Origin of the sequence: Photorhabdus thracensis (assembly GCF_001010285.1) — a bacterium.
Classification (GTDB): Bacteria; Pseudomonadota; Gammaproteobacteria; order Enterobacterales; family Enterobacteriaceae; genus Photorhabdus; species Photorhabdus temperata.
On record NZ_CP011104.1, the window covers coordinates 4,148,079 to 4,609,451 of the forward strand.

Sequence of the window (461,373 nt, forward strand, 5' to 3'; positions counted from 1 at the left end):
TCCAGGAGCAGGAAACGTTCAGGAGAGACACTGATGACACTATTTTCTGGTAACCGAATAAAGGCAGAAAAAGGGGCGCAATTGCTCTTATTCAGTTTTATGAATGCTTGCCATTCATCTCCCCGGTAATCAGCGCAAAATCGCTGTGCCAGATTGACTTGATAACAATCGCCGTCTAATAGATAGTCATGAATACAGCTAATCTTTTCATTATATTGCTCTGCACTCATATTTGACTGCCATTCGCTGGTCAGTGTAAAAGCTGTTTTTGGCGAAGCCTGGTGGGATATAAGCCAGTTCAGGCGTGTATCAGCATCACTGTAGCTGAGTAGAGTCACCTCTTTTTTATGATGATCAACAATCAGCGCCCAGTCATAAATACCTATTGCCATATCTGGAAATGACAACTCATTTTTGGCTTGTGACGGTAATTTTTCGATACAACGCCCAAGATCATATCCCCATAGACCCAGTGCACCACCTTGAAATGGCAAATCAGGATCAAACTTTGCGGTGATATTTAATTTCTCCAGCTGTTTTTTTAGCAGATAGAAGGGATCTTCCTCAGTAATATAAGTATCACCACGTTCATTTATTGCAGTTAATTTCTCATGACTGAGAAGGGTTATCAATGGTTCTGCAACCAGAATATCAAACCGGTTATGGGGATGGTTTGCATAACCGGAATGGAGCAGCATTGCCCAAGGCAGGTTTGAAATCGGCGCGAAATAGTTGATGGCGGCGTCTGATTGATAAGGTAATTGTCGTTTTTGCAGTGAAGTACTCATTATGGTGTTGGTTTTAACAGTTGTAACGCAAGAATTGATATTGTTTTCCATCCCCAGAGATTAACATAGAAATCCACTCCTTACCTGAGATAAAAATCGCTATACTCTTCGGCGTCGAGCGATTTATTTAGAGGTTATTATCATGTTTTCAAGTATGCCAACCTTATCTCATCAGGAACAGCAACTGGCAGTGGAGAAAATTCAGCAATTAATGGCTGAGGGAATGAGCAGTGGGGAAGCCATTGGGTTGGTTGCTCAAGAGCTTCGTGAACAGCATCGCACAAAAGAGCAGGTGAATGTGATGTTTGATGATGAGAAATGAACATAATTAAATTATTTATTTAACAATAATCACACATTTATTTTACCTGGCATGTTAGGTTAGCTCCATATTTAATCTCTTATTTTGAGATATTAACAGGAGGTAGTATGAAAGCATGTCATATCATTAATAGCGTTGGCCTATCAGGCGCTGCACTTTTGCTCACTGTCTCATTCGCAGCATCTGCTGTGTCAGAGAGCAAACGTGTTGATAAATTTGTTTCTTGCGATAATTTAACCAAATCGCAAATTGCCGCTCAGGTAAAGCGTGATTTTCTGCAAAACCGCATCAACCGTTGGTCAGAAGATAAAAAGCAGTTGGGGACATCTACACCTGTGGCGTGGGTAAATGAGGAAAATATCACTGGTGATAAAGCTATATTAAAAATTCCCCTTACTGTTCGTGGTTCTAAGCGTGACAAAGATTACCGTGTTGTTGTTGATTGTCAGCAAAATACGATTAGCTATAGTGAATTGAAATAACATTTTCTGATAGTTATCTCCAACCGTCATGAGATGGACACCAGATTTGGTGTTAGCCAGTAGAGGAAATGTTATGTCAGAATTGAAAAAATTATATCCGGCCTGTGAAGCTTACCGTTCTGGTTATTTGGACACCGGTGATGGTCATCAAATCTATTGGGAATTATGTGGTAATCCTAACGGTAAGCCTGCGGTATTTATTCATGGCGGACCAGGCGGTGGTATTGCTTGTTATCATCGTCGGCTATTTGACCTTAAAAAATATCATGTCATGTTATTTGATCAGCGTGGCTGTGGGCGTTCAAAACCTCATGCCAGTCTGGAAAATAATACCACCTGGCATTTAGTTGAAGATATTGAGTGTTTGCGTCAATTAATGGGGGTGGAAAAATGGCTGGTATTTGGGGGTTCATGGGGCGCTACTTTATCTTTAATTTATGCCCAGACTCACCCTCAGCGAGTTTCTGAATTAATTCTTCGGGGAATTTTCTTGCTGAGGCCGCAAGAGTTGCACTGGTATTATCAGGATGGCGCTTCTAATTTTTTCCCCGACAAATGGCAACGAACAATATCTATTTTGTCGGAGGAAGAGCGAAAGGATATTATCGGAGCATATAATAAGCGGCTGACCAGTGATGATCGTCAGGTTCAATTAGAAGCCGCTCGTCTCTGGAGCTTGTGGGAGGGTGAGACGGTAACATTGCTTCCTTCAGATAGCGCGGAATCTTTCACAGAAGATGAGTTTGCTTTGGCGTTTGCCCGAATTGAGAACCACTATTTCATCAATGAGGGTTTTATGAATGACGATCAGCAACTGCTGAATAACATTGACGTTATAAGGAATATTCCGGCAGTCATCATTCATGGCCGATATGATATGGCTTGCCGGGTGCAGAATGCTTGGGATCTGGCACAGGCATGGCCGGAAGCAGAATTGCACATTATTGAAGGAGCAGGACACTCATTTGATGAGCCGGGTATTTTACATCATCTGATTAGTGCAACGGATAAGTTTGCAGAGCAATAGTTTGATATAACCACCGGTTACCCGGTGGTTGTCAATTCTTAATAGATGATTAGCGGCTTTTGGGCTCGTAAGGTAAACGGGAAAATTGTTTGGATAATTGGCGATAATGCACCAAACGTTGTTGAAAATACTCCCTAAGGTGTGTGGGTTGTTCCTGTTCAACTGTGTCAGGAAGTACCGGCATATTGTAACGTTCTTTAAAAGCCACCCCCGATGCCGCCAAATCAACATTTACTTTATCCATACTCTCTGTAGAAAGCCCGGCCAGATTATGTCCCATAAGTGTCTCGCTGAATTGAAACTCTAATTCACAAAACGATAAAGTTAATCCAGACTGGTTTTTCTGGCAAGGGCTGAATTGATTATTTTATAAATATAAATAATATTCATTATCATTAAATATAAAAACTTCTTAGTGAATGCTATTTTGTAAATAACATTCATTTCCATTTGAATATATTAAATGAGATTCATTTCTATTTGTCTTTTTGGAAAATATATCTTTATTTCAACATCATACGTATATTTAATTTATTTTTGCTTATTGGGTTTTATTATTTTAATATAATTGGCATAATACAGGTAAATTAATAACTGGAGTGCCTATTATGTTAAATCAAGAAATGGTTAATAAATTAAATGAGCAGATGAATCTGGAGTTCTATTCTGCGAATTTATATCTGCAAATGAGTGCATGGTGCAGTGATAAAGGGTTGGCAGGCGCTGCCGCGTTTTTTAAATCACACTCCCAGGAAGAAATGCAGCATATGCATCGCTTGTTTGATTATTTGAGTGATACTGGTGCGATGCCACGTTTGGGACAAATTGATGCGCCTTCGACTGATTATGAATCCATATCCCATGTACTTAAGAGAACTTATGAGCACGAGAAATTTATTACTGCTGAAATTAATAAACTTGCCCATTTGGCGATAACTGCGCAGGATTATTCTACTTTTAACTTCCTGCAATGGTATGTAGCAGAACAGCACGAAGAAGAGAAATTGTTCAAATCTATCCTTGATAAACTGGATATGGTTGGCGAGGATGGTAAGGCGCTCTTCTTCCTGGATAAGGATCTGAAAAGTCTGGCTGCTGCAAATCCTGTCTGACTGAATGGGATGAATTAACCGTAGTAGTCGACAATAGCTTTAGATATTTAAGTCTAATACTGCGGTTTTCCTTTATTTTTGCGCGATAGTTCACAAGACGAAATTCTCATTGTAAGTTATCGCGGATAAAATAATCCTTTTGATATAAGATGATACTAATTTATAGAAATTCATCTGAAAATTAAGAGGTCATTTATGGCTATCAGCAAAATTCACTCTTTTTGCCGAAAGTTATCTGCTTTAGTGGTTCTTTTTGTCGGCATATCTTGCCAACAAGCTTTGGCTCATGCGCATTTAACAGAACAAATCCCAGCAGAAGATACGACAATAGAAAATACACCACAGGTAATTACTTTGAGTTTTTCAGAAGGTATTGAGCTGAATTTCAGTAAAGTAAAAGTGACTGGTCCGGAAAATAACCTTATAAAAACGGGTAAATTGAAGCTTGATCCGGCAACCAATACAAAACTTATTCTTCCTGTTGAAGATAAGCTGGTGGCGGGTAAATATGATGTTGACTGGAGCGTAGTCTCTGTTGATGGGCATAAGACTAAAGGCGTCTATAGCTTTACAGTTAAGTAATTATGTCTCTGGCCGCGCTGTATATCCTTTGTCGCTTCACCCATTTCGTGGCAGTCATGTTGATGTTTGGCCTCAGCATATTTACTGCCATGCTGGTTCCCGATCGTTTATCTGTTCTGATTGATGCCCGCCTCCGTTTGGGGGTAATTATCAGCACGATTGTGGCACTCATAACGGCAATTGGCTGGTTGGCGATGCAAGCGGGGATAATGGGGGATGGCTGGCAAGATACTTATAATCTGGAAATCTGGCTGGCAGTACTGGGAACAACTTTTGGCAGAGTTTGGCAATGGCAAATACTGGTTTCAATAGTTGCTACAGGGTTATTGTTTATCAATAACCAAAAAACCAGAAATGTTACGATGTTAATTATCTCTGCCATTTTACTGTCTTGTCATGCTCTTATCGGCCATTCGGTAATACATGATGGGATGACCGGTGTTTTTCATCAGATTAATCAGGTAATTCACTTATTGAGCGTTGGATATTGGTTTGGTGGATTATGGCCATTTTTGGTGTGCCTGCAATTTTTGCGTATACAAAATGAATTGGCTGTAGGGCTGGATAAGCAGATCATGATTTCTATGATGCGTTTTTCCACGTATGGTCATATTGCAGTAATTCTTATTATTGTTACAGGCACCATAAGTAGCTTGATTTTGCTCCCTGATTGGCCGGAATATAGTGGCAGTGAATATCAATCAATGCTATGGATAAAGATAGCACTGGTGGCGGGTATGGTGGTACTTGCATTAATCAATCGCTATATTCTGGTGCCTAAATTGAGGCAACCCGGCCGCTATCAATTGTTAGTTATCAATAGTTGGGTTGAAATTATGCTTGGAGCGCTGGCTTTATTATGTGTTGCTGTTTTCGCGACTTACCAGCCGGTTTGATTTTCTTAATTTACCCCTGTTGCAGTCGGGGATATTGGTGCAGTCTGTTTCTGACAATAGAATATAGAGTGAATACGGACTGCGTGCAGAAATCGGAGTGTACAGGTAGTGCGTAAGAATGAATCTGCTTTTCTCGTTCTTATATCTACATTGGTAACTATTATGAAACGTTTATTTTTATTATTTCCCTTGTTTTCTCTCTCTTTTCAAAGTATTGCTGCACCTATTGAAACGGTGAGCAAGTTACAGTTTGGTGATAAATGGGCATTTACACGGGAAGAAGTGATGTTGGATTGCAGAGCAAATCAGGCTCTGTTTGTGATTAATCCAAGTACGTTGGTGCAATACCCATTGAATGATATAGCTACAGAGATGATGAGGATAGGGAAAGTGAATGCGAAGTCTTTGGATATTATTCTATTGAATGATAGCAAAAATCCGGCTCAAAAAATGAGTATAGAGCCATTCCAGCAAGCAGCTTTAGCATTGTGTGATAAAAAATAATGCCATTGAGTTAAGCGGCAGCATGATGCTTGGCTATTTATTGCCCAAAAAGTTGGTAAAATGCCATATGTCAGCTACGCTTTAAACTGTAAGTTGTTTACGTCTCAATGACACTTTTAGCGCACGGCTCTTAAGAGCCATTTTCCCTGGGCCGAGTAGAGGAGTCAACTCGGCCTTTTTTTGTCAAAAAAAATCTTTTGGACATCAGACCACCCTCATAACCCATGCATGTTTTTGTCTGTCATAATGTTTCCTGTATAGCAGAATGTGCTTATCGTTTAGTAAGGCGGGGATACTGGTATGTTCATCCCACCCATCTAGCTGCATACAAAGCTCGTGGTCAGAATTACAAGGAATGCTAATGGTAGTGTCGTCTTCTTCGGTAGGTGAAGACAGAATAGCATCATCAATTTCGTAGCTGGAAATTCTTAACGTTGTCTGATTCATGATGGTTCCTTCGCTTTTAGTTAACAGGTACGACCAGTAAGGCAATCATTTGAGAATAGATCAAATGATTGAGATTGCCAGTAATAATATTTTCCGTGTTGTATTATCGGTAGATGATATTGCTGTTATAATTATTCGTTCTAAAACTTAGTCTCGTCATATTGCTCTTTTCATCTTCGCTATTCTTTGACCTTTTCCACATTCAGTAGGAAATATTTATTTGGTGTGGTCGTAGGAGATGAAAGTGTTAACGATAAAGAGGGAGTGCAATAATTCTACGGATAAATTGTTTGAATGTTTTGTTTTTTACTCCATGAAGTGTCAACTCTAAAATGAAAGAAACTAATGATTGGTACGGTTATCAGATAATTGATCTTTATAATTGCGGAATAATTCAGTCTGATTTTTATTGCGTGAGGGCATTGAGGTGCTTACGGTGAATCATATTCATACCGGCTACACTTTTGATAATGTTTTGGTAAGAGGTGTGATATCTCACTAGCCTTTACCCATGTTCAATAAATATAATAAAGAATATCTTATTAAAGACAGTAAAAAATTTACGTCAGTGTGACAGGCTGTTAACCTTATTGTTATGGGCATTTGATATTTTTTTGATATAAAAAATAGAGATGCATTTTGTAAATTTCATCGGATAGGTCAATATGAATAAAAATGAGTTCTATCGGGAGCTTGCAGCGGACTTAAAAGCTCTGTTGTCTGGTGAGTATGACTTAATAGCAACGTTCGCTAATGCCAGTGCATTGTTGTATGAACGCTTGCATGACGTTAACTGGGTCGGTTTTTACCTGATTGATGGTGATACGTTGGTTCTGGGACCATTTCAGGGAAAAGTTGCCTGTGTGAGAATACCTGTTGGCAAGGGGGTATGTGGAACTGCTGTATCAGAAAAGCGTATTCAGCGTGTTGATGATGTTCATGCATTCCCCGGTCATATTGCTTGTGATGCTGCCAGTAACGCTGAAATTGTGTTGCCATTAATCGTAAACGATAGAATCATTGGTGTATTGGATATTGATAGCACGATTTTTAATAGATTCGACGAAAAAGACGAATTTGGCTTACAAGCCCTTATTGATGGGCTTTGTGCTCATTTAGAACAGTGCGTTGTGCCGAAATATGTTGAATTGAATGTAACTTAACATATGGATAACGTGGCATTTATCAGCAACGCTATTATAATGACGCCAGTTCATGCCTATGCTGGTTGGCAAAACCGTTGTAATCAGGAAATTTCATGGAAAATCAACCTAAGTTGAATAGTAGTAAAGAAATTATTGCTTTTTTAGCTGAGCGTTTCCCGCTCTGTTTCGTAGCCGAAGGTGAAGCTCGTCCTTTAAAGATCGGTATTTTTCAGGATATCGTTGAACGTATCCAGGACGAAGAGTGTTTAAGTAAAACACAATTGCGCTCTGCCTTGCGTCTGTATACATCAAGTTGGCGTTACCTGTATGGTGTTAAAAAGGGCGCGCAGCGTGTTGACCTTGATGGTAATTCATGCGGTGAACTGGAAGCGGAACACATTGAACATGCTCTCCAGCAACTGACTGAAGCCAAAGCACGGGTTCAGGCACAGCGTGCAGAACAAAGAGCTAAAAAACGTGAAGCTGAAAATGCGGCTGCCGGTGAAAAAAATGAACGGCCTGTAGCCAAAAAGCCAGCTCCTCGTCGTCGTGCCAATAATACTGAAGGGGAAAAACGGCAGCCACGCCAACAAAATCGCCCTCAGCAAACACGTAAACCGGCGGCTAAACCTGCTCAACCTGTACCGACTCAGAGCACCGATGTTTCATCGCTGAAAATTGGTCAGGAAATTAAAGTAAGAGTGGGTAAAAGCTCGATGGATGCTTCTGTGCTTGAAATCGCCAAAGACGGTGTACGGGTACAATTGTCTTCCGGTTTAGCGATGATTGTACGCGCAGAACATTTACAGTTCTGATACGGAGGCCAACCTAGGCATGAACACATTCGTCAGACTGGCTTTTGTCTTAGGCGTTTCAATTTTTGGTACTTGTTATGCAAATACAAACAGTCCAGCGGCTGTTCCTGTTCGTATTGAACAATTGCCTGTATTGAAGCAAGAGCCTCAGCACTCAACAGTGAGCGAGCGGGTAACATCCCGCTTCACTCGCTCTCATTATCGTCAATTTGATTTAAATGGTGATTTTTCGGCAAAAATATTTGACCGCTACCTTAATATACTGGACTACAGCCATAATATATTACTGGCGTCAGATGTAGCTCAGTATGCTGATAGGAAAAAGTTGTTAGGCAAGGAATTGGAGAGCGGGAATCTGGAAATCCCGTATGACCTGTTTAATTTGTTGCAAAAACGCCGCTTTGAGCGATATCAGTACGCTTTATCTCGTCTTGAGCAGCCAATGAATTTTGGTGGTAATGATACAATTGATGTTGATCGTTCCAAAGCCCCTTGGCCGCAGAATATCGAGGAGTTAAATAAACTCTGGGATGCTAAAGTTAAATATGATTGGCTCAATCTCAAACTCACTGGCAAAGACGATAAAGAAATTAAACAAGTGCTGACCAAACGCTATCAGTCTGCGTTAAAACGCCTGACACAAAGTCAGAGTGAAGATGTTTTCCAATTGATTATGACGGCGTTTGCCCGTGAAATAGATCCTCATACCAATTATCTTTCACCACGCAATACTGAACAGTTTAACTCAGAGATGAGTCTTTCCCTGGAAGGAATTGGTGCTGTTTTACAGATAGATGATGATTATACCGTCATAAATTCTATGGTTGCCGGTGGACCTGCCGCCAAAAGCAAAGCGTTAAAAGTGGGTGATAAGATTATCGGTGTCGCTCAGTCAGGGAAGTCCATGGTGGATATTATTGGCTGGCGTCTGGATGATGTGGTTGCACTGATTAAAGGCCCTAAAGGCAGTAAAGTACGGCTTGAAGTTATTTCTGATACCAAAGGAGCAAAACCACGTACTATCACTTTGACTCGTGAACAGATCCGTCTGGAAGATCGGGCAGTGAAGATGTCAGTCAAGACAATTGGTAAGGAAAAAGTGGGCGTTCTTGATGTCCCAGGTTTTTATGTTGGCTTGACTGATAATGTTAAAACTCAATTACAAAAACTGACTAAACAGCATGTCAGTGCCATTGTTATTGATCTGCGTAGTAATGGGGGGGGTGCACTGACAGAAGCAGTTTCTTTGTCTGGCCTGTTTCTCCCAAGTGGCCCGGTTGTGCAAGTCAGGGATAATAACGGGAAAATCCGCCAGGATTCCGATACTGATGAAATGGTGTACTATAAAGGGCCTTTGGTTGTCCTGGTAGACCGGTTTAGTGCTTCCGCTTCTGAGATTTTTGCCGCGGCAATGCAGGATTATGGGCGGGCGCTGATTGTTGGTGAGCCTACGTTTGGCAAAGGCACGGTTCAGCAATATCGTTCTTTGAGTCGTATTTACGATCAAATGATGCGTCCTGATTGGCCGTCACTGGGTTCTGTTCAATATACAATTCAGAAATTCTATCGTGTGAATGGTGGTAGCACCCAGCGTAAAGGTGTTACACCTGATATTGTGATGCCAACGGGGATTGATCCGGCAGAAACAGGAGAAAGTTTTGAAGATAATGCTTTGCCTTGGGATAGCGTTCCTCCTGCCCGTTATACGGGATCTAAAGTTATTGCAGGGTTAATTCCGCAGTTGAATATGGCTCATACTACCCGCATCGCGGATGATCCAGAGTTCAAATATATCAATGAGGACATTGCGCACTATAAGGCAATGAAAGAGCATAAGAACATCGTTTCTCTTAACTATGCACAAAGAGAGAAAGAGAACAAAGAAGATGATGCTTTAAAACTGAACCGGATTAATGATCGCTTTAAGCGCGAGGGTAAAAAACTGTTAACATCACTGGATGATTTACCTAAAGATTATCAGGGTCCGGATCCCTATCTTGATGAATCAGTGAAAATTGCACTTGATTTGGCACACCAACCTGTTGAGAAGATATTAGCTAAATCTAAGTAGAGTCATTTTTAAATAGCCCGTTAACGATGTCTAATACCCGTTCACTTGAGATGTTTTTGAGTGAACGGTGTATTGGGCTTTTAGTCTCCATATAAACGGCGTTTTTTGAAGTGTTCTCCTTTTTTTCAGGAAGGATGAACTGTTTCACATTTTCTCTGTGTTACCGGGTATCGGAGTATTTTGCTTAACCAATTGGTGTTAGGCTGCTACTGGTTTTTTATAATTTTGTAAAGTTGTGTTGATTTTATCGCTTGAAGAGTTCAAAGCCTTGAATATAGCAAGAACAGCCTTATTTATAGATTAACTCTGAAAGTGCATTGATTATTAATAAAGGAAGCCGGTTTTTATGATGCGAATTGCTTTGTTCCTCCTCACTAACCTTGCTGTTATGTTGGTGTTCGGGATAATACTTTCTCTGACAGGAATTCAGGGAAGTAGCGTACAAGGTTTAATGATTATGGCTGGTCTGTTTGGTTTCGGTGGGTCGTTTATTTCCCTGCTGATGTCCAAATGGATGGCCTTGCGTTCTGTTGGTGGTCAGGTTATTGAACAGCCAGCAAATGAAGTTGAACATTGGTTAGTTGAAACTGTTCGCCGTCAGGCGGAACAGGTCAATATTACGATGCCGCAGGTTGCGATTTATGCTGCACCTGACATTAATGCCTTCGCTACCGGCGCTCGTCGTAATGCTTCTCTGGTCGCTGTTAGTACTGGCCTGTTGGATAATATGAGCAGGGCAGAAGCGGAAGCCGTTATTGCCCATGAGATTAGCCATATCGCTAACGGTGATATGGTGACGATGACTTTGCTGCAAGGGATAGTCAATACCTTCGTTATCTTCATTTCCCGTCTGTTGGCTCAGGTTGTATCAGGTTTTCTGTCTGGCAACAATAATGAAGAAGAGGGTAACTCTTCTGGTAACCCGATCGTTTACATGGTTGTTTCAATGGTGCTGGAAATCGTATTTGGTATTCTGGCAAGTATTATCACCATGTGGTTTTCCCGTTACCGCGAATTCCATGCAGATGCGGGATCCGCTAAGTTGGTTGGCCGTGAGAAGATGATTGCTGCTTTGCAGCGTCTGAAAACCAGTTATGAGCCGCAGGAAGAAGGTAGTATGATGGCATTCTGTATTAATGGTAAATCCAAGACGTTCAGTGAGCTGTTTCTGTCTCACCCACCATTAGACAAACGTATTGAAGCTCTGCGTAGTGGGCAGTACCTGAATAAATAATATTGCGAATAAAATAAAAAAGCCGAAGAATGATGTATTCTTCGGCTTTTTTTATGATTTTTGAAATTCAAATCATAGCTGATTTAACTCAACTTCTTCTTCCTGATTGAAGGTGGTTTTATCAGTTTGCCCCATTAACTGACTGGTAATTGTACCGGCGGTCATTGAACCACTCACATTCAGCGCGGTACGGCCCATATCAATAAGAGGCTCAACAGAAATCAACAGTGCAATTAGCGTTACAGGTAATCCCATTGCGGGTAAGACAATCAGTGCGGCAAATGTGGCGCCTCCACCCACACCAGCAACGCCCGCGGAGCTGATAGTCACAATACTAACCAGTGTTGCAATCCATACAGGATCAAATGGGTTTATGCCTACTGTCGGCGCAACCATGACTGCCAGCATGGCAGGATAAATCCCGGCGCAACCATTCTGACCAATTGTTGCGCCGAAAGATGCTGAGAAACTGGCGATAGATTCCGGTACACCGATACGGCGTGTCTGGGTTTCAACATTCAATGGGATACTGGCTGCACTTGAACGGCTAGTGAATGCAAAGGTCAATACCGGCCAGATTTTTTTGAAAAATTTAAGTGGATTGATACCGGTGAGAGAGAGCAGAAACCCGTGAGCAACAAACACTAGCGCCAGTGCAATGTAGGATGCGATAACAAAGCTGCCCAGTTTCGCAATTTCGTGGATATTGGAGTTGGCGACAACTTTGGTCATCAGAGCCATAACACCGTATGGCGTCAGGCGCATAACCAGGCGAACCAGTTTCATTGCCCATGCTTGCATAATATCGATAGCGGCTAATACACGTTCACCACGTTCGCGGTCATCTTTCAGCATTTGTAGTGCAGCAATCCCAAGGAAGGTCGCAAAAATAACAACACTGATAACAGATGTTGGATTGGCACCGGCTAAATCAGCAAATGGGTTTTTAGGAATAAAAGATAAAATTAACTGCGGCACAGACAAATCAGAGATTTTGCCTATGTAGTTGTTTTCGATAGCCGACAGGCGTGCTGTTTCTTGAGTTCCTTGTACCAGACCTTCAGCAGTCAGGCCGAATAGGTTAGTAATAATGATACCGATCAGCGCTGCGATCATCGTAGTGAACAGCAGGCTGCCGATGGTCAGAAAACTGATTTTTCCTAGAGAAGATGCTTTATGCAATCTGGCAACAGCGCTTAAAATAGAGGCAAATACCAGCGGCATAATCACCATTTGCAGAAGTTGTACATAGCCGTTACCTACAATATTGAACCATGAGATTGATTCTTTCAGTGTGGCATTATCAGCTCCATAAGTTAGTTGTAGCGCCAGACCAAAAATAACGCCAATGGCGAGGCCGAAAAGAACCTTTTTTGACAGACTCCATTGGTGTGAGCTGGCTTTTGACAATAGCAAAAGCAGTGCTGCGAAAATGAGCACATTCAGAATTAATGGTAAGTTCATCCACAAACTCCAGATTTTAATTATTGAGGGAGTTAAGCTGTATTAATCGAGTTAAGTTATAAACTTATACCCTACAGCAAGTAATTGAGAATATGGTACCAGCTAAGGTTATCGGCTCTTATAATTAAATCGAATTTGATATAATAATCATGGCAATTAAGATTGATTTTTATGCGATTATAACATTAAAAATATTTTCAAAGGTTATTAAAAACACAGTTTTTTGATGTAATCTATATAAATAAGTATAGAGCAATCAATATGTTCTGGCAGAAAAACGGCTATGACAATCAGTAAGGCGGAAATAAATCTTTCTGCTTTCTTATTTCCTTGTTTGCCAAGTATAGGCAGGCAGAAACGCATCTTTATTGGCCATAATAATGGTACGCCAGCAGGAGTCAGCATATCTGCTACCAGATGACTTAGATAACCAACAATCATGGCATGGAAAAAATCGGTTGGTACAGGCCACTCTTCTGGTATTTTTAGCCAAAGTAAAGCGACACCTAATGCAAGAGCAAGCAAACTGTGAGTAAATCCTCTGTGACCACATAGTTTGGCAATTGGAATAGAAATAACTCTGAATAATCTGCCCAGGGTTGAATTTGGGTGATCTATATCTGGTAACAATGCGGTAAGCAGCACGCCTGGTAGCATATGCAACCAGTCACCATTAGCTATTTCTGGTGTTATTTCAAGTTTGTGCGCCATAATAATACTGGCAACTGAAAATAAAAGATGCCCTTCCCCGGTCATAAATTCCTCTGACTGATAACTGTCTATCTATACAGTTGGCGAAGTATAGTGGGTTTTATGCGGGTAAGATAGGGGGTGAAAAGCAAAAATATCTTATTTATTAATATATAAAGTTAATATTTTATCAGATTGTTATTTGACAGAATAAGGAATAAACGCTAAGGCGGCTATGTGAGCAATCAGAAACTGCCATTTAAACAGATAATGGCAGCTAAAGTTATGGCCAGATGATATCTGTTACACTTAATTGTTCAAGTGAGCGTAGTTTAATATCTGCTAATGTCCAACGTAGATCATCAAAATGATGGGCTGTTGGAACAACGATTGAACGCATTTTTGCTGCTTTTGTCGCTATCATTCCATTAAATGAATCTTCCAGGGTCACACAACTTATGGGGGAAACACTCAGTTGTTCAGCAGCGAGCAAATAAACTTCGGGATGGGGTTTACTGTTGGGTAATTTGGCAGCAGAAACGACAGTATCAAAATAATGACTCAAGTTGAACATCTCAAGTACTTGTTCCAACATATATTGTGGAGAAGCATGACTGCTTTTATTGGTAAGTGAAAAGACATGAGTATCTCCCACAGGTCAGACAGTTAGCGAGAGCTGATTGTAGCAATCATCGGCAGATGAAATCTTTTTCTTGTGAGGAACTGGGTAAGAAATGCTTAGTTAATTAAATATAAAGTTAAATTTAATCATTGATGGGCTATGATTAGCCAAGAATAAAATCTATTTACTGCTATGAGGGGTATCATGACTTACCAAAAAGCCGGATACATCGCTATTATTAAACGAGTTTTAGGTTGGGTGATTTTTATTCCAGCACTTTTATCGACCATCGTTTCTGTGATCAATCTTGCCTGGTTGCATGGTATTAAAGGTAGTGGCATTAATGCTGTTTTAGATGATTTTCTGAAAATGATGGCCGAAATGGTGCGCTTTAATACGTCATTTTTGGATTTTTTCTGGAAAAATTCGCCAACTCCTGTTCGTTTGGCTGGTTTCACTGGGGAAAATATGAGCTTTCTGATTATTTATTTTCTTATTTTTGTCGGTCTTGCTATGAATGCATCAGGCCAGCGTATGTATAGACAAGTAAAATTTGTACGTGAAAATATTGAAGATCAGTTGATTATTGAAAAGGTCAAAGATAATGGTGGCCTGACAAGAGAACAGATTGAATCAAGGATCAAACTTCCGCACCATACATTGTTTAGTCAGATTTATATTTTATATGTTTCACCGGTAATTATCGGTGCAATTTTTTATTTTCTGCTGGGAATTTTAGGCTGGTAAATCTTCTGGCGGTGATGGCTGCGGAATGAAGTGTTTCCGCAGCCCGTTGTTTCTTCATTGCATAATGTCATCAATAATATCTTGCGCCGCAATAAAATTATCACCACCAAACAGATTACAACGGTTAAGCAAATAATAGAGCTGATATACAGGTTGTCGATCAATAAAATTGGCAGGCAGTGGCCACACACTCTGATAACCATCAAAAATTTGCATTGGTAGATTAGGGTACAACGGTAGCATAGCAAAATCACACTCACGATCTCCCCAATAACAAGCAGGATCGAAAGCAACGGCGTGATCATCCAGAGAAGCGCAATTAGCAGGCCAAAGATCGCCATGTAAGAGAGAGGGCTGTGGTTGGTGATGTTGAAGCTTGTTACTTATGACCCGAACAATATTATCAATATCACCAAATATCATACCTTTTTCTGCTGCAATCTGTAATTGCCAACCAATTCGTTTCTCTGCATAAAACTGATGCCAACGTCGTTGCCAACCATTTGGTTGTGGTGTTGTTGCCAGCATATTGTCAAAATCAAAGCCGAATTGGGGTTGCTCACTCCACTGATGAAGTTTTGCCAGTTGTTGACCGAAGCAATAAGCATTGTGTGGGGTAAAAGATTTTAAAGGCAAGAATTCAAGTAACAGAAAACTATAGTCTCGATCACAGCCAACACCATAAACAGTTGGGACACGAATAGTTTGACTGCGTGTCAGTAATTCAAGTTGTTCAGATTCTGCTTTGAAGACCGGGAGCATTTCCTTCAGATTTGATTTGACAAAAACGTGTTGTTCGCCATGAATGACTTTCCAGGCTTGATGGATATCGCCTCCGGTTAACGCAGTTTTATCGTGAATTTCGGCAGTACCGAAATATTCATTTAGCAAACGATTTACTGCCTGCCACATGGTTCACCTCTCTAAATCGTCAATTACTTTTATGAACAATTATAGTCAGAGAAAATATATGAGTTGGTAAAAAAGATGATTAGCAGGGTTATATCTTAAAACAGATATAACCCTTTTTGTTATTAATTAGGTTCGTCAGAGACTTGGAGAGTAACTTGATGGGTTTTATGTTTGAATTTTGTTTTTGCCTGTTTTATCTGATTGTAAGTCAGTGCCAGTGTAAAGAAAATAGCCTGGACAATAACAATGCACGGCCCTGTTGCACCATCAATATGGAAACTAATCAGTGTACCAAGGACACAAGAACTGACCGACGCAATAATAGCGACAATTAACATTCGGTCAAAACTGCGGCATAGCATAAAAGCGATAATTCCCGGCGATATTAACATGGCAATAACCAGAATCATTCCCACAGCTTGTAGGGAGGCGACAATAGTCATTGCCAGCAAACAAAGCAAACCGTAATGTAAAAACTTAACAGGTAACCCTACTACGCGCGCTTGGTTCGGATCAAAGCAATAGAGCATGAAATCTTTACGTTTTAGCAGTACCACCGCCATGGTAATACCGGTAATCCATAATGTTTGATTCAATTCATCTTTAGTGATCCCCAGCATATTACCAAACAGAATGTGAGTGAGATGTTGATCGGTATCCATTCTGGCAAAAAGAACTAAACCAAAAGCAAACATGCCGGAAAAGACGATTCCCATCACGGTATCTTCTTTTATCCGGCTGTGTTCTTTCAGATACCCTGTTGCAAAAGCGCAAAAAATACCAGAAAGAAACGCACCAATAGCCAGAGGTATCCCGGCAGCGAAAGCCAGTACAATCCCCGGTAATACGGCATGAGAGATAGCATCTCCCATTAACGACCACCCTTTAAGTACCAGGTAACAAGAGAGCATCGCGCATACTGCGCCTGTCACAACGGCTGCGAACATTGCCCGCTGCATGAATGGAAACATGAACGGCTCAGTGATTAATTGAATCAACTGATTCATAGCGGTGTCTCCTTAGCCAATGCCACGGATTCTTTTCTGGCACGTATACGGGAAGCGATTAATCCGTGTTTTGGTGCAAAGAAGAACGCCAATAGGAAAATAACGGTTTGCAGTGTGACAATAACACCGCCGGTAGCGCCATTAAGGAAGAAACTTAAGTAAGCGCCAAACGCACTGGTTAGGGAACCAATAGCCACTGCAATTATCAGTAAGTGTTTAAAACGGTCAGTCAGTAAATAGGCGGTTGCTCCTGGCGTCACTACCATTGCAATGACCAGAATAGCGCCGACAGTTTGTAAGGCTGCGACAGTACATGCACTCAGTAAAGTAAAAAAAATGATTTTCATCCGTAAGGGAGATAAGCCAATAGAACGTGCATGGGTTTCGTCGAAGAATACAACCAGCAAATCTTTCCAGATAAGCATTAACACGATAAATGAAACCGCAATGATAATTTCAACTTGGAGAACATCTTCATCAGCGATACCGAGGATATTGCCGAGGATAATGGTTTGTACGTTAACGGATGTGGGATTGAGAGAAACGATCAGTAAGCCGGCAGCAAAGAAAGTAGAAAATATAAACCCGATCACCGCATCTTCACGTAAGCGAGTGATATGGCGAACGAGAGTCATTGATAGCGCTGCCAGCATGCCGGTAAAAAAAGCGCCGCCTGCGTAAGGAAGACCCAGTGCGTAAGCACCGGCGACACCAGGCACAACTGAGTGAGAGAGCGCATCTCCCATCAGTGACCAGCCTTTTAGCATTAGATAGGCAGAAAGAAAGGCACAAACGGCACCGACAATCGAGCTGACCCAGATAGCTTTCACCATGTAGTTATAGTGAAAAGGTTGCAGCAAAAGTTCTATCATGGTTGACGTTTCTCCTTTTGCTGGGTTTGCCTCGGTGGAACATGATGGTCCTGACCGTAAAACACCGCTGCACGTTCATCATCAGTAATAACCGTCAGGGAACGCGGATCATCATCATTATGCAACTCCGGCCCGGATAGATTAATGTGACGAAGTACTCCACCAAAAGTCATCTCCAAATTCTTCTGGGTGAACGTTGTTTCTGTCGGGCCACTTGCCAGAACAGTCCGGTTGATCAAGATAACGTGGTCACAGAATTCGGGAACACTGCCAAGGTTGTGGGTTGAGACTAAAACCAGATGACCCTCATCACGTAAATCACATAGCAGGTCAATGATGGCATTTTCTGTTTTTACATCAACACCGGTAAAAGGTTCATCCAGTAACAGAACTTTTCCTTCTTGAGCCAGCGCTCTTGCAAGAAAAACCCGTTTTTTTTGCCCGCCTGAGAGCTCTCCAATTTGCCGGTTGCGCAGAGCTGTTAAGCCAACACGTTCAAGTGCTTCATCAACAGCTTGGTGATCCTTCTTGCCTGGGATTCTCAAAAACCCCATTTTGCCGTAACGGCCCATCATAACGACATCAGAAACCAGTACTGGGAAGTTCCAGTCGACTTCTTCTGTTTGAGGGACATACGCGATGATATTTTTCTTTAACGCACTTTTGACAGGCATATCGCTCAGGGTAACTTTCCCGTGAGATGGGTTTACCAGCCCCATAATGGTCTTAAACAGTGTGGACTTACCACTGCCATTAATGCCAACCAATGCACAGATAGTACCGCCAGTGATAGAAAAACTGGCGTCATAAATAGCAGTGTGACCGTTGTTATAAGTCACAGTGGCGTCATCAACCACTAAATGAGGACGTTCAAACAGCATATTGCTATTCATTGATTAAATCCTTTTGCGATTGTATCTACAGTTTTGTTCAGTAAATCAATATAAGTTGGTACTGGCCCGTCACTGCTGGAGAGTGAATCTACATAAAGAACGCCACCATAACGGGCATCGGTTTCTTTACTGACTTGTTTGGCTGGTTTATCGGAAATGGTACTTTCGCTGAACACAACCGGGATCTTATTTTCTCTTACCGTATCAATTACATGACGAACTTGTTGTGGTGAACCTTGTTCTTCCGCATTGATTGGCCACAGATAAACTTCCTTGAATTGATAATCTTTAGCCAGATAGCTAAAAGCCCCTTCACTGGTGACTAACCAACGTTGATCCTGTGGAATACGGGCAAGACGCTCTCTCAGTGGAGAATCCAGTTGGGCGATTTTTTCGGCATAGGATTTGGCATTCCTATTATAAATCTCTGTATTTTCAGGATCATATTTCACAAATGCTTTGCGGATATTTTCAATATAAACCAAAGCGTTGGTTGGTGACATCCAGGCGTGAGGGTTAGGGTTTCCGTTGTAAGGCCCTTCACGAATAGGTAATGGTGTAATGCCTTCAGTAATAACAACAGCGGGAACATCTTTGAGATTTTCAAAGAAACGTTCGAACCAGCGTTCCAGATTCAATCCATTCCAAAGGATCAAATCAGCATGTTGAGATTTTATAATATCTTTGGGAGTAGGCTGATAATCATGGATTTCAGCACCTGGTTTAGTAATTGATTCAACAATTGCAGCATCGCCAGCTACATTTTGTGCTATATCCTGAATGATAGTAAAAGTGGTGACGACTTTGAATTTTTTTGCGGCGGATACCTGCTGGCTAAATAAGATTATGGATAAGAGAATCAATATGATTCCTGGTATAGGGTAAGGAAGCAGAGAGAGTTTCTTTTTCATGAATTCAAACCTTTACTTGTTATAAATATGTATATGATAACGATTATCAATATCATTTAAGTAAAGTCAAGATTATAAAATTCAGAAACAGAGATTATTATAATAGTCACTTCGTATGATATGAACATGAATAGAGTTAAAAGTTAAGTAAAATATTTTTGGGTTGTGAATGAAATTGTATATGCTGCGCTGTAGTAGATTTGATCCAGAGGATTAAAGGGTGAAATTAAGACTCAGCTTTGTGGCACTGATTGTGCTATTAGTCGGTTGTGCTGAAAAGAATAGCCAGCAAACCAATATCGAAAAACAGCCAAGCCAGCAACGTATGCTCAGTGGCAGCTCTACTAACTTGGTTGGGTTTTCTTCTTTCCCGCCGACACCTTTTGATACATTTATTCAACAGGCATCCAATCGGTACGGTGTTGATGAAACGCTTATCAGGGCGATTATTCAAGTTGAATCAGGTTTTCGCCCCGATGCCGTCAGTAAATCGAATGCAATTGGCCTTATGCAGATTAAAGCATCAACAGCAGGACGGGATGTGTATCGACAGAAGGGGCGTTCTGGTCAGCCGACAACCCGCGAGTTGAAAGATCCTAAAACCAATATTGATCTTGGCACTGCTTATATTAGTCTTCTAAAAGAGCAGCATTTGGCGGGTATTGATAATCCGGAGACGCTCTACTATGCCACTATCGTTGCTTACGTCAATGGCGCTGGCGCGCTCTTGCGTACTTTTAGTGCTGACCGCCAGTTAGCTGTTAATAAAATAAACCGGATGACACCGGATGAGTTTTATCAGCATGTCCAGGATAATCATCCGGCCCCTCAGGCTCCGCGCTATTTGTGGAAAGTGAAGAATGCTTACCGCTCATTGACCATGGCAGATTAAGGAGCTGATAATAATGGCTATTCCATTTCTAATGAGTTTTTCTGAAAATATATATTTGATTATGATTATATTCAGTTAGAACTGGGAACCGCCATTACTGTTTACTCATGTTTCCTATAAGATTTTTTCAAGACTTGCATTGATTTCAATATCAAGCCGGCGATATCTATTCCGCTTTGTAATAAGAGCAGAAATCGTGCTTTTTCGTCATTGCAATGATTGTATTATTGATGCAGTGGGTTATTAAGGCTGTATACCCTTTGGTTTTCTAACTAAACATAGCCGTGACCTGAATGTTTGTTGGTGGTATATTTTCGCGATGTTTCGGTATCAAAGGCAGTCACTTTTTACATTGTGTACCAATTTTAGTACCAAACTCTAAATGGATTGACTAGATAATAATTTAAGTCGTTATTTTAGTTGAATATCAAACTCCTTCAAGTGACCTTTCGTGCGGGTCACCACTGTCGATAAGGATTTTAAATGCCTGTTATTACTCTTCCTGACGGTAGCCAACGTCAGTTTGATCGTGCCGTTTCTGTAATGGATGTTGCCTGTGATATTGGTCCAGGTTTAGCGAAAGCATGTATTGCTGGCCGCGTAGATGGTGAGCTGGTGGATGCCTGTGAATTAATCGATTCTGATGCAAAACTGGCAATTATTACCAGTAAAGATGAGGAAGGGCTGGAAATTATCCGCCATTCATGCGCACATCTGTTGGGCCATGCGATTAAGCAATTATGGCCAGATACTAAAATGGCCATCGGACCCGTTATTGATAATGGTTTCTACTATGATGTCGATCTTGGCCGTGCCCTGACGCAGGAAGATATTGAGCTGCTTGAAAAACGTATGTTGGAGCTTGCCAAAAAAGACTATGACGTCATCAAGAAAAAAGTGAGTTGGCAAGAAGCTCGTGATACGTTCGTCGCCCGTGGTGAGGATTACAAAGTACAGATTTTGGATGACAACATTGGTCGTGATGATCGTCCTGGCCTGTATAATCATGAAGAATATGTTGACATGTGCCGTGGTCCACATGTGCCAAATATGCGTTTCTGTCATCATTTTAAATTGCAGAAAGTGGCAGGGGCATACTGGCGTGGGGACAGCAACAATAAAATGTTGCAACGGATATACGGTACTGCGTGGGCTGATAAGAAGCAGCTCAACACTTATCTGCAACGCCTGGAAGAAGCCGCTAAACGTGACCATCGTAAAATTGGTAAACAGCTGGATTTGTACCATATGCAGGAAGAAGCGCCGGGTATGGCGTTCTGGCATAACGATGGCTGGACTATTTTCCGTGAGCTGGAAACTTTCGTACGCACTAAACTGAAAGAATATCAATATCAGGAAGTTAAAGGTCCATTTATGATGGACCGTGTGATGTGGGAAAGAACCGGTCACTGGGAAAACTATGGTGAGCATATGTTTACCACCTCCTCAGAGAACCGTGAATATTGCGTTAAACCAATGAACTGTCCAGGGCACATTCAGATTTTTAACCAAGGTTTAAAATCTTATCGTGACTTGCCTTTACGCATGGCTGAGTTCGGTAGTTGCCACCGTAATGAACCGTCAGGTGCATTACATGGCTTGATGCGTGTTCGTGGTTTTACTCAGGATGATGCCCATATCTTCTGTACAGAAGAGCAAATTCACCGGGAAGTGAGCAGCTGCATTAAGATGGTGTACGACGTTTACAGCACCTTTGGTTTTGACAAAATTGTTGTTAAGCTGTCAACCCGTCCGGAAAAACGCATTGGTACTGAAGAACAGTGGAGTCAGGCCGAGGAAGCTTTGGCGGCAGCGCTGCAAGAAAACGGTGTTCAGTTTGAATATCAGCCAGGTGAAGGCGCTTTTTACGGACCAAAAATTGAATTTACTTTGCATGATTGTTTGGATCGTGCGTGGCAATGTGGTACTGTGCAGCTTGACTTTTCACTACCGGGCCGTTTGAGTGCGTCCTACGTAGGTGAAAACAACGAACGTAAGGTTCCTGTAATGATTCACCGTGCGGTTCTGGGTTCACTAGAACGGTTTATCGGCATCCTGACTGAGGAATATGCGGGTTTCTTCCCGACATGGATTGCTCCACAGCAGGTCGTTGTGATGAATATCACAGATAGCCAGGCTGATTATGTACAGGAATTAGCAAAAAAACTTCAAGATGCCGGCATTCGTGCAAAAGCAGACTTGAGAAACGAGAAGATTGGTTTTAAAATCCGTGAACACACTCTACGTCGTGTTCCTTACATGCTTGTTTGTGGTGAAAAAGAGGTCGAATCAGGAAAAGTTTCTGTTCGGACCCGCCGCGGTAAGGATTTAGGTAGCATTGATGTTAGCGAGTTCATCGAAAAACTGCTGATAGAAATACGCAGTCGTAATCTTCATCAATTGGAGGAATAAGGTATTAAAGGCGGAAAAAGAATTCAAACGGCGCGTCCTAATCGCATTAATGGAGAAATTCGCGCTTCTGAAGTTCGTTTAACAGGTTTAGATGGCGAACAGATTGGCATCGTCAGTCTGAGAGAAGCTCTTGAAAAAGCTGAGGAAGTGGGTGTTGATTTAGTTGAAATCAGCCCGAATGCCGAGCCGCCGGTTTGCCGTATCATGGATTACGGCAAGTTCCTCTATGAGAAGAGTAAGTCAATCAAAGAACAGAAGAAAAAACAAAAGGTTATTCAGGTTAAGGAAATTAAATTCCGTCCTGGTACAGATGAAGGCGACTATCAGGTCAAACTACGCAACCTGGTTCGTTTTCTGGAAGATGGCGATAAAGCCAAAATCACCCTGCGTTTTCGTGGGCGTGAAATGGCGCACCAACAGATTGGTGTTGAAATGCTTAACCGCATTCGCGACGATCTGGATGAACTGGCAGTGGTCGAATCCTTCCCATCGAAGATTGAAGGCCGTCAGATGATAATGGTGCTCGCTCCTAAGAAGAAATAGTCAGGCAATCAAGTAATAAGCTCCAGTCGGTTCGTCTGGTTGGGGCTTATTCGCCTTACTGATTCGTTGTAATTAACAATGCGAAGTGGAAATGAAAATGCCAAAGATCAAAACAGTACGCGGCGCCGCTAAACGCTTTAAAAAAACCGCAAGTGGTGGTTTTAAGCGTAAGCACGCTAACCTTCGTCACATTCTGACTAAGAAATCAACCAAGCGTAAACGTCATTTACGTCCAAAAGGCATGGTCTCCAAAGGTGATCTGGGCCTGGTTGTTGCTTGTCTGCCATACGCATAAGCAATTTTTAGATTAGAACTCAGAGACGATAGGAGAAGTATATGGCTCGCGTAAAACGTGGTGTTGTCGCCCGTGCACGTCACAAGAAAATTTTAAAGCAAGCGAAAGGTTACTATGGTGCCCGTTCGCGCGTTTACCGTGTTGCCTTCCAGGCAGTTATCAAAGCAGGGCAGTACGCTTACCGTGACCGTCGTCAGCGTAAACGTCAGTTCCGTCAACTGTGGATTGCACGTATTAACGCTGCTGCACGTCAGAATGGTTTGTCCTACAGCCGTTTCATTGATGGCCTGAAAAAGGCTTCTGTTGAAATCGACCGTAAGATCCTGGCTGACATCGCTGTGTTTGACAAAGTGGCATTTGCTGCTTTGGTTGAAAAAGCGAAGAGCGCTCTGGCATAAGTTAGAGTCGTTAAGAGGGGGAGCATGCTCCCTCTTTTACTTTGTTTGAAAATGTGGCTTACTAGAGCGTCGTTGTCAGAAAAAATATTTTTTCCGAGAGAACCCATGTTATGCCTTTAGCTTTTTTTCGCTTCTTTTTTTACTTTAGCGCCTGAATTCAGGGGGCTTTGCGCGTAAGAAAAGAAACGAAAAGTAGCGCCTGAGCCTCCGTTGTGGAGGCTTTTTTGTTTTTATCACATAAAAACAGAAGCAGGTTTATAGAGAGTCATTAACGATCATTATTAACAGGCCGTTAGGCCGAAGGAAGAGGAAAACGATGCCACATCTCGCTGAATTGGTTGCAAAAGCAAAAGCAGCCATAGAAGATGCCCAGGATGTTGCTGCGTTGGATTTGGTGCGTGTTGAATATTTAGGCAAAAAAGGCCATTTAACTCTCCAAATGTCATCGCTGCGTGATCTGCCGGTCGAAGAACGTCCAGCTGCCGGGGCTGTTATTAATCAGGCGAAGCAGGAAGTCCAGGAAGCTTTGAATGCCCGTAAAGAAAAACTGGAGACTGCTCTTCTGAACTTCCGTTTAGCCGCAGAGAAGATTGATGTATCTCTGCCTGGTCGCCGTATGGAAAATGGTGGATTACATCCGGTAAACCGTACAATAGAGCGGATTGAAACTTTCTTTGGTGAATTAGGTTTTTCTGTAGAATCAGGTCCTGAAATTGAAGATGATTATCACAATTTCGATGCATTGAATATTCCTGCCCACCATCCTGCACGCGCTGATCATGATACTTTCTGGTTTGATGCCAAACGTCTGTTGCGTACTCAGACTTCCGGTGTTCAGGTCCGGACTATGCATAGCCAACAGCCGCCTATTCGTGTCATTGCACCTGGTCGTGTATATCGTAATGACTACGACCAGACACATACGCCCATGTTCCATCAAATGGAAGGTTTGATTATTGATCGTGGCATCAGTTTTACTAACCTGAAAGGGACATTGCACGATTTCCTGACTAATTTCTTTGAAGAAGACTTGCAGGTTCGTTTCCGTCCTTCTTACTTTCCATTTACAGAACCTTCGGCGGAAGTTGACGTAATGGGTAAAAACGGTAAATGGCTGGAAGTGTTGGGTTGCGGTATGGTTCATCCTAATGTGCTGAATAATGTTGGCCTTGATCCTGAAATTTATTCTGGTTTTGCTTTTGGCATGGGGGTGGAGCGCCTGACAATGTTACGTTACGGCGTAACTGACTTGCGTGCGTTCTTCGAAAATGATTTGCGTTTTCTCAAACAGTTTAAATAAGGCGGGAATATCTCATGAAATTCAGTGAACTCTGGTTGCGCGAGTGGGTAAACCCAGCCATTGGCAGTGAAGAATTGACTGATCAAATCACTATGGTTGGTCTGGAAGTTGATGGCACTGAAGCTGTTGCTGGTCAATTCCATGGTGTGGTTATTGGTGAAGTTGTTGAATGTGGCCAGCATCCAAATGCGGATAAGTTGCGGGTTACAAAAGTGAATGTCGGTGGTGAGCGCTTATTGGATATCGTTTGTGGCGCACCGAACTGCCGCTTGGGGTTGAAAGTTGCAGTCGCCACAGTGGGTGCTGTGCTGCCGGGTGATTTCAAAATCAAAGCGGCGAAACTACGTGGTGAGCCTTCGGAAGGAATGCTGTGTTCTTTCTCTGAACTGGGTATTTCTGAAGATCACGACGGTATTATTGAATTACCTATTGATGCGCCTTTAGGTGTTGATCTGCGTGAATATCTGAAGCTGGATGATAGCGTCATCGAGATCAGCATTACACCTAACCGTGCTGATTGCCTGAGTATTATGGGGGTTGCACGTGATGTGGCAGTCGCTAATAAAATACCATTATCTGCACCGCAAATTGAGGCAATCAAGCCAACAACAGATGCTGTTTTTCCTATTCATGTTGAAGCAACAGAAGCTTGCCCTCGTTACTTGGGGCGGGTAATCGAAAAAATCAATGTGAAAGCGACAACGCCATTGTGGATGCGTGAAAAACTGCGTCGTGGTGGTGTCCGCTCTATCGACCCAATTGTCGATGTGACTAACTATGTGTTGCTTGAATTAGGCCAACCATTGCATGCATTTGATTTGGAACGCTTAAAGGGTTCAATCACGGTGCGTATGGCGAAACCGGATGAAAAATTGGTTTTGCTGGATGGTACAGAAGCCAGGCTTTCTGCTGATACTCTTGTTATTTCTGATGAAAAACAAGCCATTGCAATGGCGGGTATTTTTGGTGGTGAACATTCTGGTGTGAATGAAGAAACGCAAAATATTTTACTTGAGTGCGCATTTTTTGCACCTTTGGCGATTGCTGGTCGTGCTCGTCGTTATGGTTTACATACTGACGCATCTCACCGCTATGAGCGCGGTGTTGATCCTCAGTTACAACACCAGGCAATGGAGAGAGCGACTCAACTACTGATTGAGATTTGTGGTGGTGAAGCGGGGCCGGTCATTGATATTACTGATGAATCTCAATTACCAAAACCTGTAACAATCACACTGCGCCGTGAAAAATTGGATCGTTTGATTGGTCACTGTGTGCCTGATGAGCAAGTTGGTGATATCTTGACCCGTTTAGGTTGTAAAGTCACTGTTCAGGAAAACTGCTGGCAGGCGATTGCACCAAGCTGGCGTTTTGACATGGAGATTGAAGAAGATCTGGTGGAAGAAGTTGCCCGTATTTACGGTTACAACAACATTCCAGATGTACCGATGCGTGCAGATCTCATCATGAAAAAACACCGCGAAGTGGATCTTTCCCTGAAACGTGTTAAAACCATGCTGGTTGACCGAGGTTATCAGGAAGCGATTACTTACAGCTTTGTTGATCCTAAAATTCAGGCATTGTTGCATCCACAGCAACAGGCATTGATGTTGCCTAACCCAATTTCAGCGGATATGTCTGCAATGCGTTTATCATTGCTGACGGGTTTGCTGACAACGGTGGTGTATAACCAGAATCGTCAGCAAAACCGTGTACGCCTGTTTGAAACCGGCTTGCGTTTTGTTCCTGATGAAAATGCGGAGCAGGGTATTCGCCAGGAGCTGATGCTAGGTGGTGTCATTACCGGCAATCGTTTTGAAGAGCATTGGTCACTGGAAAAACAATCTATCGATTTCTTCGATATGAAAGGCGATTTGGAAGCTGTGCTGGAATTAACCGGGAAATTATCTAAGATTTCTTTTAGAGCAGATGTAAATCCGGCGTTGCACCCAGGTCAAAGTGCCGGGATTTATCTGGAAAATGAATACATCGGATACATTGGTGTTGTCCATCCGGAATTAGAACGTAAACTTGATTTAAATGGTCGCACAGTGGTATTCGAAATACTCTGGAACAAGCTGTCAGACCGCGTAGTTCCTGACGCGAGAGAGATTTCACGTTTCCCGTCAAACCGTCGTGATATCGCTATTGTGGTGCCTGAAAATGTTGCTGTAGAAGATGTTTTGGCAGAATGCAAGAAAGTTGGCGTAAATCATATAGTTGGCATAAACTTGTTTGACGTGTATTGTGGTAAAGGTGTAGCAGAGGGTCACAAGAGCCTTGCTATAAGTTTTATCTTGCAGGATACCGCACGTACACTGGAAGAAGAAGAGATTGCTGCAACTGTCAATAGATGTGTTGCAGTACTGAAACAGCGATTCCAAGCATCCTTGAGGGACTGAACCTATGGCGCTTACTAAAGCTGAAATGTCAGAAAATCTGTTTGAGAAACTGGGAATTAGCAAGCGTGATGCTAAAGATCTGGTTGAATTATTCTTTGAAGAAGTGCGTCGTTCTTTGGAGAATGGTGAGCAGGTAAAATTGTCTGGATTTGGCAACTTTGATTTACGGGATAAAAACCAACGTCCGGGACGTAATCCTAAGACGGGTGAAGATATTCCGATTACTGCTCGCCGAGTAGTGACATTCCGTCCTGGTCAGAAGTTAAAAAGCAGGGTTGAGAAAGCCACACCTAAGGAATAATCAAAAAGGCCGCATTAATAGCGGCCTTTTTCTTATAAAGATCCTCTCTCATGAGCTGATTTCCAATGCAACCCACCTATTCCATTGCTGAATTAGTGACTCGTCAGAAAAGGCGTGATTATCGCTTTCTGACAATTCTAACTTGTTTATTTTTATTTGTTTTTTTTCTCTCACTTTGTGCTGGGGAAAATTGGATATGGCCTGATAAATGGTTTTCTGAAACGGGTCAATTGTTTGTGTGGCAGCTGCGTTTTCCTCGTGTTTTGGCTGTCGTTGCGGTAGGCGCAAGCCTGACTGTGGCGGGTGCGGTGATGCAGGCTCTGTTTGAAAACCCGCTGGCTGAACCGGGATTATTGGGGATCAGTAATGGCGCCAGCGTGGTGGTTGTGTTTTTGGTGCTGATGTTTCACGGTATTACGCCATTCTGGTTGTTGAGCATTGGCGCTGTGCTGGGCGCGCTCACTGTCACCATGATATTACTGACCTTTTCAAGAAAGCGTCATCTGAATAATGCCCGTTTGTTATTGGTGGGTGTCGCTTTCGGTGTTGTCTCTGGTGCATTGATGACATGGATGGTTTATTTTAGCACCAGTCTGGACTTGCGCCAGCTAATGTACTGGATGATGGGCAGTTTCAGTGGAATAGACTGGCGACAGCAATGGTTGGTTGTTGCTTTGTTTCCTTTAATCATTTGGTTGAGCAGTCAAGGAAAAGTACTTAATTTTCTTTCACTGGGAGAAACAACATCTCAGCAGTTAGGTATTTCACTTTATCGTTGGCGTAATCTATTTGTCTGCGCGATTGGGTTGCTGGTGGGGCTAAGTGTTGCACTTGCCGGAACAATCAGCTTTATTGGTTTGGTGATTCCACATATTTTGCGTTTGTGTGGTTTGACAGATTATAAAACATTGCTGCCTGCCTGTGTTCTGGCAGGCGGCTATGGATTATTGCTGGCTGATTTACTTTCCCGCCTTAGCCTGACGAATGCAGAAGTACCGATTGGCGTTGTGACTGCAACATTAGGAGCACCGGTATTCATCTGGTTATTGTTAAAAGTCAGAGACTGGAGTTAAGAAAGTGAATGATGTGCAAATCACTAGCCAGTTGATGACTCTCCGGCAAATCTCAGTACAAAACCGATTAATGCCGCTGACAGCCTCAATACAACAAGGTGAACAAATCCATCTCATTGGGCCGAATGGTTCAGGGAAAAGTACGTTATTGGCCTGTATGGCAGGTATTTTGCCGTATAGTGGTGAAATTGATTTGCAACAAAAATGCCTGAGTCAATATAGTCACGGTGAATTAGCACGGCACAGAGCATGGCTCAGCCAGCAAATTTCTTCTGTACCAATAATGCCGGTTTTTCAATATCTGCAACTGCACTTGATGCACCACCGGGTTAATTGTGACGATGTGCTGTCAGAACTTTGTGCTTATTTTAAATTGGGAATGCTGCTGGAGACACCGGTAGGAAATTTATCTGGTGGTGAATGGCAAAGGGTGCGGTTAACCGGGGTTTTTTTACAAGTTTGGCCAACAGTTAATTCGAAAGGTAAATTATTACTCTTGGATGAACCTGCAAATAACCTTGATATCACTCAGGTGGCAGCACTTGATCTGTTAGTAAAGAAATTCTGTGCACTCGGTGGAACCGTTATCATGAGTGGTCACGATCTTAATCACAGTTATGATAAAGCTGATCGGATCTGGTTGCTTGCCAATGGCCTATTGGTTGTGGATGGAAAACCGGATGAGGTAATGAAAGAAAATACGCTCTCCAGCGTTTTTGCGGCTGATATCAAATGTGTGTCAGAGAAAAGGCATAAATATTGGCGAGTTTTTTTGCCTTGATCATAGTTCAGTCAGGGTAAACCTATTGTAATTTTCACTTAATTTACTAAATCATACCTGCGTTGATGATTCGTTAAAATACAGTCATCTAATATGTCATTATACTATGAATGAATTGGACTGTTTTTTATGGATCGTTTTCTGCCATTTTCCCGTCCTGCCATAGGTGATGAAGAAATTCAGGCGGTAGAGAAAGTTCTTCGTTCGGGCTGGATTACAACGGGCCCGCAAAATCATCAATTGGAACAGGACTTCTGCCGTATGTTTGGTTGTAAACATGCGGTTGCCTTAGCTTCTGCAACGGCAGGTATGCATCTGACATTAATGGCGTTGGGTATTGGCCCCGGTGACGAAGTTATTACGCCGTCTCAAACTTGGGTTTCCACAATAAATATGATCTGTCTGCTTGGTGCTGAGCCGATCATGATTGATGTCGATCGCAATACCTTAATGGTCGAAGCAGAAACCGTAAAAGAAGCAATTACTTCCAGAACCAAAGCGATTATTCCTGTTCATTATGCTGGGGCTCCCTGTGATTTGGATGCACTGCGTGTCATTGCTCAGGATGCCGGTATTCCGTTGATTGAAGATGCGGCTCATGCAATAGGGACTCGTTATAAAAATGAGTGGGTTGGTGAGCATGGTACGGCTATTTTCTCTTTTCATGCCATAAAAAATGTCACCTGTGCGGAAGGTGGCTTAATTGTTACTGATAATAATGAACTTGCTGAACGAATCCGGTGTCTAAAGTTTCATGGATTGGGTGTTGATGCTTTTGATCGTCAAATTCAGGGCAGGAGACCGCAGGCGGAAGTTGTAGAACCGGGTTACAAATATAATTTATCTGATATTCATGCTGCGATTGCTGTTGTGCAATTAAGTAAATTGGAATCAATGAATGCTCGCCGTCGGCAAATTGTAGCCCGTTATTCAGCGGCATTAAAAAATTTGCCATTGCAGATGCTAAGTGTACCCGATTATGAACATTTACATGCACATCATCTGTTTATGGTGCGGATTAATAAGGAAATCTGTGGTATTGACCGCGACACATTAATGGAGCGTCTAAAAGAAAAAAATATCGGCACAGGTTTGCATTTCAGAGCCGCACATACGCAAAAATATTATCGGGAACGTTACCCGCAATTGTCGCTGCCTGAATCAGAATGGAATTCAGCAACGCTTTGTTCATTACCACTTTTCCCTGATATGAGTGATGACGATGTGGATTGTGTAATTGATGCTTTACAAGAAATTATTTCGGAGTGCAGATAAGTGTCCTTTGAACAAATTAAGAAAGTTTCTGTTGTTATTCCAGTTTATAACGAAGAAGAGAGTTTACCTCTTCTACTGGAAAGAACCTTGGCAGCGTGTAAACAATTGACTCAGGAATATGAGCTTATTCTCATTGATGATGGCAGTAGTGATAAATCTGCGGAAATTTTGATTCAGGCAGCGGAACAACCTGAAAATAATATTATTGCAATTCTGCTTAATCGTAATTACGGCCAGCATTCAGCAATCATGGCGGGTTTTAATCAGGTCAATGGCGATCTGGTTATTACGCTTGATGCAGATTTACAGAATCCGCCAGAAGAGATCCCCCGTCTGGTTAAAACCGCAGAACAGGGTTATGACGTTGTGGGTACCCGCCGGGCTAACCGGCAGGATTCCCTGTTTCGTAAAACCGCTTCAAAAATCATCAACGCGATGATTACTAAGGCAACAGGTCGTTCTATGGGGGATTATGGCTGTATGCTTCGTGCTTATCGCCGTCACATTATTGAGGCTATGTTGCAGTGCCATGAGCGCAGCACCTTCATTCCTATTCTGGCAAACACCTTCGCCCGTAAAACGATAGAGATTGATGTTGCCCATGCAGAGCGTGAATTTGGTGATTCCAAATACAACTTCATGAAGCTGATTAACCTGATGTATGACCTGCTTACCTGCCTGACAACGGCACCACTGCGTTTGTTGAGCGTAGTCGGGAGTGTCATTGCAGTTTCAGGTTTTTTACTGGCGGTACTGCTGATGACTTTACGTCTGATTTTCGGTTCTATTTGGGCAGCAGAAGGGGTGTTTACCCTGTTTGCCATCCTTTTCATGTTTATTGGCGCACAGTTCGTCGCAATGGGCTTATTAGGTGAATACATAGGCCGTATTTATAACGATGTTCGTGCGCGTCCACGTTATTTTATTCAAAAAGTGGTCGGAAATAAAAAGACCAACGACAACTCAGAAAACCAGGAAGAATACTAAATGAAAGCAATTATCTTTGCCTATCATGATATCGGCTGTGTCGGGATCAATGCCTTAACTAAAGCTGGCTTTGATATTCAGGCGGTATTTACCCATACAGATAATCCTACTGAAAACCATTTTTTCTCTTCTGTTGCCCGTTTGAGTGCAGATTTGGCGCTTCCGGTTTTTGCACCAGAGAACGTTAACCATCCACTTTGGATTGAGCGTATCCGGGAAATGAAGCCTGACGTGATCTTCTCTTTTTATTACCGGGACATGTTGAGCGAAGATATCTTATCGCTGGCGAGTGCAGGCGCATTTAATCTGCATGGTTCTCTGTTGCCAAAATACCGTGGCCGTGCCCCTATTAACTGGGCGATTTTGCATGGTGAAACAGAAACGGGTGTTACCCTGCATAAAATGGTATTGAAACCTGATGCAGGGGATATTGTTGCTCAACATAAAGTTGCTATTGCAGAAACAGATACCTCGCTGATTTTGCACGGTAAAATGCGTGAAGCGGCGGAAAAACTGCTTGATCAAGTATTACCGCAGATCAAAGCGGGAACTTACACTGCAACACCGCAGGATGAGAAGCAGGCAACTTACTTTGGTCGCCGTACTGCCGCTGATGGCGAAATTGATTGGAACAAATCAGCCACTGAAATCAACAACCTGATAAAGGCTGTGACAGAACCTTATCCTGGAGCATTTACTTTCCTGGGTGATCGCAAGATGACTATCTGGCGGGCTTCCGTGCTGAATAAAACGCATAACAAACAGCCAGGTACTATATTATCTGTAGCTCCGCTGATTATTGCCTGTGGTCAAGGTGCACTGGAAATTATGAGTGGGCAGAATGAATCCGGTCTGTATGTTCAGGGGACGCGTCTGGCGGCGGATATGAGCATTGTGACTGATATACGTGTCGGCCCAAAGGCAACCTCTCAAATTAGCCACCGTAAGCGTGTCTTAATTCTGGGTGTGAACGGTTTTATCGGTAATCATCTGACAGAGCGCCTGTTGCGTGATGGCAACTATGATATCTACGGTATGGATATCGGTTCTGCTGCTATTGAACGTTTTATCGGTAATCCGCGTTTTCACTTCATTGAAGGTGATGTCAGCATCCATACTGAGTGGATCGAGTATCACATCAAGAAATGTGATGTGGTTCTGCCGCTGGTGGCTATTGCAACCCCAATTGAATATACCCGCAATCCACTGCGCGTATTTGAACTGGATTTCGAAGAGAATCTAAAGATTGTTCGTTATTGTGTTAAATACAATAAACGGATTATTTTCCCGTCCACATCAGAAGTTTACGGAATGTGTGATGATAAAGAGTTTGATGAAGATGATTCTCGTCTGATTGTTGGTCCGATTAACAAACAGCGCTGGATCTATTCTGTATCCAAACAATTATTGGATCGTGTTATCTGGGCATATGGTGAGAAAGAAGGACTTAAATTCACGCTGTTTCGTCCATTTAATTGGATGGGGCCACGTTTGGATAACCTGAACTCTGCGCGTATTGGCAGTTCCAGAGCAATTACACAACTGATATTGAACTTAGTTGAAGGCTCGCCGATCAAACTGGTAGATGGTGGTGAACAGAAACGCTGCTTTACTGATATTAATGATGGTATTGAAGCGTTATTCCGGATTATTGAAAACCGTGATGGGTTGTGTGACGGTCAAATTATCAATATTGGTAATCCAACTAACGAAGCCAGTATTCGCCAGTTAGCAGAAATGTTACTTGATAGCTTTGAGAATCATGAGTTGAGAGGGCATTTTCCGCCGTTTGCCGGATTCAAAAAGATTGAAAGCGGAAGTTACTACGGTAAAGGCTATCAGGATGTTGAACACCGTAAGCCCAGCATTAAAAATGCGGAACGGCTGCTGGGTTGGAAACCAACTATTGAGATGAAACAGACGATCAATGAAACATTGGATTTCTTCCTGCGTGGTGAAGTGGAAGAATTAGGGAAAAATGCATGAAACAAGTTGGCTTGAGAATTGATGTGGACACCTATCGGGGAACCCTTGAAGGGGTACCGCAGTTGCTTAAAATCTTGGCGAAGCATCAGATTCAGGCCAGTTTTTTCTTCAGTGTCGGGCCGGATAATATGGGACGCCATTTATGGCGTCTTTTACGGCCGAAATTCTTATGGAAAATGTTGAGATCAAATGCGGCATCTTTGTATGGTCTTGATATCTTACTGGCGGGCACTGCATGGCCGGGTAAGAAGATAGCCAGGGATTTAGGCTATCTGATGAAGCAAACGCTGGATGCAGGCCATGAAGTTGGCTTGCATGCATGGGATCATCAGGGTTGGCAGGCGAAAGTTGGCCGCTGGTCTGAAGCTCAGTTAACCGAGCAGGTTAAACTGGGCGTAGAGGCCTTGGTACAGGCAACGGGTCAACGGGTAACGTGTTCCGCTGTTGCTGGCTGGCGGGCGGATGAACGCGTACTTGCAGTAAAACAGCGGTTTGGTTTTGATTACAACAGTGATTGCCGGGGGACCCATCCATTCCGACCCATTTTACCGGATGGTACTATTGGCACTGTGCAAATTCCGGTGACGTTGCCAACTTATGATGAAGTGATAGGAATTCAGGTTAAAGATGAAGATTTTAACCGGTTTATCCTTGATGAAATAAAAAACAACCAGGGAGTCCCGGTATATACCATCCATACGGAAGTGGAAGGGATGTCCAAATCCACAGAATTTGAAGCTCTGCTGGAAATGGCCCACTGGGAAAACATACAATTTTGTGCATTGAGTCATCTGCTGCCTGAAAATACACAGCGAATTCCTGTGGGAAGAATCGTTCGTTCTGAATTTCCTGGCAGAGAAGGGTGGTTAGGATGCCAACAAGAGGTTTAACTTATCTATGTTAAATAACCGGGCGTGTAAAGTAGGGGCCTTTTTGATGGCTCTTTTTTTTGCCCTTACCTATTTATTACCCCTTAATGGTCGTCTGTTATGGCAACCAGATGAAACCCGTTATGCAGAAATTAGTCGTGAAATGCTGCAACGGGGAGATTGGGTTGTTCCGTATTTACTGGATATTCGTTATTTTGAAAAGCCGGTAGCGGGTTATTGGATTAATAATATCAGCCAATGGATTTTTGGTGATAATAACTTTGCTGTCCGTTTTGGATCAGTTTTCTGTATTTTCATTAGTGCAATTTTGTTATATCGGCTTGCTATGATGATGTGGCAGGACCGGCATATTGCTTTTGCTACCAGTCTGATTTATATCTCAACGTTTCTGGTCTTGGCGATTGGCACTTATAGCGTGCTTGATCCTATGTTCTCTTTGTGGGTGACTGCGGCCATGGTGTGCAGTTTCTGGGCATTAAAAGCAGATTGTACCCGGCAACGGGTTATAGCATATCTGGTGCTTGGTTTGTGTTGTGGTATGGGCTTTATGACGAAAGGGTTTCTGGCCCTGGCCGTTCCGGTGATTGCTATGTTGCCGGTTGTCATTTATCAGAAACGGGTCCGGCAAATAATATGCTTTGGTCCGCTTGCCATTATTTCCGCGATAGCAATCAGTTTGCCGTGGGTTATTGCGGTTGCCCTGCGTGAGCCTGATTATTGGCACTATTTCTTCTGGATTGAACATATTAAGCGTTTCTCAGCCGATGATGCCCAACATATAGCACCATTCTGGTATTACATCCCAATTCTGATTCTTGGTGTGATCCCGTGGCTTGGATTATTGCCTGGGGCTGTGATTAAAAGCTGGAAAGAGAGAAAATCTCATCCTGAAATGTTTTTCCTGCTTTGCTGGTTTGCGGTGCCATTACTGTTTTTCAGTATTGCAAAAGGAAAACTGCCGACTTACATTTTGCCCTGTATGGCGCCATTGGCAATGATGATGGCTAAATTTGGCGTAGATTGTGTAAAAAATGGCAAGATGAAGTTATTGAAGATCAATGGAATGGTTAACGTATTCATTGGTCTATTGGCGGTAATAGCTTTGTTTGCTATGGAAGCAGTGACAAAACATGCTTTATACCAGCCATCAGAATGGCTTAAATGGGTTTTAGCTATTGTTGCCTTTGGGATCTGGGCAATTATTGGCTATCTGTGTTTCATGCTGAATGGGAAATACTGGTTGTGGGCGGCATTTTGCTCTATTGTTGTCAGTCTGACGATTGGTAGTGCTTTGCCTGAAAATATCATTAACTCCAAATTGCCTCAGCGTTTTATTAACCTGCATCGTCAGGAGCTTGCAGACAGTCGATATATTGTATCGGAAAGTGTTGGCCTTGCGACCAGTGCTGCATGGGAGATGAAACGCAGTGATATTTATATGCTTGAGCGTTTTGGTGAACTGGAATATGGTTTGAATTATCCGGATAGCCGATACCGGCATATTAACGATAAAGATTTTCCGCAATGGCTGGAAAAAGCCCGTAAAGAAGGCCGGGTATCAGTACTTTTTCATTTGTATAAAAATGAAGAATTACCTGATTTACCAAAAGCAGACCAAGTCAGCCGTAATTACCGCTTCGTTATTATGGTCTATGAGAAACGTCCATGATAAGTTTTGCTTTGCTGTTGCTGGTCAGCCTGATGACATGTGCTGGTCAGCTATGTCAGAAACAGGCTGTGATATGCTGGCAGAGTGATGCTGATAACAAGAAAGCATTAGCGCTGAAATGGTTGGCAGGGGCAGTGATTCTGTTAGCTGTCGGGATGTTATTTTGGCTGCGTTTGTTACAGATATTGCCGTTGGGAATAGCTTATCCCATGTTGAGCATCAATTTTATTATGGTTACTTTAGCAGGGAAATTTCTTTATCAGGAAAAAGTAGACAGAAAGCATTGGAGCGGGGTTGCTTGTATTATGTTGGGAATTTTGTTGATGAGCCTGAATGAATGAAAGGTTATATTTGGGGATTAGCCAGCGTATTATTGGTGACAATAGCACAGCTATTACTGAAATGGGGCGTTGTAAATTTGCCGGCATTGAACCTTGGTTTGTTTGATATTGAGTGGCTATGGGATAATCGCCATTCTCTCGTGACGATAATGGCTGGTCTGGCTGGGTATCTGTTATCTATGCTATGTTGGTTATTTGCACTGAAATATTTACCATTAAATAAAGCTTATCCGTTAATAAGCCTGAGTTATGTATTTGTTTATTTCATGGCGGCTTTATTGCCCTGGTTTAATGAAACAGTCACCTTGTTGAAAACAGCAGGTGTAATTTTCATTTTATTTGGTATCTGGTTGATTAGCCGTCCAGAACGGATAACAAAATAAATACTTAGCTCTTCTGCTTGCAAGACAGCCTTGTTTTTTGATTGGGGTCTGGATAAAGTTAGCGTATTTTGCGGGTTCTGTGGGGTGAGGTTGATGACAATAAGAATAAAAGCGCTGTTGTTGTTATTCAGCCTATTACTCATTGGTTGTTCCAGCCATACTCCCAGAACTCAGGCTCCTGCGTTAAAAACGGCGCTTTCTGATCCCATCATGGTGATTGCTCAACTTAAAGAGCAGCTTAATCAATGGTACGGCACACCCTATCATTATGGTGGGATGGATCGTAAGGGAATCGATTGCTCTGGTTTTGTTTACCGTACATTCAGTGATCGGTTTGATATTCAATTACCTCGTACTACCCGTGGGCAAATAGGGTTAGGAACCCGCATTGATAAGGATGATTTAATGCCGGGTGATTTAGTTTTTTTCAAAACAGGCAGTGGTGAACATGGGTTACATGTTGGTATTTATGATGCCAACAATGAATTTATTCATGCATCAACCCATAAAGGTGTAACCCGCTCATCTATGAATAATGTTTACTGGAGAAAAGCTTTTTGGCAAGCCCGCAGGATTTAACGGAAAAACAGGTAAAAACTTTAATCAGCAAAGGTAAAACAGTGATTAAGGGTTTTTTGAAGTGGGTAAAAATTCGATGTTATATTGACATTAAAATATCAGGAAAAACAGGTTTTAAATTGATTAACAAGGTAACAAAGTTAACCAAATAATAAAAATATGAAATTGTGTTAAAATATTTAATAGGGTTAACCGCATAGTGAAAAAGAACAATAACGTTTAGTAGTATTAAAAACGATTAAAGAAATGCTGTGAGGTCGGTTACTGAACCGTAATGTCTGTATATGCTTTGATGTTTATTTACGCCAGCCTGTTTGCTAACATCAGTTTTCAAGTGTGATTTGATTATCCGAAACAAAATTTTAAATAAAAGGCTTTTAACTTTTTAAAAAGAGATTTATTTTACATTCGATAATGGTTTTAGGGGTAGTGACCAGCTACCTGGTCACTACCCCGATTTATTTAAATGATGTTTAAATAAATCGGTAAACTCATTTAATAATGACTTATTACATTAACAATAGTGAAAAGTCTGACGGATTAATCTGTCAGATAGATTATAATAATTAAATAGGTATTTAAGCGTTAAATAAGATTCCAAAATGGCGCTACATCTTATACTACTCATAATTCTATGTATAACAATGGGTTGAAGAAGTCCATGTGTGGCAGAATTATGAAACGTTATTTAACAGAGCGCAAAAATAGCTTGGGAAAATGACGATATGAATTGATTTTAGCGTTAAATAAGATTGAAGGTGTAAAAAGAGATATGATTTAAATAAAATCGTAGAAAAGCAATACTATTAGACGGACTAAAATAGTGTAAAACAAGTTTAAATGGGCGTATTTAATGTATCGCGATGTTGCATAATAAATGTAACATAATAATACTGAAAGTAATCCAGATCGTATTTGGTTAAATTATTTATTTGCTGGCTAAGTCTGTTGATTTGGAGATCTGATTAAGAGAGAGCAGTTAACGCTGATTAAATGGTGTGAATAAGTCAATGAATACGATGATTTATAGGATGATAAATTATGCGGTTAAAAAAATAATCAGAAATAAAGCGAAAAAATGAATGAACATGACATATCATAAATTTTTAGTGGAGCCAGAGGCGTAACCTCTGATATGGTGACCCTTTTTGATGGGCGAGTATGATGAATAAAAAGACCACATCCACACCCCATGATGCGACTTTCAAAGGGTTCATGACTCAGGTTGAAAACGCCAAAGATTTTTTTGACATTCATCTACCAGAAAAAATCAAGCAATTGTGTGACTTTAGCACATTGATGCTAACCAACTCTTCATTCATCGACCGACAGTTACGTTCGAGAATGTCAGATGTCCTCTATTCGGTAAAAACGCAACAGGGGGATGGTTATATCTATGTCCTTGTTGAACACCAGTCCACTCCAGATAAAATGATGGCGTGGCGAATGATGTATTATACGTTTATGGCGATGAATCAACATCTGCAACAGGGAAATAAGGAACTGCCTCTGGTTGTGCCCGTTTTGTTTTACCACGGTGATAGCAGCCCTTATCCTTTCCAGCAGACTTGGACGCAGTGCTTTTCGTTGCCAAAATTAGCAGAAGAGATGTATTTTAACCCGTTTCCGTTAGTCGATGTGACCGTGATTGATGATAACGAACTGGTGAATCATCGCAAAATCGCCGTAATGGAATTGGCGATGAAGCATAAAAATTTGCGGGAGGGGTTTAAAATCGTGACCACGCTATTGGCACAGGCCCTTAAGCACAACTATAATAGTGACCACGATGTGGTTACTATCCTTAATTATCTGTTTATCACAATGGATTCACCGCATTTTGAACAGGTGATCCAGCAACTGATTGAACAGGCAGATAGTCATCAGGAGGTGATTATGAGTATTGCTCAACGATTACAGGAAAAAGGCATTCAACAAGGCATTCAGCAAGGTATTCAACAAGGTAGGGAAGAAGGTCAACGTGAGGCGCGGTTAGAAATGGTGCGTAGCCTGTTAAAAAACGGCGCCAGTATCGAACTGGTTATGAAAAGTACCGGTCTGAGCCGTGACGAACTGCTTTCCCTGCAATAACCCTCACCTTTATTCCCTTTTGTGTTCTCTTACCCGCATTTTTTGATTTTTTGGGGCGGGTAAGAGCCTGAACCTGACTAATTAATGGTGTTACGCGCTGAATCTAGCAGGTGTGCGGTATCCTGCTCATGTCCTTGGGTATGTTTAAGCGCTAAGTTATTAGTCAGAATTGCCGCCTAAGGTGCTGACGGCAATCTTTGGAGGACAATCGAAAAATTATTACCAAGTGACAGTAATTTCTCCCATTTGGCCTGCCACGGGTACTGTTCCGCCATTTGCAACTCTCAAAGCATAAAAGAACGGCTGTGCCGGGCTTCTAGTATTGAATGCGGTTGTAGACATTCTCCGGGTGCGTGATATATCAAGGCAACTGTTGGTATCTCCCTGGCAAAGATAAACCGACAGCCCTTGAGGCCACCCGACAACATTCCAAGTCCAGGATACATTGCTGATACTGCCTGAGGCTGGTGGAGATCCGACGACAGGAAGATAAGCTGTTTCTGTGTAATTTCTGGAATACACGGTTGGCAGAACAACCGAAGATTGGTAGCTCGCCGATAATGCTGCTTGTGAAAACAGGGTTAACAATAATGCACTACCGATTCCCAAGATTTTTTTAAATTTCATAGCTATGACCCCAATACCTGATAATTTTCTATTGCGAGAGCTTAGATATACATTTTGATCTCGCGCCCTTTATCTCCTGAATTCTCATAAAAAACCTGTACAAAATGTCAAAACAGGCAGGATTAATTTGGATGGGGCAACCCTAAAATGCAATGGATAACTTGATTTTTTGTTAAGTTATTCTAATTAATTTTGCTATTTGGTGTTTTTGCATCTCACTTAAGTTGCAGCCTTTTACAAGAGAATCTTCCCATGATATAAAGCCTGATAAACGATCGAATGGAGCCTGTGATACATTTAATGGATGTCAAAAACGATGAATAAATCAGACATGACTATCACAACTTCCCAGTGTGGAGAAGTTTTGATTTACATGGAAAATATTTGTCGATCCTATCGTATGGGGGAAAAATACCATCCGGTGCTGGATAAAATATCGCTTACCATAACGCGTGGGCAAAGTTGTGCTATTGTCGGCGCTTCCGGCTCGGGTAAAAGTACTCTGCTTAATATTCTTGGTTTATTGGATCAACCTACTTCTGGCTGTTTTCAGTTTAGGAGCGTTAATATAACAAATGTTACTCCTAATGAGCGGGCGAGAATAAGAAATCAGGAAATTGGTTTCGTATTTCAGAGTTTCAACTTACTTCCCAGAATGCAGGCATTGGATAATGTGGCGCTGCCATTGTTATATCGTGGATATTCACGCTCGCTGGCCCGGCAGGAGGCGAAATATCAGCTTGAATTGGTTGGTCTGGCTGATCGTATTCACCATCGGCCGGCAGATCTCTCCGGGGGACAACGCCAACGTGTTGCCATCGCCAGAGCCTTGGTCGGCAAGCCCTCTCTCATTCTGGCTGATGAGCCGACAGGCAATCTCGACAGTGCTACAGCACGCGATATCATGGCGCTTCTTCTGTCACTGAACTGTGAGCAGGGCGTGACACTGGTCATGGTGACACACGATGAAACAATAGCCAGAAATATGCAGCGTTGTCTGTATGTCAATGATGGGCAGCTTTCCGAAACCGATCTGTGGCCGGATATATCCGATGCTTAACGTGAATTCTGGTCGCCACGGATTTGCCTTCCCGCAAGCCCTGCGTGAATCGCTGGATAGCTTGCGTTTACTGGGGCGGCGTTCTCTGTTTGCGTTGCTTGGTATTGCGGTCGGATGTGCTTCGGTCATTGCACTTTTGAATATTGGCTACAACGCTGCCAATGAAGCTATCAGCACTTTCAAAAGCATGGGTAGCAATATGCTGGTCGCCCATTTTGATTTTATGCCGGGCACTGATGTCAAACCTGCTCCATCCACACTGGATACTCAGATGCTTACCCGAACACTGCCCACGATCATGCATGCTGCACCCATCACGTTATACTCAACCCGGATACGTTTCCTGGGGCAAGGGATTGATACGAATATTACAGGTACATCCTCTGATCTGGCCGCGGTGCTTGATTTACAGATCGAGCAGGGGCGTTTTCTCTCGGATTATGATCGCCAGACAACTTATGCCGTGATCGGCGCAGATATTGCGAAACAGACAAAAGTACCAAACCAACCTATTCGGGTAGGCAGTCAACTGCAAATTGAGGGATATATGTTTGAAGTGATAGGCATTCTCGCTGCTCAGGGAACAAATCCTTTACTCCCGGTTTCTGTTGATGGTTCCGTGATATTGCCCATTGAAGGAATGCGACGGTTGAGGCCCGCTCCGGAGATAGGCAGTGTCATTGCCAGAGCGCGAGACGTAACAACGTTAAACAGTGATGCTGTATCATTGCGTGACTATCTTGTCTCATTATCAAACGGTCGTAATGTTGAAGTTCAAATTCCGCAGCAATTGCTTGATGGATTGACGCGACAAGCAAAGACATTCTCCTATTTGCTTGCCGGATTGGGGGGCATTTCGTTGCTGGTGGGAGGAGTGGGTGTCATGAATGTCATGTTAATGAATGTTTCAGAACGCAGGCGTGAAATTGGTGTTCGTATGGCTCTGGGAGCCCGGCCTGTTGATATCGGTGTGCTTTTTATGCTGGAAGCTGCCACTTTGTCAATTATCGGCGCAATAGCTGGATCGCTGTTGGGGGTGACCGCTGGGTACCTGTTTGTAAAATTTTCAGGCTGGGTATTCACGTTATCTCCATTCTCTTTGCCGCTGGGGATTGCCAGTTCATTAGTGATTGGCTTGTTTTTCGGCATCAACCCGGCATTGGCTGCTGCCAGGTTACAGCCTGTAGAGGCACTTCGTGATGATTAGCCAAACTTTTCAGCGTGTTGTTGGCATCATCATTGCGCTGATGATAGTTGTGCCTGTCAAACAAGCTTTGGCGGAGCCGCTGACCCCGTCACAGGCAACCATGCCCACATCGGGCATAATTTCGCTTAATCAGCAGATTATCGATCTGACACTCAGTGATGCGATCTATTTGGGGTTACGCAACAATCGCTCGATTCGCAGTGCTTATCTGGATCGTATTGCCCAGAAATTCGATTTGCGGGTTGCAGAAGATCGTTTTACGCCGAAGTTGCTGATCAATAGCCGTTATATTGCTGCCCGTAATCAAGATGATCGTTACCGTCAGAGCGAGATTACGCCCACGTCTACAATGCTTGGGGAATATGGTACCCGGTTTAGCCTGTCGTGGGCGAGCCGGGCGACATGGGCGGAAAATGCTGGCCGTAGCCGTAATGATGGCGTTTCATTCTCAGTGATCCAGCCGTTGCTGCGCGGTGCCGGCAAAGATGTGGCGACGGCGCCTGTACGTATTGCGCAACTGATGGAGCAAATAAATCGCCTGAATCTAAAAGCAACGGTATCCCAGACTATCAAGCAGATTATTATGGCTTATCGTGAATTGCTGCGTGCTCAAGAGCAATTACAAATCGCGCGTGATGCCCTTGAACGTTCGCGTCAACTGCTGGAAGTTAACAAAGTCATGATCTCCGCAGGCAGAATGGCAGCCTTCGAGATTGTTCAGACTGAGGCCGATGTTGCCATGCAGGAACTGGCTAATGAGGAAGCCGCTAATCAACTGGATACTAGTCGTTTAGAGTTGTTGCGTTTGCTCGCCCTGGATTTGCAAACTCAGGTAAAAGCGACTGACAAATTGGAAGCCAAACGCATAGACATTAATCTGCTCCAGGCGCAACATTTGGCACAAGAGCAGCAACCATCCTATCTCACCCAATTGATTACCGCAGAGCAGGCGGGTATTAACCTGACAGTTGCCCGTAATGACCGCTTATGGGATGTCTCTTTGGTCGGAGGGGCCAGCCAGGTACGCGATCGAACAGGTCCAAACAGTTCGCGAAATTGGGAAAATTACGCAGGTGTCCAGGTGGAGATACCCATTGGCGATTTGAGTCAGCGCCAGGCGGAAGTGCGGGCGCGGGTTGATGTTCAGAATCAGGATATCCGTCTTACTGAGGCGAAACAGTTACTGGAACGTGATGTCGGTAATGCGGTGCGTGATATTAGTACACGTTGGCGCCAATATGAGATCGCACAACGTGCCAGGGATCTATCCCGGCGCAAGCTGGAGATTGAACGCGAAAAACTGACAGTTGGCCGTTCCAGCAACTTTCAAGTATTGAGCTTTGAAACCGATCTGCGTAATGCCGAAAATGTTCGTCTCAATGCGTTAATCGCCTACCTGAATGCGCAAGCGGAGTTGGATGAAACATTGGGCACCACCCTGGGGAGCTGGGATATTACACTTAATGACTAAGATCGGGGCATTTGCCTGTTTCAGGTATAAGACTCGTTGGCTGGTGGCACTGGTTGTTGCATTAGTCGCTGGGGCTGCCATTGCTTATGTCTATCTGCCGTCTTCACCTGCTACATCATCACAGAAACAGTGGGTGCGTGTTGAACCTCAATTGCTGGAAAACCGTCTTGGGTTAGTTGGTCGCATTCAGGCCGCTGCTAGTTTAACGATTGCGGCGCCATTCGATGGTGTTATCGCTGACGTCGTGGTGACAGAAGGCCAGCGCGTTAAGCGAGGCCAACCCCTGTTGAGCCTTGATACTGCACAATTGGATATCCAGTTGCGTCAGGCGCTCACGGAACTATTGAAAGCTCAGCGAACCGTACAAGATTTGGTGGAATGGGAGAACAGTCAGGACGTCGCGAGGGTTCGCAGGACCTTGACCAATGCTCAGTTAAGCCTGAGTGATACCGAACGTAAGCTGATTGATACTCGAGCCTTGTTCGAACGTGGCATTGTTCCTCGTATGGAGGTTGACACACTGGAGCAACAGGCCAGAGTCCAGCGGCTCGATCTTGCCGCGGCGAAGGAAGAACTGCGCACTATACTCGACAAGGGTACGGGTGAAAATCGCCAGATTGCTGATATGGAATTGGCTAACGCTCAATCGCGTTATCAGGCGTTTCAGGCTCAGCAAGCTCAACGTGAGTTGATTTCTCCCTTTGACGGTATTGTTGTTCGTCCTCAGGTACCGGGATCGGACAAAACGTTATCTATCCAAAAAGGGACACGAGTCACCCAGGGAACCCCTCTCTTCGGGATAATCAATTTGGAGCAAATCCAGGCTGTAGCGCGTATTGAAGAGGCTGATCTTCACCAATTGTATGAAGGAATGCCGGTTGAGATTACAGGTGATGGTTTTGCCGAGCTATCCTTACAAGGGCAGATTAAGACAATTGGTATACAGGGACATTCAACAGAAACGCAGGGCGCGGGTGTCACCTATGATGTATTAGTGGCGATTGATCCTCTCACACCCGAGCAGCGGCAGCGTGTCCGCTTGAGTATGAGCGCAAAACTGGCTATTGTCACCTATCGCAATGAACGTGGATTGACAGTGCCCGCAGAGGCGTTACGTACTGGCTCTGATGGACGAGTTTTCGTCACCTATCGCCGTGAATTACACGATCCGGAACAACGGATTAGGGTGACGCCGGGGCACGCTGTTCCTCAGGGCGTAGAGGTGAGTGGGTTAGCAGCCGGTTATGTTGAAATTCCTGCGCAGCAATGACCGATTCGATTTAATAGAAAACATGATCGATAGGTTATTTATTTGATGATTTATGAAGATAAAGTAAATATGCGTTGCTTTTCCTCCTGAGTATTACCCTGTTTAAAAAACAGGGTAATTGAGATACCGAGACGGGAAACGGTCATCCCATCACCATTGGTAAAAGTAAAACCGACCAATCGTGATTTTAGCCGGGAAAAATAATCCGAAGTTTCCATATTCTCTCCGTTCATGATGAGGTAGTGGATAATCCGTTATTCCCACATATTTTTCCCTTCCCGTATCAGGTGCCAGAGCGTTGTGCCCGACTCCGCGCCCTGAACATCAAAAGCCATCGCGCCCTGCGCAAAGAAATACTGCTTGTCAGGAATGCTGTCGGTTCGCCAGAATCCGCTGACAAGAGCTGGATAGCCGCCTCTCAGGGGGGTTACGTGCAGAGGTCCACGGTCATAGCGGGCATACCAAGCTAGTGTGGAAATATCATCAAAATGACCGGTACCATAGAAGTGCAGGGAATGGCCTTCACGGGGAATAACCCGTATCGGGCGTATCAGTTGGTTAATGGCAAAATAACTCTTCGGGACGCTGCCCGGCAGCGGTGTCAGATCTGGGTATTTGCCTGCGCGGATCATCAAGCCCTCCCGGTAAGGACTAATCACTACATCCGTGTAGCGGGCCAGCATTGTGCGTATCCAGTGTTCCCCACCCAGTCGTCCTACAAAGCGTTTGGACAGCAGGGTAATCCAGTTAATACCACGGATGGAATGCTCATACTGTAATTTGGCCGTGTGAACGGCAGAGTTTATCTGTAAGGAGGGGTAACGCTGGGCCAGTTGGTACTCTAAGGGAAAGTAGTCATAGTAGTCTTTGGGTAAGACCAGACAGTAACCACAGTCCCCACTGTCCGGTTCGAGCTGGTCACACAGAAAATCCAGCCATGCCATAAATCGATCCATGCCGTCCTGTCCTTTCAGATAATCCCAGGGCAACACCAGACTCAGGTAAGAACTACTATCGTCACCATCATCTTCATCGGAATCTAGGTAGCGCATCAGATAATTAGGCGCTTCATCTTCATTCTTAGCACTACTGACGACCCAACCACAAGGTTGATTTTTTTTCTGATTAAGAATGCCTTCTTCCACTTTAGCAATATTTTCCGGCGAATATTTTTTTAACCCTTTCAGTTCATGACGATGAAAACGCAGGTGAGTGCCGAATTCTTCCCGAAAGCGGCGATAGCAGGCCAGAATGCGCTGTTTTTTCTCTTGGGTGTAGCCCTGTTTAAAAAACAGGGTTATCGAGAGACCCAGGCGAGAAACGGTCAGTTCATCGCCATTGATAAAAAGAAAAGAGGGTAATTGTGATCTCAACTGGGCGAAGTAATCTAAAGTTTCCATTATGTTCTCCGTGAATTATGAGGCGGCGGCGAATGTGACACTCGCCAATATAGCCAGGACGGCAGCTAACGCTGCGGCGCTGACTGTGGCAGCGGCAGCTAAAATTTCCACTAGTGCAATCAGCGCAGCAGCGACGGCAAGGGTGACAAGGATAACAACGGCAACTTCGGCAATAATCACAACCATTTCCAGCATCTCTTCACCCACCTTTTTCAATATTTGCATCCAGCTAATGTTTTTGAGCTCTTCCAGGGTGATATCTGAGCCCTGTTGCACGGTTTGCCACCGGGTTTTTATCTCATTCTCAGTCCAGGTCACGATTTTCCCCGTTTGTTCATTAACCCAGGAAAACGCGTAACTGATTTGATGAGTGACCGGATCAATAATCTCTTCGCACACCCACTTCCCAGCTTCACTGAACTAGGTACCAAACTGGGTAAGGAGCTCACGGGTACTGTCGCGGATGTAATCTAATCCCTGTTCTGTCAGGTCGGCCACTTCCTGCCCGAGAATAATCCAATCTTCATAATTGGGCAAAAAAGACCAGGGAGAGGTACTGACAAGGGGTATATTTTTTGTCAGAGGTTGCGGAATGGTCCCCGGCACACCCTCTTCGGGTGGGACGGGTAAAGCTTCATCACCAGGAGGGGAACCGGGTGGCAGCGGGGCCAGTGGTATGGGATTTTTATAGTGTTGTGAACTGGGCTGATAAAGTTTCCGCCATGCCTCATCGTACTGTTTTTGTTCTTCTGTGCGGTTATCATCGACGCGCATCACGCCGAAGCGTTTTTCTGTTGCAATCTGAATGTAATCAGTTTGTTGTCCTTCAGTTAGGTTGTCTCCCGGAAATTTCACCTCAATCAACATTTTCAGATTATCGGGGTGCACGGAACCATCAAAGTAGGTAGCATTTCTGCCCGGCCAGCGGAGAGCCTCATCTTTAACCAGAATAATATCGGGGCGGCGAATGCGCTTAACCCCAAATTTCTCCACATCGTCGGCAGAAGGCCGGGCAAACGGATTACTGGATTGCGGTAAATTATCACCATAACGCTGCTTAGAGACTTGACTGGTTGCTAGCATAGGCAGAGGAACATCCTTTTTCCCTCTGATAGCAAACACCACTTCCGCTTTATAGGGCCACAGGAAATCATGTTTATACTCTTCAACTTTGATTAACCCGCTCATGACAACTTGATTAAGAAAGCGAATGGCGCCCTGCCTGGTGAAAATCATTGCAGGCAGCCGCAGGGCGTATTCGGCTTTTTCCGCCAGGTAGCAGGGATCTTCATCGGCGGGAAAGATCCCTATTTCCATCGTGCAGTTAATTGAGGTAACGGCTAGACACATCTTACCGTCATTGGACATTGGCATACTTATTCCTCCATAAGAAATGGGATAATGACGAAGAGGCCATTAAACGAATAATCACGTTCTGCTTTTTAAATAGCGCAGCACAACGCTTCCTCATATTACCGAGCCGGTGTTTCAACCTGATGGCTCTGAATACAAAGACAGTTCCAGCCTGTTCCGTAGTAAAAAATGAAAGCGGAAAACACCTGTCACTTAATACGTGGCATTTGAGAGAACAATAAACAGCTTCCCGCTGAGTAGAGTGGAAATAAGTAACAGAGAATTTCGTCCTCTGAATTTTATGACCACAAGATCACGATATTTATCATATAAACATAACAAAAATGTGATGTATATCACATAAAATAGCTAATTAATCACTACCCATCGTATGGAATGAATAAAAATCGCCGTAAATTTTTGCTTAATACGGGGGAGATCTAAAACCTCAAAAGCGTTAAGATATTACAGGTGTATTTGGGCTGACGATGTATGCTTTGAGTGTTTCTATTTGAATTCGGTGACCGTCTTAACGATCACCTTTAATTGAATGGCAATGAGATAAAATGATGTCGGAGTTAATTGGCGATTAGCTTTCCCATTACTCTCTTTTTATTGAGTTGTTATCAGATGGCGTATTCTTATCTTCAAGCTTCTTCTCCAATTCATTTAAACGCTGCTCCATCGCTGTTAATTTTTCACGGGTATGCAGCAGAACTTAGGGCGAGATCTCACTATGGTGAAGAATCTTTTACTCTTTTGACTAAATTCTGGTGAAAGTGGTTTATATTGTAGGTACATAAAGTAGAAATTTTCTTTATGAGATTGAGTGTATATTGTACGAAAAATAACGTTATAGAAGAGAAAGTTGTATTAAAACGCAGTAAGCCATTCTAAACAACATAAGGAGTATCTAACATGTTAGTACGCAAGTCGTTGTTGGCCCTGTTTGCAACTGCTTCCCTCACTGCCGCAGGTGTCGTTTATGCAGGTCCACCCGTAACAGTTACATTTAAACATCTTGGTGCATCGGGAAGTGCTGATGCTGTTTATACCATCATAACTAATAATGAAGTCAGTACAAACGTAAATGCAACACCTAAGCCCAGAGTTAGAGTCAGGCAAGGGGAATCCGATAGCTATCAGGTTCAAAGCCCGATTACACCTGATGGAAACTATGCAATAGTGCGATATGAAATCGGGAATAAGACTTGTGTGTTTTCAACTACTTTTATAAACACATACGTTAATGGCGTTAAAATTCCGAAGTGGAATAAGGGAGCAACGCCGAGTGGGGGGGCTGTTTGTAATGCAACTATCACCTCTACTAATTTTCTTACCTACGCATGGTCAGTTGAGTTCACTATGAAGTAGTGGGGAGTGAGCCAGATTACGCTATTAGAGATATCTGGCTCATTACCTTGCTTGAAAGTGAACTCTTTATGATTGATTCGCTCAATTCTTTTTAATCAGTCGTCACTGGCAGGATAGAATGTTTATCGTGTTGAGTTGGTAAATATTTTGCGTGATTGCAGTCGCTTTAGTTAATTGAAAAATACTTGGTGTAAGTGACATAATATATTATATATACCCGCTTAACTTGAAGATGCAGTATTCATAACCTGGAAGTTGTCATTAATACGGCACGACAGGTTCCCGGCCAGTTCCGGTAATATTTCCGTAAAAAAGCGATGTATTGCCTGCTTGAACAAGGTCGTCGAGGCGAAATAATGGTTATTCCTGACTTGTTCATTCATCACCTTCCACAGCCTTTCTATCGGGTTCAGATTCGGGCTGTACGGTGGCAGGTAATGAAGCTCAATATTCATCACATAAGCCCAGTCTTTCACCAGCCTGCTTCGGTGGTAACCAGCTCCGTCAAGGATAATATGAACCTTCTGACTGACCGGATAGGTTTCACGCAGAGCAATGAAAAACTCTGCGATGTGATAACTGTCGATACGGTCATACTCGCGTACTACCGTTTTACTAATATCAGCCAGATTAAGGGCCCCCATCAGGTTCAGACGGGTACGGCTTCCCGTGGTTTTCACCGCGGTTTTCTGGCCTTTTCGCATCCAGCCATAAGCCAGTTTCGTCCCCTGCGTGGGATGGACGCCATCAATGAACAGGATGGGCTCATGGTCTCCGGCTTCCTGCTTGAGTTTCCCGTAGGTTTCTATAAAGGCCCGCTGCTGTTCCGCGTTGAACTTGTGTGGCACGCCGGTCGGCTTTTTATAACTGAATCCCTGGTGGTGCAGCCATTTATTCATGCCGGGAACGGTGTAACGGATATCCCACGCTTCTTTGACAAGGCGGATAACCGCCTGTGTGGTGGGCAGAAGATTTGCGGTCAGATAGGCGATAAGTTCCTGAGTCTGTGTTTCGCTGAGATGGCTCTGAGAGCCGCCATTTTCGGGCTTGATTTTACGGTGATTAAGGTAATCGCTGATATGACGATGAACGGTCGTTTCATGAAGACGCAGGGCCTGAGCGATCATGACAGAACTCCAGCCCTCAGAGGCCAGGAGGACCGCTTTGATGCGATCACACTCTCTCTTATCACGGCAGGTGTGATGGAGATGTTCAAGTTCGGCTTTTTGTTCATCGGTAATGAATATTTTCATGACAGATACCATGAACCTCATTTGGGCGAAAATCAAGCAGTTTCAATGATTACGGGTATATTATATATTTTATTGCTGAGTTAAAAATAAAATATATAGGGTGATTTTGACTTCGCTATTATCAATTAATATGTTGAGTGTTTATCTTTTTTAGTTCAGCTTTTTTTGATTTTCTATTGACAGACTATTAGTTCTACACTATTTTTAAAATTGTAAAGTATTATTATATCTTAAATTTATGGATTATAATGATCGAATATAGATGTTGATAAGTTAGTTGAGTTTTTTGGTGTAATATGAATTTCTATATTTATAACTTGATGCTGAATTTAATATTATAAGGAGTAATATATTATGACTGATCAAAATAGTTCTGCTGAAATAATTTCTTCTAATGTATTGATTTCTGATGTAACTGTATCTTCCATTGAAATTGCTCCAGAAATAGCGAGAGACAATGCTCATGTACAAATTACTGATGGAGAAGGTAAGACCAAGGATTTTCTTCTGGATAAAAGTGATGGCGGTTATCAAGGGTATGGTAGTCTAATAAGTTTGGTTCTTGCACACCTTAATTCGAAAAAGGTCAATATTAGAACTACCGGATATATATACAAAGATTATGGATATATCAACGGCGTATCATTTAAGACTGACAAGCCTAAAACAGACCCTAAAACAGATCCAAAAACAGATCCAAAAACAGATCCAAATACTTAAGAGAATGATAGGTAAGACTATAATGTAATGAGAATTCCTATGGAAAATATGATTTGTTATTATTTTTATTAAAATACTAAGAGCACATCCTATTAGGTTATTTTATTTGCCATTTTAAGCCTGGGCAGTGTTCAAACTATTTGTAAGAATAAGGTCTATTTGGATAAAAAGTAAGTTGAAATTAATTTTAAATAAAACCCTGACGTTCAATCTTCAGGGTTTATATTTATTAGTAACTACGCATACCTTGAATTTTAGGAGAAAAATACCTATAGATAATTTTTTATTAGCTTTATTTGGTCACTAGATATTATAGAAAATATATTCTAATGAATACTGTTTTATAAGTAAATCAATGCTATTCGGTAATAATGTTGCCAATACGAATGAATTTACTTATTAAATATAAAATATTATAAAGTATAGTTGTAATTTGTATGAGAATATTTTTAAATCTTACTGTTTTCTAAAGGATGTAAGTTAACAATTGATATCATCAATGGAATATATATTATACTATTTATTTTGAAGTTATATTAACTGGTTTATTCACGTGGGCTAATAAAATAGAGCGGGTTTTGTTGTCATTTCATGAAGTTGCTATCTGAAATTACGTATGCTGATATATGTGGTAACGGTTAAGTAATGCTAGAAGATTTATGGAAATATGTCCTCCATTTTGAAGAAATAAACTGGGATTAGCCAAAGTGAAATGATATTAAGTACTCTTATTTATGCAAGGAAAATAAATGTCAAATTAATCAGTTAGCTATCTGGGAAATTCTTATCTGGTTTTTGTTCCATTGGGAGAGTTAGTGAACCCAAATAGCATAAAATAGAGATGGCCAATAAAATTATTGGCCATTAAGGGAGATACTATCAATAAGACAATTAGCAAATTGGTTATTACTCACAACGTAAAAAATACTTTAATTCAGGCAGATTACCGTTCTCTCTGAATCTGGCCGGTGTGGTGTTAAAGTGTTTTTTAAAGATCCGGGTAAATGTTGCTTGAGAACTGAAGCCATACTGTAGAGCAATGTCAAGAATCGGCAGATTTTCTTCACGCAGAGATTTTGCTGCTTCATGCAAACGCCGTTTGCGGACATATTCACCCAGAGTACAGCCTTTCACCTCTTTAAATACCCTTTGCAGATGCCACTTTGAATAACCACTCCTATTAGCAATGGTATCTATTTTTATACCTTCGTTACATTGAAGCTGGGTTTCAAGCCATCTGACAATATCGTTTACTACAGTTTCTGACATTTTCTACCTCCCACTAATGGTGGGCTAGTTGCTAAAATATTAGAGTTAATTATCTATTCCTGTAATTATAATAACGTTAGTTATTATTTTGAGTATTTTAAGATAAATTGGAAATTTCTATAGGCAAAAAGTGCTATTTATAATTGATCATTACCCTTATTTGTGTAAATTTCCTTTGCTTTAACAACAAGTAGCATCAAATGATCTTCACCAATTTATTTAAAGCAGTATCATCGTGCGTCATTTAATTTAATGGAGGTTGTAATGCAATCGGACGTGGCTTTTTTAACTAAAAAACTGGCATTTTTTGTTTTTTATGCTCTGATTTTGTCCATAGTTATCGGCTTACTTTTTATCGATGTTGTCTATTTGCAGAATGCAGTGAAGGAGAGTTCATTAACGGAAATTTCTCAGGAGAGTATACTGTTTGTTATTTCTGCTGCATTTTTTCTGGAAGCAAAAAAGAATAGTCAATTGCGTCCTGCATTAGTCTTGATATCAGGTTTTTTTGCTTGTTTATTGATAAGAGAGTTGGATTCCATATTTGATGTAATATTTCATGGTGCTTGGGCGTGGGTTGCTATTCCGTTGGCGTTAATTTGTATTTTTTACGCTGTTTACCGAGGTCGGGTTACATTGGTTGGGCTTACTCATTTTGCCCGTCATCAAAGTTACGGCATGATGGTTTCAGGTATCTTGTGTGTGTTGGTTTTTTCCCGTCTATTTGGTATGGGCGTGTTATGGCAAGGTTTAATGCTGGAAAATTTTGATCGAATTGTAAAAAATATGGCTGAAGAAGGGTGCGAAGTTCTGGGTTATTGTTTGTGCCTGGTTGCAACTTTCTGGTATCTGCCTGATGCAATAAAATTTCGTAAGTAAAAAGCAAGACAGGCAAATAGCTAAAATAATTTGCCTGTCAGCTTTTGTCATTATTGCCTCAAATAAATCTGAGGTTGTTGAGTCTCAGGATGGCGGGTAATACCAAGATCTGCCTGATACCATTTTTTTAGAACTTGATCACTCAGTACCTCTTCTGGCGTACCTGCCGCAACTAGTTTCCCTTTATGTAACAGAAAAATTTTATCTGCGTAGAGAGCGGCAAGATTGAGATCATGCAGAACACAGCACATTGCCATCGGTTGTTCCCGTGTCAGCCGGTAAAGCAGACGCAGCGTATGTTGTTGGTGATAAAGATCTAAGGCTGATGTCGGTTCATCAAGAAACAAACAACACTCTGTCGGTGTTGGAGACCAGAGTTGGGCAAGGACACGGGCTAATTGTACTCTTTGTTGTTCACCACCGGATAATTGCCGGTAGTCACGGTAGCGTAACTCTTGGCAATCCGTTTGTTCAATAACGGTATCGATTGCTGTTTGTTGATGATGAATACCATGAGGAGAGCGCCCCATAGCAATGACCTCTTCCACACTGAAAGGGAAAGAGAGTGAACTGTACTGACGCATGACGGCCCGGGTTCGGGCCAGCTGTTGAGCTGGCCATTGCTCAATGGGTGTTCCCTGTAAATAACATTGCCCCTGTTCAGGTTTCACATATCCTGTCAGCAGTCGCAGTAATGTGGATTTTCCTGCGCCGTTGGGTCCGATAATGGCGACAACTTCACCTTTATTTACTGAGAGCGAAACATTATCAATAATTTTCCGGTTGCCAATTGAATAACTCAGATTTTGTGCTTGCAGAAAATTATTATTTTTTATGACTTCCATTATATCCGGCTCCCTGGCTGTTTGAGTATCAGCCATAGAAAGTATGGCCCACCGATCAAACCCGTAATTAAACCCACGGGCATTTCTGCCGGGGAAACCAATGTTCTTGCCAGTGTATCTGCGGTAAGCAGAAGAGAGGCGCCACCTAATGCGGCACCGGGAAGCAGCCAGCTATGGTCGCCACCAAACCGCATTCTGATCAGGTGGGGGACAACCAACCCGACAAATCCAATAACACCACTTAATGCAACGGCGCTACCAATGAGCAGGGCGCTGAGGAGTAATAACTGGAATTTGGTGCGCTGGACGTTAATGCCGAGATAGTGGGCTTCTTCATCTCCCAATTGCAACAGATTCAGTTTACGGGCCTGACTGAAAGTCAGGATGGAAGCCGGAATAATTAAGGAAGCGGCAATTGCCAGAGTCGGCCACTCTATTTGGCTGAGTGAACCCATCATCCATAAAGAGAATTGGCGTAGTTGCTGGTCATCACTGATATAACTCAGGGCTCCAATAGCGGATGCGCAGAGCGCATTGATGGCGATCCCGGCCAGTAATAAACGAGCCAAATTTCCTTGGTTATATTTATTCAGTGAAAAAATCAGTAATGAAATTAACAGGCTACCAATAAATGCGGCAATAATGTGCCCATATACGGCAATGGCAGATGGCAGGCTAACGGGCAAAATAATCGCCATTGCAACCATCAGTGCTGCTCCACTGCTCATACCCAGTAAGCCAGGATCTGCCAGTGGGTTACGAAATAGCCCTTGCATCACCGCACCGGAGGCGGCTAAAGCACAGCCAACCAGCATCGCCAATAATACTCTTGGTAATCTGATGTTCAACCAGATTTGCCACTGGGGATCACTGATCGGGGATTCCCACAATGTCTTAAAAGATAGTGTTAATGCGCCCAGATTGGCGGAGCCAATAGCCAACCCAGACAGTAGCAGACAAAGAAACGCTAAACCCAATCCCGGAGACTTCATACGGCTCATTGGGCCTTCTCCGCCGCCTGTCGTAGTTGCTTCATCACTGTAGGGGTTTCGAGGCCAAAACCAAGCAGGCCCATATCATCGGCAATTAAAATCTGTTGTTTCTGACCTGCCGGGGTATGTTTCAAGCCCGGTAATTGCCAGATTTTATCCAAGCCGCCCATTGATTTAATGCCATCTTCAGTCACCAGTAATAAATCTGGCGCACTGGCAATAACACCCTCCTGTGAAAGAGGGCGGTAACTGTTAAAACCTTGCATTGCATTAGTCGCGCCAATAGCACGAATCATTTTATCGGCTGCGGTTTTTTGCCCGGCAGCCATTGGCATGATACCCCCGTGGCTCATCACAAACAGAATACGGGTTGGCAATGGGGTTGTTGGGATGTCTGCCAGTTTTTTCTGATATTGCTTAATCAGTTGTTCGCCGCGTTCAGCTTGATTGACCGCCTTGGCGACGGTCTTGATTTTCTCAGGAACGGCTTCTAACGATGCTTTTCCGGTTATCTGAATAACGTTTACACCAGAATCCTGGAGTTGCTTAAATGCCAGTGAAGGTTTTGCCAGCTCACTGGTCAGAACCAGTGTCGGATGCATAGAAAGAATGCCCTCAGGATTGAGCAATCTCATATAGCCGACGTCGGGTAGGGCAAGCAATTCTGTTGGTTTCTGACTGGTGCTGTCTCTGGCGACAACTTTTTTCCCTTCACCAAGTGCAAAAACAATTTCAGATACATCGCCACCAATGGTGACGATCCGTTCAGTAGAAAAAGCACTGAACGATACCGCAAGGACAAATGTCAGAAGCCATTGTTTCATGCTATACGCTCTTCCTGTACTGGTTGCAGTTTTGGCAGAGCAGCCACTTGCTCACGCCACTGAGTTTGTTCAGAAGTGCCTTCTGTACGCTGACCAAACAGTTGAGCGATCTGATTGCCGTTAGCGTCAAATAACTCAAGGCTGGTGACGAAACCATCAGAAGTTGGTTTACGGGTTACCCAGCTTTCAGCGATAGCACTCTCTATTAAATGTAGTGTGAAATTACGATTAAAGATATTAATCCATTTCTGATCTGAGTTTTCCTCCTGATATGGCATCAGGCGTTCCAGCTTGCCGGTGAAAATTTGTACGCAACCACGGTTGCCGACAAAAATCATGATTTCATTCTGATCGCTATAAGCGGCATTAATGAGCTCATTCAGTGCAGAATTTTCCACTCTGTAAGCCAGATCATTCGGTACCGCGTCGAAAATTTGCTGGCGGCTCAGGTTATGACGTTTGAGTATGATAAAGAATTGATGAACGTCAGTCATTGCCCGCCATTCTTTATCAAGCTGCTCTTTCAGTTCATTGGTTATGGTTGAATAGCTGGCTTCTTCGATAGGTTTGATAATCAGTGCCGGGTTTTCTTCTGTCTGATATTTTTCAATCAGTGTTTCCCAGGCTGCCATATCGGTATTATCCGTTGCATAAACTTTATGCAGCGCATCACCCTGACGATCAAAAAATTGAATACTGTGGCGCATACCCTTTTTTGCTGGCTCGACCAGATAAAACACACTGCTCCAGTGATCAAAGAATATCCGCAAATCGAGTTCACGCGGATTCAGGATCAGCCCTGCATGGTTGCTGAAACGTGTGTTTTCATACCGGCCAATTTGTTCATGGACGGCAAAATCATTGCGGGTAATCGCTTTAGTTTCACCAACAACAGCCAGTTCTTCCAGTAAAGTTGGTGCGTCAATGTCAAGGCGTTTGGCATCTATCCCAACGCGGCTGTGCAGTAACTCACCTTCACTGACATTCAGATAAGCAGCCAGATCGCGGGCATATTTGGCTTTATTATCAGCTTTGGCTTGCAGGTAACGCTCATAAAGTGATGAATTCACAACTTAACTCCTTGAAAATACAGTATATTAAATTACCACTGGTAGCTCACCAACAGTTTGGCATTGCGGCCATCCTGCGGTGTTCCCTGTGGTGAGTAGTATTCTTTATCAAAGGCATTACCCAGAACAGCGGTAGTGGTCACACCTTTTAACATTCCTTCACCTTGATAGCTAATATAGAAGTCATTAATGCCATAGCCAGCCTGTTGTTTATCTTGCCCTTTAAAATCAGTATGCTTGGTAAATTGACCTATCCAGCCAACAGAGAAACCGGTTTGTGCAACAGGGATATCCAGTGTGCTGGTGATAGTATCTGGGCTGAGGTTGTCGAGAGATTCGCCGCTCTTTTCGTCCTTGCCCTCAGTGCGGTTATAAGCCAGCTCCCAGGAAAACAGATTGGATTCATAGTTCATAGAAACATCCCAACCCCAGATCTTGGCCCTGGGTATATTAATAGATGTTGTATTCGTATATATAGGTTGGCCTGTTTTTGTCCTGAGAGGATTAATGACATCTGACTTAATATAATCTTTAGATTTGGTATCAAAATAGCTGGCTTTGAATTTCAGTTCGTCATTGTCTGCCAGCAGGTTATCGAAACGTAATCCAAAACCCGATTCCCATGTTTCATTGCTCTCTGGGCGAAGGTTAGGGTTAGGGAGCCAGTAGTTAGTGATTGGTCCCATCGAGTAATGTTTGGAGTCGTTATACATTTCACCCATTGTCGGTGCACGGAACGCTTGAGCATAAGAGGTAAACAGCATTGACCAATCAGTTGGTGTAATACTGATAGCCCCTTTGGAGGACCATTTATCAGCGCTGACATCCTTATATTTGGAATTTTTCCCTTTATAGTTGTCATAACGGGTACCGGCGATAATAGATATTGGCAAGTCGCGCAGGGTTATTTCATCCTGCACCCAACCGGAAGAAAAGCGGATATCGGCATCGGGGAAGCTATCAGTGTTACCGCCTGGGGTTTGTTTCTGTTGGTAGGTTTCACCACCGTAGGTAAGTTGGTGTGCCAATGGGCTGTCTGTCCACAGGCGGGAGCGGTTTTCTAGTTTTACACCATAGGTTTTCTGCTTGCGGCCTTCGAACCCCTTTTCTTGAGTGCGGGCATCAATAGTCACATCCGAATAATAAAGGTCAGCCTTGGCATTTAACCAATCATATTCTGCCGGATTTAACTGGTAGCTGAGTTGGGCATCACGCTGAGTTGTCGTCCGATCCGTCCACGGGTCAGATTTTTCATTTTTCCCGATGAGCGTTTGCGGATTTTTAGGTTGGTCAGCTTCATTACGGTAATAACGTAACTGACTGCTTAGAGATTGATTCTCATCAATTTTCCAATTGCCTTTTGCTATCAGGTTACTGATAAATTCATCATTATCAGCCGTCAAGCCACCGCCATGGCGGATATTGCCTGCATCACGAGTACTGAAAGCAAACAAACCATCCAGAGAATCTGTTTTCCCGAAAGTTGCACCACCAAAACCCATACTATGGTCACCGGTTGCACCGCGGGCGAAAACGCGAAATCCGTGATTTTGACCTGCTTGCAGCAGATCTGCGGCATCGACAGTCTGATAAGCAACAACACCGCCTAAGGCACCACTGCCGTAGAGCAGAGCTGAAGGACCACGTACAACTTCGACTTGTTTAATTAATGCCGGATCCAGGAATGTACCATTAATATGACCGGTATCGGTGCCCTGCCGAATACCGTCAATTAATGTCAAAACACCTTTTGGCCCATAACCACGCAGACTGATGTCTTGCCCATTAGCACGGTTTATACCGGCTATATTAATGCCGGGTATTTTTCTGATGAGATCGCCGGCATTACCGGCTGTTTGACTTTGTGCTGATTTATTATTTATCACCGTCACCATCATGGGTGCTTCGAAACTATCCCTTTCATTACCTGTTGCATAAACAGTTATCACATCGCGGGATGATTTATCACTATCAGAATCGGACGATTTTGTTGCTGCATATACGGTTGAAAAGCTACTGATAATCGCCAGGCTTAATACTGATAGATTGAGTGTTGATCTTGCTGTTTGAGACATCAGACGAATCTCCATAAGAATATTTTATGATTTATGGATATAGCTGGCTGCCCCGATACGCGATCTGGGTGGCTGGCTGAGTTATTTTTTATTTAGTTAGTATCAGCTTTCCGGCTTTAGTTTGGCGCAATTGGTAGAGTTCCCCTTGGTGGCGAATTCGGGTAATTCCTGACTCACCTAACAGTTGTTTACTGTCAATGTAACCAATTTGTACGATTTCATCAGGATAAGTATTGCACCGTTCTTCAAGTGCAATGCAGGAATGTTGGTGACATACTTTAGTCATAAATCCACTTAGCGAATACTAACTATTATTATAGTGAGAATCATTATCGTTATATGGAGAGGTGACTTCAAGCAATATTTTTGATGTTCAGGATCAACATATTAACGTAGTTTATTGATCTGTTGTAAGTTAGCCTTTTGTGAATAAAAGGCTAACTCAGAAGAGGATTCAAAAGCGGAAATTGACTGCTTCGGCAAGAATTGCAAGAAGTCGCTCTGTATCTTGCCAGCTTAGACAAGGATCTGTAATAGATTGACCGTAATTCAGCGGTTGCCCTCGAATGATTGTTTGGGCACCTTCAAGTAGAAAACTTTCAGCCATTACACCGACAATCGCCGCAGAACCCTCTTTAATCTGTTGGCCTACCTCTTTCGCAATGTCCAGTTGGCGTTTATGTATTTTCTGACAATTAGCGTGACTGAAATCGATAACTAAGTGCTCTGGTAAATCAAATTCACGTAGTTGATCACAAGCTGCGGCAATATCTCCGGCACTGTAATTAGGTTGTTTGCCACCACGCATAATAATGTGGCCGTATGGGTTGCCTTCGGTTTGATAGATGGTCATTTGACCATGCTTATCCGGCGATAGAAAGGTGTGACAGACACTGGATGCGCGGATAGCGTCTATAGCGATACGGATATTGCCATCGGTGCCGTTTTTAAAGCCAATCGGGCAGGAGAGGGCTGATGCCATTTCCCGATGAATCTGGCTTTCTGTTGTTCTGGCTCCGATAGCTCCCCAACTAATGAGATCAGCAATATACTGGCCGGTCACCATATCCAGAAACTCGGTTGCTGTAGGTAAACCCAACTCATTGACATCAACCAGTAATTTCCGTGCCAAAGTAATACCATGATTAATTTGGCAGGAGCCGTCAAGATCCGGATCTGAAATTAAACCTTTCCAGCCCACGACTGTACGCGGTTTTTCAAAGTAGGTACGCATAATGATTTCCAGTCTGTGCTGGTATTTTTCACGTAATGTGTTCAGTCGTTGAGCATAATCTAAGGCAGCATCAATATCATGAATAGAGCAAGGACCGACGATAACCATAAGTCGTGGGTCATTCCCAGATAGAATATCTGCAATACGTTTTCGTGACGTTGTCACATTGTTGGCGATTTTTTCAGATACAGGATATTGAATTGCCAGAGCCTGAGGTGTTACCAAACTATCGACGCGGTGAGTCCTTAAACCATCTGTTTTGTACATATATTTTCTCAAAGTTCGTTTTACACTAGCGGATATACCTGTGGGTAACTGAAATTACAATAAACGAAAATGACTAAATTAAACAAACAATATAGTTAGCTACATCATAAATTTTTTTCAATTATTCATATTGATATATTTCTAAAACATACGGCGGTTCAGCTTCATCGTATCGATTATTTTGGTCGAGATTTCTTCAACAGAATAATTGGTGGTATTAAGATAATTAATCTTATTCTTACGGAATAAAGCTTCAACTTCGGAAATTTCTATTCTGCATTGCCTCAATGATGCATAACGGCTATTTTCTCGGCGTTCTTCCCTAATAGCGGACAGCCGGTCAGGGCTTATAGTTAAACCGAATAGCTTATGCTGAAATTGTTTTAATGTTGCTGGTAATTGTAAATTATCCATATCATCTGCGGTAAAAGGATAATTTGCAGCCTGAATACCAAATTGCATGGCTAAATAGAGACTGGTAGGCGTCTTTCCGCAGCGAGACACACCCAGTAGAATAACCTGTGCCTGGTCAAGATTACGTAAAGAGATACCGTCATCGTGTGCCAGAGCATAGTCAATTGCTGCTATGCGTGCATCATACTGACTGAGATTCTTTTCGGTCAGACCGTGAGTACGGTTAAGTTCAGGTTTGGGTTCCAGGCCGGTCTCTTTCTGTAATGGGGCTACCAGTGTTTGGACAATGTCCTGACAGAAACCTTCACTGCTGGTGATAATATTTTTCACTCCAGAAGAGATAATGGAATAGAAAACTAAAGGTCTTATACTCGTATCCTGATATATTTGATTTATTTGTTGCTTTATTTCTTTTGCACGGGCTTCACTGGCAACAAAAGGGAGGGTATATGAGGTTACTTTGATGGGAAATTGTGATAATACAGCATGGCCCAATACTTCTGCGGTAATTGCTGTTCCATCAGAAATAAAGAAAACGGTGCGCACAACACTATTCTCAACACTATTATTTTCTGATGATATTTCTAATCTGGATTTTGTCATGATATTTATAGTGGCCTTTTATCTTTCCGATCGTTTAGTTAAATGAGATTGGGCATCAATTTCCTGCAAAGTATACCTGAGAAAAAAATAATGTGTTGGGTTGATCGATTCACCTTTCTATGTGTGCCAAAACATTGTGTTAGTCTATTTATGGCTGCTGAAAATGCAGTGCCAATTTTCCGACTTGTACCTCACGAATGTTAAAAGGATTGTTTTAATGCCCAACAATAACCTCCCTCCGTGTAATGTGCTTTGGTATAACCAATTAGGTATGCATGATGTTGACCGGGTTGGTGGTAAAAACGCCTCCCTGGGAGAAATGATCACTAACCTGTCAGAATTGGGGGTTTCTGTCCCGAATGGTTTCGCGACCACTGCACAGGCATTTAATGATTTCCTGGAGCAAAGTGGTGTCAATCAGCGTATTTATAGCTTGCTGGATGAAACTGATGTTGATGATGTGAATCAACTGGCTAAAGCGGGTACACAAATTCGTCAATGGGTGATTGATACGCCATTGACGCCGCAATTGGAAAAAGATATTCAGGCCGCTTATCAACAGTTGTCTGAAGGGGAGCCAGAAGCTTCTTTTGCCGTGCGTTCTTCGGCAACAGCTGAAGATATGCCGGATGCTTCTTTTGCCGGGCAGCAGGAAACTTTTCTGAACGTACAAGGCATTGATGCTGTGATGATTGCCATCAAGCATGTGTTTGCTTCACTGTTTAATGACCGGGCTATTTCTTATCGTGTCCATCAGGGATATGACCATCGGGGGGTTGCGTTATCAGCCGGTGTACAGCGTATGGTGCGTTCTGATCTCGCCTCTTCTGGTGTGATGTTCACTATTGATACTGAATCGGGATTTGATCAGGTTGTCTTTATTACTTCTGCTTACGGATTGGGTGAGATGGTTGTTCAGGGGGCAGTGAACCCGGATGAATTCTATGTTCATAAGCCAACGCTGAATAAGGGTAAACCCGCTATTGTTCGCCGCAATTTGGGTTCTAAAAAACTGCATATGATCTACGCTGATAATAAAGAGCATGGTAAGCAGGTATGTATCGAAGATGTGCCGGAAGTACAACGCAATCGTTTCTCTTTAGTTGATGAAGAAGTTGAAGAGTTAGCCCGTCAGGCGCTGTTGATTGAAAAACATTATGGCCGGCCAATGGATATTGAATGGGCCAAAGATGGTCATAATGGCAAGTTATATATTGTTCAGGCGCGTCCTGAGACTGTCCGCTCAAACCAACAGGTTATGGAACGCTATCAACTGAATGAACAAGGTCAGGTATTGGTGGAAGGGCGCGCCATAGGTCATCGTATTGGTGCGGGTACAGTAAAAGTTATTCATAACTTAAATGAAATGGATCGTATCCGGCCGGGTGATGTTCTGGTCACTGATATGACCGATCCGGATTGGGAGCCGATTATGAAAAAGGCGGCTGCGATCGTGACTAATCGTGGTGGCCGGACTTGTCACGCAGCGATTATTGCCCGTGAATTGGGCATTCCCGCGGTTGTTGGATGTGGTGATGCAACGGAACGCCTGAAAGAAAATCAACCGGTGACGGTTTCTTGTGCGGAAGGCGATACGGGTTTTGTTTATCAAAATCAACTGGATTTCATTGTACAAAGTTCTCAGGTCGATCAATTACCAGAGCTTGATGTGAAAATTATGTTGAATGTGGGTAATCCTGACCGCGCATTTGATTTTGCCTGCTTGCCAAATGAAGGTGTTGGTCTTGCCCGTTTGGAATTTATTATTAACCGAATGATTGGCGTACATCCTCGCGCATTACTGGAGTTTGATCAGCAAACGCCGGAATTGCAGCAAGAGATAAAATCTCTGATGTTGGGTTATGATAATCCGGTTGAGTTCTATGTTGGACGCCTGACTGAAGGGATCGCAACACTGGCGGCTGCGTTCTGGCCGAAGCGGGTTATTGTTCGTCTGTCTGACTTTAAATCCAATGAATATGCCAATCTGGTTGGTGGTGACATTTACGAACCTGATGAAGAGAACCCGATGTTGGGCTTCCGTGGTGCGGGGCGTTATGTCTCTGACAGTTTCCGCGGTTGTTTTGCATTGGAGTGTGAAGCGGTTAAGCGTGTACGTAATGATATGGGGCTGACCAACGTCGAAATTATGATCCCGTTCGTGCGTACTGTCGCTCAGGCTGAAGCCGTTATTGCTGAATTGGCGTCACAAGGGTTGAAGCGTGGTGAGAACGGATTGAAAGTTATTATGATGTGTGAGATTCCGTCTAATGCAATTCTGGCGGAACAGTTCCTTGAACACTTTGATGGCTTTTCTATTGGTTCTAATGATATGACTCAACTTACTCTTGGCTTGGATCGGGATTCCGGCGTGGTATCTGAGTTATTTGATGAGCGCAATGATGCGGTCAAAGCTATGCTCTCATTAGCTATCCAGGCGGCCAAGCGGCAAAATAAATATGTGGGAATTTGCGGGCAGGGGCCTTCAGACCATCAGGATTTTGCTCATTGGTTGATGGAAGAGGGAATTGATAGCTTGTCATTGAACCCAGATACCGTGGTGAAAACTTGGTTGGGATTAGCGAAAGAGAGTTAACTGAGAATAATACGCAATTGAAACTAAAGGCCCGTCAGAATAAATGGCGGGTTTTTTAATGGATAAAGTAACTGATGACAACGCCACAGAATAAGGATAAAAATAGTGAAAAAAAAAAGCCTACCATGGGCGTGATAGGCAAGGACTACACACAGCAATATACGCGTTTCTAATAAATAGAACTATCAAAAGGAGAAATAAACGTCTCGTTTACAGCCCGCTTATATTAATTTAGTTGAATAGTTTATTCATTAAGAATTGTCCTAATTTTCGGATTATTTACGGCTATAAAAAACCAAATTTAACCTTTTTTTAACATTGTGATTACAATAATGATATCTAACAAATAAAAACAAATGAGTATTTCAAATGAATGATTAGTTTTTAAGATTATGGTTTAGCGAAAGGGTTAACCCTCTTTCGCTATGTGAGACAGAATTAATCGTCATACAAATTATTCTGAAAATTCTTTTTCCAGATATTTTTCAGTTTCTGTTAAATCATTTTCAGGTGCTGGGACTTCGTTCATCCAGGCAATTAATAAACGATAAGCAACGGCTAATACAACCGGTCCGATAAATAAGCCAATCATGCCAAATGAGAGTATTCCGCCAATAACGCCGGTTAATATCAAAGCCATCGGTAAATCAGCGCCTAAACGGATTAAAAATGGACGAAGAAATCCATCCATTGTTGTCACTATGCAGCTCCAAACCAATAGCACGGTGCCCCAGGTTGTATCACCTGTCCAGTAAAGCCAGGCAACAGCCGGCACTAAAATCAACAATGGACCAAGCTGGGCAACACAACAGACAAACATAAGTACTGTCAGCAACGTAGCATAAGGGATCCCTGAAACGGCCAGGCCAAGACCACCGATAATGGCTTGAACCAGCGCAGTAACGACGACGCCGAGCGCGACAGCGCGGATGGATTGTGCCGCCAGCAGGATGGCGGCATCTCCGCGTTTATCTGCCAGGCGAACGGCAAAATGGCGAATACTCATCGTCACCTGTTCGCCTTTCAGATATAGGAGCACGCTGAATAGCACCATCAAACCAAGATGGAAAACGAAGCGCCCGGCATTGGCTGCCTGAGTAAAGAACCAGGTTGCCGCCTCTCCGACATAGGGCTGGACTTTAGCAATCAGCACATTGCCACCATCAGTGATCAATGAGTTCCAGCCGCTGTAAAGTTTATTGCCAACCAGCGGAATGCTGTCCAGCCAGGTCATTGCCGGCATTTGAAAATTAGCCGGGGATTTAGCCCACTGAATTAATGGCGCGCTGTTTTCCAATAAGCTACTGACCAGTAATGCGATGGGGATCACAAACAACAGAATTAATAATAACGTCATGATGGAAACTGCAATCCACCGTTTACCCCATAAACTGTTTTGTATTTTTTCCAGTAAAGGCCATGTGGCGATAACCACCATTCCTGCCCAGACAAAACCAAGGATAAATGGTTTCATCACCCAGAAACTGGTAACAATTAAGAGTGAAAGAAAAATTAAAGTAAACAATAGTTTTGGTAGATCATAATACGGTTGAGATTTGTCCATAAGTTAATTTCTCTAAGGAATTGAGTGGCGCTAACGATAATGAATAAATAGGATGTTATCTACAGGTTACTCAAAATAGGTGAATATTATGATAAGGTAACCGCTTGCCTTCTCAGACACGTCAGTTAACGGTGGTTAATGGTTACGACTGACTCGGGCATCAATTCAAAGATAGTATAAATGAAGCAATGTGGACACTCATTTTAAAAGGGTCAAAACGATAATGATCCCACGCATATTACAAGCACCTCACGTTAGTGAGGTGGCACAGGAATTTTTGGATACACTCAAGGAACAAGGATTTACCGGAGATACCGCAAGCAGCTATGCAGATCGCCTGACGATGGCGACAGATAACAGTATCTATCAACTCTTACCACAGGCTGTCGTTTTCCCTCGATCCGGCGCAGATGTGGTTTTACTGGCCCGTGTCGCAGGTGAAAAAAAATATCAGAATTTGACATTCACCCCGCGCGGAGGCGGTACTGGCACAAACGGCCAGGCCCTTAATGAGGGTATCGTGGTGGATATGTCCCGTTATATGAATCGTATCCTTGAGATTAATCCGGAGCAGGGATGGGTCAGAGTTGAAGCGGGCGTAATTAAAGACCAACTGAACCAATATTTGCGCCCATATGGTTATTTCTTTTCACCTGAGCTTTCAACCAGTAACCGTGCAACATTGGGCGGAATGATTAATACCGATGCTTCCGGTCAGGGTTCACTGGTATATGGTAAAACATCCGATCATGTTCTTGGTTTACGGGCAGTTTTATTAGGCGGCGAATTACTTGATACCCGCTCAATGGACATAGCACAGGCGGAATCAATTGCCCGGGAAGATTCTGTTACAGGCCGTATCTATAACACCGTACTTAACCGCTGCCGTGAGCGGCGTGAACTTATCGTTGAAAAATTCCCCAAACTCAATCGCTTTCTGACAGGTTATGATTTGCGTCATGTTTTCAGTGACGATATGCAGAAGTTTGACTTGGGTCGTATATTGACCGGTTCAGAAGGAACGCTGGCTTTTATTACCGAAGCGATTCTGGATATTACGCCGTTGCCGAAAGTCAGGCGGTTGGTGAACGTAAAATATGATTCATTTGATTCAGCACTGCGTAACGCGCCTTTTATGGTGAATGCAAAAGCTCTATCTGTTGAAACCGTGGACTCAAAAGTTCTGAATTTAGCGCGTGAGGATATTGTCTGGCATTCAGTGAAAGAATTGATCACCGATATTCCCGGCAAGGATATGCAGGGGTTGAATATTGTTGAATTCAGTGGTGATGATCAACAATTGATCGACCAGCAGGTAGACATGCTTTGTCAGCGCCTTGACGAACTGATAGAAGGTCGTCAGGGCGTTATTGGCTACCAGATTTGCCGGGAGCTGGCTGATATTGAGCGTATTTATGCAATGCGCAAGAAATCGGTTGGATTACTGGGTAACAGTAAAGGTGCGGCGAAACCGATCCCCTTTGTGGAAGATACGTGTGTGCCTCCACAGTATCTTGCTGATTATATTGCTGAATTCCGCCAGTTACTGGATAGCCATCAGTTGAATTATGGTATGTTTGGTCATGTAGATGCTGGTGTGTTGCACGTTCGGCCAGCACTGGATATGTGCGATCCGCAGCAAGAGATACTGATGAAACAAATTTCTGATGAAATTGTCAGTCTCACCGCCCGTTATGGCGGTTTGTTGTGGGGAGAACATGGTAAAGGTTTTCGGGCTGAATATAGTCTGGAATTTTTCGGCAGCATTTTGTATGAGGAGTTGCGCCGGATAAAGGCGGCCTTTGACCCGGATAATCGCTTGAATCCGGGTAAGATCTGCCCACCGATTGGTGTGGATGCACCAATGATGAAAATTGATGCCGTCAAGCGGGGGACTTATGACCGGACAATCCCGGTCAATGTAAGAAATACATTCCGTGGTGCGATGGAATGTAATGGTAATGGGCTGTGTTTTAATTTCGATGTGAAAAGCCCGATGTGCCCGTCAATGAAAATTAGCCGGCAGCGTATCCATTCACCGAAAGGGCGGGCAACATTAGTGCGTGAATGGCTTCGGCTTTTGACCGAACAGGGTATGGATCCGCAACTGTTGAAGCAGGGATTGGAACAAAAACGGCCAAGCCTGCGTGGTCTGATTGAAAAGACGCGTAATAGTTGGCAAGCATGGCGTGGAGAGTATGACTTCTCCCATGAAGTAAAAGAGGCGATGTCTGGTTGTTTGGCATGTAAAGCCTGCTCAACACAGTGTCCGATCAAAATTGATGTGCCGTCATTTCGTGCACGTTTTCTTGAGTTATATCACGGTCGCTATCTCCGTCCTGTGCGTGATTATATTGTGGCAGCTGCGGAAAGTAGTACGCCATTAATGGCTAAAGCGCCGCGAGCATTTAATTTTTTCCTGAAACAGTCGTGGGTGCAGGAATTGAGCCGCCGGACTGTCGGGATGGTGGATCTCCCCTTGTTATCCAGTCCGACATTGCACCAACAGCTTGCTGGTCATTACGCGCTTTCGACCACACTGGAACAGCTTGAAAAAATGGATCAGTCTTATCGTAACGGGTATGTGTTGATTGTTCAGGATCCGTTCACCAGTTATTACGATGCGAAAGTAGTGGCTGATTTTGCCCGTCTGGTGGAAAAATTGGGATATAAGCCGGTATTGCTGCCATTTTCTCCTAACGGTAAAGCCCAACATATCAAAGGTTTTTTATCTCGCTTTGCTAAAACGGCCAAAAAAACGTCAGATTTTCTCAATCGGGTATTTGAGCTGGGTATCCCTATGGTCGGTGTCGATCCTGCATTGGTACTGTGCTATCGGGATGAATACAAAGAAATTCTCGGAGAGCAGCGTGGTAAGTTTGAGGTTCAGCTTGTTCACGAATGGCTGATCAACACCTTACCGGAGAAAAAGGGTAATCAGGCCGTGTCCGGTGATAAATGGTATCTGTTTGGACATTGTACGGAAGTGACTATGCTACCAGGCAGTAGTAAACAGTGGGAAAAAATTTTCCAGCGGTTGGGTAGTAAGCTGGATAATATCAGTGTAGGCTGCTGTGGCATGGCTGGAACATATGGTCATGAAAACAAAAACATAAAACACTCTATTGGTATCTATAAATTATCCTGGCAACCTGCCTTGCAGAAATTACCTCTGGAGCGTTGCCTGAGTTCCGGTTATTCCTGCCGCAGTCAGGTTAAGCGGGTAGAAGGGCAAGTACTTAAGCATCCGTTGCAAGCTTTATTGGAGATAATCCCATGATTTGGAAACGTGATATTGGACTGGATAGCCTGAATCAAGTAAATAGCCAATGTATGATGGGCCATCTGGGCATAAAAATCACGCATATCGGTGATGATTTTATTGAAGGCACAATGCCGGTTGACTATCGTACCCGTCAGCCGTTTGGTTTATTACATGGCGGGGCATCTGTTGTACTGGCAGAATCACTCGGTTCTTTGGCTGGGTATCTCTGTTCCGAAGGTGAGAAAAAAGTTGTTGGGCTGGAAATCAATGCCAACCATATCCGGTCTGTTCGCAGTGGCGAAGTTAAAGGGGTGTGTAAGCCCCTGCATATTGGCCGTAATCACCAGGTATGGCGAATCGATATTTTTGATGAACGTCAACACCTGTGTTGCACTTCCCGGTTAACTACTTCAGTGTTGCCTGGATAAAATAATAGTAGGTTATTTTTCTATGGATTAATAACCTACTCATTAAGTGAAAAAGTTATTTTTCTATGTATTAAATTTAGTTGTGATAGTCTTCGTGATTATAGCTTTTATCGATATTTTTATAATATTATTGCTTATGTGATCTCCTTATATATTTGATTAATTTAAATGTCGAATGGAATGGATATGGTGAATTGTATTAAAAAGATTAATATCGAAATAGATAAAAACTTCCTTTTATTCAAATCTATAAAATCTGGGATATATTAATGAGTGCTAAAATTTCAGCGGTTTTAATTTGTGTCATTTCCTATAGATATAGGTATTTTACTTTGGTATATTCTGGGCGGGCGCTTGAGACTATCTGTCTCTGGCGTGCTGGAGCGGATAGAAGAAAGCCCCGAGTGATTTTTCAATCAACCAGAGGCCTATCTATGCTTTGCAACATAAGATTAGCCTCTTACACGCCGAAAGGCAAGGAGACGCTAACCATGAAACAGCAAAAAGCGATATTTATCGCCATCGTTATTTGTATTGCCGCTTTAGCGGCTGTACTGGTCACGAGGAAAGACCTCTGTGAGGTTCGCATCCGAAGCGGCCAAACGGAGGTTGCTGTTTTCATGGATTACGAACCCAGGTAAGAGCAACGGCGGGGAGCAATCCCCGCCATCTCTTGTTGTTGAACATGGCTCTCAAGCGCCCGATTACCAACTCTTAATTGCTATCCCGTCATTTTATTTATATTTTTATAATATTATTGCTTATTTGATCTGCTTATATACTCAAGATGCTTCAAAGTGCATGTTTGAAAAACGGTTATATTGTTGAATTTAAATGTTTTTATGTCTGACGGCTCAAGCATCTTGAAGTTCATTCGGTATATATTTGATGAATTTAAATGTCGAGTGGAATGGATATGGTGAATTATATTAAAAGGATTAATATCGAAATAGATAAAAACTTCCTTTTATTCAAATCTATAAACGTCGGGGTATATTAATGAGTGCTAAAATTCCAGCAGTTTTAATTTGTGTCATTTCCTATAGATATAGGTATTTTGCTTTGGTATATTCTGGGCGGGCGCTTGAGACTATCTGTCTCTGGCGTGCTGGAGCGGATAGAAGAAAGCCCCAAATGATCTTTCAATCAATTTGAGGCCCAATCTAATGCTTCACAACATAAGATTAGCCTCTTACACGCCGAAAGGCAAGGAGACGCTAACCATGAAACAGCAAAAAGCGATATTTATCGCCATCGTTATTTGTATTGCCGCTTTAGCGGCTGTGTTGGTCACGAGGAAAGACCTCTGTGAGGTTCGCATCCGAAGCGGCCAAACGGAGGTTGCTGTTTTCATGGATTACGAACCCAGGTAAGAGCAACGGCGGGGAGCAATCTCCGCCATCTCTTGTTGTTGAACATGGCTCTCAAGCGCCCGATTACCAACTCTTAATTGCTATCCTGTCATTTTATTTATATTTTTATAATATCATTGCTTATTTGATCTGCTTATATATTTGATGAATTTAAATATCGAGTGGAATGGATATGGAGAATTATATTAAAAGGATTAATATCGAAATAGATAAAAATTTCCTTTTATTAAAATCTATAAACGTAGGGATATATTAATGAGCGCTAAAATTTCAGCGGTTTTAATTTGTGCCATTTCCTATAGATATAGGTATTTTACTTTGGTATATTCTGGGCGGGCGCTTGAGACTATCTGTCTCTGGCGTGCTGGAGCGGATAGAAGAAAGCCCCGAGTGATTTTTCAATCAACCCGAGGCCTATCTATGCTTTGCAACATAAGATTAGCCTCTTACACGCCGAAAGGCAAGGAGACGCTAACCATGAAACAGCAAAAAGCGATATTTATCGCCATCGTTATTTGTATTGCCGCTTTAGCGGCTGTGCTGGTCACGAGGAAAGACCTCTGTGAGGTTCGCATCCGAAGCGGTCAAACGGAGGTTGCTGTTTTCATGGATTACGAACCCAGGTAAGAGCAACGGCGGGGAGCAATCTCCGCCATCTCTTGTTGTTGAACATGGCTCTCAAGCGCCCGATTACCAACTCTTAATTGCTATCCCGTCATTTTATTTATATTTTTATAATATCATTGCTTATTTGAGCTGCTTATATATTTGATGAATTCAAATATCGAGTGGAATGGATATGGTGAATTATATTAAAAGGATTAATATCGAAATAGATAAAAACTTCCTTTTATTCAAATCTATAAACATCGGGATATATTAATGAGTGCTAAAATTCCAGCAGTTTTAATTTGTGTCATTTCCTATAGATATAGGTATTTTGCTTTGGTATATTCTGGGCGGGCGCTTGAGACTATCTGTCTCTGGCGTGCTGGAGCGGATAGAAGAAAGCCCCGAGTGATTTTTCAATCAACCCGAGGCCTATCCTTATGCTCAACAACATAAGATTAGCCTCTTACACGCCGAAAGGCAAGGAGACGCTAACCATGAAACAGCAAAAAGCGGTACTTATCGCTATTATCGTTATCTGTGTTGCCGCTTTAGCGGCTGTGCTGGTCACGAGGAAGGATCTCTGTGAGGTTCGCATCCGAAGCGGCCAAACGGAGGTTGCTGTTTTCATGGATTACGAACCCAGGTAAGAGCAACGGCGGGGAGCAATCCCCGCCATCTCTTGTTGTTGAACATGGCTCTCAAGCGCCCGATTACCAACTCTTAATTGCTATCCCGTCATTTTATTTATATTGTTATAATATCATTACTTATTTGAGCTGCTTATATATTTGATGAATTTAAATGTCGAGTGGAATGGATATGGAGAATTATATTAAAAGGATTAATATCGAAATAGATAAAAACTTCCTTTTATTCATATCTATAAACGCCGGGATATATTAATTAATGCTAAAATTTCAGCGGTTTTAATTTGTGTCATTTCCTATAGATATAGGTATTTTGCTTTGGTATATTCTGGGCGGGCGCTTGAGACTATCTGTCTCTGGCGTGCTGGAGCGGATAGAAGAAAGCCCCGAGTGATTTTTCAATCAACCCGAGGCCTATCTTTATGCTAGACAACATAAGATTAGCCTCTTACACGCCGAAAGGCAAGGAGACGCTAACCATGAAACAGCAAAAAGCGATATTTATCGCCATCGTTATTTGTATTGCCGCTTTAGCGGCTGTGTTGGTCACGAGGAAAGACCTCTGTGAGGTTCGCATCCGAAGCGGCCAAACGGAGGTTGCTGTTTTCATGGATTACGAACCCAGGTAAGAGCAACGGCGGGGAGCAATCCCCGCCATCTCTTGTTGTTGAACATGGCTCTCAAGCGCCCGATTACCAACTCTTAATTGCTATCCCGTCATTTTATTTATATTTTTATAATATCATTGCTTATTTGATCTGCTTATATAAATAAGATTTCATAATTGTGCTACACCCATTTTTTGTCTTCCTGGCTTTTGCTGTGATGAAAACGATGCCAAAAAGGCATCGACATAATTCAGTAACTGCCACATAAATTGACAACAATGATTTCGCGTTATTGTCTCATGGAGCGATTGCCATAACCGTTCTATTTTATTTAGCCACGGTGAATAGACCGGTAAAAACAACAGGGTAAATTTTGGATGTCGTGCCAGCCAGTCCTTTACCTTCTGACTTTTATGAATACAGTAGTTATCTAAGATTAATGTGAGGGTTTCCGCATGGGGATATTGATGATTCAGTTCATCTAACATTTTGATAAATAAATCAGAATTCTTTTTTATTCCTTTAACATAGATGATTTGCTCTGTTTGGGCATTAAGGCAGCCCGCAAGGTAATGTTTTTCGTTTTTTCCCGGGGTGATAACCCGTTTTTGTTGTCCTTTGAAGCACCAGTCCGCGCCGATTTTCGGGTTTAAATCAATATCCACCTCATCTTCATAAAAAACGGGATGTTTTTCTGAAATGTTCGCTTTGGCTTCCGCGATCTTTGCCATTTTCTCATCGTATTCGGGATCAGGTTGTTTCACTGTGGGTGCCGCTCTACGCCAGACAATCCCCACCTGAGCAAAGTAACGATAAAGGACATTTTGCGTCAGAGAGAGGTTGAGTAATTCATTGAGGGTATGAGTCATGAGTTCAAGGCTCCAGCGAGAGCGGAGATAGCCTAACTTTTGGGGGGATTGCTGTAATAAGAAAAGTAAGAGGTTATAGAGTGGGGAGAGATCCCAGACAACAGGTCGGCCAACGGGTAAACTTTCGAGTCCTTCCAGCCCATATAATGTAAACCACTGAACCCAACGATTGACGGAAGAGCGTGCGGCATGAAGGGTCTTGGCGACATAAGTCACTGTCAATCCTTCATTGAGCATCAATAACGCCGTTAATCGACGGGAATAGTTCTTATCACGGGTTTTATGGATAAGTTTTCTCATTTTCTGGCATTCATCTTGAGGTATAGGTGCTATGATAGGCATCACTCAGTCCGTGTTGGGGTTTGGGATTTTTCGCAATTGATCAGATCGCAAAAATCGGACTGAGTTCCCTCCAAGTGATCTATTATTTTGAAAAGTTATTTATTTGATGAATTTAAATGTCGAGTGGAATGGATATGGTGAATTATATTAAAAGGATTAATATCGAAATAGATAAAAACTTCCTTTTATTCATATCTATAAACGCCGGGATATATTAATTAATGCTAAAATTTCAGCGGTTTTAATTTGTGTTATTTCCTATAGATATAGGTATTTTGCTTTGGTATATTCTGGGCGGGCGCTTGAGACTATCTGTCTCTGGCGTGCTGGAGCGGATAGAAGAAAGCCCCAAATGATCTTTCAATCAATTTGAGGCCTATTCTTTATGCTTAGCAACATAAGATTAGCCTCTTACACGCCGAAAGGCAAGGAGACGCTAACCATGAAACAGCAAAAAGCGGTACTTATCGCTATTATCGTTATCTGTGTTGCCGCTTTAGCGGCTGTGCTGGTCACGAGGAAAGACCTCTGTGAGGTTCGCATCCGAAGCGGCCAAACGGAGGTTGCTGTTTTCATGGATTACGAACCCAGGTAAGAGCAACGGCGGGGAGTCATCCCCGCCATCTCTTGTTGTTGAACATGGCTCTCAAGCGCCCGATCACCAACTCTGAATTGCTATCTCGTCATTTTATTCTTCCATATGAAAGGTTAATCTATGGTCACCCTCGTTTTTGCAACACTAATTTTGATGAATTTTGGGCTTGCTTAAATCTATCCGGCGTCACTATAGGCAAGGATGCCCGCGCCTCGATGAGTTCCGCGCCTGATGTTCCTAAAAAACCACTCGGCTTTAATAAGCCATCTTAACCTTTAGGTTTCTCATCAGGCCGATAGGCCGTTCATGTCATCAATTATCAGTCTTCGCAAAACCAGTGAGGTAACAGATTATTGACAAAGTGCTGGTTTTTTATCCGGCATTTTGTTTTAATTAAGTTCCGTTCACTCAACGGAGCTTGCCACCATGTTAAGACCCCCCCCTCTCCAGACTTTCCCGCCAGAAACGCTCTCGCTTGACGAGCTGGTCCCTAAAAATCATTTGGTCCGTCAAGTCGATGCTGCCATTGATTTCGAATTTATCCGCGAATTAGTCGCCCCGTTGTATTGCCACAATAATGGCCGTCCTGCTATCGATCCGGTCATGCTGATTAAAATGATGTTACTCGGCTACTTGTTTGGCGTCCCCAGTGAACGCCGTCTGGTTCAGGAAATTCAGGTTAATGTGGCTTACCGCTGGTTTCTGCGCCTCGGACTGACAGAGAAGGTCCCTGATGCCTCAACCCTGAGTCAGAACCGCCGCCGCCGTTTCAATCATACCGCGGTCTTCCAGCAGATTTTTGACCACATTGTTGAACAGGCGATGGCCAAAGGATTCGTGGGCGGACGCGTACTCTATACCGACAGCACCCACCTGAAAGCCAGTGCCAATCCGCATAAATCGGAGAATGTCATGCGGCCGGTTCCCCCCGGCGCCTATTTTGATGCACTGGATAAAGCCGTCACTGAAGACCGGGCGGCAGCCGGAAAAAAAGCCTGAAGCCAGCCCTAAAGGAACGGCAGAGAAAGACGAAGGTCAGTACCACTGATCCGGAAAGCGGGTTTATGCACCGGACCAACAAACCCAGGGGGTTCTTTTACCTTGACCACCGTACCGTGGATGGGCAAGTCGGTATTATCACCGATACCTACGCCACACCGGGTAATGTCCACGATAGCCAGCCTTTTATCAAGCGCTTGACGCGTCAGTTAGAGCGTTTTGCCCTCAATCCCCTCGCGGTTGGGTTGGATGCGGGCTATTTTACGGCCCCGGTTTGTTACTTAACGGAACAGTTAGGTGTCATGCCGATAATCGGTTACCGCCGTCCGAATAAGGGGTCGAACGTCTTCCAGAAAAAACATTTTACCTATGACAAGCAGGAGGACTGCTATGTGTGCCCTCAGGGCGAAAAGTTGATTTATAAAACAACCAGCCGAGAGGGATACCGGCATTATCAGGCCGCGGCGAATATCTGCCAGTATTGCCCGAAACGCGCGTCCTGTACGCAGGCCAAAGGGGGCAAAAAGATAACCCGTCATGTCTGGGAGGACAGTAAAGAGCAGGCCAGGGAAAACCGGCTAACGGAGTGGGGTAAAAAAACCTACAAGCGGCGAAAGGAGACGATAGAGCGTAGTTTTGCAGATGCGAAGCAACATCACGGGCACCGCTATGCCCGTTTCCGTGGGTTGCAAAAAGTGCAAATACAGTGTCTTTTGGCAGCCACAGCCCAAAATATCAAGAAGATAGCCTTGCTGGTCGCAATGCTTTGTTGTTTTTATCTCTGGAGAGCGAGCATTTCATTGCAGGAGAAGCGAAAATAACGCCTTGTCGGGCGATTAAATTGGCTTAATGAGGAAAATGGATGGCATTATGATTCACAATGAAAGGAACAAATCCCGTTATTTTCAACGAGGTTTGTCAGCGGTCTGGTAACGTTTAAATTTATTCATAATGACGCAGAATCAGGCGTCAAATACCGTGTGCTGTGTCGTGATGGCCCAAGCTATCCGGGCTAATTTATTCGCCAGTGCACAAGTCACGACATTGGCGTGTTTTCGTTCAAGCTGCTGCCTGACCCAGTCAGCCAGTTTTCCTGAATAATTATCCAATCGCTGCATAAATACTCGTGCACATTGCACCAGTAATCTGCGTAAGTTCTTATTGCCTCGTTTGCTGATACCCAGCAGGGTATTTTTTCCTCCCGTGCTGTATTGCCTGGGGACTAATCCCGTTGAGGCGGCAAAATCACGACTTTTGGCATATTGTTGGCCGTCTCCCAACTGTGAAGAAAGTAAGCTGGCTGTGATTGGACCCACACCCGGGATGGTCATAAGACGCTGGGCGGTGTCATCCGTGGTGATGGTGTGTTTGAGTTCAGCTTCCAACCCGGCTATTTGTTCAACAATATAGTGATAATGGGCGTGTAATTGCATCAATAATCGAACCAGATAATCTGGGAGTTCGTGTTCTGCCAACACTAACGATAAGCGCTTAATAACAGCGTCTCCCCTCGGTAAGCTAATGCCAAACTCGAGTAAGAAGCCATGTATCTGATTGGTCGTTTTGACCTTATCCCTGACAAGTGACTCCCTGACCCGATGTAATGCACGCATGGCTTGTTGAGTTTCAGTTCTGGGCGGAACAAAACGCATGGAAGGACGTGATGCGGCTTCGCAGATTGCTTCGGCATCAACAAAATCATTCTTGTTACTTTTAATGAAAGGCCGGACAAACTGAGGCGAAATGAGTTTAGCCTCATGCCCCAAATCAGCTATCCGCCTTGCCATGAAATGAGCGCCAGCACAGGCTTCCATCACAACGGTTGCAGAAGGGCGCCCGGCAAGAAACGCCATCAATTTGTTTCGTGTAAACTTTTTACGTAGCAGTGCTTTCCCTGATTTATCTTGACAGTGGATATGAAAGGTATGTTTGCCGAGATCGATACCAATGAGTGTGATGGTGTTCATGATGATGGCCTCTTATCAAAGATAATCACCCTATTAATATACTGCTGGTAGGGTGACCATCTCATTAACCACCGACTTTAGTCGGTGGTTAATGAGTTGATGAAAAGTTTCATAAAAAATCAGTTCCCGCTCTGGTTTTTACCCATAATATCCATGCTAAAAATATGAGATCTCGCCCTGTGACAAAGGTGGAAAAGTCGCCACCAACCTACTGAACAAATCGAACGGTATTTAACGAGGTACTAATCAATGGATACATTTTTTGGTAATGAAGCAAAAACTCAATTTGGTAACATGTTACTAAAAGCGCAACGTGCTCCAATCCAGATCAATAAAAACGGAAAGCCAGTTGCCGTGGCTATCTCAATGGATGAGTATGAAAGTATTGGAAGCACTCAAATTGAGATTGTTGCAGTCGAGAACCGCTCGGATCAAAGTTGATATCAGGGCCAGGGCAGGGCGGGATTCCACTTTGTATTTAATTTAATCAAAGATAAGTTGACTACGGAATTCCCCTGACCAAATGGCTCTTCGACGTTTAGCCGCCTGACTGTCTTTTATACTGGTATTCTGTTTAATCACATTTAATGCAATTCGGTTAAAAAGCGCCATTTGTGCAGCCCCATCAGGATCTTTGAGTGAGATAGCATCTTCTCGAAAAGTGACATCTAATACCCAATGCAGCTCGTTTTCCACCGACCAGTGCCTTCTTATTGCCTTAGCCACGATTTCCGCCTCCAACGGTAGCGAGCTGACATACCAGCGTGAATCACGATGGGGAGGCTGACCTTTTACGCTTCGTTCACTGACTACTTCAATAACACTTTGTATTGAAGGCCATTGCCGCCGAAGGACCTCCGGCAATACGGCACGAATTTGCATGACATGCCGAAATTCTGTCCGTCCATGACCGCTATTTTTCTGCGTAAAGTCAACAAGCTCATCACTCTCATAATGCGAAGCAAAATACGATTTGACCCATTCATGGAGGGTCTTTTGATTGCCTTTGAGACCGACAATAAAATCACCGCCGCGCTGAGTAATTAACGCAAGGGTTTCTTTCTGGCAATGCAGGGCATCCATAGTGACAATCGCGCCATCAAGCGCCAGTAATTCAATCAATTGTCTGGCAACCGGACCTTCCTGGCCTTTGCTTTCGGCTGCCTGATGGTATAGGGCTACACCGGATTCAACATCATAAGCACTGACCACATGCAGGGCTTCAAATAATGTCCCCTTACAGGTTCCTCTCAGGGTTTTTCCATCAATGGCGATAAGACTTTTTCCTGCCCTGACCCGACGCTGGTTGATCCAGGCATAAAAGGCTTCAACCAGTGCATCTTGCTCTATCATTTTGATAATATTAGCAATACAGTGACGACGGGGAATACCGTGAGTAAAATGCGTGTATTGTTTAAGCCACTCGCTCTGTAACTCCCCAAATTCCTGAATCGATTTCCAGCCAGAAGCGCCGCATAATACAGCGGAGAAGGCTAAAAAAATCACATCCATTAGCTCATGTTTTTTATTGATGTCAGAACGGGGGTCTTCTATCTTGCTGATAAAATTAAAAATACTCATTATTAGGATCGCTTTTTTATGGAAGAGAGAGATCTTAACGTTTTAATGAGAGAAATGCCTATAAAAAGTCATATTCTGATTTTTATTTAACCAAAATAACCTTATTAAAAATGTGAGATCTCACCCTGATATCAGGGCGGATAACACTGTTGATAGTGAAGTATTTTTTAATGAATTGGAATCAGGCTAATATGACTAGACCTTAAAATTTAAGGAGAAGCAAAATGTCTACTGTCGAGCTTAATCAGTAATCTATTGCTGTTGACAATTGCGGTAGAGTAATACGGATGTGTTTTTAAGCTCTAATAGCTTATCTGAATAGCTATTTTATTTGCTATGTTGGCCCTAGGCAGGGCATTGGAACCCTCACATACTACGTGTACGCTCTGTCCGTGACCAATGGAAATATAACAAACAATCACTATGTCGAGGTATTTACATTGTATAAATTAATTAAACCTGTGCACGGAGTAAATGGCTCTCCTATATCCATAGCCCCCGGATATCCTGATCTTGAAGACCAATTTAACGAAATGGGGATTCCTTCTATCCGAGCGCATGATCTGTATGGCCCAGGGGATATCGATAATGGTACTCATGATGATTTAGAAACATCGCAATATCAACTTTTATTAATGGTACCAGAAGATAAAAAAGGGCATGGCCGGAAAGTTTACGCCGATTTGACAAATAAGAGGTCTATCTTTCCAAATGCCAGAAACGGAATGAAGAATAATAGTTTTGAAGAGGCTGTTTCACAAGCAAATTACGAACCTACAGATGCTTATTTTAGAAAAATCATCAACAATGAAAGGAACTCCAATCCTTATCTCAAGAGAGAAGTGATGTGTCGAATAGGTAGGTCATTATTGGGAAGTGCAAACCCACCAGAAAATTTTCAAATTTATGCTATGCTGGCGGCGGAATTAGTAAAGCGGTATTCAGTTAACTACATGAATATTGGAATGAAGAGTCCAGTAAGGTATTATCAAATATGGAATGAGCCTGATTTAGGAGGCTTCTTTGCCAATTCAGACCCAAACGTTTATTACGAATTTTATGGTACTGTCGCACGCGAAATCAAAAAGGTAGCACCGAATGTGTTGGTCGGAGGTCCATCTGTAGCAGCCGGGCAGGAGATAAACAGTCCCTATGGACGCGGTTTTTTACAAGCATGTAAAGCCAAATCATACCCGCTAGATTTTTATTCCTGGCACCTTTACCTTCACGACAAAGCCGATCCTGTTCAGGTTGCGGCATCAGCCAAGCTCAACAGAAGCCTGCTTGATGTATTGGGATTGAATCATGTTAAAAGTTATATAACAGAGTGGGGAATGACTCCATATACAACTCACGAAACACAGAATAAAATGCAATCAGCAAAGAATGCGGCATTTATTATACAATCTTTGATATTTATGGTATATAGAGATGTGGACAAAGCGTTTTACTACAGAGCTGACGGCGGCACACTAGGTATTTTTAATGATGAAAATAGGTACACCTATCCCGCGCAAGCATTTTATTTATTCAACTTAATGTTTGAAACGCCATATTATATATCTAACATTGACATACAATTGGAAAATGCTAGATATGGGTATATTGAATTGGAAGGGCGCAGTGAATCCCATTCTTCGCCTCGAAGAAGGAAGTTATTAGTATCAACTTATCTTCTTGATAAAAACTTCCTCAAAGAAGAATATCAGTCAAAAAAATACAGGCAATATTACCTGGATACAAATCGGGATGTTGACAATATTCAAGATCAATACAGTATTGACAAATGGTTTGGCGGGAAAAATCCTAAGAATATGTATAGTAAAAATATTAAAAAAGAGATAAATAATAACCACGGTCCAAACCCCTCCAACCCTGAATATAATAGATATAGTTTTTCCGGTCACAATGCCATAATTCAAGACCCACGAGAGCCTAGGTATGCCACTGCTTATATTATTACCGAAGGAGGTCAGTTGGACAATATAAGGCCAAGTCCAGTAGTGAGTGAAAATATAAAAAGATACCCAGTAAAAACCAATATTGGAATATCTTGGAAGGTTGTTGTGGAAAATATTCCAAAAGACTCGGTAGTACTTCTGGATGTTGAGTATTCCTGATAGCAGTGCCATGGCTTGGTGAACTACATTTTTGGGATCTAAGGTAGGGCTTTAGTGGAAAGATTTACTCTGAGCCGCTATTTGCAATAGTGTCCGCCGACCAGCGCCCCTGGTCGGTGGGATGGCACCAGTACCAGCGTATGCGCTTTTCCATTTCCGGGATATAGCACTTTGCGTCGTTACAGATAAAGACCTTTTGAAAAATTGCACTTGTATCATAGTAATTATGGTGGTTAGCTTATTAGTCGAGTCCGCCATAATATTCATATAAAACAAATAATTAAAAATATATCTTCATATGCAATGAACATAAATTGCGTTGTTTGAGTGAAATTTGCTCTATGTAAGGTATATCCTCTTAAAACAAATGGTTGAAGTGATAAGGGTTATCATTACCATTATGCGGTAAGGAGAATACTCCGATAACAGCGGCAAAAAATTGCTAAAGAAAAATATGAGGTCAACTATGACAAATAGTGTTGAAACCTTCTCTCTGAATGAAACTGCATGGCAAGGAATCACCATCACAGAGAGAGCCGCAGCACAGATCCTAAAATTGATGCAGCAGAACCTACAAAGTAAAGGGTTATATCTGGGGGTTAAGCAGTCAGGATGTGCCGGCTTTGGCTACGTGTTTGAGATGGTTAACGATCCTGCGCCTGATGATTTACTGTATGAAAATGAAGGGGCATGTCTGTATGTTCCCCTGAAAGCCATGCCATTTATTGATGGAACTGAAGTTGATTTCGTTCGTGAAGGTTTAAATCAGATATTTAAATTCAATAATCCAAAAGCTCAACATGCCTGTGGGTGTGGTGAAAGCTTTGGTATATAAGTGTACCAATATATGTCTCAGAGCAATGTAGAAATCAGCGATGATGTGCAGACCTGGCTCAGCGATCATCGTTATAAAGAGGGTTTTTTCACTCAGGTAGCGACTGATGAGTTGGCTAAGGGGTTGAGTGAAGATGTTGTGCGGGCAATTTCCGCAAAACGCAATGAGCCTGAATGGATGCTGGCGTTTCGGCTGGAGGCTTATCGTCATTGGCTGGGAATGGAAGAGCCGCACTGGTTGAAGGCGAATTACCCTAATCTCGATTACCAGGACTATAGCTATTATTCAGCGCCTTCATGCGGTGCCTGTGATGATAGTTGCAGCTCGCAATCCGGTGCTATGCAGGCAACGGGTACAGAGCAAACGAATAATTATTTGACGGCAGAGATTGAAGAAGCATTTGATAAGTTGGGTGTTCCTGTGCGGGAAGGTGAAGCTGTCGCAGTAGATGCTATTTTTGATTCAGTTTCTGTCTCAACAACCTATCGGGATAAATTAGCGAAAGAAGGCATTATTTTTTGCTCATTCAGCGAGGCAATACAGGAATACCCTGAGTTAGTCCGTAAATATCTCGGCAGTGTGGTTGCAAGTCACGATAACTTCTTTGCCGCGTTGAATGCCGCAGTCGCTTCTGATGGTACTTTTGTTTATGTGCCAAAAGGGGTTCGGTGCCCGATGGAACTCTCCACCTATTTTCGTATTAACGCGGCGAAAACCGGTCAATTTGAGCGCACCATTCTGATTGCTGATGAGGGCAGTTATGTCAGCTATATAGAGGGATGCTCTGCACCTGTACGTGACAGTTATCAACTGCACGCCGCTGTTGTGGAAGTGATTATCCATAAAGATGCCGAAGTAAAATACTCCACGGTACAGAACTGGTTTTCAGGTGGTGACAGTGAGGGGGGAATTCTTAACTTTGTGACTAAAAGAGCATTGTGTGAAGGTGAAAATGCCAAAATGTCCTGGACGCAATCAGAAACGGGTTCAGCAATTACCTGGAAATATCCGAGTGTGATCCTGAAAGGGGATAACTCGATTGGCGAATTCTTCTCTGTTGCCCTCACTAATGGCACTCAACAGGCAGATACCGGCACCAAGATGATCCATATTGGCCGTAACACCAAATCAACCATTATTTCAAAAGGTATTTCTGCCGGCCGTAGCCAGAACAGTTATCGTGGGTTGGTAAAAATATTGCCGGGAGCGGAAAACGCCCGTAATTATACCCAATGTGACTCCATGCTGATTGGTACTGAATGTGGCGCGCATACATTTCCCTATGTAGAAGTACAGAACAACACTGCGCAACTGGAGCATGAGGCGACAACTTCCCGCATTGGTGAAGATCAATTGTTCTATTGCCTGCAACGCGGCATTAGTGAAGATGATGCGATTTCAATGATCGTTAATGGTTTCTGCAAGGATGTGTTCTCTGAACTTCCCCTTGAGTTTGCCGTTGAAGCGCAGAAATTACTGGCAATTAGCCTTGAACATAGCGTCGGGTGAGTTCTCCCTGTTTCCCTTTTTTATGATTGAACGTTAAGCCGTTCGAAGGCATGTAATATGTTAAGTGTTAAAAATTTACGAGTCAGTGTGGAAGGTAATGAAATCCTGAAAGGATTAAATCTTGAAGTTAAACCGGGTGAAGTTCATGCCATTATGGGACCGAATGGCTCCGGTAAAAGTACATTATCGGCAACGTTAGCTGGCCGTGAAGAGTATGAAATTGATGATGGTGAAGTCATCTTTAAAGGAAAAGATTTACTTGAATTTGAACCGGAAGAGCGGGCTGGTGAGGGGATTTTCCTGGCTTTTCAATATCCGGTGGAAATTCCGGGTGTCAGTAATCAATTCTTCCTGCAAACGGCAGTGAACGCTGTCCGTGAATATCGCCATCAGGAGCCGCTGGATCGCTTTGATTTTGCCGATTTTATCGAAGAAAAAATAGAACTGCTAAATATGCCGCAAGACTTGCTGACACGTTCAGTCAATGTTGGTTTTTCCGGTGGTGAGAAAAAACGTAACGATATTCTGCAAATGGCCGCGCTGGAGCCGACACTCTGTATTTTGGATGAAACAGATTCAGGGCTGGATATTGATGCCCTGAAAATTGTTGCTAATGGTGTGAATTCCCTGCGTGATCCAAACCGCTCATTCATTATTGTGACCCACTACCAACGTATTTTGGATTACGTGAAACCTGATTTTGTCCATGTGCTTTATCAGGGGCGGATTATTAAATCCGGTGATTTCAGTCTGGCGAAAAAGTTGGAGGAGCAAGGCTATGGCTGGCTTATTGACCAACAGTGAAAAAGTTGAAAAGACGTGTCAGGTTGCGGAGCGTAATCAGCAAGCCTTAGCGCGTTTCGCTGATTTGTATCATTGCCGTCATGGTGATGATTCATCTCATGCCAGTCTGCATTGGCAGCAAGTGACTAAAACCCGGTTTCCTCAATTCAGACATGAAGATTGGCGCTATACTCCGCTGGAACAACTGTTAAGTCAGCAATACAGTGGCAAAACTTGGGAATTGACAGTAGCACAATGTGAACAACTGGCGATTCCGATGGATTGCTGGCGTATCGTTATGGTGGATGGTTGTTTTTCTCCTTTGCTAAGTTCTTGTGAATTTGGGCCGTATCAGTTGAGTTTACTGGATAATAAAAGTAGGCTTCCGGCGCCGATCCAGAGTGAGATTTTTCTGCATTTGACAGAAAGCCTGGCTCAACAGCCTTTGGTCATAACATTAAAAGCCGGGCAAGTTGCGGAAAAACCCCTTTATTTGCTGAATATAACCAGTGGTTATTGTGGTGAAGCATTAAATACCAGCCATTACCGTTATCACATTACTGTGGGAGAGAATGCCGGCGCCAGAGTGATTGAACATTTCGTCAGTACTGATGAGCAGCAACCCCATATGACAGGAAGCCGGTTGACCGCAGAAGTGGGGGATAACGCCAGCTTAACCCATATAAAACTGGGCGTTGAGAATAGTGCAAGTTACCACTTTGCACATAACGATATTGTGGTTGGCCGTGATGCCCGAGTGAAGAGCACCAGTTTTCTGTTAGGTGCCGGGCTTGGTCGACACAACACTAGCGTTCAGCTTAATGGTGAAGGGGCGGATCTGTCGTTGAACAGCTTGTTGTTGCCGCAAGGAAAAGAGGTCGCTGATACCCGTACCTATCTGGAACATAATAAGGGTTATTGTGAAAGCCGCCAGTTACATAAAACAATTGTGATGGATCAGAGTAAAGCGGTATTTAACGGCATGATCAAAGTGGCGCCTCATGCATTGAAAACCGATGGGAAAATGACCAATAACAACTTGTTATTAGGTAAACGGGCAGAAGTGGATACCAAACCACAACTGGAAATTTACGCGGATGATGTGAAATGCAGTCATGGTGCGACCGTTGGCCGGATAGATGAAGAACAGCTGTTCTATCTGCAATCACGTGGTATCAGCCGGTGTGATGCGCAACATATGATCGTATTTGCTTTTGCTGCTGAACTTACTGAGTCTATTGAAGATGAAGCTCTGAAAACCGTTGTTATGAAACAGATTAAACAGCGTTTAGCGGGAGTGAAAAAATGACCTTCTCTGTAAAAAAGGTGCGACAGGATTTCCCGATACTCACTCAGCAGGTCAATGGGCATCCACTGGTTTATCTTGATAGTGCCGCCAGTGCTCAAAAGCCGGTTTCGGTTATCGAACGGGAAAGTGAATTCTGTTTACACCAGTATGCGGCGGTTCACCGGGGAATTCATACTCTCAGTTCTGCGGCTACCTGTATGGTTGAAAATGTGCGCCACCAAATGGCGCAATTCATCCATGCTCAAAGTGATGAAGAGATTGTTTTCGTCAAAGGTACGACGGAAGGGATTAATCTGGTAGCTAACAGTTATGGCCGCAAATTTATCAAGAGTGGCGATAATATTGTGATTACTGAAATGGAACATCACGCCAATATTGTTCCGTGGTATATGTTGGCGGAACAAATTGGGTTTGAAATCAGAGTGTGGTCACTGAATGAAACTGGTGAGCTGGATCAATCGGTTTTAGCATCCCTGATTGATTCACGTACTAAATTACTTTCTTTTACTCACCTGTCTAATGTACTCGGCACAGTGAACCCTGTACGTGAAATTATACAACAGGCAAGAAGAGTGGCTGATGAGCAGGGGGGGCAGTTACATATTCTGGTTGATGGCGCTCAGGCCATTATGCACAAGAAAGTTGATGTGCAGGATCTGGGTTGCGATTTCTATGTTTTTTCCAGCCATAAATTATATGGACCAACAGGAATTGGCGTGCTTTATGGGCGTAAATCCCTTCTGGACGCAATGCCACCTTGGGAAGGTGGCGGAGCAATGATCAAACACGTCAGCTTGCAAAAAGGGATAACCTATGCGGAACCACCATGGCGGTTTGAAGCGGGGACGCCGAATATAGCGGGAATTATTGGGCTTGGTGCCGCAGTTGATTATGTCACTTCACTGGGGCTGGATGAAATTCAGCAACATGAACAAGCGCTGATGGATTATGCAATGACCCGGCTGAAAGAGATCAGGTCACTGAAATTATATGGTCCTGAGCAACGTCAGGGCGTTATCGCGTTCAACCTTGGCCGCCATCATGCTTATGATGTGGGAAGTTTCCTTGATCAATATGGAATCGCTATTCGTACCGGGCATCATTGCGCACTTCCGCTGATGGAACATTATCACGTTTCCAGTATGTGCAGGGCATCGCTGGCGATTTATACTACGCAAGAAGAGATTGATGCTCTTGTTGCTGCATTGCAGCGGATAGAAAAACTGCTTGGTTGAGACGGTCATAGATCGAAAGAGTGATATAAGGAAAAAGTCATGGCAAGTTTGCCCGACCAAAATAGATTGTTACGTAATTTTTCCCGCTGTCAAAATTGGGAAGAAAAATATCTCTATATGATTGAACTGGGGGCGAGGTTGTCCCCACTGACTGACGAACAGCGTCAACCTGAGCATTTAATCGCCGGTTGTCAGAGTCAGGTGTGGATTTTGCTGAGGAAGAATAACCAAAGCAAAGTGGAATTTGTTGGAGACAGTGATGCCGCTATCGTGAAAGGGTTGGTTGCGATGGTTTTTATTCTTTTTCAGGACAAGACGCCTCAGGAGATTCTGGATTTGGATGTGGCTGAATATTTTGCAAAACTTTCTCTGGAGCAACATTTAACACCATCACGTACACAGGGGCTGCATGCGATGATATATGCCATCCGCAATACGGCAAGTAAAATGGTTTAAGTGGCGGTCTTACGTGTTTCTTTTGCGGCTGATAATATACACGGTCGCGACAGGTGAATAAGGCTTCAACCTTTCGCGCTTAATTTATCCGATAACATTCAGAAGTCATTCCAGGAAGCGAGCATGAAACGAGTTTTAACGTTTATCGGCATGTTATTGTTAAGTGCGCTGACTAATACCGTCAGCGCTACAGAATATACCTTGCCACCTGCCAATAGTCGTTTAATTGGCGAAAATACGACATTTGTTGTGCCAGATGACGGACGTTCTCTGGAGGCCATTGCCGCCGAATATAAAATTGGATTACTGGCAATGCTGGAAGCTAATCCCGGTACCGATCCTTATTTGCCTGCTCCGGGTTCTGAACTGATTATTCCATCACAAATGTTGTTGCCTGATACACCAAGGCAGGGGATTGTGATTAACCTTGCTGAACTAAGACTTTACTATTTCCCTAAAGGAAAAAACAAAGTCATCGTTTACCCAATTGGCATTGGACAGCTTGGTCGTAACACACCAGTGATGACAACATCGGTAAGCCAGCTAATTAAAGATCCAACCTGGACGCCGACTAAGAATATCCGTAAGCATTATGCTGAACAGGGGATTATCTTACCTGCGGTTGTTCCTGCTGGCCCGGAAAACCCAATGGGGGCATTTGCATTGCGTTTAGCCGCTGGGCGCGGAGAATACTTGATTCATGGCACAAATGCTGATTTTGGCATTGGTATGCGGGTGAGTTCGGGTTGTATTCGTCTGCGTCCTGATGATATTGAAGCTGTGTTTAACACGGTTTCCCGTGGAACCAGAGTACAGATTATCAATGAAGCCGTTAAGTATTCTGTCGAGCCGGATGGTAAACGTTATATTGAAGTCCATCAGCCGTTGTCTAAAAAAGAGGGAGATGATCCACAGACATTACAGATTGTCCGATCAGCCGGTTTGAACAAATTCATTGATAATAGCAAGACAGATAAAAATATTGTTGAACAAGCTATTGTACGCCGTTCTGGTATGCCGGTGCTGGTAAGTGAAAATACACAGCCTGAAACACAACAGGATCTGCGGGAAGGAAATAGAGTGCTGATGGAAGACGATGCTAAAGATGCAGAACAAGAAGTCAATGAAGGTGTATCAGAGTCGTTTAAATTACCGCCATTATATCAGCCTGGGCCAATCTATCGGGAAAATTAATATTTTATTGCAGACAGGGAGGTCAGCGAATATTTTTCTGACAGAGCTTCATGATAAAAAAACAGCGCACAGATGACCTGTGCGCCATTTTTGTACTTTATTACAAAAAATTATTTTTTGTAGGAACGAACTTGGTTATCCAGACGCTGATTTGCACGAGCTGCATCGTCTTTAGCGGCTTGAATGTCAGTACGAACTGCATTCACGTCATTGCTCAGTTGATCAACTTTTGCATTCAGAGTCTGAACGTCAGAAGACAGTTGGTCAACTTTAGCAGTGCTTGAACAACCAGCCAACAGAGTAGAAGCCAGAACTACTGCACCCAGTACAATTTTAGTACGATTCATTATAATACCCTCTAGATTTAAGTTAATCTCCAAGTAGCCATATAAGTATTACACAAAGTTTTTTAGAAAGAGAATAAATTTTTGTCATGAAAACCAATTATTTCAAATTTTCTCTTTAGTAGGTGGGTAATTTTCATCTGAATGTAAAAAAACAAAACGATTGAGTAACATTTTAATCAAAGAAATCCTATTCCATAAGGGGATGATATTCTCCGAAATAATTTTAGTTAAAAATTCTTATAAATAAACAACCACTACATCGAAGCCATCTTGTGTCTATTGAGTCATAGGGATCTATCTTACATGGAGATATTCCTCATACATAAGTCTAGGGTTTCGCTTAAAACAAATTTGTTAACTGAATCTTATTGTAGATAAGCATCTTGACAATACTCAGGTTGAATTCTAGGCTCAGATTCAAACTGGTAAGAGGAGTCTTCTATGCTAATTGATCAATCCAACGAGTATTTTAACATCACCGTTGACAACGGGGTCGCTCATTTGCAGCTCAGTCGTCCCGAAAAGGCAAACAGCCTGGCGCTGGCGTTCTGGAAACTATTTCCAGAGGCGATAGAGCAACTCAGTCGCTCAGGAGAGGTGCGGGCAATGGTGATCTCTGCGCAAGGTAGCGCATTCTGTGGTGGGCTTGACTTGCAAATTTTCGCCTCCAGCAAAGAAACCCATACGACTAATCCTAATGAGCGGGAAGCGATGCAGTTTAGCTTATTACAAATGCAGGAGGCGATAAATGTATTGGAACGTGCCCGCTTCCCGGTCATTGCCGCAGTACAAGGAGCATGTCTCGGTGCAGGATTTGACTTAATTTCTGCATGTGATTTTTGTTTTGCTTCTGAAAATGCGAAATTTCGCATAGAGGAAACCAATATCGGTATGATGGCTGATTTAGGTATCCTTCAGCGTCTGCAACATCTGATCCCTGGTGGTATGGCTCGTTATCTTGCACTCACAGGGGATACACTGAATGCCGCTCAGGCTCATGATTTAGGACTTGTGGTAAAGATCTTCCCTTCTGCGGAAACATTGATCGAGGGGGCTTTAGCGACTGCCCGACGTATAGCGGATCGGCCCCCGATTGCTATTAACGGGGTTAAACGGGCTATGCTTTACAGTCGTGATCATGGTGTTTACGAATCATTGCAACAAACAGCACTTTTGCAAGCTTCGATTTTTAGTCGTCAGGATATTTTGTGCTCTATTCAGGCAAAAGCGTCCGGAACAACAAGTGAGTTCCAGAATTTAAACGAAGTAGGGAAAGCTTTCGAGGAGCCATGATTAAAACAGAGATGTCGATAACATGCAAAATGGGTTTTCCGCAAATGACATAATGCTGGGGAACATCATCGTGGTTGAGGGTTAAGCCATTTTCTTATCAGGGGGAATAGAAGATGGCGTCATTACTACACAGGTTCGAATGAATAGGGCAGTACGATTGAATGGATAGAAATGTGGTGGAGACAATGACGATAATTAAAAAGGTTTTGAGCAAAGGGGATAATATTTCAGAGTATATAGAGAGTCTTGTTATTTTATATTCGTTAATGAGGTTTGCTGTTTTTGGAATCTATTTAAGGTTGACGGCCACATATTAGTTTTGTTTTACTCTCATTCGCATATTATGAATGAGAATCACTCTTCCTTACTATTGTTTTATGTCTTCGATTGCGGATTTGAAAATGACCTTAGATGTGACGGATATAATGTAATTAAACTAATAATAACATGAACATAACGTTTTCATTGAGAATTGACTACTTGATGGTGCATGAATAGCCCGATTAATTATTTATATCCCTTAACATCCGGTTAGGAAATACCTGATCTGATTTGTTGTTTTCCGGATTTATTATGACTGACTCCTGAATTCTTATTCGGTTTTAGTTCCGTTCGGCTTTGAATGTCGTCGCCTGCCAGCGAGCGCAGGTGATGACAGTGAAACCATACAATTAAACCTTCCAGCGATGACATTCTCTCTGAATAAAGATATCCAGTGAACAAGGATTCACTCTTGTTAATGCTTTGATACCATCTGTAATGCGGTCCTCAGTACCTGATGCGATATCACTATCCATTGCTGAAAGGATTTTTGAGTAGGTTTCATCCAGTCCATTTTGTTGTCTCTATTGGCGCATGGCCATACGAGGTAACTTACTGAGTATAAAAGATATTGAGTTACAAACTGGGGCTATTGTGGCAGCATTGAAAGTGCTCTTGTAAAAATAGGGTAAAAACATAGTGTTATGCCATTAGCGTAGGTTTTCACACCATTGGACCTCAAACCTCTGTGCGACATGAAGCTGTATAAATTGTTGTTCTCCGAGTTGAGAGAACCGCCTGTATCATAGGATCCTGAATATAATGCCCTGAAACACCACCATGTTTGCGGTGTTTCAGAGATAAATCTACATATCAAATTAAAGAACGTGGACAGATGATGTATTGGTTGTACCACTTGGCACCAGAGCACCAGATACCATAACCACGATTTCGCCTTTCTTCGCCAGCCCACTGACCAGTGCTGCTTCTTTACCGATGCGATAGAAATCGTCGGTAGATGCGATTTCTTTAACGATTTGAGTGGAAACACCTTTAACTAATAGCAATTGGCGTGCAGTCACTTCATTGGTGGTCAATGCCAGAATAGGTGCACCAGGGAAGTATTTACGGATAGATTTAGCAGATTTACCACCATAGGTTGCGACTACAATCAGAGGGGCTTCCAGCTTTTCGGCTGTTTCAACGGCACCACGGCATACCGCTTCGGTCACGCGTAATTTACGGCAATTGACAGCTTCAATGCGGCTTGGCATGACACGATCTGTGCGCTCACAAATTGTTGCCATGATAGTTACGGCTTCTACCGGATATTTGCCTTTTGCACTTTCACCGGAAAGCATAACTGCATCAGTACCATCCAAAATGGCGTTAGCTACGTCACCGGCTTCGGCACGGGTAGGGCGTGGGTTTTTGATCATGGAATCGAGCATTTGAGTTGCAGTGATAACAACTTTGCGGGCCATGTTACATTTTTGGATCATCATCTTCTGGGCGAAGATAACTTCTTCTACCGGGATTTCAACACCGAGGTCACCGCGGGCAACCATGATCCCGTCAGAAGCTTCCAGTATCTCATCAAAGTTGTTCAGACCTTCCTGATTTTCAATCTTAGAGATAATTTGAATATTTTCACCACCGTGCGCTTTCAAATGTTCGCGGATTTCCAGAACGTCAGAGCGTTTACGGATGAAAGAAGCGGCGACGAAATCAACACCTTGTTGGCAACCAAAGACCAAATCTTGTTTATCTTTTTCTGCCAGGGCAGGCAGGCTGATAGATATACCTGGCAGGTTAACACCTTTATTTTCACCTAAATCACCGTTGTTCAAAACCTGACAAATGACTTCTGACTGAGTGACTTCTTTAACTTTCATACCGATCAAGCCGTCATCAACCAGAACGGTGTTACCTGGCACCAGATCCGCAGGGAAACCACTGTAAGTTACAGCAACGCGGTCTTTATTACCGATAACGGTTGTGTCGGTGGTAAAAGTGAAAGTCTGACCAGCAGTCAGGGATACATCATTGCCACCTTCCAGCTTCATGGTTCGAATTTCAGGGCCTTTAGTATCCAGCAGAATAGCTGCTTGTTTACCTGTCTTAGTCATAACTGAACGGATATTTTGAATACGCTGGCCGTGCTCTTCATAGTCTCCATGCGAAAAGTTGAGGCGCATAACATTCATGCCTGCATCCAACAGTTCGGTCAGTTTTTCTTCGGATTCTGTTTTTGGTCCGATAGTACAAACAATTTTGGTTTTTTTCATGACAACTTATCTACAGGTTTTAATGGATAAAATAGTGAACCACCCACTTTATGGTTTGCGCAGATACCATAGGGTGCTGAATGTTGCGCAACATCATTAAGGACAGGTGACGGGGAAGACATGCAGTGTTTTTTATGTGAAATCAGGCATATGTAATTATGTGAGCTTATGCATACTATCAATCTGTAATTTTTCAGCATTCAGCAAATTAATGTGCTGAAACCATTCAACTATAAATTGGGCCGTATTATAGAGATTTATTTCTGTGAAATGAATCAAAAAATGAATATGTGAATTAATTATAACGTTAGGACGACGAAATAACGCAAATAACAGCAGGGATTGTAATCTACAGCTTAATTTTCTTATGAGAAATTGATTGGCTATTTCAGAACAGGAGGATGATTTTAGCGATTTGGTGCGTCCGAGTGGACTCGAACCACCGACCCCCACCATGTCAAGGTGGTGCTCTAACCAACTGAGCTACGGACGCACTAAAGAGAGAACGCTATCAACCAAACAATCTGGTGCGTCCGAGTGGACTCGAACCACCGACCCCCACCATGTCAAGGTGGTGCTCTAACCAACTGAGCTACGGACGCAATCTAAATTGCATTGGTGACAACGGGGACGAATATTAGCGGCGAGTTAGCCTTCTGGCAAGGGAATAATATAAATTGTTGTTCAACTGTTCGTATTTGCATCTGTTACAGCGAATTTGTCGTTTATTCCACCAGCTAAGTATTCGTCCTCGGTTTTAGGGAAAGTAAATCAGTGGCTTGAGCGCCGCAGAACTGCCTCGTCTGATTGTTTTTGTGTCCACAAAATACGGGAGGATATCATCACTGCTGATGCGGTCAGGCCAATAATAAAGCCAATCCAGAACCCTTGTGGCCCCATAGCGGGTACAACATAGTCGGTTAATCCCAGAATGTAACCACTTGGCAGTCCCAGAATCCAGTAGGCAATGAAAGTGATATAGAAGATAGAGCGCGTATCTTTATAGCCACGTAAGACACCGGAGCCCACAACCTGTATGGCATCAGACAGTTGGTAAAAAGCGGCAAACAGCATCAAATTTGACGCTATGATGATAACTTCAGGATTGTCGTTATACATCAGGGCAATCTGCTTTCGTAGAATGACAGTAAAAGCCGCGGTTAAGGAGGCAAATATCAAACCGACGACAATACCGGTATAAGCTGATATCCGGGCATTTTCGGTAGATTTTTGCCCCAGGTTGTAGCCAATGCGGATTGTGGTTGCCACAGCTAAAGATATTGGGAACATAAACATCAATGAACTGAAATTCAGTGCTATTTGGTGCCCGGCAACTGCGGTAACGCCTAAAGGGGTAATCAATAATGCCACTATTGCAAACAGTGTAATTTCAAAAAATACCGCCATAGCAATAGGCAAGCCAAGGGCTGAGATGCGTTTCAAGGTATGCCATTCTGGCGCCACAAAACGATGTTTAGGGCGGATATCCTTTTGTGATGACGAATGTTTCACATACCAGCGCATTGACAGGAACATAGCCCAGTAAACGCTGGCGGTAGCGACACCACAGCCAACACCACCCAGAGCGGGAGCGCCGAATTTACCGTAAATGAGTACATAGTTAATCGGAATGTTAAGTAATAATCCTAAAAAACCAATGATCATTCCTGGCTTGGTTTTTGATAAACCTTCGCATTGATTACGGAGCACCTGATAAAACAGATAGCCCGGTGCACCCCACATTATTGCGTGGATAAATCCAACCGCTTTTTCTGCCAAAAGCGGGTCTATATTGTGTTGCCTGTCAATAAGAAATTTGCTGTTGTATAGAATAACAATAATTATGATTGAGAGGAAAGTGGCTAACCAGAATCCTTGCTGGGTTTGACTGGCAATCAGGTTTCTGCGACCAGAACCATTCATTTGCGCAATAGTGGGTGTCAAAGCTAACAATAAGCCGTAACCAAATAAGATCACTGGCAACCAGATAGAGGTACCAACAGCAACCGCGGACATTTCTGTTGCACTGACGCTACCTGCCATAACTGTATCCACAACCCCCATTGCAGTTTGTGAGAATTGGGCAATGATGACGGGGATCCCCAGAGCGAGCAGACTACGCGCTTCTTTTAAATACTTCTGCACGTATTACACCTTTTTGAAAGTAAAAAATATTAAGAAAAATTCCTGCATATAAGAAACGATTTTTGAAAAATCAACCGTTTACTAACTGAGGCATTGTATCTGTTTAATACTATATTAGCCAACAATAATGCTGAGTTTATATTCAAGTGCTCAGGTAGTATTTATAAGTGGCAACTTGATATAAACTAACTAATAATTTTACATGGTCATTAAGAGGTTCTCCTATGTTCACTGGTATCGTGCAGGGAAAAGCACCATTAGTTGCTATTGATGAAAAAAGCAACTTTCGGACTCATGTCGTTAAATTCCCGGTTGAATTATTGCGAGGCATTGAAACAGGAGCATCGGTTGCTAATAACGGTTGTTGTCTGACAGTAACCAAAATAGAAGGCGATGAAATCAGTTTCGATTTAATGAAAGAAACTTTACGCCTGACCAATCTTGGTGATTTACAGGTAGGGGATTATGTAAATCTGGAGCGGGCCGCTAAATTTGGTGATGAAATTGGTGGGCATTTGATGTCCGGCCATATTATCACTGTTGCTGAGATAGCTAAAATTTTCACTTCAGAAAATAATCATCAAATATGGTTGCGGATCCACAATAAGCAATTGATGAAATATATCCTGCATAAAGGATTTATCGGCATTGATGGGATTAGCCTGACGATTGGTGATGTCGTGAATAATCGTTTTTGTGTCCACCTTATTCCTGAAACGCTGGAGCGTACAACATTAGGCAAAAAACGTCTTGGCCATAAAGTGAATATTGAGATTGATTCACAGACTCAGGCGCTTGTCGATACAGTGGAGCGCGTTCTTGCTCAGAAAGAGCGGGAACAGGTTATCTTTCAGCCTCCAGCCACTGTTATTGGCGAATAATCAATAAATAAGAAGCGATAGGAGGACTTTCTTGTCGCTTCTGAACAAAATTAACCAGTATACCAACAAGGCTCGTTGAGCCTGTTAATGAGCCTTTTGTGATTTACATCGCAGTATTTTGTGTATTATGTTACTTAATATAGTTTGTATTGTTACTATTATGTTAATGCGCTTTCTCGTAAAGTGCAGGTTAACCTTACAACTATATTTTTGAGACTACCTTATGGAAAATGCGATTGAGTTAGATGAATGGCTTGAAGAACCTACACATGATGATGCTGTTGAAATGATGAATGCACAAGCTGTTGTACCTTTCGGTACAGCACTTTGGCCTTAATGGTTCCCTATAATAGAACCCTTAGCGGTTCTCTATAATTGAAGTAAGGGGGCTTCCCCTTACTTAAAAATAAATAGGATTGCTCTCATGGATAAAAGTTTTGAAAATATGTATCGTTGTTTATCATATCACCCTGCAATTTCGGATAAAGTAAGACATGGTGAATGTATAAAGATATTTATTGGATCTGATACTGAGCATAGCGATATTGCCCAAAAAATACATGGGTACAAAAAGAATTTTAATGTAAAATCTGATTTCGCTTTTTTAGAAGAAACATCAGCAGACGATATAAAACAAAAAATATCCGATTGCGATTTATTTATCTTTCTTTACGCATCATCAACATTAAAGAACGCATCTCCACAAGGGCCAGAATATTTAATCAAAATAAGAAAATTTATTACTGAATCGTGGAAGAAATCAGTACTGTTTAAAGATTATGGCCCTCATTTTATTGAGGCATTCAGCGAACCACAAACATTAATAACAGAAAGAAACAAAAAATTGATTGAACTATCAAGTCGATCACAGAAGATTCAATATACAGATAATCAAGGAAACTCAATTGTAGGTTATTTGGATAAAGACCATCAGTGGACATCCATTGATGGTAATGGAAATCTTGATGTTATTCCTGGGGAAATTGCGAGTCATATAAAGAACCTTAACGGTAGTGTTAGTTTTAGTGGCACCTTTTTGAGTACTGCACCATTTGCCATAAAATATGGAGTTGTCAATGATATGATGACGATAAATATAAAAGAGGGTGAAATCATTGGGTTTGATTGTGACAATGTGGAATTTAACAGAGATTTTAATTTATATCTAAACCATAATCACGGAAATCGAATTGTTGAAGAATTTGGTATTGGCACCAATACGGGAGTGAAAGCACTTTACGGTAGAAATGCGGGTTTTGAAGAACGTCATCCTGGTTTACATCTTGGCTTGGGAGGCGGTGTAAAGGGAAGCCATCATTTAGATTTGATATTTTCTGATGGGAAAATAGCATTTGATCAAACGACCTTTTTTGATAATGGCTATGTTGGTTCTTTTCGTTAGTGAAAAATACATTTATAAGCTACAGTGGGAACCTACTGTAGCTTTTGGTTAATTACCGGGCTACCCGTAACCCGCCTTCAATACCTTTTGGGCTGAACATGATTTGCCATAATTGAATATCGCGGGCACGAAATGCACCTGCACTGGCATTCAGGTAATAGCTAAACATGCGTTTAAATGTTGGACTATAGTTATCTTGTATCTCCGGCCAACGGGCAATAAATCTTTCATGCCAGGCCATCAGTGTGCGATCATAATCTGCACCAAAATTATGCCAATCTTCCATAACAAAACGGCTTTTGCTGGTGTGTGCTATTTGCTCAATAGAAGGCACGCAGCCATTGGGAAAAATATATTTGCTTATCCATGGATCAGCGCTGACTTTGCTTTTGTTGGAGCCGATGGTGTGTAGCAGGAATAAACCATCAGGTTTCAGGTTTCTTTGAACAACGTCGAAGTAGGTCAAATAATTTTTAGGCCCGACGTGTTCAAACATGCCAACAGAAACAATTCTGTCAAATTGCTGATGTAAATCCCGATAGTCTTTCAGAATAATGTTTACGTCCAGATCTGTACATTGTTTCTGTGCGTATTTCTGTTGTTCAGCCGAAACGGTTACTCCGGTTACGGAAACACCATAGTTTTTTGCAGCATAAATCGATAGCCCACCCCAACCACACCCAATATCCAGCAGAGTCATACCTGGAGAGAGTTCTAATTTCTCGCAGATGAGCTTCAATTTATCAAGTTGAGCCTGTTCTAATGTTTCTGCTTGTTTCCAATATCCGCAGGAATATTGCATATAAGGGTCAAGCATGCGGGTAAAAAGATCATTGCCTAAACCATAATGTTTATGACCGACAATCCATGATCGTTTTGGGGTTTGTAAATTACGTAAGCGGGTTATTGCAATTTTCAGTGTATCTTTGAAATTACTGGGAATTTTATTTTCTAATCCAGCACGTAAAACACGATAAAAGAAAATATCTAACCGCTCACAATCCCACCAGCCATCCATATAACTTTCACCTAATCCCATTGAACCCTGTTGTAAAACTCTTTTATAGAAATCAGGTTTTTTTACCTGGATATCATAGGGATTGTGACCATTAATCTGAACCCCTGCTTCTTGTAGCATTTCATTGGCAATTCGCTGCCAGAAATTAGTGACGGTTTTTTGGTTTTCAATGTGCGATGAACTCATATACTCTCCAGGGTTAGGGTAATGGAATATTGAGGGGGTTCGTTTTAGCTAACAAAGCAGAATGCGAGGGAGCAAAATGCAAAAAGTAGCAAAGAATTAAAGTGAGAAACCCTAAAAATGACTAATCCATAAACTTAATCGGGGCCATCATTGCTCCTGAAAACCTCAAATTCAGGTTATTTAGAATAAGGAACTTGTATGAGTATAAAAGCGGAAAGTTGTTTCATCAATTAATAAATAAAGACTGTAATTAATTGATAATTAACAGTCTTTATTGAAGTAACGATTTGATTAATATCAGGAATGTTTTTCAATAGCTTGAATACAGCGATCAGCTTTTTTTTTCCGCTGTATAAAATATCCTAATGCCATCAGAATAACGGTAGAAGCCATGACAGTGGTTGTCGATATAAGCGGATTGTTAATCAATGCTGAAACAATCAGGCTGGCAATAAAACAGAGCCCTAATTGGAGCGTGTTTTGCAATGCGGCGGCTTTTCCACTGTCTTGTGGGTAAGCAGATAAAGCATTAGCGACTGCAATTGGATATGAAGCACCATTCATAGCGGCCATAAAACAGAAAGGGACCAGAATCGTGAACATAGTTGGTTCGCTGAATTTTGCGATTAAATACAGCACAATCATGCTGACAGCATAGCCAACCAACAGATAAGGGAAAACAACTTCACTTCTTATTCTGGTCAAGATACTGCGGCACCCATAACCACCGGCCATAAAGGCTAATGTTTGTGGCACGTAACTCAGACCGATGTCGTTTGGGCTATAGCCCATATTACCGAGAATAAAAGGTGAACCTGTTAGCCAGGCGAAAAAACCAGCGCTGCATGATGCAAATATCAGGACGTTGCCACTGAACACCGGCGATTTTAGTAACGTAAAGAAAGATACATGGCTTTTCTGCGTTTCAGTCTCACTCTTTTTTTTGCGGTTTTCTTGCAGAAATAGAGTAGGCAACAGCAGTAATAATGTAACTGCCAGTAATACCAGGAAAATGATGCGCCAGCCGCCATGTTGTAACAGCCAGGCTCCCATCAAAGGCGCCAGGGCGGGGGAAAGTGCGACCAGGGGCATGATCGTGGCAAAAACACGTTTGGTATGGTTGGCATCATAACGATCAATAACTAATGCTTGCCATGAAACTGCGGCTGAACAAACACCTATGGCTTGGATAAAACGCAAAACTAAAAGTTGCGTGGCGTCTGTTATCCAAAGCATACCCAGACAGCCAACAGAAAACATTGATAACCCGGTGATGATAATAGGCTTTCTTCCAAAGCGATCTGAAAGAGGCCCCCACAAAAGTTGAGCAAAGGCAAAACCTGCAAGAAAGATGCTCAGGCTGGCACTGATTGCTCCCGCCGATGTGCCCAATTCTTGTTGCATAGGGCCGAATGCCGGTAGATACATATCAATAGCCAGGTAACCCAGCATACTCAAGCCTGCAAGGTAGAACATGAACTGACTTGAGTTTTTCATTTGATTACTCTCTTTGGATATCATGATTGAAATAACTTGCTGTGAATAGGTAGATAAGAATATTTGTACATATTCTATATGCCGTGATTTTTGCTTGTGAAACGGTAATATTTGGATAATGCTATGAAAAAAATTGAAAGGTAAAATTATGTGGTCAGAATATTCACTTGAAGTTGTGGATGCTGTTGCCAGAACGGGAAGTTTTAGTGCTGCTGCAACGGAACTTCACCGTGTCCCTTCTGCGATCAGTTATACCGTAAGGCAGCTGGAAGAGTGGCTTGCCGTCCCGTTGTTTGAACGTCGTCATCGGGATGTGGAATTAACTGAATCAGGCACTATTTTTATCAAAGAGGCTCGCGCTGTTATCAAAAAAATGATTGACACGCGTCATCAGTGCCAACAGGTTGCAAATGGCTGGAGAGGGCAGCTCAGTATTGCGATTGACCGGGTTGTTAAACCAGAACGCAGTCGTCAGCTTATTCTTGATTTTTATCACCATTTTCCTGATATAGAGCTGTTTATTCATCAGGAGGTATTCAATGGTGTATGGGACGCACTGGTGGATGGCCGGGTTGATGTTGCAATTGGCGCCACCCGGGTAGCGCCGGTAGGGGAAAGGTACAGTTTCCGGGATATGGGATTTATGCCTTGGTTGTGTGTCGTCAGCACCGGTCATACTTTGACTCAGTTGAACGGCCCATTGTCTGATGATCAAATGCGACCTTATCCTAGTTTGTGTCTTGAGGATACATCCCGCAATTTACCGAAGCGTGATACCTGGACTTTGGATAATCAGCGCAGGCTGGTGGTCCCTGATTGGGAGTCTGGTCTGGCTTGTCTGAATGAGGGTTTATGTGTGGGAATGGTACCTAAGCATAGGGCAATGCCGCTGATCCGGCAGAAGAAACTGGAAGCATTGGAATTAGAGCAGCCTTTGCCAGATAGCCCATGTTGTTTGACATGGGTGCAAAATAGCCATTCTCCGGCATTAAGTTGGCTTCTTGGCTATCTTGGCGATAGTGAAACTCTTAATGCTGAATGGCTTCAGGATGAATAGAGAGGATTAGCGGCGATAGTCGATAAATGGGCCATCTGCGACAGAACGCCGTTCAACCAAACGTGGATGTACTTCAATAGTTTGTGCATCTTCACGTTTACTGACTATTCTGTCCAGTAACATAGAAAATGCCATTTGCCCCAGACGCTCTTTTGGCTGATGGATAGTTGTCAATGCTGGAGAGAGATAACGGGCGTTGCGTATATTATCGTAACCGATTACAGAAATATCCTGTGGGACGCGTAATCCTAATTCATCAGCAGCACAAATGGCCCCCATTGCCATCACATCGCCACCACAGAAAACCGCGGTTGGGCGCTGTTTTTGATTCAGAATTTGATGCATGGCTTTATAGCCTGATTCTGGTTCAAAATCCCCCTGAACAATCCATTCTTCTCTGATTGGAATACTGGCTTCTTTTAATGCTTTCAAGAACCCCTGATGACGGCCACCACCGGTATTTCGTGCCAGGGGACCAGGGATCGCGCCAATATCACGATGACCACGTTCAATAAGGTAACGACCAGCCAGATAACCGCCGTGGAATGCGTTATCAATAATCGTATCAGTGAAATCACTTCTGGCTTGCCCCCAATCCATGACGACCATTGGGATGTTGTGATAATCTTCCAACATTCCCAATAGCTGTTCCGGGTATTCTGAACACATCACCAGCAACCCATCCACCCGTTTTTGTGCCAGCATGGCCAGATAGGCTTTCTGTTTATCAATATTATTGTGTGAGTTACACAAAATCAGCGTATAGCCTTTGCTATAGCAACTGTTTTCAACGGCTTCAATGACTTCCGCAAAATAGGGGGCTTCGCTGGACGTTGCCAGTAATCCGATCGATTTTGTATGGTTAACTTTCAGACTGCGAGCAACGGCGCTGGGTGAATAACTCAGTTCTTTGATAGCAGCCCAAACGGCGGCCTTGGTATCTTCGGCGACGAAACGGGTTTTGTTAATAACATGGGATACGGTAGTGGTTGAAACGCCAGCGTGTTTAGCCACATCTTTGATCGTTGCCATGAGATGAAAGACTCCTGACCTTTTGGTCTAAATTTAAAACTCTTTGTTAATTGTTTGCCAGTATCTTTATACATTAGGGTGTCTGCTGGCAATAAATTAGCGATAAATCCTGAATTTTGTCTGATCTGGCTCAAAAGTGAAAGCAATAATCAATGTTATAAAATACAGGTGATCGCTATTTTATGTTTTTTCCTTAATGTAAGGATAATTAACCATGTTAACTGAATGGTATTTGTGGTTATAGACTTCTATTCTTAGGGGGATCGATGAATACCGATTTGAAGCTTGGCTTATTTACTGCGGTGAGCACGTTGGTGATGATTGCCATTTTTGCTGCTGTTTGCTTGATCTTTGCCTGATAAAGGCCATCCGTGCCTGAATAAGAAAATATCAGGATGCATATTGGTGAGAGAAAATGGTATTCTCCGCCAATATTGTGACGATGTTGGTTATCAACATACTGTTGGTTTAAAGGAAATAAAAATGACGACTATTGAGAAGATTGAGCGCCAAATTAAAGAGAACCCGATTCTGCTGTATATGAAAGGCTCTCCTAAATTACCAAATTGTGGATTTTCCGCCCAGGCTGTTCAGGCTTTATCTGCATGTGGGGAACGTTTTGCTTATGTAGATATTTTGCAAAATCCAGATATTCGTGCAGAATTGCCAAAATATGCTAATTGGCCAACTTTTCCTCAGCTTTGGGTCGAGGGTGAGTTGATAGGTGGATGCGATATTATTATTGAAATGTATCAACGTGGCGAGCTACAAACATTAATTAAAGAAACCGCTGATAAATATCGCTCTCAGGATGAAAACGCGACAGAATAATTTTTAAATTAGCGACAGGCTATTATGTTATCTCCCCATATGTTGATATATGGGGGTTTTGTTATTGCTTAAATTTCAATTTGATTATATTAATCTTATAGTTAGCTATAAGTCTGTCCGGTTTTTTCTTCTTCTGTTGTCGCTAAGGGCCAGCCGCCAAGTTGTTTCCAGCGATTAACCATTTCACAGAATAATTCAGCGGTACGCTCAGTATCATATAAGGCGCTGTGAGCCTGATTATTGTCGAATGGGATCCCGGCTGTGGCGCAGGCTTTTGCTAAAATCGTTTGTCCTAATACCAGGCCACCTAAAGCAGCCGTATCAAAAGTCGCAAATGGATGAAATGGATTCCGTTTCAGTCTGGCGCGTTCTGCGGCAGCCATAACAAAGCTATGATCAAAGTTAGCATTGTGCGCAACGATAATGGCCCGACTGCAATGACTATTTTTTATCCCTTTACGAACCATTTTGAAAATAGCGTGCAGAGCTTCATACTCGCTTACTGCTCCACGTAGCGGGTTTGATGGATCGATGCCGGTAAACTCCAGGGCCGCTGGTTCAAGATTTGCGCCTTCAAATGGTTCAATATGGAAATGAAGTGATTCGCTTGGCACCAGCCAACCTTGATCATCCATCTCCAGTGTGATGGCGGCAATTTCAAGTAACGCGTCTGTTTTGGCATTAAAGCCGCCAGTTTCAACATCAATAACGACAGGGTAATAACCTCGAAAACGCCCACTAAGGACGTTTGGCTCTTTTTTGTCAGACATCAGATTGAGTTACCCAGGGCGTTGCTGGCATTTTTGTTTTCAATAAGCTCAATTTTGTAACCATCTGGATCTTCAACGAAAGCAATAACGGTTGTTCCACCTTTTACCGGGCCGGCTTCACGGGTAATGTTACCACCTGCTTTGCGAATAGATTCGCAAGTGGCTGCGACATCATCGACACCCAATGCAATATGACCAAAGGCATCTCCCATTGCATAATGGTCAACTCCCCAGTTATAAGTTAACTCGATCACCGCCCCTTCGCTTTCATCTGTGTAGCCAACGAAGGCGAGTGAGTACTTATATTCTGTATTCTCACTGACGCGCAGCAGGCGCATTCCTAATACTTCAGTATAAAAATCAATGGAGCGTTGCAGATCACCAACGCGGATCATGGTATGGAGTAAGCGCATAATTACCTCTCATTTAATGGTTTTACCAGTATTTTTGTGCGGCAGGCCGCACAAAAACCACTAACTATAACGTGTCTTACGGTTACAGTTCAATTTATCCATAATTATAATTTATTCTCATCTGGGTTTATAATTAAATATAGTATATGAATTGTATAGGAAACGGGATGTGATGGTCGAGCAACTAGAATTCTTTGCTATTCCCACTCCTTGTCGAGGAATTTGTCAAGCTAATGAGCGGGGTTTCTGTTTGGGATGTTATCGCAGCCGGGAAGAAAGATTTAATTGGATGAAAATGTCAGATGGGCAAAAGCGTGAAGTATTGAGATTGTGCCGGCAAAGATATTTACGTGCAGTGAGAGCACAAAATCAGACAGATGAAGAACTGCCTGAGCAGCCATCACTATTTTAATTAGAAAATTTTGAAGTTATTAGAGTTAACAATTCAATGATTTACTTATATAGGGTTATATTTTTGGCGAAGTTATAAATGTTCTACTATAATTTAGGATGTTTTGTTTGTTATTTTTTTATTTATTACTTAACTGGAAGGTTAAAGGTTTTTATTTTGATTTTTTTATAACATTATGTTTTTAATGGAATTTTTGGTTTGATTGTGTGACAAATGTAAAATAAAAACAACATTAATGTAAAAATAGATAGCTTAGCATTTAGATGACAGCTATCCTTATAGTACTTGGAATAAAGTATTGAATGATATTTATTGGTTTCTATTTGTTTGTATTCATAGTTCTGATAGTTTTTGTGTTAAAAATATTGTATGTTAATTGTTTTGTTCTGAATTGAATTTAAGTTTAGTTGTTCTTGGTTATAGTTACCTGAATTAGTTAGTTACTAAGATTTTACTGTGATTACACAGAAGTTATATATACTTTTTTAAGGCTAATTAGCCTGATTTAGAAAAATTTGGCTGTTATGTTTAGTAGGCTAGTTATTTAAGGAGGGACAATTGGAATCTACATTGGGATCAGATCTGGCACGGTTAGTCCGTATTTGGCGTGCTTTAATTGACTATCGTTTAAAGCCGTTGGAATTAACTCAGACTCATTGGGTAACGTTATATAATATTAGCCGGTTACCCCAGGAGCAATCTCAGATACAGTTGGCGAAAGCTATCGGTATCGAACAACCATCTTTAGTCAGGACATTAGATCAGCTTGAGGAAAAAAGACTTATCACCCGGCATACTTGTGCCAATGATCGTCGTGCAAAAAGAATCAAGCTGACCGAAGATTCTGCATCGGTTATTAGGGAGTTAGATGGTGTTATTGAATCGACAAGAAATGAGATTCTGGAAGGTATTTCACGCGAGGAACTTGCTTTTCTTTCCACTTTAGTTCAGAAACTAGAGCAAAATATTATCCAATTACAGAGTAGATAGTAATTACGATATCCATGAAATGCTAACCGGATGAAAGAAGACCGCGACTTACAAAGATGAAGTCACGGTTTTCTTATCTATATTTTATTGTCGAGGTGAAACCGTCAGATTATTGCCCTGGCCTGCGATTCTGACGCGTTGGCCTTTACTGAAGACTGTTTTACCTTGTTTTTGAACAACAATGATGCTTTCACCGCTGTCACGACGAATTTCCAATTCTACACCTTTAGTTGTGTTGAGTGCCCCCTGAATGTTTTGGCCTGCAACACCACCGGCAACGGCACCCGCGGCAGTCGCCAACGTGTTGCCACTACCACCACCAATAGTATTACCAACCAGGCCACCCAGAACTGCGCCACCGATAGCACCTAATACATTCTCATTGCTGCCTGCTTGAATATTGACAGGACGAACGGAAACAATCGTACCGTAAGAGACTGTCTGGACTTGTTTAGCTTGTCCGGCAGTATAGGTATCACCAGAAAGGGAATCGGTGTTGACACAGCCTGATAATGATGCGACGGCAACCGCGCTAACTAAAAAATGCTTAAACATAATAACTCCTGATTTTGATGCCTGATTGCGGAAATCTGATAGCTTATGGACAACCAGGCTACAACCGGCATTGGCAACAAGTAATAAAAAATTTATTCGGATAGAATAGTCAGTACATTAGCAATCTAGTGCTAAACACATATTAAACGTCAATAGAGATTTTTAAAAGGAATAGCTATTAATGAAAAATTCCGCATTTTTTGTGAAGTTGTTTCCAAAACTTAGGTTTTATTCCTTTGTTTTCCTATTAACCATATACAGCTAAAACTACCGCGCTTTATAGTTATTGGCGTGGTTTCTGATTTTATCAAGGTAGATTCTAAGCAGGAAGGCAAATTAATGGTTATGAAATCAGGTCGTTATATTGGTGTTATGTCGGGTACAAGTCTGGATGGGGTTGATGTGGTGCTTGCAGCGATCAGCGATAAAGTTGTTGCTCAACAAGCCAGTTATTCACATCCGTTTCCATATGAACTGAAGCAAAAAGTTCTCGCAGTTTGTCAGGGGCAACAAACAACATTATCTGCGATAGGCCGGTTAGATTATGAGCTGGGTTCTTTATTCGCTGAAGCTGTGCAAGGTTTACTCACTAAAACTGGGTTAACGACAAGCGATATCATTGCTGTGGGATGCCATGGGCAGACCGTTTGGCATGAGCCGGACAGTCACACGCCTTTCACTATGCAGCTTGGCGATAATAACCGTATCGCGGCTTTAACCAGGATAACGACGGTTGGTGATTTTCGCCGGCGGGATATGGCATATGGTGGGCAGGGTGCGCCATTAGTTCCGGCTTTTCATTTTGCCGTGTTAGGTCATCCAACAGAACGCAGGATAATTCTCAATATTGGTGGTATTGCCAACATAACGACGCTGTTACCTGGATCGTTAGTCAAAGGGTATGACACCGGTCCGGGTAATATGCTGATGGATAGCTGGGTATGGCGCCATCAGAAAAAACCTTATGATAAAGATGGTCAATGGGCACGGGAAGGTGTCGTCAATAACAGCTTACTCAGACAAATGCTCTCTGATCACTATTTTTCACGGCCAGCCCCTAAAAGCACCGGCCGGGAGTATTTCAATATGAGCTGGCTGGAGGCGCAATTGGTTAATTTTCATGATGTATCATTTGTTGATGTTCAGGCAACATTGGCTGAACTGACGGCGGTGTCTGTGTCTCAGCAAATTATGTTGAGTGGTGGATGTGAACGTCTGCTGGTTTGTGGTGGTGGTGCGCGTAATCCACAAATAATGAGTCGACTTTCGGCATTATTGCCGGGGACGGAGGTGTGTCCGACAGATAAATATGGTCTTAGTGGTGATGATATGGAAGCACTGGCATTTGCTTGGTTAGCATTCCGTACGATGTCGGGGGCTTCAGGAAATTTACCCTCTGTGACTGGTGCCAGTACTGAAACTATTTTAGGTGCAATTTATCCTGTTACTAATGAATAACAATGATAAGCTGTCTGGTATTTAATGAGTCATAAGCAAGGCTACATAATGTCAGAACGTAATGAATTTGATGTTGCAGAATTACGCCGCGAATATGTTCGTGGCGGGTTAAGACGTAAAGATTTGACCAAAGAACCCATCGAACTTTTTGAGCGTTGGCTCAAGCAGGCATGTGAAGCCAAATTGTATGATCCAACAGCAATGTGTATCGCAACGGTTGATGAGCATGGCCAACCGTATCAACGCATTGTGTTATTGAAGCATTTTGATGCCAATAGTTTGGTTTTTTATACAAATTTAGGCAGCCGGAAAGCAAAACATTTGGTGCAGAATAACAAAATCAGCCTTCATTTCCCTTGGCATCCACTGGAAAGGCAGGTTTCTTTTCTGGGTAAAGCTGAACGTCTTTCTCCTGCTGAAGTGGTGAAATATTTCCATAGTCGCCCCAAAGATAGCCAGATTGCGGCATGGGTGTCGCAACAATCATCCCGTATTTCCACACGCGGTATTTTGGAAGGGAAATTCCTTGAGCTGAAACAGAAATTCCTCAATGGTGAGGTTCCTTTACCTAGCTTCTGGGGTGGATTTAGAGTGACCTTTGATTCTGTCGAGTTTTGGCAAGGTGGTGCAAGCCGGCTCCATGACCGGTTTATTTATCAACGGGAAGGTGATAGCTGGCATGTTGACAGGCTTGCACCATAAATCGTGGATTACCACTTTTAATACTGGCACTTATAGTATTGGCGCTTTATGCTATGCCGCACTCTTTTTGAATCGCGATTTATACAACAGACAAAATAAACAAACTGATGGAGTCATTAATGTCTAGCAATAACCTGATAAAACAACTGCAAGAGCGGGGCCTCATTGCCCAGGTTACGGATGAAAATGCGTTAGTAGAGAGACTGGCGCAAGGCCCTGTTTCCCTCTATTGTGGTTTCGATCCGACCGCTGACAGCTTGCATTTGGGGCATCTGGTTCCCTTGCTGTGTTTAAAACGATTCCAACTGGCCGGGCATAAACCTGTGGCGTTGGTCGGTGGAGCTACGGGTTTGATTGGTGATCCAAGTTTCAAAGCCACTGAGCGTAAATTGAATACTGAAGATACCGTTAAAGAGTGGGTAGAAAAAATCCGCCGGCAGGTTTCACCTTTCCTGGATTTTGATTGTGGTGAGAACAGCGCTAAAACAGCCAATAATTATGATTGGTTTGGCAACATGGATGTTTTAACGTTCCTGCGTGATATTGGCAAACATTTCTCGGTTAATCAGATGATTAACAAAGAAGCGGTTAAACAGCGTTTGAACCGTGATGATGTGGGTATTTCTTTCACTGAGTTTTCTTATAACTTGCTGCAATCGTATGACTTTGCCCGCCTGAATGAAGTGCATGGTGTTGAGTTGCAGATTGGTGGTTCTGACCAGTGGGGGAATATTACTTCTGGTATTGACTTAACCCGTCGTATCAACCAGAAGCAAGTATTTGGTATGACTGTTCCTCTGATTACTAAATCTGATGGCACTAAATTTGGTAAGACAGAAGGTGGGGCTGTTTGGTTGGATCCGAAGAAAACCAGCCCATACAAATTCTATCAATTCTGGATTAACACTGCGGATGCCGATGTCTATCGCTTCCTGAAATTCTTTACCTTTATGAGTCTTGAAGATATTGATGCTTTGGAAGAAGAAGACAGAAATAGTGGCAAAGCGCCTCGTGCCCAGTACGTGTTGGCAGAACAGGTCACCGGCATGGTGCATGGTGCAGAAGGGGTGGCAGCCGCTAAACGTATTACAGAAAGTTTGTTCTCCGGTGCGGTCGCTGATTTGACCGAAGAGGATTTCGCTCAACTGGCACAGGATGGTATGCCGGTAATTGAGCTGGAAAAAGGCGCAGATTTGCAACAGGCTCTGGTTAATGCTGGGTTAGTCCCTTCCCGTGGACAAGCACGGACTATGATTAGTTCCAATGCTGTTGCGGTTAATGGTGAAAAGCAGCCTGAACCTGAATATGTGTTTACTGACAGTAATCGTCTGTTTGATCGTTACACATTGTTGCGTCGTGGCAAAAAACACGATTGCTTGATCTGCTGGAAGTAACCAATATTGCGTATATACCCAATAGATTTCAAGTTGCAGCGCGGCGGCAAGTGAAAGCAGCCAACAAAGCAGCAACTTGAAAGATGAAGGGTATAAATGGGCAACGGTAATGTTGCCCATTTTCTTACCCTAACTTTATCTTACAAACAGAAGCCAGAATAAAAATATAGGCCACGATTGTGAAAAATATCCTTTCGATTCAATCTCATGTTGTATTTGGGCACGCTGGTAACAGCGCTGCGGAATTCCCTATGCGCCGGATGGGGGTAAATGTCTGGCCGTTGAACACCGTCCAGTTTTCAAATCACACCCAATATGCTCAATGGAAAGGGTGTGTTATGCCGGCTGACCATCTCACCGAAATCGTTCAGGGCATTGAAGAAATTGAACAGCTTAAATCTTGTAGTGCAGTTCTGAGTGGATATATCGGTTCACCAGAGCAGGGTAATCATATTATCGATATTGTGAAACGGGTAAAGGAGGCGAATCCTGATGCTTGGTATTTCTGTGATCCTGTTATGGGACATCCAGAAAAAGGTTGTATTGTTGCGCCGGGGGTTGCTGAATTTTTGTGTGAAAAGGCGCTCCCTGTGAGTGATATCATTGCACCAAATTTGCTGGAGCTTGAAACGCTCAGTATGCAGAAAGTGACCAATGTCGAACAGGCGGTTACGGCTGCCCGATCTCTGTGCGAAAGAGGGCCGGACATTGTACTAGTTAAACACCTTAGTCGTGCTGGTTACCGGGCTGATCGTTTTGAAATGCTATTAGTGACTCAAGAGCATAGTTGGCATGTTAGTCGGCTTTTAGTGGATTTTGGCGAACGTCAGCCGGTTGGTGTTGGTGATTTAACCAGCGGTTTGCTATTAGTTAATCTATTAAAAGGAGAGTCTTTACAAACGGCTCTTGAACATGTCGCTGCTGCGGTTTATGAAGTTATGATAACAACCAAAGATATGGACGAATATGAGTTACAGATTGTAGCTGCTCAAGACAGAATGGTGACACCTGACCATGAATTCCGTGCGACACAATTAGATTAATACGTCATTAGATTAATAATGTATTTAACCGTTCCACTGATGTTGTGTGGAACGGTGTGTTTATCTGTAGATCAAATTAACCCTTCAGCCTTCAATGCATCACGAACATTTGGACGTTCTGCAATTTTTTCCTGATAGGCTTTAAGATGTATCAGACTGGATAAATCTAACTGAACCAAAGGTGCCCAGTTGCTGACTGTAAATAAATAGGCGTCAGCAACAGTAAAGTTATCTCCGGCAATGTAGGGCTGTTTTGCCAATACTTCATCTATATAATTGAATTTTTTAAGTAGATAATTAATAGCAACAGGACGATAATTGTCTGGTGTTCCTGGTAAAAACAGTGGCGAATACCCTTTATGAATTTCACTAGAAATATAACTAAGACATTCAAGCTGGTGATATCGCTCCATCGTCCCGGCGGGTGCAATTAATTTTCTCTCCGGTTTCTGGTCTGCAATATATTGAACAATAACAGATCCTTCTGTAAGGATCTCATTGTTATCTAGCAGGAGAGTTGGCACCTGGCCTTTTGGATTAACTGCGAGAAAGTCGTCGCCATTCTCCGTTTTTTTCGTTTTTAGATCAACTTTAATAACGCTGAAATCAAGCCCTGCTTCACGGAGGATGATGTGAGGAGATAGGGAACATGTTCCAGGTTGGTAATAAAGTTTCATGTATCGCTCCTTAAAAATTTCCGGTAATGAATATTATGGGACAAAGGAACTCAGTAAGGCATTTTTCATGGCCTTGATATATATTACCACGACATATGGGAATATGTTATGTAAAATTGATAATTGAGCAGATATAAGGTGGTGTGATTGTATCGTGATGAGGCTTTTCTTTATCTCTTTGCTTATAAATAGCTTTCCATAATACCGATACATTTGTGCCTTTTGTTTTCTTTTTTGAACAATGTTGGTTCTGTAGCCTATCTCACTAATTTTACGGATCGCTTAGATGAAAAGACTGTATGTCTTGGTACACAAAGGTTGGTTGGAAGTGGAGCATAATTATGAAATCTTATTTATAGCTGGTATTCTGTTTTTTTATGATGTTTTCTAATAGATTGGTAGCTAATATAGAAATTTAGAGTCAGCTATGGATACAATTACTTATCCAGAACTGACCTGCATTTTGTGTTATATAGCATATTTACATCTAATTATATTATACAAAATAAATAATAGAAATTGTTAATAATTTCATAAATTAATCTTGTATTGATTATAAGATAATTAATATATTATTCTTATTAAATGACTTGTAATCATAAGAAAATAAATTGAATTTATTTGTCAGGTCGCTAAAATAAACCATGCATTGCCTATAGTTTCTTGTGAAAATATCTTTTTTATTTTCTTTATTAAAATGTTCAATTAAATTATTGTAAGTGTTGTTAATTGTTTTTATTTGTCCATTAAGCCTATTCACCGAATTGCTTATGGTTTCCAGGCTAAATGAAACATCTGATATGTTTAAAATAATTTCTTCTATCAATAAATAAATTTTATATATTTGTTTTTTATTTTCTCCGTCGGGAATGATTTTTAATAATTTTTGGATTTTTATATGTGTTTTTCCGGCGAAATTTTTCTTACACTCAAAATTAACTTTAGCTATTTCAAATGGTTGTGTTATTTTTGAAATAAAATCATTTACCTTACTAAAATCGGATTCAATTTCTTTCAATGTATGATTGATTCTGGCAATATAACCATGACCTAGATATCCACAGCCAAGTGATCCTAAATAAGTTGTTACTTTTTTTATATTCTTAATAATTGTGTCAATATCTTGTTCATCGAATTTATATGCATATTCATAATTTTCCAATGCTGATGGCCAGCCATATAATGATTTACTAAACTCATTCCAAAAAGATTCAATTTCTTTTGATGGGTCATAATTTTCCAGACATTCTGGTAGTGTTATATTCGTAATGGATTTAAACATATTAGATATAATTAAAAAGTCATTTTTCATTTTATGCACCTTGCTAAAATAATAAACATTATTAAACTCTATAAAAGTATGAAATATAATATTTAAACTAAAAGGTTAAAATGATAATAAAAATAAAATATTGTACTGATAATCGATTTTATGAAAGTTAACTTGTTGATTATATTAAAGGACAGATTACTGATTAGTGCAAGGAAATGAGATAATATTTTTTATTTCATTAAAATAATTATAAGGGGATATCATTTAACTCCTTAATTACAAAGGCTTTAATCTATTTTCAAAAATGTTTTTTTATACTTTAATTTAAAAATAATTTTTATCTATTAGTGATAATTTAATTAAGCAATTAATGTATTATTCTTATCAATAATAAAAGGCCCGAAAAACTCATTTTCCCGGCCTTTTACGCTAATCATCAAGGATGATTAACGGATTATCTCAATTCCAGCTCATTCATTGCTGCAATGCTAAAACCACCGTCAACATGCAGGATTTCACCGGTAATACCGCCGGACAGATCCGAACACAAAAATGCCGCAGCATTACCGACATCTTCAGTTGTTACCGTACGACGAATTGGGTTAACGAATTCACAGTGAGCCAGCATCTTACGGAAATCTTTGATGCCGGAAGCGGCCAAAGTACGGATAGGGCCAGCAGAGATACCGTTAACACGAATACCTTCCGCACCCATGGTGTTAGCCATATAACGAACGTTAGCTTCCAGAGACGCTTTTGCCAAACCCATCACGTTATAGTTAGGGATTGCACGCTCTGCACCCAAATAGGTGAGGGTCAGCAAAGCGGAATTTGGGTTCAGCATTTCACGGCAAGTTTTTGCCATAGCAACAAAGCTGTAAGAACTGATGTCGTGTGCGATTTTAAAGCCTTCGCGGGTAACGGCATTGACATAGTCGCCATCCAACTGATCAGCAGGTGCAAAACCAATGGAGTGAACAAAGCCATCAAATTTTGGCCATGTTTTAGCCAATTCAGTGAACAGGGATTCAATGCTTGCATCTTCAGCCACGTCGCAAGGCAGAACGAGAGTAGAGCCCAGGGAAGCCGCAAATTCTTCAACACGAGGTTTCAACTTGTCATTCTGATAAGTGAAAGCCAGTTCGGCTCCCTGATCATGCATTGCTTTTGCAACACCATAAGCGATAGAGAGTTTACTGGCGACGCCAGTGATCAGAATGCGCTTGCCGGTCATAAAGCCCATAACAGTATCCTTGTGTGATAAAGCCAATAATGATATTAATGGATTAAAATTGCTAACAGAGACAATATCAATATGGCATTTTATTGTTAATAAACCCAGTGATTCTATCACGCTGGAGAGAAATGTGCTGTATTTTGCGTTCTGCTCCGAGCAGTGATTATTGTTTTATATGCGTCAGTGAGTATCCTGTCGCCAAGCATCAGAGGTGAGTGGCTCACCGAAATGGCTGGAGATCAGGCGGCGGGTCATATCATGCAGCGGAGAAGCCAACACTTCAGCTGTATTTCCTCGTTCGACAACTTCGCCTTGATGCATGACCAGGACCTGATCGCTGATATGTTTCATCATGCCAAGATGCTGGGTGACATAGAGGTAAGAAATACCGTGTTTTTCCTGTAATTCCAACATCAGATTAATTATTTGAGAGCGCATAGACATATCAAGTGATGCTAATGCTTCATCGGCAATAATAACCTGAGGCTGTAATATTAATGCCCGTGCCAATGCTACCCGCTGTTTTTGGCCTGAGGCTAACATATGAGGATAATAATTGGCATGGTCAGGTAACAGGCCAACTTGCCGCAATGTTTGATTGATCCGTTTTTCCCGCTCGGTTGTATTGAGTTCTGTATTGAGCAGAAGAGGAACATCAAGAATTTGCCCAATCCGCTGGCGAGGATTCAGTGAGGTGCTTGGATCCTGAAATATCATGCGAATGCGTTGACTGCGATAGCTATAGTCACCATAAGTGAGTTTATGCCCTTCAATCATGATTTCGCCGGAAGTGGGTTCCATGACACCTGAAAGCATTTTTGCCAGGGTTGATTTTCCAGAACCGTTTTCACCAATAACTGCCAGGGTCTGTTTTGCTTTTAAGGTGAAGCTGACAGGCTTTACCGCGTCAAGATGCTGACGATGAAAAAAACCCGTACGATAACGGAAAGTTTTAGCTAAGTTCCTGACTTCCAGCAAAGTATTAACCAATTACTGTTCCTCCAGATTCAATGGAAAATGGCAGGCAAAAGCATGGTTTCTAATTACCCGCAACCGTGGTGTTTCAATACAGGTTTTTTGTGCGTAAGGGCAGCGTGGACCTAAACGGCAGCCGATTGGCAGATGTTCAAGGGATGGAATGGCACCTGGCAATGTATTTAACCTGCTTTTATGGGGCAGAGAACTGCCGAAATCGGGAATAGCGCGGCTTAACGCTTGTGTATAGGGATGGTGTGGTGTTATTAGTAATTCATTGGGCGCGGCGCTTTCGACAGTTTGACCACAATACAGAACATTAATGCGATCCACCAGTTTGCTCATGATTTGCAAGTCATGGCTTATCAGTAAAATGGTGGTGTTATTGTTCTGATTCAATCGAGCTAACAGACGGAAAATCTGAGCTTGAGTGGTCGGTTCCATCGCATTAGTGGGTTCATCTGCAATCAGCAAGCGCGGTTGGTTAGCCAATGCGATAGCAATCATCACTTTCTGGCATTCTCCCTCAGTTAATTCGCAAGGGAAACTACTCATAATATCTTTATGGTCTTTAATTCCCACACGGTGAAGTAACTCGATGGCCCGGCGTTTTCGCCATTTGAAGCGTTGCCACCAACGACCTTTATAAGTCCAGCCGGGGATCGCCTGAATAAGTTGCTGACCAATATTTTCAGAAGGATCAAGACAAGATTGTGGCTCCTGAAAAATCATTGAGATATTGTGGCCGATCACTTTTCGGCGCTGCCGGGGAGTCAGGCGCAGCAGATCAATATCATCGAAGCGAAAACGGTCAGCAGTCACTTTGAGATTATCTTTAGTGACCCCGCTTATCGCTTTGGCAATCAGGCTCTTACCAGAGCCTGATTCACCAACCAGACCGCGTATTTCACCCTCTGTCAGTGAGATACTGACGCGATCAACGGCTTTAACTGGCCCTTTGGCAGTCATAAATTCAATAGTGAGATTGCGAATATCAAGTAATGGCATTATTCCACCCCGGAATTAATTGCACGGTGTAATCCATTACCCAGTAAATTGATCAACAAGACACTCATCATTATCGCCGCGCCGGGCAGCATAACGGTCCAGGGCGCAACATAGATTAGCTCCAGTGAATCGCCCAACATCGCTCCCCATTCAGGCGAGGGAAGCTGGGCGCCAAGATCAAGAAAACCAAGAGAAACGATATCAAGTATGGCAATAGAAAGGGCGCGGGTCAGCTCGCTGACTAATACAGCGGTAATGTTCGGTAGTACGGCATACCATAGAATATGGTAATTGGAGGCGCCATCCAGGCGCGCGGCAATGACGTACTCTTTATCCAATTCATCATGAACCGCACTGTAAACAGTGCGAACGATACGTGGCAATAACGCCAGCCAAATAGCGATTATGGCATGGAACAAACTGGCGCCGACAAAAGCGACGACAATAATTGCCAGCAATAATGAAGGGATAGAAAGTAATGAATCAAGAATATGATTGAGCACGGCGGATTTCAGGCCCCGTGTCATGCCGGCCAGACAGCCGATGATCAGACCGCATAAAGCCGCTGCCAACGTGACCAGCAGTGCTGAACCGAATGTGGATGCCGTACCTATCAATAACCGGCTGAGAATGTCGCGCCCAAGATCATCGGTACCCAAGAAAAAGGCGATATTACCGTGATGTGACCACGAAGGTGGCAGCAGCTGATGCCCGAGAAATTGTTGATCAAGCTGATAGGGTGCCAGATAACTGCCAAACAGACTTAGGGCAATTAGAATAAGTGCCCCATAAAATCCCGTCATTGCCAGCATATCAGAAGAGAAAAAACGCCAGATGACCTTTATCGGTGATGGCATTTTCTTTTCACGATAAAAATTATCTAAGGGCATACCATTCCTTATGCTTCAGAGGGGTAGTCATTGTGCCAATGATATCAGACAGAACATTGACAAAAATAACCAGTGTGCCAATAACCATAACACCCGCAGAAATGGCGGAGTAATCTTGCTGGCGGATTGCACTGACTAACCAGTGTCCAAGCCCCGGCCAGTTAAATACCAATTCCGTCATCATAGCCAGTGTCAGCATGGTGGAAAATTGTAATCCCAGTTTCGGAATGATGGGCGGCAGCGCATTATGCAGGACATGACGACGGATAATTGTCAGCCTTGATAAACCCCGGGTTGAGGCGGCTTTAATGTAGTTTTCACCAAAAACGTCTTCTGTGCTGTTTCTCATCAGCTGGATAACTTCGGTTGTCGGTGCAACCGCGAGTGTGATCACGGGTAAGAGCAAGTGTTGCATGGCACTGACAATCATCTCATTGCGATAGGGTGATTTTGACAACCAGGCATCAATGAGTGAGAAACCTGTTACAGGTTCAATCTGATATAGCAGATCAAAGCGACCGGAAACCGGTAACCAGCCAAGATAAAGGGAAAAAAATAGGGTCAGTAATAACGCCAGCCAAAAAATGGGAATCGAAAACCCAACTAAGGCAATGGAAGTGATAACAGTATCCGCTGCTTTGTTACGCCATACTCCCGCGATAATACCCAGTGGGATACCGGCCAGTAAGGCGGCAGAGAAGGCCAGACTACAGAGCTCCATTGTGGCAGGGAATACTTCCCTGAGTTGTTCGCTGATGAGTTCGCCATTGATACTGGATACACCAAAATCCCATAGCAATAAACTGTGGAAATAGAATGTATAAGCGTCAAACAGGGATGCACCGCCGAGGGGAGCATTAGGCGTAAAGTAACTGAGGCTGAAACTTATCAGCGACAGGAAAAACAGGGTGATAATCAGCAGTAGCAGACGACGGAGAATGTAAATAGTCATTTATTGGCCTTCTGAGTCATCTGATCACTCTCTTTTTCTCGGTAAACCCCGGCAAAAGAGGTATTCCCGAATGGGCTGAGTACCAACCCTTTAATATCATAACGGTAAGCCTGCAAGCGCAAGGAGTAGGCTAAGGGTAATACCGGTAATTGATGTTCAAGAATTTGTTGAGCAGTATGATAGTACTTAATTCGGGATAATAATTGCTGGTTAATCAAAGCTTGTTGCAAGATCTTATCAAACGCCGGATTACACCAATGGCTGAAATTTGTCTGTGAAGCGATCGCCGCGCAACTTAGCAATGGCCGGAAAAAACTGTCTGGATCATTACTGTCAGTGGACCAGCCTGATAGCGTCATATCATGGGATTTATCCATCAGTTTGGTTTCCTGAAAGCGGCCTTCAACAGGTTTGATATTCATGGTGATACCCACCTGAGCTAAATCAGCCTGGACCAGTTCTGCCATTTTTAGTGGACTTGGATTATAAGACTGAGAAGCGGAAGGGACCCATAAGTTCAATTGCATCCCATTCAATCCAAGGTCATTAAGCATTTTGCGGGATTTTTCCGGATTGTATTCTGTAATTTCAGTTTGATTATCATAAGCCCATGATGCCCGCGGTAAAATTGATGCGGCGGTTTCCGCTGTTCCATAATAAATGGATTGCATCAGCCGCTGGTTATTAATTGCGTAGGCAATGGCTTGTCGAACCTGTAATTTATCAAGTGGTGGTTTGCTGGTATTGAAAGCCAGATAAGCGATATTCATTCCTGGGCGTAAAGTGAGACGCAGGCGGGGATCGTCCCGCAGGACTTTAAGCTGACTGGCCGCCGGATAAGCTAATACATCACATTCGCCAGTTAAAAGTTTGGACATCCTCCCTGTGCCGCCAGCACCGACATCAATAACGATTTGTTGCATCTGTGGCTTGCCTTTCCAGTATTTATCATGGCGAACCAGACGGATAAATTGCCTGGTTCGATGATTTTCCAGCATAAATGGGCCTGTGCCGACAGGTTTCCAATCAATTTGCTCATGGCGGTTCATTTCATGTAATTGCTGCCCATATTCTTGTGAGAGTATTGGGGCATAATGAGTTGCCAAATGCCAAAGAAAAGAAGCATCGGGTTCGTTCAGACGAAATTCCACCGTATATTTATCAATTTTACGGATACTTTGAATAGAATCGGCTAACTGGAGGCTGTCAAAATAGGGATAATGTCCGCCATTGACGTAATGATAATAGTGTTGCTTATCAAACAAACGTTTAAAGCTAAAAATGACATCATCGGCATTCATTTTACGGGTCGGAGTAAACCAGCCTGTTGATTGAAATGAGACATTACGGCGCAAATAAAAACGGTATGTTGCGCCATTATCCAGCACCTCCCAGCGGGAGGCTAATTCGGGCCGCAGGCGATAAGTATAAGGGTCGACATCCAATAGACGTTCATAGAGTTGTGCTGCCAGAGTATCGACCGTTAAACCACTGGTAGTCAGTTGCGGGTTAAAGGTATTCAGGTTGCCATTAACGCAATAAACAAATCCTTGCTGCCGGATATCAGCCGGAACGCGGGGCTTTTTTTCAGGCGTAGCCATTGTCTCTGCAATAGCCGGAGCTGAGAGGGATAATATGATCCAATAAATCAAACTACGCATATAAGGCATCTATTATTAATTAGAATTGACACATTGTATCTCAATTAGCGCTTGAGCCCAAAAAAACCGGGCGATGATGATAATGAGAAAAATTCTCAATAAAGTGCTTTACAAATCGTATTGAGAAACATTATCATCTGTATCGCACTTCCGGGGAACAGTTTTTGTTATCCTAGGAAAGGCACGACATTGCTCACATTGCTTCCAGTGTTTTTTAGCCAGCTCGGGTGCTGGCTTTTTTTTATCTGTCATTCGGATCACTTATCGCTGGTACTGATATTATGTTTCTTTATTAAGCCGCGCAATTGATGATAGGTCAGCCTTAGCTTTTCTGCCGCTTTTCTCTGATTAAACCTATTGGCTTTTAATGATAATTCTATTAATTGTCGTTCGCTGTCGTGTTGCCATTGTTTCAGATTAACCGGCAGGGAAGGCAGAGGCGGTAAAGATGAATCGTTACTGTTATCAACATCGACGATAGAATGCGGCGCAGAAACGAATGGATTAATAATGATATTATCAAGTTGATCGAAATTTTCACCGTGACGATAAACAGAGCGTTCCACCACATTTTTCAGCTCCCGGATATTACCGGGCCAGTGGTAATTTTGTAACCGTTGTTTTGCCTGTTCAGTGAAGCCGGGAAATAATGGCAAATCCAACTCGCGGCACATCTGAATAGCAAAATGCTGTGCCAGTAACATGATGTCCTGCTGCCTTTGGCGCAATGGTGGGATTTGAACTACATCAAACACTAATCTATCGAGTAGATCAGCGCGGAATTTACCCTCGGCTGCCATGGCGGGCAGATTATCATTGGTCGCGCATATCAATCGAACATCGACCTGCAATGGCTGGCTGCCGCCAACCCGTTCAAGATGCCCATATTCAATGACGCGCAACAACTTTTCCTGAACCTGCATAGGGGCGGTTGCCAGTTCATCAAGAAACAGCGTTCCGCCATCAGCACGCTCAAATCTTCCCTGATGCTTTTTTTGTGCGCCGGTAAATGCGCCAGCCTCATGACCAAATAATTCTGAATCCAATAAATTTTCGTTCAGCGCAGCGCAGTTTAGAGAGATAAATGGCCCTTGCCAACGGGGAGATAAGTAATGCAGACGGCGGGCAATCAGCTCTTTGCCTGTTCCGCGTTCGCCAATAACCAGCACAGGTTTATTTAATTTTGCCAGAGCGGATACCTGCTCCAGAATTTCAATAAAGCTGTTTGCTTCACCTAGCAGGTTTTCTGTAACTTCATTCATGGTTATTTTCGCCAATAGTTGGTTATTATAACCACTCTATTTCGTTATGATAAAAAGTCAAATAAAAAAATTCATTTATATTTCATGTGGATAAAACGAATGAAAAAGTTGGCACGACTCTTGATAGTGTGTCATTAGCAGTACAACAAATCTGAAAATCTTAGTCAAAGAGGATAATTTACTATGGGTATTTTCTCTCGTTTTGCCGATATCGTGAACGCCAACATCTCTTCATTACTGGATAAAGCGGAAGATCCGCACAAAATGATTCGCCTGATGATTCAGGAAATGGAAGATACTTTGGTTGAAATCCGCTCAACTTCTGCGCGTGCGCTGGCAGAAAAAAAACAGTTATCTCGTCGCATTATGTCAGGCGAACAGCAAATACATGACTGGCAGGAAAAAGCTGAATTAGCGCTGAATAAAGACAGAGAAGATTTGGCGCGGTCAGCACTGATTGAAAAACAGAAAGTTGCTGCTTTAGTGGATACATTGAAGCATGAATTAACCATACTGGAGGAAACCCTTGAGCGTATGAAAGGGGAAGTTACTGAGCTTGAAAACAAGCTCGGTGAAACCCGGGCAAGACAGCAAGCATTGGCCTTGCGTCATCAGGTTGCCGCTTCTTCGCGACAGGTTCGTCGCCAGTTAGACAGCGGTAAAATTGATGAGGCAATGGCTCGCTTTGAGCAATTTGAACGCCGTATTGATCATATGGAAGCTGAAGCGGAAACGGTGGGCATGGGAAAACAAAAATCTCTGGATCAACAATTTGCTGAATTAAAAGCAGACGATGAAATTAGTGCGCAGTTAGCAGCAATGAAAGCTAAAATAAATGCTAATAAAGAACAACATTAAATACTGGTGCACTCAACTCACCATTAAGGAAAAGTGATGAGCTCTATATTTATTGGCATTCCACTGATTATCTTTGTGCTTTTTGTTTTACCTATCTGGTTGTGGTTGCATTATAACAGCCGGAATTCAAACCAAAGTCAGTTGGATCAGAATGAAGTTCAGCGCCTGGCAGAGCGCGTACAGCATATGCAGGCACGAATCAAAACACTGGAAGATATTCTGGATGCGGAGCATCCTGACTGGAGGCAATCATAATGTCTAATTATAACCGCCGGAAACTGTACCGAATACCTGAAGAAGGTAAGATTAAAGGTGTTTGCGCTGGATTGGCTTACTATTTTGATGTACCCGTAGGTTTAATTCGTGCAATGGCTATATTGTCACTGTTCTTTGGCCTGTTTGGTTTAGTCGTTATTGCTTATATTATACTGGTTTTCGTCTTGGATCCGGCACCGGCCAGTTATACGGAAGAAGCCGGTTTTTCGGTACAGAAATTACTGAATGAAGCAGATTGTCAATTGAAAGCGGGTGAGCTTCGTCTGCGCCAAATGGAGCGTTACGTCACTTCAGAAACATTCAGTGTTCGCAGTCGTTTCAGACAGCTTTGAGAGTAAGAATGGTATATTGCCGGGCTGACATAATAAAATTGTCGTAAGACACTTACCATAGGACAGACATGAAACGGCTACAAAACGAATTAACTGCGCTTGTTAATCGCGGGATGGATCGTCATTTACGGTTAGCTGTTACAGGATTAAGCCGTAGTGGTAAAACAGCGTTTATCACATCTTTGGTTAATCAGTTACTTCATCTCCATAGCGGCGCCCGGTTGCCGCTATTTTCTGCTGTGCGTGATGGTCGTCTGCTGGGGGTAAAACGGGTTCCCCAACGGGATTTTGGGGTTCCTCGTTTTACTTATGATGAAGGATTGGCTGCGCTTTATGGTACACCTCCCGTCTGGCCAACACCGACTCGCGGTGTCAGTGAAATCCGCTTGGCACTTCGTTACCGTTCTGAGAATTCTCTGCTGCGCCATTTTAAAGAGACTGCCACGTTATATCTGGAAATTGTCGATTATCCCGGCGAATGGCTGTTGGATTTGCCGATGTTGGCACAAAATTATTTAGCATGGTCACGCCAGATGAATGGTTTATTGCAGGGACAGAGAGCTGAATGGGCAAAACCCTGGTTGGAACTGTGTAAACAGTGCGTTCCATTGGCGCCGGCGGATGAGAATTTATTGGCTGCTATTGCTCAGGCATATACGGAATACCTGATTAAATGCAAAGAACAAGGATTACATTTTATTCAACCGGGGAGATTTGTTCTGCCGGGTGAAATGATGGGGGCTCCGGCTTTACAGTTTTTTCCGTGGCCGGATATCGGTCATATCACTGAGTCACAGTTTGCTCAGGTAGATCAACATACGAATATCGGTATGTTGCGCAAGCGTTTTGAATATTACTGTCAGTCGGTCGTGAAGGGGTTCTATAAAGAACATTTTCTGCGTTTTGACCGGCAAATTGTGTTGGTAGATTGTTTACAGCCATTAAACAGCGGGCCACATGTGTTTAATGATATGCGCTTGGCGCTGACACAATTAATGCAGAGTTTTCATTATGGTAAACGAACACTCTTTCGCCGCCTGTTTTCCCCTTGCATTGATAAATTAATGTTTGCTGCCAGTAAGGCTGATCATGTCACCGCAGATCAACATGCCAATCTGGTTGCTTTACTGCAACAATTGGTGCAAGAGGCCAGACAAAATGCGGCTTTTGAAGGCATCAGCATGGATTGTGTTGGTTTGGCATCGGTACGGGCGACAGAAAGTGGAATGATTGAACATCATGGTGAAAACGTCCCGGCGCTGAAAGGACATCGCTTGACAGATGGTAAATTACTGACATTTTTCCCCGGTGAAGTGCCACGAAGTTTGCCTGAGGATAATTTCTGGCAAAAGCAGGGTTTCTGTTTCGAAGAATTCAGCCCCCGTCAGGTGAATATTGATGCACCATTGCTGCATATCCGGCTGGATACCGTGCTGGAGTTTTTACTGGGAGATAAAGTGAAATGACAGATTCCCTGAAGCCAAGAATTGACTTTGAAGAACCCTTATTGGAGCCGCAAGAACCGGTTTTAAAACCCGCTCAGATCTTTGATGGAAAAGACACGGCGAATTTCTGTCCTGCCTCACCGGAGCTTGAGGCTGAAGAGGGCGAAGGCCAGGTAGAAGGAATAGTGAATGTGGCATTGAAACCCAGGCGCAGTTATTGGCGTAAAATGGTCTATGGCGCTCTGATTTTACTGGGAATGAGTGTTGTTGCTCAGTCTGTACAGTGGATTTATCGATCATGGCAGCAACAGGATTGGATTGCGTTAAGTGTGGCCGCGGCGGGGGGCATGATAGTATTTGCCGGTATTGGTTCTGTGGTCAGTGAATGGCGTCGTTTTTACCGGCTAAGAATGCGTGCTGAAGAACGTGATACAGCGAGAGAACTACTGCAAAATCATGGTGTGGGTAAAGGTCGGGCATTTTGCGAGAAGCTAGCAAGTCAGGCGGGTATTGAGCCGCATCATCCGGCGTTACAGCGTTGGCAGGCTGCTTTACATGATACACATAACGATCGTGAAGTGGTGGCGTTGTACGGTAAATTGGTTCAGCCTGTTTTGGATTCTCAGGCAAGAGCTGAGATCAGCCGCTATGCTGCGGAATCAGCATTAATGATAGCCGTCAGCCCGTTAGCGATTGTCGATATGGCATTTATTGCCTGGCGCAATATCCGGCTGATTAACCGTATTGCTGCGCTTTATGGTATTGAACTGGGATATTTCAGTCGTATTCGTCTTTTCCGTCTTGTTTTGCTTAATATTGTTTTTTCGGGTGTTTCAGAGGTGGTGCGGGAAGTTGGGATGGATTGGTTATCTCAGGATATCGCGGCGCGTCTTTCTGCCAGAGCCGCTCAAGGGATCGGTGTGGGTTTACTGACAGCTCGGCTTGGCATTAAAGCGATGGAATTATGCAGGCCATTGCCTTGGATAGAGGGTGATAAACCTAAATTAGGAGATTTCCGTCGCCAGTTAATCACTCAACTTAAGAATATCCTGCCAAATAAGTCTAAGAACACAGTTGATTAAATGATATATACTTTAATTCTATACTAACGCACAAAATATCCAGATAACGGCAGAATTTTACGTTATTTTATTAAACCGTTTTATAGTTAATCTTAGAATCTGTTTATTTTAGTGAAAATTTCAAATGCTGTGTTATTTACTCCATTAAAAAACCGGATTCTTGTCAATTTTTGCTGACAGAATGCTTCATATGAATAATCGTAGAGAGTAGTATTTAGAAAAATTATATGTATTAGTGTAAATAAGGTCAAAACAGATGCGCTTAGAAGTTATTTGCCATGATCGAATCGGGTTGACCCGGGAATTGCTTGATCTACTGGTATTACAGGATATTGATTTGAAAGGGGTGGAAATATCCCAAACTGGCCGGATTTATCTTAATTTTTCACCGGTTGATTTCAATATATTCCGTAGATTAATGGCAGAAATTCGCCGTATTAATGGTGTTATTGATGTTCGTACGGTCTCTTTTCTACCTTCGGAAAGAGAACACAAAGCGATGTGCGCACTGTTGGAATCTTTGCCTGAGCCTGTTTTTTCAGTTGATCTAAAAGGAAATATTGAGCTTGCTAACTCTGCTGTGTTCAAGCTGTTTGGCGTTAGTGAGGAAGAAATCTATCAAAAACCTATCGGGCAGTTTATCAGCGGTTATAACTTTACGCGCTGGTTTGAAAATAAAAATAGCCAGCAACGAGTAGAAAGGATAACGCTCAAGGGTTTGGATTATCTGATGGATATTATGCCAATTCAACTGACTGACGAAAAGCAGCAAATACAGTGTGTCGGCACTGTGATTATGCTCAAATCCGCTGCCCGGATAGGTCATCAGCTGAAAAAACTGACTGTCAATGATGGTGGTGAGTTTAGGAGAATTATCTTTGTTAGCCCAAAAATGGCTCAGATTATTGAGCAGGCCCGCAAAATGGCGATGTTGGATGCGCCACTGCTGCTGATTGGTGAGACAGGAACCGGTAAAGATATTTTGGCGAAAGCTTGTCATTTGCACAGTTTGCGCGGGAAACAACCCTTTCTGGGGTTAAACTGTGCATCTATGCCGGATGATGTCGTAGAAAGCGAACTGTTTGGCTATGCTGCCGGTGCTTATCCTAATGCCATTGAAGGGAAAAAAGGTTTCTTCGAGCAGGCCAATGGCGGCACTGTTTTGCTGGATGAGATTGGCGAAATGTCGCCACAGATGCAGATTAAGTTGCTGCGTTTTCTTAATGATGGCACTTTCCGCAGAGTAGGGGAAGAAAACGAAGTCAAAGTGAATGTCAGAGTCATCTGTGCTACACAGAAAAACCTGGTTGAATTAGTACAGCGGGGAGAATTCCGCGAAGATCTCTATTATCGCCTTAATGTACTGACTATTATGCTTCCGCCACTGCGTGATCGTAAAGCGGATATTATGCCGCTGGTGGAATACTTTATTGAGCGCTTTTCTGAAGAACAAGGGGTACCGAAACCTAAACTATCCCCTGAACTTCCTCACTTTCTGGCTAGTTACAGTTGGCCCGGTAACGTAAGGCAGTTACAGAACGCCATCTATCGGGCATTGACTCAGCTTGAAAATATGGAGCTGGCTCCGCGGGATATACAACTGCCGGAATTTGAAACAGAGATCTCTTTTAGTGAAGATGTGTTCAATGGTTCTTTGGATGAAATCAGTAAACGCTTTGAACGCTCGGTGTTGACGCGTCTTTACCGGCACTACCCAAGTACTCGTAAACTGGCTAAACGTCTTGGGGTATCGCATACTGCGATTGCCAATAAATTGAGAGAATATGGCCTGAGCAGCAGGAAGCATTCTGCCGGGCATGAATTGGATAATGATGAGTGAAATAATGCCCACTTTAAGTGGGCATTATATACCCTTCATCTTTCAAGTTGCTGCTTTGTTGGCTGCGTTCACTTGCCGCCGCGCTGCAACTTGAAATCTATTGGGTATAAAATCAATGGATTTATTTCAGTGCCGCCAGTGCGTTGTCATAATCTGGCTCATTAGTGATTTCATCAACTAATTGGCTGTAAATCACGTTATCGTTTTCATCAAGCACAACGACTGCCCGGGCTGTGAGACCACGCAGAGGGCTGTTGCTGATAGCAACGCCATAATCTTCAGTGAAAGTACCGCCACGCAGAGTAGAAAGAGTGACCACATTTGATAACCCTTCCGCGCCGCAGAAACGTGACTGCGCAAAAGGCAGATCGGCGGAAATGCACAGTACAACGGTATTTTCCAGGTCATTCGCTGCCTGATTAAATTTACGGACCGATGCTGCACAAACACCGGTATCAATGCTTGGGAAAATATTCAGCACCTTACGTTTTCCGGCATAGTGGCTGAGAGAGACATCGGAGAGATCTTTGGCTGTCAGAGTAAAATCTTTCGCTTTTTCCCCTGATTTTGGGAAATGGCCGCTTACGGAAATATCATTGCCTTGAAATTTTACTGTTTGTGTCATAGTTTTCTTCCTCTGATAAATGAACCACAGCCTCCCAGTGTAGAAGAATAGTCGGCTCTTGCCCATCAAAATAGCACCTGTGAAGTAAAATTGTCTGATTGTGCTACTTTGACAATGGCTTATAATTCGATTCTGGAATAATTATTTTACATACAGGGCAGATTACCTTAATGCGCTATTTCAGCTTGACTTCATGTGCGCTACTTATCAGTAGCTCTTTTCTCATTGCTTCTGCCTTTGCTGCGGAAGTGCCGCCCGGTACTCAGCTTAATGACAGACAAGAATTGGTACGTCATCTAAAAGACGAACCGGCATCCTTAGACCCGATTAATGCGGTGGGTTTGACGGAGGCTCAGGTTCAGCGTGATCTGTTTGAAGGGCTGGTAAATCAGGATGCGTACGGCAATGCAATCCCCGGCGTCGCGACAGCATGGAAAACGGCTGACAACAAAACCTGGTTTTTTACGTTGCGTTCTGATGCCCGTTGGTCAAATGGGGAGCCGGTTACTGCGGCGGATTTTGTGTATAGTTGGCAGCGATTAGTCACCCCGGTTAATACCTCTCCTTTTGCCTGGTTTGCCGCCCTGGCAGGTATTGAGAATGCGCAAGAAATTATTGACGGAAAATTGCCTGCTGTAAAACTGGGTGTTAAGGCTATTGATACGCACATATTACAGGTGACGCTAAACCGGCCTGTGCCTTATTTCCCCAATCTGACCGCGAATTTCAGTCTCTATCCGGTCAATAAGAAAACGGTAGAAAAATATGGGAAAGAGTGGATAAAGGTTGGTAATTTGGTGGGGAACGGTGCTTTCAAATTACACGATCGGGTTGTGAATGAGAAAATCGTTCTGACGCCAAATCCTTATTACTGGGATCATAAAAAAACGGTTCTGACCAAAGTCACATTCGTACTCATTAATCAGGAATCACACGCGACTAAACGCTATCTGGCTGGTGATCTGGATATTACCGAATCCTTCCCGAAAAATATGTACAAAAAGTTGCGCCATGAATTACCTGGGCAGGTTTATACGCCGGATCAATTGGGTACCTATTATTACGCCTTTAACACCCAACGAGCCCCAACCAATGATGCCAGAGTGCGTAAAGCGCTTTCTATGGCAATTGACCGTAAAATTATTGCGGAAAAAGTATTGGGAACAGGAGAGAAACCCGCCTGGCATTTCACGCCGGATGTGACTGCGGGTTTCCATCCTGTGATCAGTGACATGGAACAACACACACAAGCAGAACTGGACCAACAGGCCAAGACGCTGCTACAGGCGGCGGGTTATGGCTTGAACAACCCACTGAAACTTTCTCTGCTCTATAATAGTTCCGAAAACCATCAGAAAATTGCTATTGCTGTTGCCTCTATGTGGAAGAAAAAACTGGGCGTACAGGTGAATCTGGTGAATCAGGAATGGAAAACGTATATTGATAACCGCAACACCGGTAATTTTGATGTTATTCGTGCATCTTGGGTGGGGGATTATAACGAACCATCCACGTTTCTGAGCCTGTTGACTTCAACGCATAGTGGCAATATTGCCAAATTCCATCAGGCTAATTATGACAAACTACTCCAATCTGCCAGTTTGCAAACGGATGATGCCCGGAGAAACGATGACTATAACAGAGCGGAACAGATGATTGCTGAACAGGCGCCTATTGCACCGATTTATCAGTATACAAACGGCCGGTTGATAAAACCTTGGTTAAAAGGATACCCGATCACCAATCCTGAAGATGTGGCCTATAGTCATACTATGTACATTATCAAGCACTAAAGTAAGGAGCTGGATGTGGAAACAATTTATGGTTCATCATTTAAAGATGCCGATGCAGTCTATACCTGTCAGTTTGATGGTCGAGGCGGTATGACAGCGATAGATATGAATGCATCAGCCACACCAGCTCAACCTTTCTGGCAACATCTGGATTACCGTAATCCCAAGAGTTATCGCTGGATAATGGAGACGGATTTATTACCGGAATCAGTGAAAGTGGGGTTGGCTGGGGAAAGTTTGAGGCCGAAAATAATCCGTACCGGCGATGGTACGATGATCACATTGCGAACAATTAATAGCAATGAAAGTGAACGCCCCGATCAGCTGGTGGTGTTCCGTATTTATATTAATTCTAAAATTGTTATTTCCAGCCGCCATCGTAAAGTTCATTCACTTGAACAAGTATTAAGTGATTTGCAAAATGGCATTGGCGCGCAAACTACCGGGCACTGGCTGGTCGACATGGTTGATGCAATCACTGATGAAGTCGGTAATTTTATTGAAGATCTTCATGACAATCTTATTGAGCTTGAGAATATGATTCTGGAGCAGCGAATACCGGGGCGGGGTGGGTTGGCCTTGCTGCGTAAGCAATTGATTGTTTTGCGTCGTTATATGGCGCCTCAGAGAGATGTATTTGCCCGTCTTGCCAGTGAAAGATTACCTTGGATGAGTGATGAAGATCGCCGTCGGATGCAGGAGATTTCCGAGCGTCTGGGAAGGGAATTGGATGATTTGGATGGTTGCATTGCCCGTACCGCCATTATTTCAGATGAAATTACATCAATGATGGCGGATGCGATGAATCGTCGCACTTATGTTATGTCATTATTTGCGATGGTTTTTTTGCCAACAACATTCCTGACCGGATTATTTGGTGTCAACCTTGGTGGTATCCCAGGCAATGAATATTATTTGGGCTTTAGTATTTTTTGCTTGTTATTATTGGGATTGATTATATTTGTTGCGTGGTGGTTAAAGCGCAGTAGATGGTTATGAAAATTAAATAATTGCTCAGAGAAATAAAACGCAACTACCGGGAAATATTGCTAAAACTGACCCTTAATTTGAGATAGATCAATACTCACCCGGCATCATTGGGGCATTATAACTCTCGCAGGTGAAAACAACGTTAAGTGATGAACGTTGTTCTCCGTAATTGTAATTTTTCTCACATGAGTCTTTATACAGAATAATTGCCCATTCTTGTGCCGATATTACTTTTTAATATCGGCATTTTTTCATTGTTGTTGTAAGCAGAATAGGGAAATTTTAAATAAAAAAGCAGTGAAAAATAAAATTACCGCTCTGAAATATATCTGGAGCGGTATAATTAAGGATAACTATTTTACTTCGACAATATCCAGCCGTTCTGATTGATAATCGGGTTGATCTTCTATATCAACGGCGGGTTGTACAGGTAATTCTTCGCGGTCAAAAGCGAGATCACCACCATCAATAACGTCACTTCCATGAGTGATATTTTTAAAATCGAACAGATTAAAATCACTGAGATGGGATGGAACGACATTTTGTACCGCACGGAACATTGTTTCAATCCTTCCCGGATAGCGTTTATCCCATTCCCGTAACATATCTTTGATAACCTGGCGCTGCAAATTTGGCTGCGAGCCACAGAGATTACAAGGAATGATAGGAAACGCTTTGGCGGCAGCATAGCGTTCAATATCTTTCTCACGGCAATAGGCGAGGGGACGAATTACAATATGCTTACCATCATCACTCATTAACTTCGGTGGCATCCCTTTTAGCTTGCCGCCGTAAAACATATTGAGAAACAGGGTTTGCAAAATATCATCGCGATGATGCCCTAATGCAATCTTAGTTGCGCCCAACTCAGTCGCAGTACGATATAAAATGCCCCGACGCAGACGGGAACAAAGAGAACACGTTGTTTTACCTTCGGGTATTTTTTCTTTCACAATGCCGTAAGTGTTTTCTTCAACAATTTTATATTCGACACCCAGTTCATCCAGATAAGCGGGAAGGATATGCTCAGGAAAACCTGGCTGTTTCTGATCCAGATTAACTGCAACAAGTGAGAAATTAACCGGAGCGCTTTTTTGCAGATTTTGCAGGATAGACAACAGGGTATAGCTGTCTTTACCACCGGAAAGGCAGACCATAATACGGTCTCCTTCCTCAATCATATTGAAATCAGCGATGGCCTGACCGACATCACGGCGTAAACGTTTCTGTAATTTGTTTTGGTTATATTGTGCTTTCTGATCCACCACGGACGCTCTGTAAATAATGTTTAAATGGAATTTAGGGGGGAGAGTATACCATTTTTATCACTTGGCACCTTAAAGAGTTTGTGATGGATTCCGCTCGTTTTTACCCGTTAATACTGATGAATTGACAGCTTTTTCTGTTATAGAAGATAAGGATTGCGCTTTTAGATTGATTGTAGGTGTTCTGTATTTACATTTATATAATATATTTGACTGTTTTTTACAATTTTATCATTGAAATGCCAAAAAAGTAGTTCAGAACGAAAGATTAAGCAAAAATATAGGATAAATAGTATGGCAAATATGATTTATGTAACGATAAAAGGTGAAACGCAAGGGCTTATTTCTCAAGGATGCTCAACTCTGGATTCTATTGGTAACCGGTATCAGAATGGACATGAAAATCAAATTATGGTACTGCAATTTAATCATGGCTTGACTGTCGCGCAGAATGTCAATTATCAGCCGGTAAACTTCATTAAACCATTAGATAAATCTTCACCATTATTAATGATAGCGGCGGCTAATCGTGAAAAAATGGAATTGACATTTGATGTTTATCGGACCTCGCAAATAGGCTCACAGGAACTTTTCTATTCCATCTTGCTCACTGGGGCAAAAATTTGCGGTTTAAATGTTAATTATCCGCATGTTGTTAATGATAATAAAGGACAACCGGAGGAAGTTGTTTCAGTTCAGTATGTTAACATTATTTGTCGGCATTATATGGCAGGAACATCAGGATATTGTATCTGGGATGAGATGGTTTATTGATAACTATAATTTATACGCTTAGTTTTTAGTTAATAACTAGGCGTGTTTTTTGGAATAAATATATTAATATAAAGAAGTTGTGGTTATCGTAATCCTAATTATAAAATATAATTGATATGTTTAAGTTTTTGATTTATTTTGTAAATGGCGACTGATACAACCAAAAAATAAGAAATAAAATACAAAGGATAGATATAATGATAAGAGTTGATCTGTTCATGTTAATTTCCTATCGATCTTTTAATTAATAGGGTTTGCTTTATGTATTCGTTAAATACTTGTATAACAATGCAAGTATACTACTTAAGGTGAATGAGAATATAGAAATAGAAAACAAATAATAATAGATAATCATTATTGAAGCAAGTTTTTTAGGTATACTCTTTGCGAACTCATATGCTTCTTGTGGTATGGAATTACCTATATAAAAACGAGATATTATAGTCTTCCTTCCAGTTATTATCTGGTAGAAGAAACATGATAGATAATAACTGCCAAAAAAACTGGAAAACGATATTGCATATATAATTTGTGGTATAAAAAAGCCATTTTGTGTATATTTTTCTCTGATTTCTGTGAAGGATGTCTTCTTTATTCCATAAAAAACGAATAAAAATAGTAGCAAACATGCTAACTAAAAATAAAGAAATCATGATAAAGTTAATTGTATTAGTTAGAATGTTCATGTTATTCACCTTTAATAATGTTAATGAAAAATTTTCGCTATATTTTAATGAAGAATTAGTTTATCAATACCAGTAATAAAGACAACCATAAACAACATAAAAATATAATAGTACACCTTTATAAAAGTGGATATTTTCCAAGAAAATCTTTTGGTAAAAGAATTGGCTTTATCTGATATAAAAGCTTCATTCGGTATGGAGTTTTCTATAAAAGAATATGATAGTGGTAATTTTCTTTTAGTTATCAACTGATAGAAAAAACAAGAAAAAATAATACTGCCAAAGATCCCTGAGAATGAAGACATATAGATGATTTGAGGTATAGAATAACCTTCACGGATATAAATCTCCGTTAGTTCTCTAAATTTCGAACTGTTTAACATGTAAAAAATAATAAATACCAGAATTAAGAAAAAGGCAGAACAGGATATAAAGAATGTAACGTATTTTAAAATATTCATATTATTCACTTATAGTCTCTCAGAAGTATTTAAAATATAAAGAAAATATCATGTCAATAGCGAAGGATAATAGGCTGATAGAGATAGTTAAAATATAGGCTTTCAACCAATTTGTCATGTTTTTTGGTAATTTTTGAATGAGATCATAAGATTCTTGTGGCATATATTTACTATCAGGTCTATTTATTCTTATTCTTTTTCCTGTTAATAACCTATAGAAAAATACGGCAGGATAAAACTGACCTTGAATACCCATAAGATGACCCATATATGCTCCTGATGACAAACAAAGTCCTTCTTTCATATATAATTCAATAATTTTATCCATTTTTTTTTGATTTATTTTGTAAATAATTATTGATATAGCAAGAAAAAGAAAAAAGGAAGTGCAAAAAATAAGCAAAATGATAAAAGTGATTCTATTCATATTAATATCCTATTGAATATCTAACAGATTTCAGTTTAAAATTAATCGTATGTTTTAAATAAGTATATTGCCATTAATATAAAGAAGAAGGCTCCACTTATATTAATGGTGATAAAATATATTTTTATCCAATGAGTTAAATTAGAGGGTAAGTTTTGAATGAAATCATAAGATTTCTGGTACATGTATTTGCTATCTTTTTCATTTATTCTCATTCTCTTACCGGTTAGTAATTTATAGAAAAATACAGCAACCTGAAATTGACCATGAACGCCTAAGAATCGGCCTAATTTTACGCCTGCTGACAAATAAAGCCCTTCGCTAATATATGATTCAATAATTTCATCCATTTTTTTTTGATTTATCTTATAAATAGCTATTGATATAATTAAAAAGAAGAAGAAAAAAATAACGGAAATAATTGTGATTAAATCTAATATATTCATCATTAATCTCCTATAAACATATCTGCAAAGAATCCCATAGTATTGTCAAGTGTATAGCTACCTATGGCCCCACCCGCTAAACCGCCCCCAACTATGCAGAGTCCTGCAACTAAACCCCCCGTTGCAGCCCCAAGAGCAATACATGCTGCCCCTGCTTCTATACTGCCCACATATCCTCCAAGCATTCCCCCTCCTGTTCTACCTGCAAATTTACTATATTCCTTAACTGCCACTTTTTCACATTTTCCTGATTGTCCGTAATTACAGGCATCAATAATCTGCCCGGTGGTATCAACAAAGTCCAATCCGATCGCAATACGGCCACCGTACTTCATCCATTTAGCCATTTTTTCACCTTGGATAATTGTTTGACTATATCCTTTTATTGCACCAATCCCTGCTTTATCCCATTGATGGGCAATGGCTTTGGTTGATAACTTTAACGCATGTTTTAAGTTAGGATGTTCTTCGATTTTTAAAGAAAGTCGCCCAACCTTATTCAATAGTCTCTTTAGATTACCCATAATCTTTTGTCTTTTTAGATAAAAATCGGGGCTGGCATACTTTCGATTTAGCCCATTTAACCGATATTCTTTCTCATAAAGAGACTGTAAATTTGACAGGTTTTTATTAATTTCAGAAAAATAGCTTCCACCCAGTGATGAAGCAGTACCGATAAGCGTTCCTCCCTGATCCAGTAAATAATGAAACAGACCAAAATGACGATGCAAAAATGAGGCATATTCATTAGGTAAGCTCGAAACGGATTGGTTTATTTCATACTGGGATTGCTTTAATAGCTGCATTATATGCGGCGGATTATAAGAATCGGGATCGGCAACAAGTAGAATCTGTCCTGGTTTCAGGTACCGGTTATCGGCATTCAACTCCATAAAATACCGGGCCGCTTTGCTATTCGAATGACTGAACAACAAGCTTGCCTGAAAACTTAATCCTCCAGGTTGTTGTACTACACAGAAACCGGGTTGAATGTTCCTCTCCATACTATTTTGCCCCTCAAAGCGTGTTGAAATAAGATTACTCAAATTCAGACAGTATAGGTTTCTTTTAGTTCCACAATGATTGCCTAATCAGATAATAGGATTATTTTTAACTTATAAATATATCGGTGTTTAATCCCTCGACGCTATATTTTCCCAAGTGATGGTAAAGGTTCTCGTGCTGAATGATTTTGGTCTGAATCGCAAAACTGGAAGCTATCATTAGCACTTTTCCATACTTCTTGTAGAATCTTTCCAACGATCTTCCTGTCATCAGGATACTTCAGCGGACACGCTGTAAATAATGTTTGAATTGGATTTAGGGGACGAAATATATCATTTTTGTTACGTTACTCTTGCCAGGATTTGTGATAGATTCAGCCCGTTTTTGTCTATTAGTGTTGTTCAATTTATGTTTTTCTGTTATAGAGAGTAAAGTTATGAATGGATTTGTATATTTAGCAATGGCAATTGTTGCTGAGGTTGTGGCAACCGCTTCATTAAAAGCTTCCGATGGGTTTAGTAAATTATTCCCTTCTATACTGGTCATTGTTGGATATGGCATTGCTTTTTGGGCATTATCTCATGTAGTTAAAGTTGTGCCATTGGGCGTTGCCTACGCGATATGGTCTGGCCTTGGTATTGTGCTGGTTTCTGTTGCGGCGATATTTTTATATCAGCAGAAGTTGGATTGGGCGGCTATGTTAGGTATGGCGCTTATTATTGCGGGCGTTATGGTAATAAATTTGCTTTCTGACAGTAGCGCACATTAATTAATGATGCTGCATGGTTTTCCCTGAATTGTTTTTCGGAGAAGAGATATGTTAAATATCGACGATAAGAAGGGATTCAATAAAGTTTTATTAGGAGCACTGCTCTTTAATTTTGCTTTATTGGCTGGCTGTAGTCGTCAAACAGGGAAAACATTTGTCCAATATCAGGCGATACAATATTCTCAGCCAGAAATTGGTCTTGGAATTGATGCCAGAGCAACATGTGTTTATGCAGGTGGTACGCCTGCATTAGCCGTACAATTAAATGGTACACAAACACCGGTGTGTCAGTTGGTGAATGGCAAACGTTGTGATGAAAGGGCGTTATTGCAAGGTTCTTGCGCACCAATTTAAAGTATAAATCAGGCAACTGCCTGTTATGCGCAGGAACATGCCGTTGGGAACACTGTGGTAGACACCTTTAGGCATGATTCTGCGAGTATATTTGATTCACCAGCCAACTGTTTTAGCGTCTGAACTGGCAATTATTTACGATCAAAAAATTGGCTGATCAACACCAATACAGCAACAACCAGATAAGCGGCAAAAATACCAACTAACCATTGTGGCATCTCTAATGACAGAAATTGCCATTGTCTTGCTGAACAGTCACCGGAGGCTTCAAACACTGAAGGGAGCCATTTATCTAATGCTAACCATGAAGGAAAGTTTACAAAAAAATCACAAGTATTAAATGGGGAAGGATATAATTGGATTATAGTATGTTCCCATGCCAATTGCAGGCCACGCCAGGCACTGTAGATCCATAAAATAATAGCCAACCAACGTAACGGCGTTTTTGGCGCGATTGCGCCCAGTAATCCAGCACCGAACACACCAAACAGAGCAACTCGTTCATAAATACACATCACACAGGGCTGTAATTTCATCACGTGCTGAAAATATAAGGCTGAACCTTCCAGTATTAAGGCAGTTAAAGCCATTAACAGCCATGCGTTTCGTCCTTGAGAACAGTGGGTTAAAAATCGCATCATGTCCTTTTTTCCATGCAAATAAGATAAATAATTGAACGCCTATTTTGCCGCCTAAAATGCAACAAAAAAAGTTAATTAAAGTAAATTTGTTTTTTCGGGTAAAAAATAAAGCCGGATTGAACATAATTAGCGCTCAATCCGGCATGGGTAATAACGTTATGAAATAAATTTGTTGCCGGTTATGGCAACGCGATTAAACCCCAATGAACCATGATGTCGGTCATCGGAACTAACAGAAATTCCACACATAGCAAACCAGCCAGCGTCATCACGATGGTATAGGGCAATGCCATCATGACCATTCGGCCATAAGACAGACGGATTAAGGGTGATAACGTTGAGGTCAGCAGGAACAGGAATGCAGCTTGTCCGTTAGGTGTCGCAACAGAAGGCAGGTTCGTACCGGTATTAATGGCAACCGCCAGGTATTCATATTGTTGATGTGAAATCAGCCCTTCTTGCATAGCAGCCTTGGCTTCATTGATATAAACCGTACCAACAAATACGTTATCTGACACGGCTGAGAGCAGGCCATTAAACAGATAAAACAGAGAAAGCTGAGAAGTTTCTGAAGCCTGCAAGACGAACTGAATAAATGGCGTAAACAGTTGTTGGTCAACTATCACTGCAACAACGGAAAAGAAAACCGTTAATAATGCCGTGAATGGCAATGCCTCTTCAAACGCTTTGCCTAGCGCATGTTCTTCCGTGATACCGCAAAAAGAGGTGGTCAGAATGATAACTGACAGACCGATCAGACCAACCTCTGCCAAATGAAATGCCAGAGCGACAATTAGCCATAGGCCAATCAGTGCCTGAGCAATAAGCTGCGCTTTTTCCTGGCGGGTTCGTTTTACGCTGGCTTTTTTATCATAATTTTCCAGCACTTGCCGGACGCGTTCCGGCAATTCTGCACCATAACCGAATAACTTAAAGTGCTCGACCAGAAAACAGACTAGCAGACCACAGATAAAAACAGGCAAGGTAACTGGAGCCATGCGAATAAAGAAGGTGACAAAATCCCAGCCAACACTTTTGGCGATAATCAGATTTTGGGGTTCTCCCACCATGGTCATCACACCACCGAGCGCAGTCCCTAAACCTGCATGCATCATCAGGCTGCGTAAAAAAGCACGAAACTGTGCGAGCGTTTGTTTCCTTTTCTCTGCATCAATATGACGATCGCTATTCGGCTTCAGTGCATCATACTGATCAGAGATAAAATTGTTATAGATAGAATAGAAGCCAAGGGAAACACTAATAACTACCGCGATAACCGTCAGGGCATCAAGAAATGCAGAGAGGAATGCACTGGCTAAACAAAATGCCAGGGCAAGCATCCGTTTGGATTTTATGGATAGAAGAAGTTTAGTGAACGCAAATAATAATAACTGCTTCATGAAGTAAATCCCTGCAACCATAAATATCAGCAGCAGAACAACTTCCAGGTTATTAGCAATTTCATGACCAATTTGTTGAGGTGAGGTCATACCGATGATGACCGCTTCAATGGCCAACAGGCCACCGGGTTGTAACGGGTAGCATTTAAGCGCCATTGCCAAAGTAAAGATAAATTCGACAACCAGCAGCCAGCCGGCAACAAATGGGTTGATGATGAAGAATACAAGTGGGTTGATGATAAGAAAAGCGATGATAGCCAACTTATACCAATTCGGTGAGTGACCGAGAAAGTTTTTTATCGCCGCTTTCCGGATATTGGTTTCCATGGTAATTAAAATTCCTCTAAATTCGTAAAGTTGTGTTCTCTAAACAATAGTACGCTTTAATACAAAATATTTTAAGGGAGATGAGGCACAGTTAAACAATTTGTGTGCTTTTTTCGTGACCGTTTTTGTGGTTTCTAGACTAGACAGCTATATTGGAGGGGCGCATTCTGATATAATTTCATCTATTATTAGTTGAAAAATTCACGTTGGAATAACAAAAATATGGTCATTAAGGCTCAAAGTCCCGCCGGTTTTGCGGAAGAGTATATTATTGAGAGTATATGGAACGGTCGTTTTGCTCCAGGCTCTATTCTTCCGGCAGAACGTGAATTATCTGAGTTGATTGGTGTAACAAGGACTACCCTGCGTGAGGTATTGCAGCGTTTGGCACGCGATGGTTGGTTAACTATTCAGCATGGCAAGCCAACAAAAGTGAATAACTTTTGGGAAACATCAGGTCTTAATATTTTAGAAACACTGGCTCGTCTTGATCACGATCGCGTTCCTGAGTTAATTGATAATCTACTGGCAGTGAGAACGAATATTGCCGCAATATTTATTCGCACAGCTTTTAGGCATAATCCAAGTCAGTCATTGGAAGTGTTGGCAAAAAAAGAGAATGTGGAAGATAACTCAGAGTCTTTCAGCGCTCTGGATTATGATATTTTCCGTGGTTTGGCTTTTGCTTCAGACAATCCAATTTACGGCCTTATTATCAATGGGTTGAAAGGGTTGTATACCCGTGTAGGGCGTTATTACTTCTCTAATCCTGAGGCCCGCAAATTGGCATTGAACTTTTATCAGCAACTGGCGATATTATGCCGGGATAAATCCTATGATAAGGTCATGGAATGTGTACGTAATTATGGTAAAGAGAGCGGTATCATTTGGCACAGTATGCAAAGTACGATGCCAAGTGATTTAGCTGAAGTTTGTCGTTGATATCCTGTTAGTATTTTTACTTAATGCCAAGTCTTAATCCAATTCATTAGTTTCAAATCAAAACTATTTTGAGCTGACCCGGGGCAGAATACGCTGCCCCGGGAATTTTGTTTCTTTTTTCCCCTCATCTCAAGTCAATCATCAATATATAAATTTCAGAATATTATTCCGAAATTATGGGTTTTTATTGAATTTTTATTTCGATTAATTGATGGTTATTGGTATCTTGTGGTTGTTTAATTGATTCATCATTTTCGCTGAAAAAATAAGAATAATTACTGCATATTCAATAATTAGCATGCGATATAAATCTTTATTTTTATTTTAATTTCATCATCTTAGTATCAGTTTTTGTAAATTGCTTGTGTATAAGTAACAAATATCCTTGTTGCATAAATGTAATCTTATTGTGATCTAAATCATAAATATAGATTATTGACGTTACCGATGATTGTCCTATATTGGTTTTTTTTAGGCAGCATATTATGCTTAGCTAAATTTTTAATCATCAGGGGACCATGATGAAAATCCTTGTTTTAGGTAGTGGCGTTATTGGTGTAACCAGTGCTTGGTATTTGGTACAGCAAGGTCATGAAGTAACCGTTATTGATCGTCAGGGAAGTGCTGCCCAGGAAACCAGCGCGGCGAACGCCGGTCAGATCTCGCCGGGATATGCGACACCGTGGGGAGCGCCCGGTATTCCACTGAAAGCCATTAAATGGATGTTTCAACGTCATGCTCCGCTGTCTATCCGCCCTGATGGTTCGCTGTTTCAATTGCGCTGGATGTGGCAGATGCTGCTCAATTGTGATGCAAGTCACTATGCAATCAATAAAAGCCGGATGGTACGGCTAGCAGAGTACAGCCGTGACTGTATCAAACAGTTAAGGGCAGATACCGGTATTCAATACGAAGGTCGCCAGGGGGGCACCCTTCAATTATTCCGCACCAATAAGCAGTTTGATAATGCGATGAATGACATCGTGGTTCTTGAACAAGAAGGTGTGCCTTACAACCTGTTAACGCCAGATAAGCTGGCGACAGTTGAACCGGCATTGGCCCGTGTCGCTCACAAATTGACGGGAGGCTTACAATTACCAAACGATGAAACGGGGGATTGTCAGCTTTTTACTAAAGAATTGGCAAAAATGGCAGAAGCGGCTGGAGTCACATTTCTGTTTAATAAACAGGTCAAACAGTTGCTGGTAGAAGGGCACCGTATTACGGGTGTCCAGTGTGAAGATAGCGTCATGACGGCAGACAGCTATGTTGTTGCAATGGGAGCCTATTCTACTGAACTGTTAAATGGTCTTGTCAAAATCCCGGTATATCCACTGAAAGGTTATTCATTAACCATGCCTATCGTAGATGCAGAACGGGCTCCGGTCTCGACTGCGTTGGATGAAACATACAAAATTGCGATCACCCGGTTTGACAATCGTATTCGTGTTGGCGGCATGGCAGAAGTTGTGGGCTTCAATTTGAATGTGCTTAAAGCACGTTGTGAAACACTGAAAATGGTCGTGCAGGATCTCTATCCGGGTGGTGGCGATATTGCTCAGGCTAATTTCTGGACGGGATTACGGCCAATGACACCCGATGGTACTCCCATTGTTGGCCCGACTGAATATAACAATCTCTACCTCAATACAGGGCACGGCACGTTAGGGTGGACAATGGCATGTGGTTCCAGTCAGTTACTGGCGGATCTTATTTCAGGTAAGAAGACTTCCATTGCCTCTGATGATTTGTCAGTATTCCGTTATGTTAATAGTTTTAATACGAAATTTAGGCCATTGGGCCATCAATTGCACACTGAACTGAGGGGCTGATATGCCACGTCCGATTTCGGCAACGATCCATCTTGATGCGTTGAAAAATAACCTGGGTATTATTCGTAATAGGGTCGGTAATAGCAAAATCTGGGCTGTAGTTAAAGCAAATGCTTATGGGCATGGCCTGCGTTGTCTATGGCGGTATCTCGATCAGACAGATGGATTTGCCTTACTTGATTTTAATGAGGCCATTTTATTGCGGGAACAGGGTTGGCAGCGACCTATCTTGCTGTTGGAGGGTTTTTTCAAACCAGAAGATTTGTCGGTAATTGATCAGTATCAGTTGACAACGGCGGTACACAGTCATTGGCAGCTTAAAGCAATCGAGATGGCCAATTTGAGCAGGCCAATCGATATTTATCTAAAATTAAACAGCGGCATGAATCGATTGGGTTTCCCTGCGGATCAATATAAAGAGGTTTTATCGCTGGCAAGGGGTATCCGGCAAATTGGGCGAATAACGTTGATGTCGCATTTTGCGAATGCAGATAATAAGGAAATTGGCGTTACTGAACAACTTGATATTATTAATTCAGTCAGTCAGGGCTTGGATATTGCTCAATGTTTAGCTAATTCAGCCGCTTCCCTGTGGTATCCGCAAACTCATCGGGATTGGGTACGTCCCGGTATTGCGCTTTATGGCGCTTCTCCCAGTGGAAAGTGGAAAGATATTGCGGATATTGGGTTGAAAGCCGTGATGAGTCTGCAAAGTGAGATTATTGCCATTCAGCATCTCAAGGCTGGGGAAAAGATCGGTTATGGCAGTAAATATACCGCATCAGGCCCTATTAGAGTCGGTACTGTTGCCTGTGGTTATGCTGATGGTTACCCCCGGAGGGCAATGACAGGAACACCGGTTATTGTCGATGGCGTCAGAACTCAGGTGTTAGGGGCAGTATCAATGGATATGTTGTCAGTAGATTTGACACCTTGCCCGCAGGCCCAAATTGGCAGCCCTGTCGAATTGTGGGGGCAAAACCTGCCGGTGGATGATGTGGCAGAGATCCCTGGAACGATTGGTTATGAATTGTTGTGTGCACTGGCGGATCGGGTCCCGGTATCTATATGTCGTTAAATACCAGACAGGACGGTTCTGCTCTGATTGAGAGAATGATAAATAATAATTTATTTCTGGTATTATTCAAAAAATAAGTTATCGATTTCTCTAAATTAATATATCTGTTTTTCACATATAATCTGTATGTTTTCGTTAAGAAAATTAAGCATGATTTAGACATATAGTGCTTTTTGGACAAAAATACTATGTTATTCTTGGAAATAAGGGAGATGATCTTTTACACTTACACTTGATAATAGCCAATCGCATAATTGTTTTATAGGAAATAGTTAATAATGATCAACAAAGCAAAAGTTCTAGCGACAGCCATCACTTTTTGTTTTTCTTCATCGGTAGCTTATGCAGGCCAGTGGTCAGTTGGCGTATCTGTTCTGGCTCAGTCACCACCTTATAAGGGAGTAAAGAGTGAAGATAAAGTGTCACCTGTTCCAATGGTTAATTATGAAACTGACAATTTCTATTTTCATACTTTAGCTGCTGGGTATTATTTGTGGAACGAACCGAAAGATAAATTATCTTTGGATGTGTATTATTATCCTCAAAGTTTCAGCCCAAAAGACAATGAAGATAAGCAGCTGAAAAAGCTGGATAAACGTCGCGATACCATGATGGGCGGTTTTAGTTATCGTCATATTGAAGATTGGGGAACGTTACGCAGTTCTTTTGCGGCGGATACTTTAAGTAACAGTAAAGGGATCACGGTTGACCTGGCTTATTTATATGACTTTGAAATAGGGAGTTTGTCATTACAACCAGGATTAGGTGTGGTCTGGAATAGTAAAAAACAAAATCGTTACGAATATGGTATTAAAGAGCGTGAATCACATCGTAGCGGGTTGGAAAAATATACGCCAAGTGATAGTTGGACTCCTTACTTGGAATTATCTGCCAATTATGAATTTAACCAGACATGGTCTGTATTTATGATGGGGCGTGTTGAATGGCTACCGTCTGAAATTAAAGATAGCCCAATGGTTAATAAATCATATTCAAGTATTGTCTGGACAGGTATTACATATAGTTTTTAATTACCCGAAACGATAATACCGGATAGAGACTGAATTCACCGGATTGTATTCAGTCTTTTTTGTGGTTTTTTTTGAGATATTTACTGATGGTCTTTCCGGCAACGAATGACAACCGGAATGTGGGCTGGGCATGGCCCAAGAATAACGCATGTTGTACGCAGATTAAAATAAAAGAGCCGCCAGGAAAGGCAGCTCTTTTCAGGCAGGGTGATAACTCAGTTATTTAGAGATGTGAGTGATTAGATCCAGAACTTTATTAGAATAACCTGTTTCGTTGTCATACCAGGAAACCAGCTTCACAAAGTTGTCATTCAGGGCAATACCGGCTTTTGCATCAAATACAGAAGTCAGTTTTTCGCCATTGAAATCGTTAGATACAACGTCATCTTCGGTGTAACCCAGAACGCCTTTCAGTTCACCTTCAGCCGCGTCTTTGATGGCATCACAGATTTGCTGATAGGTGGCTGGTTTTTCCAGACGTACAGTCAGGTCAACAACAGAGACGTTAGGAGTAGGAACACGGAAAGCCATACCCGTCAGTTTACCGTTCAGCTCAGGGATAACTTTACCTACTGCTTTAGCCGCACCGGTAGAAGATGGGATGATATTCTGAGCGGCGCCACGGCCACCGCGCCAATCTTTTGCAGAAGGGCCATCCACTGTTTTCTGCGTCGCAGTGGTTGCGTGAACAGTGGTCATCAGCCCTTCGACGATGCCGAATTTGTCATTGATAACTTTAGCCAGCGGCGCCAGACAGTTAGTGGTGCAGGAGGCATTGGAAACGATGTCCTGGCCTGCGTAAGCTTTGTGGTTAACACCCATAACAAACATCGGTGTGTCATCTTTGGATGGGCCGGTCAGAACCACTTTTTTCGCACCCGCGGTAATGTGCTTACGTGCAGTTTCATCAGTCAGGAAGATACCTGTTGCTTCTGCAACAACATCAACGCCCACTTCATTCCATTTCAGGTTAGCTGGATCTCTTTCTGCTGTAACACGGATAGTTTTACCGTTAACAACCAGGTGACCGTCTTCTACTTCAACCGTTCCGTTGAAGCGGCCGTGAGTTGAATCGTATTTCAGCATGTAAGCCATGTATTTTGCATCCAACAAATCGTTGATTGCGACGATTTCGATGTCTGAACGTTCTTGTGCAGCACGGAAAACAATACGGCCAATACGACCAAAACCGTTGATACCTACTTTGATAGTCATAGTGTTCCACCAGCTATTTTTTAGTGAATTAAAAATTATTACTAAAGTTACCAAAACCTTGCCAGCCGTCAAGCGGAATCGTGTCAATAGTCGAAAAACATCGACTTTGAGTACACCATTTAGATGCTTGCTATACGGTACCAGCAATCGATCCGCCCATCATTATCGGGGCACCGACAGATATTGAAAGTTAATCGGTTAGATATGCGAGTCACATCACAAATAGTAGGATAAACATCTTCAGTTAACCGCTTAAAATAAATTCCACTGATGCAATGTTAATCTTTTGTTATTATCATTTGATTTTATTGAAAACATGAGTCTTATTAAGGTGGTCGTTATGGCTAAGAATCCTGATGTTTCCCTTTATACAGAGCTTACTGATATTCAGCGTCATGTTACCCAGAATGCCGGGACGGAACCGCCATTTTCGGGGAAATTGCTACATAATAAAAAAAGTGGCGTGTATCATTGTCTGTGCTGTGGGCAGCCGTTATTTATGTCCGATACTAAATTTGATTCTGGCTGTGGCTGGCCGAGTTTTTACCAGCCTGTCAGCGATGATGCGGTACTGTATCTTGATGATAATAGTCATCATATGCAGCGTATTGAAGTTCGTTGCTGCCATTGTGACGCTCATTTGGGGCATGTGTTCCCTGATGGCCCGAAACCAACAGGAGAACGTTTTTGTATCAACTCGGCTGCGTTAAGTTTCACTGATGAAAATACAGGTGAAAAAACAGCAGGTTAGACATTTTTATCATTGCCGGCATCGCCGTTAATTTATGTAAGAAAAATCGTTTCAGCTAATTCTGAAAAATAATAATGAGGAAATATCAATGGAACTGGATGATCTGTTATCTGTAATGACACCAGAAATATATCAACGCCTGGTTCAGGCAGTCGAACTGGGTAAATGGCAGGATGGTGTGCCTCTAACTGTGGAACAGAAAGAAAATAGCCTGCAAATGATTATGCTATGGCAAGCAAGGCACAACTATGAACCTGAACATATGACTATCGGTACTGATGGTCAGTTGGTGATGAAGAGTAAACAAGAACTGAAAGCGGCCTTTCAGTCTGAAATGGTGGCAACATTTAAGCCGTAATCTTCACAAGATGGCCTACGAAAAGGCTGAGTTTGTCGAACTCAGCCTGGCCTTGATGGGTATCAGAAAAGGGCGTTTTCTAACTGGGCAAGCTCTATCAGGATCGCGCCTTGCGTTTTTATCTCTTTGAATGCGGATTGGCTGTCACCTGGATTGAGGTTAACCCCCCGACAACCATCAGTGATTACCCAGGTTTCATAACCTAATGCCAGCGCATCCAGCGCGGTAAACTTCACACAATAATCAGTGGCAATACCAATAATAAACAGGCGTTCAATTTGCTCTGTTTGCAACCAGTCGTCAAGCCGGGTTTTACTCTGATGGCCGTTATCAAAGAAAGCGCTGTAGCTGTCGATCTGTGGATTTTCGCCTTTGTAGAAAACCTCAATAATGGCCTGCTTGTTCAGTTGTGGATGGAAATCAGCGCCATGTTGCTCCTGAACACAATGTTCCGGCCACCATACTTGCGGAATACCGTTCAGTATACCGATATCCCCGATTTTCTGACCGGAGTTGACTGCGAAGCTCATATGTTCAGCAGGGTGCCAGTCCTGGGTGGCAATAATGCTGATATTGTGTTTCAGACAGATATCAATTGCCTGATTTGCAACATCAATGACGTGCTCACTCTCTTTTACGGCTAATGCACCGCCGGTACAGAAATCGTTCTGTAGATCAATAAGTAATAGGGCTGTTTTCATCTTTTTCTCGGGTTATTTGTCGGCATAACTTAATTCACCACGTAAATTTTGTTGCATTAAATAACGAATTTTTTCACTGCTATAGGGTTGACTGAGTAAATAGTGCAACTTAGTTAAAGTTGCTTCAAAGGTCATATCGTAGCCACTGATAACACCGGCTTCAGCCAGAGCATGACCGGTTGCGTAACCATCCATATTTACCCTGCCAGAAATGCACTGGGTCAGATTGACAACCACAATCCCTCTCTCTGTTGCCTGTTTTAGCTCTTTCAATAATTCAGGATGCTGTGGCGCGTTGCCGACGCCATATGAGCGCAGGATTAAGGCTTTAACCGGTTGCATTAAAATATTGTTCACAACTTGACTGGAAAGGCCGGGATAAATGGTTATCACGCCAATAGGCTGATGGGTGATCTGATGAGTGATAAATTCACCGCAGCTGGCAGGGGCCGGACCTGCATTGAAGGTTTTGATGTTAATACCCGCTTCCATCAATGGGGAACAGTTTGGTGAGGCAAAGGCATCAAAACCGTCTGCATGTGCTTTGACCGTCCGGTTCCCACGGAACAATTTATTATTGAAAAACAGGCTGACCTCATTAACGGGGTAGTTAGCGGCAAGATAAAGCGCATTCAGTAAGTTTGTCTGCCCGTCAGAGCGCAGTGCTTCCAGTGGAATTTGTGATCCTGTCACAATCACCGGCTTACCCAGATTCTCAAACATAAAAGAGAGAGCGGATGCGGTAAATGCCATCGTGTCCGTGCCATGCAGGATCACGAAACCATCATAATCATCGTAATTTTGCCGGATATCATCAGCGATGAGTTGCCAGTCTTCTGGCGTCATATCAGAAGAATCAATCAGTGGTTGATGTTCACGGATGGTGAATGTCGGCATTTCAGACCGGTGGAATTCGGGCATCTTAGTGAGTTGGCACTGTAAATGCCCGGAAACGGGAATATATCCCTGAGATGAGCGTTGCATCCCAATTGTTCCGCCAGTATAGACGACATAAATAGATTTCTTCTGCATGACTGTGCCTCGTAAAAAGATCAGCTGGATTATAGGAGTATTACAAAATAAAAAAAGCCTGACAGGGTATCTGTCAGGCTAAAAACGGCATTAATTAAGTTATCACCAGGATCATACCGGGGAATTCCAGCGGCATGTTTCTACTAATGTCATGCATTATGATAGTTTTTTAGCGAATATCTCCGCAGTTTAAACAGAAAGCATAACGATTTTGTGGATCATTCAAATGGCGATAGAACTCAGCTTGCTGTTTTACTGCCTGAGCGACCTGTGTCAGTGGTGCGGGCAGCCATGCCTGAATCGCTTCCGGTACGATAGCTTGAGTGGTTGCCGTCAGTTGGCTCATCAGCAACTCACTGAATGACATTTCCGGCTGCATCCAATCAAGTTCTGGATGATCCAATTTTGCCAATTCAGCTGCTTTGACAACCGCGTCGTCGAAATCACCTAATTGGTCGACCAATCCATTGGTTTTAGCGTCATTACCAATCCACACATGCCCCTGAGCAATGTTATCGACCTCTTCTGATGTCTTATTGCGTGAGTCAGCAACAAGGCCAATAAAGTTCTTATAGCCGTTCTCAATATTAAGCTGCATCAGCTCTGAGAACTCTTTACTGAGCCCTTTAGTGACAGAAATACCCGCCAGTGGTGTTGTGGAAACGCCGTCAGTGTGGATACCAATATGATCCAGACTGTTTTCATAAGTGGTAATGACACCGAAGATACCAATAGAACCGGTCAACGTACTTTGGTTTGCAATGATGTAATTTGCGGGGGTGGAGATCCAGTAACCACCGGATGCAGCCATTCCACCCATAGAAACAACGACCGGCTTATTCGCTGCACGCAGAGCGGCCAGCTCGGTGCGGATAACATCGGAAGCGCTAACGCTGCCTCCAGGACTGTTTACCCGCAGAATAACGGCTTTGATATTATTATCCAAACGCGCTTGACGGATCTGAGCGGCGGTTGTATCACCGCCAACCATTCCTGGAACCTGTTGACCATCAACGATCGCGCCTTGCGCTATGATAACGGCAATATTGCCTTTGGATGATGATTTATTTGCCAGCAATTGTGGCACGTAATCATAAATACTGATGGCATTGAAATGTCGGTTTTTCTCATCCCAGCCAAAAGCTTTTGTCATTTCACTTTCAATGATATTGCGTGGCGCGACATAATCGACCAGTTTGCGTTTAAGTGCATATTGGGCATTGTCGCCGCCGACAGTACGCAGACCGGCAATCATCTCATCCGCGCCTGGGAATACCTGATGAACAGAAAGTTTGCGGTTAGCGGCGATAGTATTGAGGTAGTTGTGCCAAAGACCGTTGATCCAACGGCTGTCAGCTTCCCGTGCAGCCGGAGACATATCATCGCGCATAACCGGCTCTACGGCTGATTTATACGTCCCGACCCGGAAAATATGTGTGGTGACTTTCAGTGAATCCAGCAGGGATTTGTAATAGAGGTTATTAGTTGAATAGCCATAAAGTCCAACCGCACCTTGTGGCGACAGATAAATTTTATCGGCAAAAGTAGCCAGATAATATTGTGGTTGGTTGTAGTTATCACTGATAGCGTAAACGGGTTTGCCTGAGGTTTTAAACTCATTAATCGCTTTACCGATATACTGCATTGATGGCTGGTCAGCGCCGATGAAATCGTCAAGTTTCAGCACCAGGCCTGTGATTTTGTTATCGGTTTTTGCCTGACGAATGGTATCTACAATATCAAACAGAGAATTTTCCTGTAATTTATTGCCGGATGAACCAAACAGTTCACGCCCCAATTGATTCAATGGGTTACGGCTGGAAACCTGATCCACAACAACACCGGTGAGATTGACATACAATGCTCCCTGATAACTATCCACCGCTTTATTGGGCTGTTGATAAAGCATAAAGCCCCCAACAATCACCAGGATAAGCAGGATAAAAATCAGGTTTGAAATGACTTCCCGAACAAAATTCAGCAGTCGCCAACTCCATTTAAATAATCTTGCGACCCACTTCCATAAAATACGCATATCATCTCCAAAGATAGGATCAAGTAGGGCTATCCTAATGACCAGACATATAAATGTCAGCTTCAAATAGTGTCAAATTGTCCGAAAAGGCCGCTTTTGGGCTTTTATTCGTTAACAAATAAACAGAAAATGTTAGCTTATAACAAAATAGCTTATTCAGGAGAAAAAATATGAAAGCATTAGAACTCTTGTTGAACCGACGTTCAGTATCACGTTTGACAACACCGGCGCCTCAAGGTGAAGCATTACAGAATATTCTGGCCGCGGGAATGAGAGCCCCTGATCATGGCGCATTACGGCCGTGGCACTTTATTGTCATGCAGGATGAGGGTATTGATCGGTTTAGCCAATTACTTCACCAGGCTGCCGTTGACAGTAATCTGGGGCATGACGCGGAAGAAAAAGCCAAAAGTGCGCCTTATCGTGCACCATTAATTATCGCTGTTCTGGCAAAGGTGATGGAGAATTCCAAGATACCGGAATGGGAACAAGTTGTTTCTGCCGGCTGCACGGTGCACGCGATGCAAATGGCGGCAGTGGCGCAAGGGTTTGGTGGTATCTGGCGTACTGGTTCATGGACTGATGATGATACGGTGCATACTGGTCTGGGTTGTAATGAGCATGACAAGGTAGTAGGTTTTCTCTACCTTGGAACACCTGTTTTGAAAGCGCCGGGCAACGTTGCTACGCCGGATATGACTAATTTTGTCAGCTACTTCTGACCGGAGTCTGTTATGTCAACAGAAGTTCGCCTTACCCAGTACAGTCACGGTGCTGGGTGCGGCTGCAAAATTTCACCGAAAGTTTTGGAAACCATTCTGCATAGTGAGCAGGAAAAATTTCTTGATCCTCACTTACTGGTGGGTAATGAAACGCGTGATGATGCGGCGGTTTATGATATTGGCAATGGTACGGGCATTATCAGTACGACTGATTTCTTTATGCCGATCGTTGATGATCCGTTTGATTTTGGGCGGATTGCCGCGACAAATGCTATCAGCGATATTTATGCCATGGGCGGTAAGCCCATTATGGCGATAGCGATTCTGGGATGGCCAATGGATAAACTGGCGCCGGAAATTGCCTGCAAGGTGATTGAAGGTGGCCGGGCTGTTTGTAAAGACGCAGGGATTTCACTGGCGGGAGGACATTCTATTGATGCGCCTGAGCCTATTTTCGGTCTGGCTGTAACCGGTATCGTTAACATTGACCGGGTGAAACGGAACAGTGCAGCGAAAGCCGGTAGCCAGCTATTTCTGACAAAGCCGCTTGGCATTGGGGTATTGACCACGGCGGAGAAAAAAAGCCTGTTGTTGCCTGAGCATCAGGGTGTCGCGACAGCAACCATGTGTCGCCTAAATAAACCGGGGGCTGATCTTGCCGAAGTTGCGGGTGTTACAGCAATGACTGATGTGACCGGGTTTGGTCTGTTAGGGCATTTGAGTGAAATTTGTCAAGGATCGGGTGTCCGGGCAACTATCCATTTTGCAAAAATTCCTAAACTGCCGGAAGTGGAATCTTATATTGAAAAAGGGTGTGTTCCGGGGGGCACCGGGCGTAATTTTGACAGTTATGGTCATCTTATTGGTGAAATGACAGCGCTTCAGCGTAACCTGTTATGTGATCCGCAAACATCAGGCGGCCTGTTGCTGGCCGTTCTGCCAGAAGCGGCAGATGAAGTGAAAATGATTGCACGATGTCATGGCATTGAACTGACAGCAATTGGTGAGTTGTCTGAGCAACAGTCAGGCAGAGTGCTGATTGAGGTTAATGAATAATATCCATGCGGCTTTTTATTGCAGAAAAACCAAGCCTGGCCCGGGCGATTGCTGATGTTTTACCGAAACCGCATCGCCGTGGTGATGGCTTTATTGCTTGTGGAAATAACCAGTTTGTGACCTGGTGTATTGGGCACTTACTGGAGCAAGCGGAACCTGATGCTTATGACAGTCGCTTTGCCCGTTGGTCACTGGTTGATCTTCCTATCATTCCGGAGAAATGGCAGTTAAAACCGCGACCTTCTGTGGCGAAACAGCTTAACATCATCCGGGAATTGCTGGAAAAAGCAGATGAAGTGGTACATGCGGGCGACCCGGATCGTGAAGGGCAACTGCTGGTGGATGAGGTTCTCGATTTTTTGAAATTGGATGGTGAAAAGCGAAAAAATGTTCGCCGTTGCCTGATAAGTGATTTAAACCCACAAGCGGTTACCAGAGCGATTGACAGGTTAAGAGATAACCGGGATTTTATCCCGCTATGTGTTTCTGCTCTCGCCAGAGCCAGGGCTGATTGGTTGTATGGTATTAATATGACCCGGGCTTATACCTTGCTTGGACGCAATGCGGGGTACCAGGGCGTATTATCTGTCGGGCGGGTTCAGACGCCTGTTTTGGGGTTAGTTGTCCGCCGGGATGAAGAGATTGAGCATTTCGTACCAAAAGATTTCTTTGAGGTGAAAGCCCATATTGTGACGCCAAAGGATGAGCGTTTTACCGCGCTCTGGCAGCCAAGTGAATCTTGTATTGATTTTCTGGATGAAGAAGGGCGATTGATACATCGGCCTCTGGCTGAACATGTTGTTGCCAGAATCACCGGCCAGCCAGCCTATGTGACATCTTATCAGGATAAACGGGAATCTGAAGTTGCTCCTTTGCCGTTTTCATTATCTTCGTTGCAGATTGAAGCCGCTAAACGTTTTGGCCTGAATGCACAGCAAGTGCTGGATATTTGCCAGCGATTGTATGAAACGCATAAGCTGATTACTTATCCCCGTTCTGATTGCCGTTATTTGCCTGAAGAGCACTTTGTCGGGCGCCATGCGGTGCTTAATGCAATATCTGTTCATACAACAAATCTGTTGCCACAAGCATTACTGGAAACAGACAGAAAGAATCGTTGCTGGGATGATAAAAAGGTTGATGCCCACCATGCAATTATTCCTACGGCACGAAGTAACCGTATAAATCTGACAGACAACGAGGCTAATATTTATGGTTTGATTGCCAGACAATATTTGATGCAATTTTTCCCAGATGCCATATTCCGTAAATGTATTATTGAATTGGAAATTGCCGGTGGCAAATTTATTGCTAAAGCGCGTTTTCTTGCTGAGGCAGGTTGGAGAACATTGCTTGGCAATAAAGAGCGTGATGAAGAAAACGACGGTACACCATTACCGGTTGTTGCTAAGGGTGATGAATTATTGTGTGAAAGAGGAGAGGTGGTAGAGCGCCAAACTCAACCGCCAAAGCCATTTACAGATGCAACTATCCTCTCTGCTATGACGGGGATTGCTCGTTTTGTGCAGGATAAGGAATTGAAGAAAGTCCTTCGTGCAACGGATGGGCTGGGAACTGAAGCAACACGAGCCGGCATTATCGAACTGTTGTTTAAACGGGAGTTTCTTTATAAAAAAGGGCGTCATATTCATGCAACGCCTGCGGGTAGGGCACTCATTCATGTATTGCCTGATATGGCCGCTTTACCGGATATGACAGCCCACTGGGAGTCCCGATTAACGCAAATCAGCGAAAAACAGTTCCGTTATCAAGATTTCATGGGGCCACTTGAGGAGACATTGCAGCAATTAATTTGGCAGGCTAAACAGAACCGTAATTTAAAAGCTTTTCGTGATTTGCCCCCGATTCCGGTTAAAGAGAAAAAAGGGAAAAAAACAAAATCGACAAAAAACGCTAAAGCAACTGCGCCGTAGGGCGCAGTTGCTACGTTATTTTAAAAAAATGGTTGATATTCGGCGTTAACAGAATATCACATTTCAAATTCTACCCAGACAGGCGCATGATCTGACGGTTTTTCCATTTCACGGATTTTATAATCAATACCTGTCTCAATACAGAGCTCCATCAAGGGTTGACTAGCAAGAAGTAAATCTATACGTAGCCCGCGATTATCATCAAACCCTTTTGAACGATAATCAAACCAAGAAAATTGGTCGTTACATTCAGGATTCAGATTCCTGAATGTATCAACCAAACCCCAACTTTTCAGGCGATCCATCCAATCTCTCTCTTCTGGCAAGAAAGAGCATTTACCTGTTTTTAACCAGCGTTTTTGGTTGTTCTCACCAATGCCGATATCCAGATCCGTCGGACTGATATTCATATCCCCCATGATAAGTACTTGCGATTGAGGTGATAAATTTTGTTCCAGATAGCTTTGCAGGTCCTGATAAAATTTCTCTTTTGCAGGAAATTTCACTGGATGGTCACGGCTTTCTCCCTGTGGGAAATAGCCATTAATGACTGTCAATAGCCCGTGTGGGGTTTCCATATCTGCCATGATAATACGGCGCTGGGTATCTTCATCGTCTCCAGGAAAACCACGGCGCACAGCAACAGGAGCCTGACGTGTTAACAGAGCAACGCCGTAATGGGCTTTCTGGCCGTAATAAAACACGTGATAGCCAAGTTTACTCACTTCTTCTAAAGGAAACACCTCATCATGAACTTTTGTTTCCTGTAGGCCGATAACATCGGGTTGATGTTGCTCGACGATCGCAGCTAACTGATGGGGGCGGGCACGTAATCCATTAATATTAAAAGAGATAAATTTCATCTTTTACAGCCATCCAGTAAAAAGACACAGGAACAATAGTAACAGATGGATTTTAAAAAGTAACCATTGACAATGGTCAGAACGAAATAGTAACGGAACCCCTATATTATAATTAATTGTGAAAAATATAATAATTTATGGTGAGAAAATACTGTGGTTAGACCGTTTTTATCTCTAGTGTTACAAAAATTGATTACTGAAAAATGTAGAACCCTATCCTAATCTTTGATAGAAAATTGAGCTCGTTAGTAATGTTTATATTTTCTAATGGTTGATTGGTTGAGATTAATTTTTGAACCATGATAAACATGAATAATAGAGTTTATTGAGCCACCTATGTATTGAACATAAGCTTTTTTTATGTGGTATATGTTTGAGAAGTATTTGTTTTTTTGTACAAAATTTACGCCTTCACAGTATCGAACTGATTTAGCTGTCATTTGGTGAAGGCTATTTCAAAGAAATTATTTTAGCCACAAGTTATATAGGAACGGTGAATTATGTTTTTTTCTCGTAAATTAGAAGCATTCATGGCAGTGGTGGAAAATGGTTCTTTAAGTAAAGCGGCAAGAGTGATGAACCGTACAACTCCTCCAGTAGCTAAATCAATCAAAGACTTCGAAGCAACATTAGGGAAGCGCCTTTTCAAAAGGGAGAAATTTGGGATGAGTCTGACTAAAGATGGTTTAGAATTATATAATGATCTTAAAGATCTTTATTTACAAGAAAAAGAAATAACTAAAAAACATATCAGTGGTAGTATATGTAACATAGTTAATATTTATTACGATTGGGGGAAAAACAAGCACCTAATTTATTTATATAAGGCAGCTGACAGAAATAGCTCCCAAGTAAATATATTCCGGTTTAGTTATGATAACATTGAAGAAATAGTGGATTATGACGGCAACACGCTCATTATGAGCTCAGAAAAGATACTAAGTGACCGTTTTAGTCTTATTCGTAAAATAAAAGGACCAGAATTGGGAATTTGCTGCCGAAAAGAGTTATTGGATATTGCTGGCGGTGATGTAATGCAATTGCTAAAAAATAATACTTGGTTATGTGATCCTGTACTTTATAAAAGCAGTTTCATTAAAAATCTGGAAGAAGAAGTTATTCAAAGTGGTGGCAAAGTGAATATGCGTCAGATGGATAATATGGGGTGCTGCATGAATTTCATTTATTCGAGAGACTATATTTTCATTACAGACTCTCATCCTGATGAATTGGAAGGAGGTGATGCTTTAAGTTTTGTTCCTATTGAAAAACAGGGTGCAGCAAACCAATGTTATATTTATAAGTCTAAATCACATTCAAGTGTACTTAATCGTTTTATCGATTCAGTAAATGATATGAGTTAAATTTATTTTACGCGGAGTAGATTATTGTAAGCTCCGCGTTGTTATTTTGCGGAGATGATAGAAAGTTTTCACTGTATCCAGATGATAAATTTATATTTATTATTTTTTGTTATACCTGGAATAATTTTTTATGGTGGTAGGGAAAGATAGACTGTTTCCTCACCTTTTGGACTAACACGCTGCAAGCACTACATTGTTATCTCGCTTTGCTTAATTCGAACCTTGCTCGAAGTGCAAAGCATCCTGCATGTGAGTGCCATGTACTTATTGAGATAAGTGATACATGATTTCTAAGCCGGGGTTCTCCCGGCTTCAGGCTATTCAGGGATAGCTACAGCCTTTCTTGGTGATATTCTCCTTCTGGCGCGTTTACCACAACCTTGTCTTATTGTTTCAGCCACGGCGTTGCAGTGCTCCAAAAAATGATGTTTGCCCCCAGGTCGTTTTCAGCGAAATCAGCAAATTCCTCCTGAGTGAAGGGTTTTGTGGTTTTTGGGTTAATGTAGGTCAGAGTTGGTTCCTGGACTGCCATCGAGACCAAATCCAGTTTGCCTTTGTAACGGTTGAAAAAGGGATAGGCGTTTTTCATCTGTGCGGATTTATATGGCACGATATCGGGGCCACTCAGGCCGATCTTATTTTTCGACGCGAAATTAAATATCAATGGCGATTTCTGGCAGATTAATGCCGGTAATACGGCCATCAAACTCTTTTGCTAATGCAGAAAGGAGATTTTGATAGCGTTTGCGCAGTTCGGCATTCCACTGAATAGCAACCCAGCCGTAACCTTGCTCTTTATTTTCACCAGGATTATCAACCTGTGCAACTAAACCGCCTTGATATTTCGAGTTCTGTTGAAGATAAAATGGGATATAGCGAGCATCTTTTTCAAAAAAGCGATCTTGAATCTGGATAAACAGCTTCTTGTGGATCTTGTTAAGCAGTACCAGATTTTTTTCGATCGCGGAAAAATCATATTTTCCCGGCGCACTCTCCAATTGTTTCCAGTTATAAACAATTTGCATGCCATCAATGTCCTGACGTTCCAGTAATTCATGTAGCTGGTTGAGGTCATCATAGATGAGATTATGACTGTTTAACGAGGTGAATAGTTCCGTTTACTTATAAATTTGTTCAACATCGTAAAGTTACTTTATTCATTAATTAGTAATGTCAGACTGACAACTCATCCTCTCATCAATGCTGGATTTTCTTTGCATATGGGTAATTCTTTTTTGCGTGTTAATCATCATTGATCCATCTTTTTATAATTAAACCTTCATTAAGAGATCACTAAGAATATTCCTAAAAATGCCATTGATTATAAGGTTTATGGACGATGTTGTTTAAGTCTCGTTTAGTTAAATATAGCGTAATTGAGATTAATTCTCTTTCGTATTAAGGAGAATGATATTCTGATTACTTGCCAAATGAATGAGGGGATGGCAATGATAGAATAGATAAATTGACTCTTTTATATTGATTTATGTAATGTAACATATTGAAAATTAAATAAAAATATATTTAATGAAAGTCGATGGAATAGGGGTGAATCATTGCATTTGTAATTTATTAAAGTATAAAACGGAAAAATTGTTACTGAAATAAACTGAAATAATTCGGTAATTCAGGTTGAAAGAATCAATGAAATCTTTCCTGAAAATAAATTTCATATTGTTTGGCTTTTTTTGATATGTTATGTTTTCCATGTTATTTATATTGGCTTCTGTAGACACTCGTTAAGAGAATAACCTTATCCAGAAACAACTCATCCCATTAACGCAATAGAAGATAAGGAGTAGATAATGGATAAACCAATTGAAAAAGAAGAAGAAAAAGAAAATGAAATTTATCTTCATCCTGAATATGATGAATGTGGTCGTCCGTACTACAACGTACCTAATGCCAGAACGGAAGAAAACCTGATAGCGGTTTGTTTGAAATACGCGAGTAAGGTGATCCCGGTGATTTTCTTGCCGGGGGTAATGGGGAGCAATTTAAAATCGAAAGATGGTGTTCCGGTTTGGTTGGTAAATTCTCAGCTTGGTGTTGCAGGTTGGATATCAAAGGATGCTTCTTATAGGAAAAGAACGTTAGATCCCCAGAACACCGATATTTACGATTCGGGCGCAATAAATAATTACATCGCCGAAGGGAGGAAACTTCCTGATCGTCACCAACGTGGTTGGGGAGAAGTGGCCTATCTGAGCTATGGTCATTTTTTGCCCTGGCTTCAACTGGTGCTGGATGATGAGCGTCTGGTGTTTGAGTATCGCATGGAAGGACAGGGAAAGAAGACTGCTCGTCAACAATTGATCGGTCAAAATCTGGGGGCTGAGTGGGGTGAAGAACCTTTGACAACGGAAGAGGTTGGACACAGTTATCGTTTTATGTACCCGGTTCATGTGATGGGTTATAACTGGCTGCAATCTAATGCGGTTTCCGCTAAAAAGCTGGCAAAATATGTTGATAAGGTTTTAGCCTTCTACGGTAAACGTTGTGCAGCAAATAAGGTTATTTTAGTCACTCACTCAATGGGGGGTTTAGTGGCCCGCCATTATACAGAAAAGTTGGGTGGCCGGGATAAAATTTTAGGTATTGTACATGGTGTTATGCCTGATATTGGTTCACCTATGACTTACTAAGAGGATGAAAACCGGTGAAGCTGGCATCACTGGGCTGGTTATCGGCAGTAATGGTGCAGAGATGACCCCAGTATTGGCACAGTCTCCTGGTCCTTTACAGCTCTTGCCGGGAAAGGCGTATGGTAAAGGTTGGTTACATATCGCCGATGGTAAAATCATGCACAAGCTGCCGGAATCTGACCCTTATCAAGAAATCTATTTGGAAAAGAGCCGATGGTGGGGATTATGTGAAACCCGGTTTTTAAACCCGGATAAAAAAGATAAATGGAAAGACGGGGAAAGCTGGAGTAATTATTTGAAATCAATGAATAATACAGTTCAGCCATTTATCGAAGAGTTAACCGGTAGCTATCATCCTAACACTTATGCTTTTTATGGTGCCAGCGAGAAACATCTATCATATGGGGTTATTTCCTGGAAAGAAGTCAGTAAAGATTATTACAATAAAACGGAAGATTATTCTGGCATGACGTTTAATCAGCCGGTCTATGACCCTTATAATTTGGAGACTGGTACAACACGTATGGTTCAGTTTTCTATTGGGCCTTCTTTTCAGGATATTGCCGCGAAAACTTTTAAGCTGGCACCGCCAAAGGAGAAAGGAGATGGTACAGTGCCGGAACGGGCTGGCCGTATTCCAACCAGAAAATTACGCAGCCAGTTGGCAACGGATGCTGACCATGAAGGGGCATATAACGAGGATAAAGCCAGGTTATTTACCTTGCGTTCAATTGTGAAGATGGTTCAGGCGGTGAAGATTGAATAAGAAAAATATCTTCCTTATTTTATTGTCTGTGTTGGCTATTTATGCCCTGTGGCGGTGGTATTTCCCTGACCCTTATCACCCCAGTTTAACCGAGAAGGAAAAGCAAGTGACAACTGAAATGTTAGCAAATATGCAAACCCGTTGTGTGGGCCGTTATCTGATTGATATCCCCGCAGCATTTGGCAATATTATCCATGATGGGATATTTATTGGTGACGCGAAAATAGAAACGGAACGTTTGTATCCACCGGAGTTTAAATATCGGATAGAGTCAAGGGAGCAGGAATTAAAGACAATGCAATATGTTAAACCAAAAGATATGCCTTTCTTAAAAAAAGTCTATCGCCTCCAGGGTAATATGGAAGGTGTGATTTTCGATAGGAATCAGGATACTGCTGTTCCTGGTTTTGCCCGAGTATTAGAAGCGCATTTGTATAATAATGGGGTTACTTTTACTGTAACAATGGAATTTATGGAGTTATCAGATGATAAGTATAAAGAAGATAGAGATTTTTATATAAAGAACGGATTTTCTGAAAGGGAATATAATGAGTTGTATCAAACTCTGCATAAAATGAACAGCCTGCTTGCCCGAATCAGCGGCAGAAAAGATACAGAAATCCCGACAGTAGCGGGAACCTGCATCCCTGACGGATTTATTGCCGGTAGTGGTAGTCGCAGTGAGAAAGAGAGGATGACCTTTGTCTATCAGGGAAATAAGGATGATCATTTCACGTTCAGCGTTGAAATCATTAATGACCTTACGGGGGAAAATACTTTGCTTGAACGTATTGGTGAAATTGAAAAGGATTTGCATGCTAACCGCGGTGGAATAGCCAGGAAGGGAAAACGGGAAGTGAACGGTATTCATGCGGAAGAATTATTAGCAATCGGTTTGCAACCTTTTGACAATAATCCCCGGTATCAATTTGATCTTATTGCAAATGAAACCGCAGGAGATTATAAGAATCCCTATGTTAGTATTATGTTAATGAATTATCAGTTACCTCCGACGCCCTATACCGGAGATGAGCTGATTACATTTTGGGATACGGTAATAAGTACCTTTCGTAAAAGGCCGGGTGCTTTCTAATAGCAATAAAAATACGTTTTAAATTAAATATTTTACTACCTATTATGGCTATTATTCTGTCGGTAAAAGGTCGGATATTTTTGAAAGTAATGAACTAATCAGAGGTTAAATATGATTAAATTTATTTTTTGCCCTAAAAAGAGGCAGGGCATTGATCCGGTTATGATGGGTGATTGCTCTTGCTATATTTTAAGTCCTGCGTTCCATCACCATATCGAGTCATTATCATGAGCTGGCCTATTCCTGAAATACCTGAACTTAAACCAGTAGCGCCTTTGCGCTATAAATTATGGTTTATCATTTTGCTTTTAATACTGGTTGTCGGCGCACTCGTTTATGCTTTTCTAAAAGACACGACCGATTTCGTTCACGCGGCGCTTTATAGCAGTTTACCTTCCTTTTTGGTATGGCTGATGTTATTCGGCGCGGTGTTAAATCGCTATGAGCGATATTGCACGGCAGCGTATGCTTGGGAAGAGGCCAGTGCTGAAACCCGTTTTCAATGGCAGCAATGGAGCAGAAAACAACTGGCTGTGGTCGGTAATATTATTTTGACGCCTGAACAGCAAGGCATGGCATCACTATTAGGTGATTCGAAAGATATTCCTGCTTTTCCTCATAGAGGGCGTGCATTATTTTCGCCATCAAGAGATATCCCGCAATTATTGGATAAAATTGATCAGGATTTTGAAAAACAATGCCCGGGTTATCGCTACCTTTTGCGTAAGGTTTATCTCGCAGAATCCCCTTCTATCGATTTGTCTCGCGATCAGGAATTGATCGGCCAACGCTGGAAAGTACAACGGGTACACATAGCGAACCGGGATGAGATCGATAAGCTATATAATGAGGCGACTTTTGAGGGGCTAATAATGGTGATCGCATTGCAGCTTTGGCCTGCCAAGGATGACAGAGAGGCGTACAGTGAATTTGTGTCTGCCCAACTATTCTCATCCACAAAATTTGCTACTCAAAAGAAGTTAAACATTCTTGCTGGCATGGGGCGGCCTTTACCTTCGTTGCCGGGAGAAATAATAAAAGATTTGCATGTATTGTTTGAATATAACCGTATTGATAAAAAGAACATGAAACACCTCTGGGTAACGGGTATCACTGATAAAGTGCGGACTGAGCTGATGATTTACAGTTATGATAATTCGCTCAGTTTCTCCCCGGAGAACCCGATTCATTTAATCGATCACTCTTTTGGCCAGCCAGGGCCGCTGTCTGTATTTTTGACATCAGCTATGCTGACTGACGTAATTCACCTGACAAATAGCGACCATATCGTTATTAATCAATTACTTGAGGGTAGCGCAGTACTCTATTTAATGACGAAGGAATTACATTGATGAAAAAACAAATAACCTCAATGCTATTAATGGTGAGAGTGTTTTCTCATCGTTATGAGTCATGATATTTTCTTATTGAAGCGGCCCATCAATTACTGAGTGAGCCGCGGAGGAGAGTTGATAACTTTAATTACCTCCATTGACGGAGAATTAACCGATCTGCAAATAAAAGTCATCATTATTTCTTAGTCAGAAAAGGGGCGGTATATAGGATAGTTGATAGCCAGATGCTTGCCGTAATGAACATAATAACAAGTCTGGTGAAACGCCAATAAGACGGCTTTGGGGTTGTATCAGTGGGCGTGGATAATTGGGTATTTTTTGACTGACTATCATCTTGTTCATTATCCTGAAATGGCAGGATAAAACGATAGCCTTGTCGGTATACGGTGTGGATTGCTTCACCCAGGTCACAATAGCGTAGTGTTCGGCGTAATTTACAGATCAATTGCAGCAGATTGGTTTCTGCTACACCATTTTTGCGTTCAGGCCAAACTAAAGGGATGAGTTGCTCCCGGTTTAACGTATTCCCTTGCGATGCATGTTCCCACAGTGCGAGTAGCAGGCGTTTCTCTTTTTCCGTAATAACAAATATATTTTTACCATGGATTATTTTGTTTGAGTCACAGTCTAAATAAACATCTTTAGTTATTTTCAGCATAACGCATTCTCTGCCTCTGTTTAGTGTTTGTCTATTCGTCATAGCTAGGAGAGCTCAAATAGGCTTATGCCTGTTAAAATTTATATAATTTCTGCATGAGTAATGCAAGAAAATAAATGATTTAAAATTTTTTATTTTATTTTGTCATGTGGGTTATTTTTCTGTTTATTATTAAGAAATAAAATTAATGATAATTATTTATTAGTTTTTTTTATATTTGTGGTGAGTTGTCTATCTACTTTGGAAACAGAGGGTATTTTCATAATTCATACTATAGATAAGAACTTTTTAGGGATTAATGAGTGAATAAGTGATTATGAATAATAACCCAATTAACTGAATGGTGTTAATCTATAGCATTGAATTATTTGGAAAAATAGAAATTAAAATAATTAATTTTTATTTTTAACTTTTATTTAGGTGTGGTCGCGTGATTATTTAGTCATGAATAACTCAACGTGATGTTTATCACGTATTAACTGAGTTAGTCATTGGTCAGTAGTCGTTAGATCGCCTCATTCTTTAATGAGTATGTGGATATATGAATATAAAGCCAGGCGGATATACCAGAATTAGGCATGATACCTAAGGGCGGTAGCGTACCTGAAATGATAATGATGAGTATTCTAACCCAGCTTATAAATGTAATAAACTCCTTAGAAGGAAATAACAATGTCTACAACTGCCGAGCAAATTGCTGTTCAATACCCAATTCCCACTTACCGTTTTGTCGTTACTGTTGGTGATGAACAAATGTCTTTTCAAAGCGTATCGGGATTAGATATCAGCTATGACACAATTGAATATCGTGATGGAATTGGTAACTGGTTACAAATGCCTGGTCAGCGTCAGAGACCCACAATTACCTTGAAGCGCGGTATTTTTAAAGGGCAATCTAAATTATACGATTGGATTAATTCTATTTCGCTTAATCAGATAGAAAAGAAAGATATTTCTATCAGCTTGACTGATGAAACAGGCTCAAGTCTGCTGATCACCTGGAATATTTCTAATGCTTTCCCAGAAAAATTGACTGCGCCCAGTTTTGATGCTTCCAGTAATGAAGTTGCGGTGCAGGAAATTAGTTTGAAAGCCGATCGGGTTACTGTGGAATTCCATTAATATACTGTTTGATGCCATGAATAGCTTGGCATATCCATTCAGTGGTTTTTAAAGGCTAATATTATGACAACTGTTACATCTTATCCGGGTGTCTATATTGAAGAAGATGCCTCATTGGCGCTCTCTATTCGTTCAAGTGCAATGGCGGTACCTGTTTTTGCTGTCGAAGATCACAATTCATTTGTATCAGCTAGTACCTCTCTTCGAGTTAATAGTTGGTTGGAATATCTGACACTAAAAGGCAGACCATTTGATTCTGGTGATAAGCTTGATATTTCACTGCGCGCCTATTTTATTAACGGCGGTGGATATTGTTATCTCGTCAAAACTACCGATTTAGAAAAACAAGTTCCAAAACTCGACGATGTCACATTGCTGGTTGCTGCGGGAGAAGACATCAAAGATGCCGTAGGGATACTCTGCCAACCGGGAAAAGGACTATTTGCCATTTTTGATGGTCCACAATCTGATGTCACCAAAGGAGACGATGCCTCTAAAGATACTCCTTCTAAAAGGAATAGCACCACCAGTGTGGAAAAAATGGCAGTGGAAAGAACGGAAAATGTACTCGAATCTTATCCTGCTACTCATTATGGCGCGGTTTATTATCCTTGGCTGACCGCTGAATGGGGAGATAAAAAAGCCAGCGTTGATATTCCTCCCAGCGCAGTGATGGCGGGTATTTATGCCAGTGTCGATAACAGCCGGGGTGTTTGGCAAGCACCGGCTAATGTGGCTATTCAAGGTGGATTACAACCTAAATATCTGGTGACTGACGATCTGCAAGGGAAATATAACCAAGGAAAGGCGCTGAATATGATCCGCACCTTTCCTAAGAGTGGCACATTGGTTTGGGGGGCCCGTACACTTGAGGACAGTGATAATTGGCGCTATATCCCGGTTCGCCGCCTGTTTAACAGCGCAGAGCGGGACATTAAAAATGCCATGAGCTTCGCGGTCTTTGAACCTAACAGCCAACCCACTTGGGAAGCGGTGCGTCGGGCTATTGATAATTATCTTTATTCCCTTTGGCAACAAGGCGGATTGGTGGGAAATAAAGCTGAACAGGCTTATTTTGTTCAAATCGGTAAGGATACCACCATGACCGATGACGATATTAAACAGGGCAAAATGATCGTCAAAATTGGTATGGCTGCTGTTCGTCCTGCTGAATTTATTATTTTGCAGTTTAGCCAGTCAATTGGGCAAGCCCGATAAATAATTGTGGCCTGCTTAATAGTTGCTAATCATCTAAATTGAATGAGGAAGTCATAATGCCGTCTGACGCATATACTACACCCGGTGTTTATATTGAGGAAGATGCTTCGCTATCGTTATCAATTAGCACCAGCCCAACGGCTATTCCGGTTTTCATTGGTAAGTTTTTCAGAAAAGATGGGAGCCAAATAGAACAGGGTAGCTGTATTAAAATCACCAGTTGGTTAGATTTTATCTCGCAGTTTTCATTATCTTCATCTTTTATAGTGTCAATACAGGCTACAGAAGAAAATACAGGGGAAAATGAGAATACAGGAGAAAATGAAAATGCAAAAATAAGCACAGAGACTGTTGCTAAGCCACTCAAAAACAGTCAGAAAAATGCTAAAATTGGTGGTGGTGCCTCAGTGGGTGAGAAAGTTAAAAAAACCTATACCTATGTTGCCACTGTCCAGATCGCCTCTTTCAGTGCTTTTGCTGTGCAGCATTATTTTAGTAATGGCGGTGGTGTTTGTTATTTGCTGCCATTGGTAGCGGCAGCGACAACTAATGTTTCGAAAGTAAAAGCTGCTACAGCAGTAAAAACTACTGAGGCGGTAAAATATGAATTAGCAACTTTGCCGGATTTGATAGAAAAACAGCAGGAGATTACCTTATTGCTTTGTCCTGAAACGGATGAAACGTTAGGAGCCAGCAAAAAACAGGAAGTCTACAGTGGAGTAAATTCTCTGTTAAAAGACAAAGTGGGTTATTTCCTGATTGCTGATAGTACAAATGGGGAAGATAAACCAACTACACAGCCGGATAAAACCGCTGTTTATTATCCTGATTTAGAGACCTCTTTTACTTATAACCAGCCAGCAGATGCTGATATTGCTCTGAGTGGTTATGAGGATCCATCAGCTAATCTGGAAACATTGAAAACAGCTTCACCAGAGGAATATGTTAAAGCTAAAAAAGCTGTCGATGACGTATTTAAAGCGACTAAAATCACCTTACCCCCAAGTGCCGCAGTTGCGGGTGCTTATGCGGCAACCGATGCCAGTCGGGGGGTCTGGAAAGCGCCAGCCAATGTAGCATTAAATAATGCAAAACCTGTTGAGGTAATTACCGACAACGATCAAAGCAGGATGAATAAAGCGGGCATTAATGCTATTCGTTACTTTACCGGCAAAGGCACACTGATTTGGGGTGCACGTACCCTGAAAGATGATGACAACTGGCGCTATATTCCGGTACGGCGTTTATTTAATGCGGCAGAACGGGATATCAAACAGGCAATGCGATTTGCTGTTTTTGAACCCAATAGCCAACCAACCTGGGAGCGGGTACGGTCAGCCATTGACAACTATCTCCATCAACTCTGGCAACAAGGGGCGCTGGTCGGCAGTAGTCCCCAAGAAGCCTATTTTGTCCAAATTGGTCAATATGTCACCATGTCCGACGACGATATTAAGCAAGGAAAAATGATCGTCAAAGTGGGTATGGCGGCAGTACGTCCGGCTGAATTTATCATCCTGCAATTTTCGCAAAAAGTAGCACAGTAACCATACTGAGGCGCGGTTTGCCGCGCCTGTTCTGTTGAGGAAACGACAATGGCGATTAAACAGCCGGGTGTCACAGTAACGGAAAACCTGATATCCCAGAAGCAGGATGATGCATTTATCGGTGTACCGGTTTTTATTGGTTGTATCCAACCTGCTAAAAACAACCATATCAGTGATAAAACCGCCGTAAAAATAAACAGCCTGACCAATTTTGCCCTGAAATTTCGGGAGTCAGGATTAATGTACTACTCCGTGCGCCACTTTTTTGAAAATGGTGGTCAACAAGCCTATGTACTGCCACTGGGGCCTGATGAGCAATTAAAAGATTTTCAGTCATTGATCACTGCGCTACAACAGGAATGGATTAAACAGGCTATTGCCGCAGAGAGTACTATCACACTGATTGTGGTCCCTGATATTGTCCGCTTTAATCAGGAAGGGGAGCCTGACGCCACCATAGATCTTTGGTTACAGTTCTGGCAGTCAGTGTTTGATCTTGGTAAAAGTCGACGTGGCATCATGGGATTGCTGGATGCTCCTGATGACCCAGCATTGGCGGCTAAATGTTTAGCGCAATTTTCTTCAAAAGATCGGCAATGGGGAGCGGTATACTGGCCGGGACTGAAAAGTGCATACCAAGAAAGTGGTAAACATATCATCCTTTCGCCTACCGCGGCGGTCGCTGCTGTCATCCAGAATCACGATAATCAGAAAGGCATATGGACCGCCCCTGCTAATGTGGCTTTAGCCAAAGTGGTTAGCCCGGTACGCTCTTTTATTGAAGCTGATGCACTCTTTAATCGGGATGACGACATCCCGCTGAATCTGATTCGCAGTTTTCCGGGCAAAGGGATTAAAATCTGGGGATGCCGAACCCTGGACAACACACCTGACTCCCCTTGGCGCTATATCCAAATTCGCCGCCTGGTCTCCTATATTGAAGCTCATATAACCCGACTGGGCCGGGCCTTTGTTTTCGAACCCAATAATCCGATCACCTGGATGAAGCTTAAGGGCCAAACCTACAACTGGCTGCATCAGTTATGGTTAAAAGGTGGACTGTCAGGGACCCAGGAAGAGCGGGCATTTGACATATTACTCGGTGTTGATGAATCAATGAGTGAAGCGGATGTGCTGGCCGGGAAAATGATCATGAAAATCAAATTGTCTCTGCTCATTCCGGCGGAATTTATTGAGCTGAACTTAACGTTTGATACTCGTACCGGCGCAACCCGATTAAGTTAATAAACAGGGGCAAAATATGCATAACTTCTACACCCCGTCAGTGTCACACCGTTTTATCGCCAGTTTTCTTTTTAACAATATTCCCAGTCCATTTGATATTGCCTTTCAGCAGATATCGGGCCTCAGCCGTGAATTGCAAACGACTCAACACAATCAAGGCGGGGAAAATGCCAGAAATGTCTGGCTGGCCGATAAGATCCAACACGGTAGTTTGGTGTTGGAACGCGGTGTGATGACAGTGACACCGCTCACTCTGATATTTGATCACGTCTTGCGCGGGGAAAAGGCGATTTATGCCGATGTGGTCATTATGTTGCTGAATGAAAATTTTTTACCCGTGGCGAGTTGGACAATCAGTAATGCGTTACCGGTTCGTTGGTCTACCGGTAACTTTGATGCCAATAGCAATGCTGTTTTGGTGAATTCTCTGGAATTACGTTATCAAGATATGCTCTGGTTAGGAGTGAAAGCATGACTGTAGAAATTAAGGAACTGATTATTCAGGCTAAAGTTACCGATTCTGCGAGTGATTTATCATCTCCGCGAACATTAGTGCAGGAAGCGTTGGACGACGCTCGCCTGATTGAGAGGATAAAGCACGAGGTGTTAGAGGCATTACGGGAAACAGGAGGTCATTATGAGCTTAATTGAACGTAGGCTGTCTAAACTCACGCTGACGGCTTTTAAAGATCGGGAAGGTAAAATCTTGGTGGGTAGTTTACAGGTGATGTATAACCCTGATGCTATTCAACTGGATTATCAAGCCAGTTATAAAAAGGGTGAAAGTATTACCAGTACCCACCAAAGCAACCACTATGAGTCATCTCAACCTGCCAGCCTGTCATTAGATCTGTTGTTTGATGCATCCATGCCCGGCAACACTACACCGATAGAAACCCAACTGGCGATCCTGAAAACTCTCTGTGCTATTGATGCTGGTACTAAAGTCTCTCACTTTCTTAAAATCAAGTGGGGGAAGATGCGCTGGGAAAATAAAGGCTATTTTGCCTGCCGGGCCGACGGTCTCAGCATTCATTACACCTTGTTTGACCGGGATGCTACCCCGCTGCGGGCAACTGCCACCTTATCTCTGGTGGCGGATGAGAGCTTTGTTATTCAGACTACCGAGCAACAGTTAAGATCACCACCGGCTACCGCGGTTAACGTAACCGATATGCTCTCCCTGCCATTGATTGCGTTGGGCGCTGGCGCTTCTCTCGCGGGGGGGATCGATTATCTCTCCCTTGCCTGGCAAAACGGTCTGGATAATCTTGATGATTTTACTCCGGGACAAACGCTACAAGCACGGAGGGAGGTATGAAGATACCCACAATAGCGATTAAGATAGGCGGCAAGGTACTCAATCAGTTTACTGTCATCAGTTTGTCAGTAAATTATCCTATCAATGGCATTCCTTCGGCTAACATCACTTTGGGTATCATCGGTGATACCAGTCATATTTTTGATGCCAAGGCGCAGGCTGAACTGGCAAGTTGTCGTCCGAATCATGAGCTTATTGTGCAGATCCAAAAAAATGTGTTGTTTAAAGGGATCATCGTTCGACAGACCTTAGGGCTTAAAGGTCAGGACAGTCTGATGATTCTGACGGCAAAACATCCACTGCAAAAATTAACGCATAGTTTCCACTCGCAACTATTCAGTAAACAGAGTGATGAGGCGATTATCAAGCAGCTATTCAGCCAGGCTGGTGTGCCTGTCGCGATAAAACAAGTGCCTCAGCTTAAGACGGTACATGAACAGATGGTGCAGTTTCGCTGTAATGACTGGAGTTTTCTAAAAAGCCGGCTTAGTGCTACCAATACCTGGTTACTCCCCGGCAATGACACTATTACGTTGGTAACGCCGGAATCGCTGAATAAATCAACTGTACATACCCTTCGTCAGCGCGGTAACCACCAGGACGTGGTGCTGTTTGAAGCTAATCTGCAATGGGATAATCAGCGCAGCCCCAAAACGATAAGTGTGCAGTCCTGGGATATTACCCAACAAAAGCTGTCTCAGGCGATTCAGGCGAAGCACAGCGGATTTGGCCTCGGTCAGCTTGCGGCGGACACTCTGAAACCGCTTACCGGCCAAGAGTGGCAATGGATTTTAAGCTACCCATTGGATAATGAACAAACCAAGCAGTTTGCTCAAAGCATCATAGGCAACCGACGAAGCCATAATATCTCCGGTAATTTTGAGGTTGAAGGTGATGATCGCTATAAACCGGGTGATGTTTTGGCGTTAACTGGTTTTGGTCAGGGGATGGATGGTCAGGCGATTATTACCGGTGTAAAGCAGACCATCACTCAGCGGCAAGGCTGGCGTACCCGGTTAACTTTAGGTATGCAATCAGACGTAGAACACATTGTGCCTCAGGTTAAAGAGCTGCATATCGGGATCGTAGAAAAATACCACCAGGACAGCCAATCGCTGGGTCGTATTCCGGTCAAAATACCGGCTTTAGACTTAACTAATGGCACTCTTCTTGCCCGCTTAGGTAAACCTTATGCCAGCCATGAAAGTGGATTTTGCTTCTACCCGGAACCGGGGGATGAGGTGATTATCGGTTTCTTTGAATGTGATCCCCGTTTTCCGGTGATATTAGGATCTATGCATAACCCTAAAAATAAATCGCCGTTGGAACCGAGTGAAAAAAATCTGGTGAAAACGTTGGTGATTAAGCAAGGAGAGAATCAGCAAGCACTCATATTCGATAATAAAGATAATACACTCGCATTTAATAGTGGAAAAAATACATTATCTTTGCAGCAGGATAAAGATATCACCATCAGTTCCGCTAAAAATCTCATCACTCATGCACAGGAAATTAATCTCCAGGCCGATAAATCCCTGTCAGCCGCTGGAAAATCTGGGGTCGATATTAAAGGGGCAAAAATTAATTTAACACAATAATAGGGTAGTGAGATGGCAGATAAAATATTAGCTGATATTTATGGCCGGGGGTGGGCATTCCCGCCTCAATTTTCTATTAAAGATAATGCGCATCCTGAAACACAATCTGGCGTAATAATGGCGGAAGGAGCAGAACATGTCCGCCAGAATATGAAAATTCTTTTTTTAACTGAACCTGGTGAACGGATTATGCGTGAAGATTACGGTTGCGGCTTAAATGATTATATGTTCGAAAATATCAGTGATGAATTGATGGCACGGATTCAAACACGTATTGAAGAACGCGTATTACGTTATGAACCCCGTGCAGAAGTGACTGAAATTCAGATAAATCAGGGAACAGATTTGTTTAATACCTTACATGTTCAGGTGACTTATACCCTAAGGGGCAGTGAAATCAGCCTGCAAATTGAAGGTATTCTTGAGATTGGTGAAGGGCCGATACGGGTGATCTTATGAGCAAACAACTGGTTATTGATGGCGACATCCTGCTATTTGAACCCTTATTCGGCAACCGGCAGGTCACCATTTTGGGGCTGGCAACCATCAGGGGCAGTGGGCACGCGCAAATCCGGGGAAAAAAGATCGTGATTGTGGGGGATGAAAAAAAGGTACAGTTTCAAGCGCAGTATATTACCCCCAGTCACCCGGTACCCGGCATGGGCATGGTCACCATTGCTCAATTGGATACCAACCAGCAGGTAAACTTTTGCCGTAGCCCTGTCACGATGATTGTTGTTGGGCAGCAGTTTATCGCCCGTTTTATGCCGTCACAACCGGCAAATAATCCGTCAACCGGACCGGATGTAACGGTACCAAGTATGGGAAAAGGCCGTTTTATTACCAATCAATATACTGTCAGTGCCGGGTAGATAACCTCGCCAATCTTATTTTTAAATAACAACGATTTCCTGAAAACATATTAAGGTTATATTCAAATAACAGGTGGTATAAATATGGGACAGACTGGATTAACGAATAAAATTACCGCTATCGTATCGGATACTGATTTTAAACTTGATGAAAGAAGTACACTGGATATTTTAAATTGGCTTAAAGAATACGCTGAAAAAATCCCTTTTGATCAAGAGAAAAAACAGTTCTGGAGTAGCTTCTATTTTTTTCAGAAAAATAGCCCTCAGGAATTAGCGAATATTTACCAGAATGCGAATAAAGCAAATGGTCTTTTACCCGCTCATCAGGCTTTTTTACTGGCTTTTTTAAAACTATTAGAAACGACCAAAACATTATTTAATACTTTTCCGGCTCGGCATCGAGATCTTTATTATCGGCAATTATTGGGCTTGAAACCGAGAGATGCTCAGGCGGATCAGGTGGCGATAGGTATTACCCTGAGTTCGGATCGTATTGAATATTTTGTTCCTAAAGGAACCCGCTTTGATGCCGGATATGATAGTGCGGGAAATCCGTTACAGTATGTGTCCGAATCGAATGTATTGGCAAATCAAGGGGAACTGACCGACTTACGTTGGTATCGGAAAGAGGGGGATGGCTGGAAATCGGCAATACCATTAAATCTTGCAGATAACATTGTATTCCCTGAAAACGGTATCCAACTTTTTAGCCCAAAGCTTAATGGTGTTCCGGTTCTTTCCGGTTATCTGATTACTTCGCCGCTATTTGCCATGTTGGCAGGAGAACGAAGTATTAAAGTAACATTGGCAGACAAGTGGGCAGGTAATGATTGTCACATCACCGCTAAAATCAGTTCGGGAGATCACTGGCTTTCTCTGTCTGTAAAAAAAGAAAAAGATACCGATTATCTGATGCTTTGCTTATCAGCTAATGATGATCCTATCACTCCTCCTGACAACCTTGATGGAATGACATTTGATGCACCGGTTGTACCAGTACTTAAATTGGGCACTGCTCAGGGGCCTGTGCTGCCCAAGATTAAAGATATTGAGATCAGCATTAACGGCAACCGTAATGTGTACTATGCCTCTGACGGCGGTATTGAACAAACGGATACAGCCAGCTTTCCCTTTGGTCAATTGCCATCGTTAGGCTCCGGTTTTAATGTGGTTGCCCCGGAATGGTATGGCACTGAAAATGCAACACTCACGATGACTCCTCAATGGGTTGGATTGCCCAAAAAGGGTTTTAAAGAGTGGTATAAGGAGGTTAAGAAGAGTGAAGAGGGCCAAGAAATTAGCCATGTTGATAGGATTACTGCAAATAGCGTATTTAAAGTACAGGGTTACTTAGTCACTCCTCAGAAGAGAGAAAAGCTTAATGAGGTGCAGTCATTATTCAGTGGAGATCACGAACCACAGGGACAAAGCCTGCAATTTACCTTACCGGCAATGAATTACCCTATTGCCGACAGCCCAAAACCCAATGACTGGCCGGCATCAATACGCATAGAACTGGCCGAGCAAGATTTTATGCACACCCAGTATTGGCAAGATCCTACCGGTAAGAATTTACCCTATACGCCGCAAATCAGTGCGTTGCAGGTTCAATTCAGCACTAAAGTTAAACCTGAGCAATTTACTGTTTATCCTCTGACGCCTTTTGGCTGGGGCGAGGCAGCAGCAGAAACGCCGGTACTTGCCCATGAAGCATTCTATTTAGGCTTTACGGGAGTACTACCGGGACAAACGTTATCTCTCTATTGGCAGTTAGAAGGCATTAAAGCACTCACTTTATCCTGGTTTTATCTCAACAAGAGCAATACCTGGATTAAGTTGGATAAATTAGTTGACGATCAAACTCGTAACTTGTTTGACCGGGGGATCTGGCGCGCTTTATTGCCACCGGATGCTTCAAATCAGGCAGCTCTGATGCCGACGGGGCGGTATTGGCTGAAAGCAGAGATAACTGATAAGACCGATCTTCAGGATTACCCTGGAATTAATGGCTTGTTATATAACGCTACCACGGCAACTTTAGCCAACACAGAAACCGTTGAGCAGGATCATTTTATCAATGGATTAGCCGCTGGCAGCATTAAACAACCGGTGAACACTGTTGTTGCAATTAGCAACGTCACTCAACCTTGGCCTTCCTGGAACGGTCATCCCCGGGAAACGGAGCAAGCCTTTTTAAAACGAATTCCTGTCCAGTTGTCCCACCGTAACCGGGTACTGAGTTGGGGGAATATGGTCACTTTACTAAAAGATCATTTTGTCAGCCTATTTGATGTCAGACACCATTCTGGCGGTAAATTAACCACCATTCCTGCGCCGGTAAAACAACAATTAATTGTGATCCCCGACAACCGTTACAAAGATAATAATGATGCGCTACGTCCAGAGTTGAACCCGGCCCGGTTGGCAGAGATGGTTAAATGGTTAAGCCGATTAAGCAGCCCTTGGGCAACCATTGAAATTAACAATCCTACCTACGTTAACGTTTTGATCCGTTATCAACTGGTGTTTGTCTCAGGTGTTAATCCCGACTACGGTCATCATCAGCTACAACAGGAATTGAGCCGAAACTATATGCCGTGGGGAGAAAATCCGGCTATCGGTGTAACAACCGGTAACTGCATTGATTACTACCAGTTGTTAGCCACGATCCAGCAATTCTCTCTGGTTGAACGGGTCACGGATTTAACCCTGGAAAAACAGGGAAAGCAGGCAGGCGCAATGGGTGAAAGTATTTGGGCTGACGATAATGAAGTATTGATTTTAGTCTGGTCAAAAGAGGAGTTAGCACATGAGTAATCAGGATGCTTTATTTCCCATCGTCAAAGATGATATTGCTTTTGATACCTTACTTAATCAGGCAAAGGCGGTTATTGAACAACAGTCCGGTAACTGCTGGAGTGATATGGGTGAAAGTGATCCCGGTGTCACCTTATTAGAAGCTTGTTGTTATGGTGCATCAGATTTGGCTTACCGCCACTCATTACCACTCAAGGATCTGCTGACGCCCAGTAAAGAGGAACAGACACCCGGCGATGGTATTTTTCCGGAGGAGTTTGGCCCGCAACAAATGCTGACTTGCGGTCCAATTACTGCCGAGGATTATCGTCGGGCATTGCTGGATTTGCATAGTGACGATACGGTTAATGGTTACTTTTTATTTAATGATGTACTACTGGTATGTGAACCAAAAGATCAACGCTATACATACTGGTATAGCAAAAAGGAACGAAAATACAGTTTTCAAATGCCAAAATCAGAAAGTGAACAGTTAACATTAAGAGGAAATTATTGGCTTTATTTACTGCCGAGTCGGGAAAGTGAGAATAATAAAACCCTGGCTGAGAATAGATTGAAAGCATTTCTGAAAGATAATCGTAATTTGGGAGAATGGGTTAGTAAGGTTATTTGGTTAAAACCCGTTGATTTACCATTGAAGATTGGTATTCAGCTTGATAATGACGTTAAAGATATTGCTGACATATTTGCACAAATTTATATGATGGCGGAACAAACCATACTTGAAAAGCCGTTGCGTTATACTACTCAAGCGCTGAAAGAAATGGGTTATAGTAATGAAGAGATCTTTGATGGCCCTTATTTACACCACGGCTGGATACCTACATTACCGCCGATCAGAGACTACAACGCTTCTATGGTATTAAATTTAAGCCCGTTGGTTAACCGATTATTGGCTATTAAAGGTGTTCAAGGCGTTACCCGGCTGGAATTAGATAAGTATGATGCTGACATTATTTCTCCGTTATCGGGCGATCATTGGTCTTGGGAAATTGTTAAAGGATATTATCCCAGACTATGGAGCAGTGACCCCTTAGAATTGATTACCTCATCAAACAGCCCACTTACCATTACCGCCAAAGGTGGGGTTAATATAACCATATTTAAACAAGATATAGAGAAAAAGGTCATGAAGGAGCCATTATTTACTACACATCCAGAATTATTGAATTGGGGCAGGCATCGTAAAGCCTTGGATTATTATCCGGTGAGTAATAAGTTACCTGCCTGCTATGGATTGCAAACTCATAAACATACCCTACAACAAGTGCAGTTACACCAATTTATACTGCCTTTTGAACAAATGTTAGCTAACAGCTGCGCCGAACTCGCTTTATTGCCAAAACTATTGGCTTTTAAACAACGGGGAAATACGGTATATGGCGCACAATGGCCTTTTAAGGCGAATACAGTCAGTCATAAAGTTCATCAAAATATAGAATCTGATTTGGTAGAAAAGCTTCATAATGATTCATATATTTCTCATAAAGGCGTTATTCAGGAGAGAAATTATGCAAAAGAGCTGGCTATCCTTGAATATCTGTTAGGCTATTTTGGTGCTCATCGAGCAGCCAGACCACTTATACTTAGCCGACAGGATTTTCTGTCTACTCAGCGCGATTATTTGGCTCAACAGCCAGAGCTGGCCTATCAGCGTAATAATATTCGGATAGATAAAGTATCAGCGCTGCAAAAACGGATTGCGGCCCGATTGGGTTTGGGAAGAAAATGTTTTAGTGAAACGCCAGATTTGGCTGATCTGCCTTTCTACCTGATTGAACATCGTCGGCTCTTACCCGTGAAACCTGATGTGGCATTTGACAGTGAACAAACACCTGATGGACTGGAAATTAAAAGTCATCCTGATTCTAAAAGCCATCACTTAATTATCACCCAGCAAAGTGCAGCAGGGCGGTTATTGCAGGGTCAGATGATTGATCTAATTATCAAAGGCGATAATGGATTCACGTTGCGGGGCCAAGTGATCACTGAGATTACAGAAAAATCATTTTATCTTGACACGCGTAACAGCGTTGTATTGGAATATCGGTTGAACGAAGTGCAGCAGGCATTTACGGATGGAAATCTGCGTTGGTGTGATAGCCCGGTGTGGTTGGAAGATATGGATTATCAACTGGTTTATGCTGATGAAGCGGATCAAAGTGGTGCTGAAAATGAACGCTGGATCACTTCCAGTCCTCAAAGTCCCTTTCCTGCTATGATCAAAGAAGGTGACGAAATCACGCTAAAATATAAAATTACCTCCTATGAACCCGCCAAAAAAATATCAGCTAACACGAAATCCTCATCTGACTATATGCTTAAAGCTTCGGTAAAAAAATTCGATCGTATTAAAGGTAAAATATTAATTACACGAAATGAAGATACTGAAGTTACTTTTCCACAAAAGGAAAATGCATGGCGTTATCGCTGGTATTTCTCCAGTGCAGAATATGCTCATACTGATCGTTTTTCATTTGTCGTCAGCGTAGTGATTAATAGCCAGTTAATTGAGAATAAAAATGTTGATCCTCATAAACTGGAATCGTGGGTAAAAACCGAGATTTTAGCTGAATTTCCTGCTCATGTTTCCATGATTATTCACTGGTTGTCACCGGAGCATTTCAGGAATTTTGCCAGCACCTATAAGCGTTGGCAAAATAATGGTACTCCTTTAGGTGATGAAGCATACCATATTTTAGAAATGTTAACGCTGGGACGTCTGCCTTCCGCATTAACTGGCATAGGGAATATGAGAATTGCCACTGAAGGGCAGAGAACTGAGGTCATGGGTCAATCTGAAACAGAATGGCATTCTGAATTCATTGAGAGTAATCAATTACTATATGTACCGAAAGTTCAAGAAGATATTTATCGTAGTAAAGATGATAGAGGAAATACACCAATTGAAAATCCTCAATTTCAGTCTGGGGATAATAAAGACAAAGATTAATTTATCTATAGGTAAAAAGTGGATTAATATAATATTACAGTAAAAGATACTTATTGTAATATTAAATTCGTTATCTTTAATTATTACTATGTCATTATGCAGTCATAATTTTAGGATATTAGCAATAGAATAGACTAATATATAAGGTGATAAAGATGGAAAAGAAAAACAATATATCTAATTCAGAGCTTAGTGCGGAAAGTAATAATAACAAGGAAGATCTCTCCGCAGATGATTTAAAAAAACGCTTTAAAGCAGGCAGCATTCCATTACAAACTGATTATGAACACTTAATTGATATTGCTGATATTGGTCGTAAAGCTTGTGGTAAGGCACCACAGCAAAATGGACCAGGAAAAGGATTGAAACTAGATGATGACGGTACGCTCAATTTAAAAATGGGCACTCTTTCCAACCAAGACTTTTCTCCATTAATACTGAAAGATGATATTTTATCTGTGGACCTTGGTAGTGGTCTGATTAATAAAGACAATGGGATATGTGTTGGTCAAGGCAATGGTATTGTTGTAAATACAGATAATGTGGTTGTTAAGGCTGCCAACGGTATTACCGTTGATGGCGATGGAGTTTCAGTCAAAGCTAAGAGTAATGGCAGTATTTCCGTTGACTCAGATGGCATAGCTGTTAAGTGTTGGAAAGGGGGTGGGATTGTAGTAACTGATAATACGGGTCTTTATTTAAAATTGGAGGGAGGAGATGGAAGTAACGCTTGGAGTGGTGTAAGTGGTTTGAGTCTGAGTGAGAGTGGTGTAAAAGTTAAAGCTAGTAATGGTATTAATGTTGATAAAAATGGTGTTTCCGTTAAAGCTGGTAATGGTATTAAGGTTGATGATAAAGGTGTCAGTATTGATTCTGATAAAGTACTCCCCAGAGGAATGATTGTGATGTTCTCTGGTAGTAGTGTTCCTACAGGATGGGCGCTGTGTGATGGTAAGAATGGTACACCTAATTTAATTGATCGATTTATTTTAGGGGGGGATTTTGCTGGTGTTAATGGGCAGAGTAATGACAAAACTTCAGGTAGTGCTAATGCTAAAGAATTCAGAATAAGTACAGCGAATAAAAAACTCACAATCACAATAAAAGGTACAAAACTTTCTTTGAATCAAATGCCAAAACATAACCATCTAGGAGGAATGGCTTATTTTAGTACAGCAGGTGCCAAATATAATGCCTCTAATTCTTCTAATGAGGCTAAAAGAAGTCTTGACAATAATCCTGGTACTCAGGATTTTATGAATATTTGGAGTAAAGGCAGAAACCTTTTTGTAGAACCTGATTCTAGCTCTTATTATTTTTACACATCTGACACTGGGAATGGGGAAGAACACACCCACGCTGTTGATGCTAATGCTAATATTATTCCCCCTTACTATATTCTTGCTTTTATCATGAAAACCTAACATTTATTAAACGATTAAAAATTTTAATTATCTATTAATCATAAAGAGAGCATTATCATGACTTCGGAGTCAAATCTGTTAAATCGGATTACCATTACTATTGAGGTAAATAATAAACAAGTGGCTAAAAAAGTATTGCGAAGCTCCTTGTTTAATCGGATTAATATATATAAATTATTTAATTTATATTTTGATAAATATAGCTCTAATCGGAGTGTGTATTTTGAAAAATTAACGCTGAATATTGATGAAATAAATTTTCTAGACTTAAATTCATTGTTTCCTATTCGGCTTAATTCTGCTCTAGATAAAGCATTGAATCAATATCAGACAAATAATAAGGTGAAAATATTTACAGGAGATTCAATAATACTCAAAAATAATCGCAAGCCATTTCTATTACATAGTGGTTATTTGTCCAATATCGAGGAGTTTATTCAGTATTTATATCAAAAAAGTTCTCAGTTAAATCCTGAAAAGGGAATGGAAAATAATAGAAATATTGATATCAATGTCGATATATTAATTAAACAATTAATGAAAACAGGGAAGAAATTAACATTATTATTGGCAAAAAGCTGTCTATCTGAACACAGCTTGCAGCGGCTTTTGTCTATCAATCAACCTGTTTTATTAACCGCTATTAATCGTAAGTTATCAGAGGATATAGATATATTCCAGCATCAAGGAGAGGCGATTTATTCCTGGCAACTGGTATTAAATGCACTGGGATATATACAGCGTTATAATACGCAGGAAATACCTGAACCAGATGTGAAGGTGATATCATATATCACGGCTGAACTTGAGAGCTGCATGCTTGATGTTGTGTCTATTATTACGTTATTTCGCCAGAATATAGTCACTGAAAATGTCTTATTAAATGAATGGTTGAAGCCACTTTGGCAAATAGAATTGATTCCACAATTTTGTAAAAAACACCTCTCTATTCAGGAATATGAAAATTTAGTTAATCGCTTTGGTTGTGAAAATCAGAGTCTTAGAGAACCTGTTCTACAAAAAATAACTGAAGTTGATCTGTTACTAATTGAATTATTACAGGCATTAGCGACAGAGCCGCAGCAAAATTTACCGCCATTAAATCAGCATCAACGTTCATTAATAGCCACAGCGATTCAAAAAGGAGAGGTAAAAGCTCAAAATATTCTCCAGCTATTTCAACATCCAGCGTTATATAACCGAGATGGGACAACTTGGTTAGCGCCGCTATGGCAATTAACGCCTATTTCACTGGTATGTAAGAAACATCTTTCTGCTAAAGAATACCAAGATCTTTCGCAACGTTTTATTCTAAATAATGCAGATAAAAAATTAATTACCGAAGATCGACAAGCATTATCGGTATTGGATAACCTGAGCATTACAGGTAATCACTGTAACCAACCACGAATTATCAATAGATCACACGTTGACCGGGTTTTATTAACTAAACAAACTTTTCCGTGTCAGGTGAGTAATGTTGGAATATTGGTTCTATGGCCGATATTACCGGCGTTATTTAATCGGCTTGGTTTGCTCGAAGCGCAGAAATTTATCCATCGTCAGGCTCAGTTTAATGCTGTGGGTCTCCTTGATTACTTTATTTGGGGGAACGAAGAAGTACAAACAGAACGAAAGATCCTGAATAACGTTCTGTGTGGATTAATGGCTGGCGAAATTATGGAATTAGCGCCTCTTGAACCGGAAAAAAAGTTAATAATAGAACAATGGCTGGATGCTATTATCAGCCAGCTTCCCATGTGGAAAAAATTAAGCCGTAATGATGTCCGCCAGCTGTTTTTACAACGACCGGGTGAATTGCTAATAGATAATCAGGAAATCAAAATCACAGTACAGCATCAACCGTTTGATTTGCTATTAACCGATTGGCCGTGGCCGTTAAATATTGCAAAATTTCCCTGGCTAAATCGCCCTTTACAAATTGACTGGAAAAATATTTAAAAGGTTTATATGAATTCTTTACTGAAAAATAATCACTGCATGGTGGCTGAATTATACTGGATTTATCCCCATCTGGAACGTGTTGATCTGCGGTTACAGCATTACTATTATCAAAACAGCGACAAATACGATTCTTTACCAGAGAGTTTTTTACTGACTGAAGATGAAATAAAACAACGTTTGGTGACACCATTAGGTATTCCCCATTGGATAATTAAAGGGGATGGTATTGTTAACCTCCCTGAAACCGGAGAAAACCCATACTTTGATATATTATCCTTATTGATTGAACGCTTCGAACTCACTGAATTTGAGCGTGATGCTTTATTATTAGGTTTATTACCTCATTTCGACAACCGTTATCATGCGTTATTTGCTGCTTTGCATGGTAACAGTAAAAAACAGTGGCCCAGTTTTGCTTTAGCAATTGAATTATTTAGTGAACGTCAAAGTGATCGGCAATTATTGCAAAACAGCTTTTTACCGCAAACACCGTTAATTCGTAACCACTTATTTCGGCTTAATAACGATGAGGAACCTATTTGGCTACAAACGCAATTTTTAACTCACAGTGCTGTCTGGCATTTTCTATCAGGACAACGGGTTATTTTACCACCATTGATAACTTGTGCTTACTGGAATACTCCGGCTTTACAAACTTGGTATCCACCAGCCCTTTATTCTTCACTTGAAAAGATATTATTGAATGAAGTACGTCCGCTGGTGATATTAAGAGGAAAAGAGGGGAGCGCCAGAGAATTAGCCGTCAGTAATATTATGGCGTTTCATGGTATCAGTACTTTAACCCTTGATTTAGCCCGCCTGCCAGACGAAGAGAATCTAACGGTAATATCTAACTTACTAACCGATGCAATACGGGAAGTCCGGTTACACGACGCCTGTTTATTAATTCGCAATTTTTCTTTACTTGCAGAGGAAAAGAAAATATTGAATAGTGCGTTATCTGCTTTACTGAATCAGCCAAAATTACGCGTAGTGTGTTTAATGGAACCGCGAGACTCATTAGTGTGGATTAAACATCTGCCTATGGTGCAAATCGATATGCCCATAACAACACTGATAGAGAAAAAAACCATGCTAGAAAAAAGCTTACCGAGCCATGCTTCGGATGAAATTAATATTACTCAATTATGTCAGCGTTTTTCATTTACAGCGGAAACATTGCCACTAATCCTTGAAGAAGCTTGTCAATACCAAATACTCCGACAGCCGGAAGGTCAATTGGAAGAGATCGATCTGCGTCAGGCATTAAGTTTCCGTGCCCAACAGAACTTAGGTAAATTAGCGCAGCGGATAACCCCAAAACGTAGTTTTAATGACTTAGTGGTTGCTGATGAATTAATTCAACAATTGAAAGAAATTATTGCCGCTATTAATTATCGTGATCAAATATTAGGTGCCGGTTTTCAGGAAAAAATAAGCTATGGTACAGGTATTAGTGCTTTATTTTATGGTGAATCAGGGACGGGTAAAACGATGGCCGCAGAGATTATTGCCGGGCATTTGGGGGTTGATTTGATTAAGGTCGATCTTTCTACGGTGGTAAATAAATATATTGGTGAAACTGAAAAAAATATTTCCCGCATTTTCGATCTGGCCGAAGCGGATTCTGGTGTTCTGTTTTTTGATGAAGCCGATGCTTTATTTGGCAAACGCAGTGAAACCAAAGATGCTCAGGACAGACATGCTAATATTGAAGTTTCTTATCTGTTACAACGACTGGAGGATTATCCGGGATTAGTTATTCTAGCCACCAATAATCGTAGCCATTTGGATAGCGCGTTTAATCGCCGTTTTAGCTTTATTACCCATTTTACTTATCCTGATGAAGAGCTACGTAAAAAAATGTGGCGGGCAATTTGGCCTGAACAATTGAGATTATCGGATGAGATTAATTTTGAACATTTGGCTAAACGTGCCGATATAACCGGCGCTAATATCAGGAATATTGCTTTATTATCATCAATGTTGGCAGTAAATGATAATAATGAACAAATTGAAAATAAATATATCGAGCGAGCAATTATACTTGAATTAAATAAAATCGGCCGATTGGTTTTTTAAATATTTGTTAATTTTGGAGTCGATATGAAAAATATCATTGATCCTGATAATGCTATTGTGGAAGTTAATAACGCATTAAAAGATATTTTATTTCAGTATTTAACTAACATTGATATTCGTTTTGATCTGCCAGAAATGGATTTAATTCCATCGAAGCCGACAATAAGTGTATTTCTTTATGATATACATGAAGATTTACAATTACGTTCTGCTGAGCCAAGGCGTTATAGCCCTGCGAATCATTTATTATTACCGGGATGGGTAAATATTAATTATAATTATTTAATTACCTACTGGCATTCGAGTAAACCATCAAGTGATGGTTGTAGTCCAGATAGTCAGCCCGATAATCAGGCTGCAAAAATAATGACTGGTGTTTTAAACGCGTTGATTAATAATCGTCAATTATCTAAAATTCCCGGCGCATATACCAGAGTGATCCCACCGCAGGAAAATTTAAATAGCTTGGGTAATTTTTGGCAGGCTCTCGGTAATCGGCCACGCCTGTCTTTATTGTATTCAGTTACAGCACCTGTAAAACTTCAAGATATTATAAATACGGTAGAACCGGTTAGAGAGATTTCCCATTCTATGAATCAAAAACCAAATTTGGTTAGCGCACAAATAAATCAAGTTTTATCAGAGAAATTATGTATTGATTTAGGTGGCACAGAAGATGTACGTTTTGCTCTTGCTAAAGTGAATCTGAAAACTGAATTTACCGCAGAGGATAATGAAAGTGTTATTCTTAAAGTTTCTGGCATTACCCGTTCGGATTATTTAGAGAGAATAAAAGTTATTCTTTCTGAATGGGAAAATAGTCAAAGTGCAATTATTGAGATAAATGGTGCAGGTATCTTTATCGCTAAAGAAAATTCTGACAAGTTAATTGGAATATAAAGTTATGGTTTAACTATCTCACCCATTTATCTTGTAATATTCTTCACTATCTGATTTGTCAGAAAGTGCTTGATTTATTTTGGATAATAGAAAAAGATAGATAATATGGTTCAAAAGAAAACAAAGGTATAAGTATAGCGATATTATAGAAAGATATTCAGATTAAATGCATTATTCAGAATAATGAGAAAATCATTAAGGGTTATTATTTGTTTAAATATTTTCAATTGAATGGTTAAATCGTTTTGATGATAATTTTAAATGTAACAAGTTCATCTATTATAGAGGATTTATAAATGTTCAAAAATGATGTTTATGAAAAAACAGTTAAATCTGGCAAAGGTAAAACTTCAGATGGAATGCTATTGGATGCATTATACTTGGATGTCCCTAATGCCAGAGCAGTCATGTCTGCTTATAAGAAAAAGACACCTAAGTTACCTGATTTTAATAAAAAGACGCAATTAATTCTCAGTGCTTCAAAGAAATTTGGTCAGCTAATAAAACCTGCAAAGCAACGTGCTTTCTCTGAGCCTGGTTTAAAAGCGAATGGTATTTCTAACGGAAAGTTTATTTATTCAAAAAACTCTTTGTCGAATTTCGCTGCTCATGCAGGATATGAACATAATGGTCATTATGAAGATGAATTTGTCAATTTTAAGGATAATGATAGAAATTTAGCAGAGGGTAAGCTATTTCCTGGAGTTAATTTGATTAGGCGGCCATTAATAGAAAAAAATAAAGAAACAAATGAATGGGAAATAAAACAAATAGAAGTCGATGCTTATAAGGTCAGTGATATTGATTCTTTTATTTTAGGGATAAATAATATGTATAATGAAGCAGGTACATCTTTACATCCAATAACAGAATCCCTGATCAGAAATCATATTATTAACAATGATTATGTATTACCTACGATGGCGGGTATTGCTGGTTTGCATGCAGAGGTACAAGCACTTAACCATTTATTGATTTTAGAAGATGAAAGGGCTGGGAAAACTATAGGAAGTCGAAAAATAGGAGAATATATGCGGGATATGCTGAAATCATCTATTTTTACACAGCGATTAACAACAAAACAAGCGGGAGATGATTTTGCTGCTTGCCATAATTGCTCTGGAATATTGTCAGCGCCAGCTAATGTTATTACTGGTAAGGTGGAAAGTGCGGGCGGTAATTTTTCATCAACATTATCTCGATATAAGAGATCACAAGAATCACCAATATAAAATAGTATTTTATTAAATGGACGATTTATCGTGGTGCTTTATTTTAAGAATGAAGCGCCATTATTTTAAATTATTAACAATGAGTATGGGTTATATTTGTTTTTGCGGAATTGAAAATATAATAACGATTGTGCTATTTTATGCAATCACGAAGATGGCTACCATATAGTTACAGCAAGAGAAATATTAGGTCTTCTCAATTTTGGATATAAACGAGAAAAACGAGGGAGACAAGTGATTTATACATGTAAAAATTATTCTTCTGCCGATAATTCTTATTTTTTGTGCTGATGGGTTCATGATGGTTCCCTGGTGTTATTGTTATAATTTGTTATTTTTTATGATTATTTCACACGCTATTTCACAAATATACGACTGCTATCACATTCGCGTATCCTATGCGCGAAGTTGATTTTTCTTATAATTATTTGATTTGTAAAGTTTATGTTGGATTATTGTGAAATGTTAACTTTCACATAAAGATGTGATGAAAAATATGATTATGGATACATTTAAGGTCAGGTAAGCGAATTTCGTTGAGTGCTTTTAACGCCTTCACAATACAGTAGTGCAAGCGGGGTTTTCCCCAGACGAGGAACATGCATTTACAGCTTCGCATTTACAGTTTTGTTTAAATATTAGGAAAATGTATTCGTGATGGTGGTGGGGGAAGGATTCGAACCTTCGAAGTCTGTGACGGCAGATTTACAGTCTGCTCCCTTTGGCCGCTCGGGAACCCCACCAGATTTTGAAAATTATCATTATTGCTTACAGCGAGCGGAATCATATCAAATGAACCGCCGCTGTAAAGTCTATATTTGAAAATAAGTTACCGCATGCTGTTTTTTTGCCCCGAGCGAATCAGTTGTGAGCAATAAGCAAGGGATTTTATGCGGCTAAAGAATGACTGTACGGTTTCCATAAACAAAAACCCGTTGAGCAAGAACCCAGTATAAAGCATGGCTCAGTACATTTTTTTCAACATCCCGGCCTGCTCTCATCATGTCTTCAGCTGTGTATGTATGGTCTATGTTAATGACATTCTGGGTAATAATTGGACCTTCATCCAGATTATCATTCACGTAGTGGGCTGTCGCTCCTATGATTTTTACGCCTCTTTCATATGCCTGATGATAAGGACGCGCTCCGATAAATGCAGGTAAGAAGGAGTGGTGAATATTAATAATCTGATTTGGGTAATGCCGGACAAATTCCGGTGTCAGTACCCGCATGTATTTCGCGAGTACTACGTAATCAGGTTTGTATTGGTCGATCTGGGCAATCAGTTTTTCATCGTGTTGCTCACGAGTTAAACCTTCATGGCTGATTAAATGGAAAGGGATACCAAATTGTTCAACTAATGATTGTAATGTTGCGTGGTTGCCGATAACCGCGGCAATTTCAACATCAAGCCCATCGTAAGCGCTTTTCATGAGTAAATCCCCAAGGCAATGCGCTTCTTTTGTCACCATAATAACAATACGCCGCCGCCCAGCAGTATTTAATTCCCGCTGAGAACCCACCGGTAACGCGTCATCTAAGTCAGCCAGAAATGTTTCATCGTTGAAGATTCCTTCAAGCTCAGTACGCATAAAAAAGCGACCGGTGCGATGATCGACGAATTCATTATTCTGAACGATATTCAGTTGGTGCTTGTAGCAGATGTTAGTAATTTTGGCGATTAATCCTTTTGCATCAGGGCAAATAGTGCGCAGAATTTTCTTTTGTATATGTTGGTGTTGCATGAATGGGGTGATCCTTAAATCTTTTTCACTTTTTGTCTGTGGTGATTAACCACAACATTTTTTGTATTTTTTACCTGAACCGCATGGACAGGGGCTATTACGGCCAGTTTGAGGTTTAACGCCGTCAATATAATACCACCGCTGGTCTATACGAAGAAAACGTGAACGCTCATGAATAAGTTGTTTATCCTGGGCTTTTTGATCAAGAAAGCAAGTTGAAAATTCAACATAGGCTTCGTTATCGTTTTTACCTTTTTCAGTTGCGATAACATTTAATCCGAGCCATTGGGTAGCAATAAAACTCTGCTCTATATCTGAACGCCACTTTTCAGCCTGGCAGTCAGGATGCCAACTGGCAATAAGATAATCCGCATTATGTTTTACATAGGCGCTGTATCTGGAACGCATCAAAGATTCGGCGTTGGGGGCAGGTTTTGTGTTTTTGAGATAGGCAGAACAGCAATCCGCAAAATCTATTCCACTGCCGCAAGGGCATAACTCTGTCAAAATAACTCCAATTGTAAAGGGTGAAATACCATTTTATGCGTTTTCTATTGCAAAGAAACGTAAGAGAACAAATGATAGTCACTTTATTGAACTAATATGATTGATAGTACCTAAGAACAGGTGAAAGTCGCAATATTAAGCTAAGGGAGCGTGTTTATGGAAAAAGCACTGGCAGGCAAACAGATTCTGATTGTAGAGGATGAACCTGTTTTTAGTTCTTTGTTGGCTGGGTATTTGCGAACGTTGGGCGCTAAGGTATTGGTCGCATCTAATGGTGCTATTGCACTACAGGTGTTGGGACGTGAAGCTCATATTGAACTTATTTTATGTGATTTAGATATGCCGGTTATGAATGGCATTGAATTTGTTGCGAAATTGACTAATGAGGGGATTAATATTCCAGTTATCATTATTTCAGCAACTAACAAGATGGCAGAAGTTGATGAAGTGCTTCGTTTAGGTGCAAAAGATGTTTTATTAAAACCTGTTGCAGATCTAAATGAGATAAAAAAAACAGTACTGGCCTATTTACATCCAACTGTTTTTATGTCTGGTGCAATTGAACAGAATAACTTGAATAAAGATTGGTTAACGCTGAAACATAATTCAGATGAAGCATTAAATATACTTAAGCAGTTACAACCCCCGGTTTCTCAGGTGATTGCTCACTGTAAAGTTAATTACCGAAAATTAAATATGATTGATAAACCAGGATTAATTCTCGATATGGCGGCGTTATCCGACAATGAATTAGCTTTTTATTGTCTGGATATCAGCCGTTCAACAGAGTACGGTGTGATTTCAGCATTATTACTCAGAGTCGTATTTAACAGTTTGTTACAAGAGCATATCACCCATCATTCCCGGCGTTTACCCAGTATGTCAGGTATTCTAAACAGGATTAATAATTTGTTGGAAGATGCAGGATTACAAGGGCAATTTCCATTGCTGCTTGGGTATTATCATACAATCAATAAAACGGTTCTGCTGACTTCTGCGGGGTTACATGCCAGTATTCAGTCGGGTAACCACCAAATCCAATTAGATAGTGGTGTTCCTCTTGGGACGTTGAGAACAATTTGTTCGAACCAGGTTTGTTCTCATAGTGCTGAATGGCAATGTCGGATTTGGAATACAGATAGTCAAATAAAATTGATGCTTTCTTCAATATATTCCGGGTGAATATTACCAAGGTGGGATTTTGTTTAAAGCAGATATTAAACATCAAGTCACGGTGATGTAATTAAACAGAATGGCGCTGTTTATCCGATAGAATTAGCTGGTATACTCGGTTCATTCTGCTTGGAATCTACCAGGCTGTTTTATTTGTCGCTCTTTAGTGCAAAGAGCGAATTTAGCGCGGTGCAGATAAAAGCGATAACTTTTGAGTGTACTATTAATGCGACCAGAAAGGCGGGCAAAGCGATGTGTTCTGTGTATGCGTCGGTTTTTGTATGCTGTCTGCATTCTCGATTTATTGACAAGAATGAATGGTCTGCAATTAATGACGCCTTATTGGAATAGGTTCTTAAAGGGCCAGCACTGATTTTGAGCTGAAGACGGATTTGTTTCAGCCAAAAAAACCAGGAGAAAAGATTAATGCCATCAGTAAGTAAAACAGTAAAGAAAGCCGTTATTCCCGTCGCGGGATTGGGAACAAGGATGTTACCCGCGACGAAAGCAATTCCTAAAGAGATGTTGCCTTTAGTGGATAAACCTCTTATTCAGTATGTTGTTAATGAATGTATTGCCGCTGGCATTAATGAAATTATCCTGGTGACTCATTCATCAAAAAATTCAATTGAAAACCATTTCGATACCAGTTTCGAGCTGGAGGCTATCCTTGAGCAAAGGGTGAAACGTCAGCTACTGGATGAAGTTCAATCTATTTGTCCAAGTCACGTCACTATTATGCAAACTCGCCAGGGAATTGCTAAAGGCTTAGGCCATGCAGTGTTATGTGCCAAGCCCTTAATTGGTGATGAGCCTTTTGCGGTGATACTCCCTGACGTTATTCTTGATGAGTACAGTACAGACTTGACTAAATATAATCTGAGCGAGATGTTGGTTCGTTATAATGAAACGGGAGCCAGCCAGATATTAGTAGAACCTGTACCTCATGAAGAGGTTTCCAGTTATGGTATTGTCGATTGCCAGGGAGAAAATCTGCAACCCGGCGACAGTAAACCTATCAGGCGTGTGGTTGAAAAACCTGAACCAAAAGAAGCGCCGTCAAATCTTTCTATTGTTGGCCGTTATGTGTTGTCTGAAAAAATTTGGCCATTATTGGCTAAAACAGCGCCGGGTGCCGGAGATGAGATTCAACTTACCGATGCTATTGCTATGTTAATGGAAAAGGAACCCGTGGAAGCCTATCACTTGCGGGGGGGAAGTCATGATTGTGGTAATAAGCTCGGTTATATGCAGGCGTTTGTCCAATATGGCATGAAACATCATGCTTTAGGCAAAGAGTTTACTGATTGGTTAGTGGCTTTGCAGGATCAAGCTAAAAAATAATCTTGTGGAAATTTTTAGGTATCATATGAAAGTTACAGTATTTGGTATTGGCTATGTTGGTCTGGTTCAGGCTACGGTTTTAGCTGAAGTAGGGCATGATGTCCTTTGCATTGATGTAGATGAAAATAAAGTTGAGAACCTGAAAAATGGTCAAGTCCCCATTTTTGAGCCTGGTTTAGCGCCACTGGTTAAGAAGAATTATGAAGAACGCCGTCTGAATTTCAGCACTGATGCAAAAGCCGGTGTTGCTCACGGTAAGTTACAGTTTATTGCGGTAGGTACGCCTCCCGATGAAGATGGTTCAGCGGATTTGAAGTATGTCTCCGCCGTTGCCCGTACTATTGCGGAGTACATGGATAGCTATAAAGTTATTATTGATAAATCTACTGTTCCTGTTGGTACAGCAGATAAAGTTAATGCGGTTGTTAATGAGACTCTGCATAAACGCAATATTGATATTCCATTTGATGTGGTTTCTAACCCGGAGTTTCTCAAAGAAGGGGCCGCTGTTGCAGATTGTATGCGCCCTGAGCGGATTATTATTGGGTGTGACAACGACAGAGTCGTTGACCTGATACGTGAGTTGTATGAGCCATTTAACCGTAATCATGATCGTATGATTGTGATGGATATCCGCAGTGCAGAACTGACGAAATATGCCGCGAACTGTATGTTGGCAACGAAAATCAGTTTCATGAATGAGATCGCGAACTTAGCTGAAATGCTGGGGGCGGATATTGAGCATGTTCGTCAGGGAATGGGTTCTGATTCTCGTATTGGCTATCATTTTATCTATCCGGGTTGTGGTTATGGTGGCTCATGTTTTCCGAAAGATGTGCAGGCGTTAATTCGTACCGCAGAGCAAATTGGCTACCAACCCAAGATTCTTCATGCGGTAGAACAAGTGAATGAACTGCAAAAGAGTAAATTACCTTCTTTTGTCAAACGCCATTTCGGTGAAGATTTATCCGGTAAGACGTTTGCGGTCTGGGGATTATCGTTCAAACCGAATACCGATGATATGCGTGAAGCGTCAAGCCGTGTTTTGATGGAAACATTGTGGCAGGCAGGAGCTAAGATACAGGCTTACGATCCTGAGGCTATGCAGGAAGCTCAGCGTATTTATGGTCAGCGTGATGATTTATCATTGATGGGGACTAAGGAAGCGGCGCTGAATGGGGCAGATGCCCTGATTATCTGTACTGAATGGCAAAGTTTCCGTGCGCCGGATTTTGATGTCATCAAAGCGTCTCTCAGGACGCCAGTTATCTTTGACGGACGGAATCTCTATGATCCTGAACGCCTGCAATCCCGTGGTTTTACGTATTATGGGATTGGTCGTGGCGCATCCATTATTAACCCGGTTATCTGAGTAATACGATGAAATTCTTAGTGACAGGTGCTGCTGGTTTTATTGGTTTTCATGTGAGCCAGCGATTATTGAAAATGGGGCATGAGGTTGTGGGTATTGACAACCTTAATGACTATTATGATGTGAATCTCAAACAAGCACGGTTAGATCTATTATTTGATAAGCCGGGTTTTAAATTTGAAAAGCTGGATTTAGCTGACAGAATAGCCATTTTCGATCTTTTTGTGCGGCATCAATTCCAGCGGGTTATCCATCTGGGCGCTCAGGCTGGTGTTCGCTATTCGTTGCAAAACCCAATGGCTTACATTGATTCGAATATAGTCGGGTATATCAATATCCTGGAGGGGTGCCGCCATAATAATGTTGAGCATTTATTATATTCTTCTTCCAGTTCTGTTTATGGGTTAAATAGAAAGCAACCGTTTTCGACAAACGATTCAGTTGATCACCCAATTTCACTATATGCGGCAACTAAAAAATCAGATGAATTAATGTCTCATTGTTACTCTCATCTTTATCAGTTGCCAACGACAGGCTTGCGATTTTTCACCGTATATGGCCCGTGGGGGCGTCCTGATATGGCTTTATTTAAGTTCACTAAAGCGATGTTATTAGGGCAGCCTATTGATGTTTATAACCACGGTAACATGGTTAGAGACTTTACTTATATAGATGATATCGTTGAATCAATAATCAGGTTGCAAGACATCATTCCTGCATCAAATGAGAGCTGGATGGTTGAGGATGGGCAAATATCTGCCAGTTCTGCTCCTTACTGTATTTATAATATTGGTAATGGTCAACCGACTAGACTAGGTGATTTTATTGAGGCGATAGAAGAGTCATTAGGCATTCAGGCTAAGAAAAACTTTATGCCCATGCAAGATGGTGATGTTCTATCGACCTGTGCTGATTCAAGTGACCTTTTTCAAAAAATAGGATTCGCCCCCAATACGCCGCTAAAGCATGGCGTGAAGCAGTTTGTAGAGTGGTATTTGAATTTCTATCATCAATCTAAATAAGAAAAAGGAGCCATTGGCTCCTTTTCTATTGAATCACTGACAGCGACAAGAGAAGTAAATAACTGTACCTGATTGGTTATTAATTTGCCTTAGCATTGGCTAAGTTAGTAACCGGCTAGCGTTGCTTCACAATAAAGAAATGACACTACAGGTTGTTACTTGATTAAATGCCTGCCAATGATGTTTAAGCTCATATAACAGGCATTAATCCGTTTGTCAGTTAAACCGTTTATATAATAAAAATACCCTTGTAAGAGGGTATTTTTATAATTAAATCACTTTAAAAACAATATGTTAGAGCAAGAAGCTTTCCAGAGTTTTTCCTTCGTCTTCAATTGCTTTTTTGATAACAGCAGGTGTACGTCCCTGACCAGTCCAGGTTTTAGTTTCACCGTTTGTATCAACATATTGGTATTTAGCTGGACGCGCAGGACGTTTTGTTTTACCAGCAGATTTGCCGGCGCTCATTGTCTGAAGCAATTCGCTTGGATCAATTCCTTGTTCAAGAATCATTTTACGAACTTCTTCCAATTTACGTGAACGTTCCTCTAATTCAGCTTTTACCTGACTTTCTTCTTCACGACGCTCTTCAACAGCGACGGTCAGTTTTTCAAGTATTTCTTCTAAGAACTCAAGTTCACATTCTCTTGCTTGAGCTCGTAAAGTACGGATGTTATTTAGGGTTTTTAAATCGCTCATTGTCCTGGTCTCAAATTATAATGATGATGGCTGATGTGGATATAATAATAGAATGCTATTTTATTTTCTGCAATAGTCAATTTCTCATATTCGGATAAAATGACTCTTTTTTTTAAACGTAATTTCTTTACAAAAGTTATATAGCGCTTTTTATACAGCTATTTCGATTGTCATTCCACAATAACATGTTCAGGGTACCTTTAACAAAGGGAGTATGATTATCTCTCTAATTTATAAACCAAGCATATACTAAATCGGTAAGTAATTTTAACTGTTTCTTATCATACCTGCTAAGGCAGAATAATACTAAGTTAAAAAAAACTTATGACTAATCCATGAGTTATCGTCGATTTTCTGTGACTATTTTCTGGAAGTAAGTCACGCACATTATTAATTTGTATACAATATGCAACAAATCAGTCTGGCTTTCATTTCTTAATTTAAACATGAACATTTGTCGTTCAAATGCGCTTTATTACCCATTTGATGTGATCAGGGTCATGAATCATTAAGACATCACTAAGCTAAATATTTCTGTATATCAATCGGTAAAGCTTACTGAGATGGATAATCACCACTAAAGTTTATGGTAAACTCATCTGACTATATGGCTTTATAAATTTTGTTAAGAGGCAGGGCCGATGGCTCAACTTTATTTTTATTACTCCGCAATGAACGCCGGAAAATCGACATCACTGTTGCAATCTTCTTATAACTATAATGAGAGAGGGATGAGAACGCTGATTTTTACCGCAGAAATTGATACCCGGTTTGGAAAAGGAAAAGTCAGTTCTCGTATTGGATTATCTGCTGATGCACATCTGTTTAACCAACAGACAGATATTGGTGAGTTAATCAGAAATGAAAATAGGAAGGAAAAAGTGCATTGTGTGCTGATTGATGAGTGTCAGTTTCTCACAAAGGCGCAGGTTGAACAGCTATGTAAAGTGACTGACTACGATGATATTCCGGTTCTTTGCTATGGGCTGAGAACGGATTTCAGCGGGGAGCTTTTTAGTGGTAGTCAGTATCTTCTGGCGTGGGCTGATAAGTTGGTTGAGCTGAAAACTATCTGCCATTGTGGGCGCAAGGCAAGCCGTGTATTACGTTTTGATGGTGAAGGTGTGGCCATTTACGATGGCGAACAGGTTGATATTGGTGGCAATGAGAAATATGTGTCTGTTTGCCGTAAGCACTATATGGATGCTATCAGTAAGGCGAAGGAAAGACGGAGATAAGTATACAATTTATACTGTTGTCTGTTGTAAAGCTTCCTGAGGCCATTTGAGGGCTTGGCTTAACATTGAGGAAAATGGGGCAGAGGTAAAGTTAAAGGGGCTTATATTTGCCCCTTTAAGTGGTTTAAATCAGTTAACAGGCTGTTTTTTCCGGAGGTTCTGGTGTTACCTCTGTTTCTGTGAATTCACGTCCATAGAATGAATCCAGCAATAATTGTTTCAGCTCAGAAATCAGAGGGTAACGTGGGTTAGCGCCAGTACATTGGTCGTCGAAGGCATCTTCAGATAACTTATCAATTTTCGCCAGGAAGTCGGCTTCCTGAACACCGGCTTCGCGGATAGATGTTGGGATACCCAGTGTCGATTTCATCTCTTCCAGCCATGCCAGCAGTTTTTCGATTTTTGCCGCCGTATGATCGCCGGCCGCAGACAAACCAAGATGATCCGCAATTTCAGCATAACGACGGCGGGCTTGCGGGCGGTCATATTGGCTGAATGCAGTCTGTTTGGTTGGGTTATCGTTAGCGTTATAGCGGATAACGTTACAAATCAGCAGTGCGTTAGCAAGGCCATGTGGAATATGGAACTCAGAACCCAATTTATGCGCCATAGAGTGACATACCCCCAGGAAAGCATTAGCAAATGCAATACCCGCAATAGTTGCAGCATTATGAACCCGTTCACGGGCGATTGGGTTAGTGGCGCCTTCGTGATAGCTGGCTGGGAGGAACTCTTTCAATAGTTTTAGCGCTTGCAGTGCTTGTCCGTCAGAGTATTCGTTTGCCAGGACCGATACGTAAGCTTCCAGGGAATGGGTGATTGCGTCCAGTCCACCAAAAGCACACAGTGATTTTGGCAGATTCATCACCAGGTTGGCATCAACGATAGCCATATCCGGCGTCAGAGCATAATCAGCCAGTGGATATTTCTGACCGGTTGTATCATCAGTGACAACGGCGAAGGGGGTCACTTCAGAGCCTGTACCGGAAGTTGTGGTAATCGCTACCATTTTCGCTTTAATCCCCATTTTGGGGAATCGGTAGATACGTTTACGGATATCCATAAATCGCAGGGCTAATTCTTCGAAATGCGTTTCAGGGTGTTCATACATCACCCACATAATTTTGGCTGCATCCATTGGAGAACCACCACCCAGGGCAATAATGATATCTGGTTTGAATGAGTGCATTTGTTCCGTACCCTTACGGACAATGCTTAGGGTAGGGTCTGCTTCAACTTCAAAGAAAACTTCGGTTTCTATCCCGTGGGATTTCAGCACATCAGTGACCTGGTCAGCATAGCCATTATTGAATAAGAAACGGTCTGTTACGATGAAGGCGTGTTTTGCACCATCGGTTGCGACTTCTTCTAATGCGATAGGCAGTGAGCCGCGGCGGAAGTAAATTGATTTCGGAAGTTTATGCCACAGCATATTTTCTGCCCTTTTCGCCACAGTTTTAGTGTTGATAAGATGTTTTGGCCCTACGTTTTCAGAGATGGAGTTTCCTCCCCATGAACCGCAGCCCAGTGTCAGAGAGGGGGCAAGTTTGAAATTATAGAGATCACCGATACCCCCCTGAGAAGCGGGTGTATTCACCAGAATCCGGGCTGTTTTCATTTTGTCGCCAAAGTATTTGATTCGTGCCGCTTGATTGTCCTGGTCGGTATACAGGCAGGATGTGTGACCAATTCCCCCCATTTCAACCAGTTTTTCTGCTTTCTCTACCGCATCTTCAAAATTGTTACCACGATACATTGCGAGTAATGGCGACAGTTTTTCGTGGGCAAAGGGCTCTGCTTTATCAATCAGATTGACTTCTCCAATCAGGATCTTGGTTCTTTCCGGAACATGAAAGCCTGCCATTTCGGCAATTTTCGTTGCGGGTTGACCAACAATTTCCGCATTCAGGTTACCGTTTTTCAGGATGATATCTTGAACCGCTTTCAGTTCCTTACCTTGTAACAAATAACCACCATGAGTAAAGAAACGTTTACGCACCTGATCATAAACAGAATCCACTACGATAATGGACTGTTCTGAAGCACAGATAACGCCGTTGTCGAAAGTTTTGGACATCAGAATAGAGGCAACCGCGCGTTTAATATCCGCTGATTCGTCGATGACGACCGGTGTGTTACCCGCACCAACGCCGATCGCTGGCTTACCAGAACTGTATGCCGCTGTTACCATACCAGGGCCACCGGTCGCCAGGATCAGGTTGATATCCTGGTGATGCATCAATGCATTGGAAAGCTCAACAGACGGCTCATCAATCCAGCCAATAATATCTTTTGGTGCACCAGCCTCAACCGCAGCACACAGAACCAATTCAGCTGCTTTATTCGTTGCTTTTTTAGCGCGTGGATGGGGTGAGAAAATAATACCGTTACGGGTTTTCAGGCTGATCAGAGCCTTAAAAATAGCGGTGGATGTTGGGTTAGTCGTTGGCACGATACCGCAGATTAAGCCAATAGGTTCGGCGATAGTGATGGTGCCGAATGTTTTGTCTTCGGACAAAATGCCACAGGTTTTTTCATCTTTGTAAGCGTTATAGATGTATTCGGAAGCGAAATGGTTTTTGATCACTTTGTCTTCGACAATCCCCATCCCTGATTCCGCCACGGCTAATTTTGCTAAAGGGATGCGTGCGTCTGCTGCTGCAAGGGCCGCGGCACGGAAGATCTTGTCAACTTGCTCCTGAGAGAAGTTGGCAAATTCACGTTGTGCTTTTTTAACCCGGGCAACCAGCTCGTTCAATTCAGTAATATGAGTTACAGTCATAAAGAGGTACTCCTGGAAAATATTAAAAATCTTTTAATATCAAAGAATAAGTGTTTTGCAGACTATTTAGCTTGGTGATTTTATGATGGCTACAGATTACCATTTGGTATTAAATAGATATTGATCTTAATCATATAAATTCCAAGCTGACTCCTTTCAGCTTGGGTGAGGTGGTAGAAGCGTTAATCAGGTTGAGTTTTTAACCTAATGAAAAAATCGGGTTAACAACTTGTTATATAAGACATTTTAAATTGAAAAATGAGTTGCAGTCGATGGAAAGCGGAATGTCATCCGTATAAGGTAAAGAAAAAATTAAGTTTTCTATGATTTTTGGGTAAGTAATCATATGAAAATATTTTCGTTAACACTGCGTAACTCAAGAGAGGTTGTTCGTGGGTGATTTACTGTTGGATCTTCCTGGTTGCATTAAGTTTTTTGTTGGGCTGTTCGCACTCGTCAATCCTGTTGGTATTTTACCGGTTTTTATCAGCATGACTCACTACCAGGCTCAGGCTGCCCGCAATAGAACTAATTTTATCGCCAATATTTCTGTTGCCATCATTTTATGGACAGCTTTGCTACTGGGTGATTCGATACTGCGGATGTTTGGCATTTCCATTGACTCTTTCCGTATTGCTGGTGGGATCCTTGTTGTGACCATCGCTATGTCGATGATTAACGGTAAACTTGGGGAAGACAAACAGAATAAGCAAGAAAAATCAGAAACCGCCATTAGAGAGAGTGTTGGTGTTGTGCCGCTGGCATTGCCGTTAATGGCCGGCCCCGGGGCGATCAGCTCTTGTATCGTTTGGAGTTCCCGCTATCAGGGGTGGCAGAATTTTATTGGGTTGGTGTTAACCAGCGCTTTGTTTGCTTTTTGCTGTTGGTTGTTATTCCGATCAGCTCCCTTAGTTGTCAAATATCTTGGGCAAACAGGCATCAACGTTATCACCCGAATTATGGGGCTGCTATTGATGTCTTTGGGAATCGAACTGATTGTGACAGGGATCAGAGCATTATTTCCAGGGTTACTCTGATATGATTGACGATAAAAGGTGCTGGATTTTTTTCGAGTCAAATTACAAATTATAATATTCTTGTCATTTTTATTATAAAGCCTGTTTTATGGGCTTTTCTCACTTATTTTACTGGTACTTCCTGAATTTTATACAAATAATCCAATATTTTTCTAAACTATTCTTACCTGCTAGTTCAATCTGTAACTGGTTGCTTCCACCGTAGTTTTGTGATGAATGTAGGTTTTTAATTTGCATTGATTGCAATTTGTTAAAATTATGTTTATTTTCATCTATGGACTACCTTTGTTTACTATTTTAGTTAAGATAAATGTAAATAAAGTGATGTATATCAATTTGTTACGTCGTTTGTTGGGATGTTTTATCAATTAATTTAATAGGATGCATTAAGTTGTTTGTAAGGATGGTTTTTACAATATAAGAAGGGTATTTTAACTATTGATATGATAAATCACCTTTAATATTTAATCCGTTACCTTGAGCTAAATAATGTGAAGGTACTGGCCTTTATGGGATATATGCGAAATGAATGAACAGGCCCACTAAACTGGAGGACTGGAGGTAAAAAATGAAGATCAAACAATTAAAATTACATAAGTTTGCTTCCTGTATATTATTATTATCGGTATTTCCTGTTACGGCTGTGTTTGCCGCTGACGTCCCAGATGGAGTGAAGCTTGCGGATAACCAGCAGATTGTTATCAATAATGGCACAGAAGTCGCCTCACTTGATCCACATAAAGTCGAAGGTGTGCCAGAATCCAACATTATTCTTAACCTCCTGGAAGGATTAGTCAGTACGGGTTCCAAAGGAGAAACTGTTCCGGGCGTTGCGAGCCATTGGGAAAATCAGGATTACAAAGTCTGGACTTTTTATCTGCGTGATAATGCTAAATGGAGTGATGGAACACCCGTCACTGCACATGATTTTGTATATAGCTGGCAACGTTTGGCTGATCCACATGTGGGTTCGCCTTATGCCAGTTATCTTCAATATGCTTACGTTGAAAACATTAATGATGTTCTAAAAGGCAAAAAATCTCCTGACCAGTTGGGAATTAAAGCGCTGGATGATCATCGTTTGCAGGTTACTCTGACGCATCCCGTGCCTTATTTCGTCAATATGCTCAGTCATACGGCAATGAAACCAGTGAAAAAGGATCTGGTTGAAAAATGGGGTAATAAATGGACTCTGCCAGAAAATTATGTGGGCAATGGGGCGTATCGGCTGAAAGAGTGGGTGGTGAATGAGCGGATTGTGATTGAACGGAATCCACAATACTGGAATAACGGTAAGACTATTATTGAGCAAGCGACGCTTTTACCACTTCAGTCCGAAACCAGCGGTGTTAACCGCTATCGTAGTGGGGAAATAAATATCACCAACAGCGCTATCCCTCCGGATTTGTATCGGAAAATGAAAAAAGCGATCCCTGATCAGATGCACGTCAGCCCTTATCTCTGTACGTTCTATTACGAAATTAACAATAATAAACCCCCGTTTACTGATGTAAGAGTTCGTGAAGCCGTTAAGTTAACTCTCGACAGGGAGATTATTGCGGGGAAAATTATGGGGCAGGGGCAAATACCGGCCTATGGTTTTACTCCAACGTTTATCGGCGGCGGTGATTTTGCTAAACCAGAGTGGGCTGGCTGGACACAGGAACAGCGTAATAAGCGTGCCAGAGAGTTATTGGCGCAGGCGGGTTTTAATCAGGCGAATCCGCTGAAATTCACATTGCTGTACAACACATCTGATCAAAATAAACAGCAGGCTATTGCTGCCGCTTCCATGTGGAAAAAGAATCTGGGAGCTGATGTGATTTTACAGAATCAGGAATGGAAAACTTCTCTCGAAAGTCGTCACCAAGGGAATTATGAGGTTACCAGAGCAACCTGGTGTGCGGATTACAATGAGCCTACTGCGTTTTTAAATATGTTGCTTTCTGGTAGCAGTAATAACACGACTTTTTACCAGAATAAAAATTTCGATAGTTATCTGGAGCAGGCGTTAGTCGCTAAAGATGCGGCTGTGCGTAAGAAATTATACCAACAAGCTGAATTTCAACTTGATAAAGACTCGGTATTGATTCCCGTTTATTACCGGGTGAGTGTACGGCTTGTTAGCCCATCAGTGGGAGGGTTTTCAGGGAAAGACCCATTGGATTATATGGATATTAAGCGACTGTATATGATAAAAAACTAGACATTAGTTTTACTCAAAAGAGTTACTGGTCCTGCAAACAAAATCGTTCCTTTTGAATGCAGGTGATAATCCGACCCATATTTCTGGGCCGTCGACTGATAAAAAGTCCGACGATGTAAAATTGGAGTAGAAAAAGATGATAAACACAACTAAGAATAGATTACTTACTGTCAGCATCAGTGCTGTACTAAGTATGGTAGTGGTGAGTCAGGTATTTGCTGCAAAAGTGCCAGATGGTGTTCAATTAGCTGATAAACAGGTTTTAGTCCGTAATAACGGCTCTGAGCCACAATCGCTGGACCCACATAAGATTGAAGGGGTGCCTGAATCACATTTGGCCCGCGATCTGTTTGAAGGTGTTGTAATCGTTGGCCCGCATGGTGAAATCTTGCCGGGTTCTGCAACCCGTTGGGAAAATAAAGACTTTACCGTTTGGACATTCCATATGCGTAAAGATGCTAAGTGGTCTAATGGTGATCCTGTCACCGCTCATGATTTTGTTTACAGCTGGCAGCGTTTGGCTGATCCTAAGACGGCTTCTCCTTATGAAAGTTATCTCCAGTATGCCCATATCACGAATATTGATGACATCATCAGTGGCAAAAAGAAACCGGATACTCTGGGTGTAAAAGCACTGGATGACTATACATTACAGCTCACATTGAGTGAAGCGGTTCCTTATCTGCCAAGGCTTTTGGCTCACTCCTCAATGTCGCCGGTTAATAGAGCTACGGTGGAAAAATATAGCGAAAAGTGGACTCAGCCGCAGAATTTTGTAGGTAATGGCGCTTACAAACTGAAAAACTGGGTGGTCAATGAACGTATTGTGATGGAACGTAGCCCAACATACTGGGATAACAAAAATACTGTTATTGATCAGGTCACTTTCCTACCAATTTCCTCAGAAGTAACAGATGTAAACCGTTATCGCAGCGGTGAAATTGATATGACTTATACCAATTTGCCGATTGAGCTATTCCATAAACTGAAAAAAGAGATCCCGAACGAGTTGCGCATTAACCCGCAATTATGTACTTATTATTACGAAATTAATAACGAAAAGCCGCCATTTAATGATCCTCGCGTCCGTACTGCATTGAAATTGGCTATGGACCAAGATATTGTGACAAATAAAGTAAAAGCACAGGGTGATATCCCTGCTTACGGTTTTACACCGCCGTTTACTGATGGTATGAAAGAGGTAAAACCAGCGTGGTTTACTGAGTGGAACCAGGAAAAACGTAACCAGGAAGCCAAAAAATTACTGGCTGAAGCGGGTTATACTAAAGATAATCCATTGAAATTTAACTTGCTTTACAATACCTCCGATCTACATAAAAAAATTGCAATCGCAATAGCTTCTGTCTGGAAGAAGAATTTAGGTGTTGATGTTCGTTTGGAAAATCAGGAGTGGAAAACTTTCCTTGATACCCGACATCAGGGCAATTACGATGTAGCCCGTGCTGGCTGGTGCGCTGATTACAATGAACCTTCTTCATTCCTTAATATGTTACTTTCTTACAGCAGTAATAACACCTCTCATTATAAGAGCAGTGAATTTGATAAGCTGATGAAAGAATCCCTGCAAGTAAAAACTGATGATGAGCGTGCAGCCGTTTATCAAAAGGCAGAAGAGCAGCTAGATAAAGATTCAGCCATTGTTCCCCTTTATTACTATGTGAATACCCGGTTAGTGAAGCCCTATGTTGGTGGTTATACAGGGAAAGATCCTTTGGATAATCTACACACCAAAGATTTTTATATTATCAAACACTAATAGTTGCAGGGCGGCCCGGAAAGGGCTGCCTTAGTGTCAGATTATTTTAAGGCCAGGGTTTAGGGCCAACACATAGGAACGGGCAATGCTTAAGTTTATTTTACGCCGTTGTTTAGAGGCGATCCCGACACTTTTTATTCTTATCACTATTTCGTTTTTTATGATGCGGCTGGCACCAGGCAGCCCGTTTACCGGTGAACGGAAATTGCCACCAGAGGTGATGGCAAATATTGAAGCGAAATATCATCTGAATGACCCCATGTATAAGCAATATTTTGATTACTTAATCCAGCTTTCCAAAGGGGATTTTGGGCCGTCTTTTAAATATAAGGACTATACGGTTAACGATTTGGTCGCAACGGCATTTCCGGTGTCGGCTAAATTGGGTGCATCGGCATTTATTATGGCAGTTATCTTGGGGGTTAGCGCTGGGGTTATTGCTGCACTTAACCAAAACACAAAGTGGGATTATACCGTGATGGGATTCGCTATGACGGGGGTTGTTATCCCAAGCTTTGTTGTGGCGCCGTTATTGGTGCTGGGGTTCGCTATTCACCTTAAATGGTTACCGGGAGGGGGCTGGAATGGCGGGGCGCCAAAATTTATGATCTTACCCATGGTAGCACTGTCTTTGGCCTATATCGCCAGTATTTCGCGTATCACCCGTGGTTCGATGATAGAAGTGCTGCACTCTAACTTTATCCGTACTGCACGTGCCAAAGGGTTGCCATTACGTATCATTATATTCCGCCATGCCTTAAAACCCGCATTGCTGCCGGTCATCTCTTATATGGGGCCTGCTTTTGTCGGTATTATCACCGGTTCAATGGTGATTGAAACGATCTTCGGTTTACCGGGAATAGGGCAGTTATTTGTTAATGGGGCGTTGAACCGTGACTATTCATTGGTATTAAGCCTGACGATTTTGGTTGGTGGCCTAACTATTCTGTTTAATGCGATTGTTGATGTGTTGTATGCCGTCATCGATCCGAAGATCCGTTATTAAGATTGGAGCGCGCAATGATAGTCAATAAACAAAATAGCGAAGCTCTGGAAAATTTCTCTGAGCAACTGGAAATTGAAGGCCGCAGTTTGTGGCAGGATGCACGACGTCGTTTTATTCACAACCGGGCAGCGATTGCCAGTTTGTGCTTGTTATTGTTGATTACTTTGTTTGTGATTTTGGCACCGATGCTGGCCCAGTTTACATACGATGATACTGACTGGGCTATGATGTCTATGCCGCCGGAGTTTGAATCAGGTCACTATTTTGGTACCGATTCCTCTGGCCGTGATTTACTGGTACGTGTTGCTATTGGTGGGCGCATTTCATTGATGGTTGGGATTGCCGCAGCCTTGGTTGCCGTAGTCGTTGGAACTTTGTATGGGTCATTATCCGGTTATCTGGGTGGAAAAATAGACTCAGTGATGATGCGTCTGTTGGAAATTCTGAACTCATTCCCATTCATGTTCTTTGTGATCCTGCTGGTAACCGTCTTTGGACAGAATATTTTGTTGATATTTGTCGCGATTGGCATGGTGTCATGGCTTGATATGGCGCGTATTGTCCGTGGTCAGACACTGAGCCTGAGACGTAAGGAATTTATTGAAGCCGCGCTGGTGTGTGGGGTGCCAACCCGTTACATCGTGTTACGCCATATTGTCCCTAACGTATTGGGTGTGGTGGTGGTTTATGCATCTTTATTAGTTCCAAGCATGATTCTGTTTGAATCATTTCTGAGCTTTCTAGGATTGGGAACTCAGGAGCCATTAAGCAGTTGGGGAGCGTTGTTAAGTGATGGTGCGAATTCGATGGAAGTTTCCCCGTGGTTGCTGATGTTTCCTGCCGGTTTTCTGGTGGTGACACTGTTTTGTTTTAACTTTATCGGCGATGGCCTGCGTGATGCCCTCGATCCGAAAGATCGTTAAGGAGGTAACATGAACAGCGTTAAAAACCAGAAAAGTTCTGAGCCGTTGTTAGTTGTTAAAGATTTGGACGTGACTTTTAGTACCCCGGATGGGGATGTTACCGCGGTGAACAAGCTGAATTTTGATTTACGGGCAGGGGAGACACTGGGAATTGTCGGTGAATCTGGTTCTGGGAAATCACAGACCGCTTTTGCTCTGATGGGATTGCTTGCCAGAAACGGCACGATTGGCGGCTCTGCTATTTTTAATGGCAGGGAAATTCTTAACCTGGAAGAGAAAGAACTTAACCGCATGAGAGCGGAAGAAATATCAATGATATTTCAGGACCCAATGACTTCTCTCAATCCCTATATGCGCATTGGTGACCAGCTTACAGAAGTATTAATGCTGCATAAACGTATGAGTAAAGGTGAAGCATACCTTGAATCGATTCGGATGCTGGATGCCGTCAAAATGCCGGAAGCGCGTAAACGTATGAGCATGTACCCTCATGAGTTTTCTGGTGGAATGCGTCAGCGCGTGATGATTGCAATGGCATTGTTATGCCGGCCAAAATTGCTGATTGCTGATGAACCGACAACTGCACTTGATGTTACGGTTCAGGCACAGATTATGACTTTGCTGAATGAACTGAAACAGGAATTTAATACCGCGATTATTATGATTACTCACGATTTGGGGGTAGTTGCCGGTATTTGTGACAAAGTGCTGGTGATGTATGCCGGGCGGACTATGGAATATGGCACGGCTCGCGAAGTGTTTTATCATCCAACACATCCTTATTCTATTGGCCTTCTTAATGCTGTGCCTCGTCTTGATGGTGATGAAGAATCATTGACGACTATTCCGGGGAATCCGCCTAATTTAATACGGTTGCCGAAAGGGTGTCCGTTCCAGCCACGCTGTCAGTTTGCAGTAGACCATTGTGTAGCTTGTGAACCACAGTTAGAGGCATTTGGCAATGGGCGTTTGCGATCTTGTTTTAAAGCACCGGGAGAATTGGTATGAGTCCGATTGAAGAAAGACGCGTGTTGCTGGAAGTGGCCGATCTGAAAGTTCACTTTGATATCAAAGATGGCAAACAATGGTTTTGGCAACCAGCAAAAACCCTGAAAGCGGTTGATGGCGTTACATTAAGGTTATACGAAGGGGAAACCCTTGGGGTGGTTGGTGAATCTGGTTGTGGTAAATCGACTTTTGCCCGTGCAATTATCGGATTGGTTAAGTCTTCCGGTGGTTCAGTAACTTGGTTGGGAAGAAGCCTGCTGGATATGAATGATAAACAGTGGCGGGATATTCGCAGTGATATCCAGATGATATTCCAGGATCCATTAGCATCGCTGAACCCGAGAATGACGATTGGCGATATTATTGCAGAGCCACTGCGTACTTATCATCCTAAGATGAAAGAGCTGGAAATCAAAGGCCGGGTAAAAGCAATGATGATGAAGGTTGGATTGCTGCCGAATCTGATTAACCGCTACCCGCACGAATTCTCTGGCGGTCAGTGTCAACGTATCGGGATTGCCCGTGCGCTTATTCTTGAACCTAAGTTGGTGATTTGTGATGAGCCGGTATCTGCACTTGATGTATCCATTCAGGCTCAGGTAGTGAACCTGTTGCAGGAATTACAACGGGAAATGGGGCTATCGTTGATTTTTATCGCCCATGATCTTGCGGTGGTTAAGCACATATCTGACCGTGTCTTGGTGATGTATCTTGGGCATGCAGTGGAACTGGGAACTTATGATGAGGTTTATCATAATCCACAGCACCCTTATACCAAAGCATTGATGTCGGCAGTGCCGGTGCCTGATCCGGATAAAGAACGAAATAAGCATATTGAGTTACTGGAAGGTGAATTACCGTCACCGATCAATCCGCCATCAGGTTGTGTTTTCCGTACACGTTGCCCAATGGCAGATCCTGAATGTGCTAAGACACGACCATTGATGGAGGGAAGTTTTCGTCATGCGGTGTCTTGCTTGAAGGTTGATCCGTTGTAATTGTTGGTGATGTTGTCATATTAGATGGTGTGCCTCACTGGGTTTATACATTAAGGCATCTTTATAAACCAAAATATGAGAGTTGTTTTTTGGGTTCTGCTTGGGATTCAGGCATACATCAAAATTGGCAACTCTCGTTGGTTTAGCCGTAATCAATTTAAGTGCAGTAATCCATTGATTTCATTGATTTCCTTATGCCACATAGCTTGAAGATCCGGTTTCTGATGCTTATTCTTTCGTTTTTGATCTTCTTGCAACAATTCTTCAAGCTCAAAAAGGCGTTTTAATAACTCATCGTCGTTCTTGTCATTAACTGGCACAGACTGAACTGATGAATCTTTGGGTTCATAGTGATTATTGACAGACGTGTCTGAGTACATACTTTTGTAAGCTGAATTTGAATCGTTGTACTCGATAAGTTTACCGTTATTGATAACAAAAAAACGGTTACATACTTTTTCCAGAAAATCACGATCATGGGAAACCAAAATGAGTGTTCCTAGATATGCTCGAAGTTGTTCTGCCAGCTCAGTTTTGCCAATAAAATCGAGATGGTTAGTTGGTTCGTCCAGCATAATGATATGACTATCAATTAGAGATATTCCCAATAATAGGACACGAGCTCTTTCGCCACCACTTAATGTTTCAATCTTGGAAAATAAACGGTTATAGATGAATCCGGCTTTTATTAACGCTTTCTTGCAGGTTTCATTATCAACTGATACACCAGCAAAATCGCAGTACATTATTAAAGCATCAATTAATGAATGTTTATCATCGAGTCTGTTTAACGTCTGATCGTAATAGGCCATTATTGCTTTAGGATGGATCAGGATTTCTGAAATGTTATCAGCAGGAGTAATATAATTATGCCAAACATATTCTAAAAAGGTAGATTTTCCACATCCATTCTCACCAAGAATGGTAATATGATCACCTGATGCCGCGGTAAAGTCAGTAATATTGAATAATTTTAATGTGCTGTTTTTAAGTTGGACATTAAAATTATTTATATCAATAAGCTTGTTGGCGGGGAGAGATCTCCCTGGGAATGTTAAATACCAAGGATAGTCATCTATCGTTTCGCATTGTTGTTCTTTTAATTTATCAATTCTTTTAAACATAGATTGAGCCTTTCTGGAAAGGCTATTACTGTCATAGTTTTTACCCCATATAGCCAACTGTTTTGCGCTTGATTCAAGTCGGCGTATCTCTTGTTCCTCAGCGGCATGTTGTAATTGTAAGGCGTCTTCAAGTTTCTGGTGTTCGATCAGTGCATTGCTACATGGGTAGCCGTATTTATAAAGGGTATTATTGGAAATAATCCAACTGCAATTTGTTACGTTATCTAGTAATCTACGGTCATGTGATACGGTGATTAAGCATCCTTTCCAGGTTGATAAAAATTGCTCAAGCCAAAGCATAGTAGGTAAATCAAGATGGTTGGATGGTTCATCCAGTAAAAGAGTATTTGGTTCCAGAAGCAAAGCCCGTGCAATCAAAATTTTCGTTTTTTGTCCACCACTCAAGCTTGAACATTTCATATGAAAATGTTCATTTCTGAAGCCAATTCCAGTAAGTACAGTTTCAGCTTTCCAGCCACTGGAATAACTTTCATCACAGGGCAACACGGATAATGTAGCGTCTAGTAGACTGAAATCCAATAAAGAATCAGGAAAATGTTGCTCAATCATATAGAATTTCAGATTATTAGCATGTGTTACTGTACCGCTATTAGGTGAAAGATTTTTAGAAATAATCTTTAGCAAAGTAGATTTGCCAGAACCATTGAACCCGATCAAACCTACTTTATCATTCTGATTTAACGATACAGATAAACCCTTAAACAGCTCGTTTTCTGAGTTATAGTAATATACATTTTCAGCAGTAATGAATGTTTGATTCTTATTTTTCATGAACAGCCTCTTTATTCCTGAAAAAAATCATAAATATTGCAGCAAAAATAGCCAGTAAGAATTCTTAAAAATAGATGTTTTGGGCGGATTCGACTAAATAAGTGTAATTCTTCAGAAAGGCGGCCAGCTGCTTTCTCGGCGTCATTTTACGAAGAATGTTGCACTTACTATGCGAAACCGCGTTATAATTTACATCTTTTTATTCGTTAATGTTTATCATTTGAAGCACAATACAGAAAGTTTTTCGCCGGTAAAATTTGTGCTGTAATGATGTTCTGTATTGGGAGCAGGCGGGCAACGTGATAGAGAGTGATTAACTTTATTTTTTTACTCTTTCCACAAAATATGGCAAATCTGGTGAGATTTTTCCCGGCAAATCAGAATACGGGCAAAAATATCATTAATCTCAGCATCCTCAGATTCAGCCAGCCCGATAATCACCTCTGCGAAAAAATCAGGGTTTAGATCGCACTCCACATGTTCCAGCCAATCCTCTGAAGGAGCCAGTAATTCTGCGCCGCCCCGTATTTCGAATTGTAAGCTGAATAGCAAAATATCCGCAGGATCAAGATTGGATGAAGCCAGCTCAAGAAAGATGTCATACGCTTTCTCAAGGGTTTCATCTTCTGTCATTCGGTTATTGAGATCTAAATCCATCGTTTGTGAAGGTCTGTTGTCCATATCAATTCATTTGGTCAGTAATGATGGGATAATTAAAGCATGACGGAGCATTGATTGGTACCCCCATCTTGTCAAGACGAGGGGATTAGTCACAGTAGTGGGCTGAAAAAGTAACAAATACGTTCAATTATCCGATGCCACAAAGGGCGCTGTTCCCATTCATGGATTTCCAGCAATGTAGAATGGGCCATGTAATCGTATTGCACCAGAGTCAGGTCATTACCAAAGTTTTCATCATCAATAACCACAGTAATTTCAAAATTCAGCCACAGGCTGCGCATATCGAGATTAACTGAGCCAACCATACTGAGTTGACCATCAACCAAGACGCTTTTGGTATGTAATAAACCGTCTTCAAACTGATAAATCTTAACTCCCGCATTCAATAGTTCAGAAAAGAATGCACGACTTGCCCAGCGAACAAGGAAAAAATTGTTTCTGCTAGGAACAATAATAATAACTTCCACACCCCTTAAGGCCGCAGTGCAGATAGCATTCATCAAGTCATCACTGGGAACAAAATAAGGGGTGGTTAATATCAATTGCTTACGGGCAGAGAAAATAGCCGTCATTAAAGATTGTTGAATTAACTCTTCAGGGAATCCGGGACCAGATGCAATGATCTGAGTTGTATGCCCGCTGGCTTGTTCAAATGGCATGATATTGTTGTCTGGTGATGGTGGAAAGATGCGTTGACCTGTTTCCATTTCCCAGTCACAAGCGTAAATAACACCCATCGTCGTGGTAACCGGCCCTTCCATCCGCACCATGATGTCGATCCATTGTCCAACACCGGCGTTTTGCTTAAAGAAGCGTGGATCTACCATATTCATGCTGCCGGTGTAAGAAATATAGTCGTCTATCAGGATAATTTTACGATGCTGGCGCAGATCCATGCGGCGTAGAAATAAACGGAAAATATTGACTTGTAAAGCTTCAACAAATTCAATTCCTGCCTGGCGCATGATATCCGGGTATTGACTACGGCAATATAACCAGCTGCCGGCTGAATCCACCATAACACGGCATCTGACTCCTCGGTGTGCTGCGGCCATAAGGGCATCAGTCACTTGTTCAACCAAACCGCCGGATTGCCAGATATAGAACATCATCTCGATGCTGTGTTTGGCATTCTCAATATCTTCGATGATGGTTTTTAGTGAATTGTCATAGGTTGTCAGCAGTTGGATCTTGTTACCCTTAACGCCTTCGAGCCCTTGCCGCCGTTCGCAAAGCTGGAATAACGGTGTCGCGACTTCGCTATTTTCCGTGGCGAAGATATGACGAGATTTGCGCAGCTCTTCAAGCCATACCGCTGTTGACGGCCACATGGCTTTTGCCTGCTCAACTCTGCGTTTTCCCAAATGCAGCTCACCAAATGACAGGTAAGCGATAATGCCAACTAAGGGCAGGATATAAATAATTAGCAGCCAGGTCATAGCGGAAGTGACAGGCCGGCGTTTTATTAAAATACGTAAGGTGATACTGGCAACGATCAGCCAATAGAAGAAAATAGCAAGCCAACTTAGGACGGAATAAAAGGTTGTCATGTTCGGCAATCAATCCTGTTTTGTTCAGACATCTTTGGTGGCGTTTAACACGGCTTCCCCGAAACACGGGATATAAACGATCTAATTAACCCGATGAATTTACCAAAAAATCGGCAAGTATACTGTAAGCATCATACTTGATATTGGTTATTTCGCACTATATGACATAAAAAGTACTATTCAGATACGCCTTGGATATCTTTTTTAAAGGCTTATAATGAGCGTGATATTTTTTACAGGTATAGTTGTATGAGACATAGTCGAAATGAAGTCGGACGGTGGCGAAGGTTGCGCCAGCATTCCAACCGCCGTCGCCGTTGGCTGGAAGGGCAATCAAGACGTAATTTACGTATTTATTCACTACGTAAATTAGATGTTTATAAACAGCGGCGAGCTTTATTGTTTGTTCAACATAGTGAATGGACGCATTAAAAAAATAATATTTTTGGCCTTATATTCACGCTCAACCACAATCTTTATTGAATATGATTGCTATTTGCATTTAAACTAGCAGTTATTCGAGGATTGACTATTATGCTGCTAATCAAGAACTTTCTTATGCGTTGGATACATTGGCCAATATTATTATCAGTTTGTTTGCATATTTCTGTTGCTGCCGCACTTTTTTGTTCTGTGATACCGGAAAAACAGCCTGACACTGCACTTATGTCTGTAGCGATGATTCAGTTAGCTGCTGAAGATGTCCCAGTTTCACAACCCGCGGCGCCTGAGCCTGAATCAGAGCCAGATGAGCCTGAACCTGTTCCAGAGCCGGTGATCCCAAAGCCGGAGGTGAAGAAGCTGAAACCGAAACCGGAAGTGAAGAAGAAGGTTGTTAAAAAGCAATCGGAGCCAGTTGAGAAGATAATTGAACAATTGGAAAAGGAAAAGCCACTGGTTAACCGTACTGATAATAATCAGAATAAACCGGCAACTAAATCACGGAATGGGCCAAAAGCATTAAGTAAAACGTTACCCATTTATCCATCCAGAGCGGCAGCATTGGGGATTGAGGGTAATGTTAGAGTCAAATATGATATTGATGAAGACGGCCGGGTAAAGAATATCGAAGTGATTGGTGCTAATCCGCCTAATGTTTTTGACAGGGAAGTAAAAAAAGCAATGAGAAAATGGCGCTTTGAAAAAATACCCGCAGTTGGCTATATCACAACAGTAGAATTCAAAATGACCGGTATATCTCAATCCTGATTGGCGGTAAAATGCAGATAAAAAAGGAGCATGATTCGAACGCTCCTTTTTTGCATTAATAATCAGACTGATTCGTCAGTGCTGCTGGTTAGTTGGAATTGGGTTTTACCTTCTGGTAACTGGCGCGGGGTATTATCCTCATTAACGGCGACATAAGTGAATATTGCCTCGGTTGCACGATAGCGTTGACCTACCGGTTCAGATGCTACTTTCTTCACCCAGACTTCGATGTTAATAGTAATCGAACTGTTACCGGTTTTGAGACAATGCGCATAGCAGCAGACGACATCACCAACAGCGACAGGTTTCAGGAAAGTAATACCATTTACTCTGACAGTGACAACACGGCCTTCCGCAATTTCTTTTGCCAGAATTGCGCCACCAATATCCATTTGTGACATCAGCCATCCGCCAAAAATATCTCCATTGGCGTTGGTATCAGCGGGCATAGCCAGTGTGCGGAGGACTAATTCTCCGTTAGGTAATTGTTGTTGTGTCATTGAAAACTTTACTTTATTTGATGAAAAAACAATACCTGCCTACAGGCGATAGCAGGCAGGTATCCATTTGAATAGGGTTACTTCTGTTCGCGTGGCAGGTGACGATAAATATATACTACACTGAGCACGGTGAAAACCAGGGTCAGGGCAGTCAGACCAAATACTTTAAAGTTAACCCAGACATCTTGTGGTAACCAGAATGCGACATAAATATTGGCCAACGCACAGGCAATAAAAAACAGCGCCCATGCCATATTGAGTTTATTCCAGACAAAATCCGGTAAAACCAACTCTTTTCCTAGCATTTTCTGAATAAGTGGTTTTTTCATGAACCATTGGCTGACGAGCAAGGCTAATGCAAATAAGGCATAGATTGCGGTGACTTTCCACTTAATAAAGAGATCACTGTGGAAAGCTAAGGTCAGAGTGCCGAAAACTGCAACCATGATAAAAGTGATCAGAGAAGATTTCTCTACTTTCCGGTAGATGAAATAAGTTATCGCTACAGCTAAACCGGTGGCGGCAATCAGTGCCCCGGAAGCATAGAAAATGTCATACATTTTGTATACAACAAAAAATACGACTAAAGGTAGAAAGTCTAAAAGTTGTTTCATGTTTGAACCTATTGTAATTCCGGCAGCTGACTCTATCCGATTTTGGTGGTTGAATATACTAAGCGGCAACAGTATGGCTTTTTTTATCGATAAATAAAGATTTTTATCGATCTGTTTCGCACAATTTTACCATAAAGAGCGGCGTAATTAACTTCCTGTTGTCAGTGAACATATAACACAGCATTATAGCCAAAACCCGTTGAAAAATAAGAGGGCATAAACCAGATGCAGTGGAAAAAACTACAGCGTTGGATGCCAGGGTTGGGCAATTTTTCTCATTATCGCAAAGAGTGGTTTAGTCATGATTTAAGGGCTGGGCTTTCTGTGGCCGCAGTAGCCCTGCCGGTTGCGATTGCTTACGCTGAATTAATGGGAATAAGTGCAATTATCGGTCTCTACGCCTGTATCTTGCCGATGTTCACTTATGCGCTATTTGGCACTTCAAGACAGTTGATTGTCGGGCCGGATGCAGCAACGTGTGCCGTTATTGCGGCGGCAGTTGCGCCTTTGGTTTTTGGTAATGAAGATGTACGTTGGCAGCTTACGATTGTCATGACTTTAATGACAGGGATATGGTGTGTTCTCGCGAGTCATTTTCGATTAGGTGCGTTTGCTGATTTTCTTTCAAAACCGATCCTTAAAGGATTAATGAACGGTGTTGCATTGACAATCATTGTGGATCAGTTGGCTAAAGTCTTTGGCTTTGCCGACGTACCCGTTGGGTTGATTGAACGGGTGATTGCATTACCTGCCAAACTAATGAATACGCATTTACCGACGTTGGCAATGTCGGTTGCGACGGTGTTGATTTTACTGACTGTACGTTTCTTGCGCCCGACCTGGCCGGGGCCTTTGTTGGCAATGGTATTAACGACATATGTAAGCTGGCAATTTGGGCTTGAAAAACAGGGTATTCAGATTGTTGGCAGTGTCAGCGGTGGGGGATTACCTGTTGTACCAATGCCTGATTTCCAACCGGGAATTATGCGTGATCTGGTTATCCCATCCCTGAACCTTGCCGTTATCAGTTTTGTCAGTTTTATGATGACGGCCCGTAGTTTTGCCAGTAAAAACGGCTATCAGATTGATGCGGATTCTGAGCTTAGGGCCTTAGGTATTGCGAACATTGCTTCTGCTTTATCACAAGGGTTTGCAGTCAGTGCTGCCAGCAGCCGAACTGCGGTGAATGATGCGATTGGTGGGAAAACGCAATTGGTTTCTGTGATTGCCGCTGTGGTTATCTTGCTGGTTTTGCTGTTCTTGACGGGTTTCCTGGCGCATATTCCATTGTCATCTCTTGGTGTAGTGCTGATTTATTCGGCATCATCATTGTTGAATTTACGGGGGATCTGGTCACTGAGGAAACGAAATCGTCAGGCATTCACTTTATCACTGTTTACACTGATTTCAGTAGTGGTGGTTGGTTTGATTAACGGTGTTGGTTTTGCTGTTTTGCTTGGTTTATTGCAGTTTTTGCGAATTGTCTTCCGTCCGACAGATCAGCTTTTGGGCGTTAATGAACAAGGAATGATTCATTCCATTAACCAAGGCAATGAGATTAAACCGGTAGACGGAGTGATGATGTACCGGTTTAACTCACCATTAACTTATTTCAATGTCAGTTATTTTAAAAAACGGGTGTTGCAGCATGTAGACAGGGCGAAAAAACGTCCGGGTTGGTTAGTTGTTGATGCGGCTGTGAGTTTTACCTATGACGATGTGAGTGTTTTTGCGGCTATTGATGAACTGATTACTGAATTGAAAGTAAAAGGTGTCACATTGGTGCTCGCTGGCCGACGGACAGAACTTACCCGCTGGATAAAACAAAATAAATTGAGAAGCAGTGATGACGATCTAGTTGTGGTGCCCGATCTCTATTTTGCCGTTCGAATGATTCAAAGTAAGCCTGAATGGTACTCTAATTACATCAAAAGATAATGATTCATAGCTGTTCACTAAGCTTGAAGTTCATTGGATAAAAACATATGATTAGATCATAACAAACAAGGAGGTTTTAGTAATGCAATCTGATTCAGGTTTGGACGTCTTACTTGGGTTGCATGGTCAGCGGGTATTGATGAAATTATCGCTGAACGCGAAAAAAGAGGGTAATACGATGAAAGCACTCATTGGCGTGATGAATGAAGAGCTTATACGCAGGCGCACACTGGCTATAGTTAAAGGCGAATATGTCATTCAGCCTGGTGAACCTAAGATTTGGTTTACCTCTATGATTGCTCTGGCTCAAGTACTTAGCAGTGATAATATTGTTCTTCTGCGCCTTATAAATGAACGGAAACCAGAGACAATCGCAGAACTGGCCAAGCTGTCAGGGAGGCAACCAAGCAACTTGTCAGCTACGTTAAAGACATTAAATCAACATGGTTTTGTCGCTCTGGAAAAAAATGGCAGAAGTGTAAAGCCAAAGGCGTTGTTTACTGATTTTGAAATAAAAATTGAGCAAGAAATAGTTGAAAGAGTTATGTCATCTTGTGGGGCTAAAATATAGCGGCCTGAAGTAGCACGTTTAATACAGTGTGATCCTGTTTATGACTTGTCTGCCCCATAGTTTTTACAACTATGGGGCTTGGTTGAACAACTATTTAGCCATAATAACAGATAATAAAGCCAATCTGATAGATAATCACCTGTCTTCCCTTAAGGTGTATATCTTTCTGCTAAAAAAGAGAAATACGACGGTAATACTTAGTATTTTGCTTTATTAAACGGGAACTTAACAACAACTGGAATTTCGTTGTTTTCTATTGGTTACTGATAAATAATACCTCCCCGTAATTATTTTTTTCTATATTTTATACAATATTAGGGATTTTCAATGAAAAGAGCACTGGTAGCCTCAGTGGTGGCTGTTGGTTTATCTGTATTCGCATTTGCAGCAAATGCGAGCGGTGAAAGTACAATTTCTGGTGGCTATGCTCAGAGCCATACAAAGTTTGATGATAAAGACGCTGAGAGCCTATTTGGCGGTAACTCAAAGGGCTTCAACTTGAAGTACCGCTATGAGTTGGATAGTAATTTTGGTGTTATTGGTTCATTCACATATACCCATCTGAATAGTGATGCACATGTTGGTGGTATCAAAGTAGCTAAATTAGATCTGGATTATTATTCCCTGATGGCTGGTCCTACATATCGCTTTAATGAATATGTTAGTGTATATGGTATGGTTGGTGCTGCGCATGGAAAAGTTAAAGTCTCTGATTTTATTACACCACAATCAGGTAGCGAGAGTAAAACATCTGTCGGCTACGGATTGGGATTACAGTTTAACCCTATGCCAAATTGGACTATCGATACATCTTATGAATATTCAAAATTGGATGAGCTTAAGATAGGCACTTGGGTAGTTGGCGTAGGTTACCGGTTCTAATCGGAATTTGCTAATTTGTATTTAATTAGCAATCTCTTTCTACAGAAATTCTCTGTCGTGTGGCAGGGAATTTTTTTGGATTTTATCCAATAGTAATGAAGAGCTATAAGGCATGACATATACGGATATAAACTGGTTTATGCTGTATTCGCTGTCAACCCCATAGCTTTTATCGCTATGGGGTTTGTTTGAACAGCTATTTTATATTCATTTTTGTTGTGAAGAGGCAACCAGCATATATAACCTGAACAGATAAATTAGCAGAATAGCTGAGATCAAGTTATTAAACACGCCGAGCGTGATTCCCGCCATCTCACTATGAATGAATGTCAGACGATCAATAATAAACACCAGCAAGAGTTTGGCGGTTAGCCATAACAGGATTGCCGGAACCAGCAAGCGAATATTGGCAAATGCCAGTTTCCAGCTTATTTTCATCGAAGCAAAAATACCACAACGTTCAGCAGTCATAATCACGGGTGATAAAGCCAGTGCGATAGACAAAATAATGCCTGGTACCAGCATCAGCATTAAACCAAGTTGAATCAGCAAGGTGCAGATAAGCAGTAGCAGGAACAGTTTTGGTAATTGGCTTGCTGATAAACCAATTGCCTGTAATGAAGAAATACGATTTCCCGCTGAAACTGCCGTGACCAATGTCAATACACCACCAACCAGTAGCACATTGCCAATCATACTGGAGAAAATGGTTCCTATTCCCGCTCGCATGATCATTGACTGTTGTTCTGGGGTCATTTGCGACACCATATCCTGAATACCTGCTTTACCTGAAGTTGCAAAAGCGAATTCTGCTTCTGTCAGCAGCTTCATCTGTTCGCTATCAGGGATAAACAGGTGTCCCAATAGGGTAGTCACCAGAGCCGCCAGAACGGCCAGAGTCAGAGTACTTAACAGTTGATTCTTGAAAAAGTTAAAACTGTCACGGTACAGGGTATTCGCCGTGATTGGCATGAAGACTGCTCCTATCAGGTTAAACTATACAATAATACACAGCGGTTAATTGTACTCTGTTATGGGCAGATGTGGATAGCTGAAAGGAGATTATGCGGATAAATTAGTGATTAGCTATGATTGTTGATGAGAGAAAAAAACTTTTCATGTTATCTTTCCAATATGAAAATAAACATAAATTTAACTTTATTAAAACATAATGAAAATATAATTAAATGAGAGATAAAACACTAAAATTGGCATATAAATATAAAATAAAAAATCTAATTGATTAATAATGAATAAATATTGATTTGTGTCAATTTAAAATAATTCCTATTTGAAATAATAATATCTCAAATATACGATTTTTATTAAATTATTTAAAAGATGTGATCTATCTTGGATCATAATTTTAAATATATGGCTATATTTTTGTTGACTTTAAATCACAGGAATGGGATGAATAATGAAAAAACTTTCTGCATTTGTATTAGCAGCGGCAACTTTAGCACCATCGTTCGCTTTTGCTCATGAAGCGGGTGATTTTCTTTTCCGCACGGGTACTGCAACAGTAAGACCTAATACCGGCTCTGATAATGTATTAGGGGTAGGTTCTTTGAGTGCGGATAATAATACCCAGATGGGTTTAACCTTCGGTTATATGATTACCGATAATATTGGTGTTGAATTACTCGCTGGGACACCTTTCCAGCATCGGGTAAGTTTACCGGGTGCAGGTAATATTGCTAAAATAAAGAGTCTGCCACCGACATTAATGGCGCAATACTATTTCGGTTCTAAAGAAAGTAATTTCCGACCTTATATTGGTGTTGGTTTGAACTATACCACTTTCTTTAACGAGAAATTCAATGATAATGATGCTGTTAAAGGCAATAAATTACACAGTCTGGATCTGAAAGATTCCTGGGGTGTGGCCGGTCATGTTGGCTTAGATTACGAGTTAGATCAGAACTGGATGCTAAATGCGTCTGTGTGGTGGGTGAACATTGAAACTGATGTGAAATTCAAAGCAGGTGACCAGAGCCATAAAGTTGATACCCGGCTTGATCCGTGGGTATTTATGTTTGGTGTTGGTTATCACTTTTGATAAAAACATGTTTGTTCAACATAACTTGCTTGATATGAAAAGCATGGGGCAGATTTTGCCCCATTTTTTGTACTAAAATTGAGTTGCAGATTTCATTTTTGATACAAACTCAGTGAGTTTTTTCAGCATTATTTCTGGTTGAGAAAGATTTTCTTCAATAATTTTGACTACGGCAGATCCGGAAATTGCACCTGCTGCACCACTTGCTAATGTTTCTTTTATCTGTGCAGGTTCTGAAATACCAAACCCCTGTAATGATGGTGCAGCATGATATTCCCGCAACTTATTGACCAAATGATTTAAAGGATGTTCAGCGCGTCGTTCTATGCCGGTAACACCGGCTCGGGATAATAAATAGGTATATCCCCGGCCATAAGAGGCGATTTCACGTAATAATTCATCTTTCGCATTTGGAGGGCAAATAAAGATAGGGGCAATATTATGTTTCATTGCTGCGGTACGGAATGGCCGTGATTCTGATACAGGAACATCTGCAACTAATACAGAATCGATATCTGCATCTTTGCAGCGGCGATAAAACTCGTCTATGCCATTATGAAAAATCAGGTTGGCATACATCAATAAACCAATGGGAATATCAGGATATTTTGTCCGAATTTTTGCCAATAATTCAAAACAGAGAGTGGGGGTAACATTTGAGGAGAAAGCACGCAGATTGGCATTCTGAATTGTTGGGCCGTCAGCCAGCGGATCAGAAAAAGGAATACCTAACTCAAGGGCATCAGCACCACCGGCAATCAGTGCGTCAATAATTTCCAATGATAATTCTGGGTTTGGATCGCCGAGTGTGACAAAGGGGACAAAAGCACCTTGTTTACGGCTTTCCAATTGTTTAAATAGCTGCTCGTAACGTTCCATCAGATTTCCCCTCTGGATTTTAAAATATCATGGACAGTAAATATGTCTTTATCACCACGACCGGATAGATTGACGATCAGCAATTGCTCTTTATCAGGCGCTTGATGGATCATTTTCAAAGCATAAGCTAGCGCATGAGAGGATTCGAGAGCCGGAATAATGCCTTCTTCACGGGAAAGCGTTTTGAATGCAGCCAGTGCTTCATCATCAGTGATGGAAAAATAGTCAGCCCGACCGATACTGTTCAGATAGGCATGTTGAGGACCGACAGAAGGGAAATCCAGACCAGCTGAAATAGAGTAAGATTCTTCAATTTGGCCCTCATCTGTCTGCATCATGGGAGATTTCATACCAAAATAGATACCTAATTCGCCATGTTTCAGCGGGGCGCCATGTTTGCCCGTTTCGATACCGTGTCCCGCGGGTTCAATACCAATCAGGCGTACCGATGTTTCAGGAATAAACTCGGCAAACATGCCAATGGCATTGGAACCCCCACCAACGCAGGCCAGCACAGCATCAGGCAGACGTCCCTCTTTTGCCAGAATCTGGGCTTTGGCTTCTTCACCAATCATACGCTGGAACTCCCGAACCATGGTTGGGTAGGGATGTGGGCCAGCGGCGGTACCTAACAAATAGTGAGCCTTATCATAGCTGCCAGACCAGTCGCGCAGTGCTTCATTGCAGGCATCTTTTAGGGTTGCAGAGCCGCTGTGGACCGGGATAACTTCGGCTCCCATCAGACGCATGCGGAAGACATTAGGGGATTGGCGTTCCACATCTTTAGCACCCATATAAATACGGCATTTCATATTTAACAGTGCGCAGGTAAGGGCTGTTGCCACACCATGCTGGCCGGCGCCGGTTTCCGCAATAATTTCATTTTTGCCCATGCGTTTCGCCAGTAATGCCTGACCAAGTACCTGATTGGTTTTATGAGCGCCGCCGTGTAATAGATCTTCCCGCTTCAGATAAAGGCGGGTTTTAGTGCCTTTAGTCAAATTACGGCATAAAGTTAATGCCGTTGGTCTGCCTGCATAGTTTTTCAGCAGATCTTGAAACTCTTGCTGGAATTCAGGATCTTGTTGAGCATCAATAAATGCCGCTTCTAATTGTTCAAGGGCGGGAATAAGGATCTGTGGCACAAATTGTCCACCGAAATCACCAAAATAGGGGTTAAGTTTACTCATTATTCTGTTTGTCCATTGTTATTAATCAGAGAATCGTTGTTTATTGGTAGCTTCGTAGACGCTGAAACACTTTGCTTAATTTATGACTGCTTTTGATACCCGGTGCGCTTTCAACACCAGAGTTAAAATCAAGTCCGCAACAGCCATATTTTGCTGCCTGTTGGCAATTTTCTTCATTTAATCCACCTGCCAGCATCACATTGTCGAGTGATTGTTTTTCAAGTAATTGCCAGTCGAAACTTTTGCCGGTTCCACCTTTGCCGTTATCAAGCAGATACCGATCAATATTTCTGGCTTTAGCGTGGAATGAATCTTTCGACATATCAATTGCTTTCCAAATCTGGCAGTTTTCAGGCAATAATTTCCGCAGTTCTTTAATATAAACTTCGCCTTCTGCTCCGTGTAATTGCACCGCAGCGAGAGACAGGGTGCGGGCGGTATGATTGATAAATGCAGATGATTGATTTTGAAATACCCCTACATATTTGAGAGCCGCCGCATTGATGATTTGTTGAGCCTGTTCGATATTAATTCTACGCAGAGAATGCTCAACAAATATCAAACCACCATAAACAGCCCCTGCTTGTAATGCCGCTTTGGCATCTTGTGGGCGGGTTAACCCACAGACCTTATTTTCCCCCAGAATCAGTTGACGTAATGCCAGATCCAGATTGGGCTGGGACATCAAAGCACTGCCAATCAGAAAACCATTGGCATAATGGCTGAGTTCACGAATTTGCTGATGCTGGTGGATGCCTGATTCGCTGATAACAATCGTTCCTTCCGGTAACTGTGGCGCAAGTTGTCTGGTGCGGTTTAAATCTATAGAAAGATCTCTGAGATCACGGTTATTAATACCAATAATTTTGGCTTTCAGTGTGACAGCCCTGATCTGTTCTTCTTCTGAACTCACTTCCGTCAGTACTCCCATATTTAAACTATGAGCGAGTTCAGACAGCATAATATATTGCTCATCGTCGAGAACGGAAAGCATCAGCAGAATTGCATCTGCCTGATAATAACGAGCGAGATAAACCTGATAAGGATCGATAATAAAATCTTTGCACAGCACCGGCTGATGAACGGTATCACTCACCAGACGGAGGAAGTCATAGCTGCCCTGAAAATATTTTTCATCCGTTAATACTGAAATTGCGGCAGCATAAGGCTGATAAGTTTTTGCTATCTGGATGGGATCAAAATCTTGACGAATGAGTCCTTTTGAAGGCGATGCTTTTTTACACTCCAGAATAAAAACAGTCTGTTCACTGTTCAGCGCCTGATAAAAACTACGCTGGCTGGCAACAATAGAATCAATAAAGTTTTCCAAAGGTTGTTGTTGCTTGCGTCCAATAAGATATTCGGCTTTATCATTAACAATTTTCTGTAAAACGGTAGCTTGCATCATTAACTCCTTGCGGCAAGTGCGGTGACTCGTTCATAAGCCAGACCACTGTGAATGGTTTCAAGAGCTTGTTGAGTGTTATGACGTAAATTTTTCTGTCCATGAATTTTCATCAGCAGGGCAACATTAGCGGCAACGGCATCAGCATGGGCTTTCTTACCCCGGCCCTGTAACAATAAACTGAGCATTTCACGGTTTTCCTCCGGCGCCCCCCCTTTTAATGCCGATATTGGATGGTTTTGTAAACCAAAATCTTCAGCATTTAATTGATAATGGGCAATTTCTCCATCATTAAGTTCTGCAACGATTGTTGGTGCATGCAGAGCAACTTCATCCATTCCACCACTGTGAACAACCGCTGCCCGTTGATAGCCTAGGACTTGCAAGGTACGGGCAATGGGGCCAACCAGCTCAGGGCTGTAAACGCCAATTAATGCCAACGGCGGGCGGGCCGGGTTAACCAGAGGGCCTAATACATTGAACAGCGTCCGGGTTTTCAGTTGCTGACGTACAGGTATCGCATGGCGGAATCCAATATGATACTGCGGCGCAAACAGAAAACAGATGCCGATTTCATCCAGGGCGCTGCGGGCACATTCTGCACTGACATCAAGCGTTATACCAAATGCGGCCAGTAAATCAGATGAACCGGAACGGCTGGAAACACTGCGGTTACCATGTTTGGCAACTTTAATATTACAAGCTGCTGCGACAAATGCACTGGCGGTTGAAATATTGATGCTGTTAGTTCCATCTCCCCCTGTTCCGACAATATCGCAGAAAGTGTAGTCTGGCCTCGGAAATGGCAGGGCATTTGCCAGTAACGCCTGTGCGGCGCCGGCGATCTCCTGTGGCTGCTCACCGCGCAATTTCATACTGATAAGGACCGCTGCGAGTTGCGGCTCACTTAATTCTCCTTGAATTATGGCGGAGAACAGTTGCTGGCTTTCTTGTTGTGTCAGTATTTGCGCACTGAACAATTTGTCGAAAATAGGTTGCATTTTCATACCTCCTTTTTAATTCAGTGCCCAGGCCAGAGTTTGTTCAAGTAATCTGGTGCCATGTGTTGTGAGAATGGATTCCGGATGGAACTGGAACCCGCAAACCTTATGTTTGTCGTGGCGAACCGCCATAACCGTGTCGCCACAATGGGCAGAAATCGTCAATTCAGATGGAATTCTGCAACCCGTCAAAGAGTGATAACGGGCAACGGGCAAAGGATTTTCCAGATCAGCGAACATAGCCTGATTGTCATGTTCTGCCAGAGAGGCTTTGCCGTGCAGGATTTGATCAGCGGCAGAAATCTCTCCACCATAGGCTTCAATAATTGCCTGATGTCCAAGACAGATGCCGATCACCGGAATTTTGCCGATTATTTTTTCAAGTAATTGAGGCATACAGCCCGCGTCAGAGGGTTTACCCGGCCCCGGTGAAAGCATCAGTAACGGAGAAGGCAGCGCCTTGAATTGCTGCATAATGATGTCAGTTGCAACGGTATTGCGATAGATAACAACCTGATGACCTTTATTACGTAATTGATCGACGAGGTTATAGGTGAATGAATCCACGTTATCGAGCAGGAGAATATTCGCCATCAGAAAATCTCCTCTGCCTGATGTGCTTCAGCAATTGCACGAATGACGGCTCTTGCTTTGTTGCTGGTCTCTTCAGCTTCTGTCAAAGGAACGGAATCCAGTACTACGCCAGCGCCGGCCTGAATCGTCGCTATGCCATCTTCCACATAAGCGGAGCGGATAACGATACAATTATCCATATCACCTTTACCGGTGAAATAACCGACTGCGCCACCGTAGCTGCCACGACGTTCATTTTCGTAATGGGCGATAAGTTGCATTGCCCGAACTTTCGGTGCGCCGGTAAGTGTCCCCATATTCATACAAGCTTGATAAGCATGGAAAATATCTAAGTCATGGCGTAATGTCCCGACCACACGGGAAACCAGATGCATGACAAAAGAGTAACGATCGACTTTTGTCAGATCAGCGACATAGCGGCTGCCGGGTTCACAAATACGGGCCAAATCATTACGGGCTAAATCAACCAGCATCAAGTGTTCAGCTAATTCTTTGTGATCTGTACGCATCTCCAGCTCAGTTCGGTTGTCCAGATCTGCATCCAACTCTCCGGCAGCATTGCGCCCACGGGGACGTGTGCCGGCGATAGGATAAATCTCAATTTGGCGATTAGACGCATCATATTTCAGTGCGCTTTCAGGGGAGGCGCCAAACAGACAGAAGTCTTTATCCTGCATGAAGAACATATAGGGACTTGGATTGTGCTGTTTAAGTTTTTGATAAGCATTAAGTGGCGCTGGGCATGGCAGAGAAAAGCGCCGTGATGGCACCACCTGAAAAATATCTCCCTGGCGGATGTATTGTTGCAATTGTGTCACTATTTCTGCATATGTCTTGTCATCTTGATTGCATGAAACTTTCATTGCCGGCAGCGAGATTTGTTGCACTGGCTCAGTGGGTTCTGTGATGAGTTTCGTTAACGTTTTCAATCGTTGCTTAAGACGTTGTTGTTCTTCTGGAGAATCACTAAAAAGACTGATTTGCAGGCGTGCATTTTTATTTTGATGGTCGATCACCACTAAAGTTTCTGCCAGATAAAAACAGAAATCAGGACAACGTTGAACGGTTTTTACTGTGGGTAACGGCTCAAACCCAGCGACTAGATCGTAGGAAAAAAGGCCACCGACGAATACTGCTTCTACATTGTCTTGGTCTTGCGATGGCAATTCTGCCAGAGAAAGAAGGGCACGCAATGCATCAAATACAGATATGGCTTTTAGGCGACTATCTTCATCTATCATATTGTGATTGATTGGCGGAAAGATTAATTGAAGAGAATCGTGTGCCATTTTAGATTGGATGGTGCTGGGAAATTTTTTAACCAAAACCGGTAATAAATTTCGGCCATTTTCTGTCAAAGCGTCGAAAGTGACCTGATTGCCGTTTGCGCTGATACGCAAGGCGCTGTCGATGATTAACAGACTTTTCAGACTTTTTTTACTGTTAATTTCTGCCGATTCCAGCAATAACGTTGCCGGTCGCTTACTACAGAGTTGATTAAATAACCGTGCAGGATTGGGCTGATAAGTTGTTTCCTGCTCAATGACTGTGAGTTTTGGTTGTTTATCCGTCATTTTTTTGTCCTGGTTATGAGTTATCCATATAAAAAAACCCGCCTTTTTGGCGGGTTTTGGTAATTTGGCACTGTGGATTTATGTGCGTGACCATACCGCCCTTAATGGGAGGTTGTGCCACCAACGGATAGACATCATAAATACAGTCATTTTCAGTGCCTCTTTCGCATTAAATATAGATGATATAAATACTGCCATTTCTTGTGTACTAGTAAACTGGATCGGCGTTGGTGTGTCAAGAATTTTATGAAAAAAATTTTATTAAATTTTTGTCGATTAATTGGGTAAGGGTAATGGGTTATCAGGATAGGACCGACTCATTTTGAAAAATTGCACTTATTAGTCGAATCCGTCCCTTAAAATGATAATATTCAGCCCGGTATTTTAGGGCTGAATACAGTTCTTTTCTGTCTTTTCTGTAAAACGTCGCCATTTACCGTTAAGCTAGCCGGTCGTATGTTCTAATCTATTCGGGCAGGAAAAGGAATAATGACAAATTCAACCACTGAGTTGGTGACAATTTATGATCTTCATAGCCATACGACAGCATCGGATGGTTCACTTTCACCATCAGAGTTGGCTGAACGGGCGGTGGAAATGGGAGTCAATGTATTAGCAGTGACTGATCATGATACGACAGATGCTATTCCTCTGGCCCATGAACATATCCGCAATCATCATCTGCCCTTGAAATTAATACCCGGCGTTGAGATATCTACCCTGTGGGAAAATATGGAGATTCACATTGTGGGTCTGAATATAGATATTCAGGCCGCTGCAATGATTGAATTGCTGGGTAAACAGGCTGAGCTCAGGAAAGCGCGCGGAATTGAAATAGGTCGCAGGCTGGCAAAGGCGGGTATTCCCGATGCTTGGGCAGGAGCAAGTCAGTTAGCGGATGGTGGTCAGGTGACGCGGAGCCATTTTGCTCGTTACTTAGTAGAAATCGGTAAAGAGCCGACCATTGCGAAAGTCTTTAAGAAGTATCTGGCGAGGGGAAAAACCGGATACGTTCCACCTCAATGGTGTACAATTGAACAAGCTATTGATGCCATTCATCAATCAGGCGGACAGGCAGTGATTGCGCATCCGGGGCGATATGATTTATCTACCAAATGGTTGAAACGTTTGATTGTCTGGTTTAAGCAACATGGTGGTGATGCAATGGAGGTTGCACAGTGCCGGCAGGCACCTAACGAGCGGAAACATCTCGGTCAATTGTCACGGGAGTATGATTTGATGGCATCGTTAGGTTCTGATTTTCACCAGCCTTGTTCATGGATAGAGTTAGGGCGTAAATTGTGGTTACCCGGTGATGTGGTACCAATATGGCGCAACTGGTCACTGTAGGGGCTGCATAAAATTAAGAGGCAATTTATGAGCCAGTTTTTTTATATTCATCCTGATAATCCGCAACCACGCTTAATAGGACAAAGTGTGGATGTGTTCAAAAAAGGTGGGGTCGTGGTTTACCCAACTGATTCCGGCTATGCAATAGGTTGCCGTCTGGAAGATAAAGATTCGATGACCCGGATATGTCGTATCCGCCAGTTGGACAGTAATCATAATTTCACCTTAATGTGCCGTGATTTATCAGAGATATCGACCTATGCTTATGTCGATAATTCGGCTTTTCGTCTGATTAAGAATAATACACCAGGCAACTACACATTTATTTTGCGTGCGACGAAAGAAGTGCCTCGTCGTTTGATGAATGATAAGCGGAAAACAATAGGATTACGTGTTCCATCTAATCCTATTGCGTTGGCTCTTCTGGAACAAGTGGGGGAACCACTTATGTCCACCAGTCTCATTTTACCAGGGAATGATTTTGCTGAATCTGATCCGGAAGAAATTAAAGATAATTTGGGAAAACTGGTTGATCTGATTATTCATGGCGGTTATTTAGGGCAGCAACCTACAACGGTAATTGATTTGACGGAAGATACGCCTGTTGTAATACGTGAAGGTGCCGGAAATGTAATTCCATTCTTATAGGCTAAGCCGTAATCATCTTCAGAGTCTATATAAAGCCGGTATATAATATACTGGCTTTATATTTTTGATTTTCAATTGAATTGAAATTTTTATTATTGCTTTGAATTATTAATAGTAACCAAATGAAATCATCATAGGATTAATAATTAAGTTGCTTTTAATAAATAGATAAGGAAATATTTACCGCACCTAAGATAAGTTTACTAAAATACTATTAGATATAAAACTTTAGTCTGGCTGTTTTAAATGAATAGCAGTGTAATGCATCACAGTAATTAATTAAGGTGATGTCTATTTAATGAAGAGTAAAAGAATTAATGGATTAATAAGCTATAGAAATTTCACTAATGTCTGGCATGATTATTTTATTATATTTAATAATTATCTTATTTTTTAACTATTAGGGGTATTTATATCTTTGGAGAACCATGTTTTGGCTTAGTTATGGCAATAATATATCTGTGCTTTTCCAATGAGTTTTAGGGTGGATGATAAATGGGTATATTTATTGGAATCATTGATTGTAAAATTCGTGTAGAATGCTCGGCCTCGGACGGGAGTGTGTGATCGGTTTTCTAACACTCCACGTTAAGAAACACATTAAAATCAATTTGTTATAAGGTGACTCCATCATAAACATATTGATTGATATATAACACGACGCCTGTGAAGGCGACAGCAGAGGTTGCTCAATGAGCGGTAAGACACAAAAATCTGAAAAGTTACAGAAAATTCTCGCGCGTTCCGGCCACGGTTCCCGCCGCGAAGTAGAAGGTTATATTCAACAGGGGCGCGTCAGTGTTGATGGTAAGATTGCCACTTTAGGTGATCGTATTGAAGTTCAGCCGGCCACAAAAATCCGCCTTGATGGCCGGATATTAAATATCAAAGAATCGCAAAAAACGGTTTGCCGTGTTCTGGCTTATTACAAACCAGAAGGTGAACTTTGCACCCGCCGTGATCCGGAAGGGCGGCCAACTGTTTTTGATCGTCTGCCTAAATTGCTGGGCTCCCGCTGGATAGCTGTTGGACGTCTGGATGTGAATACCTGTGGCTTGTTGCTGTTTACCACGGATGGCGAGCTGGCGAACCGTTTGATGCATCCAAGTCGGGAGGTTGAGCGTGAATATGCTGTTCGTGTTTTTGGCGAAGTTGATGATGCCAAACTGAAACAACTGACTAAAGGGATTCAACTGGAAGATGGTCCGGCATCATTCTGCACTGTCGCGTTCAAAGGCGGTGAGGGGATGAACCAATGGTATAATGTAACGCTGACAGAAGGACGCAATCGTGAAGTTCGTCGTCTTTGGGAAGCTGTGGGTGTACAGGTGAGCCGTCTTATTCGTGTGCGTTATGGTGATATTGGCTTGCCAAAAGGTTTACCACGCGGCGGTTGGACAGAACTTGGTCTGGAGCAGACTAACTATTTGCGCCAATTAGTGGGTTTGAATGAAGAGATGGTTTCCAAAGTGGCGGTTGAACGTGATCAACGCCGTCTTAAAGCTAACCAAATCCGCCGTGCGGTTAAACGCCATACTCAGGGGACATCACGTCCATCGGCAGGAAAGCGTCCGGGTAGCTCCCGCCAGAACGCGGGGCGTTCAACTGCCCCAAAAGGTCGCTAATTTCTATTTCTAGGCTTCTAGCTTCTGTGGGCCTCGTGTAATCACGGGGCCTTTTTTACCAGTCGATTCCTTTTTGTGCTTTAATGCCGGCATCAAAAGCATGTTTTACCGGGCGCATCTCTGTGATGGTATCGGCCATTTCCAATAATTCACGGTGGCAACCGCGGCCGGTAATAATAACGGATTGGTGTTCTGGCCGGTGTTTCAGGGCAGTAATAACATTTTCAAGAGGAAGATAGCCGTAACTCACCATATAAGTCAGTTCATCCAGTACCACCAGATCCAAATCAGGATCAGCCAGCATCTCCAACGCGTGGCGCCATACCTGATGGCAGGCTACGGTATCTGTTTCTCGGCTTTGGGTTTCCCAAGTAAAACCTGTTGCCATAACATGGAAATTCACACCATGTTGTTCCAGCAGATTTTTCTCGCCATTCTCCCATTGACCTTTTATAAACTGGATAACACCGGCACGTAACCCATGACCTACCGCACGAGTCACTGTGCCAAAAGCCGCGGTGGTTTTGCCTTTACCATTGCCGGTAAAAACGATGAAAATTCCCCGCTCTAACTGTGCGGCTTCAATACGGGAATCCACTTTTTCTTTCAGGCGTTGTTGCCTTTTTTGGTGCTGGTCATCATTGATTGTCATTATTCGGCTGGTCCTGCTTTGCGTCCGAGTTGTGCATCAAAACTGATGCCTGTTTTGCGCAGACTGTCGCTGCCCATGAGATAAAGATACAGCGGCATAATATCCGCCGGTGTTTTCAGTTTAGCAGAATTTTCGTTAGGGAATGCGTTAGCACGCATATTTGTGCGTGTGCCACCAGGGTTGATGCAATTAACGCGCAGAGAACTGTGTTTATATTCTTCTGCTAAAACCTGCATCATGCCTTCGGTTGCAAATTTAGAGGCGGAATAAGCCCCCCAACCGCTGCGACCTTCACGGCCAACGCTTGAACTGGTAAAGATTAATGATCCGTGGGGTGATTTCAATAATAACGGAAGCAATACCTGAGTTAACATAAAGGTCGCATTGACGTTGACTTGCATAACATCGTGCCATAACTGAACCGGCTGTTCTGCCATCGGTGCGACGGCGCCCAGCAATCCGGCGTTATGTAATACACCATCCAGATGCGGATAATGTTTCGTTAAATCGTCAGCAAATGTTTTACACTCTTCGGCTGTTATGGTGAGTAGATCCAGGGTGTAAATGGCTACAGGGGCGCCACCTGTTTGTTCTATCTCTTTTTTGACAGCTTCCAGTTTGTGTGTGGTTCTGCCAAGTAAGATCATTTGTGCTCCATAACGGGCATAAGTCAAAGCCACTTCACGACCAATCCCATCTCCAGCACCTGTAACCAGAATAATACGTTGCTGTAGGAGGTCATGTTTAGGTTGGTAATGCAACATTTGAAGATTTCCTGTTATTGATAGAGCGATTTATTACCGTCGGAGGCAGTTCAGGCTATCAAAACAGAAATTGATATATTGAGTCAAATTTGTAAAGGCTGATTGCTTAAGAAGTAAATGATGAAACATTGCAGGCGTTAATATCTATTTTTAGTTAGAATGAAAAATATTAATTATCAGAAGACAAAGGTGGGTTTTGTGGAGTATTTATCTCTTTACGGGTTGTTTTTAGCCAAAGTGATAACGTTGGTGTTGGCCGTTATTGCCCTGGCTATATTTGGTATTGGTGTGGGAATGCGGAAATCTTCGCCAAAAGGCGAGTTGAAACTGACAGATCTTGGTGAATCATACCGGGATAAACAGCGTCAAATGCAGCGGGCCCGCATGACCGAAGCCGAAAGAAAAATCTGGCACAAAGAGTTTAATAAACAGCAAAAGCTCGAATCCAAGCAGAAGAAGAGTGAAGCTAAGACAGGGCAGAAAGGATTACAGAAACCTTGCCTCTATGTGCTGGATTTTAAAGGCAGTATGGATGCACATGAAGTAGATTCATTACGTGAAGAGATTAGCGCAGTTCTGGCAGTGGCAGATGCAAAAGATGAAGTTTTGCTGCGTCTTGAAAGCCCCGGTGGAATGGTTCATGGTTACGGACTTGCTGCTTCCCAGCTTGCCCGTCTGCGTCAGAAAGGTGTCCGCCTGACTGTTGTCGTAGATAAAGTGGCTGCCAGTGGGGGTTATATGATGGCTTGTGTTGCTGATCATATTGTTGCCGCGCCATTTGCCATTATTGGTTCTATTGGGGTGGTTGCTCAGATCCCAAATATTCATAAGTTATTGAAGAAAAATGATATTGATGTAGAACTGCATACGGCTGGTGAATATAAACGCACATTGACTTTTTTAGGGGAAAATACAGAGCAGGGCCGGAAAAAGTTCCAGGAAGATCTCAATCAGACTCACGAATTGTTCAAAGAATTTATTCATACACATCGTCCATTGCTTGATGTAGAAAGTGTCGCTACAGGTGAATATTGGTATGGCACACAGGCGAAAGAAAAAGGGTTGATTGACGAAATTGGTGTCAGTGATGATCTGTTAATTGCTCAAATAGAGCATTGTGAAGTTATTGGTGTCAATTTTACACGTCGTAAACGCATGGTAGAGCGTTTCACTGGCAGTGCAATGGAAAGCGTTGATAAACTGTTATTACGCTGGTGGCAGAGAGGAGAAAAGCCTTTGCTTTGATTAAAATCCCCCGGCTTTGAATGAATAAATCCTGGCGTACCCGAAACGGCGTTTTTTCTTAACGCTCAGGGGCGCCTTGATATCGTGTCTGTTAACAGCCCGGCTCTGATTGAACCGTGCCTCGCTCATTTCCCATTGATCGTCAAGATACTATTCCCCTGAAAAACCAGATATTTTATCCCTGTTAAAACATTACAGGTGTTACATAATTTGCTTTACATACCACTTCACCTGTGTGATGAGAATCAGGATTTTCTACACTGATAACTGGTACTCTGGCTTCGCGTTTATGTGTTCTATCTGGCTGATTTCCAAATAAGTATAAGTCACTTTTACACCGCGCCGCCGGCGCATTTGAACGCACTATACATATTCCCAAAAAATGGCGACTTAATTAATAATATTCCGAAGGAAGTAAAGTATTATGGCTATTTCGCAGTACGATATTCATACCAGTCATGCCGTCATCTCTGTTGCTGATACTGGCGGTAACGGGTTACCTGTACTTTTTATACATGGTAATTCGAGCAGTAAAGACGTTTTTTGTCATCAAGTGAGATGTTTTGGCGACGAATACCGCATTTTGACTATTGATTTGCCAGGGCATGGCGCTTCATCAAACGCAGTGGATCCTCGCCGGACTTATTCGATATCTGGTTATGCTCTCTGCATTATTGAAGTGCTGGAAAAATTAGGCATCAATAAAGTTGCTGTTTTCGGATGGTCGCTGGGGGGCCATATCGGGTTGGAAATGATCTCGCGATTCCCTGGAATTGTTGGATTGATGATTTGTGGCACGCCTCCGGTTAGTCCAGGTGCAGAGAATGTCAGTCTTGGATTTAAGCCAAGCCGGTTCATGGCAATATCGGGTAAGGCTTCGCTGACTGAAGAGGAAATGACAGATTATACTCTGGCGCTGTATGGCAAAAACGCGCTTAGTGAACCATTTCTTAGAGCGGCAGTTGCACGGACTGATGGTTTAGCACGGCAATATATGTCCGAAGCGTCCGTTTCACCAGATGTCATGGATCAACGATTGTTAGTTGAAACAAACCCAACTCTTCTGGCGATTGTTAATGGGGCAGAAGATTTATTTGTCAATATTGATTATATTAATGGAATAGCCTACAAAAATCTCTGGACTGATCGTGTTTATAATTTAACCAATATTGGTCATGGACCATTCTGGGAAGCGCCGGAGAGATTTAATGTCATGATGTCGGGTTTTTTCTCCGATCTTCCCCTGAAGATTAAATAATATTCACAGTTTATAGTATAAAGTGTTTTATATACCCGGCAGATATAGTTTTAGAGTGTTTTTATATATCTGCCTATTCGTTTCTTTTCATCCAGAGAAGATTCACCACGGAATACCAATACATTCCCTTTTTGTGCTACATCGTCTACGTGCATACCCTGAATAAAATCCTTGTGTTGGCGGATAATACGGTTGGCTTTTTCCAATAATTGTTCATGTTTAATCGGTGCCGTTCCCTTTCGCATTTCTCAGCCCCTATCAAAAATAATTTGTTGCGCATCATTTTTTATCAGGTAGAGTGTGAACTTTTCATCATGCAGATGGAAGATTTTGTTTACGATTCGTTTCATTCATTTGCATAGCTCATGGGCGGTATCTAAAATACCTCAAATAATTCAACAGGTTTCGAGTTCGGGCAGATCATCTGAATAAAAATAAGTTGATATATTGAGAATCTATCGCAATATAAAAAGAGGTTTTAACAAAATTGCGGAATTCTCCTGCCTAAATTCTTATTGAGAGTGAAGCGAACTTTTAGGATTAGGGGGAAGATGGATAGCCAACAGCCCATAGGGCTGTCAGCGGTCTGTCATACCAAGGGGGATTTTAGCTTGTAGACACCGTGATATGGACGCTGTGAATTCCGCCATCTGAAAAGATAATTAGGTAAAGATAACTATGGGTAAAGCTCTTGTAATAGTGGAGTCCCCGGCAAAGGCCAAAACAATCAATAAATATTTGGGGAGTGACTACGTGGTGAAATCCAGCGTGGGTCATATCCGTGATTTGCCGACCAGCGGCTCAGCCAGCAAAAAGAGCTCGAGCTCATCTACCGATAAGTCTAAGAAGAAGGTCAAAAAAGATGAGAAAGCTGCATTAGTCAGCCGTATGGGGGTTGACCCATACCGCGGTTGGGAAGCTGATTATCAGATTTTGCCAGGCAAAGAGAAAGTCGTGGCAGAGCTGAAATCACTGGCTGAAAAAGCAGATCATGTTTATCTCGCAACGGATCTTGACCGTGAAGGAGAAGCCATTGCATGGCACTTGCGGGAGGTGATTGGTGGTGACAGTGATCGTTTTAGCCGGGTTGTTTTTAATGAAATTACTAAAAATGCCATCAAACAGGCATTTGATAATCCAGGTGAATTGAATATTGACCGGATAAATGCGCAACAAGCCCGTCGTTTTATGGATCGGGTTGTGGGTTATATGGTTTCTCCGCTACTGTGGAAAAAGGTTGCCAGAGGGCTTTCTGCCGGTCGCGTGCAATCTGTGGCGGTACGCCTTGTTGTCGAAAGAGAGCGCGAAATTAAAGCGTTTGTACCGGTAGAATATTGGCAGTTACACGCTGATTTACTGGCGAAAGATGAAATTTCACTGCATATGGAAGTGACTCATAAGCAGGGTAAGCCGTTTAAGCCGGTTAATGGTGAGCAAACTCAGGCCGCCATATCGTTACTGGAAAAAGCCCGTTACAAAGTTATTGATCGTGAAGATCGTCCAACATCCAGTAAACCGGGTGCGCCGTTTATCACCTCCACATTACAGCAGGCCGCCAGCACGCGTTTAAGTTTTGGTGTTAAAAAAACCATGATGATGGCCCAGCGTTTGTATGAGGCAGGGTATATTACTTATATGCGTACTGACTCAACCAACTTGAGTCAGGATGCGCTGGATATGGTTCGTGGTTATATCGGTGATAATTTTGGTGATAAATACCTGCCGAAAACAGCGAATACTTACAGCAGCAAAGAGAATTCACAGGAAGCGCACGAAGCTATTCGTCCTTCCAGCGTTGATGTCATGGCTGAACAGCTGAAAGACATGGATGCGGATGCGCAAAAACTGTATCAGCTTATCTGGCGTCAGTTTGTTGCTTGCCAAATGACACCGGCACAATACGATTCCACAACCCTGACGGTACAGGCGGGTGATTTTGAATTGCGCGCTAAGGGCCGTACATTGCGTTTTGATGGCTGGACAAAAGTGATGCCTGTATTGCGCAAGGGTGATGAAGACTATACTTTGCCTGTTGTTGACATTGGTACTGAACTTGATTTGCAACAACTGCTCCCAAGCCAGCACTTTACCAAGCCGCCAGCACGTTACAGCGAGGCATCCTTGGTTAAAGAACTGGAAAAACGCAGTATTGGTCGCCCGTCTACCTACGCTTCCATTATTTCCACGATTCAGGATCGTGGCTATGTTCGGGTGGAGAGCCGTCGTTTCTATTCAGAGAAAATGGGGGAAATTGTAACTGATCGGCTGGAAGAGAATTTCAACGGGCTGATGAGTTATGATTTTACCGCGCAAATGGAAGATCAGCTCGATCAAGTTGCAAGTAATAAGGCTGAATGGAAAGGGGTTTTAGATGAGTTTTTCACTGATTTCAGTGAACAGCTTGATGTCGCCAATAAAGACCCGGAAGATGGCGGGATGCGACCTAACCCGATGGTGATTACCTCCATTGAGTGTCCGACATGCAATCGTCCTATGGGTATCCGCACGGCGACCACTGGCGTTTTCTTGGGTTGTTCCGGTTATGCGTTATCACCTAAAGAGCGTTGCAAGCAGACGATCAACCTTATCCCTGAAAATGAAATTCTCAACATTTTGGAAGGGGATGATGCGGAAACAAACGCATTACGTGCTCGTCGTCGTTGTAAAAAATGTGGTACAGCGATGGACAGTTATCTTATCGATAACCAGCGTAAATTACATGTTTGTGGTAATAATCCTGCTTGTGATGGCTACGAAGTGGAAGAGGGCGAGTTTCGCATTAAGGGATATGATGGTCCGGTTATCGAGTGTGATAAATGTGGCGCTGAAATGCATCTGAAAATGGGGCGTTTTGGTAAATACATGGGCTGTACCAGTGAGGCGTGTAAAAATACCCGTAAGATCCTGCGTAGCGGAGAAGTTGCTCCACCAAAAGAAGATCCGGTTCCGTTACCTGAACTTCCTTGTGAAAAGTCTGATGCGTATTTTGTATTGCGTGATGGCGCCGCTGGCGTCTTTTTAGCCGCGAATACTTTTCCTAAATCGAGGGAAACCAGAGCTCCTTTGGTAGAAGAGCTGGCTCGTTTTAAAGACCGCCTGCCGGAAAAACTACGCTATCTGGCTGATGCGCCTGTGGCTGATGCTGAAGGTAATAAAACTGTTATCCGTTTTAGTCGTAAAACTAAACAGCAATATGCTTCTTCAGAGAAAAATGGCAAGGCAACGGGGTGGAGTGTGTTTTATGTTGATGGAAAATGGGTTGAGAAAGATAAATAGTAATAATTTTTAAGAGAATCAACACGCTCTTTTTCTCAAAAATGAAGTCATTTTTTTCTATTAAGCCAACCTTATAGGTTGGCTTTTTTCATCTATCAACAGAATTTTAAAATATATGAATTAAAATGCAGCTATAACCTTCGTTATGATTTTTCAATTATTCGTTATATAAATATATAATCGTGTTATAGTGGTTATATGATAAAACATTATTATTTCTATTAGTTATAATAAATAGCAAACAGCAATATCAGGCCAGATTTTAAGTCATAATTGTTCACAGCGTTTATTTTGGGATGGTGCTTATATGAAATTGCAGCAACTTCGTTATATCGTAGAGGTGGTAAACCACAACCTTAATGTCTCATCTACGGCGGAAGGATTGTATACATCTCAACCAGGGATCAGTAAGCAAGTCAGGATGCTTGAAGATGAATTAGGTATTCAGATTTTTTCCCGCAGTGGTAAACACCTAACGCATGTTACTCCCGCAGGTGAAGAGGTTGTCCGAATTTCTCGTGAAGTATTGTCTAAAATTGATGCAATACGGTCAGTTGCCAGTGAACATACTTATCCGAATCGTGGTTCGCTATATATCGCCACTACCCATACACAGGCCCGTTATGCATTACCTCCTGTGATTAAAGGATTTATTGAGCGTTATCCGCAGGTCTCTTTGCATATGCACCAGGGATCGCCAACGCAAATTGCTGAAGCTGTGAGTAAAGGTAATGCTGATTTTGCTATTGCCACTGAAGCGCTGCATTTATACGAAGATTTGATAATGTTGCCTTGCTACCATTGGAACAGAACGTTAGTGGTGACACAGGATCATCCGCTGGCGGGTAAAGAGAATGTTTCAATTGAAGAATTGGCAGAATATCAACTGGTCACTTATACCTTTGGTTTTACCGGTCGTTCTGAATTAGATGTTGCATTCGATAAAGTGGGCCTAAAACCTAAAATTGTTTTCACTGCCACTGATGCTGATGTCATTAAAACTTATGTCCGGTTGGGTTTGGGAGTTGGGGTTATTGCCAGCATGGCGGTTGATCCGGTGCAGGATAAAGACCTTATTAGCATTGATATGCGAGATAAATTCAGCTACAGCACAACTAAGATAGGTTTTCGGCGCAGTAGTTTCTTGCGCAGTTATATGTATGATTTTATGTGGCGTTTTGCACCTCACCTGACGCGTGATGTTATTGATCAGGCGGTTGCTTTGCGCTCAAATGAAGATATCGAAATCATGTTCAAAGATATTAAATTGCCAATCATATAATAAAATAACAAGGGAGATAATGACTTCCATTATCTCCCGGATTTTACTTATCAGGTTGGATCAAACTCACCACTGAAGAAATCATCGGAATCTTCTATTGACATTTTTCTGTGCTTATTAATGAAATTATCAAAACTGGCCTTAAGATCAGGATGTTCGAGCGCTTCGTAGTCTAAGACCGATACTAGGGATGAGTATTCAAAATCAATATGAACATTCTCATTCGAAGCACAACTTGATAAAAAGTTTGAATTATTACTATCGAAATTAATTCGATAGAGTTTCAGTTTTGGAATATATACCGTCTTTTCTCCGACAACCAAGGTATCTATGGCAACTGTCAGCGTCATAGTAGAATAAAAACCTTTATTTTTCCGTATGCCTAAACGAATCGTTTCTCCTTGTTTGGTAAGAAAGTCAGCGAAGTTTACCAGCATATCTGCATTTTCGAATACAACAACATTCATGATAAAATGAAGAAAACTTTTTGAGATACTTAGGCCAGTCAATGAGTCTGTGTAGTTTTTGGATTCGACTTTGCTGGTACCCATTAAAGGGAGTTTGTTGACAACTTGCGTCCAGAATGCCATATCTGTCTTGTATTTCTCTCCATGCTTTTCTGCATGTTTATTGACATAATTAGTTGCAATGGAGGAAAGTGCAATTAATGTTTTACTTAAACTATTCGTTTTTTCCTGAACATCTTTTTGATCAGATAATTGTGTTGCGACAATGAACTGAACTAAGCCATCTTTTTCTTTATATGTGTTTGTATTTTCTATATTAAAATAAGCTCCATCGATGTGGAAGAACTTATTGGCTTCATTGATTTTCTCTATATGATCCTGGTGATTTATAATTGAGTTTCTTATATCCATAATTTTGTCCTTATTCTTTTAATTAATAGTTAGAGTCCAATTTAATTGTTGGCGAACTAATTCTAGCTGATTGTCATTCAATTGTTTACCCGACTAAATCATCAAAATTTATTATAGAAATTCTGATGAACAATCTGAATTGACAAATTGTGTGGTAATAAAAAACAATTATTTGCTTATATGTTATGTTTAACTTGTGCCATTATCATAAGATGGCTCTGAGTGATGCCAACATAATAAGAAGGAGGAGTTATGTCGTTTGATTTGAAAAAGGTTTGTGTTTCAACACTTTCCGCTGCAAGTAAAGAGTATGATTATTACAGTTTACCACTGGTTGCTAAACATTTAGGTGATATTTCCCGCTTGCCTAAGTCAATGAAAGTTCTTCTGGAAAATCTTCTGCGCAATATTGATGGCAACTCTGTTGTTGATGACGATTTAAAAGCGATTGTTGATTGGCAAAATAGCGGTCATGCAGATCGGGAAATTGCTTACCGCCCGGCTCGTGTATTAATGCAGGATTTTACGGGAGTTCCGGCTGTCGTTGATTTAGCGGCTATGAGGGATGCAGTTCAGCGTCTTGGCGGTGATGTTGAACAGGTTAATCCATTATCACCTGTTGATCTGGTCATTGACCATTCCGTTATGGTGGATAAATTTGGCACGGAAAACGCCTTTGAACAAAATGTTCAATTAGAAATGGAACGTAACTATGAACGTTACCTGTTTCTGCGTTGGGGACAACAAGCATTTAACCGTTTTCGCGTCGTACCGCCGGGAACTGGGATTTGCCATCAGGTCAATCTGGAATACCTGGGTAAAACGGTTTGGCATGAAACGCATAACGGGCGTGAGTTGGCTTATCCTGATACCCTGGTTGGTACTGATTCTCACACCACAATGATTAATGGCCTAGGTATTCTGGGATGGGGAGTTGGTGGTATCGAAGCGGAAGCGGCTATGTTAGGACAACCTGTTTCCATGCTTATCCCTGATGTGGTGGGTTTTAAACTCACCGGAAAGCTACGTGAAGGGATTACTGCGACAGATCTTGTGCTGACAGTGACACAGATGTTGCGTAAACAGGGTGTGGTGGGGAAATTTGTTGAATTTTATGGTGATGGGTTAGCTGACTTGCCATTGGCAGACAGGGCAACCATTGCCAATATGTCACCGGAATATGGTGCAACGTGTGGTTTCTTCCCGGTGGATGATATTACGCTGAGTTATATGCGGTTAACAGGGCGCACAGAACAGCAGATTGCTCTGGTTGAAACATATTGTAAGATCCAGGGGCTATGGCGAAATCCAGGTGATGAGCCGGTATTTACCAACAGTCTGGAACTGGATATGTCTACGGTGGAAGCCAGCCTCGCCGGGCCGAAACGTCCACAGGACCGAGTTGCCTTAGCGCGGGTACCACAGGCATTTCAGTCAGCCATTGATCTGGAGATGAATAAAGCGCAAGGAAAAGTCGCCTCAGCCCCCGTTAATCTGGATAACCAGACCTACGAGTTAGAAGAGGGTGCGGTTGTCATTGCTGCGATTACCTCCTGTACCAACACATCTAACCCCAGTGTGATGATGGCTGCGGGTTTACTGGCGAAAAAAGCGGTTGAGAAAGGGCTTAAACGCCAGCCGTGGGTAAAAACCTCACTGGCGCCCGGCTCGAAAGTTGTGACGGATTATCTTGAGATTGCTGGCTTTACGCCATATCTGGAGAAACTTGGTTTCAATCTGGTGGGTTACGGCTGTACAACTTGCATTGGTAACTCTGGGCCATTGGCTGAACCTATTGAAACTGCAATTAAGCAAATTGATCTTACCGTCGGTGCTGTCCTGTCTGGTAACCGGAACTTTGAAGGCCGGATCCATCCGCTGATAAAGACTAACTGGCTGGCATCACCACCATTAGTTGTGGCATATGCTTTATCCGGCAGCATGAAAAAGGATCTGACTAAAGATCCTATTGGTCAGGATCAGCAAGGCAATGATATCTATTTGAAAGACATATGGCCTGACCGGAAAGAAATTGCTGAAGCGGTTGATAAAGTTAAGGTTGGCATGTTCCACAAAGAGTACGCCGAAGTATTTGATGGTGATGAGACATGGCAATCGCTGGATGTCGTCAGCTCTGCAACTTATGACTTCCAACCTGACTCTACTTACATTCGCCACCCGCCATTCTTTAGTGATATGACAGCAGAGCCGGAGGCTATAACGGATATTCACGGCGCGAATATACTGGCTATTCTTGGTGATTCTGTCACCACAGATCATATTTCCCCCGCGGGAAATATCAAAGCTGACAGTCCGGCAGGGCGTTATCTTCAGGAACATGGCGTTGATCCGAAGGATTTTAACTCTTATGGCTCAAGGCGTGGTAACCATGAAGTGATGATGCGCGGGACGTTCGCCAATATTCGTATCCGTAATGAGATGATTGTGGGTGTAGAAGGGGGATATACCCGCCATATTCCATCACAGACACAATTAGCGATTTATGATGCGGCTATGTGTTATCAGGAAGCAAAAACACCATTGGCTGTAATTGCCGGCAAAGAGTATGGTTCTGGTTCGAGCCGCGATTGGGCTGCGAAAGGAACCCGGTTGTTGGGGGTTCGGGTGGTGATTGCGGAATCATTTGAACGTATTCACCGTTCTAACCTGATTGGTATGGGTGTATTACCACTAGAATTCCCTCAGGGCGTAAACCGTAAAACGCTAAATCTGAAAGGTGATGAGACGATTGATATTGCCGGGATGAATAACCTCAAGCCTGGTCAAATCGTACCGGTAAAAATGACTTATGCTGATGGGCGTAAGGTGGTTGTTGAGGCTCGGTGTCGTATTGATACTGGAACTGAACTGGATTATTTCCACCACGGCGGTATTTTGCATTATGTCATCCGCCATATGTTGAAATGATTTTTACATCCCATACAGATGGCGCTAGCATTGGCGCCATCTTTGTCAGCTAAAATAAGTAGAAATTAAGGCTCTTCCGGCAGCAAATGCCCCATTTTTCTGGCTTTGGTATCCAGATAATAAGCATTTTTAGCATTGCGGCCGGTAATTAACGGAACCCGCTCCACAATGTTAATACCTGCTTCGGTCATAATTTCCACTTTTTTAGGATTGTTTGTCAGCAGACGAATAGCATTAACGCCCAGCAATTTATACATGTCTGCACATAAGGTAAAATCACGTTCATCGGCGGCAAAACCTAACTGATGATTAGCTTCTACCGTATCGGCACCCTTATCCTGTAGTGCATAAGCACGAATTTTGTTTAGTAGGCCAATGTTACGGCCTTCTTGCCGGTGGTAAAGTAATATCCCCCGTCCTTCCTCAGCAATTTGAGCCAGAGCTGCTTCAAGTTGAAAGCCGCAGTCACAACGCAGGCTGAACAGGGCATCACCCGTCAGACATTCTGAATGGATCCTGGAAAGAACAGGTTCATTATCAGAAATAGTGCCATATACCAATGCAACATGATCTCGACCTGTGGCGATTTCTTCAAAGCCGATCATCAAAAAGTCGCCCCATGGGGTAGGTAATTTAGCCTCAGCTATCTGTTTTAATTGCATCTTATTGTTCATATGTCGATTCAGACTCGTTATAAGAATGGATTATAAAAAATAATACCGGTCTGGGAAATCAGCTAAAACTGCACAAGAAATTTTCTCTGATTATAACGCACATGTATTCTGCCATATTTACAACCAATTATCTGTGAAAAATCTTCAAATAATCGTATATAAGTAATCCACAATGGCAACTTACTCACTGGAAAAGTGAAACGGGGTATGCTTTTCCTTCCGGGCATACCCTATTTGCTACGAGTTGGTCGTTGTTTTTAGTTGGTGTGTTATGGCCGCGTCGTCGCTATATTTTATCCATAATAGTGATGGTATGGGCGGCGAGTGTTTTGATCAGCAGAATGGCATTAGGTATGCACTGGCCGCAGGATCTTATCGCATCGACGTTAATTAGTGCGGTGTTGGCGATGGTTATTTGTTATCTCACAGAAAAATGGCGGTTGATTAACTTCCAAAAGGATTTAGATAGATAATTGCTTCTTATTTACACTTAGTTAGTGGGAAGATATCGCAAAAAAGCTGAAAGAAGCATTTATCATGATAAATTGCTTCCTTTGCCCAGACTGGAAATGCTAATTTAATGGGCCGTTATGTCTGTTATTTGGCATAATATCCAAGCAACAATAGATAACAGGAAAAAATGTGAAATATTTTCTGATTTTATTACTGGTATTGGTGATCTTTGTCATCTCTGTAACTCTTGGCGCAAATAACGATCAGATTGTTACTTTTAACTATCTGATTGCTAAGGGGAATTACTCTTTATCTACGCTTTTGGCTGTATTGTTCGCTAGCGGTTTCGTGTTAGGCTGGGTTATCTGTGGATTATTCTATCTTCGTACTCGTTTATCATTGGGAAGAGCTGAACGCAAGATTAAGCGACTGGAAACACAATTGGAGCAACCTGCTGAACCTCCGGTTACTCATTCATCGCCTGTATTTAGCAAGGAATAAATTCCCATGTTAGAGCTGTTGTTTCTGTTGCTTCCTGTGGCTGCTGCTTATGGCTGGTATATGGGGCGCAGAAGTGCTCAACAAGATAAACAACAAAATGCTGATCGCTTGTCGCGGGAATATGTTGCCGGGGTTAACTTTCTCCTGTCGAACCAGCAAGATAAAGCGGTGGATCTGTTTCTTGAGATGCTTAAAGAGGACAGTTCCGCTTTTGAAGCGCATCTGACTTTGGGGAATCTGTTCCGTTCCAGGGGAGAAGTGGAACGGGCTATCCGTATTCACCAATCTCTCATGGAAAGCGCTTCTCTGACATTTGAGCAGCGCTTACTGGCGACGCAACAATTAGGCCGCGATTATATGTCTGCGGGTTTATATGATCGTGCTGAAAATATGTTTGTTCAGCTGGTGAATGAAAAAGATTTTCGGCAAAATGCATTTCAATCACTGCTTACGCTTTACCAGGCAACCAGTGATTGGAAAAAAGCCATTGATATCGCTGAAAAATTAGTTAAGTCCGGCAAACATGATTTACGGGAAAAAATTGCGCATTTTTATTGCGAATTGGCCTTACAGGAAATGGGCGGTGATGATCTTGATGAGGCTATTGACTATCTCAACAAAGCTGTCCAAGCAGATAAAAATTGCGCCAGGGTTTCTATCATGTTGGGACGTCTGTTTATGGTCCAACAGGAATATACCAAAGCGGCGGGTTCTTTGAAATCTGTTCTTGAGCAGGATAAAGAGTTGGTCAGTGAGGTATTACCTATTCTCCAGGAATGTTACCAGCATCTGAATCAGATTGATGAATGGGAAAATTTCCTCAAACGTTGTGTCGAAGAGGATAGCGGAGCAGCTGCCGAACTTTTACTGGCTGATATTATCGAGCAGAAAGAGGGCCATGAAGTCGCGCAGATCTATATCAATCATCAATTAGAACGTCATCCGACGATGCGCCTGTTTTATCGCCTGATGGATTACCATTTGGCTGAAGCGGAAGAAGGCCGGGCGAAAGAAAGTATTATTTTGCTGCGGGACATGGTGGGTGAACAAATTCGTACCAAACCTAATTATCGCTGCCATAAATGCGGCTTTACTTCTCATTCAATTTATTGGCACTGCCCATCATGCCGTTCATGGGATTCGATTAAACCCATCCGTGGGTTGGATGGTCAGTGACAATATCACAGTAATATTTCTTTGTTGGTCAAAAAGGTTAAAAAATGACATCGCATACTTTAACATCATTCGGTAAACAGATTAGCTCGCCTGTAATTGTTGCTTTAGATTACGACAATCAGGATGCCGCTTTGGCTTTTGCTGACAAAATTGATCCACAGGATTGCCGCCTGAAAGTGGGTAAAGAGATGTTTACCCTCAATGGTCCTCAGTTTGTTAAGTCGTTGCACCAGCGTGGCTTTGAAGTATTTCTGGATTTGAAATTCCATGATATTCCCAATACCACCGCCAGAGCGGTAGCTGCTGCGGCTGAGATGGGAGTTTGGATGGTAAACGTTCATGCCAGCGGTGGCACCAGAATGATGGCGGCGGCGAAAGAAGCGCTGTTGCCTTATGGTCATGCTGCGCCGTTGTTAATTGCCGTCACGGTATTAACCAGCATGGAACAATCGGATCTGCAAGGTATCGGTATTGATATTACGCCCGCGCAACAGGCTGAAAGGCTGGCAAAACTCACTCAGGAGTGTGGATTGGATGGTGTGGTTTGTTCTGCGCATGAGGCTCAGCAACTGAAAAATGTTTGTGGTCAGGATTTTCGACTGGTAACGCCGGGGATTCGTCCGGCAGGCAGTGAAGCCGGTGATCAGCGTCGTATTATGACGCCGGAACAGGCGGTACTGGCTGGTGTTGATTATATGGTTATCGGGCGTCCGATTACCCGTGCAGTGGATCCGGCGGCGGCCTTGCGTCAGATTAACCAATCTATTGCAGGAGTTATTAATGCAAGATAATAATTCGCGTCTGGTCTATTCTACAGACGGGGGGAGGATTCAGGAAGAAACCGCTAAACCTCAGCGTCCGAAAGGGGATGGTATTGTTCGAATCCAGCGCCAAACCAGTGGTCGTAAAGGAAAGGGAGTTTGCGTTATTACCGGAATTGACGCTGATGATCAGACACTGGTCAAGTTGGCGGCTGAATTGAAGAAAAAATGTGGCTGCGGTGGTTCAGTAAAAGATGGCGAAATAGAAATTCAGGGCGATAAAAGGGATTTATTGAAACACTTGCTTGAAGCCAAAGGGATGACAGTTAAATTGGCTGGTGGTTGATAGAAGGGCGGATATTCGCCCTTTAATACCTATCTGTTCGGACAATATTCTTTTACATGCAGATTTCTTCTCAACTCTCTATTAATGGTTGATAATTTTCGATTAAATGCAATTAACTCTCCTTCTGAAAAAACGAAGCAGGATCCCACTCTGCGTTTTATGATGGGCAGGTTTTAACCGTTGTTTTTATCCCTTTTAACACCTGATTTTTGTTAAGTTAAATCCCGCTAAATTAACTGTTTTATCCGTTTTTTTATTGCGTTATTTTTATGGTTTTCTTCGTAAAATAGCCGGCGATAAAGCACTTGAATAGCCATCTGTTCGGATAATATTCTTTTACATGCGGATTTCTTTTCAACTCTCTATTAATGGTTGATGATTTTTCGATTAAATACAATTAACTCCCCTTCTGAAAAGTTAAAAACATCCAATCTGTTTCGTAAATTATTTTACGCTATGATTTTGGTATCATAATGCACTGTAGACTATTTAAGATAGTTCTTTTGTGAAAATGGGTTTCTTTATGATAAATGTGATTATTATTAAAATTACCTTTTAAATCATAAAGATAACAAATTTATTCTATTTTTTAGTTAAGAGGTTGACTATGGGGAACGATCGTTCTACCATGAAAAGCATGGAAGGTGAGAAGGCGGCAAACATCAGAGAAAACATGTTGGATGCTGTAGATGAATTAATTTACACCAGGGGGATTGCGGCGACAGGTATCGATCTGATAACGCGTACAACCGGTTCTTCACGTAAGACAATTTATCGTTATTTCGGTACCAAAGATGGGTTGGTTGAAGAAGTTCTTCGCCGACGGGATGAACGATGGATGGGGTGGTTTACTTCATCAATAGCTGAATATAAGACGCCTGAAGAGAAATTGCTGAATATTTTTCTGGTATTACAAACCTGGTTCGAAAGTGATGATTTCAGAGGATGTGCATTTATCAATACATCCGGTGAACGGCTTGATCCTGTTGATCCGGTAAGAATTATTGCTAAGGAACATAAAGAGAAAGTTTTTACTTACGTTCTTTCTATTTGTGAGGAAATATCGCCGGATTCATCGGTGGATTTAGCCAGGAAATTTTTGATTCTGATAGAAGGCGCTATTACAACTGCTCATATAATGAATGACAGAAATTATGCTGTGGAAGCAATGAATATCGCTAAGGCATTATTGAATAAATACAATGTGAGTTAATGGAAAATTTAATTATAATTAATTAGGAGACAAAATATGTCTGATATAAAAGAAATTCGCCATCCGGTACCGCCATTTACCCGGGAAACGGCTATTCAAAAAATTCGCTTGGCCGAAGATGGATGGAACAGCCGTGATCCTGCAAAGGTTTCATTGGCTTATTCATTGGATACTCATTGGCGTAATCGCGCTGAATTCGTGCATAGCCGTAAAGAGGCTCAGGATTTCTTAGCCAGAAAATGGGAGAAAGAGCACGAATACCGGCTTATTAAAGAATTGTGGGCTTTTACTGATAATAGAGTAGCGGTTCGTTATGCTTATGAGTGGTGCGATGATTCAGGTAACTGGTTTCGTTCATATGGTAATGAGAACTGGGAATTTAACGAAGATGGCTTGATGTACAACCGCTACGCTTGTATTAATGATCTGCCGATAAAAGAGTCTGACCGAAAATTTCATTGGCCTTTAGGTCGCCGTCCTGATGATCATCCCGGATTATCTGATTTAGGATTGTAATTTAATAGCAAATTGTAGATATGGCTGGTTTATAGGTGTCCCTAATAAGCCAGCCGTGATGCTTTTTACGTTATTAGCATATAAATATTTTTCATAATTTCACGCGACCTTCTTCGATAATATCAGGGCCTAAAAAATTATTATCAGCTTTTTCCTGTGACAGAAAAGAATCCCATGTAGGTTTTATTGGTTTCAGAATAATGGAGTCCTCGATACGGAAAATTTCTAATTCGGCGATACCATCAAAATCCATATCTTTTGGGAGTCTTATTGCCCGGTTATTACTGTTTTTAAATATCGCTACGGTACACATGTGAACCTCCTTTTGTTTAATATATGTGCACAACGCAAGGGAGTTGGTCGGATAAGCGCAGTCTGGCAACAGTTTGCGCTTATCCAACTAAATACCGTCAAAGAGGAAATCGAGTGCCGCCTTTACCTGATTACGGTATTGCGATGCATCGCAAAATTCAGCACCCAAAGCATGAACAGATATACTGGCTAGTTCTTGAGTCATGACAGCATATTCTTTGTCATCTATCAGCCTGATAAGGGGGATCATTCGAACAGGGCGACTGCTGTCAGGATATTTTTCAACTGGCAGCAGTGGGATCACAATTCGGCGGTTTAACTGCCCGATAATGTCACTCGTGACGTCCAGCAACAGGGGATAAACAACGGTTTTCCCAGTATTACGGTAAACGGTGAATTGCATCGTTAAAATGTCCTGTATTCATCACTGAAACAACCATGTTCGTCATGGAAACGGTTTAACGCCTCCAGAGCTTCTCTATTATCTTCCTGCCATTTCAGCGCCTCGCGATGACGTAATTCGGCATCTAAGGCGGCGGTCAGTGTAGCACTAAAGTTAATACCTGCTTCACGTGCCCGGCTCAGTAAACTTCGTTCTACAGTCATTGTGACGCTCTGTGTGTTGCGTTGTCTTGCTGTCATGATTTATCTCCGGTGTTGAGTGTGCGTGTAGTATACACGTATACGTACACGAGTTGTAGTTCTGAATGTCGGTTTTTTATGCTCTCCAAGCCCCGATATTGAAAGTTTCGATAAAAAGGTGGGGAGGGGCTCCCCACCTTAGTTTGGTGTTTTAGATGATATAAAGGTACGTTTTAATTATCTATAAATAAGAAAGGTGCTATACCGACGATTTTTTCTGTTGTGAGATTATGGTGCAAATTTACCGTAATAACAGAATAGATTATTGCGCCCTCGGCAGTGAATGTCGCCTCTCGTCGCCGGCGTGACATAATAACCGTTGGTTCTAACTTAGGTTCATAGCCACCACCAAGGCCGGTGTCATGTACTGATTTCATGTTCATCCTATTAAGCTCTTCACGACAGGCGACAAAGGTTATTTCGTCATACTTTGACATCTTTTCGTCTGTTTTCATCAGGGCAAAAATATCAGACAGTTTTTTACGGTTTCCTGCTTCAGGGCTAACCACGAGTACATCATATTTAATGATTGCCGTATCGTTTGCTCTGTTTTTCCATATTGCCGCCTTAACTTCTTCATCAGGCATTTTTTCGTAATATTTGATACCATAATTTCTTACCCTGCCATGATTTGATCTATTAGCTTCTACTCCGGTAGCAAGCAGATAGTTTTCAACATCATTGGCAGTCATATTTTGAATATCGTTTACGGTAAAAGTTTTATCACCTATTTTTACATTAGCCAGACTTGCTGTGTTGCCTGCTTTAATTGTTGCATAAGGTTGTACAGTCAAGCCGCTATTACTCAATGTAACATCAAAGGGAGAATTCAATGGGTTTTCTGGTGCTTCCAATAATGTCTTATTGTGGGGGCCAAGGAACTGGATCGTTTTCCCTGCCGGGACTTGTGTAGTTGCACTGTCAGAGAAAAAATATCCGTGTGAACTTAGCATCAATTTATTGGCAGGTTCATTTGGTACTGTCCATAATTGGAATGCACCACCCAACTCAATTCTCTGTGGCTCTAATTGAGGATAGCTTTCTTGTAAATGTTTAATCCTGGTTTCCGCTTTTGTTTTTCTAATATCACCTGTTCCAATATCTGTTTCTGGTTTCTTATTGGCTTTTCTCCATTCTCTCACTCTGTTTCGATAATCGGTTGCCGATTCATCGGGCATTTTTTCAGGTTTTCCATCGCCCACGCCCATGACATTTCGGTGTGATTCATTTATGTTTATTTTGATATTTGTCAGCGGAATTTGACTATCGCCCTTGCCAGAATAAGGTCGGATAATATACTCATTTTTGCCTTTAAATATGGCGTATTCTGCTCTGAATCTATTTTCCGTTAACAAGGCTGAATTATTCTCCAGTAAATAATCAGAATTACTGAAATCAAATAACGTATTTTCATCATTGACGTAATATTGTGTTCCCACAATACGCGATTCTTCCAGTGCAGAAAAACCACCACTGACTTTCTTATCAATCATTTTATTATCGATAGAAGTAAACCATGTTGGGTAACGATTATAATAGATATGTAGCATCTCATGATATAAGGCAATAGCGGGTTCACGGGAACGCCAAGGTTCCTCGGTAATCTTTTCTTCCATGCCAATCAGATGGTTATCTGGATCAAAGGCGATACTGCTACCAGCGCTGTTTCTGGCATAAAATTGCCCATCTTTTTCGCGTACAATGGCACTCATCATAGGAGGCTGTATATTTAAACCCTGTTTTTCAAGTTCCTGAATAACGATATTTCCAGAGGGTATTTGGTCTATTTCGTTTAGTGCATGGGTGACTTGATTAATAAATAGTTCATTACCTGTTATTGTGATCCCCACAGGAGGAATATCAACACGGTTACTCTCTATCGATACATATTGAGCCGTATTTGAGATATTGCCAGAAGTATATTTTGGCATCGATGTGAACGGTATTTCCTCGATGGCAAGGGCAATTTTATTTATCTCTGCTTGGTTGGGTATTTGATTTTCAAAGGAAAATATTTCTTTTAGTAAATAAGGAAGTTCGGTTTTGATAGCATTAATTTTTTCAATCGAAATACTCGGATTGTTTTGTAATGGTAAGATAACTTCACGGATCCAAGCCTGCTGGATATCTACTATCTCTGTGCTGAGTAGAACTGTCTTATCTCCAAGTTTTAGTGATTTTTCGAAAAAATGTGTTAATGTGTCAGTAATATCTGATAGTTTATCAATATCATATTTTTCACAATTTTTGAATGCAGTATTGATATGAATAAATGCATCTAATATCTTATCGTGATTAATATTACTGTATGCTGCTTCAAGTTCCTGATCTATTTTTTTACTTTGTTCCAGAATAAGAAATTTATTAGATACATCGGCATGAGTCATCCAATGCCCATTTTTATCTAATTTAACCGCAGGCCAGTAACTAAATTGTTCGAGGTAAGCCGGGTTGACGACACGCCAGGTGTGATTTGCTTCATCCCATTTGACTTGATAATTAGCGCCAGACTCCTTTATATAGTAGTTTTGTTTTACGGCTGCTTCTACATTAGCAGAGCGTATTGAATAGATCCCTTTATATATTCCGTCATTTGAATGAGATGCTATTCCGTCGAGTGGAAGATGACTGACTTTCCATTCATCTTTAAGTTTACCTAATCCTTTGACGCTTTTGCCAAAAATATCAGCGAAACTCTTCTCAAGTTTAATACTATTTCTCATTGCTCCTACTGCGCTTATTACTCCCCGGTAAGTTAAGGTCAGTGTTGATCTGATTGGTAAAGGTTCGATTAAATCGATTAATCCACCGAGCAGAATGCTGGAAGATTGACGTAGGGTGATTATGCCATGTTCTGGTAATGTTCTGATGACTGCTTGAATTAACGCTCTCCCGGACAGACCGGCTTGTCTGAGGCGCAATGTGGTTTGTGTTACTTTTGCAGCCATTGATTCAGTCAGTGACATGCCTAAGGTGGCAACAACTAACAGCACATTTGCTGTATCAAAGATAATTGAACCAATATCTTCTCCCGTTAATTGATATTCACTATCGGTTGTTGATTTATAGATAACATTGTAGAAAGGAATAAGAATAGTTGCTGCTATATGCCACCCAGAGGTAATATCCAGCGCTTGTTTACTTTTTATTGCAATATCGTTTAAACCTTGCTGTATTATTGTTGCGGTAACAGAAAGTAAGTTATCTTCTTTATAAAAATTAAATTTAGGTGAACCTGTGAAACTAATTCCTACATTCATTCCTGACGTTATACCATAATAATCATTCCAAAATGCATCGTAAGAATGTTTATATCTGCTTGTTTCTGAAAAACCAATCAGCGTGTTAGAACGCTCATAGCCAATCGGAAAAAGCCTTTTCCCGGTATTGACCATCATATTTGGCATTAATATGCCCATGCCTATCTCCATTTTTAGCTCAATTAAAAATAAGGCATGGGGTCTAGACATGGCTCGTAAGGTGGGATGGCTATCAACCTGTTGTTGGGTATATTTTTTTGCTTTTATTCCTCCTTGTATTGTTGAGACAACCAGCCAATTACCTTGATACATTTTTATCATGGCGACATTTCCCATACCCTGTTCCACTGAATAGAGAAAAGCTTCTTCTGGTGGGTTAACAATTTCTTCGACAGTTAATTGCGCAGCAGGAGATGAGAATATTAATTTACTGAGTGAAATGGATTCATAATGACTGTATTGGTTTTTATAAACATTAAATTGCTCATTAAAATTGTATTGTGAATCAAATTTATCTCTCTTTTTGAAATCGATAAAAGAAAAATACCCTGCCGGCTTTACATTTTTTTTATTGAAAGGGGTAAGTTTTATCTTGTCATTTTCAAATGATTTTATTGTTTCTAATGTCGAGTAATTAAATGCCTGTTCCACATTAGCATTTTCTTTTCTCATTCGATAAATGATTGCTGCTGTTAAAATAATACAGCCTTCCATATCAATATGTTTTGATTCCTGAGTAAGAACATGATCAGTATCATATTGAATATTATATTTTTTAAATAATAACTCAGCCTGATTTTGGGCGAAAATAACATCGCGATAATCACCATGACCTTTAGTCATTTTTCCTACTTTAGGTGCAATTTGATAAAGCAGGGCACCTAATGAAGATAAAACTAATAAATGATATTTAGCTGCTTGTAGTGTTTGCAGTTCAAAAATATCTTTCTGGCTATATTCGGTGCGATTTTGGTTTTTTAGTGTTATCTCTTCTTTGGCTAATTGGGCTAATAATATATCATCGCCAATATTAATACCTTGATTAATTTCCGAGTGAGTAATGGGTATGCCTGGATTAATATTAGTTGAGGTAATTAGCTTCGCTACCTTTTCAATGCCTTGTTTATATGAATTAAAAAGATCTTCTTTATCTTTAATTCGTTGGTTATAATCTGACTTTTCTTTATCACTTAACTCTATATTACCATCTGACATAAAAGTCAGCAGTGCATCTGAATAGATTTCATCATCGATATCGCCTATAGAAAATGCCTCACGATATATTTTCAGTAGGGGTTCTTCGGGGTTGATACCTAATTCGTCCCATACATCTATTTTGATTTTATCTGTGGTGACTTCATCTTTATGCAGATTTTCTAGTTTGTTAATAATCTCCATCTTTGCCAGTAGAGTATTTATTGCTGTATCGCTATCTGTCTTTTTGTAATCTTTTATAAAAATAAGATTGAGAATGTTATTTATTGTATGCAGTAAATCAGAATATTTTATTTCGGAATAGTTGTCAAAAACTATGCTCAACTTTTCTTTTAGAGAGTTTTGGAATTCAGGTGAATATTGATGATAAGAAGATAGATTTTCAACTATGTATAGGCCCGTTGATTTAATATCGGATGTGATCCAGGTTGGGTAATTCTGATTACCCTTCAACAGAGAGACAAATACCTCATCGCTATTCTTATTACATTTATTATCTTTGCAATCTTCGTTACTATTACGCTGGTATTCCCAATATTTTCCCTGGACTACAGCATGTTCTGTTTCTTCTTGATCAGGATGTCGTTGATTCCAGGATGAAGATTCTGCTATTGGAGATAAAATGCTGTTATTTTCTCCTTTTGCATAGGGTGCATTACTATTGGTATTTTCAATATCATAATCGGAATGTGACATATAATCCTCCTAGTTGATTATATTTATAGATGAAAAATAAGAACTACAATGTTGTCATATGTTTTTTTACAATTTTGTTTCACTGCATTTACCAAATTAATGGAAGGATGAATGGGGATGATTATCAGCATCAACTGAATCACTACCACATTGATCTGATTTATATTGATTACTATTGATAATTAAATATTACCCATAACCTTAAAATCACATTAATCAAGTTGGTCAATTATAATCAAAGTTAATTAATGTAAAATACTAATTAATGTAAGTGGAAATTATTAATTTGTTTAATTATATATAAGTATTTATTTATTATTTTTTATGATAGGAGTCTTAATGAAGCCTCCATATTGAGTGAGCAGCAAGTAGGACCCCGGTTAGTTTTAGTGATTTATCTGATGACTGAAATGATAGGATGTGTTAATAAATCCTTTATAATTAATTAGATAAAAATGGGCAGGGGAGGTGGGATGAAAAAACAGGCGCTATAGAAGACAGTATTAAGAGGAAAGATATCTGATGTGGCATGATCCAACGCATTTCAGCCGCGTATTCAGGGATTGGTGCAACTGAATGACTACTGCGTGGCTGAAAATAAATTTATAAAATTATTTTATTTGTTTCTGATTGGTATTTGTATTGATGTCATCAGATTTTTCTTCTGACTGTGTATTGATCATTTCTTTCTCAGTGCAAACTTTGCTGTCACACCATTCGGTTTCTTTGATAATGGCAGGCAAACGTCGGGTCTTATCTAAGAGAAGACAGGTTACATCGGGTCGTGAATAGTGCCCGGCAGGGTCGGCAACCGATTTTGCTAAGGTAATCTCACTCAGATCGATATCTGCGTACAGTAACCCTTCTTCGTTAGGAGCTAATGGCTTAGCGAGTTGTTTGCCGTCTGGCCCGTAAATACAGGCATAGCCTCCACCGGTTTCAAGCAGAGATTTATGTGTTTCAGTCTTGCAGAGCATATCAATCATTTCTTGTGAAACCAGGGCACAGGCACCAATGAAGAAACATTGGCCTTCCAGTGCATATACACTACTGACAGCGGTATTCATTTCACCTGACAGGCCATGAACGCGCCCTTTATAGATAGAAAAACTTGGCCAGGAACCAACATGGATTTGTTCATCCTGAGCAAACATGGCGTATTTTGATAAAGGTTGAATATGCTCCCAGCAGTTCAGGGCACCAACTTTACCAAGAGCTGTCTCAGTAATACTTAAACCGCTGCCATCACCTTCACCAAAAATGGTTCTTTCTACATGAGTGGGTTTTAATTTTCTGCGTGCCAGTAACGTCTTACCTGTTTGGTCGATAATAGATTGGGAGATGTAAAGACTGCCTTTATCTTTTTCACTGAAACCGAGCACCACCATAATATTATTATCGGCAGCGGCCTGCTCAATTCTCTGATATTGCTTACTATCAAGAACTAATGAATTGTTGTGATATTGCTTGAAGAATTGCATGCCCCTTCGGTGCTGAGGGATCCCCACAAATCGGTGCTAATAAACCAGCACCATATTTCGGTAGACTCTTGTTAAGTGGTTAAGAGCATCATTCAGTGATATTTGCTTTAAAATCAGTGGGGAGTGTCGTAAGACGTTCTCCGCTAACGTCAGATATGAGATGACCCGCCGTGATTTGATACTGTTGGCCTGATATCTCAGATGTAATCCCTTATTCTCCACGTGATAACCAATCAGCCACAGGACGATTGTGCTCAGGGTTGCCAGTAAGCTCAGTACCCGCATTCTACCCGCAGAGCGACTGTGGCTGGCACGAAGACCAAATCCGAAACGCTCACTTTTTTCATCGCGGAAGTTTTGCTCTATCTGCATGCGACGACTGTATAACTTGATGATCTCCCGTGGCTTTAAATCATCTATACTACTGAAAATAAGCCAGGCTTCTTTTGCTGACTGCCGATACTCGTTGTCTGTTTTAGTATACATTGGCCTGCCTTTTGAACGTTTACTTTTCCGCCCTTTAGGTAATTTCTTGTATGTATAAAAATGACCATTAATACGGTTTTTCTTTTCTTTGACCAGCGTTCCCGCCCCCATGTATTTCGGCGTTATTGTTCCGGGACAGTCAGAGATTTTCAGCCATATTTCAGGACTATCTGCCAGGTGAAATTGAACGTTATTCCTGATCCGCCCAATAAAATCCCAGCCTAATGAGGCAATATGTCGAAACCATGGACTCTTAAATCCTGCGTCTGTGACGATGATGACTCTGGCATCGGAAGAGACGGCTTTAGCGAGGGAATCAAGAAACTGATTTTGTATTAAGGTGTTATTTTGTTTTTCCGAGGATACAACCCAACTCAATAACGGCATTGCCCGACCGTCGCAAAGAAGGCTGGCACGAAGCACATGATACTCCTGCGATGGATAACCGCTCCAGTCCACAGCAATAACGCAAAGAGGCAACTGACGAGTTATCATGGCAGTAATATTATTAAAAATCGCAGGAATATCGTTGTGAAGAGCGGTGTTTCCTAACAGGCGATCAACCCTTTTTATCTTGTTTTTGACCTGAGCCTGTCCGGGCAAAAAACGTCCAATACTGGTTAGCGTAAGAGAAGCGCCATTAATCAAAGCCATAGTGGCATCGATTAATGCATTCTGGCGATATTTATGAAACGGTGCTAAGGCATCTTTGAAGAAGTTGTGACATACTTTACGTGCAGGCATAGCAGTGACCTTATTGACTTGGTGGAACAATCAGTAGATCACACAACGCTATGCCTGTCTATTTTCTGGGGATTCCTCAGCACGGTTATCCAATACATTTACCGTGGGAGTGCCAGAATGTATGGTCGGATCGAAGGTGAATGTTATTTTATGCTCCTTGATTTGGTGAGTATCATATCTTTCCCCAACTCCTGTTTATTATTAAACTCCAAAGGGAATATATTAAAAACAGGTAATGACACAATCTATGTTTACAGGCTCATTTTATTCAGTAAACCTCTTATCTACACATGTTTTAAGCTAGAATAATCGAACGTTTTAATTTCCTCGTTAAAACCTGTCACTTGTTCAAAAATAAGCTTTGTAATTGAAGAAGGTCCCTGTCCTATTGCCTTTTTCATTAAAATATTATAGGGAAGAAGACTCGCTCTATCGGCGGAAGAATAATTCTTACATGTGTAAATCACTTGTCCACCTCGTTTTTCTCGTTGATATCCAAAATTGAGAAGACCTAATATTTCTCTCGCTGTAACTACATGGTATCCCTCTTCGTGATTCCATAAATTAGCAGGGGCTGCTGTTGACATTAGATGAAAATCTGCATGTCTATGAATACCACCAAGCACCCAACAATCATTAATTACACCAGACCATTTGTCTATTACCAGCATATTTCCATGGGCATTTTTGTTCCATAAATTCTCATTTATTCCTTTACCAAGTCCAAGTGGCTTAAGCCATTTTTCTTGCCAAAGATCATTAGCTCGACCAATTAACATAGGCCCCTTTGATAAAAGGGCTTTACGATAAACTAACCAGCAATACTCTGCTAAATCATTAAGATGATTCTTGTTTCTTCTATTGTTAGGGAACTCATTGGAAAGACTTTCATGAACAGTATTCTTATTTTGTTCCCATAAGAATGGGTTGTTCTTTTTTTTATAACCTAGTGACTCGAGATCTCGCCTTAATGTTAACATTTCATATTTTTTCATATTTCATACCAACCATTTATGATAAAAAAGTTATATTAAACAACACTAATTTCTATAGCCTGAGTTTATGAATCAATCTGACATTATTGCCTTTTTGAGCATAAGCCAATATTTTAAGCTTTATTCTAACTTCCTATTCTTTTTTCTTGTTAATATTAACCTCAACTAACATATATTAAATATACATAAAATTGTCAGTTGAGGTCTAAAAAGTCACGTCTAATCAGCATAGTAAATATTCGTCATTTGGTCTGTCTGTAGCTGATTTCTGAGTTTTTGTTCATTACCAATAATAGTCGGGCGATTTTTCCAGCTGTCGTATTCCCACCATTTTCCTAATTTGTCACGCATGTATGTTAACCAATGACCACTATATCTGTTTGTGGCTGCCATAAACTTACCGCTATCAATTCCTGGTGTGGGATCTTTAGATTCAATAAAATTGTATTTTCCGGTAGCAATTCCCTCCATGCCTGTGCCAATTTCGGCGATCAACTGACGTATTTCATCTTCCGGCAATCCAATATCTACGTACTGTTTATATACGGTGTCGCGAAAATCATTTAGATCAAGCTCTTTTCCCATGTAGTGGCAAAGAGCATAGTAACCACAATAACTTTTTTGTTCACCGGAATGTGGTTGTTTCAGGAAGAAGTCTTGAGGTTTTTCCTTTGGAAGTGAAAGGGGCCCATTAAAAGAGTCTGATGATGGTGGTATTCCGGCGGTATTTTTAGTACGTTGTGTGGGTACTATTTGAGAATTATCATGTTTAAACATTGGTAAATCCTCTGTAAATTGAATTTGTTATGTATAGAATTGTTACCCTGATAATCTAATGTTCCAATTATAGTCATGTAAATAAAGAGCGTTTTAATAAGATGAAGTGATATTGCTGCTTTTCATACCCAATTTTCTTACCTTATTAGTTTGTCCCCATTAGGCGTCGATTATGTGATTCAATCGTCTCTATAAATTTTGAGGTTGCACTATGAGTGTCACCGATATAATCCGCACTGATTATTCCCGCATGAGGGATCTTCTCAACAGCGTCAGACAAAATGGCATTATTTCTAGATAGGTAACTTTTTACCCCTGAAGTCAGTTGCCTACGTCCAATAGAAGCTACCGGGATGTTCGTCTGCATAACATTAAGTTTACCTTCAGGTGCAGGATTTGCATGAAACTCACTAAGGAATTTGGCTGTAGCCCCTGCGTTTGCTCGATTAGCCCACTTTGTGTGAACTTGTTCTTTATAGACCCAATGTGACTCAGCTCCGTCATAACCATGTACCATAATCCCGATGTTTTTTCCTTTGCTTAATAAATTAACCGTTGCTTCGCTTAAACTCGGTGCATCACTACGGGTAATAAGATTATTACGGTGATCTTCGAATACACTCGCTAAAAATATATCTGAAGCCGGCGTTCCAGAATCGGTGTTCTTTTTCTACTGTAAGCATAGGTACCTGCATCATGACTACCCAACATAGCTATCTGAGATAGCTGAGTATCAGCAGGTAATTCATTATGATTTACGAAAGTACGCCCATTCATGAAATGACCTGCGCTCCTGTTTTTTGGATCTGCATTTAATTCTAATGAATCGCTTTCATGATGAGTCCCATTCTTTGACTGTAGTGAGCGTCTTTTTTGCTTTTCTTTATATCCACGTCCCATATTATCACCTACTTATTAGTTTGAAGTAAGAAATATATTTCGTATAAATAGTATAGTTAGAGATTATCTTTAATGCAATAATTTACCCTACATTATAATTCTATCTGTTTTAACTTTTTGATTTAGTTCAGAAACACTTTCATCAATTGTTTTAAATATGCTTCCCAGATCCCTATTGATGATTTTGTCTTTTCAATTGTCATTCCGAAATAATGTGTTTCCTTGGAGATCATTATGTGGTTTTATAATTAGACTGCGAACATTATATTATCACCTATTAACTTTAATTAAAAAACATCTCAACAATGAATAATATATTAATTATATTCCGTCTTTACTTAATCGAGGAATGGGTTAAATAAGTATATCAATTGAATATGTTTTCATGGAATCATTATTTAATGTAAAATAGTAATTAATTATTTTGATTGAATAAATATAAATCTTAAATCTCAATTAGTTGATCGTAATTTTCTTCAGATATGAGAATTCTTGTGTCATTTATTTTAATAATTGCACTTTGATTACTTTTCCACTTCGAAATACTATCTTTTATTTTCTGTGAATAAGTTGGACTGGTAATGCCAGAAACTTCAAGAGTCAGGTTTTTATTCTCAAAATTTTCATTATCTATATTAGTGGGTTTAGTGGTCAGGTTTACTTTATTAAGAGCAAAGCGGACATCTTCTGTGCCACCTAAGTCAGCAAATAATTTATCAAATAAGGCTTGGTTTATTTGTGAGCTATCCAGACTTGATTTTTGATCTATATAAGCAGAAATCTGCTTAATGGGTTGCATATCATTATTCTTCTGAAGCATCACAGGAGCGGTAATTGAATATAATAAAGAAAGGCGAGGGCGATTACCGAGCGCTTGCCAAAAGTTACCTAGGCTATTTAGACTTTCTTGCGGTGGTATTACTCTGGTGTAGGCACCAGGAATATCAGGTAATTGTCGGTTGTTAATTAATGCATTCAAAATAGCTGTCATGACGTGTGCAGCTTGATTATTTGGCTGACTGTCTGGACTGGAGCCGTCACCTGATTCACTCGAATGCCAATAAGTAATTAAATAGTTATAGTTAATATTTACCCACCCTGGTAATAATGTGCTGGTCGCAGGGTTATAAAGCCTTGATTCGGCAGAACGTAATTGCAGATCTTCGTGTATATCATAGAGAAATATACTTACTGTCGGCGCTGATGGGATTGAGTTTACTTCTGGCAGATCAAAGCGGATATCAATTTTCTGACCAGAGATGCTTAAACGCTGAGATAAGATTTCATTTAATGCGTTATTAACCGCAATAATAGCATTATCAGGATTAATTATATTTGTCATATTAACTCCAATTTTATTTAATATTTAAAAAACCAACCGGCCAGTTTTATTCAATTCAAGGATAACTGCCCGCTCTATATGTTTATTTTCAATTCTTTCACCATTATCATCCACCGCTAACATTGATGATAATAAGGCAATATTTCTGATATTAGCTCCGGTTAGATCGGCTTGTTTAGCTAAATAATCAAAATCAAGCTCATCTGATAAATTAAGTTGTTCAGGCCAGATTGCTTGCCACATCTCTTTGCGTAAGACTTCATCGGGATAAGTGAAACGGGTAATAAAGGTAAAACGGCGGTTAAAAGCGCTATCCAAATGGTTGCGATTATTAGTGGCTAAGATCACCAGTCCGGGATAATTTTCCAGTCGTTGTAATAAATAAGAAACTTCAATATTGGCATGTCTGTCCTGAGCATCTTTGGTTTCACTGCGTTTGCCAAATAAAGCATCGGCTTCATCGAAAAACAATACGCCAGAGTCGGCTTCGGCGAGATCGAAAATCCGGGAGATGTTTTTTTCAGTTTCACCGATGTATTTATTCACCACGGTGGAAAGATCCACCTTAATCAAATCAACCCCAAGATGCCCGGCAATCACTTCTGCGGCCATCGTTTTTCCGGTCCCTGATTCACCGTAAAATAGAGCGCTAATACCGGTGCCATAACCTATTTTCTCCTGAAAGCCTGCGTTTAATACTTGGTCACGGTAATTAATGGCGGCAATGATTTCTTCTAACTGTTGAGTTAATGCATCTGAAATCACTAAGTCATTAAAACTACGTTTGGGGGTGATTCGTTGAGCCAATTTGCCGAAATTCTGTTGAGCACGAAAACTTAATGCCTTACGTAAGTCCGCTTCTTCTAATTGACCTTCCGGTTGTCGCAGGGCCTGGTATTGATAAGCTTCTGTAAGAATTAGCGGTAATGTTTCCGGTGTAAATGAAAAACGCTGACATAGCTGAGTAATATTCATTTCCTGAACGATATTATCCGGCAGATTTTCTTTCAACATGGCTTGCTTATCCGCCAGAGTAGTTACCGGCATCTCAATTTGTACCATTGGTAGGTGTTTAATCCATACTAATGAATCTCCCGGTTCTGCCAGGCAAACCACTCTCAATTTTGGTTGATTCAACAGGGTGGATAATTCGCGGTGCAATATTTTCTTTTCCTCTGCCAGTAAAGAAAAGTTGCGAATTAATAAGCAGGCGTCGTGTAGCCGGGCTTCCCTTATTACGCCTGTTAGTAGGTCAGATATTGTGGCGGTATTCTCTTCGTCTGGCAGACGGGCTAAATCAAGGATTAAGGTATTGATGCCATGAAACGCCATAATATTACTCACTGCCAGCTCTCTGGCGCTGTCTTGTTTTCCTCTGAGTATCACCAGCGGGCGTATTTCGTCCGTTTCATTTAACAATATCTTTTCAAGTGAATGATAAAGGGTTGGTGGATACCGAGTATGTGGGGCAGGGTGACACCAGTAAGCACAAGTTATCAAGGGAGGTAAAACGACTCGCTGACCTGATAAAAAATGCCAGACTGCACTGTGAGTTAAAAATTGAGTTTGTAGCCAAATGGGCTCCTCTTGGTTATTGAGTCGTAATAAATGGTGACTAATTAACGGTGTTTGCGGTAAAAAGCTGTTTTGTAGTAATTGCCGATCACTTTGACGTTGACTAAATAATTCAATGGATAAAGCAAAACTGGGCCACTGTTTTTTACTGTTGCCGTGCAGAACAGCAAACAGTGCATGATAACGGCTGTCAAAATGGGGCAGCAGGCCCAATAGTAAAGCATCGCGCTCAAATTCAGTGAGTTCAAAACGTTCGATTAACAGTGATAATGCACCGGAGGTAGAATTACCTTCTATTTCTGCATTACCAACGATATTATTCGTTTTTAGCCAATGAGGAATTCCCTGTGGTTCCGCCAAACGTTGATTCACTTCGTCTTCGGTCAGTAAGAAACTTTCCGGTAAGGAATCGAACCAGTCTCTTTTTTGGTAGTAGTTACGTTGTAATAGCAGATCGATACGTTCCAGATGGGGATAAATCCAGTTTAATTCTGCTACCATATCGTGGTTATTTGTTAGTGGGAAATTCATATAAACCTTTTAAATGTTTTGCCAGTCGATCTGTAAAGGGCGATCCAACCAGGGAAGTTTGGCGATATTGAGAGGCCAAGGCCAATTGGCTAACAGCGCATCAAATGGCTGAGGCTGTATCGTGATTTTGATTTCCTGCTCATCGACCAGTAATTCACCCGGTCGTTGTAAAAATAACTGGCGGGCATCATTGCGGCTTAACTTTTTCCAACTGGGAAGTTGACGAATAATAGCATCTAGCCATTGTTCTGTTATTAACTGCTTTTCTGGTTCAATAGAGAGTGATTCCGTATCTTCATTGGCCGTTAGCCCACACAGAACGCGATTTAGCACCTTTTGTTCTGTCTGTATTTCTTCGGTTCCCCAAATGAGATAATCAAGGAGATCAACCGCGCTGAATTGGGCTTGACGATGGATAAATTTTTGCTTTTCAAGTAAACCAAATCGATTAAACAAGGCGGGTAATATTGGCCAAAGAACCAATATCCCCGCATTACTTACTTGACGTGGCAGGGCTTGTTCAGATAAGAAAGTCGGCTCAAAGTGTGGTTTGTTATTAGGTCGAAGTGGATTGCGATTATCTTCTCCTGTAACGGATGTATTATCTAGTGTTGAAAATATTTGCCGATTTTCTGATTCAGTGTCAGAGCCATTTTTATCTATCTTGTTTGGAATAAAGCGTTCCGACAGATATCGGTATTCCTCAATTGATAGATGTTTTTTACAGAGTTGTAGAACAGGGGCTATTTGCCAGAGTTGCTTTAGCCAACCATTTAGTGGGGTATTGTGGGCTATGGCTATAGATTGGCGAAATAGCGTAATAACAGGTTCTGTGTTAAGTTTGCTGCTATTTAATTCAGCCGTGATGCGTGAGATAACTTTATCATCGGATTTGGGTATTTCCTGTATGTTATGCCGCTGTATATATCCCAGTGCATTGAATATCAGTTGTTCGGAGGAGACAAGCTCCTCCTGATATTGTGATTTGGTTGTTTTTTCTGTTAATTTACCATTAATGGCGGTTAATAAAGCCGGTTTCCTGATAGCCAGAAGTCTTTGCAGGCTGTGTTCAGATAAACAGCTTTTTGCCAATAATAGTGTCCATTTGTTTTGTGCCTGTGCTAATTGATTGATGATTTGTTTAATATTAATATCGGTTATTTCACCATTCTTCATTTTCTCCATTGGGTTTAATGTGGAATCTTTTTGATGTAAATAATGGATAAAATCATCAACATTAATTGAATTATTATCGTGTAATAAAGATAATTTACCAGTAGTTTTCTGCGATATGGATTCTTCCGAAAAGACATTTTCCTCCTCATTATTTATCTGATATTGGCTCAATGCCTTACTTAAAGCAGCATTGAGCCGAACAGGAAACAGTGAGTTAAAGTCATATAAGTTTACTTCTCCAAGATTTATAGATAGTGTTTCTAAATATATATTCTGATCAATGTTATGTTGGTTAAAACATGAGTTTATTAGTCTGTTTATATTTGATTGATTAAGTAGGGAGCCATGTAATACGCTTTTAGCTGCTTGTTGATTATTAGCTTCAATATTAATAGTAATTTGATTTAATAGATTTGGCTCCAGAGTCATATTAGTATTTCCTTTTTGATTAATAAAGAATAGATGATTTAAATTTCCTGAGTGAAATAAAATCAAAGTTTCATAATAAAGGCTAATAAATAATAGGGAGGAATAACATTAACGCTATGATTATGTTTGAGGGGATTTACCGTTGCTGTTGCCGCGTGATTATGTCCTCTTCCATCTCCTATTTTTGATGTATACGCATATGATACAGTGGGGAGATCTACGTCATGCCCCTGTTTAACTTGAGCCATAACATTATTAGAATCATGGTCATTATTGATTGCTATCTGAGTTTGGCCATAGAAGAGAGATTCATGAAAATGACCATATTTCATTCCATAATTGTAAGAGTAAGCCATACCACCGATATGTTTATGTGCAGGTATTTGTAATTCCGTTAATGTAGTATTTTCTACAGTAATATTTACAGAAATGTCAGTTTGTGTTGTATATAAGGTATAGCTTTTCTCATCGTTGCTTCCATGGGCTTTATGACTGCTTTTCCCTGTTTCAGAAATATCGTCACCACACATAATAAAACGGTTTGTTAAATCTGGAGTATCGTTATTACCATCACAAAATGCCCAACCTTGAGGTACTACTGAGCCAGAAAACATCACAATCATTCCTCTGGGTAATACTGTCTCGAGATTAATACTAACACCTTCTGAATTAACAGTGATACCGTTACCCGCTTTAACCATTAGTCTGCCGTTACTATCCAGTTCTAGGGCTGAATTTTGGTTATCGGTTTGATCAGGCGCTTTCCCGATTGCTTTTCGCCCCATATCAGCAATATCAATCAAGTCGGCAAAATCCGTCTGTAACGGAATACTGCCTTCTTTAAAACGATCTTTTAATTCACTTGCTGCTTTATTAGTAACTTTTTCTGGGCTTTCTTTTGCGCTCATTTTTATCACCTTATATTATATGTAGTATTTGGTTGCTTTATTTTAAATATCTCGTAACTATTACTGTGTAACGAAATGAAAATAAGAAGAGATATTTAATAGATAGGTCTTATATATGAATTAATGTTGTTCATAGTGGAGATGTATTAATTTATCTATTGTTAAAAACGAATTAATATTTACTATTATTTTTGCTAAGGCTAATGTTGACTGAATATTTTTGGTACATATAATAACTGATTATCTTCTATTACCTTTCCGTTCCATTCATCTTCATGATTCCCAATCACTTTAATCCGTTGTTCTTCGGTGGCAATTCGCATACGGCCGATACCTGTTTCAATGGACGGTCGCTTACCTAGGGTTAAGGTTTCTAAAATTCTATACGCTTCTTGCCCTAAAGAGGCTCTATTGTTTTGCCAACGTTTATAGGAACAGGCAAAATCCTCAAAGTGATCTTGTGATAACCAATGAATGATTATTGAAATATGGGCTGGAAATTCAGCTAAAATCTCAGTTTTCACCCAAGATTCCAGTTTGTAAGGATCGAAGCTGCCATTCTTAATGAGCTGGCGATTAATCACGACACTCACTGCAAATGAAAAGCGATCGGTCTTGGCATATTTTTCGCTGGAGAAATACCAGCGATAGAATTTGGCGTTTGCTTCTGACGGAAAAGAAGTCTGTGAGTCTCCATTTTCATTTAGTCTAAGTAATATCCGGCCTTCAATGCGATCAAATTCAACTACCTGTGCTGTAAATGGTTTAGTAGGATTTGGAGTCTCCTTAGATGATTCAAGAGCTCCATCTGGTGTAATTGCATATTTCAGAGTGATTTCGTCTTTCTCTTTGATCATTGTAGGGAACGGGGTTTGGGGATTGGAGATAATCCAACGTTCGTTGTCTTGGTGTTCCTTATCGTCATAAGTCAGTTGATAATCCATATCGTTCATCCATACTGAGCTATTACGCCAGAGTAGATTTTGGTCTGTAACTGCCTGCTTTACTCTTTCCAGATCGAGCTTCAGAGCGGTGCTATTGGCGGTGTTAAGGCAGAATGTCTCTTCTGTCACCTCAGTGATTATTTGGTTCCATAATGTAAATCCTCTATCACCCTCGACAATCAGGTCAATCATTTGACCAGGCAATAATTGGCCTATCGTATCTTTTCGTGTGATCCATAATTGATCACCTCTAACTTGCAGAGAATCAGGCTTTTGCCCAGTATTGAATATCGTGTTGGGTTTTACCGGCAAAAGTTGACGATGTTCAATTAAATAAAAAGGGAGTTTATTTAGCTCTGGATTTTTTTTGAAACACTCTTCTCCCAAGCCAAGACGAGCAGCAATACGTTTTTGCAGTGCCGATACTTTATCAATACGAATATTATTACGATGATAGGCTAGGTCAGGTTGTTGAGCCAAATACTCACGTTGGGTAAATATAAAATTTTTATAATTTTCAGCTTTTAAGTTTGGTATTATTGGCATGGCTGTTTGCTGAACCCCAAAATATCTCAATAGATAATCTAGGATTGTCAGCTCTTTTTTATAGTTGTGATTGTCACCTTTATTCTCGATTTGAGAATCACTATCGAGCTTTTCTTTTAAATTAGATTCTATATCCTGATGGATTTTTTGACCTACTGTATTGGTCTTAAAAGGCAACTGAGCGCCATGTACAATATTTTCCCGTTGTTTAAATGCTAATAATTTTGGCAGTAAAGCGAGTTCGGCACAGCCATTAGCCAGCATTTGTTCAAAAGGCAGCATAAATTGATGTAATTTTGCTTGCTGCGGTGGATCTGAGTTTATTTGAAATCCATAGCAGGCGGGTAATTTATTGCTCACCGGGTGATAATTCTGTACCTTACGATGCTTGCCCCATTTTAATAATTCTGACTTTGTATGAATAAGAGGCTCTGTAATTATTTTGTCTGCTATTTGTTCTTTAGTAACGACGACTTTAATCCCGTTTTTAGCAGTAATGGTAAGTGGGCTTTCTTCTGAAGTAATCAAATCTAATGAATCTTCCTTCCATAGTCTGGGGTAGTACCCCAGCCTGATTTCCCAGGACCAATTATCATTTGATAACTTAGAAATTTTTACATTGGAATCATCCAATGTAAATTTAGTAATATTTTTCACCCCTTTTATAGCCAATAACTGATTAACCAGAGGACTTAGATTTAATACTGTGGGGCGGGTATAATCTTTAGTTTGAGGTAACTCTGGTATCCAACCGTGACGTAAATAAGGGCCTTCAAATATCTGTTCATTACTGTAACCTTTTTCAATCATGTCCTGTGTGGTATAGCGTAATGGCTTTTCAAGTACCATTTGTTCCACCGTCATATAAACTTTAGCGACTATATCAGCAATATCTTTGGCATCATCGTCAAGTTGAATCTCTATTTTTAATAATAAATCGATTGGCTCCAGCCAAATAATTTTACTGACGAGCTCTCCCAAGTTACGGTTGTCTCTTAGGAAGTTTTCTAAGCTTTCCTGAGCCTGCGTTTTATCAGTTTCAGTTTCTCGGCTAGGAGTTAAATAAAGCCAATAGTTTCCTCTTAGTGTTAATTGTTCGCTGTTTGAGGTTTTCGTGAAACTGTATTCACGTTTTTCTTTGTTGTACCAGTATTCATAGCGTTCACTTTCAGGCTCACGAATGAGCTGTGCATCATTAAAGAAAAAATAACCATTAATAGTGTTGTCGCCATGTAAGTCCAATAGAGCCCGGCGATAATCTTCTGCGGTAATTGGGCCACAAGTCAATATTTGTTGTGGGCCAAATTCTTCGGGAAAAATACCATCGTTAAGTGTCTGCTCCTCATTTTTGGGCGTAAGCAGATCTTGGAGTGGCAGTGAGTGACGGTAGGCCAGATCGGATGTACCATAACAACAAGCTTCTAATAAAGTGATACCGGGATCATTCTCACCTGTATTATTCCAGCATTGGCCGGATTGTTGTTCAATAACGGCTTTTGCTTGGGCGAGTAAGGTATCAAAGGTAATATCGTCTTTAATGATAGGAAACAGGGTATCTTGATTATTCATTTGTCAGTTCCTTGGTTTGAGGAAGTTTTTCCGGCCAAACTAAAATCAGCACTTCATTATCGTTAGCTTCTATACTTTTACCAACGGCACCAGTGAGTTCGCCTTTTTTCAAAGTTAAGTCAGTGACTCTTTCAATCAGAGGTGATTGTTGAATCGTGGCTAATAACTGGTAGTAGTCAATGTGATTACCTGGCGTTACGCCGATAGTAATATTTTCTCCCCACGGCATATATTTCTGACTTAATTCTTGTTGTAGTTGATGATGTCCATAATCGGGGTTAACGCCCGAAATAAATACAACTTGATAATTCACCTTGACGTTGACGTAGGTTGGATTCGTGATCTCAATAGTTGTCCAGGGGCTACTTAATCGATCTATCCATTCGGCCATTTCTGTCAACTGGGACGGATTCAGCTCTGGGCGTAGCGCATCATTATTATCTCTATAACGGTTGTTGGGGATTACAATCAATTGTCGCTTTTCCGGTGCAGGAATCTTAGTTAATTCACTGGCGGAAGGATGTTTGACATCAAATAAGCTGACAAAATTCTCTTTTAGTAAGGTGACAATATCACTCCAGCTCAACACCCGGTTACGATGGGAGAGTCGGGCAGGAACCCGTGCGAGAAATGCTTGTTCTGTTTCTTTTGGGCGACCGTTCCAGGATGCCCAAGGTTGAGTCACCTCGCTGATGGCAACAGATGTATTGACTGGTTGTTTAATGTTGTCGGCTGCCAACTTGTTGATAAGGTGATTTTGCTCGACAGTTTCGGTGTTGATTAATGTGGCAGTTGTAGCGTTGTATAACAACCCTTTAATCTCGGGATAATGTTTAACTTCATTCATCTGTGCCTTTATCCAATACCGTCCCGTCGGCATTTGAGATGCTTGATTTGAGGCATCCTGAGGTAATAGGGCACTCCAACTTCCTTTAGCAAACAGATTGCGGGTTTTGTCGTGAATTGGCTGAGCTAGTGGCTGCCAAGTATTATTTTTATTTAGATAAAACCAAGATAAAGGGAGTTCTCTAATACCTTCTAATTGCCAGTATAGAGATAAAGTTTGCCCCGGTAATACATCGGTAAAACCTAAATAAAATGTGTCATTGCTCAATGACGGCGTTTCTGCGTTTGTTTTGTCCCAGCCAAAAGGAGTTAGGGGATAAACGGAATATTGTTCGGCTTTAACTTCTGCTTTGAATTCAATTTCTAACTCGCTGATTTGTGGGGTATAGGGTGGGTTCTTACCTTCTGATGATTGCTTGTATTGAGAATGCATAAAATCCTGTTTATCCAATTTTATGCGTATTGATGCAGGCCAGTTATTAGGTGATGGGCTGTCTGCAACAAGATAATTCATTGTTGGTAAAGTGAAAGTTAGACTTTTTCCTTGTAGTTTTTTATCTTTATCTTCACTAAATAATACTTGAGCGTCATTAAGCTTGTCTTCCGTTTTTTGAGAAGTGACTAAATAACCCTGTACTTTAAATACGTCATTTGTAGTAATCGTGGGCTGATTTTGAGGGTTCTTATACCCCTTATACCACTCTTTAAAACTCTCTTTGGGCAATCCAACCCATTGAGGAATAATAGTGAGTGTTGCATTTTCAGTGCCATACCATTCCGGGGCAACCAAATTAAAACCAGAAACTAATGTCGGTGATTGACCAAAAGGGAAGCTGGTTGTATTTGTTTGTTCAATACCGTCGTCAGAAGCATAGAGCACATTGTGGTTGCCGTTAATACTGATCTCAATACTTTTAATCTTGGGTAGAATAATTCCTTGAGTGGTACTCAGTTTTAAGACCGGTACATCAAATGTCATATTATCAAGGTTGTCTGGAGGGCTGATACGAGCGTCCTTAGCTGATAAGTAAAGTTTAAGATGTGTGTTATTTTCTTTTTCTACCAACAAGGAAAGCCAATCATTTCCCGAACTGATTTTAGCGGCGATGTGATCAGAATTATCCGTCCATTCTTTTTCCAGTATGATTTTAATACTACGTTTTCCTTTTGACATAGCAAATAAAGAAGAGGTAATCAGATATCCAGACAGGACCGGGGTATCACTAGGGGTTGGGCTAAAAAGCTTAATACCGTTTTCAGGTAATTTAATGTTATCTGAAAGGTTAAGGGGTATTGCAGATTTCCAGCCATCGTTATTTTTCCGATACCAACGCAGATCGGTCAGTTTCCCTTGGTTCGCTAATAGATCAGCATCTGATGCATATTGTAATGGGTTTCCGGTGCTATCCTGCCCAGCATCAAACAGGGTTCCTTTAGGGATAAGATATTCTGGGTTGTCTGAATTCAGGGTAATGCCTATGGCGACGCTATCCGCTTGTGCATTTCTCGGTTTCAGTCCCAATAATTCCCGGTAATAAAGATCACGATGCCGTGCCGGGAAGGTATTGAATAACACTTTGGTCGTTTCTAATAGCTTTAAAAAAGCCAGGACAAAAGCTTGATGTGCCGGTAAATGACTATTTGCTTTATTGGCATTATGGTAAATATCTGCTAATTTCTCAGGATTATTTTCCTGAATAAAATAGAAGCTATCCCAGAATTTTTCTTTCTCTTGACCGAAAGGTATTTTCTTAGAGTATTCTTGTAGCCAGTTTAAAATATCCAGCGTACTTTTTTCATCAAGTTTAAATTCTGTATCTGGTATGATAGCGGCGAGTTTATTTTTTAATTCGGTGAGTCCCATATTATACCACCTATTATTTGAATATATTTCTGATATCTTTTTACAGAATAAGATCGTTATTTAATAATGAATTTTGAAGGGCTATTTATCCGGCATTAACGGCATATTGACTGGCAATAAAACGGCCTTTTCCCATACTGGGTGTCGTTATATCTGGACCAGCCTGACTATTCGCCGGCTGTGTCGGAGTAAAACGGGCGGTAAATTGCTGCCCGGCAACAATCACTGTGATAGGACTGCGACAAAAATTCACCTGCTGGCTGGTATCTAATTGGGCAATGGTGACCATTCCCATGCCAGGTATCGGGTGGCTGGGGGTAATATATTGCGCCTGGAGCTGTACCTTTTTTTCATCACCCATAATGGCGATATTTTTTCCCTGTATTTTTGTGTGCCCACTGCCTCTAATGGTTGCTGGCCCCAGGAGCGTGACTTGCCGGTTGCCAAACAACGGCTCGAATAGCAGGCTGTCACCATCAATGATTAATTGCTTGCTCATAAGCTCACCTGTACCCGGCCTTCACCGACCTCAAGGATACCCTCAAGTTGTTGACTGATTCCGCTGCCTCTCAGGGAGTAGGTCACTTGAATGTGTAGAGTATTAGGTGAACCTGTTTTTTGATTGACTTGAATATCTGTGATTTCTGCTCGGGGTTCATAGCGCAGTATTCGCTCTTCAATACGGGTTTGAATCTCCGACAACAATTCATCACTGATATTTTCAAACATATAATCATTCAAACCACAGCCATAATCTTCACGCATAATCCGTTCACCGGGTTCAGTTAAAAAAAGGATTTTCATACTTTGGCGAACATTTTCGGCGCCTTCGGCCATTGCTACTCCAGTTTCAATGGAAAACTCTGGCGGAAATTTCCATCCCCGGCCATAAATATCGGCTAATATTTTGCTTGTCATCTTAATACCTTATTATTGTGTTAAGTTAATTTTCGAGCCTTTAATATCTACCCCTGATTTTCCGGAGGCTGCTAGGGATTTTTCGGCTTGTATTTTAATTTCCTGCGCATTAGTGATGAGGTTTTTAGTCGAATTAAGTGCCACTGTGTTTTCTTTATTATCGAATATTAATTCCTGCTTGTTATCTCCTTGTTTGATGACTAAGGTTTTCATCTGATTTTTCTCACTGGGTTCTACCGGAGATTTATTTTTAGGATTATGCATGGAACCTAATATCACTGGAAAACGGGGGTCACATTCAAAGAATCCGATAATCACTTCATCTCCCGGTTCTGGATAAAAGCAAAATCCGCTTTCATGACTGGCATAAGGTTTACCTAGCCGGGCAAAAAGGACACCTTTGGTCAGGTTTAATGCTGGTATTCTGACCGGGATACGCCCCAGCGATTGGCTGTCTTGCTGGTATTTTTCCACAATACCGATATGCAGCTCTTTAACTTGCGGTACGGGATGTTCTACGTCTGGTTGCATACCTAAGGTTAACCGAGTGCGCCAGCCTTGTCGTTGATTAATCTTCTGACTGACGCCGGTGATAATCACCTGACCATCCATGCCTTGACCAAAGCCGTTTAGTGCAAGGAGATCACCCGGTTGATAGTGGTCATTACCTTCAACTTCAACACTGCCGGATACGTTGTGACTTCGTAGGTTATCCATGATGCCTTGAGCAAGATATTTAGTTTGTTCATTATCCAGCGGGTAGCTGAGAACCCATTGCCACTCTTGACTGGTCAGGGTTTCGATACTGTCTATCGCTAGCTTGTGACTGCCAAGCCCGCTGTTTTTCGCTTGAGTTCCCTGAGAAAGCTTTTGTTGGGCAATATCCCAGGCACGTATATTCACTGTTTTAGGGCTGTGCTGGTTATTCCATTGCAGATCCGCTTCAAACAGCACAATGTCCTGATCGCTGCCACGCTGGTGGATCGTATGCACAGTTGAATGGTTCAGGGCCTTAGGTGTTGTCAACGTAACCGATTCATTGCCGGGCAGCAGCCAGGTGTTAGTGGCAACCAGTCTGCTTTTTAAGAATGCCCAGTCATTGCAACGAAATTGCACCATTTGCTCATGAGTGGTTTTGAGTTGAGGTGCTTGTTTTATCTTTGTTTGGATACCGTTTTGATTGAATAGTTTCTTGATAATCGCTTCATCACTCTGTTTATTGAATAGCTGCGAGTGAAAGCTATGTGTTAATTTTTGCAGTTGATGTTTTGCTGTCAAAGTAACGACGCTGTCCTGACCTTTAAGTCCCAGTGTCTGTCGAACGATGACGCCCTTAAACAACACGGCTTTTTGGAGTTGAACAATAAGTTCATGGCTTGGGCGGCAGCTTGCCAGTTCAGCCTGCGTCTTGGCGTCAAAAATATGATTGGCATCACCAGCTATGCCCAGAGTGATGTTGGCCGAAGGAATGCCATTGATGTGATGGTTTGTTGTCAGACTGATCACGGTAAATTGATTGAGTGTTTTACCACCTATATTAATGGTTACTGTGGGTATTTTCATGCATCCCCCTTAGCTTGCAGTGTTTGTCCGGGGGTAAAGTCATCAAGATTATCCAGACCGTTTTGCCAGGCCAGAGAGAGATAATCGATACCACCGGCCAGAGAAGCGCCTGCACCCAATGCTATCAGTGGCAGGGAGAGCATATCGGTTACGCTGACCGCGGTGGCTGGGGGGGATTTTAATTGCCGTTCGGTAGCCTGAATAACGAAGCTTTCGTCTGCAACCAGGGATAAGGTGGCGCTGGCCCGCAGCGGCGTGGCATCCCGATCAAATAGGGTGTAATTAATGGTGAGGCCATTGGCTCGGCAGGCAAAATAGCCTTTGTTTTCCCAGCGCATTTTGCCCCATTTGATTTTCAGGAAGTGGGGCACTTTGGTGCTGGCATCCACCGCACACAGGGATTTCAGGGTCGCAAGCTGTGTTTCTATTGGTGTGTTATTACCGGGCATTGATGCATCAAACAGTAGGATTAATGACAATCCGGCTGGCTGAGATAACACATAGCGGCTGCTTTGGCTGGCACGGTTAACACTTTCATCCTGTTGATAGCGGGTTTGATAATCGAGTTGGATCGTGTCGGGGTTATACATGGCCTGTAAACTGCCGACGGAAACTTTCCCTTCCCGGTCTTTGAAGGCGGTGAGGGTGAGCCTGGACAGGCCGCGTTCAATTAAGCTCATAATAGCCTCCTGTTTCCCGCAATGCGTCTAGCACTTCCTGTTTCACCAGGTCGATCAGACGGGCGTTATCCAGTTTTTCCTGGGCTAGTGTTCGTGGGGATAATGGGTCACTCGCAGGATCAGTGACTTTGGCCTGAATAATCAGTTCTTTAATTTCTATAGTCATGCTTTCACTCCTAACCAGCGCATATCCTGATAACGTAATTCCAGGGAATTCACCAAAACGGCGTTGCTATTGGCATCAAAGTCGCTGGTGGACCATCGAACCGGTAGCGCGTTACTGACTGTCCAGCTTCCCACGGGTAAAGATTTTTCATTTAGCAGCATGACGACAACATCGGCATAAATCGCTTTTTCGCCGCGTAGGACGCGATCAAACACTAAGGTTAGCGGTGTGATCGTCATGACACCGCGCTCCAGCACCAGGCTGCCATGCTGGATTTTTTCGGCCAGCCAGACATTTCTGGCATTTTCCCCGCCCTGGCTGTGTTGGGTAGTTTGTAGCTCACGGCTCAGACCTGATATCCGTTGAAAGGCGATGTCGAGCGGGCTGGGGATATTGTTAAAAAGAAAGCTGGCGATAAAACGGTGTGACACTGACGGGGTGTAGAGATTGTGCATGTTTTGCCCCTGTTTAATTTAATTGGTGGTTCCGGTACGGGTATCAAATGTCAGACTCAGCTCAATAAATTCCGCTGGAGTTAACAGGGCTAGTCTGATTTTCATGATCATTTTTCCGGCCAGCATATCCGCTTCACTCATTGACTCGTTAACACCCAGCAGTAGCTCAAATGCTTGATCTTCCTGGGTGCCGCGCAGCCCGCCTTTTAACCATAACTGACGCAGCCAGTTGTAAGCCTGACCTTTAAACTTCATCCAGGTGATGGCGTTATTGGGTTCAAAGACAAAGGCGCGGCCCAGTTGAGTCATATGGGTTTCAATATAGGAAACCAGACGGCGGATTTGGATATAGCGCCAGGGAGAATCGGGTTTGTTGTCCAAGGTGCGGCATCCCCAAATTTTAATGCCTTTGCCGGGGAAGCTGCGAACCAGATTCAGTGAGGTGCCGTCCTGATTAAAGAGTTTATCGGCTTCAATATGAGAGCGTACCGGGCTGATCACCTTGGCTAAAGTTACATTGGCGGGCGCGGTCCATACTCCTTTCTGGCTGTCGTTACGCTGGATGACGGCGGCGACCGCAGCGGTAGGTGAAAGTACGATATGTTTATCTTTCTCCTGATAAGTGCTTATCAGTCTTGGCCAATATACGGCGCCCCATTGTCGATCACTTGAGGAAAAATTAGCCAGGCAATCAGCTGCTAGTGTTGGATCGTCTGGGGCATCCAGTAACCCCATGATGCCGCGTCGACTTTTACAAAGATTGAGTATTGATTGCCATGCTTGTTGCCAGAGGGCTTTTTTAGTGTGAGTGATAACCTCTAATCCTAGGCTGCCGAGTGGTTCTATGAAAAAATCAAGTACTAATAACCCGGTTTTTATTCCTTGGGTAATGCTATCATCTTGGTTAAAGCGGGTAATATCAGGAGCGATAATTAGCGTGATTTCATGTTCTGCGGAAATCGCTTGTTTTACCCACTCCTGTTGTAGGGCGGTGATCAATAATTGAAAATCGGTTAGCGATTTATCATGACCCAATGACAGTACATAGGCTTGTTGTCCGCCGTTTTCAAAAAAGTGGCGCACTGAATAATAGGTTAATCCTGATTCACCAAAATTTGGGGTAAAATCAGTCAGGCTGTTTAGTTTAACGGTGGTTTTATTGCTTGGTTTTTTTGGGGTATAACCAATAAAAACCGGTACACCGATAAATTCATTATTTGGTTTCAGAGATATTGAATTTTCCGCTATTGTGACGCCAGGCTGTTTTATATCCGTTATCATTATTGTCTCCTCTTATTCAACACTGGACTGAATGGACGCGGCGTTAAACCGCGTCTCAGTTCGATTACTGTGCTACGTTTTGTGAAAATTGAAGGATAATAAATTCAGCTGGACGCACGGCGGCCATACCGACTTTGACAATCATCTTCCCTTGCTTAATATCAGTGTCGGACATGGTGATATCTTTACCAATCTGGACAAAGTAAGCTTCTTGCGGTTTGTTTCCCGCGAGTGCTCCTTGTTGCCAGAGTTGATAGAGGTAGTTGTCAATGGCTGCTTGTACCCGTTTCCAAGTTGGTTGACTATTGGGTTCAAAGACGGCAAATCGCATTGCCTTCTTGATGTCCCGTTCCGCTGCATTAAATAAACGTCGAACCGGGATGTAGCGCCAATTGTCCGTTTTATCTAATGTGCGGGATCCCCAAATTAGCGTGCCTTTGCCGGTAAAGGCACGGATGACATTAATACCCGCTTCATTCATGGTTCCTTGATCGGTATCTGTGAGCGCCACAGACGGCTTAGCATTGTTCAATGCCAGGTTAGCAGGAGCTTTCCAGACACCACGATTGACATCGGTTGCTGCATATGCTCCCGCGACTGCGGCACTTGGGGGTAAGATAATTTTAGTGGCTCTTAATGCATCATTGATGGTTTTTTTAGCTTTAGCATATTCCTCTGGTGAAGCTGTTTTTAGTGCGGCTAGAGTATTAGCGTTTGTATAATCGTGCAGAGCAATTTTATCATCCGCCGGTTGACTATAGGTAAAAGAAGTCACTAAATCAGGGTAATAGACAGCGGTTTTATCTGCCTGGGTAGTTGGTTTATCTGTTGTCCCATTTGTACTATCAGCAATCAGGAAGTAACCCACTTTGTCTTTTAACAGCGAATTTACCGCATCGTAGACTTTCTGTTTTAATGCTGTATTCGTTTCAGGACAGACCAGTAAGGTAATCTCCTGTTGTTTTTCAATCAGGTCTGGCAGCGTTTCTAGTTCTTTTGTCACTTCATCTGGTACAGTTTCTACTAATGGCAACAGATAACAGACACCGCCACCATTATTAAAATAGTGTTGTACAGCAAAGGCACTGAGAGAAGTGGCTGTGACAGTGGCAGTATAGGTTTTTTCATCTCCGTCACCTGTAGCTTGTACTGACACGGCAGGCGATAATGAAAACTGCGAAGTAAAATCCAACCAATTGGCGATTCTAATACAGCTCCCTTTTGCTGGTTGGCTGCCGTCTTTTTTGAAAAACTTACCAATAAAAACGGGAATAGCTGTGGGGCTGGTGTTAATCGATAACGATAATGAGGCGTCTTCTTCAATATAAACGCCCGGTGTGGCATAGGTTGCAGAAGCCATGAGGTTTTCCTTTAATAGGGTAAATAGGCGGCGATCCTGAATCAGTTACCGCTCCATTAAGACTGGGCAACGTTTTGGGTAAATTGCAGAATAATGAATTCAGCCGGGCGAACCGCCGCCATACCCACTTTGACGATCATTCTGCCCTGTTTGATATCGTCTTCGGTCATGGTGGTGCCTTTACCGATTTGAACAAAGTAAGCCTGTTCAGCTTTGTCGCCTGCCAGTCCGCCTTGTTGCCAGAGGGCATAGAGATAATTATCGATAGCCCGATGGACCGCTTTCCAGGTGGGTTGGCTGTTGGGTTCAAATACCGCGAAGCTCATGGCATTTTTAATATCCCGCTCCGCGCTGTTAAACAGGCGGCGAACCGGGATATAACGCCAGTTATCGCTATCCTCAAGTGTTCTGGCTCCCCAAACCAATGTGCCGCTCTTAGGAAAGATACGGATCATATTGAGTGCTTTATTTTTGTTATATTGTGCTTGCAGGTCGTCAGTTACCGGGTGTTTAGGTTGTAATCCTCCTTGAATTGGGACGTTAGCTGGCGCTTTCCAGACTCCTCGACTATTGTCAACACTGGCATAAATACCGGCCATTACTGCGCTGGGCGGAATATCAACGGGGGCTTTTCTCTCTCCCCATTCAGCGGTCAGCCAGGGGTAGTAAACTGCGCCGTAATGGGTAGTGGGATAAGGTTGGAGTGCTGTTTCTGGTGTTTTTATATTGGTATCATTCTGTGGGCCATCAAAAATAGCAAATAATCCTTTGCCGGGTTGACAAAGTGTGCTTACGGCTTCTTTGATATCTTCTCCAGCAGCAACCAGTAATGTGACATCGTCAAGTTTTGGTACTTGTGCTGCTAAGTCTGTGGTTTTGACGAGATAACAATATCCACCGCCATTAATAAAATAGGCGCGTAGTGAAATATCAAGTACATCGGCGGAACTAAACGGCCCACTTTTTAATTTCAAGTACTCCAACCAGCTATTAATACGGGAATAGTCATTTATAAATGAATTTCCATTTGCGGCGGCAAAAACAGGAACTGCTGTCGCACTTGTACGAACTGAAAGTGACAGCGAGGCGTCTTCTTCAATATAAACACCGGGATAAGTTGTTGTTGTCATATATTGCCTCCAATTATTGGGCGGTATTTTGCGTAAATGTTTTAAGCTGCCTGAATGGTTACCCGATCCGCAGTAAGTTTTATTTCTTGAACCGCAATATCATTGCTGGTGGCATCAAAAGAAGGGGAGGTTAATGAGGTTGGGAAAGCATTTGCTACGCTCCAGGTCATTAAAATTTCGGTACCGGCTTCATTGGTCAGGTTAATTGCAACGTCTTTTTTCTCAATCTGATTAAGTTGAATGGAGTTAAGCCAGTCAAAAAGTTTAGTATCCCCAGGGAATACGCCTTTACGTAGCGTAATATTGATTAACTGACGTTGGCCCGGCATTTTATAGTAATTACCGGTACCATCTTTATACTCGATAACATCATAAGTAATATCGAGCCCCGAAACGCTGTTAAAAGGGATTTGTTCATCACCAACAGAGACAACAAATCGATAAGTAGGAATCGGGTAGTCAACAGCGATTTGATCTGTAGTTGTGGCCATAATTATTTCCTTTATTTTTCATTTATATTGCGAATTAAAAGCGATTATTGCTTTGTTTTTTAGTGCAGTAGCTATAGACAATAGCTACCGCACTAACCTGGTTTTTCTTGGTTACTCTTTATATAGAAATGTTACTCGGTGAATTTGAGATCACATTGATGATCACGTTGAATTATAGTCAACTCAAATCAATTTCAAATATCAATTATTAATGTTTAAAATTATCAGTCAATAAAATAATAACAATATAAATTATTTTGTAATCACATGGTTATATTTTTCTATAAAAGGATGAATAAATAGTGTGTTATAAATTTTGATATATAAATGATGACGAATTACAGCAAAGAGATTTGTTAACAAAAGGTTACGTATACTTATTTTCCCAGGTTTAATATGTCAGGTTATTAGGTTTTAATAACGAAGGTTTGGTTCTGTGTTGCCACGGACTCCACAGGGGCACGTAGGGACAGGTTTGAGTGCGGAATCTGCGGGTGGAACGGTAACGTTGATCCCACCAACACGTACTATCAAGCTCACTGGTGAAAAAGTGACGATTGATGGTGTGGATATGGTGTTCCAGGTAACGCCTGGCACGGAAGCCCCCGCAGAGATGAATACTTGGTTTCCACAATGGAAAGCTATGTGGATGGCGGAAAATACCACGAATACCATGCATAATATTTTGTCGTTGCGAGGTGTTCAGGTACGTAATGTTTTAGCCTGGTTTAAATATATTGATCAAGTTATTGCGTTATATGGGGATCAAGTTGAGGTAAAATTCCAGAGCCACCAATGGCCGATGTGGGGTAAAGAGCGTGTGGTGGATTATTTTAAAAAACAACGTGATTTATACAAATATATTCATGACCAAACAGTGAATTTGATGAATAAAGGTTACACAGGTGAGGAAATTTCTGAGATGCTCAGATTGCCATCAGAGCTTGCACGTTATTTTCCGAACCGTGGCTATCATGGATCACTGAGTCATAATGGAGAGCATAAAAAAGTGTGGGGCATTTATGTGACAGCAGCTAAAGAAGCCACTTTAACGTAATAAGTATTCATGGGCCGATAATGGGTAATAGTCCGGTTGAGTTGCCCATTTTACCGCTAAATAATTCAAGTGCCCCACACATTTTTATGCCTTCCATAATGTGCGGGCGGTTTATCAGTTCTATATGGGTTGGTACAGTGGAAATCCTTCTGATTTGAATAATCTGCCGCCGAAACCTGCTGCGATTAAATATGTGGAATATATGGGTGGTGAAGCTGCGTTGATAAAACGGGCGCAGGCTGGTTTTTTAAATACAAACTACAGCGATTAAGCTGTAGTTTGATTTAGAAAGGTTTTATGAGAGAAATCAGGCAGCGGGACGCGCGACGATATTACGCGTTTCCATTCTTACCTCTTCGATACGGACGTCGATAATGTCATTCAATTGGTAAGCGGTTTCACCTTTGATAATCACTGTGCCGGTCTCTTGACTACATTGCAGTTCATCACGCACAGCATGCAGGAATGGTGCCGGTATAAAGGCGACCGCGCCATTATCTACCAGCCGGACACGTAAACCACCGCGGGTAATATCAATGATCTCTGCGGTAAATTGTTGCTCGGTTCCGGCATGTGGTTGCAGGAAACGCGCATATAGCCAATCACCCACATCGCGTTCAGCCATACGGTTCAGGCGGCGACGTTCAGCCAGTTGCAGGCAGGTTTCTTCTGCTGGTTTTTCTGCATCCGTTTTTTGGATAATCGCTTTCAGTAAGCGATGGTTAACCATATCGCTGTATTTACGGATTGGTGATGTCCAGGTGGCGTAAGCATCAAAACCGAGGCCAAAATGGGGACCAGGTTCAGGTTTAATTTCTGCAAAAGTCTGGAAACGGCGAATACGGCTATCAAGGAATTGTGTTGGCTGTTTATCCAATTCACGGCGTAATTTGCAGAAGCCATCCAGTGTCAGCAACTCTTCTGCATTTTCTTCGATACCATTTTCTTTCAGTAATTCAACCACTTGTTCAATCTGGAGTGGCTCAAAACCGGTATGGACATTGTAGACGCCAAAGCCTAATTTATCGCGCAGTATTTTTGCCGCGCACAGGTTAGAAGTGATCATAGCTTCTTCGACAATACGGTTTGATGCACGACGTTGTTCTACGACGATATCCAGCACATAACCATTTTCATCAAGAATAAAGCGGTAATCAGGGCGATCTTTGAAAATAAGGGCATGTTGGTGGCGCCATTGGTTACGGCGTTCACTCATTTCTTTTAAGAGATTGATTTGAGTTGTAATGGATTCAGAAGCAGGTTTCCAGGTACCTTTTCCTTCCAGCCAGTCAGAAACTTCGTCGTAAACCAGCTTCGCTTTTGATTCAACCCAGGTAGAGAAAAACGCGATATCGTCACCAAGCTGACCATCTTCAAGAATAGACACCTGACAAACCAATGCAGGGCGGCGCTCATTCGGACGCAGAGAACATAAGTTTTCTGACAGATCGCGCGGCAGCATGGGGATGTTGAAACCTGGCAGGTAGTTAGTGAAAGCGCGTTGATGGGCAATTTTGTCCAGTTCGCTGTCAGTTGCGATATAAGCTGTTGGATCAGCAATGGCTATGCTGAGTTTCAGGCTGCCGTCATCTTGTTTGGCGACATGCAAAGCGTCGTCCATATCTTCTGTGGTCGCACTGTCGATAGTAACAAAATCCAGAGAAGTTAAGTCTATCCGCTCAAGATCGCCATCATTCAATTGGCAATCGGCAGTCATCTCTGGCGCATTACGTTCCAGATTATGACGGGTCAGTGTTACCCACCAGGGTGCATAGTGATTGTCGCCTTCGGTGATATAGCCGGTAATTTCTGCATGAAAGCCACGGCTTCCTTTCAGAGGATGATGGCGCATTTCAGCGACGGCCCAGTCACCGTTTTGAAACGGATGAGTGACTTGATTAGCCGGGCGGCAAGGGATAGCGTCTTTTAGCAGAGGGTGATCAGGAACGATCCATAGACGGTTGTCATTTTCTTTTTTCTGGATACGGCCAACGAAGCGATTCAGAAATGGTTCGACCAATGTTTCTGGTTCAGCGATCTCTCTTTCTTTATCAGTATGAATAGCGGCGGTAACCCGATCGCCATGCATCACTTTTTTCATTTGTGGAGGCGGAATGAAATAGCTTTTTTGCCCATCGACTTCCAGAAATCCGAAACCTTTTTCTGTGCCTTTTACGAGGCCCTCTACGCGGAGTGTCTGGGAATGAAGTTGCTGTTTTAGCTGTGCAAGCAGCGGATTGTTTTGAAACATAATATCCGGAGAAAGTTGAGGGTTATTATCAGATAGTTTTGGAATAACATTTTTACGCGAATCAGCGGTGTCGAGCAAGTAACATCTTCAAAATAGCATAAAACAGTATGGATTTTGCAATGAAAATTACAATAGTTACTCAAGGTAAACTTTTTCTTTAAACTTATAAAGCAATATAACATGGTTAAAGTTGAAAATCGCATTTGCCAAATAAATCACCTGACAGTCTACATTTTTACAATCTGGCATTCAGAAGTGCGGCCATTATGTGATAATATGGTACGGTTTTTCGTTGGAGTGGCTTATGAGCAAAGTAAATTCAAACTTTACTACAACGGCAGTAAAGCGTGCTGCGAGAGGTATTTTAAGGCGCCAGGTGGAACCTTCAAATCGTGCCAGTACTGTTTATGGGTTTAGTAATCATGCTTTGAAGAAATCTGGTGAAGAGCTGAAAGCAGCATGGCGCTCGGCTTCTCAGTCTGTTAGGCATCCTAAAGGTTAGTGTGGTGTTGTGGCTAAAGAATATAATTATATCTATGAACAGCGGGTAGACTCGGATGATGATATTCATGGGATAATTTCCTATTCTGTCTACAAACGTCAAAAAATCCAGTTTATTAAGGATTTTAAACAAAAACATTAAAGAGACCCAATAGATAGCGATCTTCAGCCTTTCAATGAATTATCGATGTCTCCTGCACAACTTGAGTTTTACCGTAGTGAGGCTACTGTGTTGACAGAGAGGTTTCTGGCTGATGTTCTTGAGGAAGATCTTGAGGAAAGGGAAGCATTCTTTTCAGCAAAAGTTCATTCTGAACTGAATAATATTAAACCTAACCATATATTAGATATTATCAAAGGTGCTGCTGGTTCATTGTTATTTGTTCTTTTGACAGGTGTATTGTACTTCTCTGTTTGGTCTTTATCGACGTCACCAAAGATGGTTGTTGAGCAAATATTTGATGTGAAGATTATATCTGCCGAAGACTGACAGCATGAAAAATAAGCTAACTGGAAATTGAATATTCTTGATAGCGTGCAGAATTTCTGGTTGTAATTGGGTGTAAGGGGAGGGTGAGTGCAACATCTTTTTCCCGATCATTCGTCTCACCGCAACGGCCCTTAGCCTTTTATAGATCTTGTTTGCAATCGTACTCGCATAAATCTTCAATAATGCAAGAACCACAACGAGGTTTACGGGCTATACAGGTATAACGTCCGTGTAGAATAAGCCAGTGATGGCAATCGACTTTAAATTCAGCCGGAACGACTTGCAGTAATTTATTTTCGACTTCATTAACATTTTTACCGGGAGCAAAATGAGTACGGTTACACACCCGAAAAATATGTGTATCTACAGCAATGGTTGGCCAGCCAAATGCGGTGTTTAATACCACATTGGCTGTCTTGCGGCCAACGCCCGGCAGTGCTTCCAACGCAGCACGATCCTCAGGAACTTCACCACCATGTTTTTCCAGCAAAATCCGGCAGGTTTTAATGGTGTTTTCCGCTTTGGTGTTATATAGACCGATGGTTTTTATATACTCTTTCAGCCCATCTACGCCAAGGTTAAGAATGGCCTGAGGTGTATTGGCAACCGGATAGAGTTTCGCTGTCGCTTTATTAACACTCACATCTGTCGCTTGAGCTGAAAGCAGTACTGAAATGAGCAATTCAAAGGGGGTGGTGAAAACTAATTCAGTTGTAGGTTTTGGGTTGTTATCGCGTAAACGCGTTAAAATTTCGATCCGCTTTTGTTTGTTCATATTAAATGGAGCTCTCTGGTCCTGGTGACATTGCTACTGCATTGTTTTTTTCTTTTATTGCTCTGGTTTTCATTTTTTCATCAATCAGGTATTTCGCTGCCAGCATTAACCCCAAGCCAATAAAAGCGCCCGGTGGCAAGATAGCCAGCAGGAAAGGGGAATCCATATGAACGATTTCTATCCGTAACACTTTAGCCCAATTGCCCAGCAGCAGATCAGCGCCATCAAACAGGGATCCATTGCCGAGAATTTCTCTCATTGCACCGAGAACAAACAGCGCAAAAGTGGCGCCTAATCCCATGGCTAAACCATCAATGGCAGAAGGCATGACCGGATTTTTGGCAGCATAGGCTTCAGCGCGACCAATAACAATACAGTTAGTGACAATCAGCGGAATGAAAATCCCCAGCGATTCATACAGGCCAAAAGCGTAGGCGTTAATCAGCATTTGTACGGTACTGACAACCGAAGCGATTATCATGACATAAATCGGGATGCGGATTTCATTGGGAACCCAACGACGTAGGCTGGACACAGCAATGTTGGTACAGACCAGAACCAGTGTGGTTGCCAGCCCTAAACCAAGCGCATTGGTTGCAGTGGAAGACACCGCCAGCAGTGGACATAATCCCAGCAGCTGTACTAAAGCGGAGTTATTTTTCCACAGTCCTTGGGTAAACAAGTTTTTGGTTTCACTCATGATTTTTCTCCACAGGGTTCCAGAGAAGAGAGATGTTCAGGTACGGTTTGTAAATAGAGAGTGGTCCATTGGACCGAGTTTACCACAGCACGTGGGGTAATAGTGGCGCCGGTAAATTGATCAAACTCACCACCATCTTTTTTCACTGCCCAGTGCCGATTATTATCTGATTTTACGGTTTTCCCTGAGAATACCTTGATCCAGTTTGAAATCCGGGTTTCAATTTTATCGCCCAGGCCAGGAGTTTCATGATGTTCTGTCACCCGCACGCCTAATACTTTTCCTGAGAAATCTGCTCCGACCAGTAACTGAATAGCTCCTGAATAGCCATCTGGTGCTGTACTTTCCAACGCTGCCGCCACCAGCTGACCATTTTTGCGGGCCAGATAGAGACGATGAGGTAGTTTGTTTCCCAAAGCATCAGCACTGACCAGATAACATTCGTTTTGCATATCGTTGTCATACAAAGCAGGTGGCACAACTTGATCAAGCAGTGATTTGTGCTGTAACGCGGCCTGTTCTGCGATGGTGCTTTTAGTCAGTGAATTCACAACAGCTGTCAGCCCGGTGGTGATTGCAGCGAAAATAGCCAGTGTGATGCCGTGACGTCGCATTGTTTCTAACATAACGGCTCCTTATTTGTGCCCGTAAGGGCGGGGTTGAGTGTAATGGTCAATCAGTGGCACGGTGATATTCGCCAATAAGACGGCAAATGCTATCGCATCAGGATAACCACCATAAACACGGATGACCCAGACTAGCAAGCCAATCATTGCGCCAAAAACTAAACGGCCCTTGGGGGTTGTGGATGCACTGACCGGATCGGTTGCAATAAAAAATGCGCCCAGCATGGTTGCGCCAGAAAACAGTTGTAATAATGGTGGGGAATAACGGCTGGGATCAATCAGCCAGCTTGCGAGTGAACATAGACCTAACATGACGATAAATGCCACAGGAATTTGCCAGCTTATAACCTTTCTGTTGAGCATAATAAGCCCGCCAACAAGATAGGCAATGTTGACCCATTGCCAGCCGATACCTGCCAGAGATCCCTGTAATATTGGCTGACGCAGAACATCATCAATATTGTGAGTCAGCAAACCGGTTTTAAAGCTATCCAGTGGTGTAGCCTGGCTTATCCCGTCGAAACCTTGTTGCAACTGTTGCAATGTTGCTCCATCGGGAGTATGTCCGGTGAAGATCATTGTCAGGCTATCCAACGGTGTGATTTGTGCTGCCATCAAATCCATAGGCGGCAACCAACTGGTCATTTGCACCGGGAATGATATCAGCAGCACGACATAACCAACCATTGCCGGGTTGAACGGGTTTTGACCAAGACCACCATATAGGTGTTTGGCAATGATCACTGCAAAAGCTGTTCCCAATACAATCAGCCACCAGGGAGCCAGTGGTGGCAGACTGATACCTAAAAGTAAGCCTGTCAGCAACGCGGAATTATCCTGCAAACGCGTCATAATCGATTGTTGACGCAGAGACAGAGCAAATGATTCCGCCAACAGGGCAGTGATAACTGCAAGCAGGATCTGGAACAATGTACCGTAGCTAAAAAAGTAAATTTGTACCGCAATACCAGGTATCGCTGCCAGCACAACCCACAGCATAATGCGGCTGGTGCTTTGCTGATTGTGTGTAAAAGGCGAACTTGCGACTTTTAGCTTTTTATTGTCAGTTTGAATGGGCCTGAATTTCATTGATAACAATCACTATTCTGTTGAAATTTTCTGTTGTTCCTGAGAGGCTTTCTTTGCCTTAACTCTGGCGATAGCGGCAGCAACGGCAGCTTTACGTGGATCTGCTTCTTCTACTGGTGGTGCTTCTGCCTGAATGTCGGTTACTTGCTGTGTTTGAGCTTTTTTGGCTTTGGCACGAGCGATAGCGGCAGCAACGGCAGCTTTACGTGGATCAGTTTCTTCTGCTGGTGGTGCTTCTGCCTGAATGTCGGTTGCTTGCTGTGTTTGAGCCTTCTTGGCTTTGGCACGAGCGATAGCGGCAGCAACGGCAGCTTTGCGCGGATCAGTTTCTTCTGCTGGTGATGCTTCTGCCTGAATGTCGGTTATTTGCTGTGTCTGAGCTTTCTTGGCTTTAACACGGGCAATGGCAGCCGCGACTGCATCTTTACGCGGATCTTGCTTTTCATCAGCGGTAGATTCTGGTTCTATTGTTTCCAGTGACGGTGTCACTTCCTGACTTTGGGCGATTTTCTTCGCTTTAGCTCTGGCAATCGCGGCTGCTAATGCGGCTTTACGAGGATCTTCTGAACCTGCTGGTTCAGGTGTATCAGGTGTAACAGTATTGATATTTTCAGTAGCCTGTTTTTCTGCCTGACGAGCACGAAGCTGTTCTTTTCTTGCCTGACGGGCAGCGATGACTGCTGAATTGTCTGGCGCTTGTCCCGGTTCTATAGAAACAACTTTGCTAGCGTCAGCCTGTTTTTCCTTCACACGGGAGAGCGCGGCTTGCACAGCACTTTTATCTGTATTATCGATCTGGACAGCGGCTTTTTTATGTCGTTCTTCACGGGCCAGTTTCTCCCGTTCCATACGAGCTTGTTTAGCTTCGAAACGAATTTTGGCTTCGGCTGAACGGAGGTTCTCCTGATCCAAAGCCCGAATTTCAGCTTTCTCCTGGCGGTAATATTGCACCAGAGGAATATTACTTGGGCAGACATAAGCACAGGCACCACATTCAATACAGTCGAACAGGTTGTGATCTCTGGCTTTCTCATGTTCTTGTCCACGGCTGAACCAATAGAGTTGTTGTGGCAATAAATTGGCAGGGCAGGCTTCCACACATAACCCACAACGGATACAAGCCTCTTCCGCTGTATTCGAATCCATTTCCTGATGTGATGGCGCCAGGATACAGTTACTGATTTTAACAATCGGTACATTCAAGTCAGGCAGAGTGAATCCCATCAGAGGGCCCCCCATAATCACCATCTGTTCTGATTGTGGTTGAAAACCGGCTAATTGGAGAAGAAATTGTACCGGAGTACCGAGTCGCGCCCAGAAGTTACCCGGTGAAGCTATTGCTTCGCCGGTAAGGGTGACGACACGTTCAATCAGAGGTTCACCGTCAATAATGGCTCGTTTGATCGCAACCACAGTCCCGACGTTTTGCATCAAAACACCAATAGCAGAGGAACGGCCACCGGAAGGCACTTCTTTACCGGTCAAAATCTTGGTCAGCTGTTTCGCGCCACCGGAAGGGTATTTGGTCGGAATAACCCGGACGATAATAGATTTATCGCCGTTTAGAGCGGTTTTAAGTGCTTTTATTGCTTCTGGTTTATTATCTTCGATACCAATCAGGATCTGCCCCGGTTTGAGCAGATGTTCCAGAATACGAATGCCTTCAATAAGTTCGTCCGCATGTTCCTGCATTAAGCGGTCATCAGCGGTAATATAAGGTTCGCATTCTACGGCATTGATGATTAACGTCTTGATACCATGCCGGCCACTTTGCAGTTTGGCGGCGGTAGGAAAGCCAGCGCCACCTAAACCAGCGATACCTGCCTGATGGATGCGGTTAAGGATCGTGTCTGAATCAAGTGATTGATAATCAGGTGCCTGAACGCGTTTACACCATTGATCTGCACCATCAGGGAGCAAACGGACACTCAACTCTTTCAACCCGGATGGGTGTGCTGTTATGCACGGTTCAATGGCAATGATAGTGCCAGACGTTGATGCGTGAACCGGTACGGTACGGCCAGTGCCAAACGTCAGAGGCTGGCCCTTAAGCACTTTATCACCGGTTTTAACCAGCAATTCGCCTTCGGTACCCAAATGTTGTTGCAGCGGGATGATTAACTCGTCCGGCAGTGGCGCAATGCGCAATGGTGTCTGGCTGGATTGCAACTTCATTTCAGGTGGGTGAATACCACCTTCAAAATCCCAGATTTTGTTTCTGTTGAGTAAATTGAACAAATTAAGCATGGTGTTCAACCTCAATATTTTTAACCGGGATACTGTTAACGGAAGCTGCCTGGGATGGCTGAACAGTGATATTTTTTACCGGAATGGTTTTTAAATCCCACTTCCAGTTCGCAGTAGTTGTTGCCACAGGGATCATCGTAATACAGTCTGTCGGGCAAGGAGCAACGCACAGGTCGCATCCGGTACATAAATCTTCAACAACGGTATGCATGGCGCGGGTTGCACCGACGATAGCGTCTACAGGACATGCCTGAATACATTTAGTGCAGCCAATACAATTCTCTTCATCAACAAATGCGACTTTGCGGACAGGGTTTTTTATGCTGTCATCACCATCCAGTGGTTGAGGATCGACACTAAGCAGCTCTGAGATTTTCAGCATGACTTGTTCGCCGCCAGGCGCGCATTTGTTAATCATCTCACCGTTATTCGCCACTGCTTCGGCATAAGGGCGGCAGCCAGGATAACCACATTGCCCACACTGGCTTTGAGGCAAAATATCATCAATGTTTTCAACGATAGGATCTTCTTCCACTTGAAAACGACGGGCAGCAAAACCCAGGATTAACCCAAAAATTAACCCTAGTGCACCTAGCGCACCAATAGCAATCCATAACGATATCATCAGAACTTCACCAAACCACTAAAACCCATAAAAGCCAGGGACATTAATCCTGCGGTAATCAGGCCGATAGATGAACCTTTGAAAGGTGCGGGTACATCGGCAACAGACAGGCGTTCACGAATAGCGGCAAACAGTACCATCACCAGAGAAAAACCCGCGGCAGCCCCAAATCCATAGATAGAGGATTGTAGAAAATCGTGTGATTGATTGATATTCAGCAGCGCCACACCCAGCACAGCACAGTTAGTTGTAATCAACGGCAGGAAAATACCCAGTAACCGGTATAGCATCGGGCTGGTTTTACGTACCACGAGTTCTGTGAATTGCACCACAACGGCAATGACAAGAATGAAACTCAGGGTACGCAGATAGATTAAGTCCAGTGGCAGTAAAATAAAGGTATTCACCAGCCATGAACATACTGAGGCCAATGTCATAACGAATGTGGTCGCAAATCCCATTCCGATGGCGGTTTCCAGCTTTTTAGATACACCCATGAAAGGACATAAGCCGAGAAATTTCACCAGAACGAAATTGTTAACCAATACGGTTCCGACAAATAAAAGAAAGTAGTCAGTCATTGCTGTGCCTGAAATATAGTCGTTTATTTTTTATAAAATTATAAAAATGCCCGCACCTTACTGTGGGGCAATCTATTGTTATGATAACAATCGAAGAAAATTGCGGTTATCGATCTTGTGTGAAAGTCATTTTGACCCGGTAAGAACGCTTAATGTAGGGGACAAAAATAGCGGCGGCTAATAGTGGCCATGCTAATGCCCGTAGCGCAATTTGATCAGGAACGGGGGAGAAGGTGAACGTTTTCAATGCGATTAATATGGTCACAATCAGCCAGATAATAAAGGCTTGTGGGAATCTTTTTGATCGGCGGAAAAGCAATTTCAATACCCATAGGGTGAAACACCACATTACCGCCGTAATGGCAACAGAAAGAAACCACATTAAAGTAAAGTGATTACTCCCGCTACTCAACGAAAGGTTCTGACTGAAAAAAGTCATAATATATAAAGCGAGCATTACACTGGCACTGAGAAAGGTCATGATCAGATAAGCCGTCGGGGCCAGAATCCAGCCATTAATTCTGTGGTAATCATTAGTTTTATACATAAGCTATTCTCATTCAAGCTATGTGAAAAAGAAATAGTAGGCGATTGTGCCTGGTTAGTGAATAGATTGGTTCAGAGATAATTTGCGCAACGGTAATCACTGATGATATTTTTTACTGATGTTGAATTGCAGCATATTAATAGTAAGTTTGGGGGCCTGTTATGAGTGATCTGTTAAAGGTTGGGTTGGTGGGTTATGGTTATGCCAGCAAAACCTTCCATGCACCATTAATTGCCGGGACTGCCGGTGTTAGATTGGTTGCCATTTCCAGTAGTAACGCTGAAAAAGTGAAAGCAGACTGGCCAAATATTGCGGTCGTATCCCACCCTGAGGATCTTTTCAATGATCCTGAAATGGATTTGATCGTTATTCCTACGCCTAATGACACTCATTACCCTCTGGCACAGCAAGCGCTGGCAGCCGGTAAACATGTTGTGGTGGATAAACCCTTTACCATCACGGTTGAACAGGCTGAATCTTTAAAGCGACAAGCAGAACAGACGGGATTATTACTTTCGGTATTTCATAACCGCCGTTGGGATTCCGGTTTTCTGACGATAAAATCTCTGATTAAAGAAAATCGGTTGGGCAAATTGAGGTATTTCGAATCCCATTTTGACCGTTATCGTCCGGTTGTACGTCAAAGATGGCGTGAGGCGGCAGGAGAGGGAAGCGGCATTTGGTATGATTTAGGTCCCCACTTACTTGATCAGGCGGTTCAACTGTTTGGTAAACCGCAATCCATTACCGCTGATTTGGGGATGATCCGTCCAAACGCCGAAGCGGTGGATTATTTTCATGTATTGCTGAATTACCCGGATATCAAAGTGGTTCTTCACGCAACAACGCTGGCGGCGGCTGAGTCTGCGGTTTATACGTTGCATGGTATGGAAGGCAGCTATGTGAAATATGGCCTTGATCCTCAGGAAGAACGATTGAAAGTCGGTGAAAGGCCGCCACATGCCGATTGGGGATATGATATTCGTGATGGAATTGTGACGTTGTCACGTGAAGATGAATTAGTGACTGAATATATCCCGACATTGCCCGGTAATTATTCTGCTTATTATGCTGCGATCCGTGATGCAATTACGATAGGCAAACCCAATCCGGTAACGGCAAGTGAAGCCATTCAAATCATGAAATTAATTGAAGCCGGTACCGAATCTGCAAAACAACAACGAACAGTCATTATATGAAAATGTTAATACTGTGTGATGAGAAGATTGGACGTAACCAGTTTACCGGAGAGGTAATTGAAAACGGTAAATTCCTTAATTGTGATTTTTCAGGAGCCGATCTGAGCGAAACGCAGTTTATCGGTTGTCAGTTTTATGACCAGGAATGTCAGATGGGGTGTAACTTCAGCCATGCTGTGCTAAAGGATGCCAGCTTTAAAAGCTGCGATCTGTCAATGGCTAATTTCGGGAATGCTAACGCATTTGGTATAGAGATCAGGGAATGCAGGGTTCAAGGTTCAGACTTTCGTGGAACCAGTTTTATGAATATGATCAGTTCTCGTGTCTGGTTTTGTAGTGCGTACATAACCAAAAGTAACTTGAGCTATGCCAACTTTTCTAAGGTCATTCTTGAGAAGTGTGAGTTATGGGAAAACCGTTGGAACGGTGCGAATATTCTTGGTGCAAATTTCAGTGGCTCCGATCTTTCTGGTGGTGAGTTTGTCGCGTTTGATTGGCGTGCAGCAAATTTCACCCATTGTAATCTAACTAACTCAATGCTGGGTGAACTCGACATCCGTAGCATCGATCTGGGGGGGGGTGAGAATCGATACCTATCAAGCGTCGGAGTTGATGGAACGGCTTGGTATTGCAGGGCAACCGCATGAATGATTAAATATCACTCACATTAGCAAAACCCGCCTGTAATACTCGCTCCAAAAATTGGGTTTTCATCCATATTCGTCTACGCTTCGCTTTAATGCTTAATTGACTCGTTTCTTTTTTCAGCATGTTTAACGAAATACGTCGTAATATCGCGATGTTTTCCGCCGCATTTTCACGGTAAATTTGACAATCATCTTCCTTAAACGTCACATCAAGCACCCAGTGAAGATTATTCTCTATTTGCCAATGGCTGCGTACTGCCTGAGAAAATTGTTCTTCTGTCAGTCTGGCTGAACTGATGTAGTAACGGTACTCCAGACTGGGCAATTTGCCGTTTTCTTGCCTGTATCCGATTGTGACACCCAGTGTTTTTAATCCCGTCCATTCCGGAAAATCGGTTTTGAATGTATCGGCATTCAGCACATGGCTTTCTCTGATTTCCAGACGACCATGACCCTGTTCTATCAACGCTTTTTCGGTTGTTAAGGGCAAAACGCGCTGGGCTTCCAGGGCTTTTTGAATGGCACGATGGAGACGTTTTTGGTTGTCTTTCACACTTAATAAATAATCCGCGCCGGCATCAATAATCTCCTGAGCGATCTGCGTTTGGCATCCCATCGCATCAATGGAAATCAGCGCGCCTTTCAGTTCCAACAACTTAATGAGTTCCGGGATTGCGGTAATTTCATTAGATTTTTTCTGGGTTTTAACCTGGCCGATGACCATTTTATTGGCTGTCGCATAAGCACTCACAAGGTGGAGAGCCGAACCGCGTTCTCCCGGGGCATAGGCACCCCGTAAGACTTTACCATCAATCGCCACTAATTCTCCCTGAGTAACCTGATGAACCGAACGCATCCAGTTGATAAAACACAGATTAAATTGTTCCGGATTAATCCGTGAGAGAAGCCGGGCAATCGTATCATCAACAGGGATCCCCGCCTTGAACATATTATGTTCAAGAAACCATTCATGGTGGCCTTCAATATACTCTTGGATCTCACTCCAACCATCTGCGCCGCCCAGAACAGCGCACAATGAGGCAAATAAAATATCGAATAAAGGGTAGGCGACTTTAGCGCTTTGACGGGGATCTTGAATGTCTGAGAAATGTTCAGTAAAAATATCAAAGCACATGGTTTTTGCTCTCAAAAAGAGAGTATGAGATCATAACTATTACCGTCGGTCAAATCTGATTTTTTTAACAAAATATTCACGATCTTGCCCTGCTTGGTATTGTGGTGATGGAATAAATTCCCACAGAATTTCTTAAGAATCTGTCTATGTTCAGCTATTTAATTCTTAATATTTAGCCTGGTAAACCAGGCTAAATATTTCAAAGCAAGGAAAATAACTAATGACTTGGTGGCAAAAGTTAAAAATAGATCCTTTTTTGATGATATTAGTAACGGTCGTTGTTATTGCGACATTCTTGCCTTGTGAGGGGGAAATTAAAGTCTGGTTTCAACGGTTAACGACGGCTGCTATTGCTTTGCTGTTCTTTATGCATGGGGCTAAATTATCCCGACAAGCCATTATTGCCGGCATGGGGCATTGGCGGCTTCATTTAGTGGTCTTTCTCAGTACTTTTGTCTTATTCCCGATTATAGGATTGGGGTTGAATCTGTTGGTCCCTGAGATCATGACATCGACAGTTTATTGGGGATTTCTTTACCTTTGTGCATTACCAGCCACGGTTCAATCTGCTATTGCTTTTACTTCTGTTGCGGGTGGTAATGTTGCTGCTGCTATTTGCAGTGCTTCGGCATCCAGTATTTTGGGGGTGTTTTTATCGCCAATATTAGTTGGGTTGATGATCCATACACAAGGTGAAGGCAGCTCTGATACATTGGAAGCAATAAAATCCATTGTGCTTCAATTGATGGTTCCCTTTATTGTCGGGCATTTGTCACGGCCATTGATTGCACGTTGGGTGGAGAGGCATAAAAAACTGGTTAATATAACAGACCGGTCATCAATTCTTCTGGTGGTTTATGTGGCTTTTAGTGAAGCTGTGGTAGAAGGCATTTGGCGCAAGATTGATGGTTATTCACTCCTGATGATTGGCGTGGTTTGCTGTATTGTGCTGGCGGTTGTGTTGGTTATTAATACTTATGCTGCCCGTTGGTTAGGTTTTAATAAAGAAGACGAAATTACTATTGTCTTTTGTGGTTCGAAAAAGAGCTTGGCTAATGGTGTGCCGATGGCGAATGTTTTGTTCCCGGCGGCGACGGTTGGTGTAATGTTGTTGCCATTGATGATTTTTCATCAGATTCAATTGATGGTGTGCGCGGTATTAGCGCAACGTTATGCTCGGAGGTTAAGGCGGGAATAGATATGTAAAGGACTGTCCTTCACATACTCCCGCCATCTTTTGTTCTGTAAAGTTTTTAAATTACATAAAGCATCCGCTGACGGGGAGTATAATTCTCTATTAAATTAATCTCATAATACATTAACCGATAAATGTAACGGCTCGCAATCGAAAATGACCGGACTCGCATTTATCCGGTTTTTCGGCTCAAATTAATTGCAAATGAAAATCGTTACGGACTCACGTTAACTGCAAATGAGCTTGCATTTATCTTTTCCGGCTTGCAATCCATTTCATCCGGCTCACGCTAACTGCAAATGAAAAATGGCGTATTTTATAGCTTCGCTTTCACTGGGCCTAATGGAAGCATCAGTGTATATGGCTCTAACGGTGACTGGGTGAAGCCAAGACGCGTATAGAACGATCGGGCGCTTTCATCAATTGCGTGGACGATTATAGCTGAAATGCCCACTTGTTCCGCCGTGCTGGCGACACGCTTCCAGGCATCCTGGAGAAGCAGCGCGCCTAGTTTCTTCCCCTGATACTTCACATCGACAGCCAGACGACCGAGAAGCACCACAGGGATAGGATCTGGCATATTGCGTTTAAGTGATGGTGTAGATTCAATATGATTAATTGAGCCAGCGCTTAGACAATAATAACCAATAACGTCTTTTGTGCCTTTTTTGCAAATAACAAATGTGCGGCTCGCGCCAAGCTTATTATTTTTTAAAGCCCGGCGCAAAAGCCATTCGTTTAATGTTTCATGCTGGCAATAAAAATTATTGATATTATGTTCAGCCGTTAATATTTCAGGTGCGCTTATTCCCACGGTGCTTTATATCCCATGAGTTTTTTAAAACCTGCATTATCAGAAAGCGGTTGCTCCAGCATCTGCATGAACGCATGATATTTTTCCTCATTAACGAAAAAGTGACGCTGATCGAGTATGGCCTCTTCGGCTGCACGGCAGGCAGCGTCCAAAATGAAATCAGTGCGGGTCTTTGAATGCAGGTTTGCCGCATGGTCAATAAGCTCCCGCTGAAAGGCTTTCGCCCGGATGTTAATTGGAGTTTCTTTAGGTTGTGTTCTCATAAATCACCTGTATAGCAAATGGGTAGACAGTCATTATAGCAAATGTATAACTAACAGTTATACACTTAACTGTAGCTACTCGCATTTCATTTCGACCGGCTCACAGTAACTGCAAATGAAATTCATCATATCGGCAGCCCAACTGCCAACATTCTGTCGCGCAACTCTGTTGTTCGAACCGGATCGAGTTGATTGTTAAACAACGCCCTGATTTCAGCCGGTTTGGCATCAAATTGTTCCACCATATCTTTCAAACGATAACCATGCCGTGTTAGCGTCGGCTCTAAATCATCAAGTTGTCTGGAAAGCACTGATTCTATCAGTGTTGACGTTATTGGTTTTTCGCCAGTCTGATAACCAGCTTCCATGGCTAACGTGAGATGCAACTGAACTTGCAATGGGGTACGCAATTTCATCGCCAGCAAATCGAGAGCATCAGTCGTCAGAATATCTTCCGTTTTTCCTTTCCCCATGCTGGTTTTAAGTAACCAATGAATGTATTCCCGTTGACTGCCCGTGATCCCATCCAGCGTAAAAATATCGGTGCGGTATCCAATCTCTTCCATCGTTGGACGACGCAGGTCATTACGCAGTTTGGGATGACCGGCTAAAACCACCGATAAGCGGCCTCCACCGTCTTCTACTACTTCCATTAGTCGTTTGAGTCCAGTTAAAGTATGTCCGTTAAGATCATGAGCCTCATCAACGAACAAGGCCACGGTTCGCTTGCCTTTCCTGACTAACTCTTGCAGTTCACGTTCCCGGCGTTCCCCTTGTTTGGGGATTTGTACCAGCTTATCCTGTGTCAGATCGTAAAATAGTGCGCTAATCAGCGTGGCAAGTTTGACACTGTGTTTTTCGACTGACAACGATTTGGCGACGATAATTTTGTTTTCATCCCTAAGTTGCTGTTGCAGGCGACGCAAGGTGACAGTTTTACCACTTCCGACTACGCCGCAGACAGCAACCAGTCGTCCTTCACGGATAGCCCCTTTGATATCTTTGATAAGTTGTTTATGATGCGCCGTTTCATAATAGACTGCCTGATCAATGGGCTGCGCCAGTCCATAATATTCCATCACTTCAACCCGCATGATCTTCTCCTGATTGTCTGTTACGGAAATAGCCTCTTATACGGGTGAACACTTCAGTGCGGATAAGCGTTTCTGCCAGAATACTGTCAATAAATGCCCGCTCTTCACTCGACAATTTGGCCAGTGGTGTGGCCAGATCATCAGCAATGGCCAGCTTCGCTGCGATAATGGTGGGGAAATGGTATTCAAATTCTGCGATGTCAAATGGCTGATGTGGCAGTTTTGGTTGTTTTTTTATATCAGGCATCAGGAGCTGAATATCACTGCCTGACAGAGCACTGATCGGCAAATTCAACTGACTGGCCAGCTCATGGATACGATCAGACCTGTCAGCCGCCTTGCCACGCTTGAACGCCCGGTAACGGTGTAATGGAATAGGCCCGGAGACGGGATAATACGGTCCCCATGTTTCATCGTCAAACTCCACAAATATTTCGTCGTCAAACAGTCCCCACAACAGAATAACCGTTTCGCCAGCCATATCAGGTTCAACTTCCCAGGCTGTCCCTTCAATCGTGACGCGGGCATCGATGCCAACCTTACGCGATTCAGGCTCCCGGGCAAAACGGCAGTATTGATCCCAGGTACACATGTCCTGCACGCCATCCGGGGGAAGATTTGCCCGCCAGTCCTCCAGTCGGGAATGTTTTTCACTGCGATGCCCCTGAGAGTTATAGCGCATCAGATAATTCCATAACCATTCGTTGGCCTGCTGCTCAGTTTCCGGTTGATGAAAATGGTACAGGGTTTCATGGGCTTCCTTAATGGTACGGAAAGGGCGTTCAACCTTACCTTTGGAACGTGCCGTGGTGCGCGTACCATCTTTACCTGCTGGCATATGAGTTTGCCAGTCAATATGAAGTGCCTGCATCACGTTCTGAAACACATGGCTTTTCGCCACGGGGCCATTATCAAGATACAGCATCCTGGGACGTCCCTGAAAATGGAATTCCGGGTTAGGTTTTGGTGCCATCGCATTGAACAGAAAGCGAAGTGCGGACTCAGCATCTTCACCATAGACACAACGATATTCCTGATAAGTCACACCACTCCGATCATCAACAACACTGTATAACATCAGGGTCGGCTGTCCTTTAGCCGCATCAATCCAGCCCGGTTGTTCGATGTGTTTGAGGTCTGACGGCGACATATCAAACTGCCAGCAATCATTGCTGTATTCTGCCTGAAACCTAACCGCCGGGGGTTCTCTTAACAACCGAGGTTGGTCGAGACGATACAGAGAAAGCCAACGATTAACGGTTTGTCTTCGCAGTAATCCTTTCGGCACCCTAACCAACCCTTGTCCAGTTTCCACACCATGCTCTTCAAGTAATTGAATGGCTCTTACGGTTGATAAATGCCGCCCTGATTTATTGGTAGTACGCAATTTTAAGGCTGCGATCAGTTCGCAATAATGCTCCAGCTCAGATTGGGGCAGAATGCGGGGAATGCCATGATCACACCGATGAACGGTACGAGGCTTAAGAACAACATGGAGATTCCGGTAAACGGTGGTAGGAGAAACGCCGTACAACTGCGCCATTGCAGTAATCTGTGTTGCCCGTTCCGGGCTTTTGGACGGCAGGCGGTCTAACCGTTGCCGTAATTGCAACAGAGAGTCAACAGGAATAGATTTACGCTGGCTGCCCATAGTTATCTAACACACGATAAACTGAGGCCCGTCCGATACCGAGTTGACGAGCAATCGCCGTAGCCCCCATTTTTTCAACTACATACAGACGGTACACTTCGGCAGGATCAATGGATGATTTTCGTCCCCGGTACACACCTCGCGCTTTTGCCGCCGCAATACCTTCCAGCTGACGTTCACGACGCAGATTAGTTTCAAATTCCGCGAAGACCCCCAACATATCGAGGAAGGCTTTTCCGGCTGCCGTGCGTGTATCGACAGGCTGCTCTGTAGCCTTAAGGGTAATCCCCCGCTGATTTAAAGAATAAACAATATCCTGCAAATCTTTGATGCTACGAGCCAGACGATCTATACGCGTGACAATCAGCGTATCGCCCGGACGCAAAAAATCCAGCAACAATTGCAGTTCACTCCGCCCATACCGTTTGGTTCCGCTGGCTTTTTCGGCCCGGATGATTTCACAACCGGCAACACGAAGCATTTGTGACTGTAGGGCGAGATCCTGATCATTAGTTGATACACGGGCATAGCCATAAAGAGCCATAATGGGGAAAGTGTCTCGTTTACCTTTAGATGAATGAAACGTAGCATGTGGATGAGACAAAAACAACCCTAATAAGACACAAAAACTGTCTCATTGCATTGTCTTTATGGGGTATACCCATACAATCCAATAGATTGGTTTAAGCGGAAAATTTCATTTGCAGTTACTGTGAGCCGGTCGAAATGAAATGCGAGCCGAAAAAGGTAAATGCAAGCTCATTTGCAGTTAATATGAGCCTAAACCCGATTTCATTTTCACTTAATGTGAGCTAAAAAACCGGATAAATGCGAGCCCGCCATATTTTAAATGCGGGCCGCTACAGATAAATATATATTTCAATGCCGCGATAACAACAGTAACGCCAACAGCTAATATCAGTTTCTTCATCCAATCTAAATCTGTTTTTATGGTATTAATATCGGTTTTAATGCTTTCGGTAGCAGCTGTCAGATCTACTTTGGTGGCGGCACTTGTGTTTTGTAGTTCTGCAATAACTTCAACGATTTTTTCAGACTGCTCATATCATTAAAACCCGATGCTTTGAGTGCTTTAACTACTGTAAGTATATTCATTGTAAGTGAAGTCATTCTTTCATCCTCTAAAACATAAAACAGTTGATTGATTACGTTTAAAGTAAGAATAAGACCATAAGTGCAACACGACAGTAAATGAGTTTACTATCACCCTGTGAAGAGAAGGTAGGTAGGGTGTACATTTAGAGAGTATTGCTGAGTTAAACCTAGACAAATCTGTGTTGATATGACAGGGCTATTTTGAAAACTACTTAGGGCAACCTATCTAATTTTTTAATGTGTTCACAATACTAATGGCTTGTTTTTTATCATTTGCCCCCATTATAAACGAAGGAGGTAAAGAGGTTTGGATAGTCGTTGTGTACATAGGAATACCGTTGAATGATATTGTCATTTGGGTTCCAATGTTTTTGGGAACCTCTAAAAACTTTTCACAGCCACAAAATTGAGTAAAATGTAGGCACAGTACATCTCTGCAAGGTAGCGCTGTCATGATACCGCCTCGTTCTGCTTTAAAAAAAGACAAGCTGGCATCCGAATATCACCGTCGAAAAATCGATGAATTAGGTGATCCGCTACTTGTTCTTGATAAGTATGTTGATTTCTCGGCACTGGCTGACACCATAGACCTTGTCGCGCCACGTATTATTTCTCCCAAAGGTGGACGCCCGCCATTCCCGACTGAGGTGATGGTTCGCATCATTATCCTGAAACATTTCCATAATCTTTCCGATGAAAAGATGGAATATCAATTGCTTGACCGAATGAGCTGGCAACGTTTTTGTCGCTTGACCGATGTCATTAATATTCCAGACCGTAACACGATTTGGTGTTTCGAAAAACGGATTGGCCAGGCAGGTGCCAGAGCGTTGTTTGAAGAGGCGAAGCATCAGCTTTCGACACAGGGATTCATTCCTAGAGGGGGTCAAATCATTGATGCCACGTTGATTCCAGTTCCTAAGCAGCACAATAAGAAGGAAGAGAATGAACAAATCCGTCAGGGTAAAACCCCGGATAACTGGACAGCAAACAAACGATGCCAGAAAGACACCGAGGCAACCTGGACGAAAAAGAACGGTAAAAGTTATTTTGGCTATAAACTGACCATTAATGTCGATACAAAATATAAAGTGATCCGCCACATCGCGACAGGAACCGCAGCTGTCCATGACAGCCAGTTTTTTGAAGCCGTTTTGGATCGGTCAAATACAAGTCGGGACATTTATGCTGATAAAGGGTATGCCAGCCAGATGCGTGAACGTGAGCTGAAGGAACAGGGCTATCGTGTTCATATTCAGAGGAAAGCGTCACGCAATAAGCCCTTATCAGACTGTCAGAAAGGCCGAAATAAGAAAATAGCGAAAACCCGGGCACGAGTAGAACATATCTTTGGCTCATTCTCTCAGATGGGTGAAAAATTTATCCGAACGATAGGCCAGCTGCGAGCCACTTTTGCGATGACTCTGAAGGCAACCTGCTATAATTTACAACGTTTGGTTTATTTTGGAAAATCCGGCATTCATGCCTTTTAATTCCGGTATGTGATGAAAAAGCGATGAGTTTATTTTTTCCCCTGAAAAAGCAAGAAAAAGTCATACACAATAAGGTCATTTATTGGTGAGTGCAAAATTGATCTTATTTTTTGTATTGAGAGTTTTTAGAGGTTCCCTTTTATTGATTACAGCATTAAATTGAGGAAAACATGGTTTATCTTTTTTCACTACCACTGATAACTCATCATTCATTCCATCATGTGATCCTAAATAATCAATTTGATCTGTACACGCTTGAGTTAAGATAAATTTGTCACCGGATAAAAATTCAAATTTTAACCCTTCTTTCGTTTGAATTAGCCTATTTCGATTGTTTTTATCGGAACATCCGGCTATTGCGGAGAGGAACATCATAATAACAAATAGATTTTTCATAATTTCGAACCTGACATATTTAAAAACCACATATAGCCCCACTTAAAAATTAAGTAGGGCTATTAATAGTATATTCTTACTAATCCCAAGTAACAATAACATTTTGTCTTGTAGAAAAGCTTTTATATCTTATATAGTTCAAGTGAAAAATATTCTCAGGAATGGGTTTCCCATTCCTGAGAAAGAAGTTTATATTTAACGGTTTGCTGCTTTCATTCGTAATACTTGTTTTTCTGCATCACTGATAAAAGCGGTTTCCAGCCCATTAATTTGAGCTTGACGGATTTGAACGGCAGATAAACCCGCGGCAGGTGCAGCTACTTCATATTCATGGCGAATTTCGATACCTTCAACGGCTGGATCATCTGTATTAATGGAAGCAAGAATACCTTTTTCCAAGAATTGTTTCAGTGGGTGGTTCAATAAAGAATTAACAGTGCTTGTTTGAAGGTTAGATGTCAAACAAGATTCAATACCAATACGGTTTTCAACCAAATAATCCATCAGAGCCGGATCGGTAATCGCTTTTACACCATGACCAATACGAGTTGCACCTAATTCACGAATAGCCTGCCAAATACTTTCAGCGCCAGCCGCTTCGCCGGCATGGACGGTTATTTGCCAGCCGGCATCACGGGCTTTGGTAAAATGAGATTGGAAAAGATGTCCGGGGAAACCTAATTCATCACCCGCCAGATCCAATGCAGTAATATGCTGGTGGTGAACCAGCAGGCCAGCCAGTTCCTGAGTACAGGCTTGTTCACCAAACGTTCTGCTCAGAATACCGATAAGACGAATATCGATATCGTTATTTTGACAGGCGGAATGGATACCATCGATAACGGCTTCAACAACGCCTTCAACCGGCAATTGATGCTTCATTGCCATGTAATAAGGGGAGAAACGTAATTCGGCATAATCCAACCCGGCATTGACAGCATCTTCAACATTCTCGATGGCGACACGACGACAGGCATCCAAATCAGCCAGCACTGCCACTCCCCAATCCAATTTTTGCAAAAAGCTGACGAGATCGGGTTCATTGTCAATAAGTTGCACGTGGGGGAGCAGTGATGCCAGGTTATTAGCCGGAAGTTGGATATTATGCTGGCGGGCGAGATCTAAAATGGTCGCTGGCCGGATATTTCCATCAAGATGGCGGTGTAAATCTGTCAGCGGGAGCTGTATGTCAATCATATTCCAGGTCCTTTTTTATATAAAAAAGCCAGTCAAATTGGTTGACTGGCAATTTAACAAAAGCGTTTGTAGCCGTTTTATTGTGCCGGCTTCACAGTACCTTCTATTTGTACCTTTTTACTGTTGTGAGTGTCGCTTTCTGGCATTGTTTGTTCTGGCGTTGCTTCATCGTCAGAAGGGTCGGCTAAATTGTATTCAGACATGAACTGATGTAAGGGCATTTTCTTACCGTTCATTTCGACATTACCGTCTGCATAGTTAAACTTAATGCTGATGGCATCTTTATCAACAGTGGTGATTTTAAACAGTTGGCCGAATTGTTCAAACTGTTCTATCTGTTTTGCCGCATCATCCTCAGCTTTCGCTTTATCCATACCATTCATCATCTTTGCCTGAGTTGCGAATTCAGTCAGCATAGGTTTTGGTAAGGTGACATTCAAAGACATATCCTGAATTAAAGTGCGGATAGCGTCTTCGGTTTTCATTGCAGACAGATTGCTTTTATCTTTTGGTAAGTTTTTCAGGCTTACTTTGTAACTGATGCTGCTTTCACCTTTAGCATTTTTCCAGGTCAGGGGTTCGATACCAAATTGTGGATTGTTTTTCAGCAGGATAGGAAAGTTAGAAAAAACGGCGTCAATGATGGCCGCGTTTGCCGCATCGGAAGAGAGATCGTCAGACGTGAGGGATTTAGCTGTGGCATCATTGTATGCCTGAGTGAATTTACGGACAGATTCACCATCCAGACGATCCGCGGTAATAGCAAATTTCCCTGAACCGAAATCGGTATTTTTCAGTTTGAGGCCATCTAAGCTATAAGTGATTTTCCCTTTCAGATTAGTTTCGTCTTCACCGATGTTTGAGTTGATCTTAACACCGGAAAGAACCATATCTTCATTGCCGATCCCTTTCAGGCTGATTTCCTGAATGTTGATGTTTTGATCGCCAACATAGATATCAAATTTGCCTTTTTTGTTGGACAGGTCCAAATCAATCCCTTTAACAACAAAATTTTCGTTGTTTTTATTGATGGTCAGTTGGTCACTCTTTATTGCCAGTGATATCTCTTTCAGATCACGGCTGAGATCTGAAGTCAATTTGGCACCGGAAAAATTGAATTTAGCCCCATTTTGTTCAAAATCGACGGGGATAATATCCACATCGGAAATAACAGAACCGCTATAACTAACACGGGAATCAGCAGTAAACAGGGATTTTCCCTTAGTCACTGCGAATAGTGGTTTTAGTGCTTCGTTATTTTCCAGTTCGGAATGAACGGAAGCCATGCTAGGAATAAGTGTTAATTTCTTCACTTGTGCCAGTGGGAAAGGGCCGTGATCAATCACAGACTTAATTGAAATCTCTTCACCTGGCTTGATTTCTGCATTTTTAACGCCATCTTTAACCGTTAAGACAAGTCGCACATCAGAACTGAATATCCCGCGCTGGAAATCTTTACTCTGTAGTACCAGACCCGTTTCAGGGAATGCTTTTTCCAATTCAGCATTGGCGTGGGAAACTGATTGGCCGATACGTTGTTCGATTTGTTTACCTGTATACCATGAAGCCCCAGTCCAGGCTGCACCCAAGGCAACAATAACGCCTACTGCCACTAACGATTTTTTCATAATGTAAATCTATCCTCTTAGTCCATATTTAGCAGGTAAATATGCACTCTTTTCGTATAAAAATGGCCGTTAAAAACGCTTGGAATTTACGTCATGTTTAACAGCCTATGAATTAAGCTTTAAACCCAGCCCCGCATTATTAATTAAAAACCCGGGCGGTAAAACCATCACCGTGAATAACCACAGCCTTTTCTGTCGCAGAAATAAATACTGACTCACCTGGGAAAATGTTTAATTGGTGTTCACCAGATTGTATAACTGTTTGACCTTCAATACAAAAAACAATCGATGCTGAATCATTTTCAAGAATAATTGGCTGTTCTGATAAAGAATAAACAGAAAATGCGAAATCATTGACAGGAACAGGGAAGTTTTGCGCTTTTTTATGCTGTTTTGGCAGGGTTAATAGTGTGTTTATTGGTTTTGATACAAAATCAAGGTTTGCCATTAACTCAGGAATATCCATACGTTTATTGGTCAAACCTGCCCGCAGGACATTATCTGAATTTGCCATAACCTCAAGAGCGACACCTTCCAGATAAGCGTGAGGCGTGCGGGCGCATAGAAACATCGCCTGGCCGGGTTCAAGTTCAATAACATTGAGTAAAAGTGGGGTAAACAGGCCATTGTCGTCAGGATAAAACTCCGTCATTTTTTTAATGGTATCCCATGGTTCGCCAATACGGCTGTTCAGTGCTGATTTTAATACACCAAGCGCCAGCTGTTTTTGTTTGCCTCTCATATGGAGTAATTGGGAAAATAAAAAAGCAAGATTCTGTTCGTTTGGTTTCTGAATGAAAAACTGAATCTTGGGATGTGCGGCGGTAACAACTTCCAATAACTGTGCAATTTCGTTTAATGGACGGAACCCATTCATGGCCCGAAAAGGCGTCAGGGCATAAACCAATTCGGGCTTATGGTTATCATCTTTGTAATTTCTTTCAGGTGAGTCCAGTGGAATACCGGCGTTATTCTCTTTGGTAAAACCTGCTTCGGCGGATGCTTTATCAGGATGAACCTGAATAGAGAGAGGTTGAGCTGCGCACAACACTTTAAATAGGAACGGTAAACGGTGAAATCTGTCCGAAACCTTTTTCCCCAGATATTTTTCCGGATCACTGGCTATTAATTCATTTAAAGCAACTGGTTTTCCAGTTTCAGGATCTGCCACAATCGAACTGCTTTTAGGATGGGCACCCATCCATAATTCAGCCATTGGCAGATCATCTGGATTTTCAACACCATAAATATGAGCCAGGGCGGTTTTACTCCCCCATGAATAGTGTTGGATTTGATTTATCATCTTCAACATGGTCGTTGCTCTCTTTTTAAAAAATCAATCTATTTCCTTCAGGCCACAATACAATAAACACGACTTGGTCGGCATAATCAGGAACTAATATGTGGCATGATGGTGGAATGCCAATCAGTTTATCTGCAAAGGCTGGTTATGCATATTCGATTATTCTGTGTGTTAAGGAGATAGTAATAATGGCAGCCACTCGCATTGAAAAAGACTCAATGGGGCCTATCGAAGTACCTGCTGACCAATTATGGGGAGCGCAAACTCAACGTTCACTGGAGCATTTCCGCATTTCGCAGGAGAAAATGCCTGTTGCATTGATCCATGCTCTTGCGTTGACCAAACAGGCTGCGGCCAGTGTGAATATGGATTTGGGCCTTCTGCCGAAAGAACGGGGTGACGCAATTATCGCTGCCGCGAAAGAAGTGCTGGAAGGTAAACATCCGACAGAATTTCCTCTTGCTATCTGGCAGACCGGTTCCGGAACACAAAGTAACATGAACATGAACGAAGTGTTGGCGAACCGTGGTAGCGAAATCCTTGGTGGGGTGCGGGGCGGTGAACGTCTTATCCATCCTAATGATGATGTGAATAAGAGCCAGAGTTCGAACGACGTTTTCCCAACAGCAATGCATGTTGCCGCTGTTATTGCACTGCGTGAGCACCTTATTCCTGAGCTGAAAGTATTACAAAAAACATTGGCTGATAAGGCTGAAGCTTATAAGGATATTGTCAAAATTGGCCGTACTCACCTGCAAGACGCGACGCCATTGACCCTTGGTCAGGAAATTTCGGGTTGGGTGGCAATGCTGACGCATAACCTGAAGCACATCGAAGACAGTATTCCACATGTTTGTGAACTGGCATTGGGCGGAACGGCTGTTGGTACCGGTCTGAATACCCATCCTGAATATGCTGTGCGTGTTGCTAAAAAGCTGGCTGAATTGACCAGCCATCCATTTGTTACTGCACCAAATAAATTTGAAGCGCTGGCTACCTGTGATGCTCTGGTTCATTCTCACGGTGCATTGAAAGGTCTGGCTGCATCCATGATGAAAATTGCCAATGATGTTCGCTGGCTGGCTTCCGGCCCTCGCTGTGGCATCGGTGAAATTTCAATTCCTGAAAACGAACCAGGCAGTTCAATCATGCCAGGTAAAGTTAACCCGACTCAGTGTGAAGCGGTCACGATGCTTTGCGCCCAGGTAATGGGGAATGATGTTGCTATCAATATTGGTGGTGCGTCTGGCAACTTTGAACTGAACGTGTTCCGCCCGATGGTTATTGATAATTTCCTGCAATCTGTTCGCCTGCTGGCTGATGGTATGCGCAGCTTCAATGAGCATTGCGCTGTAGGTATTGAGCCTAACCGCGATCGTATTACGCAGTTGCTGAATGAATCGCTGATGCTGGTCACGGCGCTGAATACCCATATCGGTTATGACAAAGCAGCGGAAATTGCCAAGAAAGCGCATAAAGAAGGGCTGACTTTGAAACAATCCGCAATGAAACTGGGTTATTTGACAGACGCTGAGTTTGATGAGTGGGTTCGTCCTGAAGATATGGTTGGCAGCTTGAAATAATCGCTGTTTAGCTATTTGAACCGGAGCCTTGTGTTCCGGTTTTCATTTCCGTATGAGCCGGTATAGGATCACGATATAACTCCATGTTCAATTCTGCCTATGAGATTGATGACATCCAGCGCGCCACTTTCTGTATCCAGCATTGATTCAGGCGTGGCGTATCCTAACCCTCGAACGGGACGTTTCATCCACTGAGTTGCTTTATCTTTATCGCCATCGAATAAATCTACAGCATTGCTTGAAGGGAAACCAACTGTTCTCCAAAGTGGGTTGCTTTGTGTTTTATGGTTTGGTGTAAATATTCTCATAAGCACCTCGTTAGTCATTTGTCACTTTTGTGATAGACAAATGACCTAAGGAGGTCAAATAGTAATCATGCTAAATGCAGTTTCGGAATAACCAATTTATTTATGAGTATCAAATATTCTGTTGATCTGGTTAACTTGACTAGGTCTGAGAGCTGTAGATAATGACTTTAGGTTTAAAAATGAGGCCTTGCTGATGGAAAAAATCAATATCTACGAAGCTAAGACACATCTGTCCAAACTGCTAAACAGTGTGGCAACAACCGGGGAGCCATTCCTTATTGCGCGCAACGGTAAAGTTATAGCCAAAGTCATGCCTTACAGGGAAGAAGAGCCTAAACGCAAACTGGGCTTTCTTGCTGGACAATTCTCTTGCCCTGCGGATTTCGATAGCGAGGATGAGACGATTACCAGTTTGTTCGAAGGAAGTGAAGATGATGGCTTATCTGCTTGATACTCACGTTATAATTTGGGCGTCCATCGTTCCAACGAAGCTGAATCAGAAATGTATGGACATTCTCACCAATTTTGATAATCAGGTCTTTTTCAGTGCAGCCAGCATTTGGGAAGTGGCTATCAAATATGATCTTGGGGAAATAGACATTGAGCCGTATGTTCTACGCAAAGAATTACTGGATAATGGTTTTAAAGAACTACCGATAAAAGGTGAACATACAGTTAACGTATTGACCTTGCCTGATAAGATGCACAAAGATCCGTTTGATAGAATTCTGGTCTCACAGACTAAATTGGAAAAAATGATTTTCATTACGGCAGATGAAAAAATCATCAAACATGCTGGTAAGTATATTAAGATTGAGGTATGTAACTGATTAACGGCCTCATAATATAAGCACAGCATTAGTCATTTTTTTATGACAAATGACTAATGCTGTCAAATAACAGTCATGCACTAAATCTCACGATACAAATGCAGTCTTGGAATAACCAACTCCAATGGCTTAGCTTTGGGTTTATAGCGATGTACTATTGCATAGGCATCATAATCAGGCAATTCGCCGATCTTTGGCGGGTTTCTGCCATAGTTAACACAAAACGCAATTAGTGGAAGAGGGCAGGCGTATTGCACTTGCTTTTGCTGCTCTGTATACCAGACCCGTGCAATAGGTTGTACTTTCACTGGACGTTTTATTTTTAAAATCACATCATCCGGCAATTTTTTTATATCAGTAATTTCTTTGGCAACAAATTCTGCCCATTGTTCCCGGGAATAGGGGGAAACAGAACGTCCTGAGTTATAACTTTTCTCCAAACGCGCCAAAATTTGGTTTTTTGTGACTTTATTGATGATGTTTTTATTCGCCCAACCAAAACGCACTGAATCAGGATTGAAAAGGGGAGTGATTGCTCTGTAAGCGTTTAGTGTAATCAATCCATGTAACTGATTATGAACAAACTCAAACCGCTGCTCTTTATTCACACCTGATTGCACCGTGACGATGTGTTCAAGTTCTGCTTTTAACTTATTAATCTCCTCAATCAGATTTAAAGCAGAGTGGTATTGCTGTTGATTCACAGAAAAACATAATACACCCGGCAAGCGAACAGCCGCTTTACTGCTAATATTTTGATTATTGTGATGTATAAATAGCTTCTGATAATGGCTTAAACCTAAATTTAATGCTTCATTACCTGAAATTTCATTAACGGTTATTTCTGTTATTGGATCATGTTCGCTGCCTTTTTTGACATCAGGCAGAACAAACACATGAGCGGCCAATAAAGAATAGCAGAGAAAGAGTTCATGCAGTTGTCTCAATTTATTCTCTTGCTTTTGAAAACAACTATTCAAATCTTCAATTGATAAGTATTTACTCATATGAATAACAAAATTAGTTACAACATACTTTTGATTATAAAACAAAAAGTGCAAAATTCAAGCTCCTCAGTCAAATAACTAATCACTACCCCTATAAGTGGCGGACTGAGATCGGTGCGGTTGCCTTCTAAAACCTCATCCTGATAACGTACATGGATAAAAGCGCAGTCAATGGCCTGCGTGAGTGTTTTCATTATATTAATATTTGGCTTATGATTTGACTCCTTGGGAATTTAATTCAGTTATGATTTTTATATTAAACTTTATAAAGATATTAATAATTATAGAATATTCAATATGGTGCATAGTTAGAATGATTATAATCCCGACTGATAGCATCCCTGATATTTCAGTCAGAACAGAGCATAAACGTAGATAAAGGAATTTTAGTCAGGAAAAAAGAAGCCTCATTCTAAGGTCTACATCTGAACATTCTCATAAAAACATAAATTTAATTAATAATTGTGATGATGTTAATAGTGCAATAACATTCCTTATCCTATGCTTAGAGGCATCATCGCGACTTGTCAGCAAGTTAATTTACTGTGTCAATGTTGTTTTGAGGTCGATATTATGAACAATTTAATGATCAAAGAGGACACTAAGCATTTACGAACAAGCCCAACGCAACTTTCAGCACGCATCCTGATGTAGAGGAGGTGATCCTATCTGGTAGAAACAATACTTTGGAAAGATTATGTTAGCGTTAGTTAATGGTTTTATACTTTGCTTAGGGCTTGTTGTTTCGATTGGCCCACAAAACATGGAAATTCTCCGGGTTGGCTTGTTGAATGACCGGGTTGGTTTGCTCGCTTCAGTTTTTGTGATTTGCGATGTAATCCTAATTATCACAGGTGCGTTGGGTGTTGGAAGTATCATTGCGTTAAACCGGGGAATTACGGTGGCTTTGACGTTACTCACGGTAATGTTCTTGCTATTTCTGACGTTTCAGGCGGGGCGCCGGGCTATGAATGAGGGTGGGGCGATTGTTTCCCTTGGCGAGCAACAAAATACCCGTCCCTTCGACATGGTGAAACGTGGGCTTGGTCTTTCGTTCCTAAATCCTTTAGCTCTGCTGGAAACTGTTGTCATCTTGGGATCAACAGCAGCGCCTTATCCTGCCAATCATCGGATTTTATTCGTGGCTGGCGCGCTTGCGGCCTCGGCCATATGGTTCTACGGTCTGGCTTATAGCTCACGTTGGTTTTCGGCCTGCATATCGAAACCCTGGCAGCGTTGCATTATGGAATGTGTTGTTGCTGTTATCCTGTTCATTACGGCTTGTTGGTTGTTACAGCGTACTTTCGGTGGTTGAGTTGACAAAAGTTCAGATTTCTCAAACCAAACTAAATTGAATTCCTTAAGTGATCTACTATTTATTTAAGTATAATAGTTGTTAAAATTAATGTGATTAAGTGCTAAGTTTATAATCACTTGAACGTAACATATGGCGTGTTACTGGAAAATCACGCAAACTATTGGAGTAAATAGCTTGGAATTAAATCAAGTCATTACCGCTCTTAAAAAGTCTGATAATAACTGGACTGTAGAGCAAACAGGTGAGTGCCTTGTTATCACTAATGAAGATGGTGTTAAGGCGCATCTGGCAATTTGTGGAAAACAAATCACAGTAGAAGCGTTAATATTTTCGGAAGAGCATGTTTCGGATACTGCCGCCTTAAATAAATTCATTTTAGAAACGCATAAGATGATCCCTCTGACCTCTGTTGGAATTACCGAAGTAGATGGTCAATCTTATTATACCGCTTTTGGCGCTCTGTCTTCGGAATCAAAAGTGGAAAGTGTTGTCATCGAAGTCTCTATGTTGTTCGCCAACATCAATGAACTTCTTGATGCATATTCTGAGTTTCTGAAATAACAACATTAGGGTAAATACCAATGAGTAGTGTATGGAAAAAGCTTTTTAAAGCGATCAAAGGTACTGTAAACAATGCAGTAGAAACTGTGGCTGACGAGAATGCATTAACCATTCTTGATCAGGAAATTCGTGAGGCTAAAGCAGAAATCCGCCGTGCTGATGACAGTTTGATCAGTATTATCGCCAAGCGCAAAATGGCAAAGCAAAAGGTTTCAGCTATCAAAACCAGCATCACCGAATATGAAGGGCATGCTCGCTCTGCTGCCAATAAAGGTGACAATGGGCTTGCGCTGGAATGTGCTCAGAAAGTTGCGAGCCTGCGTGGCGAACTGGAAACAGGGCAATCACAGCTGGACGCTTTCAAGACGGCTGAAGCTACCCACCGCCGTATTGTGCAAGAAGCTAAAGAAAAAGTGTCTCAGCTTGAGAATCAGGTTGACCTTGTTAAGGCCACTGAACAAGTACAGAAAGCACAGGCTGCAACCCACAACTCTGTAGTTGGCGCGTCGTCAAAAACATCTACTGCGCTTGATTCGCTTGAACGTATCAAAGCGCGTCAGGCTGAAAAAGCCGCTAAGTTCGAGGCCCAACAAGAGCTTCATGATAGTGCTACTTCAAGCGATTTGGACAAAAGGCTTAAAGAGGCTGGCATTACCTCAAGCTCCGCGTCCGCAGAAGATGAACTTGCCCGCATTCTTGGCAAGTAATCTCCCAGGTTTGTTAGTCAAGATCCTGCTCCTTAAGTGGGGCGGGGTCTTCCTCTGTAAATTCAAAGGATGTTTCTATGTTTTCCAAAATCGCTGAGGCGTTTAAGAGAGCATTCAACAATAAAGAAATTGCGTCTGTTGGTCTGAAGGTACCAGAAGTATTGGGTTTGCGTATTGGCGGTGCACTTGAGATAGACCCGCTGATACTAAAACTGATCGAGTCTGACCTTACCATCGAAAACGCTGCCTCAACTCAGCTTATATGCTCTGTTGGTGTTGTCGATCTTGGCGATAATGTACGTTTGGTTCGCTACTACACCGATGATGAAGGCTACCTCCAGGTGCTTCAAGAAAACGAAAGCGATGATGGGGTGAAAGAGGTGAGCCTTTGGTATTTCTACGAAACCAGTCCGATCGACGCCCAAACTCAGTGGGATGCGCTGATTAAAAGCGGTATTGTCACACCGAACGGACAATATGACCTTGATGGTACCCAGTTTTCCCGGTTGTGGGACAACACGAAACCTGTCGCTGTTACTGAGAAAACCTACCATAAGAACGGCACCATTACTGAAACTGACCAATTCATGATGGTTTACACTCGCCAGGTTTCAGATAACAGAACAGAGGAGCTGTTGATTGCGGGCGAAGAGAAGATTGTAGGCAACAACTTAGACCGGCTGATGGTAAAAAGCACCGGTATTCAACTTAATCAAACAGATTTTAAAGTGGTAGCATAAATGATTACACTCGCAGATGAAGAACAAGCTTTAACTCAATTTATTGATAGTGTAACCAACTTTGGCTTGTGTTTTGGTTTGGCGCTTGTTTTCTTCATTGTATTCAAATTCATCTATGTCATGGTTACTCCACAGGATGAATGGAAGTTGATCAAAGAAGAAAAAAATACGGCCGCCGCAGTATCGCTAGGCGGCGCTCTGGTAGGTTATACCATCGCCATTGCGAGTGCAGCAAGCAACTCTATAGGTGTTACTGATTTCGTGATGTGGGGTGTTATTGCACTACTGGCGCAGATTGCCGGTTTCTTCATGGTTCGCGTATTCATGATGCCGAAAATTGTATCCCGCATTGAGAACAATGAGATCCCAGCCGCCGTAGTTCTGGCAGCAGTTTCAATCTCTGTTGGTCTTCTAAACGCAGCTTGCATGACTTACTAATCCAGAGGCTGTATGACGAACGAGAACAAAAGGCGCAGAATGCGTAGCACAGGCATCAACATTGAAAGCAAACGTAAATATTGGCGTACCTTTTCACTGACTTCGCTGGCACTCAGTATTGGTTCGCTAGTGGGCTGTGGTCAATCGACGGATGAACTGTCAATCAAGCTTTATAAGGATTTAGCGGCTTGTCAGAACGATCCACAGAATACGATTGCTGCTGAATGTGAAACCACGTATAAGGCAGCATTGCGGGAAGCAGATCGGACATCGCAGAAGTTCAGACAAGAAGCAATGTGCAAACTTGAATACGGTGAGTGTGAAGAAATGCCGGGCAAGCTTGGTTACCGGCCAAAGATGGCTGCCTTCATGATGGCGGATGTAAAGCCTGAGTATTTCAATGAGTACAACATTTCTGACAAATACCGTAATGTATTCTACCAACCCATTTTCACTTCAACATCAAGCTATAGTGACCTGTACGGCAATCTATTTTTCGCTGATGGTAAGGTGATTGGTTCTTACTCAGATATGGACAATATCCAGTTCGAGATGAACCAGCGTTATTTGCATCCATTGGCAACCGTCCGCCTGCCACCTAAGCAAGAAATCTCTTCGGGGACAGCAAATGCTTCTGCGGGTATGAACTCGACACTGGGCACTATAGGGTCTGCTTATATAGCATCTGAACTGCTCAAGAACAGAGATAGTGCGTATAGGGAAAGAATGTATAGAGAACGCCTAAATCGTGAGAGGGAACAACAATCTGAAACAAGCTATTACGGTGGCGCTGGTATCGGCTCTTCAACTCGCGCTAAGGACGGTTTCACCCGGTTCCCTGATTACAATAAACCAATCGTAACCACCAAGTCTAAAGGTGGTTTTGGCTCAACATCCTCAGCCAGATCAAGCTGGGGTGGTTAACCCGCTTTGACAGCTAATTCAGGATGACAAGAAGTATCGGGAGGTCAAAGTCATGCTACAGATCCCAACGACACCACGCCATGATTGGAAAGTGCGCGCCAAAGAATTTGGTTTTGGTTTCCACACAATTGATGATGAGCCGTACTGGACGGAAGACCGTTACTATCAGTTCACTCTCAGGCAGATTGAGGAACACATCGAAGAGCCGACAGAAGAAATCCACCAACTGAGCCTGCAAGCAGTAGAGCGAGTGGTTAGTAGCGACAAGTTGATGGCTAAATTTCAAATTCCAGAAACAATGTGGTCGTTGGTTCGTGAATCTTGGGAGCGCCAGGATCCGAGCTTGTATAGCCGACTCGATTTTGCCTACGACGGTAAAAATCCGGCGAAATTATTAGAATTCAACTCAGATACACCGACCTCGATCTATGAACTTGGCTTCTTTAGCTGGTTGTGGCTGGAAGACAAAGTTGACCGTGGAGAAGTGCCACGTTCTGCGGACCAGTTCAACTTATTACAAGAATTACTTGTGAATCGCTTCTATGAACTTAAACCGTTCCTGCCATTCAACACGCTTCACTTTGCATGTTGTAAGGATACAGAAGAAGACCGGGGTACGGTCGAGTACATGGCTGATTGCGCCAAAGATGCCGGCATTCACACAGAATTTGTCTATGTTGAAGATATTGGTCTGAGTGAATGCGGTAAGTTTACCGACAACAATAGTAAGATCATCGACTCTATATTCAAGCTGTACCCGTGGGAGTTTATGTTTCGCGAAGAGTATGCTCAACACTTGGCAACCGCTGGCGTTAACTGGTTTGAGCCAATGTGGAAGTGTATTACCTCGAATAAATCAATTTTACCGCTGCTTTGGGAAATGTTCCCAGGGCACCCAAACCTGCTTGAATCTTACTTTGCTGATGACCCGAAAGCTAAACGCTTGACGCATTATGTAATAAAGCCAATATTTAGCCGCGAAGGTTCGAACATCAGTATTCACAAGAATGGCAAGGTGATTGAGAAAGTCGGAGGACCTTATGGGGAAGAAGGTTACATCGTGCAACAATATAGCCCGTTACCAAAGTTCGGTGATAATCACGTTCTTATCGGTAGCTGGCTCATTAATGACAGACCGGCTGGTTTATCGGTGAGGGAAGATGTTGGCCAAATAACAAAGGACACATCGTTATGTGTGCCTCATATTATTTTAGGCTGATTACAGCCCCTTATCTCAACAATTAATACAAATGAGCCTATCACCATAAAACAGCCAGAGGAACAATTAAAAGGAACAGCGGCATGCTGTTCCCAAATTATTATATAATATGTGCTAAAATCAGGCAGGATTAATTGTTGTATCAATGACTTGGTAAAATGCGTTAAGGGTATCTGCAACAGTCCAGACACCCAGTATAACGTGATAACCTTGATATCCTTCTGGTAAGGTACATTTATTAATAACTTGATTCCCTGGCATTTTCTCCTGGTAATTCTCAAAACAGAAAGGTGTGCTATTAAATTGCTCTCTGGTTAAAGGCTTATTAGGATCCCAGTTTGGCTTGGTAATAAAATATTCCCAGCTTGCAGTTTTGTGTTGAATTAAAATTTCCCATTTAAATTCAATATTACCGGTAGTAATAGGAATTTTTTGCCAGCGATCTTCTGTTTGAACATCCAACTCCCCAAAGTGACCAATTCCAGCGCTGGCAATATGACCATCTTCAGGACCTGCTTGTGGGAAGCCTTTTTTAGCTTCAAGAGATTGAGGCTCATATTTAACCAGCCCACAATCCGTATTTTGTTTATTTCCCTGAGCAGAACAAAGGAATGCTCGACTTCCTGGACTATCAATATAACCATGAGCCCAGGCACCATTAAATAAAGCTGCAATTATCGTAGTGGCTAAAGTCATATTTCTCACTTTATGTTTATACATAATAGTGTCCTCCATCAGACAGGATGATTTATCTATGATAAATAAAGCCCCGGGACTTAATCATTCATTTTAGGTGAATATAATATGATTATCCATTTCATAAGTTGATTAACAATCTAATTATATTAAGCTATTGAAGTTTTGTCTAAAATGTGCCTGTTGTTATTTTTTATAATATAAAAGGATATGATTTTCTTAATTTATTTGACATAGTTTATGCTATAAACAACCTGTGCGTTTTGATAGCATTTATTAACTTAAAAACACTTACTTATAGTTATGGTGATGTGTTTTTGGCAGTCTATTCTTATGCAGATAATCTGAATGGTGAAAACTATCGATATGGAATAATGATATAGATTGATGAAAATATTAAATCATATCGTAAAAATATATAAAAAAGATATTAATTTAGTAAAGTTAAATTTTCTACTATATTAATTCTCTCTTTTTAATTTAATCAGAGCCAATTGAATTATCAATTTCTACTCAGAAAGCTAATTCATCCGCTTTCTATTGGGGAAAAGCAGTCCCTGAAACTCCAAGGGATATTATTTCAATTTTGATATATAGCAGAGGTTATAGTGAGTATTTTATATAATGCTGTTGTGGATCCTGGTGCTATACCGTATTATGGTTCCATTACTGTCAATAACTTACATTATGATACCGGATACCAGGTTCATATTGATAGCTATCTAAGTTTTAACTTTCTTTCTCCGGCCTCAATATCGTCAACCTATATAAATATGTCATTTTCCGAATGGCAAAATTGGGATATTGATGTTCAAAATGTCTCTATTGATGCCAATACATTTTCTGTAACGGTAACAATAACCTTCCCAAATCCATATGTATTTATTGATTCAAATTCAATAACCATTGGTGTTAATGGAGATCTGACAACAGATCCCAATAAATATCTTGATTCCTTTGTTTTTGCCGCAGACAGTGCACCAGTGATCAATGGCACGGTTAATATTACCTGTGCAGCATCACCTGATCCTGCATTGGATAACCTTCAACCTACGGTGTTGTTTACTACCGCAGGCGGGTACTCCGTATCAGCAAATGTGGTAATGGGCACAACTCAGCAGGAAAGCATCCTGGCTGGTGACTATTCGTTGAGTGCTCCAGATCTGGAAAATACAGATTTAACTGTGGTGGCTCCGGTATTAGTTACTCCGGCTACGATAGAGGTTATTACAGGCGAAACGACAGAGGCGTCGATCAACTTTGGTCAAGTTGAATACTACTGCTCCATTGATTTTACCGTTGATGATATTCCAGGGCTTGAACATGAGATATTGAACGTTACGGTATTAGATGCGATACACGGTGACATAATTGCTAATTTCTTTACTAAAGTGAATGAAACCACCCAGTTACGCAAATTAAACAGTAGCGGAGTAGTTAATATTGTTATTGACACTGTAAACCTCAATAACCAGATATACACTTTTGATGTTCTTCCGGTGGAATTACAAAATGAACTAATTGATGTCAGATACACTGCCAATTTAGTCACAATAGATAATGTAGATACAACTGATTTCCCTGAATTAACGGTGACAATAGAAACCAGTGATGTGTTGCAAGGTGGATTATCAATCCGATTATCATCTGAAGAGATGGATTATGAACAACAAATCCAGATTATATCAGGAAATTCAACGTGGCCGGTTTCTGTCAAGCCAGGTACTTACACTGTTGAAGCCAGCAATTTTATCGTCTCGAAAACAGTTTATGTCGTTTCTGTGCCTGGCTCTATCACAATAAGTTCTGGTGACCAGAATGTGCTGAATATCCGGATCGAAAAATCGGCTAACCTGGCGGTGAAAGGCTTCCCTGACTTTCTGGCCTTTGGTGGTTACGCCGATTTGACACCGACCAATCTTGATGATTTTGTTGCTGCACGCGTCTCTTCGGTATTCAAATACGCTGGCATTGACGGAGCCGGCGACCCCACCCAATTTCTCACTGATGATCCTGCGGTTAGGAAAACAATAGATCTGGCTCGCAGCATTGAACAAACTCTTAATGATGGGCAGCCGGTATTACCGGTAATGATTTCCTACACATGTAACCTTTCCGGTGGTGATGTTCAGAGTGTTTTGGCGGATATGGATGCTCACACGCACAGATATGCCAATTTTATCCTGGCACTGAATATTGCCAACTCTTATATTGATAGCACTCACGAGACACCTGCGGGATTTATTGTGAACCCGGATTTTATCGGTGGGTGTCAACAGGCTGGATTATCGGCGGATTACGCAATGCCGGTACGTCAACCTTTACAAGATGCGCTCGATCACTGGAGTATTAGTGCTCAAATTCCTGCCTATATTACTGACGACATTCAAGGCTATGTGCAAAGTGTAAACTGGTTAGTCCATACAATAGCACCGAATATGGTATTCGGCTGGCAAATTAATTTGTGGGGCACCGGAAGGTCTGAATGGATATATGAAGGTGGCGATCCAATACAAATAGCCGGGGAGGTAGTAAGTTATGTCAATTCTCTGGGTGTATTTGCTGAAAATAATAGCACAGATTTCCTGGCGATTGACCGTTATGAAGCTGAAGCGGATGATCTCACTCAGCGTTCTTATGACAACGTTTATTGTTATGGCCCATTAGAATGGGGTGTTTATTACGATTTTTGCAGTGCGATAAGCGCACAATTGAAACAACCGGTTATGCCGTGGCAGATTCCGGCAAGCAGCACACCATTGACAGCAAAAGTAGGGCCAACATCTCGTGCTCTATATGAGCGCGCTGTACCGTTTGATTTGTCACAGCCCGCTTACCTTGGCTTCGCACTACGGGGTATTTTCGCTGTTCTGCTTGGCGGAGGTTCTACTACCGGTATTGTTTCAACAGTAGGTAACCCTGATTCTTGGGTCAGAGATAAACTCAACGCTTATCGTGATGATCCTGTAACGTTTAATGATACTTTGAAGTAAATAACGAGTATTAACTGTTTGGATGGCAATCAGTAAGAAATGGGAACAGTACCATTTTGTTCCCATATTGGATATTGAACGGAATAATTGCTGCATCAATAAATTTCTGAAATTCATTTGGTGTATCTCAATTCTCTATATACATAATTCAATATGTATTAATGTCTTTTCTATAGTCAATATTTTTATTATTTTGTAATAATAATCCTAGTTGATATTTTAAAGGCGTTATTGTACCTGTTATTTATCTTGGAAGATACTAAAGTAGTGAGATTAAATAAGGTTTCATAATAGTGCCACACTCATTCTTTATCTTCTTGGTTTTTGCTGCGATGGCATTTAACTTTTAATTTATTTTCAGATAACTCGTAATCTGTTCAAAATCAGGCATATATTGCTTTTAGATGTTGGGTGAAATAGGGTGCCACTAATAATAAAATGGAATAAACATCCAATTATCAATATTTATATTGATGATTGACTTTTTACATAGTTATACTATTGTTTAATTAGAAGGATATATTTTTTCTACAAATGCAGGGTTTACATTGAATAACGGAGGAACTAATGGGTCTCTATATGTTATAATTCTTTAATATTACTAAACATATTGATAATTATAAATAATACATAAACAGTATTTTAAATTTAATACTATAGGATAATATCATGCCACCACTGAGAGTTACTTTTATTCCATATAATAGTTTGGAAGATGTTGATGACGTTATTAATAATTATATTAATGAGAATCCTGATGTATGGGATGAACCAGAGAATAATTTTGGCATAATTACTATTATATATAATGGCGACTTAACCGAACATGAACTGGAAAATGAGGTTGAAGGTATTCTGGAGGCTAGTGTAGTAGTAGAGCCTATATAACGAAAAATTAAAGCAAACCATCAACTTTCTGCTAATAGTTTATTTTTAATAGTCATAAAGTTTTGTCAATATATTACGGTCTAAAACAAATCAAACTGTTTAAAACCGTAATATCCATTTAAATATGATAATAATACTCTGCTAATGCTTAATAACATAAAGATCTTTCGACGATACAAAGCCAAGTGGGCTCAGATGATATCCGCCAATATAAGGTTTTACTAATCTGGCCCCAATATAGTAATAAACAGGAATTGCTGGTACATCTTTTGCCAGAATATTTTCTGCTTGCTGAAAATATTTTCGATCATTTGTTACTTTGGCTTTATTTATCAAATCATCATAAGTTTCATTGCTATATAAGAAAGTATTATTAGAGCTATTAGTCACAAAATTATTTAAAAACGATGCAGGACTATTATAATCAGCAATCCGTGCATATCTCACCATCTCAAAATTACCTTGATGAATGACATCCAACATTGCTTTTCGTTCTTGATTCTGCAAAACAATATCTGTACCCAGATTTTTTTTCCACATTGAAGTAGCGGCAATCGCAATTCTTTTATGCTCCTCTGATGTATTATAAAGAAGTTTAAATTTCAATGGGTTATCTATATTATAACCGGCTTCGTTTAATAACTGTCTGGCTTTTTCAATTCTTGCCTGCTGCGTCCATAATGCATAATCAGGCTGCTCTAAATTCATTCCTCCGGTATTGGGTGGGGTATGGTTATAGGCGGGTTCTTGGCCTTGTCCTAAGACTTTATTTGCTATGATCTCTTTATCTAAAGCTAAATTTAATGCTTGTCTTACCCTGACATCATTAAAAGGCGCTTTTTGGTTATTAAAATCGTAATAATAAACCCCTAATGCGGGTGTAATGTGAATTTGATCGCCTAATTTAGTTTTTAAAGATTGAAATAAAACAGAGGGAATATTCTTGGTTATATCTATTTCTCCGGCCAGATAACGATTCACATCTGCTGTTTCTGATGCGATGGGAAGATAAGTCACTTTATTAATAACAGTATGTGCATTGTCCCAATATTGAGAATTCCTGACGCCAACGACTTTTTCATTAACCACCCATTCAGATAATTTAAATGGTCCACTACTAACAAATACATCTGGGTGAGTCCATTTATCACCATATTTTTCAACCACCTTTTGGCTGACAGGCACCATAACAGGATAAGCCAGCATCTGTAAAAAATAGGATACGGGCCGTTCTAATGTGACTTCCACTGTCAAATTATTCAATGCTTTAACACCTAATTCATCGGTTTTTTTCTTGCCGGAAACAATGTCTTTAGCATTGATTATATGCATGTTTCCAAGATAACTGCCGTATGGCGACGCAATTTGGGGATCAACTAAACGTCGCCAACTAAAAACAACATCATGGGCAGTAATAGGTGAGCCATCAGACCATTTTATTCCTTCTCTTAGATGAAATAACCAGACTTTATTATCTTTAGTTTCCCAACGAGTCGCTAAATCAGGATTGACTTTTCCGTCATTGCCTGTGCTGATTAACCCACTGAAAAAGTCATGAATAATATTAAATTCAACATCATTTTCAACTTTATGGACATCAAGAGACGCAGGTTCTGAACCATTATTACGAACGATATCTTGCTTAACTGCCAACATTGTATTTTCTGGAATAATAGCTGCGTGAGATAATGTTAAATTGCCAACTATAAAACCAGTGAATAAAAATATGTTTTTTATTACTCTTTTCATTATTCTCTCTCCAATAATATCTCATTTTTTAAATTGATATTGCTGATTAATCAATGTTTGGTATTGATTCTTACGGAAATAATCCTGTCCAGATACGGAGATATGTTTATTGTTATAGAATCCTCTGGTAGTCATTCAGTCGTTGGCAGACTTATTCTATTGAATATCCTATTTGTTCTCACCATAAGTTTGAAGTGAGAGTGATAACTATAATTGAGTATTTGTATAAAATACTTATCAGAACTTCATCAATATTGTGAGATTCTCTTTCTCTATTTAACAATGCTTCCTATTACTTGGGATATAGATTCTAAAAATATCCTTCTACTTTATAGCTAAATATGTGGTAACCATGCTTTTATTCGTTTCAGTACTAACGGGTTAACCAGATTTAGTAAAATTTTCCAAGAAAATGTGAGCTAGATTATATTTATACTTGAGTGTTATCAAAATTCGCCCCGTTTTTACTGCATAACATGCATCATACTCATAAGATGCAATGTGGAGGCTAATGATGAAAAATAAAAAAATAAGTGATGAAGTTAATGAACAGAGTGATGAGTTAGTGGTCAGCCGTCGTCGTTTTGTTCAGGCCAGCGCAGCACTTATCTCTGTCCCTTTTGTTTCTGCTCGCACAACGGTTGCAGAGGAGAAAAAAAACCAAGAATCTCTGACAGTTAGCGTTATCGATACCGGCGAAACAAAAGTCGTACCAACCTGTAGTACCTTTGATTGCGGGGGAAGATGTGATATCCGCGCCCATGTTAAAGACGGAGTAGTCACCCGGATAACCACCAGACCGGATCATGAACTTGATGAAGCTATGCCGATTATGCGGGCTTGCGTTCGTGGCAAGGGCTATCGCAAATTTGTTTATAACCCTGACCGCTTAAAATATCCGATGAAACGGGTTGGCAAGCGGGGAGAGGGGAAGTTTGAGCGAATCTCCTGGGATGAGGCAACAACCATTATTGCAGACAAGCTGAAACATATTACTGAGAAATATGGCCCGGCTTGTCGCTATGTCAGCGTTAATACCGCAGTCATTGGTGGTGTATCGTCCGGCGATAAAATGTTGCGTCGTTTACTGAATATTACCGGCGGGCATTTACAATATTACCATTCCGTGAGTATGGGCAATACAGCGGCAGCGACACCTTATACCTATGGTGTGGCAACTTCAGGCAGTACATTGGATACTTTGGAAGATACGCCATTAGTGATTCTTTGGGGACATAATCCGGCTGAAACTATTTTTGGTCACACCAATCACTATTTCCAAAAAATGAAGAAAAATGGCACCAAATTTATTGTTGTCGATCCCCGTTATTCCGATTCGGCTTCCTCGCTGGCTGACCAATGGATTCCTTTGCTTCCAACAACCGATAACGCGATGATGGATGCAATGATGTATGTGATTGTCAGTGAAAATCTGCACGATAAAGAGTTTATTGATCGTTATACGATTGGTTTTGATGAAGACAATATGCCGGAGGGGGTTCCTGCCAATGAATCTTTGGTTGCTTATTTGACAGGTGCTAAAGATGGCGTTGTAAAAACACCCGAATGGGCTGAAAAAATCACTAAAGTGCCGGCAAATACAATTCGTCAGCTTGCCCGTGAATACGCCAGCACTAAACCCGCCGCCCTGATGCAGGGATGGGGGCCACAACGTCATATCTGTGGTGAACGTGTCGCACGTGGCTCAACAATTTTAGCCACAATAACCGGTAATGTAGGTAAAAAAGGCGGGTGGGCCGCAGGTTTCGGCAGTGTTGCGGGGAATAAATATCTGTACGGTCTCGATCTGGGCAAAAACCCGGTAAAAGAAAAAATCTCCGTTATGAATTGGGTTCAGGCCGCCGATGATGCCAGTAAAGTTACCCCGGAGGAGGGTTTGGTTAATGCAGATAAATTAAACACCAATATCCGTGTGTTATTCTCGCTTGCGGGTAATTATCTTGCAAATCAAAACCCAGATATCAACCAAGCAGTCAAAATATTGGCAGATGAATCTAAAATTGAGTTCATTGTCTCCAGTGATCTTTACCTGGCACCCAGTGCCCGATATGCAGATATCTTATTGCCGGAAACCAGTTTTATGGAACGCTGGAATATAGCTTATCCCTGGGGTACCGGCAGTTATTTCATTCTGTCATCAAAGCTGATTGAACCTGAATTCGAACGGCGTTCTGATTATGAATGGATACGCGAAGTTGCAGCAAAATTGGGGGTTGAACGCGAGTTCAGTGAAGGTCGTGACGAAAAAGAGTGGATAGCCCATATTATGGAATCTAATCGTCAGGTAATGCCGGAAGCAAATTTGCCAACTTTTGAAGAATTACAAAGCACGCATAAACATCTTTTCAAAATACCGCCTTACGTGGCTTTCGAAGACAATATTCGTGACCCGGAAAATCATCCATTCCCAACACCTTCAGGAAAAATAGAGATATTTTCTAAGCGTTTGTATGACATGCAACATCCTGAAATCCCGGCACTGTCACATTATGTACCTGCATTTGAAGGGCCGGAGGATAAATTAACCGAAAAATATCCATTGCAATTAATTACCTGGAAAGGGAAAAACCGCTCCAATTCAACCCAATATTCAAACCCTTGGGTACAGGAAGTTCAAACCCAGAAATTGTGGATTCATCCTTTGGATGCGCAGAAACGCAATATTGAACCGGGGGATTTAGTGCGTGTATTTAATGATCGTGGTATTTCTATGGTTCCTGCTGAGGTTACCCAACGTATTATTCCCGGTGTGGTGGCAATGCCAACCGGTGCATGGTGGCAACCGGATAAAAATGGTGTTGATTGGGGTGGTTGTGTCAATGTGTTGACATCATCTCGTAAAACAGCACTTGCACATGGAAATTCTCATCTAACTTTATTGGTTGAGGTAAAAAAGCATGAGTGAATTTATTAACCTTCAATTGAAGATCAGTGCTAAAAAGACGCTGGAACGTGCCGCAAGCTTCGAAGGTAGGACCGTCAGCAATTTCATTTTGACCAGTGCATTGGCACATGCAGAAAAAACTACAACAACAAACTGGCAGCCGCATTGGCTGAACATAATCAACGTGTCAGCCACAAATGACCAATTATTCAAAACTGATTATAGAACCGCCAGGATCAGGGCTATGGTGTGGGTAGCATGTTACTGCCCGTCATCAATATGGCATGTGTGAATTGTGGTGAAATATGTATTCGTATAAGGCAGACTCATTTTTTGATAAATGAGTCTGTTTTTATGGAAGCCATAAAAATTATCAATGATGTTATCATATCAAAATGAATTATTACTTCACAATGAAGTTAATTTATATTCCATAGAATATTTTTCATCCTCAATCATAAGGTAATAATAAAATGAGTAAAAACAGTAAAGAAATAATTTTACACGGCCAGGGTTCTGCCAATGAATATAAAAAATGTTAGAGAAAAACATATGGGAAAACGATGATAAAAATTCAATTACAATAGATATGCCTCAAGGAAAATATATTCCTGAATTAGCTTATTTTATGAGAAGTGTGAAGAAAACATTATTAAGCGAAAGTAAATTTGAATTCACGCTTGATCGTGATTGGTACACACCTTATCAATATGTAATTAAAAAGAATAGTCAATATCTTGCAGAAGTAAAAGATGGGAAACCATTCTATTGCAGTGCAAAATTAGATGAAAATGGTTTGAATGTGAAGGTTTCCCACAATTTCATCTCAGATGATTTAATTGAAATCGAAGTAAGATTTAATGGTATTAAATATGCTATTTACAGCATGACGGTTTATGATTTTAAATTATGGGAGAGATTAAATAACTCATTTAAAGATAAAAATCATACCGAGATTGCTGACAATGTAACACAAGACGAGCTGGATGATATATTTGATGCTATCAAACATGCTAGTAACAGTGAAAAAATGTTATCTGTACTTCATCATGCACAGGAAATGTTTTTAATAAATACTATTGAAAACATAAGCATAGAATCTAATCGTCTGACAGTAAATTTTAAGAATGAACTATTTAAACATTACAAATATGTTGCCATGAAAGATAGTCAATATATGTCGGAAATAAATAAAGGAAAAGTTTACTACTCAAGTTTCATTCCTCCATTTAAATGGATAACAAATAAAAATAGTGGTGATGCAAACAGTCTGGCTGTTCAGGCAAGATTGCCTAATGGAACGTATATAGTTTTCGAAGCAACGTTAGAAGAAGAAAATATAAAGAAAAGAATAGTTAATTTATACACAGATGCATCTCAGTCTAAAATAAATGATAACGTTACTCAAAATACGATATCTGAGTTGATTAAAGCGATAAATAATAGTGGGATATCATATAAGAAAAAAAGTATTTATCTTTCACAGGTAGATAATGCGCAATTTATGTTTTTACAGCAAACCATAGCTCATGTTGAATCGGTAAAAAGCAAATTGATAGTGACATTCGCTAACGAGAATTTCCGGGATAATAAATATGTTTTGTTGAAGAATGGTTCTTATCAGTCAGAAGTAAATAAGGGTAAACCTGCGTATTCATCTTTATCAAATAAAACCTGGTCAACCAACGTGACGCTAACAGAAGAAGATCATTGCACTATCGAAGTCAGAATGGGAACGAAAGTGTATATCGTTTATCAAACGGGTGATCTAATGTTAATTGAGTAAGAGTATTTTTGCCAGCAACAATTCAGTAGCTGGCAAATCAGTTAAATGTCCTATTTACACCCGCTATCAATATAGTATGTGTGAGTCCGCCATAAATGAATTTGATTGAAATTGAAGTGATGTTTAATAGCGATAAATATATTATTTACAGCAAATCATAGCCTATGTTGAATCGAGCATAATGAATCACAAGGACTCTAACATAAGAAAATCACTGTATTATCAATGTTAGAATAGACATGGAAGTTTTTATTATTTATCGAACGGATTAACGGGTGTTAATTAAGAACGCGGAGATTTCATGATATAGTAGTTAAAGGTATTACCTTTTAATAGTTACCTGAATACCATGTTTGATTTGGTTTCCGCCTGCTTAATCAACGCCAAAGACTGCTCAAGAAAAGTGAGACATAACTTATAAAACCAAAATTATCTCACCGAAACACCTCTTTCAAGCATTGCCGGAACAATCTCATAAGAGGTAGCTTGTTACCATAAAACAACGGTTGATATCACACCGTATCTTGGTAACACAACAACATAATGAGGAATGTCATGGACCGTATGCTAGAAGGTAAGGTTGTGATTGTCACTGGCGGGGCAAGTGGTATCGGAGCGGGTATTGCTTTGGCGGCTGCCCGTCATGGCGCAGCGACCGTGATCATCGGTGACATCACAGATCGACCTCGTGAAGGAGATACACCGGTGGCCCAGCGCCTTCGTTCGATGGGGGTGGAAGTGATATTTCATCGGAGTGATGTCACCTCGCGAAGTGATATGGACTCGTTGGTTGATGTTTCTATGCCGTTCGGTGGTGTTGATCTGATGGCTTGCAACGCCGGAATCGCGTTAGCTACCGATGGCCCACAAATTAGTTCGGACGATTTTCACAAGTTGCTTACCGTCAATCTTGATGGCGTTCTATTCGGTGCACAGGCGGCGGCTGAACAGATGATGAAACTGGGCAAACGTGGAAGTATCGTGGCAACGTCGAGTATGGGATCCATTAGGACGGGTCAACTCACGACGGCTTATTCCACCAGCAAAGCGGGCATAAATATGATGGTCGCTGCGTTGGCTGATGCCTTTGGACCATCGGGTATTCGCGTCAATGCGGTATGCCCAGGGTTGATCAATACAGCGCTTCCTCTTTCTTCGCCTGAAGTTGCCAAAACGTTTGATGTGTTGCGTGAACGGATGCCACTCCGGCGGCTGGGTGAGCCGGAAGAGGTTGGGAATGCGGTGGTGTGGTTAGGCTCGGATCTTGCGTCGTTCGTGACGGGGGTGTCGCTACTTGTCGATGGTGGGCAAACAGTCGTGTTGTGACCGTTTATTGGCTCAGATTTCACACTATAGCGTAAATAACACTTGCTCAGGCTTTTGTGTCAGAAGAGCCGAAGATCTGCGCTAGTCTTACCAATTGAGCAATTTCACTATTGGAGGCGCCATTCCTGAGGATATCCAATACTGTTGTGGATTCGTTTATACTCATATCAAGATCAAATGTATTGATTTTATGGATGAAAAAATGGCATTTCCTGACGTCACTTATTTTCCCTATATTAGCCAATATTTCTGGAACGCCTTTTAAGTATCCTTTATCGCTGGTTTTTTTATTTACCGAAAACTGGAAAACAGGATATAAATTTTCAACTCCCCAGTTTAATACAATGAGTTTATGATTCTCACCATACTTATTTACTGTGGGGCGGGTCACTCCTAATATGTCAGCAACTTTACTGGACTTGTAGACTCCGCCGAATTCTCCAAGACAGGCAAGAAAAGCGTTTCTGCTCTCGATAAACTCCTCATGTTTTTTCTTTTCCAGAGTGGCCGTTTCCACTATTTCAATATAGTTGGCACGTCCTTTGATTTCCGCCCAAAACTCATCGTCAGGCAGAGTCAGTAATAGAGGAATACTATCCGGATCTTTTCTTCTAAGTACATCAATAAAATGATCAGCAAGGTTGGTGACGCGTGCTTTGATAAGTTCAGATTGGTTAAACCCACTTGTCGGTTTTATTACCTGGTTATTGGATTCTTCGGCTATTGTCTCCATTCGCACCTCAATGGCATTTTTCGATTTTAAGAATCCAGCATACATGAAGTTGTAAAATGTGGAAGTTTTGTCACCGATTTCTTTTACATGCACCTGCCAGTGATGGGTGTTTCTTTCCCGTGAGCATATTATTTGTTTATAAAATAATGTATGGCTGTAATACTAAGTTTTTTAAAAGTAAATTTCTAAAACAATAAAAATATAATTCAATCAGAGATAAATACTTGCTTTATTTTTACTTAATCTTAACGCTAGTGCTAAAAAACCATAATGATCAATGAATTTTATTGTATATAATCATTTGTACGGTTATTATAATGAGCCAAGTAATGGGATTTGTGATTAAGTTTCCACAAGGATAACATTCATTAAATTTATATAATATTTATACGAAAACTATTTTTATTCGATAAAAATTAGTTTAATCACTATTATTTTTTAGGAGTTAATTTTATGCCATCATCCTGGTCCAATATTAGTAGCCTAACTAAATTAAATATCTTTGTTGATAGTGGCTCTAAAAATTCATCATTATATGCTAATGGTCGTCATCAAATTTCTGTTGATGTTATTATTGAACCACGCAATAAAAATAATAAAATTATCCAGATTAGCAGTGCTGAAATTTTTAATAACATTAATCTTGTCGATTATAAAAATTCTTTGATACCATCAAGTTTTAAAAAATCTCTTAATCATGGTGAATTTGTTTATCCTATTATAAATGAAAATAGTTCAGGAAAATATAACATCTGCTCATTTTATCTGTCTGTTGATAAGCCATTGGTATCTCCGTTTAAAGTTTATGTCCGTTGTATGGTTAAGGGTAAAGAATATACTACTGCAAAAGAAAATAATAACGGAAATAGCACTGTAGATTGGATTTCATTATCCATTTTACCCTCGAGAATATTCGCTGATTCAAATCTTGATATTGTTAAAAAACAGGAGAAGAGTGTTGCAGGATATAATGATCAGTTGACGAAATATTATGTTAGATTTAAGGAAAATAGTGAAATATTAAATCACTCTGCTTCGATTAAAGAAAGTTTTATTTTTCATTACAAACAAACAGGTAATTATAAGGGTAATAGCACATCTACAGATTCTTCTGTAAAAATCGATTCACTTAAAAAATATACTGCTAGTTTTTCTTTTGATAACGGTTGGAAAGTGGATGTCACGTCAAAGAACCATGAGGAAATTGGAGTTTGCTTATGGGCTTATTGTATGTGGTACGGAGCTCTCTGGTCTTATTCTGAACGGTCAGAACCTTTACAATTTTATTTATATGATCAATACGGAAATAGTGCAAATGTTAGTGTAGTTGCTGATGGAGATGAAAATCTGTCTTTCTCTGTGAATTTAATAGAATAGAGGAAAAGCTTCCATCTGTCACAACTAACTTCTTTTATTAAGGAACTTGCATATGAGTAATTTCTTTTCTCAAGCACAAAATTTTTTTAGTGCACAGCAGAGTGGTATTGATCCCAGAACAGGGACTTTCTCATTTTTGCTCCCTATTGCCAACATCGATGCTAATGTTGGGCTTGGTCCGACAGCGAATGTGTCACTGAACTACAATATGTTTAAAACAGGTAATATTGGATTTGGAATCGGTTTTGATTTTTCATTTACAACTTATGATGCTAAAAATAAACTATTGACACTGTCATCAGGTGAAAGGTATAAAGTTTATGATACACCGGAATATGTTAAAGTCCGGCAAAAAAAGCTGAATAACTTCAAATTTGAACGTTCCGGTGATCACTATAAGATCACTTATAAATCAGGTGTCGTTGAATTTCTCGATGGACCGTCTTCCGGTCATGATATAAAAAACATCACGAAAATCCTCTCTCCTCTCGGTCACTCCCTGAATTTTAAATGGATTTTTAAGGGATTCATGCGATTGTCGGAAATAACCGGAGTACACGGGGTATTATTACGTGCGGATTATAATGACACAAGTATACCGAAAATTACGGTGTTTCCGGGAACAGGTGATGAATATAATCTAAAATTCACCCTGTTTAATGATTATCTTAAAAAAGTCACCCTGATGGAAATGGGGTATAGCTGGTCAATAGATTATAATGGGATGAATTTCATCAGCAAGATAACTCATCCAACATTTCTGATTGAATCCATTGATTATCAACAAGAGGTTATCCATTTTCCTGAGGATGTGCTCCCGGCGCTTCCTGCTGCTATTCGTCACTCAATCTCTCCGGGCGCAGATCAACCTACAATGACGGCGTTGTACAATTATACGAGCAATAACTACCTGGGGTTTGGGAGTGGTTTAAATTTCAAAAATGATGAAGATAATCTTTACGATGTGTTAAGTGACTATACTTATGGTTCAACGGAAATCAGGAAAAGTGGTAATGTCACCGTTACTACAAGCCGGAAGTATAATAACTTTCATTTACTGAAAGAAGAGACCGTAGTGCGGGAAAAAAACGCTTCACCTTCCTGGAAATACAAGGTCACTACAGCCTCCAGTTACTATGCTGTTCCTGGTATTGCTTTTGATAAGCAGCCCCCTCAGTTTCAGTTATTAAAAGAAAAAATAACCACTTGGGATGATGGTAAGGGACAAACGCGTCAGGAAACTGTGACCGCGGAGTATGACAAAAGCGGTAATCCCATCCGACAGACTGACCAAGATGGTACGGTTACCGAATTCACATGGTATTCCGCACAAGGAGAAAAAGGTTGTCCTAAAGAGCCACATGGCTTTGTTCGTTTTCTGAAACAGAAGAAAGTCATGCCACCTTCCTCCAGTTATGGTGACGACCCAGTATATACTACGCTGTATGCCTACGAAAAACTGGAAAGTACAGCCTATATTGTACAGAAAACCAGCTCAGATTATGGTGATAATACGTTATTGCAGCAGCGAACCATTGCTTATCAGGCCAATAACAGCAGTGAATTTGGTCGTATCACCGTCATTACTGACACGAAGTATGAAAACGGTGTAGGTTCTTCGTCATACACCTCGAAGCAAGAATTTTCCTCAGTGGTGAGTGGCGGGGTGCTGAAACAGTCTGTTAAGTTCATAGGGCATGATAGTGTTAATACTGTGTCATCCCAAGAACAATCTGTTTTCTCCGGCCTTCTGCTTAACCAGACTGATACGCAGAACGTGACGGTAGTGTACACGTATGACAAAGCAGGTCATCTGGTAACCCGGATTGTCGCTGATGGTACTAAGTACAAAAACACTACCACTTGGAAATATGCGATTGAAGATAATGGTCCGGTCACTATCGAAATTGATGCCGCTGGGAATCAGTTACGGACCCGTTTTGACGGTATAGGGCGTGTCATCAGACAGCAGCGCTATGATGTGGATGTATCCAAACAATGGTATAACGTGTTCTCCTGCAAGTTTAACGAGCTCGGTGAGAACATCACCGGAACCAGTCTGGACTGGCTGACATCTGCACAGGGCAAGGGAGATCGTTTTTCTGTTCAAACTGACTTGAAATATGGTGGTTGGGGTGAAGTAAAAGTCCAGGCATTCTCCGACGGCACGAAAAGCCTTCAGGACATGGATCCAGTGAAATTGACGCAGGCGGTATATAGTAAGGGGGTTTTTAAATCAGCCACACTAACCAGTGGAAAATACATAACGACGTTTGACAAACGGAGTAGTCTGCCACTTACTTACACGCAACTGGATACATCTGGTATTGCACAGGGCGTGCGCAAATACGACTGGGACGGGTTGGGGCGTTTGCGTCGTGAAACGGATGAGCTGAACAATGCTACTCAACGTATCTATGATGTTTATGGCCGTGTGCTGACACAGACCTTGCCCGATGGCAGTAAGGTGAGTCGGGCCTATGCTCCTCATCTGACTGGTGAGCAGGTGGCTTCTATCAGCGTGACTGGCTTGGGGGCGGATAACATATCAAAAACCTGGCTGCTAGGAACACAAGAGTTTGACAGTCTGGGACGGGTGACGAAAAGAACCTGTGGCAGGCGTACCACGTTGTATACCTATGAAGGGGCTTCTCCGGTACCGTTGGTCGTCACCCTACTATCCGGTAAAACAGTCAAGTACACATCTATCCCTGAGTTGGGTAACATGATCAGCGGCATAACTGCGGAGGGTGTAACACAGACATTCAGCTATGATAATAAGACCAGTGACCTGTTGGAAGCGAAGGAAGGAAGCACGGAAAACAGTAATACTTGGAACCCTTCCGGCAGTCTAAAGGCAGAAATCTTCACACAGAACGGCAGTACTCGCAGCATGGTATACACCCGGACGCTGGTCGGCAAACTCGTCACGTACACGGACATCACTGGTAAGCAGACTCGCTATAACTGTGATGCGTACGGTAGGGTGACCAGTATTGCTGATCCTGCCCTGACCGCCACTCTCACATACGATGCGTTGGGGCGCTTGGGCACACAAACGGTGAAAGATACGGCGACCGCATCCACACTGACCACGGAGTTGGGCTATGATGACTTTGGTCGTGAAATCCGTCGGACTATCACTGACAGTAGTGGTACCACTCTGGTTATAACACAGACTTGGCAGAAGAATGGTCTGTTGGCCACCAGTACCACGGAGAAGAACGGAAGTACCGAGAGAAGCGAGCAGTATGGTTATGACAACCGTAATCGTTTGATCAGCTATGCTGCTGGTGGCAGTTTGCCGCTGGATGCGTACGGTAAGCGGATGTCTGGTCAGCAGTATCGCTATGACGCTCTGAATAATCTGATCCTTGTTATCACTAAGCTGGCTAACGGTACTGAGGACAAAGCGACCTACCATTATAAGAATAATGATGATCCAACCCAGCTAACATCTGTGACGCACACACATGCCGGTTACCCAAAAAGTATCTCGCTGAAATATGACGTGGAAGGGCGAATGGTACGCGATGAGGCGGGCAAAACCTTGACCTACGATGTACTGGGAAGACTGACTAATATCTCTGGGAAGAACAATGTTGATGGTACGTACGGCTACGATGCTCTGAACCGCCTGGTAACCCAGAAGGCCAGCAAGGGAGACATGCGGATGCTGTATTACCGAGGGGAAGAACTGGTCAACGAGGTCATAACTTCACAGGAACGGGAAAATCGGCTGATAAAAATGGGACATAGCTGCTTGGGAGTAAATAGCGGCACCCAATTGACATTGACTGCCGGTGATCGGCATGGCAGCTTGCTGTGGTCCAGAGACTCCACAGGCAGCAAGGACGGTACCCTGCATGCATGGTCACCTTACGGGAGTGGTGACAGCTCGAAGGAATTATTAGGCTTCAACGGTGAACGGGTTGATCCTGTGAGCGGTACTTACCACTTAGGAAACGGTTATAGGGCCTACAATCCGGCACTGATGCGTTTTAACTGTCCGGACAGCTTGAGTCCGTTTGGTGCCGGAGGTATTAATCCATACGCCTACTGTGCCGGGGATCCCGTCAATCACATCGATCCGTCAGGTCACCTAAGCTGGCAGGCTATCACCGGTATAGTTGCGGGAACGATAGGTCTGGCTTTGGCTGTGTTCACCGCAGGAGCTTCCATTGCAGCAGCTGGTGGCGTGATGTCAGCCATTAGCTCTGCATCAACTATTGCATTGATTTCAGGATCCATCGGAGTTGTTTCAGATGTAACCGCAATAGCCTCTGGTGCGTTGGAAGATATTAGTCCAGAAACATCAGTAATTTTAGGGTGGGTTTCGCTGGGAACTGGTGTGCTAGGGTTGGGTGCAAGTGGAGCTACTGCGTTGATGAGAAAGGGGGGGGCTTCTTCGGTTAGCAATGTAGCGCATAGCCCTGCTTATTCCAAAGGGTTGGCAGGGCAGAAAATCGAACGAAATATAACGCTTGGGCAAGATATACGGAATTTTAATCTTGCTGTAGAACATAACGAGTCTGCTTTATTAATCTTTGAAGACACATACCGTGGTGAAAACAGATTAAATCTTATTGCTCATGGCACAACATATAGTGATAGTTCCGTTATGGTAATTAAAGGTGAATACGTTTCAGCGGAAAGTTTTGTTAAGAAAGGGTTCTTAGCTAAATATGATATGAATAATTATCCTTATATTAGAACGCTAGTTTGTCATTCAGCAGAGGGAGGAAGCAATTCTTTTGCTGGGCAGTTGGCTAATATTACGGGTAAGGGTGTTAAAGGATTTATTGGTGAGGTAAAAGTGAGTCATAATCCTGAAAACTTCACACAAAGCCTTACCCGGCTGAGATCAAAAGGAATTCAAGAGAGCAAGGCCAAGGTGTATGAAATTGCACAAAATACCGAATTTAAACTTACGAGTAGTAAGGAAAATGCGAGGCGTTTTAATTATAAACCGTAGTGGAGATTGGTAATTCCGGACAATTCAATACCTGTTAATGTAACAGTAGCAAAAGTCGCGACTTGATCTGACACTGCGCCTATATGAAGGAATCGCTGGTTCACCTCCGCAGTACAGGTAAAGAAGTTAATGAAGAATACGTGTCTCTCGTCTTTCTCCGCTAATGCACGGGCATATAAATATGCTGGGCATTAGCGGGGAATGCCATTAGAAGTGAACTTCAACCTTTAAATAATAGTTTAAACAATAAGTTATACTCTTAGCGTAAGTTTTTTCCCAATTAGACCTCAATCCCTTACGTCATGTCACGCTAAGTGACAGATGCTATATCAATACTTCTTTTTGATATCAATGACGTACTAATACTCGAGAGAAAAAGCGAACAGATAACCGACAATAATGCTAGTAATGACTTATTCTGAGTTGTTCACATATTTGTCATGTAACAGTTTTCTGTTATGGTCATGGTTTAATGGGTTTTTTGTCCTACGGCACTTCAAATCCCACTTATCATATTAAACGAAACCCATAATAAAGGATCGTCAGAAGAAATAAGAGGTATGTATGCACAGCCAAATCAATTCATTACCCCAATATATGTTAGCGATCAGCATTGTTAAGCCTGGCGGCCCGGAAAAATTGCATCTGGTTCAAACGCCATTACCACGATTAGAAAAAGGCTACTTGCTCGTTAAAGTGGCTGCGGCGGGTGTTAACCGGCCTGATATATTTCAGCGAATGGGTTCTTATCCACCACCACCTGATGCTTCTCCATTACCTGGCTTAGAGATTGCAGGAGAAATTGTTGCCAGAGGTGAAGGTTGTGAACGCTGGAATATTGGCGATAAAGTTTGCGCTCTTGTTGCCGGTGGTGGTTATGCTGAATATTGCCTGGTACATGATTCCATTGCTTTACCTATATATGGATTGGATTTTGTGCAGGCGGCGGCATTGCCGGAAAACTTTTTTACGGTCTGGGCTAATGTTTTCCAGGTTGGCAAGTTGAAACAGGGAGAAAGTTTGCTGATTCATGGGGGAACTTCCGGGATAGGGAGTGTCACTATTATGTTAGCAAAAGCCTTTGGCGCCAAAGTGATTACAACGGTTGGCTCGGATGAAAAGGCTAAAGTTGCACACAGCTTAGGCGCTGACTTTGTTATTAATTATCGAAAAGAAGATTTTGTTGATCGGGTATTGAAAATAACGGGTAATCACGGCGTCGATATGGTTGTTGATTTAATCGGTGGTGATTATGTCAATAAAAACTATAAAGTCGCTGCTAAGTTTGGGCGAATTATTCAGATTGGTATGATGAAAGGAAATCCTGAAAACCTTAATCTGATGCCTTTAATGCAAAAGCGTCTGACTCATACGGGTTCTACATTACGTTCACGCAGTGTGGAGGAAAAAGCAGAGATAGCCAGGGAATTGGAAAAACATGTCTGGCCACTGCTGAAATCAGGAAAAGTCAGCCCATTAATTTGTAAAGTATTTGATCTGAAAGATGCCGCTGATGCACATCGTATGATGGAAGCCGGTGATGTTATTGGCAAAGTGATGCTGGTAAATGTATCGTCTTAAAAGTATTTCTTCTTAAATCAGGGCTATTTTCAACTGGTAGCCCTGTATTTTGTCTACTAACAGCTTCATGTTAGAAAAAATCCTTATGATTAATAAGTTTAATATCTAATAAGCTATTATTCCCCACTGTTTTCTGATTGGTTTTTATCCGTTATTTGTCCTCGCGCACAAAATCAGAATTTATATTTAACATTATTGTTAATATTTTAACAAATATGGACTATATCTATTAACAAATGATCAGTTATAGATATGTTAATGACTAATCAATTTCACCTGATAAGTTTTTTTAATGTCTAGATTACTGAGTTATGACCAGCTTTTGGTAAGTCAGGTGACATAAAAGTTCTGTCTGCTTATCGGAGAATGATAGTGATTTCATTAACAAATAAAGAAAATTGAAATCGCTCTGTTGCTGACAGTCGTTTTTGTTAGTTTGAAAAGGGTATGTGATTATGACTAAGCAGTTTACTTCGCACTTAAACATTGATGCGTTGTTTTTAGGCCCTAAATCAGAAAATGCGGTTTTTTTTAGAGAAATGATGGAATATGCCGTAAGTGAGCATATGCACTGGCGTTCTGATTTTCATCCGGAAGATCCCGCCTTGGTAACTTCAGTAGATCGTTATGAACCTGATTACAGAGAAACCCTTTATAGAACGGAGGGGATTCTGAACCAGCTCTCTGCAAAATTGAAAAACACCTCTGTTCCCTGGTTTTCTCCTCGTTATATGGGGCATATCAATGCTGATACTTTAATGGTTTCTAATCTCGCCTATGTCATGGCGATGATGTACAACCCGAACAACTGTGCTCATGAGTCATCTCCGACAACAACCGAGCTGGAAATTGAAGCAGGGTTGGATTTGTGCCGGATGTTTGGCTATGACACCCGCCGGGCTTGGGGACATATCACATCCGGTGGAACCGTTGCCAACTATGAGGGGTTATGGGTTGCACGTAATTTAAAAACCATGCCGCTTGCCATTGCAAAACACCCGCAATCTTGTGATCTGGTCGAGAATAAATCGGAGCAACAACTGTTGAATATGTCGTCATCAGATATTCTGGATCTGACTGATGAATTAAAACGGCGTGGTATTTTCGAAGAAGTTCGTGAACTTTCTTGCCGTGGTATCGGGGTAAAGCCAGAAATGTTTGGCAAAGTTCTGGTTCCGCAGTCGAAGCATTATTCATGGATGAAAGCAATGGATGTTCTAGGAATAGGTCAAGAACACATTGTTTCACTGCCGGTAGATGAAAACTATCGTACTGATGTTGAAAAAATGCGTGAAATCACATTCAGCCTGATAGAGCAGGGCCAACCGATTTTGGCTATGGTGAGCGTCGTTGGAACCACTGAGGTCGGTGCTATTGATCGGGTTGATGAAGTTATTGCGTTACGCAAAGAGTGTGAAGCGCGTTATGGTGTCTCATTTTATCTGCATCTTGATGCTGCTTATGCGGGGTATGCCAGCGCAATGTTTCTTAACGGGCAGGGTGAGTTTATGGAATATGATGAACTTATCTGCCGTTATCGTGAATTAGACATTATTCCTGAAGATATTATTTGGCCTAAGCCTGAACTTTATCAAAGTTTCAGAGCAATGTGTCAAGCTGATTCGATTACCGTAGACCCGCATAAAGTTGGCTTTATTCAATATGCAGCCGGTGCGGTATGTATGAAAGATAAGCGTATTGTTGACTTGATTTCCTACCGTGCTGCTTATGTGTTTGAAGACGTTGAGGCGCAATCGAACCAACATGTGGTGCTCGGCGCTTCTATTATGGAGGGTTCAAAAGCCGGGGCTAACGCAGCCGCCATTTGGGCTGCACACCGATTGGTTCCACTGAATATCAGCGGCTATGGAAAAGTGATTGCTTCAGGCATTGTGGCAGCCAATTGGATGATTAAAACACTTTTAATGGCAGAACCTCTTGTTGTTAGTAAACGTCGTTTTGAAATTCATGCCATGCCGCATCCTGATTTCCATATGGTCAATTTTACTTTTAAAGAGCAAGGCAATGACGATCTGGGGCATCACAACCGCCTTAATAAACGCATGTATGAGCTTTGCTCATATGCCTCTGGCCGTACTTACACTAACGATTTTCTGACATCATCCACCTCCCTTGATCATGGAGAATATGGTGATACACCCTGGCATTATGTTGAAAGCTGTGGTTTCAGCCGGGAAGAATGGGAGAAAGTTCATAGCCTGTATCTGTTACGTGCCGCAGTCATGACCCATTGCTTGCGTAATACTGATGATTTTGACGAGTATTGGGAACGGCTCCAGAAGATTTTTATTAAAAAACTGACTCAGATCGTTGATGAAGAAGAAAAAAAGAAAGATGCCTGATTTTCTATTATTAAACATTTGCTGTTTATTTGAAGGGAAAAAATATGAAAAACCGTACTCTTGGAAGTACCTTTATCATAGCCGGGACTACAATTGGTGCTGGAATGCTGGCAATGCCATTGGCGACCGCCGGTGTAGGATTTGGTATAAGTTTTATCATGCTGGTTGGGTTGTGGGTTTTGATGAGTTATACCGCATTATTGATGGTTGAAGTTTATCAGTATGAGTCTCCTGATACGGGGCTGGGAACGTTGGCCCAACGTTATCTTGGCAGTGGCGGTAAGGTATTGGCAGGTTTCAGTATGATGTTTCTGATGTATGCACTGACATCAGCATATATCAGTGGCGCAGGGGAATTGTTGACAACCAACCTCAATAAATGGTTTGGTTTATCCTGGCCTGCTTCAATCGGTGTTGCGCTGTTTACTGTGATTGGTGGTGGAATTGTTTGCATTGGCACCAGTTCAGTAGATATGGTTAACCGGGTACTTTTCAGTGCAAAAATTATTTTCCTGATATTAATGCTGGGGCTGATGATGCCGCATGTTCAGCATACCAACTTACTGACTATGCCATTACAACAAGGATTAGTGTTATCCTCAATTCCTGTGATTTTCACCTCGTTTGGTTTTCACGGCAGTATTCCCAGCATTGTCAAATATATGGGGGGAGATATACGTAAATTACGCTGGGTGTTTATTATCGGTAGCGCTATTCCATTACTCGCTTATATTTTCTGGCAATTAGCGACGTTGGGCAGTATCAATTCCGTCACATTTGTTGGTATTTTAGCTGAAAATTCAGGGCTGAATGGTTTATTACACAGTATTCGTGAAGTTGTTGCTTCACCAAAAACGGAAATTTCAGTACAAATGTTTGCTAATCTGTCGCTTACTACCTCATTTCTTGGTGTTGCACTTGGTCTGTTTGATTTTCTGGGTGATCTGTTTAAGCGCAAAAATAATATAACAGGGCGTATGCAGACCGGTTTGCTGACTTTCGTTCCACCATTGGTTTTTGCTCTATTTTATCCAAAAGGTTTTGTGATGGCTTTGGGATATGCCGCTGTTGCTTTATCCATTTTGGCGTTGGTATTACCCAGCTTGCTGGCATTTAAATCCCGACAGCATAATGAACGCCGGTATCGGGTATTAGGCGGTAAACCAGTACTGGCGCTGGTATTTGCCTGTGGTGTTGCAGTGATAGCAATTCAGATCGCGCTCGTGAGTGGAATGCTGCCGAAAGTGGGATGAACATTCTGTTTTGAAGATAAGTTCTTTTTTGACCCAGAATGTATTCTCTGACAAACTGCCATATGAATTATCTGTATGGCAGGCCTATTAGTGGGGGCAGTTATGAATCATACACGTTACGAAACTGATGTAGTCGCCTGGGCAAATGAGCAGGCGGCATTTTAAAGACGAAATTAAGCGATTCAGATTGGATTGATGTTGTTTGGTCGAAAGTCGTTGCCTCAGCAATGAATGAAATGGGGTTGGATGTGTTTCCTGATGTATGTATTTGGAGTATTTCCCAAATCCTGTCTTCTGAATTTTATCCTGATTAAGATTTGTGATGTTGAAAGCAAGATAAGCATTTTAAAAACAAAAAAGAAAAATTAAAAGTTATGATAACAATCAGTGTTTGACCTTAAGAAAAACGAATGTTGATTATAAGGAGTTGAATCATGGCGAAAGAACTATTTACTGCCACAGCAAAATCTGTAGCTGGATTGAAAGTTGAATGTACATCGAGGGATTTCTCCTTTTATTTAGATGAACCGCGTAATTTAGGCGGCACTGAGCAGGGGATGAATCCTGTTGAGGCTCTGCTCTGTTCCCTGGGAGCTTGTAAATGTATCGTAGCAAAAGCCTTTGCTAAAGTGCATAAAATTAATTTAATTGATATTCACATTGATCTGGAAGGTGAACTTGATACTGATGGTTTCACTGGTAGAAATAAACAAGCGAAATTAGGTTTTTCTAAAATAGTAACAAAATTTTATATTAAAGCCGATAATAGCGAAGAAGAAATTCATGCTTTTGTCGATTTTATTAATAAAACTTGCCCGGTTCATGACACCATTGAGAATTCGCCAAGTTTCGCCACTGAAATATATTGTGAATAATAGGTATTGTGTTGAAATAATTCCATAAAGGACAGGTTGTTTAAGTTAATTTGAAAATCCTCTACTATGAAGTAGAGGATTTTTTAACTCTTTATCTTATTGATAATAATGTGATAGTTAATTTCTATTGTTTAATAACGTAAACCGTAGTTATATTACAACTTACATTCTCTATGCCAACTTTAATATTTAAACCCTGAGCATAAGCTTGGCTTAATATTTTATTAATGTTTTCAGAGCTTGAGCCTGACCAAATATAACCTGGTTTTCCACAGTTACCGACCAAATTTCCACTGAATGTATAAAGATAATGTGCAGGATTGTCCCAATCAGCTTTAATTTCTGCAACTCTAACAACACCACTATTTGTTTCCGCTGAGAATGCTGGTGAGCTAATCATACCAATGAAAATAAATAGCATAGATATTAATTTCTTCATGTTAAACTCCTAGTTAATAATAAAGAACTTGGTGTTTTGAAGTGTAGATTATGCGAATAATCTTTGCACCAATTTACTGCCAATATAAAAGATATTCGTTTTAATAAATAATATAAGAATGTTTTTTCGTTAACCTTATTGAAATTAACCTAGTACACTCATTTTGGCCAAACACCACCCAGCATCACGATTTTTTCAGGTGTATGCTCCCGTATAGCTTTCTTCTTATTTGTAATTCCTAAAGCTTGGCAGACCGTAATATTAATTTAATAGAAAATAGCCCATAGGTTTATAATATCTTGGTGGAACATAGAGGTCATAGCCATTTTCTTTACAAAGTAATCTTAACTCTATAACTGATCCAACAGAAAGTTTCTCATAGATATCTTCGAAATATTTTTCCACAGTACGGCATGAAATATCCATTTTGACCGCTATATTTTTATTACTGAGACCGCAGCAAAACAGGAAAATAACCACCCACTCTTTCTCGTTTAATATATCGTTCGGCGGCCTAAATTTAACGGGGGTAAGCATATGGTGTTTAATATAATGAGTCATTGCAAAATGCTCTATTTCTCTGGCATGAGAAGCCACACCAATACATTGATTATTTTCATCCATTAATGGGAATTTGTTATAAAAATAAGATCTAAATTGTTCACTTCTCCCCACTGGGTAAATCCCTATGGCTGATATTCTCTGCATATGCTCTAAGACCTTATTGTCGTGTTCTTCAAACAAGTGGGCAAAATGACGAAATGGTGTCATCAATTCTTTTTCAGAATACCCGATAACGTCAAAGTCTTTAGGGAGTTTATTAACTTTAAAAAATATTTTGTTTCCATAAATTAAACGGAATTCTCTATCTTTTACAAACCACAGTTCAGAACTTTTATCCCACATATTTGTTAGCTGACGAGTAATTAAAGGGAAATTCTTGCATCTTGATTGATTCATATATAGGTAGTCCTTTAGGCATTATTTTTCATTAAATCATTTAATATATAAGTGCATATCCTTGCCTATTTTAAGAGCGCGCGAGCAATAGGCGCTGGCGCGCATCGTCAGATAATGCACCACCATCCACACCCAGTGGTGTTTCGTACCCTTGTGGTAATGCCATAATCGTATAGTGAATATTGGCAAGACGGGCAGCTTAGATGGTGTAAATACCCGCCAAAGTTAGCAGCAGCAACGATACATGATGGGGTGGAAGATATTGTGCGTCATAATGCAACACTCACATCCAGTCCAACATTCAAGCCCTTACTTATCATATTGAGTGTATTTGGCCCGACTTGGAAACTGGAGACTCGGTATTTTTTGTCACCCAGATTTTCGCCGTAAAGTTTTATGTTAACACCATGTGCCATTTCTAAACTGAGTGAAGCGTCGTAGAGGGTATATCCCCCTTGTTCAAGGGTATTTGCTGCATTAAAGTAGCTTTTTGAATAGTAGCGGGCACCAGCACTTAAATAGAGGTTACCCGGTAACAGTGTTTGATCAATCAGATAGTCGAAACCTGCATTTAGCATGACATCTGGTGCATAAGGCAGACGTTTGTTGTCATAACTTACACCCGTTTCTGTATCAGTCGCGTTAGTGAAATTTGATTTACTGATACTGCCACCAAGAGAAAGTTTAAGCCCTTGCATGGGTTTGATCTGACTATTCAGCTCAATACCTTTGCTTTCCGCTTTGCCAGCATTGCGAATAGATTGCATAGCGATGGGTCCAACATAGATCTGCTTGTCTTTTGAACGGATATAGTAAACAGCACTATCTAACGTCATGACGTTATCAAAGAACGATGTATGCCAGCCAAACTCATAATTATCTGAAGTTTCAGTATCGTAGGGCTTTCTATCGTTGGCGGAGGAGACAATATTATTGAATCCGCTGGGTTTGTATCCTTTAGTGGCAGAGAGATAGAAACGGGTATCTGGCGTCAATTGCCAGCCCAAGGCCGCCTTAGGAGTGAATTCATTGTTGGAGACCTGGTTATTAAAAGCTTCGACCGCCATCATGCCAGCACGGCCTGAATAGTCTATCTGCGATTTTTCATGTGATAAACGACCGCCAAGGGTAAGATCCCATTGAGAAGCAACCGGTAATTTAACTTCACCAAACAGTGCCAACGATCTTCCTTTTATTGTGTTAAAGGCATCACTATAGTAACCGGGATAGCCGCTGGTATGATGTTGATTACTATCATCTGAAAACCAACCGCCGAGTACGCTGGTAACCCCATTTGAAAAGTCGGAGTTTAAACGCAGTTCCTGGGTTGTAGCGTGATGTTTCTCTTTCCATTTACCACCGATGAAATCACGGTAAATATCGCGATCCTGATAAGAAGTCACACTGGTCAATTTGCTGCTGCCGAAATCGTATTCAGCTTTAAGCACATAACTGTCAACCTGTCGTGTCAGATCAGGAATAGGGCCATCATATTTCTTCTGATGAAATTGCTCGTCAGTCAAATAAATCTCTTCATGGGAATTAAGATCCTCATGGGCAAAGCTAAACTCAGCGCTGAAAGGAGAATCTTCTGGCGCAAATGTCAGTTGCCCTTTACCGAGCCAGGTTTTGCTGGAGTCGATATTTTTACCACCATGATTTGGTGCATCAATTTGTCCGGGTTCTTTCACCCAGCGCAGGGAGGTGCTGCCATAAAGGAGATCTTCAATAAGTGGAATTGAACCACTGAAAGAGCCTCCTTGTTTCAGCTTAGAGTAATTACCGGAGAGGTTAAGCCAGGGACCTTCTTTTGGCGAGCGGGTAATAATATTGATAACACCGGCTTGCGCATTTCCTCCGTATAAAGTGCCTTGAGGACCGCGTAATAATTCTACACGTTCTACGTTGATCAACTCTTGTGTTAAAAACTGGTTATCCTGAGGAACACCATCAACATAAATGCGAATAGAAGGTGAGTAGAAATCTGGTGAACTGATACCCCGAATGGTTGTTGCCGAATAAGTTCGGTTACCGTGTGAGCGGATTTGTAATCCAGGGAAGGCGCGCTCAAGATCCTGTACCTGGGTGATACCAGCGTGTTCAAGTTCCCCGCCAGTTTTGACCAGAACGCTTCCGTCAATTTTATTTAATGCTTCTTCACGCTTATTGGCTGTCACAACCAAAGCATCTTCTGTCGTTAAAGGTGAATTTTCAGCCCATGCCACAGGCGAAATCAGACAACATAAGACAGACGCCTTAGCATATTTTCTTTTCATATGGATACTCTTTGTACTCTCTTTATCTGTGTCTTATAAAGTTAAGTGTGGAAAAAATCTGAAAAGGAGACTATCTGGAGTCGTAGGACAAGGCTAGCGAGATAGGGACAAAAGTAACGCATTACGTACTATTGTAACTAGCATCATTAATGATGGCTAATATATAGTTAGAAATCTGCTTTCAAGTGCTTACCTTCCTGAGTTGAAAAGATGAATGCTGGAAACCCATGCTTACAGGGCGTGGTATTAAATTGTAAATAAAAATATAATAGTACTTTTGAAGGACTTGGCGCTAATTTGATAGGGGAGCTCATGGATACGATTTATAGCAGAAAATTGAAAATTTTCACTGCTGGTCATTGTATGAATTCACATGAGGAGGAAAATAAGGCGAACTCACCGTTTCTAACAGAAGAATTATCCGATGGAATTCATATAAACAGAATTAATTTTGAGATTAAGCAAGATATTATAGAATATTGTGAGGGTCCACCGACCGTATCAATTGCTTTTGTTCTAAGCGGGAAAGGCAAGATGGCGATTGAAAATGGCGATGTTTTAGATATAAATTCGGGAACAATGCTGTTTTTCTATTCCCCTAAGACAATACGAGGCATGAATTTCTTTGGTTGTGGAGAATGGCATATTCTCGATATTCGTTTTTCATTGAGCGAAATTGCAGCCCAAGAGTTACCGCCTTTCACTCAATTAACTGCTGGTTTTGAGAAAAACGGCAGTTACAGTGATGTATTGATGATGGCATGTCCTATCTACCCACCATTTATGCAGATAGTTAATCAAATAGAAGAATGTCAGCTAAATGGAAGTATAAGGAAAATTTATTTAAAGGCGAAAGCATTAGAGATACTCGCTTGTGTATCTGCGCAAATTTATGATTATCAATATGATGTGATCAACTGTTTGCAGCGCCGGGCCGTTTACAATGCAATAAAAATAATTAACAGTGATTATCATTACCCCTGGACGATAAAATCGCTATCAAAAGCGGTTGGTTTAAATGAGCGGAAATTAAAAGAGGGATTTCGTGCTGTTGTTTTTTGTACTTTTCATCAATATCTGGAAAATGTCCGTATGACGACCGCAGAAGATTTATTAAAAAAAGGGATGAGCGTCATTAATGTTTCTACCGCAGTGGGTTACGCCAGCCCAAGTCATTTTTCTAAACGTTTCCGGCAACATTATTTGATCAATCCTAAAGCGTGGCAGGCGAAATATGCGGTGGTTCACACATCATTTACAGAGCATATGGCCACGGAAATTAAGTAAAAACGTCTGTTTTGCCAAAAGGTGGCCATTCTTCATGGCCACATTATGGATAGGGATATCGCACTATTTTTGTGTTATGCCAATATTATATTGTCTGCGAACAGGCTATCCATACTGACGCCAACCAAAGTGACTGAGTTTTGTCCAAATGTAAACACTAAATTATTGTCCACCATCGTAGCGTGATCCAGATAACTACTTTTTTCGTCACTGCTGCCTTCTGTGCCCAGAAATACCAGTTTGTCGGTTTTATTGTAGCCGTAAACAATATCTTGCCCAAAATCGCCGCTGAACAGGAATGTATTGTTATTACCCAGACTTTTCAGCACATCGTTACCTTCACCGCCAACAAAAACATTGTTGTTGCCGAAGCCGATCAGCGTATCGTCACCATCCAGACCGAACAGCCAGGAACCAGAGGTTTTGGAAGTGAGGGTATCATTCCCATCGTTGCCGGTTACCGAATTGGCGTACTGTTTCACCCCTTGGTTGGAATGCAAACCGTCAGCTCTGACCTGCGAATCCACTGTTTTGGTCAGAAACAGCCAGGTACTTTCCTTACTTCTTATCGTGGAGATGTCCGTGGCGATAGTGATATCACCGTGTGCATCGCGCAGATACAATGTCCCCGCCTTGTCATAGGCTATTTCCGCGTTCTTTAACGATTTTTGTAAGTCAAAGGTATTATGGCCTTTCCCGCCAGCAATCATGTTAAATCCACCGTCATCGCGGAATATATCATTACCGTCGAGACCTTCTAGATAATCGTTTCCTTTGCCACCCTTAATCAGATCATTACTGTTAGTACCGATAATGAAAGTACTACCAGTATGTTTCTCCGCGTTCCGGTTTAAATCCTCCACCCAGGTATTACCACGGGTGACGTTGGAAAGATTGCTGACGACAATCGTGGAGTCTTTATGGGTCAGGTCGTAGAATGTTGAATCCATAACCCGTTGCATACCACTCTGATAGAAAGGTGTAACATGCGAAACCCAGGTTGACAGGTTGGCGATAGAAAAGGGAAGCAGATTCCACGTGGTTGATGCGTAGTGATCGTTAAAGTTAACAATATTATTTGTCGTTGAATCCTTTGGTGCATCGTGCACACCGGCTGACGATGCAGTAGCGCTGGTACCAGTCAGTACACGAAATACCGGGTCATTCTCATATCCCACGTTCAGCACCTTGTTGCCTTTCTCATACTGCGATGGCGAGGCGAAGGTTATATAGTTCGACTGAGAGTAAAATCCACCCCATTTTGTCTCGCTGGACCCCGCCATGCTATTCGCCGCTAACCCACCCAAACTATGGCCGCTGACCAGAACATCGCTCCCAGTCAGACCGTGAGCTTTGGCATAGTTGGCGACATGATCTAACAGTCGGCCAAAAGCGTTTGGTGTATAGTTATTCGAATATTCTGTTTTCCCTAAACCTACCAACACATTATTAATAATGTCGCCGAATGTATCGGTGATTATTGATTCTCGGGGGCCACTGGTGCCACGAAATGCAATACCAATTGATGTTAGGTTACCATCAGCATCATATTTCCCCATCACCTCAGCCTGGGCAGTGGAATGACTTGATTTTTCGCCATAAAAGGTACCGCGGGCATCCGTTTTCCCCTTATAGCCCAATTCATCGGCGCTGATAGTAAACCATCCCGCTTCGTTTAGTTTATCCCGTGCTTGTTTTTCTGCATCTGGGTTCCAGGGCAATTTAGTCGAGACGCCCTGTGAGGTCGTACTACCGATAAGTGCGGTCACCAGCGTTAATGGTATTCCCAAACCATAACCATAGTTGTAATACCCTTCGGCAAATCCACTGCCTAGATTATGGTAAGCATACCCGGAAATAGTTTTAGCGTCAGAAAATAACTCTTTAGAAGTCGTGTCATCAAAATCTTTATACTGAAAAACACCCATGATGCATATCCTTGTAAGGTTAAAATAAGGTTAAAAGAGTGTTCCAAAAATATTAACGAACTAGATAAGTATAGATCTATATGAAGATTTTAAAGAGTAACCATCTGTTAATTTATAAATTAGTGAGCCATCATGAAAATTTGATATTTTTGTAAATTATATATTGTAAAAATATTTTTTTGTGCTAAAAGAGCGAGAATGAGAATAAACGCTCTGACATTTCTATCAATCACCGTTGGTGGTTCGATAGCGGCGAAAAGATAGATAGCAGATAGTCCGCACTATTATAAATAGAAATCTATTAATTTCATTTAATACTTATAATAAAAGTATGGACATGTGAATTCTGGTGAAAAAATCCTATCGCTGATTCATTAGATTATTTTAAGCAAAGTAAATTTCTATTTGTTAGAATGATGAGTATTATACGTCAATGTCATTAATTTGATAAATAATTTCTTAATAAATAGGTTTATTTTATAGATTTAAATCTAGTGTTATTGGTTTTTTATCTGGATTTTTTATGAATAAATACCATAATAAGATTATTATTATGTTTTTGTTTTAATTACAATCAAATTGTAGAAATAAATAATAAATTCTTGTTTTGATATTTATTGCTCGAATTTTTAGTGCCAAAAGTGTAAGTACCACCAAAGTTGCCCCCTGATAATTATGTAGTAACGTACCTACATAAATTGATTGTTATATTGGGAGGTACTATGCCAATCACAACCTTATCAAGCCGGGAGCTCAATCAAGATGTCAGTAGGGCAAAAAAGGCGGCCAAAAGTGGCCCTGTGTTTATCACAGATCGCGGCAAGCCAGCGCATGTCCTCTAACTATTGAGGAATATCGACGGATCACGAAGCAACGCGGAAACATCGCTGATGCTTTGGCAATGCCCGGTGTTGAAGATATTGAATTCAATCCGGCGCGGGCTACCATTAATAGCCGTCCGGCTAATTTCTCATATAGAAGAAAGTGTCTCAGATCAGGGATATTTTTTTGCTAAATTAAGATTATTACCCGTGATGAACTTTGCACTTTTATCGAACTTCTCAAATTGCCCAAAAAAGCCATTAATATTACAAATTTTCTGGCCTTTCAGGTAGATCAGGCTCTCTATGAATCTGACAAATTATTCAGTATTTCAAGGCTATTGGAATCATGAAAGTAAGAGAGAGGGTAGTCATCGATGAACTCGATTTCTTTTATATGACTTGCATCACAATGTCAATAAAAAAACAATTAATTTAATTGTAATATTAAAGTGCGTTTGTTATTTTTTTGTTGCGAGAAAGTTAAAAGCGCAAGGTGAGTTTGTTCGGTGGAGGTTATCATGCGCGAAGATAGAAATGCGGTAATGCTGCATATGAATATAATCCAGTCGAAGCGCCGTGCAAAATGGCTCCTCTTCGATTGAAGAGGGTTTTCGAACCGGTAATTTTCGATGATGCTCTATTTTTTGATTTGTTTACCAGCATGTCTACAGAAGCTGAACGGGCTATCAGTGGTTTGTTTCGAGTGTATATTGACGGCATGTTGAGCCCTCAGTACGAGAACGAGGTTTTATTTAATCATCCTCGTGTGGGAGAGACGTTTAAGGACTATGTATCCAGAGCGACTGCTGGAAACAAGTTCGGCATTATTGTGAATGGCGCTGAACAATGGTCCGATCCACTAGCTCGAATGGGGGCTCGCATTTTTGCGCCGATCGTTGAAGCTCAAGGCGCTTGGCGGAGTACGGTTGAGGTGACGCTGTGCAATTAAGGCAACGACACTGAATCAGTGGTTGATACGTAATTGACTGGCTTCTTTCCCACCTTTTTCATGATTTTTTGTCGGATTTGTAAGGTGGCTGTAGGCTATCCAGTTGCCTGATTTTATCTTCTTTTTGGGTATTAGCGGGGGCGGTGATTAAGGCCTTTTTATCCGAAAAATCGTTTCCTGAGTTAGGAGGTGATCGTGGGAACACACCGCTTCTATCACTGTTTAGTCACCTGCTAAGTATGAGACACCGGATTGACTATGATGTAGCACGGATGAAACCATTTCCTCAAAAAGCGAGCTGGTCATGTCGATAGATGAAATGTCTGAGGTTGGCATGATGCTACGTCTCACAAAGACACATCCAAATCCAGACGTGCCAGCTGTTCAAATCCTCTGGAAAGAATAAATCCTATCATGGAGTGCGGGGAATACGGTGCTCTGCCTGATGAGGCGTAATGACATTCGAAAGGTGTCCAATCCTGCTCATCAAAAATATTGGAGACAATGACGAGGTTTTTGGTGTTAACTGTCAAGCGGATTCGATTAATAAGTAATTCTTTATAGAAAATGGATGTATTTCAATCTGGTTTTCCAATTCTTTTTTATTAATTTTTCATCTGGGCTTTTATAAAAATATCATAATAGGATTATTATGTCGGATAAGCGCAGCCTGTTACCAGACTGCGCTTATCCGCTATATATTCATTTTAAAACGAATTAGCGTGATGCACTTATCGTCGGAGCTACCTCAGAATTCTGAAAATAACACACTGATATTATGAAACTCATTCAACATATCGAAATGAAACTGTTTATTATATTAATATTATTAACCGAATTATCAAAGCCGCAATTGCATTGGCAAATAACCTAACTTTTCAAGGCTGTCGAATGATGAAGAAAAAGAGCGCAGATTCTCATTATCGTCCTGGGCTTTTAATATATGTTTTGGATCACATTGTCAATAAAAAATGATTAGTTGTATTGAAGTATTAATATGGGCTTGTTATGTTGTTGTTGCTCAAAAGTTACGAGCGAAAGATGAACTTAACTTCAATGAGAATAAACTTATTCAATGGAGGTTACCATGCAAGAAGACAGCAATGTGGTAATGGAAAACAATGGCGTGGCTGCCGATCAGGTTGAGGCTAATATCGAAGATCTTGGCTTGGAAGTCGTGGAGGACATCCCCCAGATTTCATTGGCCCGCCCTGTTCGTCATATTCGTCGAAGGTAATCTGATGTCTGACGTGATTAAATACAATGCCTTGATTTCAACATTGTCTATGCAGCGCTTGGACCCACTTTATGAACATATTTGCACTCATGAATATTCCAGTTCTGCTTATGAATATGATCCAGTCAAGGCACCGCGCAAAATGGCCCCTCTTCTATTGAAGAGGGTTTTTGAACCATTAATTTTTGATGATGCCCTATTTTTTGATTTGTTCTCCAGCATGTCTGTGGAGGCTGAACGAGCTATCAGTGGCTTGTTCCGGGTATATATCAACGGCATGTTAAGCCCTCAGTACGAGAATGAGGTTTTGTTCAATCAGCCCAATGTGGGAGAAACGTTCAAAGACTATGTATCCAGAGTCACTGGTGGGCACAAGTTTGGCATTATTGTAAATGGCGCTGAACAATGGTCTGATCCACTGGCTCGGATGGGAGCTCGCATTTTTGCACCAGTCGTCGAAGCTCAAGGTGCTTGGCGGAGTACAATTGAAGTGACACTGTTCATCGGCAATTATGGCTACACCCCCTTTGGTATTCATATTGATGATCCTTATTCCTCGGTTGTCCATTTCCATACTGGTCCCACTTCCAAGGAGATGACTCTCTTCAGTCAAGAAGAGTTTCATCGACTAAATGGCGAACGGAAGAACTGTTTCCAGCCAGAACGCTTGGTGCCACATGGCAAGACTTTTGTCATCGAAGCGGGTGATGTCTTTTTGCTTCCACCACATTGGTACCATATTGGCAATACGGATGGTTTCTCAATTGGTGTTGCATTTGCGATATCAAAGTATTCAGCTGCCAAGGTGACTGCAAATACCCTTCAACATGCCATTACCGAAGAACACTTGCGAGGTTCTATTGACGAGGTCGTAGAACGGGCTGAAAAGGACGCGTATTCTCAGGCGGAATGGTTGAGACGAATATGCGCTGAGAATATGGCAAGAGCCTCAAGCCGCCGGCATCTGCGTTATTCTTTCGTTCGTTTCCAGGATGATGCGATCACCCCGGATGCACGTTGGATCCGTGACCCTGATTTTCCGCTAACTACTATTGAGGTGGGCGAGGATTTACTGGTCTTTGTCCGCGGGAACCGCATTCGCCTCGCTCTAAATGAAATCAGTGTCAGATTGCTGAAGGTAATTCCTGACACACCATTCAGTGTGCGTGATCTGTATGTGGAGCTGGGAGGGCTTGTGTCGCTGAATGCACTGCTTGCCATAGTGGGGCAGTTGCGCAGGCTGGGAGGATTGCAGTTTGTCACAGCTATGGACTCAGAACCGGGATGAAGGCGTTGATAAGTTCGCCTTCGCTATCCACATTCTGTGCAATGAATGAGATGAAGTCTTATGGATATTGATGGAAACTGGGCACTCCGACTCTTAGAAGCCTCGGAAGGCCTGAAGTCACCCGTGCATCTGAAGGCAATAATGCCTGGTTATGCTCAGGTTCTGGAGGTGGTGTGCCAGATGTTCACACATTTCTCTCCGTCTGAACAACCTCGTGTACGCTCTTGGGTTGGGGGAGGGCAGCGTTACACCATCACAGATGCTTTGATCTCCTTGGCACCAAGGACTGATCTGACACTGAATCAGCGTTTGGCTATGGCCAATGAAAGTGCTGAGTTCTGTGTCACGTTCAATGGTTTGAGTGCCTGGAGCCCCTTGTTTACTGAGCAGATGCAAAGAAACATGCTGGAGCCCCTGTTCGAGGCCCTCGGATCTGCACCCGACTGCGGTGTTGATTTCTATGCATTCTTCGGTAACTACGGCTACACACCATTTGGTGTCCACGATGATATAGATCAATCCTTGCTCTGGCACCTGGGGCCGACCAGCAAGATTGCCTTCGTGTGGCCTCGTGAGAAGTACATTGAACTAAGCGGGGGAACACTGTCTACAACGAACTACGAGTCGCTTCTGCCACACGCATTACGGTACGAACTGCAACCTGGCGATCTCTTGTTCATTCCCATGGGGGACTTCCACATTCTCGAGACGCAACAATTTTCGGCAACACTGGGACTTACGTTGTTTCCGGACAATGTGCAGCTTGAGAGTTCGGAAGGTCTACGCTTGTTTGCGCCAGATGACAAATCGTTTGTGGCATTGGCGACACAGCCTATTTCTCTACAGGAATTGGCCCAGCTTAGGCGTTTGGCAGTGCGTAGCAACGGCTTCATCATAACGCCCCCGGAATTGAGTACAGTGGCGGTCGTTCAGGCTGATGAAGCAAAGTTGCGTCGCAGCACTTTGTATGCCCCCACATGCTGGCCTTTGTTGCACATGAGACTCGGGAACCGGGAGGCGCTGCTTGTCAGGCGTAGAGTGATCTGGGGCCGTCCCAATGAGCTTTTCGCAACTTTGTGCGAATTGTTGAATTCTGGCGAGCGAATACCCTATGAAACACTGGAGCGTAGTGTTGCCGGAAAAGTCAATCCCGCTGCTGTGGCTGAACTCGTCAGGACGACAGTTCGCTTGGGTGGCCTGATAATTGAGCCCCTGTGAGGACCCTAATGCAATCCATTTTTCAATCTGCCTGGCGGCATAGCATTGCCCGCCTGGCCTCTTTGGACTTTGCCAAGCCACAGGCGATCCCACTTGAACAGTCAGGTAACCACACATATAAATACATTCGTGCAGCGATCCGGGCTTGTGCTCCAATGAGCACCATCGTCATGATTGTAGCTACCGTGCTGAGCGCTGTATGCAATGTTGGTCAATCCTATGTGCTGGGCGGGTTGACCGAGCTCGCCTTGCAAGGTCAACAGGAGCAAGTGGTGATAATGCTTGCCATTATTATCTCACTTTGGGTGGCTGCACCACTGCTGCAAGCTCTTCACAGCCTGGCCTTGTTGTACTCAAGTCAAAACCTGCGTATTGGCGTGACAGATCATCTCACTACCCGGCTGATGCACGCTAAGCCAATGAGTCTGGCGGAGAACTCCGTTGGCAATCTTGTCGAGCGTGTTGAGTTGGCTTCCAACAGCCTGGAAAGTGTTGTGAGTTTGGTGGCGCAGACCGTGGTCAAGTTGTTCTCTGTGGCAATTCTCACAACGTTGGTGTTGGTCAGTGTATCTACGCCTATGGCAATAGCTGCTGGGATATGGATGCTAACAGCCTTACTACTTTCCAGTTATTTAGCCTATACCGGCATGAATATTGTTGAAGATGCCAGCGATGCCCATGCTAAGGTGATAGCAGATCTGGCGGAAATTGTGACCAATGTACCTTTGATCAGGAGCTTTGTTGCTTATCGCTCAGAGCGACATAACTTTAGTCATGCATTGCGACAAGATCTTTATGCTTGTCGACAGGTTCGCAGCTACTGGGTATTTGTTTTGTTGATTGAAAGCACCTATAAATGGTTATTTGGCATCGCCACTTTAGTCTATATTGGTCTGCAATATGAGCAAGGGCAACTGACACTTCCCCAGTTAATCACGACCTGCTCCCTCATCATTGCATTATCCTGGCACTTCGAGTCTGTTGCATTCCATTTCGTCGATATATTTGACTCTTTGGGGATACTGCGGTCCAGCTTGCGAGAACTATCCTCAATTCCGGTGGACATTGAACCAGAAGAGGAATCTTCATCGACATTGCCGGCTCCCGGACAAATTGTATTATCTAAAGTGTACAGCAGTTATGATGCAACATCTGTACTTCGTGATATTAACCTGAGGATTGAACCGGGCACCAAAGTCGGCATTGTGGGGCCATCTGGGTCCGGAAAGTCTACTTTGCTGGCAGTACTGCGTGGTGATGTGGTGCCAGACTCTGGTGTAGTGGAATTGCATGGATTGCCCTTGGACAAGATTTCAGTGAACAGTTTGCATGGCGCGTCGAGCGAAGCTCTGCAATCTGCCTTAATGTTCAACCGGTCTGTGCAGGAAAATGTGACCTATGGATCTTCTGTCTGCACAGTTGAAGAAGTCTCGAGTGCTCTGACAATGGCGCAAGCCATGACATTGGTGGAAGGGTTACCCCAAGGTTTGGATACTCTGGTCGGAGAACGTGGAGCGTCGATCTCCACCGGCGAGCGGCAGCGTTTGAGTGTCGCCCGCGCATTACTCAAGAAATCTCCATTGCTTATTTTTGATGAATCAACATCCTCAGTAGATACCATTTCTGAAGCCCGGATCCTCAATTATTTGCTTGATGAAATACCAGAACGCACAGTGATTGTTGTAACCCACCGTGTTGCGACATTGAGTCGCTTTGATCTGATTGTGGTCATGGAGCAGGGGCAGATTATCGATATGGGGACTCCCGGTGAGTTGGAGATACGCAATAACCTTTTTCAGCGTTTACTACATCGTGACCAAGACCAATTAGTGTCGGAACTGGCGAGAAACGAATCCAAAGGATGAGTGAAATGATGCTGACATCACCTATTCTGCTGAAGGGAGTCACCTTAGACTGGGCTGCTCATTGGCGCTGGACCTGGAAATTCTTTTCAGGGATGCAGGAACAGAAGTTGGCGTTGAGTAATGCAAGTGGGGAGTTCGAAGTTGAAGTTCCGGTGTGTGAATATATTCAGGCCTTGAAAAGCGGCGAAGGAAAGTTGGCCAGCCTGTATGCTTCCGGATGGAGGTTTTTTGAGCAAAACTCAGATATGCTGAAGGACTTTAGTGAACCTGTACAGGTTGTTGATGACCTGTTGCAAAGCATTCCGGAAAAGTTGTTCAAGCCTCTTCTATGGATATTCATAGGCGCTGATTGTTCTGGCACTGCTCTCCATTACGATGCGTTGGAGACACATGCCTGGCTAGCCGTGATTGAGGGGAAGAAACGATTAGCCTTACATCCGCCAGCTTGCTGGGACCATGAGTACGAACAACAGAGAGCTCAGGCCTTACAAGTGCTCGAAAAGCGTTGCGACAAAGGTGTGTGGTACTATCTAGAGGTCAATAAGGGAGATTTGTTATTCATTCCTGCCACTTGGTGGCATGAAGTTGCAAACGAAGGACCAACTATCAGCTTGACCAGAAACTTTGCATCGCCGGAAATTGCTCATCAAGTAGCCAACTGTGCACGAACCCTGGAGTTTCATCAGTTACTTCCCTGGCTGGAAAGAAAGGAAATCCCATGAAAGATCGAGTAAACCTTCGGTACCGTGTTCATCCTGGGCTACGCTACGATCCTGTTGAACCTGGACGCATAGAGATCAGTATTCCCTTTGGAACTAAGCAACTGCGTGCGTCCAGCAAAATAGGATCATTACTGGAACAAATAAAGGCAGAGGTTGTTCTGACTGGAGAAAATATAGTCCAGCGTTTGGGTTCCTCTGTATTTGAAGCTATGGTCAAGTATCACTTTCTGCTGCCGGAAAATGCCAGTGCCGCCTTGGAGGGTGGGCTTTGTATACCTGTTCCAGAGCCAGCGGGTCAGTCAGTTAGTGTCTTTGATCTTAATGAACTCCAGGCCGATGATGCCGTGCTACTGCATGCTCCTATCCTAACCACGACAGGGGGAGAGATATCGGTTGCAGGTGGTGGTCAACGCGTACGCTCCCAACTGGTACAGTGCCTAAGGCACCCTTTGGGTACCGCAGGAAGAGGCGTCTTACTGGATCTTGATTTTGGCACTCAACTGGCTTCAGAACAGCTGCGCTTGTTCGATCTCGGTGATGTTGTATACCGTCCTGGTATGGATAGTGCTACGGATGTTGGTGAACGGCTTGCCTATGTGTGCCGTAATATTGTGGAAAGGGATGCATGTCCAATTATCCTAGGTGGTGACCATGCTCAAGCTTTTCACAGCATAAGCGCTTTAGCTGAACGCTATCCGCGCTTGGGAATATTGCAGTTTGACGCTCATCCTGATTTGTATGCTATGGGGGCACATTGTGATTTGGAACTCAATCATGCCAATGTCATGCACTGGGTTCGTCGTATGCCTCATGTCGCATCAATTTGGCAGATAGGCATTCGTGATTTCTTCCAACAGCCTACTGAGAACCTCCGGTTAGAAGTGGATCCTAATCTCCATGTACTCCCGGCCTTTGAGGCAGAAACAGTGGGTTATGATCGCCTGTTAAGGAACATGGACCGTTCTTTACCCTGGTTTATCAGTTTTGACGTGGATGTGCTGTCTGGTACAGAAGTGCCGCAAACCGCAACCCCTGTATTGGGTGGTCTGAGTTTCTATCCTTTGTTGGCTTGCTTTGAGCGACTACTCAGTGAGTTTCGTGTCATCGGAATGGAATTTGTGGAGATCGGCAATGCCTCGCAAGGCGCCCATGGTGCGGATGCAGTGGCTACTCGGCTACTCAGTCGCTATCTCTTCCATTTGAGTAAGGCAGTGGCAACCAGTCACTGTATCTACTCACCTTTGTATTGAACGTCAGGTATCTGCTACACAAAATATAGTCATTGCATGTATATATATACATGTGATCAACATTACTTTAAAATGATAAGTGCAATACAATAACAAACTGTTACATATTGAGTTATATAACCGTTTGTTTTTACTTTGTTATATTGAATCAAGCTTACATGAGAATGACATGATGACAGTATCTCCCAAACCCAACCTTCAGCTTGTCTACGTATCTGATATCGAACGTTCGACAGCCTTCTACCAGACACTTTTCAATTCTGAACCGGTGTTTTCCAGCCCCCGCTATGTGGCATTTGCTGCCGATGGCGAAGCACTGTTTGCTATTTGGTCTGGTGGAACCAAGCCAGATGCTGCTGTCCCACGTTTCTCTGAGATCGGTATTATGTTGCCATCTCACGAAGATGTAGATCGCCTCTTTGAGGAATGGCGGAAGAACCCCGACATCAAAATCGTGCAGGAACCTTACACTGAAGTCTTTGGCCGTACTTTCCTCGTTGAAGACCCTGACGGTCATATTATTCGGGTATGCCCTTTGGATTAGCAAAAACCGCCGTAAACCCCCGTCTTGTCAGACAGGGTGGGGAGCAGTCACATGTACTTAAAATTGACATTTCACTTGATTGGATTAATGTTAATCACTATGATTCAGTATTAATCGTAATCAATCGCAGTTATAGATAGGGAGTACTCAAGATGGTACAAACTGCAACTAAGGTATTGACCACGCATGTTCCACTTCCGCTGGCCGAGAAGGTTGATCAGATGGCCGCACGGTTGGAACGTTCGCGTGGCTGGATCATGAAGCAGGCACTGTCAGCCTGGCTCGACCAGGAGGAAGAACGTAGCCGACTGACTCGCGAGGCGTTGGCTGACGTGGATGCTGGTCATGTCATCGACCATCAGGCCATTATGGCATGGGCCGATAGCCTTAGTACCGACGAGCCACTGCCGGTACCGCGCTGATGGTGATGGAATTAAAGTGGACTAGCAAGGCTCTCTCCGATCTAACTCGCTTATACGATTTTCTATTACCTGTAAGCAAATAATCGTGCATATCAATATTCCATGAAATAGATTATTTTTCAGAATTGAAAATAATATTTATCCACATCATCTTTATTCCCTATTTCCCACTCTGTTATTTCCATTTAATTAAACACTTTAAAATCTAACAAATTGATAATCAATATAACTATTTCATGTTAGTCATGATAAAAACCACAATTAACCTTTTAATTACACCTATATTTTAATTTTTCTTACTAATCAGAACTTCACTACTAAAAATAGCCGATTAAAAAATAAGACAAGTATGAAAATACACTTTAATTATAATGCATGATTTTTAATTTAATCTTTAAATACAACCAGTTGAATTAATTTAAAATATTTTCGATATTATATTTAACCCCGTAAGTATTGCATTAAATCAATATACATGAGAACTTATTCACCAGCCGACACACGGTGGATTTTAAATATCATTAAATGTGTCACAGCATATTAGATTACTATAAATAGACGTTAATTGATCTCTTCGTCTATCTCATCTTGTTCGGTTATTCAATCAGGTTTGGTGCGGTTTAACGTCAGTTTGCACTTCCTGTCATATATAAAGGTATAAAGGTGCCATGAATACTCAACGTAAGCTTGATAAAGTGAGACCGCCCCGAGTTCAGATTACTTATGATGTTGAATTAGGTGGTGCGGTCGAGAAAAAAGAATTGCCTTTGGTCATTGGTGTCATTGGTCAATTTGCTGAGCAGTCAATTCCTATGCGTGAACGCCGTTTCATGCATATTGATAAAGATAATTTTAATGCAGTAATGGAAGGCATGACACCTTCATTGGAATTACAAGTTGAAAGTGCACTGCCTGGTCAAAGTGGATTTATTAATGTCGATTTGCAATTTAAATCAATGGCGGACTTTACCCCAGAGAATTTGGCGAAGCAGATTGAACCGCTGCGTAATTTGCTGGAGGTTCGCAGCAAATTAAGCGATCTGAAAGGCCGTGCATTGAGCAATGAAAAATTGCGTGACCGTCTGGCGGAAATTCTTGCTGAACATGCGGACAAATTACCGCAAGTAAATAATGAAGAGACAGAAACGCCAGCCACAGAAAATACGGCGGATGATGTCACTCCTGAAAATAACAATGCACAGTGAGGAAAACATGGAACAGAGCGTTGTTGAACAGCAAGAATTGAAAACGCTGGAAACAAGCGGTGATTTTCTTGATCAGATTATTAATAACACCCAAGCTATTCGTCGGGAAGCCGATCGTGATCGGGTCAAAAGCCAGCTCGACCAGTTTCTGGCCGAAGTAACGTCAGGTTCGCTGGTGGTTTCTGGTGATTTAGTAAACAGCATTGAAGAGCGTATTGCCGCGATTGACGCGCTAATGTCCGCTCAACTGAGCCTAGTGTTGCATCACCCGGAATTCCAGCGTCTGGAATCGTCCTGGGTAGGGCTAAAAGGATTACTCGACCAGAGTGAAACTGATAATACCCAGATCCGCATGTTGAACGCGACAAAAACCGATTTGATTAAGGACTTTAAATCGGCATCTGATTTCGATCAGTCAATGTTGTTTAAGAATGTTTACGAGTATGAGTATGGCACCTTTGGTGGTGAACCCTACTCAGCATTTGTCGGTGATTTTGACTTTGATAACAGCCCGGAAGATCTTTACTTATTGGAGCAGATTTCCCATGTGGCAGCAGCAGCCCATGCACCGTTTATCAGTTCAGCCAACGCAGGCATGTTGGGTCTGAATGATTTTGGTGAACTGCCACGTCCACGCGATTTGTCCAAACTGTTTGAAACATCCGATTATCTGCGCTGGAAGCGTTTCCGGGAATCTGATGACTCCCGCTATGTTGGCTTGACTTTACCGCGGGTGATTGGCCGTTTACCTTACGGGGCAAAAACTATCCCGGTTGAACAATTCTGTTTCGAAGAACAGGTAAAAGAAGGGGACAGCAGCAGTTATCTGTGGATTAACGCCGCTTATGCACTGGCAGGCCGTATGGTGTCTGCATTTGAACAATATGGCTGGTGCGCGGCGATTCGTGGTGTGGAAGGCGGGGGATTGGTAGAAGCATTGCCGACCCATCATTACGCCTCTGTGTCCGGTGAAAAGATGCTGCAATGCCCGACTGAGGTGGCTATTTCTGATCGCCGTGAAAGAGAGTTAGCGGAATTAGGGTTCATTCCTCTGGTTTATTATAAGGGTACTGACTATGCCGCTTTTTTCTCGGTGCAGTCGCCTAACAAACCGCGGAAATATAATTCTGACCTGGCAAATGCCAACGCAAAATTATCGACACAATTGCAATACATTATGACGACTTCTCGTTTCGCCCATTATTTGAAAATGATCGTGCGTGACAAAGTGGGTAGTTTTATGTCCTGCGGAGAATGTCAGTCTTATCTGCAAAGTTGGATCAACCAATATATTGTTGGTTCTGATACTGTCGGCGCAGAAATTAAAGCCAGTCATCCATTGCGCGAGGCAAGGGTTGATGTTGTTGAAGTTCCAGGAGCACCTGGAACATATCGAGCGGTAGCTTATTTAAGGCCACATTTCCAATTGGAAGGATTAAGTATGTCTTTACGGCTGGTTGCTGATTTACCGCCGTCATCGGCGGCTTGATTATTCTATTTATTAAGATTTGTCCTATTTATTTTTATTTATTACAACTAACTGGAGCAGTTAATTATGAGTTCTTCAATTTTTTTACAAATCGATGGTATTAAAGGTGAGAGTACCGACAGCAAGCATAAAGACTGGATTGAGCTGGAGCATGTCAACTTTGGTGCGTTCAACCACGCACGCATCGCAGACAGTGGTAAACGTAAGATTACCGTTGGTGCAGCGGGTTTCCGTACCATTGACTGTGTGAAGGTGATGGACATCAGTTCTATCAAATTGTTGTCCGCAGTGGCGCAGGGTACGGCGATTAAGAAAGTGAAACTGGAAATCTGTACGATTTTCAAAGGGGAAATGCACCCTTACGCGGAAGTTGAGATGGACGAATGTATTATCTCCGATGTCCATGAAACCTGTTCACGCGGTGGTGAATTTCCACAAGAGCAGTTTTCTATCACCTATTCCAAAATTAAATGGACATTCACTCCACTCAGCCCAGATGGAACCAAAGGCAGCAAAGCAGGTCCAGAAGGTTGGGATCTTATTGAGAACAAGAAACAGTAACTTTGACTGTTTACTGCCGGCCTTTGGCCGGCGGTTTCTGCCCGGAAAGATATTATGATTCAGCCCTCATTTCTCCATCGTCTGAAAGACGATTACCCACAAGATGAAAAACGTGGTGTAACGTTGAACTGGTCACGTCAGGAAGTTGTACAAAGCCTGATTTCCGATTTGAGTATGCTGTTTTCATCAAGACCGATCTCTGCAATTTCACCATTATTTGGGGAGTTGCCGAAATCAGTTTTAAATTATGGTGTTTCCGATGTCATTAATGTGGATATTTCCGATGATGAACGTATTGATGCACTGAGTAATAATATTTACCAAGCTATTTCCTGGTTCGAACCACGCTTGAAAAATGTCGTTATTACATTACAGAAGAATACGCCGGAGAATATTACTTTCTGGGTGAATGGAGACTTTTTCAATGAACAGGTGGTGTTTTCTATTTCATGGAGCAGTACCGCATATACCTATTCAATTTCATGGGATAAATAATAATAAACAATATGATGCTATTACCACAGAAAATACTGACTTATTACAACCGGGAATTAAATTATTTAAGACAATATGGCGCTGCGTTTTCTCAGCGTTTTCCTAAAATAGCCAAACGGCTTGGATTCGCGGAGGGCGTTTCGGAAGATCCGCATGTAGAACGTCTGGTGGAATCTTTTGCTTTTCTGACGGCAAAAATCCATCAACGTATTGATGAGGATATGCCGGAGCTAAGTAACGCAATGTTGGAAGTGCTGGCACCGCAGTTTTTGCGTCAGGTACCGTCGGTATCGCTGGTGCAGTTTCAACAGGATCCGCAGACATCCGGCGTTACCGGGATGATGTCGGTAGCACGGCATACGTCATTGATTTCTCAGCCGGTAGATGATGTGGCATGTCATTTCCGTACAGTATATCCACTGGAAATGTTGCCGTTGGATTTAACACACGCGGAGCTGACGCCGGACCCTTACGACCGGGATTTTATCTTAACGTTGAATTTTACGTTGTGGCCAGGCGCCAGTTTTCAGGCTCGCCATATCCGTTTGTACTTACATGGTGCACCAGTGCTGACTCACAGCTTGTATGAATTGCTTTCGGCACAAGTTAAGCAACTGGAATGCCGGTTGGGTGAGCGTACATTCAGCATGAATAGTCGGGATATTCAAGTGGTGGGTTTTGACCCACAAGACAACTTGTGTGCCGATGATTTATTGATCAATCCGGTTCACCACTTGTTCCGCGATTATTTCAGTTTTCCTGAAAGATTTTTATTTCTGGATATTCCGTTACCTGATGCCGGCTTGATCTCCAGTTCATCAGACGGGTTGCAATATCGTTTCCGGCTTAAGGATTGCATAGCGTTGCGTCGTATTGAACGTATGAGTGATAAAGTGAGCAACGAAACCTTTCGGTTGAATTGCGTACCCATCGTCAATCTGTTTCCTCATCAGGCGGAGCCGATTATTCCACTGGAAACCGAGCATGAATACCTGGTTCAGCCGGATGCACGTCGTCCACAAAGCATGGAAGTTTATACCATCAATCAGGTTGAGGTTGTCAGCCGTCAGCAGGAACAATTGAGTTCCAGACCAATGCCGTCGTTATTTGGCATTGAACATACACAATATGACGAGCCGATTCCGTTGTTCTGGCAGGCGTCATCGCGCCCCTCACTAAGACATGACGACACAGGGATGAATATGTTCATCGGTTTTTCTGATAGTCGCGGCGAACATCTGAAACCAGAAACCGATGTGGTGATACTGAGTCTGACCTGTACCAACCGCGATGTACCACAGCAGTTGAGTAACGGTCATCCTGATGGGGATTTCGAATCAGAAAGTGCCTTGCCAGGTGTGAAAATTCTGGGATTGATCCGCCCCCGATTGCCGGTACGTCCACAACCAAGTTGTGCGTTGAACTGGCGGCTGGTGTCGCAACTCAATTTGAACCAAATGTTACTGAGTGGTCCGCAGGGAGTTCAGTGCTTAAAAGAAACGCTGGAACTCTACAACCTGATCAGTGATCCGGCCATATCGAGGTTGATTGCACAGTTACAGCAGATTGCTATTGCGCCGGTAAGTGCACGCTTAAACCCCGCCGACCCTTATTCTCTGGCGCGGGGACTGGAGGTAACGCTGATCTTTCAGGCACAGGCGGGCGAATTTGTCGATTTTTATCTGTATTGCAGTCTGTTGGAACGTTTTATCGCTATGTATGCGCCAATTAACAGCTTCACGCAAACTGTCACACAGTTAGAGACGGTCAATAATAGTACGCGTCGCTGGCCACGCCGCAGCGGGAAACTGACATGGCTTTAGCAAGCAATAATGCAGAAAACAAGGTGCGTTTGGCGGGCGGTCGTTTTTATCAGAATGTACGCCGGTTGCTTAAACGTCATCGTCAGAGTGAAGAAACAGTGATCATCCCTGATGATGTGGTGCAATTCAGTTCTGTACCAACACTGGAGGCACCGGAAAGGGAAGTAGAATCCCTGATGCCTCCTCAAGAGGGGTATGAACAATATCGCATGGCGGTACATCATTTTGGCCTGTTAGGGACTTTTGGGGCATTACCGTTGCGCTATACCGAATGGCTGATCGACAGGCGTTATCGCTATGGTGATGAATCAGATCAGGCGTTTATTGATATTTTTACCCACCGGCTGCTTAGTTTACGTTTTCAGGCATGGCAGAAATACCGGTTATACGTCAATGCAGAACTGCAAGGCTCTCAGGCACTGCCGGCAGTCATTGCCGCGGCAGCCGGACAATTGACCGAGAGCGAGACCCAACGCACTCATCCTGCTTGTATTGGGTTACTGGCGACACCGGTTCGTACAATGGTGAACTTACAACATCTGTTGCAGCGGGAATTTAACATGCCGGTCATCATTAATCCCTTTAAAGGGCGCTGGCAATATGCCGAACAGGCACATTGTTGTTGCCTGGGCCGCAGTTTGTTGGGTGATAACCCGATGTTGGGTCATGCTTATTGGGATATCCAGTCAGGGTTTCATATTCAGCTGGGGCCATTTGCTGCCTGGCAACACGCCGCTTTTATGCCGGGAAATGAACAACATCGCAAATTGACGCAGTGGGTGTGGCAATTTGCCGGGCCGCTGCTCTCTTTTTCGCTGGAATTACTAGTGCAGCATAGTGGGCAGGGCAATATGTTAAATGGCAGCCGCCGATTGGGGTGGGATGGTTGTTTAGGGAATACTGGAGATAGCAATATTCAGCGTGTTTATTTGGCTGAATGTGCGAATCCTTACGCGGTTTGAATAAAAAATGCAGGTAAAAATATGCTGTTAGGGCAAAAAAATCGTTTTTTACAGGTTATCGGTAGCCTGTCGAATATTGTGGCGCTGAGTAAAATCGAAGGTGAAGAACACCTGTCTCAGCCTTATTCATTTTCTGTTCAGCTCTATTCCAGCGCAGACTGGGACAAGCTGGAGCCTTATATTGGTAAACCACTGGCATTTCGTATTGGTGAAGCGCCAAATTACCGTATTGTGCATGGCATATTGACTGAATTACAGCAACAAGGTTTTACCGACGGCCAGTTTTGTTATCAGGCACGCATTGAACCGTGGCTGAAAATGCTGACGTTAACCCGCAATCTGCGTGTTTATCAGCGCATCAGTGTGCCGGATATGGTATGCGATATTTTCCGTAAACGTGGGTTTAACGACGTTGAACTGGCGTTAAAAAGCCATTATCCGAAGCTTGAATATTGTATGCAATACAAGGAATCGGATTTTGACTTTGTGACGCGCCAGCTGGAACAGGCGGGTATTTTCTATTTCTTCCGCCATGAAGAGGGGCGTCATGTACTGGTGTTGGCTGATCACCCCTCAACGTTTACTAATGCGCCTTTAGCCGTATTGCCGTATCAATCGAAGATCGGCGATCAGCAAGGGTATGGGCTACGCGCCTGGCATATTCATCGCATGATTATCCCAGGTTCCGTGGAAATGAATGGTTATAACGTTAAAAACGCCGCGGCAGTCAGCGCCAGTGCCAAAGCGAACAGCGGCTATTCCGTCAACCCCAAGCTTTCTATCTATGACGACCGACGTCAGGAGGAGCATAATCAACTAGAGGCACAGGCGGCGTTGTGCATGGAACAGTGGGAATCACAGTCACATTACGCGCGTGCCGTTAACAGTTATCCCGGTTTACAAGTTGGGCATCAATTTACGCTGAAAGGACACGTCAGTGCCGATGGTCGGTATGCGGTGGGCCACCAGCAATTAAAAGCGGAAAGTAACCTGGAAGAAGGCGGATTACTGTTTTCGTCGCAAGTCGCTTTATTTCCGGCGAATAAAGTATTTCGCCCACGACCTTCTGTCATCCGGCCCTATATTTCCGGTGTGTTGTCTGCGCTGGTTGTCGGTCCGTCGTCAGAAGAGATCCATACCGATGCGCAAGGGCGTATCAAGATCCAGTTTCACTGGGATAAAGAACACAAAAAAAATGATGACAGTTCTTGCTGGGTACGAGTGAGCCAATTCTGGAATGGCGCAAAGTTTGGGGCGCAATTTGTACCACGTGTGGGTAGTGAAGTACTGGTGAGTTTTGTTGACGGCGACCCGGATAGTCCGTTGGTAACCGGAACGGTTTATAACGGAGTGAAGATGCCCCCGTTTGCGCTACCAGGGCAGAAAACGCAAAGCGGCATTGCCACGCGCAGTAGCGCAAAAGGCACAGTGGAGCAAGGGCATCAGCTTTGTTTCGAAGATAAAAAAGGGGGAGAATTTATTTTACTTCATTCACAAAAAGATATGCGTCTGAAAGTAAAGAATGATTTTTCAGCGCAAATTGATCGCAACGCGCAATGGGAAATCGAAGAAAAACGCGATACCCAAATTAAAAAGGGCAATGACACGTTAATCCTGAGTGAAGGTAGCGCGTTAACCGAGGTAAAAAAAGGCGATAAGAAGCAAACGCTGGATCGCGGCAATTTCACTACTACCGTTAGCGCAGGTAATTACGCGCTGAAAGTATCCAGAGGCAACGCTAAAATTAATGTTGGTCAGAAATGCACTATTACCGCAAGTCAGGGGATTGAGTTGAAAGTCGGTGCCAGCAAATTATCGATTACCCCAGCAGGAATTACCATTAAAGCGCCGTCTGTCACGGTAGAAGGCTCAGGAAAACTGGCGTTAAAGAGCAGTGGCATAGCGGAACTCACTGGGACCACGGTAAAAGTAGCAGGCAGCGCAATGGCACAATTAAAAGGCGGCATTGTTCAGGTGGATGCTACCGGCATTGCTATGGTGAAAGGGATCTTGACCAAGATTGGTTAATGCAGGATCAAAGAATAACAAGAGCTTAGAACAATGGTTAAATTACGACACTGCCAGCTTTCGCCACAGGCGGAATTGGTATTACAGCAACATGCCGTACACGAACAGAATTTATCGGCGCTCAATAAGGAAATGTTGTGGCAAGACGCGGTGTTCTACACCATTTTCATGTTGCCGTATGCTCAGGCTTTGGAACTGGCATTGACATTTATCTCCCGCGTTTACGAACGAGACTTGATGCAAGAGCAGCGCTTATTGCTGCAACAAGTACGGCGCTGGCGCGCTAATGGCGGTGATCCACTGCGTCATGAGCTGTTCGAACAGGCACAGATTGTGGGGTTTGATAACCCGATTTCCTGTCTGGTGCTTTCAGTTTTCTGGAGTGAAGGCAGCATGACAACACCTGATCTGGAAGCAGTCTATCCGCAACCGTGGCAATCACTTGCGACACTGGCAGATACGTTGTGTCTGATCCTGCATGTCTATGGCGAACAACCGGAACAGCAAGCGCTGTACGTTGAGCAATTTTTTCAACTGGCACACAGTCAACTGAAGCAATTGCCACTGTCACAGGATCAGGGCCGCAAAAACTATCTGTACCATGAAGCTACGTTATAAGGAGAACAATGATGCCAATGCCAGCAGCCCGTGTGGGTGATATGCATATTTGTCCAATGATGTCGCCGGCGGTACCACCAATACCCCATGTGGGCGGACCCATTATGCCGCCAGGCGTACCGACTGTGCTGATTGGTGGTTTACCAGCAGCAACAATGGGATCACTGTTGGTGTGTGTCGGACCGCCGGATACGGTGGTGATGGGCAGCCCGACAGTGTTGATTGGTGGGAGACCCGCGGCCAGACTTGGTGATCTGTGCGCGCATGGCGGCACAATTACCACAGGTTACCCGCTGGTGATTATTGCCTGAAATGGAAATCACTGTGAATTTAGCACAAACAGATATCGCCCGTTTTTTACATCCCATTTCTGCTGATAAACCGGCAGGATGTGATATCGAATACGAACCTATTTTTGAACAAATAAATGCGGCACGCGAAACCGATGAGGAGTTTCTCCAGGACGATACATGGGGATGTGAAACCCGTCAGGCTGATTGGATGCAGGTTTCAGCGTTATGTCAGGAAGTACTGGAAAAACACAGTAAAGACTTACAGATAGCGTGTTGGCTAACCCAGGCACAAGGGGAGCTGTATGGTTTGGAAGGTATTGCCGGTGGTATCACGTTACTGACCCGCTTGTTGGAAACTTTTTGGCCGGTACTTTATCCGCCTCTGGATGATGATGGAGAAAACAGTGCGGATGCCCGTCTTGGCCGCTTGAGTTGGCTGGATAAACAGCTGGCGAAACAGTTGGACAATCTGACACTGACTGATGATGACAAATTGAGCCTGAATGTCTGGCAACGGGTGCAATATTTTGAACAACGTATCGCAGTTAATAGTGAATTACGTGCTCCTCTGATCAGTGATGGCTATTTTGGTATCGCTGAATGTGACGACAGTATTCGCACCACACCCGCCGGGCGGTTTAACCGGTTACTGGAACAGGCCGAACAGGTCCGCGACGCACTGGAAGCATTGCAGCAAATCATGCTGGGTTTATTGCCAACATCCGGCAACAGTATGAGCGCCAGTACGCAGCATCTGCAAAGTTTGGTGGCATTAATCGAACGTTTTCGTGAAATTGTTGCTCCGGGATCAGCTCAGAAACACAGCAGTGAAGAGACCGTGCCAGGAGGAAAAGAGTCAAACGGCATTAACACGACTTTTTTGGCGGAAGGTCGGACGCATCATGAAATGCGCGCTATTGCCATTGAGCAAATGATCAACATCGCCAATTATTTTCGACAGAATGAACCTACCAGCCCAGTGCCATATTTAATGGAGCGGGCAGCACGTTGGGCGAATATGGGAATGGCCGAATGGCTGGAGGAAATGATGGAAGATAATTCCTCCGCGCTACAAGAAATTATGCGCGTAATAAAAGGGCCGGATAAAAACAGAGGGCAAAATGAATAATATAAATTTTTATAATGTCATTAAACGCAGCTTTTTAATATTAACAGTAATTTTTCTAATAAGTGGTTGTAGTGATTCCATTTCCAATAATGAAAAACGCTTGCAGGCAATTGAACAGGCTAAACCGGTTTATGCCAATAATGCCATTCGTTTAAAAATGACTGCCGATGCGCAACTGAATATTTTTAATAATATACCGAATAGTTGCACGATATTAATTGCTCAGGTGGAAAAACGCGAACAACTGGATAAATTACTGGCTAATCCGGTGTTGTTACGTAATTTATTTGCCGGCACCGGTGCGACAGAACAGATATTACAGCTAGATAATTATGTGATGATACCGGGGCAATCTGTCTCTTTACATATTGATAGAGCAGAACAGGCACGTTATATCGCATTGATTGCCGGTTATTACCCTGCACCAAATAGCACTCATGTACGTGTGTTATCACTACCGTTGCGTCTTGAGACGCACGGTTGGTGGAATAAATCCTGGAATGCTGAATTTATTCCCATGAATGTTGAGTTGATGTTAGGGCGTTATGCCATTACCCGCAGTGATTTCTCCGCAGGCAACGCTGGGGATGAGGTGATTTACCCCGGACAAACGGCCGGCTCCGGCAATGACAGAAATCCATTGAGGAAGTAACGTCATGTTTGAATATAAACCGATGTATTGGTATTCAGGATTGTATTTACAGCCGCAGCACTTTCAGGCGCATGAGCTGCAACATGAATACTGGCAAGGACGTTATCAGTTACTGACTCAACCTTATGCGTTTGGTGTGGTGAAGTTGGCGTTCAATCTGGCTGCGCTAAGTGATGAAGTGCTCAGTGTTCATAACGCAGCGTTCATTTTTCCCGACGGTTGTTATGTGGATTGTGGTGTCAATGGTGTACTCAGTGCCCGATCATTACGTGATTGCTGGCTGGTACGCGAAAAACCGCAGCGCATTTATGTCGGCTTGCGTATGTTCAGCCACAATCAGAGTAACGTCACCGGTATCACCGATAGCGGAAGTGTCGGTAATATTACCAGCCGTTGGGTGACATGGCCGCAAGAACAGCGTATGCGGGATGCCTTTGGTGAGGGGCCGGAAGCAGAAGTACAACAACTTACCTATAACTTACGTTTTTTCCTGCACGATGAGATTGCACAAGCAACGGGTTATACCCTGTTGCCAGTGGGTCAATTGCACAGTACCGGTGACGGCATTGAGTTGGATAACCGCTATCTGCCGCCATGTTTGACGCTATACGCTACGCCACAACTGGGGCAACGCATTGAGCAACTGTGCCAGGAGCTGACCGGGCGTGTCCATCAATTGGAAGAATTAAAACGTCCACAAACGCTGGAAGGGGAAGTTTATACCCAGGAAAAAAGCACACTATTGCTGACGTTGCGTACTCTGGCTCGCTATGTCGTGCAGTTACATCATTTTCAGGAGGCGCGGGATGTTCATCCCTTACAGATTTTTGGGCTATTGCGCCAATTGATCAGCGAGCTTTCCTGTTTTACCGACCGTTGCTCTTTTTTAGGGCAGTGGAACGGGCAGGAAGAAATGCTGGAAAAATATCAGCATCTGAATTTGGCCCTGACTCTCGATAGTTGTGAACGGATAATTACTGATCTGCTCAATGCATTGGTGCTGGAACCGAATACGGTTATTCCTTTGCAACAGGAAAGTCGCGGTTATTATCATGCCGTGTTTAATGTTGCGGGAGCCAGTGAACAGCAGCGGGTTTATCTGGTGCTGCATTCTGACAGCTTTACCCATAGCGAACGTGAAATTCCTGACGATCGTTTGATTAAGCTGGCCGCGGCGGAACAGATCGACGGCATTATTAATCGCGCTTTGCCTGGTGTACGTTTGTATTACCAGGAAATTGCGCCGCATGGTTTACCTAACCGGACAAATACACGTTATTTCCGGGTAGAAAATCGCGGTGCGCTGTGGCGGCAGGTAGAAGAGAGTGAGTGTGTGGCGGTGCACTGGGCTGATGCGCCAGACGATTTGCAGATAGAGATCGTTATAGTGAGAGCATCATGATGCGTTTGTTAGATTGTTATATTCCGGTATTCACTTGTGTGCTGCGCATGATTCAACAGCAGGTGAATCATGCCGAAGAGTTGCGGCAAACACTGTTAGCCGCGCTGACGCAGGCACAAAATAAAGCGCGCCTGCATGGTTATGGATTGCAGGATATCGAAGAGGCAAACTTCGCTGTGGTGGTTTGGGCAGATGAAGCCATTCTGTGTGCAGGTCAAAAAGAATTGAGTGTTTGGCGACAATCATCATTGCAGGCAGAGCTTTATGATGCCGAGCTTGGTGGAAATACGTTTTTTGATCGTCTTGCCGCGTTGGTGCCGGATAATTACCAGGTTCGTCTAGTCTATGTTTTTTGTCTGCTTTCTGGGTTTTATGGTCGTTATGGCAAACATGACAATCTGGAATTGCATAATATTATCCAGCAGGAATTAGAGAATCTTCCTGATACTTTGCGTCGTTATATTTCTTTAGAAAATCATCGGCTAATGAATACATGCGATAATCTTCTGGAAAATAGACGATCCAATAATAAATGGCACGTTAAATTAATATTATTAATGTTATCTATTACATTAATTTATATTTTCATCAACGTCTATTTATTGAATATTGGCCGATAAATTCGGAAATTAAACATGAAAAAGTTATTTTATGCCATTGGCTGGTTCAGCGTGATGGCTATCCTTCTGCTATTCAGTTTAGCTATTGCAGTGGCGCTTTCATGGCCGACAATACTGTTATTGTTTCTTTTCCTATTACTGTTGTTATTACTGCTGCGTGGAGTGATGGCATTCTTACCGAAAATAACGAATAAACTGCGCGGGATAAATAAATTCTGGCGGAAGGGAAGCCATCGCCTGGAATATTTACTGTATCAGCACTGGTGGTGGGGAGGACGTTTACAAAGCCGGCGCCGGTTTCGTTCTCTGTTACACTGTAACGGATCCATGCCACCGTGGTTTCTGGTGGTGGGAGAACGTGGTAATGGTAAACAGGGGCTATTAGCTCACTGTAATGTGGCGCCGATGACAGGGAAGAATCTGCCATCGCTTACAGAGAATAGCTTTACCTGTCGCTGGTGGTTTTTCCGCCGTGCTATGTACATGGTGGTTTCTGGTCGTTATACCGAAGGGCAATCGTTGTACCGGCAAGCATGGCTGCGTCTGATACGCTGGATCGCGCAAGTACGTAAGCCCGCCGGTGTATTGGTTTGCCTGTCAGTGGAGCAATTGCTAAAAAGCGACAACAGAGCGCTGTATATTGCAGCACGCAATGTGCGGGCGCAGTTGGAGCCATTACAGATACGCCTGGAACGCCGCCTGCCGGTTTGGTTGATCCTCACACATAGTGAAACATTGCCGGGTTTTAACCACTGGTGCGCACAACTCTCGGTAGAACAACGTGCTGAATTGCTGGGCAACTTTATTGAGCATCACACGGATAATAATGTTACCGATGTGCTGGACAAGAGTATGAGCGCTATTGTTAACGCCTTGAAAGCTATGCGCCTTAAACTGCTCAATCAGCAACGGCAACAACCGGAAGCTGAAGTGCTGGCGTTGCCGGAAACTGTTGCTCAACTGCAACCGGCACTGGGCTACTACCTGAGCGCATTATTTGATCATGACCATTATCTGGAGCATGGTCTGTTGCGAGGCATGTTTTTTACTGCGGAACATCAGGCAGAACCACAGCAAATTGAAGGCGTTTTCAGCCACCGTTTGTTAGGAGAATATTTGCCCAAACAGGTTCACCGTAATGATGCCGTTTTACTGACAGGTTGGCGAACACTGACCAAACGTGCGTTGATTATCATATTCAGTTTGATGCTGGTGTACGGAGCAGGTAACGCATTAGTCACTACCTGGCGCGGTGTCATGCAGCTTGAGAATATCCATGGTGCAAACCCGCTTGAGCGCAGTTACTTGCGTTATCGGCAGGTTGAGTATTGGTTGCAGAAAACCCTGTCACATCTGATTTTTTATCCGGTTACCCATACGATGGAACAACGTATGGCGAGGGACTATCAGCAACAAGCGCCTGTTAAAACGTTCAACCCGGAGTCGGTAGTTACACACTTGCTTACACGCTTCCATAACGCTGAGGCACCGCAAAAACGGCTGTTGGCTTTACATTGGGCACGTTTTATCAATATTGAACAAGCAATGGCGCATGGCGCTACGCTGGAAACTTTGCAACGTATGCCAGCTTATTCCGCTTCACTGTTAAGCGGTGAAAATGATCCTTTATCGGCAGAACAGCGCGTGGCTCTGCGTCTGGCGCAATATCAGCAGGACAATGCAGAGCAGGAATTTGAGCAATGGCGGAATGTATTGCACTCCTTACTGGAGGATACCAGTAACTGGCAATGGCTGTTAGCCGACGAACAACCCGCAGGAACACGTTCGCTGACGCTGGCTGATTTCTGGCCGCTGACCGGCGATGATGCCACCAAAATTAACGCCCGTATTCGCGGCATTTATACCCAGGCAGGTGAGCGTGATATTCAGGCTACTCTGGATCAACTGGCACAAGCGCTTCACAGACCAGCGGTTTTTGTTCCTTTGCAGCGCTCGTTTCATCAACAGTATCAGAATCAGCGTCAGTCAGAATGGTTAGCATTCGCCCAGGTTATGCCACAAGCGGAAGAGTGGGTACGCGGCAAGAAAAACTGGAGAGCGCTGATATTGGCAACAGGTCAATATGATAGTCCTTATATCGCCTTCTTAAAGCAGTTGGAGAGTGATTTATCTACGGTGGCGCAGGAAGATAAGCAGCCCTGGTTGCAGACGCAGCAGCGTTTATGGCAACTGCATGGTTATGTGCAAAAAAGTAACGTGATGCAACGCGTTTCGCTGGGGAACATCTCTTTGCGTCAGCGCGTCATGTCATGGCTTGGCATTTCACCGCAGATCTCTGTGCAGCTGGATGACAACGCACTGACACGCTATCGCGCCTTCCGGCAGGCTGTGCAGTTAAATAGCCAGCGTGAATTGCTCAGTGATATGGAAACAGAGTTGTTGGTCAAAAATGCGCTGAGTAGCGAGAAAGGGGAGCTGAATAATAACGGTTTACGTACCTTATTTAATCTTTTCACTCTGTGGCGTCATGAGACCGAAAATAAGCAGAATGGAGCTGTCAATGAAACCTTATGGCGGCTCTATCAGGGTGATGCACATCTGGTATTGCGTTATGCATTCTTAAGTGCCGCCAGCCGTTTGCAGACACAGTGGGAAAGCAAAGTGATCTGGCCGATGGAAAAATTAAGCAGGCAGGAACTGTTTGATGGCCGGGAATTGAACGCGCGGTTGTATGAGTACAGCAATGCGTTTGTGCGGGATACCGCAGAATATGCGTTGGATATTCGTCCTGAGGGTATTAAACGCCAGGCAATAGAAGATGTGGTCTTTCCGTTTAACGATGATTTCATTTTCTATATCAATAACCTGATCCAGCCGAACGACATGCTTTCATCGACATCTGATATTCGTCGTCGCCTGCAAGAGAAACTCAACTTGCTGGAAAGTAAGCGTGAACTGGCGACGGAACAGCAGGAACCGGAACAGGATCAATCGGCGGAGGTGATGGTTACCAGTCAGCCCGCGACTGCCAATCGAGGAGCCCGGGTATTGCCGGTTGGCAGTTCAGTGACGCTGAGTTGTGATGATGGTGTACAGCAACTCAAAAGCATGAATTTCAATGACAGCAGGACCTTACACTGGAGTCCTGGATCATGCAGCAAGGTACAAATTGAGGTGTATTTCCCCGACTTTACGCTAAGTAAAAACTACGTTGGTACTGATGGTTTGCTGCAATTTATCCATGCCTTTTCCAGTGGTGAATTGACGCTGGCAGCACAAGCATTCCCGCAGCAACACGATGAATTAAGTGCGCTGGGCATCAATAATATCACCGTACGCTATCAGATCAGCGGAGGGAAGGAAGTTTCAGCATTGTATCGTCAATGGCAACAACATCAGCAGCAACAAACGGCGTTGTTGGAACAACGCAACCGACTGGACAGCCAGTTACTAAATTTAAGTGAACCGGTGGTGGCGAAAGGAACCCTTTCTACGTTGCCGTTACAGATCACCACATATTGGAATGAATTAAGGAAACCTAAAAGTGAGTAGTTATCTTAAACAGATCGTCAGTAAATTAACGGTGGAAGCGCGTCAGTGTCTTGATGAGGCCGCTAACCTGGCAGTACGGCGCACCCATCATGAAGTGGAAATTGAGCATCTGTTGCTGGCTTTGTTTGAAAAACAGATGCTGATGATGGAACAGGTGTGTCACCACGGTGGTATTGATGCTATCGCGTTGCTGAATGTCTGTCAGCGATCACTGACGTTATTACGCAGCGGTAATCATCGTCCTCCGGTACTGGCTACTAACTTGACAGAATGGATGGAGCAGAGCTGGATGTACGCCAGTACCCACTGGGGAGCGTTGCAGATTACCCCTCAGGCGCTGGTTGCGGCACTGATAATGAATCCGTCGCTGCATCATTCACTCACATCGGAGCTACAGCAGGCGTTACAGTGTAACACTGATGCGATAGAACAGTGGCTGCGTACACAGATACATACAGAACCGCAGCACATTACAGCTCCCGTCGGGAATCATACCCAATCCGCGCTAGCGCAATACACTCATCACCTGACGCAGGCGGCGCGTGATAACAAACTGGATCCGGTTCTGGGCCGTGAACGGGAGATTCGTCAGTTAATTGATGTGCTACTGCGTCGCCGCCAAAACAACCCGTTATTAACCGGTGAAGCAGGTGTCGGTAAAACAGCTCTGGTCGAGGGACTTGCTCAACGTATTGTCGATGGCCGTGTACCGGAAATGCTGGCACAAGCTGAATTATTCACGCTGGATATGGGGCTGTTACAAGCGGGCGCCAGCGTAAAAGGTGAGTTTGAAAGTCGCTTGCAGAAATTATTGGATGAGGTGAAAGGGTATCCCACACCCGTGATTTTGTTTATTGATGAAGCCCATACTCTGATTGGCGCTGGTGGTCAGGCTGGACAAAACGATGCAGCCAATCTGTTGAAACCGGCGTTGGCACGTGGTGAATTGCGTGCTATTGCTGCAACTACTTGGGCGGAATATAAGAAGTACTTTGAGAAAGACGCCGCGTTAGCGCGTCGTTTCCAGGTGATCAAAGTTGAAGAACCTTCGATCGAACTGGCGACAGCCATGTTGCGCGCCATGACTCCGGCGATGGAAAAACATCATGGCGTCAAAGTGCTTGCAGAGGCGGTGACAGAAGCCGTTGTATTATCCAGCCGTTATATTAATGGGCGTCAATTGCCGGATAAATCGGTTAGTCTGTTGGATAGCGCTTGTGCCCGTGTTGCCGTTTCACAGACTGACGAACCTGCACCGATTGAAGATCTGCGTGCTATGCTGGCAAACATTGCCACCGAACAGGAAGCATTATTGCGTGAAGGTGGTCATGAAACCCAATTACAGAAGTTGGCACAGCGTCAAACCGAATTGCAGGTATCCCTGGAGGAAATTTTGCCGGAATATCACGCTCAACGTCAGTTAGTAAACGACATCCTTGCCTGTGAGGAACACGACGAACGGTTACCTGTGCTGCGTGCGGAACTGCGTCAGCGTCACCATCAGCATGCCTATGTATTTGACTGTGTTGATGCTGCTTGTGTCGCCGATATTGTTGCCGGCTGGACCGGGATACCTCTTGGCCGGATGGTGGAAAATGAACGCGATGTGCTGCGCCAGTTGGAAACGCGCCTTAATCAACGGGTAATGGGGCAAGATCATGCGCTTAGTCAGATAGCCCGTCAAATTCGGATTGCTAAAGCACAACTGGCTGATCCGGTAAAGCCGACCGGTGTATTTATGCTTGCCGGTCCTTCTGGTGTGGGGAAAACTGAGACTGCCTTAGCGTTGGCGCATGAATTGTATGGCGGTGAACATCATCTGATCACTATCAACATGTCGGAATATCAGGAAGCACATTCTGTTTCCGGTCTGAAAGGCTCTCCCCCAGGATATGTTGGTTATGGACAGGGGGGAGTGCTGACTGAGGCGGTTCGCCATCAGCCCTACAGCGTGGTATTACTTGATGAGGTTGAGAAAGCACACCCCGATGTACTGGAGCTATTCTTCCAGGTGTTCGATAAAGGCATGATGGAAGATGCTGAAGGACAGCAGATTAATTTCCGCAATACGTTGATTATTCTGACCACTAATGCCGCATCGGATTTGGTGATGCGTGCAGCGATGCAAGGCGTGAAAGTACAGGGGGAAATTCATCCGGCAACACTTGACGATATTCAGGAAATTATCCGGCCGGAACTGCAACGTATCTTTACGCCTGCATTTTTAGGTCGCTTGCAGGTCATTCCTTATTTACCGGTACATGGCGAAATTCTGCATGCCATTGTGCATCATAAACTGAATAAAGTTGTGATGCGTTATCGTCAAGCAACCCAATGCGAGTTGCATTATAGCAATGCGCTGGTGGATTTTATTGCTGAAGGATGCCGGATCGCGGAAAGTGGTGCCCGTGAAATTGATAACCTGTTAACCCGGTTCGTCTTGCCGCTGTTATCAGATCAATTGCTGTTAGGAGATGCACCGGTGAATGAGGATGTACGCCTGGATGTTATTGAAGGCCAAATACAATTATCGTAATAACAAAAGAAACTATCACCAATAAAGACTAAAACTATCAAACATTATCAATTTAGGGTAAGAAACTGCCTTCTCTGCTATTATTACCTTATGATGTAACATTTAGTGTTACGTATTATCTTGTGATGTAACATTCAATGCTGCATATTATCTTATGATGTAACATTCAGTGTTACGAAATGAGATCCTGATGAAAATGAAAAAGATAGTGGTCTTTTGGTTTATTTTTACGCTAATCAATTTTGCGCTGGCACTGCTGAGTTTGCAAGTGCGGGATGTCTGGAGCCTGTCGTCACTGGTGTGGTTTCCGGCTGGCCTGTTACAAGGTATTTTTTGCGCCAGGGCACCACGGTACTGGCCTGTTTGGTTAATAACGGGTGCTCTGATTTCGCTAACAGCCAGCCAATGGTATGGCAGACCGGTGAGCGTCTCGCTGATATTTTCTTGTATCAATGTGGTGATGCTGGTAGTGACAGGGTTGGTCTGGCAATTTTTCTACGGTGTAATGTGGGCCCCGAGGCGGGCAAGTGACATCTTCAATCTGACAGTACTTTGCTCGTTAAGCGGAATTATTGAGCGATTTATGGCGAAGTGGGTACTTCATTTATTGGGTTACCCTATCGATATATCTATTTCATTACCGATTGTTGTCTGCTCGGTGTTGAGTTATCTGCCGTTTACGTTTTTTGTTATTTCTTGCATCACCTACAAGAAAAGCCGGGTTGAAGACAGGAAAACCTATGGTTTATGGTTGGTGGCTGTATTTGCCATGACAGCATTGTTTACCAGCCCGCCACCTGAAACCGGGAAAATACATTGGCAAGGAGTAGCGCTCCTCTTTTCCTTCAGCTTGCCGATGCTACTGGCGTTAAGAGGTGATTTGCTGGTATTAAGCGGCTTTTTATCCTTATGTACGGTAGGGATCGTGGGTGCAACCATTTTTGGCTTTGGGCCGTTCGCATCCCGATTAATGAGTATCCAACAGAACGTGCAAATTGCGGCATGGTACAGTACCGCATTTACCCTGCCTGCGTTGTTATGCTGTAGTTGTTTATATAACACAATCAATGTATTACATCGCCGTAAAGCGCATTTTTTGTTAATGAGTGCTATGCTGGAGCAAGAACAGATTAATTATTTTCGGTTAAGTACCGACGGGCACCTGTATTGGCATCATGACGCGGCCTGGATGCGGTTTGGTAAAGCGCCCGCCTGTTGGTCGCAGTTACTGGCTTGGGTGCATACAGAAGATCGGCAGAAAATCGAACAGCTTAAACGTTCTGTCTCGCGGATACCGCAGACGTTAAAAATTCGGATTGCTGATGGTAAAGGCGAATTTAACCCAGTGATTATCGCCTTGATCGTTCATGTAGGCGAAAATGCCGGTTTTATTGAAGGAACTATGCGTGAAATAGCGGATAGAGAATAATATGGAGAAATAATCAATGCCGAGACAAGTCATTATTGCTGACGATCATCCAGTCTTCTTATTAGGACTACGCGCCGTATTGGCAACATTACCCGAGAATTATCAGGTTGTGGGGGAGGCGCATGATGTGACTACACTTTTTTCTCTGCTGGAGGAAAAAGAGGCGGATATGCTGATTACGGACTTCAATATGCCAGGCGATAACCAGATCGACGGGTTACGGATGATCAGCCGAATTCGTGAGCAATATCCGAATTTACCTGTTGTGGTGATCACAATGCTCAGCGACCGGAAGATAATAGCTTCATTAATTGATTATAAAGTGAAAGCGATTTTGAACAAAAACAGTCTGTCTCACGAGTTAGTGAAAGGATTGTACAGTACAACAGGGCACGATAAGCCTTATTTGAGCGAGCAATTTATTGAATCTCCGGACGAAGAAGTGGTAAAGGCGCTGACCGGTAAAGAGCTGGAAGTGATTAAATTATTGGGGCAAGGATTGAGTGTAAATGATATCGCTGCACGTTTATACCGTACCAAGCAGACGATCAGTGCACAAAAAATTAGCGCGATGAAAAAACTGGGGTTAGATAATGAAGCAGCGCTTTATAATTATTTGCATCAGGTTGGATTGGGATTGTAATAGATGAAAGGCGGCCGGAAAGGATCACGATGGTTAGCTGTATTGATACTCCTGTTGCCATTATCTGGCCGGAGTCTCAATCTGTTTGAATACCGTAATGCGCAAGAGCTGCCTTCATACGGGTTACCGGTGAAGTTTTATTCGAATGTCGTCACTCAGGAATTTGCGCCATTACCCACCAAAGAGCAAGGGGTTCTGGCCTCACACTTTCCAACACTAAAAGTCGGCATTCTCTGCTGCATTGGTGCGCCATTGGTGATCCATCGTTGGGATGGCAAGTTGGAAGGGATTTACGCTGACTATCTGCGCCTGATTGAAACCGTATTAAAAAGGCCGGTGGAGGTACGACTGTTTGGTAACTGGGAATCAGCCTATGCAGCATTACAGCGTGGAGATATTCAGTTGTTATCACATTCTGCTTCACCCCAGCCGGGAAATAGGAAGGATGACACTTACCCGATTCTGGTACAGCCGCTTGCCTTGATTGTACGCAAAGAACAAGTCAATAAGCCGTTTGAACAAATGAATATTATGGCAGCACCAGGCAGTAACCCGAATACCATTGAGCAATTGCGTAAACATTACCGCAGTGTTTTGGTGGCGAAAAACCAACAGGAGGGAGTACAAGCCGTGGTGGATGGTGAAGTCGATGCCTATCTGGACGGACAAAGCCAGATTGCCTATTTGCTGGCTTTTCGCCCGTTTACAAAGCTGACTTACCGTCGGGATATTTCTCAGGGAGAGCGGTATGATTTTCTTGCCCGCAACGGCGATGGTATCGTTGAAGCAATAAATCTCATTCTGACTGCCATTCCTCACGAAACCAGAAATAAGGTTTATCAACGTTGGGTTTCCGGGCTGGCTCTGAGCGACAATAACGACACCACAATCTTTTCGCCGCAAGAAAAAGCCTGGGTTAAAAAAAATCCTGTCGTCAATGTCGCGATTAGCCGTACTGCGCCGCCTTACTCATTTCTGGATAAAGATGGGCAACTCGCCGGTCTGGATGTGGATATTTTGCGTCTGCTGGGAGAGAAAAGTGGCATTACCTTTAATTTTATCCCGGCAGATGGCGCAGTGGGGATCAAAAAACTATTACAAGATGGCGAAGCTCAAATGACTTCTTTGGTCGATACGCCAGAACGTCGTCGCTGGCTCTCTTTTAGTCATCCCTATGGTACTGTGGAATGGGTGATGATCACTCGCAATGAGCGTAATGCGCCCTATGAGTTTGAACAACTTAAACACCATCGGGTAGCGATTCAGCGCGGTCATGCTCTCCTGTCGGTATTGAAGCAATATCCGGAGATCTTCGTCATGGAAGTTGATAATGTGACGCAAGGTGTTGATATGGTGCTGGCCGGGGCAGCAGATGCAACTTTTGATAGCTTGATAAGTGCTGATTATCTGCAAGCAAGTCACTATGGTACCAATATTTCTATTCAGTTTTTTGAAGGCTCATTGCAACCGGAACAATACGCCATCATACCCGCTTATCCTCAATTGGTTAATATATTAAATAAAAGCATTGATGCATTACCGCCAAATGAGCTGCGGGTGTTGCGCCTGAAGTGGTTATCTATGGGAAATGTGACAGCCTATGCTGACAATAAAATTTCTCCCTGGATGAAATTGTGGGGAGGAGCGTTATTTGTCATTGCGTTAAGTTCGGCCTTTTGGGGGAGTTATCTTGCCCATCAGATCAGACGACGTAAAAGAGCGGAAAACAACTTACAGGATTTACTGACGTATTGGGAAACACTATTTAATAACATGCCTACGCCAATGTTTGTCTGCGATCCGACCATGTGCGTTACGGCAGCGAACCTCTACTTCCGCCGTGAGATGAACACCCTCGGATCTGATGTGATTGGTCGTAGTCTCTTTTCTCTGTGCTTTTTAAAACCTGCTGATGAGAAAGATATCAGTATGATTTTTCTGCGCTGTCTGGAAGGGGCGCCTGCGCATTTTTCCGATCGTAGCATTGCTATCCAGGGTCAGGACAGAGATGTTTATTTGTGGCTTGAAAGTTACAGCAATACCGAAGGCGTTGTTCAGGGAATAATTGGTGGCTGGTTTGATGTGACCGAGCGTAAATTGTTGGCGCAAGAACTGCGTCAGGAGCGCGATAAGGCTGAACTTGCCAGTTTGGAAAAATCAGATTTTCTGGCACACATGAGCCATGAGATCCGCACTCCCTTGCAAGCAATTATCGGTATTCTCGATCTGGAGGTAAAACAGCAAACTCTGCCATCTACGCCATTACATATCGCATGGCACGCTGCAATGTCTTTACAGGGAATAATCGGTGATGTGCTGGATTTTTCCAAGATAGAATCTGGACGTATGGTGCTGAATTTGAAACCGGAATCCTTACAGGAAGTTCTGGGAAGTTGTGTAGTGGCTTTTAGTCATCGCGCTAAGGAGAAGGGGCTGTTTTTTGCCCGGCAATTCGATTTACCGTCTGAATATTACCATCTGCTGGATGCAACACGTGTAACTCAGGTAGTCAATAACTTACTGGGCAATGCTATTAAATTTACTGAACAGGGCGGAGTGCAAATCAGCGCCAGCTATCGGCATATTCCAGAGAGTAACCAAGATGAAATCACGCTGGTGGTTGCAGATACCGGTTGTGGTGTCCCGGAAACCATGTATGAAGCTGTTTTGCTGCCTTATGTACAAGTGACGCAAAACTGTGGTGGTAAAACCGGCACTGGGTTGGGGTTACCCATCTCGGTACAGTTAGTTGAATTCATGGGTGGTAGCCTGAAAATCACCGGTGCACCCGGTGGCGGCACGCAGGTTACAGTAACGTTACCACTTATGCGCAGTATTGTTGAGAAAGAAGCAGTAAGCGAAAAAACTGAAAATATTGAAGGGGAAATTCACGAATCGCTGAATATCTTGGTTGTTGATGACTTACCTGCCAATTTACAGGTGTTGTCGTTGCAGTTAGCCCCATCGGGTCATCATGTCGTATTAGCTGAAAGCGGTGAACAAGCGATGAATCTGATGGAAGAGGGATATTTTGACCTCGTGCTGACAGATTGCCAGATGCCGGTGATGAATGGTTATGAACTGGCTCAGTTATTGAGAAAACATGAGCGACTACGGCAATTACCACCGTTTATTATTCTGGGGTGTACCGCGAACGCATTTTCTACTGAGCAAGCCCGTTGTCTGGACGCGGGAATGGATGGTGTATTGACCAAGCCGCTGGTACAAAGCAAATTGCTGGCAGAAATCAACCGTTATTACCGACAGGTGAATGATGAAATCACGTTGCAGTTTGATGAGATTCAGGCGCTGGCCCAGCGAGATGTTACTGTAGAGCACCAATTATTCAGTGCAGTGTGGCAAGGGATGTCGGAAGATATTGCAGAGCTGAGACAACCGGAAAATCAACAAATAGATGAAAAAGTCACGCATCACGCACACCGTATGAAAGGCGCTTTTGCTCTGCTGCAATATCAGCAAGGAATACGTATATGTCTGCGTATTGAAAAAGGTGAACGTTATGATGAGAAGACGATTGAAGTTTTGTTGACTCGTGCGGAATATTTCCAACAGCAGATTAAGCAGCAATTAGAAAAATTGCAAAATGTGAATCAAGGTGAATGACATAGCTTTTAACAAAGGGTGCTGAATGGGGTGAGGGGTATCCATACTCCTCACCATTTATTCGTCTGAGTTCTTGAATCTAAATATTTTCCCAAAATAGTGAGTGGAGAAGCTCTCTTATTCTCGCCTTACTCACAGTTATTTTTTAAAAAATAACAATCTGTAATAAAACATTTCTCAATTATTTCTGGATTTTCATTAATTATATCTAAGAAATACAAAATTATTTTATTTTTGTCATGATAATAAAAATACAGATTAAGATCTTTGACAATCTCAATGACTGAACATAAGGTTTATGTATCAGTGTGAAAATTAATATATATTTAATTTCACTAGAATTAAATAATAAATCAACAACATCATTTATTTTAAAATTCGTAATGCAGGGATCCGTCAGATTGATATTTCTGCACATGAGATTGCAGAAAGAGCATCATCATTTTACAGCCCGATAACTTTAGTCGGTGGGATCTTGGCTATTTTTGCCCATCCCCCGATAGGGTTCAAAGTTACTTTTCAAGCCCTTCCACTGTTTATGACTTTAATCTGTAAATAATGTCGTCAGGTCAACCGACTTGACGAACTCACCAACGCTAAATGTTGTCGCTATGTCATTAAACTCAAATCGACCGTAGAAATTAATGTGTTGCCACGCCACTGGCGATATTTTACCCAGCTTTTTACCCAGCTGTCCCATCTCAAATAAACCGTCAGGATCACCTCTAAATTCATTTTTTGACCCCAGATTAAAACGGCGGAACACCGTATTCCATTAACCGAAAGTGGCGGGGATATCCCTCTAGTACTACAGCCGTACTTACTTTTTTCAACAGAAAAGACACTCATAGAAAAGCTTAATTCATGCGGTTTCTCAGAGTTGTGAGCATCAAGGAAAATGCAACTTTCTGGTATCTACGGCTGTAGTATTAGTACTACAGCCGTAGATAGATATTGTGTCATAATGCGCCAAGTTCTCATGCCAACATAGCGAAAGATTCGATGCAAACACCGTTGACCCTGTGGACACAGGAGCTGGATACATTACACGCCCGTTTAGCTCCCCTGTTCAAGCGCTCCGAACCCCGACAGCGCAGTCTGGCCTACCTTAAGGGACTCCTCAGCAACGTCGAACGCAAGAACGGCTGGCAACTGGCTGAGTGGATGGGCGAAGCCACGCCTGACGGGGTACAGCATCTGCTTGAACGTGCCTTGTGGGATGCCGACGCGGCCCGCGATATCTTGTGTGACTACGTTGTCGGCCACCTGCGGGATGACAACAGCGTGCTGATTGTCGATGAGACCGGATTCATCAAGAAAGGGCAGTACTCCGCCGGCGTACAGCGCCAGTACAGCAGCACCGCCGGACGGGTGGAGAACAGCCAGATTGGCGTCTTCCTGTGCTATGCCGGCGGTGGGGCTGAGGAATCCCCAGAAAATAGACAAGCATAGCGTTGTGTGATCTACTGATTGTTCCACCAAGTCAATAAGGTCACTGCTATGCCTGCACGTAAAGTATGTCACAACTTCTTCAAAGATGCCTTAGCACCGTTTCATAAATATCGCCAGAATGCATTAATCGATGCCACTATGGCTTTGATTAATGGCGCTTCTCTTACGCTAACCAGTATTGGACGTTTTTTGCCCGGACAGGCTCAGGTCAAAAACAAGATAAAAAGGGTTGATCGCCTGTTAGGAAACACCGCTCTTCACAACGATATTCCTGCGATTTTTAATAATATTACTGCCATGATAACTCGTCAGTTGCCTCTTTGCGTTATTGCTGTGGACTGGAGCGGTTATCCATCGCAGGAGTATCATGTGCTTCGTGCCAGCCTTCTTTGCGACGGTCGGGCAATTCCGTTATTGAGTTGGGTTGTATCCTCGGAAAAACAAAATAACACCTTAATACAAAATCAGTTTCTTGATTCCCTCGCTAAAGCCGTCTCTTCCGATGCCAGAGTCATCATCGTCACAGACGCAGGATTTAAGAGTCCATGGTTTCGACATATTACCTCATTAGGCTGGGATTTTATTGGGCGGATCAGGAATAACGTTCAATTTCACCTGGCAGATAGTCCTGAAATATGGCTGAAAATCTCTGACTGTCCCGGAACAATAACGCCGAAATACATGGGGGCGGGAACGCTGGTCAAAGAAAAGAAAAACCGTATTAATGGTCATTTTTATACATACAAGAAATTACCTAAAGGGCGGAAAAGTAAACGTTCAAAAGGCAGGCCAATGTATACTAAAACAGACAACGAGTATCGGCAGTCAGCAAAAGAAGCCTGGCTTATTTTCAGTAGTATAGATGATTTAAAGCCACGGGAGATCATCAAGTTATACAGTCGTCGCATGCAGATAGAGCAAAACTTCCGCGATGAAAAAAGTGAGCGTTTCGGATTTGGTCTTCGTGCCAGCCACAGTCGCTCTGCGGGTAGAATGCGGGTACTGAGCTTACTGGCAACCCTGAGCACAATCGTCCTGTGGCTGATTGGTTATCACGTGGAGAATAAGGGATTACATCTGAGATATCAGGCCAACAGTATCAAATCACGGCGGGTCATCTCATATCTGACGTTAGCGGAGAACGTCTTACGACACTCCCCACTGATTTTAAAACAAATATCACTGAATGATGCTCTTAACCACTTAACAAGAGTCTACCGAAATATGGTGCTGGTTTATTAGCACCGATTTGTGGGGATCCCTCAGCCCCCCGAGGGCTTCCCTGAACAAAATCGCGTGGTCATGCAAAGCCGTGCCCGGTCTGAAACGCCCGTGCCTCAGAGCGTCGCAGGGGCGCCGCTTGCGGGCTCTATGCCGCCCGCGCCCGCAGAACGGGCGCCCGCCGCCCAAGCAAGTTGGGCGACGTTCGCCCGTTGCCGAAAAAGGCGCTACCCTGACCAGAGCGCGGCGGGAAAAACCGGCCTTCGGGGGCGAAAAGCGCGTCAGGGGGTTTTGGGTTCGGCGGTGAACGCACATCGGAAAAAACGGGTTGTAACTGACTGAATGAACAGGGAAAATCGCTGTTCTCTGGCTCACTTCGCAATGGAATGGGTTGTTGCGGATAATAATGCCCTGAGCTTACCCAAAGGCATGGCGGATTACGGTCGGTCAGCATCCAGTCTGGCTACCGCGATGTTAAATGAAGGTAAATCTCTTCAAGAGATTTCACAGATTATTGACAAAGTGCTGGTTTTTTATCCGGCATTTTGTTTTAATTAAGTTCCGTTCACTCAACGGAGCTTGCCACCATGTTAAGACCCCCCCCTCTCCAGACTTTCCCGCCAGAAACGCTCTCGCTTGACGAGCTGGTCCCTAAAAATCATTTGGTCCGTCAAGTCGATGCTGCCATTGATTTCGAATTTATCCGCGAATTAGTCGCCCCGTTGTATTGCCACAATAATGGCCGTCCTGCTATCGATCCGGTCATGCTGATTAAAATGATGTGACTCGGCTACTTGTTTGGCGTCCCCAGTGAACGCCGTCTGGTACAGGAAATTCAGGTTAATGTGGCTTACCGCTGGTTTCTGCGCCTCGGACTGACAGAAAAGGTCCCTGATGCCTCAACCCTGAGCCAGAACCGCCGCCGCCGTTTCAATCATACCGCGGTCTTCCAACAGATTTTTGACCACATTGTTGAACAGGCGATAGCCAAAGGATTTGTGGGCGGACACGTACTCTATACCGACAGCACCCACCTGAAAGCCAGTGCCAATCCGCATAAATCGGAGAATGTCATGCGGTCGGTTCCCCCCGGCGCCTATGTTGACGCACTGGATAAAGCCGTCACTCAAGACCGGGCGGCAGCTGGAAAAAAAGCCTGAAGCCAGCCCTAAAGGAACGGCAGAGAAAGACGAAGGTCAGTATCGTCGATCCGGAAAGCGGGTTTATGCACCGGACCAACAAACCCAGGGGGTTCTTTTACCTTGACCACCGTACCGTGGATGGGCAAGTCGGTATTATCACCGATACCTACGCCACACCGGGTAATGTCCACGACAGCCAGCCTTTTATCAAGCGTTTGACGCGTCAGTTAGAGCGTTTTGCTCTCAATCCCCTCGCGGTTGGGTTGGATGCGGGCTATTTTACGGCCCCGGTTTGTTATCTGACGGAACAGTTAGGCATTATCCCCATCATAGGTTATCGCCGGCCGAATAAGGGACCAAATACCTTTCAGAAGAAACATTTCACCTATGACCAGCTACAGGATTGTTATGTCTGCCCGCAGGGAGAAAAACTGATTTATACCACAACCGACCGTCAGGGATACCGGCATTATCAGGCCCCGGCGGCTATCTGCCAGTGTTGCCCGCAGCGTGATGCCTGCACGCACGCGAAAGGCGGAAAAACGATAACCCGTCATATCTGGGAGGCCAGTAAAGAGCAGGCCAGAGAAAACCGGCTAACGGAATGGGGTAAAAAAGTTTACAAGCGACGAAAGGAAACAATAGAGCGCAGTTTTGCGGATGCGAAGCAACATCACGGGCACCGTTATGCCCATTTTCGCGGGTTGCAGAAGGTGCAAATACAGTGTCTTTTGGCGGCAACTGCCCAAAATATCAAGAAGATAGCCTTGCTGGTCGCGATGCTTTGTTGTTTTTATCTCTGGAGGGCGAGCCAGTCAATGCCCGCGAAGCGAAAATAACGCCCTGACGGGCGATTGAATCGGGTCAATGAGGAAAATGAGTTGTATTATGATTCGTAATGAAAGGAACAAACCCCATTATTTTCAATGGGGTTTGTCAGCGGTCTGAGAACGGCAAAGCCGTCCTGTAAACGGCTTTATGTGGAACAGCAGCGAGTAAATATAGAATTATTTAGAAATAAAAGGGAGAGGTGAGGATTATTCTGGAAGGGTGAAATGACTGTCCGGCAGGCTGAATCGAACGCCATACTGACGACCAACATCGAGCGCAAACACGCGCGTGTACGTTTCTGTGGTTTCCAGGCGGGAGTGCCCGGCATAAGCCTGCACAACTTTAAGCGGAACCCCATGCTGGATCAGGTGCATACAGAAGCTGTGCCGGAACGTATGGCAGGTGACAGGGATACTAAAAGTGACAGAGTCACGTTTTGCGAGGTCCAGCGCCTTCCTGATCCAGTTACGCGGTGTGTTATCACTCTGCACGGGCCAGAGCAGCTGCTGTTTGCCAATACGCAGTGTGGCCAGAAATTCACGCACCTTCCTTACATATTGAGGATCGGTCAGAGGAACAATACGGAACACCTCTTCATCCTTGCCCGGTCGGCCACATCCGCGCTGACGCTGTTTAAGCGTCTTCAGCCGTACAAACGGCCGGGAACCGTCAAGCTGAAAGCTGCCGCCGGTCAGCGCAAGCGCTTCATTAATGCGTGCGCCCGTGTTCCAGAGAGTGTCGAAAAGAACCTGCTGGCGCAGATCTGGCACATACCGAAGAAAGACCGACACCTCCGGGGCCAGCAGGTATTTGGGTAAATCGGCCTGGCTGGCCATCTCCCGCAGCGCCAGCGCATCGGCATAATCGAAGTAGGCATAAGTCACGCGATCGGGACCGATGGCGTCGCTACGTGAATTCTGAGAAATTTGCAGGGGGAAAGTGTTCAATTTTTTAAAATCCGGTAATCAGCCGTCAGATGACTGAATTTTATGAAATTTTTCGCTGAATTCGACCGCTTCCTGCATATCAAATGTCATGCTCCGCGTGGAGGTGGTAGAGCTCCAGCTTTTCCCGCCTGCGATCCTGTAAGGGTGTAGGGTCAGTCCGCGTAACGGCTTGTCATGCCGGGCTGCAAAAACCAGCTGCCCGGCAGATATCTTCAGCATCATGGCAAACATATCCGCACTGATGCGGCGGCCTCTCATTCCACTCATAGCAACCTGTAACTGAAGCCGGCACCGCGGCTGTTATTGTAAATCTGCTGGCCAGACTGTCCTTCATCTTCACTGTACACCATCATACGGCGGCCGTTAGTGAGCGAATCCATTTTCCGCTGCGCGTTTTTATCATCATAACGGACAGGCAGGCACGAGCCTTTACTGCCACTAACGCTTTCCACGCGGAACACCCGTACCCTGACGGCGTTCTTCCGCGCCTGGTCAGGATCGTCACCACTGACCACGCCCGTCAGTTTCTGAAGCGTATCAGCAGGACTGCTGTACTCAGCCTGGCTGAGATAGCGGCCGTTCGGGGTCAACCAGAAATCCTGGCTGTCGCTGACGCGGTAGGTTTCGCCGTGGCTGGCGATGCCTGAGACGTTACAGAAGCGGTCATAATCGGTGGGCTGTCCGGGGAGCATGGCGCACCCCGTCAGCAGCAGTGCCGGCAGGGCGGCGACCGCGACGCAGCCGGCGCGGGCACTATATCTTGTGCCGTATGCAGCTGACGGAGCCACTACATATAGCGTTATCCACAGAAACGGTGGATAAGTGGCGGCGCTGCGGAGAATACCGCTAAACCGCAACGGCGGCAGGAATGAGCAAAAAACGTGCACTGTGTATTATTGTACTGTACAATACATGTATTACATACAGTACATACACGGAGACGCACATGATCACCGACACCCGGACACCTGAAGAACTGGCAGCGGCCATTTCGGCGGCGCTGGCCGCCCGATACGGCGGCAGGGAAACCGCGCACCATAAAGCGTGGGTTATCGATCAGATGTGCCGCGCGCTGACCGGCGACGGCTACACGGCGTCTGCGCCGGCGAGGACGGCCCGGACACCTACACCTGGGACGAGGGCATTGCACCATGAACATCAGCAATGACATCCGGGCACGCATTGAGGCCGCTGCAGAGGCGCTGGTCAGTGAAGGCGTGAATAGCCCGACCAACGAGCAGGTCCGCCAGAAGCTGGGCGGCGGCTCCCTGTCCCATATCTCGCCGGTCATGCGGGAGTGGCGGCGCAGGCTGCGCGAGCAGGCTGACACACCGGCGCTGCCCGTACCGGACATGCTGCAACAGCTGGCCGCCGATCTCGCCGCCCGTCTGTGGCAGCAGGCCCGCGAGCTGGCTGAGGCTGACGCCGCGGCGGTACGCGAACAGGCTGATGCAGATATCGCCCAGGCAGATGAACAGCGTGATGAGGCGCTGGACGAAGTGCGCCGTCTGGAAGCCGAACTGACGTACCTCCGCGGTGTGGCAGACGAACGTGACCAGCTGCGCGGACAACTGGAAGAGACGCGCGCGGCGCTTGCCGAATCCCGGACGAATAACGCCGTCCTGCAGGCCACGGCCGATGCCGGCACGCGGCAGCTTGACGACACGCGGGCTGAGCTGAAACTGGCCAGAGAAGATACTAAGGCGCTGCAGGCAGAACTCCTGCAGCTAGCGCGCGCGGCCGGCAGACAGCCCGATCCGGCGCAAACTGAAACCGGCAAGGAGTGAGAATGGGAACCTACATACGAACCTGTGCGGAGATCAAAACCGCGGACGGCTGGCTACCAATAACAGGGAAATACAGGCCGCCGTTAAGAGCGGCTTTTTCTTTTTCCGGGCTTCCCGTCAAGGACTCAACATTATTGACGTCTCACATCAATTAGGTTATTTTGTCATTAATTCCTTAATGATGTGGCACATGAATAATATGCAAAATATCGCCCCCTCGATGCGGCTCTCCGGTGTGCAAAAAGACGTATTGTTTGTTCTGTATGGTCTGGCAGAACGTCAACTGGCCGGGCCGTTTCCGGCGATGCAGCTTTTCAGCATCCTCAATAAGGGACGCCTTCAGCCCGTTGCCGACACCAATTTTCGTCGATCCTGCCATACCCTGAACCGTCACGGTCTGCTCAGCAAGTACCGGGATAATCAGTCACTGACGCTCGCTTTCGGACTGACGGAAGCAGGCCTGGAAATCGCCAGAGAGGTTTATCACAAACGCCTGACGGAGATGGAATAACCATGAAGAATGATGAGCTGGCCACCCGGCGCGCTGAGGCGATTGCCGAAGATCGTTGTTTCACGAAAGGACGCCTGCGCGATGAATTCAGAATGAAGCCGGCCCCCGGCGCTGAGCCGGTGAAGTGGTACAAAAGCGCCTACGGCGGCAGGTACGGTGTATACCGCATTGCTGACTGTGTACCGATGCGGGAGAAACGCCCGCCGACCGAGAAGCAGCAGCTGGCAGGCCTGCGTCTTTCCGTCTTGTCCAGGCTTAACAGCACCAGTGGCCGGATGGCACGGCAGGCCCACGACTGGCTGAGCCGGGCACCGCTCTTTCTGGATACCGAAACGACGGGGCTGGGTAATACAGCGGAAGCCCTGGAAATCGGCCTGACCGATGCGGCCGGCCAAGTGGTATTTGAAACCCGCCTGAAGCCCACTGTCGCCATCGAGGCGCAGGTTCCTTGCCTATAGTGACGCCGGATAGATTTAAGCAAGCCCAAAATTCATCAAAATGAGTGTTGCAAAAACGAGGGCGACCATAGATTTTATGCTCTCTAAAAAGGGCGTTAGTTGCTGCGGCTGACGACGCCCTTAATGGGATTCTTTCTGATGTCAGAATCAATGACGGATCTGCGCCAACTCGTCTTCAGATAAGCCAGTCGCTTCGAGAACAGCCTCGCGAGGCATCCCCATTTTCAAAAGGCTGTGGGCAACGTCGAGTTTACCCAGCCGCACACCTTCTTCACGCCCTTTCTGTTCACCCAGCCGCACGCCTTCTTCAAGTCCTTTCTGTTCACCTAACTGCATCCCTTTCCGAATCCCGCGTTGTTCGCCCTCGAGGCGGAGTTTTTCAGCAATAGTCATCAGAGCTTCCTCATGCTGTGGCACACGTGATGCCAGAGTGTTTAGCAAAGCAGCCGGATCGTGAGATTCTCCCGCCTGCAGCATATAGTTTATCACAGATATCAGCTGTTCCTGAGTGGTATATCCTTCCAACAACAATGTTACCAGCTGGTCAAGCAGCTCAGTCAGATCACGCTGGCGAATGTGTTTCTGCAACATTTCGAGCACAGCCATACGACGATGTTTCATTATTTCGTCGTCCGGAATAACGGTAATATCAACCAGTGGAAAATCTTTATTGTACAACTCACCGGCAAGTTCCGGATCATCGAACTCCAAAAGCCAATTCATCGGATACGGACTGATCTTTCCCTGGTAGAATAGTACCGGTATCACCAACGGTAACGTTTTATGACCAGCATCAAGATGACGTTGCATGGCAGCAATGGCATAACGCAACATCCGAAAAGCCATGTGCTTATCAGGCGAGCTTTGATGTTCAATCAGACAGTATACATAACCGTCACCCTTACCCGTTTTTAGTGAATACAAAACGTCACTGTAGTATGGCCGCAGATCGTCTTCAATGAAGCTTCCCGATACCAGTTGCAGCGTATTCAGATCACAAACCTTCAGCAGAGTTAGTGGCAAATGGAACTGTAGAAAATCTCTGGCCGTATCTGGATGTGTCAGAAACTGCTTAAAAATAGCATCATGTAATGTTGGCGTAGTGTTCTTCTTCATTGTTCATCATATCCCTGTAACCCCGATACTCATTTTAACATATCCTTGATCACTTGTTTGCAGCTTTCGCCTTCACAGGTGCGGGTTTTATGCGCAAAATTGTCCAGCTCATTCACGCTCAGATAGTTATTCTCAATATCAACCTTTTGTTAGAGAAAAAATATTCTCATTCCTTCCTAGTGCAACAATCTCACAGCCAGGATCATCGAAAGCACCTAATATCATTAAAACGATGCCATTACGGGTCCTGTGGAAGAACCCCCAGATCGGTAAACTTTGTGAGAGCTACGAGTTATCAACGTGCTTAAATGTGTTCAAAACACGGTAGATGGTTGCTTCGCCTAGCTTAAACTCCTTGGCTAACTGACCAATCGTAATGCCGGACTGACGCTTGAGATAAATATCATTTCGTATATCTTCGGTTAACTTAGCGGGGCGCCCGAATCTGACACCATTCTCTTTCGCTTTGGCGATCCCTTCCGCCTGGCGTTCACTGCGTAAGTCATTTTCAAACTCCGCGATGGTGGCCAGCATATTGAACATAAGACGCCCTGTTGAAGTTCGGGTATCTATATTTTGATCCAGAACGACCAAATCAATATTTTCTTGCTGAAAGCGACTAGAAATTTGTGATAAATGATCCACTGAACGTGCAAGCCGGTCTAATTTTGTGACGATCAGAGTATCACCTTCACGCAGGTAATCCATACAGGCTTGGTATTGCGGGCGGTGTGCTGTCCGACCACTGCGTTTTTCCTGATAAAGACGTTCACACTCCGCTTGTCTTAATTTTTCCAGCTGAATGTCTAAACTTTGACCTGTTGAGCTGACCCGCGCATAACCAATTTTTGCCATAACCTATCATTATCCTTCAGACCATTTGATTGAGTACTTATGATAGGACTTTTAAGAGCTATTTCCAGCGACTATTAAAAAGTATACTTTTTAATAGCTTTAAATTTGATCGAGTCGTTCGATTCGTTTATATTGTTTGAATCATGCTATGATTCAATGAGAGGACTATTAGGCTATTTTTGTCCATCCCCCGATAGGGTTCAAAGTTACTTTTCAAGCCCTTCCACTGTTTATGACTTTAATCTGTAAATAATGTCGTCAGGTCAACCGACTTGACGAACTCACCAACGCTAAATATTGTTGCTATGTCATTAAACTCAAATCGACCGTAGAAATTAATGTGTTGCCACGCCACTGGCGATATTTTACCCAGCCGTCCCATCTCAAATAAACCGTCAGGATCACCTCTCTCAAGCAAACTGGACAAGAGTTCTGCGTTAAAATAAATAACTGCATTGGCTATGAGTCTGGTACATTCGTGGATAATATGTTGTTCATTTTCACTTTTTACATTCATTTTGCCCCCGTTGACATGCGCTATCGCTTTTTTCAATCGGTGGTAAGCTTCACCACGGTTTAATGCTTTGGCAACATATTGGCGCAGGGATTTATTATCAATATAGTCAAGCATATAGATGCTTCTTATAATATTATCCAGCTCCCACAACGCTTTTTTTGTTTTATTTTGTCGGGCATAAGAGCTTAATTTCCTAACAATGGATGATTGCGTCGTTTCCTTCTGACCAAGAGAAGCCATTATATGTTGAATATTTGGCCACTCTTCGATAATCCGTTCTTCATTCACTTTACGAATAGGTTTAATAAGGAACTCTTCACTGTATTTCCCGGTTGGCTCAAACCCAATGATACCCTCTGTTTTTGTTGGAAAATTTTTGTAACGTGGGGCAAACTGATAGCCAAACGCGTATAAAATCCAAAAATTGACCTGATTAGTGCCGTGGGTATCTACAGAATGGCGATCGGGATCTATCTCTGTCGTATTATTGTAAAGGAGGTCGAACACAAAATAACTCTCGTGCTCGTGGGTGCCTATTACTTTTGCATTGATTGGCACATGGTTACCGACCAGTGTTAACGCTGAAATTCCTTTTTTAAGACCGAAGTATTTTGGTGCATATCTTGCATTGGCTGTATTTCTTTGGGTTTCAAACCGTTGCCCATCACTGCTGGAGTGGATCACATCCGGCTCAATATCGTAGTGTCGGAAAATAGATAATTTGGCGGTCGCATTAGCGACAATATCATTGGACTCCCTTAACGTTTCCAATCGGAAGAAGTTTTGATATGTCGTTTGTAGCACCTGATGACTTATGTCAGAAATCTCTCCCATCCTGCCCAGGCTCATATTGGTGCCAAGGGCAATAATACAGGCAATAAGTGACTTTTTATCCTGGTTGCCTTTAGTATATCTGCCTAAAACATGATTGAAACCCGCTAAGAATCCTGTCTTTTTGTCCACATAGCTTAATAAATTAGTGATGCTGATCGTTGGCACAAGATGATAAAAATGATGATTATCTTCGTCTTCTTCCTTTTTATAAGGCAGAGTCCAGTTAACTGTACGGCCTTTACGGTAATTGTTAAATTTAACGTCCTTATTTTTTCGGTTGATGATCCTTTGATTTACATGTTTTAGTTTTTCTTCAAGTTCATCTTTAAGTTCTTGCAAAGTTTGGGATATTGGTCTTTGCAATACGGGCAGATCTAGGTCATTCAGGACATTTTGTTTGTCGGCTTTCCACCTGTTCATGGGAATTAAGTCGTCTGTAAAACTTCGATATTTAGTGGTGTTCTGGTTAAAAATGTCCCCTGATTCAAAGGCTATTTTAAGCATCCTGTATACGGCAAATTCATATCGATCAGGAATGAGTTGAGGTGATTTTTCCCGGCTGTAAAGGTATTTTTGAAGTGATTTAGTTAAAAAATTAACAGGGAAATCTTTGTCGGGTATTCGCCGCAAGATTTTTCCATCCCTAAGACAAGTCTGGACAAAGATTGCGGCTTCAAGAAGTCCTGACTCATCGGTATGACTACTAAAGTCCAGTACCCGGATAATTTGACGCAAATTCTTTTTAAAGGCGGCCGATAAGGTCTCCAAGTGTTGCCAATGAAACTCCTCTTCATCAAAGCCTGGTGACCCGATAAAGAGGGTCACTATCTCCATTTTTTCCCTGTTCAACACCTGAAATGCTTTGGCTCGTATCTCACCAAAAGAGACATTGTCAGTGATATCGGGGTTCAAGAAAAAGCCCAATATTTTGCCTGTGGCCTTGATATCCTCATTCGCTTGAGACTTCCTTTTATACACCCTATCTTTAGCAAACAGTTTAGCGGCTTCTTCATACTGGCGGACATGGCCAATAAAGGCTTCGACCAGATTGTCATTGATGACGTGCGTTCGATGGTAGGTGTAGCAAAGAAGATAAAAATAAGCGATCAAAGGGTCAAATCGCCGAAGCTTATAAACTGAATAATATTCAATCAGTGTTGCATAATAGCGGATGCTTTCATTTGATATGCAAAGTGAGGGTAACCACTGACAGGCAAATTCATAAAGGGGACTGAGTTGCTTTACCCAGGTGGATTCTCTGACAATTTCGGTATAACTAAAGTCCCTTAGTGCCTTTTTTAGTTGGGTTATCCAGTGCAGCCCCCCTGATTCTTCAAATAATAAATTTGTGAGTGACTCTTCCACATCAGGATTAAGATCTGATTTTAATTGCTCACAGATACGCTTCCTCTCATCCGATAAACATCGTCCAATCAAATCCTGAAAAGTACTGTACGCAGGGGTAATGATCTGATTTTTATTGAGGTGACTTAACAAAGCCCGCAAGATAAACCCAGGATTAGCTGACCTTTTAACAACCCGTGCGGCCAGTTCAGCTAATTGTTCTGCCATGACACTGCCATAGCGTTGATAATTCAGATGCTGGCAAATAAGTCTTTGCAGTTGTATCCGGGTCGTCTTGCCTGGAACTTTTATATTGGCGGCAGAATGATCAGGGAAATGGCAAGCCAGAATATAAGAAATATCCGTGATGACACCTTCCAGCGTGTAGGTAAAGAATATTTTCCTGGATTTAAAATACCCAAGCATAAGAATGAAGTTCACCCTGGAGTTAACAGACCAATCTTGCGATATTATCTGATGCTCCGTATCGGATAAGGTGAAATAGTATTCTCGTTCCTCCAAAGTAAATCGAGGCAGGCCAAAATAGTCCTGAATTTCAGGTTGAGTCAGTATAATCAGGCGCTTTTTATTGGTATTCATTTTTTTAATTCTTAATATGGCAGGGTGACATTGAGTATGTCACTTTATCTTTTTCTTTCTACCTTTAATAGACATAGATTTATATACAGTTTATATTACATCTTTCCATCCGTATTTAGGCTAAAACAAGGCTGTCATTTAAACCTTCGTTTAACTGACACACCAAAAGCGAGAAGAAAGGTTTATGGCGCAAAAAATTGATGTTCGGGGTATAAAAGTCTCTGTCTTTTCCGACAAACAAGATGACTATATATCGCTATCTGGCATCGCTAAGTACAAAGATGGCGACCGCGGTGATTACATTCTGCAAAACTGGATGAGAAACCGCAGTACCATTGAGTTTATCGGTTTGTGGGAACAGCTCCATAATCCCGATTTTAATTCCATCGAATTCGATGGGTTTAAACATGAAGCGGGCGCAAACAGTTTCTCTCTCACGCCAAAACGCTGGATCACAACCACCAATGCAATCGGGATTATCTCGAAAGCGGGCAGATATGGCGGAACTTATGCGCATCGGGATATTGCTTTTGAGTTTGCTTCCTGGATCAGCGCGGAGTTTAAGCTCTATCTATTAAAAGAATTCCAACGGCTCAAACAAGCAGAAAATGAACAGAAAAATCTGGAATGGAATGTTTCGCGCACTCTGGCCAAGGTCAACTATCATATTCATACAGAGTCAATAAAAACGAACATTATTCCCGCCCTGGAGCTTAACCCAAAAGCAAGAAACTTTGCTTACGCTAATGAGGCCGATATATTGAATCTGGCTTTGTTTGGCAAGACAGCCAGCGACTGGCGTAAAGAGAACCCGGAACTAAAAGGCAATATACGGGACTATGCCACACTGGAACAGCTTGTCGTGTTATCTAATTTAGAAAGCTTCAATGCTGAACTTATCGAGCAAGGCCTCTCTGCAAACGACAGGTTCCAAAAGCTGAATCGCGTTGCGGTCAGTCAAATGAAGATCCTGATAGAAAACAAATCCATTGAAAAACTTAAACAATTAAAATAGGTCGTTCATGCGAATTGGGTATACCCGTGTCTCCAAATCTGATGGAAGTCAGGTGCAGGATCTCCAACTGGATGCTTTACTTGCTGCCGGTGTTAATAAAGAAAACATTTATCAGGATGAAATATCAGGGAAGTCAGACAAACGTCCTGGATTGGATGCCTGTTTGAAAGCCCTTAGGTCTGGCGATGTGTTAATGGTATGGAAGCTTGACAGGCTTGGCCGAAGCTTAAAACATCTGGTGAATACTATCCATGATCTTGCGGATCGAAAAATCGGATTTAAGGTCCTGACCGGGCAAGGTGCAGAAATTGATACGACGACGGCCAGTGGCAAATTGGTCTTTGGGATTTTTGCCGCGCTGGCCGAATTTGAACGGGAGTTGATCAGTGAACGAACAAAAGCAGGGCTGGCAGCGGCCAGAGCAAGAGGACGTGAAGGTGGACGTTCTTTTAAACTCACAAAATCTCAGGTTCGCCTGGCACAAGCTTCCATGAAGAGTAGAGATTGTAGCGTATCTGAATTATGTGAAGAGCTTGGGATTAGCAGACAGGCTCTCTATAAGTATGTAGGACCAGATGGGGAACTCAGGGAACACGGCAAAAGAGTATTAAAATCTTAGCGCTAACTGAGTACCTATTTTTTTCTTCATCAACTTTGAACCTTATCGGGGGATGGGCAAAAATAGCCTAAATAATTATATTAAAAAATAATTCAAATTATTAATAATTAATATATAAATATATGACATGTTGATTATATCCTATAGTTACTATTTATGTGTTCTGCAATATAAACGAAAAATAAAGGAGATAATAATGGCTCTTATATCCAAAGACTTCACGCGCCTGCTCAATACCCTGATCGATCGGCAGATCAAGACGGCGGGTCGTCAGACCGAATGGTTCAACATGAACGGCAACGAGCGTACCGACTACATCAGGCAGGTAGACGAGCGGCTACAGAAAATACAGCAGAGCACCCTGAGTGTACTGGCTGCCCAGTATTTTCAGATGCAGGACAACCCCATTACTGTCGACGATCAGTTGCAGACGTTAAAGCAAAGACGGCAACAGATGAAGGATGTGCCCGGCACGCCGGCGATCAACGCCTACAAACAGCAACTGGATCGCGACATCCGGTTATACCGCCGCCAGCAGACGGCCATAATGCACTTTGACAGCACTTGGGGCAAAGCTTTGGCCATGCTCAATTCCGGAGATTCCAAGACCCTGAATGCGACGACCCTGCGGGAAAACGCGGCGGACAAGCAGACCAAGCTGGATACCAAGATCAGACATCTGGAACAGCAACTGACCACACAGGTGGCCGATTCCACGTTTAATCAAGAATACGTGACGCTGTTTTCCGAGCTACAGGCCTACAAGGAGGTCAATACCCGCTACAATGCCTTGCTCAAGGCATCCACTGCGGAAGAGGCCGCGGCTCTCGGCGCGCTGATCAAGGTTCCTCGGGCTTCCGATGATCTGCCGGTAAATATTTCACTGCTGATGATGGAGGAGCGTCCCGGTTACATCCGCATGAACGTCGCGTTGGTTAATGCCAGCACCGATGGCCGCTTTAAAGACTTCTTCCTGGAGAACGGCAGGCTGGTTGTGCCGACGGACGGGGTACTCAACTTCTCCTTCGGTACCGCCGCCCGCTCTCTGGCCTGGCAACAACAATACCGGCTTAAGAGTGAGCCGCCATCCTTTCGCTCGCCGACCTATACGCCAATTCGCTCGGTACTGGTCAAAACCAAATTCGTCGAGAAGTACTTCGCCAACCACCTAGTTTCTGAAAGCACCTTGCGCGAAGGTTTCAAGGCGCAGTTACTGGGTAACGGTCACAAAATGCTGCTGACCAACGTTGACCGCAAGGTGCCGAACCAAGTTGGGATTCAAGTGTCCGGCCAGGCTCCGAATACTACCATCACCCGTGAGGTGCCATTGGCAAGTGCCTTGAGTGACCTGATCAACCAGAATGCTGATATCACAAGCTTCCAGACTATCGGCCTGGAGGGATTTCGCCAGAGCAGTTACCACCCAGACCGTGACGGGCTTTTCGTCAATATCCATGAGCTGGAACGTTCGGTTGGTTTTGCCGGTCGCCAGTACTTGCTGGAAATGCCTCAAGACAACGATTACCTGTCCGCGACGCCCTTTGGGGTGATGAGCGTTGACGGCGACAAGGTCAGCAGCAGTCACTTGAGCAAGGCGCAGACTGAAGCACTGTATCAATACAACGCCGCATTTTTCGAGAAGCTGGAACAACTGCGTGACGGCGGTACGAAGGTCAGTCGCCTGTTCGAAGGCAGCAGCGAGCGCACGGTGTTTGAGCAGCAGCTGGTACGTTTGCTCGAACGCAACCACATCACCCCCGCAGGGATGTTGGCACCAGAGTACCCCCGTGACAACATGCGCGATATCAAGGGCAATAACCTGAACAAGGTGCTGTGGGAACAGGCGTTTGCCGCTTCGGTCTGGCAGAGCACCGATAATGACCGGCTGCTGTTCAAGCTGGCAATGAAACTGGTGGAGAACCAGGCCGTGGACAAGGTCCTGCAAAGTGGCTATGTGCAAAGTGACATCGCCCAGGCCAAGGGACTGCTGGCGCCGTTGTACGAACAATGGCACACTCGGGCCGTCGAAGAGGAAGCCCAGCGGGTCGCCAAGGCCAATGAAGAGAAGCATCCAAACAACCCGAAAATACAGGTCTTCGATAAGGCCGCGGTTGAGCGCTCGCTGGACAGCAAGTTGCTCAACCTGTTGTTGACCGGTCACCAGGGCCTTGAGAGCGCCGATGGGCCACTACGTCCGGTGGTTAAGGAGGCACTGTTGAGCAATGAGGGCAGGAACCTGCGCAAACAGGTTTTGTTCCATGCCTTACGACCGGTAGCCGATAGCCTTTCCAAGGCCGCAGTCCCGGTCAATCCACATGCCAAGCTGGGTGCCGACAAGGTCATAATCAATAACCGGCTGAGTCAGCCCGACCCATATCTGATCCTTAATGCTAACCCTGAGGAGCAGGCATATCACGATGGTTCGTACCTAATCAAGGACGACAAGTACCGCAGCTACAACCAGTTCCGCCCGGATCCCAATAATAAAGCCACAGGCTACATGAATGACCTGGACATTCCGTTCGTGGGGGGGATTTCCGGGACCACCCAGACCGTCAGCAATGCCTTGCCGGAATTGTTCGGTAAAACGTTGAGCGTCAAGGAATACTGGCAGTTCCAGATGGCCAATGCGGCCTTCATGATCCGTAACGGCTACCACTCGTTCTTTGAAACCTTCTACGTTGCTGCACGTTACGAGCCGAAGGTTAAGGCTAAAGATAAGGGCAGTATCGGAGAGAACATGTTGGATATGTTCGACAAGTACCGTGCTGAAGGCAGTAAGAGGACGTTACAGGGTGAACTGTATGATGGCGTTATGGCACGAGTCTTGCCGATCATCAATCAGGGCTTGCCAGAGGCGGACGAGTTCCATCCACCACGTTTTACCCGATTTGGTCCAAGCCCGGCGCTGCTGGGGCAGGCGGTCAAGGATCTTGAACTCAAGGCCGGGCTGGCGTCTGTAGGTGATGGATTTGAGTCCCGTCAAGGCAGCGCCGACATCCATCAGTTTATCGTCGATCCTGCACTGTTTGCCAAAACCCATACCCTCAGTGCCGAAGTGCTGGTCAAGTCGGGCCGCCTACCGGCAAAGGGTAATGCCCAGTTGGTGAAAGTTGCGCCCAACCTGTACGAGCTGGAATACACCGAGAAAAACGCCAATCACATATCTTCTGCAACAAGTGTGCCGGCGCATTTCCTCGGCTACAGCGGTCCAAATCAGGCCAATTCGGTGCCCGCTTATGTGGACATACCTAAGAAGACAGCACCGGGCAGCTTTCTTTTCACCGGTACGTTGTCGGGTAGCTCACTGGTAGTGACCAATCTCGACGCCAATACCTACCGAGTTTACCACGATGGCCGGATCAACAGCTCGCTGCTGTACGACAACGTAGTGATGGCGGTCGACTACAAAGATTACCAAGTATCCGGTACCGTCGAGGGCCTTGCTGCGGCGTACATGCAGTTCGTCAATGACAAATGGCAACTGGTGTTCCAGCGCCAAGAATATCAACGAGACGGACAGCGGATTTGGCTGAAACTGCGCGATGGTGCGGAGTCGCTCTCGATCCAGGACGCCGGCAGTCAGGTGATGGAGCGCAAACAGGCCGAATTCGCCACTTACTGTGAGCAGGTTCACCAACAATTGAAGAAGGTAGCGACGCAGTTTGGGGTGTCGGTCGAAGGGGTTGCCGACGGTGTCTATACAGAGGGCGCGTTTTCTCCCGAGCATCCGGCGATCGCTGCATGGAGCCGGTTGCGCGAAGCGGTTCAGGCTAAAGTCAAAACCGACATAGACCAGATGGAGGGCAAGCGCTACCAGCTTCAGGAAGCACGACACACCTCAAGCGATACAGCCTTGATCGACCAACAGATCAAGCAACTCAATCTTACACAAGACTACTACAGGGCGCAGTACGATCCGGTATTGCGTGAAGCTGTCGCTGTCGAAAATACCTGGCTCTGGCAACAGATCAAGGCCAAAGACGGCAGCGCAGCGGTGGTACGGATTGACGATACGGCCATTCAGGGCGAGGAACACACCAGTAGCATGGGCGAACGTTATGCGGCCTCCGAAGCCTATCAGCGCGGAAAACAGGGCACCGGGTTCAGAGATGGTTTGCGCAATTTCCGTGAGATCAAGATCCCTGGGGTAGATGACAAAATGTCGGCCCTAGAGATGAAGCGCCTGTTTCTTGAGGAAAAACTCACCGACGAACAACGGGGCGCCTTGAGCGGTCGCATCACCGAAACCAGCCAGGCCGAGTACATTGACAAGGTCCTGCGGCAGACCGCGGTGTTTAGCGAAAACTTTCATGACGCCGGCAGTGTCTTCGAACGCCTGGTGCCACAAGACTTTTACCTGTCGTTGATTGGTGACCAATCCGGGGGCCGTTGCTACCCTTTGGTCAGGACCATGGCCGTGGCATTAGCCAGTGGCGGAGAAGCCGGCATCGACAGCCTGGTGCAAAAGCTGTTCTTCGCCTCCGCCGACCCGCAAGCGGGCAGCTCCACGCTGCTCAAGAATAGCCTGCTCAGGCTGCACGCCAATGTCGAAGCCGTGCAAGCCTCCACGGATCTGGGCCAGTTCAATTTGTCCGAAGTGGTATCGCGACTGGACACAACGACCAGCACCTCGATGTTCGCGCTCAATACCCAGAATCACTCGATGATGGTAGGAAGAGCTGTCACAACCAAAGGCCGTCGCTACTACTTCTATGACCCGAACGTTGGGATCTTTGCCTTCGACAACCCCAAAAGCCTGTTCAGGGCCATGGAGCAGCACTTGGTGGAGAGTAATCTGACCGCACACTACGGTTTATTCGGCAGTAACTCGGCGCCGGCCTTCAACCTGATTGAGATCGATACCGGCAAGATGGCTGAGGTACCCGTGAGCAATGGCTTGAACGTGGCCGATCTGACCCGGTTCGAGGAACTGGCTAGTGTCATCGGGCAACGGCGTCAGGTCGAGCAGACGGTGAGTACACAGGAGCGGGTCACGGAAGACTTGCAACTGGGCACCGCGCTGAAGACCTTTGACGCCGAGCAATGGGGCGCACGGTTCGAAGCCGCCAGTACCCGGCTGGCGCAAAAGTACCAACTGGACAACCACTGGCTACCGATCATCGCCACAACCAAAGACCTGGGGGAAGGTCGCTACCAAATCCAGTTCATCAACCGTGACCATCCCGAGCAGACCCGCAGTCTGGACACCAACGATAGCACCTTTGTCGAATTCCGGCGCTTCGTCGATAAGCACATGAGTGTGCTGAACGAGCGCTTTACCCTGGAGCACGGTCGAATGCGGCCTCGCGGTGAGGTTGGCGAGGCCGCGCCAGTGGACGGGTTGAACGCCGGGTTTGCAGTCCAGACGCTGATCCAATGGTTTGCTGACAAGAACCGTCACGATGCGGCAAGCGGAGTGGTTTCGCCTGATCTAGCCACCGCGCTCAAGGTCCACAGCTACCTCAACTTTGTCCAGATGGCTCACGGTGGTATGCAGGATGTGGTTAAGATCACCGCACTGGTGCGCACGGCGCTGCGTGGCGAAGTGGTGGCTGCCGGAACCTCGTTCAAGGACTTTGCTTCAAACCTGGGCCACACCGTCAACGAAGGCGCTGGCTTGTTGTTTGGCGGAGCCATGGTCGGTTTGGACGCCTATGAGTTGGCCCATGCCGAGAACGATGTGCAGAAGGCGGTGTTCGGTACTCAGCTGGCGTTCGACTCGGCTAGCTTCGTCACCGGCGTAGCCGGGGTGGGGGCAGGGTTAGTCGGTGCTTCGACAGCGAGTGCTGTGCTCGGTGCCGGGGGGGTGATTCTGGGCGGTCTCGCAGTAGGCTTTACGGCACTGGCGCAGGCCTTTGGTGCGGTCGCCGAGGATGCTAAGGCGGTGGGTCGTTATTTCGACATGGTCGACAAGGCGTACAAAGGCAACGGCTATCGTTATGACGACAAGAACAAGGTGCTAGTACCCCTTGCTGGGGCGGTAGTTAAGAGCCTCGATTTGCGCAATAGCCAGATCAGCTTCGACAGCCAGTACATTTACCGCACCCATTCGGGCTCTACTGGTTCAGGGAAAATTAATTACTTCTTCTGGGCCGGTGACTTTCCGCGAATGGTCCATGACCGTAGTCAGGCGATCGAGGTGCGCAGCGGCATTGGTTACAAGGACGCCTCCCGACCTCTTGAGCACAGCGACAGCAATGTTGTGATCCTGCCGGGCACGCCCAAGTCCTACATCAGCTACGAATACATGTTGTTACCTGGAGCCACCACACGCCACGACACTGGCTTCGACGTGATCCGCAGGCTTGAGGAAGACAAACGGTTTGACTACGACTTCTATATCTTTCCGGGTGAAGAGACAATCCGCAGGATTCGTCATGAGTACGTCGACACCCCGATCGAGGTGGTGCTCGATCAGCGCAACTGGCAACTGGTGGTGCCCGAGCTGCCCAAGGAGCTGCATGACTACCTGCATTACGAGATCAAGGGTGCAGGTGGTAAGTACCAGATCGGCCTTAACGAAGGTGCCAGAGTTAAGCTCACGAACGATGCCTCCAGTGAGTTGTCGCACTGGATCATCGATAGCAGCCAGCTTGACAACGACAGCATCAGCGTGTCGGAGAACCAGCTGGAGGTTGGCGGGGTTGTGGTAAAGCTCGATTCGGCCCAGAACAGGCCGGTATCGGTGGTCAACGGCAAGGGTGAGGTGCGCGAAGTCGATTTCACCGGCCAGCCCAGCCAGCCCCCCAAAGTGGTGGCTGTAGATGCGAGTAAGCAGCAGCAAATCGAGCAGCACCTAAGCGAACTGGCTAAGGCACATCAGCTACACGGACAGTATGTAGTGGTCGAGAACTATCGCCACGATGGGCGAGATATCGGCCGAGCGTTCTACGATGTAGCCAAGGATCGCATGCTGTTCACCGACACCAGCCAAGAGCAGGCTAAGCATGCCCAACTGGGAGCAGTGATTGGCGACCATGCCTATTTCTACGATGCCGATAACGTGGTGGCGTGGCGGGTAGACATCGCCACCGGACAGATCGACGCGCAGTTTGAGCCGTGGTTCAACCGGAACGCTGGCAATATCAGCCGGTTCTGGCAGGAGGGAGATGCGGTCTACCTGGCGCGCCGTTATCAGCTAAAGGAGAGGGAGTCTGAGCTAAGCTATCGGATCCTCGGTGACCGAATGGAGTTGGTTAGTGTGGTGGGTGATGATGCGCTGCTCCAGCTTTCGGCACGTACCGGTCGGCATGGTGATGAGCTCAAGACCATACTCCAAGGCTACAAAAGCAATAGTACCCAACGTGTGACTCCGATGTATACGCTGGGTGCACGGCTGATCAAGCCGACCAGTGCGGCGCTGGTCACGGTGTTCGGCGTGGATGCAGCTGACGTGCCGCACCGCTACTGGATACGCACCAGTGACGGAACGCTAATTAAGCCGAATCTGGCACTACCGACGGATCAGACCCGGCACTTCGAAGAGCATGAGCAGACCCGCAGTGCCTGGCAAATCCCGGCTGACTTGGTGTTGGCAGGGAGCATACCGCAACCCGGTGACAAGGAAGTATTTTTCTTCTACAGCAAGGAGCAAAAGGCCCTGTTCCGCCAGGAAGGACCTGGGCAGACGGTACTCGACGCCAATCAGCCGAGCGCCTTGCGGGTCACCACGCCAGCCTTGGCTAACGTGATCAATGTGAACGGTCATCTGATTGCAATGACCGAGGATGGGTGTGTTGCCCGGCTTGATGCACTGGGACAGCTTAGCTACGCAGCGGTCAACGAGCATTGGCTCAAGAGACATACCCACTGGTGGAAGGACTTGGCCGATGTTACCGGCTTCAGTGCCACCCTGGCCGTGTTCGGAGTCAAGGGCGCCGACGGCAAGAGCGTGCTGCCGGTGTGGTACCACAATGGTCAGGTGGTTGTGGCTTCCCTGCAAGACAAGCATTTACAATTCTTAGGTTTTGAAGCGGATGGCTCCAGCGCGCGACTGTTCGAACCTGCCAACGGCAAGTTGTATCGTCAACCACCTATGACTGCTGATGCGCTGGCTGCCGCGTTCGGTACCGACGAAGTACTTGACGCCTCGGCGCAACTTCCCGCTGCCAGTGAGCTGATGCCTGAACTGCACCTCAAAGCGGCGGAGCAAGTCGATGTTGGACTGCGTCTGACCACCGTCAAGGGCGAGATCCTGCTGCGAACCAATGGCGGCAAATTGCAGTTGGTTGCCGTCGACAAAGGTTGGCAACAGGACAACCTCACCCATCTGCCACAGGCACTTGCTAAGGTCGCTGGTCAGTGGCATACCAAAGGCGTGCTGACTTTACAAGGCGATGACATACAAGGCTGGTTCGATGTCGGCAGTGGTCAGATGTTCTCCCTTGGTGGTATCCCTGCCGCGGACAACCTACGTTTCATTGGCGTTGCCGTCGGTAAGAAGGGGGCGTATGTGTACAGCCCAACGGACCAGACGCTGTACTGGGTCAGGGACGGCGGTGAGCAGAAGATAAACCATTACACCAGTGTCGAGCGCATTGGTTCGTCACTATTGCTTCGGGGCGGGTGGGACCAGGACGATATGACCCCACCGCTGATCGTCGGTGTTGACAGCGTGGTACTGCATGGCGGCGCTGATGACGATACCTACCGCCTCAGCCAGGCGATGTGGTCACACTACCGCACGATCGTCATTGACAACGATGACCCCGGCCAAGTCCTGGACCGCTTGATCATGCTGATGACCGATGCGGAAAAAATTCTCGTCAGCCGCCACGAGGATGACCTGATGCTGACCGACTCAACCAATGGAACGGCCCTGGTGATGCGCAAGGTATTCGGTAGCCAAGCGGAAACGCACCGGCATTTGCAAATCGAGCTGGCAGGTTCATCGGCCGTGATCAGCGTTGATCACTTGGTCAAGAGCTTTGCTAGGATGGGAGCAGCCAAGGATGGCTTGTTCGAACTATCTTGGGCCACCCAGTAGCTTCATTGTCTTGAGCTAGCAGGAGAAACTACAGGAGGGGCGTAAAACCCCTCCTGTCTCTTCGATGAGGGATATATCAAGTCCTGCGGCGCGATATAACCAGCTTATCCTTGGGACGGTCTACCCAATCGGCAATCTGATTGTTGAAATTATCCGCCAGCAGATAAGATGGCGTTTTAGCTAACCAATCGGATAGTGAAATATCTTGGTAGATGCCGTTATCCAGCACAACAAGCACTTTAAGATCCTCATTCCCTATATTCTCGATATAGTGACCAAATCCTTGTGGCACATAACCGACGTCGGTCGGTTCATATTTCTCGGTTTGTGCGTGTCCGTGGGAACCAAATACCGTCATACGCCCTTTGCCTGAAATGTAGTATTGCCACTCATTGGCATTAGGATGCCAATGTAACTCGCGTACTGCGCCAGGTTTGATGATCTCTATAATGCCGGTAATAGTTGTAGAAATGGGAAACTCCAGCGATGACACCTTATGAATACTCCCTGCATCGTTTTCGAAGAATGGTTTTTTCTTCATGAGCTCATACCGGTGGGTGAGTGGTGCATTATTCAGCCCTCCGTCGTCAACCGGCAGGGGCAGTTTTGGCGGGATAGCACCACCGACTATATAAGCTTCTCCCTGTTTGATTTTAGAAAAAACCTCTGCCGGCATGTTAACGCTCTTTTCAAGCACTTCTTTCGGTATATGCGTCACCCAATCAGTGATACTGAAAGTTCCAAATTCTGAGAAGTGTCCGTCATCGAAAGTCAGCACAAAATGTGCGCCATCTTCAAGCGCTTGAATAGAATGACCATGCCCTTTAGGAAAATACCACACATCACCGGGGCCAAAATCTGCCACTTCACATTTGCCCTCCGGATCGATAATAGTAATACGTGCATGGCCTTCAAGCATAAATGCCCATTCAGCGGCAACAGCATGCCAATGGAGTTCACGTACACCACCAGGTTCAAGCTTCATATCAACACCAGCAATACCTTTAGATATCGGGAATTGCTCTATCGTGGCTTCGCGTGCCCATCCATATTCCAATACACGTTTTTTACTGTTTGTGAATTTATATTTATATAAGCTTTTGGCATTTCCTGGCAATTTATTGTCAGGTGAGACAAGATTACGTTGGTCATCAGCAACAGCGGATTTAATCATACTGCCCATAACGCTGGCTGCTGCCGCGCTAACTGCGGATGCCTTCAAAATATCACGACGCGAGAACATATTGCTTTCTCCAAATAATAGATACCTGCAAGAGTGGTTGCAAGCTGATGTATATCAATCTGATTTTTTTAAATTAATCGTTGTCACGAGAGGGAAAAATCAAAGGTGACTTATTAATAATAGTAAAGAATGGACTTTAAGATGAGGAAAAAAAGCTTATTTGTGTTACCCGGTGAGGAACAGTAAAGAAATTTGAATAGAAATTTACGGTCTCGCTCTTGCAAATACATTTCAGACCGTAAATTTCTGGACAAAATTCACCTGTCGAAAAAGTTGACATAATTCATTATCAAATGTCCGCATTAAATTTCTTTAATGTTAGAATATTGCATTCGTAAAATTTATCATTAGGAATGAAATGAAGGTTCACAAACAGCAATATCTGAAGACATTAACATTCTGATAATTTGAAGTTCCGGTGCTTCAGCAGCAAGGGGATTGATGTAAAGTTCCCCAGAGAAGACCCTTTTATTTCCTGAAATAAGCACTTTCCGTGCGGCCAGCACATCTTTTGCCAAAATCCTTTCACAAGCTATTTCCATTTGCGTTGTCGCATTCCTTATTACCCCAGAAGGTGCATTTATTCTGACAAAATACTCCAATAAATCAACACCGTTAGCTCTGACTGCATATACATAGCCTTCATATAGCGCAGCATAGTTCATTGCGATAGAAAGCTCTTTCGATGTTGATATTCCACCTATCATTTGCCCTCCCTCTTGGATTTTCACGCCTCCAGGGAAGCGGGGAAGAAATCCCGTATTAAATATTTGTTCAGGTGGACGAGTATCAGCCCGATAAGTTACACGATTATTTGGCATATTAATTTCCCCATGTTAAAAAATACGACTAAAAATATTGATCAATATACAGAATCAAATATCGATTTCTTCTTTATATTAAAGAAACCATATGGCAACACCCCTATTTTCTTTTATTTTTCTGACAAATCATAAGAATGTCACTTAACAAAGCTAATCGTGTGTTTTTCGATAATTATAATGACAACTGCATGATTATTTATTCCCAAGTGTCTTTCATATAATAAGTAAGTTTTTTAATTAAATGGCAGAGCAATTGAATTGCTTTAGCCATAAATATAGCGATTAACAAGATTTTCCAGTAATTCCTGCTGCCCACTTTGATGCTTAGGTTCTTGTGTTAGTTTTTCTGCGTAACGGGCCACTTCATCCAGTGTCATTTTTCGTTTAAGAATATTTTTACCTAATTCACTATTCCAGCCAGAATAACGTTGAGCGATATATTTATCTAATTTGCCATCCAACAACATTTTCACTGCATTTTTTAAAGATAAAGCCATGGTATCAATTGCACCAATATGTCCATAAAATAGATCATAAACATCAATATTCTCCACCTGAATGCAATAGCATATTCCAATACAAATAACCATTAGCCCCATTGGTTAAATAATGCCTGAAAAGTGTAAATACATAATGGGCATATTCCCAGCTATTATTACCATCACCGCATTCATTTTCAGTTTGATAATATTTTAATTCTGGATAGCTTTGTACTGTTCTTTGAATAGCATTTTTCCCTTGCCATTGATAACCAACACCTTTCACATATCTATAGGCGTCTTCATCACGCAATACACAGTTTGTGTAATTATCATAATCCTGACCGACTTCTTTAAAGAATTCAGGTGAATTAATGGTACCTAACCAAATCTCAGTCTTGATATTATTTTTTTCAAATTTTGGACCGAGGTGTTCTTTTATGAAATCTCTTAATTGCTCGCCGCTCCATACACAAGAAGGAAATTTTTGATCTGCCGCGACTTCATTCTGGATATGGACTTGAGCAATTGAAATTCCTTCTTTATGATAAGATTCGACGAATTTTGTGAAATATAAAGCATATGCATCCTGGCTTTGAGCGTCACTCTTTAGTTTGCCAAAATTATATACTTGATGAGTTTTAAGCCATACAGGAGGGCTCCATGGTGAAGCCGATATTTTTAAATTTGGTTGTCTGTTTAAAGCTTCTTTTATATAGGGGATAAGCAGACTTTTATCTCTTTGGATTGAGAAATATGCCATACTATAATCATCTTCAATATCATTTAAACTATACCAAGAAACAGCGTAATCACTGGCGCCAATAGGCATTCTGGCTAATGTAAATTTACATTCTCCATCCGGCGAAAATAATTTATCTAAAACAATTTTTCTATTTTCTTTATCCAGATCGAGTAAAGCCTTCATCCCAAGTTCATTAAAGCAACCACCAAATCCGTCTAGTTTTCGACCTCGTTTGTTGGTGATAATTAAATTGGCTTTTTTATTCGTTCTTGTGATCGATGATTCTTCTTTCCATTTTTCTTTATCATTTGTATAAATAAATTTAATCATGTTTTATATCCTGCTTTTATTAAATATCAGAGAGTTTTCCATAAGCACATTAATTTATTGCAATGAATTAAGCATAATTGAATTAAAATTCATATTATGTTATTTCACAAACAGTTTAACTTAATTCATTTTTTTGAGTTCCATCACATATTTTTATATTGATGTTGTTCTTTTATTATAAACCACTGCGTTAATAATAATGATGGATTGTTTGACATCAAACTACCATTTTGCCATATTTTCAGCTCTTAATATCATTCCCTGACACACTTACAAATTTGGCACTATATAAGGAAATTTTATGTCTTTCGTACCATTTAAGCAGGTTGATGTATTCACTCACCAGCCTTTCAAGGGAAATCCCGTTGCCGTTGTCATGGATGCCAGGGAACTCTCACCGATACAGATGCAGGATATTGCTAACTGGACCAATTTTTCAGAAACTACATTTGTCCTCCCCGCAGAAAACCTATTAGCAGATTACCGTGTACGGATTTTTACACCTGGCAGTGAACTCCCTTTTGCCGGTCATCCTACGATAGGTACCGCATATGCTCTTCTTGAAGCCGGCTTAATTCAGGTGAGCAGGGGACAACTGATTCAGGAATGTGAGGCGGGATTAATTACACTGAACGTGACAGAAACACAAGAAGGTCATACAACAATCACCTTTGAACTACCAGAACCGACCATCACACCGCTCAGTGCCGGGCAAACAGATCGCCTCGAAAGCATTCTCGGTTGTCAGCTAGATCGCACGTTGGCCCCTGCACTTATTGACGTTGGAGCTCGCTGGATTGTCGCCCATACCACAGGAGCAGAAGCCGTTCTGGCAGCGGAACCTGATTATACCAAGCTGCATGAGCACGACATTCAAATGAACATCACTGGGATTTGTCTCTATGGCTCCTATCAGGAAGGGGGAGAAGCCGATATTGAAGTGCGCTCTTTCGCGCCTTCATGTGGTGTGAATGAAGATCCTGTATGCGGCAGTGGAAACGGCAGTGTTGCTGCATTCATGCGTTACCACAAAATCGCTATGATTAACGATAAAATTGTTCATTCATCACAGGGAAAAAAACTTGGCCGTCAAGGACGTCTACAGCTTAGTCACTCTGACGGTAAGATTTTTGTCGGTGGCAGCGCGGTGACTTGCATTAATGGTACTATTTTTTATTAGAACCACAGGATATAAAGGTTGTTAGCTCTGATATTGAGTTCACATAGGGTGGTTTTTCCACCCTATATTTTTATAGATAGCGTTACTTAACGACAAGGAGATGCAATCTGAAGCCGATAGCTTTATTAATTCATGTCCCCAATGTGAAAGCAGGGCTTGATTGGTACAAAAAAGCTTTTCCAGAAGCTCGAAGTGTATATCTGGAAGAATTCGATTTTACAGTTCTAAAAATCAACGGATTTTCGCTGGAAATAGTGCAAGCTGATGACAAAGTAGGAGCAGGTAAAAAAGGTACGGTAATGTATTGGTCTGTTCCTGACCTTAAAGATGCAATTGAACATTTTCAGCAGCTTGGTGCCAATCTGTATCGAGGTCCAATGGCTATTGAAGACGGTCTGGGGATGTGTCAAGTGGAAGACCCATTTGGCAACTTGATTGGTTTACGGGGTAATTACATGTTAAGCCATGATATATCTACATAACAAATCGGAGAATTATTGTTGGCAAAAATTGGAGGTTGAACTAAACTCAAATTTTACTTTTGTGAGAGGAAGTTAACTATGTCTGAGACCCGTTTTTCTGAATCGTTAAACCTGAAATCTCACTGGATGCCATTCAGTGCTAACCGAAATTTCCACCGCGATCCGCGTCTTATCGTTGCTGCCGAAGGGCAGTGGCTGAAGGACGATAAAGGGCGCCAGATTTATGACAGCCTGTCTGGTCTTTGGACCTGTGGAGCGGGTCATACCCGAACAGAAATTCAGAAAGCAGTCGCTACTCAATTGAGTACACTTGATTACTCACCAGGCTTTCAGTTCGGTCATCCCTTGTCGTTTCAACTGGCAGAAAAAATTGCCAATTTGACACCTGGTGATCTTAATCACGTCTTTTTCACCAGCTCAGGTTCTGAATCTACAGACACCGCTGTCAAAATGGCGCGCGCCTACTGGCGTGTGAAAGGCCAGCCGGCAAAAACTAAGCTGATTGGTCGTGTACTTGGCTATCATGGTGTCAATGTTGCTGGTACTAGTTTGGGGGGAATTGGTAGTAATCGCAAAATGTTCGGACAATTGATGGATGTCGATCACTTACCCCATACGCTACAAACCGATATGGCGTTCACGCCAGGCATGGCGGAAACCGGCGGTGTGGAGTTGGCCAATGAGATGCTCAAATTGATCGAACTGCATGATGCTTCAAACATCGCGGCGGTTATTATCGAACCGGTGTGTGGTTCCGCTGGTGCGATTATTCCGCCTAAAGGGTATCTACAGCGTCTGCGTGAAATTTGCGATCAGCATAATATTTTGTTGATTTTTGACGAGGTTATTACCGGCTTTGGTCGCATGGGGCGCTGGACCGGTGCTGAATATTTTGGTGTGACGCCAGATATTCTTAACTTTGCCAAACAAATTACCAATGGCGCCATTCCTCTGGGAGGCGTAGTGGCAAGCAGTGAAATTTATGAGACCTTTATGTCTCAGCCATTGCCAGAACACCTTGTGGAATTTAATCATGGTCATACCTATTCGGCACACCCTGTAGCCTGTGCCGCCGGGTTAGCAACCTTGGATCTGCTGGATAAAGACCATCTTATCCAACGTTCAGCCGAGCTTGCCCCTCATTTCGAAACGGCTCTTCATGCCCTTAAAAACTGTCCAAACGTGACTGACATCCGCAACTGTGGCTTGGTGGGAGCAATTGAGTTGGCTGCCCGTGACGGTGATACCGCCATACGTCCTTTTGATGCCAGTATCGCGCTTTGGAAAGCGGGTTTTTATGTACGTTTTAGCGGTAATACGCTGCAATTCGGACCTATGTTCAACGCGGAAAGGGCAGATTTGGATCGTCTCTTTGACGCTGTCGGCGAAACATTGCATCACATTAGCTAAGGATAAGGAAGGAACTCATGATCGTACTTATTAACGATCATGAGTTTGGTAAATATACAAGTATCGTTACTTGTGATAAACAAGGAGTATTTATGAAAATATTGAGTATTATAATCTTATCTATATCAACAATGATATCCTCTAATACTTTAGCTAATGAGATTAGAGCAAGGGATTTAGGCATTCCTTTCTCTGGAGTAACGGGGAAATATAATACGATTACAGATGTTAGTGGTGTAGAAGTTGGCTATTCAACCATAATAGAAGGCGATGGAAAGCTAGAAGTTGGGAAAGGTCCAATAAGAACAGGCGTGACAGCTATATTGCCAAGAGGAAAGAAATTTAGCCCTGTATTTTCGAGTACATTCTCTTTAAATGGAAATGGAGATATGACAGGCAATCAATGGGTCAAAGAAAGTGGCTTTTTGGAAACACCAATATTGATAACCAACACTCACAGTGTTGGTGTTGTTAGAGACTCAACAATTAGTTGGATGATTGATAATAATCTAACATCACCACTAAAAGACGATTTATTTTGGTTATTACCTGTGGTTGCAGAAACGTGGGATGGAATATTAAATGATATAAACGGTATGCATGTAAAGAAAGAACATGTATATAATGCGTTAAATAGTGCTAAATCAGGAGCGATAGAAGAAGGTAATGTCGGTGGGGGAACTGGAATGAACCTTTTTAAGTTTAAAGGGGGCACAGGTACTTCATCAAGAATTCTGGATAAAGAAGATGGAGGATATACTATTGGCGTTCTTGTCCAAGGCAACTTTGGTGATAGGGATGACTTAATTATTGCGGGGATTCCGGTTGGTAAAGAAATACAGGATCTCAAGCCGATATATCATGGAGACAAGAAAAAAATAAAGGATGCCGGTTCTATAATAGCAGTGGTGGCCACAGATGCGCCATTAGCTCCTCACCAATTAGAAAAAATAGCCAAAAGAGTATCTCTTGGGCTTGCAAAGGTAGGTGGTGTAGCCAGGAATACCAGTGGTGAGATATTTATTGCATTTTCAACTGCAAATAATGATGTGTTTTCCAGAGAGGATGTAAGAACAATAAAAATACTGCCAAATGACAAACTAGATCCTTTGTATGAGGCAACAATCAATGCAACAGAAGAAGCAATAATTAATGCCATGATTGCAGCCAAAAAAATGGTTGGGAGAAATGGTAATACTTCGTATTCTATCCCTAAGGATAAAGTTAAAGAAATATTAAAAAAATATAATGTACTTAGTGTTATCTGATTAAAAAGAAACGAGCTACCGACTTTGACTAAAGGTGCTTGGTTCAGCAGATACCTTTGCTGGGCCAAGATATTCTGTAATGCTTAATGTGGTGATTAACGCCCATAATCTGGATTTCTTTAGGGGAATATGTTGTTATTAGTTACATAAACAAGTAATTCACGGTTTCATATAATAATTGCAATATAATGCACTGCAATCAGTATCTTGAATGCAGTAAATATTATTATTCATGATAAAAGCAAAAACCCCATTATTTTAAACGGGGTTTGTCAGCGGACTGTAGTAAAAACCCCTCTTCAAAGAAGAAGGGATACTATCTTCAAGCCAGATATTTATGCGGCTTCATATTTAGCGATATAACACTTTCCTGTATATTTATAACCTTTAAAATACCATTTTCCAGTTGAATCACTAAATACATTATCAAACCTATAACGATCTTTAACAACATATCTAGTATATTTACCGCTGTCCCAGTGCGGAGCCTTATCTTTACATGTATTATAAGAAAAATCTACATTTGCCGATGCAACCCCAATTCCTCCGGTTAATGCAATACCTGCTACTAATGTACCAACTGTTAATAATTTCTTAAACATAACAATTCTCCTTTAATAGTTTTAGAATTTGCAATTTAAATGTATCACTTATAAAATTACATGTGATAATGCATGCTAAATCATCACCAGATAATGTTATAACTTTAAAATTTAGAAATCAACTATATATTTCACCCTAGATTAGAAACTTAACTTCCATTATAATAATTTATGACAAATCATGATAACGTTATTAATCACACAAAGAAAATAGTTTATTTTAAATTACAACGTAATGCACTACCATTATATACATTTGAGGAGGTTAAATTATTAATTTCTTAATGTTAGCAGAAGTCAGTTATTTTTATAAGAGGTTATTTATTCTGATAAATATTAAAGCGGAGAAATTATAAAAAACAATGGTTATTATAAATTCTACTTGTAGCGTGAATTACGTATAATTGATGGTCAATTGCATGAAACCAAAGGGATGGCAATCCATGCATGATAATAGTCAGTCCGGCAATTATGGCATGTCAGCATTAATGATATGGAGAGAAGCCTGGCGTAACTTAATGGCAACGGGGAGAAGTACTCTGCTTGCTTTATCGGGTATTGCTATTGGTTGCGCGTCTATTGTGGCATTTGTTAATACCGGGCATAACGCCACACTTGCTGCGTTGAAGATGTTCAGCGGACTTGATATCAACGTCATTACAGCAGACCTGAACTCCAATGATCATGAGGTTGATGGTACGTCAGTTAAAATGGCCGACCTGATAACGGCTATTCCTGGTTTATCTTCAGCAGCACCTTGGATCTACTATCCTTCTCCCGGGCGCTATAACGGGAAAACAGAAACATTTACCATGATAGGATCCTCTGCGGACCTTGAGAAAGTTATGCAATTGCGACTTAGTCATGGCCGATTTATCTCTGATTATGATCAGCACTCTCCTTATCTGGTCATTGGCAATGAAGTAGCCGTCACCCTTGGTCAAGGGAACCCATCTCGTATACTCGGTGAGCAGATTCAGATTGGCAATTATTTATACACAGTGATTGGCATTTTCGATATAAAAGGGCAAAACCCCATCTTTCCTTTTTCTCTGGATTCGGTAGTGATTGCCCCTATAAATGCCATGCGTAAAATATCACCCAATACTGATCTGAACGGCATCATCGCTCGCACCATAACGACCGCCACCACAGAAACCGATGCGAAGGATTTATTGGCGTTGCTCAAACGCAAGTTTCCAACGGTTGAAATTGATGTTCGGGTAGCTCAACAACTACTGAAAGGGCAGGCAGATCAAAGCAAAACCTTTTCTTTTATGTTGATTGGGTTAGCGGGTATTTCGCTACTCACTGGCGGCATTGCAATTTCAAATGTCATGCTCATGAACGTTTCGGCTCGACGAAAAGAGATTGGGTTGCGTATGGCTTTAGGCGCAAGGCCCCATGATATCCGGTGCCTTTTTTTGTATGAAGCGGCAGCACTGACTTTAGCCGGCGCAATACTCGGTACACTGGCAGGTATCATCGTCTCTTTTCTTTTTGTTCTTTATTCTGGCTGGTCATTTTCTCTAGCCCCTTTATCTATTCCTTTAGGGATAGGTAGTTCAATTGTGGCAGGACTTATCTCCGGCTTTCATCCTGCACATAAAGCTTCACAAATGGAACCCGTACAGGCATTACGTGATGATTAAGAAATTTGAACAGAAAAAAATCAAGCTCTTGGCACTACACTGGAAGTTGGGAGATAACACTCAATGATTAAACGTTATCGATGGACCATAGCTGGCATACTTGTCGTAGTAGCCTGCTTTTTTGCCTTTTTGTCCTCAGAGCAATCGCCAGCTCAAGAATCAGTGCAGTGGATTGAAGTAAAACACCGTCTTGTAGAAAAACAACTAGGTCTGGTTGGCAAGTTGCAATCTGGGCGTCTTGAAACCATCCCCGCGCCATTTGATGCCATTATCAAGCAAGTCTTGGTCAAAGAAGGACAGCGGGTGCAAGCTGACCAGACATTAGTTACGCTTGATACCCGAAAGCTTGATATTGAACTTAGGCAAGCGCAAGTTGAGATGATCAAGGCCTCATCTGCCGTTGACCAATTGCATAACTGGGAAAACAGCCAGGAAGTCATTCGGGCTAGAAGAAACGTCGAAAATGCCAACCATATGGTTATGGAATTGAAAAATAATCTCGCAAAAACACAGGCTCTTTTTTCCCGGGGTATCATTCCACAAATGGAAGTGGAAACTCTCCAACAGCAACTTCGCCGGCAACTAATGGAGCTTGCTTCAGCACAGGACGATCTTACGTCCATTAGGCAAAAAGGAAGTCTTAATAATTTAAATGTCGCAAAGATGGAGCTTCAGAATGCAACAAGCCGCTATCAGGCGCTACAGGAACAATACTTGCATAAAGAAATCAAAGCGCCATTTTCAGGTGTCGTGCTTAGGGCATCACAGGGAGAAAATAAGAAGCTTTTAACGATTCAAACAGGAGTTCGTGTTACCGAAGGAATGCCCTTACTGGAAATTATGGACACAACACAATATCAGGTACTGGCACAGGTTGAAGAAGCCGATCTCGCCAAACTCAAAGAAGGGCAGGCAGTAAAAATTAGTGGGGAGGGATTTTCTGAACACCCTCTGGAAGGAGAAATTGAAACCATTGCTATGCAAAGCGTGAATACGGACAAACCCGGATCGGCAATTTATTATGATGTTGTGATTAAAGTGACTTCATCCATGAGCCAGGGTTATCCCGTAAGACCGGGTATGAGTGCCAAAGTCAATATTGTTATTTACCGTAATGAACAGGGAATTGTTGTACCAGAAGCAGCACTAACTCACGATAGCGATGGACAATTAATAGTAAATTGGCGCCCGGATTTAAAACGTCAAGCTGTGCCTTGCCAAGTAACTGTTAAAGAGGCTATGCCGGAAGGTATGGAGGTCCATGGACTGGAAGAGGGATTTATCGCACTACCTCGTTGAAAACCATAATTCGAGATATATAAACGCTTTAGTCTTGATTATTTTCATAGCAAACGTTTACTGATAGCATTTAGTATGAAAAAATGGTTTGATAACAAAAATGTTTAAAACATCAACACTCTTTTACAATATAAGCAACAATGAAAGCAAATTCAGAAGAACTGACAATTTTCGTGTCAGTCGTGGAAAACGAGAGTTTCAGTCGTGCGGCGGAACATCTGCAATTAGCAAACTCCGCCGTGAGCCGTTCTATAAAAAAACTTGAAGAGAAACTAGGTGTGAGCCTGCTCAATCGCACAACTCGCCAGCTTAGTCTAACCGAAGAAGGTAAGCGTTATTTCCGCCGAGTTCAGCATGTACTACAAGAAATGGCCGCCGCTGAAACTGAGCTTATGGAATCTAAACACATACCAAGTGGTTTATTGCGTATTGATGCTGCAACACCAGTAGTATTACATTTACTGATACCACTGATTAAACCTTTTCGCGAACGCTACCCAGAAATAACGTTATCATTGATTTCTTCGGAAACTTATATCAATCTGATTGAGCGCAAAGTGGATATTGCCATTCGTGCAGGCAACTTAACCGACTCCAGTCTACGAGCCAGATCACTTTTTTCCAGCTACCGAAAAATCGTCGCCTCTCCTGAATATCTGAAAAAATATGGCATACCGCAATGCATTGATGAGTTGAAAAACCATATTTGTCTTGGTTTTACCGAACCGGTATCACTTAATACATGGCCGATAGCTTGTCAGGACGGACAACTACATGAAATAACAGTGGGACTTTCTTCTAACAATGGTGAAACCCTTAAACAACTATGTGTAACAGGTAATGGTATCGCGTGTCTGTCTGATTATATGATTGATAAGGAGATTGCCAGCGGTGAACTTGTTGAACTACTGGCTGAAAAACGTTTATCCGTCGCGATGCCTTTCAATGCTGTATATTACAGTGATCAGGCTGTAAGCACTCGAATCAGAGCATTTATTGATTTTCTGAATGAATATGTAAAAACAGCGTTTAAATGAGTAAATATCACTCTCCAAAGATTGGGGATTACCGAGTTTATTAAAAACAATTTTCCCACTCTAAAAGAGTGGGAAGGGGTCTATTTCTATTATTTTATAGCCAAATAATCGGTATAGCCATCCTCATTACCCCCGAAAAATTTCTCTTTTATCGGTGGGTTTAGTTCTAGCCTATTGGCAAGACGATATGGTAAATCTGGGTTAGCAATAAAAGGGCGGCCAAATCCGATCAGATCCGCCCAGCCTTTAGTTAGAGCTTCTTCAGCGCGTTCCAAAGTGTATTTTCCAGAATATATCAGCGTGCCGTGATAGAGTATGCGAAAAGCTTCCTTAAAGGTTATTGGCATGACGGGAGCGTCTTCCCAGTCAGCTTCAGCAATATGAATATAGGCTACCCCGATATCATTTAGCACACTCGCGGCAGCCAGATAAGTTGCTTCAGGAGTATCATCTTCTGACCCCATCAGGGTTGTGAGTGGTGCCAGGCGAACACCCAGCTTATCTTTCCCTATTGCGGTCGCTACTGACATAGCCACTTCACTCAAGAAACGTAAACGATTTTGTAAAGTTCCACCATATTCGTCATCTCGTAGGTTAGCCTGAGAATCAATAAACTGATTAATAAGATAACCATTCGCTGCATGAAGCTCTACGCCATCAAAACCTGCTGCAATAGCATTATTTGCCGCTTGAATATAATCATTTACGATATCTGGAATTTCATCAAGCGTCAGTGCTCGTGGCTGCGAGTGTTGTACCATTTCACCGATACTATGTTCAGGTCCACGGCCTTCCACATCCAGAAAAACTTTTACACCTTTTGCTTGAAGGGCAGAGGGGGAGACAGGTGCAGAATTATTAGGTTGTAGAGTAGTGTGTGAAACACGTCCTACATGCCATAATTGAGCAAAAATTTTTCCTCCTGCCATATGTACTGCATCTGTTACTTTTTTCCATCCTATTACATGCTCAGACTTATAAATACCTGGCGTCCATGCATATCCTTGTCCCTGTTGGCTGATTTGTGTACCTTCGCTGATAATAAGTCCTGCACTGGCTCGTTGTGCATAATATTTAGCCATCAAATCAGTCGCTACACCGTTTGCTCCAGACCGCGAACGTGTCATCGGCGGCATAACAATACGATTAGATAACGACAGACCATTCAGAGAATAGCGTTCAAAAAGCATAATATCTCTCACTCTTCATTAATTATTGATTTTGATTTGTGTATATGGACATATTAAGAAATAAGGGCAATTAGTTATCCCATTGAGGAGCAAGATCTTTTGGACTAACGAGGCGTTCATTACAATCAAGTGTGGCGATAGCCGCCATGTCGTCTGCATCAAGTTTAAGCTCGGAAGCTTTCAGATTACTTTGTAAATTTTTACGCTTAGTTGAAGAAGGGATCACGCTATAACCTAATGCTATCGCCCAAGATAAGATCACCTGTGCAGGAGTGGCCTGATGTTTTGTGGCTATGCGTCCGATAACCTCATCCTGAAGGGCTTTACCATAAGCGAGAGTCATATAGGAAGTGATATGAATTCCGTGATCTTTCGCCCAGGCCGTCACATGACAATTTTGTAGATATGGAGAAAGTTCAATCTGATTCGTGGCGATTTGTTCAATACCTACTGCATCGATAGCCTGTTGCATTAAATCGATCGTAAAGTTTGAAACCCCGATTTCACGTGTCAACCCCATATTTTTAGCGTCTAGCAACGCATTCATTATTTCATCAACACTGACAACGTTATTTGGTGATGGCCAATGAATTAACGTCAAGTCAACATAATCAGTGCGCAGCTTCGCTATACTCTCTTTAAGACTTGGTATCAATTTTTCTTTACTCAGATTTTCTGTCCAGATTTTTGTCGTGATATAGATATCTTCACGGGCTACACCACTTTCTTCTATGGCTTGTCCTACCGCCATTTCATTTTCATAAATCTGTGCTGTATCAATCGCACGATACCCCAATTCAAGGGCATTTTTTACTGATGTGATCACCGCATCATCTTTCAGACGAAAAGTACCTAATCCAAATGCAGGAACAGACATAATAAACCTCATGTAATATTTGATTAAGAAAGGTTTTATTATCATGAGATAAATTGCAATAAAAAAGAGCAATAAATGCAGAAGTCTTTTGCTAGAATGACAAAAATATAACGTGACTGCTCCCCGCCGTAAAAAACGGCGAGGCTTCCCACTTCTCAGGCCGCAACCACAAAATGCAAAATGCATATTGAGCTGCTGAGCCTGGATGAGCACGTGCCGGATTTTCTGGCTAATGTGAGGGGGGTATCCAGTTTATTAAGATGAAACAACCGCTGTACCTGCAGAACGGAGAGGGGGGAAGAAAGTACTTTTCAACAGATAAACGCGATTACCCGCCTCGATGGCGGCAAAATTATCCCGCGTGACGCCACATATCCGTTCACGGACAAAAACGGTGTGACCTAGTTTCAAATCCCGCCCACATACCTGGATGCATCAGGATGACGTGGAAATCTGGTCGATCGCTGGCGGCAACCGACCCGCTGATGTGTTCTTCTGTCAGCCAGCTTCGCGGGGCTGTGAAAAAATTCTCAGGCGGTAAAGTTGCGAGATATTCGATAGGCAGTTTTCTGTTCATTTACTGCAAACTCTTCAGCAAGACCTTCCCCCACCAGTTTACGCAAATCATTACGTGCGGTGTTATCCGATACGCCCAGCGCAGCGGCTATTTCAGAAACGGTAAAAGTCTTATCAGGCGTATCCATCATGACATTAAGCAGTGTCACCTGGCGCTGCGAGAGACGCCTCAACGCCCCCGATTTAAACAGCATACTGTCGATGGCAGCGGCACGATTAAGTAGCTGATCGACATGCGATAGCAGCCGCTCCATCGCCCGACCAATGATGCTTGCCTGATAGTCCAGGAAGTACGTCAAATCCATTCCGTCTGTTTCCGCGTACTGGTAACTATGGGCATACTTAGCAGGTGCATTGTGCAGCAGCTGGCTGATCGACACGAATTTAAAAGCGTCATACCCTGATTTCAACATATACCAGTAAAACAATCCCCGGCTGGTACGTCCGTTCCCGTCTCTGAATGGGTGCTCATGTGCGATCATGAAGTGCAGGATGCAAGCCTTCACGAGTGGATGGACGTAAGGCCCGTTGCCGTTAACAAAATCACAGACCATCTGCAAACGTACCGGCAGACTGTTGGCGGCAGGCGGCTGATGGATTATGTTATTGTCATAATCCATGATCACAATGTCATCCGTCGTGCGGAAATCACCGGGATGGTACTTTTCATCATCAATGCCACCCATCCCTACGGCATGAATGCGCCGGATAAGGTCGGGAGTTAATGGTTCCTGTAGCAATTCAGGAATTTCAGCCATTAGTCGCGCATTACCAGCAATCATTTGCTCATCTTCGTTACGCGGGGTTCTGCCACTTTCGAGCATGTTACGAGCCACAATGGTTGTTGTGTTAGCGCCCTCCAGTTGGGATGAAGTGATCGGTTCATCAAGCTGGAGCTGGTTTAGTGCTGCGCCAACGCCACGCAGCCTGTTAGTGATCTCATTAAGCGCCAGCCGGGTAGCGTGCTTATCCACCAGTTCACAGGTGGCAGCGATACCCTGAGTGATAAAGAATCCTGCCTGTTCGCCTGCTGCATTGCTATAGTCTATATGAGTTAAAGCCGCATTACGGGCGCGACGCGTAAGCGTCCAAGCCAGTGCAACATTATCATCACTGGCTGCACGGTAGCGGAATTTATCAAATGGAAGGTAACGTCCACGCTCATCGGTGACGCGCATATAGTGCGCATGCGCAGCGATATCTGCGCCGGAAATTGCATCAATGGGTATAAGTGTCGGGGGATACTTTATCGTCATTTCAAACTATCTCAATTTTTAGTGATTTTGAGATATTTTAGCTTTTAATGATGAAGAATAGCAACAAAAAAGGGCTATTAATTCGCCACCGTCGTAATCACCAGCCATATCGGGATTATGCTCATAATGCAGATGATGTAGCCAGTTTGCCGGAAACCCGTGAGCTGACACGAACCTTCAAAAGAACTCTGTAGCCCATACGCATCTCTATGCTCAATGAACAAATTGTACTTCGAACATAACACAAGAAAGGAGAGGTATATCAGAAATCGCTAATTTATTGATTTCTGATGAAGTGAAGGCGGGATATAAAAGTTGTTTATCGTTGTAGGTTATTTAACATAATATACATTATGCGCACCCATATGCTACGCTGAATAAAAATGAGTTTGGGCTGGTGATTTACACAGACGATATTGAAGAAGCCCATTTAACCACGTCAAGGTTTGTCGCACTGATGGATATTGATTTTTTGCCAGAACCAGACAAATTCGATATTGCTGTTGTCCCTGTTGTCGATAATCCTTTATTTGGATTAATGATCAAAAAAAAAGAAGATTAAGCGCAGGCCAGTAAAAGTTACATGCCCGTTCTTAACAGAGCGCGGTCTGGTAACGATTATTAAAGATTAAATGAGGCATTTATGTGTAAAAAAACAAATGGAACAATCTTGGATATACCGGGTATCAGGGTTGGACATGCTGAAGATAAGTTGAAACAAACCGGTTGTAGCGTAATTATTTTCGACAACGGAGCTGTGTGTGGCGTTGATGTCAGAGGTGCTGCGCCGGGGACAAAGGAAACCGAGCTTTTAGATCCCGTTAATACTGTTCAGAAAGTCAATGCAGTGGTACTGAGTGGAGGTAGTGCTTTTGGATTAGATTCCGCTTCTGGCGTAATGCGTTATCTTGAAGAAAGAAAAAAAGGTTTTGATGCCGGTGTAGCTATTGTACCTATCGTTCCTGCCGCAGTAATTTTTGACCTGAATTTCGGTGATCCTGCTGTTCGTCCCGACGCTGAGATGGGTTATATTGCCGCGCAAAACGCGTCTACAAACTCTTTTCCATCAGGAAATATTGGCGCAGGCGTCGGGGCCACTATAGGTAAGATGGGCGGTTTTGACAAAGCAATGAAAGGTGGACTTGGGACAGCATCTGTTAAATTACCAGGAGGACTGATAGTTGGTGCAATGGTGGTTGTAAATGCTGTTGGTGAAATCAGAGACCCTAAAAATGGTAAAACTATTGCAGGTGCATGTGATGAAAATGGTCATATTATCGATCTCATTTCCTACGTTATAGAAAATAAAGATAATAATTTCACTCAAGGGACAAATACAACCGTTGGCATAATTTGTTGTAACGCCAATATGAATAAAAGTCAGATGAAAAAAGTTTCCCAAATGGCTCATGATGGCCTTGCGAGGACAATATACCCCATTCATACCATGAGTGACGGGGATACTATTTTTGCAGCAACAACAGGTGGTGTAGATTCATCGGTGAATATTGTTGGTATAGTTGCGGCTGAGGTCATGGCTACTGCGGTTTTAGACGCTGTAACCTCAGCCAAATCAGGATTTGGTGTTAAAGGTTATGCCGATTCGTTTTGCCGACCGATTTAAAGCCCATCATTATTTTCTCTGTAATACATCCTAAAGAAGGTGTCAAGATATACTAATGAGATTGTTGGGATTTCGCTGCGCAGCGCACAAAACGCTGTAGAACATTTTGTCATTCCGCCGTTAAAACAACGGCATTTAAGTCGAAAGAAATAAGGGTAAATAATCCACCACCAATATGATATATGTACTGGTGGCTTCATTTAACTAATTATGAAATTTTAACCCAGGGATAAGCATCAGATGTTCCAGCGTCATCTGGTGCTGTGCCCCTATTCCACCATTTAGCTTCCCAGTTTTGGTCTTTCCAACTGACTCTATCACCCGCCTTGTATTCCTTGCTTGCATCCCATGCCGGGTAATCACCGCCCTTACCTTGATCACCCGGATCAACATTGAAGCCTTTGAAATAGAATGGTGTCATATCTATCTTTTTCGTGATTAACTCACAACCAAGACCTTCCCTAGCTGCATTGACTAATAAGCCACGGTCTTGATCCGCAGTCCATGTAAATATTCCCCCCAGACTCTTTTCCAAAACATATTGAGCTTTAGCTTTAACAGAACGAGGGGTATCAATAGAAATGAACAACTTGCTCTCCTTATTATAGAGATAATCAGCGTCTGCTATATCATCAGTACAAAAATCAAAGTTATTCCTCCCCTTTTCATTTTCCAAATCCAGATAATTATATATAGTGTCGTACCATTCTGTTGTTCCTGATTCAAATGAGCCGGTTGTCGTAATTTTTGGCTCCTTTTTCGGAATATATCCCGGATCATAACTGCCGGATAATGGAGAATAACTATCAATAACCGCATTTCTGGCATTACGTGAGTATGCAGCATAACCAATATTAATTGCAGATGCAGGAACGCCGATACTCAGTAAATATTCAACTGCTTTTTCTACACTGTTTTCACCTCCAGGATAATCACGAAGATTCGTGTGATGCATCAGTTTTTCGGCCCACGGAGTACCAAAGAAATCATAGGTCATAACGTTAATACCATATAGTCCAACCTTTAATAATTCTGGTATTTTTGATTTCTCCATTTTTTCTGGCACCGCGGAACAGGCTATACTTATTTTTACATCCGAGCGCCCCGCTTCTTTAAAAGCAGTAGTTAAGTCTCGAATTAAACTAACATAATAATCGCCATCATCTGGAGCATAAATATTACCGTCATTTCCGGCAACACCTGGGTATTCCCAGTCAATATCAATTTCGGTAAACATAGGGAAACGTCGGAATATATCAACCAGACTCGAACAGAAATAGGATTTCAGTGTTTCGTCTCTGACCATATTATAAAAGCCATTACTCATGGTCCAACCACCAACACTGAACGACATAATAAGATCATGGCCCTGGGCTTTTGCAGCCTGTTGAATCTTAGCCAATCCACCTAATACGCCCATACTTTTAGATTGTTTGAAATCCCTTGGCATTTGGATATCTTGCCAGCCAGAATAAGTACAATTCTGATAAGACTGGCAATCACCCCAGGCATCTGTAAATGTGACTTCACCGTTATTGGTACGGGAAAATAATGGTGCTTGTTCTTTAATTTGCTGCTTCTTTTCACCCTCATCACCTAATATTCCACAGAAACCAATAACTAATTTATCATACGCAAAAGGATTATCTAAAAGGTGCTGTAAATCTATTCCTCTACCACGACTGGCGGGATCTTGATTTCCTTGTAATCTGCCGTCATATTGCGACCAATCTGTATAATAGCCAAAAACTTTAGGCTTATTTCGTATGTCATACTTATTATAAACTGGTAATGCAATTCTCCCCGATGTGTAACTGAAATTTATTGTTTCAGTTGATGGATTGAAATTATCTATTTTATAAGATTGTTCACTAAGAGAATCTGTCTTGATTATTTTTGACATAAAATCACCTCGACTAGATATAAATTTATCCTTCGATGAACATTTAAATTATTTTACTTCGCATGGTAACACAATTACATTCTAGCTTGTATTCTTAGGAAAACAAATAATTGCTATTTGTTTGATTGTCAATGATCAACTTAATTTTATGTCAACACATTGTACATTATCATCTCTTTATTATAATGTGGTAAAACTAAAAGCAATAATCTCAAATTGAAAATATATTATATCTTTATTGTTATAATCACCAATATTAATGAAGTTTTGTAAATTAATTTTTACGATTAATTTATTTTGATTTTATTCTAAAGTGACTATTTTTTTATTTTATATCTATACTAACTTGTATCATTAAGGGTATTTGTTTCTTTAATTTATTATTATCACTATTATATATGGAGATTAAAATGAAAGCTAAAGATGTTCAGCCAACTATTATTATTATTAATAATAACGTTATCTCTCTGGAAGACATCTATAATATTGCTATAAAACAAAAGAAAGTAAAAATATCAAAGGATATCATTGAGCTTTTGAGCCGTGGTCGTGAAAAATTAGAGGAAAAATTAAATTCTGGCGAGGTTATATATGGGATTAATACAGGATTTGGCGGGAATGCTAACTTAGTGGTGCCATTTGATAAGATCTCAGAACATCAAAAAAATCTGCTGACTTTTCTTTCTGCCGGCACTGGGGACTTTATGTCCAAAACTAGTATTAAAGCGTCACAATTCACTATGTTACTTTCCGTTTGCAAAGGTTGGTCTGCAACCAGGCCAATTGTTGCTCAAACGATAGCCGATCATATTAATCATGATATTGTTCCTCTGGTTCCTCGTTATGGTTCAGTCGGAGCAAGTGGTGATTTGGTTCCCTTATCTTATATTGCACGCGCATTATGTGGTATTGGTAAAGTGTATTATATGGGAGAAGAAATTAGTGCGGCTGAAGCAATTAAACATGCCGGGTTGACGCCATTATCATTACAAGCCAAAGAAGGTCTTGCCCTTATTAATGGCACCCGGGTAATGTCAGGCATCAGCGCAGTTGCTGTTATTAAACTGGAAAAACTATTTAAAGCATCAATCTCTGCTATTGCCCTGGCTGTTGAAGCATTACTTGCATCTCATGAACATTATGATGCCCGAATTCAGCAAGTAAAAAATCATCCTGGTCAGAAAGCAGTAGCGAGTGCATTGCGTAATTTATTGGCAGGTTCGACTCAAGTTGATTTATTATCAGGGATTAAAGAGCAAGCAAATAAAGCTTGTCGTCACCAGGAAGTTACCCAACTAAATGATACCTTACAGGAGGTTTATTCAATCCGTTGCGCACCACAAATATTAGGTATAGTGCCGGAATCTTTAGCCACAGCCCGAAAAATATTAGAGCGGGAAGTTATCTCTGCGAATGATAACCCACTGATCGATCCGGAAAATGGCGATGTTCTGCATGGCGGGAACTTTATGGGGCAATATGTCGCCCGGACAATGGATGCGTTAAAACTGGATATCGCTTTAGTTGCTAATCATCTCCATGCAATTGTGGCACTGATGATGGATAACCGTTTTTCCCGTGGGTTACCTAATTCACTTAGCCCAACTCCCGGCATGTATCAAGGTTTTAAAGGCGTCCAACTTTCTCAAACTGCTTTAGTTGCTGCAATCCGTCATGATTGTGCTGCATCGGGTATTCATACCCTCGCTACAGAGCAATATAACCAGGATATTGTCAGTTTGGGATTACATGCTGCACAAGATGTTTTAGAAATGGAGCAGAAATTACGCAATATTGTATCAATGACAATTTTGGTAGTTTGTCAGGCAATTTATCTCCGTGGCAATATTAGTCAAATTGCGCCTGAAACAGCGAAATTTTACCATGCGGTACGTGAAATCAGCCCTCCTCTGGTCACTGATCGTGCATTAGATGAGGATATAATCCGAATTGCAGATGCAATTATTAATAATCAACTCCCACTACCAGAGATTATTCTGGAAGAGTAAAAAGAAAATGACTGAAAATTTTCAGTGATCTCTTGACTAAAAATGCAGAACCCCATTTACTGCAATAAAAACAGTATCAGTAAACAAGGGGTTTTGTATGATTATCTTTGTAACAGGAGCAACATCAGGTTTTGGTGAAGCGATCACCCGAAAATTCATTCAAAATGGCGCTAAAGTTATTGGGGCTGGCCGCCGTAAGGCACGGTTAGAAAACTTAAAAGTTGAACTGGGTGATGATTTTTACGCTGTTCAACTTGATGTGACTGATCGGGCTGCTATCAGCCAGGTTATTCAACAATTGCCAGAGTCACTTCGTAATATTGATGTTTTAGTTAATAACGCAGGTTTGGCGCTTGGATTAGAACCCGCATATCTGGCTAACCAAAGTGACTGGGAAATAATGATTGATACCAATGCTAAAGGCGTTGTGAATATGACCCGTGCCCTACTGCCTGAAATGGTGGAAAGAAATCGTGGGCATATTATTAATATAGGCTCTACCGCTGCGAATTGGCCATATTCAGGTGGGAATGTTTATGGCGCAACTAAAGCTTTCGTCAAACAGTTTAGTCTGGGCTTACGGGCAGATTTACAGGGAAAAAATATCCGTGTCACTGATATAGAACCTGGTTTAGTTGGCGGTACCGAGTTTTCTTTAGTCCGCTTTAAAGGTGACAATAACAAAGTGAATAAAACCTACGATGGAACTCAGGCATTAACAGCTGAAGATGTCGCAGAGGCTGTTTTTTGGGTTGCTAACTTACCTGCACATGTCAACATTAATACATTGGAAATGATGCCGGTTTGTCAGTCATTTGCCGGGCTTAGCGTGCATAGAAATATATAATCACATTCCTCTTGATAATTTGTTGAACATCTTCATGTTATCTTATAATTTATCTATCTGATAATTTCTTATTGTGCCATCGAATTTGGCTCCACTCTCTTTCAAGAGGATAAAAGATGAATTTTTGTAATTCTTTGATATTAAAAGCTATGCCTGCTATCGCTCTGGCAATTCCTTTGTTATGGCAAGCGCCGGCACTGGCGGCAACCTGCTCTTCCGGGGGAACCTGCGTCACAGTAAATGGCAACGGAGATACTGCGCTAAGTAAAGAAGCAGCCCGTCAAAGTAAAGAGCAATGGGATGAAACCAAGAATCTTCGTACCAAAGTTAATAAACGTGCTGAGAAGGAATTTGATAAGTTCGATAAAGCGATTGATGCTCGCGACGCATGTATGAAAAGTACCAATATCAATGCTTATTGGGAACCCAATACCGAACGTTGCTTGGACAGCAATACTGGTATGCCTATCAGACCGTAATATAAGGTGATGATAATGAAGATGAAAAAAGCACTTTTATTCAGTGCGTTGATCGTTACTGTGTCTCCATTTACGCTTGCTGCACAAGCTTCATGCGAAAGCGTAAAAGAGCAGATTGCACAGAAAATTATCCATAATGGTGTGCCGGAATCTGGCTTTAAATTGGAAATTATTCCTAATGACCAAACCGAACAAGCCGGTGGTAAGATCGTTGGTCATTGTGAAAATAATACCAAAAAGATTGTGTATACCCGGCAAAAAAGCCAATCCACAAACCCGTCAGTCACAGAATAAACCCCTATTATTTTTCTGGGGAATGCGCGGAATTCAGAGAAAATATTGCGCAAATACTTTCCAATCTAAATAGAGGTCGAGGCTATACGCCTTCGACCCCTATTTAATACGACGGAACCGCTATCCTCTCGTTGTTTATTTCACCTTTTCAAACAGCTTCGGTGTGTCGCCTGAAAAATCAATCCAAGTTTAGCTTCTTCCGGAATGAGCAACGTGCTAGCTCGCATATTTTAATTCATGATTATTTTACGACTTGTTTTAATAAGGCGAAAATATCCAGATAGCAGGATAGATCTTTTTCTTCCGGACGTAAAATATAAGGAATTTCACCTAACTGTGGGGCATTTATGTGACGGCGTAACCTATCCATAATTTTCGCATAATGTGATATACCAGGATTAATTCTATTTGCTACCCATCCTATTAACTGCAATCCATCATTTATGATCGTCTGCGAGGTTAAAATTGAATGATTTACACAGCCAGGTTGAATACCTACCACTAAAATGACTGGAATTTTTTCCTGAATCACCCAATCAAAATAAAAAGTTTCATCATTCAACAACACACGCCAACCGTCGTTACCTTCAATAATAACGCAATCTGCTTTATTGCTAAGATTATTTAATCCTTTTTTCATCTGGTCGAAATCAACCCGGTTTTCTTCACAGTAGCTGCTTTTCCAGATAACGGGGTTAATTTCTTCATATTTAAATTGAACGGGAGAGGATTTTTGCAAAATTATACCATCTCGATTACGCATTCCTTCTTCTGTTTCATACCCTTCTGTGGCTATAGGTTTATAACCTACGGCCGTTGCTCCGTCACGATTAAAAGCTTGTAATAAGGCACGGGTAACAACTGTTTTACCTATATTGGTATCTGTCCCCGTAACAAATAGGCGAGTTAACATAAATTCTGTTTTCCATAATGACAGATAAAATCCGGTTAATGAGCACCTAAGTTTAGAGGGTACGGCTATAAGGGAGATTGCGTTAGCTCAATGTTTTGTTTAATTATTGCTAACAAAAAATTTATATAAAGCAAATATTACTACCAGAGAACGTTTATCAGATCTACTATCCTTTCATTAAATTGACTAATAATGAACCATCATATAAAGCCTTTTTAACTGACGACACCGCAGATAATGTTCCTGAGTTATTGAATTCTGTTGCAACCAACTTAACCTGTTCACTATAAGCAGGCAAAGCATGTCGTTGAATACACTCATTAATGACAGGATATAAAATTTGCTGTGAAGCATTAAGTGGAGAGCCAATCAGAATTTTTTCCGGGTTAAATAAATTCACCATAATTGCGACAATATGACCAATTTTTACCCCTATATAACGGATAATATCTATTGCCAGAGTATCACCTTTATTAACCGCCTGACAGAATGATTCAACAGTCAGTGGCTCACAGTTAAGTAAAGAATCTGGTACCGTTATTAATTGCTGCTTTGCTCTGGATAAAATGTGATTGATACCTGCAACTGTCTCCAAACAGCCCAGGTTCCCGCAATCGCAACGTTCACCATCAAGTTCAACCTGAATATGCCCTATTTCCATAACACTGCCATTGCCTGCATGTAATGTTTGTCCTGCAATGATAACGCCGACCCCAACATTTTCATCAATAACAATCTGAATAATATTCTTACAATTTTTTGCTGCGCCATATAATGATTCAGCTATCGTCCAGGCTGTGATTTCATGTTGGAGAAATACGGGTAATCCGGTACGACGATGCAGATATTCCCCTATTGACAATTCTTGAACCTGATAATAAGGAAGATTACGGATTAAACCTTTAGTCGGATCAACAATCGCATTTACCGTAATGCTAATGGCTGTCAGACGCTCAAGGCAGGATTGATAACGGCCGAAAAATGCGTCAATCTCATCAGTAATACAGTCCAAAAAGGACTTTTTATTGCTGGCAGGTAATGGTAAGACATCTTCAACAATTAATTTGCTGCTTAGATCACGCAGGCCCAAAATTAAATTCCCTAGGCCAATACTGACACATAAAAAATGCCAGCTTTCAGAATCAAGTTTCAGTCCGGTCGCTGGGCGTCCTCTGAATCCCAAATCCAGAAATTCTGTTTCCATCACTAAGTGCGTATCAACCAATTCACGAACAATCTTAGTAATACTGGCAGGAGCAAGTTGTGCTTTTTTAGATAACTCAATACGGGAAATTGGGCCATATTGATCAATTAACCGATAAACAGCACCAATATTAGTCTGCTTTATTTGATCAATATGACCCGGTTGTCCATCCATACTCACCCTTTTGCTCTTTAATTAATTTGCATGTCAAAATAATTGTCGGCTAATTATGTCGATGTTTTAGGCAAAAGGTATCATTCTTTCAATCAATATGTGATATTAAGCACGAAATTTAGCTGATTCTTACTCATTTTTCTCATTCAGAATATTAGATATGAGTAGTTTTGTCAGTCTGTTTGCTGCGGCTGATACCGGTCGGCTTTTTTGATTGACTAACCAAACCTCAGAGAAAGATCGGTTATCAGCTAACGGAATATACTGAACACCATCGACTTTCATGCGGGTAAAAGATTCAGTCACAACGCTGACCCCGAGACCAGCAGAGACAAGACCAAGAATAGTCATTGCCTCACCAGCTTCCTGTGAAATCATCGGTGTCACACCCGCCTGGGCAAGTAAAGTAACAATTTCATCATACAAAGCAGTTCCAACTTCGCGTTCAAAAAATACCAGTGGATGGCCCGCCAACATTTCGAGCTTTATTCCCTGTTGAGCATGTTGTGACTGCTCCCCGCCGTAAAGAGGGTGTCGCAAAAGGTCATGTTATCCATTAAAATCTGCGCTCTTCCTTTAGGCGCAGCTCTTTTATGACCTTATTCATTCGAAAACGGGAACCGTCTGCGCATTTATTGTTGCTGACATTCTTGATGAGCAAGATTGGGGCCCCTTTGAACGCCATTATGCTTCGACAGGGAGAGCCCCTTATTCTCCACGCTCCATGATGGGGATCCTGCTTTATGGGATCATGAAAGGACACTGCTCGCTCAGAGAACTTGAACGACTTGCGCGTTTAGATTTAGGCTGTATTTTTGTCAGCCAGGGAATTACGCCCGATCATGCCAGTCTTGGGCGTTTTATTTATCAGCACCAATCCGTCCTGACGGGACCGTTTTTTAAGGCACTGACCTTATCCATTTTGCACCGCAGTCGTTCGGACGGCTCGTGCCTGGCCGGTGACGGGACAGTGATAGAGGCGGCCTGTTCTCATTACCACCTTTTAACTCAGGAAGCGATTTCACGTGAAAAAAATACTCTCACGGCTACCCCTGCCACAGCGCAGACAGAAAAACGCATAAAGCAATTGGAACAGGGAGCCAACGTATTACGGCGCCGACAAGAAAATCGTGAAAAAAAGGGAAGGATGCCAGCCAACTGCGTATCAATCCAACAGAACCCGAAGCCGTCGTCCAGAAACTCAAGCGGGGAAGAGGATTTTCAACTTCCTATAAACCGTCTGTTTTAGTCAACAACAGACGTATTATCGTCGCTCAAACGGTCGACCCCTCCAGTGAAACCCAAGTGATGGCCGCGTTATTGGCGCAGAATCTCACTATCTCGGGAGGTCACCCGGAAAAGCTGTTATTGGATGCCGGTTATTTCCATGACGATGTGATTGCTGAGGCGAAGAAACATCAGATCTGGCTGTTTTGTACAGAAAATTCAGAGCGACAGCGTACCCGAAAAATCTATCCTAAATCCTTATTTACTTATGATGCTGAGCAAGATTGCTATATTTGTCCTGCTCATCACCAATTGTCCCTGCAAAGTACAGTGAAAGCCACTGAAAAAACGCGGACCTATCGGGTTTATCGCGCTGACAATTGTGCCGGATGCCCGAAGAAAGCGGGCTGCACAAAGGCTAAAGGAGGAAGAAAAATAAAACGTTATCCGGAAGATGAAGGGCGGGAGACACTTCGTTTGCATATGGCCCGACCGGAGTCAAAACAGATATTGAGTCAACGGAAGAGCCTGGTAGAACCGGTATTTTCGGCATTACGGGGAATTCAGAGACTGGAACGCTTTCGGCGTAAGGGATTGTCAGCGGTAAAGCTGGAGTTTTCCCTGCATGCAATGGCCTATAACTTATCAAGAGCGGTGGCTCTGATATTAGGGATTATTTTTAGCCTGTTATCCATACAAATAACAGGCTGCCCAAAGTCAGTGATTGAATTTAACTTGATGCTTGAAAAAGTGACCTCAACCCTTTTGCGACACCCTCGCACTGGGCAAGGGGCTTGATCTATATCAAAATGCAAGTTACTTATTATGAGTTAAGTAAGGAATTCATGTGAGCACCACCCGTAGCATCAGAGAAAATTCAACTCCCGATAATCATCTTGTCCAAGATACTCAACAAAATAAGAGAAATTATATTCAGAAAGCAGATCCTTTGTATATCAGAGTGACGTTGTCACTCTTTACTGTAGGATTAGCAACATTTGCCCTGCTCTACTTTGTTCAACCCATTTTACCTATATTATCGGAAGATTTTGGTGTTTCTCCAGCCATCAGCAGTTTATCTTTATCGCTTTCGACTGGCATGCTGGCATGCTGGCATTGGGATTATTGATAACCGGTCCTCTGTCTGATGCCATTGGCCGTAAAAATGTTATGGTAACCGCGCTATCTGCCGCCGCAGTTTTCACTTTACTCAGTGCATTTATGACCAGTTGGCATGGAATTCTGATTGCGCGCGCTCTGGTTGGCTTATCTCTCAGTGGCGTAGCCGCCGTTGCAATGACTTACCTTAGTGAGGAAATTCATCCTAACTTTGTTGCTTTATCAATGGGGCTTTATATCAGCGGTAATTCTATTGGCGGAATGAGTGGGCGATTAATATCAGGTGTGATAACTGATCATTTCTCATGGCGGGTTTCTGTCATCGTATTAGGCTTATTTGCCTTAATTGCTGCAATTATATTTTGTCGTATGTTACCTGAATCTCGTCGTTTTCGGCCAAGTTCCCTCAAACCTAGATCTTTATTGATAAATCTGAGATTACATTTTCGTGATAAAGGGTTGCCATTATTATTTTCCGAAGCATTTTTGCTCATGGGGGGGTTTATTACGATGTTTAACTATATCAGTTATCGTTTACTGGACTCACCCTATCATTCTAGTCAATCAACTGTCGGTATGTTATCCATTGTCTATTTGGCCGGTACATACAGCGCATCTAAAGTGGGTGGATTAACAAGTCAATATGGACTAGGGAAAATGCTGATAGTAACGATTAGTATGATGCTAACGGGTACTCTTATTACCATGCTGCCTTCTACTGTGATGATTATGATTGGGATGGTCATACTCACTTCCGGTTTCTTTGCCGCACACGCTGTCGCCAGCAGTTGGGTTGGACATCGCGCTCGTCGGGCCAAAGCACAGGCGTCATCTCTCTATCTCTTCTGTTATTACGCCGGCTCAAGTGTAGCGGGTACCTTTGGCGGCATATTCTGGCTGCAATGGGGCTGGAACGGCGTTGTTTTATTTATTACCATTCTCACCCTTTTAGCCCTACTTCTGGGAATTAAGCTCGCTAAACTCCCTGAGGCAAAATAATCGAAAGTAACCATTTTATCCATAATTAATGGCGGATGACTATCCACAGTAATATGATTATCCACTATGGATGGAAATCCGCTTAACCTTATTATTACCCTCTATTTACCGGAAATTTATATTACACTCCCGTCCACCAGTCAATACCCTCCACTATCTGATTTGTCAAAAATTGATTTATTTTTTTCACTAAGCGCTAAAAAGCATGGGAATATTATCTGATCAGAAAAACAAACCAATATTTATTTAAAGGAAAAATTAATATGGGAAACTCCAGATTTGAAGGTTTCACCAAAGAGGAAATAAAACTGGCATATGAATTTGATATGCTAAATAAATCAATGGTCATGGCGGGACAGAATGTACATGCACTGCAAAAGCAATTGTATCGTCTTAGCGCCCCGCAAAAGCTATTGAATAAAATGGGGCGAAATGCACTGGTGGAAATTAAAGACACGATGATACGCTCAGCTCCCGCCTCAATATGTGCAGGGTTAGCTGGCGCTGCTGCGGCTCCAGGCGGTCCTGCTATCTCTTTTCTCGCCAGTGCAGCGGCAGGAAGCATTGGTGGAGAGTTGGCAAAGCCCATTACGTCAAGAACGGGTGTTCATACCCAGTTATATCCGACCTGTGCCAACAATACGACTAAAGATATTGAGCGTGAGGTAATGGGGAAATTACAGGATAAATTGAGCGGCTACCCCAGACTACATGAGCTATATCGTACCTATGTGAACAAAGAATATGCGCAGGATTTTGTGCTGGATACTGCACTGGCAAACACACCTGATGTGATTACCAGTTCTATAACCGAAGGTGTTAGTAACTGGACCGCGGGTACTTTCAGCTCCATGCTGCAATATGGCTCAATACCCGTTAGCTCAAAATTAGTATTTGGTTTGACTGCGGCGGCGGGACTGGATCCCCGTGGTATTTATAACAAAGGAAAAGATACATTTCGAGCAATGGCTAACATGAAACCGGGCCCACATGCGGGTGGTAATTATCTGGAGCAAAATTTACTCCGGGCAAGAGATTGCCTGTCCCAGTTGATAGCCTCATTGAACAACAATCCGGATAGAAAGTTAAATGTCAGCGCATTCATGAATAAGTTCCCTGATCTTGCCTTATCACATAGCAAGGCCCGCGAAACATCTAAAGATATTATCAGTATGCTTGAATTGCTGATTATGCTGGAAAAAGAGAGGGAGAATGAGGTAGTTAAGGAAACCTAGTTTATAAGGCGGATCCTCTTTTGGGTGTATTGACTCAGGTCAGCCACCCGAGAGAGGGTTTCAATATAGAATGAAACTAATTAATAATAACTTTAAAATCCGTAGGAATTACATTTGCCAGAAAATTTGAAGTGACTTTATTTTTCACCCGAAGAACAAGGTTTGGGAAAGCGGAATTCTTATCACTATAACTCAATTCACCATTCTTTATAAGATAAAAACAGGGATCAATGAAATTTACACTGTATTCTCCACTCCCTGTATCACAGGAATATATGCCGAAATTATCAAAACCATTCTCAATATATGCCCCATTATTGAAAAACCAATCTTGAATTGGCTGCGCCCTTGACATTTCTGCTGTAGAGCTTAGTGGAGTGAGAAACTGTGCTTTAAACGTGAATGCAAGATAAAGATTTGTAATACCTGGATAACGAAATAAGTTGTGAAACTCTGAAATTTTTTGACCATCCAACCATATAAATCCCGGGGTCCAAATGCGAAAATCCAAACTCTCCGCATTCCATTTCTCTATTTTTTTATCAGATGCCAATGGGAGTTTCGCAACGATACTATTTGGAGCATATTTGTTTATATAAATATTAGTCATAATTGCGCCTCATCTCTTAATTAATTTACTTGGCTAAATAGCCCCACCTTGTTTATTATCTCTTTTTTACAGTATACAACCATAATTGGATTGCCGCTAATTATTTGCCAAAATTGCTTCATGTTTGCCACATTTCTAAAAAATAACTGGAAAATTCTGGAATCCAATTAAGACAAGCGCAAAATATTCACCTGCCGAAAAATTATTGTAATCATCGATATCAATATTAAAATAATATACGGTAAGATTATCCCCATATGAGAATAAAAGAGTGTTGCATGTAACGTTTTTTTGGTTATATTGTGAGCATGGTTACATGTCACGAGGATGAAAGATGAATAAAGATGAGTGGCGACGCCAAAGCCATCTGGCTACGGCAATACAAGACAAGGAAATGGATACACTATTAGAAGACGCGATGAATGAACTGGCTGATTCGGGAGACTGGGAGTGAAGCGAGATTAACAGCTAACCATCAGCCGCAAAACAATTTCTGCTGGCAACTGCTGAAGGTTCTTGCTGTAACGCTACAGTAAACCCAACGACTGCCTATTTTGATGCCGCATAGCAACTGGCCCCTGGCAAGCTGGCTTTTCCCGCCAGAGAGCAAATATTAATCATGGGGGGCTGCTCAGATCCATCAGATCGCTGAAATGGAAATCACTGGCATTATTAATTAATAGGAGGCAGCTTACGAAATATTTTTTGCACTTTTATATTTTTGATCTATGTTTAAAAAGTGGTTTGTTTTTACGGAAAAACTCACCATCTCGGATATTTTCAACAGTGCTCGTGACGGCATAGCCAGAAATAACATATTCATCAGAAACTGATTGTCCGGCAATGCCAGTCGACGCTTGATGCCTGCCTTACCCTTGCTGCGAATACGATCTGCCAGCTTCTTAATAATATTCTCAAGGCGATCAGCCGCTGCATCAGCATCGTCGTACTCATGATGAGGTGTCGCCATGTTGTTATCGAGTCTGGTTTTCCTATGTAAAGTTTGCATAATGCACCTCAAGTTAACGATTGATAGCATAAAGAATATAAATACAATCATTAATCAATCAATGCAAATATAACTGACATTGGATCCCGAAACCCCATGCCCTGCTGCTCAGAACGAAACCATCTCTGCCGGATTAAGCGTGCTCATCACTCCCAGAACGCCCTTAGCCAACGGAATGGCTACCGGAGAGAGATAGGAACCCAGCGGGATACTCGCGTGGTCAATGCGGGTAAGCATGGTAAAGTCGTCGTTGCGTCCGGTAAGATCGTCGCTGATAGCTTTGCCAATGCGCACCGTCTGCGCCACTCCATGACCGCTCCAGCCATGTACCATATATACGGGTACGCTGTCGCCGCTCTTACGGGCGTCGATGGCACCGTTCAGGGTCAGATCACTGATCCCGCCCCAGGAATATTCCAGTTCGTTTTTTTCCAGCTGCGGGAACACGGTTCTGATACGCTCAAGCAGATAGTTGTTCACATCACGCGGTGACCAAGAGTTGCCAGTACCCTGGCCACCGAACAGCAGGCGATTGTTGCGCACCGCACGATAGTAGTCGACCTGTAACTGTGTATCGTAGACCGGCAGCTCTGACGGTATCAGCTCTTTGACATCTACTGGCAACGGCGGCGTTACCGCCACGTAGGTGAAAAAAGGCACCGTAGTGGAAGGGCCAGAGATAAACTCACCCGTTGAGATATGTACACCCAGCACCACGGCTTTGCTCGCCCTGATAGCCCCCCGCTCAGTTTCTACGACTGTGCCACCAGCATCCTGCCTGATGCCCTTCACTTTGGTACTATCATAGATTCGCCCACCCAGTCTGGCGAAACCATAAACAAGGCCACGCAACAGTGCCAGAGGCTGGACCTGCCCACCGATACTGTCGATATTTGCTCCATGGTAGATGCCCGAACGCACATACTCTTCCTGCAATTCGTGCGGTCCGATAACCTTCATCGCCGTATCTCCCATATGGCGCCTGGCATCGGCATTAGCCACCAGCGGCCCCATGTGGCCTGCGTGCACCGCAACAGTGATATGACCATATTTGCGGTCACATTCGAAACTGTAACGCTCACGGAGTTCATCCACGAGATTCATTGCTTCAACTGATGCAAAACGCCACAAGCGTTTAGCCTCATCGGATGAAAGTTTTTCCAGCATGGTTTCAGCTTCCCAGCGTGCGAGCCCGGGGGTCATCTGTCCCCCATTGCGGCCAGAAGCGCCTGAACCAATGTTATCCTTTTCAACAAGAATCACGTCCACGCCCGCTTCAGCAAGATGCAATGCCGTGGAAGCACCCAGCAACCCACCGCCGATGACCACAACTTCGCAGTTCTGGTCTCCAGGCAGGCTTCCAAAAGCTGACCAGTCAGCCAGAGAAGCTTCATAATAGTTAGCTGGCATGGCGTCAACAGCAGCCTCTTTATGCCAGTTCCAGATACGCGGATCCAGCCCCAACCGGCTGGCTCTGTGCTGCGCATCCTCCAACAGTATCGGCCGGAGCTTATCAACATTGGCGGCAGGAGCATCGGCCGCGGTTAAAGTCTGGGCGAGCAGGGATAAGTTGGGAAGTACGGATGAAAGCACTCCCACCCCCGCAAGCGTCGCGGCGGTAGAGATAAAGTCTCTTCTGTTCATTGTCATTTCAGCACTCCTGTCATGATCTTGAAATCACCCGCTGGCCTGGTCCGGAGCGTTTCCCTGTGAGTGAATCCGACTCTCTGAGCTGTATTTATTGCTGCCAGCGCTCCCTTTCAGACCGGCGAGAATCAGCAGGATAACAGTGCCGATAAACGGTATGAGATGCAGCAGTAACCACCAAGCGCTGCAATTGATGTCATGCAGGCGACGGGCATTCACTGCTAGCGCGGGCAAAAATGTGAGCAGCAGATAGACAGCGCTAAACCAGCCCATATAAATTTCAGGATTGGCAACGGCAAAGTAGCTTTCAAGGAAAGAGATAATAAATACAGCCACGATCTGGAACAGAACAAAATACCAGAACTCCTTACGTTTGGCTCGTCCCCTGAAGCATGCATAGTTTTTTAATACAGTTAAATACCAGTGCATTGTTGTCCCTTCTTGTGAGGCAGCAGGTTCTACCTACTGTTCAGTCAGATCGAGCAGCACAGACTCCAGAATATTGAGTGCTTCGTCAAAAACGTGATTTTGTATAGTCAGCGGCGGAAGGAAACGGATCACGTTGCTGTGTACACCGCACATCAGCAGGATCAGACCACGCTCCAGCGCTTTCTGACGCACCGCATTGGTAAAGCTGGCATCGGGTTCCTGACTGTTCGCACGGGTAAACTCCACCGCAATCATCAGTCCAAGTCCACGCACGTCGGCGATCTGCGGGACACGCGGTCGCAGTTCATGCAGACGCTGTTTTAGCTGGTCTCCCAACTGCGTCGCACGCGCATTCAGCTTCTCTTCTTCGATCACATCCAGCACCGCATGGGCGGCTGCAATCGCCACTGGGTTACCACCATAGGTTCCCCCCAGACCACCAACCACTACAGCGTCCATCAACTCTGCACGTCCCGTCACAGCCGCCAGCGGCAAACCGCCCGCCAGACCTTTCGCCATAGTGGTCAGATCGGCAACAACCTCATAATGCTCCATGGCAAACAGTTTGCCCGTACGCGCGAAACCGGTCTGGATCTCATCGGCAATAAGTACAATGCCGTGACAATCGGCGATCTCACGCAGGGCTTTGAGCAACTCAGGAGGCGCAGGATAGAAACCACCTTCGCCCTGTACCGGTTCGATGATGATGGCAGCGACACGCGTGGGTTCAATGTCGGTTTTAAAGAGATTTTCCAGCGCATTCAGCGTCTGTTCCACGCTAATGCCATGCAGCCCGATAGGAAACGGAACACGGTAAACGTCGCTAACCAGCGGGCCAAATCCCATTTTGTACGGTGCAACTTTGCCGGTTAATGACATACCGAGGAAGGTACGTCCATGGAAAGCGCCGCTGAAAGCTACCACGCCACTGCGCCCGGTAGCGGCCCGCGCGATCTTCACGGCATTTTCCACCGCCTCAGCCCCAGTAGTGACAAAGACGGTCTTCTTGGCAAAATTACCAGGAACCAGATGGTTCAGACGTTCGGCCAGTGCCACATAATTTTCGTAGGGTACTACCTGATGACAGGTATGGGTAAATTGTTCCAGTTGTTCTCTGGCTGCCGCGATGACGCGCGGATGGCGGTGGCCGGTATTCACCACGGCGATACCGGCAGCAAAATCGATATAGCGTTGCCCTTGAATGTCCCAAATTTCAGCGTTTTCCGCACGCTCCACATAGACTTGTGTGGTCACTCCCACGCCTTTTGCAATAGCCGCGTTGCGTCTTTTAGCTAACATAGATTCAGTCATAAATGAAAACTCCTCAGCAATCTGAAATAAGCGGGCTTCAACAGGCAAACGCCCGATGTGATTCGGTTCTCCCCGTCCGCATTCGACGAGGAGTTACAGCGGTTTTTGCTAAAAAATACCGTGGCAATGCAACGCTTTCGCATCCTCCGGTATCGAGGTGATAGCATCCCAAAGTTCAACCACTTTGCCGTTCTCAATGCGCCATAGCTCGAAGTAGCTATGACGCACTCCGGCGATACTCCCCTCCGAATGGGTCAGAACAAACTGCCCATCGGCTACCGTACGGTGAATTTTAGCGTAATGCAGACCCTGCCCTTCATCCCTGAGTTGCTTAAGAAACGAGATAACCGCCGCCGTACCATCGGGGATATCGGGGCTGTGCTGGCGAAACAATTCACCATTGGTGTAGTTCCCAAACTCTTCGTAGTAACCCTCGATCAGGGTACGTGTAAAAAAGTTGACCACCAGCTCACGATTCTTCTCCCGGTCATGACCATGACCTGTTTCAGTCGGGCCGTCTAACTGAGTTCGGCCACTGGCGTTGGGTACAGCCTGCGGCACCAGGCCATCCCAGTGCTCTACGATTAAGCCGTCGGCAACCCGGTACAGATCGAAACCGACCAGCGGCCGGTCGTCTAACCCCGTAAAACGACCGTGAATGGCAACCAAATCACCATCTTGCAATACACGATACGTTTCGTGGTGCAGTTCAGGATGTGTCCGGACCAGCTCACTCAATCCGGCAAGACCATCTTTGACCAACGGGGAATGTTCGATGAAATACGGCGCAAAACAACGCTCAAGCGCCCCTACATCACGGTCAGTAAACAGCTCGTGGTGCGCACGCGACACCCAGTCGCGCGGAGATCTATTCTGAATCATTACGGATGTCCTGTGTCAGTCGTTGGAACTCATCACATGTTTGATACGCGTATATTCATCAAAGCCATAAACCGATAGATCTTTACCATATCCGGAGCTCTTGAAACCGCCATGCGGGGCCTCTGCCGTAAGAGGAATATGGGTGTTAATCCAGACGGTACCGAAATCGAGTTCACGTGACAGGCGCAACGCGCGGCCATGGTCACGGGTCCAGACACTGGAGGCCAATCCGTATTTCACGTCGTTAGCTTTCTCTATAGCATCCTGTTCATCGCAGAACTTCTGCACCGTGATGACCGGGCCGAAAATCTCGGTCTGGATTGCTTCGTCGTGCTGTTCCAGACCGGTAATTACCGTAGGTTCAAAGTAATAACCCGAACGTTCGGCCTGACGGCCTCCTGTTTCGATACGGGCATGAGCGGGCAGACGCGCAATGAATCCTTTGACCTGCTCCAGCTGACGAGCATTATTGAGCGGCCCATACAACGCCTCTTCATCTTCCGGATAGCCAAAACGGGTGGCTTTAGCTGCCGCCACCAGTTTGGCGACGAAGGTATCGTGAACAGATTCATGCACCAGCACCCGCGAGGCTGCCGTGCAATCCTGACCCGCGTTGAAGTACCCCGCGGTAGTAATGGTCTCCACCGCTTTGTCCATATCTGCATCGGCGAAAACAACCACTGGTGCTTTGCCGCCTAGCTCCAAATGTGCTCTGGTGAGATTAGCCGCCGCCGAAGAGGCAACCTGCAAACCTGCGCGCACGGAACCCGTGATGGAAACCATAGCTGGCGTTTTGTGTGAAACGACTAAGGTGCCCGCACTGGCATTACCCAACACCACGTTGAATGCACCAGCAGGGAAGAACGGAGCGGCCAGTTCAGCCAGCAGCAGAGTACTTTCCGGCGTGGTATCGCTCGGTTTGAGTACCACAGTATTGCCCGCTGCCAGCGCAGGCGCTATCTTCCATACTGCCATCATCAGCGGGTAGTTCCACGGCGTAACTTGCCCTACCACACCCAGTGGTTCGCGCCGGATGCTGGTCGTCATATCAGGAAGATATTCAGCAGTCGCTTTGCCTTCCAGAAAACGGGCGGCGCCAGCGAAGAAACGGATATGATCCACTGACGTTGTAACTTCCTCAGAGGCAATCAGATGCTTGAGCTGCCCCGTATTGCGGCTTTGCGCTTCGATCAGACGTTCAGCGTTTTTTTCCACCGCATCGGCTAATGCCAGCAACGCCTGCTGACGTACTGACGGTGTGCTGCGCCCCCAGATCTTGAACGCCTCTTTAGCCACGGCATAAGCTTCATCAACATCCTCCGCAGTCGCGTTAGGAGAACGCGTATAAACTTCACCAGTGACCGGGCTTACCAAATCAAAATATTCAGAACCTTTAGATTCAACATACTGACCATTAATGAAATGCCTGAGCATGGAAAATCCCATGGTTACCTCCTGATGGATTAGACAACATAAAATATAACTTATGATTTAATATATTCAATGGTTACATCACTGATGATTTTGTAATAAAAAAGTAAAAATAAAAGAGTAATTAGATACATAGATATAACTTTCTATACTCCTGTTCAGGGAAATATGCCGATCTGTGAGCAGGATCGAGGATTTCAGATTTTACCGACTGGGTAATATAAGCAAACCAACGGATTTAATCTGGTCTGCCTCTTCCGACTCTGGAAGAAAAGATTCAGCGGGCTATTCCCCGGCAGGGTTATTTACAATGGAGCCAATATCAGATATTGCTCAATTTGCAACATCAATATTAAAAAACGAAGTCTTATTGGAGAAACCACGATGAAAAAGACAATAAAGAATATATCTTTATTCACAGGAATTATATTTGGAAGCTTAACATTATCTCATGCAGCAATTATTCCACCTGGTACACAATTGGCGATTAATCAGGATATTGTTCTTCATAATGGTTCAGAACCTGCGTCTCTTGATGCCCATAAAGTTGAAAGTGATGTTGAATTTGATATTATTCATGATTTCTTTAGTGGATTAATTGACATAGGCATTGATGGTAAGTTAAATCCCGATTTAGCCGTCAGTTGGGAGACCAAAGATAATAAAGTCTGGCTATTTCATTTAAGAAAAGGAATAAAGTGGTCTGATGGTTCTCCTATTACTGCCCATGATGTGGTTGCTAGCCTATTTCTTACAGATGGTGGCACATCCTGTTATGGTGCCTATCAGTCAAAAAGCGGTTGAAAAATATGGTGAGAAATGGACTCAGCCGAATGTGTTTGTCGGTAGTGGCCCGTTTAAACTGGCTGAATGGATCGTCAATGAAAAAGTCATTGGTATCAGAAATCCACAATATTGGGATAATGCACATACCATTATTAATAAAGTCACCTATCTTGCCGTCACATCAGAGACAGCGGTGGTGAACCGTTATTTAGCAGGGGAAATAGATATAACAAAAAGTATCCCATCAGTTTCATTTAACTCCTTAAAAACTAAGTTAGGCAGTCAGGTTCACATTTCTCCTAAATTAGGTGTTTATTATTACGAATTTAAATAGCTTTCCATAATACTGATACACCTATGCCTTTTGTTTTCTTTTTGAACAACATTGGTTCTGTAGCCTATCTCATTGATTCTACAGACCACTTGGATGAAAAGGCTGTATATCTTGGTACACAAGGGCTGGTTGGAAGTGGAGCATAATTATGAAAACTTATTTAATACCCAAAAAACACCTTTTAATGATATCAGAGTCAGACAAGCCTTAAATCTGGCTTTAGATAAAACCATTATCTCGGATAAGGTATTAGGTCAAGGTCAAAAAGCCGCTTATAATAATACCCCGCCGAATACCGGAGGAATGAATTTAAAACAACCAGATTATGCATCATGGACACTGGCAAAAAGGATTGAAAGAGCCAGACAGTTATTGAAAGAAGCCGGTTATAACAGAAATAACCCATTGAAATTTAATCTTCTTTATAATACATCAGAAGGTCATACAAGGATTGCTATTGCCGTATCTTCAATGTGGAAGAAAAATCTGGGCGTGGATGTTGTCCTACAGAATCAATAATGGAAAACAATGTTAGACACAATGCATCAAAGTCATTTTGATTTGGTGAGATATGCATGGATAGCTGATTACGATCATCCAGCCTCGTTTTTAAATAATTTTGTGACCAACAGTTCTAATAATACATCATTATATAGTAATGATATTTATGATGATCTGATGCAAAAAGCCAAAACAACAAACGATATGAAATATTTCCAGCAAGCACAAGACATTCTTACAAGAGATGTGCCGTCAATTCCTATTTATTACTATGTCAGCGCCAGACTGGTAAAACCTTATATTGGCGGATATTATATAAGTCCACTCGGTTTGATATCGTCGAAAGATCTTTATATTATTGAACATTAACAAGATGACCACCATCGGTGACCGTTTAAACGGTCACCGAACTCAATAATAAAACCACTCATTGCCAATAAAATACCGTCATTACTTATTCCTATAAAGATGGATGTTCAAATATCACACTGAAGCCGCCGTTGAATTAGACAGTAATTTCCGTAAATTCCGCATTTCCCTTCCCTGATTAATCGCGACTGCACCCACTAAGATCTCATTTTCTGTACCCAACAAAACGGCTTTATCTGATTGCAAGTCACCTTGAATATGCCATTTCTCAGCCTGCATTTTGCCGACCATCTGGATATTAATGCCCCACTGATCTGTCCAGAACCACGGAGCACCCGGCTGTGGGGGCTCCAATCCCATCATTGCATGTGCAGCGATAGTTGCCTGGCGGTTAGCATTTTCCCAGGTTTCACGACGCTGGAGATCCCCCGTTAAAGGCTCTCTCTGAAGGCAAACATCCCCGGCAGCAAAAATACCCGGTTCAGACGTCTGGCAACGGCTATCAATGACGATACCACCATTAGTCACCAAACCGGCATCAGTAGCGAGCTTATCCCTGAATTCAGCGCCGATACCATAAATAATAATATCTCCGATCACCCTTTCTCCGGTGTTCAGCATAAGAACTAATTCATTCTCCTGTCTTTGTGCGGAAACGATATTGATATCAAGGAAGAATTGCACCCCTTTTTCCTGATGGCGATTTAAAAGATAATCCTGCAACAACGGAGGTGCGCAACGCCCCATGATGTTATCCGCCTGTTCGATAACCGTCACATTCGCGCCCATTTCACAGGAAGTTGCCGCCAGTTCCAGACCAATAACACCCCCGCCGACAATCAAAACCCGTTTACCTTTTTTCACCGCCTGACGTAAACGTTGCGCATCATCCAATGTTCTCAGGGTATAAACATTTTCACCCAGTTGATCGAGTAGCGGAAACCGTCTGGCTCTTGCGCCCATGGTGAGCAGGAGTTTGTCATACCTGAACTTATCGCTATTTTCCAAAACGACACAATGTTCTGCGGGAATAATACGACTGACCGGCTGACCCATGCGTAAATCTATCCGGTTTTTCAGATAGAAATCTTTGGAGAACAAATATTTCGGTTCTTCTTCCGGGTTCATTAAATACTCTTTTGATAAAATAGGCCGCTCATAAGGGGCATGATATTCTTTACCGATTAAAATAATATCGCCATCAAACTGTTGCTGCCTTAAGGTTGCAGCGGCCATCGCCCCCGCTTGCCCTGCTCCAACAATAATAAAAGTCTGATTCCGCATATTACGCTCCTGTCTGATTCACAGGTTGAGCGCTGACCATTGCCATTCCAGCCAGCCATTCCTTAATAGGTTGGTAATAATGCCGTTGAGCTTTATATTCGCCATAAACAGAAAGCGCTGCAAAAGCGGCAATCCAGCAGCGGATTTCCTGTCCTCCCTTACCGCCCTGAATAGCGATCCCGCCACTCGTTAATGAAGAAAGGCGCTGTATATCGCCACTGCAAAAAATACTCAACAGTTCTTCATCCCACTGAGGGTTCAACGGAGCAACGACATTTTCGCCACGCGCCAGCGATTCTCCAACCGCAATCACCCGGTTTTGCCGTCTTTGACGCGCTTCTTTTGTCGGGTTTCTCCCGGCAATCAGGCCCTCTTCAACTTCCGGCGGAACCTGCCCAATCTGCGATATCGGTGGATCATGTGATAAGCCACCAGAACCCAACAACAATACCCGCTGATCTGTTTTAAACAAGAATTGTCCAATCGCACGACCGAGCGCCACGGTACGGCGGCATGTCGGTAATGGACTGGCTGTACAGTTAATAAACACTGGGATAGTTGGATAGCGCTGTAAATCCTGACAAAGCAACATCAGTGGTTGAACAAAACCATGATCAGCCTGCATACGCCAGGATTGGGCAACATCAATACCGGTGTCGTATAAAGCAGAAATGAGATCCTTGGCAGTGTTTTCAGGAACATTGAGTGGACCGTTGCCAATATCCCAGTCCCCCACTGCATTCGCTCTGACCCCAACACAAAATGCCGGCATCAGGTCATAAAAAAAACCATTAAAATGGTCAGGTGCGAAAATCACTATCAATTCTGGATCATATTCTTTCACTTGTTCAGCCAGTTGTTGAAAAACCTGCCGAACGTGCTTTTCTGTCGTTCCAGGTGGAGAACAAAAATCCATCAAAGGTGTGTGCGAAGTACAGATCAATTTAATGGTCATCTGAATTCCCCTTTTTATTCGGTGACATGATTCCCGCAGTGATTCGGCGAACTCCGCGAATACTTAATCCGGCGTCAGCCGTTATCATGACACCGGTTAAGGTACGGTTGTTTGCACGGGAAGCGAGCATGACATATGGGCCGGTGAAATCTCCCGGCTGAGGCGTAAATTGCAAAGGTAAAGCTGCGCCAATACTTTCCAGAGGCAGACTGTCTGTGATGGATTTATCCTGCTGGGATAATGTGGCCGGGCCACGGAGATCACTCGGCATACCACACGGCGCGACACCATTCACTCTGATAACCGGCGCCAGTTCATACGCCAACTGGCGTATCATCCCAACGACGCCATGCTTGCTGGCGGTATACAACACACCGCCACCACCAGAAAACCATGATGAACTCGACAACGTAAAAATCATGCTGCCTTCTGATGCTGTTAGCGCAGGTAATGCCGCTTTAGCCCCCAGAATGTACCCTTTCAGGTTAACACCCATCAGTTCATCAAATCCTTTGTCAATCTGTTCTGCTGACGCGTCAAGCAGGCTGGTTTTATGATCCCAAAGCCCGGCATTACCGACAAAGCAATCCAATCTACCAAAATACCGGACAGTTTCAGCAACTGCCCGCTCATTATCTGCAAAAGAGGTGACATCCCCCTGAATAACGCAGAGATCTTTGCCAAAACAATGCGCCAGAGCTGTCGCTTTTTCCGCAGATAACTCCAATACGCCAACTTTGGCACCTTCCGCAATAAAACGTTCTACTAAAGCCAAACCTAAACCGGAACCACCACCTGTTAATAAAATGACTTGATCTTTAATCCAACTCATTATTGCTCCTCCGAAACAGTGATATAAATTTTTCCATTTTCAACAACAACAGGATAGGTCTTCAATGGATCTGTCGCAGGAAGACAAAGCGCCCTCCCGGTCCTAAGACAAAAACTGGCCGTATGCAGTGGACACTCAACTGTTGCATTGTCTTCCAGATACCCTTCGGATATAGAAGCATTACCATGACTGCACCGGTCATCAACAGCAAAGAATTCGCCGTTATAGTGAAACAGCGCAATATCCGGTGTGTATTCCACCTTACGTGCTTCTCCATCAGGCAATTCTTCAACAGTACATGCAAATAACTGGCTCATCAGAATAAGACACTCAAGTTATGGAAAGTTAAGATGGCCTGATCCAACGTAATTTCACGTCTGCAAACCAGCCAGCTACCTGTATTCAGATTGCGGCGAACACAATCCAGCCGCTTACCGACATAAAAAGCTTCATCTTTCTCTTTTTGTGAGCGGTACAGTAGATAATTGGACTGAACATGAAACTGGTCTGGCAAATCTGTTTCAGTAATCACCAAGTTTGTCAGTAGATGACGAGTGCGGGATGGCGGTTCTTCTGCCCAGGCCATACCGGTTTCTAACCGGGCAATCCGGCGTTCAAGCTGAAATTTATTATCATTGAATAACCAAGTGGTTGGAGGCTGGATACTTTTGCGGCGGTCGCGGGTTTGGGCGTTAACAATGGTGCGCATGGTATAATTAAGATCTTCTGATAACAGCTCAAGCCAGTCACGAAATTTCCAGTCATCCAATAACGCTACTTCATAATATAAAAACTGACTTATTTCGTAATACAGCTCTAGTGATACTCGCTTTTCTTGATTGACGATTAGCTCTTTCATTTGACCAACTCCTGCTGATAAGCCCGGCTTTTTTCCTCTATCTCATCCCAGGTTTCACTGGTCAGTAAGTCAGCCCAGCGTTGATACATGCCACGGGCAACAGTTTCGGAAAAAACATAGTTGGTCACGCCTGGAATACCATCATCGCGCACTCTTTCTTGTCCCAGCCTCATTTCCATACACAACGGGCTGTTACGGGCTTTGTAGCCTCTGAGTACCTTCTGGATCTCCACCCAATTTTCTGAATCATCCTGTTCGAGAAAACCTGCCGGACCAAATGCACGGGTTGCACTATTTTCAAAAGCCTCTTTTACCTCTGGAGAAGCCGCTTTGTCTGCAATGCAAAATGCCCATACTTCCACCTGATCTGGTCCGCGTGGATGCCATACCCGCATTGTCGCGGTACCGTTAAGCCAGGAGAGTGTTGGGAAAATATTGTTGTGGCCCGCAAGACGCAGTGCCCTGACTTTCCCCAGGCGTTGCTCTGCTTCGGCGTAGGTTTCACGGTAGTAACGGGCGACGGCGCCATCAACCCAGACATTGGCATCAGGTTTTTCAGTCAGGAAAAATCCACTACCGTGACCATTTTGAGCAAATTGCACTGCATCTTTTGCCGTTTCCCAGACCGGCCGGGAAGTCTGACCGGCGCCTAACGCTTTTCTATCGTCGCCCTCCTTTACAGCTAAAACCTGTACAGCAGAGGCATGACTAAATAAAGCGTGGTATTGATCGCCGGCAAACTGTTCAGCAGGTAATTTCCAGTTACAGTTGATGACCCACTTTTGCACACCGCCGATAACTTCTGTTCCTCCCTCGCGACGGTCAAGCACACCATCAAGATACCAGGCCATATCACCAAGATAATCAATCAAGGAGGGTGCTGTCGTATCCCAGTTACCGAAAATCAAACCCTTATAACTCTCCACACATGGAACTTCCTGAAGTCCCCATTTCTCTTTGCAAAGCCCGTGTGGATAGGCGCACGATTCCAGTGGAACGTCAACTAATCGCCCATCAACACCGTATGACCAACCGTGATAAGGACAAGTAAACGCACGGGTATTACCACTATCCGCGTAACAAACCCGCATTGAGCGGTGACGACATTGATTTAGAAAAGCTTTAACGGAACCCTCTTTCTGCCGGACAACAACAACACTGTCCTCTCCCATATAAGTATTAAAAAAATCTCCCGGACGCGGGATTTGGCTATGATGAGCCAAAAAGAGCCAACAACGGCCAAATATTCTTTCGAGTTCTAATTGATAGAGCTCAGGGTCAATATAAATCTGAGGAGTTACACGACCGGCTCGGGCATCAATCAGGCGGTAAATATCTGAGTTTTTGCTCAATGTCATATTATTGATCCTCATGTAAATGAAAAGTTGACTTTTTGCCAACATGCAAAATGAATGCTATTAATAGATTAATAATTTGTGAAATACATTGTTTGTTTAAATTGAGACTTTTTTTCGATATGTAGAGGAAACGGCAATGGAATTAAGACACTTACGATACTTTATTGCAGTAGCAGAAGAATTAAACTTTACTAAAGCCGCAAGAAAATTGCATACCGCACAACCTTCATTAAGCCAGCAAATAAAAGATTTAGAAGACTATATTGGATCTACATTATTAGAAAGAAATAAACGCAGAGTCTCTTTAACCAAAGCCGGGGAAGTTTTTCTCCAACAGGCCAGGATTATTCTTGACAATGCAGAGAAAGCAAAAAAAATGGCCCGCAGAGCAGCACAAGAACAAATTGTGCTTACCATTGGATTTGTCCCATCAGCAGAAGTTAAGGTATTACCTGAAGTTATTCCAGTGTTTCGTCTTTCTCATCCTGAAGCAAAAATAGAACTTATTAGTTTATTTAATCCAGGACAAGAAGAGAAATTACTGCAAGGTGACATTGATGTTGCTTTTATGCGCCCGCCAATAAAGAGTGATTCTATTGATTTTAAAGTTATTCTTAATGAACCACTGGTAGTACTGATGCCGGCTAATCATAGGCTAAGATACTGTGAGAAAATTTCAGTCGATGACTTACATGGTGAGAACTTTATTATTCCTGATCCAGCACAATCCGGTATATTACAACAGATTATAGAAAATTATTTTACTGAACATAATGTCTCACCGAATATTATTCAAACAGCTAACAATATGTTATTAATTTTAAATATGGTCAGCCTGAATTTAGGATGTGCAATAGTACCATTCTATATTACCAGTATCATGACAGATGCTGTTGTTTGCCGGCCATTATCTGGATATTCACCGACAATAGAGTTAATAATGGCATGGCGAAAAGACAACACATCAGAATTATTATCACATTTAATAGATATTGTTGAAAATAAATATCTATAGGAATTAAGTATAATCGTTTTTACATTTCAGATTAGACATATTAAGTATTAGTTAATATTGCTTGATGTCGTTATATTAACATTAAATTAACCTGAAAAAAACAAGGGAAATATTGTTATGTCAACGACAAACCGTCAACATAAACCTGTACAACCTGAGTTACGATCGCTTTGGTCAGCCATTGCTGGTGGTGAAGTTCATTTGCACCATATTAATGTAAAAGGGATAAAAACCCGCGTACTTGAAGCTGGCAGCGGCCCTGAAACCCTGATTTTCTTGCACGGTATTGGTGGTCATCTGGAAGCCTATATGCGTAATGTTCTGCCTCATGCTGCACATTTTCGCGTACTGGCAATTGATATGTTAGGACATGGTTTCACTGATAAACCTGTCCGCTCTTATGAAATTATCGATTATGTAGAACACTTGCGGGATTTTGTCGAAACATTAAATCTGAAAAAAATTCACCTTTCCGGTGAATCTTTAGGTGGATGGGTCGCCGCCCGCTTTGCGGCAAAATATCCACGGTATATTCGCCGTCTGGTGCTGAATACCGCAGGAGGTATGATTGCCGATCCAAATGTGATGGAACGCTTGCGCACTCTGAGCCTGAATGCAGTGAAAAACCCGGATCTGGAAGCCACCCGCAAGCGCCTTGAATTCCTGATGGAAGATCCTGCTATGGTGACAGAAGACCTGGTTGAATCCCGTTTTGCGATTTATCGTCAGCCAGATATGTTATCTGCAATGGAAAACATTATGTGCCTGCAAGATATGGATACCCGCCTGCGTAATCTTCTGACCGAAGATGAGCTGGCAAAAATTCAGGCCGAAACGCTGGTGCTATGGACAACTCACGATCCAACTGCCGCGATTTCCGTGGGTCAGCACCTTGCCGCGCTTATCAAAAACAGCCGTTTTGTCGTAATGGAAAAATGTGGTCACTGGCCTCAATATGAGGATCCAGACACGTTCAATCGAATTCATATCGATTTTCTGCTAAACGGCAACAAATAATGTCACTTGCAGATGAGTGATATTCCTCCCGGAATATCACTTTTATCGCCTGATCAGGAGCAACAACCAATGAATAATGTGATAAACCATATTGGCGAAAAATTGTTTCAATCATGGCGGAGTCATCAAGCCATCAACCCGATTTCTGATGAATATCCAAAACTGACATTACACGATGCTTATCTCATCCAGCAAAAAGTTATTGCCCGCCGTCTGGAAACAACCGATGAACGAATTATCGGTAAGAAAATTGGTATCACCAGCCAGGCAGTGATGGATATATTGGACGTAGATCAGCCAGACTTTGGCATTCTCACCTCAGATATGTATTACGAAAATAATGCCACTGTGCCCATTGAACAGTTAATTGCGCCGAAGGCTGAAGGTGAAATTGGCTTTATCCTGAAACGCAATTTGCGTGGTCCAGGCATTACCGCGGAAGATGTACTGCAAGCAACAGCTTATGTTGTACCCTGTATCGAAATCGTCGATTCCCGTATCCGTGATTGGAAAATAAAAATCACGGATACGGTTGCTGATAATGCCTCATCAGGTTTATTTGTTATTGGTGACGGTACCCGTCTGCCATCAGAAATTGATTTGGCTGCCGTTACCATGACACTGGAAAAGAACGGCAAACTGATTGATACCGGCATAGGTGCAGCCGCATTTGGGCACCCTGCCAACGCCGTTGCCTGGTTGGCGAATATGCTGGGAACGCTGGATACGACGCTACGCCAGGGAGAAATTATTCTTTCCGGTTCCCTTGCCACAATGGTACCGGTTAATGCCGGTGATCAATTGAAAATCAACTTATTGGGCCTGGGATCTGCCAGAATAAATTTCGCCTGAAAATTTATGAATGGCGTGGGCCACCGCCAACTTTCCAGCAACATTTGCTGTATTAACTAATACAGCCATATTAGCTTTCGCCGAGATCCCATTGGTTTCTCGGTCAATCATTCTCATCAGATACTTTGTCAACGAATTACCAACAATATTATTCCTCTTAGCCTCTAATACCGCACCTTGTATAATCATATCAATCTTTTGACTATCTATCGCATCCTCTGGCTTGGTTGGTGTCGTAATTAATATCCCTTTCCCTCCCGGCAACATCCAATTTATTTCAATCGCTTTGGCAATTACGGCTGGATCATCAAGACGTTGTGGACTTTTGAATCCGCTGGAACGACAGTAGAATGCAGGAAAATCATCCGACTGATAGGATATGATTGGCACATTCCATGTCTCCAGAAATTCCAATGTTAATCCAATATCGAGGATATTTTTTGCGCCAGCACAGACCACGGCAACACGGGAACGCGTTAACTGAGTCAAGTCTGCTGATATATCCATACTCGTCTCTGCACCTCGATGTACTCCACCAATCCCCGCAGAACAGAAGAATTTAATACCCGCTATTTCTGCTGCAAGTATTGACGATGCCACTGTTGTCGCCCCCATCCCGCCACTCGCTAACACGACCGGAATATCCCGACTCGTGACCTTTGGAACATGAGATGCGGTAGCAAATTTCTCAATTTGTTTATCTGACATCCCAATCAGAAATTCACCATTATCTATTCCTATCGTTGCGGGAACTGCCCCACTTTCACGAACAGCCTGCTCAACATTCTTAGCTGTTGTGACATTATCAGGGTAATCCAAGCCATGTGTAATCACATTGGATTCCAGAGCAACAACAGGTTTTCCTGATTCAAGTGCCTCTTTTACTTCACCGCTGAATTTAAGTGGAACACTATGACTGATATTCATGTTATATACCTTTTCATTCTCTTGATATTATCTACTAAACATAACATTAGAGATAATATATCTATTAATATATACTTAATTGAATCTTACGGGTTGTATTTATTACTGATAATTTAAAAACTAGATTATTTTCTCAATCTCAGTCACACCTTCATTTTCCAACAGTTGATAGTGATCCGATATCAATTCAATTATTTTAGGTGGTGTTGATGAAAACACACCAGATTTTTCAATAAATGAATCATTATCTTTATTCGCCTTGAGAATAGTTATAGGTGCCTTTAAATATCTGTGATCAAGCTCATCAAAACTGTACTTGAAATCATAAGTCAAAGTCACAATCCTAACGATACGTTTTACTAATGATAGCTCCAAGTTTTTAAAGCGGCTACATATAAAGTTAATAAATGTCGCTTCACTATTCACCTGCTCTAAGCAAGTTTTAACCATTGGACTACTGATTGAACGAGCAAATACAGAAAAAAGTATTTGAACAAAAGCCGGATTAGTAAATTCAGCTCCCTCATCATGATATTTCTCTTGTTTCATATGAAGATAAGGCGATCCCGGCGCCAGCAAGTTCAACGCCTTAACTTCTTCTCCAGCTTGTTCAAGCTGGTACGCAGCCTCAAATGCTACCCGGGCACCAAATGAATATCCCCATAATGTATAGGGCCCTTCTGGCTGTATTTTCTTTATCTCTTTAATATCTTCCTCTGCCATTTTCTGGATAGAAGAAAACGGTATTTCACTCTCGTTTATCCCATATGCCTGTATTCCATAAAATGCCCTGTCGGGAACCACTTTATTAGCCAGCAATCTCAAACTCATAGGATATCCGCCCAAACCCGGCCAACAGTAAATTGGGTCCTTGCTTGCCTGATTCAATAAAAGTAATCTTGATATTATTTTAGCATCGGCTTGCTCAATCCATTTAGCCAATTCTTCTATATTGGGAGATTGAAAAAGTATTTGTAGCGGAAAACGAATATTAAAGACCCCATTGATCTTATTAACCATAGCAACGGCCATCAAAGAATTACCTCCACTCTCGAAGAAATCATCGTGTGCAGATACTGAATCCCATTTCATCACTTCCATCCAAATTTTTCCAAGCCTCAATTCAGTATCTGTCCGTAATGGCACTAATGGTCTCTGTGTTGAAATATCCTCCACTGCTTTAGATTTTGACAAAGACTGGTAATCCACTTTTCCATTGGCTGTCAAAGGTAATTTATCGAAAACTAATACCTTATTTGGAATCATATATTGAGGGAGTTGCTGATGAAGATCATCTTTAATGATCTCAACTGGCCCTTTCATATGAACAACATCTTCTTTCATACCTTCACAAGTATATTGCTCTTGGCTAATACTCCCACCTATACAGAAATAAAATGCTGCCATAGGTCTATCAAGCGTATTAAGAATAGATCGCATCCTTTTCGCCGAAGGTAAATCGTTATTGCTCTCTGAGCTGTAACCAGATGACATTAATCCAATACACAATTGATTACTTTGCAACGCATGTAATCGACGACCCAGTGTAATATAATAATGCCATTCAGGGACACCACGTGGAATAATTGACACCCCAAAATTGGAACGATCATAAACTTGCTGATTAATCGCGATAACATCCTTTTTCCGAACAATATCATCACTTACTCGCACAAATTCCCCGTTAGAAAAGTGATATAAACCACATGGCATCTCAGGTATTTTATTGGCATGTGTTTGCAAATAAAGATCGGTATCAAATGGTGGTAATCTATTTTCATAGTTACAGATCTCAAATGCACCAAGGTAATAATCCTGAATATTACCATCATACCAATCAGGACATTCAGCTTGATATTCACTTTCACCAAGCCCCAAACCGATTTCCGGTAATATGTCGTCAAAGAGCCCCATCATATGACCCACTTCCATTTTCAGAACTTCTTGTATGTTGTTCTTATAAACGGGCTCAATGGCTTCATGCTTTCCAATAAAATGTACTTTTATCGTTGGTTTTTTCCGACGACTCAATGTTGAAATTTTTATTAACTTATGAGTCACGGGATGATAATAGTAAATCCCCGCATCCAAACCGAGAACATGATGCAATTCAAAATACATTTGAGTCGCATAGAGAGCACCCGGTGAAGCATAGGCATATTTTGGCAATAAACGTTGATGACTGGTAAATTGACCAAAATAACGCAATACATAGCCGAAATCCTTAAGTGTTAAATTACTCAGTGGCAAAGAGAAAATTTCACTCGGCTGAGGAATTGTCAGCAATGCTTTTAGTTGCTCTACCGTTATTTCTGTCCCTTCAAAATAGCGATATGTCTTGCGCCCAAATGCATATTCTCTTTGTTTTATCTCTCCTTCTTTATAAGGCAGTAAGATTACAGGACGATTCTCACACAATTCTTCACTTCGACAACCAGAATTAGAAAGTTGAGCTTTCACCTGTAGTTTATTGGCTTTTGATTTGTGATGTGAGCTATTATTACCTTGATCCATCAGCGCAGCTTCTCTCTCATCCAATTCCACACATGCTATGAGATTTTGGAAACCCGTTCTGGCATCTTTCTTAATTAACATTGCCGCCGTCTTTATCCAGCTATGTTCTTCAATCGCATGACGTATTTCATCAAGCTCAATACGATAACCTCGTAACTTGACCTGGCTATCAACCCGACCAACAAAATAAGTATTACCATCGGCCCCTCTGGTCACGAGATCTCCCGTTCGATATAACCACGGGTATTTAGTTTCGGATGCAAGATGATTATAAATAAATTTATCTTTTGTCATTTCTGGCTTATGCAAATAGCCACGTGCTAACTGAATACCCGAAATATAAAGCTCGCCAATTTCTCCCACCGCCACAGGTAATCTATTCTTATCAAGAACGTAGTATTCTGTATTATCTACAGGTATACCAATTGAAATAGATGTTTGATAATTTGGCAAAGTTTCATTTGTCACCCGGAAATAGGATGAATTAATCGTACATTCTGTTGGACCATATAAATTGATTAATTCACAGTGAGTAAAGCTATTCAAAAATTGAGCGGCTAATTTGGTTGTCAGCGCCTCTCCTCCACTGAATACTTGAGTCAGTGATAAGCAATCCAAAAAATTAGGATTATCTAGTAACGCTTGCAGTAAAGTAGGAACACATTGCAAAGTCGTCACTTGATGTTGAAGAATTGTTTTAATAATCGCATCTGGATCGCGATAGCATCCTACAGGGCCAATAATCACTTGGACACCTATTGCAGGCGCTAAAATTTCCCATTGTGCAGCATCAAAACTCATTGGCGTTTTCTGCAAAATTCGAGAGTGCTTCCCTAAGCTGAACGCTTTTGCAAGAAATCTCATTTGATTCACAATACTGTGATGCTCAATCATAACTCCCTTTGGTTTACCCGTACTACCCGAAGTATAAATAATATAAGCCAGGCTGGTTGGGTTGGGAACTCGATCCGTATTTAGAATATCTTCTATTGTTCTTGTTTTTATCGTCAGAGCGACATCTTCCGGTGTTATAATTAATACTGATTTTGGTGCAATGTTCTGCAACTGTTCTTTTAAATTCGATTGGGTAAAAATCACATCAATGCCAGAATCTTCTATCATATATTTTAGGCGCTCAGCTGGATAGTCAGGCGATAAAGGCAAATAGGCTTTATTCGCTGATAAAATACCCCACGCACCACAAATTAAATCTATAGAAGGATCACAAAAAAGCCCAATACCCACTGAATTTTTTGAGCTCATTTCTGATAGACAATATCCAATCTCTTTCACTTTAAAATAGAAATCAGCGTAATTAAGCGATTGTTCTTTATCAATAACAACATATCCATCTGCCTGGCGCTTTAGTTGACTTTCAAGCATATCCATCAATGTTATTGCGTCTTCTTTAAGGCAAACATCAGTGATTAAATCACATTGTTTAATATTATTTTCTAACATTTTCAGTTACTTTATATAATAATGAAGTAAATATCGCCGTAGTTAAAAATGACATTTTATCTACGAAATTATAAGTGTCTTTTTGATCATAATTGATGACTTATATTTTATTAAAATCATTCAATTAATTAAATTCAACAAAGACACACTCTTCGAGGCAAATGAATATCCTTGCCAATTACTATAAGTAATCTGGCATTCGTATAAGATAATACCTTAAAGATTATCTAAAAAATTAATTTATTAGATGATGAAATCAAAAAATTTAAATTATGATTATTCAATATTCTCCGTAAATAAAACGGTTATTATTCTCCCCGGTAATTCTGAATCATTTATACCCTTCATCTTTCAAGTTGCTGCTTTGTTGGCTGCGTTCACTTGCCGCCGCGCTGCAACTTGAAATCTATTGGGTATATTTGTAATTTCGTGATAAGATTCATCTATCAAAATGCACCTCATCACGATATAGAATTATCAATCAATTAATTCATTGTTCTTTAAATATTCCAATATTAATTGAGAGACAAGAGAACACCTTTCCTTCTCGTCATAGTTCATCCATGCTATTTTCTCAATCTCCGATGACGCTCGTATCTCTCCTTTAAATTCAGATTGATAACAAATCACTTTCACAATAATACCTTCAGATGCTTTATCTGCCTGCGCATCAAATGTTTTTACATAGTTAATTGTATCGGTGAGGATTGAAATAGAAAGTTCTTCTTTTATTTCTCTAACTAAAGCATCTTTATCTTCTTCTCCGACTTCTCTTTTACCTCCTGGAATATAATACAGTTCTTTACCTTTAGATTTTGTCATTAATAATTTTCTGTCTTTAATACAAATCCAAGCTAATTTATCTATTATATAACTCATCATTATCTCCATTAAACAATATTTTAATAAAACAATAGAGCCAGTTTATTATTCAATCGGTGCTTCTTCGAAAGAAGGAGGAAGCAAAGGGGTACTTGTAAACTGATTTGCGGCTGCCCTATAAATGGTTAAACCATATTCTTTCCACAATTGATTCATGACATAAACCAGTTTTGGATTATGTTCTTCTTCTTCCTCTAATGCCCTGGCAATAATATGCGTCCATTCCTGCTCCCAAAGAGAATAGGTTATTTCATCCTGCCTGAAAGAATAAGTCTGATTAAGCGCAGAAAATTTAGCAGGCTTAGATAAATCAGTCGTTGAAAACAAAATGCATAACATGCCAACCCAATAACATTTAATAATATTTTTACTTTCTTCCGCCGGTAAACGTGCAGAGATCTTTCTCATTGCAAACAACGAGGTAATCAAATGAAGAAGCAAAAAATCACCCGGCTTAGCAAGATAAATCAATGTTATGACATAGAACAACTGAGCCCAACTTTCTTCTGCATTTTGGGTCTCAATCCAAACCGGCAAACGATATATTTCTGGGTGGCCTTGCATCAAGAGACGAGCAATACGATATTGCAGGCCTGATCTTCTTAATTCAGGATGTATTAAATCGGTATCAGCCAAATTTTCATTATCAATCAATGAATTTACCCAATCGGTCAATTCTACTTTCCTTTCCTCCCACAGCGTTGAAATTCTCAATATAGAATCAAAAGCATTCTTGTCGTTTAGAGAACTATCAATAAATGCTCTCTCTGAATGACAAGGAACATAGGAGAATGCCATGTAAGCAAGCCCTTCAATAATCATCCAAGGATGATCGATATCCAATGCCCAACCTAAATGAATTGTACCGTGAGTTAATGCACCAGCCCACCCAGACAAAAGAGTCGGCATATATTCTTGCAATACCTGTTCAATCCCTTTATTTTTAATTTCCTTTTCAAAATAATCACAGTAAGAAGAATAACTTGTTCTCTTGCCTAAGAAATATTTCCAATTCGTACTGTCTATCACATGCTTTAATGTTTTAGGTGGTTCAAGCCCCATACCATAGGGCGTCAATTTTGCATAATTATCATAATAGTCTTTAATTCTGCCAGCACTGATGCCCAAGCCATGCAGCGCTATAACAGCATGCTTAACGTGATTAGTAAGATGACCGTTAAATTCAATATGATATGAACGATCATTAAGTAGTTTGTTAATCATTTTTTTACCTTATCGTTGATTCTATTCTTATTTTGACTCAGTTGTTTTTCTAGTTAGGTAAATTCCTACTAACACAAACAATACTCCAACAATCTTCACTAACCCAGGAGTAATCCCCTGATATAACCAATCAAGCAGTACCGCTGATAACATTTGCCCGGCAATAACAAGGATGGCGGCATTCATCGCACCTAGTTTAGGGAAAATATAGCTACTGACAGCCACAAACAGAGCACCAAAAACGCCACCCATATAAGCCGCTGCTGGAATAGAGTCAAAATCCCATTCATTCCATTGCCAACTCGATAAAAGCGTTAATATCACTGTTAAGAGAAAAAAACCACCAATATGATTCCAAAGTGAAGCACCAAAAGAACCCACCGAGACACTTAATTGCCCATTAATCGTCCTTGTCGCCGCTATAAATATGCCATTTAAAAAGGCAATAAAAATCAAACTCAGCATTAGTTGCTTCCCCCAAACAGAATTAACATACTGCCAAATAGAACAAAGAAAATAACATATAAATCTTGTATCACTATCTTTCTTTTTCTTGTTCTTAAAAGTCCGAAATGATCAGCAACCAAACCAAAAATTATTTGCCCAACTAACCCTAATGAAATTGTACTAGATAATGGCAGCCCACCATTAATAGCAACAGCAGCTAGCACAACGGTAAGCGCCCCAGGAATACCACCAAGATAAAACCATATAGGAATATTCGATTTCCTATGTTTATTTTCGTCCATTTCTTTTTTAGAAAAGAACTTGGCCACAATAATGAATAATATCAAAGCAACAATCGCGCCAATACCATGAGCTACCCATGATGCAAAAAAGGGTGTTGTACTTTTCGACAATATGCTATTAGTGTAAATCATCAACGTCAGTAAACTGCCACCAATAATTGCCAGTAAGATATTTCTTATCTTATTAATCACTTAAGTATATTCTCCTCAATAATATGGAGTACGTTATAAAAACAATTAGCAATCCAAGTTGGTTTGGCTTCTTCCAACATACAGACACTATGTATACCATATGTCACTGCTATTGATCGCATGCCAACTGCATTTGCCATATAAATATCGTGAGTTGTATCACCAACCATAACAGCCATCTCTGGCATAGCACTGTAATATTCTAAAATTTTCCTTCCTGATTCCGGATCTGGTTTAGGTTTTGAAACTTGATCTGCACCAATTACCCTATCAAACACAGCGTCTATACCCGCAGCCTGAAGTAATGCTGTCGCACTTGCTGTAAATTTGCTGGTCGCTA

The 461,373-nt window shown here is 42.6% G+C and carries 403 protein-coding genes, 3 tRNA genes, 13 pseudogenes and 2 other annotated features (2 of these 421 running past the window's edge); of the genes and pseudogenes, 238 read left to right on the forward strand and 181 right to left on the reverse strand.

The genetic code is table 11. The features are described 5' to 3' along the window. On the reverse strand, positions 1–788 hold the 5' portion of the coding sequence (gene pabB / locus VY86_RS18035) for an aminodeoxychorismate synthase component 1 (protein ID WP_046976963.1). Its footprint begins 583 nt before the window's first position; 788 of the gene's 1,371 nt are visible here — the first part of the coding sequence; the start codon lies at positions 786–788; its stop codon lies off the left edge, out of view. Between the two features lie 142 nt (positions 789–930). Between pabB and VY86_RS18040 the strand changes: the two genes are divergently transcribed. From VY86_RS18040 to pip, 3 genes are all read left to right on the forward strand, one after another. Then, positions 931–1,110 (forward strand): YoaH family protein, encoded by a 180-nt coding sequence (locus tag VY86_RS18040; RefSeq protein WP_046975974.1) that lies wholly within the window; start codon positions 931–933, stop codon positions 1,108–1,110. Positions 1,111–1,217: 107 nt separating this feature from the next. Next, on the forward strand, positions 1,218–1,592 hold the full coding sequence (gene yebF / locus VY86_RS18045) for a protein YebF (protein WP_046975975.1): 375 nt from the start codon (positions 1,218–1,220) through the stop codon (positions 1,590–1,592). Positions 1,593–1,665: 73 nt separating this feature from the next. Continuing rightward, entirely contained in the window at positions 1,666–2,619 is a 954-nt protein-coding gene (gene pip / locus VY86_RS18050; protein ID WP_046975976.1) for a prolyl aminopeptidase, read from the forward strand. Positions 2,620–2,668: 49 nt separating this feature from the next. Here pip and VY86_RS18055 read toward each other — a convergent pair whose 3' ends face one another. Further along, positions 2,669–2,899 carry a DNA polymerase III subunit theta gene (locus VY86_RS18055; protein WP_046975977.1) on the reverse strand — a complete coding sequence of 77 codons (231 nt, stop codon included), beginning with the start codon at positions 2,897–2,899 and terminating at the stop codon, positions 2,669–2,671. A gap of 328 nt (positions 2,900–3,227) precedes the next feature. Between VY86_RS18055 and ftnA the strand changes: the two genes are divergently transcribed. The 4 genes from ftnA (at position 3,228) to VY86_RS18075 (ending at position 5,713) form a co-directional block, all read left to right on the forward strand. Further along, a complete protein-coding gene (gene ftnA / locus VY86_RS18060) occupies positions 3,228–3,731 on the forward strand; it encodes a non-heme ferritin (protein ID WP_046975978.1) in 504 nt (167 codons plus the stop codon). Between the two features lie 195 nt (positions 3,732–3,926). Further along, positions 3,927–4,313 carry a CopC domain-containing protein YobA gene (yobA, locus tag VY86_RS18065; protein ID WP_046975979.1) on the forward strand — a complete coding sequence of 129 codons (387 nt, stop codon included), beginning with the start codon at positions 3,927–3,929 and terminating at the stop codon, positions 4,311–4,313. A gap of 2 nt (positions 4,314–4,315) precedes the next feature. Beyond that, complete coding sequence (gene copD, locus VY86_RS18070) at positions 4,316–5,209, forward strand: copper homeostasis membrane protein CopD (RefSeq protein WP_046975980.1); 894 nt, start codon at positions 4,316–4,318, stop codon at positions 5,207–5,209. Between the two features lie 162 nt (positions 5,210–5,371). After that, on the forward strand, positions 5,372–5,713 hold the full coding sequence (locus VY86_RS18075) for a YebY family protein (RefSeq protein WP_046975981.1): 342 nt from the start codon (positions 5,372–5,374) through the stop codon (positions 5,711–5,713). A gap of 204 nt (positions 5,714–5,917) precedes the next feature. Here the strand turns inward: VY86_RS18075 and VY86_RS18080 are convergent, their stop codons facing one another. Continuing rightward, positions 5,918–6,160, reverse strand: a complete 243-nt coding sequence (locus VY86_RS18080) for a DUF1480 family protein (protein WP_046975982.1) — start codon at positions 6,158–6,160, stop codon at positions 5,918–5,920. A 665-nt stretch (positions 6,161–6,825) separates the two neighbouring features. Between VY86_RS18080 and VY86_RS18085 the strand changes: the two genes are divergently transcribed. The 4 genes from VY86_RS18085 (at position 6,826) to htpX (ending at position 11,425) form a co-directional block, all read left to right on the forward strand. Beyond that, positions 6,826–7,323 (forward strand): GAF domain-containing protein, encoded by a 498-nt coding sequence (locus tag VY86_RS18085; RefSeq protein ID WP_046975983.1) that lies wholly within the window; start codon positions 6,826–6,828, stop codon positions 7,321–7,323. A 95-nt stretch (positions 7,324–7,418) separates the two neighbouring features. Then, complete coding sequence (gene proQ, locus VY86_RS18090; RefSeq protein WP_046975984.1) at positions 7,419–8,120, forward strand: RNA chaperone ProQ; 702 nt, start codon at positions 7,419–7,421, stop codon at positions 8,118–8,120. Positions 8,121–8,139: 19 nt separating this feature from the next. Further along, complete coding sequence (prc, locus tag VY86_RS18095; RefSeq protein WP_046975985.1) at positions 8,140–10,191, forward strand: carboxy terminal-processing peptidase; 2,052 nt, start codon at positions 8,140–8,142, stop codon at positions 10,189–10,191. A 346-nt stretch (positions 10,192–10,537) separates the two neighbouring features. After that, the gene (htpX, locus tag VY86_RS18100) at positions 10,538–11,425 is read left to right on the forward strand and encodes a protease HtpX (RefSeq protein WP_046975986.1); all 888 of its coding nucleotides are present in this window, start codon (positions 10,538–10,540) and stop codon (positions 11,423–11,425) included. A gap of 72 nt (positions 11,426–11,497) precedes the next feature. Here htpX and VY86_RS18105 read toward each other — a convergent pair whose 3' ends face one another. The 3 genes and pseudogenes from VY86_RS18105 to VY86_RS18115 form a co-directional block, all read right to left on the reverse strand. Then, entirely contained in the window at positions 11,498–12,889 is a 1,392-nt protein-coding gene (locus VY86_RS18105) for an L-cystine transporter (protein WP_046975987.1), read from the reverse strand. 207 nt (positions 12,890–13,096) lie between these two features. Further along, the gene (locus VY86_RS18110; RefSeq protein ID WP_046975988.1) at positions 13,097–13,645 is read right to left on the reverse strand and encodes a metal-dependent hydrolase; all 549 of its coding nucleotides are present in this window, start codon (positions 13,643–13,645) and stop codon (positions 13,097–13,099) included. A 217-nt stretch (positions 13,646–13,862) separates the two neighbouring features. Then, a pseudogene (locus VY86_RS18115) lies at positions 13,863–14,189 on the reverse strand (HAD-IA family hydrolase); the annotation flags it as partial. A 216-nt stretch (positions 14,190–14,405) separates the two neighbouring features. Between VY86_RS18115 and VY86_RS18120 the strand changes: the two are divergent. Continuing rightward, positions 14,406–14,948, forward strand: coding sequence for a YniB family protein (locus VY86_RS18120; RefSeq protein WP_021324218.1), 543 nt, complete (start codon positions 14,406–14,408; stop codon positions 14,946–14,948). Positions 14,949–15,002: 54 nt separating this feature from the next. Here VY86_RS18120 and VY86_RS18125 read toward each other — a convergent pair whose 3' ends face one another. The 5 genes from VY86_RS18125 to VY86_RS18145 all read right to left on the reverse strand — a co-directional run bounded on the left by VY86_RS18125 (position 15,003) and on the right by VY86_RS18145 (position 19,543). After that, positions 15,003–15,860, reverse strand: a complete 858-nt coding sequence (locus VY86_RS18125; RefSeq protein WP_046975989.1) for a fructosamine kinase family protein — start codon at positions 15,858–15,860, stop codon at positions 15,003–15,005. Positions 15,861–15,982: 122 nt separating this feature from the next. After that, positions 15,983–16,867, reverse strand: a complete 885-nt coding sequence (locus VY86_RS18130; protein WP_046975990.1) for a metal ABC transporter permease — start codon at positions 16,865–16,867, stop codon at positions 15,983–15,985. Continuing rightward, a complete protein-coding gene (locus VY86_RS18135) occupies positions 16,864–17,739 on the reverse strand; it encodes a metal ABC transporter permease (RefSeq protein ID WP_046975991.1) in 876 nt (291 codons plus the stop codon). The genes VY86_RS18130 and VY86_RS18135 overlap by 4 nt, the downstream gene beginning before the upstream one ends. Then, positions 17,736–18,632: a manganese/iron ABC transporter ATP-binding protein gene (locus VY86_RS18140; protein WP_046975992.1), complete on the reverse strand. Its 897-nt coding sequence runs from the start codon at positions 18,630–18,632 to the stop codon at positions 17,736–17,738. Before VY86_RS18140 ends, VY86_RS18135 begins: the two co-directional genes overlap by 4 nt. Next, entirely contained in the window at positions 18,629–19,543 is a 915-nt protein-coding gene (locus VY86_RS18145; RefSeq protein ID WP_046975993.1) for a metal ABC transporter substrate-binding protein, read from the reverse strand. Before VY86_RS18145 ends, VY86_RS18140 begins: the two co-directional genes overlap by 4 nt. A 220-nt stretch (positions 19,544–19,763) precedes the next feature. Here VY86_RS18145 and VY86_RS18150 point away from each other — a divergent pair, with 220 nt between their 5' ends. From VY86_RS18150 to VY86_RS18240, 20 genes are all read left to right on the forward strand, one after another. Next, complete coding sequence (locus VY86_RS18150; RefSeq protein WP_046975994.1) at positions 19,764–20,435, forward strand: transglycosylase SLT domain-containing protein; 672 nt, start codon at positions 19,764–19,766, stop codon at positions 20,433–20,435. Positions 20,436–20,918: 483 nt separating this feature from the next. Continuing rightward, positions 20,919–22,847 carry a threonine--tRNA ligase gene (gene thrS, locus VY86_RS18155; RefSeq protein WP_046975995.1) on the forward strand — a complete coding sequence of 643 codons (1,929 nt, stop codon included), beginning with the start codon at positions 20,919–20,921 and terminating at the stop codon, positions 22,845–22,847. A gap of 3 nt (positions 22,848–22,850) precedes the next feature. Further along, positions 22,851–23,390: a translation initiation factor IF-3 gene (infC, locus tag VY86_RS18160; protein WP_071823701.1), complete on the forward strand. Its 540-nt coding sequence runs from the start codon at positions 22,851–22,853 to the stop codon at positions 23,388–23,390. 97 nt (positions 23,391–23,487) lie between these two features. Then, the gene (gene rpmI, locus VY86_RS18165; protein WP_006118955.1) at positions 23,488–23,685 is read left to right on the forward strand and encodes a 50S ribosomal protein L35; all 198 of its coding nucleotides are present in this window, start codon (positions 23,488–23,490) and stop codon (positions 23,683–23,685) included. Between the two features lie 41 nt (positions 23,686–23,726). Next, positions 23,727–24,083 (forward strand): 50S ribosomal protein L20, encoded by a 357-nt coding sequence (gene rplT, locus VY86_RS18170; RefSeq protein ID WP_021323015.1) that lies wholly within the window; start codon positions 23,727–23,729, stop codon positions 24,081–24,083. Between the two features lie 104 nt (positions 24,084–24,187). Further along, positions 24,188–24,312, forward strand: a sequence feature (Phe leader region). Further along, on the forward strand, positions 24,194–24,238 hold the full coding sequence (gene pheM, locus VY86_RS26605) for a pheST operon leader peptide PheM (protein WP_133814189.1): 45 nt from the start codon (positions 24,194–24,196) through the stop codon (positions 24,236–24,238). (Overlaps the previous feature by 45 nt.) Before the next feature lie 87 nt (positions 24,313–24,399). Continuing rightward, on the forward strand, positions 24,400–25,383 hold the full coding sequence (gene pheS / locus VY86_RS18175; RefSeq protein ID WP_046975997.1) for a phenylalanine--tRNA ligase subunit alpha: 984 nt from the start codon (positions 24,400–24,402) through the stop codon (positions 25,381–25,383). A 14-nt stretch (positions 25,384–25,397) separates the two neighbouring features. After that, positions 25,398–27,785: a phenylalanine--tRNA ligase subunit beta gene (gene pheT, locus VY86_RS18180; protein ID WP_046975998.1), complete on the forward strand. Its 2,388-nt coding sequence runs from the start codon at positions 25,398–25,400 to the stop codon at positions 27,783–27,785. 4 nt (positions 27,786–27,789) lie between these two features. Further along, positions 27,790–28,086 (forward strand): integration host factor subunit alpha, encoded by a 297-nt coding sequence (gene ihfA / locus VY86_RS18185; RefSeq protein ID WP_011146885.1) that lies wholly within the window; start codon positions 27,790–27,792, stop codon positions 28,084–28,086. Between the two features lie 65 nt (positions 28,087–28,151). Continuing rightward, positions 28,152–29,159 carry a vitamin B12 ABC transporter permease BtuC gene (gene btuC / locus VY86_RS18190; protein ID WP_046975999.1) on the forward strand — a complete coding sequence of 336 codons (1,008 nt, stop codon included), beginning with the start codon at positions 28,152–28,154 and terminating at the stop codon, positions 29,157–29,159. A gap of 34 nt (positions 29,160–29,193) precedes the next feature. Then, positions 29,194–29,940: a vitamin B12 ABC transporter ATP-binding protein BtuD gene (gene btuD / locus VY86_RS18195; RefSeq protein WP_046976965.1), complete on the forward strand. Its 747-nt coding sequence runs from the start codon at positions 29,194–29,196 to the stop codon at positions 29,938–29,940. 129 nt (positions 29,941–30,069) lie between these two features. After that, entirely contained in the window at positions 30,070–31,215 is a 1,146-nt protein-coding gene (arnB, locus tag VY86_RS18200; protein WP_046976000.1) for a UDP-4-amino-4-deoxy-L-arabinose aminotransferase, read from the forward strand. Further along, entirely contained in the window at positions 31,216–32,202 is a 987-nt protein-coding gene (gene arnC, locus VY86_RS18205; RefSeq protein WP_046976001.1) for an undecaprenyl-phosphate 4-deoxy-4-formamido-L-arabinose transferase, read from the forward strand. Further along, on the forward strand, positions 32,203–34,188 hold the full coding sequence (gene arnA / locus VY86_RS18210; RefSeq protein WP_046976002.1) for a bifunctional UDP-4-amino-4-deoxy-L-arabinose formyltransferase/UDP-glucuronic acid oxidase ArnA: 1,986 nt from the start codon (positions 32,203–32,205) through the stop codon (positions 34,186–34,188). Continuing rightward, positions 34,185–35,078 (forward strand): 4-deoxy-4-formamido-L-arabinose-phosphoundecaprenol deformylase, encoded by an 894-nt coding sequence (gene arnD, locus VY86_RS18215; RefSeq protein WP_046976003.1) that lies wholly within the window; start codon positions 34,185–34,187, stop codon positions 35,076–35,078. Before arnA ends, arnD begins: the two co-directional genes overlap by 4 nt. A 7-nt stretch (positions 35,079–35,085) precedes the next feature. Next, positions 35,086–36,747, forward strand: a complete 1,662-nt coding sequence (arnT, locus tag VY86_RS18220; RefSeq protein ID WP_046976004.1) for a lipid IV(A) 4-amino-4-deoxy-L-arabinosyltransferase — start codon at positions 35,086–35,088, stop codon at positions 36,745–36,747. Continuing rightward, positions 36,744–37,088 (forward strand): 4-amino-4-deoxy-L-arabinose-phosphoundecaprenol flippase subunit ArnE, encoded by a 345-nt coding sequence (gene arnE, locus VY86_RS18225; protein WP_046976005.1) that lies wholly within the window; start codon positions 36,744–36,746, stop codon positions 37,086–37,088. The genes arnT and arnE overlap by 4 nt, the downstream gene beginning before the upstream one ends. Beyond that, on the forward strand, positions 37,085–37,471 hold the full coding sequence (arnF, locus tag VY86_RS18230; RefSeq protein ID WP_046976006.1) for a 4-amino-4-deoxy-L-arabinose-phosphoundecaprenol flippase subunit ArnF: 387 nt from the start codon (positions 37,085–37,087) through the stop codon (positions 37,469–37,471). Before arnE ends, arnF begins: the two co-directional genes overlap by 4 nt. 93 nt (positions 37,472–37,564) lie before the next feature. Continuing rightward, entirely contained in the window at positions 37,565–38,050 is a 486-nt protein-coding gene (locus tag VY86_RS18235) for a C40 family peptidase (RefSeq protein WP_046976007.1), read from the forward strand. A 1,164-nt stretch (positions 38,051–39,214) separates the two neighbouring features. Further along, positions 39,215–40,141: an Rpn family recombination-promoting nuclease/putative transposase gene (locus tag VY86_RS18240; protein WP_046976966.1), complete on the forward strand. Its 927-nt coding sequence runs from the start codon at positions 39,215–39,217 to the stop codon at positions 40,139–40,141. Positions 40,142–40,360: 219 nt separating this feature from the next. Here VY86_RS18240 and VY86_RS18245 read toward each other — a convergent pair whose 3' ends face one another. Continuing rightward, positions 40,361–40,768 (reverse strand): flagellar protein FlhE, encoded by a 408-nt coding sequence (locus VY86_RS18245; protein ID WP_046976008.1) that lies wholly within the window; start codon positions 40,766–40,768, stop codon positions 40,361–40,363. Positions 40,769–41,084: 316 nt separating this feature from the next. Here VY86_RS18245 and VY86_RS18250 point away from each other — a divergent pair, with 316 nt between their 5' ends. Genes VY86_RS18250 through VY86_RS18265 form a run of 4 tightly spaced genes read left to right on the forward strand, consistent with a single transcriptional unit; the run spans position 41,085 to position 45,776 of the window. Further along, positions 41,085–41,828 carry an ABC transporter ATP-binding protein gene (locus tag VY86_RS18250; RefSeq protein WP_167630897.1) on the forward strand — a complete coding sequence of 248 codons (744 nt, stop codon included), beginning with the start codon at positions 41,085–41,087 and terminating at the stop codon, positions 41,826–41,828. Beyond that, a complete protein-coding gene (locus VY86_RS18255) occupies positions 41,821–43,035 on the forward strand; it encodes an ABC transporter permease (protein WP_046976009.1) in 1,215 nt (404 codons plus the stop codon). The genes VY86_RS18250 and VY86_RS18255 overlap by 8 nt, the downstream gene beginning before the upstream one ends. Next, positions 43,028–44,506, forward strand: a complete 1,479-nt coding sequence (locus VY86_RS18260) for a TolC family protein (RefSeq protein ID WP_046976010.1) — start codon at positions 43,028–43,030, stop codon at positions 44,504–44,506. Before VY86_RS18255 ends, VY86_RS18260 begins: the two co-directional genes overlap by 8 nt. After that, positions 44,499–45,776: an efflux RND transporter periplasmic adaptor subunit gene (locus VY86_RS18265; protein WP_046976011.1), complete on the forward strand. Its 1,278-nt coding sequence runs from the start codon at positions 44,499–44,501 to the stop codon at positions 45,774–45,776. The genes VY86_RS18260 and VY86_RS18265 overlap by 8 nt, the downstream gene beginning before the upstream one ends. A gap of 50 nt (positions 45,777–45,826) precedes the next feature. On the opposite strand, the gene VY86_RS24965 is transcribed toward VY86_RS18265, so the two are convergent. The 4 genes from VY86_RS24965 to VY86_RS18275 are packed head-to-tail and all read right to left on the reverse strand — an operon-like array spanning position 45,827 to position 48,550. Next, a complete protein-coding gene (locus VY86_RS24965; RefSeq protein ID WP_158019986.1) occupies positions 45,827–45,994 on the reverse strand; it encodes a hypothetical protein in 168 nt (55 codons plus the stop codon). Between the two features lie 36 nt (positions 45,995–46,030). Further along, complete coding sequence (locus tag VY86_RS18270; RefSeq protein WP_046976012.1) at positions 46,031–47,176, reverse strand: DUF3396 domain-containing protein; 1,146 nt, start codon at positions 47,174–47,176, stop codon at positions 46,031–46,033. 15 nt (positions 47,177–47,191) lie between these two features. Beyond that, positions 47,192–47,575, reverse strand: coding sequence for a hypothetical protein (locus VY86_RS26055; protein WP_238591496.1), 384 nt, complete (start codon positions 47,573–47,575; stop codon positions 47,192–47,194). A 21-nt stretch (positions 47,576–47,596) separates the two neighbouring features. Then, on the reverse strand, positions 47,597–48,550 hold the full coding sequence (locus VY86_RS18275; RefSeq protein ID WP_238591498.1) for a VRR-NUC domain-containing protein: 954 nt from the start codon (positions 48,548–48,550) through the stop codon (positions 47,597–47,599). A gap of 897 nt (positions 48,551–49,447) precedes the next feature. Here VY86_RS18275 and VY86_RS18280 point away from each other — a divergent pair. Next, on the forward strand, positions 49,448–49,903 hold the full coding sequence (locus VY86_RS18280) for a hypothetical protein (protein WP_021322959.1): 456 nt from the start codon (positions 49,448–49,450) through the stop codon (positions 49,901–49,903). 221 nt (positions 49,904–50,124) lie between these two features. Here VY86_RS18280 and VY86_RS18285 read toward each other — a convergent pair whose 3' ends face one another. Beyond that, the gene (locus tag VY86_RS18285) at positions 50,125–51,156 is read right to left on the reverse strand and encodes an IS630 family transposase (RefSeq protein ID WP_046976622.1); all 1,032 of its coding nucleotides are present in this window, start codon (positions 51,154–51,156) and stop codon (positions 50,125–50,127) included. A gap of 354 nt (positions 51,157–51,510) precedes the next feature. On the opposite strand from VY86_RS18285, the gene VY86_RS18290 reads away from it, so the two are divergent. Continuing rightward, positions 51,511–51,876: a hypothetical protein gene (locus VY86_RS18290; RefSeq protein ID WP_046976013.1), complete on the forward strand. Its 366-nt coding sequence runs from the start codon at positions 51,511–51,513 to the stop codon at positions 51,874–51,876. Between the two features lie 906 nt (positions 51,877–52,782). Here VY86_RS18290 and VY86_RS18295 read toward each other — a convergent pair. Further along, positions 52,783–53,145 (reverse strand): helix-turn-helix domain-containing protein, encoded by a 363-nt coding sequence (locus VY86_RS18295; protein WP_046976014.1) that lies wholly within the window; start codon positions 53,143–53,145, stop codon positions 52,783–52,785. Between the two features lie 264 nt (positions 53,146–53,409). Here VY86_RS18295 and VY86_RS18300 point away from each other — a divergent pair, with 264 nt between their 5' ends. After that, positions 53,410–54,024 carry a hypothetical protein gene (locus VY86_RS18300; protein WP_046976015.1) on the forward strand — a complete coding sequence of 205 codons (615 nt, stop codon included), beginning with the start codon at positions 53,410–53,412 and terminating at the stop codon, positions 54,022–54,024. A 50-nt stretch (positions 54,025–54,074) separates the two neighbouring features. On the opposite strand, the gene VY86_RS18305 is transcribed toward VY86_RS18300, so the two are convergent. The 8 genes from VY86_RS18305 to ppsR form a co-directional block, all read right to left on the reverse strand. Next, positions 54,075–54,869 (reverse strand): heme ABC transporter ATP-binding protein, encoded by a 795-nt coding sequence (locus VY86_RS18305; RefSeq protein WP_046976016.1) that lies wholly within the window; start codon positions 54,867–54,869, stop codon positions 54,075–54,077. After that, a complete protein-coding gene (locus tag VY86_RS18310; RefSeq protein ID WP_046976017.1) occupies positions 54,869–55,870 on the reverse strand; it encodes a FecCD family ABC transporter permease in 1,002 nt (333 codons plus the stop codon). Before VY86_RS18310 ends, VY86_RS18305 begins: the two co-directional genes overlap by 1 nt. Further along, positions 55,867–56,685, reverse strand: coding sequence for a heme/hemin ABC transporter substrate-binding protein (locus VY86_RS18315; protein WP_046976018.1), 819 nt, complete (start codon positions 56,683–56,685; stop codon positions 55,867–55,869). The genes VY86_RS18310 and VY86_RS18315 overlap by 4 nt, the downstream gene beginning before the upstream one ends. Next, entirely contained in the window at positions 56,682–57,755 is a 1,074-nt protein-coding gene (locus tag VY86_RS18320) for a hemin-degrading factor (protein ID WP_021322966.1), read from the reverse strand. Before VY86_RS18320 ends, VY86_RS18315 begins: the two co-directional genes overlap by 4 nt. A 32-nt stretch (positions 57,756–57,787) precedes the next feature. Beyond that, positions 57,788–59,830 (reverse strand): TonB-dependent hemoglobin/transferrin/lactoferrin family receptor, encoded by a 2,043-nt coding sequence (locus VY86_RS18325; RefSeq protein ID WP_046976019.1) that lies wholly within the window; start codon positions 59,828–59,830, stop codon positions 57,788–57,790. An 88-nt stretch (positions 59,831–59,918) separates the two neighbouring features. After that, complete coding sequence (hemP, locus tag VY86_RS18330; RefSeq protein WP_046976020.1) at positions 59,919–60,116, reverse strand: hemin uptake protein HemP; 198 nt, start codon at positions 60,114–60,116, stop codon at positions 59,919–59,921. Positions 60,117–60,284: 168 nt separating this feature from the next. Beyond that, complete coding sequence (locus VY86_RS18335; RefSeq protein WP_046976021.1) at positions 60,285–61,331, reverse strand: 3-deoxy-7-phosphoheptulonate synthase; 1,047 nt, start codon at positions 61,329–61,331, stop codon at positions 60,285–60,287. A 141-nt stretch (positions 61,332–61,472) separates the two neighbouring features. Further along, the gene (gene ppsR, locus VY86_RS18340; protein ID WP_046976022.1) at positions 61,473–62,348 is read right to left on the reverse strand and encodes a posphoenolpyruvate synthetase regulatory kinase/phosphorylase PpsR; all 876 of its coding nucleotides are present in this window, start codon (positions 62,346–62,348) and stop codon (positions 61,473–61,475) included. 217 nt (positions 62,349–62,565) lie between these two features. On the opposite strand from ppsR, the gene ppsA reads away from it, so the two are divergent. Then, on the forward strand, positions 62,566–64,944 hold the full coding sequence (gene ppsA, locus VY86_RS18345) for a phosphoenolpyruvate synthase (RefSeq protein ID WP_046976023.1): 2,379 nt from the start codon (positions 62,566–62,568) through the stop codon (positions 64,942–64,944). Positions 64,945–65,398: 454 nt separating this feature from the next. Here the strand turns inward: ppsA and ydiK are convergent, their stop codons facing one another. Continuing rightward, entirely contained in the window at positions 65,399–66,508 is a 1,110-nt protein-coding gene (gene ydiK, locus VY86_RS18350) for an AI-2E family transporter YdiK (RefSeq protein WP_021322971.1), read from the reverse strand. Between the two features lie 223 nt (positions 66,509–66,731). On the opposite strand from ydiK, the gene ydiJ reads away from it, so the two are divergent. From ydiJ to VY86_RS18385, 7 genes are all read left to right on the forward strand, one after another. Next, positions 66,732–69,788: a D-2-hydroxyglutarate dehydrogenase YdiJ gene (ydiJ, locus tag VY86_RS18355; protein WP_046976024.1), complete on the forward strand. Its 3,057-nt coding sequence runs from the start codon at positions 66,732–66,734 to the stop codon at positions 69,786–69,788. After that, positions 69,785–70,201: a 1,4-dihydroxy-2-naphthoyl-CoA hydrolase gene (menI, locus tag VY86_RS18360; protein ID WP_021322972.1), complete on the forward strand. Its 417-nt coding sequence runs from the start codon at positions 69,785–69,787 to the stop codon at positions 70,199–70,201. Before ydiJ ends, menI begins: the two co-directional genes overlap by 4 nt. A gap of 491 nt (positions 70,202–70,692) precedes the next feature. Further along, positions 70,693–70,842 carry a type I toxin-antitoxin system Hok/Gef family toxin gene (locus VY86_RS18365; protein WP_021327110.1) on the forward strand — a complete coding sequence of 50 codons (150 nt, stop codon included), beginning with the start codon at positions 70,693–70,695 and terminating at the stop codon, positions 70,840–70,842. Between the two features lie 582 nt (positions 70,843–71,424). After that, complete coding sequence (locus VY86_RS18370) at positions 71,425–71,574, forward strand: type I toxin-antitoxin system Hok/Gef family toxin (RefSeq protein ID WP_021327110.1); 150 nt, start codon at positions 71,425–71,427, stop codon at positions 71,572–71,574. Positions 71,575–72,051: 477 nt separating this feature from the next. After that, complete coding sequence (locus VY86_RS18375) at positions 72,052–72,201, forward strand: type I toxin-antitoxin system Hok/Gef family toxin (protein ID WP_021327110.1); 150 nt, start codon at positions 72,052–72,054, stop codon at positions 72,199–72,201. A 479-nt stretch (positions 72,202–72,680) separates the two neighbouring features. After that, positions 72,681–72,833 (forward strand): Hok/Gef family protein, encoded by a 153-nt coding sequence (locus VY86_RS18380; protein WP_046976026.1) that lies wholly within the window; start codon positions 72,681–72,683, stop codon positions 72,831–72,833. A 479-nt stretch (positions 72,834–73,312) separates the two neighbouring features. Then, complete coding sequence (locus tag VY86_RS18385) at positions 73,313–73,462, forward strand: type I toxin-antitoxin system Hok/Gef family toxin (RefSeq protein ID WP_021327110.1); 150 nt, start codon at positions 73,313–73,315, stop codon at positions 73,460–73,462. 149 nt (positions 73,463–73,611) lie between these two features. On the opposite strand, the gene VY86_RS18390 is transcribed toward VY86_RS18385, so the two are convergent. Next, entirely contained in the window at positions 73,612–74,652 is a 1,041-nt protein-coding gene (locus VY86_RS18390) for an IS630-like element ISPlu16 family transposase (protein WP_046974724.1), read from the reverse strand. Between the two features lie 442 nt (positions 74,653–75,094). Between VY86_RS18390 and VY86_RS18395 the strand changes: the two genes are divergently transcribed. Together VY86_RS18395 and VY86_RS18400 are read left to right on the forward strand one after the other, a co-directional pair. Beyond that, positions 75,095–75,247: a Hok/Gef family protein gene (locus VY86_RS18395; RefSeq protein WP_046976026.1), complete on the forward strand. Its 153-nt coding sequence runs from the start codon at positions 75,095–75,097 to the stop codon at positions 75,245–75,247. Between the two features lie 426 nt (positions 75,248–75,673). Then, positions 75,674–77,067, forward strand: a protein-coding gene (locus VY86_RS18400; RefSeq protein WP_158019915.1) for an IS1182 family transposase whose coding sequence is annotated in 2 segments (ribosomal slippage) — positions 75,674–76,241 and positions 76,241–77,067 — 1,395 coding nt in all. Because the reading frame shifts where the segments join, the coding sequence is not laid out codon by codon here. Between the two features lie 141 nt (positions 77,068–77,208). Here VY86_RS18400 and VY86_RS18405 read toward each other — a convergent pair. Next, positions 77,209–78,213 carry an IS110 family RNA-guided transposase gene (locus tag VY86_RS18405; RefSeq protein ID WP_046976027.1) on the reverse strand — a complete coding sequence of 335 codons (1,005 nt, stop codon included), beginning with the start codon at positions 78,211–78,213 and terminating at the stop codon, positions 77,209–77,211. Positions 78,214–78,462: 249 nt separating this feature from the next. Here VY86_RS18405 and VY86_RS18410 point away from each other — a divergent pair. Then, positions 78,463–78,700 (forward strand): annotated as a pseudogene (locus VY86_RS18410) (type II toxin-antitoxin system Phd/YefM family antitoxin). Here the strand turns inward: VY86_RS18410 and VY86_RS18415 are convergent. Next, positions 78,697–79,794, reverse strand: a complete 1,098-nt coding sequence (locus VY86_RS18415) for an ISAs1-like element ISPlu18 family transposase (RefSeq protein ID WP_046973727.1) — start codon at positions 79,792–79,794, stop codon at positions 78,697–78,699. The pseudogene VY86_RS18410 and the gene VY86_RS18415 overlap by 4 nt on opposite strands. 440 nt (positions 79,795–80,234) lie before the next feature. Between VY86_RS18415 and VY86_RS18420 the strand changes: the two genes are divergently transcribed. From VY86_RS18420 to VY86_RS18455, 8 genes are all read left to right on the forward strand, one after another. Then, a complete protein-coding gene (locus tag VY86_RS18420) occupies positions 80,235–81,914 on the forward strand; it encodes a GH39 family glycosyl hydrolase (protein WP_046976028.1) in 1,680 nt (559 codons plus the stop codon). A gap of 466 nt (positions 81,915–82,380) precedes the next feature. Further along, positions 82,381–82,749, forward strand: coding sequence for a Fe-S cluster assembly scaffold SufA (sufA, locus tag VY86_RS18425; RefSeq protein ID WP_046976029.1), 369 nt, complete (start codon positions 82,381–82,383; stop codon positions 82,747–82,749). A 12-nt stretch (positions 82,750–82,761) separates the two neighbouring features. Then, positions 82,762–84,258 carry a Fe-S cluster assembly protein SufB gene (gene sufB, locus VY86_RS18430; RefSeq protein ID WP_046976030.1) on the forward strand — a complete coding sequence of 499 codons (1,497 nt, stop codon included), beginning with the start codon at positions 82,762–82,764 and terminating at the stop codon, positions 84,256–84,258. 57 nt (positions 84,259–84,315) lie between these two features. Then, complete coding sequence (sufC, locus tag VY86_RS18435) at positions 84,316–85,062, forward strand: Fe-S cluster assembly ATPase SufC (RefSeq protein ID WP_036840518.1); 747 nt, start codon at positions 84,316–84,318, stop codon at positions 85,060–85,062. After that, the gene (sufD, locus tag VY86_RS18440) at positions 85,037–86,350 is read left to right on the forward strand and encodes a Fe-S cluster assembly protein SufD (protein ID WP_046976031.1); all 1,314 of its coding nucleotides are present in this window, start codon (positions 85,037–85,039) and stop codon (positions 86,348–86,350) included. The genes sufC and sufD overlap by 26 nt, the downstream gene beginning before the upstream one ends. After that, positions 86,347–87,585 carry a cysteine desulfurase SufS gene (sufS, locus tag VY86_RS18445; RefSeq protein WP_046976032.1) on the forward strand — a complete coding sequence of 413 codons (1,239 nt, stop codon included), beginning with the start codon at positions 86,347–86,349 and terminating at the stop codon, positions 87,583–87,585. Before sufD ends, sufS begins: the two co-directional genes overlap by 4 nt. A gap of 39 nt (positions 87,586–87,624) precedes the next feature. Beyond that, positions 87,625–88,041, forward strand: a complete 417-nt coding sequence (gene sufE / locus VY86_RS18450) for a cysteine desulfuration protein SufE (RefSeq protein ID WP_021325624.1) — start codon at positions 87,625–87,627, stop codon at positions 88,039–88,041. Between the two features lie 123 nt (positions 88,042–88,164). Further along, entirely contained in the window at positions 88,165–89,235 is a 1,071-nt protein-coding gene (locus tag VY86_RS18455) for a L,D-transpeptidase family protein (protein WP_046976033.1), read from the forward strand. Between the two features lie 110 nt (positions 89,236–89,345). Here the strand turns inward: VY86_RS18455 and VY86_RS18460 are convergent, their stop codons facing one another. Continuing rightward, the gene (locus VY86_RS18460) at positions 89,346–89,582 is read right to left on the reverse strand and encodes a major outer membrane lipoprotein (protein WP_036849495.1); all 237 of its coding nucleotides are present in this window, start codon (positions 89,580–89,582) and stop codon (positions 89,346–89,348) included. 441 nt (positions 89,583–90,023) lie between these two features. Here VY86_RS18460 and VY86_RS18465 point away from each other — a divergent pair, with 441 nt between their 5' ends. Then, positions 90,024–90,875 carry an enoyl-CoA hydratase-related protein gene (locus VY86_RS18465; RefSeq protein WP_046976034.1) on the forward strand — a complete coding sequence of 284 codons (852 nt, stop codon included), beginning with the start codon at positions 90,024–90,026 and terminating at the stop codon, positions 90,873–90,875. 1,139 nt (positions 90,876–92,014) lie between these two features. Here VY86_RS18465 and pykF read toward each other — a convergent pair. The 4 genes from pykF to VY86_RS18490 all read right to left on the reverse strand — a co-directional run bounded on the left by pykF (position 92,015) and on the right by VY86_RS18490 (position 95,569). Further along, positions 92,015–93,424 carry a pyruvate kinase PykF gene (gene pykF / locus VY86_RS18470; protein ID WP_046976035.1) on the reverse strand — a complete coding sequence of 470 codons (1,410 nt, stop codon included), beginning with the start codon at positions 93,422–93,424 and terminating at the stop codon, positions 92,015–92,017. A 416-nt stretch (positions 93,425–93,840) separates the two neighbouring features. Beyond that, positions 93,841–93,917, reverse strand: a tRNA-Val gene (locus VY86_RS18480). Positions 93,918–93,949: 32 nt separating this feature from the next. Further along, positions 93,950–94,026, reverse strand: a tRNA-Val gene (locus VY86_RS18485). Between the two features lie 169 nt (positions 94,027–94,195). Next, a complete protein-coding gene (locus VY86_RS18490) occupies positions 94,196–95,569 on the reverse strand; it encodes an MATE family efflux transporter (RefSeq protein WP_046976037.1) in 1,374 nt (457 codons plus the stop codon). 224 nt (positions 95,570–95,793) lie between these two features. On the opposite strand from VY86_RS18490, the gene VY86_RS18495 reads away from it, so the two are divergent. Together VY86_RS18495 and VY86_RS18505 are read left to right on the forward strand one after the other, a co-directional pair. Further along, positions 95,794–96,450 carry a riboflavin synthase gene (locus VY86_RS18495; protein WP_046976038.1) on the forward strand — a complete coding sequence of 219 codons (657 nt, stop codon included), beginning with the start codon at positions 95,794–95,796 and terminating at the stop codon, positions 96,448–96,450. A 424-nt stretch (positions 96,451–96,874) separates the two neighbouring features. Beyond that, a complete protein-coding gene (locus tag VY86_RS18505) occupies positions 96,875–97,852 on the forward strand; it encodes a CgnE/CgnB domain-containing protein (RefSeq protein ID WP_046976039.1) in 978 nt (325 codons plus the stop codon). Positions 97,853–97,904: 52 nt separating this feature from the next. Here the strand turns inward: VY86_RS18505 and cfa are convergent, their stop codons facing one another. Then, positions 97,905–99,056 carry a cyclopropane fatty acyl phospholipid synthase gene (cfa, locus tag VY86_RS18510; protein ID WP_046976040.1) on the reverse strand — a complete coding sequence of 384 codons (1,152 nt, stop codon included), beginning with the start codon at positions 99,054–99,056 and terminating at the stop codon, positions 97,905–97,907. 297 nt (positions 99,057–99,353) lie between these two features. Next, positions 99,354–100,553, reverse strand: coding sequence for a purine nucleoside transporter PunC (punC, locus tag VY86_RS18515; protein WP_046976041.1), 1,200 nt, complete (start codon positions 100,551–100,553; stop codon positions 99,354–99,356). A gap of 148 nt (positions 100,554–100,701) precedes the next feature. Here punC and punR point away from each other — a divergent pair, with 148 nt between their 5' ends. Next, complete coding sequence (gene punR / locus VY86_RS18520) at positions 100,702–101,610, forward strand: DNA-binding transcriptional activator PunR (RefSeq protein ID WP_046976042.1); 909 nt, start codon at positions 100,702–100,704, stop codon at positions 101,608–101,610. A gap of 6 nt (positions 101,611–101,616) precedes the next feature. Here the strand turns inward: punR and purR are convergent, their stop codons facing one another. Next, positions 101,617–102,642, reverse strand: coding sequence for an HTH-type transcriptional repressor PurR (purR, locus tag VY86_RS18525; RefSeq protein ID WP_046976043.1), 1,026 nt, complete (start codon positions 102,640–102,642; stop codon positions 101,617–101,619). 483 nt (positions 102,643–103,125) lie between these two features. On the opposite strand from purR, the gene VY86_RS18530 reads away from it, so the two are divergent. Further along, complete coding sequence (locus VY86_RS18530) at positions 103,126–103,473, forward strand: Grx4 family monothiol glutaredoxin (RefSeq protein WP_046976969.1); 348 nt, start codon at positions 103,126–103,128, stop codon at positions 103,471–103,473. A 101-nt stretch (positions 103,474–103,574) separates the two neighbouring features. On the opposite strand, the gene rnt is transcribed toward VY86_RS18530, so the two are convergent. Then, the gene (rnt, locus tag VY86_RS18535) at positions 103,575–104,243 is read right to left on the reverse strand and encodes a ribonuclease T (RefSeq protein WP_046976044.1); all 669 of its coding nucleotides are present in this window, start codon (positions 104,241–104,243) and stop codon (positions 103,575–103,577) included. Next, on the reverse strand, positions 104,243–104,656 hold the full coding sequence (gloA, locus tag VY86_RS18540; protein WP_046976045.1) for a lactoylglutathione lyase: 414 nt from the start codon (positions 104,654–104,656) through the stop codon (positions 104,243–104,245). Before gloA ends, rnt begins: the two co-directional genes overlap by 1 nt. Positions 104,657–104,828: 172 nt before the next feature. Between gloA and VY86_RS18545 the strand changes: the two genes are divergently transcribed. Continuing rightward, the gene (locus VY86_RS18545; protein ID WP_023045585.1) at positions 104,829–105,068 is read left to right on the forward strand and encodes a DUF1289 domain-containing protein; all 240 of its coding nucleotides are present in this window, start codon (positions 104,829–104,831) and stop codon (positions 105,066–105,068) included. Between the two features lie 558 nt (positions 105,069–105,626). Then, positions 105,627–106,058 (forward strand): transcriptional regulator SlyA, encoded by a 432-nt coding sequence (slyA, locus tag VY86_RS18550; RefSeq protein ID WP_046976046.1) that lies wholly within the window; start codon positions 105,627–105,629, stop codon positions 106,056–106,058. Positions 106,059–106,142: 84 nt separating this feature from the next. On the opposite strand, the gene VY86_RS18555 is transcribed toward slyA, so the two are convergent. Next, positions 106,143–106,613 (reverse strand): outer membrane lipoprotein, encoded by a 471-nt coding sequence (locus VY86_RS18555; protein WP_023045584.1) that lies wholly within the window; start codon positions 106,611–106,613, stop codon positions 106,143–106,145. A gap of 345 nt (positions 106,614–106,958) precedes the next feature. Between VY86_RS18555 and anmK the strand changes: the two genes are divergently transcribed. From anmK to pdxY, 4 genes are all read left to right on the forward strand, one after another. After that, positions 106,959–108,071: an anhydro-N-acetylmuramic acid kinase gene (gene anmK / locus VY86_RS18560; protein WP_046976970.1), complete on the forward strand. Its 1,113-nt coding sequence runs from the start codon at positions 106,959–106,961 to the stop codon at positions 108,069–108,071. Between the two features lie 48 nt (positions 108,072–108,119). After that, positions 108,120–108,773, forward strand: coding sequence for a pyridoxamine 5'-phosphate oxidase (pdxH, locus tag VY86_RS18565; RefSeq protein WP_046976047.1), 654 nt, complete (start codon positions 108,120–108,122; stop codon positions 108,771–108,773). A 119-nt stretch (positions 108,774–108,892) separates the two neighbouring features. Beyond that, positions 108,893–110,167, forward strand: a complete 1,275-nt coding sequence (gene tyrS / locus VY86_RS18570) for a tyrosine--tRNA ligase (RefSeq protein WP_046976048.1) — start codon at positions 108,893–108,895, stop codon at positions 110,165–110,167. A gap of 179 nt (positions 110,168–110,346) precedes the next feature. Continuing rightward, positions 110,347–111,210, forward strand: coding sequence for a pyridoxal kinase PdxY (gene pdxY, locus VY86_RS18575; RefSeq protein ID WP_046976049.1), 864 nt, complete (start codon positions 110,347–110,349; stop codon positions 111,208–111,210). 71 nt (positions 111,211–111,281) lie between these two features. On the opposite strand, the gene gstA is transcribed toward pdxY, so the two are convergent. The 9 genes from gstA to pspF all read right to left on the reverse strand — a co-directional run bounded on the left by gstA (position 111,282) and on the right by pspF (position 121,145). Next, positions 111,282–111,887, reverse strand: a complete 606-nt coding sequence (gstA, locus tag VY86_RS18580; protein ID WP_046976050.1) for a glutathione transferase GstA — start codon at positions 111,885–111,887, stop codon at positions 111,282–111,284. 553 nt (positions 111,888–112,440) lie between these two features. Next, complete coding sequence (locus VY86_RS18585) at positions 112,441–113,199, reverse strand: bifunctional chorismate mutase/prephenate dehydrogenase (RefSeq protein WP_046976051.1); 759 nt, start codon at positions 113,197–113,199, stop codon at positions 112,441–112,443. 415 nt (positions 113,200–113,614) lie between these two features. Further along, complete coding sequence (gene fabI, locus VY86_RS18590) at positions 113,615–114,403, reverse strand: enoyl-ACP reductase FabI (RefSeq protein WP_046976052.1); 789 nt, start codon at positions 114,401–114,403, stop codon at positions 113,615–113,617. A 174-nt stretch (positions 114,404–114,577) separates the two neighbouring features. Continuing rightward, complete coding sequence (gene sapF / locus VY86_RS18595; protein WP_046976053.1) at positions 114,578–115,387, reverse strand: putrescine export ABC transporter ATP-binding protein SapF; 810 nt, start codon at positions 115,385–115,387, stop codon at positions 114,578–114,580. Further along, entirely contained in the window at positions 115,388–116,380 is a 993-nt protein-coding gene (gene sapD / locus VY86_RS18600; RefSeq protein ID WP_046976054.1) for a putrescine export ABC transporter ATP-binding protein SapD, read from the reverse strand. Further along, positions 116,380–117,270, reverse strand: coding sequence for a putrescine export ABC transporter permease SapC (sapC, locus tag VY86_RS18605; protein ID WP_046976055.1), 891 nt, complete (start codon positions 117,268–117,270; stop codon positions 116,380–116,382). Before sapC ends, sapD begins: the two co-directional genes overlap by 1 nt. Continuing rightward, positions 117,257–118,222, reverse strand: coding sequence for a putrescine export ABC transporter permease SapB (gene sapB, locus VY86_RS18610; protein WP_046976056.1), 966 nt, complete (start codon positions 118,220–118,222; stop codon positions 117,257–117,259). The genes sapC and sapB overlap by 14 nt, the downstream gene beginning before the upstream one ends. Next, entirely contained in the window at positions 118,219–119,883 is a 1,665-nt protein-coding gene (sapA, locus tag VY86_RS18615; protein WP_046976971.1) for an ABC transporter substrate-binding protein SapA, read from the reverse strand. Before sapA ends, sapB begins: the two co-directional genes overlap by 4 nt. 257 nt (positions 119,884–120,140) lie before the next feature. Further along, complete coding sequence (gene pspF / locus VY86_RS18620) at positions 120,141–121,145, reverse strand: phage shock protein operon transcriptional activator (protein WP_046976057.1); 1,005 nt, start codon at positions 121,143–121,145, stop codon at positions 120,141–120,143. Positions 121,146–121,328: 183 nt separating this feature from the next. Between pspF and pspA the strand changes: the two genes are divergently transcribed. The 6 genes from pspA to tyrR all read left to right on the forward strand — a co-directional run bounded on the left by pspA (position 121,329) and on the right by tyrR (position 126,978). Further along, positions 121,329–122,003, forward strand: a complete 675-nt coding sequence (gene pspA, locus VY86_RS18625; RefSeq protein ID WP_046976058.1) for a phage shock protein PspA — start codon at positions 121,329–121,331, stop codon at positions 122,001–122,003. Positions 122,004–122,039: 36 nt separating this feature from the next. Beyond that, the gene (gene pspB, locus VY86_RS18630) at positions 122,040–122,258 is read left to right on the forward strand and encodes an envelope stress response membrane protein PspB (protein ID WP_021325598.1); all 219 of its coding nucleotides are present in this window, start codon (positions 122,040–122,042) and stop codon (positions 122,256–122,258) included. Next, positions 122,258–122,611 carry an envelope stress response membrane protein PspC gene (gene pspC / locus VY86_RS18635; RefSeq protein WP_046976059.1) on the forward strand — a complete coding sequence of 118 codons (354 nt, stop codon included), beginning with the start codon at positions 122,258–122,260 and terminating at the stop codon, positions 122,609–122,611. Before pspB ends, pspC begins: the two co-directional genes overlap by 1 nt. Positions 122,612–122,679: 68 nt before the next feature. Continuing rightward, positions 122,680–124,077, forward strand: coding sequence for a YcjX family GTP-binding protein (locus VY86_RS18640; RefSeq protein WP_046976060.1), 1,398 nt, complete (start codon positions 122,680–122,682; stop codon positions 124,075–124,077). Next, entirely contained in the window at positions 124,074–125,138 is a 1,065-nt protein-coding gene (locus VY86_RS18645) for a YcjF family protein (protein ID WP_046976061.1), read from the forward strand. The genes VY86_RS18640 and VY86_RS18645 overlap by 4 nt, the downstream gene beginning before the upstream one ends. Before the next feature lie 256 nt (positions 125,139–125,394). Beyond that, the gene (gene tyrR, locus VY86_RS18650; RefSeq protein ID WP_046976062.1) at positions 125,395–126,978 is read left to right on the forward strand and encodes a transcriptional regulator TyrR; all 1,584 of its coding nucleotides are present in this window, start codon (positions 125,395–125,397) and stop codon (positions 126,976–126,978) included. A gap of 121 nt (positions 126,979–127,099) precedes the next feature. On the opposite strand, the gene tpx is transcribed toward tyrR, so the two are convergent. After that, the gene (gene tpx / locus VY86_RS18655) at positions 127,100–127,603 is read right to left on the reverse strand and encodes a thiol peroxidase (RefSeq protein ID WP_021325593.1); all 504 of its coding nucleotides are present in this window, start codon (positions 127,601–127,603) and stop codon (positions 127,100–127,102) included. Between the two features lie 170 nt (positions 127,604–127,773). Here tpx and VY86_RS18660 point away from each other — a divergent pair, with 170 nt between their 5' ends. Then, positions 127,774–129,396, forward strand: coding sequence for a peptide ABC transporter substrate-binding protein (locus tag VY86_RS18660; RefSeq protein WP_046976063.1), 1,623 nt, complete (start codon positions 127,774–127,776; stop codon positions 129,394–129,396). A 15-nt stretch (positions 129,397–129,411) separates the two neighbouring features. Next, positions 129,412–130,395 (forward strand): zinc transporter ZntB, encoded by a 984-nt coding sequence (gene zntB / locus VY86_RS18665; protein ID WP_021325591.1) that lies wholly within the window; start codon positions 129,412–129,414, stop codon positions 130,393–130,395. A 344-nt stretch (positions 130,396–130,739) separates the two neighbouring features. On the opposite strand, the gene ttcA is transcribed toward zntB, so the two are convergent. After that, positions 130,740–131,669 (reverse strand): tRNA 2-thiocytidine(32) synthetase TtcA, encoded by a 930-nt coding sequence (ttcA, locus tag VY86_RS18670; protein ID WP_193386991.1) that lies wholly within the window; start codon positions 131,667–131,669, stop codon positions 130,740–130,742. 276 nt (positions 131,670–131,945) lie between these two features. On the opposite strand from ttcA, the gene VY86_RS18675 reads away from it, so the two are divergent. Then, entirely contained in the window at positions 131,946–132,425 is a 480-nt protein-coding gene (locus VY86_RS18675; protein ID WP_046976065.1) for an Hcp family type VI secretion system effector, read from the forward strand. 1,166 nt (positions 132,426–133,591) lie between these two features. Here VY86_RS18675 and VY86_RS18690 read toward each other — a convergent pair. Genes VY86_RS18690 through VY86_RS18700 form a run of 3 tightly spaced genes read right to left on the reverse strand, consistent with a single transcriptional unit; the run spans position 133,592 to position 135,449 of the window. Further along, positions 133,592–133,999, reverse strand: coding sequence for a hypothetical protein (locus tag VY86_RS18690; RefSeq protein ID WP_046976068.1), 408 nt, complete (start codon positions 133,997–133,999; stop codon positions 133,592–133,594). Between the two features lie 41 nt (positions 134,000–134,040). After that, positions 134,041–134,448, reverse strand: coding sequence for a hypothetical protein (locus VY86_RS18695; RefSeq protein ID WP_023045174.1), 408 nt, complete (start codon positions 134,446–134,448; stop codon positions 134,041–134,043). Continuing rightward, positions 134,448–135,449, reverse strand: a complete 1,002-nt coding sequence (locus VY86_RS18700; protein WP_046976069.1) for a hypothetical protein — start codon at positions 135,447–135,449, stop codon at positions 134,448–134,450. The genes VY86_RS18695 and VY86_RS18700 overlap by 1 nt, the downstream gene beginning before the upstream one ends. Before the next feature lie 437 nt (positions 135,450–135,886). Between VY86_RS18700 and VY86_RS18705 the strand changes: the two genes are divergently transcribed. Both VY86_RS18705 and VY86_RS18710 read left to right on the forward strand, forming a co-directional pair. Further along, positions 135,887–136,219, forward strand: coding sequence for a DMT family transporter (locus VY86_RS18705; RefSeq protein WP_021325552.1), 333 nt, complete (start codon positions 135,887–135,889; stop codon positions 136,217–136,219). 48 nt (positions 136,220–136,267) lie between these two features. Then, the gene (locus VY86_RS18710; RefSeq protein WP_023045176.1) at positions 136,268–136,573 is read left to right on the forward strand and encodes a putative hemolysin; all 306 of its coding nucleotides are present in this window, start codon (positions 136,268–136,270) and stop codon (positions 136,571–136,573) included. 131 nt (positions 136,574–136,704) lie between these two features. Here VY86_RS18710 and dsbB read toward each other — a convergent pair whose 3' ends face one another. Both dsbB and nhaB read right to left on the reverse strand, forming a co-directional pair. Further along, on the reverse strand, positions 136,705–137,214 hold the full coding sequence (gene dsbB, locus VY86_RS18715; RefSeq protein ID WP_023045177.1) for a disulfide bond formation protein DsbB: 510 nt from the start codon (positions 137,212–137,214) through the stop codon (positions 136,705–136,707). Positions 137,215–137,393: 179 nt separating this feature from the next. Then, a complete protein-coding gene (gene nhaB / locus VY86_RS18720; protein WP_046976070.1) occupies positions 137,394–138,941 on the reverse strand; it encodes a sodium/proton antiporter NhaB in 1,548 nt (515 codons plus the stop codon). 222 nt (positions 138,942–139,163) lie between these two features. On the opposite strand from nhaB, the gene fadR reads away from it, so the two are divergent. From fadR to VY86_RS18740, 4 genes are all read left to right on the forward strand, one after another. Then, the gene (gene fadR / locus VY86_RS18725) at positions 139,164–139,883 is read left to right on the forward strand and encodes a fatty acid metabolism transcriptional regulator FadR (RefSeq protein WP_046976071.1); all 720 of its coding nucleotides are present in this window, start codon (positions 139,164–139,166) and stop codon (positions 139,881–139,883) included. 521 nt (positions 139,884–140,404) lie between these two features. After that, positions 140,405–141,715 carry a D-amino acid dehydrogenase gene (locus tag VY86_RS18730; protein ID WP_046976072.1) on the forward strand — a complete coding sequence of 437 codons (1,311 nt, stop codon included), beginning with the start codon at positions 140,405–140,407 and terminating at the stop codon, positions 141,713–141,715. Between the two features lies 1 nt (position 141,716). Next, positions 141,717–142,793 carry a catabolic alanine racemase DadX gene (gene dadX, locus VY86_RS18735; protein WP_046976073.1) on the forward strand — a complete coding sequence of 359 codons (1,077 nt, stop codon included), beginning with the start codon at positions 141,717–141,719 and terminating at the stop codon, positions 142,791–142,793. A gap of 278 nt (positions 142,794–143,071) precedes the next feature. Continuing rightward, the gene (locus tag VY86_RS18740; RefSeq protein ID WP_046976074.1) at positions 143,072–143,824 is read left to right on the forward strand and encodes a MipA/OmpV family protein; all 753 of its coding nucleotides are present in this window, start codon (positions 143,072–143,074) and stop codon (positions 143,822–143,824) included. A 219-nt stretch (positions 143,825–144,043) separates the two neighbouring features. Here the strand turns inward: VY86_RS18740 and gapA are convergent, their stop codons facing one another. Then, entirely contained in the window at positions 144,044–145,039 is a 996-nt protein-coding gene (gene gapA / locus VY86_RS18745) for a glyceraldehyde-3-phosphate dehydrogenase (protein ID WP_046976075.1), read from the reverse strand. Between the two features lie 340 nt (positions 145,040–145,379). On the opposite strand from gapA, the gene msrB reads away from it, so the two are divergent. Further along, a complete protein-coding gene (gene msrB, locus VY86_RS18750) occupies positions 145,380–145,790 on the forward strand; it encodes a peptide-methionine (R)-S-oxide reductase MsrB (RefSeq protein WP_046976076.1) in 411 nt (136 codons plus the stop codon). A gap of 88 nt (positions 145,791–145,878) precedes the next feature. Next, positions 145,879–146,148 carry a YeaC family protein gene (locus VY86_RS18755; protein WP_046976077.1) on the forward strand — a complete coding sequence of 90 codons (270 nt, stop codon included), beginning with the start codon at positions 145,879–145,881 and terminating at the stop codon, positions 146,146–146,148. A gap of 62 nt (positions 146,149–146,210) precedes the next feature. On the opposite strand, the gene pncA is transcribed toward VY86_RS18755, so the two are convergent. From pncA to sppA, 3 genes are all read right to left on the reverse strand, one after another. After that, entirely contained in the window at positions 146,211–146,849 is a 639-nt protein-coding gene (gene pncA / locus VY86_RS18760; protein WP_046976078.1) for a bifunctional nicotinamidase/pyrazinamidase, read from the reverse strand. Positions 146,850–146,861: 12 nt separating this feature from the next. Beyond that, a complete protein-coding gene (gene ansA / locus VY86_RS18765) occupies positions 146,862–147,881 on the reverse strand; it encodes an asparaginase (protein WP_046976079.1) in 1,020 nt (339 codons plus the stop codon). 169 nt (positions 147,882–148,050) lie between these two features. Then, positions 148,051–149,916 carry a signal peptide peptidase SppA gene (gene sppA / locus VY86_RS18770; RefSeq protein ID WP_046976080.1) on the reverse strand — a complete coding sequence of 622 codons (1,866 nt, stop codon included), beginning with the start codon at positions 149,914–149,916 and terminating at the stop codon, positions 148,051–148,053. Positions 149,917–150,086: 170 nt separating this feature from the next. Between sppA and VY86_RS18775 the strand changes: the two genes are divergently transcribed. From VY86_RS18775 to VY86_RS18785, 3 genes are read left to right on the forward strand one after another with little or no spacing between them, the layout of a single operon-like run. Further along, positions 150,087–150,638, forward strand: a complete 552-nt coding sequence (locus VY86_RS18775; RefSeq protein ID WP_046976081.1) for an NAD(P)H nitroreductase — start codon at positions 150,087–150,089, stop codon at positions 150,636–150,638. 12 nt (positions 150,639–150,650) lie between these two features. Next, the gene (gene selD / locus VY86_RS18780) at positions 150,651–151,694 is read left to right on the forward strand and encodes a selenide, water dikinase SelD (protein ID WP_046976082.1); all 1,044 of its coding nucleotides are present in this window, start codon (positions 150,651–150,653) and stop codon (positions 151,692–151,694) included. 5 nt (positions 151,695–151,699) lie between these two features. Next, on the forward strand, positions 151,700–153,628 hold the full coding sequence (locus tag VY86_RS18785; protein WP_046976083.1) for a DNA topoisomerase III: 1,929 nt from the start codon (positions 151,700–151,702) through the stop codon (positions 153,626–153,628). A gap of 56 nt (positions 153,629–153,684) precedes the next feature. On the opposite strand, the gene xthA is transcribed toward VY86_RS18785, so the two are convergent. Further along, entirely contained in the window at positions 153,685–154,491 is an 807-nt protein-coding gene (xthA, locus tag VY86_RS18790) for an exodeoxyribonuclease III (RefSeq protein ID WP_046976084.1), read from the reverse strand. Positions 154,492–154,991: 500 nt separating this feature from the next. On the opposite strand from xthA, the gene VY86_RS18795 reads away from it, so the two are divergent. Continuing rightward, positions 154,992–155,855, forward strand: a complete 864-nt coding sequence (locus tag VY86_RS18795) for a helix-turn-helix domain-containing protein (RefSeq protein WP_046976085.1) — start codon at positions 154,992–154,994, stop codon at positions 155,853–155,855. Positions 155,856–156,240: 385 nt separating this feature from the next. Here the strand turns inward: VY86_RS18795 and VY86_RS26315 are convergent, their stop codons facing one another. Together VY86_RS26315 and VY86_RS26320 are read right to left on the reverse strand one after the other, a co-directional pair. Next, a complete protein-coding gene (locus tag VY86_RS26315; protein WP_338012132.1) occupies positions 156,241–156,465 on the reverse strand; it encodes a Mammalian taste receptor protein (TAS2R) in 225 nt (74 codons plus the stop codon). A 43-nt stretch (positions 156,466–156,508) separates the two neighbouring features. Then, positions 156,509–156,880 carry a hypothetical protein gene (locus VY86_RS26320; protein WP_052760874.1) on the reverse strand — a complete coding sequence of 124 codons (372 nt, stop codon included), beginning with the start codon at positions 156,878–156,880 and terminating at the stop codon, positions 156,509–156,511. A gap of 780 nt (positions 156,881–157,660) precedes the next feature. Between VY86_RS26320 and VY86_RS26065 the strand changes: the two genes are divergently transcribed. The 4 genes from VY86_RS26065 to VY86_RS18815 all read left to right on the forward strand — a co-directional run bounded on the left by VY86_RS26065 (position 157,661) and on the right by VY86_RS18815 (position 161,711). After that, a complete protein-coding gene (locus tag VY86_RS26065) occupies positions 157,661–158,500 on the forward strand; it encodes an esterase/lipase family protein (protein WP_238591503.1) in 840 nt (279 codons plus the stop codon). Positions 158,501–158,504: 4 nt separating this feature from the next. Further along, positions 158,505–159,266 (forward strand): hypothetical protein, encoded by a 762-nt coding sequence (locus VY86_RS26070; protein WP_238591504.1) that lies wholly within the window; start codon positions 158,505–158,507, stop codon positions 159,264–159,266. After that, on the forward strand, positions 159,259–160,359 hold the full coding sequence (locus VY86_RS18810; RefSeq protein WP_046976086.1) for a T6SS immunity protein Tli4 family protein: 1,101 nt from the start codon (positions 159,259–159,261) through the stop codon (positions 160,357–160,359). The genes VY86_RS26070 and VY86_RS18810 overlap by 8 nt, the downstream gene beginning before the upstream one ends. 227 nt (positions 160,360–160,586) lie before the next feature. Then, entirely contained in the window at positions 160,587–161,711 is a 1,125-nt protein-coding gene (locus VY86_RS18815) for a hypothetical protein (RefSeq protein ID WP_046976087.1), read from the forward strand. A gap of 178 nt (positions 161,712–161,889) precedes the next feature. Here the strand turns inward: VY86_RS18815 and VY86_RS18820 are convergent, their stop codons facing one another. Next, on the reverse strand, positions 161,890–162,372 hold the full coding sequence (locus VY86_RS18820; protein WP_228940570.1) for a winged helix-turn-helix domain-containing protein: 483 nt from the start codon (positions 162,370–162,372) through the stop codon (positions 161,890–161,892). A gap of 672 nt (positions 162,373–163,044) precedes the next feature. Here VY86_RS18820 and VY86_RS18825 point away from each other — a divergent pair. From VY86_RS18825 to VY86_RS18905, 17 genes are all read left to right on the forward strand, one after another. Further along, the gene (locus tag VY86_RS18825; RefSeq protein ID WP_021325533.1) at positions 163,045–163,494 is read left to right on the forward strand and encodes a phage tail protein; all 450 of its coding nucleotides are present in this window, start codon (positions 163,045–163,047) and stop codon (positions 163,492–163,494) included. 63 nt (positions 163,495–163,557) lie between these two features. Further along, a complete protein-coding gene (locus tag VY86_RS18830) occupies positions 163,558–164,712 on the forward strand; it encodes a phage tail sheath family protein (protein WP_046976088.1) in 1,155 nt (384 codons plus the stop codon). 56 nt (positions 164,713–164,768) lie between these two features. Continuing rightward, positions 164,769–166,259 (forward strand): phage tail sheath family protein, encoded by a 1,491-nt coding sequence (locus VY86_RS18835; protein WP_046976089.1) that lies wholly within the window; start codon positions 164,769–164,771, stop codon positions 166,257–166,259. A gap of 48 nt (positions 166,260–166,307) precedes the next feature. Next, complete coding sequence (locus VY86_RS18840) at positions 166,308–167,504, forward strand: phage tail sheath C-terminal domain-containing protein (protein ID WP_046976090.1); 1,197 nt, start codon at positions 166,308–166,310, stop codon at positions 167,502–167,504. 16 nt (positions 167,505–167,520) lie between these two features. Continuing rightward, positions 167,521–167,979 (forward strand): phage tail protein, encoded by a 459-nt coding sequence (locus VY86_RS18845; protein WP_046976091.1) that lies wholly within the window; start codon positions 167,521–167,523, stop codon positions 167,977–167,979. Continuing rightward, positions 167,976–168,155, forward strand: a complete 180-nt coding sequence (locus tag VY86_RS18850) for a DUF5908 family protein (protein ID WP_021325530.1) — start codon at positions 167,976–167,978, stop codon at positions 168,153–168,155. Before VY86_RS18845 ends, VY86_RS18850 begins: the two co-directional genes overlap by 4 nt. After that, on the forward strand, positions 168,142–168,825 hold the full coding sequence (locus VY86_RS18855) for a CIS tube protein (protein ID WP_046976092.1): 684 nt from the start codon (positions 168,142–168,144) through the stop codon (positions 168,823–168,825). Before VY86_RS18850 ends, VY86_RS18855 begins: the two co-directional genes overlap by 14 nt. Continuing rightward, a complete protein-coding gene (locus VY86_RS18860; protein WP_046976093.1) occupies positions 168,822–170,423 on the forward strand; it encodes a phage baseplate assembly protein V in 1,602 nt (533 codons plus the stop codon). Before VY86_RS18855 ends, VY86_RS18860 begins: the two co-directional genes overlap by 4 nt. A gap of 12 nt (positions 170,424–170,435) precedes the next feature. After that, positions 170,436–170,882 (forward strand): GPW/gp25 family protein, encoded by a 447-nt coding sequence (locus tag VY86_RS18865; protein ID WP_046976094.1) that lies wholly within the window; start codon positions 170,436–170,438, stop codon positions 170,880–170,882. Beyond that, a complete protein-coding gene (locus VY86_RS18870) occupies positions 170,879–171,295 on the forward strand; it encodes a hypothetical protein (protein ID WP_046976095.1) in 417 nt (138 codons plus the stop codon). Before VY86_RS18865 ends, VY86_RS18870 begins: the two co-directional genes overlap by 4 nt. Before the next feature lie 84 nt (positions 171,296–171,379). Beyond that, positions 171,380–174,115: a baseplate J/gp47 family protein gene (locus VY86_RS18875; protein WP_046976096.1), complete on the forward strand. Its 2,736-nt coding sequence runs from the start codon at positions 171,380–171,382 to the stop codon at positions 174,113–174,115. Further along, positions 174,108–177,068 (forward strand): hypothetical protein, encoded by a 2,961-nt coding sequence (locus VY86_RS18880; protein ID WP_046976097.1) that lies wholly within the window; start codon positions 174,108–174,110, stop codon positions 177,066–177,068. The genes VY86_RS18875 and VY86_RS18880 overlap by 8 nt, the downstream gene beginning before the upstream one ends. 155 nt (positions 177,069–177,223) lie before the next feature. Beyond that, positions 177,224–178,492 (forward strand): tail fiber protein, encoded by a 1,269-nt coding sequence (locus tag VY86_RS18885; protein WP_046976098.1) that lies wholly within the window; start codon positions 177,224–177,226, stop codon positions 178,490–178,492. 57 nt (positions 178,493–178,549) lie between these two features. Continuing rightward, on the forward strand, positions 178,550–180,454 hold the full coding sequence (locus VY86_RS18890; protein ID WP_046976099.1) for a contractile injection system tape measure protein: 1,905 nt from the start codon (positions 178,550–178,552) through the stop codon (positions 180,452–180,454). Between the two features lie 9 nt (positions 180,455–180,463). Continuing rightward, a complete protein-coding gene (locus tag VY86_RS18895; protein WP_046976100.1) occupies positions 180,464–182,539 on the forward strand; it encodes an ATP-binding protein in 2,076 nt (691 codons plus the stop codon). Positions 182,540–182,563: 24 nt separating this feature from the next. Beyond that, entirely contained in the window at positions 182,564–183,439 is an 876-nt protein-coding gene (locus tag VY86_RS18900) for a Pvc16 family protein (RefSeq protein WP_046976101.1), read from the forward strand. A gap of 296 nt (positions 183,440–183,735) precedes the next feature. Then, on the forward strand, positions 183,736–184,671 hold the full coding sequence (locus VY86_RS18905) for a YwqJ-related putative deaminase (protein WP_046976102.1): 936 nt from the start codon (positions 183,736–183,738) through the stop codon (positions 184,669–184,671). A gap of 658 nt (positions 184,672–185,329) precedes the next feature. Here VY86_RS18905 and VY86_RS18910 read toward each other — a convergent pair. From VY86_RS18910 to VY86_RS18920, 3 genes are all read right to left on the reverse strand, one after another. Then, positions 185,330–185,414, reverse strand: a tRNA-Tyr gene (locus VY86_RS18910). A 153-nt stretch (positions 185,415–185,567) separates the two neighbouring features. After that, complete coding sequence (gene purU, locus VY86_RS18915) at positions 185,568–186,416, reverse strand: formyltetrahydrofolate deformylase (RefSeq protein WP_046976103.1); 849 nt, start codon at positions 186,414–186,416, stop codon at positions 185,568–185,570. A gap of 45 nt (positions 186,417–186,461) precedes the next feature. Further along, positions 186,462–186,923 carry a YchJ family protein gene (locus VY86_RS18920; RefSeq protein ID WP_021325511.1) on the reverse strand — a complete coding sequence of 154 codons (462 nt, stop codon included), beginning with the start codon at positions 186,921–186,923 and terminating at the stop codon, positions 186,462–186,464. Positions 186,924–187,079: 156 nt separating this feature from the next. Between VY86_RS18920 and rssB the strand changes: the two genes are divergently transcribed. From rssB to VY86_RS18940, 4 genes are all read left to right on the forward strand, one after another. After that, complete coding sequence (gene rssB / locus VY86_RS18925) at positions 187,080–188,105, forward strand: two-component system response regulator RssB (RefSeq protein ID WP_046976104.1); 1,026 nt, start codon at positions 187,080–187,082, stop codon at positions 188,103–188,105. 417 nt (positions 188,106–188,522) lie between these two features. Further along, positions 188,523–189,440 carry a UTP--glucose-1-phosphate uridylyltransferase GalU gene (gene galU / locus VY86_RS18930; protein ID WP_046976105.1) on the forward strand — a complete coding sequence of 306 codons (918 nt, stop codon included), beginning with the start codon at positions 188,523–188,525 and terminating at the stop codon, positions 189,438–189,440. A 25-nt stretch (positions 189,441–189,465) separates the two neighbouring features. Beyond that, positions 189,466–190,812 carry a UDP-glucose dehydrogenase family protein gene (locus VY86_RS18935; protein WP_046976106.1) on the forward strand — a complete coding sequence of 449 codons (1,347 nt, stop codon included), beginning with the start codon at positions 189,466–189,468 and terminating at the stop codon, positions 190,810–190,812. An 8-nt stretch (positions 190,813–190,820) separates the two neighbouring features. Continuing rightward, complete coding sequence (locus VY86_RS18940; RefSeq protein ID WP_046976107.1) at positions 190,821–191,834, forward strand: NAD-dependent epimerase; 1,014 nt, start codon at positions 190,821–190,823, stop codon at positions 191,832–191,834. 294 nt (positions 191,835–192,128) lie between these two features. On the opposite strand, the gene hns is transcribed toward VY86_RS18940, so the two are convergent. Then, positions 192,129–192,533, reverse strand: a complete 405-nt coding sequence (hns, locus tag VY86_RS18945; RefSeq protein WP_021325507.1) for a histone-like nucleoid-structuring protein H-NS — start codon at positions 192,531–192,533, stop codon at positions 192,129–192,131. A gap of 641 nt (positions 192,534–193,174) precedes the next feature. Here hns and VY86_RS18950 point away from each other — a divergent pair. Next, entirely contained in the window at positions 193,175–193,771 is a 597-nt protein-coding gene (locus VY86_RS18950) for a thymidine kinase (RefSeq protein WP_046976108.1), read from the forward strand. Between the two features lie 133 nt (positions 193,772–193,904). Here VY86_RS18950 and adhE read toward each other — a convergent pair whose 3' ends face one another. After that, complete coding sequence (gene adhE / locus VY86_RS18955; protein WP_046976109.1) at positions 193,905–196,553, reverse strand: bifunctional acetaldehyde-CoA/alcohol dehydrogenase; 2,649 nt, start codon at positions 196,551–196,553, stop codon at positions 193,905–193,907. 392 nt (positions 196,554–196,945) lie between these two features. Here adhE and VY86_RS18960 point away from each other — a divergent pair, with 392 nt between their 5' ends. The 7 genes from VY86_RS18960 (at position 196,946) to oppF (ending at position 205,508) form a co-directional block, all read left to right on the forward strand. Next, entirely contained in the window at positions 196,946–197,590 is a 645-nt protein-coding gene (locus tag VY86_RS18960; RefSeq protein WP_046976110.1) for a YchE family NAAT transporter, read from the forward strand. Positions 197,591–198,158: 568 nt separating this feature from the next. Next, the gene (locus tag VY86_RS18965; protein ID WP_046976111.1) at positions 198,159–199,796 is read left to right on the forward strand and encodes an ABC transporter substrate-binding protein; all 1,638 of its coding nucleotides are present in this window, start codon (positions 198,159–198,161) and stop codon (positions 199,794–199,796) included. Positions 199,797–199,932: 136 nt separating this feature from the next. Then, positions 199,933–201,573 (forward strand): oligopeptide ABC transporter substrate-binding protein OppA, encoded by a 1,641-nt coding sequence (gene oppA / locus VY86_RS18970; protein WP_046976112.1) that lies wholly within the window; start codon positions 199,933–199,935, stop codon positions 201,571–201,573. Between the two features lie 85 nt (positions 201,574–201,658). After that, complete coding sequence (gene oppB / locus VY86_RS18975) at positions 201,659–202,579, forward strand: oligopeptide ABC transporter permease OppB (protein WP_046976113.1); 921 nt, start codon at positions 201,659–201,661, stop codon at positions 202,577–202,579. Between the two features lie 14 nt (positions 202,580–202,593). Continuing rightward, entirely contained in the window at positions 202,594–203,502 is a 909-nt protein-coding gene (gene oppC, locus VY86_RS18980) for an oligopeptide ABC transporter permease OppC (RefSeq protein ID WP_046976114.1), read from the forward strand. 9 nt (positions 203,503–203,511) lie between these two features. Further along, complete coding sequence (gene oppD / locus VY86_RS18985) at positions 203,512–204,510, forward strand: ABC transporter ATP-binding protein (protein ID WP_046976115.1); 999 nt, start codon at positions 203,512–203,514, stop codon at positions 204,508–204,510. After that, positions 204,507–205,508 carry a murein tripeptide/oligopeptide ABC transporter ATP binding protein OppF gene (oppF, locus tag VY86_RS18990; RefSeq protein ID WP_046976116.1) on the forward strand — a complete coding sequence of 334 codons (1,002 nt, stop codon included), beginning with the start codon at positions 204,507–204,509 and terminating at the stop codon, positions 205,506–205,508. The genes oppD and oppF overlap by 4 nt, the downstream gene beginning before the upstream one ends. A 152-nt stretch (positions 205,509–205,660) precedes the next feature. Here the strand turns inward: oppF and VY86_RS18995 are convergent, their stop codons facing one another. The 3 genes from VY86_RS18995 to cls all read right to left on the reverse strand — a co-directional run bounded on the left by VY86_RS18995 (position 205,661) and on the right by cls (position 209,655). Further along, positions 205,661–207,424, reverse strand: a complete 1,764-nt coding sequence (locus VY86_RS18995) for an ABC-F family ATP-binding cassette domain-containing protein (RefSeq protein WP_046976117.1) — start codon at positions 207,422–207,424, stop codon at positions 205,661–205,663. Between the two features lie 327 nt (positions 207,425–207,751). Further along, complete coding sequence (locus tag VY86_RS19000) at positions 207,752–208,081, reverse strand: HI1450 family dsDNA-mimic protein (protein ID WP_046976972.1); 330 nt, start codon at positions 208,079–208,081, stop codon at positions 207,752–207,754. A gap of 113 nt (positions 208,082–208,194) precedes the next feature. Continuing rightward, on the reverse strand, positions 208,195–209,655 hold the full coding sequence (gene cls, locus VY86_RS19005; protein ID WP_046976118.1) for a cardiolipin synthase: 1,461 nt from the start codon (positions 209,653–209,655) through the stop codon (positions 208,195–208,197). A gap of 249 nt (positions 209,656–209,904) precedes the next feature. Here cls and VY86_RS19010 point away from each other — a divergent pair, with 249 nt between their 5' ends. Further along, on the forward strand, positions 209,905–210,087 hold the full coding sequence (locus VY86_RS19010; protein ID WP_046976119.1) for a YciY family protein: 183 nt from the start codon (positions 209,905–209,907) through the stop codon (positions 210,085–210,087). A 102-nt stretch (positions 210,088–210,189) separates the two neighbouring features. Beyond that, complete coding sequence (tonB, locus tag VY86_RS19015) at positions 210,190–210,864, forward strand: TonB system transport protein TonB (protein ID WP_046976120.1); 675 nt, start codon at positions 210,190–210,192, stop codon at positions 210,862–210,864. 62 nt (positions 210,865–210,926) lie between these two features. On the opposite strand, the gene yciA is transcribed toward tonB, so the two are convergent. Both yciA and VY86_RS19025 read right to left on the reverse strand, forming a co-directional pair. Continuing rightward, positions 210,927–211,364: an acyl-CoA thioester hydrolase YciA gene (gene yciA, locus VY86_RS19020; protein ID WP_046976121.1), complete on the reverse strand. Its 438-nt coding sequence runs from the start codon at positions 211,362–211,364 to the stop codon at positions 210,927–210,929. 77 nt (positions 211,365–211,441) lie between these two features. Further along, positions 211,442–211,978 carry a septation protein A gene (locus VY86_RS19025; RefSeq protein WP_046976122.1) on the reverse strand — a complete coding sequence of 179 codons (537 nt, stop codon included), beginning with the start codon at positions 211,976–211,978 and terminating at the stop codon, positions 211,442–211,444. Positions 211,979–212,203: 225 nt separating this feature from the next. On the opposite strand from VY86_RS19025, the gene VY86_RS19030 reads away from it, so the two are divergent. From VY86_RS19030 to VY86_RS19040, 3 genes are all read left to right on the forward strand, one after another. Beyond that, complete coding sequence (locus VY86_RS19030; RefSeq protein WP_046976123.1) at positions 212,204–213,916, forward strand: SulP family inorganic anion transporter; 1,713 nt, start codon at positions 212,204–212,206, stop codon at positions 213,914–213,916. 82 nt (positions 213,917–213,998) lie between these two features. Next, positions 213,999–214,487 carry an HVO_A0114 family putative DNA-binding protein gene (locus tag VY86_RS19035; protein ID WP_228939487.1) on the forward strand — a complete coding sequence of 163 codons (489 nt, stop codon included), beginning with the start codon at positions 213,999–214,001 and terminating at the stop codon, positions 214,485–214,487. 327 nt (positions 214,488–214,814) lie between these two features. Then, positions 214,815–215,369: an Ail/Lom family outer membrane beta-barrel protein gene (locus VY86_RS19040; protein WP_046976124.1), complete on the forward strand. Its 555-nt coding sequence runs from the start codon at positions 214,815–214,817 to the stop codon at positions 215,367–215,369. 207 nt (positions 215,370–215,576) lie between these two features. Here VY86_RS19040 and VY86_RS19045 read toward each other — a convergent pair whose 3' ends face one another. Continuing rightward, the gene (locus VY86_RS19045) at positions 215,577–216,341 is read right to left on the reverse strand and encodes a YciC family protein (protein WP_046976125.1); all 765 of its coding nucleotides are present in this window, start codon (positions 216,339–216,341) and stop codon (positions 215,577–215,579) included. 448 nt (positions 216,342–216,789) lie between these two features. Here VY86_RS19045 and ompW point away from each other — a divergent pair, with 448 nt between their 5' ends. After that, positions 216,790–217,431: an outer membrane protein OmpW gene (gene ompW, locus VY86_RS19050; protein WP_046976126.1), complete on the forward strand. Its 642-nt coding sequence runs from the start codon at positions 216,790–216,792 to the stop codon at positions 217,429–217,431. 72 nt (positions 217,432–217,503) lie between these two features. Here ompW and trpA read toward each other — a convergent pair whose 3' ends face one another. From trpA to VY86_RS19080, 6 genes are read right to left on the reverse strand one after another with little or no spacing between them, the layout of a single operon-like run. Beyond that, positions 217,504–218,310: a tryptophan synthase subunit alpha gene (trpA, locus tag VY86_RS19055; RefSeq protein WP_046976127.1), complete on the reverse strand. Its 807-nt coding sequence runs from the start codon at positions 218,308–218,310 to the stop codon at positions 217,504–217,506. Further along, the gene (gene trpB, locus VY86_RS19060; protein WP_046976128.1) at positions 218,310–219,500 is read right to left on the reverse strand and encodes a tryptophan synthase subunit beta; all 1,191 of its coding nucleotides are present in this window, start codon (positions 219,498–219,500) and stop codon (positions 218,310–218,312) included. The genes trpA and trpB overlap by 1 nt, the downstream gene beginning before the upstream one ends. A gap of 40 nt (positions 219,501–219,540) precedes the next feature. Further along, complete coding sequence (gene trpCF / locus VY86_RS19065; RefSeq protein ID WP_046976129.1) at positions 219,541–220,905, reverse strand: bifunctional indole-3-glycerol-phosphate synthase TrpC/phosphoribosylanthranilate isomerase TrpF; 1,365 nt, start codon at positions 220,903–220,905, stop codon at positions 219,541–219,543. A 2-nt stretch (positions 220,906–220,907) separates the two neighbouring features. After that, entirely contained in the window at positions 220,908–221,906 is a 999-nt protein-coding gene (gene trpD, locus VY86_RS24265; RefSeq protein ID WP_046976130.1) for an anthranilate phosphoribosyltransferase, read from the reverse strand. Positions 221,907–221,921: 15 nt separating this feature from the next. Next, positions 221,922–222,500, reverse strand: coding sequence for a glutamine amidotransferase-related protein (locus VY86_RS24270; RefSeq protein WP_046976131.1), 579 nt, complete (start codon positions 222,498–222,500; stop codon positions 221,922–221,924). Further along, the gene (locus VY86_RS19080; RefSeq protein ID WP_046976132.1) at positions 222,500–224,074 is read right to left on the reverse strand and encodes an anthranilate synthase component 1; all 1,575 of its coding nucleotides are present in this window, start codon (positions 224,072–224,074) and stop codon (positions 222,500–222,502) included. Before VY86_RS19080 ends, VY86_RS24270 begins: the two co-directional genes overlap by 1 nt. A 28-nt stretch (positions 224,075–224,102) precedes the next feature. Further along, positions 224,103–224,203 (reverse strand) — a sequence feature (Trp leader region). Positions 224,204–224,563: 360 nt separating this feature from the next. Between VY86_RS19080 and rnm the strand changes: the two genes are divergently transcribed. From rnm to rluB, 3 genes are all read left to right on the forward strand, one after another. Further along, positions 224,564–225,424, forward strand: a complete 861-nt coding sequence (gene rnm / locus VY86_RS19085; protein ID WP_046976133.1) for an RNase RNM — start codon at positions 224,564–224,566, stop codon at positions 225,422–225,424. Positions 225,425–225,451: 27 nt separating this feature from the next. After that, a complete protein-coding gene (locus VY86_RS19090) occupies positions 225,452–226,072 on the forward strand; it encodes an L-threonylcarbamoyladenylate synthase (protein ID WP_046976134.1) in 621 nt (206 codons plus the stop codon). Between the two features lie 692 nt (positions 226,073–226,764). Further along, positions 226,765–227,697: a 23S rRNA pseudouridine(2605) synthase RluB gene (rluB, locus tag VY86_RS19095; RefSeq protein ID WP_046976135.1), complete on the forward strand. Its 933-nt coding sequence runs from the start codon at positions 226,765–226,767 to the stop codon at positions 227,695–227,697. 55 nt (positions 227,698–227,752) lie between these two features. Here the strand turns inward: rluB and cobO are convergent, their stop codons facing one another. Continuing rightward, positions 227,753–228,349, reverse strand: a complete 597-nt coding sequence (cobO, locus tag VY86_RS19100) for a cob(I)yrinic acid a,c-diamide adenosyltransferase (protein WP_046976136.1) — start codon at positions 228,347–228,349, stop codon at positions 227,753–227,755. Next, positions 228,349–229,110 (reverse strand): YciK family oxidoreductase, encoded by a 762-nt coding sequence (locus tag VY86_RS19105; protein ID WP_046976974.1) that lies wholly within the window; start codon positions 229,108–229,110, stop codon positions 228,349–228,351. The genes cobO and VY86_RS19105 overlap by 1 nt, the downstream gene beginning before the upstream one ends. Positions 229,111–229,311: 201 nt before the next feature. On the opposite strand from VY86_RS19105, the gene sohB reads away from it, so the two are divergent. Both sohB and VY86_RS19115 read left to right on the forward strand, forming a co-directional pair. Next, entirely contained in the window at positions 229,312–230,358 is a 1,047-nt protein-coding gene (gene sohB, locus VY86_RS19110) for a protease SohB (protein WP_046976975.1), read from the forward strand. A 424-nt stretch (positions 230,359–230,782) separates the two neighbouring features. Next, on the forward strand, positions 230,783–231,616 hold the full coding sequence (locus tag VY86_RS19115) for an alpha/beta fold hydrolase (protein ID WP_046976137.1): 834 nt from the start codon (positions 230,783–230,785) through the stop codon (positions 231,614–231,616). 50 nt (positions 231,617–231,666) lie between these two features. Here VY86_RS19115 and VY86_RS19120 read toward each other — a convergent pair whose 3' ends face one another. Further along, positions 231,667–231,861, reverse strand: a complete 195-nt coding sequence (locus VY86_RS19120) for a DUF2498 family protein (protein WP_046976138.1) — start codon at positions 231,859–231,861, stop codon at positions 231,667–231,669. A 433-nt stretch (positions 231,862–232,294) separates the two neighbouring features. On the opposite strand from VY86_RS19120, the gene topA reads away from it, so the two are divergent. After that, a complete protein-coding gene (topA, locus tag VY86_RS19125; protein ID WP_046976139.1) occupies positions 232,295–234,892 on the forward strand; it encodes a type I DNA topoisomerase in 2,598 nt (865 codons plus the stop codon). A gap of 307 nt (positions 234,893–235,199) precedes the next feature. After that, entirely contained in the window at positions 235,200–236,174 is a 975-nt protein-coding gene (cysB, locus tag VY86_RS19130; protein ID WP_046976140.1) for an HTH-type transcriptional regulator CysB, read from the forward strand. A gap of 50 nt (positions 236,175–236,224) precedes the next feature. Here the strand turns inward: cysB and VY86_RS19135 are convergent, their stop codons facing one another. Next, on the reverse strand, positions 236,225–237,052 hold the full coding sequence (locus VY86_RS19135) for a hypothetical protein (protein ID WP_046976141.1): 828 nt from the start codon (positions 237,050–237,052) through the stop codon (positions 236,225–236,227). Positions 237,053–237,304: 252 nt separating this feature from the next. On the opposite strand from VY86_RS19135, the gene acnA reads away from it, so the two are divergent. Then, positions 237,305–239,980 (forward strand): aconitate hydratase AcnA, encoded by a 2,676-nt coding sequence (gene acnA, locus VY86_RS19140; protein ID WP_046976142.1) that lies wholly within the window; start codon positions 237,305–237,307, stop codon positions 239,978–239,980. A gap of 65 nt (positions 239,981–240,045) precedes the next feature. On the opposite strand, the gene ribA is transcribed toward acnA, so the two are convergent. Further along, a complete protein-coding gene (ribA, locus tag VY86_RS19145; RefSeq protein WP_046976143.1) occupies positions 240,046–240,642 on the reverse strand; it encodes a GTP cyclohydrolase II in 597 nt (198 codons plus the stop codon). 170 nt (positions 240,643–240,812) lie between these two features. Between ribA and VY86_RS23705 the strand changes: the two genes are divergently transcribed. The 7 genes from VY86_RS23705 to VY86_RS19175 all read left to right on the forward strand — a co-directional run bounded on the left by VY86_RS23705 (position 240,813) and on the right by VY86_RS19175 (position 245,620). Next, positions 240,813–241,127 (forward strand): phosphatase PAP2 family protein, encoded by a 315-nt coding sequence (locus VY86_RS23705; RefSeq protein WP_082111263.1) that lies wholly within the window; start codon positions 240,813–240,815, stop codon positions 241,125–241,127. 169 nt (positions 241,128–241,296) lie between these two features. Then, positions 241,297–241,608 carry a LapA family protein gene (locus tag VY86_RS19150; protein WP_046976144.1) on the forward strand — a complete coding sequence of 104 codons (312 nt, stop codon included), beginning with the start codon at positions 241,297–241,299 and terminating at the stop codon, positions 241,606–241,608. A gap of 6 nt (positions 241,609–241,614) precedes the next feature. Then, entirely contained in the window at positions 241,615–242,784 is a 1,170-nt protein-coding gene (lapB, locus tag VY86_RS19155) for a lipopolysaccharide assembly protein LapB (protein ID WP_046976145.1), read from the forward strand. A 44-nt stretch (positions 242,785–242,828) separates the two neighbouring features. Further along, positions 242,829–243,575: an orotidine-5'-phosphate decarboxylase gene (gene pyrF, locus VY86_RS19160; protein ID WP_046976146.1), complete on the forward strand. Its 747-nt coding sequence runs from the start codon at positions 242,829–242,831 to the stop codon at positions 243,573–243,575. Continuing rightward, positions 243,565–243,891 (forward strand): stress response translation initiation inhibitor YciH, encoded by a 327-nt coding sequence (gene yciH, locus VY86_RS19165; RefSeq protein WP_021325445.1) that lies wholly within the window; start codon positions 243,565–243,567, stop codon positions 243,889–243,891. Before pyrF ends, yciH begins: the two co-directional genes overlap by 11 nt. Positions 243,892–244,498: 607 nt before the next feature. After that, entirely contained in the window at positions 244,499–245,104 is a 606-nt protein-coding gene (locus VY86_RS19170) for a TetR/AcrR family transcriptional regulator (protein ID WP_046976147.1), read from the forward strand. 36 nt (positions 245,105–245,140) lie between these two features. Then, positions 245,141–245,620, forward strand: a complete 480-nt coding sequence (locus tag VY86_RS19175; RefSeq protein ID WP_046976148.1) for a nuclear transport factor 2 family protein — start codon at positions 245,141–245,143, stop codon at positions 245,618–245,620. 91 nt (positions 245,621–245,711) lie between these two features. Here VY86_RS19175 and vapB read toward each other — a convergent pair whose 3' ends face one another. From vapB to VY86_RS19305, 26 genes are all read right to left on the reverse strand, one after another. Further along, positions 245,712–245,933 (reverse strand): type II toxin-antitoxin system VapB family antitoxin, encoded by a 222-nt coding sequence (gene vapB, locus VY86_RS19180; RefSeq protein WP_046976149.1) that lies wholly within the window; start codon positions 245,931–245,933, stop codon positions 245,712–245,714. Between the two features lie 87 nt (positions 245,934–246,020). Beyond that, the gene (locus VY86_RS19185) at positions 246,021–246,335 is read right to left on the reverse strand and encodes a CcdB family protein (protein ID WP_046976150.1); all 315 of its coding nucleotides are present in this window, start codon (positions 246,333–246,335) and stop codon (positions 246,021–246,023) included. A 2-nt stretch (positions 246,336–246,337) separates the two neighbouring features. Beyond that, on the reverse strand, positions 246,338–246,574 hold the full coding sequence (locus VY86_RS19190) for a type II toxin-antitoxin system CcdA family antitoxin (protein WP_046976151.1): 237 nt from the start codon (positions 246,572–246,574) through the stop codon (positions 246,338–246,340). Positions 246,575–246,747: 173 nt separating this feature from the next. After that, entirely contained in the window at positions 246,748–251,745 is a 4,998-nt protein-coding gene (locus VY86_RS19195) for a putative adhesin (RefSeq protein ID WP_082111264.1), read from the reverse strand. 611 nt (positions 251,746–252,356) lie between these two features. Beyond that, complete coding sequence (locus VY86_RS19200) at positions 252,357–253,226, reverse strand: carbon-nitrogen hydrolase family protein (RefSeq protein ID WP_228939890.1); 870 nt, start codon at positions 253,224–253,226, stop codon at positions 252,357–252,359. Between the two features lie 36 nt (positions 253,227–253,262). Beyond that, complete coding sequence (locus VY86_RS19205; protein WP_046976152.1) at positions 253,263–254,456, reverse strand: IS4 family transposase; 1,194 nt, start codon at positions 254,454–254,456, stop codon at positions 253,263–253,265. 284 nt (positions 254,457–254,740) lie between these two features. Next, a complete protein-coding gene (locus tag VY86_RS19210; protein WP_046976153.1) occupies positions 254,741–255,451 on the reverse strand; it encodes a hypothetical protein in 711 nt (236 codons plus the stop codon). A 219-nt stretch (positions 255,452–255,670) separates the two neighbouring features. Further along, a complete protein-coding gene (locus VY86_RS19215) occupies positions 255,671–256,228 on the reverse strand; it encodes a hypothetical protein (protein WP_046976154.1) in 558 nt (185 codons plus the stop codon). A gap of 145 nt (positions 256,229–256,373) precedes the next feature. Further along, positions 256,374–256,595, reverse strand: coding sequence for a hypothetical protein (locus VY86_RS25205; protein ID WP_162200379.1), 222 nt, complete (start codon positions 256,593–256,595; stop codon positions 256,374–256,376). 257 nt (positions 256,596–256,852) lie between these two features. Further along, positions 256,853–257,128: a hypothetical protein gene (locus tag VY86_RS19225; RefSeq protein WP_046976156.1), complete on the reverse strand. Its 276-nt coding sequence runs from the start codon at positions 257,126–257,128 to the stop codon at positions 256,853–256,855. A gap of 445 nt (positions 257,129–257,573) precedes the next feature. Next, positions 257,574–258,470 carry a Pvc16 family protein gene (locus tag VY86_RS19230; RefSeq protein WP_046976157.1) on the reverse strand — a complete coding sequence of 299 codons (897 nt, stop codon included), beginning with the start codon at positions 258,468–258,470 and terminating at the stop codon, positions 257,574–257,576. 24 nt (positions 258,471–258,494) lie between these two features. After that, on the reverse strand, positions 258,495–260,576 hold the full coding sequence (locus VY86_RS19235) for an ATP-binding protein (RefSeq protein WP_046976158.1): 2,082 nt from the start codon (positions 260,574–260,576) through the stop codon (positions 258,495–258,497). A gap of 9 nt (positions 260,577–260,585) precedes the next feature. Further along, the gene (locus tag VY86_RS19240; RefSeq protein ID WP_046976159.1) at positions 260,586–262,181 is read right to left on the reverse strand and encodes a contractile injection system tape measure protein; all 1,596 of its coding nucleotides are present in this window, start codon (positions 262,179–262,181) and stop codon (positions 260,586–260,588) included. Between the two features lie 62 nt (positions 262,182–262,243). Next, the gene (locus VY86_RS19245; protein WP_046976160.1) at positions 262,244–263,089 is read right to left on the reverse strand and encodes a tail fiber protein; all 846 of its coding nucleotides are present in this window, start codon (positions 263,087–263,089) and stop codon (positions 262,244–262,246) included. Between the two features lie 200 nt (positions 263,090–263,289). Beyond that, positions 263,290–266,148 carry a hypothetical protein gene (locus VY86_RS19250; protein ID WP_046976161.1) on the reverse strand — a complete coding sequence of 953 codons (2,859 nt, stop codon included), beginning with the start codon at positions 266,146–266,148 and terminating at the stop codon, positions 263,290–263,292. Continuing rightward, positions 266,141–268,858, reverse strand: a complete 2,718-nt coding sequence (locus tag VY86_RS19255; RefSeq protein ID WP_046976162.1) for a hypothetical protein — start codon at positions 268,856–268,858, stop codon at positions 266,141–266,143. The genes VY86_RS19250 and VY86_RS19255 overlap by 8 nt, the downstream gene beginning before the upstream one ends. A gap of 85 nt (positions 268,859–268,943) precedes the next feature. Then, positions 268,944–269,357: a hypothetical protein gene (locus tag VY86_RS19260; RefSeq protein WP_046976163.1), complete on the reverse strand. Its 414-nt coding sequence runs from the start codon at positions 269,355–269,357 to the stop codon at positions 268,944–268,946. Continuing rightward, positions 269,354–269,776, reverse strand: a complete 423-nt coding sequence (locus tag VY86_RS19265) for a GPW/gp25 family protein (RefSeq protein ID WP_046976164.1) — start codon at positions 269,774–269,776, stop codon at positions 269,354–269,356. Before VY86_RS19265 ends, VY86_RS19260 begins: the two co-directional genes overlap by 4 nt. 12 nt (positions 269,777–269,788) lie before the next feature. Next, on the reverse strand, positions 269,789–271,339 hold the full coding sequence (locus VY86_RS19270; RefSeq protein ID WP_046976165.1) for a phage baseplate assembly protein V: 1,551 nt from the start codon (positions 271,337–271,339) through the stop codon (positions 269,789–269,791). Beyond that, positions 271,336–272,019 (reverse strand): CIS tube protein, encoded by a 684-nt coding sequence (locus tag VY86_RS19275; protein WP_036837167.1) that lies wholly within the window; start codon positions 272,017–272,019, stop codon positions 271,336–271,338. The genes VY86_RS19270 and VY86_RS19275 overlap by 4 nt, the downstream gene beginning before the upstream one ends. Then, complete coding sequence (locus VY86_RS19280) at positions 272,006–272,185, reverse strand: DUF5908 family protein (protein ID WP_023045795.1); 180 nt, start codon at positions 272,183–272,185, stop codon at positions 272,006–272,008. Before VY86_RS19280 ends, VY86_RS19275 begins: the two co-directional genes overlap by 14 nt. Next, a complete protein-coding gene (locus tag VY86_RS19285) occupies positions 272,182–272,640 on the reverse strand; it encodes a phage tail protein (protein WP_036837170.1) in 459 nt (152 codons plus the stop codon). The genes VY86_RS19280 and VY86_RS19285 overlap by 4 nt, the downstream gene beginning before the upstream one ends. A gap of 18 nt (positions 272,641–272,658) precedes the next feature. Then, complete coding sequence (locus tag VY86_RS19290) at positions 272,659–273,921, reverse strand: phage tail sheath family protein (protein ID WP_046976166.1); 1,263 nt, start codon at positions 273,919–273,921, stop codon at positions 272,659–272,661. 64 nt (positions 273,922–273,985) lie between these two features. After that, positions 273,986–275,281: a phage tail sheath family protein gene (locus tag VY86_RS19295; protein WP_046976167.1), complete on the reverse strand. Its 1,296-nt coding sequence runs from the start codon at positions 275,279–275,281 to the stop codon at positions 273,986–273,988. A gap of 56 nt (positions 275,282–275,337) precedes the next feature. Further along, entirely contained in the window at positions 275,338–276,411 is a 1,074-nt protein-coding gene (locus VY86_RS19300; RefSeq protein ID WP_046976168.1) for a phage tail sheath family protein, read from the reverse strand. A gap of 41 nt (positions 276,412–276,452) precedes the next feature. After that, a complete protein-coding gene (locus tag VY86_RS19305) occupies positions 276,453–276,902 on the reverse strand; it encodes a phage tail protein (protein WP_046976169.1) in 450 nt (149 codons plus the stop codon). 436 nt (positions 276,903–277,338) lie between these two features. Between VY86_RS19305 and VY86_RS19310 the strand changes: the two genes are divergently transcribed. Both VY86_RS19310 and VY86_RS23710 read left to right on the forward strand, forming a co-directional pair. Further along, the gene (locus tag VY86_RS19310; protein WP_046976170.1) at positions 277,339–277,959 is read left to right on the forward strand and encodes a hypothetical protein; all 621 of its coding nucleotides are present in this window, start codon (positions 277,339–277,341) and stop codon (positions 277,957–277,959) included. 124 nt (positions 277,960–278,083) lie between these two features. Continuing rightward, a complete protein-coding gene (locus VY86_RS23710; protein ID WP_082111266.1) occupies positions 278,084–278,230 on the forward strand; it encodes an alkyl sulfatase dimerization domain-containing protein in 147 nt (48 codons plus the stop codon). Positions 278,231–278,266: 36 nt separating this feature from the next. Here VY86_RS23710 and VY86_RS19315 read toward each other — a convergent pair whose 3' ends face one another. Further along, a complete protein-coding gene (locus VY86_RS19315) occupies positions 278,267–280,210 on the reverse strand; it encodes an exoribonuclease II (RefSeq protein WP_046976978.1) in 1,944 nt (647 codons plus the stop codon). A gap of 304 nt (positions 280,211–280,514) precedes the next feature. Here VY86_RS19315 and VY86_RS19320 point away from each other — a divergent pair, with 304 nt between their 5' ends. Continuing rightward, the gene (locus VY86_RS19320) at positions 280,515–280,712 is read left to right on the forward strand and encodes a hypothetical protein (protein WP_046976171.1); all 198 of its coding nucleotides are present in this window, start codon (positions 280,515–280,517) and stop codon (positions 280,710–280,712) included. Positions 280,713–280,898: 186 nt separating this feature from the next. Then, a complete protein-coding gene (locus tag VY86_RS25425; protein ID WP_202967589.1) occupies positions 280,899–281,201 on the forward strand; it encodes a hypothetical protein in 303 nt (100 codons plus the stop codon). 139 nt (positions 281,202–281,340) lie between these two features. Here VY86_RS25425 and nth read toward each other — a convergent pair whose 3' ends face one another. From nth to VY86_RS19365, 8 genes are all read right to left on the reverse strand, one after another. Further along, complete coding sequence (nth, locus tag VY86_RS19330; RefSeq protein WP_046976172.1) at positions 281,341–281,976, reverse strand: endonuclease III; 636 nt, start codon at positions 281,974–281,976, stop codon at positions 281,341–281,343. Position 281,977: 1 nt separating this feature from the next. Beyond that, complete coding sequence (locus tag VY86_RS19335; RefSeq protein WP_046976173.1) at positions 281,978–282,676, reverse strand: electron transport complex subunit E; 699 nt, start codon at positions 282,674–282,676, stop codon at positions 281,978–281,980. Continuing rightward, positions 282,673–283,302: an electron transport complex subunit RsxG gene (gene rsxG, locus VY86_RS19340; RefSeq protein WP_046976174.1), complete on the reverse strand. Its 630-nt coding sequence runs from the start codon at positions 283,300–283,302 to the stop codon at positions 282,673–282,675. The genes VY86_RS19335 and rsxG overlap by 4 nt, the downstream gene beginning before the upstream one ends. A gap of 9 nt (positions 283,303–283,311) precedes the next feature. Then, complete coding sequence (gene rsxD, locus VY86_RS19345) at positions 283,312–284,391, reverse strand: electron transport complex subunit RsxD (RefSeq protein WP_046976175.1); 1,080 nt, start codon at positions 284,389–284,391, stop codon at positions 283,312–283,314. 12 nt (positions 284,392–284,403) lie between these two features. Then, positions 284,404–286,638, reverse strand: coding sequence for an electron transport complex subunit RsxC (gene rsxC / locus VY86_RS19350; protein WP_046976176.1), 2,235 nt, complete (start codon positions 286,636–286,638; stop codon positions 284,404–284,406). Continuing rightward, a complete protein-coding gene (gene rsxB, locus VY86_RS19355; protein WP_046976177.1) occupies positions 286,631–287,263 on the reverse strand; it encodes an electron transport complex subunit RsxB in 633 nt (210 codons plus the stop codon). The genes rsxC and rsxB overlap by 8 nt, the downstream gene beginning before the upstream one ends. Further along, the gene (gene rsxA / locus VY86_RS19360) at positions 287,263–287,844 is read right to left on the reverse strand and encodes an electron transport complex subunit RsxA (protein WP_046976178.1); all 582 of its coding nucleotides are present in this window, start codon (positions 287,842–287,844) and stop codon (positions 287,263–287,265) included. The genes rsxB and rsxA overlap by 1 nt, the downstream gene beginning before the upstream one ends. Before the next feature lie 106 nt (positions 287,845–287,950). After that, complete coding sequence (locus VY86_RS19365) at positions 287,951–288,391, reverse strand: DUF2569 domain-containing protein (protein WP_046976179.1); 441 nt, start codon at positions 288,389–288,391, stop codon at positions 287,951–287,953. Between the two features lie 161 nt (positions 288,392–288,552). On the opposite strand from VY86_RS19365, the gene VY86_RS19370 reads away from it, so the two are divergent. Together VY86_RS19370 and VY86_RS19375 are read left to right on the forward strand one after the other, a co-directional pair. Continuing rightward, the gene (locus tag VY86_RS19370; RefSeq protein WP_046976180.1) at positions 288,553–289,590 is read left to right on the forward strand and encodes an oxidoreductase; all 1,038 of its coding nucleotides are present in this window, start codon (positions 288,553–288,555) and stop codon (positions 289,588–289,590) included. A 2-nt stretch (positions 289,591–289,592) separates the two neighbouring features. After that, positions 289,593–290,241 (forward strand): annotated as a pseudogene (locus VY86_RS19375) (Qnr family pentapeptide repeat protein). On the opposite strand, the gene VY86_RS19380 reads toward VY86_RS19375, so the two are convergent. Next, the gene (locus VY86_RS19380) at positions 290,242–291,372 is read right to left on the reverse strand and encodes an ISAs1-like element ISPlu17 family transposase (RefSeq protein WP_046973755.1); all 1,131 of its coding nucleotides are present in this window, start codon (positions 291,370–291,372) and stop codon (positions 290,242–290,244) included. Between the two features lie 220 nt (positions 291,373–291,592). Between VY86_RS19380 and VY86_RS19385 the strand changes: the two genes are divergently transcribed. Beyond that, positions 291,593–292,570, forward strand: coding sequence for a bile acid:sodium symporter family protein (locus tag VY86_RS19385; protein ID WP_046976181.1), 978 nt, complete (start codon positions 291,593–291,595; stop codon positions 292,568–292,570). Positions 292,571–292,883: 313 nt separating this feature from the next. Here the strand turns inward: VY86_RS19385 and VY86_RS19390 are convergent, their stop codons facing one another. The 5 genes from VY86_RS19390 to VY86_RS19410 form a co-directional block, all read right to left on the reverse strand. Continuing rightward, complete coding sequence (locus tag VY86_RS19390) at positions 292,884–293,381, reverse strand: GNAT family N-acetyltransferase (protein ID WP_046976182.1); 498 nt, start codon at positions 293,379–293,381, stop codon at positions 292,884–292,886. Continuing rightward, positions 293,372–293,644: a type II toxin-antitoxin system TacA family antitoxin gene (locus tag VY86_RS19395; RefSeq protein ID WP_021324395.1), complete on the reverse strand. Its 273-nt coding sequence runs from the start codon at positions 293,642–293,644 to the stop codon at positions 293,372–293,374. The genes VY86_RS19390 and VY86_RS19395 overlap by 10 nt, the downstream gene beginning before the upstream one ends. 125 nt (positions 293,645–293,769) lie before the next feature. Next, positions 293,770–294,738 (reverse strand): ExeA family protein, encoded by a 969-nt coding sequence (locus tag VY86_RS19400; protein ID WP_046976183.1) that lies wholly within the window; start codon positions 294,736–294,738, stop codon positions 293,770–293,772. Further along, positions 294,728–296,389, reverse strand: a complete 1,662-nt coding sequence (locus VY86_RS19405; protein WP_046976184.1) for an IS481 family transposase — start codon at positions 296,387–296,389, stop codon at positions 294,728–294,730. The genes VY86_RS19400 and VY86_RS19405 overlap by 11 nt, the downstream gene beginning before the upstream one ends. Further along, positions 296,373–296,933: a recombinase family protein gene (locus VY86_RS19410; protein ID WP_021325843.1), complete on the reverse strand. Its 561-nt coding sequence runs from the start codon at positions 296,931–296,933 to the stop codon at positions 296,373–296,375. Before VY86_RS19410 ends, VY86_RS19405 begins: the two co-directional genes overlap by 17 nt. Positions 296,934–297,960: 1,027 nt before the next feature. Between VY86_RS19410 and VY86_RS19420 the strand changes: the two genes are divergently transcribed. Next, positions 297,961–298,998, forward strand: a complete 1,038-nt coding sequence (locus VY86_RS19420) for an IS5 family transposase (RefSeq protein WP_046976644.1) — start codon at positions 297,961–297,963, stop codon at positions 298,996–298,998. 75 nt (positions 298,999–299,073) lie between these two features. On the opposite strand, the gene VY86_RS19425 is transcribed toward VY86_RS19420, so the two are convergent. The 4 genes from VY86_RS19425 to manA all read right to left on the reverse strand — a co-directional run bounded on the left by VY86_RS19425 (position 299,074) and on the right by manA (position 303,531). Next, on the reverse strand, positions 299,074–299,394 hold the full coding sequence (locus tag VY86_RS19425; RefSeq protein WP_158019988.1) for a hypothetical protein: 321 nt from the start codon (positions 299,392–299,394) through the stop codon (positions 299,074–299,076). Between the two features lie 195 nt (positions 299,395–299,589). Beyond that, a complete protein-coding gene (gene add / locus VY86_RS19430; protein WP_046976187.1) occupies positions 299,590–300,591 on the reverse strand; it encodes an adenosine deaminase in 1,002 nt (333 codons plus the stop codon). A gap of 77 nt (positions 300,592–300,668) precedes the next feature. Then, complete coding sequence (locus VY86_RS19435) at positions 300,669–302,219, reverse strand: YdgA family protein (protein ID WP_046976188.1); 1,551 nt, start codon at positions 302,217–302,219, stop codon at positions 300,669–300,671. A gap of 139 nt (positions 302,220–302,358) precedes the next feature. Then, positions 302,359–303,531, reverse strand: coding sequence for a mannose-6-phosphate isomerase (gene manA / locus VY86_RS19440; protein WP_046976189.1), 1,173 nt, complete (start codon positions 303,529–303,531; stop codon positions 302,359–302,361). A gap of 179 nt (positions 303,532–303,710) precedes the next feature. Between manA and fumC the strand changes: the two genes are divergently transcribed. Continuing rightward, on the forward strand, positions 303,711–305,105 hold the full coding sequence (gene fumC, locus VY86_RS19445) for a class II fumarate hydratase (RefSeq protein ID WP_046976979.1): 1,395 nt from the start codon (positions 303,711–303,713) through the stop codon (positions 305,103–305,105). Between the two features lie 68 nt (positions 305,106–305,173). Here fumC and VY86_RS19450 read toward each other — a convergent pair whose 3' ends face one another. Beyond that, the gene (locus tag VY86_RS19450) at positions 305,174–305,413 is read right to left on the reverse strand and encodes an MbcA/ParS/Xre antitoxin family protein (RefSeq protein ID WP_071881081.1); all 240 of its coding nucleotides are present in this window, start codon (positions 305,411–305,413) and stop codon (positions 305,174–305,176) included. Between the two features lie 193 nt (positions 305,414–305,606). On the opposite strand from VY86_RS19450, the gene VY86_RS19455 reads away from it, so the two are divergent. Continuing rightward, the gene (locus tag VY86_RS19455) at positions 305,607–305,864 is read left to right on the forward strand and encodes a type II toxin-antitoxin system Phd/YefM family antitoxin (RefSeq protein WP_046976190.1); all 258 of its coding nucleotides are present in this window, start codon (positions 305,607–305,609) and stop codon (positions 305,862–305,864) included. Continuing rightward, positions 305,845–306,243: a type II toxin-antitoxin system VapC family toxin gene (locus tag VY86_RS19460; protein WP_052760876.1), complete on the forward strand. Its 399-nt coding sequence runs from the start codon at positions 305,845–305,847 to the stop codon at positions 306,241–306,243. The genes VY86_RS19455 and VY86_RS19460 overlap by 20 nt, the downstream gene beginning before the upstream one ends. Before the next feature lie 80 nt (positions 306,244–306,323). Here the strand turns inward: VY86_RS19460 and tus are convergent, their stop codons facing one another. Next, a complete protein-coding gene (tus, locus tag VY86_RS19465) occupies positions 306,324–307,250 on the reverse strand; it encodes a DNA replication terminus site-binding protein (protein ID WP_046976982.1) in 927 nt (308 codons plus the stop codon). Positions 307,251–307,947: 697 nt separating this feature from the next. On the opposite strand from tus, the gene VY86_RS19470 reads away from it, so the two are divergent. The 7 genes from VY86_RS19470 (at position 307,948) to VY86_RS19500 (ending at position 313,157) form a co-directional block, all read left to right on the forward strand. After that, positions 307,948–308,565: a LysE/ArgO family amino acid transporter gene (locus VY86_RS19470; RefSeq protein ID WP_046976191.1), complete on the forward strand. Its 618-nt coding sequence runs from the start codon at positions 307,948–307,950 to the stop codon at positions 308,563–308,565. A 177-nt stretch (positions 308,566–308,742) separates the two neighbouring features. Further along, positions 308,743–309,129 carry a DUF2170 family protein gene (locus VY86_RS19475; RefSeq protein ID WP_192903234.1) on the forward strand — a complete coding sequence of 129 codons (387 nt, stop codon included), beginning with the start codon at positions 308,743–308,745 and terminating at the stop codon, positions 309,127–309,129. 20 nt (positions 309,130–309,149) lie between these two features. Then, the gene (locus VY86_RS19480) at positions 309,150–309,836 is read left to right on the forward strand and encodes a PspA/IM30 family protein (RefSeq protein ID WP_046976193.1); all 687 of its coding nucleotides are present in this window, start codon (positions 309,150–309,152) and stop codon (positions 309,834–309,836) included. Positions 309,837–309,913: 77 nt separating this feature from the next. After that, positions 309,914–310,576: a YjfK family protein gene (locus VY86_RS19485; RefSeq protein WP_071881052.1), complete on the forward strand. Its 663-nt coding sequence runs from the start codon at positions 309,914–309,916 to the stop codon at positions 310,574–310,576. Then, positions 310,577–311,014, forward strand: coding sequence for a DUF350 domain-containing protein (locus VY86_RS19490; protein ID WP_046976194.1), 438 nt, complete (start codon positions 310,577–310,579; stop codon positions 311,012–311,014). Positions 311,015–311,026: 12 nt separating this feature from the next. Beyond that, complete coding sequence (locus tag VY86_RS19495) at positions 311,027–311,938, forward strand: DUF1190 domain-containing protein (RefSeq protein WP_046976195.1); 912 nt, start codon at positions 311,027–311,029, stop codon at positions 311,936–311,938. 52 nt (positions 311,939–311,990) lie between these two features. Then, entirely contained in the window at positions 311,991–313,157 is a 1,167-nt protein-coding gene (locus VY86_RS19500) for a glutathionylspermidine synthase family protein (protein WP_046976196.1), read from the forward strand. Positions 313,158–313,277: 120 nt separating this feature from the next. Here VY86_RS19500 and VY86_RS19505 read toward each other — a convergent pair whose 3' ends face one another. Continuing rightward, positions 313,278–313,877: a lytic polysaccharide monooxygenase gene (locus tag VY86_RS19505; RefSeq protein WP_052760877.1), complete on the reverse strand. Its 600-nt coding sequence runs from the start codon at positions 313,875–313,877 to the stop codon at positions 313,278–313,280. 584 nt (positions 313,878–314,461) lie between these two features. Between VY86_RS19505 and VY86_RS19510 the strand changes: the two genes are divergently transcribed. Both VY86_RS19510 and VY86_RS19515 read left to right on the forward strand, forming a co-directional pair. Beyond that, positions 314,462–316,846, forward strand: a complete 2,385-nt coding sequence (locus VY86_RS19510) for a hypothetical protein (RefSeq protein WP_046976197.1) — start codon at positions 314,462–314,464, stop codon at positions 316,844–316,846. Between the two features lie 669 nt (positions 316,847–317,515). Next, positions 317,516–317,734 carry a hypothetical protein gene (locus tag VY86_RS19515; RefSeq protein WP_046976198.1) on the forward strand — a complete coding sequence of 73 codons (219 nt, stop codon included), beginning with the start codon at positions 317,516–317,518 and terminating at the stop codon, positions 317,732–317,734. Positions 317,735–317,875: 141 nt separating this feature from the next. On the opposite strand, the gene VY86_RS19520 is transcribed toward VY86_RS19515, so the two are convergent. Continuing rightward, positions 317,876–319,483, reverse strand: a complete 1,608-nt coding sequence (locus VY86_RS19520; protein WP_046976199.1) for an ABC transporter substrate-binding protein — start codon at positions 319,481–319,483, stop codon at positions 317,876–317,878. A gap of 514 nt (positions 319,484–319,997) precedes the next feature. On the opposite strand from VY86_RS19520, the gene VY86_RS19525 reads away from it, so the two are divergent. From VY86_RS19525 to VY86_RS19540, 4 genes are all read left to right on the forward strand, one after another. After that, entirely contained in the window at positions 319,998–322,409 is a 2,412-nt protein-coding gene (locus VY86_RS19525; protein ID WP_046976200.1) for a DMSO/selenate family reductase complex A subunit, read from the forward strand. Continuing rightward, entirely contained in the window at positions 322,402–322,680 is a 279-nt protein-coding gene (locus tag VY86_RS19530; RefSeq protein WP_046976201.1) for a type II toxin -antitoxin system TacA 1-like antitoxin, read from the forward strand. The genes VY86_RS19525 and VY86_RS19530 overlap by 8 nt, the downstream gene beginning before the upstream one ends. A 243-nt stretch (positions 322,681–322,923) precedes the next feature. Next, positions 322,924–324,174: a hypothetical protein gene (locus VY86_RS19535; RefSeq protein ID WP_046976202.1), complete on the forward strand. Its 1,251-nt coding sequence runs from the start codon at positions 322,924–322,926 to the stop codon at positions 324,172–324,174. Between the two features lie 555 nt (positions 324,175–324,729). Further along, complete coding sequence (locus tag VY86_RS19540) at positions 324,730–325,500, forward strand: glucose 1-dehydrogenase (RefSeq protein WP_158019990.1); 771 nt, start codon at positions 324,730–324,732, stop codon at positions 325,498–325,500. Positions 325,501–325,546: 46 nt separating this feature from the next. Here VY86_RS19540 and VY86_RS19545 read toward each other — a convergent pair whose 3' ends face one another. Continuing rightward, positions 325,547–326,233, reverse strand: coding sequence for a hypothetical protein (locus VY86_RS19545; RefSeq protein ID WP_046976985.1), 687 nt, complete (start codon positions 326,231–326,233; stop codon positions 325,547–325,549). Between the two features lie 453 nt (positions 326,234–326,686). Between VY86_RS19545 and VY86_RS19550 the strand changes: the two genes are divergently transcribed. The 7 genes and pseudogenes from VY86_RS19550 to VY86_RS19575 all read left to right on the forward strand — a co-directional run bounded on the left by VY86_RS19550 (position 326,687) and on the right by VY86_RS19575 (position 338,657). Then, the gene (locus VY86_RS19550) at positions 326,687–327,610 is read left to right on the forward strand and encodes a hypothetical protein (RefSeq protein WP_046976204.1); all 924 of its coding nucleotides are present in this window, start codon (positions 326,687–326,689) and stop codon (positions 327,608–327,610) included. 52 nt (positions 327,611–327,662) lie between these two features. Further along, the gene (locus VY86_RS19555; RefSeq protein ID WP_052760878.1) at positions 327,663–332,585 is read left to right on the forward strand and encodes an RHS repeat domain-containing protein; all 4,923 of its coding nucleotides are present in this window, start codon (positions 327,663–327,665) and stop codon (positions 332,583–332,585) included. A gap of 564 nt (positions 332,586–333,149) precedes the next feature. Then, on the forward strand, positions 333,150–334,166 hold the full coding sequence (locus VY86_RS19560) for an NAD(P)H-quinone oxidoreductase (RefSeq protein WP_046976205.1): 1,017 nt from the start codon (positions 333,150–333,152) through the stop codon (positions 334,164–334,166). A 455-nt stretch (positions 334,167–334,621) separates the two neighbouring features. Continuing rightward, on the forward strand, positions 334,622–336,529 hold the full coding sequence (locus VY86_RS19565) for a pyridoxal phosphate-dependent decarboxylase family protein (protein ID WP_046976206.1): 1,908 nt from the start codon (positions 334,622–334,624) through the stop codon (positions 336,527–336,529). A gap of 44 nt (positions 336,530–336,573) precedes the next feature. Beyond that, the gene (gene tyrP, locus VY86_RS19570; protein ID WP_046976207.1) at positions 336,574–337,782 is read left to right on the forward strand and encodes a tyrosine transporter TyrP; all 1,209 of its coding nucleotides are present in this window, start codon (positions 336,574–336,576) and stop codon (positions 337,780–337,782) included. Between the two features lie 102 nt (positions 337,783–337,884). Next, positions 337,885–338,096, forward strand: a pseudogene (locus VY86_RS26610) (hypothetical protein). Positions 338,097–338,216: 120 nt separating this feature from the next. Continuing rightward, a complete protein-coding gene (locus VY86_RS19575; protein ID WP_046976208.1) occupies positions 338,217–338,657 on the forward strand; it encodes an OsmC family protein in 441 nt (146 codons plus the stop codon). A gap of 124 nt (positions 338,658–338,781) precedes the next feature. Here VY86_RS19575 and VY86_RS19580 read toward each other — a convergent pair whose 3' ends face one another. The 3 genes from VY86_RS19580 to VY86_RS19590 all read right to left on the reverse strand — a co-directional run bounded on the left by VY86_RS19580 (position 338,782) and on the right by VY86_RS19590 (position 342,332). Next, positions 338,782–339,096 carry a hypothetical protein gene (locus VY86_RS19580; protein WP_046976209.1) on the reverse strand — a complete coding sequence of 105 codons (315 nt, stop codon included), beginning with the start codon at positions 339,094–339,096 and terminating at the stop codon, positions 338,782–338,784. A gap of 261 nt (positions 339,097–339,357) precedes the next feature. Then, complete coding sequence (locus tag VY86_RS19585; RefSeq protein WP_046976210.1) at positions 339,358–340,056, reverse strand: helix-turn-helix transcriptional regulator; 699 nt, start codon at positions 340,054–340,056, stop codon at positions 339,358–339,360. Positions 340,057–340,325: 269 nt separating this feature from the next. Then, a complete protein-coding gene (locus VY86_RS19590) occupies positions 340,326–342,332 on the reverse strand; it encodes a TonB-dependent receptor (protein ID WP_052760879.1) in 2,007 nt (668 codons plus the stop codon). A 312-nt stretch (positions 342,333–342,644) separates the two neighbouring features. Between VY86_RS19590 and VY86_RS19595 the strand changes: the two genes are divergently transcribed. Next, the gene (locus tag VY86_RS19595; protein ID WP_046976211.1) at positions 342,645–343,619 is read left to right on the forward strand and encodes a helix-turn-helix transcriptional regulator; all 975 of its coding nucleotides are present in this window, start codon (positions 342,645–342,647) and stop codon (positions 343,617–343,619) included. A 74-nt stretch (positions 343,620–343,693) separates the two neighbouring features. On the opposite strand, the gene VY86_RS19600 is transcribed toward VY86_RS19595, so the two are convergent. Next, positions 343,694–345,547, reverse strand: coding sequence for a polyurethane esterase (locus VY86_RS19600; protein ID WP_046976212.1), 1,854 nt, complete (start codon positions 345,545–345,547; stop codon positions 343,694–343,696). Between the two features lie 722 nt (positions 345,548–346,269). On the opposite strand from VY86_RS19600, the pseudogene VY86_RS26075 reads away from it, so the two are divergent. Beyond that, a pseudogene (locus tag VY86_RS26075) lies at positions 346,270–346,562 on the forward strand (type II toxin-antitoxin system Phd/YefM family antitoxin). Between the two features lie 392 nt (positions 346,563–346,954). Continuing rightward, positions 346,955–347,320 (forward strand): hypothetical protein, encoded by a 366-nt coding sequence (locus VY86_RS19605; protein WP_046976213.1) that lies wholly within the window; start codon positions 346,955–346,957, stop codon positions 347,318–347,320. A gap of 347 nt (positions 347,321–347,667) precedes the next feature. On the opposite strand, the gene VY86_RS24970 is transcribed toward VY86_RS19605, so the two are convergent. Further along, entirely contained in the window at positions 347,668–347,853 is a 186-nt protein-coding gene (locus VY86_RS24970; protein ID WP_158019991.1) for a KH domain-containing protein, read from the reverse strand. A gap of 554 nt (positions 347,854–348,407) precedes the next feature. Between VY86_RS24970 and VY86_RS24975 the strand changes: the two genes are divergently transcribed. From VY86_RS24975 to VY86_RS19730, 27 genes and pseudogenes are all read left to right on the forward strand, one after another. Then, positions 348,408–348,557, forward strand: a complete 150-nt coding sequence (locus VY86_RS24975; RefSeq protein ID WP_158019992.1) for a hypothetical protein — start codon at positions 348,408–348,410, stop codon at positions 348,555–348,557. 142 nt (positions 348,558–348,699) lie between these two features. After that, a complete protein-coding gene (locus VY86_RS19610) occupies positions 348,700–349,845 on the forward strand; it encodes a cupin domain-containing protein (protein ID WP_158019993.1) in 1,146 nt (381 codons plus the stop codon). A gap of 60 nt (positions 349,846–349,905) precedes the next feature. Next, the gene (locus VY86_RS19615) at positions 349,906–351,063 is read left to right on the forward strand and encodes a cupin domain-containing protein (RefSeq protein ID WP_046976215.1); all 1,158 of its coding nucleotides are present in this window, start codon (positions 349,906–349,908) and stop codon (positions 351,061–351,063) included. 8 nt (positions 351,064–351,071) lie between these two features. Beyond that, complete coding sequence (locus VY86_RS19620; RefSeq protein ID WP_046976216.1) at positions 351,072–352,928, forward strand: ABC transporter ATP-binding protein; 1,857 nt, start codon at positions 351,072–351,074, stop codon at positions 352,926–352,928. Between the two features lie 5 nt (positions 352,929–352,933). Continuing rightward, the gene (locus tag VY86_RS19625; RefSeq protein ID WP_046976217.1) at positions 352,934–353,650 is read left to right on the forward strand and encodes a cupin-like domain-containing protein; all 717 of its coding nucleotides are present in this window, start codon (positions 352,934–352,936) and stop codon (positions 353,648–353,650) included. Beyond that, positions 353,647–354,900, forward strand: coding sequence for an arginase family protein (locus VY86_RS19630; RefSeq protein ID WP_046976218.1), 1,254 nt, complete (start codon positions 353,647–353,649; stop codon positions 354,898–354,900). The genes VY86_RS19625 and VY86_RS19630 overlap by 4 nt, the downstream gene beginning before the upstream one ends. A gap of 79 nt (positions 354,901–354,979) precedes the next feature. Then, on the forward strand, positions 354,980–355,444 hold the full coding sequence (locus tag VY86_RS19635) for a VOC family protein (protein WP_238591505.1): 465 nt from the start codon (positions 354,980–354,982) through the stop codon (positions 355,442–355,444). A 152-nt stretch (positions 355,445–355,596) separates the two neighbouring features. Next, positions 355,597–355,866, forward strand: coding sequence for a CopG family ribbon-helix-helix protein (locus VY86_RS19640; RefSeq protein WP_046976219.1), 270 nt, complete (start codon positions 355,597–355,599; stop codon positions 355,864–355,866). Positions 355,867–355,871: 5 nt separating this feature from the next. Continuing rightward, positions 355,872–355,946 (forward strand): annotated as a pseudogene (locus VY86_RS24980) (type II toxin-antitoxin system RelE/ParE family toxin); the annotation flags it as partial. 588 nt (positions 355,947–356,534) lie between these two features. After that, positions 356,535–357,071, forward strand: a complete 537-nt coding sequence (gene tssB / locus VY86_RS19645) for a type VI secretion system contractile sheath small subunit (protein WP_046976220.1) — start codon at positions 356,535–356,537, stop codon at positions 357,069–357,071. Between the two features lie 7 nt (positions 357,072–357,078). Continuing rightward, positions 357,079–358,560, forward strand: coding sequence for a type VI secretion system contractile sheath large subunit (tssC, locus tag VY86_RS19650; RefSeq protein WP_046976989.1), 1,482 nt, complete (start codon positions 357,079–357,081; stop codon positions 358,558–358,560). A gap of 66 nt (positions 358,561–358,626) precedes the next feature. Continuing rightward, positions 358,627–359,121: an Hcp family type VI secretion system effector gene (locus tag VY86_RS19655; protein WP_036839875.1), complete on the forward strand. Its 495-nt coding sequence runs from the start codon at positions 358,627–358,629 to the stop codon at positions 359,119–359,121. A 54-nt stretch (positions 359,122–359,175) separates the two neighbouring features. Further along, positions 359,176–359,616: a type VI secretion system baseplate subunit TssE gene (tssE, locus tag VY86_RS19660; RefSeq protein ID WP_046976221.1), complete on the forward strand. Its 441-nt coding sequence runs from the start codon at positions 359,176–359,178 to the stop codon at positions 359,614–359,616. A gap of 11 nt (positions 359,617–359,627) precedes the next feature. Beyond that, positions 359,628–361,439, forward strand: coding sequence for a type VI secretion system baseplate subunit TssF (gene tssF, locus VY86_RS19665; protein ID WP_046976222.1), 1,812 nt, complete (start codon positions 359,628–359,630; stop codon positions 361,437–361,439). Continuing rightward, positions 361,430–362,401: a type VI secretion system baseplate subunit TssG gene (gene tssG / locus VY86_RS19670; protein ID WP_046976223.1), complete on the forward strand. Its 972-nt coding sequence runs from the start codon at positions 361,430–361,432 to the stop codon at positions 362,399–362,401. The genes tssF and tssG overlap by 10 nt, the downstream gene beginning before the upstream one ends. A gap of 21 nt (positions 362,402–362,422) precedes the next feature. After that, positions 362,423–364,429, forward strand: a complete 2,007-nt coding sequence (locus VY86_RS19675; RefSeq protein ID WP_046976224.1) for a type VI secretion system Vgr family protein — start codon at positions 362,423–362,425, stop codon at positions 364,427–364,429. A gap of 33 nt (positions 364,430–364,462) precedes the next feature. Then, on the forward strand, positions 364,463–365,047 hold the full coding sequence (locus VY86_RS19680) for a DUF6931 family protein (RefSeq protein ID WP_046976225.1): 585 nt from the start codon (positions 364,463–364,465) through the stop codon (positions 365,045–365,047). Positions 365,048–365,058: 11 nt separating this feature from the next. Beyond that, a complete protein-coding gene (locus VY86_RS19685) occupies positions 365,059–365,358 on the forward strand; it encodes a PAAR domain-containing protein (RefSeq protein ID WP_021323682.1) in 300 nt (99 codons plus the stop codon). A gap of 13 nt (positions 365,359–365,371) precedes the next feature. Beyond that, on the forward strand, positions 365,372–366,469 hold the full coding sequence (tssA, locus tag VY86_RS19690) for a type VI secretion system protein TssA (RefSeq protein WP_046976990.1): 1,098 nt from the start codon (positions 365,372–365,374) through the stop codon (positions 366,467–366,469). Beyond that, a complete protein-coding gene (locus VY86_RS19695; RefSeq protein WP_046976226.1) occupies positions 366,462–367,121 on the forward strand; it encodes a type VI secretion lipoprotein TssJ in 660 nt (219 codons plus the stop codon). The genes tssA and VY86_RS19695 overlap by 8 nt, the downstream gene beginning before the upstream one ends. A gap of 4 nt (positions 367,122–367,125) precedes the next feature. Continuing rightward, positions 367,126–368,523: a type VI secretion system baseplate subunit TssK gene (gene tssK, locus VY86_RS19700; RefSeq protein ID WP_046976227.1), complete on the forward strand. Its 1,398-nt coding sequence runs from the start codon at positions 367,126–367,128 to the stop codon at positions 368,521–368,523. Continuing rightward, on the forward strand, positions 368,520–369,143 hold the full coding sequence (locus tag VY86_RS19705) for a DotU/TssL family secretion system protein (RefSeq protein ID WP_046976228.1): 624 nt from the start codon (positions 368,520–368,522) through the stop codon (positions 369,141–369,143). The genes tssK and VY86_RS19705 overlap by 4 nt, the downstream gene beginning before the upstream one ends. 15 nt (positions 369,144–369,158) lie before the next feature. Then, positions 369,159–372,656 (forward strand): type VI secretion protein IcmF/TssM N-terminal domain-containing protein, encoded by a 3,498-nt coding sequence (locus VY86_RS19710; RefSeq protein ID WP_046976229.1) that lies wholly within the window; start codon positions 369,159–369,161, stop codon positions 372,654–372,656. After that, positions 372,649–375,192, forward strand: a complete 2,544-nt coding sequence (gene tssH, locus VY86_RS19715; RefSeq protein WP_046976230.1) for a type VI secretion system ATPase TssH — start codon at positions 372,649–372,651, stop codon at positions 375,190–375,192. The genes VY86_RS19710 and tssH overlap by 8 nt, the downstream gene beginning before the upstream one ends. A gap of 190 nt (positions 375,193–375,382) precedes the next feature. After that, positions 375,383–376,621 carry a hypothetical protein gene (locus VY86_RS19720; protein WP_238591507.1) on the forward strand — a complete coding sequence of 413 codons (1,239 nt, stop codon included), beginning with the start codon at positions 375,383–375,385 and terminating at the stop codon, positions 376,619–376,621. Between the two features lie 16 nt (positions 376,622–376,637). Next, a complete protein-coding gene (locus VY86_RS19725; RefSeq protein ID WP_046976232.1) occupies positions 376,638–377,264 on the forward strand; it encodes a response regulator in 627 nt (208 codons plus the stop codon). A gap of 3 nt (positions 377,265–377,267) precedes the next feature. Then, a complete protein-coding gene (locus VY86_RS19730) occupies positions 377,268–380,888 on the forward strand; it encodes a transporter substrate-binding domain-containing protein (protein ID WP_046976233.1) in 3,621 nt (1,206 codons plus the stop codon). Between the two features lie 544 nt (positions 380,889–381,432). On the opposite strand, the gene VY86_RS19735 is transcribed toward VY86_RS19730, so the two are convergent. Continuing rightward, positions 381,433–381,654, reverse strand: a complete 222-nt coding sequence (locus VY86_RS19735) for a hypothetical protein (protein WP_046976234.1) — start codon at positions 381,652–381,654, stop codon at positions 381,433–381,435. 236 nt (positions 381,655–381,890) lie between these two features. Here VY86_RS19735 and VY86_RS19740 point away from each other — a divergent pair. The 4 genes and pseudogenes from VY86_RS19740 to VY86_RS23725 all read left to right on the forward strand — a co-directional run. Then, positions 381,891–382,301 (forward strand): annotated as a pseudogene (locus VY86_RS19740) (IS701 family transposase); the annotation flags it as partial. An 87-nt stretch (positions 382,302–382,388) separates the two neighbouring features. Further along, positions 382,389–383,582 carry an IS4 family transposase gene (locus tag VY86_RS19745; protein ID WP_046975387.1) on the forward strand — a complete coding sequence of 398 codons (1,194 nt, stop codon included), beginning with the start codon at positions 382,389–382,391 and terminating at the stop codon, positions 383,580–383,582. A gap of 321 nt (positions 383,583–383,903) precedes the next feature. Next, positions 383,904–384,119 carry a hypothetical protein gene (locus VY86_RS19755; protein WP_046976235.1) on the forward strand — a complete coding sequence of 72 codons (216 nt, stop codon included), beginning with the start codon at positions 383,904–383,906 and terminating at the stop codon, positions 384,117–384,119. A 29-nt stretch (positions 384,120–384,148) separates the two neighbouring features. Next, positions 384,149–385,542 (forward strand): annotated as a pseudogene (locus VY86_RS23725) (IS5-like element ISPlu14 family transposase). Positions 385,543–385,740: 198 nt separating this feature from the next. On the opposite strand, the gene VY86_RS19770 reads toward VY86_RS23725, so the two are convergent. The 3 genes from VY86_RS19770 to VY86_RS19780 are packed head-to-tail and all read right to left on the reverse strand — an operon-like array spanning position 385,741 to position 387,173. Continuing rightward, positions 385,741–386,481 (reverse strand): tyrosine-type recombinase/integrase, encoded by a 741-nt coding sequence (locus VY86_RS19770; RefSeq protein ID WP_052760880.1) that lies wholly within the window; start codon positions 386,479–386,481, stop codon positions 385,741–385,743. An 18-nt stretch (positions 386,482–386,499) separates the two neighbouring features. Beyond that, positions 386,500–386,748: a hypothetical protein gene (locus VY86_RS19775; protein ID WP_046976236.1), complete on the reverse strand. Its 249-nt coding sequence runs from the start codon at positions 386,746–386,748 to the stop codon at positions 386,500–386,502. Continuing rightward, positions 386,745–387,173, reverse strand: a complete 429-nt coding sequence (locus VY86_RS19780; protein ID WP_046976994.1) for a hypothetical protein — start codon at positions 387,171–387,173, stop codon at positions 386,745–386,747. The genes VY86_RS19775 and VY86_RS19780 overlap by 4 nt, the downstream gene beginning before the upstream one ends. Before the next feature lie 254 nt (positions 387,174–387,427). Here VY86_RS19780 and VY86_RS19785 point away from each other — a divergent pair, with 254 nt between their 5' ends. The 4 genes and pseudogenes from VY86_RS19785 to VY86_RS19800 form a co-directional block, all read left to right on the forward strand. Continuing rightward, on the forward strand, positions 387,428–387,649 hold the full coding sequence (locus VY86_RS19785) for a hypothetical protein (protein ID WP_046976237.1): 222 nt from the start codon (positions 387,428–387,430) through the stop codon (positions 387,647–387,649). Then, on the forward strand, positions 387,633–388,268 hold the full coding sequence (locus VY86_RS19790; RefSeq protein WP_046976238.1) for a DNA-binding protein: 636 nt from the start codon (positions 387,633–387,635) through the stop codon (positions 388,266–388,268). The genes VY86_RS19785 and VY86_RS19790 overlap by 17 nt, the downstream gene beginning before the upstream one ends. Positions 388,269–388,446: 178 nt before the next feature. Beyond that, positions 388,447–388,779, forward strand: a complete 333-nt coding sequence (locus VY86_RS19795; RefSeq protein ID WP_476641803.1) for a chromosome segregation protein ParM — start codon at positions 388,447–388,449, stop codon at positions 388,777–388,779. 2 nt (positions 388,780–388,781) lie between these two features. After that, positions 388,782–389,222 (forward strand): annotated as a pseudogene (locus VY86_RS19800) (3'-5' exonuclease); the annotation flags it as partial. Positions 389,223–389,384: 162 nt separating this feature from the next. Here VY86_RS19800 and VY86_RS19805 read toward each other — a convergent pair. The 3 genes from VY86_RS19805 to VY86_RS19815 form a co-directional block, all read right to left on the reverse strand. Then, a complete protein-coding gene (locus VY86_RS19805; protein WP_046976240.1) occupies positions 389,385–390,353 on the reverse strand; it encodes an Rpn family recombination-promoting nuclease/putative transposase in 969 nt (322 codons plus the stop codon). A 285-nt stretch (positions 390,354–390,638) separates the two neighbouring features. Then, a complete protein-coding gene (locus VY86_RS19810) occupies positions 390,639–391,208 on the reverse strand; it encodes a recombinase family protein (RefSeq protein WP_023043808.1) in 570 nt (189 codons plus the stop codon). A gap of 238 nt (positions 391,209–391,446) precedes the next feature. Further along, positions 391,447–394,503, reverse strand: a complete 3,057-nt coding sequence (locus VY86_RS19815) for a Tn3 family transposase (RefSeq protein WP_046976241.1) — start codon at positions 394,501–394,503, stop codon at positions 391,447–391,449. 184 nt (positions 394,504–394,687) lie between these two features. On the opposite strand from VY86_RS19815, the gene VY86_RS19820 reads away from it, so the two are divergent. The 3 genes from VY86_RS19820 to mcf all read left to right on the forward strand — a co-directional run bounded on the left by VY86_RS19820 (position 394,688) and on the right by mcf (position 405,126). Then, on the forward strand, positions 394,688–395,518 hold the full coding sequence (locus tag VY86_RS19820; RefSeq protein ID WP_046976242.1) for a KilA-N domain-containing protein: 831 nt from the start codon (positions 394,688–394,690) through the stop codon (positions 395,516–395,518). A 7-nt stretch (positions 395,519–395,525) separates the two neighbouring features. Further along, complete coding sequence (locus tag VY86_RS19825; RefSeq protein WP_013141641.1) at positions 395,526–396,137, forward strand: recombinase family protein; 612 nt, start codon at positions 395,526–395,528, stop codon at positions 396,135–396,137. Between the two features lie 196 nt (positions 396,138–396,333). Beyond that, positions 396,334–405,126 carry an insecticidal toxin MCF gene (gene mcf / locus VY86_RS19830; protein WP_046976243.1) on the forward strand — a complete coding sequence of 2,931 codons (8,793 nt, stop codon included), beginning with the start codon at positions 396,334–396,336 and terminating at the stop codon, positions 405,124–405,126. A 76-nt stretch (positions 405,127–405,202) separates the two neighbouring features. On the opposite strand, the gene VY86_RS19835 is transcribed toward mcf, so the two are convergent. The 4 genes and pseudogenes from VY86_RS19835 to VY86_RS19850 all read right to left on the reverse strand — a co-directional run bounded on the left by VY86_RS19835 (position 405,203) and on the right by VY86_RS19850 (position 408,747). Next, positions 405,203–406,369 carry a cupin domain-containing protein gene (locus VY86_RS19835; protein WP_046976244.1) on the reverse strand — a complete coding sequence of 389 codons (1,167 nt, stop codon included), beginning with the start codon at positions 406,367–406,369 and terminating at the stop codon, positions 405,203–405,205. Positions 406,370–406,716: 347 nt separating this feature from the next. Next, entirely contained in the window at positions 406,717–407,190 is a 474-nt protein-coding gene (locus VY86_RS19840; protein WP_046976245.1) for a hypothetical protein, read from the reverse strand. Positions 407,191–407,456: 266 nt separating this feature from the next. Continuing rightward, positions 407,457–407,735: pseudogene (locus VY86_RS19845) on the reverse strand (xylose isomerase); the annotation flags it as partial. Continuing rightward, positions 407,734–408,747 carry a glycoside hydrolase family 30 protein gene (locus tag VY86_RS19850; protein WP_338012135.1) on the reverse strand — a complete coding sequence of 338 codons (1,014 nt, stop codon included), beginning with the start codon at positions 408,745–408,747 and terminating at the stop codon, positions 407,734–407,736. The pseudogene VY86_RS19845 and the gene VY86_RS19850, both read right to left, overlap by 2 nt. Before the next feature lie 301 nt (positions 408,748–409,048). Between VY86_RS19850 and VY86_RS19855 the strand changes: the two genes are divergently transcribed. The 4 genes from VY86_RS19855 to VY86_RS19870 all read left to right on the forward strand — a co-directional run bounded on the left by VY86_RS19855 (position 409,049) and on the right by VY86_RS19870 (position 413,087). Continuing rightward, on the forward strand, positions 409,049–409,927 hold the full coding sequence (locus VY86_RS19855; protein WP_046976247.1) for a PhzF family phenazine biosynthesis protein: 879 nt from the start codon (positions 409,049–409,051) through the stop codon (positions 409,925–409,927). A gap of 143 nt (positions 409,928–410,070) precedes the next feature. Beyond that, positions 410,071–410,409 (forward strand): VOC family protein, encoded by a 339-nt coding sequence (locus VY86_RS19860; protein ID WP_238591508.1) that lies wholly within the window; start codon positions 410,071–410,073, stop codon positions 410,407–410,409. 78 nt (positions 410,410–410,487) lie between these two features. Continuing rightward, positions 410,488–411,819 (forward strand): omega-aminotransferase AptA, encoded by a 1,332-nt coding sequence (gene aptA, locus VY86_RS19865; protein WP_046976249.1) that lies wholly within the window; start codon positions 410,488–410,490, stop codon positions 411,817–411,819. A 92-nt stretch (positions 411,820–411,911) separates the two neighbouring features. After that, entirely contained in the window at positions 411,912–413,087 is a 1,176-nt protein-coding gene (locus VY86_RS19870; RefSeq protein ID WP_046976996.1) for a DmpA family aminopeptidase, read from the forward strand. A gap of 335 nt (positions 413,088–413,422) precedes the next feature. Here the strand turns inward: VY86_RS19870 and VY86_RS19875 are convergent, their stop codons facing one another. After that, complete coding sequence (locus VY86_RS19875; RefSeq protein ID WP_046976250.1) at positions 413,423–413,689, reverse strand: hypothetical protein; 267 nt, start codon at positions 413,687–413,689, stop codon at positions 413,423–413,425. Positions 413,690–414,132: 443 nt separating this feature from the next. Between VY86_RS19875 and VY86_RS19880 the strand changes: the two genes are divergently transcribed. The 3 genes from VY86_RS19880 to yafC all read left to right on the forward strand — a co-directional run bounded on the left by VY86_RS19880 (position 414,133) and on the right by yafC (position 417,677). Beyond that, positions 414,133–415,341: an ABC transporter permease gene (locus tag VY86_RS19880; RefSeq protein WP_046976251.1), complete on the forward strand. Its 1,209-nt coding sequence runs from the start codon at positions 414,133–414,135 to the stop codon at positions 415,339–415,341. 63 nt (positions 415,342–415,404) lie between these two features. Then, positions 415,405–416,640: an HlyD family secretion protein gene (locus tag VY86_RS19885; RefSeq protein WP_046976252.1), complete on the forward strand. Its 1,236-nt coding sequence runs from the start codon at positions 415,405–415,407 to the stop codon at positions 416,638–416,640. A gap of 140 nt (positions 416,641–416,780) precedes the next feature. Next, positions 416,781–417,677, forward strand: coding sequence for a DNA-binding transcriptional regulator YafC (gene yafC / locus VY86_RS19890; RefSeq protein WP_046976253.1), 897 nt, complete (start codon positions 416,781–416,783; stop codon positions 417,675–417,677). Between the two features lie 89 nt (positions 417,678–417,766). On the opposite strand, the gene VY86_RS19895 is transcribed toward yafC, so the two are convergent. The 3 genes from VY86_RS19895 to VY86_RS19905 form a co-directional block, all read right to left on the reverse strand. Continuing rightward, a complete protein-coding gene (locus tag VY86_RS19895) occupies positions 417,767–418,867 on the reverse strand; it encodes an alkene reductase (RefSeq protein ID WP_046976254.1) in 1,101 nt (366 codons plus the stop codon). A gap of 70 nt (positions 418,868–418,937) precedes the next feature. Continuing rightward, complete coding sequence (dkgB, locus tag VY86_RS19900) at positions 418,938–419,744, reverse strand: 2,5-didehydrogluconate reductase DkgB (RefSeq protein WP_046976255.1); 807 nt, start codon at positions 419,742–419,744, stop codon at positions 418,938–418,940. Between the two features lie 530 nt (positions 419,745–420,274). Further along, complete coding sequence (locus tag VY86_RS19905) at positions 420,275–421,576, reverse strand: Fic family protein (protein ID WP_046976256.1); 1,302 nt, start codon at positions 421,574–421,576, stop codon at positions 420,275–420,277. 47 nt (positions 421,577–421,623) lie between these two features. On the opposite strand from VY86_RS19905, the gene VY86_RS24985 reads away from it, so the two are divergent. From VY86_RS24985 to VY86_RS19910, 3 genes are all read left to right on the forward strand, one after another. Next, positions 421,624–421,770 (forward strand): hypothetical protein, encoded by a 147-nt coding sequence (locus tag VY86_RS24985; protein WP_158019994.1) that lies wholly within the window; start codon positions 421,624–421,626, stop codon positions 421,768–421,770. A 203-nt stretch (positions 421,771–421,973) separates the two neighbouring features. Beyond that, positions 421,974–422,138: a hypothetical protein gene (locus VY86_RS24990; protein WP_158019995.1), complete on the forward strand. Its 165-nt coding sequence runs from the start codon at positions 421,974–421,976 to the stop codon at positions 422,136–422,138. A gap of 81 nt (positions 422,139–422,219) precedes the next feature. Further along, a complete protein-coding gene (locus tag VY86_RS19910; protein WP_046976257.1) occupies positions 422,220–423,200 on the forward strand; it encodes a P1 family peptidase in 981 nt (326 codons plus the stop codon). Positions 423,201–423,408: 208 nt separating this feature from the next. Here the strand turns inward: VY86_RS19910 and VY86_RS19915 are convergent, their stop codons facing one another. Further along, positions 423,409–425,103, reverse strand: a complete 1,695-nt coding sequence (locus VY86_RS19915) for a glycoside hydrolase family 18 protein (RefSeq protein WP_046976258.1) — start codon at positions 425,101–425,103, stop codon at positions 423,409–423,411. A 410-nt stretch (positions 425,104–425,513) separates the two neighbouring features. Between VY86_RS19915 and stlA the strand changes: the two genes are divergently transcribed. The 4 genes from stlA (at position 425,514) to VY86_RS19935 (ending at position 428,732) form a co-directional block, all read left to right on the forward strand. After that, positions 425,514–427,112: a phenylalanine ammonia-lyase StlA gene (gene stlA, locus VY86_RS19920; protein ID WP_046976259.1), complete on the forward strand. Its 1,599-nt coding sequence runs from the start codon at positions 425,514–425,516 to the stop codon at positions 427,110–427,112. A gap of 97 nt (positions 427,113–427,209) precedes the next feature. Further along, positions 427,210–427,959 (forward strand): bifunctional NADP-dependent 3-hydroxy acid dehydrogenase/3-hydroxypropionate dehydrogenase YdfG, encoded by a 750-nt coding sequence (gene ydfG, locus VY86_RS19925; protein WP_046976260.1) that lies wholly within the window; start codon positions 427,210–427,212, stop codon positions 427,957–427,959. A gap of 116 nt (positions 427,960–428,075) precedes the next feature. Beyond that, complete coding sequence (locus VY86_RS19930) at positions 428,076–428,438, forward strand: DUF1283 family protein (protein ID WP_046976261.1); 363 nt, start codon at positions 428,076–428,078, stop codon at positions 428,436–428,438. A 21-nt stretch (positions 428,439–428,459) separates the two neighbouring features. Continuing rightward, complete coding sequence (locus VY86_RS19935; RefSeq protein ID WP_046976997.1) at positions 428,460–428,732, forward strand: DUF1161 domain-containing protein; 273 nt, start codon at positions 428,460–428,462, stop codon at positions 428,730–428,732. Between the two features lie 241 nt (positions 428,733–428,973). Here VY86_RS19935 and bioD read toward each other — a convergent pair whose 3' ends face one another. From bioD to VY86_RS19950, 3 genes and pseudogenes are all read right to left on the reverse strand, one after another. Next, positions 428,974–429,645 (reverse strand): dethiobiotin synthase, encoded by a 672-nt coding sequence (gene bioD, locus VY86_RS19940; RefSeq protein WP_046976262.1) that lies wholly within the window; start codon positions 429,643–429,645, stop codon positions 428,974–428,976. Between the two features lie 166 nt (positions 429,646–429,811). Continuing rightward, the gene (gene mlc / locus VY86_RS19945) at positions 429,812–431,029 is read right to left on the reverse strand and encodes a sugar metabolism global transcriptional regulator Mlc (RefSeq protein WP_162200380.1); all 1,218 of its coding nucleotides are present in this window, start codon (positions 431,027–431,029) and stop codon (positions 429,812–429,814) included. 123 nt (positions 431,030–431,152) lie between these two features. Continuing rightward, a pseudogene (locus tag VY86_RS19950) lies at positions 431,153–431,557 on the reverse strand (LysR family substrate-binding domain-containing protein); the annotation flags it as partial. 112 nt (positions 431,558–431,669) lie between these two features. On the opposite strand from VY86_RS19950, the gene VY86_RS26080 reads away from it, so the two are divergent. From VY86_RS26080 to VY86_RS19970, 4 genes and pseudogenes are all read left to right on the forward strand, one after another. Further along, positions 431,670–432,272: a transposase gene (locus VY86_RS26080; RefSeq protein ID WP_476641830.1), complete on the forward strand. Its 603-nt coding sequence runs from the start codon at positions 431,670–431,672 to the stop codon at positions 432,270–432,272. Further along, complete coding sequence (locus VY86_RS19960; RefSeq protein WP_238591677.1) at positions 432,188–433,048, forward strand: transposase; 861 nt, start codon at positions 432,188–432,190, stop codon at positions 433,046–433,048. The genes VY86_RS26080 and VY86_RS19960 overlap by 85 nt, the downstream gene beginning before the upstream one ends. A 67-nt stretch (positions 433,049–433,115) precedes the next feature. Then, positions 433,116–434,368, forward strand: a pseudogene (locus VY86_RS19965) (MFS transporter). A gap of 263 nt (positions 434,369–434,631) precedes the next feature. Then, positions 434,632–435,603, forward strand: coding sequence for a hypothetical protein (locus VY86_RS19970; protein WP_046976265.1), 972 nt, complete (start codon positions 434,632–434,634; stop codon positions 435,601–435,603). Positions 435,604–435,679: 76 nt separating this feature from the next. Here VY86_RS19970 and VY86_RS19975 read toward each other — a convergent pair whose 3' ends face one another. The 7 genes from VY86_RS19975 to VY86_RS20005 all read right to left on the reverse strand — a co-directional run bounded on the left by VY86_RS19975 (position 435,680) and on the right by VY86_RS20005 (position 442,937). Then, the gene (locus tag VY86_RS19975; protein WP_046976266.1) at positions 435,680–436,213 is read right to left on the reverse strand and encodes a hypothetical protein; all 534 of its coding nucleotides are present in this window, start codon (positions 436,211–436,213) and stop codon (positions 435,680–435,682) included. A gap of 691 nt (positions 436,214–436,904) precedes the next feature. Next, positions 436,905–437,222, reverse strand: a complete 318-nt coding sequence (locus VY86_RS19980; protein WP_158019996.1) for a hypothetical protein — start codon at positions 437,220–437,222, stop codon at positions 436,905–436,907. Positions 437,223–437,330: 108 nt separating this feature from the next. After that, positions 437,331–438,872, reverse strand: a complete 1,542-nt coding sequence (locus VY86_RS19985; RefSeq protein ID WP_046976267.1) for an NAD(P)/FAD-dependent oxidoreductase — start codon at positions 438,870–438,872, stop codon at positions 437,331–437,333. Positions 438,873–438,899: 27 nt separating this feature from the next. Continuing rightward, the gene (locus tag VY86_RS19990; RefSeq protein WP_046976268.1) at positions 438,900–439,298 is read right to left on the reverse strand and encodes a DUF805 domain-containing protein; all 399 of its coding nucleotides are present in this window, start codon (positions 439,296–439,298) and stop codon (positions 438,900–438,902) included. Between the two features lie 33 nt (positions 439,299–439,331). After that, positions 439,332–440,609, reverse strand: coding sequence for a 4-aminobutyrate--2-oxoglutarate transaminase (locus VY86_RS19995; RefSeq protein WP_046976269.1), 1,278 nt, complete (start codon positions 440,607–440,609; stop codon positions 439,332–439,334). A gap of 108 nt (positions 440,610–440,717) precedes the next feature. Beyond that, positions 440,718–441,491: a nuclear transport factor 2 family protein gene (locus VY86_RS20000; RefSeq protein WP_046976270.1), complete on the reverse strand. Its 774-nt coding sequence runs from the start codon at positions 441,489–441,491 to the stop codon at positions 440,718–440,720. Positions 441,492–441,506: 15 nt separating this feature from the next. Beyond that, on the reverse strand, positions 441,507–442,937 hold the full coding sequence (locus VY86_RS20005; protein ID WP_046976271.1) for a gamma-aminobutyraldehyde dehydrogenase: 1,431 nt from the start codon (positions 442,935–442,937) through the stop codon (positions 441,507–441,509). 369 nt (positions 442,938–443,306) lie between these two features. Here VY86_RS20005 and VY86_RS26615 point away from each other — a divergent pair. Beyond that, positions 443,307–444,912 (forward strand): annotated as a pseudogene (locus VY86_RS26615) (ABC transporter substrate-binding protein). 114 nt (positions 444,913–445,026) lie between these two features. Here VY86_RS26615 and hcaD read toward each other — a convergent pair. Genes hcaD through hcaE form a run of 6 tightly spaced genes read right to left on the reverse strand, consistent with a single transcriptional unit; the run spans position 445,027 to position 450,200 of the window. Beyond that, positions 445,027–446,196: a phenylpropionate dioxygenase ferredoxin reductase subunit gene (hcaD, locus tag VY86_RS20015; protein WP_046976272.1), complete on the reverse strand. Its 1,170-nt coding sequence runs from the start codon at positions 446,194–446,196 to the stop codon at positions 445,027–445,029. A gap of 1 nt (position 446,197) precedes the next feature. Continuing rightward, on the reverse strand, positions 446,198–447,151 hold the full coding sequence (locus tag VY86_RS20020; protein ID WP_046976273.1) for a 3-carboxyethylcatechol 2,3-dioxygenase: 954 nt from the start codon (positions 447,149–447,151) through the stop codon (positions 446,198–446,200). Next, entirely contained in the window at positions 447,141–447,983 is an 843-nt protein-coding gene (gene hcaB, locus VY86_RS20025; RefSeq protein ID WP_046976274.1) for a 3-phenylpropionate-dihydrodiol/cinnamic acid-dihydrodiol dehydrogenase, read from the reverse strand. Before hcaB ends, VY86_RS20020 begins: the two co-directional genes overlap by 11 nt. Next, positions 447,983–448,300, reverse strand: a complete 318-nt coding sequence (gene hcaC / locus VY86_RS20030; RefSeq protein WP_046976275.1) for a 3-phenylpropionate/cinnamic acid dioxygenase ferredoxin subunit — start codon at positions 448,298–448,300, stop codon at positions 447,983–447,985. The genes hcaB and hcaC overlap by 1 nt, the downstream gene beginning before the upstream one ends. After that, positions 448,300–448,842: a 3-phenylpropionate/cinnamic acid dioxygenase subunit beta gene (gene hcaF / locus VY86_RS20035; protein ID WP_046976276.1), complete on the reverse strand. Its 543-nt coding sequence runs from the start codon at positions 448,840–448,842 to the stop codon at positions 448,300–448,302. Before hcaF ends, hcaC begins: the two co-directional genes overlap by 1 nt. Then, positions 448,839–450,200, reverse strand: a complete 1,362-nt coding sequence (gene hcaE / locus VY86_RS20040; RefSeq protein ID WP_046976277.1) for a 3-phenylpropionate/cinnamic acid dioxygenase subunit alpha — start codon at positions 450,198–450,200, stop codon at positions 448,839–448,841. The genes hcaF and hcaE overlap by 4 nt, the downstream gene beginning before the upstream one ends. Positions 450,201–450,336: 136 nt before the next feature. Between hcaE and hcaR the strand changes: the two genes are divergently transcribed. The 3 genes from hcaR to VY86_RS20055 all read left to right on the forward strand — a co-directional run bounded on the left by hcaR (position 450,337) and on the right by VY86_RS20055 (position 453,084). Further along, entirely contained in the window at positions 450,337–451,215 is an 879-nt protein-coding gene (hcaR, locus tag VY86_RS20045) for a DNA-binding transcriptional regulator HcaR (RefSeq protein ID WP_046976278.1), read from the forward strand. Between the two features lie 117 nt (positions 451,216–451,332). Continuing rightward, entirely contained in the window at positions 451,333–452,232 is a 900-nt protein-coding gene (locus VY86_RS20050; RefSeq protein WP_046976279.1) for an alpha/beta fold hydrolase, read from the forward strand. A 69-nt stretch (positions 452,233–452,301) separates the two neighbouring features. After that, entirely contained in the window at positions 452,302–453,084 is a 783-nt protein-coding gene (locus tag VY86_RS20055) for a fumarylacetoacetate hydrolase family protein (RefSeq protein ID WP_046976280.1), read from the forward strand. Here VY86_RS20055 and VY86_RS20060 read toward each other — a convergent pair. The 7 genes from VY86_RS20060 to VY86_RS20090 all read right to left on the reverse strand — a co-directional run. Continuing rightward, the gene (locus tag VY86_RS20060) at positions 453,046–454,011 is read right to left on the reverse strand and encodes a pseudouridine-5'-phosphate glycosidase (protein ID WP_046976281.1); all 966 of its coding nucleotides are present in this window, start codon (positions 454,009–454,011) and stop codon (positions 453,046–453,048) included. The two genes, VY86_RS20055 and VY86_RS20060, sit on opposite strands and share 39 nt — an antisense overlap. Before the next feature lie 120 nt (positions 454,012–454,131). Beyond that, positions 454,132–457,986 (reverse strand): amino acid adenylation domain-containing protein, encoded by a 3,855-nt coding sequence (locus VY86_RS20065; protein WP_082111273.1) that lies wholly within the window; start codon positions 457,984–457,986, stop codon positions 454,132–454,134. A gap of 477 nt (positions 457,987–458,463) precedes the next feature. Beyond that, positions 458,464–458,868, reverse strand: coding sequence for an NUDIX hydrolase (locus VY86_RS20070; RefSeq protein ID WP_228940024.1), 405 nt, complete (start codon positions 458,866–458,868; stop codon positions 458,464–458,466). A gap of 45 nt (positions 458,869–458,913) precedes the next feature. Beyond that, positions 458,914–460,092, reverse strand: a complete 1,179-nt coding sequence (locus VY86_RS20075; protein ID WP_046976283.1) for a questin oxidase family protein — start codon at positions 460,090–460,092, stop codon at positions 458,914–458,916. Positions 460,093–460,119: 27 nt separating this feature from the next. Further along, positions 460,120–460,557, reverse strand: a complete 438-nt coding sequence (locus tag VY86_RS20080) for a DMT family transporter (RefSeq protein ID WP_021325773.1) — start codon at positions 460,555–460,557, stop codon at positions 460,120–460,122. Further along, positions 460,557–461,033, reverse strand: a complete 477-nt coding sequence (locus tag VY86_RS20085; RefSeq protein ID WP_023045403.1) for a DMT family transporter — start codon at positions 461,031–461,033, stop codon at positions 460,557–460,559. The genes VY86_RS20080 and VY86_RS20085 overlap by 1 nt, the downstream gene beginning before the upstream one ends. After that, positions 461,030–461,373, reverse strand: the 3' portion of a protein-coding gene (locus tag VY86_RS20090) for an HAD family hydrolase (RefSeq protein ID WP_046976284.1). Its footprint extends 325 nt past the window's final position; the window shows 344 of its 669 coding nt (coding positions 326–669); the start codon falls outside the window, past its right edge — the gene reads right to left on this strand; it ends in the stop codon at positions 461,030–461,032. The genes VY86_RS20085 and VY86_RS20090 overlap by 4 nt, the downstream gene beginning before the upstream one ends.

Excerpts from the sequence above, each read along its gene's own strand:
- VY86_RS18040 (WP_046975974.1), top strand. The coding sequence starts at position 931 with ATGTTTTCAAGTATGCCAACCTTATCTCATCAGGAACAGCAACTGGCA.
- yebF (WP_046975975.1), top strand. The coding sequence starts at position 1,218 with ATGAAAGCATGTCATATCATTAATAGCGTTGGCCTATCAGGCGCTGCA.
- pip (WP_046975976.1), top strand. The coding sequence starts at position 1,666 with ATGTCAGAATTGAAAAAATTATATCCGGCCTGTGAAGCTTACCGTTCT.
- VY86_RS18055 (WP_046975977.1), bottom strand. The coding sequence starts at position 2,899 with ATGGGACATAATCTGGCCGGGCTTTCTACAGAGAGTATGGATAAAGTA.
- ftnA (WP_046975978.1), top strand. The coding sequence starts at position 3,228 with ATGTTAAATCAAGAAATGGTTAATAAATTAAATGAGCAGATGAATCTG.
- yobA (WP_046975979.1), top strand. The coding sequence starts at position 3,927 with ATGGCTATCAGCAAAATTCACTCTTTTTGCCGAAAGTTATCTGCTTTA.
- copD (WP_046975980.1), top strand. The coding sequence starts at position 4,316 with ATGTCTCTGGCCGCGCTGTATATCCTTTGTCGCTTCACCCATTTCGTG.
- VY86_RS18075 (WP_046975981.1), top strand. The coding sequence starts at position 5,372 with ATGAAACGTTTATTTTTATTATTTCCCTTGTTTTCTCTCTCTTTTCAA.
- VY86_RS18080 (WP_046975982.1), bottom strand. The coding sequence starts at position 6,160 with ATGAATCAGACAACGTTAAGAATTTCCAGCTACGAAATTGATGATGCT.
- VY86_RS18085 (WP_046975983.1), top strand. The coding sequence starts at position 6,826 with ATGAATAAAAATGAGTTCTATCGGGAGCTTGCAGCGGACTTAAAAGCT.
- proQ (WP_046975984.1), top strand. The coding sequence starts at position 7,419 with ATGGAAAATCAACCTAAGTTGAATAGTAGTAAAGAAATTATTGCTTTT.
- prc (WP_046975985.1), top strand. The coding sequence starts at position 8,140 with ATGAACACATTCGTCAGACTGGCTTTTGTCTTAGGCGTTTCAATTTTT.
- htpX (WP_046975986.1), top strand. The coding sequence starts at position 10,538 with ATGATGCGAATTGCTTTGTTCCTCCTCACTAACCTTGCTGTTATGTTG.
- VY86_RS18105 (WP_046975987.1), bottom strand. The coding sequence starts at position 12,889 with ATGAACTTACCATTAATTCTGAATGTGCTCATTTTCGCAGCACTGCTT.
- VY86_RS18110 (WP_046975988.1), bottom strand. The coding sequence starts at position 13,645 with ATGACCGGGGAAGGGCATCTTTTATTTTCAGTTGCCAGTATTATTATG.
- VY86_RS18120 (WP_021324218.1), top strand. The coding sequence starts at position 14,406 with ATGACTTACCAAAAAGCCGGATACATCGCTATTATTAAACGAGTTTTA.
- VY86_RS18125 (WP_046975989.1), bottom strand. The coding sequence starts at position 15,860 with ATGTGGCAGGCAGTAAATCGTTTGCTAAATGAATATTTCGGTACTGCC.
- VY86_RS18130 (WP_046975990.1), bottom strand. The coding sequence starts at position 16,867 with ATGAATCAGTTGATTCAATTAATCACTGAGCCGTTCATGTTTCCATTC.
- VY86_RS18135 (WP_046975991.1), bottom strand. The coding sequence starts at position 17,739 with ATGATAGAACTTTTGCTGCAACCTTTTCACTATAACTACATGGTGAAA.
- VY86_RS18140 (WP_046975992.1), bottom strand. The coding sequence starts at position 18,632 with ATGAATAGCAATATGCTGTTTGAACGTCCTCATTTAGTGGTTGATGAC.
- VY86_RS18145 (WP_046975993.1), bottom strand. The coding sequence starts at position 19,543 with ATGAAAAAGAAACTCTCTCTGCTTCCTTACCCTATACCAGGAATCATA.
- thrS (WP_046975995.1), top strand. The coding sequence starts at position 20,919 with ATGCCTGTTATTACTCTTCCTGACGGTAGCCAACGTCAGTTTGATCGT.
- rpmI (WP_006118955.1), top strand. The coding sequence starts at position 23,488 with ATGCCAAAGATCAAAACAGTACGCGGCGCCGCTAAACGCTTTAAAAAA.
- rplT (WP_021323015.1), top strand. The coding sequence starts at position 23,727 with ATGGCTCGCGTAAAACGTGGTGTTGTCGCCCGTGCACGTCACAAGAAA.
- pheS (WP_046975997.1), top strand. The coding sequence starts at position 24,400 with ATGCCACATCTCGCTGAATTGGTTGCAAAAGCAAAAGCAGCCATAGAA.
- pheT (WP_046975998.1), top strand. The coding sequence starts at position 25,398 with ATGAAATTCAGTGAACTCTGGTTGCGCGAGTGGGTAAACCCAGCCATT.
- ihfA (WP_011146885.1), top strand. The coding sequence starts at position 27,790 with ATGGCGCTTACTAAAGCTGAAATGTCAGAAAATCTGTTTGAGAAACTG.
- btuC (WP_046975999.1), top strand. The coding sequence starts at position 28,152 with ATGCAACCCACCTATTCCATTGCTGAATTAGTGACTCGTCAGAAAAGG.
- btuD (WP_046976965.1), top strand. The coding sequence starts at position 29,194 with ATGACTCTCCGGCAAATCTCAGTACAAAACCGATTAATGCCGCTGACA.
- arnB (WP_046976000.1), top strand. The coding sequence starts at position 30,070 with ATGGATCGTTTTCTGCCATTTTCCCGTCCTGCCATAGGTGATGAAGAA.
- arnA (WP_046976002.1), top strand. The coding sequence starts at position 32,203 with ATGAAAGCAATTATCTTTGCCTATCATGATATCGGCTGTGTCGGGATC.
- arnD (WP_046976003.1), top strand. The coding sequence starts at position 34,185 with ATGAAACAAGTTGGCTTGAGAATTGATGTGGACACCTATCGGGGAACC.
- arnT (WP_046976004.1), top strand. The coding sequence starts at position 35,086 with ATGTTAAATAACCGGGCGTGTAAAGTAGGGGCCTTTTTGATGGCTCTT.
- arnE (WP_046976005.1), top strand. The coding sequence starts at position 36,744 with ATGATAAGTTTTGCTTTGCTGTTGCTGGTCAGCCTGATGACATGTGCT.
- arnF (WP_046976006.1), top strand. The coding sequence starts at position 37,085 with ATGAAAGGTTATATTTGGGGATTAGCCAGCGTATTATTGGTGACAATA.
- VY86_RS18235 (WP_046976007.1), top strand. The coding sequence starts at position 37,565 with ATGACAATAAGAATAAAAGCGCTGTTGTTGTTATTCAGCCTATTACTC.
- VY86_RS18240 (WP_046976966.1), top strand. The coding sequence starts at position 39,215 with ATGAATAAAAAGACCACATCCACACCCCATGATGCGACTTTCAAAGGG.
- VY86_RS18245 (WP_046976008.1), bottom strand. The coding sequence starts at position 40,768 with ATGAAATTTAAAAAAATCTTGGGAATCGGTAGTGCATTATTGTTAACC.
- VY86_RS18250 (WP_167630897.1), top strand. The coding sequence starts at position 41,085 with ATGAATAAATCAGACATGACTATCACAACTTCCCAGTGTGGAGAAGTT.
- VY86_RS18255 (WP_046976009.1), top strand. The coding sequence starts at position 41,821 with ATGCTTAACGTGAATTCTGGTCGCCACGGATTTGCCTTCCCGCAAGCC.
- VY86_RS18260 (WP_046976010.1), top strand. The coding sequence starts at position 43,028 with ATGATTAGCCAAACTTTTCAGCGTGTTGTTGGCATCATCATTGCGCTG.
- VY86_RS18265 (WP_046976011.1), top strand. The coding sequence starts at position 44,499 with ATGACTAAGATCGGGGCATTTGCCTGTTTCAGGTATAAGACTCGTTGG.
- VY86_RS24965 (WP_158019986.1), bottom strand. The coding sequence starts at position 45,994 with ATGGAAACTTCGGATTATTTTTCCCGGCTAAAATCACGATTGGTCGGT.
- VY86_RS18270 (WP_046976012.1), bottom strand. The coding sequence starts at position 47,176 with ATGGAAACTTTAGATTACTTCGCCCAGTTGAGATCACAATTACCCTCT.
- VY86_RS18275 (WP_238591498.1), bottom strand. The coding sequence starts at position 48,550 with ATGCCAATGTCCAATGACGGTAAGATGTGTCTAGCCGTTACCTCAATT.
- VY86_RS18280 (WP_021322959.1), top strand. The coding sequence starts at position 49,448 with ATGTTAGTACGCAAGTCGTTGTTGGCCCTGTTTGCAACTGCTTCCCTC.
- VY86_RS18285 (WP_046976622.1), bottom strand. The coding sequence starts at position 51,156 with ATGAAAATATTCATTACCGATGAACAAAAAGCCGAACTTGAACATCTC.
- VY86_RS18290 (WP_046976013.1), top strand. The coding sequence starts at position 51,511 with ATGACTGATCAAAATAGTTCTGCTGAAATAATTTCTTCTAATGTATTG.
- VY86_RS18295 (WP_046976014.1), bottom strand. The coding sequence starts at position 53,145 with ATGTCAGAAACTGTAGTAAACGATATTGTCAGATGGCTTGAAACCCAG.
- VY86_RS18300 (WP_046976015.1), top strand. The coding sequence starts at position 53,410 with ATGCAATCGGACGTGGCTTTTTTAACTAAAAAACTGGCATTTTTTGTT.
- VY86_RS18305 (WP_046976016.1), bottom strand. The coding sequence starts at position 54,869 with ATGGAAGTCATAAAAAATAATAATTTTCTGCAAGCACAAAATCTGAGT.
- VY86_RS18310 (WP_046976017.1), bottom strand. The coding sequence starts at position 55,870 with ATGAGCCGTATGAAGTCTCCGGGATTGGGTTTAGCGTTTCTTTGTCTG.
- VY86_RS18315 (WP_046976018.1), bottom strand. The coding sequence starts at position 56,685 with ATGAAACAATGGCTTCTGACATTTGTCCTTGCGGTATCGTTCAGTGCT.
- VY86_RS18325 (WP_046976019.1), bottom strand. The coding sequence starts at position 59,830 with ATGTCTCAAACAGCAAGATCAACACTCAATCTATCAGTATTAAGCCTG.
- hemP (WP_046976020.1), bottom strand. The coding sequence starts at position 60,116 with ATGACTAAAGTATGTCACCAACATTCCTGCATTGCACTTGAAGAACGG.
- VY86_RS18335 (WP_046976021.1), bottom strand. The coding sequence starts at position 61,331 with ATGTACAAAACAGATGGTTTAAGGACTCACCGCGTCGATAGTTTGGTA.
- ppsR (WP_046976022.1), bottom strand. The coding sequence starts at position 62,348 with ATGACAAAATCCAGATTAGAAATATCATCAGAAAATAATAGTGTTGAG.
- ppsA (WP_046976023.1), top strand. The coding sequence starts at position 62,566 with ATGCCCAACAATAACCTCCCTCCGTGTAATGTGCTTTGGTATAACCAA.
- ydiK (WP_021322971.1), bottom strand. The coding sequence starts at position 66,508 with ATGGACAAATCTCAACCGTATTATGATCTACCAAAACTATTGTTTACT.
- ydiJ (WP_046976024.1), top strand. The coding sequence starts at position 66,732 with ATGATCCCACGCATATTACAAGCACCTCACGTTAGTGAGGTGGCACAG.
- menI (WP_021322972.1), top strand. The coding sequence starts at position 69,785 with ATGATTTGGAAACGTGATATTGGACTGGATAGCCTGAATCAAGTAAAT.
- VY86_RS18365 (WP_021327110.1), top strand. The coding sequence starts at position 70,693 with ATGAAACAGCAAAAAGCGATATTTATCGCCATCGTTATTTGTATTGCC.
- VY86_RS18370 (WP_021327110.1), top strand. The coding sequence starts at position 71,425 with ATGAAACAGCAAAAAGCGATATTTATCGCCATCGTTATTTGTATTGCC.
- VY86_RS18375 (WP_021327110.1), top strand. The coding sequence starts at position 72,052 with ATGAAACAGCAAAAAGCGATATTTATCGCCATCGTTATTTGTATTGCC.
- VY86_RS18380 (WP_046976026.1), top strand. The coding sequence starts at position 72,681 with ATGAAACAGCAAAAAGCGGTACTTATCGCTATTATCGTTATCTGTGTT.
- VY86_RS18385 (WP_021327110.1), top strand. The coding sequence starts at position 73,313 with ATGAAACAGCAAAAAGCGATATTTATCGCCATCGTTATTTGTATTGCC.
- VY86_RS18390 (WP_046974724.1), bottom strand. The coding sequence starts at position 74,652 with ATGCCTATCATAGCACCTATACCTCAAGATGAATGCCAGAAAATGAGA.
- VY86_RS18395 (WP_046976026.1), top strand. The coding sequence starts at position 75,095 with ATGAAACAGCAAAAAGCGGTACTTATCGCTATTATCGTTATCTGTGTT.
- VY86_RS18405 (WP_046976027.1), bottom strand. The coding sequence starts at position 78,213 with ATGAACACCATCACACTCATTGGTATCGATCTCGGCAAACATACCTTT.
- VY86_RS18415 (WP_046973727.1), bottom strand. The coding sequence starts at position 79,794 with ATGAGTATTTTTAATTTTATCAGCAAGATAGAAGACCCCCGTTCTGAC.
- sufA (WP_046976029.1), top strand. The coding sequence starts at position 82,381 with ATGACAAATAGTGTTGAAACCTTCTCTCTGAATGAAACTGCATGGCAA.
- sufB (WP_046976030.1), top strand. The coding sequence starts at position 82,762 with ATGTCTCAGAGCAATGTAGAAATCAGCGATGATGTGCAGACCTGGCTC.
- sufC (WP_036840518.1), top strand. The coding sequence starts at position 84,316 with ATGTTAAGTGTTAAAAATTTACGAGTCAGTGTGGAAGGTAATGAAATC.
- sufD (WP_046976031.1), top strand. The coding sequence starts at position 85,037 with ATGGCTGGCTTATTGACCAACAGTGAAAAAGTTGAAAAGACGTGTCAG.
- sufS (WP_046976032.1), top strand. The coding sequence starts at position 86,347 with ATGACCTTCTCTGTAAAAAAGGTGCGACAGGATTTCCCGATACTCACT.
- sufE (WP_021325624.1), top strand. The coding sequence starts at position 87,625 with ATGGCAAGTTTGCCCGACCAAAATAGATTGTTACGTAATTTTTCCCGC.
- VY86_RS18455 (WP_046976033.1), top strand. The coding sequence starts at position 88,165 with ATGAAACGAGTTTTAACGTTTATCGGCATGTTATTGTTAAGTGCGCTG.
- VY86_RS18460 (WP_036849495.1), bottom strand. The coding sequence starts at position 89,582 with ATGAATCGTACTAAAATTGTACTGGGTGCAGTAGTTCTGGCTTCTACT.
- VY86_RS18465 (WP_046976034.1), top strand. The coding sequence starts at position 90,024 with ATGCTAATTGATCAATCCAACGAGTATTTTAACATCACCGTTGACAAC.
- pykF (WP_046976035.1), bottom strand. The coding sequence starts at position 93,424 with ATGAAAAAAACCAAAATTGTTTGTACTATCGGACCAAAAACAGAATCC.
- VY86_RS18495 (WP_046976038.1), top strand. The coding sequence starts at position 95,794 with ATGTTCACTGGTATCGTGCAGGGAAAAGCACCATTAGTTGCTATTGAT.
- VY86_RS18505 (WP_046976039.1), top strand. The coding sequence starts at position 96,875 with ATGGATAAAAGTTTTGAAAATATGTATCGTTGTTTATCATATCACCCT.
- cfa (WP_046976040.1), bottom strand. The coding sequence starts at position 99,056 with ATGAGTTCATCGCACATTGAAAACCAAAAAACCGTCACTAATTTCTGG.
- punC (WP_046976041.1), bottom strand. The coding sequence starts at position 100,553 with ATGAAAAACTCAAGTCAGTTCATGTTCTACCTTGCAGGCTTGAGTATG.
- punR (WP_046976042.1), top strand. The coding sequence starts at position 100,702 with ATGTGGTCAGAATATTCACTTGAAGTTGTGGATGCTGTTGCCAGAACG.
- purR (WP_046976043.1), bottom strand. The coding sequence starts at position 102,642 with ATGGCAACGATCAAAGATGTGGCTAAACACGCTGGCGTTTCAACCACT.
- VY86_RS18530 (WP_046976969.1), top strand. The coding sequence starts at position 103,126 with ATGACGACTATTGAGAAGATTGAGCGCCAAATTAAAGAGAACCCGATT.
- rnt (WP_046976044.1), bottom strand. The coding sequence starts at position 104,243 with ATGTCTGACAAAAAAGAGCCAAACGTCCTTAGTGGGCGTTTTCGAGGT.
- gloA (WP_046976045.1), bottom strand. The coding sequence starts at position 104,656 with ATGCGCTTACTCCATACCATGATCCGCGTTGGTGATCTGCAACGCTCC.
- VY86_RS18545 (WP_023045585.1), top strand. The coding sequence starts at position 104,829 with ATGGTCGAGCAACTAGAATTCTTTGCTATTCCCACTCCTTGTCGAGGA.
- VY86_RS18555 (WP_023045584.1), bottom strand. The coding sequence starts at position 106,613 with ATGTTTAAGCATTTTTTAGTTAGCGCGGTTGCCGTCGCATCATTATCA.
- anmK (WP_046976970.1), top strand. The coding sequence starts at position 106,959 with ATGAAATCAGGTCGTTATATTGGTGTTATGTCGGGTACAAGTCTGGAT.
- pdxH (WP_046976047.1), top strand. The coding sequence starts at position 108,120 with ATGTCAGAACGTAATGAATTTGATGTTGCAGAATTACGCCGCGAATAT.
- tyrS (WP_046976048.1), top strand. The coding sequence starts at position 108,893 with ATGTCTAGCAATAACCTGATAAAACAACTGCAAGAGCGGGGCCTCATT.
- gstA (WP_046976050.1), bottom strand. The coding sequence starts at position 111,887 with ATGAAACTTTATTACCAACCTGGAACATGTTCCCTATCTCCTCACATC.
- VY86_RS18585 (WP_046976051.1), bottom strand. The coding sequence starts at position 113,199 with ATGAAAAATGACTTTTTAATTATATCTAATATGTTTAAATCCATTACG.
- fabI (WP_046976052.1), bottom strand. The coding sequence starts at position 114,403 with ATGGGCTTTATGACCGGCAAGCGCATTCTGATCACTGGCGTCGCCAGT.
- sapD (WP_046976054.1), bottom strand. The coding sequence starts at position 116,380 with ATGCCATTACTTGATATTCGCAATCTCACTATTGAATTTATGACTGCC.
- sapC (WP_046976055.1), bottom strand. The coding sequence starts at position 117,270 with ATGCCCTTAGATAATTTTTATCGTGAAAAGAAAATGCCATCACCGATA.
- sapB (WP_046976056.1), bottom strand. The coding sequence starts at position 118,222 with ATGACTATTTACATTCTCCGTCGTCTGCTACTGCTGATTATCACCCTG.
- sapA (WP_046976971.1), bottom strand. The coding sequence starts at position 119,883 with ATGCGTAGTTTGATTTATTGGATCATATTATCCCTCTCAGCTCCGGCT.
- pspF (WP_046976057.1), bottom strand. The coding sequence starts at position 121,145 with ATGAATGAAGTTACAGAAAACCTGCTAGGTGAAGCAAACAGCTTTATT.
- pspA (WP_046976058.1), top strand. The coding sequence starts at position 121,329 with ATGGGTATTTTCTCTCGTTTTGCCGATATCGTGAACGCCAACATCTCT.
- pspB (WP_021325598.1), top strand. The coding sequence starts at position 122,040 with ATGAGCTCTATATTTATTGGCATTCCACTGATTATCTTTGTGCTTTTT.
- pspC (WP_046976059.1), top strand. The coding sequence starts at position 122,258 with ATGTCTAATTATAACCGCCGGAAACTGTACCGAATACCTGAAGAAGGT.
- VY86_RS18640 (WP_046976060.1), top strand. The coding sequence starts at position 122,680 with ATGAAACGGCTACAAAACGAATTAACTGCGCTTGTTAATCGCGGGATG.
- VY86_RS18645 (WP_046976061.1), top strand. The coding sequence starts at position 124,074 with ATGACAGATTCCCTGAAGCCAAGAATTGACTTTGAAGAACCCTTATTG.
- tyrR (WP_046976062.1), top strand. The coding sequence starts at position 125,395 with ATGCGCTTAGAAGTTATTTGCCATGATCGAATCGGGTTGACCCGGGAA.
- tpx (WP_021325593.1), bottom strand. The coding sequence starts at position 127,603 with ATGACACAAACAGTAAAATTTCAAGGCAATGATATTTCCGTAAGCGGC.
- VY86_RS18660 (WP_046976063.1), top strand. The coding sequence starts at position 127,774 with ATGCGCTATTTCAGCTTGACTTCATGTGCGCTACTTATCAGTAGCTCT.
- VY86_RS18675 (WP_046976065.1), top strand. The coding sequence starts at position 131,946 with ATGGCAAATATGATTTATGTAACGATAAAAGGTGAAACGCAAGGGCTT.
- VY86_RS18690 (WP_046976068.1), bottom strand. The coding sequence starts at position 133,999 with ATGAATAGAATCACTTTTATCATTTTGCTTATTTTTTGCACTTCCTTT.
- VY86_RS18695 (WP_023045174.1), bottom strand. The coding sequence starts at position 134,448 with ATGATGAATATATTAGATTTAATCACAATTATTTCCGTTATTTTTTTC.
- VY86_RS18700 (WP_046976069.1), bottom strand. The coding sequence starts at position 135,449 with ATGGAGAGGAACATTCAACCCGGTTTCTGTGTAGTACAACAACCTGGA.
- VY86_RS18705 (WP_021325552.1), top strand. The coding sequence starts at position 135,887 with ATGAATGGATTTGTATATTTAGCAATGGCAATTGTTGCTGAGGTTGTG.
- VY86_RS18710 (WP_023045176.1), top strand. The coding sequence starts at position 136,268 with ATGTTAAATATCGACGATAAGAAGGGATTCAATAAAGTTTTATTAGGA.
- dsbB (WP_023045177.1), bottom strand. The coding sequence starts at position 137,214 with ATGATGCGATTTTTAACCCACTGTTCTCAAGGACGAAACGCATGGCTG.
- nhaB (WP_046976070.1), bottom strand. The coding sequence starts at position 138,941 with ATGGAAACCAATATCCGGAAAGCGGCGATAAAAAACTTTCTCGGTCAC.
- fadR (WP_046976071.1), top strand. The coding sequence starts at position 139,164 with ATGGTCATTAAGGCTCAAAGTCCCGCCGGTTTTGCGGAAGAGTATATT.
- VY86_RS18730 (WP_046976072.1), top strand. The coding sequence starts at position 140,405 with ATGAAAATCCTTGTTTTAGGTAGTGGCGTTATTGGTGTAACCAGTGCT.
- dadX (WP_046976073.1), top strand. The coding sequence starts at position 141,717 with ATGCCACGTCCGATTTCGGCAACGATCCATCTTGATGCGTTGAAAAAT.
- VY86_RS18740 (WP_046976074.1), top strand. The coding sequence starts at position 143,072 with ATGATCAACAAAGCAAAAGTTCTAGCGACAGCCATCACTTTTTGTTTT.
- gapA (WP_046976075.1), bottom strand. The coding sequence starts at position 145,039 with ATGACTATCAAAGTAGGTATCAACGGTTTTGGTCGTATTGGCCGTATT.
- msrB (WP_046976076.1), top strand. The coding sequence starts at position 145,380 with ATGGCTAAGAATCCTGATGTTTCCCTTTATACAGAGCTTACTGATATT.
- VY86_RS18755 (WP_046976077.1), top strand. The coding sequence starts at position 145,879 with ATGGAACTGGATGATCTGTTATCTGTAATGACACCAGAAATATATCAA.
- pncA (WP_046976078.1), bottom strand. The coding sequence starts at position 146,849 with ATGAAAACAGCCCTATTACTTATTGATCTACAGAACGATTTCTGTACC.
- ansA (WP_046976079.1), bottom strand. The coding sequence starts at position 147,881 with ATGCAGAAGAAATCTATTTATGTCGTCTATACTGGCGGAACAATTGGG.
- sppA (WP_046976080.1), bottom strand. The coding sequence starts at position 149,916 with ATGCGTATTTTATGGAAGTGGGTCGCAAGATTATTTAAATGGAGTTGG.
- VY86_RS18775 (WP_046976081.1), top strand. The coding sequence starts at position 150,087 with ATGAAAGCATTAGAACTCTTGTTGAACCGACGTTCAGTATCACGTTTG.
- selD (WP_046976082.1), top strand. The coding sequence starts at position 150,651 with ATGTCAACAGAAGTTCGCCTTACCCAGTACAGTCACGGTGCTGGGTGC.
- VY86_RS18785 (WP_046976083.1), top strand. The coding sequence starts at position 151,700 with ATGCGGCTTTTTATTGCAGAAAAACCAAGCCTGGCCCGGGCGATTGCT.
- xthA (WP_046976084.1), bottom strand. The coding sequence starts at position 154,491 with ATGAAATTTATCTCTTTTAATATTAATGGATTACGTGCCCGCCCCCAT.
- VY86_RS18795 (WP_046976085.1), top strand. The coding sequence starts at position 154,992 with ATGTTTTTTTCTCGTAAATTAGAAGCATTCATGGCAGTGGTGGAAAAT.
- VY86_RS26320 (WP_052760874.1), bottom strand. The coding sequence starts at position 156,880 with ATGCAAATTGTTTATAACTGGAAACAATTGGAGAGTGCGCCGGGAAAA.
- VY86_RS26065 (WP_238591503.1), top strand. The coding sequence starts at position 157,661 with ATGGATAAACCAATTGAAAAAGAAGAAGAAAAAGAAAATGAAATTTAT.
- VY86_RS26070 (WP_238591504.1), top strand. The coding sequence starts at position 158,505 with ATGAAAACCGGTGAAGCTGGCATCACTGGGCTGGTTATCGGCAGTAAT.
- VY86_RS18815 (WP_046976087.1), top strand. The coding sequence starts at position 160,587 with ATGAGCTGGCCTATTCCTGAAATACCTGAACTTAAACCAGTAGCGCCT.
- VY86_RS18820 (WP_228940570.1), bottom strand. The coding sequence starts at position 162,372 with ATGCTGAAAATAACTAAAGATGTTTATTTAGACTGTGACTCAAACAAA.
- VY86_RS18825 (WP_021325533.1), top strand. The coding sequence starts at position 163,045 with ATGTCTACAACTGCCGAGCAAATTGCTGTTCAATACCCAATTCCCACT.
- VY86_RS18830 (WP_046976088.1), top strand. The coding sequence starts at position 163,558 with ATGACAACTGTTACATCTTATCCGGGTGTCTATATTGAAGAAGATGCC.
- VY86_RS18835 (WP_046976089.1), top strand. The coding sequence starts at position 164,769 with ATGCCGTCTGACGCATATACTACACCCGGTGTTTATATTGAGGAAGAT.
- VY86_RS18840 (WP_046976090.1), top strand. The coding sequence starts at position 166,308 with ATGGCGATTAAACAGCCGGGTGTCACAGTAACGGAAAACCTGATATCC.
- VY86_RS18845 (WP_046976091.1), top strand. The coding sequence starts at position 167,521 with ATGCATAACTTCTACACCCCGTCAGTGTCACACCGTTTTATCGCCAGT.
- VY86_RS18850 (WP_021325530.1), top strand. The coding sequence starts at position 167,976 with ATGACTGTAGAAATTAAGGAACTGATTATTCAGGCTAAAGTTACCGAT.
- VY86_RS18855 (WP_046976092.1), top strand. The coding sequence starts at position 168,142 with ATGAGCTTAATTGAACGTAGGCTGTCTAAACTCACGCTGACGGCTTTT.
- VY86_RS18860 (WP_046976093.1), top strand. The coding sequence starts at position 168,822 with ATGAAGATACCCACAATAGCGATTAAGATAGGCGGCAAGGTACTCAAT.
- VY86_RS18865 (WP_046976094.1), top strand. The coding sequence starts at position 170,436 with ATGGCAGATAAAATATTAGCTGATATTTATGGCCGGGGGTGGGCATTC.
- VY86_RS18870 (WP_046976095.1), top strand. The coding sequence starts at position 170,879 with ATGAGCAAACAACTGGTTATTGATGGCGACATCCTGCTATTTGAACCC.
- VY86_RS18875 (WP_046976096.1), top strand. The coding sequence starts at position 171,380 with ATGGGACAGACTGGATTAACGAATAAAATTACCGCTATCGTATCGGAT.
- VY86_RS18880 (WP_046976097.1), top strand. The coding sequence starts at position 174,108 with ATGAGTAATCAGGATGCTTTATTTCCCATCGTCAAAGATGATATTGCT.
- VY86_RS18885 (WP_046976098.1), top strand. The coding sequence starts at position 177,224 with ATGGAAAAGAAAAACAATATATCTAATTCAGAGCTTAGTGCGGAAAGT.
- VY86_RS18890 (WP_046976099.1), top strand. The coding sequence starts at position 178,550 with ATGACTTCGGAGTCAAATCTGTTAAATCGGATTACCATTACTATTGAG.
- VY86_RS18895 (WP_046976100.1), top strand. The coding sequence starts at position 180,464 with ATGAATTCTTTACTGAAAAATAATCACTGCATGGTGGCTGAATTATAC.
- VY86_RS18900 (WP_046976101.1), top strand. The coding sequence starts at position 182,564 with ATGAAAAATATCATTGATCCTGATAATGCTATTGTGGAAGTTAATAAC.
- VY86_RS18905 (WP_046976102.1), top strand. The coding sequence starts at position 183,736 with ATGTTCAAAAATGATGTTTATGAAAAAACAGTTAAATCTGGCAAAGGT.
- purU (WP_046976103.1), bottom strand. The coding sequence starts at position 186,416 with ATGCAACACCAACATATACAAAAGAAAATTCTGCGCACTATTTGCCCT.
- rssB (WP_046976104.1), top strand. The coding sequence starts at position 187,080 with ATGGAAAAAGCACTGGCAGGCAAACAGATTCTGATTGTAGAGGATGAA.
- galU (WP_046976105.1), top strand. The coding sequence starts at position 188,523 with ATGCCATCAGTAAGTAAAACAGTAAAGAAAGCCGTTATTCCCGTCGCG.
- VY86_RS18935 (WP_046976106.1), top strand. The coding sequence starts at position 189,466 with ATGAAAGTTACAGTATTTGGTATTGGCTATGTTGGTCTGGTTCAGGCT.
- VY86_RS18940 (WP_046976107.1), top strand. The coding sequence starts at position 190,821 with ATGAAATTCTTAGTGACAGGTGCTGCTGGTTTTATTGGTTTTCATGTG.
- hns (WP_021325507.1), bottom strand. The coding sequence starts at position 192,533 with ATGAGCGATTTAAAAACCCTAAATAACATCCGTACTTTACGAGCTCAA.
- VY86_RS18950 (WP_046976108.1), top strand. The coding sequence starts at position 193,175 with ATGGCTCAACTTTATTTTTATTACTCCGCAATGAACGCCGGAAAATCG.
- adhE (WP_046976109.1), bottom strand. The coding sequence starts at position 196,553 with ATGACTGTAACTCATATTACTGAATTGAACGAGCTGGTTGCCCGGGTT.
- VY86_RS18965 (WP_046976111.1), top strand. The coding sequence starts at position 198,159 with ATGAAGATCAAACAATTAAAATTACATAAGTTTGCTTCCTGTATATTA.
- oppA (WP_046976112.1), top strand. The coding sequence starts at position 199,933 with ATGATAAACACAACTAAGAATAGATTACTTACTGTCAGCATCAGTGCT.
- oppB (WP_046976113.1), top strand. The coding sequence starts at position 201,659 with ATGCTTAAGTTTATTTTACGCCGTTGTTTAGAGGCGATCCCGACACTT.
- oppC (WP_046976114.1), top strand. The coding sequence starts at position 202,594 with ATGATAGTCAATAAACAAAATAGCGAAGCTCTGGAAAATTTCTCTGAG.
- oppD (WP_046976115.1), top strand. The coding sequence starts at position 203,512 with ATGAACAGCGTTAAAAACCAGAAAAGTTCTGAGCCGTTGTTAGTTGTT.
- oppF (WP_046976116.1), top strand. The coding sequence starts at position 204,507 with ATGAGTCCGATTGAAGAAAGACGCGTGTTGCTGGAAGTGGCCGATCTG.
- VY86_RS18995 (WP_046976117.1), bottom strand. The coding sequence starts at position 207,424 with ATGAAAAATAAGAATCAAACATTCATTACTGCTGAAAATGTATATTAC.
- VY86_RS19000 (WP_046976972.1), bottom strand. The coding sequence starts at position 208,081 with ATGGATTTAGATCTCAATAACCGAATGACAGAAGATGAAACCCTTGAG.
- cls (WP_046976118.1), bottom strand. The coding sequence starts at position 209,655 with ATGACAACCTTTTATTCCGTCCTAAGTTGGCTTGCTATTTTCTTCTAT.
- VY86_RS19010 (WP_046976119.1), top strand. The coding sequence starts at position 209,905 with ATGAGACATAGTCGAAATGAAGTCGGACGGTGGCGAAGGTTGCGCCAG.
- tonB (WP_046976120.1), top strand. The coding sequence starts at position 210,190 with ATGCTGCTAATCAAGAACTTTCTTATGCGTTGGATACATTGGCCAATA.
- yciA (WP_046976121.1), bottom strand. The coding sequence starts at position 211,364 with ATGACACAACAACAATTACCTAACGGAGAATTAGTCCTCCGCACACTG.
- VY86_RS19025 (WP_046976122.1), bottom strand. The coding sequence starts at position 211,978 with ATGAAACAACTTTTAGACTTTCTACCTTTAGTCGTATTTTTTGTTGTA.
- VY86_RS19030 (WP_046976123.1), top strand. The coding sequence starts at position 212,204 with ATGCAGTGGAAAAAACTACAGCGTTGGATGCCAGGGTTGGGCAATTTT.
- VY86_RS19035 (WP_228939487.1), top strand. The coding sequence starts at position 213,999 with ATGCAATCTGATTCAGGTTTGGACGTCTTACTTGGGTTGCATGGTCAG.
- VY86_RS19040 (WP_046976124.1), top strand. The coding sequence starts at position 214,815 with ATGAAAAGAGCACTGGTAGCCTCAGTGGTGGCTGTTGGTTTATCTGTA.
- VY86_RS19045 (WP_046976125.1), bottom strand. The coding sequence starts at position 216,341 with ATGCCAATCACGGCGAATACCCTGTACCGTGACAGTTTTAACTTTTTC.
- ompW (WP_046976126.1), top strand. The coding sequence starts at position 216,790 with ATGAAAAAACTTTCTGCATTTGTATTAGCAGCGGCAACTTTAGCACCA.
- trpA (WP_046976127.1), bottom strand. The coding sequence starts at position 218,310 with ATGGAACGTTACGAGCAGCTATTTAAACAATTGGAAAGCCGTAAACAA.
- trpB (WP_046976128.1), bottom strand. The coding sequence starts at position 219,500 with ATGAGTAAACTTAACCCCTATTTTGGTGATTTCGGTGGACAATTTGTG.
- trpCF (WP_046976129.1), bottom strand. The coding sequence starts at position 220,905 with ATGCAAGCTACCGTTTTACAGAAAATTGTTAATGATAAAGCCGAATAT.
- trpD (WP_046976130.1), bottom strand. The coding sequence starts at position 221,906 with ATGCAACCTATTTTCGACAAATTGTTCAGTGCGCAAATACTGACACAA.
- VY86_RS24270 (WP_046976131.1), bottom strand. The coding sequence starts at position 222,500 with ATGGCGAATATTCTCCTGCTCGATAACGTGGATTCATTCACCTATAAC.
- VY86_RS19080 (WP_046976132.1), bottom strand. The coding sequence starts at position 224,074 with ATGACGGATAAACAACCAAAACTCACAGTCATTGAGCAGGAAACAACT.
- rnm (WP_046976133.1), top strand. The coding sequence starts at position 224,564 with ATGACAAATTCAACCACTGAGTTGGTGACAATTTATGATCTTCATAGC.
- VY86_RS19090 (WP_046976134.1), top strand. The coding sequence starts at position 225,452 with ATGAGCCAGTTTTTTTATATTCATCCTGATAATCCGCAACCACGCTTA.
- rluB (WP_046976135.1), top strand. The coding sequence starts at position 226,765 with ATGAGCGGTAAGACACAAAAATCTGAAAAGTTACAGAAAATTCTCGCG.
- cobO (WP_046976136.1), bottom strand. The coding sequence starts at position 228,349 with ATGACAATCAATGATGACCAGCACCAAAAAAGGCAACAACGCCTGAAA.
- VY86_RS19115 (WP_046976137.1), top strand. The coding sequence starts at position 230,783 with ATGGCTATTTCGCAGTACGATATTCATACCAGTCATGCCGTCATCTCT.
- VY86_RS19120 (WP_046976138.1), bottom strand. The coding sequence starts at position 231,861 with ATGCGAAAGGGAACGGCACCGATTAAACATGAACAATTATTGGAAAAA.
- topA (WP_046976139.1), top strand. The coding sequence starts at position 232,295 with ATGGGTAAAGCTCTTGTAATAGTGGAGTCCCCGGCAAAGGCCAAAACA.
- cysB (WP_046976140.1), top strand. The coding sequence starts at position 235,200 with ATGAAATTGCAGCAACTTCGTTATATCGTAGAGGTGGTAAACCACAAC.
- VY86_RS19135 (WP_046976141.1), bottom strand. The coding sequence starts at position 237,052 with ATGGATATAAGAAACTCAATTATAAATCACCAGGATCATATAGAGAAA.
- acnA (WP_046976142.1), top strand. The coding sequence starts at position 237,305 with ATGTCGTTTGATTTGAAAAAGGTTTGTGTTTCAACACTTTCCGCTGCA.
- ribA (WP_046976143.1), bottom strand. The coding sequence starts at position 240,642 with ATGCAATTAAAACAGATAGCTGAGGCTAAATTACCTACCCCATGGGGC.
- lapB (WP_046976145.1), top strand. The coding sequence starts at position 241,615 with ATGTTAGAGCTGTTGTTTCTGTTGCTTCCTGTGGCTGCTGCTTATGGC.
- pyrF (WP_046976146.1), top strand. The coding sequence starts at position 242,829 with ATGACATCGCATACTTTAACATCATTCGGTAAACAGATTAGCTCGCCT.
- yciH (WP_021325445.1), top strand. The coding sequence starts at position 243,565 with ATGCAAGATAATAATTCGCGTCTGGTCTATTCTACAGACGGGGGGAGG.
- VY86_RS19170 (WP_046976147.1), top strand. The coding sequence starts at position 244,499 with ATGGGGAACGATCGTTCTACCATGAAAAGCATGGAAGGTGAGAAGGCG.
- VY86_RS19175 (WP_046976148.1), top strand. The coding sequence starts at position 245,141 with ATGTCTGATATAAAAGAAATTCGCCATCCGGTACCGCCATTTACCCGG.
- vapB (WP_046976149.1), bottom strand. The coding sequence starts at position 245,933 with ATGTGTACCGTAGCGATATTTAAAAACAGTAATAACCGGGCAATAAGA.
- VY86_RS19185 (WP_046976150.1), bottom strand. The coding sequence starts at position 246,335 with ATGCAATTCACCGTTTACCGTAATACTGGGAAAACCGTTGTTTATCCC.
- VY86_RS19190 (WP_046976151.1), bottom strand. The coding sequence starts at position 246,574 with ATGACAGCAAGACAACGCAACACACAGAGCGTCACAATGACTGTAGAA.
- VY86_RS19195 (WP_082111264.1), bottom strand. The coding sequence starts at position 251,745 with ATGTCACATTCCGATTATGATATTGAAAATACCAATAGTAATGCACCC.
- VY86_RS19200 (WP_228939890.1), bottom strand. The coding sequence starts at position 253,226 with ATGCAATTCTTCAAGCAATATCACAACAATTCATTAGTTCTTGATAGT.
- VY86_RS19205 (WP_046976152.1), bottom strand. The coding sequence starts at position 254,456 with ATGCCTGCACGTAAAGTATGTCACAACTTCTTCAAAGATGCCTTAGCA.
- VY86_RS19210 (WP_046976153.1), bottom strand. The coding sequence starts at position 255,451 with ATGAAAAAATATGAAATGTTAACATTAAGGCGAGATCTCGAGTCACTA.
- VY86_RS19215 (WP_046976154.1), bottom strand. The coding sequence starts at position 256,228 with ATGTTTAAACATGATAATTCTCAAATAGTACCCACACAACGTACTAAA.
- VY86_RS25205 (WP_162200379.1), bottom strand. The coding sequence starts at position 256,595 with ATGCAGACGAACATCCCGGTAGCTTCTATTGGACGTAGGCAACTGACT.
- VY86_RS19225 (WP_046976156.1), bottom strand. The coding sequence starts at position 257,128 with ATGGGACGTGGATATAAAGAAAAGCAAAAAAGACGCTCACTACAGTCA.
- VY86_RS19230 (WP_046976157.1), bottom strand. The coding sequence starts at position 258,470 with ATGACAAATATAATTAATCCTGATAATGCTATTATTGCGGTTAATAAC.
- VY86_RS19235 (WP_046976158.1), bottom strand. The coding sequence starts at position 260,576 with ATGAATTTCCCACTAACAAATAACCACGATATGGTAGCAGAATTAAAC.
- VY86_RS19240 (WP_046976159.1), bottom strand. The coding sequence starts at position 262,181 with ATGACTCTGGAGCCAAATCTATTAAATCAAATTACTATTAATATTGAA.
- VY86_RS19245 (WP_046976160.1), bottom strand. The coding sequence starts at position 263,089 with ATGAGCGCAAAAGAAAGCCCAGAAAAAGTTACTAATAAAGCAGCAAGT.
- VY86_RS19250 (WP_046976161.1), bottom strand. The coding sequence starts at position 266,148 with ATGAATAATCAAGATACCCTGTTTCCTATCATTAAAGACGATATTACC.
- VY86_RS19255 (WP_046976162.1), bottom strand. The coding sequence starts at position 268,858 with ATGGGACTCACCGAATTAAAAAATAAACTCGCCGCTATCATACCAGAT.
- VY86_RS19260 (WP_046976163.1), bottom strand. The coding sequence starts at position 269,357 with ATGAGCAAGCAATTAATCATTGATGGTGACAGCCTGCTATTCGAGCCG.
- VY86_RS19265 (WP_046976164.1), bottom strand. The coding sequence starts at position 269,776 with ATGACAAGCAAAATATTAGCCGATATTTATGGCCGGGGATGGAAATTT.
- VY86_RS19270 (WP_046976165.1), bottom strand. The coding sequence starts at position 271,339 with ATGAAAATACCCACAGTAACCATTAATATAGGTGGTAAAACACTCAAT.
- VY86_RS19275 (WP_036837167.1), bottom strand. The coding sequence starts at position 272,019 with ATGAGCTTAATTGAACGCGGCCTGTCCAGGCTCACCCTCACCGCCTTC.
- VY86_RS19280 (WP_023045795.1), bottom strand. The coding sequence starts at position 272,185 with ATGACTATAGAAATTAAAGAACTGATTATTCAGGCCAAAGTCACTGAT.
- VY86_RS19285 (WP_036837170.1), bottom strand. The coding sequence starts at position 272,640 with ATGCACAATCTCTACACCCCGTCAGTGTCACACCGTTTTATCGCCAGC.
- VY86_RS19290 (WP_046976166.1), bottom strand. The coding sequence starts at position 273,921 with ATGATAACGGATATAAAACAGCCTGGCGTCACAATAGCGGAAAATTCA.
- VY86_RS19295 (WP_046976167.1), bottom strand. The coding sequence starts at position 275,281 with ATGGCTTCTGCAACCTATGCCACACCGGGCGTTTATATTGAAGAAGAC.
- VY86_RS19300 (WP_046976168.1), bottom strand. The coding sequence starts at position 276,411 with ATGACAACAACAACTTATCCCGGTGTTTATATTGAAGAAGACGCCTCG.
- VY86_RS19305 (WP_046976169.1), bottom strand. The coding sequence starts at position 276,902 with ATGGCCACAACTACAGATCAAATCGCTGTTGACTACCCGATTCCTACT.
- VY86_RS23710 (WP_082111266.1), top strand. The coding sequence starts at position 278,084 with ATGGGTTGGTACAGTGGAAATCCTTCTGATTTGAATAATCTGCCGCCG.
- VY86_RS19315 (WP_046976978.1), bottom strand. The coding sequence starts at position 280,210 with ATGTTTCAAAACAATCCGCTGCTTGCACAGCTAAAACAGCAACTTCAT.
- VY86_RS19320 (WP_046976171.1), top strand. The coding sequence starts at position 280,515 with ATGAGCAAAGTAAATTCAAACTTTACTACAACGGCAGTAAAGCGTGCT.
- VY86_RS25425 (WP_202967589.1), top strand. The coding sequence starts at position 280,899 with ATGTCTCCTGCACAACTTGAGTTTTACCGTAGTGAGGCTACTGTGTTG.
- nth (WP_046976172.1), bottom strand. The coding sequence starts at position 281,976 with ATGAACAAACAAAAGCGGATCGAAATTTTAACGCGTTTACGCGATAAC.
- VY86_RS19335 (WP_046976173.1), bottom strand. The coding sequence starts at position 282,676 with ATGAGTGAAACCAAAAACTTGTTTACCCAAGGACTGTGGAAAAATAAC.
- rsxG (WP_046976174.1), bottom strand. The coding sequence starts at position 283,302 with ATGTTAGAAACAATGCGACGTCACGGCATCACACTGGCTATTTTCGCT.
- rsxD (WP_046976175.1), bottom strand. The coding sequence starts at position 284,391 with ATGAAATTCAGGCCCATTCAAACTGACAATAAAAAGCTAAAAGTCGCA.
- rsxC (WP_046976176.1), bottom strand. The coding sequence starts at position 286,638 with ATGCTTAATTTGTTCAATTTACTCAACAGAAACAAAATCTGGGATTTT.
- rsxB (WP_046976177.1), bottom strand. The coding sequence starts at position 287,263 with ATGATATCGTTATGGATTGCTATTGGTGCGCTAGGTGCACTAGGGTTA.
- rsxA (WP_046976178.1), bottom strand. The coding sequence starts at position 287,844 with ATGACTGACTACTTTCTTTTATTTGTCGGAACCGTATTGGTTAACAAT.
- VY86_RS19365 (WP_046976179.1), bottom strand. The coding sequence starts at position 288,391 with ATGTATAAAACTAATGATTACCACAGAATTAATGGCTGGATTCTGGCC.
- VY86_RS19370 (WP_046976180.1), top strand. The coding sequence starts at position 288,553 with ATGAGTGATCTGTTAAAGGTTGGGTTGGTGGGTTATGGTTATGCCAGC.
- VY86_RS19380 (WP_046973755.1), bottom strand. The coding sequence starts at position 291,372 with ATGTGCTTTGATATTTTTACTGAACATTTCTCAGACATTCAAGATCCC.
- VY86_RS19385 (WP_046976181.1), top strand. The coding sequence starts at position 291,593 with ATGACTTGGTGGCAAAAGTTAAAAATAGATCCTTTTTTGATGATATTA.
- VY86_RS19395 (WP_021324395.1), bottom strand. The coding sequence starts at position 293,644 with ATGAGAACACAACCTAAAGAAACTCCAATTAACATCCGGGCGAAAGCC.
- VY86_RS19400 (WP_046976183.1), bottom strand. The coding sequence starts at position 294,738 with ATGCGGGTTGAAGTGATGGAATATTATGGACTGGCGCAGCCCATTGAT.
- VY86_RS19405 (WP_046976184.1), bottom strand. The coding sequence starts at position 296,389 with ATGGGCAGCCAGCGTAAATCTATTCCTGTTGACTCTCTGTTGCAATTA.
- VY86_RS19410 (WP_021325843.1), bottom strand. The coding sequence starts at position 296,933 with ATGGCTCTTTATGGCTATGCCCGTGTATCAACTAATGATCAGGATCTC.
- VY86_RS19425 (WP_158019988.1), bottom strand. The coding sequence starts at position 299,394 with ATGAAAAATCTATTTGTTATTATGATGTTCCTCTCCGCAATAGCCGGA.
- add (WP_046976187.1), bottom strand. The coding sequence starts at position 300,591 with ATGATTGACATACAGCTCCCGCTGACAGATTTACACCGCCATCTTGAT.
- VY86_RS19435 (WP_046976188.1), bottom strand. The coding sequence starts at position 302,219 with ATGAAAAAATCGTTAGTGGCAGTAGGCGTTATTGTTGCCTTGGGTGCA.
- manA (WP_046976189.1), bottom strand. The coding sequence starts at position 303,531 with ATGTTGAAGATGATAAATCAAATCCAACACTATTCATGGGGGAGTAAA.
- fumC (WP_046976979.1), top strand. The coding sequence starts at position 303,711 with ATGGCAGCCACTCGCATTGAAAAAGACTCAATGGGGCCTATCGAAGTA.
- VY86_RS19450 (WP_071881081.1), bottom strand. The coding sequence starts at position 305,413 with ATGAGAATATTTACACCAAACCATAAAACACAAAGCAACCCACTTTGG.
- VY86_RS19455 (WP_046976190.1), top strand. The coding sequence starts at position 305,607 with ATGGAAAAAATCAATATCTACGAAGCTAAGACACATCTGTCCAAACTG.
- VY86_RS19460 (WP_052760876.1), top strand. The coding sequence starts at position 305,845 with ATGATGGCTTATCTGCTTGATACTCACGTTATAATTTGGGCGTCCATC.
- tus (WP_046976982.1), bottom strand. The coding sequence starts at position 307,250 with ATGAGTAAATACTTATCAATTGAAGATTTGAATAGTTGTTTTCAAAAG.
- VY86_RS19470 (WP_046976191.1), top strand. The coding sequence starts at position 307,948 with ATGTTAGCGTTAGTTAATGGTTTTATACTTTGCTTAGGGCTTGTTGTT.
- VY86_RS19480 (WP_046976193.1), top strand. The coding sequence starts at position 309,150 with ATGAGTAGTGTATGGAAAAAGCTTTTTAAAGCGATCAAAGGTACTGTA.
- VY86_RS19485 (WP_071881052.1), top strand. The coding sequence starts at position 309,914 with ATGTTTTCCAAAATCGCTGAGGCGTTTAAGAGAGCATTCAACAATAAA.
- VY86_RS19490 (WP_046976194.1), top strand. The coding sequence starts at position 310,577 with ATGATTACACTCGCAGATGAAGAACAAGCTTTAACTCAATTTATTGAT.
- VY86_RS19495 (WP_046976195.1), top strand. The coding sequence starts at position 311,027 with ATGACGAACGAGAACAAAAGGCGCAGAATGCGTAGCACAGGCATCAAC.
- VY86_RS19500 (WP_046976196.1), top strand. The coding sequence starts at position 311,991 with ATGCTACAGATCCCAACGACACCACGCCATGATTGGAAAGTGCGCGCC.
- VY86_RS19505 (WP_052760877.1), bottom strand. The coding sequence starts at position 313,877 with ATGTATAAACATAAAGTGAGAAATATGACTTTAGCCACTACGATAATT.
- VY86_RS19515 (WP_046976198.1), top strand. The coding sequence starts at position 317,516 with ATGCCACCACTGAGAGTTACTTTTATTCCATATAATAGTTTGGAAGAT.
- VY86_RS19520 (WP_046976199.1), bottom strand. The coding sequence starts at position 319,483 with ATGAAAAGAGTAATAAAAAACATATTTTTATTCACTGGTTTTATAGTT.
- VY86_RS19525 (WP_046976200.1), top strand. The coding sequence starts at position 319,998 with ATGAAAAATAAAAAAATAAGTGATGAAGTTAATGAACAGAGTGATGAG.
- VY86_RS19530 (WP_046976201.1), top strand. The coding sequence starts at position 322,402 with ATGAGTGAATTTATTAACCTTCAATTGAAGATCAGTGCTAAAAAGACG.
- VY86_RS19535 (WP_046976202.1), top strand. The coding sequence starts at position 322,924 with ATGTTAGAGAAAAACATATGGGAAAACGATGATAAAAATTCAATTACA.
- VY86_RS19540 (WP_158019990.1), top strand. The coding sequence starts at position 324,730 with ATGGACCGTATGCTAGAAGGTAAGGTTGTGATTGTCACTGGCGGGGCA.
- VY86_RS19545 (WP_046976985.1), bottom strand. The coding sequence starts at position 326,233 with ATGGAGACAATAGCCGAAGAATCCAATAACCAGGTAATAAAACCGACA.
- VY86_RS19550 (WP_046976204.1), top strand. The coding sequence starts at position 326,687 with ATGCCATCATCCTGGTCCAATATTAGTAGCCTAACTAAATTAAATATC.
- VY86_RS19555 (WP_052760878.1), top strand. The coding sequence starts at position 327,663 with ATGAGTAATTTCTTTTCTCAAGCACAAAATTTTTTTAGTGCACAGCAG.
- VY86_RS19560 (WP_046976205.1), top strand. The coding sequence starts at position 333,150 with ATGCACAGCCAAATCAATTCATTACCCCAATATATGTTAGCGATCAGC.
- VY86_RS19565 (WP_046976206.1), top strand. The coding sequence starts at position 334,622 with ATGACTAAGCAGTTTACTTCGCACTTAAACATTGATGCGTTGTTTTTA.
- tyrP (WP_046976207.1), top strand. The coding sequence starts at position 336,574 with ATGAAAAACCGTACTCTTGGAAGTACCTTTATCATAGCCGGGACTACA.
- VY86_RS19575 (WP_046976208.1), top strand. The coding sequence starts at position 338,217 with ATGGCGAAAGAACTATTTACTGCCACAGCAAAATCTGTAGCTGGATTG.
- VY86_RS19580 (WP_046976209.1), bottom strand. The coding sequence starts at position 339,096 with ATGAAGAAATTAATATCTATGCTATTTATTTTCATTGGTATGATTAGC.
- VY86_RS19585 (WP_046976210.1), bottom strand. The coding sequence starts at position 340,056 with ATGAATCAATCAAGATGCAAGAATTTCCCTTTAATTACTCGTCAGCTA.
- VY86_RS19590 (WP_052760879.1), bottom strand. The coding sequence starts at position 342,332 with ATGAAAAGAAAATATGCTAAGGCGTCTGTCTTATGTTGTCTGATTTCG.
- VY86_RS19595 (WP_046976211.1), top strand. The coding sequence starts at position 342,645 with ATGGATACGATTTATAGCAGAAAATTGAAAATTTTCACTGCTGGTCAT.
- VY86_RS19600 (WP_046976212.1), bottom strand. The coding sequence starts at position 345,547 with ATGGGTGTTTTTCAGTATAAAGATTTTGATGACACGACTTCTAAAGAG.
- VY86_RS19605 (WP_046976213.1), top strand. The coding sequence starts at position 346,955 with ATGGCTCCTCTTCGATTGAAGAGGGTTTTCGAACCGGTAATTTTCGAT.
- VY86_RS24975 (WP_158019992.1), top strand. The coding sequence starts at position 348,408 with ATGCAAGAAGACAGCAATGTGGTAATGGAAAACAATGGCGTGGCTGCC.
- VY86_RS19610 (WP_158019993.1), top strand. The coding sequence starts at position 348,700 with ATGGCCCCTCTTCTATTGAAGAGGGTTTTTGAACCATTAATTTTTGAT.
- VY86_RS19615 (WP_046976215.1), top strand. The coding sequence starts at position 349,906 with ATGGATATTGATGGAAACTGGGCACTCCGACTCTTAGAAGCCTCGGAA.
- VY86_RS19620 (WP_046976216.1), top strand. The coding sequence starts at position 351,072 with ATGCAATCCATTTTTCAATCTGCCTGGCGGCATAGCATTGCCCGCCTG.
- VY86_RS19625 (WP_046976217.1), top strand. The coding sequence starts at position 352,934 with ATGATGCTGACATCACCTATTCTGCTGAAGGGAGTCACCTTAGACTGG.
- VY86_RS19630 (WP_046976218.1), top strand. The coding sequence starts at position 353,647 with ATGAAAGATCGAGTAAACCTTCGGTACCGTGTTCATCCTGGGCTACGC.
- VY86_RS19640 (WP_046976219.1), top strand. The coding sequence starts at position 355,597 with ATGGTACAAACTGCAACTAAGGTATTGACCACGCATGTTCCACTTCCG.
- tssB (WP_046976220.1), top strand. The coding sequence starts at position 356,535 with ATGAATACTCAACGTAAGCTTGATAAAGTGAGACCGCCCCGAGTTCAG.
- tssC (WP_046976989.1), top strand. The coding sequence starts at position 357,079 with ATGGAACAGAGCGTTGTTGAACAGCAAGAATTGAAAACGCTGGAAACA.
- VY86_RS19655 (WP_036839875.1), top strand. The coding sequence starts at position 358,627 with ATGAGTTCTTCAATTTTTTTACAAATCGATGGTATTAAAGGTGAGAGT.
- tssE (WP_046976221.1), top strand. The coding sequence starts at position 359,176 with ATGATTCAGCCCTCATTTCTCCATCGTCTGAAAGACGATTACCCACAA.
- tssF (WP_046976222.1), top strand. The coding sequence starts at position 359,628 with ATGATGCTATTACCACAGAAAATACTGACTTATTACAACCGGGAATTA.
- tssG (WP_046976223.1), top strand. The coding sequence starts at position 361,430 with ATGGCTTTAGCAAGCAATAATGCAGAAAACAAGGTGCGTTTGGCGGGC.
- VY86_RS19675 (WP_046976224.1), top strand. The coding sequence starts at position 362,423 with ATGCTGTTAGGGCAAAAAAATCGTTTTTTACAGGTTATCGGTAGCCTG.
- VY86_RS19680 (WP_046976225.1), top strand. The coding sequence starts at position 364,463 with ATGGTTAAATTACGACACTGCCAGCTTTCGCCACAGGCGGAATTGGTA.
- VY86_RS19685 (WP_021323682.1), top strand. The coding sequence starts at position 365,059 with ATGCCAATGCCAGCAGCCCGTGTGGGTGATATGCATATTTGTCCAATG.
- VY86_RS19695 (WP_046976226.1), top strand. The coding sequence starts at position 366,462 with ATGAATAATATAAATTTTTATAATGTCATTAAACGCAGCTTTTTAATA.
- tssK (WP_046976227.1), top strand. The coding sequence starts at position 367,126 with ATGTTTGAATATAAACCGATGTATTGGTATTCAGGATTGTATTTACAG.
- VY86_RS19705 (WP_046976228.1), top strand. The coding sequence starts at position 368,520 with ATGATGCGTTTGTTAGATTGTTATATTCCGGTATTCACTTGTGTGCTG.
- VY86_RS19710 (WP_046976229.1), top strand. The coding sequence starts at position 369,159 with ATGAAAAAGTTATTTTATGCCATTGGCTGGTTCAGCGTGATGGCTATC.
- VY86_RS19720 (WP_238591507.1), top strand. The coding sequence starts at position 375,383 with ATGAAAATGAAAAAGATAGTGGTCTTTTGGTTTATTTTTACGCTAATC.
- VY86_RS19725 (WP_046976232.1), top strand. The coding sequence starts at position 376,638 with ATGCCGAGACAAGTCATTATTGCTGACGATCATCCAGTCTTCTTATTA.
- VY86_RS19730 (WP_046976233.1), top strand. The coding sequence starts at position 377,268 with ATGAAAGGCGGCCGGAAAGGATCACGATGGTTAGCTGTATTGATACTC.
- VY86_RS19745 (WP_046975387.1), top strand. The coding sequence starts at position 382,389 with ATGCCTGCACGTAAAGTATGTCACAACTTCTTCAAAGATGCCTTAGCA.
- VY86_RS19755 (WP_046976235.1), top strand. The coding sequence starts at position 383,904 with ATGAACAGGGAAAATCGCTGTTCTCTGGCTCACTTCGCAATGGAATGG.
- VY86_RS19775 (WP_046976236.1), bottom strand. The coding sequence starts at position 386,748 with ATGAGTGGAATGAGAGGCCGCCGCATCAGTGCGGATATGTTTGCCATG.
- VY86_RS19780 (WP_046976994.1), bottom strand. The coding sequence starts at position 387,173 with ATGCTCCCCGGACAGCCCACCGATTATGACCGCTTCTGTAACGTCTCA.
- VY86_RS19785 (WP_046976237.1), top strand. The coding sequence starts at position 387,428 with ATGATCACCGACACCCGGACACCTGAAGAACTGGCAGCGGCCATTTCG.
- VY86_RS19790 (WP_046976238.1), top strand. The coding sequence starts at position 387,633 with ATGAACATCAGCAATGACATCCGGGCACGCATTGAGGCCGCTGCAGAG.
- VY86_RS19795 (WP_476641803.1), top strand. The coding sequence starts at position 388,447 with ATGATGTGGCACATGAATAATATGCAAAATATCGCCCCCTCGATGCGG.
- VY86_RS19805 (WP_046976240.1), bottom strand. The coding sequence starts at position 390,353 with ATGAAGAAGAACACTACGCCAACATTACATGATGCTATTTTTAAGCAG.
- VY86_RS19810 (WP_023043808.1), bottom strand. The coding sequence starts at position 391,208 with ATGGCAAAAATTGGTTATGCGCGGGTCAGCTCAACAGGTCAAAGTTTA.
- VY86_RS19815 (WP_046976241.1), bottom strand. The coding sequence starts at position 394,503 with ATGAATACCAATAAAAAGCGCCTGATTATACTGACTCAACCTGAAATT.
- VY86_RS19820 (WP_046976242.1), top strand. The coding sequence starts at position 394,688 with ATGGCGCAAAAAATTGATGTTCGGGGTATAAAAGTCTCTGTCTTTTCC.
- VY86_RS19825 (WP_013141641.1), top strand. The coding sequence starts at position 395,526 with ATGCGAATTGGGTATACCCGTGTCTCCAAATCTGATGGAAGTCAGGTG.
- mcf (WP_046976243.1), top strand. The coding sequence starts at position 396,334 with ATGGCTCTTATATCCAAAGACTTCACGCGCCTGCTCAATACCCTGATC.
- VY86_RS19835 (WP_046976244.1), bottom strand. The coding sequence starts at position 406,369 with ATGTTCTCGCGTCGTGATATTTTGAAGGCATCCGCAGTTAGCGCGGCA.
- VY86_RS19840 (WP_046976245.1), bottom strand. The coding sequence starts at position 407,190 with ATGCCAAATAATCGTGTAACTTATCGGGCTGATACTCGTCCACCTGAA.
- VY86_RS19850 (WP_338012135.1), bottom strand. The coding sequence starts at position 408,747 with ATGATTAAATTTATTTATACAAATGATAAAGAAAAATGGAAAGAAGAA.
- VY86_RS19855 (WP_046976247.1), top strand. The coding sequence starts at position 409,049 with ATGTCTTTCGTACCATTTAAGCAGGTTGATGTATTCACTCACCAGCCT.
- aptA (WP_046976249.1), top strand. The coding sequence starts at position 410,488 with ATGTCTGAGACCCGTTTTTCTGAATCGTTAAACCTGAAATCTCACTGG.
- VY86_RS19870 (WP_046976996.1), top strand. The coding sequence starts at position 411,912 with ATGAAAATATTGAGTATTATAATCTTATCTATATCAACAATGATATCC.
- VY86_RS19875 (WP_046976250.1), bottom strand. The coding sequence starts at position 413,689 with ATGTTTAAGAAATTATTAACAGTTGGTACATTAGTAGCAGGTATTGCA.
- VY86_RS19880 (WP_046976251.1), top strand. The coding sequence starts at position 414,133 with ATGCATGATAATAGTCAGTCCGGCAATTATGGCATGTCAGCATTAATG.
- VY86_RS19885 (WP_046976252.1), top strand. The coding sequence starts at position 415,405 with ATGATTAAACGTTATCGATGGACCATAGCTGGCATACTTGTCGTAGTA.
- yafC (WP_046976253.1), top strand. The coding sequence starts at position 416,781 with ATGAAAGCAAATTCAGAAGAACTGACAATTTTCGTGTCAGTCGTGGAA.
- VY86_RS19895 (WP_046976254.1), bottom strand. The coding sequence starts at position 418,867 with ATGCTTTTTGAACGCTATTCTCTGAATGGTCTGTCGTTATCTAATCGT.
- dkgB (WP_046976255.1), bottom strand. The coding sequence starts at position 419,744 with ATGTCTGTTCCTGCATTTGGATTAGGTACTTTTCGTCTGAAAGATGAT.
- VY86_RS19905 (WP_046976256.1), bottom strand. The coding sequence starts at position 421,576 with ATGACGATAAAGTATCCCCCGACACTTATACCCATTGATGCAATTTCC.
- VY86_RS24985 (WP_158019994.1), top strand. The coding sequence starts at position 421,624 with ATGATGAAGAATAGCAACAAAAAAGGGCTATTAATTCGCCACCGTCGT.
- VY86_RS19910 (WP_046976257.1), top strand. The coding sequence starts at position 422,220 with ATGTGTAAAAAAACAAATGGAACAATCTTGGATATACCGGGTATCAGG.
- VY86_RS19915 (WP_046976258.1), bottom strand. The coding sequence starts at position 425,103 with ATGTCAAAAATAATCAAGACAGATTCTCTTAGTGAACAATCTTATAAA.
- stlA (WP_046976259.1), top strand. The coding sequence starts at position 425,514 with ATGAAAGCTAAAGATGTTCAGCCAACTATTATTATTATTAATAATAAC.
- ydfG (WP_046976260.1), top strand. The coding sequence starts at position 427,210 with ATGATTATCTTTGTAACAGGAGCAACATCAGGTTTTGGTGAAGCGATC.
- VY86_RS19930 (WP_046976261.1), top strand. The coding sequence starts at position 428,076 with ATGAATTTTTGTAATTCTTTGATATTAAAAGCTATGCCTGCTATCGCT.
- VY86_RS19935 (WP_046976997.1), top strand. The coding sequence starts at position 428,460 with ATGAAAAAAGCACTTTTATTCAGTGCGTTGATCGTTACTGTGTCTCCA.
- bioD (WP_046976262.1), bottom strand. The coding sequence starts at position 429,645 with ATGTTAACTCGCCTATTTGTTACGGGGACAGATACCAATATAGGTAAA.
- VY86_RS19970 (WP_046976265.1), top strand. The coding sequence starts at position 434,632 with ATGGGAAACTCCAGATTTGAAGGTTTCACCAAAGAGGAAATAAAACTG.
- VY86_RS19975 (WP_046976266.1), bottom strand. The coding sequence starts at position 436,213 with ATGACTAATATTTATATAAACAAATATGCTCCAAATAGTATCGTTGCG.
- VY86_RS19980 (WP_158019996.1), bottom strand. The coding sequence starts at position 437,222 with ATGCAAACTTTACATAGGAAAACCAGACTCGATAACAACATGGCGACA.
- VY86_RS19985 (WP_046976267.1), bottom strand. The coding sequence starts at position 438,872 with ATGACAATGAACAGAAGAGACTTTATCTCTACCGCCGCGACGCTTGCG.
- VY86_RS19990 (WP_046976268.1), bottom strand. The coding sequence starts at position 439,298 with ATGCACTGGTATTTAACTGTATTAAAAAACTATGCATGCTTCAGGGGA.
- VY86_RS19995 (WP_046976269.1), bottom strand. The coding sequence starts at position 440,609 with ATGACTGAATCTATGTTAGCTAAAAGACGCAACGCGGCTATTGCAAAA.
- VY86_RS20000 (WP_046976270.1), bottom strand. The coding sequence starts at position 441,491 with ATGATTCAGAATAGATCTCCGCGCGACTGGGTGTCGCGTGCGCACCAC.
- VY86_RS20005 (WP_046976271.1), bottom strand. The coding sequence starts at position 442,937 with ATGGGATTTTCCATGCTCAGGCATTTCATTAATGGTCAGTATGTTGAA.
- hcaD (WP_046976272.1), bottom strand. The coding sequence starts at position 446,196 with ATGCGGAATCAGACTTTTATTATTGTTGGAGCAGGGCAAGCGGGGGCG.
- VY86_RS20020 (WP_046976273.1), bottom strand. The coding sequence starts at position 447,151 with ATGACCATTAAATTGATCTGTACTTCGCACACACCTTTGATGGATTTT.
- hcaB (WP_046976274.1), bottom strand. The coding sequence starts at position 447,983 with ATGAGTTGGATTAAAGATCAAGTCATTTTATTAACAGGTGGTGGTTCC.
- hcaC (WP_046976275.1), bottom strand. The coding sequence starts at position 448,300 with ATGAGCCAGTTATTTGCATGTACTGTTGAAGAATTGCCTGATGGAGAA.
- hcaF (WP_046976276.1), bottom strand. The coding sequence starts at position 448,842 with ATGAAAGAGCTAATCGTCAATCAAGAAAAGCGAGTATCACTAGAGCTG.
- hcaE (WP_046976277.1), bottom strand. The coding sequence starts at position 450,200 with ATGACATTGAGCAAAAACTCAGATATTTACCGCCTGATTGATGCCCGA.
- hcaR (WP_046976278.1), top strand. The coding sequence starts at position 450,337 with ATGGAATTAAGACACTTACGATACTTTATTGCAGTAGCAGAAGAATTA.
- VY86_RS20050 (WP_046976279.1), top strand. The coding sequence starts at position 451,333 with ATGTCAACGACAAACCGTCAACATAAACCTGTACAACCTGAGTTACGA.
- VY86_RS20055 (WP_046976280.1), top strand. The coding sequence starts at position 452,302 with ATGAATAATGTGATAAACCATATTGGCGAAAAATTGTTTCAATCATGG.
- VY86_RS20060 (WP_046976281.1), bottom strand. The coding sequence starts at position 454,011 with ATGAATATCAGTCATAGTGTTCCACTTAAATTCAGCGGTGAAGTAAAA.
- VY86_RS20065 (WP_082111273.1), bottom strand. The coding sequence starts at position 457,986 with ATGTTAGAAAATAATATTAAACAATGTGATTTAATCACTGATGTTTGC.
- VY86_RS20070 (WP_228940024.1), bottom strand. The coding sequence starts at position 458,868 with ATGATGAGTTATATAATAGATAAATTAGCTTGGATTTGTATTAAAGAC.
- VY86_RS20075 (WP_046976283.1), bottom strand. The coding sequence starts at position 460,092 with ATGATTAACAAACTACTTAATGATCGTTCATATCATATTGAATTTAAC.
- VY86_RS20080 (WP_021325773.1), bottom strand. The coding sequence starts at position 460,557 with ATGCTGAGTTTGATTTTTATTGCCTTTTTAAATGGCATATTTATAGCG.